Origin of the sequence: Streptomyces sp. NPDC005962 (assembly GCF_040629205.1) — a bacterium.
Taxonomy (GTDB): Bacteria; Actinomycetota; Actinomycetes; order Streptomycetales; family Streptomycetaceae; genus Streptomyces.
Genome location: NZ_JBEXVE010000006.1, coordinates 1 through 371,352, shown reverse-complemented (window position 1 = coordinate 371,352; position 371,352 = coordinate 1). Strand labels below are relative to the sequence as shown.

General features: G+C 71.7%; 340 protein-coding genes, 1 tRNA gene, 1 other RNA gene, 2 pseudogenes and 3 riboswitches. Of the genes and pseudogenes, 181 read left to right on the top strand and 163 right to left on the bottom strand.

The window, feature by feature from the left end; translation table 11 throughout:
• Nucleotides 1–932: 932 nt before the first annotated feature.
• The 16 genes from ABZ370_RS13730 to rsmH form a co-directional block, all read right to left on the bottom strand.
• Nucleotides 933–2,144, bottom strand: a complete 1,212-nt coding sequence (locus ABZ370_RS13730) for a DivIVA domain-containing protein (protein ID WP_358619852.1) — start codon at nucleotides 2,142–2,144, stop codon at nucleotides 933–935.
• Nucleotides 2,145–2,193: 49 nt separating this feature from the next.
• Nucleotides 2,194–2,490 carry a YggT family protein gene (locus tag ABZ370_RS13725; protein WP_009718667.1) on the bottom strand — a complete coding sequence of 99 codons (297 nt, stop codon included), beginning with the start codon at nucleotides 2,488–2,490 and terminating at the stop codon, nucleotides 2,194–2,196.
• A gap of 74 nt (nucleotides 2,491–2,564) precedes the next feature.
• Nucleotides 2,565–3,179: a cell division protein SepF gene (gene sepF / locus ABZ370_RS13720; RefSeq protein WP_009718666.1), complete on the bottom strand. Its 615-nt coding sequence runs from the start codon at nucleotides 3,177–3,179 to the stop codon at nucleotides 2,565–2,567.
• Nucleotides 3,180–3,302: 123 nt separating this feature from the next.
• Entirely contained in the window at nucleotides 3,303–4,022 is a 720-nt protein-coding gene (locus tag ABZ370_RS13715; protein WP_358619851.1) for a YggS family pyridoxal phosphate-dependent enzyme, read from the bottom strand.
• A 3-nt stretch (nucleotides 4,023–4,025) separates the two neighbouring features.
• Nucleotides 4,026–4,757 carry a peptidoglycan editing factor PgeF gene (gene pgeF, locus ABZ370_RS13710; protein WP_358619849.1) on the bottom strand — a complete coding sequence of 244 codons (732 nt, stop codon included), beginning with the start codon at nucleotides 4,755–4,757 and terminating at the stop codon, nucleotides 4,026–4,028.
• Between the two features lie 43 nt (nucleotides 4,758–4,800).
• Complete coding sequence (ftsZ, locus tag ABZ370_RS13705) at nucleotides 4,801–6,036, bottom strand: cell division protein FtsZ (protein WP_358619847.1); 1,236 nt, start codon at nucleotides 6,034–6,036, stop codon at nucleotides 4,801–4,803.
• Between the two features lie 277 nt (nucleotides 6,037–6,313).
• Complete coding sequence (locus ABZ370_RS13700; RefSeq protein WP_358619845.1) at nucleotides 6,314–7,111, bottom strand: FtsQ-type POTRA domain-containing protein; 798 nt, start codon at nucleotides 7,109–7,111, stop codon at nucleotides 6,314–6,316.
• A 13-nt stretch (nucleotides 7,112–7,124) separates the two neighbouring features.
• Entirely contained in the window at nucleotides 7,125–8,219 is a 1,095-nt protein-coding gene (gene murG / locus ABZ370_RS13695; protein WP_009718661.1) for an undecaprenyldiphospho-muramoylpentapeptide beta-N-acetylglucosaminyltransferase, read from the bottom strand.
• Nucleotides 8,220–8,225: 6 nt separating this feature from the next.
• The gene (gene ftsW, locus ABZ370_RS13690) at nucleotides 8,226–9,827 is read right to left on the bottom strand and encodes a putative lipid II flippase FtsW (RefSeq protein WP_358619844.1); all 1,602 of its coding nucleotides are present in this window, start codon (nucleotides 9,825–9,827) and stop codon (nucleotides 8,226–8,228) included.
• A 57-nt stretch (nucleotides 9,828–9,884) separates the two neighbouring features.
• Entirely contained in the window at nucleotides 9,885–11,321 is a 1,437-nt protein-coding gene (gene murD / locus ABZ370_RS13685) for a UDP-N-acetylmuramoyl-L-alanine--D-glutamate ligase (RefSeq protein WP_358619842.1), read from the bottom strand.
• The gene (mraY, locus tag ABZ370_RS13680; protein ID WP_358619891.1) at nucleotides 11,318–12,385 is read right to left on the bottom strand and encodes a phospho-N-acetylmuramoyl-pentapeptide-transferase; all 1,068 of its coding nucleotides are present in this window, start codon (nucleotides 12,383–12,385) and stop codon (nucleotides 11,318–11,320) included. Before mraY ends, murD begins: the two co-directional genes overlap by 4 nt.
• Before the next feature lie 56 nt (nucleotides 12,386–12,441).
• Entirely contained in the window at nucleotides 12,442–13,869 is a 1,428-nt protein-coding gene (murF, locus tag ABZ370_RS13675) for a UDP-N-acetylmuramoyl-tripeptide--D-alanyl-D-alanine ligase (protein ID WP_358619841.1), read from the bottom strand.
• A 62-nt stretch (nucleotides 13,870–13,931) separates the two neighbouring features.
• Nucleotides 13,932–15,548: a UDP-N-acetylmuramoyl-L-alanyl-D-glutamate--2,6-diaminopimelate ligase gene (locus ABZ370_RS13670; RefSeq protein WP_358619839.1), complete on the bottom strand. Its 1,617-nt coding sequence runs from the start codon at nucleotides 15,546–15,548 to the stop codon at nucleotides 13,932–13,934.
• Between the two features lie 159 nt (nucleotides 15,549–15,707).
• The gene (locus tag ABZ370_RS13665; protein ID WP_358619838.1) at nucleotides 15,708–17,666 is read right to left on the bottom strand and encodes a penicillin-binding protein 2; all 1,959 of its coding nucleotides are present in this window, start codon (nucleotides 17,664–17,666) and stop codon (nucleotides 15,708–15,710) included.
• A 4-nt stretch (nucleotides 17,667–17,670) separates the two neighbouring features.
• On the bottom strand, nucleotides 17,671–18,195 hold the full coding sequence (locus ABZ370_RS13660; RefSeq protein ID WP_358619837.1) for a septum formation initiator family protein: 525 nt from the start codon (nucleotides 18,193–18,195) through the stop codon (nucleotides 17,671–17,673).
• Nucleotides 18,192–19,151 carry a 16S rRNA (cytosine(1402)-N(4))-methyltransferase RsmH gene (rsmH, locus tag ABZ370_RS13655; protein WP_358619835.1) on the bottom strand — a complete coding sequence of 320 codons (960 nt, stop codon included), beginning with the start codon at nucleotides 19,149–19,151 and terminating at the stop codon, nucleotides 18,192–18,194. Before rsmH ends, ABZ370_RS13660 begins: the two co-directional genes overlap by 4 nt.
• Before the next feature lie 407 nt (nucleotides 19,152–19,558).
• On the opposite strand from rsmH, the gene ABZ370_RS13650 reads away from it, so the two are divergent.
• The 4 genes from ABZ370_RS13650 to ABZ370_RS13635 all read left to right on the top strand — a co-directional run bounded on the left by ABZ370_RS13650 (nucleotide 19,559) and on the right by ABZ370_RS13635 (nucleotide 25,136).
• The gene (locus ABZ370_RS13650) at nucleotides 19,559–20,062 is read left to right on the top strand and encodes a carbonic anhydrase (protein WP_358619833.1); all 504 of its coding nucleotides are present in this window, start codon (nucleotides 19,559–19,561) and stop codon (nucleotides 20,060–20,062) included.
• Between the two features lie 204 nt (nucleotides 20,063–20,266).
• Nucleotides 20,267–21,316, top strand: coding sequence for a MoxR family ATPase (locus ABZ370_RS13645; RefSeq protein WP_358619831.1), 1,050 nt, complete (start codon nucleotides 20,267–20,269; stop codon nucleotides 21,314–21,316).
• Nucleotides 21,316–22,710, top strand: coding sequence for a DUF58 domain-containing protein (locus tag ABZ370_RS13640; protein WP_358619829.1), 1,395 nt, complete (start codon nucleotides 21,316–21,318; stop codon nucleotides 22,708–22,710). The genes ABZ370_RS13645 and ABZ370_RS13640 overlap by 1 nt, the downstream gene beginning before the upstream one ends.
• Complete coding sequence (locus tag ABZ370_RS13635; protein ID WP_358619827.1) at nucleotides 22,707–25,136, top strand: DUF3488 and transglutaminase-like domain-containing protein; 2,430 nt, start codon at nucleotides 22,707–22,709, stop codon at nucleotides 25,134–25,136. Before ABZ370_RS13640 ends, ABZ370_RS13635 begins: the two co-directional genes overlap by 4 nt.
• Before the next feature lie 294 nt (nucleotides 25,137–25,430).
• On the opposite strand, the gene ABZ370_RS13630 is transcribed toward ABZ370_RS13635, so the two are convergent.
• The 3 genes from ABZ370_RS13630 to ABZ370_RS13620 form a co-directional block, all read right to left on the bottom strand.
• Nucleotides 25,431–25,826 (bottom strand): DUF3040 domain-containing protein, encoded by a 396-nt coding sequence (locus ABZ370_RS13630; protein WP_358619826.1) that lies wholly within the window; start codon nucleotides 25,824–25,826, stop codon nucleotides 25,431–25,433.
• 298 nt (nucleotides 25,827–26,124) lie between these two features.
• Nucleotides 26,125–26,916: a methyltransferase gene (locus ABZ370_RS13625; protein WP_358619825.1), complete on the bottom strand. Its 792-nt coding sequence runs from the start codon at nucleotides 26,914–26,916 to the stop codon at nucleotides 26,125–26,127.
• A 111-nt stretch (nucleotides 26,917–27,027) separates the two neighbouring features.
• Nucleotides 27,028–27,585: an SAV_6107 family HEPN domain-containing protein gene (locus tag ABZ370_RS13620; protein WP_358619823.1), complete on the bottom strand. Its 558-nt coding sequence runs from the start codon at nucleotides 27,583–27,585 to the stop codon at nucleotides 27,028–27,030.
• Nucleotides 27,586–27,786: 201 nt separating this feature from the next.
• Here ABZ370_RS13620 and ABZ370_RS13615 point away from each other — a divergent pair, with 201 nt between their 5' ends.
• From ABZ370_RS13615 to ABZ370_RS13600, 4 genes are all read left to right on the top strand, one after another.
• Nucleotides 27,787–28,572, top strand: a complete 786-nt coding sequence (locus tag ABZ370_RS13615; RefSeq protein ID WP_358619821.1) for an ATP-binding cassette domain-containing protein — start codon at nucleotides 27,787–27,789, stop codon at nucleotides 28,570–28,572.
• Entirely contained in the window at nucleotides 28,544–30,628 is a 2,085-nt protein-coding gene (locus ABZ370_RS13610; RefSeq protein WP_358619820.1) for a YhgE/Pip domain-containing protein, read from the top strand. Before ABZ370_RS13615 ends, ABZ370_RS13610 begins: the two co-directional genes overlap by 29 nt.
• Before the next feature lie 35 nt (nucleotides 30,629–30,663).
• Nucleotides 30,664–31,320, top strand: coding sequence for a TetR/AcrR family transcriptional regulator (locus ABZ370_RS13605; protein ID WP_358619818.1), 657 nt, complete (start codon nucleotides 30,664–30,666; stop codon nucleotides 31,318–31,320).
• A gap of 394 nt (nucleotides 31,321–31,714) precedes the next feature.
• Nucleotides 31,715–33,289: an NAD(P)/FAD-dependent oxidoreductase gene (locus ABZ370_RS13600; RefSeq protein WP_358619817.1), complete on the top strand. Its 1,575-nt coding sequence runs from the start codon at nucleotides 31,715–31,717 to the stop codon at nucleotides 33,287–33,289.
• A 55-nt stretch (nucleotides 33,290–33,344) separates the two neighbouring features.
• Here the strand turns inward: ABZ370_RS13600 and ABZ370_RS13595 are convergent, their stop codons facing one another.
• The 5 genes from ABZ370_RS13595 to ABZ370_RS13575 form a co-directional block, all read right to left on the bottom strand.
• Complete coding sequence (locus ABZ370_RS13595) at nucleotides 33,345–34,385, bottom strand: hypothetical protein (protein WP_358619816.1); 1,041 nt, start codon at nucleotides 34,383–34,385, stop codon at nucleotides 33,345–33,347.
• A gap of 39 nt (nucleotides 34,386–34,424) precedes the next feature.
• Nucleotides 34,425–35,342: a methylenetetrahydrofolate reductase [NAD(P)H] gene (gene metF, locus ABZ370_RS13590; RefSeq protein ID WP_358619814.1), complete on the bottom strand. Its 918-nt coding sequence runs from the start codon at nucleotides 35,340–35,342 to the stop codon at nucleotides 34,425–34,427.
• A 158-nt stretch (nucleotides 35,343–35,500) separates the two neighbouring features.
• Nucleotides 35,501–36,151 (bottom strand): thiamine phosphate synthase, encoded by a 651-nt coding sequence (thiE, locus tag ABZ370_RS13585; RefSeq protein ID WP_358619812.1) that lies wholly within the window; start codon nucleotides 36,149–36,151, stop codon nucleotides 35,501–35,503.
• Between the two features lie 114 nt (nucleotides 36,152–36,265).
• On the bottom strand, nucleotides 36,266–36,631 hold the full coding sequence (locus ABZ370_RS13580; protein ID WP_358619810.1) for an Rv2175c family DNA-binding protein: 366 nt from the start codon (nucleotides 36,629–36,631) through the stop codon (nucleotides 36,266–36,268).
• A gap of 123 nt (nucleotides 36,632–36,754) precedes the next feature.
• Entirely contained in the window at nucleotides 36,755–37,987 is a 1,233-nt protein-coding gene (locus ABZ370_RS13575; protein ID WP_358619889.1) for an FAD-dependent oxidoreductase, read from the bottom strand.
• A gap of 197 nt (nucleotides 37,988–38,184) precedes the next feature.
• Nucleotides 38,185–38,298: riboswitch (TPP riboswitch) on the top strand.
• Between ABZ370_RS13575 and thiO the strand changes: the two genes are divergently transcribed.
• The 7 genes from thiO (at nucleotide 38,297) to ABZ370_RS13540 (ending at nucleotide 44,988) form a co-directional block, all read left to right on the top strand.
• On the top strand, nucleotides 38,297–39,517 hold the full coding sequence (thiO, locus tag ABZ370_RS13570) for a glycine oxidase ThiO (RefSeq protein WP_358619809.1): 1,221 nt from the start codon (nucleotides 38,297–38,299) through the stop codon (nucleotides 39,515–39,517). Its footprint overlaps the riboswitch before it by 2 nt.
• Nucleotides 39,514–39,726 (top strand): sulfur carrier protein ThiS, encoded by a 213-nt coding sequence (gene thiS / locus ABZ370_RS13565; protein ID WP_358619807.1) that lies wholly within the window; start codon nucleotides 39,514–39,516, stop codon nucleotides 39,724–39,726. Before thiO ends, thiS begins: the two co-directional genes overlap by 4 nt.
• A 4-nt stretch (nucleotides 39,727–39,730) precedes the next feature.
• On the top strand, nucleotides 39,731–40,573 hold the full coding sequence (locus tag ABZ370_RS13560) for a thiazole synthase (protein ID WP_358619806.1): 843 nt from the start codon (nucleotides 39,731–39,733) through the stop codon (nucleotides 40,571–40,573).
• 54 nt (nucleotides 40,574–40,627) lie between these two features.
• Nucleotides 40,628–41,098: an SRPBCC domain-containing protein gene (locus ABZ370_RS13555; protein WP_358619805.1), complete on the top strand. Its 471-nt coding sequence runs from the start codon at nucleotides 40,628–40,630 to the stop codon at nucleotides 41,096–41,098.
• A gap of 87 nt (nucleotides 41,099–41,185) precedes the next feature.
• A complete protein-coding gene (gene pknB, locus ABZ370_RS13550; protein WP_358619804.1) occupies nucleotides 41,186–43,093 on the top strand; it encodes a Stk1 family PASTA domain-containing Ser/Thr kinase in 1,908 nt (635 codons plus the stop codon).
• Nucleotides 43,094–43,516: 423 nt separating this feature from the next.
• Nucleotides 43,517–44,395 (top strand): deoxyribonuclease IV, encoded by an 879-nt coding sequence (locus tag ABZ370_RS13545; RefSeq protein ID WP_358619803.1) that lies wholly within the window; start codon nucleotides 43,517–43,519, stop codon nucleotides 44,393–44,395.
• A gap of 89 nt (nucleotides 44,396–44,484) precedes the next feature.
• Entirely contained in the window at nucleotides 44,485–44,988 is a 504-nt protein-coding gene (locus ABZ370_RS13540) for a DUF4396 domain-containing protein (protein WP_358619801.1), read from the top strand.
• Between the two features lie 4 nt (nucleotides 44,989–44,992).
• Here ABZ370_RS13540 and ABZ370_RS13535 read toward each other — a convergent pair whose 3' ends face one another.
• Complete coding sequence (locus tag ABZ370_RS13535; protein WP_358619799.1) at nucleotides 44,993–45,625, bottom strand: sulfite oxidase-like oxidoreductase; 633 nt, start codon at nucleotides 45,623–45,625, stop codon at nucleotides 44,993–44,995.
• A 160-nt stretch (nucleotides 45,626–45,785) separates the two neighbouring features.
• Between ABZ370_RS13535 and bfr the strand changes: the two genes are divergently transcribed.
• Nucleotides 45,786–46,268, top strand: coding sequence for a bacterioferritin (bfr, locus tag ABZ370_RS13530; RefSeq protein ID WP_358619797.1), 483 nt, complete (start codon nucleotides 45,786–45,788; stop codon nucleotides 46,266–46,268).
• Nucleotides 46,269–46,283: 15 nt separating this feature from the next.
• On the opposite strand, the gene ABZ370_RS13525 is transcribed toward bfr, so the two are convergent.
• The 3 genes from ABZ370_RS13525 to ABZ370_RS13515 form a co-directional block, all read right to left on the bottom strand.
• The gene (locus ABZ370_RS13525; RefSeq protein ID WP_358619796.1) at nucleotides 46,284–46,547 is read right to left on the bottom strand and encodes a (2Fe-2S)-binding protein; all 264 of its coding nucleotides are present in this window, start codon (nucleotides 46,545–46,547) and stop codon (nucleotides 46,284–46,286) included.
• A 128-nt stretch (nucleotides 46,548–46,675) separates the two neighbouring features.
• Nucleotides 46,676–48,019, bottom strand: a complete 1,344-nt coding sequence (locus tag ABZ370_RS13520; RefSeq protein ID WP_358619888.1) for a class II 3-deoxy-7-phosphoheptulonate synthase — start codon at nucleotides 48,017–48,019, stop codon at nucleotides 46,676–46,678.
• Nucleotides 48,020–48,090: 71 nt separating this feature from the next.
• On the bottom strand, nucleotides 48,091–48,495 hold the full coding sequence (locus ABZ370_RS13515) for an ATP-binding protein (RefSeq protein ID WP_358619794.1): 405 nt from the start codon (nucleotides 48,493–48,495) through the stop codon (nucleotides 48,091–48,093).
• A gap of 28 nt (nucleotides 48,496–48,523) precedes the next feature.
• On the opposite strand from ABZ370_RS13515, the gene ABZ370_RS13510 reads away from it, so the two are divergent.
• The gene (locus ABZ370_RS13510; protein WP_358619792.1) at nucleotides 48,524–49,393 is read left to right on the top strand and encodes a helix-turn-helix transcriptional regulator; all 870 of its coding nucleotides are present in this window, start codon (nucleotides 48,524–48,526) and stop codon (nucleotides 49,391–49,393) included.
• Nucleotides 49,377–49,556 carry a DUF397 domain-containing protein gene (locus ABZ370_RS13505; protein WP_358619791.1) on the top strand — a complete coding sequence of 60 codons (180 nt, stop codon included), beginning with the start codon at nucleotides 49,377–49,379 and terminating at the stop codon, nucleotides 49,554–49,556. Before ABZ370_RS13510 ends, ABZ370_RS13505 begins: the two co-directional genes overlap by 17 nt.
• A gap of 39 nt (nucleotides 49,557–49,595) precedes the next feature.
• Here the strand turns inward: ABZ370_RS13505 and ABZ370_RS13500 are convergent, their stop codons facing one another.
• Entirely contained in the window at nucleotides 49,596–50,006 is a 411-nt protein-coding gene (locus tag ABZ370_RS13500; protein ID WP_358619789.1) for a hypothetical protein, read from the bottom strand.
• A gap of 259 nt (nucleotides 50,007–50,265) precedes the next feature.
• On the opposite strand from ABZ370_RS13500, the gene ABZ370_RS13495 reads away from it, so the two are divergent.
• The 4 genes from ABZ370_RS13495 to ABZ370_RS13480 all read left to right on the top strand — a co-directional run bounded on the left by ABZ370_RS13495 (nucleotide 50,266) and on the right by ABZ370_RS13480 (nucleotide 53,643).
• The gene (locus ABZ370_RS13495) at nucleotides 50,266–50,832 is read left to right on the top strand and encodes a Uma2 family endonuclease (RefSeq protein WP_358619788.1); all 567 of its coding nucleotides are present in this window, start codon (nucleotides 50,266–50,268) and stop codon (nucleotides 50,830–50,832) included.
• 184 nt (nucleotides 50,833–51,016) lie between these two features.
• Complete coding sequence (locus ABZ370_RS13490) at nucleotides 51,017–51,550, top strand: hypothetical protein (RefSeq protein ID WP_358619786.1); 534 nt, start codon at nucleotides 51,017–51,019, stop codon at nucleotides 51,548–51,550.
• Between the two features lie 15 nt (nucleotides 51,551–51,565).
• Nucleotides 51,566–51,622: a trp operon leader peptide gene (locus tag ABZ370_RS13485; protein WP_358619886.1), complete on the top strand. Its 57-nt coding sequence runs from the start codon at nucleotides 51,566–51,568 to the stop codon at nucleotides 51,620–51,622.
• A gap of 104 nt (nucleotides 51,623–51,726) precedes the next feature.
• Nucleotides 51,727–53,643: an anthranilate synthase family protein gene (locus ABZ370_RS13480; protein WP_358619785.1), complete on the top strand. Its 1,917-nt coding sequence runs from the start codon at nucleotides 51,727–51,729 to the stop codon at nucleotides 53,641–53,643.
• Nucleotides 53,644–53,728: 85 nt separating this feature from the next.
• On the opposite strand, the gene ABZ370_RS13475 is transcribed toward ABZ370_RS13480, so the two are convergent.
• Nucleotides 53,729–54,181 (bottom strand): helix-turn-helix domain-containing protein, encoded by a 453-nt coding sequence (locus ABZ370_RS13475; protein WP_358619784.1) that lies wholly within the window; start codon nucleotides 54,179–54,181, stop codon nucleotides 53,729–53,731.
• A 96-nt stretch (nucleotides 54,182–54,277) separates the two neighbouring features.
• Between ABZ370_RS13475 and ABZ370_RS13470 the strand changes: the two genes are divergently transcribed.
• A complete protein-coding gene (locus ABZ370_RS13470) occupies nucleotides 54,278–55,531 on the top strand; it encodes an MFS transporter (RefSeq protein ID WP_358619782.1) in 1,254 nt (417 codons plus the stop codon).
• 251 nt (nucleotides 55,532–55,782) lie between these two features.
• On the opposite strand, the gene ABZ370_RS13465 is transcribed toward ABZ370_RS13470, so the two are convergent.
• From ABZ370_RS13465 to ABZ370_RS13450, 4 genes are all read right to left on the bottom strand, one after another.
• A complete protein-coding gene (locus tag ABZ370_RS13465; RefSeq protein WP_358619781.1) occupies nucleotides 55,783–56,811 on the bottom strand; it encodes a 6-phosphofructokinase in 1,029 nt (342 codons plus the stop codon).
• A gap of 154 nt (nucleotides 56,812–56,965) precedes the next feature.
• Nucleotides 56,966–57,652 (bottom strand): response regulator transcription factor, encoded by a 687-nt coding sequence (locus ABZ370_RS13460; RefSeq protein ID WP_358619779.1) that lies wholly within the window; start codon nucleotides 57,650–57,652, stop codon nucleotides 56,966–56,968.
• Entirely contained in the window at nucleotides 57,649–58,911 is a 1,263-nt protein-coding gene (locus tag ABZ370_RS13455; protein ID WP_358619885.1) for a DUF5931 domain-containing protein, read from the bottom strand. Before ABZ370_RS13455 ends, ABZ370_RS13460 begins: the two co-directional genes overlap by 4 nt.
• Before the next feature lie 65 nt (nucleotides 58,912–58,976).
• The gene (locus ABZ370_RS13450; RefSeq protein WP_358619883.1) at nucleotides 58,977–59,783 is read right to left on the bottom strand and encodes a lysophospholipid acyltransferase family protein; all 807 of its coding nucleotides are present in this window, start codon (nucleotides 59,781–59,783) and stop codon (nucleotides 58,977–58,979) included.
• Between the two features lie 126 nt (nucleotides 59,784–59,909).
• On the opposite strand from ABZ370_RS13450, the gene ABZ370_RS13445 reads away from it, so the two are divergent.
• Nucleotides 59,910–60,725, top strand: a complete 816-nt coding sequence (locus tag ABZ370_RS13445; RefSeq protein ID WP_358619777.1) for an alpha/beta fold hydrolase — start codon at nucleotides 59,910–59,912, stop codon at nucleotides 60,723–60,725.
• Entirely contained in the window at nucleotides 60,718–61,476 is a 759-nt protein-coding gene (locus tag ABZ370_RS13440; RefSeq protein WP_358619775.1) for a hypothetical protein, read from the top strand. Before ABZ370_RS13445 ends, ABZ370_RS13440 begins: the two co-directional genes overlap by 8 nt.
• Before the next feature lie 4 nt (nucleotides 61,477–61,480).
• Here the strand turns inward: ABZ370_RS13440 and ABZ370_RS13435 are convergent, their stop codons facing one another.
• The 6 genes from ABZ370_RS13435 to ABZ370_RS13410 form a co-directional block, all read right to left on the bottom strand.
• Nucleotides 61,481–62,260 carry an endonuclease/exonuclease/phosphatase family protein gene (locus ABZ370_RS13435; RefSeq protein ID WP_358619773.1) on the bottom strand — a complete coding sequence of 260 codons (780 nt, stop codon included), beginning with the start codon at nucleotides 62,258–62,260 and terminating at the stop codon, nucleotides 61,481–61,483.
• A gap of 26 nt (nucleotides 62,261–62,286) precedes the next feature.
• Nucleotides 62,287–63,228 (bottom strand): ROK family glucokinase, encoded by a 942-nt coding sequence (locus ABZ370_RS13430; protein ID WP_358619771.1) that lies wholly within the window; start codon nucleotides 63,226–63,228, stop codon nucleotides 62,287–62,289.
• Between the two features lie 57 nt (nucleotides 63,229–63,285).
• On the bottom strand, nucleotides 63,286–63,768 hold the full coding sequence (locus ABZ370_RS13425; protein WP_358619769.1) for a DUF5304 domain-containing protein: 483 nt from the start codon (nucleotides 63,766–63,768) through the stop codon (nucleotides 63,286–63,288).
• 107 nt (nucleotides 63,769–63,875) lie between these two features.
• Nucleotides 63,876–65,240 (bottom strand): ArsA-related P-loop ATPase, encoded by a 1,365-nt coding sequence (locus tag ABZ370_RS13420; RefSeq protein WP_358619768.1) that lies wholly within the window; start codon nucleotides 65,238–65,240, stop codon nucleotides 63,876–63,878.
• Between the two features lie 190 nt (nucleotides 65,241–65,430).
• Nucleotides 65,431–65,868 carry an SRPBCC family protein gene (locus ABZ370_RS13415; RefSeq protein WP_358619766.1) on the bottom strand — a complete coding sequence of 146 codons (438 nt, stop codon included), beginning with the start codon at nucleotides 65,866–65,868 and terminating at the stop codon, nucleotides 65,431–65,433.
• A gap of 66 nt (nucleotides 65,869–65,934) precedes the next feature.
• On the bottom strand, nucleotides 65,935–66,705 hold the full coding sequence (locus ABZ370_RS13410) for a metallophosphoesterase (RefSeq protein WP_358619764.1): 771 nt from the start codon (nucleotides 66,703–66,705) through the stop codon (nucleotides 65,935–65,937).
• A 252-nt stretch (nucleotides 66,706–66,957) separates the two neighbouring features.
• Here ABZ370_RS13410 and ABZ370_RS13405 point away from each other — a divergent pair, with 252 nt between their 5' ends.
• The gene (locus ABZ370_RS13405; RefSeq protein WP_358619763.1) at nucleotides 66,958–68,754 is read left to right on the top strand and encodes an AMP-dependent synthetase/ligase; all 1,797 of its coding nucleotides are present in this window, start codon (nucleotides 66,958–66,960) and stop codon (nucleotides 68,752–68,754) included.
• Nucleotides 68,755–68,805: 51 nt separating this feature from the next.
• Here the strand turns inward: ABZ370_RS13405 and ABZ370_RS13400 are convergent, their stop codons facing one another.
• The 6 genes from ABZ370_RS13400 to ABZ370_RS13375 all read right to left on the bottom strand — a co-directional run bounded on the left by ABZ370_RS13400 (nucleotide 68,806) and on the right by ABZ370_RS13375 (nucleotide 76,002).
• On the bottom strand, nucleotides 68,806–69,948 hold the full coding sequence (locus ABZ370_RS13400) for a glycosyltransferase family 4 protein (protein ID WP_358619761.1): 1,143 nt from the start codon (nucleotides 69,946–69,948) through the stop codon (nucleotides 68,806–68,808).
• Between the two features lie 533 nt (nucleotides 69,949–70,481).
• Nucleotides 70,482–71,687 carry a hypothetical protein gene (locus tag ABZ370_RS13395; RefSeq protein ID WP_358619882.1) on the bottom strand — a complete coding sequence of 402 codons (1,206 nt, stop codon included), beginning with the start codon at nucleotides 71,685–71,687 and terminating at the stop codon, nucleotides 70,482–70,484.
• A gap of 99 nt (nucleotides 71,688–71,786) precedes the next feature.
• Complete coding sequence (locus ABZ370_RS13390) at nucleotides 71,787–72,905, bottom strand: C40 family peptidase (RefSeq protein ID WP_358619759.1); 1,119 nt, start codon at nucleotides 72,903–72,905, stop codon at nucleotides 71,787–71,789.
• Between the two features lie 181 nt (nucleotides 72,906–73,086).
• Complete coding sequence (locus tag ABZ370_RS13385; protein WP_358619758.1) at nucleotides 73,087–74,112, bottom strand: NlpC/P60 family protein; 1,026 nt, start codon at nucleotides 74,110–74,112, stop codon at nucleotides 73,087–73,089.
• 263 nt (nucleotides 74,113–74,375) lie between these two features.
• Complete coding sequence (locus tag ABZ370_RS13380; RefSeq protein WP_358619756.1) at nucleotides 74,376–75,734, bottom strand: NYN domain-containing protein; 1,359 nt, start codon at nucleotides 75,732–75,734, stop codon at nucleotides 74,376–74,378.
• A 22-nt stretch (nucleotides 75,735–75,756) separates the two neighbouring features.
• Complete coding sequence (locus tag ABZ370_RS13375) at nucleotides 75,757–76,002, bottom strand: hypothetical protein (protein WP_358619754.1); 246 nt, start codon at nucleotides 76,000–76,002, stop codon at nucleotides 75,757–75,759.
• Between the two features lie 142 nt (nucleotides 76,003–76,144).
• Here ABZ370_RS13375 and ABZ370_RS13370 point away from each other — a divergent pair, with 142 nt between their 5' ends.
• Together ABZ370_RS13370 and ABZ370_RS13365 are read left to right on the top strand one after the other, a co-directional pair.
• Entirely contained in the window at nucleotides 76,145–76,855 is a 711-nt protein-coding gene (locus ABZ370_RS13370; RefSeq protein ID WP_358619753.1) for a rhomboid family intramembrane serine protease, read from the top strand.
• Entirely contained in the window at nucleotides 76,852–77,133 is a 282-nt protein-coding gene (locus tag ABZ370_RS13365) for an Lrp/AsnC ligand binding domain-containing protein (protein ID WP_358619752.1), read from the top strand. The genes ABZ370_RS13370 and ABZ370_RS13365 overlap by 4 nt, the downstream gene beginning before the upstream one ends.
• A gap of 9 nt (nucleotides 77,134–77,142) precedes the next feature.
• On the opposite strand, the gene ABZ370_RS13360 is transcribed toward ABZ370_RS13365, so the two are convergent.
• From ABZ370_RS13360 to ABZ370_RS13335, 6 genes are all read right to left on the bottom strand, one after another.
• Nucleotides 77,143–78,504, bottom strand: a complete 1,362-nt coding sequence (locus ABZ370_RS13360) for an aminotransferase class V-fold PLP-dependent enzyme (protein ID WP_358619750.1) — start codon at nucleotides 78,502–78,504, stop codon at nucleotides 77,143–77,145.
• 158 nt (nucleotides 78,505–78,662) lie between these two features.
• Nucleotides 78,663–78,780: riboswitch (SAM riboswitch) on the bottom strand.
• 269 nt (nucleotides 78,781–79,049) lie between these two features.
• Nucleotides 79,050–80,129 carry an anthranilate phosphoribosyltransferase gene (gene trpD, locus ABZ370_RS13355; RefSeq protein WP_358619749.1) on the bottom strand — a complete coding sequence of 360 codons (1,080 nt, stop codon included), beginning with the start codon at nucleotides 80,127–80,129 and terminating at the stop codon, nucleotides 79,050–79,052.
• A gap of 228 nt (nucleotides 80,130–80,357) precedes the next feature.
• Nucleotides 80,358–81,995, bottom strand: coding sequence for a cytochrome bc complex cytochrome b subunit (locus tag ABZ370_RS13350; RefSeq protein ID WP_358619747.1), 1,638 nt, complete (start codon nucleotides 81,993–81,995; stop codon nucleotides 80,358–80,360).
• The gene (locus ABZ370_RS13345) at nucleotides 81,992–83,047 is read right to left on the bottom strand and encodes a Rieske 2Fe-2S domain-containing protein (protein WP_358619745.1); all 1,056 of its coding nucleotides are present in this window, start codon (nucleotides 83,045–83,047) and stop codon (nucleotides 81,992–81,994) included. The genes ABZ370_RS13350 and ABZ370_RS13345 overlap by 4 nt, the downstream gene beginning before the upstream one ends.
• Nucleotides 83,044–83,853, bottom strand: a complete 810-nt coding sequence (locus tag ABZ370_RS13340) for a c-type cytochrome (protein WP_358619743.1) — start codon at nucleotides 83,851–83,853, stop codon at nucleotides 83,044–83,046. The genes ABZ370_RS13345 and ABZ370_RS13340 overlap by 4 nt, the downstream gene beginning before the upstream one ends.
• Before the next feature lie 69 nt (nucleotides 83,854–83,922).
• Complete coding sequence (locus ABZ370_RS13335) at nucleotides 83,923–84,543, bottom strand: heme-copper oxidase subunit III (RefSeq protein ID WP_358619741.1); 621 nt, start codon at nucleotides 84,541–84,543, stop codon at nucleotides 83,923–83,925.
• A 211-nt stretch (nucleotides 84,544–84,754) separates the two neighbouring features.
• Between ABZ370_RS13335 and ABZ370_RS13330 the strand changes: the two genes are divergently transcribed.
• Nucleotides 84,755–85,156, top strand: a complete 402-nt coding sequence (locus ABZ370_RS13330) for a hypothetical protein (RefSeq protein ID WP_358619739.1) — start codon at nucleotides 84,755–84,757, stop codon at nucleotides 85,154–85,156.
• 31 nt (nucleotides 85,157–85,187) lie between these two features.
• Here ABZ370_RS13330 and ABZ370_RS13325 read toward each other — a convergent pair whose 3' ends face one another.
• The 4 genes from ABZ370_RS13325 to coxB all read right to left on the bottom strand — a co-directional run bounded on the left by ABZ370_RS13325 (nucleotide 85,188) and on the right by coxB (nucleotide 89,651).
• Nucleotides 85,188–86,441, bottom strand: coding sequence for an Ig-like domain-containing protein (locus tag ABZ370_RS13325; protein ID WP_358619737.1), 1,254 nt, complete (start codon nucleotides 86,439–86,441; stop codon nucleotides 85,188–85,190).
• A gap of 116 nt (nucleotides 86,442–86,557) precedes the next feature.
• Nucleotides 86,558–86,956: a cytochrome c oxidase subunit 4 gene (locus tag ABZ370_RS13320; protein ID WP_358619735.1), complete on the bottom strand. Its 399-nt coding sequence runs from the start codon at nucleotides 86,954–86,956 to the stop codon at nucleotides 86,558–86,560.
• On the bottom strand, nucleotides 86,953–88,692 hold the full coding sequence (ctaD, locus tag ABZ370_RS13315) for a cytochrome c oxidase subunit I (protein ID WP_358619733.1): 1,740 nt from the start codon (nucleotides 88,690–88,692) through the stop codon (nucleotides 86,953–86,955). The genes ABZ370_RS13320 and ctaD overlap by 4 nt, the downstream gene beginning before the upstream one ends.
• Complete coding sequence (gene coxB, locus ABZ370_RS13310) at nucleotides 88,689–89,651, bottom strand: cytochrome c oxidase subunit II (protein WP_358619732.1); 963 nt, start codon at nucleotides 89,649–89,651, stop codon at nucleotides 88,689–88,691. The genes ctaD and coxB overlap by 4 nt, the downstream gene beginning before the upstream one ends.
• A gap of 462 nt (nucleotides 89,652–90,113) precedes the next feature.
• Here coxB and ABZ370_RS13305 point away from each other — a divergent pair, with 462 nt between their 5' ends.
• Complete coding sequence (locus tag ABZ370_RS13305; protein WP_358619731.1) at nucleotides 90,114–91,514, top strand: aminotransferase class V-fold PLP-dependent enzyme; 1,401 nt, start codon at nucleotides 90,114–90,116, stop codon at nucleotides 91,512–91,514.
• An 84-nt stretch (nucleotides 91,515–91,598) separates the two neighbouring features.
• Here the strand turns inward: ABZ370_RS13305 and ABZ370_RS13300 are convergent, their stop codons facing one another.
• Nucleotides 91,599–92,573 carry a carbohydrate kinase family protein gene (locus ABZ370_RS13300; RefSeq protein WP_358619729.1) on the bottom strand — a complete coding sequence of 325 codons (975 nt, stop codon included), beginning with the start codon at nucleotides 92,571–92,573 and terminating at the stop codon, nucleotides 91,599–91,601.
• Between the two features lie 161 nt (nucleotides 92,574–92,734).
• Here ABZ370_RS13300 and ABZ370_RS13295 point away from each other — a divergent pair, with 161 nt between their 5' ends.
• Together ABZ370_RS13295 and ABZ370_RS13290 are read left to right on the top strand one after the other, a co-directional pair.
• The gene (locus tag ABZ370_RS13295; RefSeq protein ID WP_358619727.1) at nucleotides 92,735–92,959 is read left to right on the top strand and encodes a hypothetical protein; all 225 of its coding nucleotides are present in this window, start codon (nucleotides 92,735–92,737) and stop codon (nucleotides 92,957–92,959) included.
• A gap of 146 nt (nucleotides 92,960–93,105) precedes the next feature.
• On the top strand, nucleotides 93,106–94,614 hold the full coding sequence (locus ABZ370_RS13290; RefSeq protein ID WP_358619725.1) for a hypothetical protein: 1,509 nt from the start codon (nucleotides 93,106–93,108) through the stop codon (nucleotides 94,612–94,614).
• Nucleotides 94,615–94,698: 84 nt separating this feature from the next.
• Here the strand turns inward: ABZ370_RS13290 and ABZ370_RS13285 are convergent, their stop codons facing one another.
• The gene (locus tag ABZ370_RS13285; RefSeq protein ID WP_358619723.1) at nucleotides 94,699–95,052 is read right to left on the bottom strand and encodes an iron-sulfur cluster assembly accessory protein; all 354 of its coding nucleotides are present in this window, start codon (nucleotides 95,050–95,052) and stop codon (nucleotides 94,699–94,701) included.
• A gap of 225 nt (nucleotides 95,053–95,277) precedes the next feature.
• Between ABZ370_RS13285 and nadA the strand changes: the two genes are divergently transcribed.
• From nadA to ABZ370_RS13230, 11 genes are all read left to right on the top strand, one after another.
• Nucleotides 95,278–96,465, top strand: a complete 1,188-nt coding sequence (gene nadA, locus ABZ370_RS13280; RefSeq protein WP_358619721.1) for a quinolinate synthase NadA — start codon at nucleotides 95,278–95,280, stop codon at nucleotides 96,463–96,465.
• Nucleotides 96,466–96,915: 450 nt separating this feature from the next.
• A complete protein-coding gene (locus ABZ370_RS13275; protein WP_358619719.1) occupies nucleotides 96,916–98,175 on the top strand; it encodes a cytochrome P450 in 1,260 nt (419 codons plus the stop codon).
• A 98-nt stretch (nucleotides 98,176–98,273) separates the two neighbouring features.
• A complete protein-coding gene (locus ABZ370_RS13270) occupies nucleotides 98,274–99,629 on the top strand; it encodes a cytochrome P450 (protein ID WP_358619717.1) in 1,356 nt (451 codons plus the stop codon).
• Entirely contained in the window at nucleotides 99,626–100,699 is a 1,074-nt protein-coding gene (locus ABZ370_RS13265; protein ID WP_358619716.1) for a polyprenyl synthetase family protein, read from the top strand. The genes ABZ370_RS13270 and ABZ370_RS13265 overlap by 4 nt, the downstream gene beginning before the upstream one ends.
• A gap of 62 nt (nucleotides 100,700–100,761) precedes the next feature.
• Complete coding sequence (locus ABZ370_RS13260; RefSeq protein WP_358619714.1) at nucleotides 100,762–101,844, top strand: terpene synthase family protein; 1,083 nt, start codon at nucleotides 100,762–100,764, stop codon at nucleotides 101,842–101,844.
• Nucleotides 101,841–103,184 carry a cytochrome P450 gene (locus tag ABZ370_RS13255; RefSeq protein ID WP_358619713.1) on the top strand — a complete coding sequence of 448 codons (1,344 nt, stop codon included), beginning with the start codon at nucleotides 101,841–101,843 and terminating at the stop codon, nucleotides 103,182–103,184. The genes ABZ370_RS13260 and ABZ370_RS13255 overlap by 4 nt, the downstream gene beginning before the upstream one ends.
• A gap of 8 nt (nucleotides 103,185–103,192) precedes the next feature.
• Entirely contained in the window at nucleotides 103,193–103,633 is a 441-nt protein-coding gene (locus tag ABZ370_RS13250) for an SRPBCC domain-containing protein (RefSeq protein ID WP_358619711.1), read from the top strand.
• Nucleotides 103,634–103,663: 30 nt separating this feature from the next.
• Entirely contained in the window at nucleotides 103,664–104,863 is a 1,200-nt protein-coding gene (locus tag ABZ370_RS13245; RefSeq protein WP_358619710.1) for a cytochrome P450, read from the top strand.
• An 8-nt stretch (nucleotides 104,864–104,871) separates the two neighbouring features.
• Complete coding sequence (locus tag ABZ370_RS13240; protein ID WP_358619709.1) at nucleotides 104,872–105,111, top strand: ferredoxin; 240 nt, start codon at nucleotides 104,872–104,874, stop codon at nucleotides 105,109–105,111.
• Nucleotides 105,108–106,397 carry a hypothetical protein gene (locus ABZ370_RS13235; protein ID WP_358619707.1) on the top strand — a complete coding sequence of 430 codons (1,290 nt, stop codon included), beginning with the start codon at nucleotides 105,108–105,110 and terminating at the stop codon, nucleotides 106,395–106,397. The genes ABZ370_RS13240 and ABZ370_RS13235 overlap by 4 nt, the downstream gene beginning before the upstream one ends.
• A complete protein-coding gene (locus ABZ370_RS13230; protein WP_358619705.1) occupies nucleotides 106,390–112,611 on the top strand; it encodes a type I polyketide synthase in 6,222 nt (2,073 codons plus the stop codon). Before ABZ370_RS13235 ends, ABZ370_RS13230 begins: the two co-directional genes overlap by 8 nt.
• 25 nt (nucleotides 112,612–112,636) lie before the next feature.
• On the opposite strand, the gene ABZ370_RS13225 is transcribed toward ABZ370_RS13230, so the two are convergent.
• The 4 genes from ABZ370_RS13225 to ABZ370_RS13210 form a co-directional block, all read right to left on the bottom strand.
• Entirely contained in the window at nucleotides 112,637–113,314 is a 678-nt protein-coding gene (locus ABZ370_RS13225) for a response regulator transcription factor (RefSeq protein ID WP_358619704.1), read from the bottom strand.
• On the bottom strand, nucleotides 113,311–114,546 hold the full coding sequence (locus ABZ370_RS13220; RefSeq protein ID WP_358619703.1) for a histidine kinase: 1,236 nt from the start codon (nucleotides 114,544–114,546) through the stop codon (nucleotides 113,311–113,313). The genes ABZ370_RS13225 and ABZ370_RS13220 overlap by 4 nt, the downstream gene beginning before the upstream one ends.
• 146 nt (nucleotides 114,547–114,692) lie before the next feature.
• A complete protein-coding gene (locus ABZ370_RS13215) occupies nucleotides 114,693–114,971 on the bottom strand; it encodes a hypothetical protein (protein ID WP_358619702.1) in 279 nt (92 codons plus the stop codon).
• Nucleotides 114,972–115,029: 58 nt separating this feature from the next.
• The gene (locus tag ABZ370_RS13210; protein WP_358619700.1) at nucleotides 115,030–115,803 is read right to left on the bottom strand and encodes a PspA/IM30 family protein; all 774 of its coding nucleotides are present in this window, start codon (nucleotides 115,801–115,803) and stop codon (nucleotides 115,030–115,032) included.
• A gap of 215 nt (nucleotides 115,804–116,018) precedes the next feature.
• Here ABZ370_RS13210 and ABZ370_RS13205 point away from each other — a divergent pair, with 215 nt between their 5' ends.
• Both ABZ370_RS13205 and ABZ370_RS13200 read left to right on the top strand, forming a co-directional pair.
• The gene (locus tag ABZ370_RS13205) at nucleotides 116,019–116,711 is read left to right on the top strand and encodes a DUF3043 domain-containing protein (RefSeq protein ID WP_358619699.1); all 693 of its coding nucleotides are present in this window, start codon (nucleotides 116,019–116,021) and stop codon (nucleotides 116,709–116,711) included.
• Nucleotides 116,712–116,791: 80 nt separating this feature from the next.
• The gene (locus tag ABZ370_RS13200; RefSeq protein ID WP_358619880.1) at nucleotides 116,792–117,508 is read left to right on the top strand and encodes a methyltransferase domain-containing protein; all 717 of its coding nucleotides are present in this window, start codon (nucleotides 116,792–116,794) and stop codon (nucleotides 117,506–117,508) included.
• Nucleotides 117,509–117,553: 45 nt separating this feature from the next.
• On the opposite strand, the gene ABZ370_RS13195 is transcribed toward ABZ370_RS13200, so the two are convergent.
• Nucleotides 117,554–117,757 (bottom strand): hypothetical protein, encoded by a 204-nt coding sequence (locus ABZ370_RS13195; protein WP_039942100.1) that lies wholly within the window; start codon nucleotides 117,755–117,757, stop codon nucleotides 117,554–117,556.
• A gap of 150 nt (nucleotides 117,758–117,907) precedes the next feature.
• Here ABZ370_RS13195 and ABZ370_RS13190 point away from each other — a divergent pair, with 150 nt between their 5' ends.
• Nucleotides 117,908–119,107 carry a bifunctional adenosylcobinamide kinase/adenosylcobinamide-phosphate guanylyltransferase gene (locus tag ABZ370_RS13190; RefSeq protein ID WP_358619698.1) on the top strand — a complete coding sequence of 400 codons (1,200 nt, stop codon included), beginning with the start codon at nucleotides 117,908–117,910 and terminating at the stop codon, nucleotides 119,105–119,107.
• 279 nt (nucleotides 119,108–119,386) lie between these two features.
• On the top strand, nucleotides 119,387–120,463 hold the full coding sequence (cobT, locus tag ABZ370_RS13185; protein WP_358619878.1) for a nicotinate-nucleotide--dimethylbenzimidazole phosphoribosyltransferase: 1,077 nt from the start codon (nucleotides 119,387–119,389) through the stop codon (nucleotides 120,461–120,463).
• A 7-nt stretch (nucleotides 120,464–120,470) separates the two neighbouring features.
• On the opposite strand, the gene ABZ370_RS13180 is transcribed toward cobT, so the two are convergent.
• Nucleotides 120,471–121,211 carry a hypothetical protein gene (locus ABZ370_RS13180; protein ID WP_358619697.1) on the bottom strand — a complete coding sequence of 247 codons (741 nt, stop codon included), beginning with the start codon at nucleotides 121,209–121,211 and terminating at the stop codon, nucleotides 120,471–120,473.
• 34 nt (nucleotides 121,212–121,245) lie between these two features.
• On the opposite strand from ABZ370_RS13180, the gene ABZ370_RS13175 reads away from it, so the two are divergent.
• The 7 genes from ABZ370_RS13175 (at nucleotide 121,246) to ABZ370_RS13145 (ending at nucleotide 131,914) form a co-directional block, all read left to right on the top strand.
• Complete coding sequence (locus ABZ370_RS13175) at nucleotides 121,246–122,175, top strand: adenosylcobinamide-GDP ribazoletransferase (RefSeq protein WP_358619696.1); 930 nt, start codon at nucleotides 121,246–121,248, stop codon at nucleotides 122,173–122,175.
• Nucleotides 122,176–122,335: 160 nt separating this feature from the next.
• Nucleotides 122,336–123,904, top strand: coding sequence for a leucyl aminopeptidase (locus ABZ370_RS13170; RefSeq protein ID WP_358619695.1), 1,569 nt, complete (start codon nucleotides 122,336–122,338; stop codon nucleotides 123,902–123,904).
• Nucleotides 123,905–124,144: 240 nt separating this feature from the next.
• Nucleotides 124,145–125,533 (top strand): dihydrolipoyl dehydrogenase, encoded by a 1,389-nt coding sequence (gene lpdA / locus ABZ370_RS13165; protein WP_358619694.1) that lies wholly within the window; start codon nucleotides 124,145–124,147, stop codon nucleotides 125,531–125,533.
• A 52-nt stretch (nucleotides 125,534–125,585) separates the two neighbouring features.
• Nucleotides 125,586–127,298 (top strand): 2-oxoglutarate dehydrogenase, E2 component, dihydrolipoamide succinyltransferase, encoded by a 1,713-nt coding sequence (gene sucB, locus ABZ370_RS13160; protein ID WP_358619693.1) that lies wholly within the window; start codon nucleotides 125,586–125,588, stop codon nucleotides 127,296–127,298.
• A 126-nt stretch (nucleotides 127,299–127,424) separates the two neighbouring features.
• Nucleotides 127,425–128,048 (top strand): GntR family transcriptional regulator, encoded by a 624-nt coding sequence (locus ABZ370_RS13155; protein ID WP_358619691.1) that lies wholly within the window; start codon nucleotides 127,425–127,427, stop codon nucleotides 128,046–128,048.
• Between the two features lie 93 nt (nucleotides 128,049–128,141).
• Nucleotides 128,142–130,817 (top strand): pyruvate dehydrogenase (acetyl-transferring), homodimeric type, encoded by a 2,676-nt coding sequence (aceE, locus tag ABZ370_RS13150; RefSeq protein ID WP_358619690.1) that lies wholly within the window; start codon nucleotides 128,142–128,144, stop codon nucleotides 130,815–130,817.
• An 89-nt stretch (nucleotides 130,818–130,906) separates the two neighbouring features.
• On the top strand, nucleotides 130,907–131,914 hold the full coding sequence (locus tag ABZ370_RS13145) for a WYL domain-containing protein (protein WP_358619688.1): 1,008 nt from the start codon (nucleotides 130,907–130,909) through the stop codon (nucleotides 131,912–131,914).
• Between the two features lie 7 nt (nucleotides 131,915–131,921).
• Here the strand turns inward: ABZ370_RS13145 and ABZ370_RS13140 are convergent, their stop codons facing one another.
• The gene (locus tag ABZ370_RS13140; protein WP_358619686.1) at nucleotides 131,922–132,863 is read right to left on the bottom strand and encodes an SDR family oxidoreductase; all 942 of its coding nucleotides are present in this window, start codon (nucleotides 132,861–132,863) and stop codon (nucleotides 131,922–131,924) included.
• A 152-nt stretch (nucleotides 132,864–133,015) separates the two neighbouring features.
• Here ABZ370_RS13140 and ABZ370_RS13135 point away from each other — a divergent pair, with 152 nt between their 5' ends.
• Entirely contained in the window at nucleotides 133,016–133,534 is a 519-nt protein-coding gene (locus tag ABZ370_RS13135) for a DUF4240 domain-containing protein (protein WP_358619876.1), read from the top strand.
• A gap of 91 nt (nucleotides 133,535–133,625) precedes the next feature.
• On the opposite strand, the gene ABZ370_RS13130 is transcribed toward ABZ370_RS13135, so the two are convergent.
• Nucleotides 133,626–134,156 carry a GNAT family N-acetyltransferase gene (locus ABZ370_RS13130; RefSeq protein WP_358619685.1) on the bottom strand — a complete coding sequence of 177 codons (531 nt, stop codon included), beginning with the start codon at nucleotides 134,154–134,156 and terminating at the stop codon, nucleotides 133,626–133,628.
• 89 nt (nucleotides 134,157–134,245) lie between these two features.
• On the opposite strand from ABZ370_RS13130, the gene ABZ370_RS13125 reads away from it, so the two are divergent.
• The 4 genes from ABZ370_RS13125 to ABZ370_RS13110 all read left to right on the top strand — a co-directional run bounded on the left by ABZ370_RS13125 (nucleotide 134,246) and on the right by ABZ370_RS13110 (nucleotide 138,365).
• The gene (locus tag ABZ370_RS13125) at nucleotides 134,246–135,145 is read left to right on the top strand and encodes a TIGR01777 family oxidoreductase (protein ID WP_358619684.1); all 900 of its coding nucleotides are present in this window, start codon (nucleotides 134,246–134,248) and stop codon (nucleotides 135,143–135,145) included.
• A 226-nt stretch (nucleotides 135,146–135,371) separates the two neighbouring features.
• Nucleotides 135,372–136,700 carry an NAD(P)/FAD-dependent oxidoreductase gene (locus ABZ370_RS13120; protein ID WP_358619683.1) on the top strand — a complete coding sequence of 443 codons (1,329 nt, stop codon included), beginning with the start codon at nucleotides 135,372–135,374 and terminating at the stop codon, nucleotides 136,698–136,700.
• A gap of 71 nt (nucleotides 136,701–136,771) precedes the next feature.
• Complete coding sequence (locus ABZ370_RS13115) at nucleotides 136,772–137,545, top strand: nucleotidyltransferase domain-containing protein (RefSeq protein ID WP_358619681.1); 774 nt, start codon at nucleotides 136,772–136,774, stop codon at nucleotides 137,543–137,545.
• 55 nt (nucleotides 137,546–137,600) lie between these two features.
• Nucleotides 137,601–138,365 carry a metalloregulator ArsR/SmtB family transcription factor gene (locus ABZ370_RS13110; protein ID WP_358619679.1) on the top strand — a complete coding sequence of 255 codons (765 nt, stop codon included), beginning with the start codon at nucleotides 137,601–137,603 and terminating at the stop codon, nucleotides 138,363–138,365.
• A gap of 18 nt (nucleotides 138,366–138,383) precedes the next feature.
• On the opposite strand, the gene ABZ370_RS13105 is transcribed toward ABZ370_RS13110, so the two are convergent.
• Nucleotides 138,384–139,931 carry a regulator gene (locus ABZ370_RS13105; protein ID WP_358619678.1) on the bottom strand — a complete coding sequence of 516 codons (1,548 nt, stop codon included), beginning with the start codon at nucleotides 139,929–139,931 and terminating at the stop codon, nucleotides 138,384–138,386.
• Between the two features lie 190 nt (nucleotides 139,932–140,121).
• Between ABZ370_RS13105 and lipB the strand changes: the two genes are divergently transcribed.
• From lipB to ABZ370_RS13085, 4 genes are all read left to right on the top strand, one after another.
• Nucleotides 140,122–140,940, top strand: coding sequence for a lipoyl(octanoyl) transferase LipB (lipB, locus tag ABZ370_RS13100; protein ID WP_358619676.1), 819 nt, complete (start codon nucleotides 140,122–140,124; stop codon nucleotides 140,938–140,940).
• A gap of 152 nt (nucleotides 140,941–141,092) precedes the next feature.
• Nucleotides 141,093–142,037, top strand: a complete 945-nt coding sequence (gene lipA / locus ABZ370_RS13095) for a lipoyl synthase (RefSeq protein ID WP_358619675.1) — start codon at nucleotides 141,093–141,095, stop codon at nucleotides 142,035–142,037.
• A 321-nt stretch (nucleotides 142,038–142,358) separates the two neighbouring features.
• Nucleotides 142,359–142,556 carry a hypothetical protein gene (locus tag ABZ370_RS13090; RefSeq protein WP_358619673.1) on the top strand — a complete coding sequence of 66 codons (198 nt, stop codon included), beginning with the start codon at nucleotides 142,359–142,361 and terminating at the stop codon, nucleotides 142,554–142,556.
• 10 nt (nucleotides 142,557–142,566) lie between these two features.
• Nucleotides 142,567–143,247: a DUF4191 domain-containing protein gene (locus ABZ370_RS13085; RefSeq protein ID WP_358619672.1), complete on the top strand. Its 681-nt coding sequence runs from the start codon at nucleotides 142,567–142,569 to the stop codon at nucleotides 143,245–143,247.
• A 110-nt stretch (nucleotides 143,248–143,357) separates the two neighbouring features.
• Here the strand turns inward: ABZ370_RS13085 and ABZ370_RS13080 are convergent, their stop codons facing one another.
• Nucleotides 143,358–143,825, bottom strand: a complete 468-nt coding sequence (locus ABZ370_RS13080) for an RDD family protein (RefSeq protein ID WP_358619671.1) — start codon at nucleotides 143,823–143,825, stop codon at nucleotides 143,358–143,360.
• A 188-nt stretch (nucleotides 143,826–144,013) separates the two neighbouring features.
• Here ABZ370_RS13080 and glnA (ABZ370_RS13075) point away from each other — a divergent pair, with 188 nt between their 5' ends.
• Nucleotides 144,014–145,423, top strand: coding sequence for a type I glutamate--ammonia ligase (gene glnA, locus ABZ370_RS13075; protein ID WP_358619670.1), 1,410 nt, complete (start codon nucleotides 144,014–144,016; stop codon nucleotides 145,421–145,423).
• A 748-nt stretch (nucleotides 145,424–146,171) separates the two neighbouring features.
• Here the strand turns inward: glnA (ABZ370_RS13075) and ABZ370_RS13070 are convergent.
• The 5 genes from ABZ370_RS13070 to ABZ370_RS13050 form a co-directional block, all read right to left on the bottom strand.
• Nucleotides 146,172–146,942: a transposase gene (locus tag ABZ370_RS13070; protein WP_358619669.1), complete on the bottom strand. Its 771-nt coding sequence runs from the start codon at nucleotides 146,940–146,942 to the stop codon at nucleotides 146,172–146,174.
• A gap of 43 nt (nucleotides 146,943–146,985) precedes the next feature.
• On the bottom strand, nucleotides 146,986–148,461 hold the full coding sequence (locus tag ABZ370_RS13065; RefSeq protein WP_358619667.1) for a caspase family protein: 1,476 nt from the start codon (nucleotides 148,459–148,461) through the stop codon (nucleotides 146,986–146,988).
• Nucleotides 148,458–148,838 (bottom strand): hypothetical protein, encoded by a 381-nt coding sequence (locus tag ABZ370_RS13060; RefSeq protein ID WP_358619665.1) that lies wholly within the window; start codon nucleotides 148,836–148,838, stop codon nucleotides 148,458–148,460. Before ABZ370_RS13060 ends, ABZ370_RS13065 begins: the two co-directional genes overlap by 4 nt.
• Nucleotides 148,839–148,909: 71 nt before the next feature.
• Nucleotides 148,910–149,473 (bottom strand): peptide deformylase, encoded by a 564-nt coding sequence (locus ABZ370_RS13055; protein ID WP_358619663.1) that lies wholly within the window; start codon nucleotides 149,471–149,473, stop codon nucleotides 148,910–148,912.
• The gene (locus ABZ370_RS13050; protein ID WP_358619661.1) at nucleotides 149,473–150,447 is read right to left on the bottom strand and encodes a helix-turn-helix transcriptional regulator; all 975 of its coding nucleotides are present in this window, start codon (nucleotides 150,445–150,447) and stop codon (nucleotides 149,473–149,475) included. The genes ABZ370_RS13055 and ABZ370_RS13050 overlap by 1 nt, the downstream gene beginning before the upstream one ends.
• Nucleotides 150,448–150,597: 150 nt before the next feature.
• Between ABZ370_RS13050 and ABZ370_RS13045 the strand changes: the two genes are divergently transcribed.
• Genes ABZ370_RS13045 through ABZ370_RS13025 form a run of 5 tightly spaced genes read left to right on the top strand, consistent with a single transcriptional unit; the run spans nucleotide 150,598 to nucleotide 155,126 of the window.
• Entirely contained in the window at nucleotides 150,598–151,755 is a 1,158-nt protein-coding gene (locus ABZ370_RS13045) for a glycosyltransferase (protein WP_358619659.1), read from the top strand.
• Complete coding sequence (locus tag ABZ370_RS13040) at nucleotides 151,752–152,456, top strand: hypothetical protein (RefSeq protein WP_358619658.1); 705 nt, start codon at nucleotides 151,752–151,754, stop codon at nucleotides 152,454–152,456. Before ABZ370_RS13045 ends, ABZ370_RS13040 begins: the two co-directional genes overlap by 4 nt.
• Complete coding sequence (locus ABZ370_RS13035; protein WP_358619656.1) at nucleotides 152,453–153,688, top strand: glycosyltransferase; 1,236 nt, start codon at nucleotides 152,453–152,455, stop codon at nucleotides 153,686–153,688. Before ABZ370_RS13040 ends, ABZ370_RS13035 begins: the two co-directional genes overlap by 4 nt.
• Nucleotides 153,682–154,557, top strand: coding sequence for a glycosyltransferase family 2 protein (locus tag ABZ370_RS13030; protein ID WP_358619655.1), 876 nt, complete (start codon nucleotides 153,682–153,684; stop codon nucleotides 154,555–154,557). Before ABZ370_RS13035 ends, ABZ370_RS13030 begins: the two co-directional genes overlap by 7 nt.
• 38 nt (nucleotides 154,558–154,595) lie before the next feature.
• Nucleotides 154,596–155,126 (top strand): ATP-binding protein, encoded by a 531-nt coding sequence (locus ABZ370_RS13025; RefSeq protein WP_358619653.1) that lies wholly within the window; start codon nucleotides 154,596–154,598, stop codon nucleotides 155,124–155,126.
• A 129-nt stretch (nucleotides 155,127–155,255) separates the two neighbouring features.
• On the opposite strand, the gene ABZ370_RS13020 is transcribed toward ABZ370_RS13025, so the two are convergent.
• Complete coding sequence (locus tag ABZ370_RS13020) at nucleotides 155,256–155,846, bottom strand: Ig-like domain-containing protein (protein ID WP_358619652.1); 591 nt, start codon at nucleotides 155,844–155,846, stop codon at nucleotides 155,256–155,258.
• Nucleotides 155,847–156,510: 664 nt separating this feature from the next.
• Between ABZ370_RS13020 and ABZ370_RS13015 the strand changes: the two genes are divergently transcribed.
• Nucleotides 156,511–158,313, top strand: coding sequence for an ABC transporter ATP-binding protein (locus ABZ370_RS13015; RefSeq protein ID WP_358619874.1), 1,803 nt, complete (start codon nucleotides 156,511–156,513; stop codon nucleotides 158,311–158,313).
• 4 nt (nucleotides 158,314–158,317) lie between these two features.
• Here ABZ370_RS13015 and ABZ370_RS13010 read toward each other — a convergent pair whose 3' ends face one another.
• Both ABZ370_RS13010 and ABZ370_RS13005 read right to left on the bottom strand, forming a co-directional pair.
• Nucleotides 158,318–158,806: an inorganic diphosphatase gene (locus ABZ370_RS13010; RefSeq protein WP_358619650.1), complete on the bottom strand. Its 489-nt coding sequence runs from the start codon at nucleotides 158,804–158,806 to the stop codon at nucleotides 158,318–158,320.
• Between the two features lie 53 nt (nucleotides 158,807–158,859).
• Nucleotides 158,860–159,519 (bottom strand): TetR/AcrR family transcriptional regulator, encoded by a 660-nt coding sequence (locus ABZ370_RS13005; protein ID WP_358619648.1) that lies wholly within the window; start codon nucleotides 159,517–159,519, stop codon nucleotides 158,860–158,862.
• A gap of 190 nt (nucleotides 159,520–159,709) precedes the next feature.
• On the opposite strand from ABZ370_RS13005, the gene ABZ370_RS13000 reads away from it, so the two are divergent.
• Complete coding sequence (locus ABZ370_RS13000) at nucleotides 159,710–160,807, top strand: medium chain dehydrogenase/reductase family protein (protein ID WP_358619646.1); 1,098 nt, start codon at nucleotides 159,710–159,712, stop codon at nucleotides 160,805–160,807.
• 72 nt (nucleotides 160,808–160,879) lie between these two features.
• On the top strand, nucleotides 160,880–161,506 hold the full coding sequence (locus ABZ370_RS12995) for a GntR family transcriptional regulator (RefSeq protein ID WP_358619872.1): 627 nt from the start codon (nucleotides 160,880–160,882) through the stop codon (nucleotides 161,504–161,506).
• 174 nt (nucleotides 161,507–161,680) lie between these two features.
• Here ABZ370_RS12995 and ABZ370_RS12990 read toward each other — a convergent pair whose 3' ends face one another.
• From ABZ370_RS12990 to ABZ370_RS12980, 3 genes are all read right to left on the bottom strand, one after another.
• Nucleotides 161,681–162,058, bottom strand: a complete 378-nt coding sequence (locus ABZ370_RS12990; protein ID WP_358619645.1) for a cupin domain-containing protein — start codon at nucleotides 162,056–162,058, stop codon at nucleotides 161,681–161,683.
• The gene (locus ABZ370_RS12985; protein ID WP_358619643.1) at nucleotides 162,055–162,861 is read right to left on the bottom strand and encodes a carbon-nitrogen hydrolase family protein; all 807 of its coding nucleotides are present in this window, start codon (nucleotides 162,859–162,861) and stop codon (nucleotides 162,055–162,057) included. The genes ABZ370_RS12990 and ABZ370_RS12985 overlap by 4 nt, the downstream gene beginning before the upstream one ends.
• 90 nt (nucleotides 162,862–162,951) lie before the next feature.
• Nucleotides 162,952–164,307, bottom strand: coding sequence for an MFS transporter (locus ABZ370_RS12980; RefSeq protein ID WP_358619641.1), 1,356 nt, complete (start codon nucleotides 164,305–164,307; stop codon nucleotides 162,952–162,954).
• Nucleotides 164,308–164,485: 178 nt separating this feature from the next.
• On the opposite strand from ABZ370_RS12980, the gene ABZ370_RS12975 reads away from it, so the two are divergent.
• On the top strand, nucleotides 164,486–165,199 hold the full coding sequence (locus tag ABZ370_RS12975; protein WP_358619639.1) for a DUF2848 domain-containing protein: 714 nt from the start codon (nucleotides 164,486–164,488) through the stop codon (nucleotides 165,197–165,199).
• 105 nt (nucleotides 165,200–165,304) lie between these two features.
• Here the strand turns inward: ABZ370_RS12975 and ABZ370_RS12970 are convergent, their stop codons facing one another.
• Nucleotides 165,305–165,748, bottom strand: coding sequence for an SPW repeat protein (locus ABZ370_RS12970; protein ID WP_358619638.1), 444 nt, complete (start codon nucleotides 165,746–165,748; stop codon nucleotides 165,305–165,307).
• Between the two features lie 122 nt (nucleotides 165,749–165,870).
• Nucleotides 165,871–166,239 carry a 5-carboxymethyl-2-hydroxymuconate Delta-isomerase gene (locus ABZ370_RS12965; RefSeq protein WP_358619636.1) on the bottom strand — a complete coding sequence of 123 codons (369 nt, stop codon included), beginning with the start codon at nucleotides 166,237–166,239 and terminating at the stop codon, nucleotides 165,871–165,873.
• Nucleotides 166,240–166,603: 364 nt separating this feature from the next.
• On the opposite strand from ABZ370_RS12965, the gene ABZ370_RS12960 reads away from it, so the two are divergent.
• Nucleotides 166,604–167,233: a winged helix-turn-helix domain-containing protein gene (locus ABZ370_RS12960; protein ID WP_358619635.1), complete on the top strand. Its 630-nt coding sequence runs from the start codon at nucleotides 166,604–166,606 to the stop codon at nucleotides 167,231–167,233.
• A 69-nt stretch (nucleotides 167,234–167,302) separates the two neighbouring features.
• Here the strand turns inward: ABZ370_RS12960 and ABZ370_RS12955 are convergent, their stop codons facing one another.
• A complete protein-coding gene (locus tag ABZ370_RS12955) occupies nucleotides 167,303–169,507 on the bottom strand; it encodes an MMPL family transporter (RefSeq protein WP_358619633.1) in 2,205 nt (734 codons plus the stop codon).
• A gap of 256 nt (nucleotides 169,508–169,763) precedes the next feature.
• On the opposite strand from ABZ370_RS12955, the gene ABZ370_RS12950 reads away from it, so the two are divergent.
• The 4 genes from ABZ370_RS12950 (at nucleotide 169,764) to ABZ370_RS12935 (ending at nucleotide 177,134) form a co-directional block, all read left to right on the top strand.
• Nucleotides 169,764–171,041: a sensor domain-containing protein gene (locus tag ABZ370_RS12950; RefSeq protein ID WP_358619631.1), complete on the top strand. Its 1,278-nt coding sequence runs from the start codon at nucleotides 169,764–169,766 to the stop codon at nucleotides 171,039–171,041.
• 99 nt (nucleotides 171,042–171,140) lie between these two features.
• The gene (locus ABZ370_RS12945; protein WP_358619629.1) at nucleotides 171,141–171,809 is read left to right on the top strand and encodes a response regulator transcription factor; all 669 of its coding nucleotides are present in this window, start codon (nucleotides 171,141–171,143) and stop codon (nucleotides 171,807–171,809) included.
• A gap of 126 nt (nucleotides 171,810–171,935) precedes the next feature.
• A complete protein-coding gene (locus ABZ370_RS12940) occupies nucleotides 171,936–175,070 on the top strand; it encodes an alpha-N-acetylglucosaminidase (protein WP_358619628.1) in 3,135 nt (1,044 codons plus the stop codon).
• A 159-nt stretch (nucleotides 175,071–175,229) separates the two neighbouring features.
• Nucleotides 175,230–177,134, top strand: coding sequence for a hypothetical protein (locus ABZ370_RS12935; protein ID WP_358619871.1), 1,905 nt, complete (start codon nucleotides 175,230–175,232; stop codon nucleotides 177,132–177,134).
• Here ABZ370_RS12935 and pulA read toward each other — a convergent pair.
• Genes pulA through ABZ370_RS12910 form a run of 5 tightly spaced genes read right to left on the bottom strand, consistent with a single transcriptional unit; the run spans nucleotide 177,131 to nucleotide 184,308 of the window.
• On the bottom strand, nucleotides 177,131–179,779 hold the full coding sequence (gene pulA, locus ABZ370_RS12930) for a pullulanase-type alpha-1,6-glucosidase (RefSeq protein ID WP_358619626.1): 2,649 nt from the start codon (nucleotides 179,777–179,779) through the stop codon (nucleotides 177,131–177,133). The genes ABZ370_RS12935 and pulA overlap by 4 nt on opposite strands.
• A 43-nt stretch (nucleotides 179,780–179,822) precedes the next feature.
• Nucleotides 179,823–181,214: an alpha-amylase family protein gene (locus ABZ370_RS12925; RefSeq protein WP_358619624.1), complete on the bottom strand. Its 1,392-nt coding sequence runs from the start codon at nucleotides 181,212–181,214 to the stop codon at nucleotides 179,823–179,825.
• 33 nt (nucleotides 181,215–181,247) lie between these two features.
• On the bottom strand, nucleotides 181,248–182,078 hold the full coding sequence (locus tag ABZ370_RS12920; protein ID WP_358619622.1) for a carbohydrate ABC transporter permease: 831 nt from the start codon (nucleotides 182,076–182,078) through the stop codon (nucleotides 181,248–181,250).
• 5 nt (nucleotides 182,079–182,083) lie between these two features.
• Complete coding sequence (locus ABZ370_RS12915; protein WP_358619869.1) at nucleotides 182,084–183,019, bottom strand: sugar ABC transporter permease; 936 nt, start codon at nucleotides 183,017–183,019, stop codon at nucleotides 182,084–182,086.
• An 11-nt stretch (nucleotides 183,020–183,030) separates the two neighbouring features.
• Nucleotides 183,031–184,308 carry an extracellular solute-binding protein gene (locus tag ABZ370_RS12910; protein ID WP_358619621.1) on the bottom strand — a complete coding sequence of 426 codons (1,278 nt, stop codon included), beginning with the start codon at nucleotides 184,306–184,308 and terminating at the stop codon, nucleotides 183,031–183,033.
• Between the two features lie 270 nt (nucleotides 184,309–184,578).
• On the opposite strand from ABZ370_RS12910, the gene ABZ370_RS12905 reads away from it, so the two are divergent.
• From ABZ370_RS12905 to ABZ370_RS12880, 6 genes are all read left to right on the top strand, one after another.
• Nucleotides 184,579–186,240 carry a glycoside hydrolase family 13 protein gene (locus tag ABZ370_RS12905; protein WP_358619619.1) on the top strand — a complete coding sequence of 554 codons (1,662 nt, stop codon included), beginning with the start codon at nucleotides 184,579–184,581 and terminating at the stop codon, nucleotides 186,238–186,240.
• 25 nt (nucleotides 186,241–186,265) lie between these two features.
• The gene (locus tag ABZ370_RS12900; RefSeq protein WP_358619617.1) at nucleotides 186,266–187,291 is read left to right on the top strand and encodes a LacI family DNA-binding transcriptional regulator; all 1,026 of its coding nucleotides are present in this window, start codon (nucleotides 186,266–186,268) and stop codon (nucleotides 187,289–187,291) included.
• 50 nt (nucleotides 187,292–187,341) lie between these two features.
• The gene (locus ABZ370_RS12895; protein WP_358619615.1) at nucleotides 187,342–188,145 is read left to right on the top strand and encodes a phosphatase PAP2 family protein; all 804 of its coding nucleotides are present in this window, start codon (nucleotides 187,342–187,344) and stop codon (nucleotides 188,143–188,145) included.
• A 212-nt stretch (nucleotides 188,146–188,357) separates the two neighbouring features.
• Complete coding sequence (locus tag ABZ370_RS12890; RefSeq protein ID WP_358619613.1) at nucleotides 188,358–189,197, top strand: Cof-type HAD-IIB family hydrolase; 840 nt, start codon at nucleotides 188,358–188,360, stop codon at nucleotides 189,195–189,197.
• 85 nt (nucleotides 189,198–189,282) lie between these two features.
• Nucleotides 189,283–190,434, top strand: coding sequence for a pyridoxal-phosphate dependent enzyme (locus tag ABZ370_RS12885; RefSeq protein ID WP_358619611.1), 1,152 nt, complete (start codon nucleotides 189,283–189,285; stop codon nucleotides 190,432–190,434).
• The gene (locus ABZ370_RS12880) at nucleotides 190,431–191,105 is read left to right on the top strand and encodes a PAS domain-containing protein (RefSeq protein WP_358619610.1); all 675 of its coding nucleotides are present in this window, start codon (nucleotides 190,431–190,433) and stop codon (nucleotides 191,103–191,105) included. The genes ABZ370_RS12885 and ABZ370_RS12880 overlap by 4 nt, the downstream gene beginning before the upstream one ends.
• Nucleotides 191,106–191,160: 55 nt before the next feature.
• On the opposite strand, the gene ABZ370_RS12875 is transcribed toward ABZ370_RS12880, so the two are convergent.
• The gene (locus ABZ370_RS12875) at nucleotides 191,161–191,841 is read right to left on the bottom strand and encodes a response regulator (RefSeq protein WP_358619608.1); all 681 of its coding nucleotides are present in this window, start codon (nucleotides 191,839–191,841) and stop codon (nucleotides 191,161–191,163) included.
• A 175-nt stretch (nucleotides 191,842–192,016) separates the two neighbouring features.
• On the opposite strand from ABZ370_RS12875, the gene ABZ370_RS12870 reads away from it, so the two are divergent.
• The 4 genes from ABZ370_RS12870 to ABZ370_RS12855 are packed head-to-tail and all read left to right on the top strand — an operon-like array spanning nucleotide 192,017 to nucleotide 195,601.
• A complete protein-coding gene (locus ABZ370_RS12870) occupies nucleotides 192,017–192,994 on the top strand; it encodes a tripartite tricarboxylate transporter substrate-binding protein (RefSeq protein WP_358619867.1) in 978 nt (325 codons plus the stop codon).
• The gene (locus ABZ370_RS12865; protein ID WP_358619606.1) at nucleotides 192,991–193,530 is read left to right on the top strand and encodes a tripartite tricarboxylate transporter TctB family protein; all 540 of its coding nucleotides are present in this window, start codon (nucleotides 192,991–192,993) and stop codon (nucleotides 193,528–193,530) included. Before ABZ370_RS12870 ends, ABZ370_RS12865 begins: the two co-directional genes overlap by 4 nt.
• Before the next feature lie 3 nt (nucleotides 193,531–193,533).
• Nucleotides 193,534–195,027 (top strand): tripartite tricarboxylate transporter permease, encoded by a 1,494-nt coding sequence (locus ABZ370_RS12860; protein WP_358619604.1) that lies wholly within the window; start codon nucleotides 193,534–193,536, stop codon nucleotides 195,025–195,027.
• A gap of 1 nt (nucleotide 195,028) precedes the next feature.
• Nucleotides 195,029–195,601 carry a GNAT family N-acetyltransferase gene (locus ABZ370_RS12855; RefSeq protein WP_358619602.1) on the top strand — a complete coding sequence of 191 codons (573 nt, stop codon included), beginning with the start codon at nucleotides 195,029–195,031 and terminating at the stop codon, nucleotides 195,599–195,601.
• On the opposite strand, the gene ABZ370_RS12850 is transcribed toward ABZ370_RS12855, so the two are convergent.
• Nucleotides 195,585–196,088: a hypothetical protein gene (locus tag ABZ370_RS12850; RefSeq protein WP_358619601.1), complete on the bottom strand. Its 504-nt coding sequence runs from the start codon at nucleotides 196,086–196,088 to the stop codon at nucleotides 195,585–195,587. The genes ABZ370_RS12855 and ABZ370_RS12850 overlap by 17 nt on opposite strands.
• A 101-nt stretch (nucleotides 196,089–196,189) precedes the next feature.
• Between ABZ370_RS12850 and ABZ370_RS12845 the strand changes: the two genes are divergently transcribed.
• The 4 genes from ABZ370_RS12845 to ABZ370_RS12830 all read left to right on the top strand — a co-directional run bounded on the left by ABZ370_RS12845 (nucleotide 196,190) and on the right by ABZ370_RS12830 (nucleotide 202,502).
• On the top strand, nucleotides 196,190–196,816 hold the full coding sequence (locus ABZ370_RS12845) for a maleylpyruvate isomerase family mycothiol-dependent enzyme (RefSeq protein WP_358619599.1): 627 nt from the start codon (nucleotides 196,190–196,192) through the stop codon (nucleotides 196,814–196,816).
• Nucleotides 196,817–196,865: 49 nt separating this feature from the next.
• On the top strand, nucleotides 196,866–197,963 hold the full coding sequence (locus ABZ370_RS12840) for a hypothetical protein (RefSeq protein ID WP_358619598.1): 1,098 nt from the start codon (nucleotides 196,866–196,868) through the stop codon (nucleotides 197,961–197,963).
• Nucleotides 197,963–199,138, top strand: coding sequence for a hypothetical protein (locus tag ABZ370_RS12835; protein ID WP_358619596.1), 1,176 nt, complete (start codon nucleotides 197,963–197,965; stop codon nucleotides 199,136–199,138). Before ABZ370_RS12840 ends, ABZ370_RS12835 begins: the two co-directional genes overlap by 1 nt.
• Nucleotides 199,139–199,253: 115 nt before the next feature.
• A complete protein-coding gene (locus tag ABZ370_RS12830) occupies nucleotides 199,254–202,502 on the top strand; it encodes a bifunctional [glutamine synthetase] adenylyltransferase/[glutamine synthetase]-adenylyl-L-tyrosine phosphorylase (protein ID WP_358619594.1) in 3,249 nt (1,082 codons plus the stop codon).
• 64 nt (nucleotides 202,503–202,566) lie between these two features.
• Here ABZ370_RS12830 and ABZ370_RS12825 read toward each other — a convergent pair whose 3' ends face one another.
• From ABZ370_RS12825 to ABZ370_RS12815, 3 genes are all read right to left on the bottom strand, one after another.
• Nucleotides 202,567–202,935, bottom strand: coding sequence for a universal stress protein (locus tag ABZ370_RS12825; protein ID WP_358619592.1), 369 nt, complete (start codon nucleotides 202,933–202,935; stop codon nucleotides 202,567–202,569).
• A gap of 91 nt (nucleotides 202,936–203,026) precedes the next feature.
• Nucleotides 203,027–204,445 (bottom strand): sugar porter family MFS transporter, encoded by a 1,419-nt coding sequence (locus tag ABZ370_RS12820; RefSeq protein ID WP_358619590.1) that lies wholly within the window; start codon nucleotides 204,443–204,445, stop codon nucleotides 203,027–203,029.
• Nucleotides 204,446–204,517: 72 nt separating this feature from the next.
• Nucleotides 204,518–204,688, bottom strand: coding sequence for a hypothetical protein (locus ABZ370_RS12815; RefSeq protein WP_358619589.1), 171 nt, complete (start codon nucleotides 204,686–204,688; stop codon nucleotides 204,518–204,520).
• Between the two features lie 293 nt (nucleotides 204,689–204,981).
• Here ABZ370_RS12815 and ABZ370_RS12810 point away from each other — a divergent pair, with 293 nt between their 5' ends.
• Nucleotides 204,982–205,965: a LacI family DNA-binding transcriptional regulator gene (locus tag ABZ370_RS12810; RefSeq protein WP_358619587.1), complete on the top strand. Its 984-nt coding sequence runs from the start codon at nucleotides 204,982–204,984 to the stop codon at nucleotides 205,963–205,965.
• A 36-nt stretch (nucleotides 205,966–206,001) separates the two neighbouring features.
• On the opposite strand, the gene glnA (ABZ370_RS12805) is transcribed toward ABZ370_RS12810, so the two are convergent.
• Nucleotides 206,002–207,363, bottom strand: coding sequence for a type I glutamate--ammonia ligase (gene glnA, locus ABZ370_RS12805; protein ID WP_358619585.1), 1,362 nt, complete (start codon nucleotides 207,361–207,363; stop codon nucleotides 206,002–206,004).
• Nucleotides 207,364–207,784: 421 nt separating this feature from the next.
• Here glnA (ABZ370_RS12805) and ABZ370_RS12800 point away from each other — a divergent pair, with 421 nt between their 5' ends.
• Nucleotides 207,785–209,470 (top strand): multicopper oxidase family protein, encoded by a 1,686-nt coding sequence (locus tag ABZ370_RS12800; RefSeq protein ID WP_358619583.1) that lies wholly within the window; start codon nucleotides 207,785–207,787, stop codon nucleotides 209,468–209,470.
• A 99-nt stretch (nucleotides 209,471–209,569) separates the two neighbouring features.
• Nucleotides 209,570–211,330: an NAD+ synthase gene (locus ABZ370_RS12795; RefSeq protein WP_358619581.1), complete on the top strand. Its 1,761-nt coding sequence runs from the start codon at nucleotides 209,570–209,572 to the stop codon at nucleotides 211,328–211,330.
• A 222-nt stretch (nucleotides 211,331–211,552) separates the two neighbouring features.
• On the opposite strand, the gene ABZ370_RS12790 is transcribed toward ABZ370_RS12795, so the two are convergent.
• The 4 genes from ABZ370_RS12790 to ABZ370_RS12775 form a co-directional block, all read right to left on the bottom strand.
• Entirely contained in the window at nucleotides 211,553–212,758 is a 1,206-nt protein-coding gene (locus ABZ370_RS12790; RefSeq protein WP_358619579.1) for an MFS transporter, read from the bottom strand.
• 133 nt (nucleotides 212,759–212,891) lie between these two features.
• Nucleotides 212,892–213,917 (bottom strand): endonuclease/exonuclease/phosphatase family protein, encoded by a 1,026-nt coding sequence (locus ABZ370_RS12785; protein WP_358619578.1) that lies wholly within the window; start codon nucleotides 213,915–213,917, stop codon nucleotides 212,892–212,894.
• Between the two features lie 215 nt (nucleotides 213,918–214,132).
• On the bottom strand, nucleotides 214,133–214,819 hold the full coding sequence (locus ABZ370_RS12780) for a TetR/AcrR family transcriptional regulator (RefSeq protein WP_358619576.1): 687 nt from the start codon (nucleotides 214,817–214,819) through the stop codon (nucleotides 214,133–214,135).
• Nucleotides 214,820–214,850: 31 nt separating this feature from the next.
• Nucleotides 214,851–216,446 (bottom strand): MFS transporter, encoded by a 1,596-nt coding sequence (locus tag ABZ370_RS12775; protein ID WP_358619574.1) that lies wholly within the window; start codon nucleotides 216,444–216,446, stop codon nucleotides 214,851–214,853.
• Nucleotides 216,447–216,634: 188 nt separating this feature from the next.
• Here ABZ370_RS12775 and panB point away from each other — a divergent pair, with 188 nt between their 5' ends.
• From panB to ABZ370_RS12760, 3 genes are all read left to right on the top strand, one after another.
• Nucleotides 216,635–217,513 carry a 3-methyl-2-oxobutanoate hydroxymethyltransferase gene (gene panB, locus ABZ370_RS12770; RefSeq protein WP_358619572.1) on the top strand — a complete coding sequence of 293 codons (879 nt, stop codon included), beginning with the start codon at nucleotides 216,635–216,637 and terminating at the stop codon, nucleotides 217,511–217,513.
• Nucleotides 217,514–217,632: 119 nt separating this feature from the next.
• On the top strand, nucleotides 217,633–218,655 hold the full coding sequence (locus tag ABZ370_RS12765) for an ATP-binding cassette domain-containing protein (protein ID WP_358619570.1): 1,023 nt from the start codon (nucleotides 217,633–217,635) through the stop codon (nucleotides 218,653–218,655).
• Nucleotides 218,652–219,476, top strand: coding sequence for an ABC transporter permease (locus tag ABZ370_RS12760; RefSeq protein ID WP_358619569.1), 825 nt, complete (start codon nucleotides 218,652–218,654; stop codon nucleotides 219,474–219,476). The genes ABZ370_RS12765 and ABZ370_RS12760 overlap by 4 nt, the downstream gene beginning before the upstream one ends.
• Nucleotides 219,477–219,479: 3 nt before the next feature.
• On the opposite strand, the gene ABZ370_RS12755 is transcribed toward ABZ370_RS12760, so the two are convergent.
• Entirely contained in the window at nucleotides 219,480–222,818 is a 3,339-nt protein-coding gene (locus ABZ370_RS12755) for a BTAD domain-containing putative transcriptional regulator (RefSeq protein WP_358619567.1), read from the bottom strand.
• A gap of 147 nt (nucleotides 222,819–222,965) precedes the next feature.
• On the opposite strand from ABZ370_RS12755, the gene ABZ370_RS12750 reads away from it, so the two are divergent.
• The gene (locus ABZ370_RS12750; protein ID WP_358619565.1) at nucleotides 222,966–223,763 is read left to right on the top strand and encodes a site-2 protease family protein; all 798 of its coding nucleotides are present in this window, start codon (nucleotides 222,966–222,968) and stop codon (nucleotides 223,761–223,763) included.
• On the opposite strand, the gene ABZ370_RS12745 is transcribed toward ABZ370_RS12750, so the two are convergent.
• From ABZ370_RS12745 to ABZ370_RS12720, 6 genes are all read right to left on the bottom strand, one after another.
• Nucleotides 223,753–223,962 carry a hypothetical protein gene (locus ABZ370_RS12745; protein WP_358619564.1) on the bottom strand — a complete coding sequence of 70 codons (210 nt, stop codon included), beginning with the start codon at nucleotides 223,960–223,962 and terminating at the stop codon, nucleotides 223,753–223,755. The genes ABZ370_RS12750 and ABZ370_RS12745 overlap by 11 nt on opposite strands.
• Nucleotides 223,963–224,097: 135 nt before the next feature.
• Nucleotides 224,098–224,835, bottom strand: a complete 738-nt coding sequence (gene npdG, locus ABZ370_RS12740) for an NADPH-dependent F420 reductase (protein ID WP_358619562.1) — start codon at nucleotides 224,833–224,835, stop codon at nucleotides 224,098–224,100.
• A 24-nt stretch (nucleotides 224,836–224,859) separates the two neighbouring features.
• Complete coding sequence (locus tag ABZ370_RS12735) at nucleotides 224,860–225,732, bottom strand: carbohydrate ABC transporter permease (protein WP_358619560.1); 873 nt, start codon at nucleotides 225,730–225,732, stop codon at nucleotides 224,860–224,862.
• The gene (locus ABZ370_RS12730; protein ID WP_358619559.1) at nucleotides 225,729–226,721 is read right to left on the bottom strand and encodes a sugar ABC transporter permease; all 993 of its coding nucleotides are present in this window, start codon (nucleotides 226,719–226,721) and stop codon (nucleotides 225,729–225,731) included. The genes ABZ370_RS12735 and ABZ370_RS12730 overlap by 4 nt, the downstream gene beginning before the upstream one ends.
• Nucleotides 226,718–228,055, bottom strand: coding sequence for an extracellular solute-binding protein (locus tag ABZ370_RS12725; RefSeq protein ID WP_358619557.1), 1,338 nt, complete (start codon nucleotides 228,053–228,055; stop codon nucleotides 226,718–226,720). Before ABZ370_RS12725 ends, ABZ370_RS12730 begins: the two co-directional genes overlap by 4 nt.
• Nucleotides 228,037–229,161, bottom strand: coding sequence for a sialidase family protein (locus ABZ370_RS12720; protein ID WP_358619555.1), 1,125 nt, complete (start codon nucleotides 229,159–229,161; stop codon nucleotides 228,037–228,039). Before ABZ370_RS12720 ends, ABZ370_RS12725 begins: the two co-directional genes overlap by 19 nt.
• Nucleotides 229,162–229,384: 223 nt before the next feature.
• Between ABZ370_RS12720 and ABZ370_RS12715 the strand changes: the two genes are divergently transcribed.
• From ABZ370_RS12715 to ABZ370_RS12700, 4 genes are all read left to right on the top strand, one after another.
• A complete protein-coding gene (locus ABZ370_RS12715) occupies nucleotides 229,385–229,993 on the top strand; it encodes a hypothetical protein (RefSeq protein WP_358619553.1) in 609 nt (202 codons plus the stop codon).
• A 119-nt stretch (nucleotides 229,994–230,112) separates the two neighbouring features.
• Entirely contained in the window at nucleotides 230,113–231,417 is a 1,305-nt protein-coding gene (locus ABZ370_RS12710; RefSeq protein WP_358619551.1) for an MFS transporter, read from the top strand.
• Between the two features lie 48 nt (nucleotides 231,418–231,465).
• Entirely contained in the window at nucleotides 231,466–231,753 is a 288-nt protein-coding gene (locus ABZ370_RS12705; RefSeq protein WP_358619549.1) for a hypothetical protein, read from the top strand.
• 128 nt (nucleotides 231,754–231,881) lie between these two features.
• A complete protein-coding gene (locus ABZ370_RS12700; RefSeq protein WP_358619548.1) occupies nucleotides 231,882–233,012 on the top strand; it encodes a DUF4037 domain-containing protein in 1,131 nt (376 codons plus the stop codon).
• Between the two features lie 46 nt (nucleotides 233,013–233,058).
• Here the strand turns inward: ABZ370_RS12700 and ABZ370_RS12695 are convergent, their stop codons facing one another.
• Nucleotides 233,059–233,292, bottom strand: coding sequence for a hypothetical protein (locus ABZ370_RS12695; protein ID WP_358619546.1), 234 nt, complete (start codon nucleotides 233,290–233,292; stop codon nucleotides 233,059–233,061).
• A gap of 81 nt (nucleotides 233,293–233,373) precedes the next feature.
• Between ABZ370_RS12695 and map the strand changes: the two genes are divergently transcribed.
• On the top strand, nucleotides 233,374–234,231 hold the full coding sequence (gene map, locus ABZ370_RS12690) for a type I methionyl aminopeptidase (RefSeq protein ID WP_358619545.1): 858 nt from the start codon (nucleotides 233,374–233,376) through the stop codon (nucleotides 234,229–234,231).
• Nucleotides 234,232–234,315: 84 nt separating this feature from the next.
• Nucleotides 234,316–234,969 (top strand): biliverdin-producing heme oxygenase, encoded by a 654-nt coding sequence (locus tag ABZ370_RS12685; protein ID WP_358619543.1) that lies wholly within the window; start codon nucleotides 234,316–234,318, stop codon nucleotides 234,967–234,969.
• Nucleotides 234,970–235,033: 64 nt separating this feature from the next.
• On the opposite strand, the gene ABZ370_RS12680 is transcribed toward ABZ370_RS12685, so the two are convergent.
• The 4 genes from ABZ370_RS12680 to ABZ370_RS12665 form a co-directional block, all read right to left on the bottom strand.
• Nucleotides 235,034–235,816, bottom strand: a complete 783-nt coding sequence (locus ABZ370_RS12680; RefSeq protein WP_358619541.1) for an ABC transporter permease — start codon at nucleotides 235,814–235,816, stop codon at nucleotides 235,034–235,036.
• Entirely contained in the window at nucleotides 235,813–236,805 is a 993-nt protein-coding gene (locus ABZ370_RS12675; RefSeq protein WP_358619865.1) for an ATP-binding cassette domain-containing protein, read from the bottom strand. Before ABZ370_RS12675 ends, ABZ370_RS12680 begins: the two co-directional genes overlap by 4 nt.
• A 90-nt stretch (nucleotides 236,806–236,895) precedes the next feature.
• A complete protein-coding gene (locus ABZ370_RS12670; protein ID WP_358619539.1) occupies nucleotides 236,896–237,738 on the bottom strand; it encodes a DUF4097 family beta strand repeat-containing protein in 843 nt (280 codons plus the stop codon).
• A gap of 65 nt (nucleotides 237,739–237,803) precedes the next feature.
• The gene (locus ABZ370_RS12665; RefSeq protein WP_358619537.1) at nucleotides 237,804–238,322 is read right to left on the bottom strand and encodes a hypothetical protein; all 519 of its coding nucleotides are present in this window, start codon (nucleotides 238,320–238,322) and stop codon (nucleotides 237,804–237,806) included.
• 389 nt (nucleotides 238,323–238,711) lie between these two features.
• Between ABZ370_RS12665 and efeO the strand changes: the two genes are divergently transcribed.
• Genes efeO through ABZ370_RS12645 form a run of 4 tightly spaced genes read left to right on the top strand, consistent with a single transcriptional unit; the run spans nucleotide 238,712 to nucleotide 242,975 of the window.
• Complete coding sequence (gene efeO, locus ABZ370_RS12660; protein ID WP_358619536.1) at nucleotides 238,712–239,845, top strand: iron uptake system protein EfeO; 1,134 nt, start codon at nucleotides 238,712–238,714, stop codon at nucleotides 239,843–239,845.
• 11 nt (nucleotides 239,846–239,856) lie between these two features.
• A complete protein-coding gene (gene efeB / locus ABZ370_RS12655) occupies nucleotides 239,857–241,104 on the top strand; it encodes an iron uptake transporter deferrochelatase/peroxidase subunit (protein WP_358619534.1) in 1,248 nt (415 codons plus the stop codon).
• 40 nt (nucleotides 241,105–241,144) lie between these two features.
• Nucleotides 241,145–242,116 (top strand): iron uptake transporter permease EfeU, encoded by a 972-nt coding sequence (efeU, locus tag ABZ370_RS12650; RefSeq protein WP_358619532.1) that lies wholly within the window; start codon nucleotides 241,145–241,147, stop codon nucleotides 242,114–242,116.
• Nucleotides 242,067–242,975, top strand: a complete 909-nt coding sequence (locus tag ABZ370_RS12645) for a hypothetical protein (protein WP_358619530.1) — start codon at nucleotides 242,067–242,069, stop codon at nucleotides 242,973–242,975. Before efeU ends, ABZ370_RS12645 begins: the two co-directional genes overlap by 50 nt.
• A 23-nt stretch (nucleotides 242,976–242,998) precedes the next feature.
• Here the strand turns inward: ABZ370_RS12645 and ABZ370_RS12640 are convergent, their stop codons facing one another.
• Complete coding sequence (locus ABZ370_RS12640) at nucleotides 242,999–243,736, bottom strand: bifunctional DNA primase/polymerase (protein WP_358619528.1); 738 nt, start codon at nucleotides 243,734–243,736, stop codon at nucleotides 242,999–243,001.
• A gap of 169 nt (nucleotides 243,737–243,905) precedes the next feature.
• Here ABZ370_RS12640 and ABZ370_RS12635 point away from each other — a divergent pair, with 169 nt between their 5' ends.
• On the top strand, nucleotides 243,906–244,805 hold the full coding sequence (locus ABZ370_RS12635) for a glycerophosphodiester phosphodiesterase (protein WP_358619527.1): 900 nt from the start codon (nucleotides 243,906–243,908) through the stop codon (nucleotides 244,803–244,805).
• Here ABZ370_RS12635 and ABZ370_RS12630 read toward each other — a convergent pair.
• Nucleotides 244,792–245,427: a TetR/AcrR family transcriptional regulator gene (locus ABZ370_RS12630; RefSeq protein WP_358619526.1), complete on the bottom strand. Its 636-nt coding sequence runs from the start codon at nucleotides 245,425–245,427 to the stop codon at nucleotides 244,792–244,794. The two genes, ABZ370_RS12635 and ABZ370_RS12630, sit on opposite strands and share 14 nt — an antisense overlap.
• A gap of 85 nt (nucleotides 245,428–245,512) precedes the next feature.
• On the opposite strand from ABZ370_RS12630, the gene ABZ370_RS12625 reads away from it, so the two are divergent.
• A complete protein-coding gene (locus ABZ370_RS12625) occupies nucleotides 245,513–246,529 on the top strand; it encodes a small ribosomal subunit Rsm22 family protein (RefSeq protein ID WP_358619524.1) in 1,017 nt (338 codons plus the stop codon).
• Between the two features lies 1 nt (nucleotide 246,530).
• Here ABZ370_RS12625 and ABZ370_RS12620 read toward each other — a convergent pair whose 3' ends face one another.
• Nucleotides 246,531–247,556, bottom strand: coding sequence for a serine hydrolase domain-containing protein (locus ABZ370_RS12620; RefSeq protein ID WP_358619864.1), 1,026 nt, complete (start codon nucleotides 247,554–247,556; stop codon nucleotides 246,531–246,533).
• A gap of 17 nt (nucleotides 247,557–247,573) precedes the next feature.
• Entirely contained in the window at nucleotides 247,574–248,905 is a 1,332-nt protein-coding gene (locus ABZ370_RS12615; protein ID WP_358619523.1) for a multidrug effflux MFS transporter, read from the bottom strand.
• Nucleotides 248,906–249,000: 95 nt separating this feature from the next.
• On the opposite strand from ABZ370_RS12615, the gene ABZ370_RS12610 reads away from it, so the two are divergent.
• Nucleotides 249,001–250,011: a Gfo/Idh/MocA family oxidoreductase gene (locus ABZ370_RS12610; protein WP_358619521.1), complete on the top strand. Its 1,011-nt coding sequence runs from the start codon at nucleotides 249,001–249,003 to the stop codon at nucleotides 250,009–250,011.
• A gap of 40 nt (nucleotides 250,012–250,051) precedes the next feature.
• Here ABZ370_RS12610 and ABZ370_RS12605 read toward each other — a convergent pair whose 3' ends face one another.
• Nucleotides 250,052–251,674, bottom strand: coding sequence for an alkaline phosphatase D family protein (locus ABZ370_RS12605; RefSeq protein WP_358619519.1), 1,623 nt, complete (start codon nucleotides 251,672–251,674; stop codon nucleotides 250,052–250,054).
• A gap of 173 nt (nucleotides 251,675–251,847) precedes the next feature.
• On the opposite strand from ABZ370_RS12605, the gene ABZ370_RS12600 reads away from it, so the two are divergent.
• The 3 genes from ABZ370_RS12600 to ABZ370_RS12590 all read left to right on the top strand — a co-directional run bounded on the left by ABZ370_RS12600 (nucleotide 251,848) and on the right by ABZ370_RS12590 (nucleotide 254,398).
• A complete protein-coding gene (locus ABZ370_RS12600) occupies nucleotides 251,848–252,624 on the top strand; it encodes an SDR family oxidoreductase (protein ID WP_358619517.1) in 777 nt (258 codons plus the stop codon).
• A gap of 129 nt (nucleotides 252,625–252,753) precedes the next feature.
• On the top strand, nucleotides 252,754–253,422 hold the full coding sequence (locus ABZ370_RS12595) for a hypothetical protein (RefSeq protein ID WP_358619515.1): 669 nt from the start codon (nucleotides 252,754–252,756) through the stop codon (nucleotides 253,420–253,422).
• Between the two features lie 100 nt (nucleotides 253,423–253,522).
• Complete coding sequence (locus ABZ370_RS12590; protein WP_358619513.1) at nucleotides 253,523–254,398, top strand: glycosyltransferase family 2 protein; 876 nt, start codon at nucleotides 253,523–253,525, stop codon at nucleotides 254,396–254,398.
• Between the two features lie 110 nt (nucleotides 254,399–254,508).
• On the opposite strand, the gene bla is transcribed toward ABZ370_RS12590, so the two are convergent.
• The 3 genes from bla to ABZ370_RS12575 form a co-directional block, all read right to left on the bottom strand.
• Complete coding sequence (gene bla, locus ABZ370_RS12585) at nucleotides 254,509–255,414, bottom strand: class A beta-lactamase (RefSeq protein WP_358619511.1); 906 nt, start codon at nucleotides 255,412–255,414, stop codon at nucleotides 254,509–254,511.
• A gap of 110 nt (nucleotides 255,415–255,524) precedes the next feature.
• Nucleotides 255,525–257,195: an ATP-binding cassette domain-containing protein gene (locus tag ABZ370_RS12580; RefSeq protein WP_358619509.1), complete on the bottom strand. Its 1,671-nt coding sequence runs from the start codon at nucleotides 257,193–257,195 to the stop codon at nucleotides 255,525–255,527.
• 258 nt (nucleotides 257,196–257,453) lie between these two features.
• Complete coding sequence (locus ABZ370_RS12575; RefSeq protein ID WP_358619508.1) at nucleotides 257,454–258,419, bottom strand: YafY family protein; 966 nt, start codon at nucleotides 258,417–258,419, stop codon at nucleotides 257,454–257,456.
• A gap of 61 nt (nucleotides 258,420–258,480) precedes the next feature.
• On the opposite strand from ABZ370_RS12575, the gene ABZ370_RS12570 reads away from it, so the two are divergent.
• Both ABZ370_RS12570 and ABZ370_RS12565 read left to right on the top strand, forming a co-directional pair.
• Nucleotides 258,481–259,086 (top strand): DinB family protein, encoded by a 606-nt coding sequence (locus ABZ370_RS12570; protein ID WP_358619507.1) that lies wholly within the window; start codon nucleotides 258,481–258,483, stop codon nucleotides 259,084–259,086.
• A gap of 2 nt (nucleotides 259,087–259,088) precedes the next feature.
• The gene (locus ABZ370_RS12565) at nucleotides 259,089–259,526 is read left to right on the top strand and encodes a VOC family protein (protein WP_358619506.1); all 438 of its coding nucleotides are present in this window, start codon (nucleotides 259,089–259,091) and stop codon (nucleotides 259,524–259,526) included.
• 8 nt (nucleotides 259,527–259,534) lie between these two features.
• Here the strand turns inward: ABZ370_RS12565 and ABZ370_RS12560 are convergent, their stop codons facing one another.
• The 6 genes from ABZ370_RS12560 to ABZ370_RS12535 all read right to left on the bottom strand — a co-directional run bounded on the left by ABZ370_RS12560 (nucleotide 259,535) and on the right by ABZ370_RS12535 (nucleotide 266,780).
• Nucleotides 259,535–261,469 carry a cellulase family glycosylhydrolase gene (locus ABZ370_RS12560; RefSeq protein ID WP_358619504.1) on the bottom strand — a complete coding sequence of 645 codons (1,935 nt, stop codon included), beginning with the start codon at nucleotides 261,467–261,469 and terminating at the stop codon, nucleotides 259,535–259,537.
• Nucleotides 261,470–261,548: 79 nt separating this feature from the next.
• Nucleotides 261,549–262,595: a LacI family DNA-binding transcriptional regulator gene (locus ABZ370_RS12555; protein ID WP_358619503.1), complete on the bottom strand. Its 1,047-nt coding sequence runs from the start codon at nucleotides 262,593–262,595 to the stop codon at nucleotides 261,549–261,551.
• Nucleotides 262,596–262,600: 5 nt separating this feature from the next.
• A complete protein-coding gene (locus ABZ370_RS12550) occupies nucleotides 262,601–263,428 on the bottom strand; it encodes a carbohydrate ABC transporter permease (RefSeq protein ID WP_358619502.1) in 828 nt (275 codons plus the stop codon).
• Between the two features lie 28 nt (nucleotides 263,429–263,456).
• Nucleotides 263,457–264,389: a sugar ABC transporter permease gene (locus ABZ370_RS12545; protein ID WP_358619501.1), complete on the bottom strand. Its 933-nt coding sequence runs from the start codon at nucleotides 264,387–264,389 to the stop codon at nucleotides 263,457–263,459.
• Between the two features lie 63 nt (nucleotides 264,390–264,452).
• On the bottom strand, nucleotides 264,453–265,745 hold the full coding sequence (locus tag ABZ370_RS12540) for an ABC transporter substrate-binding protein (RefSeq protein ID WP_358619500.1): 1,293 nt from the start codon (nucleotides 265,743–265,745) through the stop codon (nucleotides 264,453–264,455).
• Nucleotides 265,746–265,877: 132 nt separating this feature from the next.
• The gene (locus ABZ370_RS12535; protein ID WP_358619499.1) at nucleotides 265,878–266,780 is read right to left on the bottom strand and encodes a LysR family transcriptional regulator; all 903 of its coding nucleotides are present in this window, start codon (nucleotides 266,778–266,780) and stop codon (nucleotides 265,878–265,880) included.
• Between the two features lie 73 nt (nucleotides 266,781–266,853).
• On the opposite strand from ABZ370_RS12535, the gene ABZ370_RS12530 reads away from it, so the two are divergent.
• The 6 genes from ABZ370_RS12530 (at nucleotide 266,854) to ABZ370_RS12505 (ending at nucleotide 272,315) form a co-directional block, all read left to right on the top strand.
• Nucleotides 266,854–268,116, top strand: coding sequence for an MFS transporter (locus ABZ370_RS12530; protein ID WP_358619498.1), 1,263 nt, complete (start codon nucleotides 266,854–266,856; stop codon nucleotides 268,114–268,116).
• Between the two features lie 106 nt (nucleotides 268,117–268,222).
• Nucleotides 268,223–268,537, top strand: a complete 315-nt coding sequence (locus tag ABZ370_RS12525; RefSeq protein WP_358619497.1) for a hypothetical protein — start codon at nucleotides 268,223–268,225, stop codon at nucleotides 268,535–268,537.
• On the top strand, nucleotides 268,494–268,709 hold the full coding sequence (locus ABZ370_RS12520) for a hypothetical protein (protein ID WP_358619495.1): 216 nt from the start codon (nucleotides 268,494–268,496) through the stop codon (nucleotides 268,707–268,709). The genes ABZ370_RS12525 and ABZ370_RS12520 overlap by 44 nt, the downstream gene beginning before the upstream one ends.
• A gap of 107 nt (nucleotides 268,710–268,816) precedes the next feature.
• Complete coding sequence (locus ABZ370_RS12515; RefSeq protein ID WP_358619493.1) at nucleotides 268,817–269,347, top strand: type VII secretion target; 531 nt, start codon at nucleotides 268,817–268,819, stop codon at nucleotides 269,345–269,347.
• Between the two features lie 11 nt (nucleotides 269,348–269,358).
• A complete protein-coding gene (locus ABZ370_RS12510; RefSeq protein ID WP_358619492.1) occupies nucleotides 269,359–271,707 on the top strand; it encodes a hypothetical protein in 2,349 nt (782 codons plus the stop codon).
• 14 nt (nucleotides 271,708–271,721) lie between these two features.
• Entirely contained in the window at nucleotides 271,722–272,315 is a 594-nt protein-coding gene (locus ABZ370_RS12505; protein WP_358619490.1) for a hypothetical protein, read from the top strand.
• 22 nt (nucleotides 272,316–272,337) lie between these two features.
• Here the strand turns inward: ABZ370_RS12505 and ABZ370_RS12500 are convergent, their stop codons facing one another.
• A complete protein-coding gene (locus ABZ370_RS12500) occupies nucleotides 272,338–272,646 on the bottom strand; it encodes a TetR family transcriptional regulator C-terminal domain-containing protein (RefSeq protein WP_358619488.1) in 309 nt (102 codons plus the stop codon).
• On the opposite strand from ABZ370_RS12500, the pseudogene ABZ370_RS12495 reads away from it, so the two are divergent.
• A pseudogene (locus tag ABZ370_RS12495) lies at nucleotides 272,624–272,752 on the top strand (RimJ/RimL family protein N-acetyltransferase); the annotation flags it as partial. The gene ABZ370_RS12500 and the pseudogene ABZ370_RS12495 sit on opposite strands and share 23 nt — an antisense overlap.
• A gap of 134 nt (nucleotides 272,753–272,886) precedes the next feature.
• Here ABZ370_RS12495 and rnpB read toward each other — a convergent pair.
• An RNA gene (gene rnpB / locus ABZ370_RS12490) (RNase P RNA component class A) lies at nucleotides 272,887–273,291 on the bottom strand.
• A gap of 40 nt (nucleotides 273,292–273,331) precedes the next feature.
• Entirely contained in the window at nucleotides 273,332–273,901 is a 570-nt protein-coding gene (locus tag ABZ370_RS12485) for a Uma2 family endonuclease (protein WP_358619487.1), read from the bottom strand.
• A 168-nt stretch (nucleotides 273,902–274,069) separates the two neighbouring features.
• On the opposite strand from ABZ370_RS12485, the gene ABZ370_RS12480 reads away from it, so the two are divergent.
• The 3 genes from ABZ370_RS12480 (at nucleotide 274,070) to eda (ending at nucleotide 277,585) form a co-directional block, all read left to right on the top strand.
• On the top strand, nucleotides 274,070–275,743 hold the full coding sequence (locus ABZ370_RS12480) for an alpha-amylase family glycosyl hydrolase (RefSeq protein WP_358619485.1): 1,674 nt from the start codon (nucleotides 274,070–274,072) through the stop codon (nucleotides 275,741–275,743).
• Between the two features lie 85 nt (nucleotides 275,744–275,828).
• On the top strand, nucleotides 275,829–276,626 hold the full coding sequence (gene yaaA / locus ABZ370_RS12475; RefSeq protein WP_358619483.1) for a peroxide stress protein YaaA: 798 nt from the start codon (nucleotides 275,829–275,831) through the stop codon (nucleotides 276,624–276,626).
• 323 nt (nucleotides 276,627–276,949) lie between these two features.
• Complete coding sequence (gene eda, locus ABZ370_RS12470; RefSeq protein WP_358619481.1) at nucleotides 276,950–277,585, top strand: bifunctional 4-hydroxy-2-oxoglutarate aldolase/2-dehydro-3-deoxy-phosphogluconate aldolase; 636 nt, start codon at nucleotides 276,950–276,952, stop codon at nucleotides 277,583–277,585.
• Between the two features lie 10 nt (nucleotides 277,586–277,595).
• Here eda and ABZ370_RS12465 read toward each other — a convergent pair whose 3' ends face one another.
• The 4 genes from ABZ370_RS12465 to ABZ370_RS12450 all read right to left on the bottom strand — a co-directional run bounded on the left by ABZ370_RS12465 (nucleotide 277,596) and on the right by ABZ370_RS12450 (nucleotide 281,579).
• A complete protein-coding gene (locus ABZ370_RS12465; protein ID WP_358619479.1) occupies nucleotides 277,596–278,786 on the bottom strand; it encodes a bifunctional RNase H/acid phosphatase in 1,191 nt (396 codons plus the stop codon).
• 4 nt (nucleotides 278,787–278,790) lie between these two features.
• Entirely contained in the window at nucleotides 278,791–279,534 is a 744-nt protein-coding gene (locus ABZ370_RS12460) for a C4-type zinc ribbon domain-containing protein (protein WP_358619862.1), read from the bottom strand.
• A 44-nt stretch (nucleotides 279,535–279,578) separates the two neighbouring features.
• Nucleotides 279,579–280,454, bottom strand: coding sequence for a Nif3-like dinuclear metal center hexameric protein (locus ABZ370_RS12455; protein WP_358619477.1), 876 nt, complete (start codon nucleotides 280,452–280,454; stop codon nucleotides 279,579–279,581).
• Nucleotides 280,455–280,544: 90 nt separating this feature from the next.
• Nucleotides 280,545–281,579: an iron-siderophore ABC transporter substrate-binding protein gene (locus tag ABZ370_RS12450; RefSeq protein WP_358619476.1), complete on the bottom strand. Its 1,035-nt coding sequence runs from the start codon at nucleotides 281,577–281,579 to the stop codon at nucleotides 280,545–280,547.
• Nucleotides 281,580–281,785: 206 nt separating this feature from the next.
• On the opposite strand from ABZ370_RS12450, the pseudogene ABZ370_RS12445 reads away from it, so the two are divergent.
• Nucleotides 281,786–282,811 (top strand): annotated as a pseudogene (locus tag ABZ370_RS12445) (hypothetical protein); the annotation flags it as partial.
• A 914-nt stretch (nucleotides 282,812–283,725) separates the two neighbouring features.
• Complete coding sequence (locus ABZ370_RS12440; RefSeq protein WP_358619474.1) at nucleotides 283,726–283,893, top strand: hypothetical protein; 168 nt, start codon at nucleotides 283,726–283,728, stop codon at nucleotides 283,891–283,893.
• An 84-nt stretch (nucleotides 283,894–283,977) separates the two neighbouring features.
• On the opposite strand, the gene ABZ370_RS12435 is transcribed toward ABZ370_RS12440, so the two are convergent.
• The 3 genes from ABZ370_RS12435 to ABZ370_RS12425 are packed head-to-tail and all read right to left on the bottom strand — an operon-like array spanning nucleotide 283,978 to nucleotide 286,889.
• Nucleotides 283,978–284,931, bottom strand: a complete 954-nt coding sequence (locus tag ABZ370_RS12435; RefSeq protein ID WP_358619472.1) for a 3-oxoacyl-ACP reductase — start codon at nucleotides 284,929–284,931, stop codon at nucleotides 283,978–283,980.
• The gene (locus tag ABZ370_RS12430) at nucleotides 284,916–286,001 is read right to left on the bottom strand and encodes a Zn-dependent alcohol dehydrogenase (RefSeq protein WP_358619470.1); all 1,086 of its coding nucleotides are present in this window, start codon (nucleotides 285,999–286,001) and stop codon (nucleotides 284,916–284,918) included. Before ABZ370_RS12430 ends, ABZ370_RS12435 begins: the two co-directional genes overlap by 16 nt.
• A 33-nt stretch (nucleotides 286,002–286,034) precedes the next feature.
• Nucleotides 286,035–286,889 (bottom strand): MaoC/PaaZ C-terminal domain-containing protein, encoded by an 855-nt coding sequence (locus tag ABZ370_RS12425; RefSeq protein ID WP_358619468.1) that lies wholly within the window; start codon nucleotides 286,887–286,889, stop codon nucleotides 286,035–286,037.
• A gap of 348 nt (nucleotides 286,890–287,237) precedes the next feature.
• On the opposite strand from ABZ370_RS12425, the gene ABZ370_RS12420 reads away from it, so the two are divergent.
• Complete coding sequence (locus ABZ370_RS12420) at nucleotides 287,238–288,440, top strand: histidine kinase (RefSeq protein ID WP_358619466.1); 1,203 nt, start codon at nucleotides 287,238–287,240, stop codon at nucleotides 288,438–288,440.
• Nucleotides 288,437–289,042: a response regulator transcription factor gene (locus ABZ370_RS12415; protein WP_358619465.1), complete on the top strand. Its 606-nt coding sequence runs from the start codon at nucleotides 288,437–288,439 to the stop codon at nucleotides 289,040–289,042. The genes ABZ370_RS12420 and ABZ370_RS12415 overlap by 4 nt, the downstream gene beginning before the upstream one ends.
• 23 nt (nucleotides 289,043–289,065) lie before the next feature.
• Here the strand turns inward: ABZ370_RS12415 and ABZ370_RS12410 are convergent, their stop codons facing one another.
• Together ABZ370_RS12410 and ABZ370_RS12405 are read right to left on the bottom strand one after the other, a co-directional pair.
• Complete coding sequence (locus ABZ370_RS12410; protein WP_358619463.1) at nucleotides 289,066–290,532, bottom strand: MFS transporter; 1,467 nt, start codon at nucleotides 290,530–290,532, stop codon at nucleotides 289,066–289,068.
• A gap of 126 nt (nucleotides 290,533–290,658) precedes the next feature.
• Nucleotides 290,659–292,842: an acyl-CoA dehydrogenase gene (locus ABZ370_RS12405; protein ID WP_358619461.1), complete on the bottom strand. Its 2,184-nt coding sequence runs from the start codon at nucleotides 292,840–292,842 to the stop codon at nucleotides 290,659–290,661.
• A 779-nt stretch (nucleotides 292,843–293,621) separates the two neighbouring features.
• Here ABZ370_RS12405 and ABZ370_RS12400 point away from each other — a divergent pair.
• From ABZ370_RS12400 to ABZ370_RS12380, 5 genes are all read left to right on the top strand, one after another.
• Nucleotides 293,622–294,221 carry a class I SAM-dependent methyltransferase gene (locus ABZ370_RS12400; protein ID WP_358619860.1) on the top strand — a complete coding sequence of 200 codons (600 nt, stop codon included), beginning with the start codon at nucleotides 293,622–293,624 and terminating at the stop codon, nucleotides 294,219–294,221.
• A gap of 24 nt (nucleotides 294,222–294,245) precedes the next feature.
• The gene (locus tag ABZ370_RS12395) at nucleotides 294,246–295,154 is read left to right on the top strand and encodes an N-acetylmuramoyl-L-alanine amidase (RefSeq protein WP_358619459.1); all 909 of its coding nucleotides are present in this window, start codon (nucleotides 294,246–294,248) and stop codon (nucleotides 295,152–295,154) included.
• A gap of 162 nt (nucleotides 295,155–295,316) precedes the next feature.
• Nucleotides 295,317–296,153, top strand: a complete 837-nt coding sequence (locus tag ABZ370_RS12390; protein WP_358619458.1) for a hypothetical protein — start codon at nucleotides 295,317–295,319, stop codon at nucleotides 296,151–296,153.
• A 138-nt stretch (nucleotides 296,154–296,291) separates the two neighbouring features.
• A complete protein-coding gene (locus tag ABZ370_RS12385) occupies nucleotides 296,292–297,302 on the top strand; it encodes an LLM class F420-dependent oxidoreductase (RefSeq protein WP_358619457.1) in 1,011 nt (336 codons plus the stop codon).
• A gap of 37 nt (nucleotides 297,303–297,339) precedes the next feature.
• The gene (locus ABZ370_RS12380; protein WP_358619455.1) at nucleotides 297,340–297,633 is read left to right on the top strand and encodes a hypothetical protein; all 294 of its coding nucleotides are present in this window, start codon (nucleotides 297,340–297,342) and stop codon (nucleotides 297,631–297,633) included.
• A 9-nt stretch (nucleotides 297,634–297,642) separates the two neighbouring features.
• On the opposite strand, the gene ABZ370_RS12375 is transcribed toward ABZ370_RS12380, so the two are convergent.
• Genes ABZ370_RS12375 through ABZ370_RS12365 form a run of 3 tightly spaced genes read right to left on the bottom strand, consistent with a single transcriptional unit; the run spans nucleotide 297,643 to nucleotide 300,960 of the window.
• Nucleotides 297,643–298,743, bottom strand: coding sequence for a prenyltransferase (locus ABZ370_RS12375; RefSeq protein ID WP_358619453.1), 1,101 nt, complete (start codon nucleotides 298,741–298,743; stop codon nucleotides 297,643–297,645).
• A complete protein-coding gene (locus ABZ370_RS12370; RefSeq protein ID WP_358619451.1) occupies nucleotides 298,740–299,525 on the bottom strand; it encodes a methyltransferase domain-containing protein in 786 nt (261 codons plus the stop codon). Before ABZ370_RS12370 ends, ABZ370_RS12375 begins: the two co-directional genes overlap by 4 nt.
• Before the next feature lie 58 nt (nucleotides 299,526–299,583).
• Nucleotides 299,584–300,960, bottom strand: a complete 1,377-nt coding sequence (locus ABZ370_RS12365; RefSeq protein WP_358619450.1) for a glycosyltransferase family 4 protein — start codon at nucleotides 300,958–300,960, stop codon at nucleotides 299,584–299,586.
• A gap of 372 nt (nucleotides 300,961–301,332) precedes the next feature.
• Here ABZ370_RS12365 and ABZ370_RS12360 point away from each other — a divergent pair, with 372 nt between their 5' ends.
• Together ABZ370_RS12360 and ABZ370_RS12355 are read left to right on the top strand one after the other, a co-directional pair.
• Complete coding sequence (locus ABZ370_RS12360) at nucleotides 301,333–301,947, top strand: TetR family transcriptional regulator (protein WP_358619448.1); 615 nt, start codon at nucleotides 301,333–301,335, stop codon at nucleotides 301,945–301,947.
• Nucleotides 301,948–302,201: 254 nt separating this feature from the next.
• Entirely contained in the window at nucleotides 302,202–302,828 is a 627-nt protein-coding gene (locus ABZ370_RS12355; RefSeq protein WP_358619446.1) for a response regulator transcription factor, read from the top strand.
• Nucleotides 302,829–303,035: 207 nt separating this feature from the next.
• Here the strand turns inward: ABZ370_RS12355 and ABZ370_RS12350 are convergent, their stop codons facing one another.
• A complete protein-coding gene (locus ABZ370_RS12350) occupies nucleotides 303,036–303,272 on the bottom strand; it encodes a ferredoxin (protein ID WP_358619444.1) in 237 nt (78 codons plus the stop codon).
• Entirely contained in the window at nucleotides 303,272–304,738 is a 1,467-nt protein-coding gene (locus tag ABZ370_RS12345; protein WP_358619442.1) for an aldehyde dehydrogenase, read from the bottom strand. Before ABZ370_RS12345 ends, ABZ370_RS12350 begins: the two co-directional genes overlap by 1 nt.
• 134 nt (nucleotides 304,739–304,872) lie before the next feature.
• Between ABZ370_RS12345 and ABZ370_RS12340 the strand changes: the two genes are divergently transcribed.
• The 3 genes from ABZ370_RS12340 to ABZ370_RS12330 all read left to right on the top strand — a co-directional run bounded on the left by ABZ370_RS12340 (nucleotide 304,873) and on the right by ABZ370_RS12330 (nucleotide 307,382).
• On the top strand, nucleotides 304,873–305,916 hold the full coding sequence (locus ABZ370_RS12340; protein WP_358619440.1) for an MBL fold metallo-hydrolase: 1,044 nt from the start codon (nucleotides 304,873–304,875) through the stop codon (nucleotides 305,914–305,916).
• A 109-nt stretch (nucleotides 305,917–306,025) separates the two neighbouring features.
• Nucleotides 306,026–306,811, top strand: coding sequence for a DUF899 family protein (locus tag ABZ370_RS12335; protein ID WP_358619438.1), 786 nt, complete (start codon nucleotides 306,026–306,028; stop codon nucleotides 306,809–306,811).
• A 175-nt stretch (nucleotides 306,812–306,986) separates the two neighbouring features.
• Nucleotides 306,987–307,382 carry a nitroreductase/quinone reductase family protein gene (locus tag ABZ370_RS12330; RefSeq protein ID WP_358619437.1) on the top strand — a complete coding sequence of 132 codons (396 nt, stop codon included), beginning with the start codon at nucleotides 306,987–306,989 and terminating at the stop codon, nucleotides 307,380–307,382.
• On the opposite strand, the gene ABZ370_RS12325 is transcribed toward ABZ370_RS12330, so the two are convergent.
• Nucleotides 307,383–307,934 carry an N-acetyltransferase gene (locus tag ABZ370_RS12325; RefSeq protein ID WP_358619436.1) on the bottom strand — a complete coding sequence of 184 codons (552 nt, stop codon included), beginning with the start codon at nucleotides 307,932–307,934 and terminating at the stop codon, nucleotides 307,383–307,385.
• On the bottom strand, nucleotides 307,931–309,211 hold the full coding sequence (locus ABZ370_RS12320; protein ID WP_358619435.1) for a Tat pathway signal protein: 1,281 nt from the start codon (nucleotides 309,209–309,211) through the stop codon (nucleotides 307,931–307,933). The genes ABZ370_RS12325 and ABZ370_RS12320 overlap by 4 nt, the downstream gene beginning before the upstream one ends.
• Before the next feature lie 186 nt (nucleotides 309,212–309,397).
• Between ABZ370_RS12320 and ABZ370_RS12315 the strand changes: the two genes are divergently transcribed.
• The 11 genes from ABZ370_RS12315 (at nucleotide 309,398) to ABZ370_RS12265 (ending at nucleotide 319,528) form a co-directional block, all read left to right on the top strand.
• Nucleotides 309,398–309,829 (top strand): ATP-binding protein, encoded by a 432-nt coding sequence (locus ABZ370_RS12315; RefSeq protein WP_358619434.1) that lies wholly within the window; start codon nucleotides 309,398–309,400, stop codon nucleotides 309,827–309,829.
• A 40-nt stretch (nucleotides 309,830–309,869) separates the two neighbouring features.
• Nucleotides 309,870–310,181 (top strand): putative ATP-grasp-modified RiPP, encoded by a 312-nt coding sequence (gene tgmA / locus ABZ370_RS12310; RefSeq protein WP_358619432.1) that lies wholly within the window; start codon nucleotides 309,870–309,872, stop codon nucleotides 310,179–310,181.
• A complete protein-coding gene (gene tgmB, locus ABZ370_RS12305; protein ID WP_358619430.1) occupies nucleotides 310,178–311,128 on the top strand; it encodes an ATP-grasp ribosomal peptide maturase in 951 nt (316 codons plus the stop codon). Before tgmA ends, tgmB begins: the two co-directional genes overlap by 4 nt.
• Nucleotides 311,125–312,267: an ATP-grasp peptide maturase system methyltransferase gene (tgmC, locus tag ABZ370_RS12300; RefSeq protein WP_358619429.1), complete on the top strand. Its 1,143-nt coding sequence runs from the start codon at nucleotides 311,125–311,127 to the stop codon at nucleotides 312,265–312,267. Before tgmB ends, tgmC begins: the two co-directional genes overlap by 4 nt.
• A 103-nt stretch (nucleotides 312,268–312,370) precedes the next feature.
• The gene (locus ABZ370_RS12295) at nucleotides 312,371–313,270 is read left to right on the top strand and encodes a hypothetical protein (protein WP_358619427.1); all 900 of its coding nucleotides are present in this window, start codon (nucleotides 312,371–312,373) and stop codon (nucleotides 313,268–313,270) included.
• Between the two features lie 20 nt (nucleotides 313,271–313,290).
• Entirely contained in the window at nucleotides 313,291–313,779 is a 489-nt protein-coding gene (locus ABZ370_RS12290; RefSeq protein ID WP_358619425.1) for an SRPBCC domain-containing protein, read from the top strand.
• A gap of 47 nt (nucleotides 313,780–313,826) precedes the next feature.
• A riboswitch (cobalamin riboswitch) is annotated at nucleotides 313,827–313,901 on the top strand.
• Between the two features lie 165 nt (nucleotides 313,902–314,066).
• Nucleotides 314,067–315,326 (top strand): prenyltransferase/squalene oxidase repeat-containing protein, encoded by a 1,260-nt coding sequence (locus ABZ370_RS12285; protein WP_358619424.1) that lies wholly within the window; start codon nucleotides 314,067–314,069, stop codon nucleotides 315,324–315,326.
• Nucleotides 315,326–315,964 carry an SCO2322 family protein gene (locus tag ABZ370_RS12280; RefSeq protein WP_358619423.1) on the top strand — a complete coding sequence of 213 codons (639 nt, stop codon included), beginning with the start codon at nucleotides 315,326–315,328 and terminating at the stop codon, nucleotides 315,962–315,964. The genes ABZ370_RS12285 and ABZ370_RS12280 overlap by 1 nt, the downstream gene beginning before the upstream one ends.
• 5 nt (nucleotides 315,965–315,969) lie before the next feature.
• Nucleotides 315,970–317,088, top strand: coding sequence for a CbiQ family ECF transporter T component (locus tag ABZ370_RS12275; RefSeq protein ID WP_358619421.1), 1,119 nt, complete (start codon nucleotides 315,970–315,972; stop codon nucleotides 317,086–317,088).
• The gene (locus ABZ370_RS12270) at nucleotides 317,085–318,707 is read left to right on the top strand and encodes an ATP-binding cassette domain-containing protein (RefSeq protein ID WP_358619419.1); all 1,623 of its coding nucleotides are present in this window, start codon (nucleotides 317,085–317,087) and stop codon (nucleotides 318,705–318,707) included. Before ABZ370_RS12275 ends, ABZ370_RS12270 begins: the two co-directional genes overlap by 4 nt.
• Nucleotides 318,704–319,528 carry an ECF transporter S component gene (locus ABZ370_RS12265; RefSeq protein WP_358619418.1) on the top strand — a complete coding sequence of 275 codons (825 nt, stop codon included), beginning with the start codon at nucleotides 318,704–318,706 and terminating at the stop codon, nucleotides 319,526–319,528. The genes ABZ370_RS12270 and ABZ370_RS12265 overlap by 4 nt, the downstream gene beginning before the upstream one ends.
• A 72-nt stretch (nucleotides 319,529–319,600) precedes the next feature.
• Here the strand turns inward: ABZ370_RS12265 and ABZ370_RS12260 are convergent, their stop codons facing one another.
• Both ABZ370_RS12260 and ABZ370_RS12255 read right to left on the bottom strand, forming a co-directional pair.
• Nucleotides 319,601–320,125, bottom strand: coding sequence for a hypothetical protein (locus tag ABZ370_RS12260; RefSeq protein ID WP_358619416.1), 525 nt, complete (start codon nucleotides 320,123–320,125; stop codon nucleotides 319,601–319,603).
• 121 nt (nucleotides 320,126–320,246) lie between these two features.
• Nucleotides 320,247–321,416 (bottom strand): steroid 3-ketoacyl-CoA thiolase, encoded by a 1,170-nt coding sequence (locus tag ABZ370_RS12255; protein WP_358619415.1) that lies wholly within the window; start codon nucleotides 321,414–321,416, stop codon nucleotides 320,247–320,249.
• A gap of 241 nt (nucleotides 321,417–321,657) precedes the next feature.
• Between ABZ370_RS12255 and ABZ370_RS12250 the strand changes: the two genes are divergently transcribed.
• Complete coding sequence (locus ABZ370_RS12250) at nucleotides 321,658–322,890, top strand: cytochrome P450 (protein ID WP_358619414.1); 1,233 nt, start codon at nucleotides 321,658–321,660, stop codon at nucleotides 322,888–322,890.
• A gap of 39 nt (nucleotides 322,891–322,929) precedes the next feature.
• Here ABZ370_RS12250 and ABZ370_RS12245 read toward each other — a convergent pair whose 3' ends face one another.
• The 5 genes from ABZ370_RS12245 to ABZ370_RS12225 form a co-directional block, all read right to left on the bottom strand.
• Nucleotides 322,930–323,592, bottom strand: a complete 663-nt coding sequence (locus ABZ370_RS12245) for a superoxide dismutase family protein (RefSeq protein ID WP_358619412.1) — start codon at nucleotides 323,590–323,592, stop codon at nucleotides 322,930–322,932.
• An 86-nt stretch (nucleotides 323,593–323,678) separates the two neighbouring features.
• A complete protein-coding gene (locus ABZ370_RS12240) occupies nucleotides 323,679–325,742 on the bottom strand; it encodes a bifunctional glycosyltransferase 87/phosphatase PAP2 family protein (RefSeq protein ID WP_358619858.1) in 2,064 nt (687 codons plus the stop codon).
• A gap of 278 nt (nucleotides 325,743–326,020) precedes the next feature.
• On the bottom strand, nucleotides 326,021–326,929 hold the full coding sequence (locus ABZ370_RS12235) for an AraC family transcriptional regulator (RefSeq protein ID WP_358619410.1): 909 nt from the start codon (nucleotides 326,927–326,929) through the stop codon (nucleotides 326,021–326,023).
• A 791-nt stretch (nucleotides 326,930–327,720) separates the two neighbouring features.
• A complete protein-coding gene (locus tag ABZ370_RS12230; RefSeq protein ID WP_358619409.1) occupies nucleotides 327,721–328,935 on the bottom strand; it encodes a helix-turn-helix domain-containing protein in 1,215 nt (404 codons plus the stop codon).
• Nucleotides 328,936–329,037: 102 nt separating this feature from the next.
• A complete protein-coding gene (locus ABZ370_RS12225; protein WP_358619408.1) occupies nucleotides 329,038–329,853 on the bottom strand; it encodes a helix-turn-helix transcriptional regulator in 816 nt (271 codons plus the stop codon).
• 357 nt (nucleotides 329,854–330,210) lie between these two features.
• On the opposite strand from ABZ370_RS12225, the gene ABZ370_RS12220 reads away from it, so the two are divergent.
• From ABZ370_RS12220 to ABZ370_RS12180, 9 genes are all read left to right on the top strand, one after another.
• Complete coding sequence (locus ABZ370_RS12220; RefSeq protein ID WP_358619406.1) at nucleotides 330,211–330,582, top strand: hypothetical protein; 372 nt, start codon at nucleotides 330,211–330,213, stop codon at nucleotides 330,580–330,582.
• A gap of 880 nt (nucleotides 330,583–331,462) precedes the next feature.
• Complete coding sequence (gene uppS, locus ABZ370_RS12215) at nucleotides 331,463–332,176, top strand: polyprenyl diphosphate synthase (RefSeq protein WP_358619404.1); 714 nt, start codon at nucleotides 331,463–331,465, stop codon at nucleotides 332,174–332,176.
• Nucleotides 332,177–332,286: 110 nt separating this feature from the next.
• Nucleotides 332,287–333,696, top strand: a complete 1,410-nt coding sequence (locus ABZ370_RS12210) for an oxygenase MpaB family protein (protein WP_358619856.1) — start codon at nucleotides 332,287–332,289, stop codon at nucleotides 333,694–333,696.
• Nucleotides 333,697–333,782: 86 nt separating this feature from the next.
• On the top strand, nucleotides 333,783–334,109 hold the full coding sequence (locus tag ABZ370_RS12205) for an antibiotic biosynthesis monooxygenase (RefSeq protein WP_358619402.1): 327 nt from the start codon (nucleotides 333,783–333,785) through the stop codon (nucleotides 334,107–334,109).
• Nucleotides 334,110–334,206: 97 nt separating this feature from the next.
• Nucleotides 334,207–334,944, top strand: a complete 738-nt coding sequence (locus ABZ370_RS12200; protein ID WP_358619401.1) for a response regulator transcription factor — start codon at nucleotides 334,207–334,209, stop codon at nucleotides 334,942–334,944.
• 8 nt (nucleotides 334,945–334,952) lie between these two features.
• Complete coding sequence (locus ABZ370_RS12195) at nucleotides 334,953–335,666, top strand: HAMP domain-containing sensor histidine kinase (RefSeq protein ID WP_358619399.1); 714 nt, start codon at nucleotides 334,953–334,955, stop codon at nucleotides 335,664–335,666.
• A gap of 102 nt (nucleotides 335,667–335,768) precedes the next feature.
• Complete coding sequence (locus tag ABZ370_RS12190; RefSeq protein WP_358619398.1) at nucleotides 335,769–337,013, top strand: cytochrome P450; 1,245 nt, start codon at nucleotides 335,769–335,771, stop codon at nucleotides 337,011–337,013.
• Nucleotides 337,014–337,054: 41 nt separating this feature from the next.
• A complete protein-coding gene (locus tag ABZ370_RS12185) occupies nucleotides 337,055–337,255 on the top strand; it encodes a ferredoxin (RefSeq protein WP_358619396.1) in 201 nt (66 codons plus the stop codon).
• Nucleotides 337,252–338,442: an FAD-dependent oxidoreductase gene (locus ABZ370_RS12180; protein WP_358619395.1), complete on the top strand. Its 1,191-nt coding sequence runs from the start codon at nucleotides 337,252–337,254 to the stop codon at nucleotides 338,440–338,442. Before ABZ370_RS12185 ends, ABZ370_RS12180 begins: the two co-directional genes overlap by 4 nt.
• Before the next feature lie 66 nt (nucleotides 338,443–338,508).
• On the opposite strand, the gene ABZ370_RS12175 is transcribed toward ABZ370_RS12180, so the two are convergent.
• The 3 genes from ABZ370_RS12175 to ABZ370_RS12165 form a co-directional block, all read right to left on the bottom strand.
• The gene (locus tag ABZ370_RS12175; protein WP_358619393.1) at nucleotides 338,509–338,847 is read right to left on the bottom strand and encodes a P-II family nitrogen regulator; all 339 of its coding nucleotides are present in this window, start codon (nucleotides 338,845–338,847) and stop codon (nucleotides 338,509–338,511) included.
• Entirely contained in the window at nucleotides 338,844–340,151 is a 1,308-nt protein-coding gene (locus ABZ370_RS12170; RefSeq protein WP_358619391.1) for an ammonium transporter, read from the bottom strand. Before ABZ370_RS12170 ends, ABZ370_RS12175 begins: the two co-directional genes overlap by 4 nt.
• 220 nt (nucleotides 340,152–340,371) lie before the next feature.
• Nucleotides 340,372–341,814 carry a PepSY domain-containing protein gene (locus ABZ370_RS12165; protein WP_358619389.1) on the bottom strand — a complete coding sequence of 481 codons (1,443 nt, stop codon included), beginning with the start codon at nucleotides 341,812–341,814 and terminating at the stop codon, nucleotides 340,372–340,374.
• Between the two features lie 149 nt (nucleotides 341,815–341,963).
• Here ABZ370_RS12165 and ABZ370_RS12160 point away from each other — a divergent pair, with 149 nt between their 5' ends.
• From ABZ370_RS12160 to ABZ370_RS12145, 4 genes are all read left to right on the top strand, one after another.
• Entirely contained in the window at nucleotides 341,964–342,644 is a 681-nt protein-coding gene (locus ABZ370_RS12160; RefSeq protein WP_358619386.1) for a hypothetical protein, read from the top strand.
• Between the two features lie 58 nt (nucleotides 342,645–342,702).
• The gene (locus tag ABZ370_RS12155) at nucleotides 342,703–343,305 is read left to right on the top strand and encodes a sigma-70 family RNA polymerase sigma factor (RefSeq protein ID WP_358619384.1); all 603 of its coding nucleotides are present in this window, start codon (nucleotides 342,703–342,705) and stop codon (nucleotides 343,303–343,305) included.
• A gap of 125 nt (nucleotides 343,306–343,430) precedes the next feature.
• Nucleotides 343,431–344,138 carry a DUF1775 domain-containing protein gene (locus tag ABZ370_RS12150; RefSeq protein WP_358619382.1) on the top strand — a complete coding sequence of 236 codons (708 nt, stop codon included), beginning with the start codon at nucleotides 343,431–343,433 and terminating at the stop codon, nucleotides 344,136–344,138.
• Between the two features lie 179 nt (nucleotides 344,139–344,317).
• Nucleotides 344,318–345,040 carry an alpha/beta hydrolase gene (locus tag ABZ370_RS12145; RefSeq protein WP_358619381.1) on the top strand — a complete coding sequence of 241 codons (723 nt, stop codon included), beginning with the start codon at nucleotides 344,318–344,320 and terminating at the stop codon, nucleotides 345,038–345,040.
• 91 nt (nucleotides 345,041–345,131) lie between these two features.
• On the opposite strand, the gene ABZ370_RS12140 is transcribed toward ABZ370_RS12145, so the two are convergent.
• Together ABZ370_RS12140 and ABZ370_RS12135 are read right to left on the bottom strand one after the other, a co-directional pair.
• Nucleotides 345,132–345,722, bottom strand: a complete 591-nt coding sequence (locus ABZ370_RS12140) for a hypothetical protein (RefSeq protein WP_358619379.1) — start codon at nucleotides 345,720–345,722, stop codon at nucleotides 345,132–345,134.
• The gene (locus ABZ370_RS12135) at nucleotides 345,719–346,357 is read right to left on the bottom strand and encodes a hypothetical protein (RefSeq protein ID WP_358619377.1); all 639 of its coding nucleotides are present in this window, start codon (nucleotides 346,355–346,357) and stop codon (nucleotides 345,719–345,721) included. The genes ABZ370_RS12140 and ABZ370_RS12135 overlap by 4 nt, the downstream gene beginning before the upstream one ends.
• A 132-nt stretch (nucleotides 346,358–346,489) precedes the next feature.
• On the opposite strand from ABZ370_RS12135, the gene ABZ370_RS12130 reads away from it, so the two are divergent.
• A complete protein-coding gene (locus ABZ370_RS12130; protein ID WP_358619376.1) occupies nucleotides 346,490–347,047 on the top strand; it encodes a GNAT family N-acetyltransferase in 558 nt (185 codons plus the stop codon).
• Nucleotides 347,048–347,078: 31 nt separating this feature from the next.
• On the opposite strand, the gene ABZ370_RS12125 is transcribed toward ABZ370_RS12130, so the two are convergent.
• Complete coding sequence (locus ABZ370_RS12125) at nucleotides 347,079–349,142, bottom strand: MDR family MFS transporter (protein ID WP_358619374.1); 2,064 nt, start codon at nucleotides 349,140–349,142, stop codon at nucleotides 347,079–347,081.
• A 186-nt stretch (nucleotides 349,143–349,328) separates the two neighbouring features.
• Between ABZ370_RS12125 and ABZ370_RS12120 the strand changes: the two genes are divergently transcribed.
• Entirely contained in the window at nucleotides 349,329–350,666 is a 1,338-nt protein-coding gene (locus ABZ370_RS12120) for a peptidoglycan-binding protein (RefSeq protein ID WP_358619372.1), read from the top strand.
• 213 nt (nucleotides 350,667–350,879) lie between these two features.
• On the top strand, nucleotides 350,880–351,533 hold the full coding sequence (locus tag ABZ370_RS12115) for an HAD-IA family hydrolase (protein WP_358619370.1): 654 nt from the start codon (nucleotides 350,880–350,882) through the stop codon (nucleotides 351,531–351,533).
• Nucleotides 351,534–351,627: 94 nt separating this feature from the next.
• Here the strand turns inward: ABZ370_RS12115 and ABZ370_RS12110 are convergent, their stop codons facing one another.
• On the bottom strand, nucleotides 351,628–352,209 hold the full coding sequence (locus ABZ370_RS12110) for a TMEM165/GDT1 family protein (RefSeq protein ID WP_358619368.1): 582 nt from the start codon (nucleotides 352,207–352,209) through the stop codon (nucleotides 351,628–351,630).
• Nucleotides 352,210–352,702: 493 nt separating this feature from the next.
• Between ABZ370_RS12110 and ABZ370_RS12105 the strand changes: the two genes are divergently transcribed.
• From ABZ370_RS12105 to ABZ370_RS12080, 6 genes are all read left to right on the top strand, one after another.
• Complete coding sequence (locus ABZ370_RS12105) at nucleotides 352,703–353,362, top strand: HNH endonuclease family protein (RefSeq protein WP_358619367.1); 660 nt, start codon at nucleotides 352,703–352,705, stop codon at nucleotides 353,360–353,362.
• An 88-nt stretch (nucleotides 353,363–353,450) separates the two neighbouring features.
• Nucleotides 353,451–355,184, top strand: a complete 1,734-nt coding sequence (locus ABZ370_RS12100) for an alkaline phosphatase D family protein (protein WP_358619365.1) — start codon at nucleotides 353,451–353,453, stop codon at nucleotides 355,182–355,184.
• 140 nt (nucleotides 355,185–355,324) lie between these two features.
• Nucleotides 355,325–357,301 (top strand): FAD/NAD(P)-binding protein, encoded by a 1,977-nt coding sequence (locus ABZ370_RS12095; RefSeq protein WP_358619854.1) that lies wholly within the window; start codon nucleotides 355,325–355,327, stop codon nucleotides 357,299–357,301.
• A 140-nt stretch (nucleotides 357,302–357,441) separates the two neighbouring features.
• Nucleotides 357,442–357,921, top strand: a complete 480-nt coding sequence (locus ABZ370_RS12090; RefSeq protein ID WP_358619363.1) for a DoxX family protein — start codon at nucleotides 357,442–357,444, stop codon at nucleotides 357,919–357,921.
• Nucleotides 357,922–358,228: 307 nt separating this feature from the next.
• Nucleotides 358,229–358,903, top strand: a complete 675-nt coding sequence (locus ABZ370_RS12085; protein ID WP_358619361.1) for a VTT domain-containing protein — start codon at nucleotides 358,229–358,231, stop codon at nucleotides 358,901–358,903.
• Between the two features lie 195 nt (nucleotides 358,904–359,098).
• Nucleotides 359,099–359,770: a lytic transglycosylase domain-containing protein gene (locus tag ABZ370_RS12080; protein WP_358619359.1), complete on the top strand. Its 672-nt coding sequence runs from the start codon at nucleotides 359,099–359,101 to the stop codon at nucleotides 359,768–359,770.
• Here ABZ370_RS12080 and ABZ370_RS12075 read toward each other — a convergent pair.
• Nucleotides 359,751–360,533: an alpha/beta fold hydrolase gene (locus ABZ370_RS12075; protein WP_358619357.1), complete on the bottom strand. Its 783-nt coding sequence runs from the start codon at nucleotides 360,531–360,533 to the stop codon at nucleotides 359,751–359,753. The genes ABZ370_RS12080 and ABZ370_RS12075 overlap by 20 nt on opposite strands.
• A gap of 218 nt (nucleotides 360,534–360,751) precedes the next feature.
• On the opposite strand from ABZ370_RS12075, the gene ABZ370_RS12070 reads away from it, so the two are divergent.
• Nucleotides 360,752–361,843, top strand: coding sequence for an MASE1 domain-containing protein (locus tag ABZ370_RS12070; RefSeq protein WP_358619356.1), 1,092 nt, complete (start codon nucleotides 360,752–360,754; stop codon nucleotides 361,841–361,843).
• An 87-nt stretch (nucleotides 361,844–361,930) separates the two neighbouring features.
• The gene (locus ABZ370_RS12065; protein ID WP_358619354.1) at nucleotides 361,931–362,518 is read left to right on the top strand and encodes a histidine phosphatase family protein; all 588 of its coding nucleotides are present in this window, start codon (nucleotides 361,931–361,933) and stop codon (nucleotides 362,516–362,518) included.
• A gap of 19 nt (nucleotides 362,519–362,537) precedes the next feature.
• Here ABZ370_RS12065 and ABZ370_RS12060 read toward each other — a convergent pair whose 3' ends face one another.
• Nucleotides 362,538–363,050 carry a DinB family protein gene (locus ABZ370_RS12060; protein ID WP_358619352.1) on the bottom strand — a complete coding sequence of 171 codons (513 nt, stop codon included), beginning with the start codon at nucleotides 363,048–363,050 and terminating at the stop codon, nucleotides 362,538–362,540.
• Between the two features lie 452 nt (nucleotides 363,051–363,502).
• Here ABZ370_RS12060 and ABZ370_RS12055 point away from each other — a divergent pair, with 452 nt between their 5' ends.
• A complete protein-coding gene (locus tag ABZ370_RS12055; RefSeq protein WP_358619351.1) occupies nucleotides 363,503–364,588 on the top strand; it encodes a methyltransferase domain-containing protein in 1,086 nt (361 codons plus the stop codon).
• Here the strand turns inward: ABZ370_RS12055 and ABZ370_RS12050 are convergent.
• Nucleotides 364,574–365,356 (bottom strand): phosphotransferase, encoded by a 783-nt coding sequence (locus ABZ370_RS12050; protein WP_358619349.1) that lies wholly within the window; start codon nucleotides 365,354–365,356, stop codon nucleotides 364,574–364,576. The two genes, ABZ370_RS12055 and ABZ370_RS12050, sit on opposite strands and share 15 nt — an antisense overlap.
• A 182-nt stretch (nucleotides 365,357–365,538) precedes the next feature.
• Between ABZ370_RS12050 and ABZ370_RS12045 the strand changes: the two genes are divergently transcribed.
• The gene (locus ABZ370_RS12045; RefSeq protein WP_358619347.1) at nucleotides 365,539–365,676 is read left to right on the top strand and encodes a hypothetical protein; all 138 of its coding nucleotides are present in this window, start codon (nucleotides 365,539–365,541) and stop codon (nucleotides 365,674–365,676) included.
• A gap of 6 nt (nucleotides 365,677–365,682) precedes the next feature.
• On the opposite strand, the gene ABZ370_RS12040 is transcribed toward ABZ370_RS12045, so the two are convergent.
• From ABZ370_RS12040 to ABZ370_RS12030, 3 genes are all read right to left on the bottom strand, one after another.
• Nucleotides 365,683–366,048 carry an MmcQ/YjbR family DNA-binding protein gene (locus tag ABZ370_RS12040; RefSeq protein ID WP_358619346.1) on the bottom strand — a complete coding sequence of 122 codons (366 nt, stop codon included), beginning with the start codon at nucleotides 366,046–366,048 and terminating at the stop codon, nucleotides 365,683–365,685.
• Nucleotides 366,049–366,189: 141 nt separating this feature from the next.
• Nucleotides 366,190–366,876, bottom strand: coding sequence for an NUDIX hydrolase (locus ABZ370_RS12035; RefSeq protein WP_358619345.1), 687 nt, complete (start codon nucleotides 366,874–366,876; stop codon nucleotides 366,190–366,192).
• Between the two features lie 6 nt (nucleotides 366,877–366,882).
• Complete coding sequence (locus ABZ370_RS12030) at nucleotides 366,883–368,535, bottom strand: hypothetical protein (protein ID WP_358619343.1); 1,653 nt, start codon at nucleotides 368,533–368,535, stop codon at nucleotides 366,883–366,885.
• 91 nt (nucleotides 368,536–368,626) lie between these two features.
• Between ABZ370_RS12030 and ABZ370_RS12025 the strand changes: the two genes are divergently transcribed.
• On the top strand, nucleotides 368,627–369,298 hold the full coding sequence (locus tag ABZ370_RS12025) for an MBL fold metallo-hydrolase (protein WP_358619341.1): 672 nt from the start codon (nucleotides 368,627–368,629) through the stop codon (nucleotides 369,296–369,298).
• 381 nt (nucleotides 369,299–369,679) lie between these two features.
• On the opposite strand, the gene ABZ370_RS12020 is transcribed toward ABZ370_RS12025, so the two are convergent.
• A tRNA-Val gene (locus ABZ370_RS12020) sits at nucleotides 369,680–369,751 on the bottom strand.
• A 169-nt stretch (nucleotides 369,752–369,920) separates the two neighbouring features.
• Between ABZ370_RS12020 and ABZ370_RS12015 the strand changes: the two genes are divergently transcribed.
• Nucleotides 369,921–371,183: a hypothetical protein gene (locus ABZ370_RS12015; protein ID WP_358619340.1), complete on the top strand. Its 1,263-nt coding sequence runs from the start codon at nucleotides 369,921–369,923 to the stop codon at nucleotides 371,181–371,183.
• Nucleotides 371,184–371,352 lie beyond the last annotated feature (169 nt).

Genomic DNA, 371,352 nt, shown 5'->3' with positions numbered 1-371,352 from the left:
GCAACCGGGGCTCCCCCAGCCCCGGTTGCGAAACCCCCGCGCCCCCTTCAGCGCCGATCGAACCACCCGAGGGGCCAAACCCCAGCCGGGAGTTTGTCCCCTACCCGCCCCTTCCCAGAACCGGGGCTCCGCCCCGGACCCCGCCCGTGCACGGGCTTGCATGCTGGACGGGATCGCGTACGCCGCCGGGCGGGCCCGTCTCGCCGACGCCCGCCGCGCCGAGGACACCCGAGGTCCGGGGCCGCACCCACCGGGCCCCAGCCAGAACCCCCGGCAAGGCAGCACAGCCCAACCCCCGGGGTCCCGGGTCGCGGACCCCCGGCGCGTTCCAGCGCCCAAGGGCCAAGACGACGACACGGCGTCCCGGACGAAGCCCCGGCCACGAACCCCAGCTGATCCCGGCACCCGACCACCAAGGTCCGGAACAAAGCCCCGACCACGGGCACCCAACCCGCCCAGCACCCGACCGGCGAGGTCCCTGGCAGAACCCCCGGCCACGGACCCTCAACGCGTCCCGGCACCCAACCACCAAAGCCCGGGCCTCCCCGGCCACGAACCCCCGGGTGGTCCCGGTGCCCGACCGTCACGGTCCGGGGCGAGGCCCCGGCCACGGGCATTCAATCCGCCCGGTGCCCGACCGGCGAGGTTCCGGGCAGAGCACCCGGTCGCGGGCTCCCAGCTCGTTCCGGTGTTCGACCACCGTGGTCCGGGACGAAGTCCCCGGCCTCGGGCGTGGGGCGCACTCACCGCGCGGTTGCGAACGCCCAGCCCGTCCGGCGATTGAGGGCCGGGGGCGGGGCCCCCGGGGTCGGGGAGGGGCGGGTAGGGGAAAGGGCCGCCGCCCGCACCCGTACGGCAAAGGGCCGGGCCCGGGAGCATTCGCTCCCGGGCCCGGCCCTTGATTGCCGAGACGACGCGCTAGGCGTGCCGCGTCAGTTGTCGTCCTCGTCGATGAGGAAGCCCCGCATCGGGCTGGGCGCCTGCTGCATCGGCTGCGGACTCTGCGGCCGCACCGGTGCCATCGGCTGGGTCATCGCGGGAGACATCTGCTGCTGCCCGCCGTACGACGGCGCGCCGCCGTTCGGCTGGTGGCCGCCCATCGACTGGTTGCCGCCCATCGTGTGGCCACCCATCGAGCCGGCACCCGAGGAAGCCATGGACCCGCTCATCGAGGGGGACGGCGGCAGCGACGCGGTCGCCGGGGTACGAGGCGGGGCCAGCGAGTCGTCGGACTGGTTCTCCAGCTGGCGCAGCTGGCTCTCCAGGTACGACTTCAGCCGCGTGCGGTACTCGCGTTCAAAGCCACGCAGGTCCTCGACCTTGCGCTCCAGCGTGGCACGGGCGGACTCCAGGGAGCCCATCGCGACACGGTGCTTCTCCTGCGCGTCCCGCTCCAGCGCGTCCGCCTTGGCGCGGGCGTCGCGCTCCAGGCCCTCGGCGCGGCTGCGGGCCTCGCCGACGATCTTGTTGGCCTCGGAACGGGCCTCCGCGATCGCCTGGTCGGCGGTCTGCTGCGCGAGCGAGAGCACGCGCGCGGCGCTGTCGCCGCCCGGGCCCTGACCCGGCTGCGGCAGCTGCGGGCCACCGGGGCCACCAGGACCGCCGGGACCGCCCATCGGGCCACCCATCGGACCGCCATGACCCATGGGACCGCCCTGGCCCATGGGACCGCCCTGGCCCATCGGGCCGGGACCGCCGGGGCCACCAGGACCGCCGGGGCCACCGGGACCGCCCTGACCCATCGGGCCGGGGCCGCCCTGGCCCATCGGACCGGCAGGCAGCTGCGGGGCACCGCCCGGAAGCTGCGGCGGGCCACCCATCTGCTGCTGCTGTTGCTGCTGCTGCGGCGGCGGGCCGGGCTGGCCCTGCTGCTGCGGCGGTCCGGATATGGCGGCGGGAACAGGGGCGCCGGGTCGCTCCTGCTGTTCCGGTGGTTTGCGCATGCCTTGTTGCTGCTGACTCTGTGCGGCGGCGCGGGTCGCTGCGGCCAGTTTGGCGCGCAGGTCCTCGTTCTCCCGCAGCAGCCGGGTCAGTTCGGCTTCGACCTCATCGAGGAAGGCATCGACCTCGTCCTCGTCATAGCCTTCTCGGAGGCGGACGGTCGTGAACTGCTTGTTCCGCACGTCCTCGGGGGTCAACGGCATCTCTACTTCACCTCAACGTAGTCGTCGGCAACCGGCAAGACCGTATCGTTCACACCCTGCTCGCAAAATTGCTCACGACGGTGATCAGGATCCAGACGATGATCATCAGCACGAAGAAGGACAGGTCGAGCGCCACACCCCCGAGACGCAACGGCGGGATGACCCGCCGCAGCAGCTTGAGTGGCGGATCGGTCACAGTGTAGGTGGCCTCGAGGATGACCACCATCGCCCTACCGGGTTGCCACGAGCGTGCGAACTGGAAGACATAGTCCATCACCAGCCGGAAGATCAGCACGATCAGGAAGCAGTACAGCGCGATGTAGATCACCTGTAGTGCGATGCTCATCTCGCTGCGTCCCTCTCCCCTGTTTCGTACGCGGCCTTGCGGCCTCGGATGACTCGGTGTTGCCGTGTTGCGTCTCAGCTCTGGTTGAAGAACCCGCCCTCTGCGATACGGGCCTTGTCCTCCGCCGTGACATCGACGTTAGCAGGAGACAACAGGAACACCTTCTGCGTCACTCGCTCAATGCTCCCATGGAGACCGAACACGAGTCCGGCGGCAAAGTCGACAAGTCGCTTCGCGTCCGTGTCGTCCATCTCCGTCAGATTCATGATCACCGGGGTGCCCTCACGGAAGTGTTCCCCGATAGTACGGGCCTCGTTGTAGGTCCGGGGGTGCAGTGTGGTGATGCGGTACGGCTCCCGCTCGGACACAACCTTGGGCATGATCACCGGTGCGTTCTTCTCCAAGTTCTGACGTTCAGGTGTGATAGACGCCACGGGGGCAATTCGCGCGGGTTGTCTGCTTTCCGTCACAAGCGGAGCTGGTTCGCGCTGTGCGGGCGGGTGGACGACTCGCACAGATTCACCCCGCTCCGGCCGAGGTTCGGTCTCCGCCGCCGGATGACGCCGGCGCTCCCGCTCAGGCTCCGGCTCGGGCTCGAATTCGTCGTCGGGGTCGAACCCCCGGCCGTCGTACCCATCGTCCTCCACGAGGCCGAGGTAGACCGCCATCTTGCGCATAGCGCCGGCCATTCTCTGCGTCCTCCGCTCTGTGGTGGATCGGCTCCGCCACCGGATGCCCTGTATCCACGCGGCCCGCCCGCCTTTTGACGGGAATGACCATATTTTCTGCTGTGGTCCGACTTCTTCGCGACGTTACCGGAGCCTGGGGCGGACTCCGAGTACCGCAGTGCCGACGCGCACATGTGTCGCTCCCGCCGCAACCGCTTCTTCCAGATCTGAGCTCATTCCCGCCGAGACCATGTTCGCAGCCGGATGAGCCACGCGCAGGCCGGATGAGATTTCCTTCAGCCGGTCGAAGGCCGCCCGCGGCCGGTCCGCGTAGGGCCCGTCCAGCGGCGCCACGGTCATCAGACCGTCCAGCCGCAACCCGTCGGCCGCGATCACGGCATCGGCCAGAGCGGCCACTCCGTCCGCACCGACACCTCCCCGCTGACCCCGCTCCCCGGAGTCCACGTCAAGGGCCACTTGAATCAGGACACCCAGCTCGCGCGCGGCCCCCACGGCCGCACCCGAGAGCGCGTCGACCAATCGCTTGCGATCAACCGATTGCACCACATCGGCATAACTACATACAGAACGCACCTTATTGGTCTGCAATTGTCCGACAAAATGCCAGATCAATGGCAGATCGGCGCATTCCGCAGCTTTGGGGGCGGCCTCCTGATCGCGGTTCTCCGCGACGTGCCGTACACCGAGTTCCGCGAGCAAACGGACATCGCTCGCCGGATGCGTCTTGGTGACCACGATCAGGGTCACCTCTTCGCGTTCGCGACCGGCGGCGGCGCACGCGGCAGAGATACGTTCCTCCACCCGGGCCAGGTTCGCGGCCAGTTCCGTCTTGCGATCCGTCACAGCTCAGCCGTCCAACCAGACATAGCTCGCGAGCCGCCCCGTCGTGCGGTCACGCCGATAGGAGAAGTGGTCCGCCGATTCCAGCGTGCAGATGTGAGAAAGTCCATCCATCTCCACGCCGGACCGGGCGAGTTGGGCCCGCACTCCGGCCGCCACGTCCACCGCCGGAGTGCCCCAGCTGGTCTCGGCCCAGGACTCGGGCACCGTCTCGGCCACCTCGGCACGCATCGCCGCGGGAACCTCGTAGCACCGGCCGCAAACGGAGGGACCGGTTCGGGCCACGATCCGGGCCGGGTCGGCGCCCTGAGCCGTCATCGCCCCGACCACCGCCGGGACCACCCCGGCGACCAGCCCCGGGCGGCCCGCGTGCGCGGCACCGGCGACACCGGCGACCGGGTCGGCCAGCAGCACCGGGGTGCAGTCGGCGGTGAGGACGGCGAGGGCGAGCCCCCGACGCGACGTCACCACCGCGTCCACGCAAGGGATCTCACCGGTCGTCCAAGGGCCCTCGACCACGGCCACGTCCCGGCCGTGCACCTGGTTCATCCAGACGACGGACGACGGGTCCAGGCCGAGCACCTTGGCCGACAGTTCGCGGTTGGTCCGTACGGCCTGAGGGTCGTCGCCCACCGCGCCGCCGAGGTTGAGCTCGTCATACGGAGCGGCGCTCACCCCGCCCCACCGGTCGGTGAAGGCGAAGTGCGCGCCGCTCGCGTCGTGCTGTTGCGCTATCACTGCGGGATCGCTTCAGGGTCGCCGTGGAGCCATGGCACCCGGCTCACTTCAGGAAGTCCGGCACGTCCAGCTCCTCGGCCTGGCTGTCCTGGTAGGGACGGGCCGGGGGGACCTGCGGGGTGGACACCGGGGGCGGCGGCGGGACCTCGGCGACCGGAGCGGGCTCCGGCGCGCGCTCCTCCTCACGCGGAGTGACGCTGCCGAGTCCGCCGAAGGACGGACGGCCGGGCTCCGAGGTGGACGGACGGGCGGCCTGGTCGCTCGTGTTCTCCTCGCGGCCGCCGTTGTACGAGCCCAGCACCTTGTCGCGGTTCTGGCTCTTCGGGGGCGGCTGGCCGCCGTCGAAGCCCGCCGCGATCACGGTGACCCGGACCTCGTCGCCGAGCGCGTCGTCGATCACCGCGCCGAAGATGATGTTGGCCTCGGGGTGGGCGGCCTCGCTCACCAGCTGGGCGGCCTCGTTGATCTCGAACAGACCGAGGTCGGAGCCGCCGGAGATGGAGAGCAGCACGCCCCGGGCGCCGTCGATGGACGCCTCCAGCAGCGGCGAGGAGATCGCCATCTCGGCCGCGGCCACCGCGCGGTCGTCGCCGCGCGCCGAGCCGATGCCCATGAGCGCCGAGCCCGCCTCGGACATCACGGACTTGACGTCCGCGAAGTCGAGGTTGATCAGGCCGGGGGTGGTGATGAGGTCGGTGATGCCCTGAACACCCGACAGCAGCACCTGGTCCGCCGACTTGAACGCGTCGAGCACGCTCACCTGGCGGTCGGAGATCGACAGGAGCCGGTCGTTCGGAATGACGATGAGGGTGTCGACCTCGTCGCGCAGTCCCGCGATGCCGTCCTCCGCCTGATTGGCGCGGCGGCGGCCCTCGAAGGTGAACGGACGGGTCACCACACCGATCGTCAGCGCGCCCAGTGAACGCGCGATGTTGGCGACCACGGGGGCGCCGCCGGTGCCGGTGCCGCCGCCCTCGCCCGCGGTCACGAAGACCATGTCGGCCCCCTTGAGGACCTCCTCGATCTCCTCGCGGTGGTCCTCGGCGGCCTTGCGGCCGACATCGGGATTGGCGCCGGCGCCCAGTCCACGAGTGAGCTCGCGGCCGACGTCGAGCTTGACGTCCGCGTCACTCATCAGCAGGGCCTGCGCATCGGTGTTGATCGCGATGAACTCGACGCCCTTGAGCCCGACCTCGATCATCCGGTTGATGGCATTCACGCCACCGCCGCCGATGCCGACGACCTTGATGACTGCGAGGTAGTTCTGCGGTGCTGCCACGTCGAAGGCCTCTCGCCTCGAGTTACGTGTCGTCACCCCGCTGTTGCCGCGGTGCGCCGACTGATGCCGAATGGGACGGTTCCGATTGCCGACCCCAACCCTAACGCTGAAGTTTAGGGTTACCAGTGCCTCTGTTTCCCGGAGTCTTCGGAACAGGACACTAAGTCGACAAGTGGCGCGCGTTCAATGAACACGCCGAACCGACCGCTTTTCTTTTCACCCTATGTGATCACCCAGTGGGCTAGCGAACCAGGGGTGCTGGCCTGCGGTATCCCCGTCAACTACGGGACACCGCGGGCGCGCTCGGCGCGCTGACGTCGAAGTGACCGGCGTCGGGCCGCGCTTTCATGAGCGCGGTGAGCGCCTTGGCCTTGACGGCTCCGCGCTCCTCGCTACCCCACGCGACGGTACGGCCCCGGCTCAGCTCCAGGGTGATCGAATCGTACGAGCGGACCCGGACCGAGCGAGTGTCCGCACGGACCTTCGCCGGGAGCCCGGCGACCACCCGGACGGCCTCGCGGCGCAGCCGCGCCGGGCCGAAATGGCGTGAACTCGGCGACCGGTCCGGTTCCATTTCGAGCAGCGGAGCGCCCTTCGGCCGCTTCGCCACACGGGAGAACCGCACGCCGTCGGCGTCCACTTCGCGGAACTTCCCGCCCTCTTCGACAATCACTTCGGCCTTGCGTTCCGTCACATCAAGACTGATGGTGTGCGGCCATGACCGGGATACGTCCACTTTTGCTATACGCGGCAGCCGGTCGCGCAGCCGGTCCCCGATCGCGCCGGTGTCCACCGAGGCCAGCGGGGTGTCCAGCGGGACGGCCGCGGCCTCGCGGACCTCGTCCGGGGTCAGCACGTTCGCGCCCCCCACGGTCACCCGCTCGGCGCGCAGCCAGCTCGACCCGTACAGCAGCCAGACGGTCCCGCCGCCCAGCAGGGCCGCCACCACCGCGGCGATCACCAGGGTGCGGCGGCGGGGCGGGCGGAACCTGCGCCGCGCCGCGAAGAAGCGCGGGGGCGGGCCGGACGGCGACGCCCGTCGGGGGCCGCTCTCGGCGGTCGTCGATCCGGCCACGCTCCCTGCCTTCTCACGCCTGGCGGCGTGCCGCGATTGCCTCGTACACCATGCCGACCAGCAGCTCGTCGGCGTCTCGGCGGCCGAAATCGGCGGCGCGCCGCGACATCTCGTACAGCCGGTGCGGGTCGCCGAGCACCGGGAGCACATTGCTCTGCACCCATTCCGGCGTCAGCTCGGCGTCGTCGACCAGCAGTCCGCCGCCCGCCTTGACCAACGGCTGGGCGTTGAGCCGCTGCTCACCGTTGCCGATGGGCAACGGGACGTAGGCGGCCGGGAGCCCGACGGCGGACAGCTCGGCGACGGTCATCGCGCCCGCACGGCAGAGCATCATGTCCGCCGCGGCGTACGCGAGGTCCATCCGGTCCACGTACGGTACCGGGATATAGGGCGGCATTCCGGGCATGTTGTCCACATGCGGCAGTTCGTTTTTCGGACCGACCGCGTGCAGGACCTGGATTCCGGCCCGCTGCAGGAACGGGGCGACCCGCTGGACCACCTCGTTCAGCCGCCGCGCACCCTGCGAGCCGCCGGAGACCAGCAGCGTCGGCAGGTTCTGGTCGAGCCCGAAGGCCGCGCGCGCCTCGGGCCGGACCGCCGCCCGGTCCAGGGTGGCGATGGAGCGGCGCAGCGGGATGCCCACGTAGCGGGCGCCGCGGAGCTTGCTGTCCGGGGTGGAGACACCGACGGACGTGGCGTAGCGGGAGCCGATCTTGTTGGCGAGCCCGGGGCGGGCGTTGGCCTCGTGGACGATGATCGGCACGCCCAGCCGCTTGGCGGCCAGATAGCCGGGCAGGGCCACATAGCCACCGAAGCCGACCACGCAGTCGGCCTTGGTGCGCTCCAGGATCTGCTCGGCGGCCTTGATCGTGCCGCGCAGCCGCCCGGGGACGGTGATCAGCTCGGGGGTGGGTTTGCGTGGCAGCGGAACAGCCGGGATCAGCCCGAGTTCATAGCCGCGCTCGGGCACGAGGCGGGTCTCCAGCCCGCGCTCCGTGCCGAGCGCCGTGATACCCACGGTCGGGTCCTGCCTCCGCAGGGCGTCCGCGAGGGCGAGCGCGGGCTCGATGTGGCCGGCGGTCCCCCCACCGGCGAGTACGACATGCACCGAAATTCACCGCTCTCCGGACGGCCGTTCCTTGACGCGCCGTCTCATCGTCTTCCGTCTCACCCGAGCCAGCTTCTTCCGCAAAGCAGGCTGCCGCATGGCCAGCGCCGCCCGCGCGGCGGGCTCGGCCCGGGCGAAGGCGATCAGCAGACCGACGGCGAACATGGTCGGCAGCAGGGCGGACCCTCCGTAGGAGAACAGCGGGAGCGGAACCCCGGCGATCGGCAGCAGACCGAGCACCGCACCGATGTTGATCACGGCCTGGGCCGTGATCCAGGTGGTCACGCCTCCCGCGGCGTACCTCACGAAGGGGTCCTCCGTGCGTCCGGCCACGCGGATACCCGCATAGCCTAGAGCCGCGAAGAGGACGAGCACCGACAGCGTCCCCGCCAGGCCGAGTTCCTCCCCGGTAATGGCGAAGATGAAGTCGGTGTGCGGTTCGGGTAGTTCGCCCCATTTCTCCATGGACGCCCCGAGCCCGGAACCGAACCATCCACCGTTGGCCAGAGCGTAGATCCCGTGCACCGCCTGCCAGCACTGATCGTTCGTTCCGGGCTCGGTGGCGCCGATGCAGGCGAGCCGGGACATCCGGTTGGCGCTGGTCTTGATCAGCAGAACGCCGATCACCCCGGCGAAGGCGAGCACGCCCGCGAAGAGCCGGGTGGGGGCGCCCGCCAGCCAAAGCAGGCCGAAAAGAATCGCCGTGAGAATGATCGCGGTGCCCATGTCGCCGCCCAGCATGATCATCCCGAGCAGCAGGGCCGCCGCCGGGACGAGCGGCACCAGAAGGTGCTTCCACTGGGTGAGCAGCCGCTTGTCCTGCTTGCGGGCCAGCAGGTCGGCGCCCCACAGGACGAGCGCGAGCTTGCCGAACTCGCTCGGCTGGAGCATGAACGGGCCGCCGAAGGAGATCCAGTTCTGGTTGCCGTTGACCGAAATCCCTATCCCCGGCACCTGGACCAGGCACATCAGGAAGACCGAGGCCGCCAGCAGCGGATAGGCGAAGGCGCGGTGCAGCTTGATCGGCATGCGCACCGCCAGCAGCATCAGCGCGGCGCCGAGCGCCGCCGCGAAGAGCTGCTTGCGGAAGAAGTACGAGGGCGCCAGACCCGACTGGAGCGCCTTGATCTGGGAGGCGGAGTAGACCATCACCAGGCCCAGCACAGTGATCAGCGCGGCGCCGCCGAGGACCAGGTAGTACGCGGTGAGCGGCCGGTCCCAGGCCTTCTTGGCGCGCTGCTGTGTGCCCCGCAGCGCGTCCAGCAGGCTGCCGCGGGAGGGACGGGCCGGTGTGCGGATCAGCGGGCGGCGGGGCGCCCTGGGAGCGCCCTGACGGCCCTTGCCCGCGGCGGCCTTGGCCTGAGGGGGCTTGGCCTGAGGAGTTTTGGCCGCCTTCTTGGCCGCGGTCTTGGGCTGAGGGGTCTTGCCCTGGGGGGTCTTGGCCGCGGTGCTCCGGCCGCTCTGCGGGCGGGCGGCGGGTGTCGCGGACCGTTCCCCGCCCCGCGCCGCGGGCCTCGGCCGCGCGGCGCCGCCCGCACGCGGCCCGGGGCGGCCGGTGGCCGCCCCGGCCTGCCGGGATCGCGGCGCGGCGGGCTGGTCAGGCGTCATGTCGTATCCCCTCCAGGTTCTCCGCGCGAGCGGTGGTCCTCGCGGGGGACCGGCGGGCTACTGCTCGTCCGTGACCGGGCCCGGGGCCAGGTCGTGAACCGCCGCGGCGAAGGCGTCGCCCCGCTTGTTGTAGTTGGTGAACATGTCCATCGAGGCACAGGCCGGGGCCAGAAGGACCGTATCGCCCGGCCGGGCGAGCCGGGCCGCTTCGCGGACAGCCGCCGCCATCGCCCCAGTGTCGGTCCGGTCGAGGTCCACGACCGGGACATCCGCTGCGTGTCGCGCGAGCGCTTCCCCGATCAGGGCGCGGTCGGCGCCGATCAGCACCACGCCGCGCAGCCGCCCGGCGGCCGTCGAGACGAGGTCGTCGAAGACGGCGCCCTTGGCGAGGCCCCCGGCGACCCACACGATGTGCTCGTACGCGCCCAACGACGCCTCGGCGGCGTGGGTGTTGGTCGCCTTGGAGTCGTCCACGTAACTCACCCCGTCGACGTCCGCGACGTGTTCCACCCGGTGCGGGTCCGGGCGGAAGGCGCGCAGGCCGTCCCGTACGGCCGTGGGCGGTACGCCGTAGGCGCGGGCCAGGGCCGCGGCGGCGAGCGCGTTGGCGATGTTGTGCGGCGCGGGCGGGTTGACGTCGGCGACCTCGGCCAGCTCCTGGGCGCTCTTCTGCCGGTTCTCGACGAAGGCCCGGTCGACGAGGATGTTCTCGACGACGCCGAGCTGGGAGGGGCCGGGAGTGCCGAGGGTGAAGCCGATCGCCCGGCAGCCCTCCTCGACGTCGGCGGCCCGGACCAGGTCCTCGGTGGCGGGGTCGGCGGCGTTGTAGACGCAGGCCACCTGGTTGCCCTCGTAGATCCGGCCCTTGTCGGTCGCGTACGCCGCCATGGATCCGTGCCAGTCGAGGTGGTCGGGGGCGAGGTTGAGCACCGCGCCGGAGTGGGTGCGCAGCGAGGGCGCCCAGTGCAGCTGGTAGCTGGACAACTCGACGGCGAGGACGTCGTACGGCGTATCGCCCAGCACGATGTCCAGGAGCGAGACGCCGATGTTGCCAACGGCGGCGGTGCGCAGTCCGGCGGCCTCCAGGATGGACGCCAGCATGCGCACGGTGGTGGTCTTGCCGTTGGTGCCGGTGACCGCGAGCCAGGGCGCGGAGTCCGGGCCGCGCAGCCGCCAGGCCAGCTCCACATCGCCCCACACCGGGACGCCCGCCTTCTCGGCGGCCAGGAAGAGCGGGCTGGTGGGCTTCCAGCCGGGGGTGGTGACGATCAGCTCGGTGCCGTCGGGGAGTGTGTCCCCGTCGCCGAGCCGGACCGTGATGCCGAGCGGCTCCAGTTCGGCCGCCTGGGCGCGCTGTGGCGCGCCGTCGCTTCCGTTGACGACGGTCACCGAGGCCCCGAGGCCCCGCAGCGCACGCGCTGCGGGGACCCCGGAGACGCCGAGTCCGGCGACGGTGACATGCCGTCCGGCGAGATCGGTGACGTCGAGGGTCACGAAGCCCGCCAGCCCGCGTAGAAGAGGCCGAGTCCGACGATCACGCACATGCCCTGGATGATCCAGAACCGGACCACCACAAGGACTTCGCTCCACCCCTTGAGTTCGAAGTGGTGCTGGAGTGGTGCCATCCGGAAGACCCGGCGCCCGGTCATCCGGAACGAGCCGACCTGGATGACCACGGACAGGGTGATCAGGACGAACAGCCCGCCGAGGACGGCCATCAGCAGCTCCGTACGGGAGCAGATGGCGAGCCCCGCGAGCGCGCCGCCCAGCGCGAGCGAGCCGGTGTCACCCATGAAGATCTTGGCGGGCGAGGTGTTCCACCACAGGAAGCCGAAGCAGGCGCCCATCAGCGCGGACGCGACGACCGCGAGGTCGAGCGGGTCGCGTACCTCGAAGCAGGACGAGGGGTTGGTGAGGCTCTGCGCGTTGGCGCAGGACTCCTGGTACTGCCAGACGCCGATGAAGGTGTAGGCGCCGAAGACCATCACGGAGGCACCGGTGGCCAGACCGTCCAGGCCGTCGGTGAGGTTCACGCCGTTCGACATCGCGAGGATCATGAACAGCGCCCAGATCGCGAAGATCACCGGGCCGAAGGACCAGCCGAAGTCCTGGACGAAGGAGAGCCGGTCGGAGGCCGGGGTCTGCTGGCGCGCGTCGGCGAAGTTCAGCGCGAGGATCGCGAAGGCGACACCGACGATCAGCTGACCGGCCATCTTGGCCTTGGCCCGGAGGCCCAGACTGCGCTGCTTGACGATCTTGATGTAGTCGTCGAGGAAGCCGACCAGCCCCATGCCCGCGAACAGGAAGAGCACCAGCACACCGGAGAAGGTCGGCTCGCTGCCGGTGATCACCTTCGTCACCGCGTAGGCGATCAGCGTGGCCAGGATGAAGGAGATACCGCCCATGGTGGGCGTGCCCTTCTTGCTGCCGTGCGTCCGCGGGCCGTCGTCCCGGATGTACTGGCCGTAGCCCTTGCGGGCGAGCAGCTTGATCAGCAGCGGAGTGCCGATCAGGGTCAGAAAGAGCCCGATGGCTCCGGAGAAGAGAACCTGCCTCATGGCGGGTACGTGTTCTTCCGCGGCGATCGCGCCGGCGAAGAGGGTTTGCCCCATGGTCATCGCCCGGCGCCCTCACCCTCGAGCAAGGCCTGCGCGAGTTGCTCCAGGCCGACCGACCTGGACGCCTTCACCAACACGACATCCCCCGGTCGCAGTTCGCTCCGCAGCAGATCGACCGCTGCCCGCACGTCGGACACGTGCACCGACTCCTCACCCCACGAACCCTCGTTCTTGGCGCCCATGTCCAGCCACGCGGCCTCCCGGCCGCCGACCGCCACGAGCTTGCTGACGTTGAGCCGGACGGCCAGCCGTCCGACCGCGTCGTGCTCGGCCAGTGACTCATCGCCCAGCTCGGCCATCGGGCCCAGCACCGCCCACGTACGACGCCCCGGTGTTGCTGCGCCCATCGCGGCCAGCGCGCGCAGCGCGGCTCGCATGGACTCGGGGTTCGCGTTGTAGGCGTCGTTGACGACCGTCACGCCGTCCGAGCGCTCGGTGACCTCCATCCGCCAGCGGGAGAGCTGCCCCGCTTCGGAGAGCGCCACGGCGATCTCGTCGACGGACATGCCCGTCTCATGGGCGACGGCGGCCGCGGCGAGCGCGTTCGACACGTGATGCTCACCGTACAGGCGCATGGTCACGTCACCGCACCCGGTAGGGGTGTGAAGCGTGAAGGCGGGGCGGCCGCCGTCGGCAAGCCGGACATTCGAGGCGCGTACGTGGGCGTCCCCGGCCTCGCCGAACAGGACGGTACGGGCCTGCGTACGGGACGCCATGGCGCGCACCAGGGGGTCGTCGGCGTTGAGCACCGCGACCCCGCCGTCGTCGGCGGAGGGCAGCGCCTCGACCAGTTCGCCCTTGGCCTCGGCGATCTGCTCGCGGCCGCCGAACTCGCCGATGTGCGCGGTGCCGACGTTGAGGACGAGCCCGATGCGGGGCGGGGTGAGGTCCGTCAGATAACGGATGTGCCCCTTTCTTCGGGCGCCCATCTCCAGCACCAGGTGCTGGGTGGTCTCCTCGGCGCGCAGCGCGGTCAGCGGCAGCCCGATCTCGTTGTTGAACGAGCCGTGTGTCCACACGGTCGGGCCGTGCCGCTGGAGCAGCTGGGCGATGAGGTCCTTGGTGCTGGTCTTTCCGGCGGAGCCGGTCAGCGCGACCACGGTGGTGCCCAGCCGCTCGACGACGGCGCGGGCGAGCGCGCCCATGGCGGCGACGACGTCGGGGACGACGATCGCCGGAACCTGGGCGTCCGGTGTGGAGACCGGGCGGGTGGCCAGGACCGCCACCGCGCCCGCCCCGACCGCGCCGCGCGCGTAGTCGTGGCCGTCCACGTGCTCGCCGGGGAGCGCGGCGAACAGGCTCCCTGGCCGCACCTCGCGGGAGTCGATCACGACGGGGCCGGTGACCTTCAGGTCAGGGTCCGGTATGTCGTGCGGCTGCCCACCGACGAGGCCGGCGATCTCGGTGAGGGACAGTGGGATCACTGATCACCTCCGGCCGTGCGGGAGAGCTGCCTGGAGGGGGCTGGTGCGCGCATGGCGGTCTGTCATCCCTGGTTGTCTTGAGGTGTGTGCCCGTGCGGTGCGCTCGCCTCGGGGCGTCGCGTACCGCGCCCCTTGGCTCGCTCACTGAGCTCGATGGCTTCCCGCAGGACCCGGCGGTCGTCGAAGGCGCGAACCACCCCGGCGATCTCCTGGCCCTGCTCATGGCCCTTGCCCGCGACGATCACGGTGTCGCCGGGTTCCGCGCGGGCGACGGCGGCGGCGATGGCGTTCCCCCGGTCCTCCTCGACCAGGACGTCGCCGCGCTCGTGCGTGGGCACCTCGGCGGCGCCCGCGAGCATCGCGGCGAGAATGGCGAGCGGGTCCTCGGAACGGGGGTTGTCCGAGGTCAGCACGGCGGTGTCGGCGTACCGGGCCACCGCGGAGCCCATCGCCGCGCGCTTGAGCCGGTCGCGGTCGCCGCCGCAGCCGAGGACGGCGTGCAGCTTGCCGTCGGTGACCTTGCGCAGGGCGCGCAGCACCGACTCCACGGCGTCGGTCTTGTGTGCGTAGTCGACCACCGCGAGGTACGGCTGGCCCGCGTCGATGCGCTCCAGCCGGCCGGGCACGCCGGGGACGGCGGCGATGCCGTCCGCGGCCGTCTGCGGGTCGATTCCGGCGACGGCGAGCGCGACGAGGGCGGCGAGCGCGTTGGCGACGTTGAACGGGCCCGCGATCGGGGCGGCGGCCCGTACCGTCTCGCCGTTCGGGCCGACCGCGGTGAAGGTCGAGCCGATGGGGCCGACCTCGACGTCCGCGGCGCGCCAGTGGGCGTCGGGGTGGCCCTCGGCGGAGAAGGTGGTGACCGGGACCTCGGACTCCTCGATGAGGCGGCGGCCGTACTCGTCGTCGTAGTTGATCACTCCGGCCCGGCTGCGGGCCTTGGTGAACAGCCGGGCCTTGGCCTGGAAGTAGTCCTCCATCCCCGAGTGGAACTCCATGTGCTCCGGGGAGAGGTTGTTGAAGACGGCGACGTCGAAGACGCAGCCGTCGACGCGGCCGAGGACCAGGGCGTGGCTGGAGACCTCCATGACGACCGAGTGGACGTCGCGTTCGCGCATCACCGCGAACAGCGCCTGCAGGTCGGTGGCCTCGGGGGTGGTGCGCTCGGACTTGATGCGATCGTCGCCGATGCGCATCTCGACGGTTCCGATGAGCCCCGTGGGACCGCCGCCCGCCTTGGCCGCGGCGGCCCTGAGGCCGCCGTCGACGAGGTAGGCGGTGGTGGTCTTGCCGGAGGTGCCGGTGATGCCGATCTGCAGCAGGCTGTGGCCCGGCTCGTCGTAGATCGTGGCGGCCAGCGCGCCCATCCGGGCGCGCGGGTTGTCCACGGTCAGGACCGGCAGCCCGGTGGCGGCGGCGCGCTCGGCGCCGTCCGGGTCGGTCAGCACGGCGGCGGCGCCGAGATCGGCGGCCTGGGCGGCGAAGTCCGCGCCGTGCAGCCGGGCGCCGGACAGCGCGGCGTACACATCGCCCGGACGGACGGCACGCGAGTCATGCGTGATCCCGGTGACCGCGGCCTCCGCCGGGACTCCGGAGGCATCGACGCCCAGCTGGTCCGCCAGCTCCGCGAGCGGGACGGGGCGGACCTGGAGGGGGCGGGGCGCTCCCGGGTATTCCACAGAAACGTCCTTCTGAGGGGTTTGAGACTGATCAGCTTCGGGCACGGCGGTGAGCGTACCCGGCACACCCGCTCCGTCGCGAAATCCGGCGGCGGAGCAGCGGCGCACCGGGCCCTGGTTCCCCGGCTCCGGCGTGATCGTCGTCACGGCTGGACCCGCTCACTGGCCCGGGCTGTAGCTCACGGGGAGCCGCTTGGGCTGCTTCCCGGTCGGCGGGACCTGCAGCGACTTGAGCCCGAACTCCATGACCTTCTTGTAGACCGGCCCGCAGACCTGTCCGCCGAAATAACTGCCCCTGGTCGGATTCTGCACCGCACAGTAGACCGTGAGGCGCGGTTTGTCGGCTGGTGCGAAACCGGCGAAGGAAGCGGTGTAGCCGTGGTATTGGCCGGTTTTCGGGTCCACGCGGTTGGACGTGCCGGTCTTGCCCGCGACCTGATAGCCGGGGATCTTCGCCTTGGTGCCGGTGCCCTGCTCGTCGTCGACGACCGATTCGAGCATCTCGGCGAGCGTCGTCGCGGTCTTCGGGCTCACCACGCGGGTCTTCTCGGGCTTGGCCGCGGGGGTGAAGTCGCCGCCGGGGCCCCTGGTGCCGCGCACCACGCTGGGGGCGATGCGCTGTCCGCCGTTGGCGACGGTGGAGTAGACGGAGGCCGCCTGGACGGCGTTGAGGGACAGGCCCTGGCCGAAGGGGATGGTGTACCCCTGCGAGGCGCTCCAGTCCTGCGGTTTGGCCAGGATGCCCGGGGTCTCGCCGGGGAGGCCGAGTCCGGTGGGCTGCCCGATGCCGAACTTGCGCAAGTAGGAGTAGAGAATCCGGTTCTTCTGCTTCTCGTTCTTGCCCAGCTGTTCGGTGGCGAGGATGGTGCCGATGTTGCTGGATTTGGCGAGCACCCCGTTGAGCGTGAGGTACCAGGTGGGGTGGTCGATGTCGTCGGCGAAGGCCCGGCCCGCGCGCGGCAGCCGGTTGGGGACCTCCACCTGGGTGTTCCAGCGGGCGGCGCCCTGCTGCAGTACGGCGGCCAGCGACATCAGCTTGCTGACGCTGCCCGGTTCGTACGCGTCGGAGACGGCCGCGTTGCCCAGGGCGTCGCCGTCCGCGGAGGAGATGTCGTTGGGGTCGAAGCCGGGGGCGTTGGCCATGGCCAGCAGCTGTCCGGTGCGGGTGTCCTGGACGACGACGTAGCCGCGGTCCGCCTGTGACTTCTTCACCTGCTCGGAGATGGCGCTCTGGGCGGCCCACTGGATGTCGCGGTCGATCGTCAGCTCGACGTCGTTGCCGGGCACCGCGGGCTGTTCGCTGACGTCCCCGGTGGGCACCTGGTGGCCGCCGGACTGGGCGTAGACGCGCTTGCCGTCCTTGCCCGCGAGCTTCTTGTTCAGACGCTGCTCGACGCCCGCGGCGCCGCGCCCGTCGGCGCCCACGAAGCCGAGAATCCCGGCGGCGAGGTCGCCGCTGGGGTAGACCCGCTTGCTGTGCGACTCCCGGTTGACCCCGGCGAGGACGTTGATGCCCTTGCCCTTGGCCGCGGCGTCGTCCAGGTTGTTCTTCAGGTCCTTGATCTGGTTCCAGACCTGCGGGGTCTGCTGCCGGGCCAGCACGGCGTACTGCGACTTCGGGTTGTCGGTGAGCTTCTCCTCCAGGTCCGCCTCGTTCTTCCCGAGGATCGGCGCGAGGAGGGCGGCCGCCTGCCGGGGCGCGTCCTTGGTCTTGGCATTGCGCGGGGTGAGCAGATCGGGGGCGGCCGTGATGTCGTACGCGTCCACGGTGGTGGCCAGGTTGACCCCGTCGCGGTCGGTGATGGACCCGCGCTCGGCGGACAGCTTCACCGGGATATAGCGGTTGACGTTTGCCTTGGCGGCGTACGCGGACGCGTCCACGGCCTGCACCTGGAGCAGCCGTACGACGAAGGCCAGCATCACGAGGGTCAGGGCGAGGCTGATCAGCCGCAGCCGGGGCCGCGGGCTGCCCAGCCGCAGCTGCCCCGGGGCGCCCCCGGGGCGCGGGCCGCGCCCCGAGGGGCGGCGCTGCGCCCCCTGGCGCGGGCGGCGGTCTCGGTCGCCGCGGGGCGCCGCCGGGCCGGGGACCCTTCGGCGGGGGTCCTGGGGTCGCGTCACCGTGTCACCTGCCGGGGGCTGGGGTGGTCGGGGCGGCGGCACCGGCCGCCGGGGTCGCCGGGCTCGCCGGCGGCCGTGCGGCCGGGGCCGCGGTGGGGGCCGGCGGGGCGGGCGCCGGGGTGGGGTCGAGCACCAGCGGGGGCAGCGGGCCGGGGGCGTTCGCCACCGAGGGCTGCCCGGTGGCGGGCGCGGGCACCCCGACCACCGTGCCATCCGGGTTGAGGAAGGCCGGGCTGCCGCCGGGCACCATGCCCAGCTCCCGGGCGCGCTGCTCCAGCGCACCGGGGGCGGAGAGCTGGTCGACCTCCTGCTGGAGCGACTGGCGTTCGTCGCTGAGCTCGTCCGTCTGCTTCTCCAGCTTGCTCAGCTCGAACGACCCCTGGTTGAGGGAGGAGTTCAGCAGCAGCAGCACGATCAGGCCGGATCCGAGCAGGACGACCACGAGCAGCACGAACGGCGTACGCCTGGCGGTGGCCGCCCCCGCCGCCGCGCCCTTCGCCCCGGCCAGCCTTGCCCCGGCCGCGCTCATAGGGCGTCCTCACGGATGCGCTCCGCTCCCCGGAAGCGGGCCGGGGCGGCGCGGCGGTTCTCGGCGATCTCCGCTTCCGTGGGCAGCTCGGCGCCGCGGGTGAGCAGCTTGAGCCGGGGCTGATAGCGCTCCGGGACGACCGGCAGGCCGGGCGGCGCGGTGTTGGTCGCGCCGGCCGTCAGCACCCGCTTGACCAGCCGGTCCTCCAGCGAGTGGTACGAGAGCACGGCGATCCGCCCGCCCACCGCGAGCGCCGCCACGGCCGCCGGGACGGCCCGCTCCAGGACCGACAGCTCGCCGTTGACCTCGATACGCAGCGCCTGGAAGGTGCGCTTGGCGGGGTTGCCGCCGGTGCGCTTGGCGGCCTGCGGCAGGGCTTCGCGGATCAGCTCGACGAGCCGGGCGCTGTTGCTGAACGGCTCCTTGGCGCGCTCCTTGACCACCGCGCCCACGATCTTCTTGGCGAACTTCTCCTCGCCGTACGTCCGCAGGATGCGCACCAGGTCGCCCGGCGGGTAGGTGTTCAGCACCTCGGCGGCGCTGATGCCCGCCGTCTGGTCCATCCGCATGTCCAGCGGGGCGTCCTGCGCGTAGGCGAAGCCGCGGTCGGCCTCGTCCAGCTGCATGGAGGAGACGCCGAGGTCGAACAGGACGCCCTGGGCGCGCGGCACCCCGAGCCGTTCCAGGACCTCGGGCAGCTCGTCGTAGACGGCGTGCACCAGGGTCGCCCGGTCGCCGTAGGGGGCCAGCCGCTCACCGGCCAGCCGGAGCGCGTCCGTGTCGCGGTCGAGGCCGATGAGCCGGGCCGCGGGGAAGCTGCGCAGCAGCGCCTCGCTGTGCCCCCCGAGGCCGAGCGTGCAGTCGACCACCACCGCGCCGGGTTCGGCGAGGGCGGGGGCCAGCATGTCCAGGCAGCGCTGAAGCATGACGGGAACGTGGAGAGCGTTGCTGCTCATTGCGCTGCTCGTGCGCCCTTCTGAGGGTCGGCGTGGCGGGTACGCACCGCCGGGTCCCCGCCCGCTCTGAAGGGGAAGCGGCCGACTGGCGCCGGGGAAGTGACGTCAGGCGGCCGGAGCGGGAGGAGGCCGAGGGGTACGTACGCACCGCGCTCACGCGAAAATTTCCGGGATCTCTGGGGAGCGTCACGCCTCCCGCTTCGCGCCACTTTAGTCCACTCGTCCCTTCGGTCAACCAACCGGCCAGCGCGTCCCGCCGCGGAGTGGAAGGCTCGTCCGCGCGCGCCCCGAAAGGGCGCACAGGGGGTGTGGAGTGGCTCACAATCACCCCTTCGGAGCACCCGATGCCCTCGTTTGCGTAACCTAAAGAAAAGACAAAATCCCCTGGTGGGATTAGGGTCATAGCCATGTCGATATCTGTCACCGACCGCCTGGTCGAGGCCAACCGCGAGTACGCCGACAAGTTCACCGACCCCGGGATGGACGCGCGCCCCGTACAGCAGGTCGCCATCGTCGCCTGCATGGACGCACGTCTCGATCTGCACGAGGCGCTCGGTCTGGAACTGGGCGACTGCCACACCATCCGCAACGCGGGCGGTGTGGTCACCGACGACATCATCCGATCCCTGACCATCAGCCAGCGCGCGCTGGGCACCCGCAGTGTCGTGCTGATCCACCACACCGGCTGCGGTCTGCTGAGCCTCACCGAGGACTTCCGTCACGAGTTGGAGGAGGAAGTGGGCCAGCGGCCGTCCTGGGCCGTCGAGGCGTTCAAGGACCTGGACGCCGATGTGCGCCAGTCGATGGAGCGGGTGCGCACCTCGCCGTTCCTGCTGCACCGGGACGACGTGCGAGGCTTCATCTTCGATGTGACGACGGGTCTGCTGCGTGAGGTCGAGCCGCGCAGCTGAGGAGATTTCCGCCTCGAACTCGTACAAGCATGACAAATAACCCCGGGTTATCCACAGCCGAGTGACGCGAGACGGCGAAGACCGCAAGAATGCGTAGATGGCATCGTCCCCCGCAACCCCGCGGGGGACCGATGGCAGCGTTTGCGGTGGGCCGCTTCCGTCCTTGGTGGACAACGGCCCTGAGAACGGGCCGAGGAGGGCCGGGTGACGACCTATGACGAACGAGCGAGCCTCAGCGATCTGACCACCACAGCGGAGCGGATCCGCCGGTCGGTGGAGGGTGTGATCGAGGGCAAGCCCGAGGTCGTACGGCTTTCGCTGACCGTACTGCTCGCCGAGGGGCATCTGCTGATCGAGGATGTCCCGGGCGTGGGCAAGACCATGCTCGCCAAGGCGCTCGCGCGGTCCATCGACTGCTCGGTGCGCCGTATCCAGTTCACCCCCGACCTGCTGCCGTCGGACATCACCGGGGTGAGCATCTACGACCAGCAGCGCAAGGAATTCGAGTTCAAACCGGGTGCGATCTTCGCCCAGATCGTCATCGGCGACGAGATCAACCGCGCCTCGCCCAAGACCCAGTCGGCGCTCCTTGAATCGATGGAAGAGCGTCAGGTCACCATCGACGGCAAGAGCTACGAACTGCCGGGCCCCTTCATGGTGGTGGCCACCCAGAACCCGGTCGAGATGGAGGGCACCTATCCGCTGCCCGAGGCGCAGCGCGACCGCTTCATGGCGCGCGTCTCCATCGGCTACCCCAGCCCGCAGGCGGAGCTGGAGATGCTGGACGTGCACGGCGGGGTCTCCCCGCTGGACGACATGCGGCCGGTCGCGCACGCCCACGAGATCGTCAAGCTGGTCGAGGCGGTGCGCTCGGTGCACGTGGCCGAGGCCATCCGGCGGTATGCGGTGGACCTGGTGTCCGCCACCCGCAACCACCCCGATCTGCGGCTCGGCGCCTCCCCCCGGGCCACCCTGCATCTGCTGCGGGCCGCCAAGGCGTCGGCCGCGCTGGCCGGGCGGGACTTCGCCCTCCCGGACGACGTGCAGTCGCTCGCCGTCCCCGTGCTGGCCCACCGGCTGCTGCCCACCGCCCAGGCCCAGCTGAACCGGCGCAACTCCGAGCAGGTCATCACGGACATCCTGCAGCGCACCCCGCTGCCCACCTCGTCGCAGCGTTCCGGCGGGCCGGTGCCGCCGGTGCCCTCCATGCCCCCGGTCGACTACGGGCAGCAGCCTGGCTCACGGAGGCTGTGATGACCACAGGGGGGACGGGCGCGGGCCCCCCCGGCGGCGCCGGGAGCGGGGAGGACCGGGGCACGGTCCGGGCGGCGCTCGCCGGGCTGACCACCCGCGGCCGCTCCTTCCTGGCGGCCGGGGTCGCCGCCGCGGTGTGCAGCTATGTGCTGGGCCAGGCCGATCTGCTGCGGGTGGGGCTGCTGCTGGCGGCGCTGCCCCTGGTGTGCGTGGCCGTGGTCTACCGCACCCGGTACCGGGTGGCGGGCAGCCGCCGGCTCGCGCCCGCGCGGGTCCCGTCGGGCTCGGAGGCCCGGGTGCATCTGCGGATGGACAACGTCTCGCGGCTTCCCACCGGGCTGCTCATGCTCCAGGACCGGGTGCCGTATGTGCTGGGGCCGCGCCCCCGCTTCGTCCTGGACCGGGTGGAGCCGGGCGGCCGCCGCGAGGTGTCCTACCGGGTCCGCTCCGATCTGCGCGGCCGCTATCCCCTGGGCCCGCTGCAGCTGCGGCTCGACGACCCGTTCGGGATGTGCGAGCTGACCCGCTCCTTCAGCGCGTACGACACGCTCACCGTGGTGCCCCAGGTCGAGCCGCTGCCCGCGGTGCGGCTGACCGGCGAGGCCGCGGGGTACGGGGACGGGCGGCACCGCTCGCTGGCCCTGGCCGGCGAGGACGATGTGATCCCGCGCGGCTACCGCCACGGCGACGACCTGCGCCGGGTGCACTGGCGGTCCACCGCGCGCTACGGGGAACTGATGGTGCGCCGGGAGGAGACCCCGCAGCGCGCCCACTGCACGGTGCTGCTGGACACCCGGGGCTACGCCTACGAGGGCGCCGGACCCGACTCCCCCTTCGAGTGGGCGGTATGCGGCGCGGCCTCGGCCGCGGTGCACCTGCTGGAGCGGGGCTATGCGGTCCGGCTGCTGACCGACACCGGAACCTCGGTGCCCGGTCCGGACGGCGGAGGCGGATTCACCGGTTCCACGCATGACTCCGCGGAGACGGCCGGGCTGATGCTGGACACCCTCGCGGTGGTGGACCACTCCGACGAGGACGGGCTCTCCCTCGCGTACGACGTGCTGGGCGGCGGGGGCGAGGGCCTGCTGGTGGCCTTCCTGGGCGATCTGGACGAGGAGCAGGCGGGCTTGGTCGGGCGCATGCGCCACCGCGCCACGGCGGCGGTGGCGTTCGTCATGGACGGCCCGGCCTGGTCACGGGGAATGGAGCCCGCCGACCCGCGGCAGCTGGAGGACGGGCTGCGCCGGTTGCGCGAAGCGGGGTGGACGGCGCTGCCGGTCGCCCCGGGCGCCTCGCTGGCGGAGCTGTGGCGGCAGGCCGACGGACAGGGCGCCACCCGGGCCGACGCCGGGCGTCCGGGTGTCGTCGGCGGCATGACAGGGAGCTGGGGATGAGTGGGAGCGTTCGGCTGGCCATCTGCGCGGCGGCCGCCACGGCCGCGGCCGCGTGCGCGCTGCTGCCGCTGGTCGATCCGGCGGGCTGGCTGCTGCAGGCCGTCCTGCTGCTGGCGGTCCAGGGCACGGCGGGCGTGGCCGCCCGCAGGGTGCCGCTGGCCCGCCCGCTGACGGTGGCGGCGCAGGTCGTGGTGATGATGCTGCTGCTCACGGTCGTCTTCACGTCCGGGCAGGCGTTCGCGGGGGTGCTGCCGAGCCCGGAGGCCCTCCATGAGTTCGCGCTGCTGCTGCGCGAGGGCACCAGCGACGTCGGGCAGTACGCGACCCCGGCGCCGGTCACCGACGGCATCCGGCTGCTGCTGGTCGGCGGGGTGCTGCTGATAGGGCTGGTGGTCGACGCGCTCGCGGTGACGTACCGCAGCGCGGCCCCCGCCGGGCTGCCGCTGCTGGCGCTGTACTCGGTCGCGGCGGGCCTGTCGGACGACGGCAGCGACTGGGTGTGGTTCCTGGTGGCCGCGGCGGGCTATCTGCTGCTGCTCCTGGCCGAGGGCCGGGACCGGCTCTCGGCGTGGGGCCGCGTCTTCAGCGGCGGCGCCCCGCGCGCGCCGGGCATGCCGCCCTCGGGGCTCGCCGCAGCCGGTGACGCCCCGGCGGCGGCCCCGGTCCGGGCCGGGCACCGGATCGGTGTGCTCGCGCTGGGCATCGCGGTCGCGGTGCCCGCGGTGCTGCCGTCCCTGGACGGCGGGCTGCTGGACCGGCAGGGCGGCAACGGCGGGCCGGGCAGCGGCGGCGGCACCATCTCGGCGGTGAATCCGCTGGTGTCGCTGCAGGACAGCCTGAACCAGCCGGAGAACCGGGAGGTGCTGCGGTACCGCACCTCCTCGCAGACCACCCAGGACATGTACCTGCGGATCGTGGCGCTCGACAAGTTCGACGGCGCCTCGTGGAAGTCGTCGGAGCGGCACGTCACCGATGTGCCGGGCCGACTGCCCGCGCCGACGGGCCTCGGCCCCGCGGTCCGGACCACCTCCGTCGACACCTCCATCTCGGCCGCCGAGTGGTACGCGCAGAACTGGCTGCCGCTCCCCTACCCGGCCGACAAGGTGCAGATCGACGGGAGCTGGCGGTACGAACCCGAGGGCCGCACCCTGGTCGGCGACCGCGGCCAGACCACCCGGGGCGCCCGCTACCGGGTCACCAGCCTGCTGGTGGAGCCGACCGCCGACCAGCTGGCCGCCGCCCCGCCGCCGAACCCGCGGCTGCTGCGCGAGTACACCGAGGTGCCGGACTCGCTGCCGTCCGTCGTCTCCCGGACCGCGCGCGAGGTGACCGCGGGCGCGTCCAACGCGTACCAGAAGGCGGTCAAGCTCCAGGACTGGTTCGCGGTGAACGGGGGCTTCCGGTACGACACCCAGGTGCAGTCCGGCAGCGGTTCGACCGCCATCGCGAAGTTCCTGAAGCAGAAGGCGGGCTTCTGCGTCCACTTCTCGTTCTCCATGGCGGCGATGGCCCGGACGCTGGGCATACCGGCGCGGGTGGCCGTCGGGTTCACCCCCGGCACCTCGCAGCCGGACGGTTCGGTGTCGGTCGGGCTCAAGGACGCGCACGCCTGGCCCGAGCTGTACTTCGAGGGCGTCGGCTGGACCCGCTTCGAGCCCACCCCGAGCCGGGGCACCCAGCCCGACTACACGATGGAGCAGACACCGTCGGGCGAGGTCCCCGACGAGCCGACGTCCCAGCCGAGCACCAGCTCCGAACCGTCGGCCGCGCCGTCCGCCTCGGACAGCTGCGCGCCGGAGCTGCGGAAGCAGGGCGGCTGCGAGGCCGCGGCGGTCCCGCAGCCCGGTGACGGCTCCTCGGGCGGCGAGCTGTCGGTGACCACGGTCACCAGCTGGAGTTCGCTGGCGGTGCTGCTGGTCGTGGTGCCGCTGCTGCCCATGCTGTGGCGGCGGCGGATACGGACCCGCAGACTGGACGGCTCCGGCGGGCGCACCGAACAGGACGCCGCCGACCGGATTCTGGCTGCCTGGCACGAACTGATCGATTCGGCCTGGGACTTCGGCGTCCTGCCGGACGATTCGCAGACCTCGCGCAAGGCGGCGGAGCGGATCGTGCGGCTCGCCGAGCTGGACGACGAGGCGAGCCAGGCGGCACGGCGGGTGGCCGCGGCGGTCGAGCAGGTGCTGTACGCGCCGCGTCCCCGGCCCGTCGCCGGGGTCGCCGACGACGTACGGGCGGTCCTGGCCGCGCTCCGGGCCGGGGCCGGTCGCCGGGAGCGGCTGCGGGCGCTGCTGGCCCCGCGCTCGGCGGCCCAGGTGGTGTGGGCGGCCTCCCGCCGCTGGTCCGCCCTGGTCGAGCGGTGGGGAGCGCCACGCTGGTCACGCTGGGCAGCCCAGCTACGCACCCCCCGAGGCGAGCGGAGCTGAACCGGGGCCCTCCGGGGCCGGGACTTCCCGGCCCCGGAGGGCTCCCAAGCGCCCGAGCGGCACACCGACGGCGGTCCCTACCCGCAACCCCACGGCGACCAGCCCGACACCCGTGGGCACAGCGACCTGAACAGCCCCACGACCGCCACCCGCCTCCGGATCGGCCGATGGCGGGCAGCGGCTGTCTCGTGAGCGTCCGGCCTCGGATGGGCGGGGGCGGACATGGGTGAGGGGCGGTCGCCGGTGGCGACCGCCCCTCACCCGTCAGTTCTCAGCCGGTGGTACCCGGCGGCGTCAATGGCCCTGCTCGTCGCGGCGGCGCTGCCACCGCTCCTCGATCCGGTCCATCATCGACCGGCGCTGGCGGCCCTGACGGCGGGGCGGTCCGGCCCCGCCCGCCTGCTGTGCCTCACCTGGTTTGGGCGCCTTGCGCCAGCCCGTCACGGCGAGCACCGCACATCCCAGCATGATGAGGAAGCCCACCACGCTGATCCAGATCTGCGGAACGATCACTCCGACCATCAGGAGCGCGATGCCGACCAGAAAACCCGCGACCGCCTGGTAGACCCGTCGCCGGGTGTACGTACGCAGGCCGCTTCCCTCAAGCGTTGTCGCGAACTTGGGATCTTCGGCGTACAACGCTCGCTCCATTTGCTCGAGCATGCGCTGCTCGTGCTCCGAGAGCGGCACGGAGTCCTCCTACTCGTCGGTCGCGGGGGGCGACCGGGTGCGACCCTTTCAGGATAGGCAGGGAATCGCCCCCGTGAAACCCGCCCCTCAGCGCCAATTCGCCCACCGTTACGTGTGTAACGAAAGTTGACGCTGAGACGTCCATTCCCCACCCGCCGATTCGCCATGCCGGACGGTGTACCCCGATCATACGGGGCCGGACGGCCGTGCGGGTGCGCTGTGGCCTACTCCACCTGCGCCGTCCGTCACGGATGAGGGCAGGAACGGGGCCGGAACGAGGCGGGATCGGCGGGGACCGTCAGTCCCGCTCGGCGAGGACGTGCAGCTGGGTGGCGACCGAGTGGAAGGCGGGCAGCTCGGCGGCGGCCTCCTCCAGCCGCAGCAGCGCGTCGAGGGCGCCGGGCTCGGTGTCGACCAGCACTCCGGGCACCAGGTCGGCGAAGACCCGCACGCCGTGCACCGAGGCGATCTCCAGCCCGGCCGCGGCCACCAGCCCGGACAGCTGGTCGGCGGTGAAGCGGCGCGGCACGGGGTCGCCGTCCCCCCAGCGGCCCTCCGGGCCGGTAAGCGCTTGCCGGGCCTCGGTGAAGTGTCCGGCCAGGGCGCGGGCGAGCACGGCGCCGCCCAGCCCCGCGGCGAGCACGCTGAGGGTCCCGGCCGGGCGCAGCGCGTCCGCCACGTTCCGCAGCCCCTCGGCGGGGTCGTCCACGTACTCCAGTACGCCATGACACAGGACGACGTCGTAGCCACCGCGCTCGGCCACGTCGAACAGGCCGTGGACATCGCCCTGGACGCCGCGCACCCGGTCGGCGACCCCGGCCTCGGCGGCCCGCCGCTCCAGTGCGAACAGCGCGTTGGGGCTGGGGTCGACGACCGTGACGCGGTGGCCCAGCCGGGCGACCGGCACGGCGAAGTTGCCGCTGCCGCCCCCGGTGTCGAGCACGTCCAGCGTCCCGTGCGCGGTCCCGGCCCCCTCGGCTGCCGCCGCCTCCCGGCCCGCCGCCTTGGCCCGCCGTTCCAGGGCGTCTTTGAGGACCTCCCACACCACGGCGGTACGGAGGGACGCACGGGGGCGCTGCGGGTCTGACACGGCGGGTGGCTCCTCGGCGCGGTGCCGTCACCGCCAGCGGCGGCGACGACGGGTTACTGACGTCGCTCCCAGCCTATTGCCTCCGGGGCCCGGGCCGGTCGCGTGGTGGTTTCAGCGGCCCGGCTCGCCGTCCGCCGGCGGGGTCTGCCGAGGCAGCGGCGGCTGGAGCACCAGCATCCGCTCGACCAGCCGCAGGAACATGGCGGCGGCGCGCAGCAGATCGTCCGCGTCACGGCAGGTGGCCGCGCCCGGTATCCCTGCCTCGGCGCGGGCCCGGCGCTCGGCTCCGGCGGCGAACAGGCCGCTCCACTCGGCCAGTTCGGGGGCGATCTCCGGGAGCACCTCCCAGGTGCTGCGGATGCGGGCGCGGCGCCGGGCCGAGGTCTCGGGGCGGCCCCGCACGGCGAGCACGGCGGCCGCCGTGCGCAGGGCCGCCAGATGTGCGGTGGCAAATCGCTCGTTCGCGGTCTCCAGCACGGCGGCCTCCGCCAGCCCCCGATGGGCCTGGGTGAGCAGGTCGAGTGCGGCGGGCGGGGCCGCGGAGCGGCGCAGAACGGGGTGGACGTCGCTCGCGGGGCCGTTCAACGAAAACGAAGGGGCTGGCGCAGGTGCTGGGGCAGGGGCAGGGGCGGCGGCACGGTGCCGGCGCTCCGCGGCGGTACTGGCCATGACGAACCTCCTGTCGTCGCGTGGCGGCCGGGCCGTGTGACACAGCGACCGCCGTATGGGCCCATCGTGGAGCCCCCCACTGACAATCGGCTCTGACCTGCGCCTTTCACCTCCGGGCCCGCCCCCGTGCGGATGCCCGTTCCGCGACCCCCCATACTGCTTTTGCACTGACTAGTCAGTTCAAAAAAGGGAGTGGTTCTCGTGACGGGCACCCCCGACGGGGCCGCCGGAGTGGCGGTGACGGCCGGCGGACTCGGCGTCAAGGGCTCACACGGCTGGGCGTATCGCGACGTCGGCGTCGCCGCGGACCCCGGGGCGCTGATCGCGGTCGAGGGGCCCTCGGGCTCCGGCCGCACCTGTCTGCTGCTCACCCTCACCGGCCGGATGCGCCCGACCGAAGGGGAGGCGGCCGTCGGCGGCTTCCGGGTACCCCGGCAGATGCGCCTGATACGCCGGATCAGCGCGCTCGCCCATGTGCCCGGCGTCCATGAACTCGACCCGGCGCTGACGGTCGCCGAGCATCTGCGCGAGCGGGCCCTGCTCCAGCGCCGGTTCGGGGACTCGCCGCGCGGGCTGCTGCGGCCGCGCCGGGAGCGCGCCGCCGCCTCCCGGGCCGCGATCGAGGCGGCACTCACGACGGTGGGGCTCGACCTGGCGGCGCTGCCCAAGGGGCCGCGTACGGCCGTACGGGACCTGGAGCGGCTGGAGGCGCTGCGGCTGTCGGTGGCGCTCGCGCTGATCTCCCGGCCGCGGCTGCTGGCCGTGGACGACACCGACCTGAAGCTCTCGGACGCCGAGCGCGAGCGGGCCTGGGCGCTGCTGCGGGCGATCGCGGAGGACGGCATCACGGTCCTCGCGGTGTGCAGCCAGGCCCCGGAGGGCGCCGTGGTGGTCTCGACCACCGGAGACACGCAGGACGGCGACCACAAGGACGGCCACGACGAGGAGGGGGCGGCGGATGCACTCGCCGAAACTGGCCGCGCTTGAGCTGAAGCGGTTCGGCAGGGGAAAGCTCCCCCGGGCGGCGCTCGCCGCCCTGCTTCTGCTGCCTCTGCTGTACGGCGCGCTCTACCTGTGGTCCTTCTGGGACCCGTACGGCAAGCTCGACAAGATCCCGGTGGCGCTCGTCAACTCCGACGGCGGCGCCACCGCGAAGGGCAAGCACCTCACCGCGGGCGACGACCTCACCGGGAAGCTGCTCGACAGCAAGACCTTCGACTGGCACCGCACCAGCGCCGCCGAGGCGCGGGAGGGCGTCGAGAGCGGTAGGTACTACCTGTCGCTGACCGTACCCGAGGACTTCAGCGAGCGGATCGCCTCCAGCTCCGGCAAGAGCCCGGAGACCGGCGCCCTCAGGGTGCGCACCAACGACGCGAACAACTACATCGTCGGCCAGATCTCCCGCAGCGTCTTCTCCGAGGTGCGCGCGGCGGCCTCCACCAAGGCGTCCCGGGGCTTCTACGACAACATCTTCGTCTCCTTCGCGGACATCCACGGCCGGACCGAGAAGGCCGCCAAGGGCGCCGACGACCTCGGGCGCGGCATCGGCAAGGCCAAGTCGGCCGCGGGTGAGCTCGCCAAGGGCCTGGGCACGGCGAAGAAGGGCAGCCACGGCCTGAAGTCCGGGCTGGTCAAGCTCAACAAGGGCGCCGGGACGCTGGATACGGGCGCAGGCGGTGTCGCCGACGGCACCCAGACCCTGTCCGACACGGTGAACGGCGTGTCGAAGAAGGCCGGTCCGTTCCTCAAGAAGCACGGCAAGGAGATCGGCGACGTCGCGGGGCTGGTCGCGGACGCCTCCCAGCGGGCCTCCGACCACCTGGACGACCTCCCCGACGAGGCCTCCACCGCCGCCACGGACGCCCGTGAGGCGTCCGACGAACTCGCCGCCGGCTACCGGACCCGCTGCGAGGGGGCGGTCCCCACCGCCCCCGACTGCCCGGCGCTGAAGAAGGCGGTGGGGGCGGCCGACCGCGCCGCCGATGTGGCCGAGGACGTCAATAAGCTCGTCAAGGACAACACCGGACGACTCGACACCCTCGCGGCCGACTTGAACGATCTGCACGACAAGGCGCGGCTGCTCGCCGACACCGCCCCGCACCTGGGCACGGACCTCGACTCCGCGGTCAAGAAGGTCAACGCCCTCAACTCCGGGGCGCACAAGGTCGCCAAGGGCGCGGGCACGCTACACACCGGGCTGACCACGGCCGGTACCGCGGCGTCCACCCTCGACAGCGGGGTCGGGAAGCTGCACACCGGGGCGACCTCCCTGAAGGGCGGTCTGGTCAAGCTGGCGGACGGCTCCGGCACGCTCTCCGGCGGGCTGCACGACGGCGCCGCGAAGATCCCCGCGTACGACAAGCACGACCGGGACGCCCGTACCGGGGTGATGGCGGACCCCGTCCAGCTCGTCAACCAGGCGCTGCACAAGGCACCCAACTACGGCACCGGTTTCGCCCCGTACTTCATCCCGCTGTCCCTGTGGGTCGGCGCGATGGTGGCCTACATGCTCATCCCGCCGCTCAACGCCCGGGCGGTCGCCGCCGGTGCCTCCTCCTGGCGCGTCGCGTTCGCCGGATGGCTGCCGGTCGCCGCGATCGGCGCGCTGCAGACGGCGGCCCTGATGGCCGTGCTGCACTGGGCGGTGGGGCTCCAGATGGTGCGGGCCGCGGGAACGGTCGGCTTCCTGGTGCTGGTGGCCGCCTGTTTCGCGGCGATCGTGCAGTGGCTGAACGCCCGCTTCGGACCGGCCGGGCGCATCCTCGTCCTGGCGCTGCTGATGCTCCAGCTGACCTCGGCGGGCGGCACCTATCCGGTGCAGACCAGCCCCCGGTTCTTCAACGCCATCCATCCCTTCCTGCCGATGAGCTACGTCGTGGACGGGCTGCGGCGCCTCATCACGGGCGGCGGGCTCGGTCCGGTGTGGGTCGGCTGCGGGGTGCTGCTCGGCTTCGGCGCGGCGGCGCTCGCGCTCACCACGTGGTCGGCGCGGCGTCGGCAGGTGTGGTCGGTCGCCCGGCTGCGCCCCGAGCTGTCCCTGTGAGCGGGACCACTCCGGCAGCGGGCAGAATCGGCGCCATGGACAGCAGCAGCACGCGCCGCCAGGGCACCCGGCAGAAACTCTTCGAAGCAGCGGTCACCCTCATCGCCGAACAGGGCTTCTCCTCCACCACCGTGGACGAGATCGCCGAGCGGGCGGGGGTGGCCAAGGGCACGGTCTACTACAACTTCGCGTCGAAGACCGTGCTCTTCGAGGAGCTGCTGCGGCACGGCGTCGAGCTGCTGACCGCCTCGCTCCAGAACGCCGCCGACGAGAACGCCGAGCGCGGCGGCAGCCATGTGGACGCACTGGACGCCATGGTCCGGGCCGGGCTGGACTTCATCTCCCGCTACCCCGCCCTGACCCAGCTGTACGTGGCCGAGCTGTGGCGCACCAACCGGGCCTGGCAGTCGACCCTGATGATCGTCCGGCAGCAGGCCATAGCGGTGATCGAGACCGAGCTGCGGGCCGGGGTGACGGCGCGGGAGCTGAGCGATGACATCGACATCCCGCTGACCGCCTCGGCGCTGTTCGGGATGGTGCTGGTGGCCGCGCTCGACTGGCAGTCCTACCAGCCGGAACGGTCGCTGGAAGACGTCCACGCCGCGCTGTCCCGGCTGTTGCAGGGCCGGGTGGGCGGAGCCGTGGCCAAGGGGACCGGAGCCCTGGCCAAGGGGGCTCCGGCTCCGGGCTGACGCCGCCGTACGGCCGCTGTCGCGGGTCGGACGCCCGCACACAACCGAAGGCGCTGTTCCGGAACGGTTCGACCCCCATCGACCCGTCGCGGAACAGCGCCTCCCCCCGTGCTTCCCCCGATTTCCCCCGTTCTTCCCCCGTGAGAGCCCCCGGGGCGTATTCCCCGGCGGCTCCCCCGTCCGGAAGGCCACCGTGCCGTTCCGCCGCCCCGTGTCGGCGGTCCGGTCCGCGTCCTTCCGTGTGCACCACTCTCTCCTCTGCGGGGGCCGCCGCCCATCCGCGCGCCTACTCATCTCGCCGACTAGGTACGGGTACTCAGTCCGCGCGCATCTGCCCAGCCTCCGCCTGGGGACGAGCGCGGGGCTGTCGGTGGGGCCGGATAAAGTCACTGTCATGGCACGGATTGCGGTGATCGGCGCCGGGATGGGCGCCATGGCGGCGGCCGCCCGGCTGGCCGTCGCGGGCCACCGGGTGGTGGTGTACGAGCGCGGGCGGACCCATGGCGGCGGGGTCGGGCTCTTCGAGCGGGACGGCTTCCGCTTCGATACGGGCCCGGGGCTGCTGCGGCTGCCCGCCGTCTACCGGGACCTGTTCGTGAAGACCGGCAAGGAGAGCCTGGAGCAGACGGTCCGGCTCACCCAGGTCGACCCGGCGGGGCGGCACCTCTTCGCCGACGGCACGGAGGTCCTGCTGCCCAACGCCTCGCGCGCCGGGGTGCTCCAGGCGCTGGACGGCGCCTTCGGCGCGGGCGCGGGCGAGCGCTGGAGCGATCTGGTCAACCGGGCACGCGAGGCGTGGGACGCCACCCGCAGACCGCTGCTGGAAGAGCCGCTGCGCACCGACTGGCGGGTGCTGGGCAGCGATCCGTATCCGGCCGCCGCGCCCGAGCGGCGCGGCTGGTTCGGCGGGCTCTTCGCGCGCGGCGATGGCCGTCCTCAGGCGCCCACCCTGGCCGGAGTGGCGCGGCGTGAGCTGGCCGATCCTCGGGCCGCCGCCCTGCTGGAGAGCCATGCGCTGGCGCACGGCCTGGACCCGCGCGCCGCCCCCGCGAGCGCCACCGTGCTGCCCTATCTGGAGCAGACCTTCGGCACCTGGTACGTCGGCGGCGGGATGCGGGCGCTCGCCGACGCGCTGTACGAGCGCTGCGGCAAGCGGAAGGTTGAATTCCGCTTCGAGACGGAGGTCACCGGCATCGTCGAGAAGGACGGCCGGGCCGCAGGGGTCGAGCTGGCCGACGGCACGGTCGCCGAGGCGGACGCGGTGGTCGCGGGCGTCGCCCCGGCGCTGCTGCCCGCCCTGCTCGGCGGCCAGGAGCCGTGGCGGGAGGGCGAGGACGTCACGCCCGGGCCGGGGCCCGGCAGCGGTCCGCCCAGCCGTCTCACGGTCTTCCTGGCGCTGCGGGGCGGCCGCCCCGACGACGCCGTGCACCGGACCGTGGTGCACACCCCGGACCGCGAGGCCGAGCTGACCGCCGTCTTCGGCGAAGTGGGCGACGGCGGCGGCCTCAGCGCGCTCACCCCCCGCCCCACGGTGACCGTCCTGCGCCCGGACGACCCCGAGATCCGCCCCGGCGACGGCCACGAGGCCGTCACCCTCAGCGCGGTCGTCGCCCCGCACGGACCGGTCGACTGGGCCGACCGGGAGACCGCCGAGGAGGCCGCGGAGCGGCTGATCACGGCCGCCGGGGCGACCATACCGGGGCTGCGGGACCGGATCATCTGGCGCGCGGTCCGCACCCCCCGCGACATCGCCGCGGACACCGGGGTCGCGGGCGGCTCCGTGCCGGGCCCGGCGCTGGCCGGTGCCGAGGGCCGGTATCTGCACCCCGCCAACCTCACCCGGCTCCCGGGCCTCCATCTGGCGGGCGGCTGGTCCCACCCGGGCGGCGGACTGGCCCATGCCGGAATGTCGGGTGCGCTGGTGGCGGGCCTGATCGTCGAAGGCCGGGACTGGCGCGGCTCACAATAAACCGCGCCGGTCCCGGCCCTCGTCGAAAGCGCGCCGGAAAGCGCGCCGGAAAGCGTCAGAAGCGGTACTGCTCGTCGTATCCCTGCTGGAAGCCCTGCTGCTGGTAGGGGTACGGGGGCTGGTCCTGCTGGCCGGGCTGGTTGTCGCCCTCGCGCTGCTGCGGGACCCAGGGCCCGCCCGGCTCCATCGCGTCGGCGCCCGGGGCGTACTGCTGCTGGGAGCCGTACGAGGCGTCCGCCGCGTAGTGGTCGCCGCCGTACGCCCCGGCGGCGTACGGGTCCTGCTGGTAGCCCGCGTACGGGTCGGCGTACTGCTGCTGCGCGTAGGGGTCCTGCTGCGCATAAGGGTCCTGCTGCGCGTAGGGGTCCTGCTGCGCGTAGGCCTGCTGGTCGTAGGCCCCGGCGTACGGGTCCTGCTGGTAGCCCGCGTACGCCGAGTCCTGGTAGCCGTACTGCCCGGCGTCCGCGTACACGTCCTGGCCCTGGCCGTAACCCACGTCACCGTAGCCCGGCATGCCCGGCATGCCCTGCCCCCCCGGCATGCCCTGGTCACCCGGAACGCCCTGGCCGTCCTGCGTGCCGTACCCGGCGTACGTCTCGTACGCGCTGAAGTCCGCGTTCGGGTCCGCGTAGCCGCCGGCGGCGGGGGCGAACGGGGACGGCTCCTCGTAGACGCCGTACTCGCTGGTGTCGTCCGGCAGCGGCTCCGGCCGGTAGGTGGGCGGCTCGGGCCGGGAGACCGGGACGTCCTCCAGATCCGAGACCTGGAGCATCGGCTCGGGCTCCGGACCGTCCGGTTCCGGGCCGCGCTCGCGGCCGCGGCCCAGCCCCGGCAGCCCGGGAAGGCCTTCCAGGGCCCAGCCCTTCTCGAATCCCTGGCGGAAGGAGAGCGTGACATAGGTCTGGCCGACCGCGAAGGTGATCGCGCCGATCGCGATCACCACCACGGCGGGGATCAGCACCCCGACGACCACGCCCAGGAAGCCGACGAAGGCCAGCAGCCGCCAGCGCAGCCGCGCCTTGTACTGCAGCAGTACCTCTCCCAACAGCCACAGCGCCACGACGCCGAAAGCGATGTAGAGGACCGTCCAGCCCATGCCCGCCCCTCTCAGTGCGGCTGCCCCTCGGCCGCCGTATCAGGACCGCTGGTGCAGTCCCAGATTCTTGTAGATTTCCAGCGTCGCCGTGGAGTGGTTCAGGGTAATGAAGTGAAGCCCGGGGATCTCCTCGGCCATCAACCGCGCGCACAGCTCTGTGGCGTAGTCGATCCCGATCGAGCGTACAGCCGCCGCGTCGTCCTTGACCGCCAGGATGCGTTCGGCCAGCTCCGGCGGGAAGGCCGCGTTGCTGAGCTGCGCGAACCGCTCGATCTGCCTGACGTTCGTGACCGGCATGATTTCAGGGATGATCGGCGTCGTACACCCCGAGGCCGCGACCCGGTCGCGCAGCCGCAAATAGTCCTCCGGATAGAAGAACATCTGCGTGATCGCGAAGTCGGCGCCCGCGCGGCACTTGTCGACGAAGTGACGGATGTCGGTGTCCCAGTCCGTCGAGCGCGGATGCATTTCGGGGAACGCGGCGACGCCGACGCAGAAGTCTCCCGATTCCTTGATCAGGCGGACCAGCTCGGCGGCGTAGGTGATGCCGTCGGGGCACTTGTGCCAGTCCCCCATCGGGTCACCGGGCGGGTCGCCGCGCAGGGCGAGCATGTTCCGAATCCCGGCGTCGGCGTACTGGCCGATGATGTTGCGCAGGTCGGCGTGGGAGTGGTTGACCGCGGTCAGGTGGGCGACGGGGGTGAGCGTGGTGTCGGTCGCGATGCGCTCGGTGGCACGGACGGTGCCCTCGCGGGAGGAGCCGCCGGCGCCGTACGTCACGGAGACGAAGGTCGGTGAGACGGCCTCCAGCCGTCGGATGGCGTTCCACAGTGTGTGCTCGCCCTTGTCCGTTTTGGGGGCGAAGAATTCAAAGGAATACGACTGCTCGCCCGAAGCGAGCAGATCACGCACAGTAAGGGCTCGATCGGTCCTGGTGGAAGCGGTGCCTAGGGCCATACGGGAAGGTTAGCCAGCCGGGTGGTCGGCGCCCACCCGGCAACGTGGTTATGGGGGTTTTGCCGGGCTCCTGTCCGCAATACGGACGGGATGATCACCCCGGGCTCGGCCCGGTCACCCCTGGACCGCTGCCCGGTCACCCCTGGACGGCTGCCCGATCACCCCTGGACCGCTGCCCGGACGCGCTTCGCCAGGGCCTCCGTGGCCGCCGCCGGGTCCGTGGCCTCGGTGATGGCCCGCACCACGACGACCCGGCGCGCTCCCGCCTCCAGGACCTCGTCCAGGTTCGACGCGTCGATGCCGCCGATCGCGAACCAGGGCCGGGCCGGATTCCGGGCGGCCGCGTGACGGACCAGGGAGAGGCCGGGGGCGTGGCGGCCCGGCTTGGTGGGGGTGGGCCAGCAGGGACCGGTGCAGAAGTAGTCCACGCCGGGCTCGGCGAGCGCCGCGTCCACCTCGGCCTCCGCGTGCGTGGAGCGCCCGATCAGCGGGCCGTCGCCGATGATGGCGCGCGCCGCCGGGACCGGCAGGTCGCCCTGGCCCAGGTGGAGCACACCGGCACCGGCGGCGTGGGCGACGTCCGCCCGGTCGTTGACGGCGAGCAGCTTGCCGTGGCGGCGGCAGGCGTCGGCGAAGACGGCGAGGTGGTCCAGCTCCTCGGCGGCCTCCATGCCCTTCTCCCGCAGTTGGACGATGTCCACCCCGGCCGCCAGCACGGCGTCCAGGAACTCCGGCAGGTCGCCCTGGCGCTTGCGCGCGTCGGTGCACAGATAGAGACGGGCGTCGGCCAGCTGCTCGCGTGCGGTCATCGGGTGAGTATCCCCCCGGGTAGTGCGGCGCACGGACCGGGGGCCGCCGTCGGGGACGGCGGCCGACCCGGCCCGTACGCCAGGTGGTGGTTCGGGAAACGTCGGGCGGCAGGGTCAGACGGCGAGCGCCTGCGCGCGCCGCTTCACCTCCGTGCCGCGATTCTCGCGCAGCGCCTGGGCCGGGGTGCCCGGCAGGCTCGGATCAGGGGTGAAGAGCCACTCCAGCATCTCCTCGTCGCTGAAGCCGTCGTCCCGGAGCAGCGTCAAGGTCCCCGCGAGGCCCTTGACGACCTTTCCCTCACCGATGAATTCCTCGGGCACGTGCAGCGCCCGGTTCTCGCCACGGCGCACCGCGATCAGCTGGCCCTCCTTGACCAGCTGCCTCACGCGCGTCACCTCGACGCCGAGCCTGTCGGCGATGTCGGGGACAGTGAGCCAGGCGGGGACGAGAGCATCGATCTTTGCGTCAATCTCGGTCACGGAACAAGCCTGCCATCTGGGACTGACAGTGGGTAGCCGGGCGTCCGCCGTGCGGGCCGCCGGGTGCGGGGGCCGCCGGTCCCGCCGGGCCCCCCGCCCCTGGTCGGCGAGGGGTTCCGGGCGTCACAGAACGGCCGCCTTCAGCGGCACCGACGGATCGGTCGCCCGGGTCCGGTCCAGCCGGGCGCCGCGTTCGATCAGCTTGCGGCCCTGGGCCAGATCGCGCGGACGGCCGACGGCCAGCAGGGCGACCAGGGCCCCGTCCCGCAGCCAGCACACCGACCAGGCGGCGCCGTCCGGGTCGCCCCGCCAGACCAGTTCGTCGGCGTCCGAGTGGTGTCCGGCGTACTGCACGAACCGCCCGAACTGCTCGGACCAGAAGTAGGGCACCGGGTCGTAGACCTGGCCGGGGAAGTGCGCGGTCCGGCTGCCGAGCACATTGGCGGCGACCGTCCGCGGCCCCTGGAGCGCGTTGTCCCAGTGGTGCACCAGCAGCCGTGCCCCGTAGCGGGCGGAGGGGAAGGACGCGCAGTCGCCGACGGCGTACACATCGGGCGCCGAGGTGCGCAGCCCCTCGTCGGCGGCGACGGACCGGTCCTCGGCGAGTTCGACGCCGGAACCGGCCAGCCAGCCGGTCGCGGGCCGGGCGCCGATGCCGACGACCACCGCACCGGCCCGCAGCCGGGTGCCGTCGCCGAGCTGCAGCCCGGTCCGGTCCACGGCGGTCACCGGGGCGCCGGTGACCAGGGTGGCGCCGTAGTCCGCGTACCAGCCGGTCATATGGGCGGCGACCTCCGCCGGGAGGGCGCCCGCCAGCGGCCGGTCCGCGGCCTCGACGACCGTCACCGCGCAGCCCGCCTCGCGGGCCGCCGTCGCGAACTCCGCGCCGATCCAGCCCGCCCCGACCACCACGATCTCGTGCTGCCGGGCGAGCACCGGGCGCAGCCGTTCGGCGTCGTCCAGGGTGCGCAGGAGGTGGACGCCGGGGACGCCCTCGCTGCCGGGCAGGGCGATCGGCTCGGCGCCGGTGGCGATCACCAGGACGTCGTACGGGATCGGGCCGGACCCGGTGCCGACCGTCTGCCCGGCCGGGTCCAGCCCGGTCACGGCGACGCCGAGCCGCAGCTCGATGCCGAGCGCGTCGAAGTCCACGTCGAACGCGGACCCTTCGGCCTTGCCGAGCAGCACGGCCTTGGACAGCGGCGGCCGGTCGTACGGCTGATGGGGCTCGGCGCCCAGCAGCAGGACCTCCCCGGTCCAGCCCTGCTCGCGCAGCGCGACGGCGGTCTGTACCCCCGCCATACCCGCGCCGACGATCACCACCCGCTGTCCGCCGCCACCCGCCGAGGACGCCATCGTCTTCGTCGTCTCATCGCTCACACGATCACTGTATTGCGGCAGGTGGGGCGGACCGGAGAGCGCACGACGAGATCTCGGGCACAGCCCGGCGGGCCGAACGGCCCGTGGCAACGGCCCGTGGCATGGGGCTCCGCGCGGGCCCGCCCGGGGCGCTCCCTTCCGGCCGATTCGGGACGCGTACTAGGGTGGCGGGACAAAGCACTCGCGGGAGCCCGGGCGCACCGGGCTGAGAGGGAGGCTGGCGCGGCCTCCGACCGTACGAACCTGATCCGGGTCATGCCGGCGAAGGGAGGGGGCGACCAGCCCATGCACACGCAAGACGAATCATCCCGGAGCAGCCCCGCACCGTACGACGTCCTCGTCATCGGCGGCGGCATCATCGGCCTGGTCACGGCCTGGCGGGCGGCCCAGCGGGGCCTGCGCACCGCCGTTGTCGACCCGGCGCCCGGCGGCGGGGCCGCGCAGGTCGCGGCGGGGATGCTGGCGGCCGTCACCGAGCTGCACTACGGCGAGCAGACCCTGCTCGGGCTGAATCTGGCCTCGGCGCGCCGCTATCCGTCGTTCGTGGCGGAGCTGGAGCAGGCGAGCGGCCATGACCTGGCCTTCCGTACCTGCGGCACGCTCTCGGTGGCGCTCGACGCGGACGACCGCGCCCATCTGCGCGAGCTGCACGCCTTCCAGCTGCGGCTCGGTCTGGACGCACAGTGGCTGACCGGGCGCGAATGCAGGCGCCTGGAGCCGATGCTCGCGCCGGGCGTGCGCGGGGGCCTGCGCGTCGACGGCGACCACCAGGTCGACCCGCGGCGGCTGGCGGCCGCGCTGCTGGCGGCGTGCGAGCGCGCCGGGGTGGTCCTCCACCGCGTCCGCGCGGAGCGGCTGCTGCTGAACGGCGGCGGCGACCGGGCCACCGGGGCCGAGCTGGCCGACGGTACGGGCACCCGGCTGGCCGCCGGGCAGACCGTGCTGGCCGCGGGCAGCCTCAGCGGACGGCTCCCGGGCGTCCCCGAGGAGGTCCTGCCGCCCATACGTCCCGTCAAGGGCCAGGTACTGCGGCTGTCGGTGCCCGGCCCGTACGCGCCCTTCCTGTCCCGGACCGTGCGGGCCGTGGTGCGCGGCGGGCACGTCTACCTCGTCCCGCGCGAGAACGGCGAGCTGGTCGTCGGCGCGACCACGGAGGAGCTGGGCTGGGACACCACGGTCACCGCGGGCGGGGTGTACGAGCTGCTGCGCGACGCGCACGAGCTGGTGCCCGGCATCACCGAACTGCCGCTCGTCGAGACCCTCGCCGGGCTGCGCCCCGGCTCCCCCGACAACGCGCCCCTGCTCGGCCCGACCGCGCTGCCGGGCCTCCAGCTGGCCACCGGCCACTACCGCAACGGCGTCCTGCTCACCCCGGTCACCGGCGATGCCATGGCCGAGGCGCTGACCGGCGGCGAACTCCCGCCCGAGGCGCGGCCCTTCTCCCCGCGGCGCTTCGCGGCGAACCCGCCTATCACCACAGCAGCAGTACAGGAGCACACCGCATGACCGGCACCCTGACCGTCACCGTGAACGGTGAGCCCCGCGAGCTGCCCGACGGCATCACCCTCGACGGGGTCGTCGCGACCTTCACCCAGGCGCCCTCGGGCGTCGCCGCGGCCGTCAACGAGACGGTCGTCCCGCGCGGCCAGTGGCCCGCGACCCCGCTCGGCGACGGCGATCGCGTCGAGGTCCTCACCGCGGTCCAAGGAGGCTGAACCCATGTCTCACGCCACGTCGCACCCCACCGCCCTGGATCAGGTCCTCCCCGACGCCGATCCGCTCACCATCGCCGGTACGTCCTTCGGCTCCCGCCTGATCATGGGGACCGGCGGCGCGCCCAGCCTGGACATCCTGGAACGCTCGCTGATCGCCTCCGGCACCGAGCTGACCACGGTCGCGATGCGCCGCCTGGACCCCACGGTGCAGGGCTCGGTGCTCTCCGTACTGAACCGGCACGGCATCCGCCCGCTGCCCAACACCGCGGGCTGTTTCACCGCCGGGGAGGCCGTGCTGACCGCCCGGCTCGCCCGCGAGGCGCTGGGCACCGACTGGGTGAAGCTGGAGGTCGTCGCCGACGAGCGCACCCTGCTCCCCGACCCCATCGAGACGCTGGACGCCGCCGAGACCCTCGTCGACGACGGCTTCACCGTCCTGCCGTACACCAACGACGATCCGGTGCTGGCCCGGAAGCTGGAGGACGTCGGCTGCGCCGCGATCATGCCGCTGGGCTCGCCGATCGGCTCCGGCCTCGGCATCCGCAACCCGCACAACTTCCAGCTGATCACCGAGCGCGCCGGGGTCCCGGTGATCCTCGACGCGGGGGCGGGCACGGCGTCCGACGCCGCGCTGGCCATGGAGCTGGGGTGCGCGGCGGTCATGCTGGCCTCGGCCGTCACCCGCGCCCAGGAGCCGGTGCTGATGGCCTCGGCGATGCGGCACGCGGTGGCCGCGGGGCGGCTCGCGCAGCGGGCGGGCCGTATCCCCCGCCGCCACTTCGCCGAGGCGTCGTCCCCGGTCGAGGGGCTGGCCGCGCTCGACCCGGAGCGGCCCGCGTTCGCGTAACGGCGTAACGAAGCGCTGGGGCGCGGCATACCGTGGAATGCGGAGGTGGTTGCCGTGAGGGAGCCGACAGCCGCGCCCGTGGCCGACCGGATCGAGCGCGAGACGTACGTCCCCGCGCCCGTCGACCGCGTCTGGCGGGTGCTGACCACGCCGGAGCACATCCGCACCTGGTACGCCCCCGGCGGCTGCGAGATCGATCCGCACCCCGGCGGCACCGTCCGCTTCCGCTGGGACGAGCGCGGGGAGTTCCACGGCCGGGTCGAGCGGGCGGTGCCCGACGCCCTGTTCCGCTTCCGGCTGGCCCACGCGCCCGACCGCGCCCCGACCGGCCCCGGCCAGGCCACCGTGGTCGAATTCACGCTCTCCCCGGAGGGGGCGGGCACTCGCCTCCGCCTGGCCGAGACCGGCATCCGCGCGCTCGACGTCCCGGAGGACGCCAGGGCCGAGCACGCCGAGTGCGCCGCCCTGGCCTGGACCTCCGCCCTTGAGGAGCTGGCCGCCCTGGCCGCCGCCTCGCACAACTGAGGCACAGGTCACCGTTGTGTCGCAGTACGTACCGGACATGGGGCGTGCGGCCGTACGAGTCGGTGACGGCTCGTAGACTGCGTTCTCGTGGATACGACGCTCCAGGACCCCCTTGTCGGGCAGGTGCTCGACGGCCGCTATCGCGTTGAGGCGCGCATCGCCGTCGGCGGGATGGCTACGGTCTACCGGGCCGTCGACACGCGGCTCGACCGCGTTCTCGCGCTGAAGGTGATGCACCAGAGCCTTGCCTCGGACGCGGCCTTCGTGGACCGCTTCATCCGTGAGGCCAAGTCCGTCGCCAGACTCGCGCACGCCAATGTGGTCGGCGTCTACGACCAGGGCACGGACGGCGTGCACGTCTATCTGGCCATGGAGTACGTCGCCGGGTGCACCCTGCGTGACGTGCTGCGCGAGCGCGGCGCCCTCCAGCCGCGGGCCGCGCTGGACATCCTGGAACCGGTGCTCGCCGCGCTCGGCGCCGCCCACCGCGCGGGCTTCGTCCACCGCGACATGAAGCCGGAGAACGTTCTGATCGGCGACGACGGCCGGGTCAAGGTCGCCGACTTCGGCCTGGTCAGGGCTGTCGACACCAACACCAGCGCGTCCACCGGCTCCGTCCTGGGCACCGTGTCCTACCTGGCGCCCGAGCAGATAGAGCACGGTACGGCCGACACTCGCGCCGACGTCTACGCGTGCGGCGTGGTCCTCTACGAGATGCTCACCGGGTCCAAGCCGCACGGCGGCAGCACCCCGGCGCAGGTGCTCTACCAGCATCTGCACGAGGACGTCCCGCCCCCGTCCGCCGCCGCGCCCGAGGTCGCGCCGGAGCTGGACGGGCTGGTCGCCTCCGCCACCGCGCGCGAGGTGGCCCTGCGCCCCGCCGACGCCGTCGACCTCCTCGGCCAGGTCCGGACGGCGCGGGCCGCCCTCACCGACGCCCAGCTGGACGCCGTGCCGCCGCAGGCCCACGAGGAGGCGCTCCCGGGCCTCGGCGAGGGCCCCGAGGCCCGTACGACGGTGATCCCCCGCCCCGCCGGGACTGCCGGGGCCGCCCCGGAGCACACCAGCCGCCTGGACCTCCCCCCGGCCCCGCGCCGCCGTCTGCCGCGGCGCGGCGTGGTGACGATCGTCGCCGCCGTGCTGCTGGCGCTCGGCATCGGCGCCGGGGTCTGGTACATCAGCGCCGGGCAGTTCACCAATGTGCCGTCCGTGCTGAAGATGTCCCGTCCGGACGCGGAGAAGAAGCTCGAACGCGCCGGTCTGGATGTGAAGGTCGTCCAGGATTACAGCGACGTCGTCGACAAGAACAAGGTCATCAGCTCCAAGCCCGGCGTCGGCGAACGCATCCGCTCCACCGGCACCGTCACCATCCACGTCTCCCAGGGGCCGCCGCGGGCCGAGGTGCCCAATGTGGTCGGACGGCCGCTCACCGAGGCCAGGCAGAAGATCGCCGACGCGGGGCTGAGGGTCGGCACGGTGACCCGCACCTTCAGCGAGGAGACCCCGCAGAACGCGGTCCTCTCCACCACCCCCGGCCCGGATTCCGTACGCCGCCCCGACACACCCGTGAACATCGTGGTCAGCAAGGGCGAGCGCATCGACATCCCCGACCTCGTCGGCGACGACCCGGCCGACGCCCGGTCCGAGCTGCGCGATGCGGGCTTCAAGGTCAAGATCGCCGAGCGCCGCGCCTTCTCGGACGAGGACAAGGGCACGATCGCCGCGCAGTCCCCCGGGGAGGGCACCCAGGGCGCCAAGGGCGACACGGTGACCCTCACCCTCTCCAAGGGCCAGCAGATGATCGAGGTCCCGGACGTCACGGGCCTGGGCACGGACGACGCGAAGCAGAAGCTGGAAGACCTGGGTTTCACGGTGAAGGTCGACAAGCCGCTGCTGTTCCCGCGCGACGAGGTGAAGGACCAGTCGGTGTCGGGCGGCGACAAGGCGCCCAAGGGAAGCGAGATCACGATCACCGTAAAGGGCGGCGTCTTCTAGCCCGGGGGGTTGTTCCCCTACCCGCCCCTTCCCGAACCCGGGGCCCTGCCCCGGCCCCCGCTCCTCAATCGCCGGAGGGGCTGGTGGCTGGGCATCGCCGCCCCGGCCCCCCTTCGGGGGCTCCGCCCCCGCACCCCCGCCGGGGCTCCGCCCCCGGCCCCCGCTCCTCAAACGCCGGAGGGGCTGGGAGGCGGGGCATTCCCGCCCCGGGCCCGGCTCCTCAATCGCCGGAGGGGCTGGAAGGCGGGCATCTCCGCCCCGGACACCGTGCCTTTCAACGCCGGAGGGGCTGGAAAATCAGCCCCTCCGGCGATTGAGGAGCGGGGGTGTGGGGGCGGAGCCCCCGCCCGGGGGTCCGGGGGCTTGCCCCCGGTTTCGGGAAGGGGCGGGTAGGGGAACAACCCGGGCTGGGATGCTGGAGGGGTGAGTACGAACCGCAGCCGCAACCCCATCGGCGGCCACATCCGCGTCGCCGGTGGCCTCGCCACCACCGGCCTCCCGCACGCCCAGAACATCGGCGCCGAAGCCGTACAGGTCTTCGTCGCCAATCCGCGCGGCTGGGCCACACCCCCCGGCACCCCCGCCCAGGACGAGGCGTTCCGCACCGCATGCGCCGAGCAGAAGACGCCGGTGTACATCCACGCCCCGTACCTGATCAACTTCGGCTCGCACACCGAGGCCACCGCCGACCGCTCCGTCGATTCGCTGCGGCACTCCCTCCGCCGGGGCCGGGACATCGGCGCGCTCGGAGTCGTCGTGCACACCGGTTCGGCGACCGGCGGACGGGCGCGGGAGACGGCGATGGCGCAGGTCCGGGAGCGGGTGCTGCCGCTGCTGGACGAGCTGACGCACGACGACGACCCGCCCCTCCTCCTGGAGCCGACGGCAGGCCAGGGCACATCGCTCTGCGCGCTGGTCGAGGACCTCGGCCCGTACTTCGAGGCGCTGGACCGGCATCCGAAGCTCGGCGTCTGCCTCGACACCTGCCACGTCTTCGCCGCCGGGCACGACCTGGCCGCCCCCGGCGGGATGAAGCAGACCCTGGACGAGCTGGTGGACGTCACCGGCAAGGGGCGGCTGAAGCTGATCCACGCGAACGACTCCAAGGACGTGGTCGGCGCGCACAAGGACCGGCACGAGAACATCGGCGCCGGGCACATCGGCGAGGAGCCGTTCCGGGAGCTGTTCACGCATCCGGCCACGGAAGGGGTCCCGCTGGTGGTCGAGACGCCGGGCGGGGCCGACGGGATCGAGGGGCACGCGACGGATATCGCCCGCCTCAAGGCGCTGCGGGACGGGTAAAGCGCATCGCACCTCGTAGAGGAATACCCTCGGGGGGTATAGCGTTCCTCTCGCGAAAGGGTCGCTACTACCTCCTGGGGGCATCCGCGATGGACCGCACGGAGCACGGCGCACACCACGGCGCGCACCACGACGCCCACCACAACCACACCCCCGCACCCGCCAGTTGGCCCATGGCCGCCCAGGCCACCCTGCACTGCCTCACCGGCTGCGCCATCGGCGAGATCCTCGGCATGGCCATCGGCACGGCACTCGCCTGGCACAACGTCCCGACCATGATCCTGGCGATCGTGCTCGCCTTCGTCTTCGGGTACTCGCTCACGATGCGCGGCGTCCTGCGCGCCGGGCTGGACCTGCGGAGCGCGCTGCGCGTAGCCCTCGCGGCGGACACCGTGTCGATCATCATCATGGAGCTGGCGGACAACGGAACGATCCTGGTGTTCCCGGGCGCGATGGACGCGACCCTCTCCGATGCCCTGTTCTGGCTGAGCCTCGCGCTCTCCTTCGCGGTCGCCTTCGCGATCACGACCCCGGTCAACAAATGGATGATCGGGCGCGGAAAGGGCCACGCCGTGGTCCATCAGTACCACTGAAGAGCTACAGCTCGGGCCCGTCGCCCGGCCCCTCCTGGTACGTATAGCGCTGCTCGCTCCACGGGTCGCCGACATTGTGGTAACCGCGCTCTTCCCAGAAACCACGCCGGTCGGCCGTCATGTATTCGACGCCTCGGACCCATTTCGGGCCCTTCCACGCGTAGAGGTGCGGCACGATCAGCCGCAGCGGAAACCCGTGCTCGGCGGTCAGCAGCTCGCCGTCCTTGTGGGTGGCGAACATGGTCACCTCGGTCATGAAATCCGTCAGCCGCAGATTCGAGCTGAAACCGTACTCCGCCCACACCATGACGTGCGTGACGTCGGGCGCCGGCGGCGCGAGTTTGATGAGCTCGCTCGCCGCGACACCGCCCCATTCCGCGCCCAGCATGGAGAACTTGGTGACGCAGTGCAGATCGGCGACAACCGTCGAGTAGGGCAAGGCGGAGAACTCTTCATGAGTCCAGCAGTGCTTGTCCCCGTCCGCCGTAGCACCGAAGACGCGGAACTCCCAGCGCTCCGGCCGGAATTTCGGGACCGGCCCATAGTGCGTAACCGGCCACCCGCGCTGCAGTCGCTGGCCCGGAGGCAGCTGTCCAAGCTCTCCCTCACGGTGCTCCGACTGACCCATGGACTCCATGCTCTCAGACCGCCGGGGGTGGTCGGGACCAGGGCATGCGGCGCCGGGGCCGCGCCGGAGCAACTCGCACTAAGCGTGCCCTTGCTGGACGTCCGAGCTGCGACGATGCAACGATGCCGGAACCTGGCATTCCCCCCTCTGATGGGAAGGAGCCCCTTCGATGCAGGGCGACCCCGAGGTTCTGGAATTTCTCAACGAGCAGCTGACCGGCGAGCTGACGGCCATCAATCAGTATTTCCTGCATTCGAAGATGCAGGACAACTTTGGCTGGACTCGGCTGGCCGCGTACACCCGGTCGGAGTCGTTCGATGAGATGAAGCATGCGGAGATGCTCACCGACCGCATCCTTCTCCTGGACGGCCTCCCCAATTACCAGCGGCTCTTCCACGTCAGGGTGGGCCAGACGGTCACCGAGATGTTCCAGGCCGACCGGCAGGTGGAGCTGGAGGCCATCGACCGCCTCAAGCGCGGCATCGAGCTGATGCGGTCCAAGAGCGACATCACCTCGGCCAACATCTTCGAGAGCATCCTCGCCGACGAGGAGGAGCACATCGACTACCTCGACACCCAGCTCGACCTGATCGAGAAGCTGGGCGAGCCGCTCTACATCGCCCAGCAGATCGAGCAGCCGAGCAGCGACTGACGCACACCGGGCGCGCTAGGCGGCCTCGGCCTCCACCTCGACCGCGACCTCGACCGCCGTCGCGGCGGCGGCAGCAGCAGGCAGCGTGACGGGCTCAAGCGGTGCGTCCCGGCGTGGGCACGCGCCACGCCCCAGCAGCGCCTGGATCTTGCGCACGCAGGAACCGCAATCCGTGCCCGCCTTGCAGGCACCGGCGATCTGGCGCGGTGTGCACGCGCCCGTAGCCGCGTGCTGGCGCACCTGCTTCTCGGTGATCCCGAAGCATGAGCAGACGTACACGGGCAGACTCTCCAGCGTTGATCGATAAGGTTATCCTTACCTTACCCATCATGCCGGAGCCTTACAACGGCGCGGGGCGCGGATCGATGTGATCCGCGCCCCACCTGCGTAAATGATCTCTTTCGCCCCTACTGGTCCCGGTACATCTCCGCGACCAGGAACGCCAGGTCCAGCGACTGGCTGCGGTTCAGCCGAGGGTCGCAGGCCGTCTCGTAGCGCTGGTGCAGATCGTCGACGAAGATCTCGTCGCCGCCGCCCACACACTCCGTGACGTCGTCACCGGTCAGCTCCACGTGGATGCCGCCCGGGTGGGTGCCCAGCTCCTTGTGGACCTCGAAGAAGCCCTTGACCTCGTCCAGCACATCGTCGAAGCGGCGCGTCTTGTGGCCCGACGCGGCCTCGAAGGTGTTGCCGTGCATCGGGTCGCAGACCCACACCACCTGCGCACCGGACGCGGTGACCTTCTCCACCAGGTTGGGCAGCTTGTCGCGGACCTTGTCCGCGCCCATCCGGGTGATGAAGGTCAGACGGCCCGGCTCCCGGTCCGGGTCGATCTTCTCGATCAGCGTCAGCGCCTCTTCGGGCGTCGTGGTCGGGCCCAGCTTCACGCCCACCGGGTTACGGACCTTCGACGCGAACTCGATGTGCGCCCCGTCCAGCTGCCGGGTGCGCTCACCGATCCACACCATGTGGCCGGACACGTCGTACAGGTCGCCGGTCCGCGAGTCGGTACGGGTCATCGCCGACTCGTAGTCCAGGATCAGCGCCTCGTGCGACGAGAAGAACTCGACGGTCTTGAACTCCTCCGGGTCCACCCCGCAGGCGTTCATGAAGTTCATCGCCCGGTCGATCTCGCGCGCCAGTGCCTCGTAGCGCTGCCCCGACGGGGACGACTTCACGAAGTCCTGGTTCCAGGCGTGCACCTGCCGCAGGTCGGCGTAGCCGCCGGTGGTGAAGGCGCGGACCAGGTTCAGCGTGGACGCCGACGCCTGGTACATCCGCTTCAGGCGCTGCGGATCGGGAATCCGTGCCTTCTCCGTGAACTCGAAGCCGTTGACCGAGTCCCCGCGGTACGTGGGCAGGGTCACCCCGTCGCGGGTCTCGGTCGGCTTCGAGCGCGGCTTGCTGTACTGCCCGGCGATCCGGCCGACCTTCACCACCGGGACGGACCCGGCGTAGGTCAGCACGGCGCCCATCTGCAGGAGCGTCTTCAGCTTGTTACGGATCTGGTCGGCGCCGACACCGTCGAAGGCCTCGGCGCAGTCGCCGCCCTGCAGCAGAAACGCCTCACCCCGGGCCACGGCCCCCAAGCGGTGCCGCAGCTGGTCGCACTCGCCCGCGAAGACGAGCGGCGGATAGGCCTCGAGCTCAGCGATCACATCGCGCAGAGCCTCTTGGTCCGGCCAGTCAGGCTGCTGCGCCGCGGGAAGGGACTGCCAGGTGTTGCCACCGGCGTGGGATTCAGCGTTCACGGTCACCCGGACAAGGTTACGGGGTCTTCATCCGCGTCCAGCCCCCAGCCCACGGTGTGAGACACCCCGCCTCACGCTTTGAGCTCGAACCACACCTTCTTCCCCGGCCCGCGCGTGTTCCGCTCCACGCCCCAGGCGTCCGTGACCAGCTCCACCATCTCCAGCCCCCGCCCGCTCTCGTCCCACGGCCCCGCCGCGCGCTTCACGGGTACGACGGGCGAGGCGTCGCCCACCTCGACCCGCAGCTTCCCCTCCTCCGCGAGCAGCACCACGGTGCAGCTCGCGCCGGGCACGTGCTTGATCACGTTCGCCAGCAGCTCGGTCACGGCCAGCCCAGCCGCCTCGTCGAGATGCGGCATATCCCACATGGCGAGGAACGTACGGACGATACGGCGGATGTGGCAGGCCGCGTGCGCGGACAGCGTGGTGAAGGTCAGGTGGTAGTGGGGCGGCGGGTACGCAATGTCTTCGTTCACGCCACAAGGGTCTATCCGGACGATTACCGTGGGCTACCGCAAGAACACAACGTGCTGGTTGTTGGGGGCTGTCATGCCGAACATCCGAAAGCTGGACCCGACCACGTCTCCGATGCACCATCTCGGTGCGGAGCTACGCCGATATCGCGAGGCGGCTGGGCTTACGCAGGACCAGTTGGGCGGGAAGGTGTACTGCACGGGCTCGCTGATCGGTCAGTACGAGACGGCCCGGAAGATTCCGACGCAGCGGTTCACGATGCAGCTCGACGACACGTTGGGGACCGGCGGGGCGTTGTTGCGGCTGCTGGAGATGGCGTTGTGCTTTCGGGTACCGCTACAAGACCAGCAGTACGCGGATCTGGAAGCCGAGGCGACCCAGGCGTACTTCTTCGAGCCGGGTGTGGTGAACGGCCTGCTCCAGACCAAGGACTACGTACGAGCGGTCGTTGGCGTGCTCGACAAGGAGAACGTTGACTCCCGGCTCGCGCACCGAATGGACCGCCAACGCGTCCTGTTGCGAACGCCCCCGCTGCTGTTGTGGGTGATTCTCGGCGAGGCCGCATTGCACCAAGAGGTCGGCGGCCTCGAGGTGATGCGAACGCAACTGGCCCACCTGTTGACCTTCCGCGACCAGGACTGGGTGAACATCCAGGTGCTGCCGTACGCGGCCGGAGCGCATGTCGGCTTCCAGGGCGCATTCACGGTGTTCCGCTTCCGGAACGGCCCGGACCTCGGCTTCAACGAGGACTACGAAGCGGGCTACTTGACCGCAAACCCGCAGGACGTCACTGTCCGCACGCTCCGTTACGCTCACCTTCAGGCTGCCGCTCTCTCCATCCACGAGTCGGCAGATCTGATCGCTCGCGTAATGGAGGACCGCTATGGAACGCAGACCTGAGTGGCGCAAGTCCAGCTACAGCAGCGACATAGGCAATTGCGTGGAGGTCGCCGAGATGCCCGGCCGGATGGCCATCCGCGACTCCAAGAACCCCGACGGGCCCGTCCTGCTCCTCTCCCCCGCCGCCTTCGGCGACTTCGTCTCGGCCCTGAAGCGACCGTGACCGCCACCCCACACACGGGCGGCGGTCACGGACACCGCGTCACTTGCTGATGTGCTCCATGCACAAGGTGAACTGCGGCCTGCCGTTGCGCGTCAGCTGGTACGTCGCGTACTGCGGATCGCAGGTGTAGTCGAGCGCCTCATGCTGCTTCACCTTGTAGTCCGCGGTGGCGCCACCGCAGTCCACGATGGTGAGTTCCGGGTCGCTGTCGGAGCCCTTCTTCTGCAGGCAGTCGCCGACCTCGGCGGCGGACGCGCTGGTGCTGTCCGTGTTGGGCGAGGTGGAGGACGAGGGCGTGTCGTGGCCCAGCAACCCGTACCAGACGCCGTAGCCGATGAGCACCAAGGGGACGACGATCATCTGGATCTTCGTCTTGGTGCTGAAGCGGCTGAAGAAGCCGGACCGGCGCGGAGGCGGCGGAGGGGGCGGAGGCGTGCCCGGGTAGCCCATGGGCTGGCCGTACGGCGGCTGCTGGCCGTATTGGGGCTGACCGTACGGCTGCTGCGCCGGGTAGGAAGGGCTGTGGCCGCGTGGTGGCGGTGCGTTCGTGGACAGAGCGGTTCCCCCTGTTGAAGAGCATGACGATGATGACCCCGCATCAGACCGATACGCGGGCCCTGTAACTTAACGGCCCCCACCGACAGCTCCGGCGCCCGGGGTAGCGGCCTCCACACCGCCCACACACACGCAAGGGAACCGTGCCGCAGCCATGAGCACGACACCGCCTCCCGGCGGATTCACCGCCGAGGACCTCCTGCGGTTGCCCGGCCTTCCCCCGCACACCGAACTCATCGACGGAAGCCTGGTCTTCCTCGGCCCGCAGGAAAAATGGCACAGCCGGGTGATCAATCTGCTGGTCGCGGAGCTGGACCGGCAGGCACCGGGCGGGCTGCGGGCCGACCGTGAGATGACCGTACGGCTCGCCAAGCGCCAGGCTCCCGAGCCGGACGTCGTCGTGGTGACCCGCGAGGCGTACGAGCGCGACGAGCCCTCCACGTACTACCTCCCGGAAGACGTCACGCTGGCCATCGAAGCCGTGTCGCCGGACTCGGAGGAGCGGGACCGCGACACCAAGCCCCGGAAGTACGCGAAGGCGGGCATCCGGCACTACTGGCGGGTGGAGAACGACAAGGGCCGCACCGTGGTCTACGTCTACGAGCGCGACCCGGCCACGGAGAGCTTCTCGCTGACCGGTATCCACCACAACCAGCTCAAGGTCACGACGCCCTTCACCGTCGACATCGACCTCACCTCGGTGGGCAGGCGCTCCGCGTAACGAGGCGGTGCGCAACGCACACATGGACCCGTAGCGCAAGAACAGGCGTTCGGACTTCCTCGGACCGGTTACGGCCAGGCCCTGCGGAAACCGCGATGGAACCGTGCGCTCCTCGGACGCTGTCCGGGTGACCGGTCCGACCGGGCCGGTCAGCCGATTCGTACGACGTCCGAAGGAGTGCCCCATGAGGAAGTTGCTCCGCCGCGGTGCCGCCGCCTTCGCGGCCGCCGCCTCGCTCGTACTGCTGTCGCTCAACGCCACACCCGCCCAGGCGGACTCATCCGCCATCCCGTCCGGGATGACGTGGACCGTGCTCGACAAAGGCAACGGCACGGTCCGGGTCGGCGCCGACTCGGCGACCGATGCGTACAACGGCGACACCGCCGCCACCGCGACGCTCCCCCTGCTGTGCCTGAGAATCAACGGCAGCGCGGTGCCGAGCGGGATCACGCCGGACTTCTACGCGGGCTGGGCCCGCGGCACCGTGGCCGCGACGCCGCCCGTACTGGGCAAGTCGCTGACCAGCCGGGCCGCGGCCGATGCCGTCTGCGCGCAGTACTACGGCGCGGACTGGCGGATGGCCGAGTTCCACGACGGCCGGTACGGCGCGAACTTGGAGGCCAGCGGTGGCTGGTCCTTCTGGGCGTACGGCTACGTGCCGGACGGGACCCGCTTCTGGGCGGCGATCAATGACCAACCGGCGAACCCCTGGAACTGAGGTAGAGTCCGGACCATGTTCGCGCGACAGATCATGACCTGGTGGTGGACCGCTCATCCGGCGGCCCACTGAATCGCGCGCACTCCACAGACACACGCGAAGGCCGCCCGAGGGGCGGCCTTCGGCGTTTGCGCGGGTCGTTCCTCCTCCCCCCTCCGGAAGGAAGACCACCCGCCATGACGCACCACGATGCCCAAGCCCTCGTCGCCCGGCTGCTCTCCGACGACTGCCCGCCCTTCGCCCTGCTGCACCGCCGCACGCCGGGTCACGCGCCCGACACGGTCGAGGTGCTCATCGGCCCGGCCGGTGAGGTGGAGCGGCTGACCGATATCCCGCTGCCGACCGGTGCGCCGGAGGGCGGGGAGGCGGTGAGCGACGCGCTCGCGCTGGTGCCGTTCCGGCAGATCCGGGAGCGCGGGTTCGACGTACGGGACGACGGGACGCCGCTGGCCGTGCTGCGGCCCGAGGAGACGTACGTACTGCCGCTCGCCGAGCTGCTGGACGCGCTGCCCGCGCACGCCGTGCGGGTCGAGGGCGGGCGGTTCGACGTCGGCGACGACGCGTACGCGGAAATCGTGAGCCGGGTCATCGAGGACGAGATCGGCACCGGGGAAGGTGCCAACTTCGTGATCCGACGGACCTTCGAGGGCGAGATCCCAGGGTTCGCGAGTACCGACGCGCTCGCGCTCTTCCGGCGGCTGCTCGCCGGTGAGCGGGGCGCGTACTGGACGTACGTCGTACGGCTGGACGGCGGTCGGACGCTGGTCGGGGCCAGCCCGGAGGTACACGTGCGCATGTCCGGCGGGACGGTCGTGATGAACCCGATCAGCGGGACGTACCGCTATCCCGAGGGCGGGGCGTCGGTGGACGGGCTGCTGGAGTTCCTGCACGACCCGAAGGAGGTGGAGGAGCTGTCCATGGTCGTGGACGAGGAGCTGAAGATGATGTGCACCGTCGGCGACATGGGCGGGGTCGTGGTCGGGCCGCGCCTCAAGGAGATGGCGCACCTCGCACACACCGAGTACGAGCTGCGGGGGCGGTCGTCACTGGACGTGCGGGAGGTGCTGCGGGAGACGATGTTCGCGGCGACCGTCACCGGCTCGCCCGTGCAGAACGCGTGCCGCGTGATCGAGCGGTACGAGCCGGAGGGCCGCGGCTACTACGCGGGGGCGCTGGCCCTCATCGGGCGGGACGGCGGCGGGGCCCAGACCCTCGACTCGCCGATCCTCATCCGGACCGCCGACATCGACGCCGACGGTGGGCTGCGGGTGCCGGTCGGGGCGACGCTGGTGCGCCATTCCGACCCGCGGGGTGAGGTCGCCGAGACGCACGCCAAGGCGGCCGGGGTGCTCACCGCGCTCGGCGTGCGCGAGGCCCCCGTACGGTCCGGGACGGGCTCCCGGCCCCGGCTCGCGGACGACCCGCGCGTGCGGGCGGCGCTGGACGCGCGGCGGGCCGATCTGGCGCCGTTCTGGCTGCGGATGCAGGCGGCTGAGCAGCTGCTGTCCGGGCATGCGCTGGTGATCGACGCCGAGGACACCTTTACGTCGATGCTGGCGCATCTGCTGCGGATGGCGGGGCTGACGGTGAGTGTGCGGCGATACGACGAGCCGGGCGTGCGGGAGGCCGCGCTCGCCCACGACGGTCCGGTCGTGCTCGGCCCCGGGCCGGGCGATCCGGGCGACCCGGCGGACCCCAAGATGCGGTTCCTCCGGGGGCTGACGGCGGAGTTGGTCGCCGGGCACCGGCACGGGCTGCTGGGGGTCTGCCTGGGGCACGAACTGCTCGCGGCGGAGCTGGGGTTGGAAATCGTCCGGAAGGATGTGCCGTTCCAGGGGGCCCAGGAGCGGATCGGCTTCTTCGGGCGGGAGGAGACGGTGGGGTTCTACAACACGTATACCGCGCGGTGCGATGAGGGGGTGGAGACGGAGTTGGCGATGCACCGGGTGGAGCTGTGCCGCGACTCGTCGACGGGCGATGTGCACGCCTTGCGCGGACCGGGCTTCGCGGGCGTGCAGTTCCACCCCGAGTCGGTGCTGTCACTGGACGGAGCGAGGCTGGTAGCGGAGCTCCTGGCCGCAGTGCGCGTGTAACTGTCCCCCACTCCGCCCCTCCCCGAAACCGGAGGGGCGGAGCCCCCAGCCCCCCCCCGGTTGGGGGCTCCGCCCCCGGCTCAGATCACCGCGTGGAGATCTTGTCGACGGTGGTGTCGTCGGGGTCCAGCCGTCGCCCGTCCGCAGACAGCACTTCCAGTGCGCGGAGGCGATACCCCTGTTGACGGTCGACCAACTGTGAGTGTGGTTCGCCGGGTGCGAAGAAGTTCTGTTCGCCCCACTGCCGCAGGGCCACGATGACGGGGAAGAGCGCCTTGCCCTTCGGGGTCAGTACGTACTCGCGGTAGGCGCTGCCGTCCGAGGCGGGGACGGATTCGAGGACACCGCCGGCGACCAGGGTGCGCAGCCGCGCGGTGAGGATGTTCTTCGCCACCCCGAGGCTGCGCTGGAACTCCCCGAAGCGCCGGCTCCCGTCGAAGGCGTCCCGCACGATCAGCAGGGACCACCAGTCGCCGATCGCGTCCACCGACCGGGCGACGGGACATTCACTGTCGTCGAAGCGCGTCCTGGTCACCATGGCGTCCCTCACTCTCACAACGGTTGCAACATGCTACCAATGAAGCTAACTTCACCACTGGTGGCAAGATGAAACCAGATAGGCGAAGGAGTCCTGATGCCCGGCAACGGTGAGGCTGTGACACGACGGACCGAGGCCCGAAGCGGGGGAGGTTCCGCGTTCGTCCTGTCCCGTGGCGTCGTCATACTGTTCGCCGTCGCCTGCGGGGCCGCGGTGGCCAACGTCTACTTCTCACAGCCACTCCTGGTGACCATGGGCCACGACCTCGCCATGAGCCCGGCACTTGTCGGCAGCGTGGTCACCCTCACGCACGTCGGATACGGGCTGGGACTCTTCTTCCTCGTACCGCTGGGCGACGTGGCCGACCGCAGACGGCTCATCGTTGCCCAGTTACTGCTCCTGGTGGTGGCGCTGGTCGTAGTAGCCACCGCCCGCACGGCGACGATCCTGCTCGCGGGCATGGCCGCGACGGGACTTCTCTCGGTCGTCACGCAAACGCTGGTGGCCTTCGCGGCATCACTGGCTCCTCCCGCCGGGCGCGGACGCGTCGTCGGCCTGGTCACCAGCGGCGTGGTCATCGGAATCCTGCTCGCCCGCACCGCTTCCGGCCTCATGGCCGATCTCGCGGGCTGGCGCTCCGTCTACGTCGCGTCGGCCTCGCTCACCGCTCTGCTCGCCCTGGTCCTGTACCGAGTGCTGCCGCGCCACCGTGACGCTCCGCCGACAACCCTGCGCTACGGACAGCTTCTGCGCTCCACGATCACCCTGTTCGCACGGGAACGGCTGCTGCGGCTCCGGGCCCTGTTCGGTCTGCTGATCTTCGCCGCCTTCAGCACCCTGTGGAGCAGCGTCGCGATGCCGCTCAGCGAGGCCCCGTACTTCCTGCCCCACAGGGCGATCGGGGCGCTGGGGCTGATCGGTGTCGCCGGTGCCCTGGCCGCGACCGCGGCGGGCCGCCTGAACGACCGCGGACTCTCCCGGCGGACCACCGGCATCGCCCTGGCACTGCTCGCCGCCGCGTGGCTGCCCCTGGCCTTCACCCGCAACTCGCTCTGGGCCCTGGCCGTCGGGGTGATCCTTCTCGACCTCGCCGTGCAGGCGGTCCATGTCACCAACCAGACCCTGATCTACGCGCTGCACCCGGACGCGGGCAGCCGACTGATCGGCGGATACATGGTCTTCTACTCGATCGGCAGCGCCACCGGCGCCATCGCCGCGACCTCCCTCTACACCGTGGCCGGCTGGGGCGCCGTATGCGCACTGGGTGCCGCGTTCAGCTGCCTCGCGCTCGCGCTGTGGGCGTTCACACGACGTCACCTCGATCCCGAGGCTGCTCGGTGTCCGCGCTGATTACCGCCAGTGGGGCCCCGCCGTGGCACGGCGCAGAGTCGCCCGCGATGCTCTGCTCGTCGTCCCGCAGCCCGGACGCCATCGTGGTGATGACCGAGACCACGGACGCCGGTCCGCCCGTACCCCGCGAGTCGGCGCCGGAACGCCCGCGCTCCGGTCGGGGGAGGAGGCCCCTCGCGCGGGCGACAGGGGCTCTTCACGGGTGTAGCCCCGGGGGCTCGTACCGCCGTACGGCTCCCGGGGCAGCCGCCTCAGCCGAAGAAGACCTCCGCTTCCGCGTACAGGGACGGGTCCACCGTCTTGAGGCGGGCCGTCGCCTCGGCCAGGGGGACGCGGACGATATCCGTGCCGCGCAGGGCGACCATCTTGCCGAAATCCTGGTCACGGACGGCGTCGATCGCGTGGAGGCCGAAGCGGGTGGCGAGCCAGCGGTCGAAGGCGCTCGGGGTGCCACCCCGCTGCACGTGGCCCAGGACGGTCGTACGGGCCTCCTTGCCCGTGCGCCGCTCGACCTCCTTGGCCAGCCACTCCCCGATTCCGGAGAGCCGGACGTGGCCGAAGGAGTCCAGCGACCCGTCCTTGAGGACGGCATCGCCGTCCTTCGGCATCGCCCCCTCCGCCACCACCACGATCGGCGCGTAGCGGATCTTGAAGCGGGATTCGACCCAGGCGCAGATGCGGTCGACATCGAAGCGCTGCTCGGGGATGAGGATGACGTTGGCGCCGCCCGCGAGCCCCGCGTGGAGGGCGATCCAGCCCGCGTGGCGGCCCATCACCTCCACCACCAGCACCCGCATATGGGATTCGGCGGTGGTGTGGAGGCGGTCGATCGCCTCCGTCGCGATATTGACGGCCGTGTCGAAGCCGAAGGTGTAGTCCGTCGCGGAGAGGTCGTTGTCGATGGTCTTGGGGACGCCGACGCAGGCGATGCCGTAGTCGCCGGAGAGCCGGGAGGCGACGCCGAGGGTGTCCTCGCCGCCGATCGCGATGAGCGCGTCGACCTCCTGCTTGGCCAGGGTCTCCTTGACCCGGCGGATGCCGTCCTCGCTGTTGAAGGGGTTGGTGCGGGACGATCCGAGGATGGTGCCTCCGCGCGGCAGGATGCCGCGTACCGCGCGGATGTCGAGGGGAACGGTGTCGTTCTGGACGGGACCGCGCCAGCCGTCCCGGAAGCCGACGAAGTCGTAACCGTATTCCTGTACGCCCTTGCGCACGACGGCGCGGATGACCGCGTTGAGCCCGGGGCAGTCACCGCCGCCGGTCAGCACTCCGACCCGCATCCTTTTCATCCCTTCTGCCGCTGAAATCCCGAGATTGGGCCCGATACGGGGGCCACGCTAACGGTGATCCAGGTCACAGGGGATGGGGCGGAATGCGATTCCTGTGGCTACCAAGGGAGTTGTTGGAGAAGTTCACCCGTTCGAGCGGACGGGCTCAGGCGTCGTCGAGCCCCGCCTCGATCGCGTACCGCACCAGCTCCACCCGGTTGTGCAGCTGGAGCTTGCCCAGGGTGTTCTGCACATGGTTCTGCACGGTCCGGTGGGAGATCACCAGGCGCTCGGCGATCTGCTTGTACGAGAGCCCCTTGGCCACCAGCCGCAGCACCTCCGTCTCCCGCTCGGTGAGCTGCGGGACGACCGGGTGGTCGGCGGTGGCGGGGGCGGGCTCGCTGGCCAGCCGCCGGTACTCGCCTAGCACCAGACCGGCGAGGCCCGGGGTGAACACGGCGTCGCCGACGGCGGTACGGCGCACCGCGTCCAGCAGCTCCTCGGTGCTGGACGACTTCAGCAGATAGCCGGTGGCACCGGACTTGACCGCCTCCAGGACGTCCGCGTGCTCACCGCTCGCGGAGAGCACCAGCACCCGCAGCTTGGGCTGGGCGGCGACGACCTCCTTGCAGACCTCGACGCCGGGCAGCCCGGGCAGGTTGAGGTCGAGCACCAGGACGTCGGGCTCGGCGGCCTTGGCCCGGCGGACCGCCTGCGGTCCGTCCCCGGCGGTGGCCACCACGTCGAACCCGGCCTCGGCCAGGTCGCGGGCGACGGCGTCGCGCCACATCGGGTGGTCGTCCACCACCATCACCGTCACCGGCGCTTCGGCTTCCCGGACGTCGTCGGTCATCGTGCGGTCGTTCCCTTCGTCGTCGCTGCGGGCTTCGGCTTCGGAACCGTCAGTTCCACCTCGGTGCCCTGGCCCGGCGCCGAGATCCACTCGGCGGTGCCGCCGAGGTCGCGCAGCCGCCCCCGGATCGACAGGGCGACGCCGAGCCGCCCCTCCCGCTCGGCGTCGGCGAGCCTGCCCTCCGGGATGCCGGGCCCGTCGTCCCGGACGGTGACCATCACCGCGCCCGGCTCGTCCTCCAGCAGAATCCAGGCCCGGGCCCCCTCCCCCGCGTGCACCCGCACATTGTCCAGCGCGGCACCGACAGCGGCCGCCAACTCCCCCGCCGCGGCCGCCGGGAGGATCACCGGGGCGCCCGGTTCGGAGAAGGTGACGTGGGACCGGGCGTGCGGGGCGAGCAGGGCGCGCAGATCGCAGGGTTCGGCACTGTCCTCGGGCAAGCAGGGCGGTACGTCGGCGGACGCGAGGCCGGGGCCGGGCGGCGATGCCGGGTCCGTGGCGTCCGTAACGTCGTCGCGGTCGCCGATCCGGTCGTCCGCCGCACCGCGCGGCGGGGTGACCAGACCGGTGGCCACCAGAGAGCGCAGCGCGATCTCCTGTTCCCCCGCCATCCGGCCCAGTTCGGCCGCCTCGCCGCCGATCGCCGCGCCCCGCCGCTGCACCATGGCGAGCACCTGAAGCACGCTGTCGTGGATGTCCCGGGCCAGCCGCTCGCGTTCACGGGTCGCCGCCTCGATCCGCAGCGCGCGTTCCAGGGTGCGTTCACTGGCGCGGGCGACCTCCACGACGTACCCGATGGCCACGCTCGCCACCCACACCAGCATCAGCATGTGGACGGTGTCCTGGGCGAACCCGCCGCGCTCGATGATGTTCGCCGCGCACACGACGGTCGACGCCGACGCCGCCCACCGCCAGCCGCCCTTGATGGCGAAGCCGAGGACCGCGCCCGCCGTCCATATCGAGGGCAGCGTGGGCGTGCCCTCGACGATGCGGTCATGGGTGTCGACGAGCGGGGTGAGCAGGATGCCGGTGATCGCGACGCCGAGGTCGCCGATCAGGAAGCGCCGGGTGCAGCGCTCGGCCGAGGAGACCATGCGGAAGGTCAGCGCCGTCCACAGGGTCAGCACCGCCATATACGCGGCGGCGCCCAGCGGACGGTCGTAGTCGTGGAAGGCGTAGACGAAGAGGCAGAGCGCGTAGACCAGAGTGAGCACCCGGTAGGCGGTCAGCGCCTGCCACAGCGGCTGCTCCACGGACATGCGTACGACACGCGCGCGCTTGGGCTGCAGCGCCAACTTCCCCCCACCCCCGGGTCCGGCGCGGTTTACGCCCCGGTCTTGTCCTTGCTGTTGCCGTCGTTGCTCTTGCCGTCGTCGCTGTTGCCGTCGTCGCTGTTGCCGTCGTTGCTCTTGTCGTCCGAGCTGTCGTCCGCGGCCTTCTCGGCCTTCTTACGGGCCGCCTCCGCGTCCGCGATCTGCCGCTTGGCGGCGGCCGCGTAGACGTCGACGTACTCCTGGCCGGACAGCTTCATGATCTCGTACATGACCTCGTCGGTCACCGAGCGCAGGATAAAGCGGTCGCCGTCCATGCCGTGGTAGCGGCTGAAGTCCAGCGGTTTGCCGATCTTGATGCCGGGACGCATCAGCTTGGGCATCACCTTGCCCGGCGGCTGGATCTTCTCGGTGTCGATCATCGCGACCGGGATCACCGGCGCGCCCGTCGCCAGCGCGACCCGCGCCAGCCCGCCGGGCTTGCCGCGGTAGAGGCGGCCGTCCGGCGAGCGGGTGCCCTCCGGATAGATACCGAACAGCTCACCGCGCTTGATGACCTCGATCCCCGCCTTGATCGCGGCCTCGCCCGCGCCCCGGCTGCCCGAGCGGTCCACCGGCAGCTGGCCGACGCCCTTGAAGAACGCGGCCGTCAGCCTGCCCTTGATCCCCGGGGTGGTGAAGTACTCCTGCTTGGCGATGAAGGTGACCTTCCGGTCGAGCATCGCGGGCAGGAAGAAGGAGTCGGAGAAGGAAAGGTGGTTGCTCGCGAGAATGGCCGGCCCGTCGTCGGGGACGTTTTCCAGTCCCTCCACCCAGGGCCGGAAGGCGAGCTTCAACGTCCCACCCACCGACAGCTTCATTGCACCGTAGAACAACCGAGAACCTCCTGTATCCGACGAGGAGACCTTAACCTGCCTACCCGCGGTGCGGCGCGCCGCGTACGCTGAGGTCCCGTTGACCCCTTCACCACCGAACGGAGATCCGTGGTGCCGCTCCTCCCCGGAGCCGAGCCGTTCCGCCACGACGGCGGAGAGATCGGCGTCCTCGTCTGTCACGGCTTCACCGGTTCCCCGCAGTCGGTGCGCCCCTGGGCCGAGCACCTCGCGCGGCGCGGGCTGACCGTCTCGCTGCCGCTGCTCCCCGGCCATGGGACCCGCTGGCAGGATCTCGCCGTCACCGGGTGGCAGGACTGGTACGCCGAGGTCGACCGGGAGCTGCGGGCGCTGCGTGAGCGGTGCGCCCGGGTCTTCGTGTGCGGGCTGTCGATGGGCGGCGCGCTCGCGCTGCGGCTGGCCGCCCAGCACGGCGCGGAGATCAGCGGCGTCGCCGTGGTGAATCCCGCCAACCGCATCCACGATCCGCTGGCCGTGGCCCTTCCGGTGATGCGTCATCTGGTGCCCTCCGTCAAGGGAATCGTGAGCGACATCGCCAAGCCGGGTTCCCAGGAATGCGGATACGACCGGATGCCGCTGCACGCCGTCCACTCGATGCGCCGCTTCTACCGGGTGGTTGACGCCGAACTGCCGCAGGTGACCCAGCCGCTGCTGGTCATGCACAGCCCGCAGGACCATGTGGTGCCGTCGGCCGACTCCGAGCGCATCCTCAGCCAGGTGTCGTCCCGGGACGTCACCGAGCGGCTGCTGGAGCGCAGCTACCACGTGGCGACGCTGGACTACGACGCCGAGTTCATCTTCGAGGAGACGGACACGTTCATCACCCGGTTGACCGCGGGTATGGGAGAGGACAACGGGGTGCGTCCCGGGGACGTCGGCGGGAAGGAGGGGGCGGCGGCCAGTGGCTGAGCGCGATTCGAACGAGAACGGGGCGGGGGCGCGCCGGGACGACGATGCGGCCTTCGCGGCGATCGTCGCCGCGTACGGGGAGGAACCCCCGGACCCGCCGGGTGCGGAGAAGTGGCCCGCGGCCGAGGACCTGACGGAGAAGTGGGGCCGTGAGGACTCCCGCCGTGAGGACTCCCGCCGTGAGGATTCCCAGCGTGAGGACTCCCGGCGTGAGGACTCCCGCCGCGACGACCCGCTGAACGAGCTTGACGACACGCTGGGCGGCATCCCCGACGACCGCTTCGAGGACGACTTCGACCCCGACGTCGAGGACGACCGTCCGGGCGGGGCGGCCACGGACTCGCTCACGAAGACCGACAAGGGCGACAAGAGCGACCGGGCCGACAAGGGCAAGGGCGACAAGCCCGTCGGCAGCTTCATCGTGTACGCCCCGGGCGTGGGCCCCCGTGACTGGGATGCCGAGGAGCCCGCCGAGAGCGACTTCGACGAGACCGACGAGGGCCACTTCGTCCCGCCCGAGCCGCCGCCGCTCCCCACCTCCGACACCACGTCCCGCTTCGCCTGGCTGGGCGTGCTGGGCGGGCCGCTGCTGCTGCTCGGCGTGGTGCTGTTCCGGGTGGAGCTGACCTGGTGGATCACGACGCTGGGCGTCGGCGGTTTCCTGGGCGGCTTCGTCACGCTGGTGATGCGGATGAACGACAGCGACGACGAGGAGGAGGACGACGACCCCGGCCGGGGCGCCGTCGTCTGACCCGCTACAAGAGCGGCACCCGGGGCAGCCGGAGCGCGGCCAGGACCGGCAGGTGGTCCGTGGCCGCCCGCAGGTCGGCGTCGTCGACGCCGGGCAGCCCGGACGGCACCCCACAGCCGATGATCTCGACGCCGTCGGACGCGAACAGCGCGTCGATGCGGCGCCGCGGATCGCCCGGGTCGAAGGTGGCCTCGCTCCCCCACGGCTCGGTGGCCCAGCCGTCCCGCAGCGTTCCGGCGATACGGCGGAAGGCGCGGCCCTCGGGCTGCTCGTTGATGTCCCCTCCGGCGACGGCGTACGGCACGTCGAGCGCGGCGATCCGGTCCAGCAGCATCCCGGCCTGGTCGTAGCGCTCGGCAGCGGCCAGGCTCAGATGGCAGCTGACGACGCCGAGCCGGATACCGCCGTCGTCCCGGTGGCCGCCGCCGAAGCGCAGCACGGCGGTGGCGAAGCCGCGCCGGTGCAGGCCGGGGACGTGGGGCAGCAGAACGTCCTCGGACCGCTCGATGCGGGCGCGCGGCGCGGTGAGGATCATCGGGCCGGTGGCGGTGGCGCCGCCCGTGACGTAGACGAGACCGGCCTCCCGGGCCAGCCGGGCGGCGGCCCTGCGCCAGCGGAAGAAGCGCGGCGCCTCCTGGACGCAGACCACGTCGGGGGCGCAGGCCCGGATCACCCGGGCCAGCGCCCCGCGGTCGTCGCGCAGCGAGCGGATGTTGTAGCTGAGCACCCGCACCACGGCCGCGTCGGGACCCGTGGTGGAGGCGGGCAGATCCGCGAGCACCACGCGCCCCCCTTGGTGTCAGCTGGGTGTCAGCCCTGGCGGGCGAGGTCGGCGGCGCCGACCAGTCCGGCCTTGCCGCCGAGCTGCGCGGCGAGCACCTGGGCGTGCGGCCGCCACTGGTTGCCGACCAGCCAGCGGCGGAAGGACTTGCGGATCGGCTCCAGGACGAGATCGCCCTCGTCGGAGACCCCGCCGCCGACGATGAACGCCGAGGGGTCGAAGAGCGAGGCGAGGTCGGCGAGCCCGGCGCCCGCCCAGCGGGCCAGCTCGCGGAAGGAGTCGATGGCGACCGGGTCGCCCCGGCGGGCGGCGTCGCTGATGTGCTTGCCCTCGATGTTCTCGGCGGTGCCGTCGCCGAGGCCGAGCAGGATCTCGGCGTTCTCCGGGGTGGCGTTGGCGCGCTGCTGGGCGTAACGCACCAGGGCGCGGCCGGAGGCGTACTGCTCCCAGCAGCCCTGGCTGCCGCAGCCGCACAGCAGACCGTCGGGGACGACTCTTATGTGGCCGAACTCGGCCGCGACGCCGAAGCGGCCGCGGTGCAGCTTGCCGCCGATGATGATGCCGCCGCCGAGGCCGGTGCCGAGGGTGATGCATACGACGTCGTCATGTCCGGCGCCCGCGCCGAACCGGTACTCGCCCCACGCGGCCGCGTTCGCGTCGTTCTCGACGACGACGGGCAGGCCGACGCGCTGCTCGACCTTGTCCTTCAGCGCCTCGTGCCGCCAGTTGATGTTGGGCGCGAAGAGGACGGTGGCGCGCTTGTCGTCCACGTAACCGGCCGCGCCGATGCCGACCGCCTCGACGTCATGGCCGGTGCTGACATCGCGCACCGCGTCCGCGATGGCGTCGACGACCCCCTCGGAAGTCGGCGGGGTCGAAACCTGGCTCGTTTCGAGAATCGAGCCCTCTTCGTCGACCACGCCGGCCGCGATCTTCGTACCGCCGATGTCGACGCCGATGGTGAGTCCCATGAGTCCCTCAGTTATTTGGTCGAACCCCGCCACGGCTAACGGTACCGGAGGTAGCGCTCAATCGAGGTCGATGTGTTCACTACTCGAACTCTGACCTTCGTCCCCGCCGGAGGACCGTCCGCTGTCACCGCTCTGGGTCCAGCGCTGCTCCTGGCCCGTCACGGCGGCCCGGTAGGCGGCGAGCAGCTCCGTACCGGCGCTGGCGAGATGCTCGAATACGTCGGGGTTGCGCTCTATGACCGGTTCGACGGCCGCCTTCGCCCCTGCGATCAACTGTTGTACGGCCCCCTCGACCGCCGTACCGGCGAGCGGCGTCTGCAGCCCGGCCAGCTTCTCCGCGACGGCGTCGGCCAGCTTGCGCAGCTCCTCGGCGGCGCTGCCCGGCTCCTCGCCGCCCTCCCGGGCCTGCTGGGCCTTCCGCCGGGCCTTCTCGGCGGCCAGATCCTCGGCGCAGGCGCGCTCCCAGGCGTCGGGATCGATCTCGGTGACCGGTACGTCGGTGCCCCGGGGGTCGGAGGGGCGCTCGGTGGCATCGCTCATGGCGAACTCCTGCGGCGGGGAGGCTGGCTGCCCGGTCCGTTCGTTCAACCGGGCTTGCTCTCGACGTTACCGGAACGACGGGCCGGGGTCAGATGCCCCGGAAGCGGTCAGGGCCGCTTCGGCCACAGGTCGGGGTCCGGGGTGAAGCGGACCTGCAGATGGCCGTCGCGCAGCCCGGCCCCGGAGACCGTGCAGCGGCGCAGCGCGGACGGCAGCGGCAGCACGCGGTGGAACGTCCCGACCGTGACGATCAGTTCGTCGCCGCGCCGGACCAGACCCAGCCCGTCCCGGTCGGCGCCGGGCAGCGGCAGCCGCCACAGCAGCGCCCCCTCGTCGGCCAGCCGGTCCTCGACGCTCCACGGGTCGGCCGCCGGGCGGTCCGGCCGCGGGTCGGGCGCCCCGACGGGACCGGCCAGCGCGGCCAGTCCGGCAGCCGGGCGGGGACGACCACCCCCGCCGGAGACGACGACCCCGGAGACCACTCCTGAGATGTCAGCGGGGCCGCCGTCGGAGCTGTTGTCGGCGGCGTCGGCGGCATCGGTGGCGTCGCCGAGGCCCTGCGGATCGCGGCCCAGATGCGGCAGCTCGCGCACCGGAATGGCCGGTGCCCAGTGCTCGTACAGCTCCTTGAGCGCGGCCTGCTGCTGCCCGGACAGCGCCCCGAGCCAGGGGTCGGGGGTGCCGGTGGGCAGCAGCCGGTTGGCGATGACCGACTCCACCCGGCAGCCGTGCAGCGCCAGCCCGGCGCGGGCGGTGCGCAGCGCGCGGTCGGCGAGCGGCCCGGGGTCCACCACCAGCCGTACGGTCGTCGCCTCCGACTCCAGCACGCCCTGGACGGCGGCCAGCTCGCGCTCCCAGCGCTCGGCCGTCTCGTACAGCTTCTGCGCGGGCATCGGCATCCCGGCCAGCTGCGCCAGCATCGGCCGCAGCGCGCGGGCCGCCTGCCGCTCGGCGGGCAGCAGCCGCCGCAGATAGCGGCGCAGCTGTTCGGGCAGGGCGAGCAGGGCGACGGTCTCCGGCGCGGGCGGCAGGTCGACCACCAGGACGTCCCAGCCGGTGCCGGGCGGGGCGGTCTGCGCGGCGCGCAGCGCGCGCAGCAGCGCGATGGCCTCCACGCCGGGGAGCGCGGTCAGTTCCTCGCCGTCCAGGGGTGCCGAGCCCAGCATGTCGAGCATGCCGCGGCCACGGTCCTGGAGGGCGGTCAGCTCGTCGCGGAACCACTCCTCGGTGACGACCCGGGCGGCCCACAGCCCGGGGGTCAGCGCGACGGGTACGGACCACGGCAGCCGGTCCGCGCTGCGGCCGGGCGCACCGCGCAGCGGGCCGATGCCGAGCAGCGCCTCGGGCGTGCCGTCCCGGTCGGCGGTGAGCAGCAGGGTGCGCTGTCCCTCGCGGGCGGCGGCGAGGGCGGTCGCGGCGGCCACGGTGGTGCGGCCCGCGCCGCCCGTACCGGTGACGAGGACCGTACGCATGAAAGGAGCCTCCGGCAGGGTGGTACGTGGGTGTGCGGTGCGGCTCCCAGCGGCCGCCCCCGCCGGAGCGTACCCCGCCACCGGCCCGCTCCCCGCCCGATGATGGCCGCGCGCCGAACGGCCGTGGCGGCCGCGCCGAACGGCCATGGCGGCCGCGCGCCGAACCGGGCTTACGCGGCCTTACCCGGCCTTACGCGGCTTCGACGCGCTTCTTCAGACCCGCGAGCGCCCGGTCGATGATGACCTTCTCGGCCTTGCGCTTGATCATGCCGAGCATGGGGATCTTGACGTCGACGGTGAGCTGGTACGTCACCTCGGTGCTCTTGCCGCCGTCCAGCGCGGCCAGCCGGTAGGAGCCGTCGAGGGTGCGCAGCATCTGGGACTTGAGCAGGGACCAGCTGACCTGGTCGCCGCTCCAGGTGTACTGGAGCGTGTAGTCGTCCTTGATGGCCCCGGCGTCGAGCAGCATCCGCACCTGCTCGCCGCGCCCCTGCCCGTCCTTGGTGAGGACGTCGGCCTCCTTCACCTCACCGGACCACTCCGGGTAGCGGTCGAAGTCGGCGATCACCTCCATCACGTCGGCCGGTGCCGCCTCGATCGTGATGCTCGAGCTGGTGTGTTCCGCCATCGCCGTGGCTCCTCCGTACCGGTCCGCCGCATGGGATGTCTGCCGGTGAAGGCTATCGCGGGTGGGTCACCACTCCAGGGCCCAGGGGGTCCCGGTGGAGGCGAAGTGTCCGACGTTGACACATTCGGTGGCACCGATCCGCATCCGGCGGGCGAGCGGCTGGTGGACATGACCGAAAAGCGAGTAACGGGGACGGAGGGTGTGGATCGCGTCCAGCAGCGCCGCGCTGCCGCGTTCGAAGCGGCGGGCGACGGTGTCGTAGCAGAGGTCCGGCACCTCGGGCGGGATGTGGGTGCACAGCACGTCCACATCGCCCCGGCCGCCGAGCGCGGCGATCTTCGCGGCGTACGTCTCGTCGTCGATCTCGTACGGGGTGCGCATCGCCGTGCGCAGGCCCCCGCCGACGAAGCCGAAGACGAGACCGCCGATTTCGACCCGTTCGCCGTCGAGGACCGTGGTGCCGGGTTCGACGTATTCCGGCCAGAGCCCGGGTATGTCGACATTGCCGTAGGTGGCGTACGTCGGGGCGGGAAAGGCCGCGAACAGCTCGGCGTACTGCCTGCGTACGGCGGACTCGACGGCCGCGTTGCGGTCGAGCCCCTCCCACAGCCGGTTGCCCAGCTCGCGGGCCTCCTCGAAGCGGCGTGCGGTGCGGAGTTCGACCAGGCGGTCGGCGTTCTCGACGCCGAAGAGGTCGGGGAAGATGCCGCGGGAGTGGTCGGCGTAGTCGAGGAAGAGGACGAGGTCACCGAGGCAGATCAGGGCGTCGGCCCCGTCCCCCGCCTTCCCCAGGTCCTGACTGTTCCCGTGCACGTCACTCACCACGTGGACTCGCATGCGTGTCACCCTAAGACCTGTGACCATCCGTCCGTAAGGTGTTCCGTTCGTAGTGACCCGCGTCCACCTGCGGTTCCTTATGGGCTCCGATGGCCGTCGACTAGTCTGCGCGCGGTACGAAGGCGGTGTGTGACGCATAAAACATCTGTACGGAAACCCCTATCCCGGAGCCATACCGATGGGTAACGTCCGGGCAGTCCAGCACCCCCCTTTGCCCTGCAGCGGCGCCGGCGCCCATGAGGAGCAGCAGTCTTGCGCGAGTTCAGCCTTCCGGCCCTGTACGAGGTTCCGGCCGACGGCAATCTGACGGACCTCATCCAACGCAACGCGGCGCAGCATCCGGATGTGGCGGTGGTCGGCCGCAAGGTCGGCGACCGGTGGGAGGACGTCACCGCGGCGGACTTCCTGGCCGAGGTGCGCGCCGCCGCCAAGGGCCTGATCGCGGCCGGGGTGTCGGCGGGCGACCGGGTCGGCCTGATGTCGCGCACCCGCTACGAGTGGACGCTGCTGGACTTCGCCATCTGGAGCGCGGGCGCCATCACCGTGCCGGTGTACGAAACGAGTTCGCCGGAGCAGGTGCAGTGGATTCTCAGCGACTCGGGCGCGGTCGCGGTCCTCGTGGAGACCGGTGTGCACGAGGCGGCCGTGGAGTCCGTGCGGGACACCCTGCCGGGCCTGAAGCACGTCTGGCAGATCGAGGACGACGCGATCGGGACGCTGCGGGCGCTGGGCTCGGACGTCAAGGACGAGACGGTGGACGAGCGTTCCTCGCTCGCCAACGCGGACTCCCCCGCCACCATCGTCTACACCTCGGGCACCACGGGCCGCCCCAAGGGCTGCGTCCTCTCGCACCGCAGCTTCTTCGCCGAATGCGGCAACGCGGTGGCGCGGCTCAAACCCATCTTCGCCACCGGCGACTCCTCCGTGCTGCTCTTCCTCCCGGAAGCGCATGTCTTCGGGCGGCTGGTGGAGATTTGCGCGGTTCTGGCACCGATCAAACTCGGCCATGTTCCGGACATCAAGTCGCTCACCGATGAACTCGCCGCGTTCCGGCCGACCTTGGTGCTGGGCGTGCCGCGCGTCTTCGAGAAGGTCTACAACTCGGCGCGGGCCAAGGCCCAGGCCGAGGGCAAGGGAAAGATCTTCGACAAGGCCGCCGACACCGCCATCGCCTACAGCAAGGCGCTGGACACCGAGTCCGGGCCGTCCTTCGGAATCCGGCTCAAGCACAAGGTCTTCGACCGGCTGGTGTACAGCAAGCTGCGCGCCGTCCTCGGCGGCCGCGCCACCCACGCCATCTCCGGCGGCGCCCCGCTGGGCGAGCGGCTCGGCCACTTCTACCGGGGGATCGGCTTCACGGTGCTGGAGGGCTACGGGCTGACCGAGTCCTGCGCGGCCACCACCTTCAACCCGTGGGACCGGCAGAAGATCGGCTCCGTGGGCCAGCCCATGCCGGGCTCGGTGGTCCGCATCGCCGACGACGGCGAGGTGCTGCTGCACGGGGACCATCTGTTCACGGAGTACTGGAACAACGAGGCGGCCACGGCGGAGGCGCTGTCCCACGGCTGGTTCCACACCGGTGACGTCGGCACCCTCGACGAGGACGGCTACCTCACCATCACCGGCCGCAAGAAGGAGATCATCATCACCGCGGGCGGCAAGAACGTCGCCCCCGCGGTGATCGAGGACCGCATCCGGGCGCATGCCCTGGTCGCCGAGTGCATGGTCGTCGGCGACGGCCGCCCGTTCGTGGGCGCGCTGATCACCCTCGACGAGGAGTTCCTGCCCCGCTGGGCCGCCGAACACGGCAAACCGGCCGACGCGACCGTGGCCGACCTGCGCGAGGACGCCGATCTGCTGGCCGAGATCCAGACGGCCGTGGACGACGGCAACGCGGCGGTCTCGAAGGCGGAGTCGGTGCGGAAGTTCCGCGTTCTGACGCAGCAGTTCACCGAGGACTCGGGGCATGTGACGCCCTCGATGAAGCTCAAGCGGAATGTGGTGGCGAAGGACTTCGCGACGGAGATCGAGGCGCTGTACGCGCGCTGAGCGCGCGCCGGACCGGCCCGGGGGCTTCTCAGCCCCCGGGCCTCTGTGTGCTCAGAGCAGCGAACGCAGCCGCTCGGCCAGCAGGTCCCAGCGCCAGCGCTCCTCGACCCAGGCGCGGCCCCGCTCGCCCATCCGGCGGCGCAGCGCCTCGTCCTCCAGCAGGGCCACGATCCGCTCCGCGCTCTGCTCCGCGGAGCCGCCCGGCACCACCCAGCCGGTCTCGCCCTCCAGCACCGCGTCCGGTGCGCCGCCGGAGTCCCCGGCGACCACCGGAAGCCCGGTCGCCGACGCCTCCAGGTAGACGATGCCCAGGCCCTCGACGTCCAGCCCGCGCCGCCGCGTACGGCACGGCATGGCGAAGACGTCGCCCGCGCCGTAGTGGGCGGGCAGCTCCTCCCAGGGCACCGGGCCGGTGAAGCGTACGGATTCGGCCACGCCACTCGCCTCGGCGAGGCGGCGCAGCTCCTTCTCGTACGGCCCGCCGCCCACGATCAGCAGGACCGCGTCCGGCACCCGCTTCAGGATCAGCGGCATGGCCTCGATCAGCGTGTCCTGCCCCTTGCGCGGCACCAGCCGCGATACGCACACCACGACGGGCCGCTCCGCGAGCCCCAGCCGGGCCCGGATCGCGTCCCCGCCCGAGCCGGGGTGGAACGTCTTCTCGTCCACCCCCGGCGGGAGTTGCACCATGCGGGCGGCGGCCTCGGGGGTGAGCGCGTCGGCGATGCGGGAGCGGGTGTACTCGCCGAGGTAGGTGATCGTGTCCGTACCCTCGCCGATGCGGCGCAGCAGCGTACGAGAGGCGGGGAGCTGGGCCCAGGCGGCCTCGTGTCCGTGCGTGGTCGCCACCGCCGTCTTCGCTCCTGCCGTGCGCAGCGCGGGCGCCATCAGCCCGAGCGGCGCCGCGGCGCCGAACCACACCGAGCGGCAGCCGTGCTCGCGCAGCAGCTCGGCGGCGCGGCGGGTGACGCGGGGCGTGGGCAGCAGCATCGTCGTACGGTCGCGGATGACGGGAAACGGCTGCTCGGCGTCGAACCGGGCGGTGGCCTCGGTGCCCTCCTCGCCGCGCTTCCAGGTGGAGGCGTAGACGACGATCTGCTCCGGGTCGAGGCGGAGGGCGATGTTGTGCAGGAACGCCTGGATGCCGCCGGGGCGGGGCGGGAAGTCGTTGGTCACGAGCAGGGTCTTGTCCATCGCGCCCGACAGTACCGGCTGCCGTGGCAGGGCGCTTTGTCCCCCACCCCGCCCCTACCCGAACCGGGGCGCCGCCCCGGCCCCCGCTCCTCAATCGCCGGAGGGGCTGGAACTGGGGCATCCCCGCCCAGCCCCCGTTGGGGGCTCCGCCCCCAAACCCCCGCTCCTCAAACGCCGGAGGGGCTGGGAAGCGGGCATCTCCGCCCCAGCCCGGCCCCTCAGACACCGGGGCCGCGAGCGGCATGGTTGTGGGCAATCGTTCCGCGGGGCGGAACGGGTGGGCACAACCCGGCCACCGGGCCGCACCCGGCGCCGAAACCCGGGCCCCACCCGGGGAACCCGCCCTGCGGTGGGCCCGAGCACCGGTGCGGGGCCCGGGGCCGCGCCCCGGTTTCGGGAAGGGGCGGGGTGGGGGACACCCCCGGCCACCGGGCCGCGCCCGGCATCGAGACCCCGGGCCCCACCCGGGGAACCGCGCCCGGCGGTGAGTTCGGGCGCCGGTGCGGGGCCCGGGGCGGCGACCCGGAGGGGGGCTAGCCCAGGACTTCGGCGACGTACTTGCGCCACTCGGCCGTGAACTCCGCCAGGCTGACGCCCAGGACATCGCGGAGGCCCGCCTCAACGGCCCCCTCGCGCCGCGGAGCAGCCCCCACCGCCCGGTAGAGGGCGACCAGCTTCCGCGCCCCCCACCGATCGGCGATCATGCGACAGGCCAGCCAGCCCTGCTCGTAGGCTTCGGAGAGCCGGTCGGGCCGACTGCCGAAGCGGAAGGCCTCGTCGGGCGGGAGGGACTTCGGGAGGCGGCCGCCCGCGACGGCTTCGGAGAGCTCGGGGGCGACTTGGCGGGCGGTGCGGCCGGGGGTGCGGTAGCCGGTCCAGTCGGCGAAGCCCTCGGAGAGCCACAGCGGGGTGGCGGCGGTGGTGGCGGCCCGGGTGGCGACATGGGCCGTCTCATGGGTGACCACGACCTGACGGCCGAAGTCACCGAGCGCCCGGTACGCGTCGGGGTTGACGATCACACGGTCGGCGGGTGAGGAGTCGCTCGCGCCGCCGACCTCACCGGTGGTGACGGCCGCGATACCCCGGTAGCCGCTCGCGGAGGCGCCCAGCAGGGCGGCCATCCGGTCCAGCGAGGCGGGCACCTCGACAACGACGCGCCCGGCCCAGGAGCCGGGCCAGACCTGGTCGAGGGCGGGGACGGCCCGGTCGGCGGTGGCGGCGACGCCGCGCAGCAGCCTGCGGTTCTGGCCGACGCCGAGGACGAGGCTGTGCTTGCCCCGGACGACGTCGACCCGGCCTTGGTCCCACAGCTGGTCGACGCCGCGTTTGCCGTCCACCCGGCCGTCGTCGGCGGCGACGAACCAGTGCCCGCCGCGCCGGGCGAGCGTCAGGTACTGAGGGGCGACGACGGGGGCGGTGTCGTATCCGGCGAGCCGGTAGCGGAGTTCGACCTGCGCGGCGAGGCGGTGGCCGTCGCCCAGGGCGGGCCGGAAGCCGCCGGTGTGCACCAGCCGGTACGTCCAGGAGCGCAAGGGCACGGCGGACAGCCGGCTGAACACCCGCCGCTGCTCGGCGCGGTAGTCGGCCGAGCCACGGTCGACGGTGGCGAGGAAGGCGGAGGCGTCACGGTCGCGTACCGCCGCGGCCCGCCGGTCGAGCATGCGCTGCACGGCGCGCCCGTCCCGTCCCGCGGGGTCGTCGGGCGGAACGGCCGTACCGCATGCCGCGAGCGCCGCCACCGGCAGCGCCCACACCACCGGCAGACAGAGTGCCGTCCGCCATCGCCCCGATCTCCACCGACCCGTCACGCCATAGATCGTACGAGCCGCCGCGGCGCTTCAGACGCGGGTGATGGAAAAGATCGGCATCATGCCGACGGGGTCGTAGCGGACCGTCGCCCCCGGGTAGGGCGCGTGGATCACCTGGCCGCCTCCGGCGTACATGGCGACGTGCCCGGCGTCGGAGCGGTAGACGACCAGGTCGCCGGGGCGGGCCTGGGACAGCATCAGGGGCTGTCCGGTCCGCGCCTGGGCCTGGGAGGTGCGCGGGATGGCCACCCCGGCGCGGCGGTAGGCCCACTGGGTCAGCCCGGAGCAGTCGAAGGCGGTGGGCCCGGCCTGTCCCCAGGCGTACGGCAGGCCGACCGCGGCCCGCGCCGCGCCGAACGCCGCGGCGGCGCGCGGCGAGGACGGCCCCGGACCAGTTGTCGCGTGCGGGGTACCGGAGGGCGCGCCCGGCACGGCGTACGCCCCCGCGCCCGGTACGGCGTACGCCCCGTGCCCGCGCCCATCCCCGGCGCGCGAGGCGCGCGAGGCGTGTGCGTACGCCTCCCACTCCCCCGGCCGCATCGCGCCCAGCAGCCGCCGCGCGGTGGCCAGCTTGCGCTGGACCTCGCGTTTGTGGAGGGCGACGGCCCGGCAGCCGTGCTCCAGCTTCACCAGCTGGGCCGCCGCCTCCGTGCGCTGCTGACCCAGGGTGCGCTGGGCGCGCGCCAGGACCCGCAGCTGTCCGGCCTGCCGACTGCTGATGCGGTCCAGCATGGTGGCCTGGTCGAGGTAGTCGGCGGGGTCGGAGGAGAGGAGGAGGGCGAGGCCCGGGTCGAAACCGCCGGTGCGGTACTGGCCGCCCGCGATCGCGCCGAGCGCCACCCGCATCCGGTTGACCCGCTCCTGGCCGCGGGCCGCGCGGTCCTGGAGGCGGTCCACCTGGCGGCGCAGCCGGTGGGTCCGGGTGGAGGCCGCGTTGTAGCGCTCGGTGGCGCGTTCGGCCTGCTCGTAGAGGTGGTCGATCCGGTCGGCGGCGGTCCGGGCCGCGGGATGGCCCATCGTGGGGTCGTGGGGTTCGGCCCCGGCCGGGGCGGCCAGCACCGCCCCGGTGGCTGCGGCCGCCGAGGCGGCGGTCCAGACGACGGTGGCCCGGACGGGCCCGGGCTTCGAGAAGCGGCGAGAGGACGCCATGGGAGCCGCACTCCCTTCCGCGGAGTCGGTGGAGAACTGCGCGCAGACAGTAACGGCGCGACCACCCCGGGTCCAAAGCCGATCGCGGGCACACAAACTGATGCCCCGCCGGAGACCGCAGGTCACCGACGGGGCAGGAGTCGTGGGGAGTTGTCCCGATTCGCCCGAACGGACGTCGTCGTCAGACCCTCACGCCGTACTGGAACGGCATGTTGTCCATCGACTCATAGCGCACATTGGCACCGGGCTTGGGCGCGTGCAGCACCTGTCCGTTGCCCGCGTAGAGGCCTATGTGGTGCAGGTCGCTGTAGAACATCACCAGATCGCCGGGCTTCAGCTCGCCGCGGCCGATCTGCGTACCGGCGTTGGCCTGGTCCTGGGAGATGCGCGGCAGCTGGACACCGGCCTGCTGGTACGCCCAGCCGGTGAGGCCGGAGCAGTCGAAGGAGGACGGGCCGGTGGCGCCCCAGACGTACGGGGAGCCGATCTTGGTCTTGGCGGCGGCCAGCGCGGCGGCGGCACGCTGCGAGTCGGGCACGTCGCTGCCCAGGTCGACCCGGCTGCTGGCACGGTTGGCGCGTTCCTTCTCCGCCTGCGCCAGCTTGGCGCGCTCCTGCTCGGTGAGGGTGTTGAGCAGATTACGGGCCTTGGTGAGCTTGCCCTGGATCTGCTTCTTCTTGTCGCCCAGCGCCTTCCGGGTGTCCGCCAGGTCCTGCAGCTTGGTGGACGCCTCCTCGCGCTGCTGCTTGAGCGTGCGCTGCTTGTCGCCGATCTTCCGCAGCGACTCGGCCTGCTTGCCGCTGACCTGGTCGAGGGTGGACGCCTTGTCGAGGTAGGTGTCCGGGTCGGAGGAGAGGATCAGCTGCACGGAGGGGTCGATCCCGCCGGTGCGGTACTGGGCGGTGGCCATCGAACCCAGGCCGTCGCGCAGCTTGTTCAGGTCCTGCTGACCGCGCGCCACGTTGTCCTGGAGGTCGCCGACCTGCTTCTCCAGCTTGTCCTGCTTCTCCTTGGCGCCGTTGTACTTCTCGGTCGCCTGCTCCGCCTCTTCGTAGAGCTTGTCGACCTGCTCCTTGACGTCCTTCTTGTCCTGCTTCGGAGCGGCCTGGGCGGCCTGGGACGTGAGCGCGACGGCGGCTGCGGCGGTCGCCGTGAGTACGGTTACCCGAGTGCGGCTCGGCTGCTTGGGTCGACGGTGGGACGCCACGAAGGCGATCTCCTTCTTCCTCCGGCCGCCTACCAGGGGTTGACACGCGACCCCGGGCTCCGCGGATGGGCCACGGACTCGACGGTACCCCCGCTGTCACCCCGGATGGGTGATCTACCGCGCGAAGGTTCGAGCCGACACTAGTGACCCTGCCGTGATCCGTTCAAATCCCAACGACAAAAAAATTGGCCACAGGCGCATCTTTTACAAACATCGCACGGGCAGTGACGGTCATTTGACGCTGTGCTGATGCTCAGCGCCCGTCAGGTACGCGCAAGTCGTTTCAGCAGCAAGGCGGATGCCACGGGGCGCGCTCCGGCGCGCGCGACCCCATCCGCGACCTCCCGGTCGGTCGACACGACGACCACCGGACGGCCCGGCGGCTCGGCCCGCACCAGCTGCCGGATCAGCTCGTCCGCCGTCACGCCCGGCTTGCTGAACAGCACCCGGACCCCGCGCGGCGGCGCCAGCAGCACCGGAGCGGCCAGCTCCGCTCCGTCGAAGACACACGTCATCTCCGCGCCCGTCTGCGCCGCGAGCACCGCGAGCCCGCCCAGCAGCCGCAGCCGCTGCTTCTCCAACGGCATCGTCGGATATCCGGTCTTGGTGACGTTGTAGCCGTCCACCACCAGATGCGCCTGCGGCAGCTCCAGCAACTGGTCCAGCAGCGCCGGGTCCGTCTCCGAGAGCGCCCTGGTCGCTATGTCCTTCGGCGTCATCTTGCCCGGCTCGACCGCGTCCACCGTGTCCGCCGGGTGCATCGACGCGGGCGGCAGCGCCAGTTCGCGGCGCAGCCCCTGGGCCGCGTCCAGCACGGTGTCCAGCAGCAGCCGCAGCCGCATGTCCTCCACGCTGCGGCCCTCGCGCACCGCCCGGCGGCTCGCCTCCAGCGCCGACTCCGCCTCCGCCAGCCGGGCCCGCAGCCGCCGCGCCTCACCGTCGGCCGCGGCCTGCCGCGACGCGGCCTCCGACCGCACGGTCTCCAGCTCGCCCTCGGCCTTGCGCAGCGCCGCCGCCCCGCGCCTCACATCGCTCTGGGCGCTGCGCAGCTTGCGCTGCGCCGCATCCGCCTCCCTGCGGGCCGCGTCCAGCTCGGCGCGGACCCGGTCCGTCTCCTTGCGCGCCGCCGCGCGGGCGGTGGCCAGCTCCTCGCGCAGCCGCTGCAGCTCGCGCTCGGCCTCCTCGCCGGCCCGCTCGGCCGACACCCGCTGGGCCTCCTCGCCCGCCGCCTCGACCAGCTTCACCCAGCCGACCGGGCGCAGCACGTACGCCACCGCCGCCACGTCCACCGGGTCGGCGGCCGCGGGCGGCGAACCGCCCTCGATGGCCTCGGCGAGCTCCGGCTGCGTCTCCCGCAGCCGCTGCCCGATCCGCTGCCGGAAGACGGCGTCGCTCTCCACGGCGGCGGCCATCGCGTTCCCCGCGAACTTCGCGCGCCGGTTCGGGGTGAAACGGGCGTACTGCCGCAGCTGGGGTGGCAGTTCGGTGACCGTCAGACCACCGAACGCGTCCGCGACCAGCGCCACCACGCGCCGCCGCACCCCTTCCGGCAGGGGGCGGTCCAGCGCCTCGATGACGCCCTCGGCGTCAGCGGACGCCCCGGCGCCGCCCGTCCGGTCCACCACCTTCTCCTCGCTTCGCTTCTCAGGCCCTCGCGTTCGTACTCGGACGGTCGACCAGCTCGATCTGGTCGACCGCGTTGCACCAGCGACAACGCACTGACTCAATGGTCTCACTGACCACATCGCGTTCCTCGACCCGAGGCTCCCCGGCCAGGTCCAGGTGAATGAACTCGACCGCCTTCGTCGAGCGGGTCACATCGAAACGGGTGAGGTTGCCGCACAGCGTGCAGCGCCAGCGGGTCTCGGCTGTCGGCGTGGGAACGGCCATGGTGTCGGGTCCTCGCTTCTCGGCTCATCGGCGTCCTGTCACCCTACGGCCTGAGCCGCAGGGGGTGTCGGGCCCCGTACCCGCCCCCGGGCGGCGGCGAGGCGCTCTGTGCAGGTTGTGCCGGGTACGCGATGATCTGCCCATGATCGAGAAGTCGGCGGAGTCCGGCCGTCCGGTGATGACGTACGCCCTCATCGCCGTCTGCTGCCTGGTCTTCGTCCTCGGACCGGCCTCCGGGCTCGACCCCCGCTACGGCTCCGGCGGGGACCTCCTCCAGGCCCAGACCTCGTACTTCGAGCGCTGGGGAGTCGTCCCCAGCGCCCTGTGGGGCGGCACCCCGGCCGAGCCGCTGACCCCGCTGACCGCGCTCTTCGTCCACGGCAACTGGCTGCATCTGCTCGGCAACATGCTGTTCCTCTACGTCTTCGGTGCGATGACCGAGGAGCGCATGGGGCGTATGGAGTTCGCCCTCTTCTACCTCGTCACCGGCTATCTCGCGCTCCTCGGCTACGCCGCCGCCCACGCCGACTCGCCCCAGACGCTGGTCGGCGCCTCGGGGGCCATCTCCGGCGTCCTCGGCGCCTTCTTATGGCTCTTTCCGCGCGCCCGGGTGACCAGCCTGTTCCCGTTTCTCTTCTTCCTGCCGCTGCGCTTCCCCGCCTGGGCCGTACTGATCTTCTGGGTCACCCTCCAATGGCTCGCCGCCCGCCAGGCCGACGCCCGCCCCGGAGTGGCCTACCTCGCCCATCTCGTGGGCTTCACTCTGGGTTTTCTCTACGCGTGGGCCCGCTTCGGGCGGCCGGATAGAGTGGGCGGCGCAGCCCGGCCCAGCGAGGGAGAAAGCCAGCCGTGATCACTTCGATCGTGCTCATCAAGACCAGCGTGGACCGGATTCCGGAGATCGCCGAGAAGATCGCCGCGATCGAGGGCGTGAGCGAGGTCTACTCCGTCACCGGGGCGCACGATCTGATCGCCATGGTGCGGGTGGGCCAGCACGACGACCTCGCGGACATCATCCCGGGCCAGATCTCCAAGGTCCCCGGCGTGGCCTCCACCGAGACCCACATCGCGTTCCGTACGTACTCCCAGCACGACCTGGAAGCCGCGTTCGCGATCGGTCTCGACAGCTAGCCCTCCTAGCTAGGACACCGGGACGCAGCGGCCGTCCTCCGTGCGGTAGTCCCACTTCGCTCCGGACCGGACCAGCTCCTTCACCGCCCGGACGAAGCGCTCCACATGCTCGTCCGGCGTGCCCGCGCCGAAGCTGACCCGGATCGCGTTCAGGGAGCGCTCGCCCGGGGCGGCCTCGGGTGCGCCGCACTCCCCCGGCTCGTCCGGCTCGCTGTCCAGCAGGGTCCGCACCAGCGGATGCGCGCAGAACAGCCCGTCCCGTACGCCGATCCCGTACTCCGCGGACAGCGCCGCCGCGAAGTGGGAGCTGTTCCAGCCGTCCACCACGAAGGACAGCACGCCCACCCGCGGCGCGTCGTCGCCGAACAGCGACAGCAGCCGCACCTGAGGCACCTCCGCGAGCCCTTCCCGCACCTTCGCGATCAGCTGCCGCTCGCGCGCCACCAGGCCGTCGAACCCGGCCTCGGTCAGCGCCTTGCACGCCGAGGCGATCGAGTACACCCCGATCACGTTCGGCGAACCGGCCTCGTGCCGCGCCGCGGTGGTGTGCCACTCGACGTCCACCCCGCCGTCGTCCCGCCGCGCGACCTTGCGGCTCGCGCCGCCGCCCGCCAGATACGGCCGCGCCTCGCGCAGCCAGTCGGCCCGGCCCGCCAGGACGCCCGCCCCGAAGGGGGCGTAGAGCTTGTGCCCGGAGAACGCGACCCAGTCCACGTCCGCCTCCGCGATGTCCACCGGGTGGTGCGGGGCCAGCTGCGCGGCGTCCAGGACGATACGGGCGCCGTGCGCGTGCGCCGCCGCGGCCAGCTCCCGCACCGGCCACAGCTCGCCCGTCACGTTCGACGCACCCGTCACGCACACCAGCGCCGGGCCGCCGTCCCGCCCGGCGAGCGCCTTCTCCAGCGTCTCCACGGCCTGCCGCGGCGAGCGCGGCGCGCTCAGGTAGGTCACCGGGGTGTCCTCCCGCTGCTCCCACGGCAGCAGCGAGGCGTGGTGCTCGGTCTCGAACACGAACACCTCCGTGCCGGTCGGCACCGCGGCGGCGAGGAGGTTGAGCGAGTCGGTGGTCGAGCGGGTGAAGACCACCTGGTCGTCCTCCCGGCAGCCCAGGAACGCCGCGATCTCCTTGCGGCTGGTCTCGAAGAGGTCCGTCGACAGTTGCGACAGATAGCCCGCCCCGCGGTGGACGCTGCCGTAGTACGGCGCGTACGCGGCGACGTCGTCCCACACCCGCTTCAGGGCGGGCGCGCTGGCCGCGTAGTCGAGCGCGGCGTAGGTCACCTCACCGCCGGTGACCAGGGGCACGGTGACGTCGCTGCCGAGGACGGGGAGCGGGGTGTGGGTCTCGACTGCAGAAGGGCATGCGGACATGGCGAATTCTCCCGATGGGGTGCGAGCGTGCGGAAACTCGCTCAACGCACGGTGACTCGGCTCCGCGCGGAGCTGGGGGGAAAACGGGCGCTGCGGCCCTAGCGCATTCGCTGCGTCACGGAAGAACTCCCTCGACCACCAGGACCCCTGGTGTGAGGGGTCCGCGCTTGCCGCACACCTCGCTGCGTGCGGCCTGGTCATCACCCGGGGCACCCCGCCACGGACGGAGGGTTGCCGGACAGCGGGCCGGGGCCGAAGTCGCTGTCGCTCGTGACCTGGGGGGATTATGCCATGCGGACGCGCGACGCCCAGCGCGCGTCCGCATCCTGGACGATCCCCCACCCCGCCCCTTCCCGACCCCGGGGGCTCCGCCCCCGGACCCCCGCTCCTCAAACGCCGGAGGGGCTGGGTTGTACGCCCGGAGCGGCTGGAAGGTTGTGGGCAATCGTTCCGCCGGGGGGCACCTCCCAGCGGTAGCTGGGGGAGGAACGAGTGGGCACAACCCGGCCACCGGGCCGCACCCACCAACGAAACCCCGGGGGGCGCTACGCGTTGCTGGCCCGGACCCAGCGGTCCAGGGCGTCGCGGGCCGCGCCCGTGTCGATCGACTCGACGGCCCGCGAGACGCCCGTCGCGATGCGGTCGTTCAGCGAGGTGCCAACCGGCGCGGCGGCCCAGTCCAGGGCCGCCAGGGCCGCGCCCGAGTTGAGGAGGACCGCGTCGCGGACCGGCCCCATCTCGCCCGCCAGAAGGCGGCGTGCCACATCCGCGTTGTAGGAGGCGTCGGCACCGCGCAGGGCCTCCACCGGGGCCAGTTCGAAGCCGAGGTCGCGCGGGTCGAAGGGCACGTGGGTGACCGTGCCGTCCCGTACCACCCACACCTGGGAGGTCGCGGTCACCGTCAGCTCGTCCAGTCCGTCGTCGCCCCGGAAGACCAGCGCCGACGAGCCGCGCTCGGCCAGCACCCCGGCCATGATGGGCGCCATCCGGGCGTCGGCGACGCCCGTGACCTGGCAGGGGACCCGGGCCGGGTTGGTGAGCGGGCCGAGGAAGTTGAACGGGGTGGCGATGCCCAGCTCACGGCGGGCCGCGGCCACGTGCCGCAGCGCCGGGTGGAACTTCACCGCGAAGCACATGGTGATGCCCGCTTCCTCGGCGATCTCGGCCACCCGCGCCGGGCTCAGGTCCAGGTTGACGCCGAGCTTCTCCAGGACGTCGGAGGCGCCGCTCGCGGAGGACGAGGCGCGGTTGCCGTGCTTGACCACGCGCGCGCCCGCACCGGCCGCCACCAGGGCGGACATCGTCGAGATGTTGACGGTCTTGGCGCGGTCGCCGCCCGTGCCGACGATGTCGACGGTCGGGCCGGGCACCTCGATCGTCTTGGCATGCCCGTACATGGCCCGGACCAGGCCGGACAGCTCGGCGACGGTCTCGCCCTTGGCCCGCAGCGCGACCGCGAACCCGGCGATCTGGGCGTCGGTGGCCTCACCGCGCATGATGCGGTCCATGGCCCACGCGGTGTCGTCGGCGCCGAGGTCCTGGCCGCCGAGGAGGGAGCTGAGCACGTCCGGCCAGGTGCGGGCCGTCGCGGTGCTGTCGCCTCCGGCTGGGGTCACAACGTCCATGGTCCGCTCCTGATTGGCTGGATCAGCGCTCGATCAGCCCAAGCCTATCGGCGCGGACGACGATCACGTCCATGGCCAGGGCCACGACTAGGGCCATGACCAGGGGCACAGGCCAGAGACCACAAACCGGGACCACAGACCAGGGCCCCGGCCGGACACGAGGTCCGGGCCGGGGCCCTGGTCTGTGGCGTACAGGCGTCAGCGAACGTCAGCGGACGTCAGCAGAGATCAGTGGTGGCCGTGGCCGCTGGTGATCTCCTTGTACTCCTCGGAGGTCGGCTTCGGGATGAAGGCGTCCTTGCCGTAGTAGCTCTTGGACAGCCTGGCCCGCAGCTTCTGCGACGCCCCGACCTTGCGGCGGACGCCGTTCTCGTCGACCTCGGGGCCGAGCTCGTACGCCTTCGGCTGCTCGTGCTGGGTGAGCACGTGCATCTGCTCCTGCGTGAGCGGCGCGTGGACCTCGACGAACTCACCGTGCGGCAGGCGCTTGATGATGCCGGTCTCGCGACCGTGCAGCACCTTGTCCTTGTCACGCCGCTGGAGGCCCATGCAGATCCGCTTGGTGGCGATGAAGGCGAGCACCGGCCCCGCGAAGAAGCCGATCCGCACGAACCAGGTGATCGAGTTGATCGACAGGTTGAAGTGCGTGGCCCACAGGTCGTTGCCGCCGCCGACCAGCATCACGAAGTACGCGGTCAGCCAGGCGACACCGAAGGCCGTACGGGTCGGGGCGTTGCGCGGACGGTCCAGGATGTGGTGCTCGCGCTTGTCGCCGGTGATCCAGCCCTCGATGAAGGGGTAGAAGCCGATGGCGAAGAGGACCAGCGGGAAGGCCACGATCGGGATGAACACGCCCAGGACGAGCGTGTGGCCCCAGGCGTTGATCTCCCAGCCGGGCATCACACGGACCAGACCCTCGGCGAAGCCCATGTACCAGTCGGGCTGGGCGCCGGTGGAGACCTGGTCGGGCCGGTAGGGGCCGATGGTCCAGATCGGGTTGATCGTGGCGATCGCGGAGATGACCGCGATGACGCCGAAGACCAGGAAGAAGAAGCCGCCCGCCTTGGCCATGTAGACCGGCAGCAGGGGCATGCCGACGACGTTCTTGTTGGTCTTTCCGGCCCCGGGGAACTGCGTGTGCTTGTGGTAGAAGACCAGGATCAGGTGCGCCACCAGCAGGCCGAGCATGATGCCCGGCAGCAGCAGGACGTGGACCGGGTAGAGCCTCGGGATGAGGTCCATGCCCGGGAACTCGCCGCCGAACACGAACATCGAGATGTAGGTGCCGACGACCGGGATCGACAGGAACACGCCCTCGATGAACCGCAGTCCGGTGCCGGAGAGCAGGTCGTCGGGGAGCGAGTAGCCCGTGAAGCCGGTCAGCATGCCGAGGAAGAACAGCAGGAAGCCGAAGAGCCAGTTGACCTCACGCGGCTTGCGGAACGCGCCCGTGAAGAAGACGCGCATCATGTGCACGAACATCGCGCAGAGGAAGACCAGCGCGGCCCAGTGGTGGATCTGCCGGATGAGCAGACCGCCGCGCACCTCGAAGCTGATGTCGAGCGTCGAGGCGAAGGCCTCGGACATCCGGACGCCCTGCATCGGGACGTACGGGCCGTGGTAGACGACCTCTTCCATGCTGGGGTGGAAGAACAGCGTCAGATACACACCCGTGAGGATGATGATGATGAAGCTGTAGAGCGCGACCTCGCCCAGCATGAAGGACCAGTGGTCCGGGAAGATCTTGCGCATGTTGGCCCGGGCGAGGCTGTAGATGCCCAGCCGGCCGTCGGCCCAGTCGGCGACGCGCTCGCCCGCGGGCGCTTTGCCGCGCGGCTGCGCGTCGGTGTCTGTTGCAGTACTCATCCGCGCTCCCAGTAAGCAGGACCGACGGGCTCCGAGAAGTCGCCCATGGCTTCGAGGTACCCCTGGTCGTTGGCCTTGATCCGCAGCTGGGGCAGTGCGTGACCGGCCGGACCGAAGATCACTCGGCCACCGTCGGCGAGGTCGAACGTCGACTGGTGGCACGGGCACAGGACGTGGTGGGTCTGCTGCTCGTACAGGTTGATCGGGCAGCCGACGTGGGTGCAGATCTTCGAGAAGGCGACGATGCCGTCGTGCGACCAGTCCAGCTCGCGCTTGTCCTTGATGTTGTCCGGCTGGAGCCGGACGAGCATCAGGGCGGCCTTGGCGATCTCGGTCTGGAAGTCGTGGTCCTCCTCGGTCATGCCCTCGGGCATGGCGAAGGTCAGGGACCCCACGGAGATGTCCTCGGGCCGCAGCGGCTGCATGGTGTTGTAGTTCATGAGCCGCTTGCCCTTGGCCCAGGTGGTGTGCCGGAGCTTGGTGCCCGGCAGCGGGCCGAGGTCGCGCAGCAGCACGACACCGGAGAGCGGGACCAGGGCGAGCGCGCCGAAGAGGGTGTTGCGGGCGAGCTTGCGGCGGCCGAAGCCGGACTCCTGGGCGCCGGTCCGGAAGTCCTCCAGGACCTTGGCCTTGACCTCGGGGCTGGCCTCGATGGCGTGCCGCTCGTCGGCGACCTCCACGTCGGACATCAGAGTGCGGGCCCAGTGGACCGCACCGGCGCCGATGGCGAACAGCGCGATGCCCAGGGTGACGCCCAGCGCGAAGTTCAGCGCGCTGATGTGACCGATCGGGAAGACGTAGATGTACTTGTCGACCGGCAGCGCCACATAGGAGGCGATGAAGGCGATCGTCGCCAGCATCGAGACCGTGAAGAGCAGGGCGACGGTGCGCTCGGACCGCTGGGCGGCCCGCTCGTCGATGTCCTGCTGACGGTGCTCGTGCTCGGGCAGCCCCGGGTCGGCGAACGGGTCTTCGGCGACTGCGGTCGCACCGCCCTGGGCCCGCTCCTCGGGCAGCTTCTCTTCTGCTTGTGAAATCTCGTGGCTACTCATGACTTCTTGGCCTTTGCGGTCCGGGCGGCGACCCAGATGGTGAGGACGATCAGCGCGCCCATGCCGAAGACCCAGGCGAAGAGGCCCTCACTGACCGGGCCGAGCCCGCCGAGCTCAAGGCCACCGGGGGTCTTGGACTTGTCGCTGTTGACCGTGTCGAGGTACGCGATGACGTCCTGCTTGTTCTTCTCCGGCATCGTGGTGTCGGGGAAGGAGGGCATGTTCTGCGGGCCGGTCTGCATGGCCTCGTACAGATGCTTCTTGCTCACACCCTCGAGCGACGGCGCGTACTTGCCGTTGGTGAGGGCACCGCCCTTGCCGGCGAAGTTGTGGCACTGCGCGCAGTTCGTACGGAAGAGCTCTCCGCCCTTCGCGACATCCGCGCCATCGGTGCTGTACTGGCCCTTGGTGGGCGTCACCGGCCCGGCGCCGAGCGAGGAGATGTACGCGGCCAGCTGCTCGGTCTCGGCGTCCGAGTAGATCTTCTTCTTCTTCGGCACCTGGGCGCCCGGCTGCTGGGCGGGCATCCGGCCGGAGCCGACCTGGAAGTCGACGGCGGCCGAGCCGACGCCTACCAGGCTCGGGCCGTCGGAGGTCCCCTGACCGCCCGTACCGTGGCAGCTGGCGCAGCCGACGGAATAGAGCTTCTTGCCCTCCTCGATGGCGAGGGACTGGGCGGAGCTGTCATCGGCCTTCGCCTCGCTCGGCGAGAACGCGGCGTACAGCCCCCCAGTGACCGCCAGCGCGAAGAGTAGGACGACGAGCGCAGCCAGCGGATGGCGCCGTCGTGCGGAGAGCTTTTTCACGGATTACCCCGGTGTCAGGATCTTCTGCGTCGATGCTTTAAGGACGTGGTTCCGGTCGCGGAGACCGGCTTACTTGATCAGGTAGATCGTGGCGAAGAGGCCGATCCAGACGACATCCACGAAGTGCCAGTAGTAGGACACGACGATGGCCGCCGTCGCCTGCTGGTGGGTGAACCTCTTGGCCGCGTACGTCCTCCCCAGGACCAGCAGGAAGGCGATGAGTCCGCCCGTCACATGCAGTCCGTGGAAACCGGTGGTCAGGTAGAACACCGAGCCGTACGGGTCGGAGGAGAGCGAGAGCCCGTCCTTCTTGACCAGTTCGGTGTACTCGAAGATCTGACCGCCGATGAAGATCGCGCCCATGATGAAGGTGATCACGAACCAGGAGCGCAACTTCCTCACGTCGCCACGCTCGGCAGCAAAGACACCGAGCTGGCAGGTGAGGGAGGAGAGCACCAGGATCGTGGTGTTCGTCGCCGAGAACGGGAGGTTCAGCGCGGACGCCATTTCCTTCCAGTGCTCGGCTCCGGTCACCGATCGCAGGGTGAAGTACATCGCGAAGAGGGCCGCGAAGAACATCAGCTCGGAACTCAACCAGATGATGGTTCCGACGCTGGTGAGGTTCGGTCGGTTGACCGACGGGTGCGCGTGCCCGGTATCTGTTGCTGTTGCTGTCGCCACGACCGACATTATGTCGGTCGCTTATCCGGCCCTCACTCCCGGGGGTGCCGTTCGGAGTGTCCGGGGCGGCGTCAAGGGCATCGATGCTGCTCGTCGCGGCTCTTCCGGGTGGTCCCTCGAAGGAGGGAGAGATCGGTTCGCCCCCTCCACCGGAAGGCTGTACGGGAGTAACATCCGCCACAGAAGCCCGGTAGTCCCCTTGGCTGATGCGGAGGAAACGATGCGGCCGACCGCCACGGTGCTGGTCTACAGCGACGACGCGAACACCCGCGAACAGGTGCGGCTCGCGACCGGTCGCCGGCCCGCCGCCGATGTGCCTCCGGTGGAGTTCATGGAGTGCGCGACCCTGCCCGCCGTCCTGGCGGCGCTGGAGGCCGGCGGGATCGACCTGTGCGTCCTGGACGGGGAGGCGGTTCCCGCGGGCGGGATGGGCGTCTGCCGGCAGATCAAGGACGAGATCTTCCAGTGCCCGCCGGTGGTGCTGCTCATCGGCCGCCCGCAGGACGCCTGGCTGGCCACCTGGAGCCGCGCGGAGGCCGCGGTGACGCATCCGGTGGACCCGGTGGCCCTGACGGACGCGCTGGCCGGACTGCTCCGCGAGCGGCTCGCGGTGGACGCCTGACCGCACGCGCACGCGGTGCGGTCTCACGCGGTCACGCCATGGGGCGGAGCCGGGCCGAGTCGGCCGGAGTGCTGCCGTCCCGCTGACCGGCGGCGAGGGCGCTGCCCTGTCGCCAGTCGGTCCACGCCATGTTCCAGTCGCCGTAGCCGTTGTCGAACGTCGCCATGTCGGCGCCGTTGCTGTTGACGACCTTGACGATGTCGCCGAGGTGCACGGTGTCGAAGAACCACCGGGCGTTCTCGGTGGACATGCCGGTGCAGCCGTGGCTGACGTTGGCGTATCCCTGTGAGCCGGTCGACCAGGGTGCGGCGTGGACGTATTCACCGCTCTTGGTGACCCGGGCCGCCCAGTAGACCATCAGATCGTAGGAACCGGCGCCGAGGCCGATGCTGGCGCCCGTCATCCGCACCGCCGACTCCTTGGCCAGGATCACCTTGGTGCCGTTACGGGTGTCGAAGCCGGGCATACCGGTGGTGATCGGGATGGTCCGGATCACCTCCCCGTTCCGCCGGACCGTCATCTGGTGGGTGCCGGAGTCGGTCAGGGCCTCGAGCCGGTCGCCGGTGGTGATCCGCAGCGGCTTGGCCTGGCCGCCGTAGAGCCCGCTGCCGATCCTGATGCCCTTGAGGTTGGAGCGCACGTTGACGGTGGCGTGAGCGGGCCAGTACTCGGCCGGGCGGTAGTGCAGCGTCTTGCTGTTCACCCAGTGCCAGACGCCGTCCACCGCGGGCTGTGCGTCGACCTTCAGGCCCCGCTCGACCACGGACCGGGCCGAGGGGTCCTTCACCGGGCGGCTCAGCTTGGCGGTGATCGGCTGACCCACGCCGTACTCCCCCGCCTTGGGCCCGAAGGTGACCTTCAGCTGGCGGTGCTTGGAGCTGGTCGCGAAGCTGATCGTACGGCGGCCCGGAGCGCCGCCCGAGTCCTCCGTGGACACCCGCAGCGTGTAGTGGGCGCCCGCCGCCAGCGGCACGGTGGAGCGCCACCTGCCGCCGTCCGGCGTCAGCTCGCCCCGTACGTACCGGCCTGCCGCGTCGGTGGCGGTGACGTCCGTGATCCGGCCGTCGTCGCCCTTGGCGGTCACTTGGAGCGGCCGGTCCGGATCGGCGTCGCGTGCGCCGCTCTCACCGTTGAAGGAGATCTGGTCGGCGGCGTCGTACGGCTTGGCGGACAGCGGGTCCGAGGAGGGGCCCCCGCATCCGCTGAGACCCGCTATCAGCGATGCCACCAGCAGGGCACTGGAGAGCACCGCCCGGGTTCGAGGAGATCGAGGTGTGTGGCTCATGCGATCACGCTATGGACGCGCGCGTCGGACGGCGCGCCGAGCGAGGCAGCAGGGTGACGGCGTAAAGCCAAGGGGCCCGGCACCTTCCGGTGCCGGGCCCCTTGATCAGAAAACCGCTACTGGTTCTGGTTCTCGCCGCGGTAGTACTCGAAGACCCACCCGAAGAGGCCGACCATGACCATCGGGGCCGCGAAGAACAGCAGCCACCAGCCGAAGACCACGCCCATGAAGGCCAGGGCGCCGCCGACGGCCAGGGACAGCGGCTGCCAGCTGTGCGGGGAGAAGAAGCCCAGCTCACCGGCGTCGTCCGCGACATCCGCGTCCTGGTTGTCCTGCGCCCCGGCATCCACCCGGCGCGCGGTGAATGCCAGGTAGAAGCCGATCATGATGCTCAGCCCGAAGGCGAGGAACAGCGCCGTGGTACCGGCGGGCTCCTTCGACCACACGCCGTAGACGATCGCCATCAGCAGGATGAAGACGGCGAGCCAGATGAACATCCGGCCTTGGACCTTCACTTGTCGGCCTCCTTACCACCCGCGAGGGCCTTGTCTTCGTCGGCCGCACCGTGGTGCTCAAGCTGTTCGAGCGCCGCGATCTCGGGGTGGTGCAGGTCGAACGCCGGGGATTCGGAGCGAATCCGCGGCAGGGTGAGGAAGTTGTGCCGCGGCGGCGGGCAGGAGGTGGCCCACTCCAGCGAGCGGCCGTAGCCCCACGGGTCGTCGACCTCGACCTTCTTGCCGTACTTGGCGGTCTTCCACACGTTGTAGAGGAACGGCAGGATCGACAGGCCGAGCAGGAACGAACTGATCGTGGAGATCGTGTTCAGCGCGGTGAAGCCGTCGGCCGCCAGGTAGTCGGCGTACCGGCGCGGCATGCCCTCGGCGCCCAGCCAGTGCTGCACCAGGAAGGTGCCGTGGAAGCCGATGAACAGCGTCCAGAAGGTGATCTTGCCGAGCTTCTCGTCCAGCATCTTGCCGGTCATCTTCGGCCACCAGAAGTGGAAGCCGGAGAACATCGCGAAGACCACGGTGCCGAAGACCACGTAGTGGAAGTGGGCCACCACGAAGTACGAGTCGGAGACGTGGAAGTCCATCGGCGGCGACGCCAGGATGACGCCGGTCAGACCACCGAAGGTGAAGGTGATGAGGAAGCCGATCGCCCAGAGCATCGGGGTCTCGAAGCTCAGCGAGCCCTTCCACATCGTGCCGATCCAGTTGAAGAACTTGATACCGGTCGGAACCGCGATCAGGAACGTCATGAAGGAGAAGAACGGCAGCAGCACCCCGCCGGTGACGTACATGTGGTGCGCCCACACGGTCACCGACAGACCGGCGATGGAGATCGTCGCGGCGACCAGGGTGAAGTAACCGAACATCGGCTTGCGCGAGAAGACCGGGATGACCTCGGAGATGATCCCGAAGAACGGCAGCGCGATGATGTACACCTCTGGGTGTCCGAAGAACCAGAAGAGGTGTTGCCACAACAACGCGCCGCCATTGGCCGCGTCGAAGACATGCGCCCCGAATTTTCGGTCCGCCTCCAGGGCGAACAGCGCGGCGGCCAGCACCGGGAAGGCGAGCAGCACCAGGACGGCGGTCAGCAGCACGTTCCAGGTGAAGATCGGCATGCGGAACATCGTCATGCCGGGAGCGCGCATGCAGATGATCGTGGTGATGAAGTTGACCGCACCGAGGATCGTGCCGAAGCCGGAGAAGGCCAGACCCATGATCCACATGTCGGCGCCGATGCCCGGCGAGCGGACCGCGTCCGACAGCGGCGAGTAGGCGAACCAGCCGAAGTCGGCCGCGCCCTGCGGGGTCAGGAAGCCGCCCACCGCGATGAGCGAGCCGAAGAGGTACAGCCAGTACGCGAACATGTTCAGCCGCGGGAACGCCACATCGGGCGCGCCGATCTGGAGCGGCATGATCCAGTTCGTGAAGCCCGCGAACAGCGGGGTGGCGAACATCAGCAGCATGATCGTGCCATGCATCGTGAACGCCTGGTTGAACTGCTCGTTCGACATGATCTGCGTGCCGGGACGGGCCAGCTCGGCGCGCATGAAGAGCGCCATCAGTCCGCCGATGCAGAAGAACGCGAACGACGTGACCAGGTAGAGCGTGCCGATCGTCTTGTGGTCGGTGGTGGTCAGCCACTTGACGACGACATTGCCGGGCTGCTTGCGGCGCACCGGCAACTCATCCTCGTACGAGGCGGTTGCGTCGGCACCCTGGGGTTCGTTGAGGATGCTCACTGTGTCTTGGTCTCCGCGTTCTTGGCGGGGTCCGTCTGCGCAATGCCCGCCGGGATGTATCCCGTCTGGCCCTTCTTCGCCAGGTCCTTCAGGTGCTGCTGGTAGCGCTCCGGCGAAACGACCTTGACGTTGAAGAGCATCCGGGAGTGGTCGACACCGCACAGCTCGGCGCACTTGCCCTTGAAGGTGCCCTCCCGGTTCGGGGTGACCTCGAACCGGTTGGCGTGGCCCGGGATGACGTCCATCTTCATCAAGAAGGGGACCACCCAGAACGAGTGGATGACATCGCGGGAGGTCAGGATGAACTCGACCGACTCACCCTTCGGCAGCCACAGGGTGGGACCCGGGTTGCCGGTCTGCGGATTCCGCTCGCCGGGGGTGCCGGTTTCGTAGACGCCCTCGGCGCCCTTGGGAACGGTGTCGAGCATCTTGTCCGGGATGGACGACACCTCCTTCGGCATCGCCTTGGGGCTGGCCGCGTTCCCGTCCACGTTCTCCATGTAGTTGAAGCCCCAGCTCCACTGGTAGCCAACGACGTTGACTACGTGGTCGGGCTTCTTGGAGGTCTTGAGGAGGGCGTTCTCATCGCGCGCGGTGAAGTAGAACAGCACCGCGACGATGATGATCGGGACCACGGTGAACAGTGCCTCGAGGGGCATGTTGTACCGGACCTGTACCGGGACCTCGATCCTGGTCCTGGTCCTGCGGTGGAGGATGACCGACCACAGGATCAGGCCCCAGACCAGCACGCCCACGGCGAGCGCTGCTGCCCACGAGCCCTGCCACAGGGAGAGAATCCGCGGCGCCTCCTCTGTGGCCGGGGTGGGCAATCCGAGGCGGGGAAAGTCCTTTGATGTGCAACCGGTGGCGGTCGCCAGGACCAAGCCCGCGGACAGCGCCTGCAGCAGCTTCCGCCGCACCGGGCGCCGCGACGAGCGGTCGGAGCCGTTGGGACTCACGTAGCGCCTTCCCGAGAGTCTCGCCCGCGCGGTCCGCCGCGGCCGTCATCTGGTCGGTCGCCGGCCCGGTGCGGGCAGGGGTTTGGATGTTTATGCGGACCAAACCCTACTGGACGCCATTTGGCGCTGCGCGGGGAGGGTGCCCAACGCGCCGGGCCCCTCCCCGAAGGGGTGGCCTCACCCTCGGAAGACCGTGGAATCCCAACGGAATGACCTGCTCCACCGGCGTTTTCCGGGCCCGTGGGCGGGGCGGGGTGTTGCCGCCGGACGACCGGGGTAAAGGTGGTGCGGGCAGCGCCCCGTTCGTGTGAGGGCGCGCGGCGGCACGCCGTACGCCCGTGCGTGGCGTGCCCGCGTCCCGCGTTCGCGTCCTCCCCTGTCCTTTCGCGTTCTTATGGCGCGATTTTCCGGCTCGTTTTTCTTATGAGCCGCGTGCCGGGCGCAGCGGCTAGCGTTCTTTACGTGCCCTATTTCGACGCGGCCTCGTCCGCACCGCTGCACCCCGTGGCCCGGCAGGCGCTGCTCGCCGCCCTCGACGAGGGGTGGGCCGACCCGGCCCGGCTCTACCGCGAGGGGCGGCGCGCCCGGCTGCTGCTGGACGCCGCGCGGGAGACGGCCGCCGAGGCCGTCGGATGCCGCCCCGACGAGCTGGCCTTCACTCCTTCGGGGACCCGCGCCCTGCACGACGGCATCGCGGGGGCGCTCGCCGGGCGCCGCCGGGCCGGGCAACGGCTGATCGTCTCCGCCGTGGAGCACTCCGCGGTGTTCCAGGCCGCGGCGGCGCACGAGGCGTCCGGCGGCACGGTCGCCGAAGTTCCGGTGGACCGTACGGGCCGGGTCGCGCCGGACGCGTACGCGGCGGCTCTGCGCGAGGCGCCCGACGGCGTCGCGCTGGCCTGTCTCCAGTCCGCGAACCACGAGGTCGGCACGGTGCAGCCGGTGGCCGAGGCCGCGGAGGCGTGCACGGCGGCCGGGGTACCGCTGCTGGTGGACGCGGCCCAGTCGCTGGGCTGGGGCCCGGTGGAGGGCCGGTGGTCGCTGCTCACCGCGAGCGCCCACAAATGGGGCGGTCCGGCCGGGGTCGGGCTCCTCGCGGTGCGCAAGGGCACCCGGTTCCGTCCGGCCGCGGCGGACGAGCGGGAGTCGGGCCGCGCCCCGGGCTTCGAGAACCTCCCGGCCATCGTCGCGGCCGCCGCCTCGCTGCGCGCCGTACGGGCCGAGGCCGCCGAGGAGGCGGAGCGGCTGCGGGGGCTGGTGGACCGTATCCGGGCCCGGGTGCCGCGGCTGGTGCCGGACGTGGAAGTGGTGGGCGATCCGGAGCGGCGGCTGCCACATCTGGTCACCTTCTCGTGTCTCTATGTCGATGGAGAGGCGCTGCTGCACGAGCTGGACCGGGCGGAGTTCTCGGTCTCGTCCGGGTCCTCGTGCACCTCCAGCACGCTGGTTCCCAGCCATGTGCTGCGTGCCATGGGGGTGCTGTCCGAGGGCAACATCCGCCTCTCGCTCCCGCGCGGCACCGCCGGGACGGACGTGGACCGGTTCCTGGAGGTGCTGCCGGGCGTGGTGGCCGGGGTACGCGAGCGGCTGGGCGCCCCGGAGACGGTCGGCGCCTCTGCGGCGGAGGCCGCATCCGAGACCTCTGGCCTGGTCGTCGATTCGCTGGGCAGGCGGTGCCCGATCCCGGTGATCGAACTGGCCAAGGTCATCGGCGACGTACCGGTGGGCGAGGTGGTGACCGTGCTGTCCGACGACGAGGCGGCACGGCTGGACATTCCGGCGTGGTGCGAGATGCGGGGGCAGACGTACGAGGGCGAGCGCCCCGCCGAGCGCGGCACGGCGTACCGGGTGCGCCGCCGGACGTAGGGCACCGGACGTGAGGCACCGGACGCCGGACGTGAGGCGGGGCCGGGGAAACGTTCCCCCGGCCCCGCTCCGCGCGTGCTGCCGTCAGACCAGGTGCTCGCCGATCTCGGCCGCCGCCTCGTCGCCGTAGGCCTTGGCGAAGCGCTCCATGAAGTGGCCGCGGCGCAGCTCGTACTCCTGCGTGCCGACCGTCTCGATGACGAGCGTCGCGAGCATGCAGCCCACCTGGGCGGCGCGCTCCAGCGGGAGCTTCCAGGACAGACCGGAGAGGAAGCCCGCGCGGAAGGCGTCGCCGACGCCCGTGGGGTCGGCCTTCCGCTCCTCTTCGGCGCAGCCGACGACGATCGGCTCCTCGCCCTCGCGCTCGATCCGGACGCCCTGGGCGCCCAGCGTGGTGATGCGGGTGCCGACCTTGGCGAGGATCTGCTCGGAGGTCCAGCCGGTCTTGGTCTGGATCAGCGCGGCCTCGTACTCATTGGTGAAGAGGTATTCCGCGCCGCCCACCAGCACCCGGATGTCCTCGCCGTCCATGCGGGCGAGCTGCTGCGAGGGGTCGGCGGCGAACGGGATGCCGCGCGAGCGGCACTCCTCGGTGTGGCGGACCATCGCCTCCGGGTCGTCCGCGCCGATGAGCACCAGGTCCAGCCCGCCGACCCGCTCGGCGATCGGCTGCAGCTCGATCTGGCGGGCCTCGCTCATCGCGCCGGGGTAGAAGGAGGCGATCTGGTTCTGGTCGTCGTCGGTGGTGCAGACGAAGCGCGCGGTGTGCAGCACCTCGGAGATCCGGACGGACTGGGTGTCCACACCGTGCCGGTCCAGCCAGGCGCGGTATTCGGCGAAGTCCTCGCCGGCCGCGCCGACCAGGACCGGGCGCTGCCCGAGCACCCCCATGCCGAAGCAGATGTTCGGGGCGACCCCGCCGCGGCGGACTTCGAGCTTGTCGACGAGGAAGGAGAGGGAGACCGTGTGCAACTGGTCGGCGACCAGCTGATCGGCAATGCGTCCGGGGAAGGTCATCAGATGATCGGTGGCAATGGAGCCGGTGACGGCGATACGCACGGGAGCTGCTCCTGTTTCGGGGCGGCGGCGAAATCGGACGCGCTTCACGCTATCCGCTTCCCCTCCCGCATACGAACGGCAGGAACTACCCGGTAGTAGGGCATACGGTGCAGAGATGACGGGGCGCGTGCCCGTGCGGGCCCCATGGACCGGGAGGCCGTATGCCGCAGCACGTCACCCCCGCACTGACCGCCGCCGGGGCGATCGAGCCCGACTCGCTGGCCGAACTGCGCGGCTACGGCGCGCGGATGGCGCCCCACTGGGCGGTCCCGGTGGTCACCGTATCGCCTCCGGCCGGGCCCGTATCCCCGTCGCGTATACGTGGGATCACGGTTTCCGCCGCGTCCGCCGACCTGGTCGGCGGGATGTCCGACTACGGCGACTGAGAACCGCGGCCGCGGACGACTCCTGCGGGCGGCCGAAAAGCGGCGGACGCGGCGGAAGGAACCAGCCGCCCCTTCACCCCGTCACATCGGCAACCCCCTCGCGAGGGCAATCCGGACAACGTGAGCGGAGCCGAAGGAGTGAAACGGTGAGCACCGAGGAGACCGACACCCCGCAGACCCCCGACGACGACCATCCGCAGCCGCGTCGGCGTTCCCGGCTGGCCGTCGTATCGGTGGCGGCCGCGGTGCTGGTCGCCGGTGGCGGCGGCGCGTACTGGGCCTCGACCGCGGCGAACGGCAGCGGCTCCCGGGGCCCGGGCTCGGCGGACAGGGACGGATCGCCCCAGCCCCTCGCACTGGACGCGTACGCCGCCCCGGCGGGGCACAAGGGCATCGCGGTCGGCGAGCCCGATCCGCACGGCGGCGGCAGCGGCGGCACTGGTGGCCGGTATGTGGTCGACGGAAAGCTGCCCGACGGACCCGACGAGGCACCCGTCTACCGGACCGACACCAAGGTCGCCAAGGCCGACGTGGCGCGGCTGGCGAAGGCCCTGGACGTCTCCGGCAGCCCCCGCGCCGACCACGGCTACTGGAAGGTCGGGGGCGCGAAGGACGGCGGCGGCCCGGTGCTGCGGGTGAGCGAGAAGGGCCCGGGCAGCTGGTCGTACTCCCGGTTCGGGGCGCCGGGCGGCACCTCCTGTGTGCATCCGCCGGGCGCGGGGCCGAAGAAGGCCGCAGACACGTCCTGCCCGACCTACCGCGACGGTGACAAGAAGAGCGACACCAATAAGACCGACAAGCCTGACAAGACCGATAAGGCCGTGTCCGAGGAGAAGGCCAAGAGCACGGCCGAGCCGGTACTGAAGGCGCTCGGACTGACGGACGCGAAGCTCGACGCGGGCGGCCGCTACGGCGCCATGCGCATGGTGAACGCGGACCCGGTGCTGGACAAGCTGCCCACCCAGGGCTGGACGACCAGCCTCCAGGTGGGCGCGGACGGCCGGGTGGCCGGTGGGAACGGCATGCTGTCGGCGCCGAAGGAGGACGACAGCTACCCGCTGATCAGCGCGGAGCAGGCGCTGAAGAAGCTCAACGCCACGGCCGGGAAGAGCGGCGGAAGCGGGTCCGGGAAGGTGACCGTGAAGTCGGTGACCTTCGGGCTGGCCTCGCACTCCGTGGCCGGACAGCGGGCGCTGGTGCCGTCGTGGATCTTCAAGACGGAGCCGACCGGGGCCAACGGCGTCGCGGTGACCCTCCCCTACCCGGCCGTGAAGCCGGAGTTCATCAAGAAGAAGGCGGCCACCGACAACGCCACCGACACCGGCGGCAAGACCCCGGGCCAGGGCAAGAAGCACAATGAGCCGGGCACACCGGGCCACGGCTCCAAGACCGACGACATCACCTCGTACAGCGCGGACGGGAAGACCCTGACGCTGCGCTTCTGGGGCGGCGTGTGCAACACCTACTCGGTCTCCGCGAAGGAGACGTCGAAGAAGGTGACGGTCGAGATCGAGAGCAAGCCGAAGCGTCCGGGCCAGGCGTGCATCCTCATGGCCAAGGAGATGACCAAGAAGGTCACGCTCGACAAGCCGGTGGACGGCCGGACGGTCGTGGACAAGGCGACGGGCGAGAAGGTCCCGGCGCAGAAGAAGTAGCCGGCGCGGAAGAAGTAGCCCAGCAAACGCCGGAGGCGGCGGGTCCGGATGGACCCGCCGCCTCCGTATGCCCGTTGCCGGGGCTCAGCTGAAGGAGTCGCCGCAGGCGCAGGAGCCCGAGGCGTTCGGGTTGTCGATCGTGAAGCCCTGCTTCTCGATGGTGTCGACGAAGTCGATCGAGGCGCCACCCAGGTACGGGGCGCTCATCCGGTCGGTCACGACCTTGACGCCGTCGAAGTCCTTGATGACGTCGCCGTCAAGCGCGCGCTCGTCGAAGAAGAGCTGGTAGCGCAGGCCGGAGCAGCCGCCGGGCTGGACGGCGACGCGCAGCGCGAGGTCTTCGCGGCCTTCCTGCTCCAGCAGGCCCTTGACCTTCGACGCGGCGGCGTCGGACAGGATGATGCCCTCGCTCGCGGTGGTCTCGTCCTGAACGGTCATCTGCTTCTCTCCCGGGTCGTACGGACTGCTTGCCGTCGGAACCAACCAACGGCGCCCCGGATTCATTCCGGGCCCAGCGCATTTTCCTGGCTCTTCATGCTCGCACACGGGGCCCTCGGACCGGAATGCGTCACATCGACGCGATGCCCATCGTCAACATGACGTGAAGCGGCTATGATAGATAGCGTCAAGTTGACGATTAGGGTTCCGAGTGAAGAAAGAAGGGTGCGTGTCGTGACCACCGCCCAGCCTCTCGACGTCCAGCCGACCCCGCTCGCGCTGCTCCTGCTCGGCCGTGACGCCGACCCGAGGAGCGAACGCGGTGTGGAGTGCCCCGGTGACCTCCCCGCGCCCTCCGACCCGGACCTGGTGGCCCGCGCCCGCGCGGCCAAGGAGAAGCTCGGCGACAAGGTCTTCGTGCTCGGCCACCACTACCAGCGCGACGAGGTCATCGAGTTCGCCGACGTCACCGGTGACTCCTTCAAGCTCGCCCGGGACGCGGCGGCCCGGCCGGACGCCGAATACATCGTCTTCTGCGGTGTACACTTCATGGCGGAGTCCGCCGACATCCTGACCGGCGACGCCCAGCAGGTCGTCCTCCCCGACCTGGCGGCGGGCTGTTCGATGGCCGACATGGCCACCGCCGAGCAGGTCGCCGAGTGCTGGGACGTGCTGACCGAGGCGGGCGTCGCCGGGACGACGGTGCCCGTCTCGTACATGAACTCCTCCGCCGACATCAAGGCCTTCACCGGCCGCCACGGCGGCACGATCTGCACCTCCTCCAACGCCCGCCGGGCCCTGGACTGGGCCTTCCAGCAGGGCGAGAAGGTGCTGTTCCTGCCCGACCAGCACCTGGGCCGCAACACCGCCGTGCGGGACATGGGCATGTCGCTGGAGGACTGCGTCGTCTACAACCCGCACAAGCCCGGCGGCGGGCTGACCGCCGAGCAGCTGCGCGCCGCCAAGATGATCCTGTGGCGCGGCCACTGCTCCGTGCACGGGCGCTTCTCGCTGGAGTCCGTACGGGACGTCCGCGAGCGCATACCGGGCGTCAACGTGCTGGTGCACCCCGAGTGCAAGAACGAGGTCGTCGCGGCGGCCGACCTCGTCGGCTCGACCGAGTACATCATCCAGGCGCTCGAAGCCGCCCCGGCCGGCAGCAAGTGGGCGATCGGCACCGAGCTGAACCTCGTCCGGCGGCTGGCGAACCGATTCGCCGCGGAGGACAAGGAGATCGTCTTCCTCGACAAGACGGTGTGCTTCTGCTCGACCATGAACCGGATCGACCTGCCGCACCTGGTGTGGACCCTGGAGTCGCTGGTGGCGGGCAAGGTCGTCAACCGCATCCAGGTGGACCCGGAGACGGAGACCCACGCGAAGGCCGCGCTGGAGCGGATGCTCGCGCTCCCGTAGCCCTCCCCCGCGCCCCAGGCCCGCCGCCGGGCCGGTACGCCGCCCCGCCCGGGTCCCGGGCGGGGCGGCTTCGTTCCGCGCACACCCTTGCGTGGTCAAAGCCCCGGCAAATAAACCTGCCGTGTCTCCTTTGATGCAATCGAAAAGCCTTGCGCCTCGTCGTGGCGGACTGCTAGCGTCACCACGGATCAAGAGAACGGGGGCTCTCTATGCTGGCATTTCTGCCGCTTCATACGACGCATGGCGTCTTCACGGCCAACTCATTCGCCCGGATGCCCGGGCACTTCGGGTAGGGCCGAGCACTCTCCCGGCGCACCTTCCGCGCCACAACTCTCCACGTAATCACTGGGCAATTCCAGGGACGTCGACCGCGTTCCGCGGAAAGCCCAGGGCTCCATCTTGCATGGGCTCCATCCTGCACGGACAAACAGTTCTGCAAAGGAAGTGTACGTGAGCGACCGCATTTCAGAAGACAGCCGGATCAACCCTGCCGAGCTGTTCGACCCCATGAGTCCCGAGTTCATCGCGAACCCGCACGGCGCCTATCGCGTCGCCCGCGAGAAGGCTCCCGTCTGCCCACTGTCGGAGCACGGTCCGTGGGTCATTACGGGACGCGAGGAGATGGCGCAGGTCCTGCGCGATCCGCTGAAGTTCACCAGCCGGAACAACACCCATGGCGCATATGAGCTGACCGACGAATGCAAGGAGCTGCTCTCGGGCTCGCTCTTCTACCGGGTCACCTTATTCAATTCCGACCCCGAGACCCACGGCCGCTTCCGCTCCCTGGTCAACGGGGAGTTTACGCCGCGCGCCCTGCGCCGCCGTGAGCCCGCGATCCGGGAGCTGGCGAAGAAGCTCGTACAGGATTTCCAGGACGCCGGGAGCATCGACCTTCTCTCCGGCTTCGCCTATCCGCTGCCGATGACGGTGATCTGCGACATCATCGGCGTCCCCGCGGAGGACCACGCCACGGTGAAGGCGTGGAACGACGACTGGCTCCTCCTGCAGGTCATGCCCCTGCCCCCGGAGGAGCAGCTGCGCTGCGCGAAGAGCGTGCTCGCCTACGAGGAGTACTACCGGGGCCTGCTCGCGGACCGCGCCCGGCACCCGGCCGACGACCTGCTCAGCGTGCTCGTCGAGGCGGCCGCGCGGCAGGACGCCGCCTGCACCCTCGACGACGCCGTGCTCGCCCTCCAGGTCATCCTGGCCGCCGGACACGAGACGACGACCAACCTCATCGCGAACACCCTCCACCAGCTGCTCCGGGACCGGAGCCTGTGGGAGAAGGCCGTCGCCGACCGCGAGCTGATTCCCGCGGCGGTGGAGGAAGGGCTGCGGTTCGACACCTCGGTCCAGGGCGCGCCCCGGCTGGCCGCCGAGGACACCACGGTCGGCGGCGTGACGATCCCGGCCGGGGCCAAGGTGCACACGATGTTCGCGGCGGTCGGCCGCGACCCCGGGCTGACCGAGGACCCCGAGACCTTCCGGCTCGACCGGAGCGGCCCGCCGCGCCACTTCGCGTTCGGCCACGGCATCCACTTCTGCCTCGGCGCGAGCCTGGGCCGCCTGGAGAGCCGCATCGCGCTGGAGACGCTCGCCGAGGCCCTGCCCGGCATCGCACTCGCCCCCGGCTTCGAGCCGCGGTACGTCCCGGGCGGGCTCGTCTTCCACGGCCTGTCGGCTCTTCCGGTCACCTGGCCCACCGGCTGACTCAACGGCCGACTCAACGGCTTTCGCAGGTCGCACGGAATTCAGTCGCACGGAATTCAGAGGTTTCACGGATCTCCGCTTCTTTCAAGGAGTCGTCCATGGCCGCCGCCATCAGCGCTGCCCCGAACGTGCCCATCAGTCCTGGCAAGCTGCCGCTCATCGGGCATGCCTTCGCCATGTGGAGAAACCCCCTCAAGTTCTTCAACTCGGTGAGCGAGCAGGGTCCGCTCGCCCGTATTCAGCTCGGCCCGCTGCACGCCTATCTCGTCAGCGACCACGACATGCTGTACGACATCCTGGTGCGCAAGTCCAAGGACTACGAGAAGGGAATGCAGTACGACCGCGTGCGCTCCATGCTCGGCAATGGCATTCTCCTCTCCGAGGACGAGCTGCACCGGAGCCAGCGGCTGCTGATGCAGCCCGCTTTCCACCACACCCAGATCGCCACCTATCTGGGAATCATGCGGGACAGTGCCACCGCCGTCTTCGACTCATGGGAAGACGGCCAGCGGGTGAACATGTATCCCATGTTCTACGAGCTGGCCGTCCGGATCGTCATCAAGGCGCTCTTCTCCACCGACATGGCCGAGCACGACATCAAGGAAGTGTATCGGTGCATGCCCGTCGTGATTTCGGGCGTGGAGCGCCGGGCGGCGGTTCCGCCCGCTCTGCTGGACCGGGTTCCGACGCGCGGCAGCAAGCTGTTCCACAGTGCCATCGGCCGACTGACAAAGGTGGGACGCCGTATCGTCTCGGATCTCGATTCCGAGCGGGACCGGGCCGCAAATGATCTGATGGCGAGGCTTTTCGCCGCGCGGGATTCGGGAAATCCGAATGTCACGGACCAGCAGATCCACGAAGAGTTCATGACCATGCTGACCGCCGGTTCCGAGACGACGCCGAGCGCGATGTCCTGGACGGCGTACCTGCTGGGCGAGCACCCCGACGTCCAGCGGAAGCTGCAGGCGGAAGTGGACGCCGTACTGGAGGGGCGCCCCGTCACGGCGGAGGATCTGCCGAAGCTGGAGTACACCCGCCGGGTGGTCACCGAATCGCTGCGGATGTACCCCCCGGTCTGGGCGCTGGGGCGGCGGACCAGGGTGGACACCCAGCTGGGCGGGCACCGCATCCCCCGGGGGACCGAGGTGCTGTACTCCATCTACGCGGTCCACCACGACCGCACGGTCTACCCGAAGCCCGGCACGTTCGACCCGGACCGCTGGCTGCCGGAGCGCCGCCGGGAGGTCCCGCGCAGCGCGTTCATGCCCTTCGGCGCGGGCGTCCGCAACTGCATCGGGGAATCGTTCGCGTGGAACGAGATCCAGGCCGTGATCGCCACGCTCGCCTCCCAGTGGCATGTGCGGCCCACCAGTGACAAGCCGGTGGAGCCGATCGCGATGGGCGCCCTCGTACCGGGGCCGCTCCCGATGACCGTCGTCCGGCGCAAGATATGAGCGGATCGGCCCTCACCCTCGAAGAGCACGCCGCCGTCCGCACCCAGATCGAGGACAGGCTCCGCTCGTTCCTCGACGCCAAGGTCGGCGAGGTCACCAACGCCGAGACCCGGGGCGTGCTCCAGCGCCTGCGCGACTTCGCGCTGGGCGCGGGGAAGCGTATGCGCCCGCTGTTCTGCTACTGGGGCTGGCGGGGCATCCTGGGCGAGGACCGCGCCGAGGACGACATCCTGTCGGTGGCGGCCGCCGTGGAGCTCTTCCACGTGGCCGCGCTGATCCACGACGACATCGTCGACCGCAGCGACCTCCGGCGCGGGCTGCCGACGATGCACCGCGCCTACGCCCGTCTGCACGAGGAGTCGTGCTGGAACGGCGAAAGCGGCCACTTCGGCCTGAGCGCGGCGCTGCTGGCCGGGAACGCCGGGATCGTCTGGTCCGACGAGCTGTTCCACGACGGCTGGCGCGCCCGCCGCTCGCCGGGCGCCATGTCCCTGTTCTCCGGGCTGCGCGCCGACGCCATCCACGGGGAGTACCTGGATCTCTTCGGCGAGGCGCGGACCGGTTCGGTGGCGGAGGCCCTGGAGGTCGTGCGCTACAAGACGGCCGGTTACTCCGTGCGCGATCCCCTCCGGCTCGGTGGCGTCCTGGCGGGTGCGCCGGACGACGTCCTCGCCGCGTACGGGACGTACGGGATGCTGCTCGGCGAGGCCTACCAGATGCGTGACGACCTGTTCGGGATCTTCGGGGACCCGCTGACGACCGGGAAGTCGAACGTCGACGACATCCGCCAGGGCAAGCTGACCGTGCTCATCACCATCGCGCGGGACCTGGCCGGGCCGCGCGAGGCCAAGCTGATCGACCGGCTCTACGGAGCGCCCTGGGTCGACGGCGAGGGAGCCGCCGAGGTCAGGGACGCCGTGGAGCGCACCGGTGCGCGAGCGGTGGTCGAGGACATGATCAGCGACCGGCACACGGGCGCGCTGCGGGCGCTGGAGAGCGCCGCGATCCACCCCGCCGCCTCGGAGGCGCTGCGCGGGCTGGCCCATGCCGCCGTGGACCGCCGGACGTGAGCTACGGCCGCCGAACCGCGCCGAAACCTTCCTTCATTCCAGTCGGCCTGAGGAGCGTCGCCATGCCACGGACCCGAAGCCCCTACGTTCCCGGCGAGGAGTTCTACCTCCCCGCGTTCCCGTATCTGCTGCCCGCGCTCGCCCACCCGGAGACGGCCGCCATCCACCGGAGTTCGAACGGCTGGGTGCGCGAGAACATGCGTTTCGCCCTGGACGGAGACCGGGAGCTGGACCAGCTCCTGGAGGAGGGCGCGGCGCTGTGGACGTGCTACGTCCTGCCGACGGCGGAGCGGGAGCGGTTGCAGCACCTGTGCCACTACACCGAGTATCTGTCCGTCTTCGACAACGCGATGGTCGACCGCAAGAAGATCGGCAGTGATGTCGACGCCGCGAAGGAGATGTTCGCCCGGGTGGTGAACATCCTCGACGACCGGGCGGTCGGCGGCGACTTCGAGTGGGGCCGCGTCCTGCGGGGCGTCTGGCGCGAGATGCGCGCCCAGATCCCCGACCGCCAGTGGGAACGCTTCCTCGGCGAGGTCCGCCGCTTCCTCTCCGGCTGCGTCGCCGAGATCACCTCCCGGCGCGACGACGAGGTCTTCGACCTGGAGACGTATCTCCACGTCCGCCGGGACAGCGTCGGCATGGGGATGTACTTCGTGCTCGGCGAATACGGCCTGGGCATCGACCTCACCGACCAGCTGGAAGCCCACGCCGAGCTGCGCAAGCTCATCGACATCGCGCTTGAGCACATCATGCTCACCAACGACATGTTCTCCTTCCGCGCCGAGGCCGCGATGGACGACTACGTCAACGCGATCGCGGTGCTGCGGCTCAGCGAGAACATGGACCTCCAGTCCGCCGTGGACCGGCTCTTCCGTGTCATCGAGGACCGGCGGAACGACTTCATGGCGGCGCGGAAGGCCATCGAGGACGGCGCACTCGGCCGCGACCCCGCCGTGACCGCCTACCTCGACGCCCTCTGGCACATGATGGCCGGGAACCTCCAGTGGTCCTATCTCACCTCGCGCTACAACGGCATCGGGCACCGGTGGAACGACGTCCGGTCGGGCGTGGTGACCCTGCACGCGGAGCAGACCGTGTTCAGCGACCGTCCGTACCACAGCGTGGGGCGGCGGTCCGCGTGACGGACCTCGCGACCTACCGGGTGGCGCGCGGCCGGGTGCCGCTCGCCGGACACACGCCGTCGATGGTGCGCGACCCGTTCCGGTTCCTGCGGTCGCTCCAGGGCCAGGCCGACATCGTGCGCGTCGACTTCGGCACCATCCCGACGTACTTCCTCACCGAACCGAAGCTGATCAACACCCTGCTGACGGACCATGACGGCGCCCTCGACAAGGGCCGCTTCTACGACAAGGTGCGCCCGCTGGCCGGGAACGGCGTCGTGCTGGCCAACGGCGACGAACACCGGCGGCAACTCGCCATGGTCAAGCCCTCGGTGCACCGCACCCAGGTCAACCGGTACGCCGAGGTGATGCGTGAAGTCGCCACCGACAAGGCGACGTCCTGGCGCGCCGGACAGCGGATCGCGGCCGACAAGGAGATGCACGCGATCACCCTGCGCATCCTGGCGAGCACGATGTTCGGGGCGGGGGTGGACGCGCACGCCGTCTCCGAACTGGTCCGGCTGCTGCCCGCCGTCCTCAAGGGGATCATGTGGCGCACGGTCGTGCCCGACGCGGTCAACCGGGTGCCGCTGCCGGTGAACCGGCGGTTCGACAGGGCCTTCGCCGAGCTGCGCGAGGCCATCAACCGGATCATGCGGTCCTACCGTGAACGGGGCGTCGACAACGGCGACCTGATGTCGGTGCTGCTGGCGACGCGGGACGAGAAGAGCGGCGAGCCGCTGACGGAACGCGAGGTGTGCGACCAGATCGTCGCGGTGACCATGGCCGGTGCCGAGACCGCCGCCACGGCGCTGGCGTGGACGTTCTACGAGATGGCCCGGCACCCGGAGATCGAGCACAAGGTCGCGGAAGAGGTCCGGGACGTGATCGGCGACCGCGACTTCGAGATCGGCGACGTGGCCAAGCTGGAGTACGTCAAGCGGGTGCTCCAGGAGTCGCTGCGGCTGCGGCAGCCCATCCTGGTCATCTCGCGCCGCACCACCCGGCCGATGGACCTCGGCGGCCGCAAGGTCCCGGCCGGTACCGAGCTGTTCTACAGCCCCTACGGGGTCTTCCGCGATCCGTCCCTGTATCCGTCCCCGGAGCGGTTCGACCCCGACCGGTGGCTGACCCGTCCGGTGACGAGCCTTCCGCGCGGCGCGTTCGTCCCCTTCGGCGGCGGCCCGAGGCACTGCTTCGGCGAGCACTTCGCCTGGACCATGATGGCGGCCGTCGTCGTCGAGGTCACCCGGCGCTGGCGGCTGGACCTCCCGCCGGGGTTCCGGGCCCGCGAGATGCCCTGGGCCACCGTGAACCCCAGCTCGCTGCCCATGACCGTGCTCCCCCGCGCGGGACGGTGACGGGCGCCGTGCGACGGGTGGAGACCAGCGTGCACATCGCGGCGGAGCCCACGCGGGTCTGGGCGGTCCTCACGGATTTCGCGGACTATCCGCGGTGGAGCCCCACGCTGCGGCGGATCAACGGCGCCCCGGCCGCGCACACACGGCTGACGGTCACCGTGGCGGGGCCGGGCGGCCGGGAGTGGACGATCAGGCCGCTGGTCCTCGCCGCCGAGCCCGGCCGCGTGCTGCGCTGGCGCGCCCGGCCGCTGCTGCCCGGAGTCCTCACCGGGGTGCACGAATTCGTGCTGACGCCGGAGGGGAGCGGCACCCGCGTCGTCCACGCCGACACCTTCTCCGGAGTCGCGGTCCCCGCGCTCGGCCGCTTCCTGACACGGAACGCGTCCGGGATGCGCGACCAGAACGCCGCGCTCAAAGCCCGGGTCGAAGCGATGAGAGCAACGAGCTAGTTCAGACCGGACCCTCCAGAAGGACAGCTGATGAGTGCCGAGCAGTGCCCCATGCGGATTCCCGTCAAGCGTGACGGAGTGTTCGACCCGCCGCCCGAGCTGGCCGAGCTGCGGACCCACACCCCGGTGGCTCCCCTGACCTACGCCGACGGCCACGTCGGCTGGATCGTGACGAGCTACCGGCTCGCCCGGGAAGTTCTGCAGGACCCGCGCTTCAGCTCCCGGCCGGAACTGCGGCACTCGGCGGTCCACGAGGTGCTGGGGGACGGCTCCCCGCCCGAGGAGGACGTGCCGGGGATGTTCGTCGGCATGGACCCCCCGGAGCACACCCGCTACCGGAAGCTGCTGACCGGCGAGCTGAGCGTGCGGCGGATGCGGCAGCTCGAAGAGAGGATCGAGGCCACCGCGCACCGCCTGATCGACGAGCTGAGCACGCCCGCCAGACGGGCCGACCTGGTACCGGAGTTCGCCGCCCCGCTGCCCTCGCTGGTGATCTGCGACCTCCTCGGCATCCCCTACCCGGAGTGGGAGCGCATCCGGCCGGTGTCCGAGCACATGCTGCGGACGGACTCCACGGCGGACCAGGTCAAGGAGTGCTACCGGGCCATCTTCGAGTTCCTCGGCGAGGCGGTCGAGCGGCAGCGGAAGCAGCCCCAGGACGACCTGCTGGGCGGGCTGGTCCAGGTCGGCGGACTGTCCGACGTCGAGTTGACGAGCATCGCCTTCCAGCTGTTCACGGCGGGCCACGAGACGACGGCGAACATGCTGTCGCTCGGCACCTTCACCCTGCTGACCCACCCCGGGCAGCTCGCCGCGCTGAAGGCGGACCCGGCCCTGCTGCACGGGGCCGTCGAGGAGCTGCTGCGGTACCTCACGGTCATCCAGTTCGGCATCTCCCGGGGCGCGCGGGAGGACGTGGAGCTGGGCGGGGTGACCGTCAAGGCCGGGCAGACGGTGACGATCTCGCTCCCGGCGGCGAACCGGGACCCGGAGCGCTTCGCCGACCCCGATGTGTTCGACATCCGGCGGCCCGCGGCCGGGAACCTGGCCTTCGGCTTCGGTGTCCACCAGTGCGTCGCCCAGCAGCTGGCGCGGGCCGAGATGCGGATCGGCTACCGGGCCCTGTTCGACCGTCTGCCGGGGCTTGCCCTCGCGGTCCCCGCGGACCGGGTCGAGACGCGCACGACGGAGATCGTCTACGGCATCAAGTCGCTGCCGGTCACATGGTAGGGAGGCCGATGTTCATCGAGGCGGACACCGGGCGCTGCTGCGGATCGGGCATGTGCGCGCTCGTCGCGGGCGAGCTGTTCGACCAGACGGAGGACGACGGCACGGTCATCGTGTTACGTCCCGAAGTGCCCGAGGCGGCGGAGGGGGCCGAGGGCCTGCGGGAGCTGGCGCTGGAGTGCGAGCGCAACTGCCCGTGCGGCGCGATCTCCGTCCGTACCGGCGGCCCGGCCCCCGGGAGCGGCGCATGAGCGACGAGCAGCACATGACCGGCGAGCGGCGGCTGGACCCCAGCGAGGCGTTCCACGCGTCGATCGACTGGGCGGGCAACTACTCGGCGGTCTGCGAGGGAACGGTCGACGCCGAGGCGCTGGGCCGGGCGTTCACGGTCCTGTCGGCCGCCGCCCCGCTGCTGCGCGGCCGCCTGATCCGGGACGACGAGGGATTCCGCTTCGAGGTCGACGAGCGGCCGCGGGCGGAGTTCACCGTCCGCGGGGGCGGCGAGGCCGCGTACCGGGAGGAGATGATCAGGCGGCTGGACTCGTCCCGGTCCCTGGCCCGGCTCACCCTGGTCCGGGGGCCCGGGGGCGAGGGCTCCCGGCACCACGTCATCCTGACGCTGCATCACGCGATCGCCGACGCGGGCGTCGGCATCGCGCTCTTCGCGCGGCTGTGGGAGATCTACACCGCCACGGTCACCGCCGCTCCAATCCCCGGGGCGGCGACCGCGCTGCCCACCTCGGCCGAACGGCTGCTGATCGCCCGCGGGGCGGGCCGGGCCGACGGATACGGGCCGGGCTGGGACGACGACGCCGGGGCCGTCTCCCGCGCCCTGTCGGCGGCCGCGGGCGCCTTCGAGCTGCCCGCCTCCGAGGTCGCCAGAACACGCCTCGACCGGGACACGACCCGGCGGCTGACCGAGTCCGTCTCCGGCTTCGGCCTGTCGCTGCACGGCTTCCTGTGCGGCGCCGTGCTCGTGGCGTGCCGCGACGAGCTGCGGGAGGAGAGTGGACCGACGCGGCTGGTGTGCGGGTCCCCGGTCGACCTCCGGGCCTGGCTGTCGCCGCCGGTCGGCCCGTTCGAGGCGACCAACTTCGTGGCGGGCATCGAATTCCCGGTCACCGTCCCCGAGTCCGCCGACCCGCTGGTGGTCGCCCGGGACGCCACCGAGGGGCTGGACGCGGCCATCGCGGCCATCGTCCCCGAGCGCGTACTGCTCGACTCCGGGCGGTTCTCGGGCTCGGCGGTGGAGGTGGTGGACTACGCCGTCTCCAACATCGGCCGGATACCCGGCCTGGCCACCCCCGAGGGGCTGACCGTCACCGACTTCCGCGGCTACACGTCCACGACCGTCCCCGGCATGCCCCTGTTCCTGGTGAGCGTGTACGACGGGCGGCTCAGCGTCGAACTGATCTCGGCCGCCGGCCTGCTGACCGCCGACCGGCGCACCCGGGTCGTCGAGCGGCTCGGCGACATCCTGCGCTCGGTCCCGGGCCCGGGCATCGCGAAGACCGCGGGAAAGGCAATCCGTGACTGAACACTCCCCCGCCGAAACCCACGACGCCGCCTCCTCCATCGCCGTCGTCGGCATGGCCGGACGCTTCCCCGGCGCGGCGGACATCGACGGCCTGTGGCGGCTGCTGAGCGAACGGGGCGACGCGATCGGCCCCGTACCGCCGGACCGGTGGGATGCCACGGCCCCGCTGGACCCGGAGCGGCACATCCAGGACGTCGGCGGCTTCCTCCCCGACATCGGCCTGTTCGACCCCACGTTCTTCGGGATCTCGCCGCGCGAGGCCCCGGACCTCGACCCGCAGCAGCGGCTGATGCTGGAGGTCGCCTGGCAGGCCCTGGAGGACTCCGGGCGCCCCGCGGCGGACCTGCGCGGCTCCCGTACCGGTGTGTACGTCGGCGCGATCTGGCACGACTACGAGCAGCTGCGCAAGGAACGCGGCGCGGCCACCACCCAGCACAGCCTGGTGGGCAACGTCCTGGACGCGATCGCCGCCCGCGTCTCGTACTTCCTCCAGCTCCAGGGGCCCAGCCTGGTCGTGGAGACCGGGTGCTCGTCCTCGCTGGTGGCGCTGCACCTCGCCGCGCGGGCGCTGCGCCTCGGCGAGATCGAGGCGGCCATGGTCGGCGGGGTCAATCTCCTGGTCCACCCCGACACCTCGATCGGGCTGACCCACTTCGGCGGGCTGTCCCCCACGGGCCGCTGCCACTCCTTCGGGGCCTCGGCCGACGGGTTCGTCCGCGGCGAGGGCGTGGTCGCCCTCTGCCTCAAGCGGCTGGACCGGGCGCTGGCCGACGGCGACCGCGTCCACGGCGTCATCGTGCACACCACCGTGAACAACGACGGCGGCGGCAAGAGCCTGGTCACCCCGAACCCGGCGGCGCACGAGGCGCTGCTGCGCACGGCGTACGCGGAGTCCGGCGTCCCCGTCGGCCAGGTCGCGTACGTGGAGGCGCACGGCACCGGCACCCGGCGGGGCGACCCGATCGAGGCGACGGCGATCGGCCGCGTCCTCGGTACCGGACGCGGCGGTTCCCCGCTGCCCATCGGGTCGGTGAAGAGCAACATCGGCCATCTGGAGGCGGCGTCGGGCCTCGCCGGGCTGGTGAAGGTGCTGCTGGCGCTGCGGCACCGCACGGTCCCGCCGAGCCTGCACTGCGAGGAGCCCAACCCGGAGATCGACTTCGACGGGCTGGGCCTGCGCGTCGCGACGGAGCCGCTGCCGCTGCCGCGCGGCGGGCCGCTCTACGCGGGGCTGAACTCCTTCGGCTGGGGCGGCACCAACGCCCACGTCATCGTGGCCCCCGCGCCCGAGCGGCCCGCCGGGCCGGAGCCCCGGGCCCGGCGGGCGGGGCCCGTGCTGGTGCCGGTCTCCGCCCACCAGCCCGGCGCACTGCGCGACCGGGCCGCCGAGCTGGCCGGTCTCGCCGCGGAGGCGCGGATCGCGGACGTGGCGGACGTACTGGCCCACCACCGCGACCACTTCGGCGTCCGGGCGGGGTTCGTGGCGGACGACGGCGCCGAGGCCGCCCGGCAGCTGTCCGCGTACGCCGCCGACCCCGGCGCCGACATCCCCGGGGTGGTCACGGGGCGGGCGCACGCCCACCGGCGCACCGCGTTCGTCTTCCCCGGACAGGGGTCGCAGTGGGCGGGCATGAGCACGGCGCTGTACGCGGGCGACCCGGTGTTCGCCGCGGCGGCCCGGGCGTGCGCGGAGGCGCTGCGTCCGCATGTGGCGTGGGACCACGATCCGGTCGAGGTGATCGCGGGCCGGGCGGGCGACGGCTGGCTGGACCGGCTCGACATGGTGCAGCCGGTGCTGTGGGCCGTCTCGGTCGGGCTCGCCGCGGTCTGGCGTGCCGCCGGGGTCGAGCCGGACGTGGTGGTCGGGCACAGCCAGGGCGAGGTGGCGGCCGCCACCGTCGCGGGGATGCTGAGCGTCGAGGACGCCGCCCTGATCGTGGCCCGGCGCAGCGCGCTGGTGGCCCGTACCGCGGGCGAGGGCGGCATGCTGGCGGTGGAGCTGGGCGCGGACGCAGCCCGGCGGGCGCTGGCGGGGTCGGAGGACGTGCTCTCCCTCGCGGTCGTCAACGGGCCCCGGTCGTGTGTGCTCTCGGGGGAACTCGGCGCGCTGGCCGCGCTGAAGAAGACCCTGGAGGCCGACGGGGTGCACTGCCGCACGGTGAACGTCGACTACGCGTCCCACAGCCCGCAGATGGACTCGCTGGCCGGGGAACTCCTCGCCGCGCTCGCGCCGGTCCGGCCCCGGCCGGGCCAGATCCCGCTGCGGTCGACGGTCCTGGCGCGCACGGCCGGGGCGGCCGAGCTGGACGCCGGGTACTGGGTGCGCAACCTGCGGCAGCCGGTGCTCTTCGCGGACGCGATGGGCGCCCTGCTGGAGGAGGGGGTCAGCCATGTCGTGGAGGTCGGTCCGCACCCCCTGCTGGTCCCCGCCGTCGAGGAACTGACGGCGGAACAGGAGGAACCGGCGCGGGTGGTGTCCACCCTGCGGCGGGACGCCGGTACCCCACGGGACTTCGCGCTCGCCCTCGCCGCCGCCTACGCCACGGGCCTCGCGCCCTTCGGGCCCGCCACGGGGAACCCTCCGGCGGTCGCGCTGCCCGGCTATCCGTGGCAGCGAAGCCGGTTCTGGGTGGACGGGGAGAAGCGCCGCCCGGCCCGCGCGGGTGCCCGTTTCGACGTCACCCTGCTGCCGTCCCCCGGCGGGCGGGGCGTCTGGCACGGCACCGCGGAACTCGGCACGCCCGACCACCCGTGGCTGGCGCACCACACGGTCCACGAGGCGGTGGCGGTGCCCGGCGTGGCCATACTGACGCTCCTGCTCGGCGCGGTGGCCTCCCGCACCGGCGAGCTGCCCACGGCCCTGACCGAGGTACGGTTCTCCACCGATCTGACCCTGGACGGCGAGCGGTCGGCCCTCGTCGGCGCGGACTGGTGTGACGACCTGGCCGAGGGCGGCACCGTCACGCTGCGCTCGCTGCAGGAGGGGACCACGTCCTGGCTGACGCACGCCTCGGCGCATGTGCGGCTCGGGGAGGTCCCACCGGTGAGCGAGGAGTTCCCGGACCGTCTGCTGGCGGAACCGGCGCTCGACATCCCGGCGTTCTACGAGGACTGCGCCGGGCGCGGCCTCGGCTACGGGCCGTCGTTCCGTACCCTCGCCTCCCTGCGGGTGTCGGGCGCGGGCCGGACCGCGCTGGGCGAGGTGCGGGCGACCGGGCGGTGGCCCGCCGGTCCCCGTCCGGGGCTGCTCCACCCCACCGTGTGGGACGGCGCGCTGCAGGCCCTGCTGGCGCTCGACGGGGTGGCGGGCGACGGCCGGGCCGTCGTGCCGACCGGTGTGCGCCGCGTCCTGGTGCACGCGCGACCGGCGGAAGCCGTGACGTCGGTGTGGTCGTACCTGGTCCGGCGCGACGACACCCACGTCGATGTGCATCTGTACGACGCCGCGCGCACCCCGCTGATGACCATGGAAGGTCTGACGGTGCAGACCCTGGACCGCGGCAACGCGGCGGGCGGCGAGGCGGGCACCGGCGGGGAGCGGCTGCACCGCCTGGCGTTCCGTCCGGTGCCACGGACCGGTGCCACCGCGCCCCGCGGCGGCACCTGGCGCGTCCATGGCCCCGGACACGGACCCGGCGACGCGGCGGCCGCGGCGGTGGCCGACGCGCTGCGCGCGGCCGGGGCCGAGGTGACGGACGTATCCACTCCGGAGACCACCGGCCTGGTGTACCTCGCGCCGCGCGGGGACCTGGCGGCCCAGCGGTCGGGGCTGCTCGAACTCACCGAACTGGTCCGCGCCGCCACGGCCGAGGGCACCGTGTCGCGGGTGGTCGTCGTGACGGCGGGCGCCCAGGCGGTGGCCGACGGGGATGGCGTGGACCCGGGTGCCGCGCTGTTCTGGGGCTTCTGCCGGGTGCTGCGGCGGGAGCACCCGGAGCTGGACCCGCTCGTGCTGGACGTGGGGCCCGACGGCCCCTGGGCGGCGGTCGCGGCCGAGGCGCTCGCACGGGACGGCGAGGACCAGGTGGTGCTGCGCGGCGACACCCGCCACGCAGCCCGCCTCACCCGGGGGTCCGCCCGGGAGACGGGCCTGCCGGAGGTGGTGTGGCGCACCCCGCCGCAGCCGTTCCGGCTGGCCACCGGCAGGCCGGGGTTCTTCGACGCGCTCGGCTACCGCCCGCTGCGGCGTACCGCCCCGCCGCCGGGCCACATCGAGATCGAGGTGACCGCGGCCGGGCTGAACCGCATCGACGTGGTGAAGGCGCTGGGCACCTACCCCGACCCGTCCGACGCGGAGATGTTCGGCAACGAGTGCGCGGGCCGGGTGGCGGCGGTCGGCGACGGGGTGGCCGGATTCGCGGTCGGCGACCGGGTCGTCGCCGTGGCCCCCGGCTCGCTGGCCTCCCATGTCACCGTGCGCGCCGACCACGCCCGGCCGCTTCCCGACGGGATGGACGACGCGGCCGCCGCGGGCGTTCCGGTGGCCCTGCTCACCGCCTGGTACGGCCTGCACGACCTGGCCCGGATGGAGCCCGGTGAGACCGTGCTGATCCACTCCGGCACCGGGGGCCTGGGGCTCGCCGCGATCGGCGTGGCACGGGCGCTGGGCGCCCGGGTGATCGCCACCGCGGGCAGCGCGGAGCGGCGGGAGTACCTGCGCACGGAACTCGGCATCGAACATGTCTTCGATTCCCGGGAGCTGTCCTGGGCCGGGGCCGTACGGGAGGCCACCGGGGGACGCGGTGTGGAGGTCGTGCTCAACTCGCTGACCGGCGCGGCGATCGGGCAGGGCCTGGAGGCGCTGGCGGAGGACGGCCGGTTCATCGAGGTCGGCAAGACGGACATCTGGGCCGACCGTTCGCTGGGGCTCGGCGCCTTCCGCAAGCGCGTCACCTTCACCGCGGTGGACCTGGCCGGGGTGGCCCGCACCCGCCCCGAGCGGATGGCGCGGCTGCTGCGCGACGTCTGGGACCGGGTGACGACGGGACGGCTCGACCCGCTGCCGACCACGCGGTTCCCCTTCGCGGCGGCGGCGGACACGCTGCGCACCATGTCGGCCGGTCATCACATCGGCAAGTTCGTGCTGGTCGATCCCGCGTCGGTGGTCTCCGTGGCTCCCCGGCCGCTGCCGTTCCGCGACGACGCGAGCTATCTGATCACCGGCGGGCTGGGGGCGCTCGGCCTGTCCCTCGCCGCGTTCCTGGCCGAGGGCGGGGCGGGGGCGCTCGTCCTGCTCGGCCGGTCCGCGCCCGCTCCGGAGGCCGCCGCCCGTATCGAGGCGATGCGCCGCGACGGCGTCCGGGTGCGCGTGGTGACGGCGGACGTCGCGGATGCCGCCGCGCTCACGGCCGCACTGGCCGAGGTGCGCGGGGAACTGCCGCCGCTGCGGGGAGTCGTCCACGCGGCGGCCGTGCTCGACGACGCGACGATCGGCACCCTGCGCCCGGAGAGCGTCGAACGGGTGCTGGCGCCCAAGGTGGACGGCGCGGTCAACCTCGACCGGGCGACCCGCGAGGACCCGCTCGACTTCTTCCTGCTGTTCTCGTCGATGGCGGCGCTCGTCGGCAACACCGGGCAGGCCGCCTACGCCGCCGGAAACGCCTTCCTGGACGCCCTCGCCGTCGCACGCAGGCGGCGCGGTCTGCCCGCGCTGTCGGTGCAGTGGGGGCCGTTCGCCGAGATCGGTCTCGCCGCCGCCGACAACCTGCGCGGGAACCGGCTCGCCGACCGCGGCATGGCGGGCTTCCCGGCCGCCGAGGCGTGGTCGGCGCTGCGCGCGCTCCTGGCGGGCGGCGAGGAGGACGTGGTCGGCTACGCGCCCCTCGACCTGCCGCGCTGGTTCGAGGCCAACCCCGAGACGCTCACCCAGCACACCTGGCAGGAGCTGCGCGAGGCCGCCCCGGGCGGCGGTGGCGCCGGTGGCGGGTTCGCCGCCCGGGTGCGCTCGCTCGGCCCGGAGCGCCGCCAGGAAGCGGCCTGCGAAAAGGTGTGCGAGCTGGCCGTGCGGGTGCTGAGCCTGGAGGAGACGGGCATCGAGCCGGACGTCCCGTTCCGGTCGCTGGGGCTCGATTCCCTGATGAGCATCGAGCTGCGCAACCGGCTGGAGACGGCGTTCGACCTGAAGCTGCCCCCGACGATCCTGTGGACCTGCCGCAACGCGGAAGCGCTCGCCGCGGAGCTGTGCGGGAGGCTCGACGAGACCCCGGGCGGCTGACGGCCGGCCCCCGCCCCGGCGTGCCTTAAACGCCGGGGCGGACCAGGCCCGTTTCGTAGGCGATGACCACCAGTTGGGCCCGGTCCCGCGCGCCCAGCTTCGCCATCGCCCGGTTGACGTGCGTCTTCACGGTCAGCGGGCTGACCTCCAGGCGGGTGGCGATCTCGTCGTTGGAGTGGCCGCCCGCGACCTGGACCAGCACCTCGCGCTCGCGCCCCGTGAGGGCGTCCAGCCGGGAGGCGTCGTACGCGCTGTCGCCGGAGCCCGGGGCGCCCTGGGCCAGGAAGCGGGCGATCAGGCCCTTGGTGGCGACCGGGGAGAGCAGCGCCTCGCCCGCCGCCGCGATGCGGATGGCGGCGAGGAGTTCGCCGGGTTCGGCGCCCTTGCCGAGGAACCCGCTCGCCCCGGCCCGCAGCGAGTCCACCACGTACTCGTCGACCTCGAAGGTCGTCAGCATGACGACGCGGACGTCCGCGAGCCGCGGGTCCTCGCTGATCATGCGGGTGGCGGCGAGTCCGTCCGTACCGGGCATGCGGATGTCCATCAGCACCACATCGGCGCCCTTGGCCCGCACGATGTCGACCGCCTCCGCGCCGTCCGACGCCTCCCCCACCACCTCCATGTCGGGCTCCGAGTCGACGAGCACCCGGAACGCGCTGCGCAGCAGCGTCTGGTCGTCGGCGAGCAACACCTTGATCGTCATGAATCCCCTCCCCTGCGGGTCTGCAGGGGAAGTGTCGCCCGTACCTGGAACCCGCCCTCGGGGCGGGGGCCCGCTTCGCAGGTGCCGCGCAGTGCGGCGACCCGTTCCCGCATCCCCAGCAGCCCGTGCCCGCCGCCGTCGTCCCCGGACGGATTCCCGACGCCGTCGTCCCGCACCGTGATCTCCAGCGCGCCATGGGTGCGGACGATGCGGACCTCGGCCCTGACCTCGGGCCCGGCGTGCTTGTGCACATTGGTCAGCGCCTCCTGGACGACCCGGTACGCGGTGAGGTCCACCGAACCGGCGAGCGTCCCGAGGCCATCCCGCGCGGGCGCCTCGACCTCGACCCGCATCCCGGCCCGTACGAAACCGTCCACCAGCTGGTCGAGGACGCCGAGGCCCGGCGCGGGCTCGGTGGGGGCGGCGGGGTCGCCGTACTGCCGCAGCAGGCCGACGGTGGCGCGCAGTTCGTCCAGCGCCGAGCGGCTGGCCTGGCGTACGTGCGCGAGCGCCTCCTTGGCCTGGTCCGGGCGGTTGTCCATGACGTGCGAGGCGACCCCGGCCTGGACGTTGACCAGCGCGATGTGGTGCGCGACGACATCGTGCAGCTCACGGGCGATCCGCAGCCGCTCCTCGGCGACCCGGCGCCGGGCCTCCTCCTCGCGGGTGCGCTCGGCGCGCTCGGCCCGCTCCTCGATCGCGGCGATGAAGGCGCGGCGGCTGCGGACGGCGTCGCCCACGGCGGCGGCAAGCCCGGTCCAGGCGAAGATGCCCCAGTTCTCCTGCGCGTACCAGGGGGTCAGCCCGAAGAGCATCCCGGTGCCGGTGAGCAGCAGGGCCGTGACGGCGCCGATCCGCCAGGTGGTGGACCGGTCGGTGCGCGCGGCGACCGTGTAGAGCGCGACCACGACCCCGAACACGATGGAGGTGCGCGGCGGCCCGTCATCGTTGGTGACGATCTCGATGACGCTGATCGCGCAGGTGAACGCCAGCACCGCGCGCGGCAGCTCACGGCGCAGGACGAGCGACGCCGAGGTGAGGGTGGCCAGCAGCCCGAAGAACGCGCCGACGTGCTGGTGGTCGCGCAGATGCGGGTTGGACACCGCGCCGATGAGGATCAGCGCGAGGCAACTGGCGGCCACGAGGGTATCGAGGGCGCGCGGATGGGCGGCCAGCCAGCGGTACGGACGGGCCAGGCCCGGCCCGACGGCGAGGGGAGTCACGGAATCCAACGGTAAACGCCGCGCCGGGCCGCTTCGGCGGCGTCCCGCCCCGGGCCCCCGCACGGCACCGCGGAGCTCCGCCGTGACGCGGTCTGCGACCCGGTCTGTGACCTGGGCTTTGGCTTGGGGGGACGCGCGGTCTGCGGGCACTGTGTTCAGCCCGGGATGAGGCCGTCGTCCTTGAGCATCGCCTTGACTTCCTCAAGGGTCGCCTCGGGAGCGGGCAGGATCAGCCCCGACGGCTCCAGCGTGTCGGCGGGCAGCGGCTCACCCGCGGCGCGCACCGCGTCGAGGAGCGCGCCGAGCGTGCGCCGGAAGCCGTCGTGGTCGCCGCTCTCGATCGCGGCGAGCAGATCGTCGTCCAGCTTGTTGAGTGCGGGCAGCTGACTGTCGTCCACCCGCACCTGCCCCTCCCCCATGATCCGTACGATCATGACGACCTCCTTGGGACGCCGGGACGCCGTAAGGCCACGCCCGGACGAGCGGCGGCGGCTACTGCTTGTCGAACTTGTGCTGATTCTGCGACTGCTGCGCCTGGTCCTGCGTGCCGCCCTCGATCGCCTGCTGCGGGCTGCCACCGGCCAGCTCGGCCTTCATCCGCTGGAGCTCCAGCTCGACATCCGTACCGCCGGAGATCCGGTCCAGCTCGGCCGCGATGTCGTCCTTGGCCATCCCGGACTGGTCGTCGAGCGCGCCGGAGGCCAGCAGCTCGTCGATCGCGCCCGCGCGGGCCTGCATCTGCGCGGTCTTGTCCTCGGCGCGCTGGATCGCCATGCCGACGTCGCCCATCTCCTCGGAGATGCCGGAGAACGCCTCGCCGATCCGGGTCTGCGCCTGGGCCGCGGTGTAGGTGGCCTTGATCGTCTCCTTGCGGGTGCGGAACGCGTCGACCTTGGCCTGCAGCCGCTGCGCGGCCAAGGTGAGCTTCTCCTCCTCGCCCTGCAGCGTCTGGTGCTGCGTCTCCAGGTCGGTGACCTGCTGCTGCAGCGCGGCACGGCGGGACAGCGCCTCGCGCGCCAGGTCCTCCCGGCCCAGCGCGAGCGCCTTGCGGCCCTGTTCCTCCAGCTTGGTGGACTGGCCCTGCAACTGGTTCAGCTGCAACTCCAGGCGCTTACGGGAAGTGGCCACGTCAGCCACCCCGCGCCGCACCTTCTGCAGCAGCTCCAGCTGCTTCTGGTACGAGTAGTCAAGGGTCTCGCGCGGGTCCTCGGCCCGGTCCAGGGCCTTGTTGGCCTTCGCGCGGAAGATCATCCCCATACGCTTCATGACACCGCTCATGGGCCTCGCGCGCCCCCTTCTGACGGACTTGTGGCACCAGCACACCCAACAGACCCAGCCTACGGGCCCTGCTTCCATTACCGCACTGTTCCGCCCGCCTCGCGCTCCTCCTGCAGGACGATCGCGCTCCGGGCGCCTCCGGCGCAGGGAGGACCGCGACCACTCCGGTCACTCCGGGTCACCCCGCCCCCCCCCTGTCCGGAATGCCCGGTTCGCCGTACTCGCAGCGGGAAAGCGGTTGCGGGATCTTTCCCCCTGACGCTGGGGCCCACACCCGTCTACCCGTACCCTTGGGCTTTGTGTTCCGAAGCCGTTCCAAGGATGAGCAGGCCGCCACCGCCAAGGTGACCGCGGACCAGCCGCAGCAGACCCGTGACCCTCAGGCGCCCAAGGGCCGCCCGACGCCGAAGCGCAGCGCTGCCCAATCGCAGCGCCGCAGCCTGGCGAATACGCCGACGACCCGCAAGGACGCCGCCAAGCGGCAGAAGGAGGCCCGCCGCGCCGACCTGTCCCGCCAGCGCGAGGCGCTGGCCGGTGGCGACGAGCGTTACCTGCCCGCCCGCGACAAGGGCCCGGTGCGCCGTTTCGCCCGTGACTTCGTGGACTCGCGGTTCGTCATCGCCGAGTTCTTCCTGCCGCTCGCCGTGCTGATCATGGTGCTCAGCATGATCCAGGCCGGGGCCATGCAGAGCTATGTGCTGCTGCTGTGGATGGTCGTCATCGTGCTGATCGTCGTGAACTCGTTCCTGATCGCCTTCCAGCTCAAGCGGCAGCTGAGCCAGAAGTTCCCGGACGAGAAGCTGCGGGGCGTCATCGCGTACGCCCTCATGCGCACCCTCCAGATGCGCCGGCTGCGTCTGCCCAAGCCGCAGGTCAAGCGCGGAGAGCGGCCCTGAGCGGGACCTCCGGCTTCGCCGGTGGGGCGGCCGGCTGGCTCGGCGGCCTCGGAAGCTTACGGAACACGGTCCGGCAGGCCCTGGTCGCCCATCAGCTCGATGAGCAGATCACCTCGCGGTTCCGGTTCGACCAGCGGCTCAGAGTGCTCGACGTCGGCCCCGGCCAGGGCACCCAGGCCCTGCGATTAGCCCGCGCCGGTCACAAGGTGACCGGCGTCGAATCCGATCCCGCGATGCTGGAGGCGGCCCGTACCGCGCTGGCCGACGAGCCCGAGGGCATCCGGAAGCGGGTGCGGCTGCTGGAGGGCGACGGCCGGGAGACCGGCGCGACGTTCCTGCCCGGCGCCTTCGACGTGGTGCTCTGCCACGGCGTGCTGATGTACACGGCCGAACCGGACCCGCTGCTCGCCGGGCTGGCCCGGGTGCTCGCCCCCGGCGGCCTGCTCTCGCTCCTGGTGCGCAACGGCGACGCGCTCGCGATGCGGCCGGGGCTGGCCGGTGACTGGGACACCGCGCTCGACTCGTTCGACTCCCCTGAGTACACCAACCGCCTCGGGCTCCCGGTGCGCGCCGACCGGCGCGAGGAGCTGACCACCACGCTCACCGCGATCGGGGCGCCGCTGCACGCCTGGTACGGGGTGCGGGTCTTCACCGACCAGGCCCCCGACACCGCCGAACCCCCGCCGTCCCCCGAGTGGGACCGCCTGCTGGCCGCCGAGGAACGGGCCGGGCGCACCGATCCGTACCGCTCGGTGGCCGCGCTGCTGCATCTGTGCGGTGTGCGCGGCGGAGGCTGACGCTTTCGGTGGCGGCGCCCGGAGGCGCCGCCACCGAGCGATGCCCTACTCCGCGTGCAGACTCATCGGGCCGTAGATCTTCGAACCGTCCTCGAAGAGCGTGACCTGTTCCGCCCCGCCCTCCAGGAGGGCCTTCCACTCCTCCCCGATCCATGACTCCGCGTCCCCCTGGGTCGGGAACTCCTCGGGCTGCACCGCGGGTGCCGTCTCCGTCCCGTCGGACTTCTCGAACCGCCACGTCCAGGCCATGTCCGCCTCCTCCATTCCCACCGGTCGACACGTGATATCTGCCCGCAGCCTAGGCGACTGATCACTCCGTACGGCGCCGAACGGATCGGTACGCCCGCGCGGAGGGTGACCCGGCGCGCCCGGCCCACGGGGACGCGAGACGATCGGGGCGTGGAACTCACTCTTCTGGGCACCGGGGCCCCCGACGGACTGCCGCGCCACGGCTGCCCCTGCGCGGCCTGCGCGACCGCCGTCGGCGACGAGGCGCGGGCGGCGACGGCACTGCTGATCGACGGCGCGCTGCTCCTCGACCTCACCCCGGGCGCCGCGTTCGCGGCGGCGCGGGCCGGATACTCGCTGGCCGGGGTGCGGCAGGTGCTGCTGTCGCATCCGCACGCGGGCCCCGCCGTCGAGTTCCCGGCCGGGCTTCCGGCGCCGGGGCGGGTGCCCGACGGGCGTGAGCTGGCCCTGATCAGCGGGCACCGGGTGCGGGCGCTGGCGCTGGACTCGCCCGGTACGGGGTACGAGGTGTCCGGCCCCGACGGCACCCGGCTGCTGTATCTGCCGCCGGGCGGCGCCCTGTCCGGGCGGGCGGTCCCCGCCGAGCCGTACGACATGGTGCTGCTCGACGTCCTCGGCCGCCCGGACGCGCTGGCCCGGCTCCGGTCGTCCGGCGGCGTGGGCGCCACCACCGACGTCGTGGCCATCCACCTCGACCACACCGTGCCGCCCGGCGCCGAGTTGCACCGCCGCCTGGCCACGGCGGGCGCGCGGGCCGTACCGGACGGGACGACCCTGGTCGTCGGCGAGTACCACGAGGTGCCGGATCTGCCGCGGCGCACGCTGGTGCTGGGCGGGGCGCGGTCCGGCAAGTCCCTCGAAGCGGAACGGCGGCTGGCCGCCTTCCCCGACGTGCTGTACGTGGCGACCGGCGGCACCCGGGACGGCGACCGGGAGTGGGCCGCCCGCATCGCCGCCCACCGCGACCGGCGGCCCGGTTCGTGGCGCACCACCGAGACCTGCGACCTGGTGCCGCTGCTGGCGGAGGACGGCGCCCCGCTGCTGATCGACTGTCTGTCGCTGTGGCTCACCGACGCGATGGACGCGGTCGGGGCCTGGGACGACGAGAAGTGGGCCCACGGCGGTGAACGCGCCCTCCACGAACGGGTCGCCGCCCTCGTCGCGGGCGTGCGGGCGACGGAGCGGACGGTGGTGGCGGTCAGCAACGAGGTCGGCGCCGGGGTGGTCCCCGCGACGGCGGCGGGGCGCCGCTTCCGGGACGAGCTGGGGCGGCTGAACGCGGCGTTCGCGGGCGAGTGCGAGCAGGTCCTGCTGGTGGTGGCGGGCCAGCCGCTGCCGCTACGCGGCTGACCCGGTTTCTCCCCCACCCCGCCCCTCCCCGACCCCAGGGGCTCCGCCCCTGGACCCCGCTCCTCAATCGCCGGAGGGGCTGGATCGTGACCTGGTTGTGGGCAATCGTTCCGCGGGGCGGAACGGGTGGGCACAACCCGGCCACCGGGCCGCACCCGGCAACGAAACCCCCGGCGCGGCAGCGCAGACCCGCCCCGGGTCGGGACCGCGCCCGGCGGGGACCCCGGGGGCGGGGGCCCAACAGCAGGCGCCCGGTAGGGTTCACGCGTGAGCAGCGGCCTGAATCTCGATGACTTCGTCGACCTGATCGAACGCCCCGACGGGGGCATCCGACGCGACGCCGAGGAGCGGCGGGAGCGGCTGGTGCCGCCCCCCGGCGCACTCGGGCGGCTGGACGAGCTGGGCGAGTGGCTGGCCGCCGCTCAGCAGCAGGTGCCGGTCAAGCCCATCGAGCAGCCCCGCGTGGTGCTGTTCGCGGGCGACCACGGCGTCGCGGAACTCGGCGTCTCCACCCGCCCCGCGGGCAGCGCCCACGAGCTGGTCCGCGCCGTCATCGACGGCGAGAGCAGCGTCGCCGTGCTCGCCCGCCGCTTCGGCGTACCCGTGCGCGTCGTCGACATGGCCCTGGACTGCGACCCCGCCGACCTGCCCGAAGCGGTCACCCGGCACCGGGTGCGCCGGAGTTCGGGGCGGCTCGACATCGAGGACGCGCTGACCGCCGAGGAGGCCGAGCAGGCGTTCCGTACCGGCATGGCCATCGCCGACGAGGAGGCCGACGCGGGTACGGACCTGCTGGTGCTCGGCGACCTCAGCGTGGGCGGCACCACCGCCGCCGCCACCCTGACCGCCGCGCTGTGCGGCACGGACGCGTCCGTGGTGACGGGGCGCGGCGGGGCCGGGATCGACGACCTCGCCTGGATGCGCAAGTGCGCGGCGATCCGCGACGGGCTGCGCCGGGCCCGCCCGGTCCTCGGCGACCAGCTCCAGCTGCTGGCCACGGTCGGCGGCGCGGACCTCACCGCGATCACCGGCTTTCTGCTCCAGAGCGCGGTGCGCCGCACCCCCGTGATCCTGGACGGCGTCGTCTCGGCGGCCTGCGCCCTGGTCGCCCAGCGGGTGGCGTTCCGCGCCCCGGACTGGTGGCTGGCGGGCCAGGCCAGCGGCGAACCCGCGCAGGAGAAGGCGCTCGACCGGATCGCGCTCACCCCGCTGCTCGACCACGACGTCACGGTCGGCGAGGGCGCCGGGGCGCTGCTGGCGCTGCCGCTGGTCCAGGCGGCCGCGGCGCTCGCGGGGGAACTGCCCGAGCGGGTGGCGGAACAGGCGGAACAGACCGAGGAGACAGAAGAGGCCTGACGGGTCCTCAGGACGGTTCGGAGAAGCCGCCGATCCAGTCCTGGACCCGCCGCCGCACCCCGTCCCAGCGCGCGTCGTGGCGCGCGGCCCGGCGGCGGGCCCGCGCCCGGGTGCGGGGCCGGTGGCGGTAGACGCGGCGCGCCCACGGCGACCCGGGACGCGCCAGCCGTACCGCGCCGACGATCGCCACCAGCGGCACCAGCACCCCGATCACCGCGATCCGCAACTTGCCCTTGACCAGGGCCAGCAGGGCGAAGGCGAAGTTGACGGAGACCTCCGCGACCACCGCCCCGCGGTCGCTGCGCTCGGCCGCCGACACCTCGTTCACCCCGAACGGCAGGAAACCGCTGAGCACCAGGGCGACCAGGGCCGCGGTGACCACGACGACCTCGACGCTCTGCCTGCCCTGCTCCGACCAGTAGACGTCGTGCAGATGAAGGATCAGCGCGAACTCGTCGAGCACCAGCCCCGCGCCGATCCCGAAGAGCACCGCCGAGATCGCCGCCCCCGCCCCGTGCCGCGCGCTCGCGACCGCGCCGAAGCCGCCGATGACGGTCAGGATCACGCCGGGCACCACATGGTGCACATGCAGCCCGCCCGGGGTGACGTTGCGGAACGGGCCCTTGCCCGCCTTGATCAGCCGGGTGACGGTGCGCGTGATCACGAACGAGAGGATGAACGAGGCCAGCGCGAGGAGCAGCGGCAACTTGCCGGGCTCGACGATGTTGCGTTCCCACCAATGGCCCATGGCCCGTCAGCGTCGCGCGATACCCTGCGGCGCGATGGACACCACGCCGGAGCAGTCCCCCGACCGCCAGCCGGATTCGGACCCGGAGCAGCCGCCGGAACCGGACCCGGAGATATCCCCGGGCCCCGGCCCGCAGACACCGACGGGCCCCGGCCCGGAAATACCGCCGCGTCCGGCGCACCCCCCGCGCGCCTCCCTCGACGACGGCCTCCGCTTCGCCTTCGGCACGCTCACAGCGCTGCCCGTACGGGTGGCGCGCTGGGATCGTGAGGCGGCGCGCGTGGGCATGCTGTGCGCCCTGCCGGTCGGGCTGACGGTCGGGCTGTGCGCGGCCGCGGTGGGCGGTGTGCTGCTGTTCCTCGGCGCCGGGCCGCTGCTCGCGGCGGTCGCCACCGTCGCCGTACCCGCCGTACTGACCCGCGGCCTGCATCTGGACGGGCTCGCGGACACCGCCGACGGCCTCGGCAGCGCCAAGCCCGCCGCCGAGGCGCTGCGGATCATGAAGCGGTCGGACATCGGCCCGTTCGGTGTCATCACCCTGCTGTTCGTGCTGCTCGCGCAGGTGGCGGCGCTGGCCGAGCTGTACGGGCAGAGCTGGACGCGCGGCGCGGTGGCCGCCGCCGCGGCGGGGCTCGTCGCCCGCTGCGCCCTGACCCTCTCCGCCCGCCAGGGGATGCCCGCGGCGCGTCCGGAGGGGCTGGGCGCCGCGGTCGCGGGCGTGGTGCCGCCCCGGGCCGCCGCGGTCGCGGCCGCGCTGGCCGTCGTCGCCTGCGCGGGGGCGGGCGCGCTCGTCGGGGTGTACGCGATACCGACGCACGCGCTGGCGGCGCTGGCCGGACTCGGCGCCGCCGATCTGCTGTCACGTCACTGTGTGCGCCGCTTCGACGGGGTGACGGGCGACGTCTTCGGCGCCCTCGCCGAAACGGCGGCCACGGCGACCCTGGTCATCCTCACCTTCGGTTGAGACGTCCGGATCTTCGGCTGAGACATCCGGGCCTTCGGCCGAGGCGTCCGGATAAGGCTTCGGCGCCCAGGAGTCGGGCCGGGCCTTGAAATAGGGTTGTGCCGAGGCTGACCACATCCGGTGTCGGCCGGCGAACAACCGGAAGAGGGACCCGACCACTGTGACTGCTCTGACTCTCAGCACCTCCTCCGCCGCGACGCTGCGCGCGGATGCTCTCGTCGTCGGTGTGGCGAAGGGGGCCAAGGGCCCCGTCATCGCCCCGGGCGCCGAGGCCGTGGACAAGGCGTTCGACGGGAACCTCGCCACCGTTCTGGAGACGCTCGGCGCGACCGGCGCCGAGGGTGAGGTGACCAAGCTGCCCGCCGCGGCCGGGCTCAAGGCCCCGGTCGTGCTGGCGGTCGGCCTGGGCGAGGCCCCGGCGAAGGGCGACGGCTTCGCGCCCGAGACGCTGCGCCGTGCCGCGGGGGCGGCCGCCCGGGCGCTGGCGGGATCGAAGAAGGGCGCGTTCGCGCTGCCGGTCGAGGACGCGGCGGACGCGGCCGCGGTCGCCGAGGGCGCGTTGCTCGGCGCGTACGCGTACGACAAGACCAACGGCAACGGCGCCAAGAACGGCAAGGCCGCCAAGGGCGCCGCGAAGGACGCCAAGGACGGCAAGGACGCGAAGAACGACGGTCCGCTCGCCGAGGTGGCCCTGCTCGGCGGCAAGCCGCGCGACAAGGAGTACAAGTCGGCGGCCGAGCGGGCCACGGCGCTGATCGCCGAGGTCAACCGGGCCCGCGACCTGATCAACACCCCGTCCAACCTGCTCGACCCGGCCTCGTTCGCGGCGGCCGCCGTGACCGCGGCCAAGGAGCACGGGCTGAAGACGGAGGTGCTGGACGAGAAGGCCCTCGCGAAGGGCGGATACGGCGGCATCCTGGGCGTGGGCCAGGGCTCGGACGCCCCGCCGCGGCTGGTGCGGATCGCGTACACCCACCCCAAGGCGGAGAAGACCCTGGCGCTGGTCGGCAAGGGCATCACGTACGACTCGGGCGGTATCTCGCTGAAGCCGGCCGGTCACAACGAGACCATGAAGTGCGACATGAGCGGCGCGGCCGCGGTGTTCGCCGCGGTGGTGGCGGCGGCCAAGCTGGGGCTGCGGGTCAACATCACCGGCTGGCTGGCGCTGGCCGAGAACATGCCGTCGGGTTCGGCGACCCGTCCCGGCGATGTGCTGTCGATGTACAGCGGCAAGACGGTCGAGGTGCTGAACACCGACGCCGAGGGCCGTCTGGTGCTCGCGGACGCGCTCGCCCGCGCGTGCGAGGAGAAGCCGGACGCGATCGTGGACGTGGCGACGCTGACCGGTGCGATGGTCCTGGCGCTGGGCAACCGCACGTTCGGGATCATGTCGAACGACGACGCGTTCCGCACCGCGCTGCACGAGATCGCGGAGGAGGCGGGCGAGGCGTCCTGGCCGATGCCGCTGCCCGCCGATCTCCGCAAGGGCATCGAGTCGCCGGTCGCCGATCTGGCGAACATGGGCGAGCGCATGGGTGGCGGTCTGGTGGCCGGTATCTTCCTGAAGGAGTTCGTCGAGGACGGCATCGCCTGGGGTCACCTGGACATCGCGGGTCCGGCCTTCAACGAGTCCGGCCCGTTCGGCTACACCCCCAAGGGCGGCACCGGCTCGGCCGTCCGCACCCTGGTACGGCTGGCGGAGCGTACCGCCGACGGGGATCTAGGCTGAACGGCAGGACCCATACCGGGTCAGGACCCAATACCGGGTACTGCCCGGTAACCCCTGATCCGGGGTCCGGAGATATCGAACACAGCGGCCCCGCGTCCCGCCTTCCGTCAACAAGTGCGAAGATGTTGCCCGGCAGGACAGGGCCCCCACACCAGGGCTGCGAGCAAGTAGCGGCCGAACAACCGACGCCGCCCGGCCACCGATGGCCGGCCCGGCGCACCCATGCATGGAGGACGTGACGTGGCGAACGACGCCAGCACCGTTTTCGACCTAGTGATCCTCGGGGGCGGCAGCGGCGGTTACGCCGCTGCCCTGCGCGGGGCACAGCTGGGCCTGGACGTCGCCCTGATCGAGAAGGACAAGCTGGGCGGCACCTGTCTGCACCGCGGCTGCATTCCCACCAAGGCTCTGCTGCACGCCGGTGAGCTCGCCGACCAGGCTCGTGAGGGCTCGGAATTCGGCGTGAAGACCACCTTCGAGGGCATCGACATCGAGGGCGTGCACAAGTACAAGGACGGCGTGGTCTCGGGCCTGTACAAGGGTCTGCAGGGTCTGATCGCGTCCCGCAAGGTCACCTATGTGACGGGCGAGGGCCGGCTGTCCTCGCCGACCTCCGTCGATGTGAACGGCGAGCGCTACACCGGCCGCCACATCCTGCTCGCCACCGGTTCGGTGCCGAAGTCCCTCCCGGGCCTGGAGATCGACGGCGAGCGCGTCATCTCCTCTGACCACGCGCTGGTCCTGGACCGGGTTCCGAAGTCCGCGATCGTGCTGGGCGGCGGCGTCATCGGCGTCGAGTTCGCCTCCGCGTGGAAGTCCTTCGGGGCCGACATCACCATCGTCGAGGCGCTTCCCCACCTCGTCCCGGTCGAGGACGAGAGCAGCTCCAAGCTGCTGGAGCGCGCCTTCCGCAAGCGCGGCATCAACTTCTCCCTCGGCTCCCGCTTCTCGGGCGTCGAGAACACCGCCGACGGCGTCAAGGTCTCGCTGGAGAACGGCAAGACCTTCGAGGCCGAGGTGCTGCTCGTGGCCGTCGGCCGCGGCCCGGTCTCGCAGGGCCTGGGCTACGAGGAGGCCGGGGTCGCCATGGACCGCGGCTACGTCCTGGCCGACGAGTACATGCAGACCAACGTCCCGACGATCTCCGCCGTCGGTGACCTGGTCCCCACACTTCAGCTCGCCCACGTCGGCTTCGCCGAGGGCATGCTGGTGGCCGAGCGTCTGGCCGGCCAGAACCCCGTTCCGATCGACTACGACGGCGTGCCCCGGGTGACGTACTGCCACCCCGAGGTCGCCTCCGTCGGCATCACCGAGGCCAAGGCCAAGGAGCTGTACGGTGCGGACAAGGTCGTCACCCTGAAGTACAACCTCGCGGGCAACGGCAAGAGCAAGATCCTCAAGACCACGGGCGAGATCAAGCTCGTCCAGGTCCGCGACGGTGCTGTCGTCGGCGTCCACATGGTCGGTGACCGCATGGGCGAGCAGGTCGGCGAAGCGCAGCTGATCTACAACTGGGAGGCGCTGCCGGCCGAGGTCGCGCAGCTCGTCCACGCCCACCCCACCCAGAACGAGGCGCTCGGCGAGGCCCACCTGGCACTTGCCGGCAAGCCGCTGCACTCGCACGACTAATCATCCCGAGCGCGAACAATCCGCAAAGATCGTTAAGGAGCAACCGAAAACCATGGCGGTTTCCGTAACCCTGCCGGCGCTCGGCGAGAGCGTGACCGAGGGCACCGTCACCCGTTGGCTCAAGGCCGAAGGTGAGCGAGTCGAGGCCGACGAGCCGTTGCTCGAGGTCTCGACCGACAAGGTCGACACCGAGATCCCGGCGCCCAGCGCCGGTGTGCTGACGTCCATCAAGGTGGCCGAGGACGAGACGGTCGAGGTCGGCGCCGAGCTGGCCGTCATCGACGACGGCGAGGGCGCCCCGGCCGAGGCCCCCGCCCCGGCCGCCGAGCCCGCTCCGGCGGCTCAGCCCGAGCCCGCCCCGGCCCCCGCGGCCGAGGCCCCGGCCCCCGCCGCCGCCCCGTCCGGTGGCGCCGAGGGCACCGATGTGGTCCTCCCGGCGCTCGGCGAGAGCGTCACCGAGGGCACCGTGACCCGCTGGCTCAAGGAGGTCGGCGAGTCGGTCGAGGCCGACGAGCCGCTCCTGGAGGTCTCCACCGACAAGGTCGACACCGAGATCCCGGCGCCGACCGCGGGCACTCTGCTGGAGATCCTGGTCGGCGAGGACGAGACCGCCGAGGTCGGCGCCAAGCTCGCCGTGATCGGCGTGGCCGGTGCCGCTCCGGCCGCCGCGCCCGCCGAGGCCCCGGCCGCCCCCGCCCCGGCTCCCGAGCCGGTCAAGGAGGAGGCCCCGGCCCCCGCTCCGGAGCCCACCCCGGCCCCGGCCGCTCCGGCTCCGGCGGCCGCCCCGGCCCCGGCCGCCAAGGCCCCGTCGATCCCGGCTCCGACCTCCCCCGAGGCCGAGGGCGCGTACGTGACCCCGCTGGTGCGCAAGCTCGCCGCGGAGAACGGCGTGGACCTGGGCACCCTCAAGGGCACCGGCGTCGGCGGCCGCATCCGCAAGCAGGACGTCATCGCCGCCGCCGAGGCCGCCAAGGCCGCGGCCCAGGCCCAGGCGCCGGCTCCGGCCGCCGCCGCGCCGAAGGCGGCCAAGCAGGAGGTCTCCCCGCTGCGCGGCCAGACCATCAAGATGCCGCGGATGCGCAAGGTCATCGGCGACAACATGATGAAGGCGCTGCACGGCCAGGCCCAGCTGACCAGCGTGGTCGAGGTGGACATCACCAAGGTCATGCGGCTGCGTGGCCAGGCCAAGGAGTCGTTCGCGCAGCGTGAGGGCGTCAAGCTCTCGCCGATGCCGTTCTTCGTGAAGGCCGCCGTCCAGGCGCTGAAGGCCCACCCGGCCGTCAACGCCCGGATCAACGACGACGACACGATCACGTACTTCGACGTGGAGAACATCGGCATCGCGGTGGACGCCGAGAAGGGCCTGATGACCCCGGTCATCAAGGGCGCCGGCGACCTCAACATCGCGGGTATCTCCAAGAAGACGGCGGAGCTGGCGGGCAAGGTCCGCTCCAGCAAGATCAGCCCGGACGACATGTCCGGCGCCACCTTCACGATCAGCAACACCGGCTCGCGCGGTGCGCTGTTCGACACGGTCATCGTGCCCCCGAACCAGGTCGCCATCCTGGGCATCGGCGCGACCGTCAAGCGTCCGGTGGTCATCAACCACCCGGACCTGGGCGAGACCATCGCGGTGCGCGACATGACGTACCTGGCGCTCTCCTACGACCACCGCCTGGTGGACGGTGCCGACGCGGCCCGCTACCTGACCGCGGTCAAGGAGATCCTGGAGGCCGGCGAGTTCGAGGTCGAGCTGGGCCTCTGATCCCCTCCGGCAGACGGCCGCGCCCCGCACGGGCTTCCGTGCGGGGCGCGGCCCTTTTTCATGCCTACGCTCACGCCACCTGGATAATGACTTCCGTTCACCACTGGTTCCGAAGGAGCGCTCCCTATGATCCCGCCCGTCGTCCACTCGCTGCGCGAACAGATCCGCGAGCACATCGTGGAGGGGATCGTCAGCGGGCGGTGGAAGCCGGGCGAGCGGATCGTGGAGCGGCGCATCGCCACCGAGCTGGAGGTGAGCCAGACGCCCGTACGGGAGGCGCTGCGCGAGCTGGAGACGCTGCGGCTGATCGAGTCGGCTCCGAACAAGGGCGTCCGGGTGCGGAATCTGACCGCCGCCGACCTGGAGGAGATCTATCCGGTGCGGGCCGGTCTGGAGCAGATCGCCGCCGAGCTGGCGGCCGTCCGGCTGGCCGAGGACACCTCGGCGCTGGAGCCCGAGGTGCGGGCGCTGTACGAGGCCGACCGCAGAGCCGACGGGGAGGCCCAGGTGCGGCACACCGTGGCCTTCCACCGGGAGCTGGTGCGGGCGTCGGGCAACAGCGTGCTGCTGCACACCTGGGAGTCGCTGGGCATCGAGATCTGGACGACGCTGTCGATCCGCTGGCTGGGCACCGTGCAGCAGTCGTACGCCGAGGAGCACGAGGCCGTGGTGGAGGCGTTCCGGCGGCGGGACCCACGGGTGGGGGAGCTGGTCAAGGCCCATGTGCTCGGCTGTGCACCGCGTGCCTGATTTCGCGGCACGGAATGCCAATTTCGCCTTTCGGAGAAGTTTTTCGCTTCATCTACTTTGATCGATCATCGATCAGAACTTACAGTCGATCGCATGACCGATCTCGCAAGCACGCAGCCGAGTGCGCTCGACCAGTTCCCCGACCGGGACCCCGAGGAGACCGCCGAGTGGGGCGCCTCGCTCGCTGCCGTCACCCAGGCCGCCGGCCCGCACCGCGCCTCGTACCTGATGCGCCGCACCCTGGAGCGTGCCGAGGGCACCGGACTGGCGCTGCCGCCGCTGCTGGAGTCGGACTACATCAACACCATCCCGACCGCCGCGGAGCCCGCGTTCCCCGGTGACGAGGCCATGGAGCGCCGGATCACCGCCTGGAACCGGTGGAACGCAGCCGCGATGGTCACCCGCGGGAGCAAGGACGGCCTCGGCGGGCACATCGCCACCTTCGCCTCCGCCGCCTGGCTCTACGAAACGGGCTTCCAGCACTTCTTCCGCGGCAAGGAGGCCGACGGGAGCGGCGACCAGCTCTACATCCAGGGCCACGCCTCCCCCGGCATCTACGCCCGCGCCTTCCTCGACGGCCGGCTGACCGAGCAGCACCTCGACCGCTTCCGCCGGGAGGCGGGCGGCGAGGGCCTGCCCTCCTATCCCCATCCGCGCCGGATGCCCTCGCTGTGGGAGTTCCCCACCGTCTCGATGGGCCTCGGCCCGATCTCCGCGATCTACCAGGCCCGCTTCAACCGCTACCTGGCCGCCCGCGGCGTCAAGGACACCGCGAACTCCCACGTCTGGGCGTTCCTCGGCGACGGCGAGATGGACGAGCCGGAGTCGACCGCCGCCCTGGCGCTGGCCGGGCGTGAGGGCCTGGACAACCTGACGTTCGTCATCAACTGCAACCTGCAGCGCCTCGACGGCCCGGTACGCGCCAACTTCAAGATCGTGCAGGAGCTGGAGGCCCAGTTCCGCGCCGCCGGGTGGAACGTCGTCAAGTCGCTGTGGGGCTCCGCCTGGGACGAGCTGTTCACCCGGGACGCCTCCGGTGCGCTGGCGCGCCGGCTGCGCGAGGTCCCCGACGCCCAGTTCCAGACGTACGCGACCCGCGACGCCGCCTACATCCGCGAGCACTTCTTCGGCGCCGACCCGGCCCTCGCCGAGCTGGCGAAGACGCTGTCCGACGCCAAGCTGGCCGAGTGTTTCCACACCTCCCGCGCGGGCCACGAGCCCCGCAAGGTGTACGCGGCCTACCGCGCGGCCATGGAACACAAGGGCGCCCCGACCGTCGTCCTCGCGCAGACCGTCAAGGGGTACACCCTCGGCCCCACCTTCGAGTCGCGCAACGCGAACCACCAGATGAAGAAGCTGACCGGCAAGGAGTTCCGCGCCATGCGCGACCTCCTGGAGCTGCCCATCCCGGACAGCAAGCTGGACGACGCCCTCGTACCGTACGTCCACCCCGGTCAGGACTCCCCCGAGGTCCGCTACCTCCAGGAGCGCCGCGCCGCCCTCGGCGGCCCCGCCCCGGCCCGCAAGGTCCACGCGGTGGCCCTGCCCGAGCCGTCGGCCAAGCCGTTCGAAGCCCTGGCCAAGGGCTCCGGCACCCAGGAGATCGCCACGACCATGGCCTTCGTACGCCTGGTCAAGGACCTGATGCGGGACAAGGAGACCGGCCACCGCTGGGTGCCGATCGTGCCCGACGAGGCCCGTACCTTCGGCATGGAGTCGCTCTTCCCGACCGCCGGGATCTACTCCCCGCTCGGCCAGACCTACGACCCGGTCGACCGCGATCAGCTCCTGTACTACAAGGAAGCCAAGAACGGTCAGATCCTCAACGAGGGGATCACCGAGGCCGGTTCGATGGCCGACTTCACCGCCGCCGCCACGTCGTACGCGACGCACGGCGAGCCGATGATCCCCTTCTACATCTTCTACTCGATGTTCGGCTGGCAGCGCACCGCCGACCAGATGTGGGCGCTCGGCGACCAGCTCGGCCGCGGCTTCCTGATCGGCGCCACCGCGGGCCGCACCACCATGACCGGTGAGGGCCTGCAGCACGCGGACGGCCACTCGCATCTGATCGCCTCCACCAACCCGGCGGCGCTCTCCTACGACCCGGCGTTCGCGTACGAGGTCGGCGTGATCGTGCGGGACGGGCTGCGGCGGATGTACGGCCCGCAGGCCGAGGACGTCTTCTACTACCTCACGGTCTACAACGAGACCAAGGTGCAGCCGCCGATGCCTCGGCGCGACGGCGTCGAGGAAGGCATCGTCAAGGGTCTCTACCGCTTCAACGAGGCCGAGGCGCCCGCCGCCGACGCCCCCCGTATCCAGCTCCTCGCCTCCGGCACCGCCATCCACTGGGTGCTGGAGGCCCAGAAACTGCTCGCCGACGACTGGGGCGTGGCCGCCGACGTGTGGTCCGCCACCTCCTGGAGCGAGCTGCGCCGCGATGCCCTGTCCTGTGACGCGGCGCAGCTCAACGGCGAAGACCGGGTCCCGTACGTCACCCGTGCCCTGGCAGGCGCACCGGGCCCGGTCCTCGCGGTCAGCGACTGGATGCGGGCGGTACCGGACCAGATCAGCCAGTGGGTCGAGCAGGACTGGTACTCGCTCGGCACCGACGGCTTCGGTCTCTCCGACACCCGCGACGCGGCCCGCCGCCACTTCGGGGTGGACGTCCCGTCGATCGTGGTCAACGCGCTGGCCCGGCTCGCCAAGCAGGGCTCGGTCAAGGCCACGGCGCCCAAGGAAGCCGCTCAGCGCTACGGCCTCTGAGGCCCCACTGCCGCCCCCCGTCCGGTGCCTTCTTCCCCGGGTGGGGGGCAAAACCTCCTGCGGCACGTGCGGCACGGCATGATGGGGCGGTGCGTGCCGCGCGGCTGATCAAGATGGTGCTTCTGCTCCAGGCTCGGCCCTCGATGACGGGGGCCGAGCTGGCGCGTGAGCTGGAGGTTTCGGAGCGCACGGTGACGCGGGACGCCGCTGCGCTCTCCGAGGCCGGGGTCCCGGTCTACGCGGACCGCGGCCGGGCCGGTGGCTACCGGCTCATCGGCGGCTACCGCACCCGGCTGACCGGCCTCGGCCGCACCGAGGCCGAGGCGCTGTTCCTCTCCGGGGTGCCGTCCGCGCTGCGCGAGATGGGGCTCGCCGACGCCGCCTCCGCCGCCCGGCTGAAGGTGTCCGCCGCGCTCCTGCCCGAGCTGCGCGACGCCTCCCGCACGGTGGCCCAGCGCTTCCACCTCGACGCCCCGGGGTGGTGGCAGGAGCCGCAGACGCCGACCCTGCTGCCGGACGTCGCCGACGCGGTGTGGGACGACCGGCGGCTCGCGGTGCGCTACCGCCGCCGGGACACGGAGGTGGACCGCGAGCTGGAGCCGTACGGGCTCGTCCTCAAGGCGGGCGTCTGGTACCTGGCGGCCCGCGCCGCTGCCTCCGGAGGCTCCGGTGGCTCCGGAGGCTCCCAGGGCGACTTCCGGGTCTACCGGGTGGACCGGCTCGCCACGGTCGGGCCCACGCCCGGCGAGGGCCGTTTCCGGCGTGATGAAACGTTCGACCTGCCCGCCTTCTGGGAGGAGCGGGCGGCGCAGTTCGCCCGCTCGATCCTCCGCGAGAAGATCACCGTGCGCCTCACCCCGGACGGCGCCCGCACCCTGCCGTACGTCACGGACCGCACGGCGGGCGAGGAGGCCGTGCGGTCGGCCGGGGAGCCGGACGGGGAAGGGCGGGTCACCGTCACCCTGCCCGTGGAGTCGGCCGAGGTGGCGTACGCCCAGCTCCTCGCCCTCGGCCCGGAGGCGGAGGTGCTGTCGCCGCCGGAACTGCGGGAGCGGTTCGCGGCGGCGGCGCGGCGCATGACGGACCTCTACACCTAGCTACTGGCTACCGGTAGTCGGCGGCGGTGCCCTCCTCGCCGCCGAAGACGACGTCACGGAAGTACCCGAAGGCGTCCGGCCGGGAGCCGTCGAGGTCGGTGCAGCCGTAGACCTTGGCCAGCTCCCCGCTGAAGACGGACTTGCCGTTCCAGCGCGCCCGCTCCGGGTCGGCGGCGAGCGCGGCGACGGCGCGCCCGATGAAGTGCGGGGACTCGGCGATGGCGAAGTGCGGCTCCCGCTCGACCGCGTCCCGCCAGTTCGCCTCGGTGACCCCGAAGTGGTCCAGCATCTGTTCGGAGCGCAGGAAGCCCGGGGAGACGCACACCGCCGTGCCGTCGAACTCCCTCAGCTCCTCCGCGAGCCCGAAGGCGGTGCGGATGGGGGCGTTCTTGGCGAGGTCGTAGAAGAGGTTCTCCCGGTAGGTCTTGTTGAACTCCGCGTTGCCGTCGGTCACCTCGATCACCAGGCCGCCCGGGTTCCGGATCAGCAGCGGCAGCGCGTAATAGCTGGTGATCAGGTGGGTCTCGACGCCGAGCCGGAGCATCCGCAGCCCCCCGGCCAGGTCGTTCTCCCAGGACTTCTTGCCGAACGCGATCAGGTGCTCGCCGCCCCAGACATCGTTGACCAGGACGTCCAGCCGCCCCTGCTCACGGTCGACGCGCTCGATCAGCGCCCGTACCTGCTCCGGCTCCAGGTGGTCGGTCGGCACCGCGATGCCCGTCCCGCCCGCCGCCGTGATCAGTTCCGCGGTTTCCTCGATGGTCTCCGTCGCCCGCCCGACCTCGCTGATCCGGTCCCGGGTGGTGCGTCCCGTCGCGTAGACGGTGGCGCCCGCCGCGCCCAGCTCGACGGCCATCGCGCGGCCCGCGCCGCGCGTCGCCCCCGCGACGAGCGCCACCTTGCCCGCCAGTGGCCGCTGTGCCTCGTCCCGCGTGCCCTGTGTGCTCACGTATGTATGTCCTCTCCGTGGAGCCGTCCTCAGTGCCGCGTTCGACGATCGCAAGGAAACCCGACATCCTCTGTCCCATATAACAAGAGGGCCGCATCTGGGGCGCTCGGCGTGCGGGGGTGGGCCCGAGGGCCGATGCTGGTCCCGTGATGATGGACGAGACGGAGTTCTGGGGGCTGGTCGACAGCGCTCGGGAGGCCGCCGAGGGCGACCCCGAGGACCAGTCCGACCTGCTCGTCGAGCAGCTGATGCGGCTCGACCCGGACTCCGTGCTGGACTTCGCCCGGCACTTCGAGGCCCGCGCCAACCGGGCCTACCGCTGGGATCTGTGGGGCGCCGCGTGGGTGTTGCTGGGCGGTGTCAGCGATGACGCCTTCGAGGCGTTCCGCTACTGGCTGATCGGCCAGGGCCGGGACGTCTTCGAGGGCGCGCTGCACGATCCGGACGCCCTGGCCGAGCTGCTCGACGACTTCGACGAGCAGGTGGACGGCGACTGCGAGGACCTGGGGTTCGCGGCGGACGAGGCGTACGAGCAGCTCACCGGCCTGGTGCTGCCGGAGCTGGGGCTTCCGGCGCGGACGGACGAGCCGATCGGCGCGACGGTCGACCTCGAGAACGACGGGGCGCTGGCGGAGCGGTACCCCCGGCTCTGGGAGCGCTTCCGCGACTGACCCGGGCGCCGGGTCGCGGTGTGCGCGGGGGTGCGGGGAGAGCGGTGCGGGGCGCTGCCGGTGAGGGCTCGGCCTGCGTGGGCTCAGTGGCTCAGCCTGTGAGAGGGCGTCCCATCAGCACATCGTCCACGTACACGCCGTCCAGCAGGAACTCCCCCGGCAGGACGCCCTCCACCACGAACCCCTCCGACTCGTAGAGCCGCCGCGCCGGGAGGTTGTGGCCGAGCACCCGCAGGGTGATCCGGCCCGCGCCCTGCCGCAGCGCATCCTCGTACGCCGCGCTCAGCAGCGCCCGCGCGACGCCCCGGCCGCGCCCCACCGGGTCCACGGCGAGCCCCTGTATCTGGCGGACGTGCGCGTTGCAGGCCAGCTGCGTCGGCGGGACGAGCCGCAGGAAGCCGACCGTGCGCCCGTCCAGCTCGGCCACCATGACGTGGACGGGGCGGTTGCGGTGGGTGAAGAAGGCGTCGTACGGCGGCTCCGGAGCCGGCTGTACGGAGTGCAGCGTGGACCAGGTGCGGCGCTCCAGCGATACCAGCGCCTGCTCGTCGTCGAGCACCGCGCGCCGGATGAACGGTCCGGGCAGGGCGGACGGCTGAGGCGGGGCGGAGGGCTCGGACATGCGGTCACTCTGCCACGCACCCCCCGGGTCCGACATCCCCCGTAAAGCACGTCCGACATCCCCCGGAAGATCGGGGGCAGGATGGGCCCATGCGCATCGCGGTCACCGGTTCCACCGGGCTCATCGGCACGGCCCTCGTCCACTCACTGCGCCGGGACGGCCACCAGGTCGTGCGTCTGGTGCGGCGAACTCCCCGCGAGGAGGCGGAAGTCGAGTGGGACCCGCACCGGCAGTGGGTCGACACCGCCGGGCTGACGGGCTGTGAGGCCGTCGTCCACCTCGCGGGCGCGGGCATCGCCGAGCACCGCTGGACCGCCGCGTACAAGAAGGAGCTGCGGGACAGCCGGGTGCTGGGCACGGCCGCCATCGCCGAGGCCGTGGCCTCCCTGGACACTCCGCCCCGGGTGCTGGTGAGTGGAAGCGCGGTGGGGTTCTACGGAGACACGGGGGAGCGCGCGGTGGATGAGAGCGCGCCCCCTGGGCACGGTTTCCTCCCGGACCTCTGCCAGGACTGGGAGGAGGCGACCGCCGCGGCGCAGGAGGCGGACGTCCGCACGGTCTTCCTCCGCAGCGGTCTGGTGATCGCGCCCGAGGGCGGCGCGTGGGGCCGCCTCTTCCCGCTGTTCAAGGCGGGCCTCGGCGGACGGATGGGCAACGGTCGGCAGTACTGGAGCTTCATCGCCCTGCACGACCACATCGCCGCGCTGCGCCACATCCTCGACACGGCGGACCTCAGCGGCCCCGTCAACCTCACCAGCCCCTCCCCCGTGACCAACCGTGAGATGACCGAGGCCATGGGCCGGGTGCTGCGCCGCCCGACGCTCCTCCATGTGCCCGCCCCGGCCCTGCGGATCGCCCTGGGCGAGATGTCCACCGACATCCTCGGCAGTGTGCGGGCCCTCCCCCGCAAGCTCCTGGACTCGGGCTTCTCCTTCGCCCACCCGCATGTCGACGAGGCGCTGAAGGCGGCGGCGGACCGACGACACTGACGACACTGAGTGCGCTGAGGGTTCGTCGGCGGGGTGCTGACGGGGCGCTGACGGGTCGTCTACAAACCTTCGCCGGTCCCTCGACGGGCCGTTGCCAGGTCATTACCCGATCGGCGTGCGACCGTTGTGCGCCCGTGCTCGGTCGATGCGCGTCTGTCATCGACCGTTTTTGCCCCTACCGTCGTGACCGTTCCGATCCGCTCCATCCCGACCCCGGGGAGGGAACGTGCTCACCAGCGCGCACCGCACGGACGTCGTCATCGTGGGAGCCGGACTCGCGGGGCTGGCCGCCGCCCAGTCGCTGACCGGCGCGGGGATGGAGGTCACGGTCCTGGAGGCCGCGCCCCGGGTCGGCGGACGCATGACCACCGATACGGTCGACGGCTTCCGGCTGGACCGCACCGGACAGCTGGTGAACACCTCCTTCCCCGAACTGCGGCACACCCCGGGACTCGACGCCCTCGCCCTGCGCCCCTTCTCGCAGGGAGTGCTGGTGCACAGCGACGGCCGTACGCAGCGGATCGGCACCCCCCGCGGCGCCCGGAGCACAAGGGGCGCACTCACCACGGCGCGCGCCCTCGCAAGCGCTGCCCGCGCGCCTCTGGGCGGCGGACTCGATCAGGCCCGACTCGGTGCCGCGCTCGGCAGGCTCGCCGCCCTGCCCGCGGACCGCCTCCTCGCCCGCCCCGACCGGCCGGTCCACGAGACCCTGGCGGGGCGGGGCCTTCCCGCTCGTACCGTCGAGAGCGTGCTGCGCCCGCTCCTCGTCTCGCTGCTGAGCGATCCGGGCCTGAACACGTCCAGCCGCTGCGCCGACCTGGTGCTGCGCGGCTACGCCCGCGGCAGGCTGTGCCTTCCGGCGGGCGGCGCCGCCACCGTCCCCGAGCTGCTGGCCGCGGCCCTGCCGCCGGGGACCGTCCGCACCGGCGTACGGGCCACCTCGGCCGCCACCACCGCCGTGACCACCGCCGGACACGGCGAGATCCGCTGCCGCGCGGTGCTGGTGGCCACCGGGGCGCACGACGCCGCCGAGCTGCTCCCCGGGCTGCGGCTGCCCGCCTTCCACCCGGTCACCGTGCTGCACCACACCGCCGACCAGCCGCCCCTGCGCGAACCCGCGCTGATCCTCGCCGCGGGCGGCCAGGGCCCCGTCGCCCACACCACGGTCGCGAGCGAGGTCGACCCCTCGCGCGCGCCGGGCGGCCGGGTGCTGATCACCTCCACCGTGCTGGGCACCGCCGCAGGCCTCCCGGCCGCCGAACTCGACCGGCAGGCCAGGGCCCAGCTCGCCGCGGTCTACGGCACCTCCACCGCCGACTGGGAGCTGCTGGCCGCCCACCACGACCCGCACGCGGTACCCGCCATGCCCGCACCCCACGACCTGCGGCGCCCGGTGCGGCTGCTGTCCGGCCTGTACGTATGCGGCGACCACCGCGACGCCAGCACCGTGCAGGGCGCCCTCGTCTCCGGCCGCCGCGCCGCCCGGGCGGTGCTCCAGGACTTCGGCGCCACCCCCGGCTCCGACACCCCCGCCGTCCCCGTGGCGGCGGCCTGACCGCGGGCCCGGGCGTTGCCGAACGAAAGCCGCTTGAGCGCACGGCGGGCACTGCGCACAATCGGACCCTCATGACCGACGAAACTCCCCTCGCCCCATTCCCCGACCCATTCCTCGACCAGGCCGCCGACCGGCTCGCCGCCCTGCCCGCCGTGCACGCCGTCACCCTCGGCGGTTCGCGCGCCCAGCGGACCCACACCCCGGACAGCGACTGGGACCTGGCCCTCTACTACCGGGGCGGCTTCGACCCGGCCGATCTGCGGGCGGTCGGCTGGGAGGGCGAGGTCTCCGAGATCGGCGGCTGGGGCGGCGGCGTCTTCAACGGCGGCGCCTGGCTCACGATCGACGGCCGCCACGTCGACGTCCATTACCGCGACCTCGACGTCGTCGACCACGAACTCGCCGAGGCCCGGCAGGGCCGCTTCCACTGGGAACCGCTCCTCTTCCACCTCGCGGGCATCCCCAGCTATCTGCTCGTCGCCGAACTCGCCATCAATCAGGTACTCCGCGGCGCCCTGCCCCGCCCCGCCTACCCGGAGGCGCTGCGCGCGGCGGCTCCCCCGTTCTGGCGCGACCGGGCCGCCCTGACGCTCGCGTACGCCAAGGGCTCGTACGTCCGGCACGGCCAGGCCACGGAGGTCGCGGGCGCGCTGGCCACCGCCGCCATGCAGACCGCCCACGCGGTGCTGGCGGCACGCGGCGAGTGGGTCACCAACGAAAAACGCCTCCTACGGCGGGCGGGCCTCCGCGACCTCGACACGATCACCACCGGCCTCCGCCCGGAACCCGAGACCCTGGCCCGGTCGATCGCCGAGGCGGAGGAGATGTTCGCGGCGGCGCACTGACCCGCTCCCCCACACTTCGCCGGGCACCGAAACGACCGCGTCCTACGCTGGGCTCATGGCCCTCTCGCCCACCTCTCCCGCCCGCGACGCGGACATCGCCCGCGCTGCCACCGCCCTCGCGGACGCCTCCCGCGCCCGCGTCCTGCTGGCGCTGGCGGAGGGGCGGGCGCTGCCCGCGAGCGTGCTGGCCACCGAGGCGGGGGTGAGCGCCTCCACGGTGAGCGGGCATCTGGCGAAGCTGCTGGAGGCCGGTGTCGTCCGCGTCGAACAGCAGGGGCGGCACCGCTACTACCGGCTGACCGGCCCCGCCGTCGGCGAGGCCATCGAGGCGCTGGCCAGGATCGCACCGCCGCTGCCCGTCACCTCGCTGCGCGCGGCCGGACACGCCCACGCCCTGCGCCGGGCCCGCACCTGCTACGACCACGTCGCGGGTGGCCTGGGCGTGGCGCTGATGGCCGCCCTGCTGGAACGCGGCGTGCTGACCGGCGGCGACGGCCGCCACCACCCGGAGACGGCCGAACGCGACCGGCTGTCCGCCCCCGGCAACGACACCCCGTACCGACTGACCGACCGGGGACGGTCCGAGCTGGCCGCGTTCGGCGTGGACACGGACCGCCTCCACGGCCGCCGCCCGCTGATCCGCTACTGCGTGGACTGGACCGAACAGCGCCACCACCTGGCAGGCGCCCTCGGCGCCGCGATCACCGACCGCCTCTTCGACCTGGACTGGATTCGCCGAGGCCCACGCCGCCGAGCGATCGACGTAACAGAGGCGGGAGCAAAGGGCCTCACACAAACGTTCGGCGTAAACCCAACCTGACCCACCCCAACCCGGCCCCTACCCCAAGGCGGCGACCCGTTCGCGGTAGCCGCGGACCGGGGCGGCGTCGCGGTATGGCTCCAGGCGGCGTTCGAAGTCGCGTACGTAGTCCAGCGCCCGCGCCGACCGCATCTCGGAGGCCTGCTGCGCCGCCTCCGCGCCCAGCGTGCACGCCTGCTCCAGCTCGCCCAGGCCCAGCCGGGCCGTCGCCAGCACCACCCGGCTGAAGAGGCGGCTGCGGGCGAACCCGGCGCCGCGCAGCCGCAGGGAGCGCTCCGCGTGCTGGGCCGCGGCCCGGTACTGCTGGAGGTCCCGGTGGCAGTGGCCGAACTCGTCGGCCAGCTGCGCCTCGTCGAAGGTCCGCGCCCAGTGCGGCACGTCGTCGCCCGGCCGCGACGTCTCCAGCGCCCGCTCGGCGCGGGCGAGCGACGCGGTGCTGGCCCGTACCTCGCCCAGCACCGCGTGCCCGCGCGCCTCGACCGCGTGCAGCAGGGACTGGAGCACCGGCGGGGCGCCGCCGCCCACGCCCTGCTGGGCCACCCTGGCGAGCTGGACGGCCTCCCGGCCGTGGCCCAGGTAGACGGCCTGACGGCTCATGGTCACCAGCACATAGCTGCCGTACGGCCGGTCCCCGGCGGCCTGGGCGAGCCGCAGCGCCTGGACGAAATACCGCTGGGCCAGGCCGTGCGCGGCGATGTCGTACGACGTCCACCCGGCCAGCCGGGTCAGGTCCGCGACGGCGCCGAACAGCCGCCGCCCCGTCGTCTCGCCGTAGGTGCCGCGCAGCATCGGCTCGCCCTCGTGCTCCAGGTAGCGCACCAGGGCCTGCCGGGCGTGGCCGCCGCCGTACGTCTGGTCCAGCGTCCGGAACAGCTCGCTGACCGAGCGCAGCGCCGCGATGTCGCCCGGGGTCACCCGGTGGCCGGGCCCGCGCTGGACCCGATCCACTTGCCGCTGCCGGGGCACCGGCGCCCGGCCGCCGGGGGCCGCCCCCGCGGAGGGGGCACCGACGGAGGCCGCCCCGACGGCGGCCACCCGCCCCACGGCGGCGCCCCGGCCGCCCTGGGCCGGGACGGTCGGGCCACCGACCGCACCGACCGCCGGGGGCTCGCCGCGGGCGACCCGGTCGTCGGGGCGGCCGATCAGCCAGTCGCGGCTGGGCACCACGAGCCCGGCCGGGGTGAAGGCGATCTTCCGCAGCTCCGCATGGCTGCCGGAGTCCTTCCGCCACAGCCCGCTGACGATGTCCACCGCCTCCTGCGGGGTGGCGGCGAACTCCAGCCCCGCGTAGACCGGTGCACAGGCGTCCAGCCCGAGATCCTGGGCGGTCAGCCGACGGCCCAGCCGCCGGGTGAACACCTCCGCGATCAGCGCGGGGGTGGTGCCGCGCGGCTGCTGGCCGCGCAGCCAGCGGGTCACCGACGTCTTGTCGTACCGCAGGTCCAGGCCGTGCTCGATCCCGAGCTGGTCCACCCGCCGGGCGAGCCCGGCATTGGAGAAACCCGCCTCGGAAATCAGCGCGGCGAGCTGACGATTGGGGATGCGCTGGGGGGGTCGTTCCGTCATCAGCCTGCCGGTCTCCCTGATTCGCTCTGTGGAACGGCGTGAATTTAACTGGCTGTAGCGGGCTGATCGCGCTCGTCGGACTCCTTTCATCCGATCGTGTGAGAACGAGCCGGATAGGGGACCCCAAGCGCGCGGTCGTACAGTGGCGGAGGCACCGCCCACTGTTACGAGGTCCGAAAAGGAGCTTGCCGTGACCGCAACGTCCCCGGGGACGACCCCCGCTGCGCAGACGCGACTGCGCTACGTCCATCTGGGGTTCGGGGCGGACGCCGTCGACTACCAGGAGGCGTGGCAGGAGCAGCGCCGGGTGCACGCGGCCCGCTTCGCGGACGAGATCCCGGACACCTGTCTGCTGCTCGAGCACCAGGCCGTCTACACGGCGGGGCGGCGCACGGCCGACAACGAGCGCCCCCTCGACGGCACCCCGGTGGTGGACGTGGACCGCGGCGGCAAGATCACCTGGCATGGCCCCGGCCAGCTGGTCGGCTATCCGATCCTCAAGCTGCCGCGCCCGGTGGACGTCGTCGCGCATGTCCGGCGGCTGGAGGATGCCATGCTCCTGACCTGCGCCGATCTCGGCGTGGAGGCCACTCGCGTGGAGGGCCGCAGCGGGGTGTGGGTGCTGGGCGACCCGGTGGACCAGCGGCCCCCGCTCGGCGGGCTGACGCTGGAGTTCGACCCACGGGTGGAGGACGAGGAGTTCGACCCGCGGCTGAACGGCCCGGAGTACGCCCCGTCCAACGCCGGACAGCGCCGCGAGGACCGCAAGCTGGGCGCGATCGGCGTACGCGTCGCCAAGGGCGTGACCATGCACGGCTTCTCGTTCAACTGCGATCCGGACAACACCTCGTACGACCGGATCGTGCCGTGCGGCATCCGGGACGCGGGAGTGACGTCGCTCTCGGCCGAGCTGGGCCGGGACGTGACGGTCGCCGAGGTGATCCCGGTGATCGAGAAGCATCTGCGGGCGGTCGTGGAGTCCTCCGTCCTGCTGCCCCGCGCCGTATAGGGCCCAGCTGCACAGGGCCCAGGGGAATGCGGCCCCCGAGCTCACGGTTGCCCTGGACGTAAATCCGTACGAATGACGGGCGTACCCTGGTGACCGCCGACGATTCGAAAGCCGCGCCACCCAGACTCGCCAAGCAAAGAGGAGTGCCGGACGTGTCCGCAGTCGCACCCGACGGACGCAAGATGCTGCGTCTGGAGGTCCGGAACAGCCAGACCCCCATCGAGCGCAAGCCCGAATGGATCAAAACCCGGGCGAAGATGGGCCCCGAGTACACCGAGCTGCATGGCCTGGTGAAGCGGGAAGGCCTGCACACGGTGTGCCAGGAGGCGGGCTGTCCGAACATCTTCGAATGCTGGGAGGACCGCGAGGCCACGTTCCTCATCGGCGGCGACCAGTGCACCCGGCGCTGTGACTTCTGCCAGATCGACACCGGCAAGCCGCAGCCGCTGGACCGCGACGAGCCGCGCCGGGTGGCCGAATCCGTACGGACGATGGAGCTGCGGTACGCCACGATCACCGGCGTCGCCCGCGACGACCTGGACGACGGCGGCGCCTGGCTGTACGCCGAGACCGTACGGCAGATCCACTCGCTCATGCCGGACACCGGCGTCGAGCTGCTGATCCCGGACTTCAACGCGGAGCCCGACCAGCTCGCCGAGGTCTTCTCCTCCCGCCCCGAGGTGCTCGCGCACAACGTCGAGACGGTCCCGCGGATCTTCAAGCGCATCCGCCCCGGCTTCCGCTACGAGCGCTCGCTGGAGGTCATCACCAAGGCCCGCGAGGACGGTCTGGTCACCAAGTCCAACCTGATCCTGGGCATGGGCGAGACCCGCGAGGAGGTCAGCCAGGCGCTCCAGGACCTGTACGACGCGGGCTGCGAGCTGATCACCATTACCCAGTACCTGCGCCCCTCCGCCCGGCACCACCCGGTGGAGCGCTGGGTCAAGCCGCACGAGTTCGTGGAGCTGAAGGAGGAGGCGGACGAGATCGGCTACGCCGGTGTCATGTCCGGCCCCCTCGTCCGTTCGTCCTACCGCGCGGGGCGGCTGTACCAGCAGGCCGTCGAGCAGCGGGAGATCGCGGCGCAGGCGGTGTGAAGCCCAACCGACAACCACGGCGACAACGGCGGCGCGAACCCGGGCGGTTCGCGCCGCCGTTCGCTCGCGGACGGGCACATTCGGTCGCGGTATCCGGTCAGTGTGAGCAACACGCTGTGTGAGTACGGGCACACCACCCACTCCGCGTACCTGACAAAACCGCAGGTCACAGCCACCACGAACACCGCATCCAAGGCTTCACCGGTGTTTGACCGACCGGTCACACGCTGGTAACACCATTGAGTAACGATGAAACCACGCACCGCTCATAGTCGCGCGCTTCGTGATAATCCACCGCTCCGCCGCTCCCGAGAGGTCCCCATGCCGGCTGCGCCCGTACGCCCGTCCGTGACCGACGCGCTGCTCGCCCTGGAGGGATTGCTGCTGCGCGGCGGCCAGCGCACAGCCCGGCGTAACGCCTGGACCGCGGTCCTGGAGGACCGCCGCCGCGCCAAAGACCGGACCGAAGCCCAGCATGTAATGGAGGCCGTGTCCACCGGGGCTTCCCAGGCCACGTAAACTTCGCCTTATGGCGCGGAAGGAAACATCCGAGAACCCCGGGCGACTGAAGCAGATCGCCCAGACCTACAAGATGACCAAACGGGTCGACTCGAAGGTCGGCCTTGTGGTCGCCGGCGTGGGGATCATCACCTTCGGTGTCCTCCTCGCCATCGGCTTCCTCATCGGCCATCCCGTCTTCCTGGGCATCCTGGGCTTCGTCCTGGCCTTCCTCGCGATGGCGATCATTTTCGGCCGCCGCGCCGAGCGGGCGGCCTTCGGTCAGATGGAAGGCCAGCCGGGCGCGGCCGCCGCCGTTCTGGACAACGTGGGACGCGGCTGGTCGGTGACCCCGGCGGTGGCGATGAACCGCAACCAGGACGTCGTCCACCGGGCCGTCGGCAAGGCGGGCATCGTGCTCGTCGGCGAGGGCAACCCGAACCGGCTCAAGGGCATGCTGGCCGCCGAGAAGAAGCGCATGGCCCGCATCGTGTCGGACGTCCCGGTCCACGACGTGATCACCGGCTCCGGCGAGGGCCAGGTGGAGATCAAGAAGCTTCGCACCACGCTGCTGAAGCTGCCGCGGGTGCTGCCGGGCGCGCAGGTGACGGTCGTGAACGAGCGGCTGCGGGCGCTGGGCGACCTCATGAGCAACATGCCGATCCCGAAGGGCCCGATGCCCAAGGGCATGCGCATGCCGAAGGGCCGCTGAGCGGCCGTACGCCGAGACTCCACGTGATGAAGGCGGCCCGGGACGACAAGTCCCAGGCCGCCTTTCGTATGCAATCAGCGCCGCGATCAGTACAACGATCAGGTGACGGCTCAGACGCGGATCTGAACGGCCCGGGAGAGCCGGTCGTGCAGCCCGCGGGAGTCGCGGTCGAAGACGACCGCGGGGATGACGAGCAGCAGCAGCACGCTGCGCAGCACGGCCCGCGGCAGGCTGAGCCGCGCCCCGCCCTCGCCGACCACCCGCAGCTTGAGCAGCAGCTTGCCGGGGGTCGCGCCGACGGTGCCCACGGTCAGCAGGCTGAGCACGAGGAAGACGAGCAGCGCCCAGTTCCCCGCGGCCTGCGGATTACGGCCGGACAGGAGCGCGTACGAGACGAGCACGCACAGGGCCCAGTCGATGAAGATCGCCCCGAAGCGGCGTCCGAGCGGTGCGATCGCGCCCGGTCCGCTCTCGGGCAGTCCCAGGCCCTGGCCGCGGTAGCCCAGGTCGACGCCCATCTCCTCGGCGGCCGCGCGGGGGCCGGAAAGCCACGATCCGATTGCTTGCCTCTTGTCCACCCGCCATACGTTACTGCGGCCTCCCGCATACGCCCGTAACCACCCCTGACCCGGTTAACCTGGGTGAAACAAATGGGTCATGCCCGGGAAATCCCGCCTGCTTATCGTCGGCGGCAGCGCGCCATCCACGTGCGACCGCGCGACCGAACGAACCCCCGTCCCCCCGCGGCCGGGCTAGGAGGAGTTGGATGTTCCAGAACGCCGACGACGCTCGGAAGTACATCTCGGACGAGGACGTCAAGTTCGTCGACGTCCGATTCTGTGACCTTCCCGGCGTCATGCAGCACTTCACCGTACCGGCGCAGGCGTTCGACCCGAACGAAGAGCTGGCCTTCGACGGTTCGTCGATCCGCGGCTTCCAGGCGATCCACGAGTCGGACATGGCGCTGCGTGCGGACCTGTCGACGGCCCGTATCGACCCCTTCCGCCGTGACAAGACGCTCAACATCAACTTCTTTATCCACGACCCGATCACGGGCGAGCAGTACAGCCGCGACCCGCGCAACATCGCCAAGAAGGCCGAGGCCTACCTCGCCTCCACCGGCATCGCGGACACCGCGTTCTTCGGCCCCGAGGCCGAGTTCTACGTCTTCGACAGCGTGCGCTTCGAGACCAAGGCGAACGAGGCCTTCTACCACATCGACTCCGAGGCGGGCGCCTGGAACACCGGTGCGCTGGAGGGCAACCGCGGTTACAAGGTCCGCTACAAGGGCGGTTACTTCCCCACCCCGCCGGTCGACCACTTCGCCGACCTGCGCGCCGAGATCAGCCTGGAGCTGGACAAGGCCGGCCTCCAGGTCGAGCGCCAGCACCACGAGGTGGGCACCGCCGGCCAGGCCGAGATCAACTACAAGTACAACACGCTGCTGGCCGCGGCCGACGACCTGATGCTGTTCAAGTACATCGTCAAGAACGTGGCGTGGAAGAACGGCAAGACCGCGACCTTCATGCCGAAGCCGATCTTCGGCGACAACGGCTCGGGCATGCACGTCCACTCGTCGCTGTGGCAGGGCGGCGTCCCGCTCTTCTACGACGAGCAGGGCTACGCGGGCCTCTCGGACACCGCCCGCTACTACATCGGCGGCATCCTCAAGCACGCCCCGTCGCTGCTGGCCTTCACCAACCCGACGGTGAACTCCTACCACCGCCTGGTCCCGGGCTTCGAGGCGCCGGTCAACATGGTGTACTCGCAGCGTAACCGCTCGGCCGCGATGCGTATCCCGATCACGGGCTCCAACCCGAAGGCCAAGCGCGTCGAGTTCCGCGCCCCGGACTCCTCCGGCAACCCGTACCTGGCCTTCGCCGCGCTCCTGCTCGCGGGCCTGGACGGCATCAAGAACAAGATCGAGCCGCCGGAGCCGATCGACAAGGACCTCTACGAGCTCGCCCCCGAGGAGCACGCGGGCGTCCCCCAGGTCCCGACCTCCCTCCCGGCCGTCCTCGACGCCCTCGAGGCCGACCACGAGTTCCTCCTCCAGGGCGGTGTCTTCACCTCCGACCTGATCGAGACGTGGATCGAGTACAAGCGCACCAACGAGATCGCTCCGCTGCAGCTGCGCCCGCACCCGCACGAGTTCGAGCTCTACTTCGACGTCTAAAGATCAGGGTCGGGCGACCTGAGCGAAGGCTCCAGGAACAGGCTGTGACTTGCGAAAACTCTTCTCAGTAGTTCTCGCTGTTACCGCTGGCTCTCCACCCCCTTGTGCACCGAGTGTGCACCGCCCGAACGATTCACTGACTTGATGCCAGAGACGCCAGCGAGGGCCGCTACCTCATAGCCGAGGTAGCGGCCCTCGCTGCTGTCCAGGCTCAGTGTGCGGCGGCAGCCTTCTTTGCGTCCTCGCAACGGGGCGTACCGGTGAGTCGCGAGTGACGCTTGCTCGGCAGCCGATTGGCCTCACATGAGATCAAACTGATCAACCGCCTCAGCCCGGAGCTACAGCACAACGCCTCAATTGACGATCCGAATGTCGTTGGCGAGCCGTGGCCCTACGCGCTGCAGTGTGTAATCGCCACGGTGATCATTCGCCTGGACACGACCCGGAAGGGGTCATCGAAGCGCGCGAAGCGAACCGGCGCATGATGAGGGAAGTCGCCGAGCCGCTAAGGAGTTCCGGTCGGAGAGGGCAGCGCGGGCAGCCCAAGGCTCCTCTCGACTCAGTGCAGTACAGACAGCGAGCCAGCTCTGACGGCCTGACATCAGCAGCCCCCAGCAGCAGCCAATAGTTGCGAACATGAAGGCAGCAGGCGGTGGCGGATTGCCCCACCGATACACGTGACACAAAAGAGCTAAGCGTTGTCCCGTAAATGATCTACGGCATGCCGGTTGACCAGCGCCACTGCCCCTCATCCAGCCAGCGCGAGGTTGTGCAGGCGGGCGATGCCGAGCATGGCGTGGTGAACGCCGTCGCCTTTCAGACGGCAGTCGCGGAGGATCTTCCAGATCTTCATACGGGCGAAGGCGTGCTCAACGCGGGCGCGGACCTTGCGGTGCGAGCGGTTGTGCTCCTCTTTCCAGTCCGGGAGTTCGGCCTGGCCGCGTTCGCGGCGGTGCGGGATGACCAGGCCGGTGCCGCGGTAGCCGCCGTCCGCGATCACCGTGGTCCTGCCTACGGCGTTCTTCGCACCGGACAGTTCCCACGCCTTGCAGTCGTTGCGATTGCCGGGCAGCGGCCGGCCGACGGCGACGACGAGCCGGGAGTCGGCGTCGATGACGACCTGGTGGTTGGTGGAGTACCGGTAGTTCTTCGACTGCTCGGCGATGGTGTGGTCGCGGGTGGGGACCAGTGTGCCGTCCACGATCAGCACGGTGTCCTTGCGGAACCGTCTGCGGGGCTGGAGCGCGACCGACGGGCCGAGGTGGTTGACGATCCGGTCGGCCGCAGACTTCGACACCCCGAACAACGGAGCCAGTTGGCGCAGGGTGAGATTCGTGCGCCAATACGCGGCGACCAGCAGGACCCGGTCCTCCAACGACAGGCTCCACGGCCGGCCCTTGCGGACCGGGTCGGCACCCTCGCGCCGCAGCGCGGTGACCAACTTGCCGAACTGCCGAGGGCTCAGCCCGGTGAACGGGGCTATCCAGGAGGGCTCCGACGCCGTGATCACACCAGTCACGGCAAGATCATCTCACCCCTGACCAGCCATTACGGGACAGCGCTTAGATCAACTTTCTTCGCTCCTCTAGAAAATCGTCGAGCACCTCTTGGTTAAGAGTGATTTTAAGCGTTAGGCTAACGTTAATTGACGCAGCCTCACTAGTCGCATAACGTGCACCCAATGCATCGACCTCAAAGAAGTATTGCTGGATGAATGTTCTCACCTCACGGACTGGAGTGTCCGCAATGAGCGCGGCCATTTCGATTAGACGGGCCGCTTTATGAGGTGCAACAATTCCCCTGATGGCCATTGCCCAGTCCATGTAATCCTCATAGACTCCGACTAGGTCGCTCGCCATACGCTTGATAGCTTCAGGGTTGGCCTGATCTGCCGATTTCTCGAACACCCTGTCTTGCAAATCAGGACTCAGACACTCGTCGATTCGGTGGGTAATCCTTTGGAGCTTTTCTAGAGAGTTGTCGACATAGTGACAGAGTTGCGCAATGCTCATGCGCCGGGAACTAGATGAGCGACCCGCTTCATACAGCACCCACTTTTCACTGAGAGACTCCACCCCGAGCCACAATGAGGATGCATACAGCAGGTAATCCCATTTAAGTGGTTTAGTGAGGATCAAATTCTCGCGTTCCACCAACGCCCTAGGAACGCGGGGAACTTCTACCACGTCGTCGTCGACAAATGCCCCTAAGCTGAGAGGGTTTGGGGTAAAATCAAGGTGTCGGGTAGAAAGAATCTGGGCTTGCCTGTAATCTCGAACCCCATGATCGCGAGCGGCGTTCCTGGCCAAAGCCATCACGTCCGCATTCTCGGTGATCTGCTGTTGTGGAATTGGATTTCCACTTGCTCGCAGTGCAGACTGAAGCCGCTTATAGATTGAATTTAGAGTCAGGAGACTCTCCGCCCCCGAGATGCCCTCCCGTAGGACCCGCAGAAGCTCACCGGTGAAGACCGTGAAGCGGTCACCTGGATGAGCCTTTGCGACCGAATGTCCTGGCGAGGCGGCTAGCACGTAAGTGCCAGCCACCTGAACCTGACTAAAAAAAACGGAATCTGATTCGGACTCGGACAGCGCGCCAGAAATCGCCCGCCCCGAGTAACAGCAATCCAGGATTACGACTCGATTCCTAGCATTGCTTTCCATGCAAGCATCCCGGATATGCGAATAGTCCACTCCAGTAAATGGGAGCTTCAAACCCGGCGAAGTGTTAACCGTGGATAGAAATAGCTCATGTCGAGCATAATTAAGGAGTCCGTGCCCAGCATAGTAAATCAGTAGAAGATCTTCCGCTTGCTCTGCCGCAGTAGTGAGAATTTCTCCGAAACTAGACTGATCTTCGGGGCCTAGCAGAGAAGTGCAGTTTTCCGGGGCGATGATTCCAGCAGATCTGTCCGTGAAGGTTTCAAAGAGTGCCAATACATTGTTCTTGATCGCGGGGACATCGGGGAGGTCCGTCGAGTTGTATCGAGATACGCCGATCAGGACGATGCGGGATTTTTCGCTGTCCGGGAGCCTCATTCGGTTGCCTCTTGGTCAATCTCAAGCGCCCTACCGAGCAGTTCGTTCACTTCTTGCGGCGTAGCGCGCTTGGCATCAATTTCCACGGTCGTTCCGCTGGGACCCGTGACCTTCAATGTGATGTCGGATTTCCTCGGCTGCTGGAGCCATGCACTCAAGGAAGTTGCGAGAACCGAAATCACGCCACCGCCACCAATGGCCACTGCGAGTAGTTCAACCGCCGCCCCTAAATCGTCTTCAGCGAGGGTACCGGAGAGTCTCGTCTTCCTCTGGAAGTTTGAATCCAGTCGTAGCCAAGATTCCAGAGATTCAAGGTGCTTCCGTTCGTTAGCACTGGCAGTGCGGATATGGGCTTCAACGGGCCATTCAACGATCAAGGGTTCACCTATCGTTCCAGTGAGTAAATTGCTCAAATTGGCGGGACAACTGGTCAATAGTGCGAGCGATGTCAATGCTCGTATGCCCAGGCTCTCCCCGTCTGCCGGTATTCCTCCACCGCGATCGGTTCGACACCGGCCTTCATGCGAGCGGTGTAGAGGAGCCCGTCGAGGTGATCGATTTCGTGGTGGATCAGGCGGGCGAGGCCGCGTTCGTACACGGTGGTGACGGTCTCGCCGGTCAGGGCCGCGGTCTCGACGGTGACCTTCAGAGGGCGGGGGACGAGGCCGCGGACGTCGAAGAAGCTCAGGCAGCCTTCGTACTGGTCGTCCGTCTCTTTGGAGCGGGCGGTGATGCGGGGGTTGAGCAGGATGATGGCGGGGGCGTCGCCGGGCGGTTGGACGACGGCGGCGGCGCGGGCGATGCCGATTTGCGGGGCGGCGATGCCCATGCCCTTGGCGAAAGGGTGGACCTGGCCGATCCGTTCCATGGCGGCGAACAGTTCGTCGGTGATGCGCTCGGCCTCATCGCGCTCGGCGGGCAGATCGAAGGGTCGGGCCGGTTCGGTGAGGATGCCAGCGCCCTGTTGGACGACGCCGAGGTCTCGCATCTGTTGGCTGGGCCGGACGTCCATCAGCGGAACTCCCCTTGTTCTGAGTCGGGTTCGGGCCGTGCCCGGAACCGCCACTCCAGACGGTATCGAGCATGCAATGCGGGTGTGGCCGTGATCCAGGTGAATTGCCGTAGCTCGCCTTGGTCGCTGCGGACGGGAGGAGTGCGCAGCGGGGCGGCTTCGGCCGTCATCGAGGTTTCGGTGCCCCACACGACGGGGTCGAGGGCGGCGGGGAAGGCGAGTTGGACTTCGAGCTGTTCGGTGGGCAGGCGGACGGCTCGCTGGAACCAGTTGCCCCACTTGTCGTCGCCGACGGTGTAGGCGTACTCGATCCACACGGACTCGCCCGGGTATAGCGGGAAGCGGCCGTGTTCGTTGTTGAACAGCAGCCAGACTTCCTTGAAGGCGTCGCGGTCGTGCTTGGCCTGCCAGCGCATCTCCTCGCCTCGACAGGTGGCGGTGAGGTCGAGTTCGTCCCAGGTCAACGGACGGGCCCGGTAGTGCGCATTGGACCGCTCGGGGTCGCCGGGGTAGCGGTCGACGGAGATGCGGATCAGGTAGCGGGTCACCGGATCGGTGCCGGTGTTCCGCAGCAGCCTGCGCATGGTGAGCCGGTAGGCGCGGCCGTCGTACTGGAGGTGGGCCGCGTCATGTTCGACGACAAGGGCGGAGCCGGTCGCGTACGGCTGCTCAGCCAGGAGTGGGGTGAGTGGAGCCGCGGGAGGCCGCATGGTTCGCGTTCGGGCCCGCTCGTAGTCGCCCCAGCGGCGCCAGATCGACTTTCCCGCGTTCAGGACCTCGTCGGCGAGCCGGGCGAATTCCTCACTGGGTTTGTGGCGGCCGGACTCCATGTGGCTGACGTAGGACGGGTCGAAGCCCATGGCCTGGGCCAATGCCCGCTTGGACATGCCACGCACTTCCCGCCAACGCGCCAGCTCGGCCGCAAAGCCCTCGGCCGCCTGGTCGGTGGTGATCTCTTTGCCGTGCGCGTCCATCGATGGGCAGCCCCCGTGTCATGGTCAGTGAGCATGAATGAACCGTGAGTGATCTCAGTTCATCATCCCGTCACGGTACGCGTCGCCGTTTTCCTTCCCTTACCGCCCTGGATCGACCCGTCCGGGGCAGATGTGAGGAGGCGACGTTCGATGCGCGTGCTGTACCTGTTGAACATCTCCAACCCGGACCGGCTGTCCGCCGACTCCGGGTGGATCTTTGCGGACCTGATCGCCCCGGCACTGGCGGACGCCGGGGCGGAAGTGACCGTGGTATCCCCAGCCCCGGTGGGGGATGCCCGCTGCGGCTTCCACCGGACGAAGGTGCCGGGGACCAAGTACAGGGCCCGTTTCTCCGCAGACATCGACGAGCTGGTGGCGTTGATCCGGGCAGAGAAGCCGGACGTCGTGGTGGCCAACCAGATCGAGGAAGCTCCGGCGATCCGCACTGCTCTGCTGGAGGCTGGATCGGACGCGCTGCTGGCCGGGTACTGCCACTACCTGCCATTCTCCTTCGCCAGCGGCGGCCAGCTCCTGCTCGACCCCTCCCTGAACGACGCGGGGCTCGGACGCCCGGTCCTGCTCGCGTTCGCCGCCGGGCTGGCCGCATGCGACCGGGTGATGGTCCACTCCTCCACGGCCGCCTCCTGGACCTCGGCCGCAGCCGCCCGTATGACCGTCGACCTCGGCGAGAAGCTGCGGGTCGTACCCGCTCCACGGGACGAGCGCCTGGTCCGCGACCCCGCCACCATCGAACCCGCCTCCTCCGAGGAGGCGATCGGTGTCTACAACCACCGGCTGTACGCGCACTACGGCACGAAGCAATTCGTGGACCTCGCCCGTGACCTGGTCGTCTCCGGTCTCGTCCGGCTACGAGTGATGGACCTGTTCGGCAAGCGACGGGTCGAGCGCACGGGCCTGAACGACAGCCCCGAGAAGATGCGCGAAAAGCTCGCCGCGCTGCCGCACGTCCAGATCGTCTCCGACCAGGGCGACCGCCTTCGCTACAAGGCCCTGCTGGCCGGCGCCCGCTTCGGCATCGCCCCGTTCCGGCCCGGCTGCCCCTGGTCGATGAGCGTGATCGACTGCCAGGGCATGGGCATGCCGGTCATCTCACCGCGCCTGGGCTGGCTCGCCGAGCACATCGACCCCGAGCTGTGCTTCACCACCCCGGCCGAGGCTGTCGCCCTGGCCGAACGGCTCTCCACGGACGACGAGTTCCACGCCGTGCACGCCAAGCGCGCCCACGCATCCACCGCCGACTTCGCCCCTTCCCTGGTCGCCGCCCGCTACCTGGAGGCCCTGTCGTGAGCGGCTACGACGCGGTCTTCCTGTCGTACGACGAACCGATGGCCGACGCCCTGCACTCCCGCCTTCAGCGGACGCTCGGCGGCACGGTGAAGCGCCTGCACGGGGTGCACGGGATGCGCCGGGCCTACCGGCTGTGCGCCGAGATCGTCGACCGCGAGCAGTTCTTCCTCGCCGACGGCGACTTCGCCATCGACACGAGCTTCGACCCGGCCGTCGTCGAACCGATCGATGAGGAGGTGTCCATGCGGGTGTGGCGGGCTGCCAATCCGGTCAACGGCCTGGCCTACGGCTACGGCGGGCTGAAGCTGATCCGTCGCAGCGCCCTGCGCGGGATGGGCGCGGCCGTTGACGTGCTCGCGGCCCTGCCTGGCCGTGTCGAGTTCGCCGACCAGACCGCCGGGGTCACGCGCTTCAATCAGAGCCCCTTCCACGCCTGGAAGGCCGGATTCCGCGAGTGCGCGATGCTGGAACGCGGCAGCGAGTACGGCATGGCGGACAGCGACGCCCACCAGCGGGTTCACGCATGGACGAACAGTCACAGCGGTGAGTTCGCCGCCTATGCTGCCGCCGGGTCCCGGGAGGGTGTCGCCTTCGCCCGCGAAGCCGCCCGCGCCCCGCAGTGGTTCGACCATCTCAACGACCCTGCCTGGCTGCGGGAGAGATTTACCGCGGCCCACGGGGACCAGGCGGTCTCGGGATGACCGGCCCCCTCGTGCTCATCGAACCGTACGCGAACCGCATGGGCGGGCATCACCAGCACACGCTGGCGGCCCTCGCCCAGGCCCGCCCCTGCAGCCTGGTCATCGCCCCGCACGGGATTGCCCGTGAGGCGCGAGGTGCCCTGCGCGAGGCGGGTGCCCGGCTGGTGACGGCACCGGCCGGGCTCCCGGCGGCTTGCCTGCTGGCCGCCGCCCGACTGGCGGCCGGGCTCTCCACCACTGGACTGCGCGTGTTCCGGTCGCGCCGCTGGCCCCGCCACCTGCGCAGATTGCCGCACCAGATCACCCTCGTCGCCCGCTGCCTGACCGAGGCGTCCGCGCTGCGGACCGCTCGCCGCCTGGAGTCCGGCGCCGACGCGGTGGTGATCCTCACCGCGAGCGAGGCCCTGCACGGGGTCGCAGCTCTCCTGGGCGGTCAGCCGCACCTGCGGTTCGTCCACGAGCGGGTCACCACGGAGGACGCCGTCGTGCGGCTGCTCAGTCGGCTCGCGTGCCGGGGCGAACAACAGGTGATCGCGGTGTGTCCGACCCAGGCTGTCGCCGATCAGGTCACCGCTGCCTTCACCCAACTGCCCGCGGTGGTGGGCGCCTTCGCGGTGGACGACGGCCGCCGTCTGACCGCTGCTGAACGCGATGGCGGCCGGGCCGCGTTCGACATTCCTGCCGCGGAGGCCGTGGTGTGCCTGGTCGGTGGCTGGTGGCCCTACAAGGACATCGCCACCGTCGACGCCGCCCTCGCCCGGCTGAAGGAACCCCTGCACCTGGTGATCACGAGCTCCCCGCTCGACGAAGCCGTCCTTCAGCGGTGGCGGTCCCTGCCCGGCCTGAGCGTGCACACCGTTCCCGGCCCGGTAAGCGAAGCCGTACTGCGGCTCGTGTACGCCGCCGCCGACGCCACCCTCGTCAGCCGACACCCCGGGACCAGCAAGGAATCCGGGCTGGTGATGGATGCCGCCCGGCTCGGCGTTTCCCTGATCATCTCCGACCACGACCCGGTCCTCACCGCCCGCCTTCACGGCCAGCCATGGGCCCTGACGTTTCCCGTCGGCGATCCGGCCACCCTCGCCGATGTCCTGCACGCGGTCATCCGCCGACCGCCCTCGTACCCCTGCTCCGACGCCCCTGGCCTGCTGGGGATGCGATCGGCCGCCGAGCAGGCCGCCTTCCTCACCTACACCTTCGCCGGACTGCGCACGAGGAGTCCTGAATGCTGACCACGCCTCCCGCGCTGATCGCCGTCGTCGGCCCCATCGAGCCGTCCTTGCTGGTTGCCTGGGTCCGCCACTACCGGTGGTTGGGCGTCGAGCGATTCCTGATCGCCTTCCACTTCCCCGACCACGTCCCCGGCGTGTGGCGGCACGAGCTCCAAGCCGCCGTCCGAAAACTGGGCATCATCCCCACCGGCACCAGCACCGGACCATGGCACGAGCACACCAACACCCAGCTCCGAGATGCCCTGCGCCACCGGGCCGGACCCGGCTGGCACCTGATCGCCGACGCCGACGAGTTCCAGCAGTACCCCGCTCCGCTGGGCGAGGTGATCGCCCGAGCCGAGAAGTCCGGGCACCATGTGGTCGGCGGGCTGATGCTCGACCGCGTCGCCGCGAGTGGATGCCTGACCGACTGGCGGCCGGACGGCGGACTCGACGTCGCCTATCCCTTGGGTGGCCACCTCACCCACCGACTCCTGCACGGCGACCCTCGCAAGATCGCTCTCGCTCGCCACGACGTAGCCGTCTCCTCCGGCAACCACCGGGCTCCCGGCCACCGGCCGGACCCCGACCGCATCTGCGCGGTCCACCACTTCAAATGGCGCTCGGGCATCCTGGACGACCTGCGCCGCCGGGTCCGGCACTTCACCTCCGGCACCTGGCAGGAGCACACCCCGGCCGTCCGCGACGAGGCCGGCCGCCTGCTGACCCACATCGACCGGCACGGCGGCGTGATCAACACCAGCGACCCGCGGTTCGCCTTCCGGCGGGTGAGCCTGGACCGGATGCCCTTCAGCTGGCCCGCCGAGGCCCACGGCATCTCCACCACCTGGCGGCCGCACCCGCGCACCGCTCAGAATCCGCGACAATGACCACGCTCACGCACGCCCGTCGTGAAAGGGATGGCCACGTGCCCCTCGCCGTTCTGCTGGCCGGTCTGACCGGCTCCGGGAAGACCACCGCCGCCCAAGCCCTCACGGGCCACGGCTTCATCCGGCTGTCCGTCGACGAGGAGGTCCACCGCCTCCACGGCCGATACGGCGTGGACTACCCCGAACACACCTACTTCGAGCGTCAACGGCCGATCGTCGCGGCGATCCGGAAACAGTTCACCAAAGAGCTCCAAGCCGGGAACGACGTCGTCCTGGACCACGGGCTGTGGCGCCGAGCCGAGCGCGACGACTGGCAGCAGGCCGCTCGCGACGCGGGCGGACACCCTCTCGTCGTCTACCTCCCCACCGACCGCGAAGAGCTCCTGCGGCGCCTCGCCCAACGCAACCAGCGCGAGGACGCCAACGCCCTCGCCGTCACGCCCGAAGCCCTCGACGACTTCTTCGCCCGCTTTGATCCCCCGGCCGAGGACGAGGAAGTGATCACCTACACCGGAGACCTCGACGAACTCCTGGCAGCCCTGGCTGCCGCCAGCGACCCGAAAGCCTGAGCACGACCCGCCGGTGCGTGTCGCTACCGGTCTGGAAGGCTCAGGGCCCACGACGAGTGACCGAGCCCCGCCACTGCCCCCTCGGGCGGTGGCGGGGCTCAGTCATGGTCGGCCGGGCGTGGGCGCGGCCTAGGGGGCGGGGTTCACCGTTTGGGTGTCGGTGCCGGAGGACGGCAGGAAGCTGGCGTCGCCGGTGTAGATGGCGACCACCGGGTGGGTGCCGACGCCCAGGGTGGTGAGCATCAGGGTCGCCACACCGGCCGTCACGGGCTGAGTAAACGAGCCGCCGCCCGAGCCGCCGATGACGAAGGTCATCGTCCCGCTCGGGGAGCCCGAGCCGGGTGCGACCGGCGTGACGGTGGCCGTGAACGTCACCGACTGTCCGAGGGTCGACGGGTCCGGGCTGGACACCACCGATGTCGTCGTCGCGGCCTGGGTGACCACGATGACGGTGGCGCCGGTGGAGGCGAGGAAGTTGGTGTCGCCGCCGTAGACGGCGATGACGGGGTGGACGCCGACGCTCAGCCCGCTGGCGGTGACCGAGGTCGTGCCGCCCGACAGCGTCCCCGTCAGGGTGGGGCCGCCGGTGATGGTGAAGGTGACGGTACCGGTGGGGGTTCCGGTGCCGAGCGGGATGACGGTGGCGGTGAGTGTGACCGACTGCCCGGATGTCGCCGGGTTCGGCGTTGCCGTCACGAGGGTGATGGTGGGGGTAGCCATGATGGGCCCTCCAAGTGAGGTGAGGTGGTGGGCCGTTGGTCGCCAGGCCGACGCCTTGATCAGGGCGCGGCGGCGCATCGGGTGCCAGGGGGTGCACGCTTACGGCGATCGACGCCGGGGCCTGCCCGCGTCACCGTCCCCCGGCGGATGTGGAACCCACCGGTCTGTAGCACCAGTAGGCGCGCGGGTGGCGGCACAACGCCAGGTACCCGAGGGTGAATTGCCCTGAATGGCGCAGCGCTCAGCGGCTCGCGCCGTGTGCGCCGCGGGTACCGTCGAGCGCGGGTTTCCCGGCCGGTGCGCGCGGCGCGGGCGCTGTGCGGGCGTGGTGCGTGTTCGCCTCGGGGCGCGCCTGGGTGGCAGGGGTGGACGGGGTCCACGCTGCCGGTGTTCGTGAGGTGGTGTCCGTGGGGGTGGTCTCGGGCGGAGGCGGTGCCCACGATCGTGTGGACCTCCGTCGTACGCCCTGCGGCGCACCCGGCTTTGCGGCAAGGTGACGGCACCGACGTGCTGGACCGCATCGTCAGGGGGATGATCCGTGGCAGCGTCGCAGACCGCCGGGCAACCGGCAGAGCAATCGGCAGAGCAATCGGACAGGGCCGGTGAGGAGTTACGGTTCCGGCCGCCTACCCCCGTGGCGCTGGAGACGATCACCACCCGGGCCATGGCCCGCAGACTGCCGCAACTGGTACGGCGCGCCCTGGGGTTGGCGTGGCGGGTGGACCGCGCGGCGGTCATGACGCTGCTGCTGTGCCAGGCGCTCGCGGGGTTCTTCGAGGCGTTCGGGCTGCTGGCGACGACCGGCACCATCACGGCGCTCATCTCGTCCGGGCATATCGGCGAGCGGCTGCGGGAGGCGCTGCCGTCGATCGCGGTGCTGGCCGGGGCGGCGGGGCTGCGGGCGCTGCTCGGCATCGCGGTGTCGAACATCTCCAGCAGGCTGTCGCCGCGGATCTCGCGGGAGGCCGAGACGCAGATGCTGGACGCGGCGATCAACGCGGAGCTGGCGGCGTACGACAACCCCGGGTTCAACGACAAGTGGGACGCGGCGGACCGGGGCGCCGAGGTCGCGCAGGATCTGATCGTCGAGTCGCAGCAGCTGATGGCATGTCTGTCCTCGCTGGTCGCGGCGGCCGGGGTGGTGACGGTGCTGCATCCGGCGCTGCTGCCGCTGTTGCTGCTGGCCGCGCTGCCGCAGGGGATCGCGGGGATGAAGAGCGCGCGGGTGCAGTACGAGACGAGCCGGGCGATGAGCGCGGACCGGCGCACGCTCGGGCTGCTGCGCTATTACATGGTCGACAAGGACATCGCCGACCAGCTGCGTTCGGGCACCATGGCGTCATTCCTCCTGGAGCGGTACCGGGCGATCGGCGCGCGGGTGGACGCCGCGACGGACAAGGCGGTGCACCGGGGCGCCCGGTACGCGGTGGCGGGGGCGCTGGCCGGGGGGTTCGCGTCGGGGCTGGTGTGGGCGTCGCTGGCGCTGCTGCTGGGGTCGGGGCAGATGTCGGTGGCCTCGGCGGGAACGGCGGTGTTCGCGCTGCGGACGGTGGGCACGTCGCTGCACGGGATGGTCGGGTACGGGACGCGGCTGTTCCGTACGGGGCTGTACCTGGACGACTGGGCGGAGTTCATCGAGGAGGCGGGCGGGCACCGGATGCGGCGCGGCAGCCGGGTGCCGGACGTACCAGAGGTGATCCGCGCCGAGGGGCTGACGTACGCCTACCCGGAGTCCGAGGCTCCGGCGCTCGCCGAGGTGAGCCTGGAGGTGCGGCGCGGCGAAGTGCTGGCGCTGGTCGGGGAGAACGGCTCCGGCAAGACCACCCTGAGCAAGCTGCTGACCGGGCTGTACCTGCCCACCGGGGGCGCGGTGACCTGGGACGGCACGAGCACCGCGGAGCTGGAGCCGCAGGCGATGTGGCGGCAGACCGCCGTCGTGCCGCAGGATTACGCGCACTGGCCGCTGTCCGCGCGCGACAACATCACCCTCGGGCAGCCGCACGGCGGGGACGAGACGGTCCGGACGGCGGCGGTCCGTTCCGGGGCGCACGAGGTGGTCGACGGGCTGCGCAGCGGGCTGGACACGCTGCTGGCCCGGCAGTGGTGGGGCGGGGTGGAGCTGTCCGGCGGGCAGTGGCAGCGGATCGCGCTGGCCCGCGCGTTCCACCGGCCCGCCGGGCTGCTGGTGATGGACGAGCCCACCAGCGCCCTGGACGCGCGCGCCGAGCACCGGATCTTCGCCGGGCTGCGGCGGATGGCGCGGGACCGCGCGGTCGTCCTGGTCACTCACCGGCTGGCGAACGTGGCGGTGGCCGACCGCATCGTGGTGCTGGACCGCGGCCGGGTGATCCAGCAGGGCACGTTCGAGGAGCTGACCCGGTCGCCGGGCCTCTTCCGGGAGTTGTGGGAGCTGCAGAACGACCGTGGGGTACCGGCCCCGCGCGCCCCGCGCGGTGAAACCCTGTGACCGCTCAGGCGACGCGGGCGCGGGAGGCGGCTATCTCCGCGTACGCCTGCTCACGGCCCTCCCAGTGCGACCCCTCGACGGACTTGCCGGGTTCGAGGTCCTTGTAGACGTCGAAGAAGTGGGTGATCTCCATGCGGTCGAACTCGGGCACGTCGTCGATGTCCTGGACGTCCACATAGCGCGGATCGTGGGCGGGCACGCACAAGATCTTCTCGTCCGGCCCCTTCTCGTCGCGCATGCAGTACATGCCGATGGCCCGGCACAGGATCACACAGCCGGGGAAGGTGGGCTCGCCGACGGTGACCAGGGCGTCGAGCGGGTCACCGTCGCGGCCGAGGGTGTGGTCGATATAGCCGTAGTCGGCCGGGTACTTCGTGGCGGTGAACAGCATCCGGTCCAGCCGGATGCGCCCGGCCTCATGGTCCATCTCGTACTTGTTGCGGGACCCCTCGGGGATCTCCACGACGACGTCGAATTCGGCGGCGGACTCCATCGCGACCTCCGGTTACCGGTGGGCGTGTTTCCAGTGTGCGCCGTGCGAGCCTCTCACGCACCGCGTACGAGGGCGCCGATCTCGGCCTCGAAGAGCGCCCCCGGATCGAAGCCCATTCCGGCGAACTGGCCCTGCACTTCAAGGCTGATCACCCCGTGCAGCCGGGTCCAGGTGGCCAGGGCGCGGGTCTTCAGCTCGCCGTCCGGCTCCGGGCCGGGGGCCCAGGGGCCCACGCCCTCCAGCTTTCGCGCCAGTTCGGCTTCGAGCGGGGTCGGGGCGGTGGTGCGATCCAGGGTGGCGCAGGCGTCGAAGATCGTGCGCATGAGGGAGGCGACGATCTCGGTGGTCTCGGGGGGCGCCTGGTAACCGGGCACCGGAGTGCCGTAGATGAGCAGATAGCGGTCGGGCTGCCGCTTGGCCCAGTCGCGGAAGGCGTGGGCGAGCACGCGGAAGCGGTCGGCGGGGGCGGCGGCCTCGACGGCCTCGGCGGACACCGTGGCCAGATCGCGGTACGCGTCGGTGATCAACTCGGTCAGCAGCTCGTCCCGGCCCGCGAAGTAGCGGTAGAGCGCGGGGCCGGTCATGCCCATGGCCTTCGCGATCGCGTTCACCGAGATTCCCGCCGTGCCCGACTCGGCGAGCTGGGTCAGGGCCACGGCCTTGGCCTCCTCCCGCGTCTGCTGCCGGTAGCGCTCTCGCCGTGCTGTGGCCATGGGCGCGCCCTTCCCTTCTCGTGCGACTGGTGTGCGGACCTCGGACGGAACTCGTGCGGCCCTCGTGCCGACCTCGAACGGGCCTCGGACCGGAAAAACGGGGCTTGACACATCGAGGGTAACAGGTTCATTGTTTCGTTAGAAGTTCTCACGATCGATAGAAGACCTCACGAGAGACGAGGGCGCCGCCATGCCGCTCACCGAAGTGCTCACCGAAGTCGTCCTGCCCGGCCCGGTGGACCCGGAAGGGCTTCAGCTCCGCTCCGGCCCGGTGCCCGAACCCGGCCCCGGCCAGGCCCTGGTGGCCGTCGAGGCGTCCGGGGTCTCCTTCGCCGAGCAGCAGATGCGCCGCGGCAAGTACTACGACCAGCCGCCGTTCCCCTTCGTGCCCGGGTACGACCTGGTGGGCACGGTCGCCGCGACGGGCGAGGGCGTCGACCCGGGGCTGCGCGGCCACCGGTTCGCCGTGCTGACCAAGGTCGGCGGCTGGGCCAGCCATGTGCTGGCCGACGCGGGCGATCTCGTCGCCGTGCCGGACGGAGTGGGCGCGGCCGAGGCCGAGACGGTGGTGGTCAACGGGATCACGGCCTGGCAGATGCTGCACCGGGTGGCCGGGGCCCGCGCCGGAATGACCGTGCTGGTCCACGGGGCCAACGGCGGGGTGGGCTCCACCCTGGTCCAGCTCGCCCGCAGTGCCGGTATCGCGGTCATCGGCACCGCCTCGCCCCGCCATCACGACGCGGTGCGGGCGCTGGGCGCCACCCCCGTCGACTACCGCGACCCGGATCTGGCCGCGCGGGTGCGCGAGCTGGCGCCCGGCGGGGTGGACGCGGTGTTCGACCACGTCGGCGGCGACGGCATCGTGGACTCGTTCCGGCTGCTGGCCCGGGGCGGCACACTCGTCTCGTACGGCACGGCGGCCACCCGCGACGTGCCCGGCTCGTCCCGGGCGCCCGTCCTCAAGCTGCTCGCCCGGCTCGCGCTGTGGAACCTGCTGCCCAACGGCCGGAAGGCGCACTTCTACAACCTGTGGGCGGGCAGGCGGCGGCGCGCCGCCTACCAGGCGCGGATGCGTGAGGATCTGGGCCAGGTCCTCACGCTGCTCGCGAGCGGTGAGTTCACCGCCCAGGTGGCCGCGCGCATCCCGCTCGCCGAGGCCGCGCGGGCGCTGCGGCTGGCGGAGTCCGGCACGGTCACCGGCAAGGTCGTCCTCGTGACCGGCGACGCTTCAGTGACCGACAAGGGCTCAGCGACCGGCAAGGGCTCAGTGACCGGCAACGCCTCATGAACACCGGCCTCCCGGCCCTCCTCGCCGTGATAATTTTCGTATACGAGTGGTATGCGAGGAGGCATGGGCCCAGTGCAGTCCGGACGAGAAAAGGCGTACGCGTTCCTCAAGGAGACCGTGCTGACCGATCCCGACATGCAGGGCAGGTTCCTCACCGAGCAGGAGATCGCCAATCGGATCGGCATCTCCCGGACACCCATCCGCGAGGCGCTGCTGCTGCTCGCGGCCGAGGATCTGGTCCAGTTGGTGCCCAAGCGGGGTGCGCATATCGCACCGCTGTCCGGCCGGGAGATCACCGAGCTGATGGAGCTGCGCGGGATCGTCGAGCGCCATGCCGCGGAGCAGGCCATCGAGCAGCGGACGGTACCGGTCGAGAAGTTGACGGAGCTGCTGGAGCGGCAGCGCGGGCTCAGCGGGCCCGAGCACGCCAAGGAATTCATCGCCGTGGACCACCTCTTCCACGCGACCATGGTCGCCGCGGTGGGCAACGAACTTCTCAACCGGCACTACGACGGGCTGCGCAGCCGCCAGATCCGGGCCGGGGTGGTGGCGCTGTACAACCGGATCGGCCGCCAGGAGGCGGTGCTCGCCGAGCATCAGGCGATCCTGGACGCGGTGGCCTCCGGCGACCCGGAGGCGGCGCGCACCGCGATCAGCGGTCACCTGGAGTCGACGCTGAAGGTGCTGCTCGCGGGGTGAGCCGCTCCCCGGGACCGCGCCGGTCCCGGAGCGCCGAGGCCCGGGCCCGGGCAGCCGCAAACCCGGGCAGCGGCAGACCCGAGCAGCCGCGGACCCGAGCAGCCGCAAACCCGGGCCGCCTCGGACCCGGGCTACCGCAGACCTGGCCCCGGGCCATCTCAGACCCGGGCCGCCTCAGGCCTCGGCCGGGGGCTCGGGATCGGCCCCCGGGTAGGTGATCACCAGCATCGTCACGCCGCCATCGGAGGTCCACGGTCCGTGGGGCATGCCCGGCGGACGGCATGCGTAGTCCCCCCGCGAGAAGGTCCGCCCCAGCGTCAGGTCGTGCATATCGCCCTCGATCAGATAGACCTCCTCCCAGAAGTCATGACGGACGACGCCGGACCGCGAGGTGTCCGTGCCCGGCTCCCACCGGACGAGCGCCGTGCGATGCGCACCGCTCCCGTCCGCGGCGAGGGTCTGCTCCCGGACACCCGGGGCCGCCCCCTCGGGCGCCTGCCAGGCGCCCGAAGGACGGTGGAATTCGAGCTCAGGCTTCTCCCGCCCACTCATGCGCGGGTGCCCAGCTTGCGGTTGGCCAGGACGGACACCGTGCGCCGCACCGCCGCGACCTCCTCGGTGTCGACGTCCGCCACCACCAGTCCCGGGCCCGCCTCCAGCCGCTCCCGTACGGTGCCGTCGGGGCCGACCAGGGCGCTGTACCCGATACCGGTGGGGGCGCTCGTCGAGGGGGCTTCGGAGCCGCCCGCCGCCGGGTCGGCCTGGCCCACGGCGGCCAGCCATACGGTGGCGTCCAGCGCCCGCGCCCGGGTCAGCAGTTCCCACTGCTCACGCTTGCCGGGGCCCGCGCCCCAGGAGGCCGGAAGCAGCGACAGCACCGCGCCCGCGTCGGCGTGCGCCCGGAACAGCTCCGGGAACCGTACGTCGTAGCAGGTGGCGAGGCCGATCCGGACACCGTCCAGGTCGAAGGTGACCACCTCCGAGCCGGGGGCCACGGTCTTGGACTCCGCGAAACCGAAGGCGTCATACAGATGGATCTTGTCGTAGGCGGCCTCGACCCCGGGGCCGGTGGCCAGCAGGGTGTTGGTGACCCGCCCGTCGGGGGCCGGGGTGAACATGCCCGCCACGACCACCAGTCCGGCGTCCCGCGCGATCCGCCGGACCTCGGTGGCCCAGGGGCCGTCCAGCGGTTCGGCGAGCGGTCCCAGCCGGGTGCCGAAGCACGCCATGGCGGCTTCCGGGAAGACGACGATCCGGGCGCCGTCCGCCGCCGCGCGCAGGGCCTGCTCGCGCAGCGTGACGAGGTTCGCCTTCGGGTCCGGGCCGCTGGTGATCTGGCTCAGTGCGATGCGCATGGGGTGTGTTGCCTTCCCTGGTTGGCGCGGTGGGTGATCTGGCGATGATGCCCCGGGAGGAGCCGGGCCGCCCGTCCCGGGGGTGGTGCGTCAGCCGATCGCGGCGGACGAGTGGTGCTGTGCGGCCACGCCGTCCGGCTCCTCGTCCTGTGCGTGCGCCGCGTCCCGGCCCAGCCACAGCCCGACGACCGTGACCACCGCCGTGAGCGCGATGTAGAGCGCCAGCGGCAGCCAGGCCCGATACGTACCGAGCAGCGTCGTGAACAGCAGCGGCGCGATCGCCCCGCCGACGACCCCGGCGAGGGTGTACGCGAGAGAGGAGCCCGTGTAGCGCAGCCGCGGCGAGAACTGCTCGGCGATGAAGGCCGCCTGCGGTCCGTACATCAGCGAATGGATCACCAGCGCGACGACCACGCCCAGGGTGAGCAGCGCCCAGCTGCCGCCCGCGACCAGCGGGAAGAAGACGAAGGGCCAGACGCCCGCGGCGACGGCGGAGACACCGTACAGCCAGCGCCGGTTGACGCGGTCGGAGAGCGCCCCGGCCAGCGGGATCAGGAAGATCTGGAGGGAGGAGCCGATGAGGACAGCGGCCAGCGCGGAGCCGCGCGACATGCCCAGTTCCCCGGTGGCGTAGGTGAGCACGAAGACGGTGAACATCGCGTACAGCACATCGGGGGCGATCCGGCAGAGGATCGCCGCGGTCAGCGCCCGGGGCTGGGAGGTGAACACCTCGCGCACCGGCGCCTCGGGGCGGTCCTGCGAGGCCTCCATGGCCTTGAAGACCGGGGTCTCCTCCAGCTTGGCGCGAATCCACAGCCCGAACACCACCAGGACACCGGAGAGGAGGAATGCCACCCGCCAGCCCCAGGAGAGGAACTGGTCCTCCGTCAGCGTGGCGCCCAGCCCCGCGAGCACTCCGTTGGCGAGCAGGTTGCCCGCCGGTGGCCCGACCTGGGCGGCCGAGGCGTAGAAGCCGCGCCGCCGTGGATCGCCGTACTCGCTGGACAGCAGCACCGCACCGCCCCACTCGCCGCCCACGCCCACGCCCTGGGCGAAGCGCAGCAGCACCAGGGCGGCGGGGGCCGCGACGCCGACCGTGGCGTAGGTGGGCAGCAGCCCGATCAGCAGGGTCGCGGCGCCGATGAGGACCAGGGTCGCGATGAGCACCTTCTTCCGGCCGATGACGTCTCCGAGGCGGCCGAAGACGAATCCGCCCAGCGGGCGGGAGATATAGCCGACGGCGTAGGTGGAGAACGCCAGGAGGGTGCCGGTGAACGGGTCCTTGGAGGGGAAGAAGAGGTCGCCGAAGACCAGCGCCGCGGCGGCGGAGTAGACGGCGAAGTCGTACCACTCCAGGGCGGTTCCGCTCAGGCTGGCGATGAAGGCGCGGCGGACCGCGGGCCCGTCGGCCCGGGGCGCCGGTGCGCTGGTGGAGGTGGGCTGCATGGTCCGTCCTCGGGGTGGTGCGGGGTGGGTACGTGATCGGGGGGTGCGCTATGGGTGGGTGCGTGATCGGGGGGTGATGGGTGTTGCGTGATGCACGGCTTCCGGCATACTTGTTGTATACCAAGCGTATGCGCAACCCCCTCGAGGGAAGTTCCTCGCGATTTGGAGAGCATGCCCCATGACGACGCAGCCCCCGCAGTCCACCCGTCCCGCCCTGACCTTCGCCCTCCCCGACGGCTCCACCCGGCAGGTGGAGGTCGTCCAGGTGCTCAACGCGGGCTACGCCGGGCGCAGCCAGGACGATGTGGCCGCCCATGTCGCCGAGCTCGCCGAGCTGGGCGTTCCCGCCCCCAGCGTGACCCCCGCCCTCTACCCCATCTCCCCCTACCTGGCCCAGCAGACCGGCCGGGTCAGCGTCCAGCACGGCCGCACCTCGGGCGAGGCGGAATGGGCGCTGATCGTGGCCGAGGGCGGGGAGCTGCTGCTCACCGCCGCCTGCGACCACACCGACCGGGAGCTGGAGGCGCACGGCGTGGCCTGGAGCAAGAACGCGGGCCCCGATGTGCTCGCCGCCCGCGCCTGGCGCCTCGCGGACGTGGACGCACGGCTGGACGGTCTGACCCTGCGGGCCTGGGTCACCCATGACGGCGAGGAGACCCAGGTGCAGAACGGCACCCTGGCCGAGCTGCTGCCGCCCGCGTACTGGGTCGAGGTGCTGCGCGAGCGCGGTGAGCTGGTGCCGGGCACGGTGCTGATCTCCGGGACGATCCCGATGACGGAGGGCGTCGACCAGTTCGCCGACCGCTGGCGGGTGGAGCTGGGCGATCCGGCCACCGGCGACATCATCCAATGCTCCTACGACGTGGTCCCGATGCCGGAGCCGATCGGCTGACGCGTACGCCGCCGGACGAAACAGCGGACGAAAACAGCGGACCAGGCCGTTCGGCCTGGTCCGCTGTGGCTTGTAGCGTCTGATTCCGGGGCGTTCAGATCTCGCTCAGGTGGTCTCCCGTCCCTTCCGCATCACCATGCCCGCGGCGATCAGGCCGAACAGGCAGGTGAGGGCACCGATGAGCACGTTGTTCCAGATCATTCCGGCATCCGGTCCCCTGGCAACGACCCAGGGAGAAATGATCATCCATACGCCGATCGCGGACATGGCCCAGCACAGGCTGTACATCCTCCTCGGCGCCGATGTGAGGCCGATGCCCATCAGGGCGATGGCCAGGCCGAGGACGAGGTTGTTGACCATGAGGTCGGGGCTGGTGCTGGAGAAGTGCACCACCCAGGGGGAGATGGCGAAGTACAGACCGGCAAGCAGCACCGGCCCGTCGAGGAAGACAACGTCCCGCGCGTCCATCATGCGAGCGAAGCGCTCACGCATCTCGGACACGTCGGGGTGGCCCTTGAGATCACCTCTGGTACGTGAGACGTCGGCCATACGACTCGCCTCCTTCGTTCATGCAAGTCTGACCGCGCGGTGCGGTAATACCGCCGCACCACCATTGTGCGCCTCACCTTGGTTTATAGGTAGATGTCGGATTGTCTCCGCTATCCGCGAGACTAAGCCGTAATCTCCTCGTGCTTCGCGTACCAGCCGCGGTCCAGGTCGGTGATGTTCACCGTGGTCTGCACGGTCCGGCCCGGCACCGGCGCCACATGCTCGCGGGCGACGTCCAGCACGGCGCGGGACAGCTCCGCCTTGGTCTCGGCGTCCCGGCCGGACAGGATCGCCACCTCGATGTGGATCATGGCGAGATGAGGTGCCCCGTCCGCGATGACGGCCTCCTCGATCCGCCGGAACCGGGTCTTGCACCCGGCCACCGCGGTGTCGATGGTCTTGGCGACGACCGGGTGCAGGGCGGTGCCGAAGCCCTGGCGGTCGAAGGCGTCGGTCAGGATGTCGGAGTATTCGACGACGATGTGCGGCACGGCGGGCACTCCTCATCAGCTCTGTGAAGCGGAGTGGGCATCGTCGCACCCTGTCCGGGGACCGAGCGCCCCGGGCCGTTCTTCTGCTTCAATAGGGGCATGGTCAGCCTCCTCAACGCAGCGACGGGTCGTTTCGACCTCAAGCCGTTCTGGCCGTCCCGGCAGGCGCACCACTTCGACCGCGAGTGTTGCCGCGCATCCGTTGCGCGGGCCCGCTCGCTCGGTTGCTGACGCCGCCCCACCCGGCCGCTCAGCAATCCGTCGCACGGCTCCGGGGGCGCCGTTTCCCCTGTTACGAGCCCCCACGGCCCAGCCCGCGCGCACGACGTCCACCGACGCCCCCAGCGCGAAAGAGCTGACTCCCATGACGAACGTCCGTAGCCTGTCCGCCTCCCCCGCCACCTCGTCCGCGGCCGCCGCCGTGCCCGGGCGCACTCCGCTCACCGGCCGCCAGCGGCTACGAGCCGTCGCGCGGGACGAGGTGCCCCCGGTGGACGATTTGCTGCACCCGGGCGCCACCTGGCTGCCCGCTCCCCCGCACACCGTCCCGGCCCTCCCCGGACAGCCGCCGATGATCGGCTATCTGGTGCTGGTCCCGGCCGAACGGCACGAGTCCCCCGCGTCCGCGTCCGCCGTGCCCGCAGCCCCCGCGCTGCCCGCCGCGTCCGCGGTGCCGCCGCCCACCGGCGCCCCGCTCACCACGGGCGACGGCCCGGTGCGGATCGACCCCGAGCAGCGGACCGTGCAGGTCGCGGGGCAGCCGCTCGACCTCACCTATCTGGAGTTCGAGCTGCTGGCCCATCTCGTCGCCCGCCCCCACCGGGTGCACACCCGCGACCAGCTGGTGACGACGGTCTGGGGGTACGGACACGTCGGCGACGGCCGGACCGTGGACGTCCATGTCGCCCGGCTGCGCCGCAAGTTGGGCGCGGAGCACCGGGGGTCGATCGTGACGGTGCGGCGCGTCGGCTACAAGTACGTGCCGAGCGCGTAGCACGGCGGCAAGGAGCGCCGTACGGACCGCGGCTCGGTCCGTACGGCGCTCCTCGGCAGGCGCCGCGCCTCAGCGCTCGGCGCCCACCAGCGGGCGGGACTCCTCGGGGGTAGGAGCCTCGCCATGGCTGAGGTTCGGCAGCCACCGTAGCGCGCGCGGCAGGTACCAGTTGCGCTCGCCGAGCAGCGCCATCAGCGAGGGCAGCAGCAGCATCCGGACGAGCGTGGCGTCCACCAGCACCGCGACCGCGAGCCCGACGCCCATCTGCTGCATGTCCTGCATCCGCAGCAGCCCCAGGACCGAGAACACCGCGACCATGATGGCGGCCGCGCCGGTGACGGAGCCCGCCGTCGAGCGGATGCCCTCGCGGATCGCGTCCCGCGTCGACAGGCCCCGGTCGTGCGCCTCACGAATCCGCGAGACGACGAAGACGTGGTAGTCCATCGACAGTCCGAAGAGGATGACGAGGACGAACAGCGGCATCCACGACTCGATCGCCCCGGCCGGTTCCATGCCCAGCAGTTCCGCGCCCCAGCCATGCTGGAAGACGGCGGTCATCGTGCCGTACGCGGCGCCCACCGACAGCAGGTTGAGCAGGATCGAGACGATCGCGATCGGCAGCGAGCGGAAGCACACCAGCATCAGCAGGAAGGTCACGGCGGCGATGAAGGCGAAGACCGGCGCGATGTCGGTCTTCAGCTGGTCGGTGAAGTCGCGGCTCCCGGCCAGTTCACCACCCACATAGGCCTCGTCGGAGACCGGGCCGAGGATGTCCGGCACCAGGTCGTCGCGCAGGGTGTCCAGTGCGCGCTTCGACGCCGCGTTCTCGCCGTTGCCCGCCAGCGGCACCTCGATACGGGCCACCCCCTGCTTCGCGTGCAGCTCGACCTCGACGGCCTTGCCGAACCGGCCGGAGTCGGCCAGCCGCTGCTTGAAGTCGGTGACGGCCGCGCCGAAGCGGGGCGAGGAGATGTCGTCGGCCCGCACCACCACCTCGGCCGGGGCCGGGCCGCCCGGGAACGCCCCGGTGATCTCCTTGTACGCCACCGTCAGCGGGGCGTCCGAGCCGAACTGCTTCTCCATGCCGAGGTTTTCGGTCTTCATCCCGAGCGCGGGGGCACACAGCATCAGCAGCAGAGCTCCCGAGATCGCGGCGAACAGCTTCGGCCGGGCCAGGACGGGCTTCATGAGCGTGCCGGTGACTCCGCCGCTCGCCCGGACGCCCTCCTTACGGCTCTTACGGCGGCCGTTCAGCAGCGGCACCCGGCCCTTGTCGATCCGGTCGCCGAGCCAGGACAGCGTGGCGGGCAGGACCGTCACCGACCCCAGCATGGCCATCAGGACGACCAGCAGGGTGGCGACCGCGAAGCCCTTGAAGAGCATCAGCCCGGACAGGAACATGCCGGACATCGCCAGCATGACCGTGACCCCGGAGATCAGCACCGCCCGGCCGCTGGTCTCGGCGGCGATGCGCAGCGCGGTCTCCGCGTCCCGGCCCGCGGCCCGCTCGTCCCGCTCGCGCCGCAGGTAGAACAGGCAGTAGTCGACGCCGACGGCCAGCCCGACCAGGAACATGACCGAGTTGGTGGAGTCGTACAGCGGCAGCTTGTGGCTGACCAGGGCCAGCAGTCCGAAGGTGCCGATGCAGGCGGTCAGCCCGAGCAGCACCGGCAGCAGGGCCGCGACCAGCGCCCCGAAGACCACCAGCAGGATGCCCAGCGCCAGCGGGACGGCGGTGAGTTCGGCCTTCTTGAAGTCGTTCGCCAGCATGCCGTCCAGCTCGTGCTGCGCGGTGGCGTCGCCGAACTCATGGGTGGTGATCCCCCGGTGCGCGGACCCGGTCGCCGCCACCGCGTCCTGGACGGGCTTCACCCGCTTCCCCGCGGTGTCGGGATCGCCCTTGAGCTGGAAGGTGACCAGCCCCTCCCGGCCACTGGCCGAGCGCACCGGCGGCTGAATCCGCGCGGTCTCGCCGGTCTTCTCCAGCCGGGCGGTGAGATCACCGGCCGCGGCCCGCCAGCCGTCCGGGTCGGCGCTGCGCAGCATCACCATCTCGCCGGCCGGCGTGGTGACCCCGGCGTCCTCAAGGATCTTCTGGGCGCGGGCGGAGTCGCCCGCACCGTTCTCGGAATCGGTCATCTGCCGCGACCCGGACATGCCACCGACGACGGCGACGACCACCACGAACAGCAGCCATCCGATGATCGCGGACTTGCGGTGGCGGGTGCTCCACCCACCGAGCCGCACGGCGAGACCTCGCCTCGTTGCGTTCATGGCTTTTCTCCCACTGGGAACAAGGGCTGGATACGGACCGGATCGGTCACGTTCCCAAGCTAGAAAAAGGAGCGATCCCGCCCCAGCCGGGCAACCCCCGAACCCCCGAGGCATAAGGAGAGACCCGGGGGTGGTGCCAGGTGTACCCCCGGTCGGGGCGCGGCCCCCGTGACCGGCCACGCGGCGTCCAGCAGACTGAGAACATCGGAGAACTGAGAGCCGCACCGCACGGCAGAAGAACCCTGGAGGACGTGGGATGAAGGTCCGCAGCAGACTGTTGGCCTCTGTACGGGGCTTCGCCCTGATGTTCATCACGCTCGCGGGTTCGCTCACGCTGTTCGTGCTGACGGTGCTGTCCCTCGTCCTCATGCTGCTGGGCCTGGGCGTCCTCACCACCCCGGCGATGGTCCGCGCGGTGCGGTGGCACGCCAATCGGCGCCGGCTGCTGGCCGCCGAGTGGTCCGGGGTCCAGATCCGGCTGCCCTACCGGCCGCTGCCCGCCGACCGGCGTTCGGGCCTGACCGGCCAGGTGGAGCTGTGCACCCAGCTGCTGAAGGACCCGGCCACCTGGCGGGACCTGCTGTGGCTGCTCGTCGACATGACGGCGGGCTGTATCACCGCGGCGCTCGCCTGCGTCTTCATCCCGTACGGGGTCGAGGGCTGGGTGCTGGCCGCCGGGGTCTGGGAGCCGATCGTCGACGCGGGCGGCACCTACTGGTACGCGTTCGTCCCCGTGACCTCGCAGGGGACCGCGAACCTCGCCGCGCTGACCGGCGTCGGCTTCTTCGTCTTCGGCCTGTTCACCTCGCCCGTGCTGCTGCGCACCCACTTCCAGCTGACCCGCGCCTTCCTCGCCCCCACCCCGGCCATGGCCCTCACCGCGCGCGTCGAGCGGCTCACCGAGACCCGGCACGACGCGGTGGACACCTCGGCCGCCGAGCTGCGCCGCATCGAGCGCGATCTGCACGACGGCGCACAGGCCCGGCTCGTCGCCATGGGCATGAGCCTGGGCACCATCGAGGCGCTCATCGAGAAGGACCCGGCCAAGGCCAAGGAGCTCCTCGCCGCGGCCCGCACCAACTCCGCCGAGGCCCTGGCCGAACTGCGCGATCTGGTCCGCGGCATCCACCCGCCGGTCCTGGCCGAACGCGGTCTGGGCGACGCGGTGCGCGCCCTGGCCCTGCGGATGCCCCTGCCGGTGGAGGTCGAGGTGGAACTCGACGGCCGGTTCGAGGAACCGGTCGAGGCGGCCGCGTACTTCGCCGTCAGCGAGATCCTCACCAACGCGGCCAAGCACTCCGGCGCCGCGCGCATGTGGCTCGACATCCACCACGAGGCCGGAATGCTGCGCGTCGCGGTCACCGACAACGGCGACGGCGGCGCCCGCGTCGCGCGGGGCGGCGGACTCAGCGGCATCGAACGGCGGCTGGGCACCTTCGACGGCGTCCTCGCCGTCAGCAGCCCGCCCGGCGGCCCCACCATGGTGACGATGGAGATCCCCTGCACCCCGACCGCCCCGCGCCCGACAGTCTGAGCACGGCGGTCCGAGCCCCAACGGCGACCTGACGACGGTACATTCGACGCATTCGGCCCGGAGTTCCGTTCCGGGCCCGATGACGTCATGGAGCCCGCCGTGCGCGTAGTCGTTGCCGAGGATCTGTTCCTGCTCAGGGACGGGTTGGTGCGGATGCTGGAGGCCTACGATTTCGAGATCGCGGCCGCCGTCGAAAGCGGTCCCGAGCTGACGCGGGCGCTGTCGGAGCTGAAGCCGGACGTGGCCGTGGTGGACGTACGGCTGCCCCCGTCGTTCACCGACGAGGGTCTGCAGTGCGCGCTGGCGGCGCGGCGGGAGCGGCCCGGGCTGCCCGTGCTGGTGCTGTCGCAGCACGTCGAGCAGTTGTACGCGCGGGAGCTGCTGGCCGACGGGAGCGGCGGCATCGGGTATCTGCTCAAGGACCGGGTCTTCGACGCGGACCAGTTCATCGACGCGGTGCGGCGGGTCGCCGAGGGGGGTACCGCGATGGACCCACAGGTGATCTCGCAGCTGCTGTCCCGGCGTTCGCAGGACCAGCCGCTGGGGCGTCTGACGCCGCGGGAGCGCGAGGTGATGGAGCTGATGGCGCAGGGGCGGTCGAACACGGCGATCGCGGCGCAGCTGGTGGTGACCGAGCGGGCCGTCGCCAAGCACACCTCGAACATCTTCGGGAAGCTCGGCCTGCCGCAGTCCGACGACGACAACCGCCGGGTGCTGGCCGTGCTGGCGTACCTGGACCGGGGGCGTACGGAGGCGAACGGGAGCTGACGGGCGCTTCCCCCGGCGCGCGTGCCCCCATGGCTCCCGGCGCGCGTGCCCCATTGCTCCCGCCCCGCATCGCTGGTTAAGTGCCCTGCGCACCACAACCGTTGGCCGTTGTCCGTTGGGGGGCGCATGAGCGACCTGAGCAGACGCACGCTGATCGGAACCGCCGGAGCACTCGGGGCCGGGGCCGCGTTAGGGGCTCACTCCCCCGCGCAGGCCGACGTACCAACGCAGCCACAGGACACCGCCGTGACCACGTTCTCCACCGCGCCCGCACGTGCCGCGCTGCGGCGGCTGCTGCCGGACCACGCCGGGCAGTTCCGGCTGGTGGCGCTTCCCCGGGGCTCCCGGGAGAAGAAGGAACGGTTCGAGGTCACGGGTTCGGCGGGGCGGATCACGGTGGCCGGGACGAGCCCCGCGGTGCTGCTCACCGGCGTCCACTGGTACCTCAAGTACACCTGTCACGCCCAGATCACCTGGGCGGGCGATCAGCTGGAGCTGCCCAAGAAGCTGCCAGCGCCGCACGGCACCGTCGAGCGGTCGACGGCGCTGCCGCACCGCTTCGCGTTCAACGACACCCACGACGGCTACACCGCCCCGTTCGCCGACTGGGACCGCTGGGAACACCTGATCGACGTCGCGGCCCTGCACGGCTGCAACGAACTGCTGGTCACCGCGGGCCAGGAGGCCGTCTACCACCGGCTGCTCCAGGACTTCGGCTATACGGACGCGGAGGCGCGCGCCTGGCTGCCCACCCCCGCCCACCAGCCGTGGTTCCTGATGCAGAACATGAGCGTCTACGGCGGCCCGGTGTCCACGGCGCTGCTGGAGAAGCGGACCGACCTGGGGCGGCGCATCGCCGACCGGCTGCGGGAGCTGGGCATGCGGCCCGTCTTCCCCGGCTACTTCGGCACCGTCCCCGACGGCTTCGCCGACCGCAACCCGGAGGCGCGCACGGTGCCGCAGGGCGACTGGAACGGGCTCCGGCGGCCCGACTGGCTCGACCCGCGCACCGAGGCGTTCCGCGAGGTGGCCGCCGCCTTCTACCGCCACCAGCACGACCTGTTCGGCGCGTGCGACCTGTTCAAGATGGACCTGCTGCACGAGGGCGGCAACGCCGGTGACGTCCCGGTTCCGGATGCCGCGCGCGCCGTCGAGACCGCGCTGCGGACCGGCCGCCCCGGCGCCATCTGGGTGATCCTGGGCTGGCAGGCCAACCCCCGCCGCGACCTCCTGGACGCCGTGGACCATGACCACATGCTGGTCGTGGACGGTCTGTCGGATCTGGACACGATCACCGACCGGGAGAAGGACTGGGGTTCGGTGCCGTACGCGTTCGGCACCATCCCCAACTTCGGCGGCCGTACGACGATCGGCGCCAAGACCCACATCTGGGCGGACCGGTTCACGGTCTGGCGGGACAAGCCGGGCAGCAAGCTGGTCGGCACGGCGTACATGCCGGAGGCGGTCGAACGCGATCCGGCGGCGTTCGAGCTGTTCAGCGAGCTGGCATGGCGGGACGAGGCGGTGGACCGGGACGCGTGGTTCCGTACCTACGCCGACGTCCGCTACGGCGCGCCGGACGGTAAGGCGCGGGAGGCGTTCGCGGCGCTGCGCGACACGGCGTACCGGATCAGCAGCAAGGACGGCCGCCCCCACGACTCCGTCTTCGCCTCCCGGCCCTCGGTCGACGCGCGTTCGGGCACCTACTACGCCACCCACACCCCCGCCTTCGACATCGCCCGCTTCGACGCGGCCCTGGCGGCGCTGCTGGGGGTGCGGGCCGGGCTGCGCGACAGCGACGCGTACCGCTACGACCTCGCCGACACCGCCCGGCAGGCGCTCGCCAACCGCTCCTGGCAGCTGGCGCCGCAGCTCTCGGACGCGTACGCCCGCAAGGACCTGGACACCTTCCGGGCGCTGTCCCGGCTGTGGCTCAAGCTGATGCGGCTGAGCGACGACGTGACCGGCACCCACCGGCGGCTCCTCCTCGGCCCGTGGCTGGAGGACGCCAAGCGGATGGCCTCGGGCGAGGAGGAGTCCGCGCAGCTGGAGTTCGCCGCGCGCGCCCTCATCACCACCTGGGCGGACCGGGGCGCGGCGGACGGCGGCAAGCTCGCCAACTACGCCAACCGCGACTGGCACGGCCTCATCGGCGACTTCCACGTGCCGCAGTGGCAGTCCTATCTGGACGAGCTGGAGGACGCGCTCGCTGAAGGCCGCGCGCCGCGCGCCTTCGACTGGTACGCGGTCGAGGAGCCGTGGACCCGGGAGCGCAAGAGCTATCCGGTCCGGCCGGTGGCGGACGCGTGGAGCACGGCGCGCCGGGTGCGTGAGGCGCTGGCCAAGGCTCCGTACCAGGGGACGCTGACCGTCGGCACCGAGCCGGGGACGCTGCCGCCGGGCGGCGCCGCGGTCATCACCGCGACCCTGCGCAACGTCAACGGGCTGCGGGCCACCGGCCGCGTCGACTTCGGCCTGACCGTGACCGGCCTCGACCCCGCGCCGCAGGGCCCCACCTCGCTGCCGTCGGTGCCCGCGGCCGGGAGCGGCGAGGTCCACTGGCGGGCCACCGCGCCCGACGACCCGCCGGCCGAGCCGCTGAAGCCGTATCCCTACGAGCTCGCCGTACGGTACGGGCCGCGCGGCGAGGACCGGGTGCGGGCGGTGCACACCGGCACCCTGTGGGTGGCGGGTCCGCTGGCCGACGGCTGGAAGACGGTCACCAACAACGGCGCCGTCTTCGGGCAGCTGGGCGAGCGGTTCGCGATCGACGGGGCGGGCCAGGACCTGTGGAAGGCCACCGCCGAGTTCGGCGCCGCGTACCGGGAGGGCGCGCTGCGGACCGGTACGGCGGTGACGGTGAAGGTGGACGCGCAGGCCGTCACCGGGCCCTGGGCCCGCGCCGGGATCATCGCCCGCAACGCGCTGGGGACGGCGGGCTCGCCGGGGTTCGTCAACCTGTCGGTCACCCCCGCCAACGGGGTCGTCCTGTCGTACGACTCCAACGGCGACGGCACGCTCGACACCTACCAGCGGGTGACGGGCGTGAAGGCGCCGGTGCTGCTGCGGCTGACGCGCACCTCCGCCACCTCGTACACCGGCGAGCTGTCCACCGACGACGGCGCGAACTGGCGCAAGGTGGCGACCGTGACCGTGCCGGGCGCGGCGGCCGCGCAGGACGCCGGGCTGTTCATGAGCGCGGCCCACGGCGGCACCGGGGCACGCGGCACGGTCGAGTTCAGCGGCTGGCGCGTGAGCTGAGACGCAGGGCTCCGCCCCCGTCTCCGGGGGCGGAGCCGCCCCGCTTTGTGACCTCCGCCCGCCGCCGCTCGTTTACGCCACGTGGAGCAGCAGCAGGCGACAGCCCATCTCGATGACGAAACAGCCGACACAGCCGACACCGACGACACCGCGGGCCCGATCGACGTCGAGCAGGCCGAGGCCGCCATCGTCGAGCACTATCCGCGGCTGGTGCGGCTCGCGTACCTCATCCTGCCGCCCGGCATGGGCCGCACCCGGCGGGTGCTGGCCGCGCACGGGCTGGCGCAGCGGGCGCTGCCGCGCAACCAGGGCAGAGCCGACGTCCAGGAGGTCGAGCTGCCGTGGCAGCGCGGCACCAAGGGGGCGGCGGGCGACGCGGGGTACGCCTATGTGCGGCTGCGCGTGCTGCGCGCCGCGCTGCGGGCCGCCCGGCCGCGGCGGCCGTGGGCGCTGAGCGCGCCGCTCCCCGTGGTGTGGGGGCTGCGGCTGTTCCCCCGTTCCGGCGGGGCCGATGAACTCGCCCTGGACAAGGCGCTGTCCGAGCTGTCGGGCCCCGGCCGGGCCGCGTACGTGCTGCGCGAGCTGGAGCGGATGGACGACCGCGAGGTGCGGGCGCTGCTGCAGGCCGCGGGGGTGGACGGGGACGACGCGCTGGACGCGCTCGACGAGGCGGACGAGGTGCCGGAGCCGGCGGGCAGCCGGGACGACGGCGCGCTGCTGGAGTCGGCCGAGTTCGACCCGTGTTCGCTCCAGGCGCGCCCCACCGATCTGATGCGCCGCCGCCAGCATCTGCGCGCGCTGCTGGTGGCCGTGGTGGCGCTGGTGGTGTGCGGGTCGCTGCTGGGGATGCCGGGTGAGGGCTGGGGGCGCGGTGGTGCGGCGGCGCCGTCGTACGCCCGTAACCCGTCCTCCGAACGGGCGCTGGACCCGGAGCGGTTGACGCGCGCCGAGCCCCTCGCGTGGCGCACCACGACCCGCGCGGACTTCGCGTCCTGGCCCGCCCGCGGCGACCGGCTCGGCGACACCGCGCTGCTGCGCCGCGCGCTGGCGGTCTGGGCGCGCCCGGGGCGTTCGGTGCGGGTGTCGCTGACGGCGGGTACGCAGTCGGGGCCGCCGTCCGGGCCGCCGCAGCTGCTGTACGCGGGCGTGGTGGACCAGGCGGCGGTGGTGCTGCTGTACGACGGGCTGCGGGTCGCCCGGTACGCGGAGGGCAGCGGCGGCGAGGGCGGCACGGTCGCGCTGGACCTGGCCCGCCTCGACGCGGCGGACGCGGCCGCCTCGACCGCGCTGGTGCTGGGCCGCGCCGACGGCAACGTCCGCTATCTGGCCGCCCCCTGGGTGCGCCGCGCCTCCGTACGGGACCTGCTGCACCCCGCCGGGCGGCCGCGCCCGGTGCGGCTGACCGCCGACGGGGTGACCGACCCGGTGCGCACCATGCCGCGGCTGCGCCCGTGCCGGGGCTGGCCCGCACTGCGGTTCGGCTCGCACCTGGTGGCGGACCTGGGCGAACTGGCCCCGGCCCGGCTGACGTACGGCGACCCCGGGTCCGCCTCGCGCGGCGGCCCGCACGATGTGGCGGGCCGGGACGCCCTGCTGAGCTGGGAGCGGACGGCCTGCCGGCTGCCGCTGATGACCGGGCGCGGGGTGCGGTCGGTGAACGTCTGGCGGTTCGGGGTCCAGCGGCTGCCCGAGGCGGGCGGCCGGGCGGCCTGGCTGTGCACCCGCGCCGAGACCTGGCGGGGCCCGGGCAGCCGGGTGCTGGCCCAGTTCCAGCCGTGGACCACCCGCCGCGGCGCCGCGGGCGCGGTCGCCGGCACGGCGGACTCCTCCCCCGCCTGCGGGCCGCGCGCGCCGCGCGTCCTGGCGGGCGTGCTGTGGAAGGCGCGGTCCGGCCACTGGTTCCTGCTGGCCGCGGGCAGCCGCCAGGTGACGGCGATCACGGCGAGCGGCGGCGTCCACGGCCGGTCCCACCACCGCGCCCTGACCGTCCCCGCCAAGCCCGGCGCCCACGCCATCCTCAAGGCCCGCCTGAAGAACGGCGACCGGCTCGGTCCCCTCCGTTAGTGCCCACCACCCCCGGCCGCGTAGACGGCGACCGTGCGGCCGGGCACGGTGAAGGTGCCGGTCGCGCGCTCGTAGGCGGACGTCTTCACGGTGGCGTCGGAGCCACGCGTCTGCACCGGGTGGAGGTCGTACGGGGTCCCGGCCAGGGCGGGCACGGTCTGCGACTGCCGGGACGGGGTGGCGTTGAACACCACGACGAGCCCGTCGAGCCGCATGGTGAGGACACCCGGTGTCTCCCCCGTCCCGGACAGCGGGAAGGACAGCGCGTCCTGCACCCCCTCCGCCGTGGCCTGGCTGAACGCCCTCTCGGTCGTACGAATCCGCAGCAGATCCCGGTAGGCCCCCGAGGCGCCCGTGATCTCGGGGCAGCCGGGGCGCGCCGCCGGGTTGGTCAACAGGGGTGCGGCATACGGCCACTTGGACTGGTTGTCCGCCGCCGGGGGCAGCCCCCGCCCGAAGCCGTTGCCGTCCTCGCAGGCCCAGTGGACGGCGTTGAACCAGTCGCCGCTGTCGTAGGAGTTGCGGTCCAGCGACTTGGAGCGCAGCAGATCGGTGCCCGTCTGGCTGAGCGCCGGGCCCTGGGAGAGGGCGGCGGTGGCCAGTGCCAGGACCTGCGCCCTGGCCCGGTCGGCGGCCGAGGTGGTGGCGGGCAGCTTGTAGGCGAGCGCGTCGTAGAGGGTCTCGTTGTCGTGGGCGTCGGTGTAGGCGAGCGCGTCGCCGGGGGCGGCGGCATAACCGGCCGGGGAGCCGTTGTAGTCGACCTGGGAACCGTTGACCCGGCGGCCGGCGGTGTCGGTGAAGGTGTAGTCGGCGAGGTTGCCGGAGAGCCCGACCTTGATCAGGTCCTGGGCGTGCAGCAGCCGGGCCCGCTGCTCGTCGGGGGTGCCGTTGGCCGGTGAGCCGTTGGGGTCGGTGAAGAGGCCGGACGCGAAGCCCTGCACCCGGGGGTCCTCGTCGAACGGCCCGCCGCCGCGCACCGCGTCCCGCGCCCGGTCGCTGAAGGTGGCGATGCCGGTCCCGGCCATGTTGCGCTGGGTGGCCTGGACGAAGCGGGCGTCGTCGGCCGCCTCGCCGAAGTTCCAGCCCTCGCCGTAGAGAATGACCGCCTTGCCGTCCACCCCGTCCCTGGCGGGGGTCAGCGCGTCGAGCGCCTTGCGTACGGCCAGGATGTTGGCCTTGGGGTGGTGGCCCATGAGGTCGAAGCGGAATCCGTCGACCTTGTACTGCTTGGCCCAGGTGACGACGGAGTCCACCACGAGCTTGCCCATCATCGCGTGCTCGGGCGCGGTGCCGGGGCAGCAGGTGGAGGTGGCCACGCTGCCGTCGTCCAGCAGCCGCTGGTAGTAGCCGGGCACGATCCGGTCGAGCACCGACTTCTGGTCCTGACCGGCGGCCACGGTGTGGTTGTAGACCACGTCCATGACGGTGCGCAGCCCGGCCCGGGCCAGGCCCCGCACCATCTGCCGGAACTCGCGGGTGCGCGCCGGGCCGTCCGGGTCGCTCGCGTAGGACCCCTCCGGCACGGTGTAGTGCAGCGGGTCGTAGCCCCAGTTGTAGCCGTCCTTGGCGGCCGTCCCGGCCACGCACTTCTGCTGCCGGTCGGAGTCGGCGGGCAGGGCGGCCAGCTCGCAGCCGGGCCGGGCCTGGTCGGACCGCCGCTCCGGCACGGTGCCGAAGTCGAAGGCGGGCAGCAGATGGACGTACGAGGTGCCGGACCGGGCCAGCCGCCGCAGGTGCCGCATCCCGTCCGAGCCCTGGTCGGCGAAGGCGAGGTACTGGCCGGGGTGGGCGCTGGTGCGGTCCGCGACGGAGAAGTCGCGGATGTGCAGTTCCTGGATGCGGGCGTCGCGCTCCGGGACGGCCTCGGGCTTCTTCAGCGCCGCCCATCCGGCGGGGGCGAGCCGGGGATCGGCCAGGTCGGTGACCAGGCCGCGGGCGGAGTCGGCGGTCAGGGCGGTCGCGTAGGGGTCGGTGACCTCGTTGGTGACGGTCCTCCCGGCGCTCGGCGCCCAGACCCGGACCCGGTAGCGATACGGCTTGTCCCGCCAGTCGGGGCCGCCGGTCACGCTCCACACCCCGCTGCGGGCGTCCCGCCGCATGGCGACGGTGCGCCCGTCGAGGTCGAGCGAGACGCTCCGGGCGGTCGGCGCCCACACCGACAGGGTGGGGCGGGCACCGTGGAAGACCGGGCCGAGGCGGGCCCGGCGGGCCCGGTCGGCGTAGAGGTCGTCCAGGACGCCGGGGATCTGCACCCCGGTGCGGTGCAGGACGCGGCCGTCGCCGACCGCGCGCTGCACGGCGGCCAGCGGCCCGCGCAGCGCCGTGGCGGCCTTGTCGCTCTCGCGCGGGTCGAGGGAAAAGGCGGGGCGCCCGGCCAGGTGGGGATAGGCGGCCCGCTGGGCGCCGGTCAGCGCGGCCGGGGTCAGCCGCAGGGCTCGGCCGTCCGCGTAGCTCAGCTCCTCGGTGGTCGCGGCGGTGTGCTCGGCCTTCCAGACGACGGTGGCGCGGTCGATCCACTGCGCCTCGGCGGTGGCGGGGGCCGCGGCCCGGGCGGTCTGCGACACGGCGGGCACGACCGCGGCGCCCAGGGTCAGGGCGGCCAGCAGGGCGGCGGTGCGGATGAGGGGGGTCTTCGGAGGTTTCACGGGGCTGACGACTCCTTGAGCGGCCGGTGGGCGGAGCGCGGGGTCAGCCACAGCTACGGGCGCCCGCGTGCAGCGCCAGCGCCGTGTTCGCGCCCAGCGTGGCGGTGAACCGGCCCGAGGAGTCGACCGTGACGGTCCTGCCGCTCTGCACATCGCAGTAGCCGCCCGGCGGCAGCGAGGTCTGGAACGTCCGGGTGAGGGAGCCGCTTTCGTGGTTGATGACCACGTACGCCTTGTCGCCCCGCCCGAAGGCGATGGCGTCGTTGCCGTTGTCCCACCAGTCGGTCACCGACGCGCCCCGGGCCGTGTCGCGGAGGGCGACCATGCTCCGGATCTCGGGCCACTTGTGCTGGCACTTCCAGCCGTCCCTGTAGCAGGCGCCCACCGTGCCCCCGTTCGGCGGACCGGCGTCGTTGTCGCCGAACTCGTAGCCGGAGTGGACGTCCGGGGAGCCATAGGGCCAGGCCAGCATGTAGACGTTGGCCAGGGTGTAGTCGGCACCGTCCTTGTAGTCGAGGGTGGAGCCATTGCGCTCGGTGTCCCAGTTGTCGACGAAGACACCGGCCTGGCCACCGGCCAGATAGCCCCAGCCCTCGCCGAAGTTCTTCAGATACGCCAGCTTCTCGCTCTGGAACACCCGCTTGAGGTCGCGGCCGTAGCGGAACTCCTGGACATCCCCGTTGCCCAGGTACTCCGTCGGCGAGACCGCCTCGCCCTCGCCGTATATGACCTCTTGTTTCCAGTAGACGCTCGGGTCGCTCAACTTGCTCTTGACGGCGGCCAGGTCCTCGGCCGGGATGTGCTTGGCGCCGTCGATGCGGAAGCCGTCCACGCCGAGCGAGAGCAGGTCGTCGAGGTACTGCGCGAGCCGGGTGCGGACGTAGGGCTCGCCGGTGTCGAGGTCCGCGAGGCCCACCAGCTCGCAGTGCTGCACGTTCCAGCGGTCCCGGTAGTCGCTGATCCGCGCGGTGCAGTCGTCCATGTCCTGGGGCTGGTAGATCCCGGGGTAGGTGTACTTGGTGTACGAGGAGCCGCCGGTTCCGGTGCCGGAGCCGGCGGACATGTGGTTGATGACGGCGTCGGCGACGACCTTGACGCCCGCGGCGTGACAGGTGTCGATCATGTTCTTGAAGGCGGTGCGGTCACCGAGCCGTCCGGCGATCTTGTAGCTGACGGGCTGGTAGGACGTCCACCACTGGCCGCCCTGGATGTGCTCGGTGGCCGGGGACACCTCGACATAGCCGTATCCGGCGGGGCCCAGGGTGCTGGTGCACTCCTTGGCGACCGAGGCGTACGTCCACTCGAACAGCTCGGCGGTGACGTCCTTGGTGCCGGGCGGTGCCGCCTGCGCGGGCTGCGGGGGCACCGCGACGAGCGCCGTCGCGCCCGCCGCGAGGGCGAGCGCGGTGGCGAGGGACCTACGGCTGCCGGTCATCGTTCCTCCTCGGGGGAAGTCCGGGGGTGATCCTCACGACTTGGTCGCCCCCGCCGTGAGCCCCGCCACCAAGTGGCGCTGCACCCAGGCGAACACCAGCGCCGCCGGGACGGCGATCATGACGGCGGCGGCGGTCATCGAGCCCCAGTCGGAGGTGTACTGGTTGACGAAGGTCTGCAGACCCGCGGCGAGCGTCAGGTTCTCCTCGCCGGTCATGAAGGCGGACGCGTAGGCGACTTCGGCCCACGCGGTGATGAAGGTGTAGAACGCGGTGACCGCGATGCCCGGCTTGGCGAGCGGGACGACCAGCCGCCAGAAGGCGCCGAAGGGGGTGAGCCCGTCGACCCGCCCGGACTCGTCGATCTCGGCCGGGATGGTGTCGAAGTAGCCCTTCATCATCCAGGCGCAGAACGGCACGGCCACCGTCAGATAGGTGACGATGAGCGAGACCGGCTGATTGAGCCAGCCGAGCGTCGACATGATCGTGTAGAGCGGCACGATGAGGATCGCCACCGGGAACATCTGGGTGATCAGCAGCAGCCACATCAGCGGCCGCATGCCGGGGAAGCGGAAGCGGCTGACGGCGTAGCCGGTGGTGGCCGCGATGAACACGCCCAGCACGGTCGTACAGCCGACGACCAGCAGCGAGTTGCCGAACCAGGTCAGGAACTCCGTATCGGCCAGGACATGGGTGTAGTTCCCCAGCGTGGGGTCCTTGATCACATCGGTACTGAACGCCTCGCCCTTGGGCTTGAACGAGGTCATCAGCAGCCACAGCGGCGGGAACACCGCGACGGCCGAGGCGAGGATCAGGGTCGTGTGCAGCCCGATCGAGGCGAGCGGGCCGCGTTGACGGTCGCGCATGGCGCTCACACCTCTCCCTGCTTGCGGAGGGCGCGGCGGTAGACCACCGCGAAAAGCAGGAGGATGAGCAGGATGAGGACGCCCCAGGCGGAGGCGCCCGCGTAGTCGCGCGGACTGTTGACGAAGGAGATCCGGTACGCGTACGTCACCAGGATCTCCGTGGTGTCGCCGGGCCCGCCCCGGGTCAGCAGGTAGATCACCGGGAACATGTTGAAGGTCCAGATGGTGGAGAGCAGGACCACGGTGGAGGAGACCGGCCGCAGCCCGGGCAGGGTGATGTGACGGAACCGCTGCCAGGGGCTCGCGCCGTCCATCTCGGCGGCCTCGTACCGCTCGCCGGGGATGGACTGGAGCCCGCCGAGCAGGGCGACCAGCATGAACGGCACTCCGATCCAGACGTTGACGGCTATCACCGAGACCTTGGCCAGGGTGGGGTCGTTCAGCCAGGGCACGGCGTCGATGCCACCGCCGTCGAGCAGCTTGTTGAGGATGCCGTTCCGCTCGTTGTAGAGCAGCCGCCAGGCGAAGACGGAGACGAAGGCGGGCACCGCCCAGGGCAGGATCAGCAGCGACCGGTAGACGGCGCGCCCGGCGAACCGGCGGTTCAGCAGTACGGCGAGGCCGAGACCGAGCGCGAAGGTGACGGTGACGCAGGAGACGGTCCAGGTGACGGTCCACAGGAGCCGGTCCAGGAAGACCTCGTCCTTCAGGACCGCGGTGAGCTTGTCGAGGCCGGTGAAGCGGTAGGTGGCGGGGAGATGGTTGATCCCGATGGTGCGCTCGACGTTGGTCTCGTCGGCGTCGGTGAGCGAGAGGTAGACGCCGCGGCCCAGCGGATAGCCGATGATCAGGCCGAGGACGATCACGACGGGCGCGACCATGGCCCAGGCGTACCAGTGGCGGGCCAGCGCGGTGCGGATGCGGCCGGTGTCGACGGTCATCGTCACCGGCCCTACTTCCAGTCGCCCTTGAGGAGCTTCCGGTACGCGTCCCCGACCGCCGTGGCGGCCTCCTTCGGCGATGTCCTGCCGGCGAGCACGTTCGGGAACTGGACCAGGACCGCCTGGAAGAGGCTGTTGCCCTCGGGGATCCACGGGCGCTCGACGGCCCGGTCGACGGCGGCCTTGAAGAACTTCACGTTGGGGTTGGCCGCGACCGCCTCGTTCCGGTACACGGAGGCGCGGGTGGGCAGCAGGCTCAGCTTCTCGGTGGTCTTCGCCTGCACCTCGGCCGAGCTCATGTAGCGGGCGAAGGCGTACGAGGCGTCGAGGTTCTTCGAGCCCGCGTAGACGGTGAGGTTGTGGCCGCCCTGCGGGGCGCCCTGGCCGCCGCTGCCCGCCGGGACCGGGACCACGCCGAGGTTGGACTTGTCCGCGAAGGCCTTCCCGGCCAGGGTGTCCTCGATCGCCCACGGCCCGTTGACGGTCATCGCCACGTCACCGTTCTTGATGGCGTGCTGCATGGTGTCCCAGCCGTCGGTGGCGTCGGTCTCCGCCGCGCCGGAGGCGACCAGCCCGCGGGCGGCGGCGAACGCCTTGACGCCGGGCGCGTCGTCGATCGTGACCTGCTTCTTGCCGGTGTCGAGCAGATCGCCGCCCTCGCCGTAGAGGAAGGGCAGATACCAGTAGGCGTCGTCGCCGCGCAGATAGAGCCCGGTCTTCCCGGTCTTCTGCTTGATCTTCTTCGCGGCGGCCTTCAGCCCGGTCCAGCTGGTGGGCGGCCGCACCCCGGCCTCCTTCAGCATCTTCTTGTTGTAGAAGAGGCCGAGGGTGTCGATGACCTGCGGCACGCCGTAGGTCGCGCCCTTGAACCTCGTCCCGGCGGCCGCCTTGGGCAGATAGTCGGACCGGTCGGCGAGGGCGGAGGTGCCGTCCAACTTGGCGAGATAGCCGATGTTGGCGAGGTCCTGGGTCCAGGCCACCTCGGCGCGCAGTACGTCGGGGGCACCGGAGCCGCCGGAGCCCGCGGCGTTCTTGAACTTGGCCAGCGCATCGCCGAACGGGACGCTGACGTAGTTCACCTTCACGTCCGGGTACTTCTTCTGGAAGCCGAGCGCGAGTTGCTCGTACGTGCCCTTCTCCGCCTCGTTCGAGGTGTCCCAGTAGGTCACGGTGCCGGAGATCTTGCCGTCGGCACCCTTTCCGCCGCCGTCGGTGTCGCCACCGCCGCACGCGGTTGCCGCGAGCGCGATGGCCGCGATGAGCGCGGTGGCCGCAATGCCGTGTCGCATGTGAACCCCTCCCCGAGCCGACCGCCGCCGCACCAGCGCGGCGCCGGGTTGCGGAGGAACGTAACAGCGCTGCGGAGCCCCGGAAAGACCGCCGGAAAGACCTTGCGGAGGTTTTCTGCAAGCGGACCGGATCGTTACCCCCGCGTGTCCCGGTGGTAGCCGCCCAGGCGCTTGACAGGGCTGCCATAAGGCCCCGTAGTGCGCCTTTGGGCGCCACTCACCCCTGCAAGCTCTTCCGCAAGACATTGCAGAGCTGTTACTTTCACCGGCATGACCCAGGAGCTCACGACCTCTCTCCAGGCCGAGCTGGCACGTTGCCCCGAGGGGCCCCGCTGGTGGCGGGACGCCGTCATCTACCAGGTGTACGTCCGGTCCTTCGCCGACAGCGACGGCGACGGCATCGGGGATCTGCGCGGCGCGCGCGAGCGGCTGCCGCATCTCGCCCGGCTCGGGGTGGACGCCGTCTGGCTGACGCCGTTCTACGCCTCCCCGCAGGCCGACGGCGGCTACGACGTGGCGGACTACCGTGCCGTCGACCCGCTCTTCGGCACCCTCGGGGACGCCGACGATCTGGTGCGCACCGCCCATGAGCTGGGGCTGAGGGTGATCGTCGACGTCGTCCCGAACCACACCTCGGACCGCCATCCGTGGTTCATCGGCGCGCTCGCGGACCGGCCTCGGGGGGCGGCCCGCGAGCGGTACCACTTCCGTCCCGGCCGGGGAGCGGGCGGTGAACTGCCGCCGAACGACTGGGAATCCGTCTTCGGCGGCCCCGCCTGGACGCGTACCACCGGCCCGGACGGCACCCCGGGCGAGTGGTATCTCCACCTGTTCGCGCCCGAGCAGCCCGACCTCAACTGGGACTGTCCGGAGGTCCGCGAGGAGTTCGACTCCGTGCTGCGCTTCTGGCTGGACCTGGGCGTGGACGGATTCCGTATCGACGTCGCGCACGGCATGGTCAAGGCCCCGGGGCTGCCCGACATCGGCCGCACCGAACAGGCCAAGCTGATCGGCTCGCAGGTGCTGCCGTTCTTCGACCAGGACGGGGTGCACGAGATCCACCGCGGCTGGCGGCGGCTGCTGGACTCCTACCCGGGGGCGCGGATCGGGGTCGCCGAGGCCTGGGCGCCCAGCGCCGAGCGGCTCGCCCTGTACGTACGCCCGGACGAGCTGCACCAGGCGTTCAACTTCCAGTTCCTCAAGTGCCCGTGGGACGCGGCCGCGATGCGCGAGGTGATCGACGAGTCGCTGGCCGCCACCGCCTCGGTCGGCGCCCCCACCACCTGGGTGCTCTCCAACCACGACGTCGTCCGGCACACCACCCGGTACGCCGCCGACGGCCCCGGGCAGGGGCTGCGGCGGGCCCGGGCCGCGGCCCTGCTCACCCTGGCGCTGCCGGGTTCGGCGTATCTGTACCAGGGCGAGGAGCTGGGCCTTCCCGAGGTGACCGACCTGCCGGACGAGGCCCGCCAGGACCCGGCGTTCTTCCGTACCTCCGCCGACGGGCAGGACGGCCAGGACGGTCAGGAGGGCCGCCGCGACGGCTGCCGGGTGCCGCTGCCCTGGTCGCGTTCGGGCGCGTCGTACGGGTTCGGGCCGGGCGGCAGCTGGCTGCCGCAGCCCGACGGCTGGGCCGACACTTCCGTCGAGGCGCAGACCGGCGACCCAAACTCCACGCTGGAGCTGTACCGCGCCGCGCTCGCGCTGCGCCGGGAGCTGCCGGGCCTGGGCGACGGCTCGATGAGCTGGCTGGACGCCCCAACGGGGGTGCTCGCGCTGTCCCGTCCGGGCGTCGTGTGCACGCTCAACACCCTCGCGGAGGAGGTCCGGCTGCCGGTCCCGGGGCGCGCGCTGCTGTCCTCCGCGCCGCTGGCGTACGACGCCGGTACGGTGCGCATTCCGGCCGAATCCTGTGCGTGGTGGGCAATCTGACATGCGACCGGTAAGGTCCCACTCCATGACCGCACGGCTTGCCGACATCGCAGCCCAGGCGGGGGTCAGCGAAGCCACCGTCAGCCGCGTCCTCAACGGCAGGCCGGGGGTGGCCACGGCCACCCGCGAGTCCGTCCTCGCCGCCCTGGACGTCCTCGGCTACGAGCGGCCGGTGCGGCTGCGGCAGCGCAGCGCGGGGCTGGTGGGACTGATCACGCCCGAGCTGGAGAACCCGATATTCCCCGCGCTCGCCCAGGTCATCGGGCAAGCGCTGACCCGGCAGGGCTACACCCCGGTGCTGGCGACCCAGACCCCCGGCGGCTCGACCGAGGACGAGCTGACCGAGATGCTGGTGGACCGGGGCGTGGCCGGGATCATCTTCGTCTCCGGACTGCACGCGGACACCTCGGCCGATATGCAGCGCTACGACCAGCTGCGCGGCCAGGGCGTGCCGTTCGTGCTGGTGGACGGCTTCTCGCCGAAGGTGCGGGCGCCGTTCATCTCCCCCGACGACCGGGCGGCGATGCTGCTGGCCGTCACTCATCTGGGTTCCCTCGGGCACACCCGGATCGGGCTCGCGCTCGGGCCCAGGCGGTTCGTTCCGGTGCTGCGGAAGATCGAGGGCTTCCAGCACGCGATGCGGGACCGGCTGGGGGTGCCGCCCGAGGAGTCCGAGGAGCTGATCCAGCATTCGCTGTACACCCTGGAGGGCGGTCAGGCGGCGGCGGGCGCGCTGATCGACCGGGGCTGTACGGCGGTGGTGTGCGCGAGCGACATGATGGCGCTGGGCGCCATACGCGCGGCCCGCCGGAGGGAACTGCGGGTTCCGCAGGACGTCTCGGTGGTCGGCTTCGACGACTCCCCGCTGATCGCCTTCACCGACCCGCCGCTGACCACCATCCGCAAGCCGGTGCAGGCGATGGGGCAGGCGGCGGTGCGGACGCTGCTGGAGGAGATCGGGGGCACTCCGGCGCCGCCCAGCGAGTTCGTCTTCCTGCCCGAGCTGGTGGTCCGGGGGTCCACCGCCGCGGCGCCCGGCGCCCGCCCGTAACGGGACATAAGCCCACCCCGTATCGGACATCTCTGGCAGACTGTTGCCCTATGGGTGAAGCGACATCTCGGACCTCGATGGACCGGCTGCGGACGCCGCGGCGGCCCCGGCTCTGGTTCGAGACCGTCCTGATCGCGGTCAGCTACTGGACGTACTCCCTGATCCGCAACGCCGTCCCCGAGCAGCGCGCCGAGGCGCTGCGCAACGCGGGCTGGGTCTGGGACCGGGAGCACCGGCTCGGGATGGCCTTCGAACGCGGCGTCAACCATGCGAGCGACTCCATCAGCTGGCTGATCGTCGGCATGAACTACTACTACGCCACCCTCCACTTCATCGTGACCCTCAGCGTGCTGGTGTGGCTCTACCACTGGCACCCGGGCCGCTACGCCGCCATGCGGCTGGCCCTCTTCGCGACCACCGGCGTGGCCCTGCTCGGCTACTACCTCTTCCCGCTGGCCCCGCCCCGGCTCATGCATGGCGGGCACTTCATCGACACGGTCGTGGAGCACCACACCTGGGGCTCGATGGCCTCGGGGAACCTGGCCACCATGTCCAACCAGTACGCGGCGATGCCCTCGATGCACATCGGCTGGTCGCTGTGGTGCGGCCTCACCATCGCCACCCTGGCCCGCCCGGTGTGGGCGCGGGTACTGGGGCTGCTGTACCCGACGGCGACGCTGCTGGTGATCGTCGCGACGGCCAACCACTTCTGGATGGACGCGGTCGGCGGCATCGTCTGCCTGTCCTTCGGCTTCGGGCTGTCGTACGCCTGGTACGGGGCGCTGCCGTACCGGCTGCCGAAGCAGGTGACCGGGCGGCGGCGGGCGCCCGAGGGCGAGCTGCGCCCGGCCTGACGGACCCGGGCCGCACCGCCTGACGGGCCCCGGCCGCACGGCCCGGCCGACCCCGGCCGCACAGCCTGATCGGCGCCTGCCGCACAGCCCGATCGGCGCCTGCCTGCACGGTTTGATCGTCCCCGGCGGAGCCGCCATTCTGATGCACCGTGTACATCGCCGACGCCACTTCCGTCACTCCTGCCACCCCTGGCACCCCTGCCATCGGGGGGATGCTCCCCCGACCCCGGGCCGCCGGTCCGCGCTTCCGGCTGGTCGCCACCGACCTCGACGGCACCCTGTTGCGCGGCGACCTGACGGTCTCACCGCGCACCCGTACGGCGCTGGCCGCGGCGGTCCGCGCCGGGGCGCGGCATCTGGTCGTCACCGGACGCGCGGCCGCCTCCTGCCGGAAGTTCCTGGTGGCGATGGGCTACCAGGGGCTCGCGGTGTGCGGGCAGGGCGCGCAGCTGTACGACGCGACCGCGGACCGGCTGCTGGTCTCGGCCGCGCTCGACCGCGACCTGGCCCGGTCGGTGGTGGAGCGCACCGAGGAGGCCCTGGGCGCGGGCCCGCTGGAGCTGGCCGTGGTGACCGCCGCGCCGGAGAACCACTTCGTGGTCACGCCCGGGTTCGCCGCCCTGCGGCGGCCCGGCTGGGACGGGATGGTGGACCGGGAGGCGCTGTGGGCGCGGCCGATCGAGAAGGTGCTGATGCGTCACCGGGAGGTGGCGGACGACCTGGTCGCGGCGGCCGCCGCACGCATGGGCGCGGACGAGGTGTCGGTGACCCACTCGGAGAAGGGCATGATCGAGCTGCTGCCCCCGGGCATCACCAAGGCGGTGGGACTGGAGCTGGCCGCGGAGCGGATGCGATTCACCCCCGCGGACACGATCGCCTTCGGCGACATGCCGAACGACATCCCGCTGCTGGGCTGGGCCGGGTACGGGGTCGCGATGGGCAACGCCCACCCGGACCTGATCGCGCTGGCCGACGAGGTGGCACCGCGCAACGACGAGGACGGGGTGGCGGTGGTGCTGGAGCGGCTCTTCGCCCACGTCGCGTCCGCTTGAGTGCACCTTGATCCCGACTCGCTCCCGGCTTGAGTCGCCTTCGGGGACCTTGACGATGGATTTATAACTAAACAGAATGTCCAAGGTGCGAGCCGAACCACATTATGTCGACGAGCGCTCCGGCGCCTCGTATCCGATCGACGAGCCGCGCTGGTGCGGCGACGACGGGGCGCCGCTCACCGTCTCCGCGCTGCCCGGCATCACCCCCGGGCAGGTGGACACCGGGGCCCGGTCGCTGTGGCGCTACCGAGCGGCCCTCCCGGTGCGCATCGACGCCCCGGTGTCCTTGGGTGAAGGATGCACGCCGCTGGTCGAGAAGGACTGGGGCGAGGGTCGGGTCCACTTCAAGCTGGAGTGGTTCAGCCCCACCGGCAGCTTCAAGGACCGCGGCACCAGCGTGATGATCTCCCTGCTCGCCCAGCGCGGCGTCCGCGAGGTCATCGAGGACAGCTCCGGCAACGGCGGCGCCTCCGTCGCCGCGTACTGCGCCGCCGCCGGTATCCGGGCCCGCATCCTCGTCCCGGAGTCGACGTCACCGGCCAAGGTCCTGCAGAGCCGGGCGTACGGCGCCGAGGTCCAACTGGTGCCCGGCGACCGGGACGCCACCGCCGCCGAGGCGCTGCGCCAGTCGGCCGCCACGTACTACGCGAGCCACAACTGGCACCCCTTCTTCCTCCAGGGGACCAAGACCCTCGCGTACGAGCTGTGGGAGGACCTCGGCTTCACCGCCCCCGACGCCGTGGTGACGGTCGCCGGTGCCGGGTCCACCGTGCTCGGCTGCGACCTCGGCTTCGGCGAGCTGCTGGCCGCGGGCCAGATCGCCCACCGGCCACGGCTGCTGGTCGCCCAGCCCGCCAACTGCGCCCCCATCCACGCCGCGTTCCACGGCAAGGCGGCGCCCGCCTTCTCCCCCACCGTCGCCGAGGGCACGGCCATCCGCGAACCGGTCCGGCTGCCGGAGGTGGTCAGCGCGGTCCGCCGCTCCGGCGGCGACATGGCCGCCATCCCCGAGGACGCCATCGTCGCCGCGGTCCGCGGGCTGGCCGCGATGGGGCTGTACGCCGAGCCGACCAGCGCGACCGCGGCCGCCGCGATCGACGTCTTCCGGGCCCGCGGCGCGATCCGCCCCGGGGAGACCACGGCCGTCCTGCTGACCGGCTCGGGGCTGAAGGCGGCGACGGCGATGGGCGCCCTGTTCACGCCGGAGGACACCCCGGAGGGCGGTAATCCACGATGAGCGAGCGGGAGCACCGGGAAGCCGCCGGGGAGGAGCCCCTCGGCAGCGCCGAGGACGAACTGCTGCTGCGCGAGGCCGAGAAGATCGTCACCGCCATCGGCCGGATGTTCCCCGGCCTGTGCGAGGTGGTGCTGCACGATCTGCGCCGCCCCGACCAGGCCATCCGGGCCATCGAGTCCAATCTCTCCGGCCGGTCGGTCGGCGATCCGGCCACCGAACTCGGCCTCGCCCGCATCGAGGACCCCGAGTTCCCCGGCATCGTCCAGAACTACTCCAACCGCTTCCCGGACGGCCGCCCGGCCAAGAGCACGTCCATCGGCATCAAGAACAGCGCGGGCAGGTACGTCGCCGCCATCTGCCTCAACCTGGACGTCTCCCTCTTCGCCAGCGTCGCGCGCAGCCTCAACAACCTCGTCCGCACCGACGATCAGGAACAGCCCCTCGTCGAGACCCTGAGGGCCCGTACCGTCACCGAGCTGCGCACCGTCGTCGAGGAGTTCGCCGCCGCCCGTGGCCACACCCCACGAGGGCTGGGCTCCGCCGCCAAGAAGGAGCTCGTCCGCTCCCTCCAGACCCGCGGCTTCCTCCAGGTCAAGCACTCGGTGCAGGTGGTCACCGAACTTCTCGGCGTCTCCCGCGCCACGGTCTACAACTATCTGCGCTCACCATGACCCTCCCCCGGCTCAGTCCGGTGCGGCCGTGCACTGCTCGAAGGGCGGACGGCCGTCACGCGATCCAGCGGTAGCGGTGCTCCGGGCGGCCCGTGCCGCCGTACCGCAGGGTGACCTCGGCCTGGCCCGTATCGGCGAAGTACTCCAGATAACGGCGCGCGCTCACCCGCGAAAAGGCGCCCGCCTCGGCGCATTCGGCGGCGGACAGCCCCTCGGTGTGGGCGCGCAGGGTCCGCTCGACGAGGTCGGCGGTGTGCGCGGCCAGCCCCTTGGGCAGCTCGCGGGAGGCGCGCGGGCGGCCGCCGAAGATCTGGTCCACGTCCTCCTGGCGTGCCTCGCCGAGGGTGTCGAGACGGGCCCGCAGGGCCGCCGCGTGCCGCAGCTGGTCCCGGAGCGCGGCCCGGTCGAACGGCTTGATCAGGTAGTGCAGCGCCCCCGCGCGCAGCGCCTCGCGCACCACGTGCGCGTCCTTCGCGGCGGTCACGAACAGGGCGTCCACATGATGCCCGCCGCCCTGCTCCTTGGCGCGCAGCTCGCGCAGCACGCTGATGCCGTCCATGTCCGGCAGATAGATGTCGAGGAGGACGAGATCGGGGCGGAGCCGCTCGGCGGCGCGCAGCGCCTCGGCCCCGGTGTGCGCGACCCCGGCGACCGTGAAGCCCTCCGTGGCCGCCACAAAGCGGCTGTGCAGCTTGGCGACCATGAAGTCGTCCTCGACGACCAGCACTGTCGTCACCGGCCGGCCCCTTTCCCACGAACACACTTGCGGCCACAACGACCACAAAGTCTTTTAATACCGGAAGCGAGACAGCCCGGTAACCCATAGGCAACATGTGGCCCACCTCACAGGCAAGTCCGAAAGGTGGTGTCACCAGGTGCGACAGCGTCCGAGTCTGCCGCCGCGTCCTGCTCTGCGTACCCCGCTCGCCGTGCTCTCGGCGGCCCTGCTCGTCCTCCTCGCACCGCCACTGCTCAGCTCCGGGGACGGCTCCGCGGGCGGCACCCACATTCCGGGCCTGCGCTTCATGGTGCCCAACACTCCCGGCGGCGGCTACGACATCACCGCCCGTACGGCCGCCAAGAGCGCCGAGGACGCCGGTCTCGGCAAGAACGTCGAGGTCTTCAACCTCCCCGGCGCCGGCGGCACGGTGGGGCTGAGCCAGCTCGTCGCCGAGCGCGGCAACGGCAAGCTGGCGATGTCAATGGGGCTGGGTGTCGTCGGCGCCGTCCACACCAACCACGCGCCGTCCTCGCTCGCCGACACCACGCCCATCGCCCGGCTCACGGAGGAGCCGGACATCGTGGTCGTCGCCAAGAACTCCAAATACCGGACTTTCGACCAGCTCCTCGCGGACTGGCGCGGGAAGCCCCACTCGCTCCCGGTGGGCGGCGGCTCCTCGCCCGGCGGGCCGGACCATCTGGCCCCCATGCTCATGGCCAAGGCCGCCGGGATCGCCCCGAAGACCGTCAACTACATCGCGTACGACGGCGGCGGCGAGCTGCTCGCCTCCGTCCTCGGCGGCAAGGTCGCCTTCGGCGTCTCGGGCATCGGCGAATACCTCGACCAGATCAAGTCGGGCGATCTGCGGGTGCTCGCGGTCACCAGCGCCGAACGGCCGAAGGGGCTGGACGCCCCGACGCTCAAGGAATCCGGGCTGGACGTCACGTTCACCAACTGGCGCGGCATCGTCGCCCCGCCCGGCCTGAGCGACAGCGAACGCGACAAGCTCACCCGCCTGATCGCCAAGCTGCACGCGTCCAAGCAGTGGAAGGAAGCCGTCAAGCGCAACCAGTGGACCGACGCCTACCTGACGGGCGAGGACTTCGGGCGCTTCCTGGACGCGCAGGACAAGCGCGTGGACACCGTGCTCAAGGAGCTGGGACTATGACCGACACCCCCACCGGCCCCGCGGCGGGACCGCCCACCGGTCTCGCGGAACGTCTGCGCGGCCGCTCCGAACTCGGCGTCTGCGCGCTGCTGCTGGTCCTCGGCGTCCTCGTCCTCTCCGACGCCCTCACCATGGACACGAGCTTCACGCAGCGCGGCCCGGTCGGCCCGAAGACCGTGCCGCTGGTCGTCGGCGCCGGGCTCCTCCTGGTCGCCGTCCTGCTCGCCGTGGACGTCCTGCGCGGCGGCCGCGGCGAGGCCGAGGGCGGCGAGGACATCGACCTGAGCGCGCCCGGCGACTGGCGCACCGTGCTGCTCCTGGCCGGGGTCTTCCTCGGCAACGCCGTCCTCATCCAGCCGCTCGGCTTCCCCATCTCCGGTGCGCTGCTCTTCTGGGGCTCCGCGTACGCGCTGGGCAGCCGCTCCTTCCACCGTGATCCGATCGTCGCGGCGGTCCTGTCCGTGGTCACGTTCGTCGTCTTCGACCGGCTGCTCGCGGTGCCGCTGCCCGGCGGCCCGCTGATGGGGGTGCTCTGACCGATGGATTCCCTGAACCATCTCCTCGACGGATTCGGCACCGCCCTCTCCCCCATCAACCTGCTGTGGGCGGCCGTCGGCGTGCTCCTCGGCACCGCGATCGGCGTGCTGCCCGGCATCGGCCCGGCGATGGCGGTCGCGCTGCTGCTGCCCGTCACGTACGGGCTGGACCCGACGGCCGCGTTCATCATGTTCGCGGGCATCTACTACGGCGGCATGTTCGGCGGCTCCACCACGTCCATCCTGCTCAACACCCCGGGTGAGACGGCGGCCGTGGTCGCCGCGATGGAAGGCCATCCGATGGCCAAGTCCGGGCGCGGGGCGCAGGCCCTCGCCGCGGCCGCCATCGGGCACTTCGCGGGCGGCATGATCGGCACGACCCTGCTGGTCTTCCTCGCCCCGACCGTCGCCGACCTCGCCGTCGACATCGGCGCCCCCGACTACTTCGCCATCATGGTCCTGGCGTTCGTCGCCGTCACGTCCGTCCTCGGCAGCTCCCGCGTCCGCGGCTTCGCCTCGCTCCTCATCGGCCTCACCCTCGGCCTGGTCGGCCTGGACCGGCTCACCGGACAGCAGCGGCTCACCTTCGGTTCGCTGCAGCTCGCCGACGGCATCGACGTCGTGATCGTCGCCGTCGGACTCTTCGCCATCGGCGAGGCGCTGTGGGTCGCGCTGCATCTGCGCACCCGCCCCGACCAGCCCATACCCGTCGGCCGCCCCTGGCTCGGCAAGGCCGAACTGCGCCGCACCTGGCGCCCGTGGCTGCGCGGCCCCGCGATCGGCTTCCCCTTCGGCGCGATCCCGGCGGGCGGCGCGGAGATCCCCACCTTCCTCTCCTACGTGACCGAGAAGCGGCTCTCCAAGCACCGCGACGAGTTCGGCAAGGGCGCCATCGAGGGCGTCGCGGGCCCCGAGTCCGCGGCCTCCGCGTCCGCCGCGGGCACGCTCGTCTCCATGCTCACGCTCGGCCTGCCCACCACCGCCGTCGCCGCGGTGATGCTCGCCGCGTTCCAGCAGTACGGCATCCAGCCCGGCCCGCTGCTCTTCGAACGCGAACCGGACCTCGTCTGGGGCCTGATCGCCTCGCTCTTCATCGCGATGGGCCTGCTGATCGTCCTCAACCTCCCCCTGGCCCCGGTCTGGGCGAAGCTGCTCCGCATCCCCCGGCCGTACCTCTACGCGGGCATCCTCTTCTTCGCCGCGGTCGGCGCGTACGCGGTCGGCGGCGAACCGCTGGACCTGGTCATCCTGCTCATCATCGGCCTGCTGGGCCTGCTGATGCGGCGCTACGGCCTCCCCGTCCTGCCCGCCGTCATCGGCGTCATCCTCGGCCCCGGAGCCGAACTCCAGCTGCGCCGCGCGTTGCAGCTCAGCGACGGCAGCCTCAGCGGCCTGGTCAACACACCCTTCGCGGTGACCGTGTACGTGGTGATCGCGCTGATCGTGGCCTGGCCGTTGGTCCGGAAGCTGCTGCCGCGCCCGGGGACGCGGTCCTGAGGTGCCGACGCCATGTCGTAGGGGACAACCCGCCGAAACGCTCCGCGGCTGCCAGGTCGAACTGCGCCGCTGGCGCGTGAGCGATCTCAAACCCTTGAGCCGGGCGATCGCGGAGTCGCGCGATCACCTCATTCCGTGGATGCCCTGGGCCGCCGATCAGGACCGGGAGCGGACGGCCGCGTTCCTGGAGCGGAGCGGGAGGGAGTGGGACCAGGGCGAGGCGTACGGCTACGCCATCACCACGGCGGGCACGGTGGTCGGCAGCTGCGGCTTGATGCGCCGGATCGGCCCCGGCGGGCTCGACATCGGCTACTGGTTCCATCCGGCGTGGACGGGCCGGGGCCTGGCCACGATGGCCGTGGCGACGCTGGTCCGTCAGGGATTCGCGCTGCCGGGGATCGACCGGATCGAGATCCACCACGACGAGGCCAACCGGGCCAGCGGTGCCATCCCGCGCCGGCTGGGCTTCACCGAGGTCGCACGCCATCAGGTCCCCGGCGGGCCAACCGCTCCCGGCGAGGTGGGAATCGACGTGATCTGGCGTGCGCACAGGCCGGTCACGGCTGGCCGATGACCACTCCGCGCCATGTCCACCCCGCATCGAGGACCGCGTTCCGCAGGGGCTCCTTGAGGTCCGCGCTGTCGAAGCGGAACGTCTCCGTCATCTCCGGCCTGCCCTCGGCACCGCGCCCGATCGTCCACCGCACGGATTTCGTCTTCACCGGCCCCCGGCCGTACTTCTTCGCCACCGGCATGCCCCCGACCCGGTCGACCTCCCACTGCCGGTCGAGGGCACGGACCTCGTGGTCCTCCGGGACGAGGCGCATCCGGATCTCGATGGCGCGGCTCAGCCGGGACCTGGCGAAGAAGGTCCGCCAGGCAGGTTCCGTGATCCGCCACTCCGCGACCAGGTCGACGCCCTCCGGCGTGCCGTCGCGTATGACGTACGGGATGTCCGGCCTGTTGAGGCCGAGCACCGCGGCCCGGAGCTCCTCGGCGGGGCGCGGCACGAGACCGCTGACGGGTCGTTTCGTGCCGGTCAGTCTGTCGAAGAGGCCCATCGGCGCAGCCTATGACACGGCCCCTCGCATACCCATCGCTTCTGACGGCCAGAAGAACCAGCTCTTGGACGTATGACCACGCACCCCGGCACCCTGGACACATGGAGACAACGGGGAACATCAGGGACGCGATCGCGGCCGAACGGCAGGAGCTGGCCGACCTGTTGGACGGGCTGAGCCCCGCGCAGTGGGACGCGCCCTCGCTGTGTGCGGGGTGGCGGGTGCGGGAGGTGGCGGCGCACATGTCGCAGGGGTTCCGCTACCCGCTCCTCCGGACGCTGCTCGAACTCCTCAAGGCGCGCGGCAGCCTGCACCGGATGACCGACCGCCTCGCCCGCGCGGACGCGGCCACCGCCTCCACCGACCAACTCGCCGCGCACCTTCGCGACAACGCCCACCACCCCTGGACGCCGCCGGTCGGCGGCCTCACGGCGGCGCTGGGCCACGACGTGATCCACGGCCTGGACATCACGGTCGCGCTGGGCCTGGACCGCCGGGTCCCCGAGGACCGCGTACGCACCCTGCTGGGAGCCGTCAACGCCCGGAGCCTGAAGTTCTTCGGCGCCGACCTCACCGGCGTCGAACTCCGCGCCACCGACCTCGACTGGGCGTACGGCACCGGCACACCCCTGACCGGCACCGCCCAGCACCTCCTCCTGCTCACCTACGGCCGCAAGCTCCCCCCGGACCACCTCCACGGCGAACCCGGCGCGCGCTTCACGTCGTGACGGAGCCGCTGGGTAAGATCGGCCGCCATACGGGGGACAGGAGCACATGATGAAGCGGCTGATACGCGCGCGCCGCAAGACCGTTCTCGCGGGCGCGATCGCGGTATTGCTGGCGGCGGGGCTCGGTACCTGGGCGACGGACACCTGGCCGTTCGACCGCAAGGACCGCTACTGCTGGGGCGCTTGGAAAGAGGACAGCGGACCCGGCTTCCTGGGCGACGACGCGTTCTTCGACGGCGGCGGCAGCCGTACGTCCGAGGAGACCGCGCCGACCCCACAGCGGCCGCGCGGTGAGTGCACCGTCGCGATCCGCTCCGGGTACACGAGCAGCGACGGCGACGAGAACGTCCGGGATACGACGGTCACGGTCGCCTACGGCCCGGCGCCCAAGGCAGCCGAACACCGCTTGGAGTGGATCGACGGGTACCTCGGCGACCGCGCCATGCCGCTGCCCGACGGGCTGCCCGGGACCACCGATGGCGACAAGGCGCTGCTCGTACTGCCCAAGCGGTGCGACACCCGCGACGGCCGGCCGACCACGGTCACCCTCGACTCCACCTCACGGCTGACCTGGCAGGACGGCGCCATGCCGACCGATGGGGGGCTCGGCGACTCCCGCTCGGTGGCCGAGCTGCTCGTCTCCGTCGCCAATAAGGGAATGGAGGAGGCGGGTTGCGCCCCCTCGAAGCCGCTCCGGGTCACCTCGCCGGCGCTCACGCTGCCCGAGAAAGAGGAGAACTACTTCTCTCGTGCGTGCCGGATCAAGGGCCTGGACTTCGACCGTAAGACGGCGCGGGAACTTGAGTACCAGGTCGGCGCGGTCACCCGGGACCTCCAGTCCTGCTCCGTGCGGACGAAGCCCACCGGGGACCGGTATTTCGACGCCCTGATGGTCGCCCAGCCGCGGCTCTCCGCCCTCTTCGACGGCACCACGGGCAGTAAGGCTCCCGCACCCGGCTGGCACGGCACGGGGGTGTTCGCCGACGGCTACAAGGTCGTACGGGCCGACTGTGCGGGGCGTCCCCTCACCTTTCTGATGCTCGCCCCGTCCTTGCCGCGCGGAACCACGCCGTACTTCACCGCCTTCACCAACGCCGTGACGCAACGCATCGGTTGCGCGCCCGTCGCACCCGGGGGGTCCCGCTGATGGCCGACGCAGAGAGCACCGAGAACACCGAGAACACCGAGGACAGCCAGTACGCCGACGAACCGCCCCGTCCCTGGTGGCACTGGCGGAGCCTGACCCGCGGCCGGCTACGGCTCGCCGTGGCCACGGGGGCGGCCGGAGCCGTCGCCGGGGCGCTGCTCGGCGGCGCGGGAGTGGCCTGGCAGGCGGAGGCGGGCCCGTTCGCGGACGGCCGGGCCTGCTGGGGTGCGTTCAGCCGGGACGACGTGGCGGAGCTGTTCAAGGGCAAGACGGACATCGAGACGTCCGAGGTACCCCTCAGCACCGACCACATCGGCAGCGAGGGCCCGTCGGGCGAATGCCGTCTGACGTCGCCGCGCGGTCGGCGGATCACCGTCCAGGCGCACCGGCTGGACACCCGGTTCGGCGGCGCGGGTGACCAGTGGGCCGATGAGTACCTGTCCCCGCGGCTCACTCCGCTGGGCGGCGGAATGCTGGGCATGGCCTCGGACACCCGGGCCTGGCTCGCGGTGCCCGACGGCTGCGCCGGCCGATCGGAGAGGGACGACGGCCCGCTCGTGATCGACATGGAGTCCGGCTGGACCGTCTACGACAACGAGGTCGACACCGCGGCCCGGGATCAGCTCGCCCGCGCCGTGGTCAGGCTGGTCAACGGCTACATGGCCGGCGAAGGGTGCGCCGGCACCCTCGCCGACCCGGTGGACCGGTTGCCGAAGCCGGCGCGATTCCTTGACGAGAAGGCAGGCGCCGTGTGCGGCATCAAGGGACTGCGGGTGCCCAAGGCGCGCGAGGACGATGTCTACTTCCGCCGCCCCCTGGTGACCCCGGGCGAGGGGCCGGTGCGCACCTGCGACCGCGATGTGCTCTTCGACCACCCCTCGCTGCGGCTGATGACGGTCGAGGACCCGCGGCTCTCCGCGCTCTACCAGCAGCTGGCCTTCGACGGCGGCAAGGAGATCAAGTCCGGCGACGACAGCGACGGGCGCGGCTTCATCCGTGACGATCTCGGGCTGTTCCAGGCCGAGTGCCAGACCGGCGAGGTCACCTTCCTGGTCCGGGCGGACGACGCGGAGCACCCCGGTGACATCCGTACGCTGCTCCCCCGCTACGTCGCCGCGGAAGCCGACCGCATCGGCTGCGGTCCGCTCCGCATCACCCTGCCCGAGGACGCCTGACCTCCCAGGGCTCCGGGGCCGGACCTGCCGCAATACAGGGCCGGTCGCTTAGGCTCGACCGCGGGCCTTGATCGCGGCAGGGCGTGGGCGGAGATACGGGACGGAGGCGGCACGCATGGCCGTACCGCAGGGACGCAGGAGCAGCAATTTCACGCGGCTGCTCCGGCACGGCTTCACCGATCCCTCCGCCGCTCAGCGGCTGCTGGACTCGCCCGAGGTGGCGGGGGTGCGGGCGGACTCCGTGCTGCTGGACGCGCTCGGGGGGACCGCCGATCCGGATCTGGCGCTGCTCGGGCTGGTGCGGCTGGTGGAGGCGCTGCCCGAGGAGGCCGGAGGCGGGGACGAGGCGGGGTCGCGGCAGGCACTGCTGGACACGCTGGTCACCGCCAAGCCGCTGCGGGACCGGCTGCTGGGGGTGCTCGGGGCGTCCGAGGCGCTGGGCGATCATCTGGCGCGGCATCCGCAGGCCTGGCACTCGCTGGTGACGTACGAACCGGCGGATCTGCATCCGACGACGCCCGAGTTCGAGCAGGCGCTGGCCGAGGGGATCTGGGGCGAGCCGGGGGCGGGGGTGCCGCGGCCGGACGCGCTGCGCGTCGCGTACCGCCGGGCGCTGCTGGCGATCGCGGCGCGCGATGTGTGCGGGACCACCGATGTGACGCAGGCGGCCGCCGAGCTGGCGGATCTGGCGACGGCGACGCTGCGGGCGGCGCTGGAGATCGCGGCCGAGGAGCAGCCCGAGGACGCCGCGGCGTGCCGGCTGGCGGTGATCGGCATGGGGAAGTGCGGCGGGCGCGAGCTGAACTACGTCTCGGACGTCGACGTGATCTTCGTGGCGGAGACCGTGGACGGGGTGGAGGAGGGCAAGGCCGTGCAGGCGGCCGGCCGGCTGGCCGCGCGGCTGATGCGGATCTGCTCAGACGTCACCATCGAGGGCACGATCTGGCCGGTGGACGCCAACCTCCGGCCGGAGGGGCGCAACGGGCCGCTGGTGCGGACGCTCTCCAGCCATCTGGCCTACTACCAGCGGTGGGCCAAGACCTGGGAGTTCCAGGCGCTGCTGAAGGCCCGGCCGGTGGCGGGCGACGGCGCGCTCGGGCAGGCGTACGTGGACGCGCTGGCGCCGCTGGTCTGGCAGGCCGCCGAGCGCGAGAACTTCGTACCCGACGTACAGCAGATGCGCCGCCGGGTCGTCGAGAACATCCCGGTCGCGGAGGTCGACCGGGAGCTGAAGCTGGGTCCGGGCGGTCTGCGGGACGTCGAATTCGCCGTGCAGATGCTGCAGTTGGTGCACGGGCGGTCCGATGAGTCGCTGCGCAGCGGCACCACTCTGGTCGCGCTCGCCGCGCTGGCCGCGGGCGGCTACGTGGGGCGCTCGGACGCGGCCGCGCTGGACGAGGCGTACCGCTTCCTGCGCTCGATGGAGCACCGCATCCAGCTGTACCGGCTGCGCCGCACCCATCTGGTGCCGGAGGACGAGGCGGATCTGCGGCGGCTGGGCCGGTCGCTGAGCTTCCGTACGGAGCCGGTGGCCGAGCTGGGGACGGCGTGGCGGCGCTACGCGCGCGAGGTGCGGCGGCTGCACGAGAAGCTGTTCTACCGGCCGCTGCTGGACGCGGTCGCCCAGCTGGAGCCGGGCGAGGCCCGGCTCAGCTCCCGGGCGGCGGGGCAGCGGCTGGAGGCGCTGGGCTACGCCGATCCGTCCGGCGCACTACGTCATTTGGAGGCTTTGGCGTCCGGTGTGACCCGAAAAGCGGCCATTCAGCGTACGCTGCTGCCCGTGCTGCTGGGCTGGTTCGCCGATTCCGCAGACCCGGACGCCGGGCTGCTGGGCTTCCGCAAGGTCTCCGACGCTCTGGGCAAGACGCCCTGGTATCTGCGGCTGCTGCGGGACGAGGGCGCGGCCGCGGAGAACCTCGCGCGGGTGCTCTCGGCCGGGCGCCTCGCCCCCGATCTGCTGCTGCGCGCCCCGGAGGCGGTCGCCCTGCTCGGCGATCCGGGGGGGCTGCGTCCGCGCGGCCGGGACCACCTGGAGCAGGAGGTGCTGGCCGCGGTGGGCCGCGCGAACGGGGCCGAGCAGGCGGTGGCGGCGGCGCGCGGGGTGCGGCGGCGCGAACTGTTCCGTACGACGTCGGCGGATGTGATCGAGAGCGCGCGGCTGGCCAACGGGTCGGTACGGCCCACCGTGAGCTGGCCGCCGCCGGGCGAGGAGACCGGCACGGCCGCCACGGCCACTGCCACGTCCACCGCCGCCGCCATCAGGACGGCCACGCCCGCCGCCGTACCGTCGAAGGCGCCCGAGGTGCCCCGCGCGCTGCGCGACTCGGAGCCCCACGTTCCGGCCCGGCCCGGCCCCCATACGGCACCGGCCGAGGAGCCGACGGACGCGGCGACGCTGGCCGACATGGTCGGCGACGCCGTCTCCGACCTCAACGCGGCCACCATCGCGGGCGCGCTGCGCGCCGCCGTCCGCGACACCTGGGGCGACGAGCTGCCCACCCGCTTCGCCGTGATCGGCATGGGCCGGTTCGGCGGCCATGAGCTGAGCTACGGCTCGGACGCGGACGTGCTGTTCGTCCACGAACCGCGCGAGGGCGCCGACGAACAGGAGGCCTCCCGGGCCGCGTTCGCCGTGGCCAACGAGGTGCGGCGGCTGCTGCAACTGCCCACCGCCGATCCGCCGCTGCTCATCGACGCCGATCTGCGCCCCGAGGGCAAGTCCGGCCCGCTGGTGCGCACCCTCGCCTCGTACGCCGCGTACTACCGGCGCTGGTCGCTGGTCTGGGAGAGCCAGGCGCTGCTGCGCGCCGAGCCGGTCGCGGGCGACCCGGACCTCGGGGCGCGGTTCATCGAGCTGATCGACCCGCTGCGGTATCCGGCCGAGGGGCTCGGCGAGGACGCCATCCGCGAGATCCGCCGCCTCAAGGCCCGGATGGAGTCCGAGCGCCTGCCCCGCGGCGCCGACCCGACCACCCACGCCAAGCTGGGCCGCGGCGGGCTCAGCGATGTGGAGTGGACGGTCCAGCTGCTCCAGATGCGCCACGGCTGGGCGGAGCCGGGCCTGCGCACCACCCGCACCCGCCGGGCCCTGGCCGCGGCGCACGCGGCCGGACTGATCGGCACCGAGGACGCCCAGACGCTGGACGAGGCCTGGGTGCTGGCCACCCGGGTCCGTAACGGCGTGATGCTGGTCCGCGGCCGCCCGGGCGACACGTTCCCCAGCGACTCGCGCGAACTGGCCGCGGTGGGCCGCTATCTGGGCTACGGCCCGGGGCACGTCGGCGAGATGCTGGACGACTACCGCCGCACGACGCGCCGGGCGCGGGCGGTGGTGGAGCGGCTGTTCTACGACTACGAGGACTGACCAGAGTCCCGGACGGTGCGTGGCCGCGCACGACGGTGCGTGGCCGCGCACCGTCCGGGGCTTGTCAGGCCTGGGCGGCCGGGGGCTTGACCGCGATGACGGGGACGGGGCTCTGCAGCAGCAGCCGCTGGCTGACGCTGCCCAGGAAGGCCTTGCCCACCGGGGAGCGGCGGCGGATGCCGATGACGAGCCGGTCGATGCCGGGGCGGGCCTCGATTTCGTCCAGGACGGCGTCGACGGGGTCCCGGTCGCCGGGTCCGCTGCGCTCGACGAGCGTGATCGTGAGGTCGTCGGGCAGACCGGAGTGGTCCAGCGCCGACAGCCGCAGGTTGACGACGACCAGATCGGTGCCCAGCAGCCGGGCCTCGGCGATTCCCGCGACCAGGGCGTGGTCTCCCTCGCGGCCCTCGGCGACGGCAGTCATGACGGTCATGGTGGGTAAACCCTTCTCTCTCTCACAGGGGGCGGGCACAAGGGGGCAGACACAAAGGGACAGACACAAGGGGCAGGCGCAAGAAGGCAGATCAGGAGTAACGCTCGCGGAAGTCGTCCTCCAGCTCCTCCAGCGAGCGGTCCTTGGTCTCGGGGACGCAGGTCGCGATGAACACGATGGCCAGCACACCGAAGGCGGCGAAGCCGAGGAAGGTGTTCGAGATGCCCATGGCCTTCACGACGGGCGGGAAGCCGAGGGCGACCAGGGCGTTCGCCATCCACAGCACGAAGATGCTGATGCCGATGGCCATGCTGCGGATCTTCAGCGGGAACATCTCGGAGAGGATGAGCCAGACCAGCGGACCGATGGTGGCCTGCATGGAGAAGACGAAGAGCACGACGAACACGAGGATGAACCAGGCCTTCGCGCTGCCGTCGGGCATCAGCATCGCGGAGAGGCCGACGAGCAGGTGGAACGTCGTGGTCAGGGTGAACCCGCCGAGCAGCATGGTGCGCCGCTTGAGCTTGTTGATGACCGACAGGCCCACGGTGATACCGATGACACTGAAGGCGCCGTTCAGGGTGTTCGCGATGATGGCCGAGTTGCCCGAGAACCCGGCGTCACCGAGGAGTTGGGTGCCGTAGTACATGACGGAGTTGATGCCGGTGAACTGCTGACAGATGCCCAGACCGGCCCCGATCAGGATGAGCAGGCGGACCCACCGCACCCCGAGGTCCACCGCACCGGCGGTCTTGGCGGCCCGCTCCTCCTCGGCGAGCCGGTGGACCTCGGCCATCTCCGCCTGGGCGCGCTCGGCGGTGCGGACCTGGGACAGGACGGCGAGCGCCTCGTCGTCACGCCCCTGGGCGACCAGCCAGCGCGGGCTCTCCGGCAGCCGCAGCATGCCGACGAACAGCCCGATCGCCGGGAGGAGGGCGACCAGGAGCATGAGCCGCCAGATGCCGTCGGTCTCGCCCCAGATGTTGAAGATGAGCGCGTTGATGACGAACGCGGCGAACTGGCCGCTCACGATCATCACCTCGTTGCGGGTGACGATGCTGCCGCGGCGTTCGACCGGGGCGATCTCGGCCAGGTAGACCGGCACCGTCGCCGACGCACCGCCCACGGCGAGCCCGAGGATGAACCGGAAGAGGGCGAGGACCTGCCAGGTCGGCGACAGGACGCAGCCCACGGTGCCGAGCATGAACACCAGCGCCAGCATGATGACGTTGTGGCGGCGGCCGTACCGGTCGGACAGGGCACCGCCGATCATGGCGCCGAAGGCGGCACCGAAGATCAGGATGCTGACGACCACTCCCTCGGTGAACGCGGTCAGACCGAGATCGGAGGTGAGCGGTTCAAGAGCACCGTTGATCACGCCGGTGTCGTAGCCGAACAGCAGACCACCGAAGGTCACGATGACGGAGACCAGGCCCAGACGCCGGGAGTGGGGACCCGGTGCGTCCGGAGGCAGTCCGTGGGAGGCGGGGCTTGGGCTGGTCCTGGTCATGCCTGTGGCTCCTCTTCGAGCGTTCGTGAGGGGACGTGAGACGGGACGTAGGGGGGGGCCGGACCCGCCGGACTACCGTGCCGCCGCGGCCGGTTCGGCGGTGAGCGCGGCGCGCAGCAGGTCGACCGACCGGCGGACGCCGTCGGTGGGGGTGCGGGCAAGGTCTTCGTGCTCGATGCTCAGGACGGTGTCGAGCCCCAGGCCGGCGGCGAGGTCCAGCGGTTCGGCCGTGGTCGGCGCCACTGCGCCGTCGGGCTCGGGGTGGCGGCGGTGACGGCGGGCGGAGGATTGTCCCGGTGCCGATGCCGAGTGGGTGCGGGCATGGTTCAGCCGCGACGACAACGCCCACTCGTCGTGTGTGACGAACTGCTGGGCGCTTGTTCGTATTACTAATACGTACTAGTTCCCCGGTACTATGAGCCTCGTCCTTATGTCATGTCAATACCTGAGCACAGGAGGCGCACATGCGGGACCCAGGTGTCACCGATCGGCCGGACGAGCCCGGAACTCCTCCGATTCGCCCGAAGCGCCCCACCATGTCCGACGTCGCGGCACGGGTCGGGGTCTCACAGGCCCTCGTCTCCCTGGTCTTCCGCAACCAGCCCGGCGCGAGCTCCCTGACCCGCCAGCGCGTGTTCCAGGCGGCCGAGGAGCTGGGCTACCGCCCCGACACCGCCGCCCAGCTCCTGCGCCGCACCCGCAGCCGCCAGCTGGGCGTGCTGTTCACCATGCGCCACCCGCACGACGTCGGCGTCGTCGAGGCCCTCTACCCCGCCGCCCAGAAGCACGGCTACCACCTCGCGCTCAGCGCCATGGCCGCCGCCCGTGACGAGCGCCAGGCCGTGGAGCAGCTGCTCGGACTGCGCAGCGAGGCCATCATCATCATCGGCGCCGAGTCCAGCCCGCAGCACCTGGCCACGGTCGCGGGCCATACGCCCCTCATCGAAATCAGCCCGTGCACACGGGCCGCCGGAGTGGACGTCGTACGGACCGCCGACACCAAGGGCATCCGCCAGGCCGTCGACCACCTCGCCGGACTCGGCCACCGCGCCATCACCCACATCGACGGCGGCTCGATGCCCGCCGCCGACGAGCGGCGGCGCGGCTATCGCAGCGCCATGCGCCGTCACGGACTCGACGGGCACATTCAGATCCTCCCCGGCGACTACACCGAGGAGTCCGGGGCCCGGGCGGCCCGGGAACTCCTCCGCCGGGGCGAACTTCCCACCGCGGTCGTCGCGGGCAACGACCGCTGCGCCCACGGCGTGCTGAACACGTTCCTGCGGGCGGGTCTCACCGTGCCGACGGACGTGTCCATCGTCGGCTACGACGACAGCCGGCTCGCCCAGCTGTCCTTCATCGACCTGACGTCCGTACGCCAGGACGCCGCCGAGATGGCCGAACGCGCGGTCCGGGCGGCCGTCGAACGCCTCGACGAGGGGCGCACCGCGGACCGCGACATCGTCCTCGAACCGACCCTCGTCGTCCGCGGAAGCACCGGCCCGCCCCGCGACCGGTGACCCCGCCGCGGGCCGGAGCGGTGCCGGAACGGTGGACTACAGCACCGGCAGGCTCTTGCGCAGCTCGAAGGGGGTGACCTCCGAGCGGTACTCCTCCCACTCCTGCTTCTTGTTGCGGAGAAAGAAGTCGAAGACGTGCTCGCCGAGCGTCTCGGCGACCAGTTCGCTGCGCTCCATGAGGGTGATGGCCTCGCCCAGGTTCTGCGGCAGCGGCTCGATGCCGAGCGAGCGGCGCTCGGCGTCGGACAGCGCCCAGACGTCGTCGTCGGCGCCCGCCGGGAGTTCGTAGCCGCCCTCGATGCCCTTGAGTCCGGCGGCCAGCAGGACGGCGTACGAGAGGTAGGGGTTGGCGCCGGAGTCCAGGGAGCGGACCTCGACCCGGGTGGAGCCGGTCTTGCCGGGCTTGTAGAGGGGGACCCGGACCAGGGCGGAGCGGTTGTTGTGGCCCCAGCAGATGTACGAGGGGGCCTCGCCGCCCGCGCCCGCGGTGCGCTGGGAGCCGCCCCAGATGCGCTTGTACGAGTTGACCCACTGGTTGGTCACGGCGGAGATCTCCCCGGCGTGACGGAGCAGCCCGGCGATGAAGGAGCGGCCGACCTTGGAGAGCTGGAACTCGGCGCCCGACTCGTAGAACGCGTTGCGGTCGCCCTCGAAGAGGGAGAGGTGGGTGTGCATGCCCGAGCCGGGGTGTTCGGAGAACGGCTTCGGCATGAAGGTGGCCTGGACTCCCTGCTCCAGCGCGACCTGCTTCATGACCAGGCGGAAGGTCATGATGTTGTCGGCGGTGGAGAGCGCGTCGGCGTAGCGCAGGTCGATCTCCTGCTGGCCGGGGGCGCCCTCGTGGTGGGAGAACTCGACCGAGATGCCCATCGATTCGAGCATGGTGATCGCCTGGCGGCGGAAGTCCATGCCGATGTTCTGCGGGGTGTGGTCGAAGTAGCCCGAGGAGTCGGCGGGCACCGGGCGGGTGCCGTCCATGGGCTTCTGCTTGAGCAGGAAGAACTCGATCTCGGGGTGGGTGTAGAAGGTGAAGCCGAGGTCGGAGGTCTTGGCGAGGATGCGCTTGAGCACAAAGCGCGGATCGGCGAAGGAGGGGGAGCCGTCCGGCATCAGGATGTCGCAGAACATCCGGGCGGTTCCGGGGGCCTCGGCGCGCCAGGGCAGGATCTGGAAGGTGCCGGGGTCCGGCTTGGCGATCATGTCGGACTCGTAGACCCGGGCGAAGCCCTCGATCGCGGAGCCATCGAAGCCGATGCCTTCGTCGAAGGCGCCCTCCAGCTCGGCGGGTGCGACGGCCACGGACTTGAGGAAGCCGAGGACGTCGGTGAACCACAGCCGCACGAACCGGATGTCGCGCTCTTCGAGGGTACGGAGCACGAACTCCTGCTGCTTATCCATGGTCCCCTATCCTTGCAGGTCAAACGGCTCTTTCAGCGGGCGCTGGGCACCTCGACGGCCCCAGTATCACGCGGCGGGGTTTCGGTGAGGTTTCGGGCCCGCACCCCGCGCTCCGACACGATGTGTGCATCGTACTTTCATGCGGGCCGCTCCCGGACCCGCGCGTTCGGCAACGCAAGGCCGCCCCTGGTTCCAGAATGCCCCTTTTATACCCCTTAGGGGTAAGCTATCGTATTATCTTGATCATCAGAGGATGAGACCGGAGCCCCGGGGAGACGGCGGTGCGCGAACGCCACCGGCTGCTGGTGCAGCGCATAGAGCGGCGCGTCCGACGCGTCCCGCCCCGACAGGGAGCGCGGGAGTCGGCGGACGCGCGGGCCGCTCATGCGCACATCTCCCACCAGCATTGGGGTGCTCACTCATGCACGATCACTCTCGCCGCGCCGTGCTCGGCGCGGGAATCGCCGTCGCGGGCAGCGGTCTGCTCGGCGCCTGCAGTCCCTCCGGCGACGAATACGGAATGGACAACTCCGGACTGGGAGGGAACGCGGGACCGGCCGCGGCGACCCCGTCGGAGTACATCTCCCCCTACGGCCCGGAGGTCCGGGAGCGCGAAGACCAGCGGGGGCCGGGCCCGGTCCGGCGGCTCCAGCTCACCGCCACCGCCACCACGCTGGACCTCGGTGCCCGCAAGGTGAAGTCCTGGGCGTACGAGGACCAGGTGCCCGGTCAGGCGCTCCGGGTCACCGCGGGCGAGACCCTCGCCCTCACCCTCGTCAACCAGCTGCCGCAGCCCACCTCGCTGCACTGGCACGGCATCCGGCTGCGCAACGACATGGACGGCGTCCCCGGCATCACCCAGCCGCCGATCAAGACCGGCACGGCCCACGATTACCACTTCACTGCGATCAACCCGGGCACGTACTGGGTCCACCCGCACAGCGGCGTCCAGCTCGACCGGGGGCTGTACGCGCCGCTGATCGTCGAGGACCCCAAGGAGCCGCTGAAGTACGACAAGGAGTGGATCGTCGTCCTCGACGACTGGCTCGACGGGGTGGGCGGCAGAACCCCGGACAAGATGCTGCGGCAGCTGAACGGCGGGCGGCCCATGGCCCACGGGATGGACCACGGGGCGGCGGGCGCTCCGGCGGGCGGGGCGGCAGGCGGTCCGGCGAGCGGAGCGGCGGGCATGGTGGCGGGGGCCGCGAGCGGTACGCCGCTGATGCTCCGGCACGGCGCCAAGCCGTCCCCCTCTCCTACCCCTACCCCCACCCGCACCGCACCGCCCCGCCTGCTAGGCGGCGCCACGAGCGGGCTGCTGGGCGGCGATGCGGGCAACATCGCGTACCCGTACTACCTCATCAACGGGCGCACCCCCGACTCCCCGCAGGTCTTCCGGGCCAAGCGCGGCGACCGCATCCGCATCCGCATCATCAACGCGGGCGGCGACACCGCCTTCCGGGTGGCGCTCGGCGGCCACAAGATGACCGTCACCCACACCGACGGCTATCCCGTGAAGCACCGGACCACCGACGCGCTGCTGCTGGGCATGGGCGAGCGGTACGACGTGCTGGTGACCGCGGAGAGCGGGGTGTTCCCGCTCGCCGCCCTCGCCGAGGGCAAGAAGCGGTCCACGCTGGCCGTGCTCCACACCAGCGGCAAGGGGGCGAAGAAGTTCAAGCGCCCCAAGGAGCTGGACGGCAAGCTGGTCTGGGCGGCGCAGCTCAAGGCCGCCGAATCGGTTCGGCTGGAGTCGCGCCCGCCGGACCGCACGATCCGGATGCGGCTCACGGGCTCGATGCGGAAGTTCGACTGGGCGATCAACGACAGGCCGTACGATCCGTCGCAGCGCTATCCGGTGCGGGCGGGCGAGCGGGTGCGGCTGACGTTCATCAACGGCACCGACATGTGGCATCCGGTGCATCTCCACGGCCACACCTATCAGCTGCCGGACGGCGGGCCGCGCAAGGACACCACGATCCTGCTGCCACACCGGAAGGTGAGCGTCGACTTCGACGCGGACAACCCGGGGCTGTGGATGGTCCACTGCCACAACGTCTACCACTCGGAGTCAGGGATGATGACCATCCTCGGTTACCAGAAGTAACCGCAGCCGGGCCCGGGTCCGGGGCCGGGTCCGGACCGGGCGGGGAGACCTCCGCCACGCCCCGGTTATCGCGTCAGACAGACGATTACACTGGGCGCCGTGCCTCAACTTCGCCTCGCTCTGAACCAGATCGACTCGACCGTCGGCGACCTCGCCGGAAACGCCGAGTCGATAGTCCACTGGACCCGGCACTCCGCCGAGCAGGGCGCCCATCTGGTGGCGTTCCCCGAGATGGCGCTGACCGGGTACCCCGTCGAGGACCTCGCGCTGCGCTCCTCCTTCGTCGAGGCGTCGCGCGCCGCGCTGCGCGCGCTGGCCGAGCGGCTGGACGCCGAGGGCTTCGGCGAGCTTCCGGTGGTCGTCGGCTACCTCGACCGCAGCGAGCGGGCCCGGCGCTACGGCCAGCCCGCGGGTTCCCCGCAGAACGCCGCCGCCGTGCTGCACCGCGGGTCCGTCGTCCTCACCTTCGCCAAGCACCATCTGCCGAACTACGGCGTCTTCGACGAGTTCCGCTACTTCGTCCCCGGCGACACCATGCCCGTCGTCCGCGTCCACGGGGTCGATGTCGCGCTCGCCATCTGCGAGGACCTGTGGCAGGACGGCGGCCGGGTGCCCGCCGCCCACTCTGCCGGAGCCGGACTGCTGCTCTCGATCAACGCCTCGCCGTACGAGCGCGAGAAGGACGACACCCGGCTGGACCTGGTCCGCAAGCGCGCCCAGGAGGCGGGCTGCACCACCGCGTACCTGGCGATGATCGGCGGCCAGGACGAGCTGGTCTTCGACGGCGACTCGATCATCGTCGACCGCGACGGCGAAGTGGTCGCGCGCGCTCCGCAGTTCGCCGAGGGGTGCGTCGTGGTCGACCTCGACCTGCCCGCCGCCGACCCGGACGCGGTCCCGGAGGGCGTCGTGGACGACGGGCTGCGCATCGACCACCGCACCCTGACCGCCGACCCCCTCCCGGCCTACGACCCGGAGCCGGGCCTCGCGGGCGGCGAGGCGGAGCGGCTCGGCGACGACGAGGAGATCTACACCGCGCTGGTGGTCGGGCTGCGGGCCTATGTCGCGAAGAACGGCTTCCGCAGTGTGCTGATCGGGCTCTCCGGCGGCATCGACTCCGCGATCGTCGCGGCGATCGCCTGCGACGCGGTCGGCGCGCAGAACGTCTACGGCGTGGCCATGCCGTCCCGCTACTCCTCCGAGCACTCGATCGCCGACGCGGCCGAGCTGGCGCAGCGCACCGGGCTCAACTTCCGCACCGTCCCGATCGCCCCGATGTTCGACGCGTACATGGGATCGCTGCACCTCACCGGGCTCGCCGAGGAGAACCTCCAGTCGCGGTTGCGCGGCACGATGCTGATGGCGCTCTCCAACCAGGAGGGCCACATCGTCCTCGCCCCCGGCAACAAGTCCGAGCTGGCGTGCGGCTACTCGACGCTCTACGGGGACTCCGTGGGCGCGTACGGCCCCATCAAGGACGTCTACAAGACGTCCATCTTCCGGCTCGCGAAGTGGCGCAACCACGCCGCGGGCGAACGGGGCCAGACCCCGCCCATCCCCGAGAACTCCATCACCAAGCCGCCGAGCGCGGAGCTGCGGCCGGGCCAGGTCGACACCGACTCCCTCCCCGACTACGACGTACTCGACCGCATCCTGGAGCTGTACGTGGACCGGGACCAGGGGCGGCAGGAGATCGTCGCGGCGGGCTACGACGATGAGCTGGTGACGCGGATTCTGCGGCTGGTCGACACGGCGGAGTACAAGCGCCGCCAGTACCCGCCGGGCACGAAGATCTCCGCCAAGGGCTTCGGCAAGGACCGCCGCCTCCCCATCACCAACCGCTGGCGCGAACACCCCTGACCCGGGGGCGTTCCCCCACCCCGCCCCTCCCCGACCCGGGGCTCCCGCCCCGGGCCCAGGCCCGGCAGGGGTGCGGAGCACAGCCTCAGCGGGGCCAGGGGCGCAACCCCAGCACGGGTCAGGAGCACAGCCCCAACGGGGGGCAGTCGCAGCCCCAGGCGGGCACAGCACGACGCGCCCCCGCCAACCCGGCGGGGGCGCGTCCGCGCATGGAGCGGAAGGTCAGTGCACCTCGGACAGCGTGGGCACCGAATCGCTGCCCGCGACGACCCGGGACTTCTCCGGCGCCCCGCGGTCCAGCACCCCCGCGGTCACCGCTATCGCCAGGCCGACCGCCGCGAGCGCCGCGCCGACCAGGGTCGGGGAGGTCCAGCCCCAGCCCGCCGAGATGGCGGCGCCGCCGACCCAGGCCCCGCCCGCGTTGGCGAGGTTGAACGCGGAGTGGTTGGAGGCGGAGGCGATGGTCGGGGCGTGCTTCGCCTTGTTCATGACGAGCATCTGCAGCGGGGTGGTGGTCATGAAGCCCACCGCGCCCAGCAGCACGACCGAGACCAGCGCCGCCCACTTGATGTGCACGGTGAAGTCGAACACCACGAGCATCACGGCCAGCGCCGCCAGCGACCCGTACAGCGTCGGCCGCAGCGCGCGGTCGGTGAGCGGCCCCGCGACCAGCGCGCCCAGGGTCATGCCGATACCGAAGAGGGCGAGCACGATGGTGACGGAGGACTCGGCGAAGCCGGTGACCTCAGTCATCATCGAGGCCAGGTAGCTGTAGACGGCGAAGACACCGGCGAACCCGAAGACCGCGGTGAGCAGCCCGAGCAGCACCTGACGGTTGCCGAGGGCGCGCAGCTCGCGGCCGAGGCCGCCGTGCTGCTCCTGCGGCACCTGCGGGACGAGCCGGGCGAGCGAGGCCATGGCCACCAGGCCGATGACGGTGACGACCAGGAAGGTGGCGCGCCAGCCCAGACCCTGGCCGAGCGCCGTGCCCACCGGCACGCCGACGATGTTGGCGATCGTCAGCCCCAGGAACATGGTGGCGACCGCGCGGGCCTGCCTCTCCTCGCCCACCAGCCGGGACGCGACCACCGCGCCGACGCCGAAGAACGCGCCGTGCGGCAGCCCGGCGAGCACCCGCCCGGCGAGCAGCAGCCCGAAGGAGGGCGCGAGCGCGGAGGCGAGGTTGCCGATCGTGAAGAGCCCCATCAGCAGGACGAGCATCCGTTTGCGCGGGATGCGCGCACCGAGGGCGGTGAGCAGCGGGGCGCCGATGACGACGCCGATGGCGTAGGCGGAGACAAGGTAGCCAGCGGTCGGCACCGAGGTGCCCAGATCGTCGGCGACGTTGGGCAGCAGGCCCATCATCACGAATTCTGTGGTGCCGATACCGAAGGCAGAGATCGCGAGAGCGAGCAGTGCCAGGGGCATGAGAGACCTTTCACAAGCGGGACGAGGAGGAGATCGTGCGTATGTTCGCTACCGGAACAAAGTGTCTCACGCACTTTATTTCCGGAGCACCATCCTCAAGGTGAACAGCTTGTTAGATCTTCGATTGGCAGGCTCAGAACGTGACCGACGCCGCGACCGGAAGGTGATCACTGCCGGTCTGCGACATAGTCCAGGCCGAGACCGGGTTCACCCCGCGCACCAGAATCTGGTCGATACGGGCCATCGGGAACGAGGCGGGCCAGCTGAAGCCGAAGCCGTCGCCCGTCGCGCCCTGCGCTGAGCGCATCTGCGAGGTGACCGACGCCAGCGAACGGTCGTTCATCGTGCCGTTCAGGTCGCCGAGCAGGACCACCTTGTCCAGCGGCTCGTCGTGGATGGCCTCGCCCAGCGCGTCGGCGCTCGCGTCGCGCTGCCCGGCGGTGAAGCCCGCGTTGAACTTCACCCGCACCGACGGGAGGTGGGCGACGTAGACGGCGACCTCACCGCCCGGCGCGGTGACCGTGGTGCGCAGCGCCCGGGTCCAGCCCAGCTTGATGTCCACCGGCTTGGTCCCCGACAGCGGGTACTTGCTCCACACCCCGACCGTGCCCTGCACGGCGTGGTAGCGGTAGGAGCCCGCGAGCGCCTTCGTATACGTCGGCACGGCCTTGTCGGTCAGCTCCTCCAGCGCCACCACCTGCGCGCCCGAGGCGGCCACGTCCTTCGCGGTGGCGACCGGTTCGGCGTTGTCGGCGTTGACGTTGTGGGTGACGACGGTCAGGTCGCCGTGGCCGCCGGACTTGTCGGCGAACATCAGCCCGCCGAAGAGATTCAGCCAGACGGTGACCGGCAGCACCAGCGCCACCAGCGCGATCGCCGACCGCCGCACCAGACCGAGCACCAGCAGCACCGGGAGAAACACGCCCAGCCACGGCAGGAACGTTTCCAGCAGGCTGCCCAGGTTGCCGACGCGGTTGGGGATGTCGGCGTGGAAGACCATGATCAGCGTGAGCAGGACCGCGAACGCCGCGAGCACCAGACCGCGCCGCCAGATTCCGCGGCTGTCCCGGAGCCGATCGCGCAGGCGGCCGAACGGGGAACCGGCCGGCTGGGGTGCGCCCCCGGGCTGTCCCGTCTCCTGCGTGTACGCCTGCACCATGCGCTGTCCGTCCCTCACTTGCCGCTGCCCGCCTACGGATCAAGACCCTAGGCGATGACCAGGGCATTCCCGACGCCCCCACCAGGCGTCCCTGCCCCGTGGACGCCCAAGCGGTAGGCCCGGGTTCCGCATCCCGCGACAACGGGGGCGGTTGTGACGCAACAGGCACAAAGACGTCGGCGCGCGCTGTCCGTCCTACGCTCGCATACGCCGTCTCAGCCGCGCGCCGAGACCCCCTCCAGAACGGTGTCCACGATCCGCTCGGCCAGCCCCTCCGGCAGCTCCCGCCACTCGTGCAGGATCGCACGCGAGAGCATCGGCCCGGTGAACAGGTCGGCCAGCAGCTCGGGATCGGTGTCCGTCCGGATCTCACCGTTCGCGACGCCCCGCCGCAGCACCGACCGCAGCAGCTCCCGGCGGACCTCGATGACGCTCTCGTCGTAAGCCCGCCACAGCTCCCGGTGGGCGTGCATCTGGGCCAGGATGCCGCGCATCACCACGGAGTTGCGCTTGGCCAGCCCGCGCCGCCGCATGAACTCCAGGATGGTGACGAGGTCGTCGCGCACCGAGACCCCGGCCGGTTCGGGTCCCGGCTCCTCCAGCGACCGCAGGACGTCCAGCATCAGCGCGTCCTTGCCCGACCAGCGGCGGTAGACGGTGGCCTTGCCCACACCCGCCGCGCGCGCGATCCCCTCGATGGACAGCGCGCCGACGGTTACGCCCTCCTCCAGCAGCCGCAGCGCGGCCTCGATGATCGCCGCGTCGGTGGCGGCGCTGCGCGGCCGCCCGCGCGCCGGGAGCCCCGCCGAGCCGCGCGCCGGGAGCCCGGCCGGGCCACGCCCGGGGAGCCCCGCCGGACCGGACGCGGCGTCGGCCCGGGCTTCGGCTCGCGGCGCGGTCATCGGTCGGCCTCCACACCGCCTCGCGGGCCGGTCATCGGTCGGCTCCCGCCCCGGCCTTCTCCCGCCGCTGCCCGCTGCCGGGGCCGCCGCCGTCCGCGCCCTTGCCGGGCAGGAAGGCCGCCACGACCAGCGCGCCGAAGAGGGCCACCCCGGACGAGCCGAGCGCGGTGAGGTGCATGGCGTGGATGAAGGAGTCGTGCGCGGGGCCGAGCAGCACATGCCCCGCGGGCCCCAGGCGGTCGGCGAGGCCGAGGGTGGCCTCGACGGACTCGCCCGCCGAGTGCCGTACGGAGGGAGACAGCCCGGGGACGGCGGCGAGGGTGCTCTGAATGCCGTCGCGGTACGTGGCGGAGAGCACCGAGCCGAGGACGGCGACCCCGAGCGCGCCGCCGACCTGCCGGAAGGTGTTGTTCAGGGCCGAGCCGGAACCGGCCTTCTCCCGGGGCAGCGCCTGCATGATCGCGGTGGTGACCGGCGGCATGATGTGCGCCATCCCCGCGCCCTGGAAGAAGAACAGCACCTCCAGCACCCACAGCGGCGAGTCGATGTCCAGCAGCAAGAACCCGGCCATGGTGGCGGCCACCATCAGCATCCCGGCCGTGCACACGGCGCGGGCACCGAACCGCTCGACGACCAGCCGGGCGCGCGGCGCGAACAGCAGCTGCGCGACGGCCAGCGGCAGGAGCAGCAGCCCGGAATCCAGGGCGCTGTAGCCGCGCACGCTCTGGATGTAGAAGACCATGAAGAAGGTCACGCCCATGAGCGCGAAGAAGACCAGCGCGACGGCGGCGATGGCGGCCGAGAAGGCGGGGTTGCGGAAGTAGTCGACATCGATGGCCGGATGGCTGCTGCGCTTCTCGTGCCAGACGAACAGGCCCAGGACGAGGAGTCCGGCGCCGATCGTGGACAGCACCTGGGCGTCGGCGAAGTCGGCGAGCTGGCCGCCCTTGATGATGCCGTACACCAGCAGCACCAGGCCGACCACGGACAGCAGCACGCCCAGCGGGTCCAGCCGGCCGGGCGCCGGGTCCCGGGAGTCGGGGACGAGGAGCACCATCGCGACGATCCCGGCGATCACGACGGGCACGTTGACGAAGAAGACCGAGCCCCACCAGAAGTGCTCCAGCAGCAGACCGCCGGTGATCGGCCCGATGGCGATGGCGAGGCCGACCGCGGCGACCCAGATGCCGATGGCCTTCGCCTGCTCCTCGCGCTCGAAGACGTTCACCAGGATGGCCAGGGTGGCGGGCATCACGAAGGCCGCGCCCAGGCCCATCAGCGCCCGGAAGCCGATCAGCTCGCCGGGCGAACCGGAGAAGGCGGCGAGCACCGAGCCGATGCCGAACACGGTCATGCCGCCGAGCAGTATCTTCTTGCGCCCGAGCCGGTCGCCGAGGAGCCCGGCGGTGAACAGCAGCCCCGCGAAGACCAGCGTGTAGGCGTTGATGGCCCACTCCAGCTGGCTCTGGGTGGCGCCGAGTCCGGTGGGCTTCGGGGTGGCGATCGTCTTCATCGCCACGTTGAGTATCGAGTTGTCCAGGACGACGACCAGGACGCTGATCATGAGGACGACCAGGATCGCCCACCGTCTTCGGTGAATCGCCTCCGCGGAGGGTGCTGCTGCCATGCGGCCCAGGCTAGAACCGTTTCGATACGGTCCCGTCTCGTATGGGGAAGACTTTGCGAGTCTTTGTCCATCGAATGTCCGTCCATACGCAATGTCCCCACTTTCGGAGCGTCGGGAGCCGTGCCAGCATGGGAGTGGTCCGGGGACGCCGTCAGGGCGCCTCGAGATGACGAACAGGAGCCGTCGTAATGACGCACGTCAGCCCTGCCCAGAAGCCGGAAAAGTCAGAAAAGCAGCAGTCGAAGGCGCTCTACGGCGGGACGAGCTCCCGCCGTATCACCGTCCGTGACATCGCCGCCGCCAAGGAGCGCGGCGAGAAGTGGCCCATGCTCACCGCCTATGACGCGATGACCGCGTCCGTCTTCGACGAGGCGGGCATCCCCGTCATGCTCGTCGGCGACTCGATGGGCAACTGTCATCTGGGCTACGAGTCCACCGTGCCCGTCACGATGGACGAGATCGCCCTGCTGTCCGCCGCCGTCGTACGCGGCACCAAGCGCGCCCTCGTCGTGGGCGACCTGCCCTTCGGCTCGTACCAGGAAGGCGCGGTCCAGGCGCTGCGCAACGCCACCCGGCTGGTCAAGGAGGCCGGAGTGGGCGCGGTCAAGCTGGAGGGCGGCGAGCGCTCCGCCCACCAGATCGAGCTGCTCGTCCGGTCCGGCATCCCGGTCATGGCGCACATCGGACTCACCCCGCAGTCCGTCAACGCCTACGGCGGCTACCCGGTGCAGGGCCGCGGCGAGGAAGCCGCGCAGCAACTGCTGCGCGACGCCAAGGCCGTGCAGGACGCGGGCGCCTTCGCCGTCGTCCTGGAGCTGGTCCCGGCCGAGCTGGCCGCCGAGGTCACCCGCTCGCTGCAGATCGCGACGATCGGCATCGGCGCGGGCGTGGAGTGCGACGCCCAGGTGCTGGTGTGGACGGACATGGCGGGCCTGACCGGCGGCCGGGTGCCGCGCTTCGTCAAGCAGTACGCCCGGATGCGGGAGACGCTGGGCGACGCGGCGCGGGCCTTCGCCGAGGACGTCGTCGGCGGGGCGTACCCGGCCGAGGAGCACTCGTTCCACTAGGGCACCGACCCACCGCACAGAGCCATCGCGGTACATCGACAGCCCGCCGACCGTCCCCCGTCGGCGGGCTGTCTGCCGCTTGTCGGTGATCTGTCGGCAGCGGCTGCGACTCTTACAGCATGACGCGACAGGAACACAAGATCAGGGACGGCAACGCCGTCGAAGTTCGGGGGCTGGTCAAGCACTTCGGCGACACCAGGGCCGTCGACGGAGTGGATCTGGACGTGCCGGAAGGCACCGTCCTCGGTGTGCTCGGCCCCAACGGAGCCGGGAAGACCACCCTCGTCCGCTGTCTGTCCACCCTGCTGATGCCGGACGCCGGTACCGCCGTCGTGGCGGGGTACGACGTGGTGCGGCAGCCCCGGCAGCTGCGCCGCAGGATCGGTCTGACCGGGCAGTACGCCTCGGTCGACGAGAAGCTGTCCGGCTGGGAGAACCTGTACATGATCGGGCGGCTGCTCGATCTGTCCCGCAAGGACGCCCGGGCACGCGCGGACGCCATGCTGGAGCGGTTCTCGCTGACGGACGCCGCGAAGCGGGCCGCGTCCACCTACTCCGGCGGTATGCGCCGCCGGCTGGACCTGGCCGCCTCCATGATCGGCCGCCCCTCGGTGCTCTATCTGGACGAGCCGACGACCGGTCTTGACCCGCGCACCCGCAACGAGGTGTGGGAGGAGGTCAAGCGCATGGTCGCCGAGGGTGCCACGGTGCTGCTGACCACCCAGTACATGGAGGAGGCCGAGCAGCTGGCGAACGACCTCACGGTCATCGACCGCGGCAAGATCATCGCCGAGGGCCGGGTGAACGAGCTGAAGGCCAAGGTCGGCGGGCGCACCCTGCAGATACGCCCCTCCGACCCCGGTGAGCTGAACCGCATGGTCGGCGCCATCGCGCAGGCCGGGCTCGACGGTGTCGGCGGCGCGACCGCCGACGTGGAGGAGGGCCTGGTCAACGTGCCGATCGTCAGCGACGAGCAGCTGACCGCGGTGATCGGGCTGCTCGGTGAACGCAACTTCGCGATCGCCGGGATCGACACCCATCTGCCCAGCCTGGACGAGGTGTTCCTGGCCATCACCGGCCAGAAGGCCTCGGCGCCCGAGGAAAGCAAGAACGACAAGGCCCTTGAGGAGGTCGCGGTATGAGCGCGGCAACGGTGACCGCTTCCCCCACGAACCTGCCCGACGAGGGCCGGATCGGGCTGCGCGCCAATCTCCGGCACATCGGCGCGCTGGTGCGCCGTAACGTCCTGCAGATCAAGCGGGACCCGGAGTCGATGTTCGACGCGCTGCTGATGCCGATCGTCTTCTCGCTGCTGTTCACCTATGTCTTCGGTGGCGCGGTGTCGGGCGGCGACCGCGGCGAGTACGTCAACTACCTCATCCCCGGGATGATGGCGATGGGCGGCCTCAACATCGCCATGTCGGTCGGCTCGGGCGTCAACGACGACTTCCGGAAGGGGGTGATGGACCGCTTCCGCACGATGCCGATCGCCCGCTCCTCGGTGCTGATCGCCAAGCTGATCGTGGAGACCGGGCGGATGCTGGTGTCCACCCTCATCCTGCTGGCCATGGGCTTCATCATGGGCTTCGAGCTGGAGACCGGCCCGGTCGAGCTGCTGGCCGCGGTGCTGCTGGCGCTGGCCTTCGGGTCCTCGCTGACCTGGGTCTTCATGCTGCTGGGGCTGTCCCTGAAGACGCCGCAGGCGGTGCAGGGCATGGGCTTCCTGGTGATCATGCCGCTGCAGTTCGGCTCGTCGATCTTCGCGCCGACCAACACCATGCCGGGCTGGCTGCAGTCGTTCACCGAGTACAACCCGCTCTCCCAGCTCGCCGACGCCGCGCGGTCGCTGACCAGCGGCCACGGCCCGCTCGCCCATCCGGTGACCGTCGCCCTGGGCTGGACGCTGGTCATCACGGCCGTCACGGCGCCGCTGGCGGTGCGGAAGTTCCGTACCAAGACCTGAGGTTCACCCAGTGGCCCGGACGAGGGCGGCGGCCTCCTGCACGGTGAGGCCGCCGCCCTCCGCGTACGCCCGCTCGTAGGCCGTGTCCTCCAGCCAGGCCCGCGCCGCCGCCTCGCCCGCCTCCCGGTCCTCCCGCTCGCTGACGGGAACCCGCTGGATGCCGGGCCGCACCGCGTCGTACGCGCCGAACAGCCGCGCCGCGAGCGCGGCCCGCTCCGCGCCGCCGAGGGCGGCCAGCGCCCGCGCGGCGGTCATCAGCTGGATCACCGGCACCTGCGGGGCGACCACCTGGGACATGAAGTCACCGGTCTTCGACAGCGCCTCCCTGATCCGGGCGAGCGCCTCCCCGGGCTGTCCCTCGATCAGGTCCAGCCAGGCCAGCATCCCCTCGACCAGGCCCTGGAACAGATCGAGCGCCCGGCTGGCGAACTCCTCGTGCAGCACCGCCAGATGCTCCCGGGCCTCGGCCACCCGGCCCGTGACGCCGCACCGGTGGGCCAGGTGCATCCGGACGTACGACCCGGCCTCGGCGCCCGCCGCCTGCGGCGGCTCCGCCAGCAGCGCGCGCAGGAACCGCTCGCCCTCCGCCGCCTCCGTCTCGTCCCCGTGCTCGACGTGCAGCCCCGCCAGCCGGGCCCGCAGCAGCGAGACCTGGGCATGCGCGTCCAGCTCCTCGGCGTAGCGGATCGCCGCCCGGTAGTCGTCGGCCGCGGCCCGGCCGTCACCGATCAGCTCCAGGGTCTCGCCGCGCCCGGACAGCGCCTCGGCCACGCCCCAGGCGTCACCGAGCTCGATGAACAGCTTCAGGCTCTCGTCGGCGTCCCGGCGCGCCTGCTCCCCGGGATCGCCGCCGCCGCGCTGGGTCATCACCTTGGCCCGCATCTGGAGGGTGAAGGCCAGCTCCCAGGTGTAGCCCAGCTTCCGGCTGGTGCGCACCGACTCGTCCACGACCTCCCGCAGCAGGTCGAGATCGCCCGTCAGCAGCACCGCGAAGAACCACATGACGCCGGGGACCCGGCAGCTCTGCGGCAGCCCCGGGCGGTAGGCCTCGACGATGCCCCGCATCTCCTGCCGGGACTCCTCGTCGTCCATGGCCTTCATGTTGCCTTCGAGGTTGGCCAGCGCGAACAGCCGCACCCCGCGCCGCGCCTCCTGAAGCACTTCGGGCTCCATCGGCGGCGGGGCGGCCGTGCAGCTCGTGTACAGCGGGGGCGCCGGGGCGACGGGCGACTCGAACGGATTGGGGCCCAGCCGCGCCGCGGCCGTCGACCAGTGGCGTCCGTCGCCGCGGTGGCCACGCAGGTTCCAGAACCAGCCGAGCGACAGCACCAGGCACAGCGCCTCCTGCTCGTCGCGCGCCGCGATGGCCCGGCGCAGCGCGGTGCGCAGGTTCTCGTGCTCGGCCTCCAGCCGGAGCAGCCAGACGCGCTGTTCACGGCCGCGCAGGTGCGGGTCGGCGGTACGGGCCAGCTCCCGGTAGGCGACCAGGTGCCGCCGTTCGACCACGGCCCGCTCCCCCGCCTCGTCCAGCCGCTCGGCCGCGTACTCGGCGACGGTCTCCAGCAGCCGGTAGCGCATCCCGGCGTCCGCGCCGTCCGTCCCGGGCGCGGCGACGACGAGCGACTTGTCGACCAGGGAACCGAGCAGCGCGGCGACGTCCCGGGGGTCGACCGGCCCCTGGTCCTCCGGGTCGCCGCAGACCGCCTCGGCCGCCGCCAGGTCGCAGCCGCCCGCGAAGACCGAGAGGCGGGCGAGGACGGTGCGCTCCCGGGCGTCGAGGAGGTCCCAGGACCAGTCGACGACGGCGCGCAGCGTCTGCTGGCGGGGCAGCACGGTGCGGCTGCCGCTGGTCAGCAGGCGGAAGCGGTCGTCCAGGCGGTCGGCGAGCTGCCGGGGGGTGAGCAGCCGCAGCCGGGCGGCGGCCAGTTCGACGGCCAGCGGCAGGCCGTCGAGGCGGCGGCAGATCTCGGCGCACGCCGCCGGGTCGTCGTCGGTGCGGAAGCCGGGGCGGGCCGCCGCGCCGCGCTCCTGGAGCAGCCGGAGCGCCACCGGGTCCGGCAGCGGCTCGACCGGGCGCACCAGCTCGCCGGGGACGGCGAGCGGTTCGCGGCTGGTGGCCAGGACGGTGACGCCGGGGCAGCGGGCCAGCAGGGAGTCGGCGAGCCGGGCCGCGGCCTCGACCAGGTGCTCGCAGTTGTCGAGCACGATCAGCATCCGGCGCGGTTCGCAGTGCTCCACGAGCCGGGTGAGCGGATCGTGGGCGGTCGGGTCGGTCGCGGCGCGCAGCCCCTCGGCGGCGCTGCCGCGGATGACGGTCTCCCGCGCCCCGAGCGCGGTCAGCACGGTCTCGGGCACGGTCTCCGGGTCGTCCACGGGGGCGAGTTCGGCCAGCCACACCCCGTCCGGCCAGGCGCCGGCGACCGACTCGGCGGCCTCCTGGGACAGCCGGGTCTTCCCGGCGCCGCCGGGCCCGAGGAGGGTCACGAGGCGGTGCGCGGCCAGATCGGTGCGCAGCACCGCCAGATCGGACTCCCGGCCGACGAAGCTGGTGAGCCGGGCGCGCAGATTGCCGCCGCGGACCGGGCGTTCCCGCCGCGGCGGCTGTGGCGTCTTCGGCGGCTGTTCCGGCTCCAGCAGCTCCGCGTGCAGGGCGCGCAGCTCGGCGCCCGGGTCCGCGCCCAGCCGGTCGGCGATCTCCGCCCGGATCGTCTCGTACGCGGCGAGCGCCTCGGCGGGGCGGCCGCTGTCCCGCAGGGCGCGGATGCGCAGCGCGTGCAGCGGCTCGTCCAGGGGGTGGGCGTCGCACAGCTCGGCGAGCGCGGGCAGGGTCCGGGCGGCGTCGCCGAGAGCGAGCCCGGCGGCGATCCGGCCGCGCCGGGCGTCCAGCCGCTGGGCCTCGGCGCGGGCGGCCGCCGCCATCCCGTCGGGGAGGTCGGTGAGCGCCGGGCCGCGCCACAGGGCGAGGGCGTCGTCGTAGCGGGCGGCGGCCTGTGCCGGGTCACCGTCGGCGAGGGCGCGGGCGCCCTCCCCCGCGAGCCGTTCGAAGCGGTGGAGATCGACGTCGTCGGGCTCGGCGCACAGCCGGTAGCCGCCGGGGGCCGACGCGATGGCCGCCTTCCCGACGGCCCGCCGCAGCCGCCCGACGAGGGCCTGCAGCGCGCCGTTCTCGTCGGCGGGCGGGTCGGTGTCCCAGACCTCGGCGATGAGCGCGCCGTTCGTCCGCAGCCGCCCCGGCGTCAGGGCGAGCGCGGTCAGCAGGGCGCGCAGCCGTGCGCCGCCGAGGTCGACGGGGGTACCGTCGTCGTGGTGGGCCTGGGTGGTGCCGAGGATGGCGTAGCGCACGGCCCCATTGTTGTCGACGGGCACGGCCCAGCGCTCACCCGCTCCCGTCCGCCTGGAACTCCAGGGCCCCTGTCCGACGTTTTCCGGACGTCGAGCGGGGCACCGTACGACGCACCTTGCCCGGTACCGGACGGAGACACCTCGCGCATGACCACCGCCATCAGCCGCCGTGAGCGGCGGATCAGTCCTGTTTTTCTCGGCCTGGTCGCGATCATGGCCGTGTCCGGGTGGGCGGTGTGGACGGACTACTCGGCCAGCCCCGGGTTCGCCGTGTTCCTGTTCGTGGTCTCCGGGTGGGTCGTCTCGCTCTGTCTGCACGAGTACGCGCACGCCCGTACCGCGCTGCACGGCGGTGATCTGTCGATCGGGGCGAAGGGCTATCTGACCCTCAACCCGCTGAAGTACACGCATGTGGCGCTGAGCATCGTGCTGCCCCTGATCTTCGTGATCATGGGCGGGATCGGGCTGCCGGGCGGGGCGGTCTTCATCGAGCGGCACCGCATCCGGGGCCGCTGGCGGCACAGCCTGATCTCGGCCGCCGGGCCGCTGACGAACGTGCTGTTCGCCGCCGCGCTCACCGCCCCGTTCTGGCTCGGCGGCGCGGACCAGGTGCCGGTGCTCTTCCGCTTCGCGCTGGCGTTCCTGGCGCTGCTCCAGGTCACCGCCGCGATCCTGAACTCCCTGCCGGTTCCGGGGCTGGACGGCTACGGGGTGATCGAGCCGTGGCTGTCCCACGGCATCCGGCGGCAGGTCGAGCCGTACGCGCCGTTCGGGCTGCTCGCGGTCTTCGGCATCCTGTGGATACCCGAGGTCAACCAGGCCTTCTTCGGCGCGGTCGACGCGATCATGCGGGGGCTCGGGGTGACCCCGTTCGAGACCTACTTCGGCCAGGAATACTTCCGCTTCTGGCAGGGCGCGCCGCAGTTCCCCGGGCTCAGCTCGTAGCGCCCGGGGCGCCCGCCGCCTCGCGCTCGGCGTCCCGCTCGGCCTTGGCCCGGCGGATGTAGTACCAGGTCATGTTGGACGAGATCCCGGCGAGCAGGACCCAGACGACGCCGAGCCAGCTGCCCCGCGCGAACGAGACGACGGCCGCGGCGACGGTCAGGGCGCAGACGAGGAGGGCGTAGACGGCGAGGCGGGGCATGGGGGTGGCTCCTGTGGGGTCCTGTCGGGAGTGACGCCCCCGGCAGCCCGCCGGGGGTGAACGCTTCCGACATTGTCGCCCATGCCCCACCGAGACGTACGGGTCGCCCTCGGACGTCCGGCTCGGACGTCCGGCTCAGACGTCCGTGACGCGCAGGCCCGCGTGGGCCTTGTAGCGGCGGTTGACCGAGATCAGGTTGGCCACCAGGGACTCCACCTGGTGGGCGTTGCGCAACCGGCCCGCGAAGACGCCCCGCATGCCGGGGATGCGGGCGGCCAGGGCCTGCACCAGATCGGTGTCCGCGCGCACCTCGCCCAGCACCATGACGTCCGTGTCGATCTCCGCGATCTCCGGGTCCTGGAGCAGCACGGCCGACAGATGGTGGAAGGCGGCGGTGACCCGGGAGTCCGGGAGCAGGGCCGCGGCCTGTTCGGCGGCGCTGCCCTCCTCGGGCTTCAGCGCGTAGGCGCCCTTCTTGTCGAAGCCCAGCGGGTTGACGCAGTCGATGACGAGCTTGCCGCTCAGCTCCTCCCGCAGCGACTCCAGCGTCTTGCCGTGGCCCTCCCACGGGACCGCGACGATCACGATGTCGCTGCGCCGCGAGCACTCGGCGTTGTCCGCGCCCTCGATGCCCAGCTCCGCGCCGCCCAGTTCCTCGGCCGCGGTCTGCGCACGCTCGGCCGCGCGCGAGCCGATGATCACCTTCTGACCGGCCCGGGCCAGCCGGTAGGCCAGGCCACGGCCCTGGTCGCCGGTGCCGCCGAGCACGCCGACGACGAGGCCGGAGACGTCCGGGAGGTCCCACGGGTCCTTGGCGGGAGCCTTCTTGGCGGGGGCTTCGTTCGCGGCGGTCGTACCGTCAGGAGTAGTCATGACAGCGATAGTGTCACGCCCACGTCAGGCCTTCACGCTCCCCTCCGTCAGCCCTGTTCGCCAGTACCGCTGGAGGACGCCCATCAGCACCATCAGCGGCAGCACGGACAGGAAGGCGCCCCCGACCGTGTACTGGTACAGCTCAGGCTGCCGGTCCGCGTACCCGGTCCAGGAGGTCAGGCCGAGCTGGATCGGATACAGGTCGGAGTCGGAGAGCATGACCAGCGGCAGGAAGAAGTTGTTCCAGATGTGCACGAACTGGAACAGGAAGACGGTGACCAGCGCCGGGGTCATCAGCCGCAGCCCCACCCCGAAGAAGATCCGCGCCTCGCCCGCCCCGTCGATCCGCGCCGCCTCCATCAGCGAGTCGGGGACGGCCGCCGCCGCGTAGATCCGGCAGAGGTAGACGCCGAACGGGCTGACCACGCTGGGGATGAGGACGGCCCAGTAGGTGTTGGCCAGGCCGATGCGGCTGAAGAGGAGATAGAGCGGGAGGGCGAGCGCGGTGCCGGGGATGAGGACCCCGGCCAGGATGACGTTGAAGATCCCCTCCCGCCCGGGGAAGCGGAACTTGGCGAGTGCGTACCCGGCGGCGGCCGACAGCACGGTGGCGGCGAGGGCGCCGACGCCCGCGTACATCAGGCTGTTGGCGAACCAGCGTGCGTAGATGCCGTCGTCGTACGTCAGCACCTGGCGCAGCCGCCCGAAGAGATCCGGGTCGTGGAACCAGAAGCCGAAGGTGCCGAAGAGATCGCTGCTGGACTTGGTCGAGGAGATGACGAGCCAGTAGACGGGCGTGAGGAAGTAGACGGCGGCGACGGCGAGCAGCGAGACGGTGATGACGCGATACCGCAGCGGGGACCGGGCGGCGGCGCCCGGCTGGTTCGGGGGGCTCACCGGTCCTCCCCGCCGTTCCCGCGCTGCCCCACCAGCCGCAGGAAGCCGAAGGACAGCACGCAGGCGACGAGCGCGAGCAGTACCGCCTCGGCCGCGGCGATGTGCTGGTTGTTGCTGGTGAACGCCTCGTTGTAGGCGGCCAGGTTGGGGGTGTAGCCGGAGTCGATCGAGTTGGTGAGCGGTTTGAGCACCTTGGGCTCGGCGAACAGCTGGAGGGTGCCGATGAGGCTGAAGACCGTGGTGAGGACGAGCGCGGGCCGGATCAGGGGGAGCTTGATGTGCAGGGCGATCTGCCAGGCACTCGCGCCGTCGATCCTCGCGGCCTCGTACAGCTCCCCCGGTACGGCCTTGAGCTGGGCTATCAGCACCAGCATGTTGTAGCCGGTGAACTGCCAGGTGACGATGTTGGCGATGGACCACAGCACGGTGGAGCGGCCGAGGAAGTCGACGTCCCAGCCCGCCGAGTGCGCCATCTCCACCAGCGGGCTGATCCCCGGTACGTAGAGGAAGCCCCACAGGATCGAGGCGATCACCCCGGGCACCCCGTACGGCAGGAAGAAGGCGGTACGGAAGAAGCCGACCCAGCGCGCCGACGCCGCCTCCAGCAGCAGCGCGAGCCCGGTGGCGAAGGCGATCATCACCGGGATCTGGACCGCGCCGAAGAGCAGCACCCGGCCGAATCCGGCGGTGAAGTGGCCGTCCTGGAGGGCGTGGGTGTAGTTGGACAGGCCCGCCCAGACGTCCCTGGTCTCCCCGCCGAGGCCGAGCGGCCCGGTGCGCTCGATCTTCAGCAGGCTCTCGTAGAGCGCGAAGCCGATGGGGGCGATGAAGCAGAGGAGGAATAACGCGAGGAACGGCACCAGGAAACCGGCCGCCGCCCGCGCGCCGCGCGCCTCGGCCCGCGTAAGACGGCGTACCCGGCCCGACGCCCCGTCCGGCGCCCGGCCCGGCGCTTGACCCGGCGCCCGGCTCGTCACTCCGCCCGTCATCCGGCCTCCGCCTTGAGGCCCTTTTCCTTGAGGTCGCTGATCGTGTCCCGCTGCACCTTCTTCAGCACGGACCGGAAGGACGACCCGTCGCCGATGGCCGCCGTGAAGGCGTCGCCGAGCCGCTGGTAGAGGGTGTCGGTCGCCGGGCCCCACTTCCAGCTGGTGTCCACGCCCTTGCTCGCGGTCTCGAACACCTTGCTGTACGCCTGGCCGCCGAAGAAGTCCTTGTGGACGTCCAGATCGGAGGTGGCGTAACCGCCCTTGGCGCCGGGGGTGCCGTAGCCGTTCTCGATCAGCAGCTTGATGGACGCGGGGTCGGTGTTGAGCCAGACCGCGAAGTCCAGCGCGTCCTTCGGATACCTGGACTTGGCGAAGACGGCGGTCGTGGAGCCGCCCCAGTTGGCGTACGCCGCCTCCCCCCGCTTCCACTGCGGCATGGGCACGACCCGCCACTTCCCCGCGGTCTTGGGGGCGTTGCCGACCAGCAGCGCGTCGCCCCAGCTGGCGCCGAGCCAGGAGGCCATCGCACCGGTCTGGACGTCCTTGTACCAGGCGTTCTGCCGGTCCGGGATGGTCTTGATCAGCTTCTGCCCGACCAGCGCGTCCCAGTAGTCGGCGACCTGACGGGTCGGCTCGTCGTCGATCGAGACGGTCCAGGTGTCGCCCTCGGCGCCGAACCAGCGGGCTCCGGCCTGCCAGGCGAGGCCCGCGAAGCGGTTGCCGTTGGTCGCCGAGAACGTCTCGATCCAGGCGCCCTTCTTACGGATCGCCCTGGCCGCCGCCTCGTACTCGTCCCAGGTGGCGGGCGGCTCGATTCCCCACTTGTCGAACAGGTCCTGACGGAGGAACAGCCCCATCGGCCCGGACGCCTGCGGTACGGCGTACACGCCCTTGCCGAACACCGACTGCTGCCACTGCCAGCCGACGAACTTGTCCTTGTACCGGTCGATCCCGTACTTCGTCAGGTCGAGCAGCCCGTTGTCGATCAGGAAGCTGGGCACCACCGGGTACTCGATCTGGCCGAGGTCCGGCGGGGTGCCCGCCTTGATCGCGGCGTGCATCTTCGCGTACTGGGCTCCGTCGACCGCCGACACCTTCTCGACCTTGACCCGGACCTCGGGGTTCTCGCTGTTCCACAGGTCCACCGGCTTGTCGATGCCCGGCACCCAGGACCAGAAGGTCAGGGTGATCTTCTGCCCCTTCTTACGGCCCTTGGGCTCGTCGCTCCCGTCGTCGTCCCCGCCGCATCCGGCGAGGGCGAACCCGGCCGCCGCGGCCGCCGCACCGCCGAGGACGGCGCGCCGTCGCGGTTCCCTCATGCCTGACATGCCCATACCAGCTCCTCCACCGGAACACGCCGGAATGTGATGGTCGAGTAGGCGCTGAAGTCGCCGGTCTCGTAGAGCAGTCCGACCGTGCCCTGATCGATCCTGACCAGGTCGGAGTAGGCGGCAGGCAGCCCGTCCACGGTGTGCACCGCCTGCCAGGTGGCCCCGCCGTCGCGGCTCGCCCGCACCGTCATCAGGGCCCGGAAGCCGGGCGCGGCGGGGCCGGAGTACAGCAGGAGATCCGGGTCGTCCAGGTGCAGAACGCACCCCTCGACGACGGGCGTCACCAGCCCGGCCTGCGGCCGGAAGGGGGTGGCCAGGGTCGCGCCGCCGTCGTAGGAGTAGGCGTCGGCGCGGGTGCCGGGTGCGGTCGCGTCGTTACGGGTGTTGAAGTAGACCCGGCCGTCGGGGAGTTCGGCGGCGGTCGTCTCGTTGACGTTGATGTAGCCGTCCGGGCTGTCGTCCACGTACCCGATCCGCCAGGTCTCGCCGCCGTCGTCGCTCAGCAGGTCGTGCCCGCCGTTGTACCGGCCCTCGGTGCCCAGGTCGCCGGGAACCGTCGGGGGGAGCGAGTGGTTGGCCGGTACGACGATCCGGCCCGCGTGGTCGCCGTGGCGTAACCGCAGCGCATGGCCCGGGGTGGTGGCGTACCAGCGCCACTCGGGCCGTTTCGCCTGCTCGGTGATCTCGCAGGCCGCGCTCCAGCTCGCGCCGTCGTCGTCGCTGTACGTCAGCCACACCCGCCGCCCGTCCGCCGCGGACACCTCGCCGCGGCGAATCCGGTCCTCGGTCGCGGAGGCGGCGCTGCGCACGTGCACCAGGACGATCCGGCCCGCGTGCGGGCCGTCCTCCAGCACAACGGGCGCGGGATTCCCCGCCGTTCCGTTCCCGTTGCGGGCGACGACCTGCGACGCGCCCCAGGTCCGGCCCCCGTCGGCGGACCGCTTCAGCACCAGGTCGATGTCCCCGTGATCGGCGGACGACCCCACCCGCCCCTCGGCGAAGGCCAGCAGCGTCCCGGCGGGCGTCACCACCACCGCCGGAATCCGGTAGCTCGCGTATCCCCCGGTCCCGGCCCTGAACGGGACGGAGACCTCGTACGGGCGTGCCATGCGGACCCTCCCGATGCGCCGTTGCAATCGATCGAGTGCTCAGCTGGAAAAATGGGACGTAGGACGTCCCTTGTGTCCGGCGACCATAGGGTTTGCCTCACAGAGCGTCAAGAGTCCGCACAATGAACAGTTGTCGGGCCGACACACCGCGGATGCCCTCAAAGGGGTGAGCGGCCCCCATTCCCCCGACGGCCGCCTCCCGGCAGGGGCAGGATCGGGGTACATGGACGCCGTACGGGTCGGGCTGCTGCGCGAAGTGCTCGCCGGAACCGAGTGGTTGCAGTCCACCCGCCGCTTCGCGGGCTCGCTGCGGGCCTCGGTGGGCTCGCGCGAGGGTGGACTGCTGCTCGTGGGCAGCGAGGAGTACGAGCCCTGGCATCTGGCCGCGCACCTCGACGACGAGGCCGCCTGGTCCGGACTGCCCGAGCTGTCCCCCACCTTGGTCCGCCACCGGGTCCCGTCGGGCCGCGCGGTCCCGGCCCATCTCTCCGTCGGCCTGGGCCGCCTGGAGGCGGCGGGTCGCGGCGAGACCCTCCTCGTCGTCACCCCCGGCGACCCGGGCACCGGGCTGCTGGAGCGCGTCAACGACGCCCGCCGGGGCGGCGCCACGGTCCTCGCCCTCGACGGCGGCGACACCGAACTGCACGCCCTGGCCCACGACGCGCTGTCCGCCCCCGACGGCGCCGACCTGGACCTCGACACGGTCCAGCACCTGGTCAGCGCGGCCGCCGGGGAGAACACCCTGCCCCCACGCCCCGGCCGCCGCCGCATCCGCGACCGCCTGGCCCGCCTGGCCGACCAGCTGACATCCCCGCCCCCACCGGGCTGGTAACACCACTGCTGGGCGCGCGGCAGCACAGGCCACATCGGGTCGGGCCGAATCTGGGCGGGCCGGGGGGTAATTGGGTTGCCGCGCGGGTCGGCGCGGCCGGAACATGTGCGCTCGTGACCTTGACCGGCGAAGACGACCAAACCCCGCCAGAACCCCCGCGGCAGCGGCCCCGCGCGCTGCTGCCGGACCTCGCGCCCTGGCGCTCCTCCCGCGACTTCCGCCTCATGTGGACGGCGGGCCTGGTGACCGCGTTCGGCAGCTTCCTGACGGTGGTGGCGCTGCCGCTGCAGATCAAGGAGCTGACCGGTTCGACGGTTGCGGTGGGGGCGATCGGGGCGGTGGAGCTGGTTCCGCTGATCGTCTTCGGTCTGTACGGCGGGGCGCTCGCCGACGCCGTCGACCGCCGGAAGCTGATCCTCGCCACCGAGGCCGGGCTCGGGCTGCTCTCCGTCCTGCTGCTGGTCAACAGCGTGCTGCCGGACCCCATGCTGTGGCCGCTGTACGTCGTCGCCGCGCTGGCCAGCGCGCTGATGGGGCTCCAGCGCCCGGCCATCGACGCGGTCGTGGTCCGTATCGTCCCGCACGACCAGCTCACCGCGGCGGCCGCGCTGAACTCGATGCGCTGGCAGCTGTCGGCCATCGCGGGCCCCTCGTTCGCCGGTGTGGTCGTCGCGTACGCCGGGGTGCCGCTCGCCTACGGCCTCGACCTGCTGACCTTCCTCGCCTCCCTCCTCCTCGCCCTGGGCCTCACCCCGGCCCCGCCCGCCCATGACGCCGATCCGCCCTCGCTGCGGGCGATCGCGGAGGGCGCGCGGTACGCCTGGCGGCGCAAGGAGCTGCTGGGGACGTACGCGGTGGACATGGCCGCGATGTTCTTCGCCTTCCCGAACGCGATCTTCCCCTTCCTCGCCGACGACCTCGACGCCCCCTGGGCGCTGGGCCTGATGTACGCGGCGGGCTCGGTCGGCTCGGTGGCGGTCAGCGCGACCAGCGGCTGGTCGTCCCGCATCCACCGCCACGGCCGCATGGTGGTCCTGGGCGCGGCGGTCTGGGGCCTGGCGATGACCGCCGCCGGGTGGCTGTCGAACATCTGGCTGGTGCTGCTGTGCCTGACGGTGGCGGGCGGCGGCGACATGGTGAGCGGACTGTTCCGCGCCACGATCTGGAACCAGACCATCCCCGACAAGCTCCGGGGCCGCCTGGCGGGCATCGAGTTGCTCTCGTACGCCACCGGCCCCCAGTTGGGCCAGGTCCGCGCCGGAACCACGGCCGGTCTCGTGGGCGTACGGGCCGCCGTATGGTCGGGCGGCCTGGCCTGCGTGGCCTCGGTAGCCCTGCTGGCGGCGGTACTCCCGCGCCTGATGGCGTACGACGCCCGCACGGACCCCCACGCGAAGGCCGCCCGCACGGCGGCGCCCGGCTAGGGTCTGCCGCCAATGCATGATGTGCCGGTGGCACATCTACCTGTCGACGTGCGTGCATCGCTCCGGTTGTTCGCCTTCTACCTGGCCAATGGCACCCTCGACGTCGACCTGCTGGACGGGATCGACTACCGCCCGACTCTCTTCCAGTTCGGCTCGCCGCTGGAGCAGGTCTTCGCGATCTACAGCAACGTGCTGCAAGTCGACGAGAGCGGACAGGTACTGAACGAAGGCGAGGCGCAATACCGCGCCGCCCAGTGGATACGGGCCCACTGCGACCCGAGCTACCAGGTCGATCCGCCGTTCCGGCCGTGGGAGACGGAACTTCACGGCCCCTGACGGACCGGGCGCCGGCGTCACATGTCACGACTATCCCGACGATGGGTCGGCATAACAGCGACCTGCCGGACGTGGAAAGCCGGGGAAAGCCTTCGACCGGCCGGAGGCCATGCGGCATCCTCCCCAGCATGACCGTGCCGTCCTTCCTCCCCGGGCTGGAGCTGTCCCGCCGCTTCTACCGCGAAGCCGTGCGGCCGTTGCTGGACGAGGCCGCCCCCGGGATCGCGCACTCCGCCGCGCGCCTCGGCAGCGGCTCGGAAGTCCTCGGATTCGACACCGCCCGCTCCGCCGACCACGAGTGGGGACCCCGCCTGCAGATCTTTCTGCGGGCGGGGGACGTCGCGCGCCACGGCGCGGGGATCACGGCACTGCTCGCCGAACGTCTGCCGAAGACCTTCCTCGGCTACCCGACGCACTTCGTCTCCACCGGCGAAGCGGGCATCGGCGTCATGCGGGCAACCGACGGAGCGGTCCACCACCGGGTCGACGTCACGGACCCGGGCGCCTGGTTCACCGGGCAGCTGGGCTTCGACCCGCGTCAGGACATCACCGTGGCGGACTGGCTGGCCACACCCACGCAACGCCTCGCCGAGGTCACGGCCGGTGCCGTCTTCCACGACGGACTCGGCCACCTCGCACCGGCCCGGGCCCGCCTCGGCTGGTACCCCCACGACCTCTGGCTCCACGTGCTCGCCTGCCAGTGGCAGCGCGTCTCCCAGGAGGAAGCCTTCGTCGGCCGCTGCGGCGAAGTGGGCGACGAACTCGGCTCCGCCGTCGTCGCCTCCCGCCTGGTGCGCGACCTGATGCGGCTCTGCCTGCTCATGGAGCGCCGCTATCCGCCGTACGGCAAATGGCTCGGCAGCGCCTTCGCCCGCACCACCCAGGCCCCCGCCCTCACCCCGGACCTCACCGCGGCCCTCACCGCCGCCGACTGGCACACCCGCGAGCACCACTTGGCCCGCGCCTACGAGGCCGTCGCAGCCGCGCACAACGAGCTCGGACTCACCGCCCCCGTCGACCCCGCCACGCGGCCGTACCACACCAGACCCTTTCAGGTCCTGCACGCCGAACGCTTCACCGCGGCGCTGACCGCTCGCATCACCGACCCGGCCATCCGCTCGCTGCCGGTGATCGGCGCCGTCGACCAGTTCGTCGACAGCACCGATGTCCTCAGCGACCCGGAACTGACACGCGCCGCCACCCGCGCGACGGTCCACTCCCGTCCCTCAACTCGGGATTCAGGCGAGCGCCCGGCGTAGCCGCGCCGAGATCCATCGGCGCCGCCCCGCTACGCGCCGCCACCCCCTACGCGCCGCCGCCCGGGCCGCCCGGGGCGTCGTCCTGCCAGCGGGGGTCGTTCTGCCACTCGGCGTTCCGCTCCTGCGCCGTTTCGAGGGCGCGGGCGGCCTCCTCCGGGGTGCCGTACGGGCCCAGGCGGTCCGCCGCCCGGCATTCCGGGCCCTCTTCGACCTTGTGATGCTTCACGCAGTAGTACCACTCGCCCGGCTTTCCGACGGGACCCTTCCTGAACAGCGCCATCCCGGCCTCCGTCTCGATACCTCATGCCGTGGTCTTCCTCGCGGCCATGGTGCCCGATCCCGCGCCGATACACTCGCTGATATGTCTGGCCAGTCACTCCTTGTTCCGGGGAAGCTCTCCCCCACCCGTGCCGTCCCCGCCTCGATCCCGCGCCCCGAGTACGTCGGGAAGGACGGCCCCGCGCCGTATGAGGGGCCCGAGGTGCAGGACGCCGAAACGATCGAGCGGATGCGGATCGCGGGGCGGATCGCCGCGCGGGCGATGGAAGAGGCCGCGAAGCTGATCGCGCCGGGGGTGACGACGGACGAGCTGGACCGGGTGGCGCATGAGTACATGTGCGACCACGGCGCCTACCCGTCCACCCTCGGCTACCGCGGCTTCCCGAAGTCGCTGTGCTCCTCGGTCAACGAGGTCATCTGTCACGGCATCCCGGACACCACCGTCCTCCAGGACGGCGACATCGTGAACCTCGACGTCACCGCCTTCATCCACGGCGTGCACGGCGACAACAACGCCACCTACCTGTGCGGCGACGTGGACGAGGAGTCGCGGCTGCTGGTGGAGCGGACGCGGGAGTCGCTCACCCGCGCGATCAAGGCGGTCAAGCCGGGCCGGAGGATCAACATCGTCGGCCGGGTCATCGAGTCGTACGCCAAGCGCTTCGGCTACGGCGTCGTCCGCGACTTCACCGGCCACGGCGTCAACACCTCGTTCCACTCCGGCCTGATCGTTCCGCACTACGACAGCCCGCACCACACGACCGAGATCAAGCCGGGCATGACGTTCACGATCGAGCCGATGCTGACGCTCGGCACGTACGAGTACGACATGTGGGAGGACGGCTGGACGGTCGTCACCAAGGACCGCAAGCGGACGGCTCAGTTCGAGCACACGCTCGTGGTGACCGACACCGGGGCGGAGATCCTGACGCTTCCCTGAGCGAAGCGTGAGCCAGAGGTTTTGCCGACAGGGCGTCGGGAAAGGGTGAAGTTAGGTCGCCCTAACCCACCCCCGGAGGCCGTCTTGGACGCCACGCCCTTCTCCGCTCTCCTCCGCGCCGCCTCGCACGAGCAGCACACCCAGGTCGCCGGGTCGGCCTTCATGGGCGACCTGCTCGGCGGGCGGCTCGGCGTGGACGCCTACCGGCAGTACACGGAGCAGCTCTGGTTCGTCTACCGGGCCCTGGAGTCGGTCCCCGAGCGGCTCGCCCAGGACCCGGTCGCGGGCCCGTTCGTACGGCTCGGCCTGGCCCGCACCGAGGAGCTGGAGCGCGACCTGGCCCACCTCGGCGGCCCGCACTGGCGCTCCGGCCTGGAGCCGCTGCCCGCCACGGCGGAGTACGCGGACCGCATAGCGGAGTGCGCGCGGGGCTGGCCCGGCGGCCTGGTCGCCCACCACTACACCCGCTACCTCGGCGATCTCTCCGGCGGCCAGATCGTCCGCGGGATGGCCGAGAAGACGTGGGGCTTCGACCGCAAGGGCGACGGGGTGCGCTTCTACGTCTTCGAGTCGATCACCAACCCGGCCGCCTTCAAGCGCGACTACCGCACCCTGCTGGACGCGCTCCCGGTGGACGACCTGGAGAAGCAGCGCGTGGTCGACGAGTGCAAGCGCGCCTACGGCCTCAACACCGCGATCCTCACCGACCTGGGCCGCCGCTTCCCCCTCAGCGCCTGAACGCCGGACCACGACGAGCAGAGGGCCCCCTGTGCACGGGCCCTCTGCTCGCGAAGACGGACGCTCAGCGCTTGGTGGTGCTGTTGAACAGCGAGCGCGACCAGACATAGCCGACCAGGGCGATCCCGGCGCACCAGGCGAGCGAGATCCAGCCGTCGTTGCCGATCTCCGAGCCGGAGAGCAGGCCGCGCAGCGTCTCGGTCATCGGCGTGAACGGCTGATTCTCGGCGAACCAGCGCAGCCCCGGCGCCATCGAGTCGGCGGGCACGAACGCCGAGCCGAGGAACGGCAGGAACTGGATCAGCAGCGGCTTGTTGCTCGCGGACTCGACGGTCTTGGAGATCAGGCCGAGCGCCACGGACAGCCAGGTCACCGCGGAGGCGATGGCCGCGAGGAGACCGGCCGCCGCGAGCCACTCCACCGGGTTCGCGTCGGGCCGGAAGCCGATCGCGAGTGCGACCCCCACGACGAGCACCATGCTCACCATGGTCGTGATGACGCTGCCGATGACATGACCCGTCATGAACGACGAGCGCGTGATGTTCATGGTGCGGAAGCGGTTGATGATGCCCTCGGTCATGTCGGTGCAGACCGCGATCGAGGTCGACATGGAGCCGGCGGCCACTCCCATGATGATGACGCCGGGGGTCAGATACTCCAGATACGCGTCGCGCCCGCCGCCCATCCCGGCGCCGATCGAGTCGCCGAAGGCGTACACGAACAGCAGCAGCATCATGATCGGCATCATGGAGGCGCCCAGCGACACGGCCGGATAGCGCAGCGCGTGCTTGATGTTGCGCCGCAGCATCGTCATCGAGTCGTGCACGGCGTAGGCGAGGGTGCTCATCGCAGGTTCTCCTTGACGTGAAGCGGGGCGTCGGCGGCGCCGTCGCCGGTCAGGGCGAGGAACACGTCGTCCAGGTCGGGGGTGTGCACGGAGAAGTCGGCAGCGCGGATACCGGCGGCGTCGAGCCGGTCGAGCAGGGCGCGCAGCGCGTCGAGCCCGCCGTCGCCCGCCACGCGCAGTGCGAGGTTCTCCTCGTCGCGGGCCGCGCCGGGAAAGACGGCGGCCGCGCGCTCGTACTCGTCGGGCTCGGTGAACCGCAGCCGCACGTGGCTGCCGGGGATCTGCGCCTTGAGCTCGTCGGCGGTGCCCTCGGCGACGATCCGGCCGCCGTCGAGCACGGCGATCCGGTCGGCCAACTGGTCGGCCTCTTCGAGGTACTGGGTGGTGAGGAAGACGGTGGTGCCGCCCGCGACCAGCGAGCGCACGGTCTCCCACATGGTGCGGCGGCTGCGCGGGTCGAGCCCGGTCGTCGGCTCGTCCAGAAAGATCACCTGAGGGTCGCCGACCAGCGTCATCGCGAGGTCGAGCCTGCGCCGCATGCCGCCGGAGAAGGTCGCGGCCCGGTTGCCCGCGACGTCGGCGATGTCGAACCGCTCCAGCAGCTTCCTGGCACGGGACCGCCCTTCGCGCTTGCCGAGGCGCAGCAGGTCGGCCATGAGGAGCAGGTTCTCCTCGGCGGTGAGCAGGTCGTCGAGCGCGGCGAACTGCCCGGTGACGCCGATCGCGGCGCGCACCCTGTCGGGCGAGGTCGCGACGTCGTGACCGGCGACCTGGGCCTGACCGCCGTCGGCGGCGATGAGCGTGGACAGGATCTGCACGGTGGTGGTCTTGCCCGCGCCGTTCGGCCCGAGCAGTGCGAACACGGACCCGGCCGGGATGCGCAGATCGATGCCGTCGAGGACGGTCTTGTCGCCGTACGCCTTGCGCAGGCCGATGGTGGTGACGGCGGCGGGCCCCCGGGGACCGCCGTTCCGACTGGATGTGGGCATGACAGATGAAGCCATGGAGCCCTCCCTTTCGAAGGCTGAAGTGATGGAGGGAGTGACGGAGGGAATCGGGGGGAGTGTGCGGGGCCGTGCTCAGGGCCGGGCGCGGCGCACGTCGATGTTGCCCCAGCGGGTCCGGGCGCGGACCTTGACGGTGTCCTCGGCCGTCTCCGGGGGTGCGGAGTCGGCGAGCGCGTTGTGCACCTGCCCGCGCTCGGAGCTGACGTCGAGCCAGGCCGCGGTGGACTCGCGGATGCCGATCTCGATGAGGCCGTAGGAGGTGTCCAGCTGGACGGTGCCGCGGGCCACTTCGCCCACCCGCAGGGCGCCGTGGGCGGTGGCGGCGGTGACCGAGTCCTCGGCGCGCGCGATATCGACGTCACCGTAGGCGCCGCTCACCCGCAACTCGCCGGTCGCGGCGCCGACGGTCGTGGTGCCATGCGAGTTCTTCAGGACGGCGGTGCCGTCGACGGTGCCGACGCGCAGGCTGCCGGAGCTGGAGGTGATCTCGGCGTTGCCCTCGATCCGGTCCACGATGATCGAACTGTGCGAGGCGGTCAGCTGGAGCGGCCCGGTCGTGTCGAGGCGGACGTCACCGCCCGAGGTCTTCCCCCTGACCTCGCCGAGCCTCCCCTCGCCGAACACCTGGGTCCAGGACCCGGTGATGTCGACGCGCGAGCCCGTGGGCAGGTCGACCGTCACGTCGACCAGACCGGAGGGCCCGATAAAGCGGCGCTCCTTCGTCCTGACGGTCAGGACGCCGTTCGCGTAACTGACCTCGGTCTGCTCGGCGGCCTGCACGTCCTTGTCCCGCTTCGGGTTGCCGGGCCGCACCTCGACGACGGTGTCGAGACGGTCGCTCGCGGTGAACCGGAGGGAACCGGCACCCACGTGGGCGGTGACCGAAATCGCTTCGGGAGTGTCGAAAGTAGGCATGGCTGTCCCGTCCTCTTGGCTCTCAGGGTGAAGTTCCGGATGAATTCGGGCGGGCGCGGGTGCGGTCAGCGCACCCAGCCCGTGAAGCTCTGTCCGACGGCGCGGGCCTTCTGCGTCACACGGGGCCGCGCACCGCCCTCGACCGCGGCCGACACGGCGCGCACCAGCCACGCGTTGACCGACAGGCCCTCGCGGCTCGCGGCCTCCTCGGCGCGCGTCTTGAGGTGGGCCGGGAGACGCAGGTTGACGCGGGCGGTGCCGCCCTCGTCGCCGTCGGCGGGGGCCGGCGCGGCGAGCGGTTCGGCGGGCGCGGCCACCGTTTCCCCGTGCTCGCTGTCGCCGGGCGGCAGCGTCACCACGAAGTCGGGGTCGAGCCCGCGCAGCCGTACGTCGACCGAGCCGGGGGCCAGCTCGCGGGTGATCTCGTCCATCGCGGCGGAGAGCACATTGAGCATGGTCAGACGGCTCGCCGACTCCAACGGAGCGGTGAGCCGCTCGGCCAGCTCGCGGGCGTCTTCTCCGCCCGCCTCGGCGGCCACCGCGAGTTCGCGGCGGAGAGTGTCGACATACGGCGTGAGGTCCATAACGCCATAGTGGCACCACTATGGCGCCATATGCAAGCCCGAGCGACACCCCACACAGGGCGAAGGCGATGACAACCATTCTGACCTGCTGAAATGCAAGCGAGACCACCTGAGCCAGCATGGCGCCACACACACCCACACACCTTGGAGGCGCCGGAATGGCGCCACGTGATGCCACGTGATGCCACGTGATGCCACAAGGGGACGGGGCCACCGCACGCCGGGACACGCCTCCATAACATCCCCATAACGCATATCGGCCACTTGGCCGAGAATTTGCCATGTGCAAGCAGATCCTTGGACTTACTCAGGCGCCACACAGGCAAGGCTCAGTTAAGTTAGGCGCGCCTTACTTTCTGAGTCCTGTCTGCATCCCGTCTGGAGCCCGCATGCGAGCCGCCCGCACCTCCGTCGTCGCCGCCATATCGGCGCTGACGACGCTCACCGCCGTCGCCGGCTGTGCCGAGAAGTCCGACGGCAAGGGGTCCGACGCCGTCCAGGTCACGGCGTCGGACAGCGCGTGCGAGGTCTCGAAAACCTCGTTCCCGGCCGGGCATGTGAAGCTCGCCGTGGAGAACAAGGGCTCCAAGACCACCGAGGTGTACGTCTACGCCCCCGGCGACCGGATCGTCACCGAGCGGGAGAACATCGGGCCGGGCACCAAGGCCGTGGTCAACGCCGAGGTGAAGGCGGGTTCGTACGAGATCGCCTGCAAGCCCGGGATGAAGGGCCACGGCATCCGGCAGAAGGTGTCCGCGACCGGGAAGGGCAAGGCGGCCGAGCGGGACCCGCGGCTGGACAAGGCGGTGGCCGCGTACCGGGCGTACGCGCAAGCGCAGGCCGACGAGACGCTGCCGAAGGCGCAGGCGTTCGCCGACGCGGTCAAGAAGGACGACCTGGCGGCCGCCAAGAAGGCGTACGCGCCCTCCCGCGTCGGCTGGGAGCGCACCGAGCCGGTCGCCGAGTCGTTCGGTGACATCGACCCGAAGGTCGATGTGCGCGCGGACGGGCTGGAGAAGGGGCAGAAGTGGACCGGCTGGCACCGGCTGGAGAAGTCGCTGTGGCAGACGAAGAAGATCACCAAGGCCGACCATGACCTCGCCGACCAGCTGATCAAGGACCTCAAGGACTGGCAGAAGCGGGTCGGCACGGCCGAGATCACCCCCACCGGCATGGCGAACGGCGCCAAGGAGCTGCTGGACGAGGTGCAGACCGGCAAGGTCACCGGCGAGGAAGAGCGCTACAGCCACACCGACCTGGTGGACTTCGAGGGCAACGTCGAGGGCGCCCGGACCTCGTACCAACTGCTCAAGCCCGTGGCGTCCAAGAACGACCCCGCGCTGGCCAAGGAGCTGGACAAGCAGTTCGCCGCGGTGATGAAGCAGCTGGACGAGTACCGCGAGGGCGACGGCTTCGTCTCGTACGACACCGTCTCGGAGACCAAGCGCAAGGAGCTGTCGGACGGGGTCAACGCGCTGGCCGAACCGCTGTCCAAGCTCGCCGCCGCCGTCGTCTCGAAGTGAGGGACGGTTTCATGACCGACGCATCCCCCTCGCGCCGCGCCCTCATCGGCTGGGGCGGTGCCGGGCTCGCGCTCGGCGCCGCGGCCGCCGGAGGCACCGCCGCCGCGCTGAGCGGCGACGACTCCACCGACCCTGTGGACGACGGCGGCGGCGCCGTCCCCTTCCACGGGGCCCACCAGGCGGGCATCGCCACCGCCGTCCAGGACCGGCTGCACTTCGCGGCGTTCGACGTCACCACCGACGACCGCGCCGAGCTGATCGCCCTGCTCAAGGAGTGGACGAAGGCGGCGGCCCGGATGACGCGGGGGCAGTCGGTCGGCGACGGCGCGGTCGGCGACCTCGTCGAGGCGCCGCCGGACGACACCGGCGAGGCGCTGGGCCTCAAACCGTCCCGGCTGACCCTCACCTTCGGCGTCGGGCCCACCCTCTTCCGGGACAAGAAGGGGAAGGACCGGTTCGGGCTCGCGGGGCGCCGCCCCGAGGCACTGGCCGACCTGCCCGCCTTCCCCGGCGACGACCTCGACGCGGCCCGCAGCGACGGCGATCTGTGCGTCCAGGCGTGCGCCGACGACCCGCAGGTGGCCGTGCACGCGATCCGCAACCTGGCCCGCATCGGCATGGGCAAGGTCGCCGTCCGCTGGTCGCAGCTGGGCTTCGGCAAGACGTCCTCGACCACCCCCGACGCCCAGACGCCGCGCAACATGATGGGCTTCAAGGACGGCACCCGGAACATCCCCGGCACCGACGCCGCCGCGCTGACGAAGCACGTATGGGTGAGCGAGAAGGCGGGCCCGGCCTGGCTGGCGGGCGGCTCGTACCTGGTGGCGCGCCGCATCCGCATGCACATCGAGACCTGGGACCGCACCTCCCTCAAGGAGCAGGAGGACGTGTTCGGGCGGGACAAGGGCGAGGGCGCGCCGTACGGCAAGCAGCACGAGCGCGATACGCCCAACCTGAAGGCGATGCTGCCCGACGCCCATGTCCGCCTCGCCCACCCGGACTCCAACGGCGGCATCCGCGTCCTGCGCCGCGGCTACTCCTTCACCGACGGTACGGACGGTCTGGGGCGGCTGGACGCGGGGCTGTTCTTCCTCGCGTACCAGCACGACGTGCGCGAGGGCTTCGTACCGCTGCAGCGGCGGCTGGCGCGCTCCGACGCGCTCAACGAGTACATCCAGCACGTGGGTTCGGCGCTGTTCGCCATCCCGCCGGGCGTCCGGGACGCGGACGACTGGTGGGGCAGGGCGCTGTTCACCTGATCTCCCAAGTGCACTTCAGGACGAGAGAGAGGCGAACCCTGTGTTCGGCAACTATCTGATCGGTCTGCGCGAAGGGCTCGAAGCGAGCCTGATCGTGTGCATTCTGGTCGCCTATCTGGTCAAGACGGATCGCCGGGACGCGCTGCGGCCGGTGTGGCTGGGCATCGGCGCGGCGATCGTGCTGGCCCTGTCGTTCGGCGCGGCACTGGAGTTCGGATCCCAGGAGCTGACGTTCGAGGCGCAGGAGGCGCTGGGCGGTTCGCTGTCCGTCCTCGCGGTCGGCCTGGTGACGTGGATGGTGTTCTGGATGCGGCGCACCGCCCGCCATCTCCGGCACGAGCTGCACGGACGGCTGGACGCGGCGCTCGCCATGGGCACCGGCGCGCTGGTGGCCACGGCGTTCCTGGCGGTGGGCCGGGAGGGCCTGGAGACCGCGCTGTTCGTGTGGGCGGCGGTACGGGCGAGCAACGACGGCTCGGCGGACCCGCTGATCGGGGTGGCCCTGGGGCTGCTCACCGCGGTCCTGCTGGGCTGGCTGTTCTACCGCGGCGCGGTGCGGATCAACCTGGCGAAGTTCTTCACCTGGACGGGTGGCATGCTGGTCGTGGTGGCCGCGGGAGTCCTCGCGTACGGCTTCCACGACCTCCAGGAGGCGAACTGGCTTCCGGGGCTGCACTCCCAGGCGTTCGACATCAGCGCCACTATCGCGCCGGACACCTGGTACGGCACCCTGCTCAAGGGCGTCTTCAACTTCCAGCCGGACCCCACATGGCTCCAGGTCACAGTGTGGCTGCTGTATCTGGTCCCCACGCTGACCTTCTTCTTCGCCCCGGGTAGGGTGGCGCCGTCCCACGCAGCCCCGAAGGAGCCGCAGCCCCATGACACGCAGGTCACCCCGTCGGCCGTCCGTCCTTCCGACCGCAGCGGCGGTGCTGGCGCTGGGGATGACACTGACCGGCTGCATGACGGTGCACGGCGAGCGGGAGAACATACCGTCGGTGGACAAGGCTGAGGCCGCCGAGGCGCTCCGCGACTTCACCAGCACGTACAACAAGGCGTACCAGGAGCTGGACCCGTCGATGGCGAGCCAGGTGGAGACCGGCCCGCTGGAGGCGATCACCACGGCCGACCTGAAGGCGCAGCACGCCAACTCCCCGCAGGGCAACCCGAACTACCCGGCGCTGAAGCTGTCCGACGCGAACTTCCACATCCCCCGGCAGATCGGGTGGCCGAAGTTCTTCGTGGCGGACACCGACAGCAACCGGGACGCCAACCGGTGGCTGGTGGTCTTCACCCGGGAGGGCGCCGATCAGCCGTGGAAGGCCGCGTATCTGTCGATCCTCAGCCAGGACGAGGTACCGGCCTTCGCGACCGACAAGGACGGCTGGGCCAAGCCGGTCAAGGCCGCGGGCCCGTCGCCCCGGCTCGCCGTCCGGCCGGACAAGCTGAGCGGCGACTACACCGACTACCTGATGACGGGCAAGGGCGAGACGTTCGCGGACGGTTCGGCGACGTCGGGGATGCGGGACTCGCGGAGCAAGTTCAACAAGACGCCGAAGTTCTGGACGCAGTACATCGACTCCCCGGCGTCCGGCGGCGGCTCCGAGGCCCCGGTGGGCCTGCGGACGAAGGACGGCGGCGCGATGGTCTTCTTCACCTCGCACCACCGGCAGAAGCAGACCATGGCGAAGGGGTTCCGGCCCAACCCGGACGCGCAGGTCAAGGCGCTGATGACGGGCGAGGCGAAGCGGGCGGTGACGCTGACCCGGGTCGCCGAGTCGGCCGTCCGCGTCCCCGCGAAGGACGCGGCCGACCCGAAGGTCGTCTTCCTGAACCGCCTCGAAGGCGTCACAGGAGCGAAGGGCGAGTGAGCGCGGGGCCCGGGGCCCCGTGCTTACCTCCCTATCGGCCAGGCGGCCGACTCATGCTCGTCGTCCTCCACCGCGGCCAGGCGGCACGCGTCGGTCAGCGCCTCCAGCAGCGTCAGCGGATCGGGCAGCGGCCGCTCCGGCCCGAGGAGCCACGCCACCCGCCCATCCCCCGGCAGCCGGGCGGGCGGCACGAGTACGTAGCTGCCCCGGCAGTGCCACCGCAGCCCCGGATGCTCGTCCATCGTCTCGGGGTGGCAGTCCAGCTCGCACGGCCACCACTCGTCCTCGTCGTCCGGGGTGCCGCGCGTCGTCGTGAAGAACAGCATCCGCCCCTGCCGCAGGTCCCCGCCGCTCGTCACGACCGGCCCCACCTCGACCTCCGCGGCCCCCAGCCGCTCCAGGGCCTGCCGCCCCGCGTCGACGGGTACGTCGAGCACATCGTGGACATGGCCGGTGGCGGTGATGAAGTTGGCCTGCGGGTCGGCGCGCAGCCAGTGGGCGACCTTGTCCGGGTCGGCCGACGCCTGCGTCGACCAGGCGAAGGAGACGGGGTGCCGGGCGGGGGTCGGACAGCCGATGCGGTCGCAGGAACAGCCGTAGCCGGAGGGGTACGCGGCGGGCGCGAGCGGGTATCCCGCGGCGGCCGCGGCCAGGAGCAGGTCCTCGCGGGCGCTCGCGGCGACCGCTCCCGAGCCGCTATCGCCGCCCGTCGCGCTTCTCGGCCGGCGCAGCCACTGGGTGAACCTGCTCATGCGTTCCATCTATCGCCTCGCTTCACCGCCGCGACCGGCGGTACCGCCGGTACCCGATCAATGCTGCCACCATCCTGCTCCCGAGGTGACCGGTGTCCGCATCCGGGGTGATGCCGGGACCCACGACCGGGTGCCGATATCAGGACATAAGCGAACGAGCACCCCTAGCGTTCCCTTTATGATCACCAGGTATTTTCTGACCGGTGTGGCGGTGCTCACCCTTTCCATACCAGCGGCCCTCCTGGCCCACCCCACCGCCCGCCCGCCGGAACGGCACCTCGACGCGGGTCACGACCCGGACCTCGACGCGGGCCTCGGCGATCAGCCCGCCGCCGTCCCCGCGCTCCCGCGGATCATCTACACGGCCCACCGTGGCGGCGCCCTCGAAGTGCCCGAGAACAGCATGGCCGGGCTCACCACCGCCCTGACCCGCAAGGACGCCCAGGTCGTCGACTTCGACATCCGCACCCTGCACGACGGCACGCTCGTCGTGATGCATGACGCGACGCTGGACCGTACGACGTCCCAGGCCGGGCCCGTGAACGCCCTCACCGCGGCCCAGTGGCGCACCGTACGTCTCCGCCCCGCCCCCGCCCTGCGCGGCGCCTGGAAGCCCGAGCGGCCGCCGACGGTGGCCGAGGCGCTGGACCGGCTCGGCGGCCGCACCACGCTCATGGTCGAGACGAAGGACCCGGCCGGGCTGGACCGGCTGGCCCGCATGATCCGCGACCGGGGCCTGACCCGCTCGGTCTACGTGAATTCCAACCACCCGGACGTGGCCCGCGAGGCCCACCGGATGGGGCTGCTGGCCCAGCTGTGGCGGTCCGCCCGGCAGATGCGCCACGACCGGCCCGCCGACTGGCGCGGGATCGTGGACCTGCTGGACGTCGACTACCGGGCCCGGGACGCGGACATCCGGCGGGCCGTCGCCTCCGGCATACCCCATGTGTGGGCGCACACCGTCAACACCCCGGGTCAGCGCGACCGGATGGTGCGGCTGGGGTGCGACGGGATCATCACGGACGCGCCGAGCCTGATGATCACCACCCCGGTGCGGGCGCGGCTCAGCGGGGGCTGAGGCCGCGCAGCGCCATGTCGACCACGGCGTCCGCGTACGCGTGGGAGAGCGGCAGCGTCCGCAGCAGCCAGCGGGCGGTGACCGGGCCGGTCACCAGCTCCAGGGCGATCCGCGGATCGAGGTCCGCCGCGACCTGTCCGGCCCGCTGGGCGGCGCGCAGCCGCTCGACGTAGAGCTGGACCGACGGCTCCATGACCCGGCTCACGAACTCCGCGGCGATCTCCGGGTTGACGATGCCCTCGGCGGCCAGTGCCCGGTAGGGCAGGTCGTACGTGGGCGACCGCAGCTCGTCCACCGTCGCGCGCAGCACGAGCTTGAGGTCGGCCGCCAGGTCGCCGGTATCGGGGAACGCGTACGGGTCGCCGTCTCCCGGCTCCCCCGCCTCCTGTGCCTCCCGCGCGGCCCGCTCGCCGAGCGCGACGAACGCGTCCAGCAGGACGGCCCCCCTGGAGGGCCACCAGCGGTAGATCGTCTGCTTGCCGACCCCGGCCCGGGCGGCGATGGCCTCGATCGTGAGTTTGGGATAACCCACCTCGGCGACGAGTTCGAGCGCGGCATCGAGGATCGCGCGGTGCGAACGTTCACTGCGGCGGGTCGCGTTGGGAGTTGATTTTCCGGCCATGTGGCCAATGTAGCGAAGGCCTCGACTAGACGATACGCATCGTCTCCTGCCACTCGCCCGCCTCTCACCCCGTAGAATCAACGGAATGCACGCCCCGCACGCCGCCCCCACCGCCGAGACGCTGCGCACCGCGCTCGCCGGGCTCCTCGACGGACTGCCGCCCCGCCAAGCGGCCCAGGCGGTCGACCGGTTGATCGCCAACTACCGGGGCCGCACCCCGACCGACACTCCCGTGCTGCGCGACCGCTCCGACGTCGCCGCGTACGCCGCGTACCGGATGCCCGCGACCTTCGAGGCGGTGCACGCCGCCCTCGACGCGCTGCGCGAGCGCGCCCCCGAGTGGACCCCCGCCTCGCACCTCGACATCGGCGGCGGGACCGGCGCGGCGAGCTGGGCCGTGGCCGCCGCCTGGCCGGACGGGGCGCACAGCACCACCGTCATGGACTGGGCCGAACCCGCCCTCGCCCTCGGCCGCGAACTGGCCGGGCGCTCCCCCGCCACCCCGCTGCGCGAAGCCCGCTGGCAGCGCCGGTCGCTCTCCTCCGACCTCGCCCTCCCCGACGCGACGGACCTGGTCACCGTCTCCTACGTGCTGGGCGAACTCACCCCGCCCGACCGCCGCGCGGTCGTCGGCGAGGCGGCCCGGACCGCCCAGGCGGTGGTCCTCGTCGAACCCGGCACCCCGGACGGCTATCTGCGCATCCGCGAGGCCCGCGACCAGCTCGTATCGGGGGGCTTCCAGATCCTGGCCCCGTGCCCGCACAGCGCCGCGTGCCCCATCGAACCGGGCGCCGACTGGTGCCACTTCGCGGCCCGGGTGAGCCGTTCGTCGCTGCACCGCCAGGTGAAGGGGGGCTCGCTGGGGTACGAGGACGAGAAGTTCGCGTACGTCGCGGCGACCCGCTTCCCGGCCTCCGGTGAGGCGGTCGGCGCCTCGCGCGTCACCCGCCACCCCCAGACCCGCAAGGGCCAGGTGCTGCTGGATCTGTGCACCCCCGACGAGGGCCTCACCCGCCGCACCCTCACCAAGCGCCACGGCCCCCTCTACCGCGCCGCCCGCGACACGGCGTGGGGCGACACCTGGCCGCCGCCCGAGCAGTGAGCTAGAGGACGCGGGCCAGAGCCGTGGCCGCCGCCGCGCGAGGTGAACTGTCGCCGGGGCGGCGGCGCGGGTGGACCGTGTTGGCCAGCAGGATCAGATAGCGGTCCCGGGACCGGTCCAGCACCAGGCTGGTGCCCGTGAACCCGGTGTGCCCGGCCGCGCCGCCGCCCGCCAACTCGCCCATGAACCACGGCTGGTCGACCTCGAAGCCCAGCCCCGGGGCCGTCAGCATCAGGTCCACGGAGGCGGGTGAGAGCACCGGCCCGCCGCCCGCGAGCAGCGTGCGGCACAGCACGGCCAGATCGGCGGCGGCCGAGAAGAGCCCGGCGTGGCCCGCGACGCCGCCGAGCGCGTACGCGTTCTCGTCGTGCACCACGCCCCGCAGCATGCCCCGGTCGAGCTTGCCCCAGGGGCGCCGCTGGTCCTCGGTCGCGGCGATGCGCGGCAGCCAGCTCGCGGGCGGGCGGAAGCGGGTGGACGCCATGGCCAGCGGGCCGGTGATCCGGTCGTGGACGAGGCCGTCCAGCGGGCGGCCGGTCACCCGCTCCAGCACGCGCTGGAGCAGCAGCAGGTTGAGGTCGGAGTAGCGGCGGACGGTGCCGGGCGGGGCGCCGGGCGGCTCCGCGTACAGCCGCGCCCAGCGCGCCTCGTCCCCGTCGCAGTCGTACAGCGGCAGCTCCGGGACCAGCCCCGAGCGGTGGGTGAGCAACTGGCGCACCGTGATGCCGTGGTCGGCGGCGGCGGTGCATTCGGGGGCGTACGAGGCGACCGGGGCGTCCAGTGCGAGCTCCCCGCGCTCCAGCGAGGCCACCGCCACGATCGCGGTGAACAGCTTCGTCAGCGAGGCGAGGTCGAAGACCGTATCGGCGCGCATCGGGACCCGTTGCCCGGGCGGCAGCTCACGGTCGTACGCGGCATACCGCACCGCCCAGCCGAAGGCGCCCTCCGCCAGGGGCCCGGCGCCGGTCCCGGCGGCCACCACGGCGCCCGCGCACCAGGGGCGCTCCCCCTCGGGGAGCGCCTCCACGGTGCGCAGAAGCCGGGTCAGGCCACCGTCACGCTCTGCTTCGTGCGTCGCTGCCACGGGCGGCAGAGTCCCATGAAGCAGCCCATGGCGGCCAGCGCGCACACCAGCTGGACGACGGCCATCGGCACGGCCGTGGTCTCGCCCGCGATCCCCACCAGCGGCGAGGCGATGGCCCCGAGCAGGAAGGTGGAGGTGCCGAGCAGCGCGGACGCGGAACCGGCGGCGTGCGGGGTGCGCATCAGCGCCTGCGCGTTGGTGTTGGGCATGACCAGGCCCATCGAGGACATCAGCACGAACAGGCAGGCCGCGACCGGCACCAACCCGACCTCGCCGAAGACCCCGGCGGACAGCGCCAGCAGCGCGGTCGCCGCGACGGTGATCACCATCAGCCCCACGGCCAGCACCTTGTCCATGCTGACGCGGCCGACGAGGATGCGGCCGTTGACCTGGCCCATGCCGATGAGGCCGATCGAGTTGAGCCCGAAGAGCAGGCTGAACGTCTGCGGCGAGGCGCCGTAGATCTCCTGGACGACGAACGACGAACCGGAGACATAGGCGAAGAGGGCCGCGAAGGCGAAGCTGCCCGCGAGCGTGTAGCCGGTGAAGACGCGGTCGCCGAGCAGCCCCCGCACCGTACGGAGCGTCTCGCCGAGCCCGCCGTCGTGGCGGCGCTCCGGCGGCAGGGTCTCGCGCAGGAAGCGCCAGACGACGAACGTGAGCAGCGAGCCGACCACGGTGAGGACGAGGAAGACCCCGCGCCAGTCCGTGAAGCGCAGGATCTGGCCGCCGATGACGGGCGCGGCGATGGGCGCGACACCGGAGATCAGCATCAGGGTGGAGAAGAAGCGGGCCATCGCGATGCCGTCGTACAGATCGCGGACGACGGCGCGGGCGATCACGATCCCGGCCGACCCGGCGAGCCCCTGGAGCAGCCGGAAGCCGATGAGCAGCTCGGCGGAGGGCGCGAACGCGCAGATGGCGGTGGCGATGACGTAGATCACCATGCCGATGAGGAGGGGGCGGCGACGGCCCCACTTGTCACTCATCGGGCCGACGACGAGCTGGCCGAGCGCCATGCCCAGCAGGCAGGCGGTCAGGGTGAGCTGGGCCGTCGCGGCGGTGCTGTGGAGCGCGTCGGTGACCGCCGGCAGGGCCGGCAGGTACATGTCCATCGAGAGGGCGGGGAGAGCGGTGAGCCCGCCGAGGACGAAGGTGACGAGGAGGCTCGTACGGCGCTGCGCGGTCAGTGGAGCGGTGACCTGGGGCGCGGCGGCGGAGGAGGGAGAAGAAGAGGGTTCGGGTCTGTGGGCCCGGTCGGGAGCGGCGGCCGTGAGGCCGGGCTGCTGCATGCTGACCTTCCATGAGTCGTTGAATCGTTCTCTATGCTCTCAGCAGAATCGGTGTGCTCAGGACCGATCAGGCCAAGAGATCGAGGGTGGCAGGGATGTCCGGACCGGAGTCCGAGCGCGTACGGTGGGGCATCCTGGCGACCGGCGGGATCGCCGCGTCCTTCACGGCAGATCTGCTGGACATGCCAGACGCGCAGGTCATGGCGGTGGGCTCGCGCAGCCCGGAGGCGGCGAAACGGTTCGCCGAACGATTCGGAATACCCCGCTCCTACGCTAGCCGGGCCGAGCTGGCCGCCGATGACGAACTCGACGTGATATACGTCGCTACCCCGCACGCCGACCACCGCGCCGCGGCCGGTCTGTGCCTGGAGGCGGGCCGGGCGGTGCTGTGCGAGAAGGCGTTCACCCTGAACGCGCGCGAGGCGAACGAGCTGATCGGCCTCGCCCGGACCCACGACCGCTTCCTGATGGAGGCGATGTGGACGTACTGCGATCCGGTCGTCCGGCGCATGACCGGCCTCGTCCACGACGGCGCGATCGGCGAGATCCGCGCGGTGCACGCCGACTTCGGCCTCCAGGGCCCCTTCGACCCCGCCCACCGCCTGCGCGACCCGGCCCAGGGCGGCGGCGCACTCCTCGACCTCGGCGTGTACCCGGTGTCCTTCGCACAGCTCCTGCTGGGCGAACCGTCGACCGTCCGGGCCCACGCCGAGCTGTCGCCCGAGGGCGTCGACCTGAACACGGGACTGCTGCTGGGCTGGGACAGCGGCGCGATAGCCCTCCTGAGCTGTTCGCTCACCGCCGACACCCCGAGGACGGCGTCGGTGACGGGCACGGCGGGCCGTATCGAGTTCCCCCGCGGCTTCTTCCATCCCGACCACTTCGTACTCCACCGACCGGGCCGCGCCCCCGAGGAGTTCACGGCGGCGGACGGCCTGCGCTCCTACCAGCGCGAGGCGGCGGAGGTGATGCGCTGCCTGCGAGCGGGCGAACGCGAGTCCCCCCTCGTCCCCCTGTCAGGCACCCTGGCGGTCATGCGCACCCTGGACACGGCCCGCTCGGCCATAGGCGTCCGCTACCCCGGCGAGTTGCCCGGCGACGGCTGAGCCCGCGGCGCCCGTTGGGGGTGCCGCGGGCCTTTATCGGTCAGGCCTGCTGGAGGCCGGGGTTTCCGGCTTCGGTGATGAACGACGCCGCCGTGGTGAGCGGTGCGCCCGGGGTCGTGACCGCGGAGACCGTCTTGTAGTCGGCCCGCGCCTGGTGGCCGTCCAGGGTGACCGTCACATAGCCGCGCCGCCCGTTGTAGAACTTCATGTGCGGGTTGGCGGTCGTCATCGTGGACCAGTTGGCCGGTTTGTCGGCACCGTCCTTGCCGCTGGTGATCGACGTGCCGACGAACTCGACGCCCAGGGTCTTGGACGAGGAGTCGTTGAAGTCCTTCTTGATGTCGAGCGCGTAGTGGACGTGGACGTCGCCGGTCAGGACGACGAAGTTCTCCAGGCCCGCCTGCTCGACACCGGCCAGGACGCGGTCGCGCGAGGCGGGGTAGCCGTCCCAGGCGTCCATGGAGAGCTTGGAGCGGTCGGCGGTGGTGTTCTTCCGCTGCGAGAAGGTGACCTGCTGCGGGAGGACGTTCCAGGTGGCGGTGGAGCGCTGGAAGCCGTCCAGGAGCCAGCGCTCCTGGGTGGCGCCGGTGAGCGTGCGGGACGGGTCCTCGGACTCGGGTCCGGGGTACTGCCAGCCGTCGCCGTAAGCCTGGTCGGAGCGGTACTGGCGGGTGTCGAGGATGTCGAACTGGGCGAGCCGGCCGTAGTGGAAGCGCCGGTAGAGCCGCATGTCGGGGCCGTCGGGCTGCTGCGGCATGCGCAGCGGCATGTTCTCCCAGTACGCGCGGTACGCGGCGGCCCGGCGGATCAGGAACTCCTCGGGCGGATCGTTGTTGTCGTCGACGTCGCCCGCGTAGTTGTTCTCGGTCTCGTGGTCGTCCCAGGTGACGAACCAGGGGAAGGCGGCGTGGGCGGCCTGGAGGTCCGGGTCGGTCTTGTAGAGGGCGTAGCGCAGCCGGTAGTCCCCGAGCGTCATGGTCTCGGTGTTGAAGTGCGCCGGGAGGGTGCGGTCGGTGTAGTTGCGGGCGCCGCCGACGGCGCTGACGGCGTACTCGTACTGGTAGTCGCCGACGTGGAAGACGGCGTCCAGGTCCTCGGCGGCGAGGTGCTTCAGGGCCGTGAAGTAGCCGTCGTGGTACGCCTGGCAGGACACCAGGCCGAACCGGACGTCACGGACCCGGGCACCGTGGGATGGGGCCGTGCGGGTGCGGCCGACAGTGCTGGTCCACTTGCCCGCCCGGAAGCGGTACCAGTAGACGCGGTCGGGGTCGAGGCCCTTGGCGTCCACGTGCACGGTGTAGTTGAACTCGGCGTGGGCGGTCGCGGTGCCGCGCCGGGCGACGCGCGCGAAGCGCTCGTCACGGGCGATCTCCCACTCGACGCGGACGGCGCCCTCCTCGGGCAGTCCGTTGCCCGGTTCGTAGGCGCGGGGCGCGAGTCTGGTCCACAGCACGACGGCGTCGGGCAGTGGATCGCCCGATGCCACGCCGAGCGTGAAGGGGTCTTCGGTGAGCGCGTCCGTACGTACCTGCGCGGCCTGGGCGCTGGGCAGGTTGGTGGAGAAGGCCAGTGCGGCGGCTGCTCCGGTGACGGTGAGGAAGCGGCGGCGGCCCAGGTGTGCTGCCGCGGCTCGTATCGCCTGCTGATGTGCGGCGTGTGCCATGTGCTCTCCCCTGGCTCGTGGCGTCAGAGGAATTGGAGTGTCGGGGGGAGGCCGCACGCTTGCCTATACACAACGCACACATGTCGGCTGGGTGAGGTCCGTTTCCGGATAGGACGTTTGGCGCCATACACCCTGCGCACGCTGGGATGTGGCCTGGCGTACGCTGCCGCCCCATGAACGGAAGCGAAGGTGTACCGGTGGTGTCGAAGGTCGCCGTGGTGACGGGCGCGGGCTCCGGGATCGGCCGGGCGGTGGCGCTCGAACTCCACGAGTCGGGCTGGTCGGTGGTGCTCGCGGGGCGCCGCGAGGAGTCCCTGGCGGAGACGGCGCGGCGGGCGGGCGACGGCCCCTCGCTCCTCGCCGTGCCGACGGATGTGAGCAGGCCCGAGCGGGTGGACGCGCTGTTCGCGGCCGTCCGGCAGCGCTTCGGACGGCTCGATCTGCTGTTCAACAACGCGGGCAGCTTCGGCCCCCGCGGAGTGCCGGTGGAAGATCTGAGCCACGAGGACTGGCAGGCGGTCGTGGACACCAATCTGACGGGTGCGTTCCTGTGCGCGCAGGGCGCCTTCCGGCTGATGCGTGATCAGGAGCCGCAGGGCGGACGGATCATCAATAATGGCTCGATTTCCGCCCATGCTCCGCGGCCGCACAGCGTCGCGTACACGGCGACCAAGCACGCTCTGACCGGGCTCACCAAGTCGCTGTCGCTGGACGGGCGGGGGTACTCCATCGCCTGCGGGCAGATCGACATCGGCAACGCGGGGACGGAGATGACCGGGCAGATGCAGACCGGTGTACCCCAGGCGAACGGGCAGGTGGTCGCCGAGCCGGTGATGGACGTGGCGGATGTGGCACGTACCGTGCGGCATATGGCTTCGCTGCCCCTGGAGGCGAACGTGCAGTTCGCGACGGTACTGGCGACGGCGATGCCGTACATCGGTCGCGGCTGACGGGCGATGGGTCATCACCGATCGTAGATAACCCCCGGCTTGATCTAATACTGTGACCGAGCGGAAATTCACCCCAATAGATCAGCCCCGCTCGCAGATCTGACCGCCCCACGATCGAAGAAGACCGCATTGCGTTCTCTCCCGCTCACTCTGGTCGCCCGGCTCCTGCCCGTCGCCGTCCTCGCCGTCGCAGGCGTGGCCATGACCACCTCCGGCTCCGGCGACTCGGACGACACCCGCCCGCAGGCCGCCGACGCCTCCCCGCCGCCGTCCGCCGGTCCGACCGGGGGCGGGGCCGGGCTCACCCCGGACGGGGGCGGCGGAGGGGGCGGAGGGAGCGGCGCGAGTACGGCGGGGCGCTACTCCGAGCCGCCGAACGACGCCTGCGGCGCGATCCCGGACGCCGCGGTCAAGAAGCTGGTGCCGGGCGCGAAGACCAGCGGCGACGCGATGAAGAGCAGCGACCTCTCCCGCCGTTCGGGCTGCTCCTGGCACGCGCTGGAGGGCTTCGACTACCGCTGGCTGGACATCAGCTTCGACGTCACCGGCCGGGCGCCCGGGGGCTCCGGCGACGCGGTGTCAGGGCTCGGCGACAAGGCGACCGTGAGCGACAAGCTCACCAGCGACGACGACCAGCAGGTGCGCGAGGCGGTGGTGACCGTCCGCAAGGACAACGCGACCATAGTCGCCACCTACAACGGCGGCGACTTCGAGAGCCACAAGGCCCCCTCGTCCAAGGTGATACGCGACGGAGCGATCAGCGCCGCGAAGAATGCGCTCTCCGCGCTCGACGAATGACCGCTTTTGCGTATGTCGATGAACATGCGCCGTGCTTCGACAGGACGCTTCGGCGACTGGTTACGATCACCACACCGTAACCAACCTCTGGAGTTCCCCCGTGACCGGACCACGCCTGGGCGTCGCCATCCTGACCATGGGCAATCGGCCCAGAGAGGTGGCCGCCCTGCTGGAGTCGGTCGCGAAACAGGACGTACCGCCCGCCCGTATCGTCGTCGTGGGCAACGGCTCCCCGCTCCCCGAGCTGCCGGACGGCGTCACCCCGGTCGAGCTGGCGGAGAACCTCGGCGTCTCCGGCGGCCGCAACGTCGCCTGGCAGCGGCTGCGCGACTTCGGTGACGTCGATGTCGTGATCGACCTCGACGACGACGGACTGCTCGTCGACGCCGATGTGTTCCGTACGGTGCGCGACCTGTACGCGGACGATCCGCGGCTGGGCATCGTCAGCTTCCGCATCGCCGACGAGACCGGCGAGACCCAGCGCCGCCACGTCCCCCGGCTCCGGGCGGGCGACCCGATGCGCGGCGGCGAGGTGACCACGTTCCTCGGCGGCGGACACGCCCTGGCCGTACCGATGCTGGACCAGGTCGGCGGCTGGCCGGACGAGTTCTTCTTCACCCACGAGGAGACCGACCTCGCGTGGCGGGCGCTCGACGCCGGGTGGAAGGTGCTCTACTCCCCCGAACTGCTGCTCCAGCACCCCCGCACCTCCCCCGCCCGGCACGCGGTCTACTACCGGATGACCGCCCGCAACCGCGTCTGGCTCGCCCGCCGCCACCTTCCGCTGCCCCTGGTCCCCGTCTACCTCGGTACGTGGACCCTCCTCACCCTGGCCCGCACCCGCGCCCTGGACGGGCTGCGGGCCTGGGCGGGCGGCTTCCTGGAGGGCGTCCGCACCCCGTGCGGCACCCGGCGGCCCATGCGGTGGCGCACGGTGTGGCGGATGACGAGGCTGGGCCGCCCGCCGGTGATCTGACCCGGCGTATGGCCTTGCTCGTCCGAGCACGTCCGGCCGTACTCGGACGAGCGTTTGGCCCTACTCGGACGAGCGTCCGGCCCTACTCGGGCCAGCGCGTCCGGCCGTACTCAGACCAGCGCGTCGGCCACCAGGGCGGCGGCCCTGGCCACCAGGGGGTTGTCCGTCGGGCCCTGAGGGTCGTACTTGGTCGAGAGCACCGACAGCACCAGCGGGGTGCGCTTGGGGGGCCAGACGACGCCCACGTCGTTGGCGACCCCGTACTGGGTGCCGCCGCCCGTCTTGTCCGCCAGAATCCAGTCGGCGGGCAACCCCTCGCGGAACCGTTCGACGTTGGTGGTGTTCGCCACCAGCCAGCCGGTCAGCCGTGTGCGGTCCTCGCCGGTGAGCGCACGGCCGAGGACGAGGCGCGCGAACGTCTTCCCGATGGCACCGGGGCTGGTGGTGTCCGTCTCCCGCCAGGGCTCGGCCGAGTTCAGCTCCGGCTCCCAGCGGTCGAGCCGGGTCGTCGCGTCGCCGAGGGAACGGCAGAAGCGGGTGATGGCCGTCGGGCCGCCCAGGTCGCGGAGCAGGAGGTTCGCGGCGGCGTTGTCGCTCTCGCCGACGGCGGCGGCGCACAGCTGCTCGACGGTCAGCCCGCCCGCGATGTTCTCCGGCTTACCCGTGACCGGGGCGTAGCCCGCCTTCCGGACGAAGTCCTCGGTGTAGTGGACGCGCCGGGCGAGGAATTCGCCGTCGCGGTCGAGGTCGCGCAGCACCGCCGCCGCGGCGAGCGCCTTGAAGACGGAGCAGATCGGGAAGCGCTCCTCGGCGCGGTAGGACACCGTCGCCCCGGTGGCCGGGTCGAACGCGAACACGCCCAGCCTGGCCGCGTACTCCTCCTCAAGGGCGCGCAGTTGCCCGGTGATGTCCGCCGCGTGGGCAGTGCCCGGTACGGCCACCAGGGCGGCCAGAGCCGTACCGGCGCCCAGGGCCAGCGCTCGTCTGCGGGACGGAGCGGGTGTGGTGAGGTGCACGGGCGTCCTCTCTTCGTGGTGTGAAGTTGTTCCGGGATCGCACGCCGTCAGTGAAGCCCCCGGCTCACCGCCCTGTCGAATGCGACCGCGGCCGGGGGGTTTTGCCCTCGTTACGCGGGCTCTTCGGGCTCCGGCTCCTCCAGCAGCGCGCCCACCTCCTCGGCGGACGTCTCCCGCAGCTCCTCGCCGACGAGCAGCCAGCGGGTGATGCCGACCGACGCGAGGAACGGCAGGTCGTGACCGGCGATCAGCAGCGCGCCCCGGTACGACGCGAGCGCGCCGGTCAGCTGGCGCACGCTGGCCAGGTCGAGGTTGTTGGTGGGCTCGTCCAGCATCAGCAGCTGCGGGGCCGGGGCGGCGAGCATGGTGGCCGCGAGGGCGGCCCGGAAGCGCTCCCCGCCGGAGAGGGTGCCCGCGGGCTGTTCGGCGCGCGCCCCCTTGAACAGAAACCGGGCGAGCTGGGATCGGATGTGGTTGTCGGTGACGCCGGGCGCCCGGCGGGACACGTTCGCCGCGACGCTCAGGGCGTCGTCCAGCACGTCCAGGCGCTGCGGCAGGAATCGCAGCGGTACGAACGCCCTGGCCTCGCCGGACAGCGGGGCCAGCTCCCCGGCCAGGGTGCGCAGAAGTGTCGTCTTCCCCGACCCGTTGCGGCCGACCAGAGCGACGCGTTCGGGGCCGTGCACCTGAAGGTCGGCGCCGCGCAACCGGCCGAAGCGGGGGCGCAGCGCGCTCAGGCTCAGCACGGTGCGGCCCGCGGGGACGGCGGTGTGGGGCAGGTCCACCCGGATCTCGGCGTCCTCGCGGACCGCCTCGGCGGCCTCCTCGCGCCGCTCGCGCGCCTCCCGCAGCCGGTCCTCGTGCAGTCCGCGCAGCCCCGCCGCCGACTCCTGGGCGGAGCGCTTGCGTTCGCCCGCGACGATGCGCGGGGCCCGCCGCTGGGCGTCCATCTTCTTGCTGTGCCGCTCCCGGCGGGCCACCTTGATCTGGGTGTCCTCCAGTTCGCGCCGCTGCCTGCGGACGTCCGCGTCGGCGGCCCGCAGCGCCCGTCCGGCCGCCTCCTGCTGGACGGTCAGCGCCTCCTGGTACGCGGACCAGCCGCCCCCGTACCAGCCGACCTCCCCGGACCGCAGCTCGGCGATGCGGTCCACCCGCTCCAGCAGGTCACGGTCGTGGCTGACGACGATCAGCACTCCGGAGCGCCAGGAGTCGACGGCCTCGTAGAGCCTGCGGCGCGCGAACAGGTCGAGGTTGTTCGTCGGCTCGTCGAGCAGCAGCACATCGGGGCGCTCCAGCAGCAGCGCCGCCAGCCGCAGCAGCACGGTCTCCCCGCCGGACATCTCGCCCACGGTGCGGTCCAGTCCGAGGCCGCCGAGCCCGAGCGAGCCCAAGGTCGCCAACGCCCGTTCCTCGACGTCCCAGTCGTCGCCGACCGCGTCGAAGTGTTCCGTGCGCACGTCCCCGGCCTCGATGGCCCGCAGCGCGGCCCGCCGCTCGGCGATGCCCAGCGCCCGGTCGACGCGGAGTGCGGTGTCGAGGGTGATGTTCTGCGGCAGATAGGCGAGGCTGCCGCCGATGGTCACCGACCCGCGGGTGGGCCGCAGCTGACCGGCCAACAGCCGCAACAGGGTGGATTTCCCGGTGCCGTTGGCGCCGACCAGCCCGGTACGGCCCCGGCCGACGCTGAGGGACATCCCGTCGAGGAGTGCCGTGCCGTCGGGCCACTGGAAGGACAGGTCGGAGCAGGTCACGGCGGCGCCGGGCGTGGTGGTATCGGGCATGGTGATTCTCGCAGTCGTCAGCGCGTCGGATGGGGGCGTCGTATGCGAGCACCACGCGGCGGCCAAGCCCTGTCGGAGTGAGGGACGGCTCATGCACCGAGGTCGCCACACGCGTACGGCAACGCCGTACCACGCGGTGATCGCGAACCTCAGATGCGCAACGTCCACCTCTATCGGAGACAACAGGACGCGGTCACGATAGCCCAGCCACCTCGCGGCGGCACCGCCATTTTTCGAGGAGCGCTGTCAGGGGCGCTGTCAGGGGCGCCCGGGACCCGCCATCGTGGCGAGGCGGTGGGCCAGGCGGGTGGCGGTTTCGCGTAGCTCCGGGGGGTCCAGGATCTCCGCTTCGAAGGGCAGGCGGGCCACGTGGGCGGCGAGCCAGTCCAGGTCGTCGCCGCCCGCTGTGAGCAGGCACCAGCCGTCGTGGTCGTCCTCGACGCGGCCCACCTGGGGCGGGACCAGCTCGCGGACGCGGTCGGGCGGGGCGTACAGCCGTACCCGGGCGACGTAGCGGTACGGCGCGCCGGTGACGGACTGCTGCACATAGGCGACCGGGTCGGGGTGCTCCCTCGGGCGGAAGCGCCAGGTCGTCGCCGTCACGTCGCGCATGCGGTCCAGCCGGAAGGTGCGCCAGTCGTCGCGGTCGGTGTCCCAGGCCATCAGGTACCAGCGGCGGCCGGTGGTGACCATCCGTACCGGCTCGACCGTGCGCTCGCGCTCGGTGGAGCCGCGGGCGGCGTACCGGAAGCGCACCCGTACGGCGTCGCGGCAGGCCCGCGCGAGGGTCACCAGCAGCTCGGCGTCGATCTCGACGCCGGGGCCGACCAGGGTCTCGGTGGCGCCGTGCACCGCCCGGACCTCGGCGCGCAGCCGGGGCGGCATCACCTGGTCGAGCTTGGCGAGCGCCCGCAGCGCCGCCTCGCCCGCCCCGGCGACCGTGCCGCCGGACGCCAGCCGCAGGGACACCGCGGTCGCGATGGCCTCCTCGTCGTCGAAGAGCAGCGGCGGCAGCCGGGTGCCCGCGCCGAGCTGGTAGCCGCCGCCGACGCCCGCCGTCGCGTGGACGGGGTAGCCGAGCGTGCGCAGCCGCTCCACGTCGCGGCGCACCGAGCGGTCGGTGACGCCCAGCTCGGCGGCGAGTTCGGCGGCGGTCCACGACGCCCGGCGCTGGAGCAGCGCCAGCAGCCGCAGCACCCGTTCGGTCGTGCCCTCGACGGTCATGCCGTCATCCTGACACCCATCACGGAACGCAGCTGTCCGCTATCCGCGCCAAGCTGCCCTCATGACCGATCAGACGTGGAACCAGACGCGGAACCAGACATGGAACCCCCTGCTGCGTGACCAGATCGCCTGGCACTGGACCCATCAGCTGCGCGACCGGCTCGCCGGGCTCACCGACGACGAGTACTTCTGGGAGCCGGTGCCCGACTGCTGGAGCGTGCGCCCGCGCGGCACCGGCACCGCCCCGGTGCGGGCCGGGTCCGGCACGATGACGATCGACTTCGCGATGCCGGAGCCCGACCCGCCGCCGTTCCCGACGATCGCCTGGCGCCTCGGGCATGTGATCGTCGGCGTCCTCGCGATGCGCAACGCCGGGCACTTCGGCCGTACGCCCACCGACTACCAGTCGTATGCATACGCCGCGACGGCTGCCGAGGCGCTGGCCCAGCTCGACGCGGAGTACGCCACCTGGCAGGCGGGGGTCGAGTCCCTCGGCGAATCGGCCCTCGCCCGCCCCTGCGGGGCGGCGGAGGGACCGTACGGCGACCTTCCGATGGGGGCGCTCGTGCTGCACATCAACCGCGAGATGATCCACCATCTGTCCGAGGTGTGCCTGCTGCGCGACCTCTACCTGCACACCCACCGAACCGGACGAGAGACGAGCTGACCATGGCCCGTGACATCCAGATCACCATCGACTGCGCCGACCCGGCCGCGCTGGCCGCGTTCTGGGCCGAGGCACTGGCCTACCGGGTGCAGGACGCGCCCGCGGGCTTCGACTCCTGGGCACAGGCCCTGGAGGCGATGGGCGTGCCGCCCGAGCGGCACAACGACGCCTCGGCGCTGGTCGACCCCGAGGGCGCCGGGCCGCGGCTGTTCTTCCAGCGGGTGCCGGAGGGCAAGCGGGCCAAGAACCGCATGCACCTCGACGTACGGGCCGCCCCCGGGCTCGCGGGCGACGCGCGGATGGCGGCCCTGGAGGCGGAGGCGGAACGCCTCGCCTCCTACGGCGCCACCCGCCTGGCGCGCCACGAGCCCGCTCCCCCGCTCGGCACCGGCCACCTCGTGATGGCCGACCCCGAGGGCAACGAGTTCTGCCTCGACTGACCGGGGGCTCAGATCAGCTCCAGGACCCGTACGCCGTACGCGTCGAGCCCGGCCTCCGTGACGGGTTCGCCCGTCGCGAGGTCGTGCAGACGGCCATCAGCCGACGGGCGCACCGTCAGCGGCTCCGGCGACTGGCTGACCAGCCACACGAACCGCCGCCCGTCCTCGTGGACCAGCACATCGGCGCCGACGTACGGGGTGTCGACCGTCACCGTACGGGCCGCACCGGCGAGGTCGGCGAGGGCCTCGTACAGCCGATGGGTCTGCTCGGGGTTGACGTGGGCGGTGCGCGCCGCCATGTGCTCCAGCGGGTAGGTGGCCAGCACGGTGCGGCCTCGGCCGGTGTCGTGGACCAGGAGCGCGGGCCGTCCGTGGGCGTCGGTGGCGACGACCCTGGCGCCCCGGGGGACGACGGGGAGGTAGGCGCGGGAGTCCTCGTTGCCCGCGACGGGGAACCGCAGGGTCTCCCCGGCGGCCAGCGGGCCGAAGTCCTCGGTGAAGGTCATGACGAGGGTGTCGTCCTCGATCGGCTCCGCCACCCCGTACGACAGCTGGAGCTCGACCCCGAACAGCGCGTCCAGACCGTCGAACCAGGGTCCGCGGGTGCCGGGGTGTTCGCCGGAGCAGAAGGAGAGATACACGGTGGCGCCGTCGCGGGCCCGCCGCTCCAGGACGCGCCGGGTGCGGGCGGTCAGCTGGCGCGTCGAGGGCAGCAGATACAGCGCGGCGTCATCGCCGAGGCCGTCCGTCTCGCGCAGGAGGGCCACCGGCAGGTCGGCGGCGCGCGCGGCGGCGTAGGCCTGGTGGAGCGAGGTGAAGATGAGCGGCCGGTCGGCGGGGCGGCTGTAGGGGTAGTCGCGTTCCAGGAACGCGGGCACCACCAGCGCCGCGTCCGTATCCGCGCGGCGGCACCGCGGAAGGTCGACGCGCCGCAACACCTCCGCGAAGGAGCGGAGTTCGAGCAGCGGGGACTTCGGCGCGCCGGTGGAGTCGGTGATGCCGAAGTGCATCTCGAAGGGGTGGTGGTCGTACGGGGACTGGTCCCACAGGTCGTCGTAGTCGGTGTTGTTCCAGGCGATCCAGCCGGTGGCCCCGCCGAGGAGGGAGTTGTGCAGCGTCTGGCGGTAGTACACGGCGGCGTTCGCGGCGGACACCGTGTCGGTCGACACCCCGAACTCCTCCAGCACGACGGGCGCGCCGGTCACCGCGGCCAGTTCGCATTCGAACGCGGCGCGGTGGTGCTGCCGCACCCGGTCGGTGTCGGAGCGGTAGACGTGCGGGCCGACGAAGTCGACGTACTCGGCGGTGTCGCGCAGCGAGAAGCCGTTGTCCCGGCCGGTCACCTCGATGCCCCACGCGCCGTCCCCGAGCGAGACCGGCTGGGTGCCGCCCGCCGCCCGCACCGCGTTGCACATGGCCTGGGCCCAGGCGGTCACGACGTCACTGGAGGGCGGATCGACCTGGTAGATACGGCCGTAGCCCGGCATCTCATTGGTGATCAGCCAGCCGGTGACCGCCGGATGCCCGGTGAAGCGGCGGGTCATCTGCGAGACGAACCACGCCTGACGGCCGACCATCCACACGTCCTCGTACAGATCACGGCCACCGCGCCACGCCGGGTCCCAGTTCTCCCCGGACATATGGCCGACGATGAAGGTCGGGATGGTCCCCATGCCCGCCTCGGAGTGCGCGTCGAGGAAGTCGCGGTAGCGCGCGCACAACTCCTCGTCGACCCGGTGCGGTTCGGGGTGGAAGTCGGGCCAGTAGAAGAAGGAGCGGGTCATGTTCAGCCCGTGCTCGCGCAGGACCCCCAGCTCCTCGCGGACCGTCTTGGGGTCGTAGTCGCGCCACATCAGGGGCCCGCCGGTGCGGGACCAGAAGTTGGCGCCGAGCCAGGGCAGAACGGCGGGGTGGTGGGTGAGCTGGGCGCTGTGGCGTCGCATGGGCTCTCTATCTGTCGCGTTCGGTTGTACGAGTCGTACGGACGTGGGCGCGGACGTGGTGGATCAGCGAGGTGACGGATCAGCGGGGCGCGGGGCCAGTGGATTCGCGGGCGACGAGACGGGGCCGGCCGTCGAGCCGGGCGTCCCCCGCGTCCTCGCCGCAGCGGGCCAGGAGCAGCCGCGCGGCGGCCGCGCCGACCTGCCGCACCTGCTGGTCGACGGTGGTCAGACGCGGGTGCAGCCAGCGGCCGATCGGCAGGTTGTCGTAGCCGACGACGGACAGGTCGGCCGGGACCCGCAGCCCGGTGCGCTGGGCGGCGCCGATGCCGCACACGGCCATGGAGTCGTTGGCGTAGACGATCGCCGTGGGCGGGTCCGCGGCGTCGAGCAGCGCCTCGGTGGCGGCGATGGCCGCCCCTTCGGAGAAGTCCGTGTGCAGGACGGCGAAGGGACGGTGCCCCGCGGCGCGCAGCCCCTCCTCGAAGCGGCGGCGGCGCAGCCGGGTGTGCTGGAGTTCGGCCGGTCCCGCCACATAGGCGAGGCGCCGGTGGCCCAGCTCCAGCAGATGGCCGACCACCTCGCCCACCCCCGCGCCCTGGTGTCCCAGCCCGACGCCGGGCACGGCCGCGTCGGGGTCGGGCGCGCCGAGCATGACCGCTGGCAGGCCGAGCCGGGTCAGCAGCGCGGGGCGGGGATCGTCGGTCCGCGCGTCGGTGAGGACGGCACCGTCGACGCGGCCCTCCGCCGCCAGGCGTTCGTACAGCGCGCTCTCCTCGTGGACATCGGTGACCAGGTGGAGGAGCAGCCCGTATCCGCGCGGCGCCAACTCGCCCTCGATGCCGGTGATCAGCTCGCTGAAGTGCGGGTCGGCGCCCAGGACGTCGGTGGGGCGGCGTACGACGAGGGCGAGGGTACGGGTGCGGGCGCTGCGCAGCGCGGCGGCCGGGGCGCTCGGCGACCAGCCGAGGTCCACGGCGGCGTCCAGGATGCGGCGCCGGGTGGCTTCGGAGAGCCGTCCCTTGTTGTTGAAGGCCTGGGAGACCGCGGCCGTGGACACCCCCGCGACGGCGGCGACGGCCTTGATCGTCGGCCGGGCACGCCCGCTCCGGATGGGTTGTGCCGGCACCGTTCTCACATCTTCACCGCCCCGCTGATGAGCGCCCGCTGCATGCGCTTCTGCAGCACCGTGTAGACGACCCACACCGGTACGAGGGTGAGGATCGTCCCCGCGGTCAGCACACCGTAATCCGTTCCCGTGATCGCCTTGAGGGTGGGCAGCGCCACCTGGACGGTGCGCTGGGCGGGGTCCGGGCCGATGATGACGAGCGAGTACAGGTACTCGTTCCAGAAGGTCAGGAAGTTCAGCAGCAGCACGGTCGCGATCCCCGGCAGGCACATCGGCATATAGACGTGGCGCAGCACGGCGAAGGTGGAGGCGCCGTCGATACGGGCGGCCTCCTCCATCTCCCCCGGCACGGTCCGCATGAACTGCACCAGGATCACCACCGACAGCGGCATCGCGGTGGCGGGCAGGAACAGCACCATGAAGGTGCGCGTGTGGAACAGACCGGTCGCCGCGGCCAGCAGGAACGTCGGGAAGAGCGCGGCGAAGGTGGGGACGAGGAAGCCGAGCGAGAACACCTTCTCCAGCGCCGAGGCCAGCCGCCCCGTGGACCGGGCCAGCGCGAACGCCGCGGGGATGGCCAGCGCCAGCGTGAGGACCAGCGAAAACCCCGTCACCAGGCCCGAGTTGACGACCGCGAGCCCCAGATCGGCGCGGTGGAAGGCGGTGGAGAAGTTGCCCGGGTCCAGGGACGAGGGCGGCGCGAAGGGACTGGCGAAGATCTCCTCGTTGGTCTTGAAGGCGGAGGAGAGGAAGTAGTAGAGCGGGACGACCAGCAGCACCACATAGGTCCACACCAGGACATGAGCGGGCAGCCAGGACTTGCCGAGCTTCATGGTGAGCGGCTCCGATCAGTGAGTCCGGTCAGTAGGTCTGGCGGAACGAGCGGCGGATGAGCAGGAGCCCCACGAGCCCGGTCAGGAAGAGGAACACCCCAACGGTCTGGCTGTAGCCGAGGTCGGCCGCGATGAACGCCTTCTGGTAGACGAGAAAGGAGAGCGTCGTGGACGAGGCGCCGGGCCCGCCCTGGGTGAGCAGCAGGACGTGCTGGGCGGAGCCGAAGAGGGTCCACAGGAACTGGAGCATCGTCACCACGCCCACGTAGTCGCGGATCACCGGGAAGTGGACGCGCCACATGGTCCGCCAGTGCCCGGCCCCGTCCAACTGCGCGGCCTCGCCGACCTCGTCCGGCACGCTGGAGAGCCGAGCGGCGAACAGGACGGCCGTGAAGCCGATGCCGCTCCACAGGTCCAGGGCGATCAGAGCGCCCAGCGCCGTCGACGGCGAGGCGAGCCACGCGTCGGTCAGCGATCCCAGGCCCACCGCCGTGAGCGCCCCGTTGACCAGGCCGTCCGGGGAGAGCGCGGCGTAGAACACCATCGCCTTGGCGGGGGTCGAGATCAGCCCCGGGACGAACAGCAGATACCGGACGACCCGGTGCCCCGGCGGCCGCTGCGCCACGTAGTAGCCCAGCATGTACGCGCACCCGATCATCACCGGCAGCGCCACGGCCAGCTGCACGGCCGTGTTGCGCACCGCCTCCCAGAACACCGGGTCGTCGAGGACGGTACGGACGTTGCCGAGCCCGGCGAACGTGACCGGCTGCAGCATCCCCGGCCAGTGCAGGGCGGCGACGACAAAGATGGCGGCCAGCGGGCCGACCATGAAGACCAGATACCAGACCAGGGCGGGCACGGCGAGGATCGTGCCGCCCTCGCGCACCCGGCGCGGTGCGGACGGGGACGGGACCGGGCGCCGGGAAGCGGTCCCGCCCCGGGTGGGCGTCAGCGTCGTCATGGGGTGACTCCCGTGGGCTCGGGTGAAGGTCGTCTCATACGGGGCACCTCACGCACCGCGGCCTCACACACCGCGGTACGCGGCTTCGAGGGCGGCGCGCACCTTCGCGGCGCCGGTCCCGCGGGTGAAGGACGTGCTGGTCGCGGTGATGAGCGGCTGGGTCGCGGCGGGCGGGACGTACACGTCCGGCAGCAGCGCCTGGCCGACCCGGCCGCCGAGCCGCTGCGCCGCGGCCACCAGCGGGAAGCCGGTGCTCAGCGTGTCGGTCCGCAGGGCCATGTCCCGGCCGCTCTCCCTGATGAACCGCGACACGGTGTCGGGCCGGTACATGAACCGCACGAACTTCTCGACGGCCTCGATCTTCTTCGTGCCGTTCGGGCTGATCCAGAAGCCGATCAGCGTGTACGTGCGCAGGATCGTGGGCTTGTCGTGGGCCGCTCCCGGCGCGAGCGGCCAGCCGCCCACCTCGGTCCGGCGCGCCACCTTCTCCGGCACCTCGGCCAGCGCCGAGGACATCGCGGATTCGATGGCCGCGGAACCGGTGTTGAACTGGGTGGTCATCGAGTCCGAGGTGAGCCCCTGCGCCTTGTCCACGAAAACCCCGGCGTCGCGCAGCTCCACGAAGTAGTCGATCCCCTGCCGCGCGCCCCGGCTCGCGCCGAAGTCCCCGGTGGCGAAGACGTGCTTGGCCTCGTCCTCGGTCAGGAAGGTCTGGATGATCTGCGCCAGCAGCTTCTGCCCGGTCCAGTCGTTGCCCCCGACGGTCACCGGGCCGATGCCTTTGGCGCGCAGCTTGCGCGCGGCGCCGATGAGCGCGTCACCGGTCCGGGGTATCCCGTCCACACCGGCCCGCTCCAGCAACGCGGTGTTGTAGGCGATCGGCCAGTTGGTGGCGAAGTACGGGAAGGCCCGCAGCCGCCCCTTCCCGTCGGTCCAGGACGTCAGCGCCACCGGCAGGACGCGCTCCCGCAGCCCCCAGTCGTCCAGATAGCCCTTGACGTCGACCGTGGCGCCCACATCCGTCCAGGCCAGGGTCTTGTCGTACAGGTTGACCATGACCACGTCCGGCTCTTTGCGGGCCAGCCGCGAGGTCTCGTAGACCTGGGCGAGATCGTCCCCGTTGACGAGGTTCTTGACCTTCAAACCGGGGTTCTCCGCGCGGAAGCGCCGCAGGGCGGCCAGATAGGTCGGGGAGCCGGGCGCGGTGGTGCCCAGCTGGCTGTGGACCACGAGCGTATGGGGATCGGAGTCCTCGGCGGCCAGCGCGGAGCAGCCGGACAGGGCGGGCAGGACGGTCGCGGCGGCAAGTCCGGACCCGGCGGCGAGAAGGCCGCGCCGACTCAGGGGTGGGCGCACAAGTGATGTCTCCAACCAGGGCGGTTAACGGATTGGTTAATCGATATACCGGGGAGGGTGGGAGGACAGTAAGGTCCGGTCCGGCACCGGTCAAGCCCTCGCGGGGCCCTTTTACAGGGCTCGCGTGGCGGCTCACAGGGCTCGCGTGGCGGCCGCGGTGATCGTCTCGACGGCGTGGGTGAGGACGGGTATCTCCCGGGCCCCGAGGCGGGTGACGGCCATGATGCGGCGGGCCGGGGCGGGTTCGCCGTGCAGCGGGATACGCGCCAGCGCCTCCTCGCTCAGCTGCGCCAGGCGCGGTACGAGGATGACGCCGAACCCGTGGGCGACCAGGGCGGTTCCGGTGCCCCACTCGTCCGCGTGGTGCGCGATGTGGGGCGTGAAGCCCGCGCTCATGCAGGCGGCGAGCACCAACTGGTGGTACGTCGTGCCCGGGTTGCCCACGATCCACGGTTCGCGCGCGGCGTCGGCCAGCGTGACCCGCTGCCGCCGGGTCAGCGGGTGGTCCCGGGGGACGACCAGGTCCAGCGGGTCGTCCAGCAGCGGCCGCTGGTCGAAGCGCCGGTCGGTCATGGGCGGGGAGTCGGCGGTGACGACGAGCAGCGCGAGGTCGGCCTCTTCCGACAGCAGCAGGTCGAAGCAGCGGTCGGGTTCGGCCTCGATGATCCGCACCGTGAGGTGGGGGTGGGCGTCGCGCAGCTCGGCCGCGGCGGGGGGCAGCAGACGGCTGGCGGCGGTGGAGAACCCGCACAGGGTGATCTGCCCGGTGGGTTCGGTGCCCGCGGCGGCGAGTTCGGCCCGGGCGCGTTCCCACTGTTCCTGGAGGCGCTCCGCGTGGCGCAGCACGATGCGGGCCGCGTTCGTCAGGCGGATGCCGCGGCCTTGCTGCACCACCAGGTCCGTTCCGACCTCGGCGGTGAGCTGGCGCAGTTGGTAGGAGACGGCGGAGGGCGTGTAGTGCAGCGCCTGTGCCGCGGCGGTCACCGTGCCGTGCTCGGCGACCATCTGGAGAATCCGGAGCCGAGAGTCAATCATGCAAATAGTTTGCACGGTAAGGCCAAGAACCGTTTGATTTTCTTCGCGTTGGCTCGGTCCCAGACTGGCTGATGTGACTGATCAACGGGCGGACAGGATGGTTCCGGAGCGGGCGGTACGGACCGCCGTACTCCTTGTGGTGATACTGACGGCGGGCGCCTATCTCCCCAGCCCGCTCTACCCCGACTACCAGCGTCTGTTCGGCTACGACGACCTGGTCATGACCCTGCTCTTCGCGACGTTCGCGCTGGTCAGCGGACCGGCGCTACTGCTGTGCGGACCCGCGGCGGACCTCGTCGGAGACCGGCCGGTGCTGCGCCTGAGCGTGCTGCTCGCCGCGGCCGGCTCGGGCTGCTTCCTCCTCGCCGACGGCCCCGGCTGGCTCTTCACCGGCCGGGTCGGCCAGGCGCTGGCCCTGGGCGCCGCGACCGGAGCGGCCCAGGCGCTCATCACCCGGCACCGCAGCCCCACGGCCCGCGTCGCCGGACCGCTGCTCGCGGGCCTCGCCTTCGCGGCGGGCACCGCCCTGGGGCCGGTGGCCTCGGGCATCCTCGCCCAGTACGTCCCCGGCCCGCTGACCACCCCCTATGTGCTGCATCTGGCCCTGCTGGCCTGGGTGTGGCACCGACTGCGCCGGACCGTGCCCGCGCCGATCGCCACCGGCGGGGCACGGGTGCGGCCGCGGTGGCGCCCCGCCCGCCCGCACATCCCACCGGCCCTCCGCACGCTCTTCCTCGTCGCGGGGCTGGGCGGGTTCCTCGCCTGGGCCGTCGTCGGCATCTACCTCGCCCTCCTGCCGACGCTGCTCGCCCAGACCCCGCACGGCGGCCACCCGGCCCTGACCGGCGGAGTGCTGGGCAGCGTCCTGGTCTGGTCGCTGCTGGCCCAGCTCGCCGGCGCGCGCCACACCGCGTACGCCGCCCAGCGATGTGGCCTCGCCGCCCTCGCAGGGAGCCTGTTGCTCCTCGCGTCCACCGGCGCCACCTCGCTCCCCGCCACGCTCGGCTCCGCGGTCCTCGCCGGTATCGGGCACGGGCTCGCCTACAGCGGCGCCGTGCGAGCGGTCGACGCGGGCACCCCGGCCGGGCAGCGCGCGGGGATCGGGGCCGCCCTGTATGTGCTGTTCTACTGGGGCTCCGGGGCGCCCGCGATCGCCGTCGGGGTGCTGACCACCTGGATGCCGCTCACCACGGCGGTGACCTGGCTCAGTTGGGCCGGAGTCGCCCTGACCGCGCTCGCCCTGGCGGCCACGTTCCGGGTCGGCGCGCGGCGTCGTACCGGGACGCGCCCCACGGCCACCTCGGACATCGATCGCCAGGTCCTCCAGCGGCGTTGAGCGGAGAACCCGCCGAGCGCGAGCGGCAGCGCCCCGTGCTCGACCACCACGTGAAATGCCGGAGTGTCGCACCCGCCTGTGAGGATTCCGGCCATGGATCCACGCGGTGGTGCAGTACGACTTCGACGAAATGAGCTTCGATGACGGCGGACCTCGCGAAGTTCTTCGGCGCCCCGGCCCCGGCCCGCACCACGAGGAAACGGACGATGAGGACGACAAAGATGAGGACGAAGACGAAGACGAGGAAGGCGAAGACGAAGACGAAGACGGCGCATCCTTCGGCCTCATCGGTGTGGCGACCTCCGTCTACGATGCGCTGGAGCTCTTCGGCGAAGAACTCCCCGACGAGGAGTGGCTGACCGAACTCGAGCGGAGGAATGGGCGGCGGGGGCGGCCGAGTTCGGCGCGGACGCGGTGGTAGCCCGATCGCGGCCGCCTTCGAGCGGACGGGCTTCCCGCCGGACGAGGCCGAGGCGCGGGCCACCCTTGTGGTCTCGGGCCTGCGCGGCCTGTGCCAGGACCTCCTCGTCACCGACGACGGCGAACGCGTGGAGGCCGCCGCGACAAGGCTCCTGGACGCGGCCGCGAGCTGACGGCCCGCCACCGGTCCGACTGCCGAACATGCGGAAGACGCCTCCAGCAGTTCTCTTGTACGTTCATCAACAGCGCATTGATGTGTACCGGAGATACGGGGGAAATTGTGTCTTTCGAAGAAGAATGGGCGGGCCTGATCAACGACGCGCGCGCCCAGCAGAGCACTTCCACGCAGATCAACAGTGCGGGCGGCGGTGGTGGTGGCGCACAGGGTGGCGGAAAAGGCATCCATGTGACGCCACACGTGCTGCGCTCCTACGCGGGTCGCGCCGAGAAGGTGAGCGAGGACTTCGCGAAGACGGACAACGAGACGATGCGGGAGACCGAGCAGGTGCCCGGCTCCATGAAGGGCTTCGCGAGCGACGAGGCGTTCCAGGACTTCCAGAAGGACTGGCGTGCGCAGATGAAGTACCTGGACGGCCTCTTCACCGGGACCGCCAAGGCACTCCGCGCCGCCGCCACGACCTTCAAGGCGGAGGACGTCCGGGTCAAACAGGACATACAGCGGCTGGACCCGCCGCTGTACGGGCCGTACGTGCCGTACATGCCGCAGGACGGCAGCGGGCTGGGCGCCGACAAGCCCCTGTACGGCCCCTATGTGCCGACGCCCCCGCCCAGCACCGACCCGAAGTCCTAGGGAGCGCACCGATGACCACTCCTGATCTCACCTACACCGCGGTGCGCGAGGTCAACCTCGAACCGCTCCAGCAGGCGGTGAAGAAATGGAAGGACCTCCCGGGCAAGATCGACACCGTCTCCACGACGTTCGGCCGCACCGTCTCGTCCCCGCTGGAGCAGTCCGGCTGGTTCGGCGAGGCGGCGGAGGCGGCGTTCACGAAGTTCCGCAGTGTCCGGCACCAGATGTCCGAGGCCTCCGGCCAGGCCGAGAAGATCGGCACTGTCATGGCCGAGGCGCTCAAGGCATTCGAGTCCGCGAAGAAGGTCCTGCAGGACGTCGAGACCGCGGTGAGCACTCCGCCGGAGGAGGGCGACGGCAAGGTCTATCTGAAGGTCAACAAGGAGGACGGCGTCGTCTATCTCGACCCGCCGGCCGATGTGAAGGACACCGCAGGCCTTCAGAAGGCGTACCACGAGTCGATCGTCCACTACAACAACAGGATTCGTGAGGCGATCCGCAGCGCGAGCGACGCGGACCACGACCTGAAGACGGCCCTCCAGATCGACCCACCGGGCAAGGGCTTCAACGACAACATCGCGGGACACCTCAAGGACGTCGACGCCGAGACCAAGAAGGACGTCGACACCCTCATGAAGCTGGCGAGCGCGGAGGACTTCAAGAAGGACCCCAAGCTCCTGTCCCAGTTCAACGGCCTCCTCGCCAAGAACGGCCGGAATTCCGACTTCGCCGAGCAGTTCGCCTCCCGCAAGGGCGCGAAGTGGGTCCTGGACTTCTGGTACCAGTCGGCCAAGCCGGAGTATGAGGACGGCCCATCGGGCGAGGCCAAGAAGCGCCCGGACGGAGTGACGAAGCAGCTCGCGGCGCTCCAGGACAACCTGGGCAACACCCTGGGCCTCGCCAGCCGCTCCGACTCGCCGGAGATGACGAAGTGGAAAAAGGACGTGATCGCCCTCGGCTACAAGCGCCTGCCGGGTGAGCACGGGACCTACGCCGCCGAACCGCCGTACGGCTTCCAGGTGATGAGCAATCTGATGCGCACCGGGGACTGGGACAGGCAGTTCCTGAACGAGTACGGCGACAAGCTCGTCGAGGCGGACAAGAAGCCCTTCGACGGGCCCGGCGGACGCGAGGACGATCAAACGCAGCGGAAATGGTCCGCCCACGGCCAGCAGCCGCCGGACTTCCTCAACTTCGGCGGGAAGAACGACAAGGGCGAGGACCCCTTCACCGGATACTTCGAGGCGCTGGGCCACAACGGCGACGCGTCAACGGACTTCTTCAAGGACAAGGAGCACTTCGACCACGTACTCCGTGAGCGCCAGTGGCTGTCGGACAGCGGTGGCGTCGACCTCGGTGACAAGGTGCCCCTCGGTTCCCGGGTGGCCCTCGGCCACGCGCTGGGCTCCGCGACCACCGGTCACGACTGGGACGCACCGGCGAATGTCCCGGCGGAGCACACCAAGGACCAGGCGGAGCTCATGTCCAAGCTCATCAAGGGCACGGGGACGATCGAAGAGGGCGGGAAAGCGGACATCCCGTTGGCCTTGGGCATGCAACAGGGCCTGGGGAACGCCGCGTCCGAGTACGTACCGGACTTCTTCCGCGCCATGAAGGAAGGCGGGGAGGACGACAAGCTGTTCCCCATGTCCGGGTCACAGGCCGATGTGGAACACCGCGACGTGACGAAATTCCTCGTGCAGCTGGGGCAGGACCCCGACGCGAATGCGGCGATCACCGCCGGGCAGAAGCTCTACACCGCCGAGGTGCTCGACCATCACCTGGGCGGGGACGTCCCCGCGGACCAGAAGTACAACGCACCCCCGCGGGACATCGTGAACGAGGTCCTCAAGGCATCGGGAGAGACCGCGGGCACGCTGGCCTCCGGCGCCCAGGAGGGCATCATCGGCCCGGCGGTGAAGGAGGAGAAGGATTACGACAGCGCCACGCTCAGCAACCGCATGTGGGGCAACACCGCCTTCGGCAGCGTGGCGACGGGCGCCAGCATGCTGCAGCCCTTCACCGCGCATCCCATCGGAGCCGCGGTCGCCGCGAGCCTGATCATCGGGGCTGAGGGCGCCGCCCTCAGCGACGCGGACGCCGGGAGCTGGGACATCAACAAGTCCGCCCCGGCGGCGGACAAGGCGGGTGCGGTCTACGACGAGATGGCCGGGCGTGATGTGCGGCAGAACGAGGCGATACTGAAGGCCATCGAGAAGGAACACGGCCTCAAGCTGTCGAACAGCTGGGCAGAGCTGTACTCCGACCAGGGTTTCAGCGAGGGATACTCCAGGGTCGGGTCCACGGCGCCCTTCCTCACCTCCATCGAGCAGGTAAAACAAATGGCCACAGAACGCTAATGGGACGCACACACATGAACCGTCCGCTCCGCATCACCCTGCTCACCGTCCTCGCCGTGGCCCTGGTCGCGGCGGGGGCGGTGGGTGGCTTCCTCTTCGGAGGCGGGGACAGCAAGGCCCCGAAGAAGTTCTCCGAAGTGCTGACAGACACCTGTCCGACGGCCCTGCGGCGGGTGCCCTCGTCGCTGCTGGACAGGGTCGTCCCCGCATCCCACAACGCGGGCGGCGAACAGAGGACGACGTACGCGAAACTCGCGGTCAACGCCCATTGCGGCATCACCGTGGACGGCAAGGAGGTGCTGCGGGTCGACATCGAGCAGCACAACTCGGCACACAAGCCCCGCCGGGCGGGCACGGGCCCGGGACACGGCAAGACCAAGGGCATCCCCGGCTACGAACAGAGCTGGTCCTCCCAAGACGCCGCCGGCCTCTCCGTCCCCTGCACCAAGAACACGGGTGACGGCGACGCCACCAGCGTGTACGTCAAGGCGCAGGCGTGGCGGGAGCAGTACGGGGGCCTGCGCGAGGACCTGGTGCGCATGGCCGAGCAGGCCGCCGAAACCGGCCGCGACCTGGCGTGCGCGGCCGGCTCCCCGGTGCCCGACTGAACACTCCGGGGCGTTACGCGCGTTACGCGGCCAGGGAGGCCAGGTAGTCGTCCAGGAGCTCGACTTGCCGCCGTGGCGGGAACGCCGCCGGGTCGAACAGCGCCTGGACCACCAGGCCGAGGATGAAGGACTGGGCCCCGGCCGCGATGTGCGTGGGGTCGCGGGGCGGCAGTTCGCCGAGCTCCTGGGCCGCGGCCACCCGCTCGCTCAGCCTGTCGCGGCTTTGGCTGTACTTGCGGGCGTAGCCGGTGCTCAGGTCGGGGCCGGAGAGCGCGGCGTCCCAGGAGGAGACCCAGATCCGGTTGCTGTCGGTGGCCGAGCGGCTCAGCATGACGCTGGAGGGTGTGCGACGCGAGGCATGGCCGTACCAGGGCGTGCGCTGCGACAAGCAGCTCCGGGCGATCCGCGCTCCCGAATGGCGGCCCCTGGGTCGATGACCGCGCGGACGTGCCCGCGCGGGCGGCATGAGGGCCGGATGTGCGGCTCCCCGCTGGAACTCCCCTCACAGCTCCCTCGGGGGTGAAACGGAAGCGCTCCCCGCCCGGTTTGACCAGGTGGGGAGCGAGAGCGGCGGACGAGTCGGCCTGTACGCCGGGTTCTGTCTCCCGTGGGCCTTACGGCCCGCGGGGAGGCGGCCATCCATCTAGGGCCGGCGTTGCCACCGGCCTCGTGCGGTCTACCCGCGGACTCGGGCGGGCAGCCCTCGATCATCCGCGCAGAGCCGCCTTGCGGTGGCTCCTCTTGACCTTGCTCCGGGTGGGGTTTACCTAGCTGCCCAGGTCGCCCTGGGCACTGGTGGTCTCTTACACCACCGTTTCACCCTTACCGGGTGCCTTGCGGCCCCGGCGGTCTGTTTTCTGTGGCACTGTCCCGCGGGTCACCCCGGGTGGCCGTTAGCCACCACCCTGCCGTGTGGAGCCCGGACGTTCCTCGGCGGGACCCCGAAGGACCCCGACGCGACCGCCCGGCCGGCTCGTCCGCCGTGGTGACCATGGTACCGGTCCGGGTGGGGCGGCTCAGACGAAGTCCGTCGTCTCCAGCGAGAAGGAGAAGGGAGCGGGCAGGTCGAGCTGCTTGCCGAAGGGGACCGTGACGTGCTGGCGGTAGTCGCCGTTCTCCGGGTCGCTGAAGAGCGTCACGTCGCTGTTGTCCCGGTCGACGAGGAGGTAGAGGGGGATGTCACCGCGCGCGTAGCAGTGGCGCTTGGCCTTGCGGTCCCGGTCCGGCTTGGTCGAGGTGACCTCGACGACCATGGACACGCCGTCGCACGGCATCCACGGCTCGGCACCCCGGAAGAGCCGCAGCTCGGTGGGGACGAAGGTGGAGTCCGGGATCACGTGGTTGCTCACACGCAAGTCCCCGCGCGGGACCTTGAGGCCCTTGTTCCCGGAGAAGTCCATGTCCGTGACGGACTTCCTGATCACTTCAGTCACGATGAGGCAGAGGTGGTCCTCGTGGTCTCCGTCGGGAGGCGGAGTGATCACGATCTCGTCCTCGATCAGCTCGGCCCGGAAGCCTTCCGGTGTCTCCAGGGCCAGGAAACCCTCAAGCACCACTTCCGCGTGGGAGGGCAGTTCGCACACCATTCCACCAGCCTAGGGACGGAGCGAGTCGGTACCTCGCGGAAAGGATCTTCCTCACTCGATCGTGGCATCGGCCCGTCGCGGCAACGGCTCTCTCGACACCGCCCACCCCGGCCCGGGACACTGCTTCGACGGCTGGGCACCAACGCCGACACCATGAGCGAGGACAGCGTGAGCAAAGACCCCGTGAACAGCGACTGGTGGCGGCAGGCCGTCATCTATCAGGTCTATCCCCGCAGCTTCGCCGACTCCGACGGCGACGGCATCGGCGATCTGCCCGGGGTCACCAGTCGGCTGCCGCACCTCGCCCGGCTCGGGGTCGACGCCGTCTGGCTGAGCCCGTTCTATCCGTCCGCGCTCGCCGACGGCGGCTACGACGTGGCGGACTACCGCGACGTCGATCCGCGTCTCGGGACGCTGGACGACTTCGACCGCATGGTCGCGGAGGCGGACCGGCTCGGGCTCAAGGTGATGGTGGACATCGTCCCCAACCACACCTCGAACGACCACGCGTGGTTCCGGGAAGCCCTGCGCGCGGGCCCCGGCGATGCGGCCCGCGAGCGGTACGTCTTCCGGGAGGGGCGAGGGCCGGGCGGGGAGCGGCCGCCGACCGACTGGGTCTCGTGCTTCGGCGGGCCCGCGTGGACCCGGCTGCCCGACGGACAGTGGTATCTGCATCTCTTCGCCCCCGAGCAGCCCGATCTCAACTGGGACCACCCGGAGGTGCGCGCCGACTTCCTCACCACGCTGCGCTTCTGGTCCGACCGGGGCGTGGCCGGTTTCCGGGTGGACGTCGCGCACGGGCTGGCCAAGGACCTGGCCGAGCCGCTGCGCGACATCGGCGACGTGCCCGGCTACGAGCCGGAGGACCTGCCCGAGGACGGCAGCCATCCGCTGTGGGACCGCGACGAGGTGCACGGGATCTTCCGCGAGTGGCGCAGGGTGTTCGACGAGTACGACCCGCCACGGATCGCGGTCGCCGAGGCGTGGGTGCGTAACTCCCGCCGGGTGTCGTACGCCCGCGCCGACGAGCTGGGCCAGGCGTTCAACTTCGACTTCCTCGACGCCCCGCTGACCGCCCCCGCCCTGCACGCCGTCATCGACGGCGCGCTGTCCGCAGCCCGGGAGGCGGGGGCCTCGGCCACCTGGGTGCTGTCCAACCACGATGTGATCCGGCACCGCAGTCGGCTCGCCCTGCCGGACGATCTGACGGGCGCGGGGCGGGACGCCTGGCTGCTGGCGGACGGCCGGGACCCGGAGATCGACCGCGCGCTGGGGCTGCGGCGGGCCCGTGCCGCGACGCTGCTGATGCTGGCCCTGCCCGGTTCGTCGTATCTCTACCAGGGCGAGGAACTGGGGCTTCCCGAGGTCGCCGACCTGCCCGTGGACGCGCTCCAGGACCCGACCTGGGAGCGCAGCGGCCACCGGGTCAAGGGCCGGGACGGCTGCCGGGTGCCGCTGCCGTGGACCCGTACCGGCCCGTCGTACGGGTTCGGCGCGGGCGGCGCGTGGCTGCCGCAGCCGGAGTGGTTCGGGGAGCTGTCGGTCGAGGCGCAGGACGGGGAGCCCGGTTCGACGCTGGAGCTGTACCGGGAGGCGCTGCGGCTGCGGCGGGAGCTGCGAGGGGATGAGACCGTCGAGTGGCTGGGCTCGGTCGCGGAGCTGAGCGCCGGGCTGCTGCACTTCCGCCGCTCCGGGGGCTGGCACAGCGTCACCAACCTGTCGTCGGCGGCCGTGCCGTTGCCCGCCGTGGGCGAGGTGGTGCTGAGCAGCGGGCCAGAGGCGGCGGCCGGTGCCCAGTTGGCGCCGTACGCCACGGTCTGGCTGCGGGAAGCGGGCGCGTAGGCCGTAGGCTGCGGGGCTGGGGTGGCGCCATCGGCACCGCCCCAGCCCCGTGCCGTACCGCCGCCGAAGCCTCCGAGGAGAACCCGTGCTCGTCCTGCTGCCGCCGTCCGAGGGAAAGGCCACGGGAGGCTCCCGGTCCCCGCTGGACCTGGGATCGCTGTCGCTGCCGGGGCTGGGCGAGGCCCGCGCCCGGGTCCTGGACGAGCTGGTCACGCTGTGCTCGGGCGACGAGGCGAAGGCGGCCGAGGTGCTGGGGCTGAGCGCGGGGCTGCGCGGCGAGGTCGGCAAGAACGCGGCGCTCCGGTCGGCCGGGACCCGGCCCGCCGGGGAGATCTACACCGGTGTGCTGTACGACGCGCTCGGCCTCGCCACCCTCCCCGCCCCTGCCCGGCGCCGCGCCGAACGCTCGCTGCTGGTCTTCTCGGGCCTGTGGGGCGCGGTACGGATCGACGACCGCATCCCCTCCTACCGCTGCTCGATGGGCGTCAAGCTGCCGGGCCTCGGCGCGCTCGGCGCCTTCTGGCGCACGCCGATGGCCACCGCGCTCCCGGAGGCCGCCGGGACCGGGCTGGTCCTGGACCTGCGGTCGGCGGCGTACGCGACGGCGTGGAAGCCGAAGGGGGAGGTCGCGGAGCGCACGGCGACGGTACGGGTGCTCCAGTCGAAGATCGTGGACGGCGTGGAGAAGCGGTCCGTGGTGAGCCACTTCAACAAGGCCACGAAGGGCCGGATGGTGCGCGACCTCCTGACTGCCGGGACCGAACCAGCGGGTCCCGCGGAGCTGGTGGAGGCGCTGCGAGGGTTCGGGTACGCGGTGGAGGCGAAGGCTCCGGAGCGGGCGGGGCGGCCGTGGGCCCTGGATGTGGTGGTGACGGAGCTTTAGCCCTGGTCCGGGCCGGAGCCGCGGAGTCGGGGGCGCGTCCGGGCGAACGCGGCCCGCGGCCCGGCCCCCGATCGCCGGAACGCGCCCGCCCCGGCGTTCGCGCTGACGGGCCTCCGCGACGTCACGGGAGCCGGGCCCCGCACGCCCGCCAAGGGCGCGGGTGGCCGGGATGCCGCAGCGTACGCGTCGGGCCGGACCGGACCGGCCGCGGCGGCGGCGGGCGGCGCCGCGCAGAGCGCGGCCACCGTCCGCCCGCAGCGCGCGTCATTGCACCCTCCGCAACGTGCGTTGCGGGTCGTGCCACCCGCCCGCAGAATGGTCCCGTGACTGACGACAACGCGCCCTCCCCCTCCCTGCTCGACCTCGCCCCCGTCATCCCCGTCGTCGTCATCGACGACGCGGCGGACGCGGTTCCGATGGCCCGTGCCCTGGTCGCGGGGGGACTCCCCGCGATCGAGGTCACCTTCCGCACCCCGGCCGCCGCCGACGCCATCCGCGCGATCGCGGCCGAGGTGCCGGACGCGGTCGTCGGCGCGGGCACGGTGCTCACCCCCGGCCATGTGGACACCGCCGTCGCGGCCGGGTCCCGCTTCCTGGTCAGCCCGGGGTGGACGGACCGGCTGCTGGGCGCCATGCGCGACTCCGGCATTCCGTCGCTGCCGGGGGTCTCGACGACGTCGGAGGTCGTGGCGCTGCTGGAGCGCGGGGTGACCGAGATGAAGTTCTTCCCGGCGGAGGCGGCCGGCGGTACGGCCTACCTCAGCTCCCTCGCCTCCCCGCTCCCGGACGCCCGCTTCTGCCCCACCGGCGGCGTCAACGCCACCCGCGCCCCCGGCTACCTCGCCCTCCCCAACGTGGGCTGCGTGGGCGGCACCTGGATGCTGCCCGCGGACGCGGTGGCGGCGGGCGACTGGACCCGCGTGGAGTCCCTGGCCCGGGAAGCGGCCGCCCTGCGGTAAGGGCGGGCGCCTACCGCAGGTGGGACGTGTCGTTCAGGAGGCGGACGGAGGCGTTGCCGTCGGTGTAGTAGGCCACCGCCGACAGGGATGCCGCCGAGAGTTCCATGCGGAAGAGGGACTCCGGCGGGGCGCCGAGGGCCAGGCGGGTCAGGGTTTTGATCGGGGTGACATGGGTGACGAGGAGCACCGTGCGGCCCGCGTGGCGCGCGATCAGCTTGTCGCGGGAGAGGGCGACGCGGCGGGCGACCGTCGCGAAGGATTCGCCGCCGCCCGTGGGGGCGGCCTTGGCGGAGGCGAGCCAGGCGTCGAGGTCGTCCGGGTGGCGGTCGCGCACCTCGGCGAAGGTCAGGCCCTCCCAGGCGCCGAAGTCCGTCTCGCGCAGCCCCTCGTCGACGCGGACGTCGAGGCCGAGGCGGGCGGCCACCGCGTCGGCGGTCTCGCGGCAGCGCTTCAGGGGCGAGGTGACGATGGCCTGGATGGTGCCGCGCGCGGCGAGGGAGGCCGCGACGAGTTCGGCCTGACGGTGGCCGACGGGCGAGAGGCCGGGGTCGGTGCCGCCGCTGCCGGAGAAGCGCTTCTCCGGGGTGAGCGGCGTCTCGCCGTGCCGGAGCAGGACGAACGTGGTGGGCGCGCCGAGGTCGGCGGAGCCCCAGCCCCTGACGGGGGCCACCGCGGCCGACGGAGCGTCGGGGGTGGCTGGCTCGGCGAGGGCGTCGTCGGCGGGGGCCTCGGGGGCGGCCGTCGCAAGGGTGCCGCCCGGCGGCACCTTGGGCTGCCACTGCTCGCCCCGGCCGCCCGCGTCCATGGCCTCGTTGGCGAGCCGGTCCGCGTGCTTGTTCTTCTCGCGCGGAATCCAGCCGTACGTCACCTGGCCGGGCGGCAGCAGCCCCTTGGCCTCGGCGGCGAGCGGTCGCATGTCCGGGTGCTTGATCTTCCAGCGGCCGGACATCTGCTCGACGACCAGCTTGGAGTCCATGCGGACCTGGACGTCCGCCTCCGGGTCGAGGGCGTGGGCGGCCCGCAGACCGGCGATCAGGCCCTTGTACTCGGCGACGTTGTTGGTGGCGGTGCCGATGTACTCGGCGACCTCGGCGAGCGGTTCGCCGGTCACCGCGTCGAGGACGACGGCGCCGTACCCGGCGGGCCCCGGGTTGCCCCGGGAGCCGCCGTCGGCCTCGATGATGAAGCGGCGCCGTGTCATCGTCCTACAGCCCCGACTCGGGCGTACGGATCAGGATGCGGTGGCAGTTCTCGCACCGGACCACGGTGTCCGGGGCGGCCGCCCGGACCTCGTGCAGCTCGGTGATGGCCAGTTCCTGGCGGCAGCCGTCGCAGGCCCGCTGGTAGAGCCGGGCGGCGCCGACGCCGCCCTGCTGCTCGCGCAGCTTGTCGTACAGCTTGAGCAGGTCGGCGGGGATGGTCCCGGCGATGACCGCGCGCTCCTTGGTGATGGTCGCGATCTCGGCGTCGATCCCCTCGGCCGCCGCGTCGCGCCGCGCCGTGGCGTCGGTGATCTTGCCCTGGACGGACTCCACCCGGCCGGTCAGCTCGGTGCCCCGCTCCTGGGCGGCCTCGCGGCGCTCCATGACCTCCAGGACGACATCCTCCAGGTCGCTCTGGCGCCGGGCCAGGGAGGCGATCTCGTGCTGGAGGTTCTCCAGGTCCTTGGGCGAGGTGACGGCCCCGGAGTCCAGGCGCTTCTGGTCGCGGGCGGCGCGCTGGCGCACCTGGTCCACGTCCTGCTCCGCCTTCTTCTGCTCGCGGGCGGTGTCGCTCTCCTCGGTCTGCGAGGCGACGAGGAGGTCGCGCAGCTGGGTGTGATCGGCGATCAGGGTGTCGAGTTCGGCGTGCTCGGGCAGCGTCCTGCGCTTGTGCGCGAGCTGCGAGAGCCGTACGTCGAGGCCCTGGACGTCGAGCAGGCGGATCTGGTCTGCGGGCGCGGCGTTCAGCGGGGGGCTCCAGGGGTGGTCGTAGGGGACGGAAGAGGCGGGCCTCAGGCCGGTGAGGCCGAGGCGGGGTCGGGCGCGAAGGCCCGGAACGGGGCGGCGGCCGCTGCGTGGGCCGTCCAGGGGTCGGTGACCTTACGGGAGACATGCGTGCGCAGGTCCCAGCCGTGCCGGTCGGAGATCTCGTCGAGCTGCGCCGCGGCCAGCTCGGTCCAGGGCCACTCGGTGGCCCAGTGCGCGGCGTCCACCAGCGCGAGGCCGCCGTGTTCGCGGGCCTCGGAGGCCGGGTGGTGGCGCAGGTCGGCGGTGAGGTACGCGTCGACTCCGGCCGCCCGTGCCTCGGCGAACAGCCCGTCCCCGGAGCCGCCGCAGACGGCGACGGTACGGATCGCACGGTCCGGGTCGCCCGAGGCGCGGATGCCCTGCGCGGTGGCGGGCAGCCGGGCGGCGGCGCGCTCGGTGAACTCGCGCAGCGACTCGGGGCGGTCGAGTTCGCAGATCCGGCCGAGCCCCTGGCGTCCGGCGGGGTCTGCCGGGTCCGGCACCAGCGGGCGGACGGTGCGCAGGTCGAGCGCGCCCGCGAGGGCGTCGGAGACGCCGGGGTCGGCGCGGTCGGCGTTGGTGTGCGCGACGTGCAGCGCGATGTCGTGCTTGATCAGGGTGTGCACCACCCGCCCCTTGAAGGTGGAAGCGGCGACCGTGGTCGTGCCCCGCAGATAGAGCGGGTGGTGGGTGATCAGCAGATCGGCGCCGAGCGCCACCGCCTCGTCGGCGACCGCCTGGACGGGATCGACGGCGAACAGGACACGACCGACCTGGGCATCGGGGTCCCCGCACACCGTTCCGACGGCGTCCCACTGCTCCGCCCGCTCGGGCGGCCAGAGGGCGTCGAGGGCGGCGAGGACATCGGTGAGAGCGGGCACGGGGGCAAGGCTACCTCCCAGATCACCGGGAAGCCTTGCCCCCGCCTTCACTCAGCGCGACCGCCGCACCATGGGCGACCTGAAGGGGGATCAGCGGGCCAGATAGCCGCGGAGGTCGTCCAGCACCCGGTCGGCGGCGGTGACGCCGAGGCCCAGGTACCAGGTCTCGTCCGGGACGTTCTCGGCGTGGCCCGCCTTGACCGCCTTGAGCTTCTTCCACAGCGGGTTGGACTCCGCCTGGTCCCGCTTGGTGGCCTTGGCGTCGCCGTAGACCCCGGTGAAGATCCAGTCGGCGTCGGCCTCGTTGATCCGCTCCGGGCCGATCTCCGTGGCCAGGTCCTCGACCTGCTGGTTCTTGGGGCGGGGCAGGCCGACGTCCTGGAGGATCGTGCCGATGAAGGACGCCTTGGCGTAGAGCCGGGTGAACTCCGGCATGAAGCGCAGCATGGTGACCGTCGGCTTCTTCGGGCCGATGTCCTCGCCCAGCTTCTCCGCCTTCGCCTCGTACGCGTCGAGCTCGCGCTCGGCCGCGGCGGTGCGGTCCAGGGCCGCCGCGTTGAGGCGGTAGTTCTCCTTCCAGGTGAAGCCGGGGCGGATGGAGAAGACGGTCGGGGCGATCTGCTTCAGCTCGTCGTACAGCGGCTCGGCGCGCAGCTTGCTGCCGAGGATCAGATCGGGGTGGAGGGCGTTGATGGCCTCCAGGTTGAGGTTGTTGATGGTGCCGACGTTCTTCGGGTTCCCGGCCTCCTTCTTGAGGTAGCCGGGGAGGGCCTGATCGCCCTCGGAGGGCGCGTAGCCGACCGGCTTTAGCCCGAGCGAGACGACGTTGTCCAGCTCGCCGACGTCGAGCACCACGACCCGCTTCGGCTTGCTCTTGATCTCCGTCTTCCCCATGGCCTGGGTGATGGTGCGCGGGAACTGGCCGGGCTTCGCGTCGGTGCCCAGCTTCGCGGTCTGCTCGGCGGCCTCGCCGAAGTCCTTGCCGCCCTGCGCGACGGACTTGCCCCCGCCGCCCTTCCCCTTGTCGCCGTCCTCGCCGCTGCCGGACGCGCCGCAGGCGGCGAGGGAGAGGGCGCCGGCCAGGGCGAGGGCGAGGGCGGCGCTGCCGCGGCGGTGTACGGACATCCGGTGCTCCAGGGTCGTGCGGGCGGGACAAGGCACTTAGGTGTGCCTTACTTTAATCGCACTCCGGATCGACTCCTTACAGCACATTCATCCGCGACCTCTCAGGCGAATCGGTCAACGGCCACACGTAAGGGTGGAGCCGACCCCTTATCGGCCACCGCAAGGGGGTAGGGAACCTACGTTCAGTGGCCGGAGGTGACTGAACGATGACCGCCTGTGCCATCGACGCCGCCCTCACCACGGGAGCCAGCGCCCGGCCACGAGAAAGGTCCACGGATTTCACCATCACCCCGGACCGTTCGTACGGCGCGCGGCTCGCGCTCAGCGGCGACACCGGCTGCTGGTTCCCCGAGCGCTGGACGCTGGACGGACCCGAGCCGTACGCCGTGCCGCTGCCGGGCGCCCAGCCCGAGGAGCCGGACAGCGAAGTGCTGCCGCTCTCCGACGGGCAGGTGCTGATCCACCGCCGGGTGGCCGGGCACCACGCCTTCTCGCTGCTCTACCCCACCGGCCCGGGGACGGGCGAGCGGGTGCTCGGCGGCATCGACCGCGCCGACGTCTCGCTGCTGCCGCCCGCCCCCGGCGGCACCTGCGCGTACGCCCTGGGGCGCGGCCCGCGGTCGACCTCCGTCTGGCTGATCCGCGGCGGCCCCCGCGGGCTCCAGCACCTGGCCGAGGTGCCGGGCCGCTGCACGGGCGGCGCGTGGCTGGACCGCATGGGGCGGCTGCTCGCCCTCGACCGCGAGCTGGAGGGCCGTACGAAGACCATCGTCGTCGACCTCGGGCGCGGCGGTGAGACCAGCCCGCTGCTCCAGATCACCGAGCGCAGCAACGACCGGCTGCTGCTCGCCGACCCCGACAGCGGTCTGCTGCTCGTACGGTCCGACGCGCCCGGTGACGAGCGGCTGGGGTGGGGCCTCCTGGGCAGCACCCTCCCGGTCCGCTTCCCGGACTGCCTGCGCGCGCCCGCCCAGGCGGCGGCCGTCCCCTTCGCGATCCAGCCGGGGCAGATGCTGACACCGGAGGCGTGCGCGGTGGCGTTCCGCATCGACACCGCGGCGGGCGGGCGGCCGTGGGTGGGCGTGTGGCGCCCGTCCGAGCGGCGGTTGCGCCAGTTCTCGGCGCCGGAGGGCTGGCTGGCCGGGTCCGGTCTGTGGAGCCGGGACGGTGAGCTGTGGCTGCCGTACGCGACCCGGCAGGTGCCGTGCGGGCTGGCCCGGGTGTGGCTGCCGGAGCCCGCCCCCCGGGCGTCCGCCGGATCACCCGCGGGGCAGCGGGTGATCCGCCGAGCCCCCCGCCCCGCCGCCCGCCCGGCGGAGGTGTCCGGGATCACGCCGTGGCGCCAGGTGAGCGGGCTCGGCGCGGACGCGGACGCGATCACCCACGCGGGCAGGAGCGCGGACGCGCTCACGCAGGCGGGCGCGAGCGCGCACCCGGGCGCGAGCTTGGCTACGGGCGCGGGCTTCGCCGCGAGCCCGGACCCCGGCGCGGGCAGGAGCTTGGGCCCGGGCGCGGGCACGACCTTGATCGCCGGGGCGAGCTACGGCGCGGGCAGGGGACCCGGCGCGGGCGCGAGCATGAGCGCGGGCGCACGCGCGGGCAGGGGTGCGGGCACGGACCCGGGCGCGGGCGCGCCCTTGGCTGCGGACACAGGCTTCGGTGCCAGCACGGGCCCCGGCGCGGGCGGGGGCGCAGGTGTGGGCTTCGGTGCGGGGGTGGACCCGGGTGCGGGATTGGGGGCGGGGGCCAGCTTGAGTGTGCGCGTGAGCACGGGCCCCGGGGCGGGCTCAGGCGTGAGTCTGGGCTCGGGCTTGGGGGCGGGCGTTGCCACGCACGCGGGCGCGCGGGCGCATCCGGGCGTCGAGTCCGGGGTGGAGCCGTGGGTGGGGACGGGGTGCTGGCCCGGGGTCGAGCAGGAGACCGGCCAGGACTCCGGGCTGACCGTCGTCGCCCCACGGCCCGTTCCGCTCCAGCAGGCGCCTCTCGCCAGGTCGGCGGAGCCCCGCCCACCCCGCTGGGTCCGCGATCACCGCCCTGGTTAGACTCGGTCGCTGGGCTGCGCAGCCGGGTTGGCACAGCGCGTATCGACGTTGTGGCGGGCCCCTCGCGCAGAGTACGGAGCGAACTTACCGGGGTGACTTCCCACATGTCCGAAGCCCGAACCGACATGACCCAGGCGCGCGCGCAAGAGGCCGCCGCCGAGGCCGATGCCGCCTCAAGCCAGGGCAAGCATCGGGGTCAGCAGGCCCCGTCCGAGGAGCCGCAGGCTCCGGTGCACGGCCGCCACCGCCGCCCGAGCGAGAACGCCTCGTAGGGCGATCGGGAGCGAGCGCGTCCCCCACCCCTCCATTTCGGAGGGGTGGGCCACGTCACCCCCGCCACATCGCACCCCGCCGCGTCACCCCCGCTTCAGGCTCAGCACCTCCACCGCCGCGAACCCCTCCCCGCGCCGCTCGCCGAAGTACGGCGTGAGCAGGCCGTCCAGCTCCGCGAAGCCGAAGACGTCCCCCGCCGCGTCCAGCTTCGCGGCCACCCGGGGCCGCTCCACGATCGCCACCATGCCCCCGTGCACCACGAACACCTGGCCGTTCACCCCCGTCGCCTGCGGGGAGGCGAGGTAGCCGACGAGCGGAGCCACGTGTTCCGGGGACAGCGGGTCGGGGCGGCCGTCCGCCGTGAACTCGGCGTCGGGGAAGACGTCCTCGGTCATCCGGGTGCGCGCCCGAGGGCAGATGACGTTCGCCGTCACGCCGTACTTGGCGAGCGCGCCCGCCGTGGAGAGGGTCAGGCCGACGATGCCGCCCTTGGCGGCCGCGTAGTTGGGCTGGCCGGGCGATCCGGCGAGGAAGGCCTCGGACGAGGTGTTCACGACACGGCCGTGCACCGGCCCGCCCCCGGCGGCTTTGGAGCGTTCGCGCCAGTGCGCGGCGGCGAAACGGGTGGTGTTGAAGTGGCCCTTGAGGTGGACGCGGATGACCGAGTCCCATTCGTCCTCGGACATCGAGAAGACCATCCGGTCGCGCAGGATGCCCGCGTTGTTGACCAGGATGTCCAGCGCGCCGTACGTGTCGACCGCGAGCCGGACCAGTCCGCGCGCCGTGTCGAAGTCGGCCACGTCGCCCACGTGGGCGGTGGCCCGGCCGCCCGCCGTACGGATCTCCTCGGCCACCTCCTTGGCGGGGCCGTGGGACGCCTCGCCGGAGCCGTCGCGGCCGCCCTGCCCGTAGTCGTTGACGACGACGGCGGCGCCCAGGCGGCCCAGCTCCAGCGCCTCGGCGCGGCCGAGCCCGCGCCCGGCGCCGGTGACGATCGCGGTCTTGCCCGCCAAGGGACGCGTCAGATCTCGATGCATGTGCGCAGCGCCTCCCCCGTCCGCATCTGGTCGAGCGCGTCGTTGATCTCGCCGAGCCGCACCCGGTGGGTGATGAGTCCGGCGAGGTCGATGCGGCCCGCCCGCCACAGCGCGATGGTGCGTTCGTACGAGCGCAGCACATCGCCCCCGCCGTACAGGGACGGCAGTATCCGCTTCTCGTCGAAGAACAGCTCGAACATGCTGAGCTGGAGGAAGTCGTCCAGCGCGCCTGCCCCGACGACGCACAGCGTGCCGCCGCGCCGCGTGGTCTCGTACGCGCGGCGGGCGGTGGCGGACTTGCCGACGACCTCGAAGACGTAGTCGAAGCCCTCGCCCGCCGTGACGCTGTTCTTGGCGTCGTCGAGCCCGTCCGGGGCGACGGCCTCGGTGGCGCCGAAGCGCAGCGCGGCCTCGCGCCGCGAGGGGACGGGGTCGACGGCGACGATATGGGCCGCGCCCGCCGCCCGCGCGCCCTGCACCACGCTGATGCCGACACCGCCGCAGCCGATGACGGCGACCGACGAACCGGCCTCCACCCGCGCCGTGTTGAGGGCCGCGCCGAGACCGGTGGTCACGCCGCAGCCGATGAGGGCGGCGATGTCGTACGGGACGTCGTCGGGGATGGGCACGGCGCAGGGCGCGGGGAGGACGACCTCCTCGGCGAAGGTCCCGGTCCCGGCCATGCCGAAGACCTGGTCGGCGCCGTCGCCCGCGCGCTTGAAGTTAGGCGTTCCGGCGTTCATGAACCCGGACAGACACAGCTGGGACTGACCGCGTTTGCAGGACGGACAGCCGCCGCACGCGGGCAGCCAGCACACCAGCACCCGGTCGCCGGGGCTCAGCCCGGTCACCCCGTCGCCGACCTCCACGATCTCGCCCGCACCCTCGTGGCCGGGGACGAAGGGGACGGGCTGCGGCAGGACGCCGCCCATCGCGGAGAGGTCGGAGTGGCACAGCCCGGTGGCCCGGATACGCAGCCGGACCTTGCCGGGGCCGAAGCCCACCGCCTCGATGTCGTCGAGGACTTCGAGCTTGTCCTGTCCCGTCTCGTGCAGTACGGCTGCGCGCACAGCGGCTCCTCTTGGATAAGTGGGATAGCAAGGTCAGACGTGCTCGACGACCGTGTCGCCGAGCACGGGCGCGTCGTCCCGCTCGACGGCGCTCGCCGTCACCTGGACGCGCCCCTCGTCCCGCCACATCCGGACGCGCAGCGTCTCGCCCGGGTAGACCACCCCGGCGAAGCGCGTGGTGTACGAGCGCACCCGGGCGACGTCGCCGCCCAGCTCGGTGTCCACGACCGCCTTGAGGACCATGCCGTACGAGCACAGCCCGTGCAGGATCGGCTTCTCGAACCCGGCGACCTTGGCGAACCCGGGGTCGGCATGCAACGGGTTCCAGTCCCCGGAGAGCCGGTACAGCAGCGCCTGGTCCTCCCGGATGGCCCGTTCCACCGTGCGGTCGGGCTCCCGGGCGGGGGTCTCCAGCCGCTCGGAGGGGCCGCGCTCGCCGCCGAAGCCGCCCTCGCCGCGGACGAAGATACGGCTGTCGCAGGTCCACAGCGGGCCGTCCGCGTCGGCCGCCTCGGTGCGCAGCACGATGACCGCGGCCTTGCCCTTGTCGTACACCGCCGCGACCCGGGACGTCTGGGTGGCGTCCCCGGCGACGGGGATCGGCCGGTGGAGTTCGACGGTCTGGCCGCCGTGCAGGACGGCCGCGAGGTCGACGTCGATCCCCGGGCCGTTCAGCCCTCCGGCGAGCGCCATGCGGCCGCCCGCGACGGTGGCGAAGCTGGGCAGGACGTGCAGCTGGTTCTCCAGGGTGTAGCGCAGCTCATCGGGGTCGGTGGCCGGGATTCCGGCGCCGATGCCCAGGTGGTAGAGCTGGATGTCCTTGTGTCCCCAGGCGAGGGCGGTGGTCCGGGGCTCGGCCGAGACGGCCGTGGCGGCGTCGATGGGCATAGGGCGGCAGCACTCCTTGGCCTTGACGGGAGAGGCGGGAAGACCCCGGCCCGCCCGTCCGCACCGTCGGCCGCGCCGGGGTCGTCACTGGTCGGCAGGGCCGCGCCGCGTTTAGAACGCGTTCTAGCCGATGGCACCTGTATAGCCCAATCCCCCTGGAGGGGGAAGACTGCTGACAGGGCGTCAGTTCCGGTTGCCCGGCGGTCCCCGCACGCCCGGCCGGTGCGTACGTACGCCCTCGTACGCGCCCGTCGGGGCCGTTCGTCACCGCACCCGGGACAAATGTCACGGCCATCCCCGGACATCCGCATCTGCCCGGCTCATACCGGCGTCCGTAAGGTCGGTCCCATGTACGCCACTGCTGTGGACATCGAGCGGCTCAAGCCGCCGGGCCGCCGGGCCTTCCTGCCCTGGCTGTTCCTGCTCACCCCCGACGCGAGGCACCTCGTCGGGGGCGGGACGCCGCTGCCCTGGCTCGGCGGCCTCGGTCTGGCGGCCTTCGTGGGGTTCTACGTGGCCACCGTCTACACCGGCCTCGACCCACGGCGCCGCGCCACCCGGGCCCCAGTCCTGGCCCTCGCCGGACTGGCCGCAGTTGCCTTCGCCCTGGGCATCGGCTACGCCAGGAACTGGCTGCTGTGCTTCCCGCTGCTGTCCCTGGCCACCGGGATCGTGCTCCGGGGACGCAGGTTTCTGGGGCCCGTCATCCTCACATTCGCCGGTTCCGCCGGGGTCATCGCGAGTGTGCGCGGCGGGCCCTCGGACTCGTTGACGGTCGGCTACGGCACCGTCCTGTCCGGTCTGGTGACGGCGGCCGTCCTGTCCCTCTTCGAGACCGTCGCCCAGCTCCGCGCCACCCGCCAGGAGCTGGCCCGTACGGCGGTGGAGAAGGAGCGGCTGCGCTTCTCCCGCGATCTGCACGACCTCCTCGGGCACACCATGTCGGTCGTGGTGGTCAAGGCGGAGGCCGTGCGCCGGCTCGCCCCGCGCGATCTGGAGGCCGCTTTGGGCCAGGCCGCGGACATCGAGGCGGTCGGCCGCCAGGCGCTGACCGAGATCCGCGAGGCCGTCACCGGCTACCGCGAGGGCAGCCTGGACACCGAGCTGGACCGGGCCCGCTCGGTGCTCGACGCCTCCGGTATCGAGGCCAACGTCCACCGCTCCGGACCGCCGCTGTCGCCCCAGGCGGAAGCGCTGCTGGGCTGGGTGGTGCGGGAGGGCGTCACCAATGTGGTGCGGCACAGCGGGGCGGCCCGCTGCGAGATCGACATCCGCGGTGGCATCGACCGGGTACGGCTGGTGATCACCGACAACGGGCACAGCGTAGGCTCCCGTCCGGCCGACAAGGGCGAGGGCGAGGACAGCAGCGGCGGGACGGGCCTCAAGGGGCTGGCCGAGCGGCTGGCCGCGGCGGGCGGCTCGCTGGAGTCCGGCCCCGACGGGCGCCGGGGCTTCCGGCTCGTCGCCGAACTGCCGGTGGATACGGAGGACTCGATGGAGATGAGGGAGCCCGGGCAAGGCCCGCAGGCCAAGGGGGTCCGCACGGCGTGATCAAGCTGCTGCTCGCCGAGGACCAGGGAATGATGCGGGGCGCGCTGGCTCTACTGCTCGGCCTGGAAGAGGACTTCGAGATCGTCGCGCAGGTCGGCGACGGCGACGAGATCGTGCCGCGCGCGCTGGAGACCGGACCCGATGTCGCGCTGCTGGACATCGAGCTGCCGGGCCGCAGCGGACTGGACGCCGCCGCCGCGCTGCGCCAGGCGCTGCCGGACTGCCAGGTGCTGATCCTCACCACTTTCGGCCGCCCCGGCTATCTGCGCCGGGCGATGGAGGCGGGGGCCGCCGGGTTCCTGGTCAAGGACGGGCCGGTGGAGGAGTTGGCGGTCGCGATCCGCCGGGTGCTGGCGGGTGAGCGCGTGATCGACCCGGGCCTGGCCGCGGCCGCGCTCAGCGCGGGCCCCAATCCGCTCACCCAGCGCGAGCGCGATGTGCTGTCGGCGGCGGTGGACGGCGCGACGGTGGCCGACATCGCGGCCAAGGTGCACCTCTCCCCCGCCACCGTGCGCAACTATCTCTCCTCGGCGATCGGCAAGACCCAGACCCGTAACCGCATGGAGGCGGTCCGGGCGGCCCGCCAGAACGGCTGGCTGTAACAGGTTCCTGGACGGCGTCTTGCTCAGGCGTCCGCGCGGGTCGCGGCCGGGGTGCGTGGCAGGGCCACGGCCATCAGCACCACCGCCGCCGCGATGATCCCCGTGGCCACGACGAACGCATGGCCGTACCCGGCGGCAAGCGCCTCCGGCCCGCCCCCGCCGCGGGCCGTGATCCGCTCGGCCGCGACCGTCGCCAGCACCGTCAGGCCGAGCGCTCCGCCGATCTGCCGCGAGGTGTTGACCAGCCCCGACACCAACCCCGCCTCGGACGGGGCCGCGCCCGAGGTCGCGGCGGCGGCGAGCGGGGTCATCATCAGCCCGGACCCGAGGGACATCACGATCGCGGGGCCCAGCACCGTACCGGCGAAGGTGCCGTCCGCGTCCATCCGGCTCTGCCACGCGTAGCCGACGACGGCCAGCGAACCGCCCGCGATCGCCAGCAGCTTTCCGTCCAGCCGGGTCATCAGCCGGGGCGCGAGCTTCGAGCCGAGGATGATCGACAAGGTGTGCGGAAGGAAGGCGAGACCGGCCTTGACCGGGCTGTAGTGCAACACGTTCTGCAAGTAGAGCGACATGAAGTACCACATCGCGAACATGCCGCCGCCGCACACCACCATCACCGCGTTCGCTGCCGTGACCGCCCGGATGCGGAACAGCCGCAGCGGCATCAGCGGTTCCTCGGTGCGCGCCTCGACGGCCACGAACACCGCGAGCAGCGCCAGCCCGGCGAGCAGCGGGCCCAGCGAGGCGGCGGCGCCCCATCCGTACGGCTCGGTCTGCACGATGCCGTACGCGAGCGCCGCGACGCCCGCCGTGACCAGCACCGCGCCGGGGACGTCGAGCCGTCGTACCGCCCCGGTGCGGCCCTCGGTCAGCCACACCACCGCGGCCACCAGCACCACCACGCCCACCGGCACGTTGACCAGCAGCACCCAGCGCCAGGACAGATACTCGGTGAGCACCCCGCCGACCAGCCCGCCCGCCGCTCCCCCGCCCGCGCCGACCGCCGTCCAGGTGCCGATGGCGCGGGTGCGGGCCGCGCCGTGCGGGAAGGCGGTGGTGAGGATGGTGAGCGTGGCCGGTGAGAGCACGGCCGCGCCCAGGCCCTGGAGGGTGCGGGCCGCGATCAGTTGCCAGGGCTGCTGGGCGACGCCACCGGCCAGGCTGGCGGCGGTGAACAGACCGAGCCCGGTGAGGAAGACCCGCTTGCGACCGAAGAGGTCGGCCGCGCGCCCGCCGAGCAGCAGGAATCCGGCGAAGGCCAGCGCGTAGGCGTTGACCACCCACTGCAGCGCGGTCTCGCCGAGCCCCAGGTCCGTGCGGATGGACGGCAGGGCGACGTTGACCACCGATACGTCGAGGACCACCAGGAACTGTCCGGCACAGGCGGCCAGCAGCACCGCCCACACCGGCGGCGCGGCGCGCGGCGGGCGTATCGCGGGGGCGGGTGGGGAGGAAATGGCATGCGGAGGGGGAGTTGGGGTGGACATGCCGGTGATGCTCGCATCGCACCACGATCCAACGCATCCGCATTTCTGCGCATTTGCGGACGACGCGGGTCCTAGGACCAGGGGCAGACGGTCGTCGGGTGGTCGTAGGCGGTCATCAGGCGGTCGTCATCCGGTCGGCGACGGGTCGCGGGGCAGGCCGAGCAGCCGTTCCGCGACGACGTTCAGCTGCACCTGGGTCGTACCGCCCGCGATGGTCAGACAGCGTGACATCAGAAAGCCGTGCAGGGCCCGCTCCCCCGCGCCCTCGCGCACCGCGCCGCCGGGTCCCAGCAGCTCCAAGGCGAGTTCGGCGACCTTCTGCTGGTGGGCGGTCTGGACGAGCTTGCGGACACTCGCGCCCGCGCCCGGCTCCACCCCGGACACCTGACGCAGCGTGGTGCGCAGCCCGATGCAGGCGAGGGCGTGGGCCTCGGCCAGGAGCCCGCCGACGCGCTCGCGCTCCGGGCCGGTATCCGGAACGGATGCGATCAGCGCCTCCAGGCCGGTGTCGAAGGTCAGCTGGTCGGCCATGTGGACGCGTTCGTTGCCGAGGGTGTTCCGGGCGACCGCCCAGCCCGCGTCCGCCTCGCCCACCACCGCGTCCGGCGGGAGCAGCGCGTCGTCCAGGTACACCTCGTTGAAGAGGGATTCCCCGGTGATCTCGCGCAGGGGGCGGATGGTGATTCCGGCGGTCCGCTTCATGTCGACCAGGAAGTAGCCGAGCCCCTTGTGCTTGGGCGCCGCCGGGTTCGTACGGGCCAGCAGGATGCCGTAGTCCGCCGTCCGCGCCCCCGACGTCCACACCTTCTGCCCGCTGACCCGCCACCCGCCCTCCGCCGTCCGCTCGGCCCGGGTGCGCAGCGCGGCGAGGTCGGAGCCCGCGTCGGGCTCGGAGAACAGCTGGCACCAGCGCAGTTCGCCACGGAGCGTCGGCAGCAGGAAGCGTTCGCGCTGGGCGTCCGTGCCGTACGCGATGAGCGAGGGCACCACCCAGGTGGCGACGCCCAGATCGCTGAGGACCACGCCCGCCTCGCGCAGCTCGCGCTCGATGACGAGCTGGTGCAGGGGGCCCGCGCCGAGGCCGTACGGGGGTGGCAGATGCGGTGCGGCGTACCCGGTGGACGCGAGGGCGCGCCGGGCGGCGCCCGGGTCCAGCCCGCGCGCCGTCGCGATGACGGCGCGGGCGCTGCGGCGGTGGGTCTCGGCCTCGGGCGGGAGGTCGAGCCGCAGTTCACGGCGGGCGCCGGTGGCGGCGAGGCGGGCGGCGCGTAATCGGTGGTGTGCGCCGGTGCCGAGCAGGGCGCGGGCCGTGGTGGCGCGGCGCAGATGGAGGTGGGCGTCGTGTTCCCAGGTGAAGCCGAGGCCGCCGAGGATCTGGACGCAGTCCTTGGCGCAGCCGTACGCGGCGTCCAGCGCGGTGGCGGCGGCGAGCGCGGCGGTGAGCCCGCGGACGGCTGGGGGCTCGTCCTGCGTCCTGGCCGCGTCCCAGGTGAGGGCGCGGGCCTGCTCGACGCGGACGAGCATGTCGGCGCACAGGTGCTTCACGGCCTGGAACTGCCCGATCGGCCGCCCGAACTGCTCCCGCACCCGGGCGTGCCCGACCGCCGTCTCCAGCGCCCAGCCCGCCGTGCCGCACGCCTCGGCGGCGAACAGGACGGCCGCCAGGTCGGTGACGAGCGCCGGGTCGACGTCCAGCACCCGGCCCTCGGGGACGGCCACGGCGGAGGCGCGTACCTCGGCGGTCGGGCGGGTGGGGTCGGCGCTGTCCTGGACGCGGACGGTGAGGTCGGCGCGGTCCACGGCCAGCCATATGGTCACCGTGTGGTGTATCGCCGCGGCGAGGACGATCACGTCGGCGTCCCCCGCGCCCAGGACGGGCGGTGCGCAGCCGTCGAGGACCAGCTCGCCGTCCGGGCCGGGTACGGCGGTGAGCGACCCGGGGCCGAACGCGACGGCCGCGGTGCGGGTGCCGTCGGCGAGGCCCGCGACGAGTTCGTCCTGTCCGGCGCGGTGCAGTACGGCGGAGGCCAGCACGGTGGGCAGATACGGCCCGGGCAGCGCGGCCCGCCCCGTCTCCTCCAGGACGACGGCGAGGTCCGTCAGCCCTCCGCCGCCTCCGCCCCGCTCCTCCGGCAGATGCGGCCCGAGCAGGCCTTGGGCGGCCAGCCCTGGCCAGTACGGGGGCCTGCCGCCGTCGCCGGGCGCGACGTCGAGCGCCTTCCGCACCGCCTCGGGCGGCGCGGCCCTCTTCAGCCACCCCCGTACCGCTCGCGCCAGTTCCCCTTGGTCTCCCGTGACGGCGATGCCCATGGCGCGATACTAGAACCGGTTCCCCTCTGACGGAAGGTCAGCTACGGCGGGCGGCGCCGGGGCCTCTCCCCCACCCCGCCCCTTCCCGAACCTGGGGCCCCGCCCCAGACCCCGACCTCTGCCGGTTCGCGGCCACTGGGTCTCGCCCGGTTCACGGACACCACACCCTGGCGGTTTAGCGGGCACCGCGCCCGCCGCCGGTTTGTGGTGCCGGGGCATTTCCCCCACCCCGCCCCTTCCCGAAACTGGGGCTCCGCCCCAGACCCCGACCCGGCCCGGCCGGTTCACGACCACCGGCCCCCGCCCGGTTTTGCCGGTTCGCGGGCACCGAACCCGCCGGTTTTGGTGGGCACCAAACCCCGCCCGGTTCGTGAGCGCCAGACCCGCCAGTTCGCTGGCCCCACACCCCGCCCGGTTCAGGGCACCAGACCCACCGGTTCGTGAACACCAGCACCCGCCGGTTTTCGTGGGCACCCGCCGGTTCGTTGGCACCGCACCCCGCCCAGTTCGCGGGCACCGGACCCACCGGTTCGTGAACACCAGCACCCGCCAGCTCATGGGCACCGAACCCCACCGGTTTGTGGGCAATCGTTCCGCGGGGCGGAACGGGTGGGCACAAACCGGCCACCGGGCCGCACCCGGCAGCGAAACCCCGGCCCCGCACAGCCCCAGCCGGGCCGCACCCGGGAGCGGAAGCCCGGCCCCCCATGCGGCAGGATGGGCGCGTGACTCAGCCTGCCACCGCCGTTCTCGACGCGTTCGAGCGAGCCAAGGGCTTCATGCCCACCGACGAGGGCCTCGCCCTCTACGCGGCCGCCGCCGACGCCGCCGCCCGGCTCGGCGGGCTGCCGCTGCTCGAAGTGGGGACGTACTGCGGCCGCTCCACCCTCCTCCTCGCCGACGCCGCCCGCGCAACGGGCACCGTAGCCATCACGGTGGATCACCACCGCGGCTCCGAGGAGCAGCAGCCCGGCTGGGAGTACCACGACCCCGACGTCGTCGACCCCGAGGTCGGCCGGATGGACACGCTGCCCACCTTCCGCCGCACCCTGCACGCCGCGGGGCTCGAAGACCACGTCATCGCCGCCGTCGGGCGCTCCCCTCGGGTCGCCGAGGTGTGGGGAAAGCCACTGGCGCTCGTCTTCATCGACGGCGGGCACACCGACGAGCACGCGGCCGCCGACTACGAGGGCTGGGCGCCCCACGTCGCGCCCGACGGGCTCCTCGTCATCCACGACGTGTTCCCCGACCCGGCCGACGGCGGGCAGGCCCCGTACCGGATCTACCGCCGCGCCCTCGCCTCCGGCGCGTTCACCGAGGTCTCCGCGACCCGCTCGCTGCGCGTACTGCGCCGTACCGGGACGACCCCACCCGTCTGACCCGCAGCCGCTACCATCGCCGACGTGTCGAACGGCAGCTTCTTCTCCGCCCCCGGCCGCCGCGGCGGCACCCTCGCCCTCGTCCTGGCCGCCCTGGCGCCCCTCGGCCTCGGCGGCTGGCTGCTGTGGGACAACCTGGGGCAGGGCGACGACGACGGCGGCACACCCGCCTCCTCCCTCCCGACCGTCTCGTCGACCTCCTCGCCGCTGCCCGCTCAGCCCCCGCAATCACCTTCAGACTCACCCAAGAGCGACGGCAAACCGCTCACCGGCAAGGTCGTCGTCCTCGACCCCGGCCACAATCCGAACAACCGCGATCACACGTCCGAGATCGCCCGCCGCGTCGACATCGGCACCAACGAGAAGGAGTGCGACACCACCGGCACGGCCACCGAATCCGGCTACGCCGAGGCGTCCTTCACGCTCGATGTCTCCCGCCGCGCCCGCGCCCTCCTCGAAGCGCGCGGCGCGACCGTGAAGTTCACGCAGGACGACGACCGCCCGTACGGGCCGTGCGTGGACGAACGCGCCCGCATCGGGAACAGCGCGCACGCCGACGCCGTGGTGTCCGTCCACGCGGACGGCGCCCCCGCCGGGGACCGCGGCTTCCACGTCATCCTGCCCAAGTCCGTGCGCGGCGGCGGCGCCGACACCTCCGAGATCGCAGCGCCCTCCCGCCGACTCGGCGAACAGGTGCGGAGCGAATTCATGGATGCCACCGGCAGTGCGCCCGCCGACTACATCGGCGACGGCAGCGGGTTGAATGTGCGCGGAGATCTTGGCGGCCTCAATCTCTCCACCGTTCCGAAAGTGTTCATCGAGTGCGGCAATATGCGCGACTCCAAAGACGCCGGGGAACTGACCGATCCGAAGTGGCGTGAGCGTGCCGCCCTCGGGATCGCGCAGGGCATTACGGACTTCTTGAACAGGTAAGTCTCCGACAACCGAACGCGAGGTCACGACCGGGATACCGATGCCCTACCCCCGGTCTCATCAGGTTGATTCCCCCGTACGATGGGTCCACCCCCGACGCCTTCGCGCCAACCGCGCCTGGCGGCCAGCGTCCGTACACGAGAAAACAACAAAGGACTCACGTTGAACATCCGCTCCCTCACTCGAGGCGACGGCGTGGTGATCGGAGCAGCGGTGTTGCTCTTCATCGCCTCCTTCCTCGACTTCTACTCGGCCGATTGTGACGGCCCGTACTGCACCGACATGCCGAATGGCTGGGACACGGACCTACTCCTGGTCGTCCTTCCGTCGGTGTTCCTGATCGGGCTGATCGGCGCGGGGCTGGTCATCGCTGGGCGGTTCCAGCCCGAGAGCCGTAAGGTCAGCGGACTCACCCTCGACCAGTGGGGCTCCGGCTTCGTCGTGGTCGCCGCCTGGGACTCGCTGTGGTCGCTCATGGTGACGCCGGACAAGGGCACCCCGGGTGTCGGCGCCATCCTCGCGCTGGTGGCGACCCTCGCCATGGCCGCGGCGGTCATCGCGACCCCGCGCGTCCCGGCCCTCAAGGCGCCGCTGATGCCCGCGCCCGCCCCGCAGGCCCCGTCCCCGTACGGCATGCAGGCCCCGTACGGCGCACCGGCCCCGCAGCCGGGCTACGGCTACCCGGGCCCGGGCGGCGCCCAGCCCGGTCAGCCGCACGGCGGCCAGCCGGGTCAGCCCTCCTTCGGCGGTCAGCCGGGCCAGCCCGGCCCGGCCGCTCCGGCCCCGGCGGCGGGCGGCTCCGACTTCACGCCGTTCTGGTTCGCGGTGCCGGTGGCCCGGCCGCTGTTCGCCGAGGACGGCTCGTCGAGCGCCATCGCCGAACTGGCCCCCGGCACCTGGTACCTGGCGGTCGAGCAGCGCGGTCAGGCGCTCGTCGCACAGACGCAGGACGGGCGGCGCGGCGTGCTCCAGGACACCACGGGCATCCAGCGCGGCTGACGCGGCACAGCCGACACGGCCCCTCTCCCGGTCCGGGCGAGGGGCCGTTGCCATGTACACAGCCCGCCCGTACAGTCCAGCGACAACGCGGGCCTGACGCGACGTCAGAGGCGGCGGAGGCATCGGGGAGGGGTTGTCATGCGGCTCGGCCTGGCGCTCGGCTACTGGGGCCGCGGCCCCGACCCCCGCCATCTGGAACTCGCCCGGCAGGCCGAGGAGCTGGGCTATCACTCCGTCTGGACCGCCGAGTCCTGGGGCTCGGACGCCTTCACCCCGCTCACCTGGATCGCCGCCCACACCTCCCGCGTCAAGCTCGGCACCGCGATCGCGCAGATGGCCGCCCGCACCCCCACCGCCACCGCGATGCAGGCGCTCACCCTCGACCACCTCTCCGGCGGGCGCATGATGCTCGGCCTCGGCCTGTCGGGGCCGCAGGTCGTGGAGGGCTGGTACGGACGGCCGTTCCCGAAGAGCCCGCTCACCGCCACCCGGGAGTACGTCGACGTCATCCGGCAGGTACTGCGCCGGGAGGCGCCCGTACGGCTCGACGGGCGCTACCACGCGCATCCGTACGCCGGGCCGGACGCCACCGGGCTCGGCAAACCGCTCAGGCCCATCGTCCACCCGCTCCGCCCCCATCTGCCGGTGCTGCTCGGCGCCGAGGGGCCCAAGAACATCGCCCAGACCGTGCGCATCGCCGACGGCTGGCTGCCGCTGTACTGGTCGCCGCGGCGGACCCCGCTGTACGAGGCGGCCCTCGCCGAGGCGCCCGACGGCTTCATGGTGGCGCCGATGGCCCAGGCGCGGGTGTGCGACGACATCGCGGAGGGGCTGCTTCCGGTGAAGGCGATGCTCGGCTTCTACATCGGCGGCATGGGCCACGCGACCCGCAACTTCCACGCCGATCTGATGGCCCGCATGGGCTACGAGGACGAGGCGCGCCGGGTGCGGGACCTCTTCCTCGCGGGCCGCCGCGACGAGGCCATCGCGGCCGTCCCGGACGCCTTCGCCGACGAGGTCTCCCTCATCGGCCCGCGCGGGCGCATCGCCGAGCGGCTGGAGCTGTGGCGCACGGGCCCGGTGACGGACCTGCTGGTGATCGCCCCGGACCCGGCGACGCTGCGGGTGCTCGCGGAATTGAACACCTGAGTGGTTTCATCGCGCCCGCCGGGGCAACACGTCCGGCATGTCCCGAACTTATCGCTACGGAAACAACCAGGCGGCGACCGTCGTGATGGTCGTCGCGGACATCACCGCCGTGATCCTCGGTCTGTGGATCGTCTTCGCCCTTCTGGACGCCAACCCCGCCAACGACCTCGTGACCGTGGTCCGCGACGCGGCGGGCTGGCTCGCGGGCTGGTCCCACGACCTGTTCACGATGGATACGGACTGGGTGCGGACGGTCCTCAACTACGGTCTGCCCGCGGTGGTCTACCTGTTCATCGGCCACGCCGTGGCGGGCCGCATCCGCCGCGGCTGACGCGCACGTCTACCCGCAGCAGTCCGAGTCCAGCCCCCGCGGCAGGTGCTCGCCGCTGAAGACGGCCGTGGTCGCCTCGTCCCCGCCCAGTGCGGCCACGGCCAGCAGCAGGGAGCCCGCGGTCCAGGTGGTGCGCTCCTCGGGCCAGACGGCGTCGTCCTCGTAGACGTACCCCGTCCAGTACATCCCGTCGTCCGCGCGCAGCCGCCGCTGAATCCAGCGCAGGATCTCCACCGAGCGGTCGGACTCGCCGATCACCCACAGGGCCAGGGCGAGTTCGCAGCTCTCGCCGCCGGTCACCCACGGGTTGGGCGATACGCAGCGGATGCCCAGGCCCGGGACGACGAAGCGGTCCCAGCCCGCCTCGATGCGGGCGGTGGCGGCGGGGCCGGTGAGGGCGCCGGCGAGGATCGGGTAGTACCAGTCCATCGAGTACTGGTTCTTGTCCAGGAAGCGCTCGGGGTGGTGGCGTATCGCGTGCCCGAGCAGCCCCGCCGACAGCTCCCAGTCCGGCTGCGGGTCCTCGCGGTGTTCGGCGATGGCCAGCGCGCAGCGCAGCGCCTGGTAGATGGAGGAGGAGCCGGTGAGCAGGGCGTCCGTGTCGATGGTGCCGTCGGACTTGCGCCGCCAGCCGATCTGGCCGCCGCTCTGCTGCAGCTTCAGCACGAACTCGACGGCGGCGAAGACGGTCGGCCACAGCCGGTCGAGGAACGTGTCGTCGCCGGTGGCCAGATAGTGGTGCCAGACGCCGACGGCGACGTACGCGCAGAAGTTGGTCTCGCGGCCGCGGTCGGTGGGGGCGTCGGCGGCCACCCCGGACGGGGTGTCGGGGTAGGCGGCGTACCAGGAGCCGTCGGGGTTCTGGTGGTCGGCAAGCCAGCGGTAGGCGGCCTCGGCGCGCCGGTGTTCACCCGCCGCGTCCAGCGCCATCGCGGCCTCGACGTGGTCCCACGGGTCGAGGTGGTGGCCCCGGAACCACGGTATGGCGCCGTCCGCGCGCTGGACCGCGGCGATGCCCTCGACGGTGCGCAGGGCCTCGTCGGCGGTGAGGACGCCGGGCAGGGTGAGCCGTTCGGTACGGGGGCCGGGGCGCGGGCCGCGCGCCGTCACGCCTGGGCCTCACGGGAGGTGTGGGCCTCGCTGGACACGTGAGCCTCGCTGGACACGTCGGGCTTGGTCTCGTGGGGCTTGGTCGCGTACGCCACGAAGCTCTTGCCGATCAGCGGGTTCAGCGCCTGTTCGGCGAGCCGCGTGGCCATCGGCTTCTTCATGATGTCCCAGACCAGCAGCTTGTGGTACGCGCGCACCGGCAGCGCCTGGTCGTTGTCCACCCCGAACGCGCACTTGAGCCACCAGTACGGGCTGTGCAGCCCGTGCGCGTGATGGGTGCCGTACGGCCGCAGCCCGGCCTCGCGCATCCGCTCCAGGAGTTCGTCGCCGCGGTAGATGCGGATGTGGCCGCCCTCCACCTCGTGGTACGCGTCCGACAGCGCCCAGCACACCTTCTCGGGCCCGTAGCGCGGCACGGTGACGGCGATCCGGCCGCCGGGGCGCAGCACCCGCACCATCTCGGCGAGCACCCCCTTGTCGTCGGGTATGTGCTCCATCACCTCGGAGATGATGACGACGTCGAAGCTGTCGTCCGGGAACGGCAGGGCCAGCGCGTCGCCCTCCATCGCGGTGGCGGTGGCCCCGGCGGGGGCCTCACCGGCCTCCTCCATGGCGGCGAACCACTTCGCGACCTCGCGTATCTCGTCGCCGTTGCGGTCGAGCGCGACGACCCGCGCGCCGCGCCGGTAGCACTCGAAGGCGTGGCGTCCGGCGCCACAGCCCAGGTCGAGGACGCGATCGCCGGCGGCGAGCGGGAAGCGGGAGAAATCGACGGTCAGCACGGGGGGTCTGCTTTCGTCAGGCGGGGTCGTGGGGTCGGGTGGAAGCGAAGGGGGGCGGTCAGCGCGCGGCGCGGGTGCGTACGGCGCGGGCGGCACGGGCCTGCGCGCCGATCGCCGCGCGGTACTGCTCGACGGTGCCGCGGGCGGCCTGCTCCCAGGTGAAGCGGCGCAGCACCCGCTCCCGTCCGGCGGCGCCGAGGCGCCCGCGCAGGGCGTCGTCGGCCAGCAGCCGGTTGAGGGCGGCGGCGAGCGCGCCCGCGTCGCCGGGCGGTACGGCGAGGCAGGTCTCGCCGTCGGCGCCCGCGACCTCGGGGATGGCGCCGCCGGTGGTGGCGACCAGCGGGGTGCCGGTGGCCATGGCCTCGGCGGCGGGCAGCGAGAACCCCTCGTACAGCGAGGGCACACAGGCGATCTGGGCACCGCGGATGAGGTCGACGAGTTCGGGGTCGCTGATGCCCTTGACGAACTCGACGGCGCCCTGGAGCCCGTAGCGGGCCATGGCGGCGGCCACCGGCCCCTCTTCGGGGCGCTTGCCGACGACCACGAGGTGGGCGGCGGGGTTCTCGGCCCGGACCTTGGCGAGCGCCTCGACCAGGTGGACCAGGCCCTTGAGCGGTACGTCGGCGCTGGAGGTGGTCACGATCCGCCCGGGGACGACCGGCACGGCGGGGTCGGGCGAGAACAGTCCGGTGTCCGCGCCGATGTGGACGACGTGCACCCGCCCCGGCCGGACGCCGAGGTGCTGGACGATCTCCCGGCGCGAGGAGCCGGAGACGGTGAGCACCGAGGGCAGCTGCCGGGCCACCCGCTTCTGCATGCGGGTGAAGCCGTACCAGCGCCGCACGGAGAGGCGGCGCTTCCAGCCGTCCGCGGCGTCCAGCTCCAACTGGCGGTCCACGGTGATCGGATGGTGGATGGTGGTCACCAGCGGGAAGCCGGTGCGCTCCATGCCCAGCAGCCCGTAGCCGAGGGTCTGGTTGTCGTGGACGACGTCGAAAGCACCGCGCCGGGCGGCCAGATGGCGGCGGGCGCGCAGGCTGAAGGTGAGCGGCTCGGGGAAGCCGCCGGTCCACATGGTGGCGACCTCCAGGGCGTCGACCCAGTCCCGGTACTCCCCGAGCCCGGGGTTGCGGAACGGATCGGGCTGGCGGTAGAGGTCGAGGCTGGGCAGCTGGGTGAGGGTGACGCCGTCCTCGGCGTCGAGCACCGGGTACGGCTGCGCGCCGATCACCTCGACGGTGTGGCCGAGCCGGGCGAGTTCGCGGGAGAGATGACGTACGTAGACGCCCTGGCCTCCGCAGAACGGGTTCCCCTTATAGCTCAGCAGCGCGATGCGCAGCGGCCGGTCACCCCCCTGGGCCCGGCCCTCCGCGGGGGCGGGGGGCCCGGTCCGAAGCGGGTCGACTCCGGTCTCCTGCGCGGCCTCTGCGGTCACTCGCGCCCCCTCCTTGATGCACGTCAGCGGGAGCGTAGCCGCTCACGATTATCTAGAACAAGTTTCACTAACAGATAGCCAACAGATAGCCGGAGAAGTCTCGAAGATACCTGGCGAACCCATCGCCGCCGGAGCCGGATCAGGTGATCCCTACCACTCGGTAGCCTCTTGCGCGAGGTGCGTTCTTCTGGGGACAGGACCAAATCGGCGCGAGCGGGACAAACGCCCTTCTTCTGGCCGGCCGTCGGACTCAAGCGACACGCGACCCTAGAACGAGTTTCACTGACTCGCGCCCCTAGGCCGACCCTGCCATCATGCACGGTGTCCGTTTGTCAACCGCAGCGCAGACACTATGCACCCGAAGTGAGACAAATGACCGCAGAAGTCAAGCCGGCCTCCCTGCAGCTGACCGAGCGGCAGGAGGCGCGTCGTCGGCGCATCCTGCACGCCAGTGCCCGGCTGGCCAGCCGCGGCGGCTTCGACGCGGTCCAGATGCGCGAGGTGGCCGAAAACTCCAGCGTGGCGCTCGGCACCCTCTACCGCTACTTCCCCTCCAAGGTCCATCTGCTGGTGGCCACCATGCAGGACCAGTTGCAGCACATGCACGAGACGCTGCGCAAGCGCCCGCCGACCGAGGACGACCCGGCCACCCGCGTCGCCCAGACCCTGATGCGCGCCTTCCGCGCGCTCCAGCGCGAACCCCACCTGGCGGACGCGATGGTACGGGCCCTCACCTTCGCCGACCGTTCGGTGAGCCCCGAGGTGGACATGGTCTCCCGGCTCACCACCGCGATCATCCTCGACGCGATGGGCCTGGAGGGCCCGCCGACGGCCGAGCAGCTGTCCGCCGTACGGGTCATCGAGCACACCTGGCATTCGGCGCTGATCACCTGGCTGTCGGGGCGGGCCTCGATCGCCCAGGTCAAAATCGACATCGAGACGGTCTGCCGACTGATCGACCTGACGGCGCCGACCGAGCGCGTCTGATCTCTCTCCTCCGCTCCCTCCACACTTCCCCCCTCCCCCCGCAGGCCGTCCGTACGGCGAAGCGCGACAGGGGCGCATACAGCGCACGATGCGCCCCCAGGGGCGCGCGTCGACAGCAAGATGTGCGCCTGCACGCCCCCCTTTGGCTCAAATTTCGCGTTCAGGGTCCGGGCAATCCCGGTATTCATGAACGGCGCGCGACAGAGCGACGACGGCGTGCGACGGCTCAACATCTACAGGGGGTGAAGAACTCCGTGATTCGGGTTCTTCTGGTACATGATTCATACCTGCTGCGGTCCGCGTTGGCCGCACTGATACAAGCCGAACCTGAGTTCGAAGTGGCGTGTGCCGCATGGCGCGACGCGCGTAGCAGAGCCCGCTCCTTACAACCGCACGTCTGCGTCGTCGACACGGACTGCCCCGGCTCCGACAAGGCCGCGCGCAAGGGCGAGTTGGGCAAGCTCATGGCCGAGGCCCCGGCGGCGGAGAGCGGCCCCGAGTCCGGACTGCTCGTCCTGGCCAACGCCGGGCGCCCCGGCCAGCTGCGCCGCGCGCACAAGGCCCGGGCCCTCGGGTACATCGACAAGAACGCCCCGCCACAGCGGCTGCTGGAGGGCATCCGGCATGTGGCGAAGCAGGAGCGCTTCATCGACGACTCGCTGGGCTACGGCTTCCTCAAGGCGGCGGAGATCCCCTTGACCGAGCGCGAGTTGGGCGTCCTGTCGCTGGCGGCCGACGGCGCCTCCATCGCGGAGATCGCCCGCACCCTGCATCTGTCCAACGGGACGATACGCAACTACCTGGCCGCGATCACCCGGAAGACCGGGGCGCGCAACCGGGTGGACGCCATCCGCATCTCCCGGTGCGAGGGCTGGGTCTGATCGCCCTCACGCGCAGGGATCGTCGCGCGGATGGTGGAGGTTCGCGCAGACGCATGCCCGAGAAGGGCTACGCCTTTTGAGGGGCAAGCCGTCCCGACGGCAGGCGGGGCCCCGTCGTTCCACGGGAACGACGGGGCCGTGCCTGTACCCGAGTGGGCATGACGGCCTTACCGACCGCGTGACGGCCTTACTGGTCGCGTGACGGCCTTACTGGTCGTCGGAGGGAAAGACCTGTTCACCGCTTGCGAGCAGCCGGATCGCGATGGCCTCCACCGGGCATCCCTCGGCCGCCACCAGCACCGCCTCGGACGCGTCCGCCTCCGGCTCGACCGGCTGCGCCTGCCGCGCCGCGTCCAGCCGGAATCCGCCGGGGGCGCTGCTCACGCAGAACGCCGAGCCGACGCATACGCCGTGGTCGACCTCGATCCGCCAGCGGTCCCCCATCAGCCCTGCTCCCCGTCCCACCCCTGCGGCAGGTGGATCATCTTGTGCTCCAGATACGACGACAGCCCCTCGGGGCCGAACTCCCGCCCCAGGCCGGAGTTCTTGTAGCCGCCGAACGGCCCGAGCATGTCGAGGCTGAAGGTGTTCACGGAGTACGTACCGGTGCGGATGCGCCGCGCGAAGTCGATGCCGTGCGCCACGTCCGCCGTCCATACGCTGCCGGACAGCCCGTAGTCGGAGTCATTGGCGATCCGGGCCGCCTCCTCCTCGTCCCCGTACGGCAGCAGGCAGATGACCGGGCCGAAGATCTCCTCGCGGGCGATGCGCATCGTATTGGCGACGTCCCCGAACAGCGTCGGCTCCACATACCACCCCGTCTCCTGCGCCTCGGGGCGTCCGCCGCCCGTCAGCACCTTGGCGCCCTCGCGCTGCCCGAGCGCGATGTAGTCCAGCGAGCGGCGCTGCTGCCGTCGCGCCACCAGCGGGCCGACCTGGGTCGCCGGGTCCAGCGGATCGCCGACGACCAGGGCCGAGGCGGCGGCGGTGAAGCGCTCGGCCAGCTCGTCGTAGTGGGCGCGCGGGGCGAGGATGCGGGTCTGGGCGACGCACGCCTGACCGTTGTTCATCCACGCGTTGGGCACGATGCCCGCGACCGCCGCCTCCAGATCCGCGTCCGGCAGGATCACCGCGGCCGACTTGCCGCCCAGCTCCAGCGTCACCCGGGTCAGCCGTCGCGAGGCCACCTCCATCACACGCTTGCCCGCCGTCACCGACCCCGTGAACGACACCTTGTCGACCCCCGGGTGCCCGACCAGGTACTCGCTGACGTCCCGGTCCGCCGGAAGGATCGACAGCACCCCCTCCGGCAGCCCCGCCTCGGTCGCGATCTCCGCCAGCAGATACGCGTCCAGCGGCGTCTCCGGCGACGGCTTGAGGATCACCGAACACCCCGCCAGCAGCGCCGGTGCCAGCTTCGCCGCCGCCACGAACTGCGGCACGTTCCACGGCACGACGGCCGCCACCACCCCGACCGGCTCCCGCCGCACCAGCAGCGGCCCGAGGACCCCGGCCCGCCGCTCCTCGAACGTGAAGTCGCGCGCCACCGTGATCGCCGAGTCCCACACCATCATCGCGCCGAGCGCCTGGGCGAGGACGCTCCAGGAGTACGGCGAGCCGTTCTGCGCGCTGATGACCTTCGCGATCTCCTCATGCCGCACGGCGACCGCGTCCTTGATCCGCGTGACGACGGCGATCCGCTCCTCCAGCGAGGTACGCGGCCACTCCCCCTGGTCGAACGCCCGCCGCGCCGCCGCGACCGCCCGGTCCACATCGGCCCGCGCGGCGTGCGGCACCCGCCCGATGACCTGTTCCGTATGCGGCGAGACGACCTCGATGGTCTCCGCCCCGGCCGGATCGACCAGCGCCCCGCCGATGAAGAGCTGCCCGTACTCGATGAGGTCGCCCATCGCTGATGCCTCCTGCCGAAGCCCGCCCGTGCACCGAGAATCTGACGATGCATCAGAACTGATACCAGTTCCCGTTATAGTCGGCAATGCATGCGCTGCTGCGGCCCGGCCGCACACGCGGAAAGGGGAACCCCGTGCCAGAGGCGACCGGCGTCACCGACCACGGCGGCGGGGTGTGGAGCATCCCCGTCCCCATCCCCGACAACCCGCTCGGCCATACCCTCGTCCACCTCCTCGACACCGGCCGCGGACCGGTCCTCATCGACACCGGCTGGGACGATCCGACCGCCTGGGACACCCTCACCGCCGGGCTCGCCGCCTGCGGCACCGCCGTCTCCGAGATCCACGGCATCCTCGTCACCCACCACCACCCCGACCACCACGGCCTCTCCGGCCAGGTGCGGGAGGCCTCCGGGGCGTGGATCGCGATGCACGGCGCCGACGCCCACGTCGTACGCCGCACCCGCCAGGCCGACCCCGGCCAATGGCTCGACTACCTCGACGAAAAGCTGGCCGCCGCCGGAGCCCCCGAGGACCACCTCGCCCCGCTGCGCGCCGCCCGCGCCGAGGGCCGTACGCACCTCCCGGGGCAACGGGCCGCCCTGCCCGACCGCGAGATCGCCCCCGGTGAACTCCTCGACCTCCCGGGCCGCCGGCTCCGCGCCCTCTGGACCCCGGGCCACACCCCCGGCCATATCTGCCTCCACCTGGAGGAAGCCCATCCCGCGGCCCTCCCAGGCCATGGGCGGCTCTTCTCCGGCGACCATCTCCTCCCCGAGATCAGCCCGCACATAGGCCTGTACGAGGACCCGGCCGACGCCACCCGCACCGACCCGCTCGGCGACTACCTCGACTCCCTGACGCGCGTCGCCGCCCTCGACCCGGCCGAAGTCCTCCCGGCCCACCAGCACGCGTTCACCGACGCCCCCGCCCGCGTCCGCGCCCTCCTCGACCACCACGAGGCCCGCCTCGCCGACCTCCGCGCGCTGCTCGCCACCCCGCTCACCCCCTGGCAGCTCGCCGAGCGCATGGAGTGGAACCGCCCCTGGCCCGACATCCCCTACGGCTCCCGCAACATCGCCGTATCGGAGGCCGAGGCCCACCTCCGCCGCCTGGTCACCCTCCACCGGGCCGAACCCGTCCCCGGCACCGACCCGGTCACATACCGGGCCCTCTGAGGGCGCGCCCGGGAGCGCGGCGATGAGTTCCGGCCGGGCCGGGAGTCTGTTTCTGGTGAGCGTCGTTGAACGTCGTACGGCGCCGCCCAGAGACACCACGGAGGACACCATGACGCCCACCCCCGGCCACGAGAGCAGCGGCCTCCCCGGCAAGCCGCCCGTCGTCGACCTGGCCACCTGGCAGGCGGCGCGCGAGGAGCTGCTGCTCCGCGAGAAGGCGCACACCCGCGAGGGCGACGCGATCGCCGCGGCCCGGCGGCGGCTGCCGATGGTCGAGCTCGACGGCACGGTCGAGGTCACCGGCGCCGACGGGCCGGTCCCGTTCCTCGACCTGTTCCAGGGCCGCGACGAGCTCGTCGTCTACCAGCACATGTGGTACGACGGCGCGCCGCACCAAGGGCAGTGCGAGGGCTGCACCACCACGGCCTGGCACCTGAACGACGCCGCCTACCTCAACGCCCGGGGCGTCTCGTTCGCCGTCCTGACCTCCGGCCCGTGGGACGAGGTGGCCCGCTACGTCGCGTTCATGGGTTACACCCAGCCCTGGTACTCGGTGCGGGGCGTGGAGGCGCCGATCGGCGGGCAAATGGGGCACCTCATCTCCTTCCTGCGCGACGGCGACCGCGTGTTCCTCGCCTACTCCACGACGGGCCGTGGCAACGAGCCGGTCAACGGGTCCCTCGCCCTGCTCGACATGACGCCCCACGGCCGCGGCGAGGCATGGGAGGACCACCCCGAGTGGCACCCGTCCGAGGGCCGCCAGGCCTGCTGGTACTGGCGTACGGACGCGGAGGGGAACGCCACCTGGGGCGCGACCAGCCGCCCCGTTCCCCAGTGGACCCGCCCCGGCGCGCCCCCCGTGGAAACCCTCGGCCGCCACGGCGCCCACCACTGACGCGCCGCCGCACCGGCTATGTTCGCCCCATGTACACCACGAGCGTCACCGGGCATGTGCGGGCCTCGCGTGCGGACGTCTACCGGGCGCGGCGCCCGCGGCCCGCGACGAGGCCGGCGGCGGCGTGCCGGGGTGAGGCCGACGGCAGACCGACGAACGGGAGGATCATGGACGGATGTCGCGCTATCACGAGATCAAGCACCGGGCGGTCACAGCGTTCCAGCGGCGCATCGGCAACCCGATCCTCTCCCGGCTCCCGTTCCAGACCCTCCTGGAGACCACCGGCCGCACATCCGGACTGCCCCGGCGCACCCCCGTCGGCGGACGCCGTATCGGCAACGCGTTCTGGTTCGTCTCAGAGTTCGGCGACAAGTCGCAGTACGTACGGAACCTCCGGGCCGACCCCAGGGTCCGGGTCCGCATCAAGGGCACCTGGCACACCGGTACCGCCCACCCCCTGCCCGAGGACGACGCCCGCGCCCGCCTCAAGGCCCTCCCCCGCTACAACAGCACCGCGGTCCGCGCCCTCGGCACCGACCTGCTGACGGTGCGCGTGGACCTCAGCAACTGATCACAGCGATCGCATCATGACGTCGTACACCGGGGAGTCGGGGAACGGCTGCTGCGTTCCGATCTGTCCGTACCCCCACCCCTCGTACACCGCCTTGAGCTTGCCGTCTCCGTGCTTCGGATTGACCAGAAGGGCAACTCGCTCCTCGGCCCGGCCGGAGATCAGCTCGTCATGGATGCGCCGGGCGATACCCGTGCCGCGCCATGGCTTGCGCACCAGAATCTCGTTGAGGGCCAGGGTGCGGGTGCCGGTCTCCATGGTGAAGTCCTCCGGAAGCGGGTTGGCCATGGAGGCCCACCACCGGGTGGTGGGGGCGAGAGGGACGCCGAAGGCATATCCGACCGCCTCTCCTTTCACGTGACCGAGGACGGCTTCCCAGCCGGGCCGTGCGGCGTAGCCGCTCAGGCGCTCGTTGAAGCGGTCCACGTGCTGGAACGGCTGGGCCAGGAGGCCGAAGTCACCTCGCACCTCGACGTGCACATCGAGCAGGAGCTGACGCACCTGCTCGACATCCGTGACGCGGCGGAAGTCAAGGGAAGCGGATTCCGTCATGCTGTGGTCCTCCTGAGGCTGCGGATGTGATCTGCCCAGGCACGGGCTTCGGGGGTGTGCGGCGCCACGGCCTCCAGACGGCTGCCGAATCCGTCGAGGAGCCCACGGAGGCGCCCACTGCTCCGGGCCATATCAGTGGGGATCGCCAATGCGGTGGCAACGGCGGATTCCACGGCCCCGCCTTTGAGCTGAGCGCGGGCGAGCTGTGCGCCCACCATGGCGCGGTTGCGGACCAGATGAGGGCGGAGGAGAGCCAGACCCCGATGGGCGTGCGCCTCAGCCTCGGCCCATCGGCCGAGCCCGAGGTGAACCGTCACGGCCAGGGATTCCCATTCGGCCTGATCGTAGAAGTCCAACCACGGCGGCCGGGGCAACGCCGGGTCAGCACGGTTCAGCGCGTCCTGGGCGTGACCGAGGCTGCGTAAAGCGGTTGTGGCCTCGCCCGCATCCGCGTGCGCGACGGCAACCCGCGCGTGCGCGAGGGAGAGATACAGCGGGTCGCGGCGGGCGATGCTGGTGGAACGCGCCGCTTCTCCGGCGGCTTCGGCATCGGTGGGACGCCCCAAGTGCCGATACAGGATGCCCGCGTGGCTCCAGATGCGGAACTGAGCAGCGGGGTCTCCGGAGAGCCCCGCCAAGGTGACGGCGCGATACAGATGCTCCTGTGCGCTGTCCAGTCGCCGACCGTCGATCGCGGCCCACATCGCGCTGGATGTGAACGCGGCCGCCGTCGCGTAGAGATGGCCTCGTACGCGCTGACTGGCGGCGCCGTGGCGTTGAATCTCCAGGGTCTGCCGGGCCAGGTCGACTGCCCGCTGCTCGTGTGCGGCCGTGCCACCATGCCGGTTGTCTGCCGTCACAAGGTTGGTCAACTCGGTGTTCAGGCACGCCACATCGGCCATGCCCACCCTTCGGGGTGGGCCCTCCCCCGGGCTGGTGGCGGACACTCCGGCGGCCGTCGCCGCCGCGAGGAAGGCACGTCGGTACACGGGGTCCTCCTCCGGGGACACCGGGGCCGGGCCGGGTTGCCGGGCCCTCGGTCGGAAACCCAGTTGAAGCGATGTTCGACCGGTGACCCGCTCCAGCGCAACGCGTTGGCGCGCATGCGGCGAGGTGATCTCGCCCGAAAGCCACCGGAACACGCCTCGTTCCGTGCAGGTGCCATAGGAGCCCGTGAATTCGGCGATCGCGGAGTTCACCCGGTCCGCGAGCTCGTTGGCGGTGACCTGGTGCTCAAGCATCCAGGCGGCAAGCGCCTCGTTCCGTGTTCGCTCCATGACAGGAAGTTAAGGCATCGGTCCGACGCGCGGGGAACACGAAAGGGTCAAAACGACACCCCGGGCCTCATGAGCCTTTGCCGGAAGCGGCATGCCCGACCCGTTGCCCCCACCGGTTATCTGGTTGCGCACGGCAGCGGCGGCCCACCGCGCGCCCCCGCACCGCTCCGCCAGGAAGGACCCACGATGCCCCCGCAGCCCGCTCATCGCGTACGCCCCACCGCGACCGGTCGGCCCGCCTACAGCCAGACCATGCCGTGCGAGGCCGCGTCGGCGATAGGCGCCCGGCGGCTGGTTCGTGCGGCGTGCGGCACCTGGGGTCTGTCCGATCTCACCGCCTCCGCGGAGCTGATCGTGTCAGAGCTGGTCGCCAACGCGGTGGTGCACAGCGTCAGCCACTGTCTGCGCGTCACCGTGAGCCGTCCCGGCTCGCGCTGGGTACGGATCGCCGTCATCGACAAGTCCCGCACGCTCCCGGTACGACGCGCAGCGGACGCCGACGACGAGAGCGGACGCGGCCTCGGCATCGTCGAGGCCGTCTCCGACCGCTGGGGCACCGACCGGCTGCCCTGGGGGAAGCGCGTCTGGGCCGAACTGCGCCTTGAGCACAAGCCGTGATTACCGCCCACGAACGCATCCGATACGAAGGAGACCCAACATGTTCAACCACTCCGACCGCCTTCCGACCGGCACACCCTTACCGAGCGGCGCCCTCACCCCGGCGCCGTGGGGTCTACGGCGCATGGCTCCCTATCCGGCGTTCGCGCCCGGTTACGCCCGTGTCGAACTGAACCCCGTGACCCAGACGGCCCGGTACTTCGACGCCGACGACCAGGTGATGGAGATGCCGAATCACGGCACCAGCACCGGCACCAACCCCGCCACGAACACCGGTAACCCCTCCGACGGCGCGGGGCCGGGCGGCGCCGGCGGCGGGGACCAGGACACCGGAAACGACAGCGATCAGTGACCGACTCCCGCCCGGTGCTGATCGTCACCAACCTGGACGACCCCACGACCGACCTGGTGGTCGAAGAGCTGTACGGCCGAGGTGTCCCGGTCGTACGCTTCGACTCCGGCGACTTCCCTGCCACGTTGTCCGTAGCGGCCACCGTCACCTCCGATGGCATCGAGGGGACCCTGACCACGCCCTCCAGAACTGCCGATCTGGCCCGCGTACGGTCCCTCTACTACCGCAGGCCGTCAGGTTTCGCCTTCCCGCATCTGGACGAGCAGACCGCCCGCTTCGCCGTCACCCAGGCCCGCTACGGGCTGGGCGGGGTCCTTGCCGCTCTGCCCGGATGCCGGTACGTCAACCACCCACACCGCATCGGCGACGCGGAGTTCAAGCCCGCCGGATTGGCTGCCGCCGTCGAGGTGGGGTTCCAGGTCCCGCCGACGCTGGTGACCTCCGCTCCGGATGCGGCGCGGGCATTCGTCAGGCGCTACGGCCCAGTGATCTACAAGCCGCTGTCCGCACCGCTGTACCGGATCGACGGAGTTTCGTGCACCGTGCAGGTCGCCGAGATCACGGCCCATGAGATCGACGAGGAGGTGGCCGGGACCGCCCATCTGTTCCAGCAGCGCGTGGAAAAGGTGGCCGACATCCGTGTGACTGTCATGGGCGAGCGGGTGTTCTGTGTCCGTATTGATTCCGATCTGCTGGACTGGCGCACCGACTACAGAGGGCTGACGTACTCCGTCATCCAACCGCCGGACGGGATCGCCACGACGCTGTTCGCCTATCTCGACCGCTTCCGGCTGCTCTTCGGCGCTTTCGACTTCGCCGTGGACCGAGAGGGCCGATGGTGGTTCCTGGAATGCAACCCCTCCGGCCAGTGGGCGTGGCTGGAGCCCGAGACCGGGCTGCCGATGGTGGCGGCCATGGCCGACCTGCTGGAAAGGAATCCGCGGTGACGGACGACACGCAGCTCCGGGCGCGGCTCGCCGACCGCGTGGCCGAGAGTGGCCACCTGCGCACACAGGCGTGGCGGGAGGCGGTGGAAGCCGTTCCGCGTCATGAGTTTCTTCGGGACGGTTTCTTCGAGCGGGTGGACGGCCTGGGGCCCACCGGCTGGCAGCCGGTCATGCCGGACGACGCGGAGTGGCTGGACCGAGTCTACGAGGACGAGTCGCTGGTGACCCAGATCGCGGGTACGGTCGTGCCGCGCGACATCTGTGGGGCGATCATGCGAGCCCCCACCTCCTCCAGCACGATGCCGAGCCTGGTCGTACGGATGCTGGAAAAGCTGCGCGTCGAAGACGGCGACCGAGTGCTGGAGGTCGGCACCGGCACCGGCTACTCCACCGCGCTGCTGTGCCATCGCCTCGGCGACGACCGCGTCACCTCGGTGGAAGTCGACCCGGAGGTGGCGGGGCGGGCCCGGGCCGCGCTCGGCGGCTGCGGCTGGACGCCGGAGCTGGTGGTCGGTGACGGCCTGGCCGGGCACCGGGCCGGGGCCCCGTACGACAGGGTGATCGCCACTTGCGGCGCCCTCACCGTCCCCCAAGCGTGGATCGACCAGACCCGGCCGGGCGGGACCGTCCTCGCCACGGTGTGCGGCTGGCTGTACGCCTCCGAGCTGGCCCGGCTCACCGTCCACGGGGACGGTACGGCCTCCGGGAGGCTGCTGGGCGAGCAGGTCTCCTTCATGCTGGCCCGCCCCCAACTCCCGCCCCCGTTCGGCTTGCTGCCCGACCTCGGCGGCGGGGAGGAGCGCCGGACGGTTCTGGGTGCCGACGCGCTCACCGAGGACTGGAACACCCGCTTCGTCGCCCAGCTCGCGGCACCTCGCGCGCAACGGTTCACGATGACGCAGGGGGGACGCGCGGAACACATCCTCATCGACGTGGAGTCCGGCGCCTGGGCAGCGCTGTGCGAAACCGACGGCCGCTGGACCGTGCGGCAGGGCGGGCCCGAGCCGATCTGGGACGCGGTGGAAGAGCACGTAGGCCGATGGCGTGCGGAAGGGGCGCCCGGGCTGGAGAGGTTCGTAATCACGGTGACTCCGGAGGGGCAGACCATCACCTGGCCCGCTCGGAGTCGCGGCCGGTGAGCAGGATGCACTACGCGACGCCGGTCTCCGGGCGTGTGCGTGAAAGCCGGTGGCTTATGAGCACCAAACCCACCGAGAGGGATACCTCCGTAACATCCACACTATGCCGAATATTCGAGCGAATTCCGGCGTCCCGGAGACCGTGCTGGCGGGGAGAGGCACCTCGGCCCGTTTCGACGGGTCGCGCCTGCTGATAGTCCGGGGCCGGACGACATGGACTGCGCCAGTCGAGGCCCTGGCCTCCGCGGAGTTGATCTATGGGCACACCGTACGGATCGACATCAGCGGGGAGGGGGATGCGGCCGGAGCGGCCCAAGGGCTCGGGCGGACCGTGGAGTTACGGGCGCCCAACGCGCAGGCCGCGCAGGCGTTCCACGGGCAGGTGTCGGCCGCCATGGCGCGGACCAGTCGCGCGGCGGACGGTCTTGCGCTGGTCCGGGTGGACCGGGGAGCGGGCCGGTCATTCAGGCTGAGCCCGGGTGCGCGGCGCGCCGCGGTGATCTCGGCCGGTGTCACGGTGTACGCCGTGCTGCTGGCCGTACTCGGCGTGGCGGGCCCGCTGGGCGCCGGGCTCGCCGTGGCGTCCCTCGCCCCGGGTGGGGTGGCCGGACTGGCGGGCGGGGGCATCCTGTGGCGGGTGGGGCGCCGTGTGCGCTCGCTGTGGCTGCTGCGCAGGCGCGGTATCGGAGTGGTGGGCAAGGTAACCGGCCATGTGAAGATCTGGAGCAAGGGGGGACATCTCTGGGTGTTCTCGACGATGACATTCACCACTGTCGACAAGCGGCGCATGCCCGACGTTCCGTCGGTCGTCACCATCTGGGGTTTCAAAGAGGGCGCGCTGTCCGGGCAGCCGGTCGAGCTGATCTACGATCCGGAGCACCCGACCCGCGCCAGCCGGCCGCCCACCGTGGGATTCGCCGTGCGTACGCTCGTGCTGGCCCTGCCGGGGGTGCTCCTGGTGGCGGGCTGGGCGATCTGCGTCTTGATCAATCTGCCGGGGTGACGGGGCGCTATGTTCGCCCCATGTACACCACGAGCGTCACCGGGCATGTGCGGGCCTCGCGTGCGGCCGTCTACCGGGCGCTGGTGGACGGGCGCGCGGTGGCGGCGTGGCGGGTGCCGGACGGGATGAGCGGCCGGGTGCGCGAGTTCGAGGGGCGCGAGGGCGGGAGGTTCCGCGTCTCGCTCACCTATGACGCCCCGACCGGCACCGGCAAGTCGGGCCCGCGCACCGATACGTACCACGGCCGTTTCGTGGAGCTCGTACCCGACGAGCGGGTGGTGGAGGCGATCGAGTTCGAGGCCGCCGACCCCGCGCTGCGCGGCACGATGACGATGACGACCACGCTCACCGATGCGGGCGGGGGCACCGATGTCCTCGTCGTGCACGAAGGGGTTCCCGACGCCGTGCCCGCCGCCGACAACGAGACGGGCATGCGGATGGCGCTCGCGAAGCTCGCCCGGTTCGTCGAGGCGAGCGAGGCGGGCGGTGGCTCCGGCGCGGGGGGTTGAAGCGTCCAGTTAAAGTGGGCGGGAGAACTTCATCCGCGTCCGATCAGGGGAAGTCGGTGCAAATCCGGCGCTGACCCGCAACCGTGAGCACGCGCCCGGCGGGCCGTGCGAGCCGGAGTACCTGGGCGGGCGCGACGCAGGAGGCTCCCGCCGTCCGGGTGTCCGGCGGCGGCACCGTCGTGGGATGCGGAGCTGAGCCCGGTGCCACCGCGTGGCGGAGTGTTCCGCGCGTGGGTGGGCGGCCGTGGGTGGCTGCGTAACGCCCCTGATCGAGAGGCACCCCAGCCATGAACGTACGCCGCAGCGCCGCGGCCCTGGCCATCTCCGCCGCCCTGTGCGCGACCGCCGTGGCCACCGCGCCCGCCGCGTTCGCCGACGACGCCAAGCGTCCGGAGGGGCTGTACGGCACCAAGGACCCCACGTTCGACGGGGTGTGGCGGCAGTCGCTCGCGCTGCTCGCCCAGGACGCGACGGGGGTGAAACCGGCCAAGTCGGCCATCGACTGGCTCGCCGGGCAGCAGTGCGCGGACGGCGGCTTCGCCGCGTACCGGGCCGACACCCAGAAGGCGTGCGACCCGAAGAAGGGCGAGTTCACGGACGCGACCTCGGCCGCGATACAGGCCCTCGCCTCGGTGGGCGGCCGGTCGGCGGCGGTGGAGAAGGGCATCGGCTGGCTCAAGCACAGCCAGAACGACGACGGCGGCTGGTCCATGAACCCCGGCGGCACCAGCGACGCCAACTCCACCTCGGCCGCGGTCGGCGCCTTCGCCACGGCCGGAATCGATCCGGTGGAGGTCGCGGCCGCGGCCAGCGGCAAGACCCCGTACGACGCGCTGCTCGGGCTCCAGCTGGACTGCTCGGCGAAGGCGGGGCAGCGGGGGGCGTTCGCGTACACGTCGGGCAAGGGCACGCCCGCCGCCAACGATCTGGCCACCGTGAGCGCGGCGCTGGCCACCCGGGGCTCGGGCTTCGTCTTCGACCCCGTCGGCAAGGACGGCCACAAGAGCCCCAAGCCGCTGAAGTGCGAGGGCAACGACGGGAACGGCGGTGCGGACCGTGCGCCGGAGGACGCCTCCGAGGCCGCGCTCGCCTACCTCTCCACCACCATGTCCGACAACGGCATGCACCTGAAGTCCGCGACGCCCGGCGCCGCCAAGGCCCAGCCCGACTTCGGCGCCACCGCCGACGCGATCATGGCGCTCGCCGCGGGTGAGCACAGCGCGGCCGCGGCCAGGCCGTTGCAGTGGCTGCAGGGCAAGGACAGCGGCGCGGCGGCCTGGGCGAAGGGCGACCCGGGCGCGCTGGCCAAGCTGGTGCTCGCGGCGCACGCGGCCGGTGCCGATCCGCGGCACTTCGGCGACGCCGACCTCGTAGAGCAGCTCAACGCCACCGGACCGGCCCCCGTCGAGCAGCAGGCGTCGGAGAAAAAGAGCGAGAAGGACGACGACGGCGGGAGGGGCAGCGTCTGGTGGATCGTCGGGAGCTGCGCGGTGGCCGGTATGGGCATCGGTTTCCTGTTCAGCGGCCGTAAGCGGCAGCGGGTTTGATGGTCGGCCGTGCGGTGATCCGGCTGCTGCCCGTCCTCGTGCTGCCGCTCGTGGCCGTGCTCGCCGGTGCCGCGCCCGCGCACGCCGAGGGGTACCGCTACTGGTCGTTCTGGCAGCGCGGCGGGGACGGCGGCGGCTGGACGTACGCGGCGCAGGGCCCCTCCGCGGTCCGCCCCGGCGACGGCGGCATGATCGGCTTCCGCTTCGCCGTCAGCGAGGATTCCCGCGACGCCGCCCGCCCCCGTGACACGGCCCGCTTCGGCGCGGTCTGCGACGCGGAGACGCCCGCCAAGGGCGGCACGAAGCGGATCGCGGTCGTCCTCGACTTCGGCACCGCCCAAGACGCGCCGGACGGCCGTACACCACCGAAGTCCCGTACGGCGTGCGCCCGGGTCGGCGCGGACGCGACCGCCGGGGAGGCGCTGGCGGCGGTGGCGAAGCCGCTGCGCTACAACTCCTCCGCCCTGCTGTGCGCCATCGCGGGCTACCCGAGGTGGGGCTGCGGGGAGTCGGTGGCGTCCCACCCGAGCTCAGGGGACGAAGACGGCGGCCCATCGGCGGGCCTGATCGGCGGCGCGGCAGCCGTGGCCGTACTCGCCACCGCGGCGGTCTGGCAAACCCGCCGCCGCCGGAGGTGACCACGATGGGGCCACGGGGCGCGCTGCACGCCGGGGCGTGGTGGGTGTGGGCGCTGGGGTTGGGGACGGCCGCGTCCCGCACCGGCAATCCACTGCTGCTCGGGCTGATCGTCGCGGTCGCGGGGTACGTGGTGGCGGTGCGCCGTACCGATGCGCCGTGGGCGCGTTCGTACGGCGCGTTTCTGAAGCTCGGGCTGGTCGTGCTCGCGATCCGGCTCGTCTTCGCGTTGTTCTTCGGCTCGCCGATTCCGAGTACCCGGGTGCTGTTCACGCTGCCCGAAGTGCCGCTGCCCGGCTGGGCGCAGGGGGTGCGGATCGGGGGGCGGGTCACGGCCGAGGGGCTGGTGTTCGCGCTGTACGAGGGGCTGCGGCTGGCCACGCTGCTGGTCTGCGTCGGCGCGGCGAACGCGCTGGCCAGCCCGGCGCGGCTGCTCAAGTCGCTGCCGGGCGCGCTGTACGAGGCGGGCGTGGCGGTGGTCGTGGCGATGACCTTCGCGCCCCATCTGGTGGCGGACGTCCAGCGGCTGCGTGCGGCGCGGCGGCTGCGCGGGCGCCCCGATCGCGGGGTGAAGGCGCTGCTCCAGGTGGGGCTTCCGGTGCTGGAGGGCGCGTTGGAGCGGTCCGTGGCGCTGGCGGCGGCGATGGACGCGCGCGGTTACGGCCGCACCGCGCGGGTCCCGCCCGCGGTGCGCCGTACGACGGCCGCGCTGACGCTGGGCGGGCTGCTCGGCGTCTGCTGCGGTACGTACGGGCTGCTCTCGTCGCAGGGCGCGGGGTACGGGATCCCGCTGCTGCTGGCCGGGCTCGCCGCCGCGCTGGGCGGGCTGTGGCTGGGCGGGCGCCGGTCGGTCCGCAGCCGTTACCGGCCGGACCGGTGGGGGGTGCGGGCCTGGCTGGTGTCGGGGTCGGGGGCGGCGGTCGCGGCGCTGATGATCTGGGCCGCCTCGTACGCACCGGAGGCCCTGAATCCGCCCGCCGTGCCGCTCGCCGCACCGGACTTGCCGCTGTGGCCCGCGGCGGGCGTCCTGCTGGGGCTGCTCCCGGCGTTCGTCGCCCCAGCACCGGCACAGGCACAGGCACCGGCACCCGCACCAGACCGCAACCCCGAGGAGGTCACCCCGTGATCCGCTTCGAGCAGGTGTCCGTCACCTACGACGGCGCCGCCCGGCCCGCCCTCCACGGGGTGGAACTCACCGTTCCGGAGGGCGAGCTGGCGCTGCTCGTCGGCCCCTCCGGAGTCGGCAAGTCGACACTGCTGGGCGCCGTCTCCGGGCTGGTGCCGCACTTCAGCGGGGGCACCCTGCGCGGCCGGGTCACGGTCGCGGGGCGGGACACCCGTACCCACAAGCCCCGCGAACTGGCCGACGCCGTCGGCACCGTGGGCCAGGACCCCCTGGCTCACTTCGTCACCGACACCGTCGAGGACGAACTGGCCTACGGGATGGAGTCGCTGGGCCTGCCGCCCGACACGATGCGCCGCCGCGTCGAAGAGACCCTCGACCTCCTCGGCCTCGCCGAGCTGCGCGACCGGCCCCTGGCGACCCTCTCCGGCGGGCAGCGGCAGCGGGTCGCGATCGGGTCGGTGCTCACCCCGCACCCCCGGGTCCTGGTGCTGGACGAGCCCACCTCGGCCCTCGACCCCGCCGCCGCGGAAGAGGTGCTGGCCGTGCTGCAGCGGCTGGTGCACGACCTGGGCACGACCGTGCTGATGGCCGAACACCGGCTGGAGCGGGTGGTGCAGTACGCGGACCAGGTGATCCTGCTGCCCGCCCCCGGCGCGGCCCCGGTCGTCGGCGAACCGGCCGAGATCATGCCGGTCTCGCCCGTGCAGCCGCCGGTCGTGGCGCTGGGCGGCCTCGCGGGGTGGACGGCCCCGGTCCCGCTGTCCGTACGGGACGCGCGCCGCAAGGCGGGGCCGCTGCGGGAACGGCTGGCTCCCCTCGCACCGCCCGCGCCGCACGAAGCCCCCGATGGCGCACCGGCCGGGCAGGCCGAGCGGCTGTCCGTACGGCACGGGCGCGTCGAGGCGCTGCGCGACGTCGGCCTCTCGGTGCGGCCCGGTGAGACGGTGGCGCTGATGGGCCGCAACGGGGCCGGAAAATCGACGCTGCTCTCCGCGTTCGTCGGGATGCGCGAACCGGCCGCCGGAACCCTGCGCGTCGGCGCCGAGCGCCTCGTACCGCACCGCACCCGCCCTGCCGAACTCCTGCGCCACGTGGGCCTCGTACCGCAGGAGCCGCGCGATCTGCTGTACGCGGACACGGTGGCGGCCGAGTGCGCGGCCGCCGACGAGGACGCGGGGGCGGCGCCCGGCACCTGCCGGAAGCTGGTCACGGAGCTGCTGCCCGAGGTGGCGGACGACGCCCATCCGCGCGATCTGTCCGAGGGGCAGCGGCTCGCGCTCGCGCTGTCCGTCATCCTCACGGCCCGCCCGCCGCTCCTGCTGCTGGACGAGCCGACGCGCGGACTGGACTACGCGGCGAAGGCACGGCTGACCCGGGTGCTGCGCGGACTGGCGGCGGACGGCCATGCCATCGTGCTGGCCACGCACGACGTGGAGCTGGCGGCCGAACTCGCCCACCGGGTCGTCATCCTGGCCGACGGCGAGGTGGTCGCGGACGGGCCGACGGCGGAGGTCGTGATGTCCTCCCCCGCGTTCGCCCCGCAGGTCGCGAAGATCCTCGCGCCGCTGCCGTGGCTGACCGTGCCACAGGTGCGCGAGGCGCTGGAGCGGGCGCGATGAACGAACCCCACCCATCCCGCATACGGGCCATCCGGCTCGGGCCGCGCTCGATCGTCGCCCTCGCCCTCGTCTCCGCGGTCGGCGTCGCCGCGTTCACGTGGCCGCTTCTCGCGCCCGCCCACTCCGGCGTCGCCGCCCACGCCGCCGACGCGCCCTGGCTGTTCGCCGCGCTGCTGCCGCTGCTGCTGGCGGTGGTCGTGGCGACGATCGCCGACACCGGGCTGGACGCGAAGGCCATCGCGATGATCGGCGTACTGGCGGCCGCGGGCGCGGCGCTGCGGCCGCTGGGCGCGGGCACGGCGGGCATCGAGCCGATGTTCTTCCTGATGGTGCTCTCGGGGCGGGTGCTGGGCCCCGGTTTCGGGCTGGTGCTCGGCGCGGTGACGATGTTCGCGTCGGCGCTGCTCACGGGCGGTGTCGGGCCCTGGATGCCGTACCAGATGCTGGCGATGGGGTGGGTCGCGCTGGGCGCGGGGCTGCTGCCCGGCGCCGGGCGGCCGCACGGCCGCGGCGAGCTGGCGCTGCTGGCGGGGTACGGGGCTCTCGCGTCGGTGGCGTACGGGACGGCGATGAACCTCCAGGGCTGGACGCTGACGCAGGGGATGTCCTCGTGGATCAGCTATGTGCCGGGCGATCCGGTCGCCGCGAACCTGGCCCGCTTCGTCGCGTACTGCCTGGCGACCTCGCTCGGCTGGGACCTGCCGCGCGCGGTGGTGACGGTGGTGCTGACCCTCACCCTCGGCGGGCCGATCCTGCGGGCGCTGCGGCGCGCCACACGGCGGGCGGCGTTCGAGGCGCCGGTGACGTTCGAGCGCGCCTGATCGCGGATGACGAGCGGATGACGAAGCGGGCCCGGTGCGCGGTACGCACCGGGCCCGCTCGTCACTACCCGCTTACTGGTGGAACACGTTCACGTTCCACTGCGCGACCCATCGGCCGTCACCGAACTGGAGGTTGGCCGTGCACTTGTAGGTATCGCCGTCACAGTTCAGGGCCGTCACCGGGACCGGCGCCTGCACCGACTTCACGGACTTCACGGACGCGCTACGGGCCGCGCTCTGGTGGAAGACCCGCGCGTCCCACTGCGCGACCCACCGGCCGTCACCGAACTGGAGGTTGGCCGTGCACTTGTAGGTATCGCCGTCACAGTTCAGGGCCGTCACCGGGACCGGCGCCTGCACCGACTTGGCGGAAGCGCTCCGGGCCGCGCTCTGGTGGAACACGTTCGCGTTCCAGTCCGCGGCCCACCGGCCGTCACCGAACCGCAGCCCGGCCGTGCACTTGTAGGTGTCACCATCGCAATTGAGGGTGGTCACGGGGACGGGCGCGGCGGTGGCGGCCGGGGCGACCGCGGTCGAGACCATGAGCAGGGCTCCCAGCCCCAGGAACGTACCGGTGAGCATTCGGCGAGCAGACATGTCGTCGCTTCCCTTTCGACTCCGGCCACACAAAAGGTGATATCAAAGCAAATCACCCCAATAGGCCGATCTGATGACATGTCAGAGGCTAGCTTCACACCGGTCGTGGATCGCTTGAGCGCTAAAGCCGCTGAATGATCGTCCCCGTCGCCAGCGCCCCGCCCGCGCACATCGTGATCAGCGCGAACTCCTTGTCCGCCCGCTCCAGTTCATGCAGCGCCGTGGTGATCAGCCGCGCCCCCGTCGCCCCCACCGGGTGCCCGAGCGCGATGGCGCCGCCGTTGACGTTCACCTTCTCCATGTCCTGCTCGAAGACCCGCGCCCAGGACAGCACGACCGACGCGAACGCCTCGTTGATCTCGATCACGTCGATGTCCTGGAGCGTCATCCCGGCCTTCCCCAGCACGGCCCGGGTCGCGTCGACCGGACCGTCCAGGTGGTAGTGCGGATCGGTGCCGACCAGGGCCTGGGCCACGATCCGGGCGCGCGGCCGCAGCTTCAGCGCGCGGGCCATCCGCTTGGACGCCCACAGCACCGCGCACGCGCCGTCCGAGATCTGGGAGGAGTTGCCCGCCGTGTGCAGGGCGGTCGGCATGACGGGCTTGAGCCCGCCGAGCGCCTCCATGCTGGTGTCGCGCAGCCCCTCGTCCCGGTCGACGGCCCGCCACATGCCCTCTCCGGCCGCCTGTTCCTCCTCGGTGGTGGGCACCTGCACCGCGAAGGTCTCGCGCTTGAACCGCTCCTCGGCCCAGGCCCGGGCCGCGCGCTCCTGGGACATCAGGCCGAGGGCGTCGACGTCCTCCCGGGTGAGCCCGCGCCGCCGGGCGATCCGCTCTGCGGCCTGGAACTGGTTGGGGAGGTCGACGTTCCACTCGTCGGGGAACGGTTTGCCCGGCCCGTGCTTGGAGCCGCTGCCGAGCGGCACCCGCGACATGGCCTCGACGCCGCAGCCGATGCCGACGTCGATGACGCCGGTGGCGACCATGGTGGCCACCATGTGGTTGGCCTGCTGGGACGATCCGCACTGGCAGTCCACGGTCGTCGCCGCCGTCTCGTACGGAAGGCCCATGGCCAGCCAGGCGGTGCGCGTGGGGTTCATGGACTGCTCCCCCGCGTGGGTGACCGTGCCGCCGACAATTTGTTCGACGCAGTCGGGCTGGATGCCGGTGCGGGCGAGGAGTTCGCGGTAGGTTTCACCGAGGAGATAGGCGGGGTGGAGATTGGCGAGCGCGCCTCCGCGCTTCCCGATGGGGGTGCGTACGGCTTCGACGATGACGGGTTCCGCGGCCATGACTCGTCCTCTTCTCCATCGCGTCCGCGGGGGCTCCCGGCAGCGCCGCCCGCGCCAGAACTAGTACGCGTTCTAGTTCTTCGCTCAGTCTGCTGAGGCCCGGCCTGACGGCGCAAGGGTTGTGCACAGGGCGAGTTGGAGCCTCTGCCGCCAAGAAGCCCCGCCATGGCCCTTGCTAGTTATAGAACCCGTTACTACCTTCTGGACACTTTCTGATAGGCCGTCAGATCTGGAGTGGCCGATGTCCTGTCCAGCGCTCCCCGAAGGCTTTGACTTCACCGACCCCGACCTCCATCAGCACCGGGTGCCACTCCCCGAGTTCGCCCAGCTGCGGCAGACGGCCCCCGTGTCGTGGATTCCGCAGCGGCACGGCATCGCGGGCTTCGACGACGACGGCTACTGGGCCGTCACCCGGCACACCGACGTCAAGGAGGTCTCGACCCGGCCCGAGATCTTCTCCTCGCACCGCAACACCGCGATCATCCGCTTCAACGAGCACATCCAGCGCGAGCAGATCGAGGTCCAGAAGCTGATCATGCTCAACATGGACCCGCCCGAGCACACCCGGGTCCGTCAAATCGTCCAGCGCGGTTTCACCCCGCGCGCGATCCGCTCCCTGGAGGACGCCCTCCACGACCGCGCGACCCGCATCGTGGCCAGTGCGAAGGAGAACGGCACCGGCGATTTCGTCACCGACATCGCCTGCGAACTCCCCCTCCAGGCCATCGCCGAGCTGATCGGCATCCCCCAGCTGGACCGGTCCAAGATCTTCGACTGGTCCAACAAGATGGTCGCGTACGACGACCCGGAGCTGGCCATCACCGAGGAGATCGGCGCCGAGTCGGCCATGGAGCTGATCTCGTACGCCATGAACCTGGCCACCGACCGCAAGCAGTGCCCCGCCAAGGACATCGTCAGCGCGCTGGTCGCCGCGGAGGACCAGGGCAACCTGGGCTCCGACGAGTTCGGCTTCTTCGTCCTGCTGCTGGCCGTCGCGGGCAACGAGACCACCCGCAACGCCATCAGCCACGGCATGCACGCCTTCCTCACCCACCCCGACCAGTGGGAGCTGTTCAAGCGCGAGCGCCCGGCCACCGCCCCCGACGAGATCGTCCGGTGGGCCACCCCCGTGATGTCCTTCCAGCGCACCGCCACCCAGGACACCACGCTCGGCGGCCAGAGCATCGGGGCGGGCCAGCGCGTCGGGGTGTTCTACTCCTCCGCCAACAACGACCCCGAGGTCTTCGACCGCCCCGAGGTCTTCGACATCAGCCGCGACCCCAACCCCCACCTCGGCTTCGGCGGCGGCGGGCCGCACTTCTGCCTCGGCAAGAGCCTCGCCGAACTGGAGATCCGGCTGATCTTCAACGCGATCGCGGACACCCTCCCCGGCATCCGCCTCACCGGCGCCCCGCGGCGGCTGCGGTCGGCCTGGCTGAACGGGATCAAGGAGCTGCGGGTGAGCTACGCGTAGCCCACCCGCAGCCCATGACCACCGTCGCTCGCTACTTCCCTACTTGAACGGCACGTTGATGCAGGCCACCCGGTTCCCGGCCATGCCCGCCCGCCCCGACTGCGTGGCGGTGCCATGCTCGTGGATCACCACCGAGCGCGCCTCACCGGCCCTGAAGTGCCACTTCACCAGGGACTTGGCGCGGCCGTCGCCACTGCTGTTGGTGGTGAGGTCGAGCCACATCTCATTGCGCGGGTTGGCGTACTTGGGGTTCGTGGACGGCTGCTTCGGGTCCTTCATGTTCTGGTAGTGCGGGCCGGATGAATCGGGCCGGGTACCGCACGGCTTGGTGTGCACGTGTATCCCGAAGTGGTGGTCCGGTTGGACCCCGCGCAGGGCCAGGAAGACGAACGTGCCGTGCTTCCCGTGCATGCCGTTCATCCCGTGCTCTCGCATCTCGTGGTTCCGCATCTGGTGGTCCCCCATCCCGTGCGGAATCCGCGCCTCCACGACGAGCACCACGGCGGTCGTGGGCACGAGCGCCTTGTCGTACGTCACCGCGCCATGGGTGCCCTGGGCCTGCGAGGCGGGCCGGAACCGCTCCAGGACGAACGCCGTGGGATTCGGCGAAGGGTGGCCCGTGCCGCTCGGCGCGGCGACCGCGGGTGAAATGACGGCCATCGATGCGGCCACCGCTGCGGCGGCCGCGGTTACCAGGGACATTCTCAGATCCCTCCTCGGTCGGGACCCCCGAGATTTCCTGGCGTTTATACCGCTTTTCCTCACGCTAGACCGGTGCACCGGACCCTTCAACGCGAGGCGTCGGCCGGTTCGGCGTCCTCCCTCTCCTGGGGGACCCCCGCCACCTGGGACGTTTCCCCCGGCTCCCCGGCGCGTGGCCTCCGTACCAGCGCCCGGGTGCGCTCCCGTACGCCCCGGGCGCCCGCCGACAGCATCTCGGTGACCGAGCCGTTGGCCGCCTCGGACGGCTTCCTGCCGACCCCGAGCAGCACGTACTGCAGACCGAATCCGGCCGCGACGACGGCCGCCCCGCCGACCGCGTCCAGCACATAGTGGTTCGCCGTGCCGACGATCACCGCGACCGTGAGCAGCGGGTACAGCATGCCGAGGATCTTCATCCACAGGTACGGCGCCACCAGCGCGATGACCACACCGCACCACAGCGACCAGCCCACGTGCAGCGACGGCATGGCCGCGTACTGGTTGGACAGCTTGGTGAGCGCGCCGAAGTCCGGGTTGTTCAGGTCCTGCGGGCCGTGCGCCGTGTCGACGTACCCCAGGCCCATCAGCCGCGGCGGGGCCAGCGGGTAGAGCCAGAAGCCGACCAGCGCGAGCATCGTCGCGAACGCGAGCGGGGTGCGGGCCCAGCGGTAGGTCGCGGGCCGGCGCAGATAGAGCCAGCCCAGCAGGGACAGCGGGATCAGGAAGTGGAAGGTGCTGTAGTACCAGTTCATGCCGTCCCTCAGCCACGGGGTGTCCGCGACGAGGAGGTTGAACCAGTGTTCGATGTCGATGTGCAGGAAGCGCTCGATGGACAGCACCTGGTGGCCGTGGCCCTCGGCGACGCCGCGTTCGTCGGGCGCGTGGGCGCGCACCCATGAGTACCCGAAGTAGCCGACGCGGATGAACATCAGCTCCAGCAGCAGGTTCGGCCGGGACAGCGGCCGCCGCACGAAGCGCAGCAGCGGCACCCAGGCGAAGCGGCTCCGGACCGGCTCCTGGACCGGCGTCGGCTCCGGACTGTCCCACCGGGGGGAGGTCCGGGAGACGAACGGCACCAGGCAGGCCGCGGCGAGCGCGGCCAGCAGCGGCGCGTTGTAGCCGATGTGCCCGGCGATCTCGATGTCGGGCAGCAGCGCGGTCCGGCTCAGCGACATCACCAGCACCACCAGCACCGGCCACACCAGCCGGTCGGCGGACCGGCGGCCCACCCGGCCGACGACCGCGAGCAGAATCCACAGCTGCTGGTACTGCCAGGAGGTGGGCGAGACCGCCAGCGCCACACAGCCGGTGATCGCGGCGGCCAGCAGCAGCTGCCCGTCCCGCGCGTACCGCACCGCGCGCCGCAGGCCGACGACCGCGACCGCCACCGCCAGGACCGCGAGCAGCGCCAGCTCGGCCGGGCCCTCCAGACCGATGCGCAGCAGCAGCCCGTGCAGCGACTGGTTGGCCAGGCTGTCGGCGGGCTCGCCGAGCCCGGCGCCGCCGAGGTGGTGGACCCAGTACGTCAACGAGTCGCGCGGCATGGCCGCCCAGGCCAGCACCGTGCACGCGGCGAACGTCGCACCCGCGAGCCCCGCTCCGCGCCGCCGCCCGGTGAGCCACATGACGACGGCGAACAGCAGCAGCGCGGGCTGCAGTGCGGCGGCCACGCCGATGAGGACGCCCGCCTGCCGTCCGGAGGTGCGGGGCAGCACGGTGAGCACGACGAGCAGCACCGGAATGATGCTCGTCTGGCCGAGGGTGAAGGTGTTGCGGACCGGCAGGGACAGCGTCAGCAGGCAGAGCGCCACCGGCGCGGCCAGCAGCGCGGTGCGGCGCGAGACCGGCCCCGGCAGGGCGCGCGCGGCCGTCAGCCCGAGGACGACGACGAGCAGCAGGGTGCCGAACGTCCAGGCGACGCCCAGACTCTGCTCGGCGGCCCGGGTCAGCGGCTTGAGCACCAGCCCGGAGAACGGGGTGCCGGTGAACGCGTCCCCGTCGTAGAGCGAACCGCCCACATGGAGGACGCCCTGTTCGCCGATCCAGGTCTCCAGATCGGTCAACCGCTCGTCCGGGGGCAGCCGCAGCACCGCCGCCGCCTGCCGGACGGCGAGCAGGGCGGCCAGCACCCAGAGGGCGCCGAGCCCCATCATCGTCCGTGACGTCCGAGCCCCGAGGGCACCCGAACCCGCCCCCGTGCCCGGGGTACTGCGCAGTCCGCTTCGCTCCACGTTCGACACGCCCTGCCGCTCCCCCACTCGCCCTGTTTTGTTCGGAATATTTGAGACCCTACTGAGCCCATTACTCAGACGCGTCACACCCCCTCTTCACCTGACCGACTTCCAGCGTTGTCCGAAAACTGTCAGGCTTTGGCGGGAGTACGTCTGTACTGAGCGATACGGAGCGATCCATACAGCCCCGGCCAATTTCACCAGGGCCGTGGGGTGCGCCGCGAATCGGGACCCGCGGCGCGCTGAAACGTCCCCGGAGTGATCCCGAAACACCGTACGAACCACCGGTGGAAGTGACTTTGGCCGGCGAACCCCGCCCCGGCCGCCGCCTCCGCCGCCGTACGCCCCGCCAGCAGCAGCCCGCGCGCCCGGCGCAGCCGCAGCTGACGCTGGAAGTCGCTCGGCGCCATCCCGTACTCCGCCCGGAACGCCCGGTAGAGCGCGAACCGGCTGCACCCCGCCGCCTCCGCCAGCCGCTCCGCCGGTATCTCCGTCGCGTACGCCTCCTCCAGCAGCGCCCGCGCCCGCCGCGCGCCCCACGCCTGCCCGCCGCCCCCGCCGCCCCCGGTCGGCCACGCCCGGGGCCGCACCGGGCGGGTGGCGCTGCGCCGCACCATCGCGCCGACGGCCGCGGTCAGCCGCTCGTCGCGGACGAGCGGACCGGCGCCGCCGACCAGGGCGGTGTGCAGCCGCAACAGGGCGCGCCCCAGGGCCGGGTCGTCCAGCACGGGCTCGTCGAACAGCGGCAGCGGCCCCGCCCCGTCCCCGCCGCCTCCCACATCGGCGAGTACGTTCCGCACCACATCGGGGCCGATATGCGTGATGCGGTACTTGTAGCCCAGCTCCGCCGCCGCCTCCCCGTCGTGCGGGTCGTCCGGGTTGAACACCATCACCATCCCCGCCCCGCTGGTCCGCAGCGCGCCCCGGCAGCGGAAGCGCTGCGCGCCGACCTCGGTGACCGCGAAGGAGTAGGTGTCGTGGCTGTGCGGAAGGAAGCGATGACTGAAGAAGTGCGCGTGCATGGCCTCGACGGACCGCTCCGGGTCACGCCAGTACCGCGCCCAGTCGCCCGACCCCCCGCCGCCCTCCGTGCCTCCTGCACCCATCACCCCATTCTGCGCGTCCCGCACCAGCGTTCAATACGGCACCCGGTGGCCCGGACGAAGGTGAGACACAACCCCAATGGCCCCAACACCCCCAACAACACCCGCCCCGCGCCCCACACCGCAGAGCCCCCCGACCTCAACTTGGTCGGCCTCGCCCTCTACGGCCCACGCGGCCAGGTAGACAGAGTGACGCGAGGCCTGCGGCCACACCGCTGACGGCACCTGGCCCGGTCGACGCAGACCGCCCCCGCCCTGCCCCGGGGTCGCGGGCAGGGGCGATCCGTTTCCGGTCGGCTGGCAGAGATCACGCGCCCGTGAGGATTGCCTTCGGCCGTCCGGCGCAACGGAGGCACTGGCACGGTGGCCACGCTGACGACTCCACCCGTACCAGCGGCCCGGTCAGTGTGACCACGCGTACCGGCCCATACGTCCGCCCACCATCCCGGGAGACCCGCATGGTCATCCTGGCGCCCCGCCTCACCCGGCATCGCCCCCGTGGACGACCCCGTCGTGGTGACGCTGCAATTCCACCGCACAGTCCGTCGCCCGGCTGTGGTTCCCGAGCCGACGCCACGCCGCCTGCTGGCGAAGTAACGCCGAACACACATCGCACTCATCGCTCTGTGAGACGTCCGGAGACTGAGGGACTGGCTTAGGGTCGAGCATGCTTGCGCTCCTGTTCAGCGTCGGCCATGCCCCCGGACGTGTGGCGCGTCGCGGGGGTCCTGATAGGCCGAGCCTGACGGCTCGTAAGCCGTGACTACAGGGAACGCGTTACCAGTTTCGGCACGCTATGACGCGACGCCCAGGAACTCGGCAAGCGCCCGCAGCCCCGCAGGCCGCGACGGCCCGTTCCACAGATCGGTGACGATGGCCACGGCGAGCGTGTGATGCCGCATCCACGCAGGTGCGTGTCGCTTCAGAGACTCAAGCGCCTTCACGGCGCCTTCAGCATCGCCCAAGTCGGTATGTGCCCGTGCCACGTCCAGCAGCAGCCAGGTGCGCCACGACGGCGGCGTGTCCTTCGACAGTCGCATCCCGCGCGCGAGGGCCAGGGCCTCGGTCGGCCGTTCGTGCTGGACCGCCAGGCGGACTCGTTCGATCCGGACCGATGACTTGCTGAAGACGCTCAGCAGCTTGCCGTCTTGCGGCGTCGGCATCTTGGCCAGCCGTCCCGCGGCCTTCTCCGCCGTCACCATCATGTCGTTCGCACGCTCGTAGTCCCCACTCCGCGCGTGACTCGTAGCGGCCGACATCAAGAGGCCACCCCACACGCGAAGCCCCTCAGACGTGCTGCTGTACTCCTTCTCGACCCCATCAGCCGCATGAACGGCCAGGTACCTGGCGTCATCCAGGCGTGCCTGGCGCTGGTAGGCCCAGGCAACGGAGTTGGAGATCATCGGAGCGAGCAGCGGGTCGGACGAGGCGTCAGCGGCCGCTATGGCGCGCTCCAGCGCCGCCAGCGCCAGATCTGTCTTCCCCATGCGGATGGCCAGATGGCCGCCGAGCTGCAGCGCCTTGCCGAGTACGGCCTGACCAGCTGCCCGCTGGTCGGTGTCTCCGACACTGGCCGCGAAGCGCGCGTCCGTGATCAGCCCTGGCAGCACGTACAGCAACTTGTCGAACTCGGCGGCATGGTAGAGCGTCCACCCGCCCGCGACCTGGCCCCTGATCCGCTCCAGAGACAGCGTCTCCAGATCGCCGGGCGGGGCCGGTGGGGCGAACAAGGGCGGCATGATGGCACGGCGTACGGCCACCATCTGAGGCGAATCGGATTCCCCTGTGGACGGAGCCCCCGGAGGATCACCCAAGAGGCTCGTCAGCTCGACGCCGAGGCCCGCGGCGAGGGCGTGCATGGTGGGCAGCGTGACCGAACTCTGCGGCTTCTGCTCCAACCGTCGGATCGTGTCGATGGAGGCGCCGGACCGCTCGGCCAAGCCCTCCTGCGTCAGGTCGGCCATCCGGCGCAGGCGCCTGACACGGTCCCCCAGATACTCCGTTGCCATGCGTCCAAGCTACTCCGAGCATGCGCACGGATACCCGGCGAAAGGACTCACGGCACACAGGAGAGGACTTGGCTCAGCGCCCACCCGCCCGTACGGATCAGGTCAGCGCTGAGCAGAAGCGGATAGGAAAGCGATGCCCACTGGAGTCGCGTTGTGGCAGGCGTTCTTTCCGTCGCGCAGGAGAGCCGTGAGGCCACCGTTGCGCAGGACGGTGGCGTGTTCGCTGGCACTGGCCAGAGAGATACGGGCATGTGCGGCGAGCTGGGTGGTGGTACTGCCGGGATGGTTGGCGATCACGCTCAGTACGGTGGCCCGGGTACGGCCGAGGAGCGCGGTCAGAGACTGGGATGGCTCTGCCAGCGCGGAAGCGGTAACGATGCCCGGCGCTGCGGAGAGCTGATGGTCCGAGCGGATGGGAAAGGTTATCCACGGCTGTGGTTCCGCGCTGTCGCACAGAGCCGGGTAGTGCGAGCCGAACAGGGTGGGGATGAGCAGTAACCCGCGGCCGTCGAGGTAAACATCGCCACTGCGCCCGGAGGCCATGGTGATGTGTAGCGCGGGAGGCTTCCAGATGATCCGGCGCGGGTTGAGTTCACGCAGGAGGCACTCCACTCCGCGCTCGCTCAGATGCCTCAGCCGAAGGGCCCGGTCCGCATGGGCAAGCCGGTCGATCTGTGGCCAGTACGGTGCGATGAAGCGCTCGTGAGCCTCTTCCACCAAGGCAGCGAGTTGTTGTACGAACGCGGGTTCCCGGCTGGCCCGGTATGTGTCCGGCGACAGCCGCACAGCACGCTGCCCGGCCCACTCCCGCAGATCCTGGCGTACACGCTCTGCCGGAGTGGAACGCAACTGCTCCACAAGATCGGCCGTGCCGGAAACGTGGGCGGAGGTGCTTGGTCGCACGGTGCCGCCAGGCATCGAAGTGAACGGGATGCGATCTCTCCTGCAACGGCCGGATACCGATGTCCAGCTCAACCAACGGACGAGGGCCCGAGGCCAGACGGGTGCGGGCTAGATCCTCTGCTGTGAAGTGGATGCGCAATGCCACGCCCGTGATTTTCCCTGGCGACCTCAGTTCGGGCCAGACCGAAACGAGTCGACGTGGTCACAGCAGGAGACGAGTCTGGAATCGCGATCGACAGGGCGCCAGGAGGGGACGACAGCAGATCAGCTCTGATTGCCGGGTGCCGTGGTCGATACATGCACCACACAGACAACAGTGGAGGGGAAACCATGCGTATTCGACGCTCTCTCGCAACTGCGGGAGCCGGGGCAGTGCTCGCACTCAGCGCAGTGACTCTGCCGGTCGCCGCCGCGAGCGCAGCACCAGCTGCGGGGCACGACGCGTACAGCGACCTCATGGTCGACGGAAAGTTCGTAGCGAGGACGTACTTCAATGCGGGAGAGGACAGCTTCACCATCACGAAGAAGTCCAACTACGGCAATCGCCCCTACGCAGAGTACCGCTACACCAAGATAAATGGCGACGAGCAGACCGGAACGCACTGGGGTGTCGCCGCCCTCAACAACCCCATCACCTTCGACCACAACTTCGGCAAGAACCGAGCGGTCCATTTCCGTACCTGCGTGCAGGTCGACTTCGCCATCGACGACTGCGACGACTGGGAGACGGGATACGCTGGTTGACAGTCCGGCGACACCGGAGCCGTCCTGGTTCCTGAAGGCTCCTGCAATGGTCGAGGTGGGACAGCCGAGTTGCATTGCTGCCCCACCTCGATCTACATCAACTTCAGCATTCTCCGCGCCACGCCACGCTGTACGCCACGAGTTGGCGAGGGGCAGTCCATTGATACTGCCCGGGCCCAGGATTGTAGTGGAAGCACGACGTAGCGGTAGCGTCGCCTTCGTACCAGTAGGTCAGGTCGACGTGGTCTGCACCGGGAAAACGGAACCCGTTGTTGAATACCCTGACGAAAGCCGCCTGGCCGCTCCAGTTCCCCGCCGTATGCAGCGTCCTGTTGCCGTTCGCGTCCCAGGCGCAGAAGTACCCTTTTTCACAACCGGGCGGGTTGGGCTCTGCGGCCGCCGTGGGCGAAAAACCCACCACCCCGCCGAGCGCCAACGCAGATGCTGTCGCACCTAAAATACTCTTCCGCACTGTAATATTCCCCGTTTCTCCGTGATGTCCCGCGAGTTCCAGAAGGCATGTTCGGCTAGCAGTGTGTGATGCGGGAACAACGCACGCAATAGGAAGCGCAGCATCCGGTAGACGGTCAGGCCCGGTCGTGTAGACGGGCTGTGTGCGATCGCGCGTCCGAGCTCGCTCAGCTGAGACGCGGTTCGGTACCAGTCGTGAACCGGAACTGGGCCAACCAGATTCGGGCAAGAGTTCCAAGGGTGAATGCGTGGCTCTGGCACGGCATTCGGGCTCGAGGGCTGGCACTCTGCTTCAGGTGCGATGGTCGGGGGCCGGGGGGCTGGCGTGATAATTGGGCACACCGCGGACGACGCGTTCGCCGATCCCCCTTCCACGTTCCGGTTCGCCGCTGGTGACCGTTCACTCAGGGTGCCTCGTCACGTGGCCTGTGTGATGGACGGCAACGGACGGTGGGCGGCCCAGCGGTCGCTGCCGCGTACGTCAGGTCATCGGGCGGCGGAGACGACCGTGATCGACGTCATCGAGGCAGCCCGGGCCGCGGGCGTGGAGTGGCTGAGCCTGTACGCCTTCTCCACCGAGAACTGGAGCCGGCCACGTGCCGAGGTCGACTATGTGATGCGGTTGGTACGCGGGGTGGTGCGCAAGCACGCGCCGCTGCTGCACGCCCGGGGTATCCGCTGCCGTTTCCTCGGGGTGAGCGACCCGAGGATTCCCCGAGCGCTGGCACGCGACTTCGCCGACCTGATGACACTGACCGGCGACAACCGAGGTATGACCTTGACCGTCGCGTTCGATCACGGCGGACGCGGGGACATCGTCGCGGCCGCGCGGTCACTGATCCGCGCGGGTGTGGCGGCCGAGGCGGTGGACGAGCGGAGTTTCGCCGCCCATCTGCCCTTCCCTGACACACCCGACGTGGATCTGGTCATCCGAACCTCGGGGGAACAGCGCATCTCCAACTTCATGCTCTGGCAGGTCGCCTACGCGGAATGGGTCTTCCCGACAGTGCTGTGGCCCGACTTCCGCGCGCCGCACTTCCTCGAATGCCTGCACACCTACCGGCAACGCGACCGCCGCTTCGGCGGTGTGCCGCCCGAGCGGAACGGAGACCCCCGATCGTGACCATCGCAGATGACGGACACCCCGACAGCGCCCAGGACAATGCGGCCGAGTTCGACGGCGGTACGTCACGGCCGAGCACGGCGAACGGACAGGAGAACGGACAGGAGTCGTTGTTCGGCGCGGGCTCGCGGTTCCAGGAACTCGTCAACGATCCGCGCTGGGCGCTGGCCATGGTCCGTGCGACCGTGCTGGAGGCCGCGCACCCGCAGATCGGCGCCGCGCTGATCGACAACTCCACTTTCGTCGCCCACCCGTGGCGACGGCTGCGCAACACCTTCCACAGCCTGCAGCGCATGTTCGGGGAGGACGAACAGGTACGGCGCCGGGAAGCGGCACGGCTGAACCGCCTCCACGCACGGCTCAACGGAACCGACCCGCGGAGCCGGCCCTACAACGCGATGGACCCCGCTGTACGGGCCTGGGTCGTGGCGACCATCTTCGAGAGCACCGTGACCATGTGCCGACTGAGCGGACAGCCTCTTGAGAAGCACGTCATGGAGGGGCTGTACGCCGAGTTCCAGGCGTATCTGGCCGCCATGGGAGACGCGTCCGGTCACCTGCCGCCCACCCTCTCCGAGTTCTGGCCCTACTACGACCAGGTGGTGGCACAGGAGCTGGAGAACACCGAGGCGATGCGGATCATCCTCTACAAGCTGTTCGACCATCTGCCCGCTCCGGCCCTGCTGGGCGGGGTGCCCACGCTGTGGGCCACCGGCCGGGCCGTCGTCGGCCCGCTCATCGGGGCGATCACCGTCGCCTCGCTCCCGGAGCCCTTCCGCCGGCGTGCCGGGCTGCCCGAGATGCCCGGTGCCCAGACCCTGATGCAGGGGGCGTATCTGGCCGTCGGTCTGGCCCGCTTCCTGCCGAACGGCTGGCTCCGGGCCGACGCCATCGCCGATCTGCTGGCTCTCTCGCCCGACAGTGACGACCCGCGAGCTCGGGCGGTCACCGCCCTGCACGACAAAATGAGGCGGGCCGGTGCCCTGATCCGGCTCATCACGCCTCTCCCTCCGCAGCCGGAACCCGTCTCCCGTACCGGCACCGAACGCAGTGCGGAGGAGTTCTTCCGCGAGGTACTCGACCAGACCGGCGACGGGTACCTGGACTGGCCGGATCTCGCCGCCATGGCCCGCGAGCTGTCCACCCGTCTCGATCTGGAGGAGCCGGAGGAAACAAGGCTCTACAACGCCTACGCCGACTGGTGGCGTGAACTCCAGACGGCACTGGACATCGACGGTGACGGCCGCGTCAGCGCCCGCGAGTACGCCACCGCCGTTCCCTCCCTGGCCGGCCCGGCACTGATCAAGGTCGCCGAGGTCCTCTTCGACGCCACGGACAAGGACGGCGACCAGCACATCGACGCAGACGAATACCGGGCGCTGTTCCGGACCGCGTTCCACCGCGACACCGTCGGCACCGACCGTACCTACACGCGCGGCGCCTTCATCGGGGACGTCCTGTCCTTCATGTCCGGCCGCCGGCGATCGACAGCCTACGACCCTCTGCTCGCCCAGCCGTGAGCCGCTCACGAGGGCGGTCGCGGCTTCCCGACCGAGCGGCGTGGCCCCAGACCTCAGCCTCCCTTGCGATGCGGCAGGATGGCCCCATGAGCATCGTCAAGATCAATGTGCTGACCGTCCCCGAGGAGCAGCGCGAGGTGCTGGAGAAGCGCTTCGCCTCCCGCGCCGGGACCGTGGAGAACTCCGACGGCTTCGAGTGGTTCGAACTGCTGCGTCCCATCGAAGGGACTGACACCTACCTGGTCTACACGCGCTGGCGCAGTGAGGAGGACTTCCAGGCGTGGATGGAGGGCCCCATGAAGGCCGCCCACCAGCGCGGCGGCGAGGACGCCCCGAAGCAGAAGCCCGCCGCGTCCGGGTCCACGCTTTGGTCCTTCGAGGTCGTCCAGCAGACCGGACCCAAGCAGGGCTGAGGCTGTTCCCGGCACCCCTCGGGGCCCTGTCCTGAAGTCATCGGTGGGGGTCAGGGCCCTGGTGCCGCGGAAGGGGCGGTTCATCTAGGGTCACCTTGTGTACGGGAGTGTCAGCGAGAAGCCCGCGCCCGCCCGAGGGGACGGGCAGCGCATTCTGGTCGTCGACGACGAGTCCAGGATCGCCGAACTGCTCTCGACCACCCTGGAGCTGGCCGGGTATCAGGTCGGGACCGCGGCCACCGGGGGTGAGGCGCTGGACCGGGTGGGGCGGGAGCGGCCGGATCTGGTGATCCTGGATGTGATGCTGCCCGATCTGGACGGGTTCACCGTGTGCCGTCGGCTGGTGGCCGCCGATGAGGACCATCCGCCCGTGCTCTTCCTCACCGCCCGCGACTCGCTGGATTCGCTGGTGACGGGGCTGGGCATCGGGGCGAACGACTACGTCACCAAGCCGTTCCGGATCGCCGAGGTGCTGGCCCGGGTGCAGGTGCTGCTGCGCGGGCGGCCGCGGCGGGCGCGGGAGGAGGCGCCGCCGCGGTACGCGGATCTGGTGCTGGACGATACGACCCGGCAGGCCCGGCGGGGCTGCCGCGCGCTGGACCTCACGCCCGCCGAGTACCGGCTGCTGCGCTATCTGCTGGTCAACGCCGGGCGGGTGGTGTCCAAGGAGCAGATCGGCGGACACCTGTGGTTCAAGGACCACCGGAGCTACGGGGACAACGCCATCGAGAAGCTGATCTCCCGTCTGCGGCACAAGGTCGACGAGGAGGCTCCGGCGCTGATCCACACCCGCCGCGGCTTCGGCTACTGGCTCGGCAGGCTCACCGCCGCATGAACAGCGACATGAACGACGATCTCTACGGGGACGAGCGCCGGCGCCTGGTCGAGGTGCTGCTGCACGAGCTGCGCACCTCGCTGACGACCATCCGCGGCTGGGCCGAACTCCCGCTCCAGGGCCTCAGCGACGACCCCGCGCTGATGGTGCGCGCCCTGCGGCGCATCCAGGAGGAGGCCGACCATATGTACGAGGCGACCCAGCGGGTGTTTCCCCGTTCGGACGTCTCGTGGCAACAGCCGCCCCGCCTGGCGCCGGTGGATCTGCGGGACGTGGCCGACGAGGCGGTGGCGGACCTGGGGCTGCTCGACCCCGAACGCCCCATCACCCGCGAGAACTCCGGCCGGACGGCCCTCGTCGCCGACAACCGGATGCTGCGGCACGCCGTCCGCAACCTGCTGGGCAACGCCCTGCAGCACACCCCCGCCGGAACCCCGGTGACCGTGGCGGTGCGCGGCCCGGTGCGGGGGCCCGGCGGGGAGCCGCGCGTCGAACTGTCGGTCGGCGACCGGGGGCCGGGCATGGACCCGCGGGCGGTCGCCCGGCTGACCACGCCGCGTCCCGAGGGCGACCACGGCGAGCCGGGCGGCGGCCTCGGGCTCACCATCGTGCGGCGGGTGGTCGACCGGCACGGCGGCGAGGTGACCGTGAGCAGCGCACCGGACCGGGGTACGACGGTGACTGTGGCCTTGCCCACAGTCAGCATTTCGTCAGGCAACTGACCGGGCGGCGTCAGGTCGGGGAGGTTCGCTGGTCATCACGTCCCCGGTGCACGCAGGTTCACACGCTCCGCTCCTGTTGGAATCCCCCACCCGAGGAGAGACATGACCGAGACGCTGGCAGAGACCACAACCCAGTCGGAAGACCCGATTCCGGCCTACCCGATGCCGCGGGCCGCCGGTTGCCCCTTCGACCCGCCGCCCACCGCGCAGGCGCTGCACGCCGAACGGCCGGTGGCGAAAGTGCGGATGTGGGACGGCAGCACCCCGTGGCTGGTGACCCGGTACGCCGACGCGCGCGCCCTGCTCGCCGACCCGCGCGCCAGTTCCCGGGCCACGCTGCCCGGCTTCCCGCACCCGAGCGCCGGCTTCCGCGATAGCGCCCCACAGCGGCGTTCCTTCATCTCCATGGACGACCCCGAGCACGCGCGCATCCGCCGCATGGTCACCGCCCCGTTCGCCATCAAGCGGGTCGAGGCGATGCGGCCCGCCATCCAGAAGATCACCGACGATCTGATCGACGCGATGCTGGCCGGGCCCACCCCGGCCGATCTGGTGCACGCGCTCGCGCTGCCGCTGCCGTCCCTGGTGATCTGCGCGCTCCTCGGAGTGCCGTACAAGGACCACGAGTTCTTCCAGCGGAACAGCTCGCTCATGATCAACCGCTACTCGTCGGCGGACGAGGCGGTCGCCGCCAACAACGCGCTGACCGACTATCTGGACGACCTCATCGGGACCAAACTCGCCGAACCCGCCGACGACATGCTCTCCGAGCTGGCCGCCCGGGTCGACAACGGTGAGCTGACCCGGCGCGAGGCCGCCTCCTTGGGCGTACTGCTGCTGATCGCGGGCCATGAGACCACCGCCAACATGATCGCCCTCGGCACCGCAGCGCTGCTTGTCCACCCCGATCAGCTCGCGACCCTGCGGGAGACCGACGACCCGAAGGTGGTCGCCAAGGCGGTGGAGGAGCTGCTCCGCTATCTGACGATCGTGCACAACGGCCGCAGCCGGGTCGCGCTGGAGGACATCGAGATCGGCGGCGAGACCATCCGCGCCGGGGACGGCATCATCGTCTACACCGGCACCGGCAACCGGGACGCGGAGCTCTTCCCCGAGCCCGACCGGCTGGACATCGGCCGCGACGCCCGCCGCCACATGGCGTTCGGCTTCGGCGTCCACCAGTGCCTGGGCCAGCCGCTCGCCCGGGTGGAGCTCCAGGTCGTCTACAGCACGCTCTACCGCCGCATCCCCACCCTGCGGCTGGCGACCGGCGTCGACGAGCTGCCGTTCAAACACGACGGCCTGGTGTACGGCGTCTACGAACTGCCCGTGGCCTGGGACGCGTGAGCGGGGAAGTAAAGGGAGCGAAGGGAGACAGAGGAGTCACCATGCGAGTGGAAGTCGATGTTCCCAAGTGTGTCGCGTCCGGTCAGTGCGTGATGATCGCCCCGGATGTGTTCGACCAGCGCGAGGAGGACGGGATCGTCGTGCTGCTGGACGACCGTCCCGCCGCCGAACTCCACACCGACGTACGGGAGTCCGCGGTGATCTGCCCGGCGGCGGCGATCCGTCTGGTGGAGGAGGAGTGAAACGCGTCGTCGTGGTCGGCGCCTCCGCCGCCGGGCTCGCGGCGGCGGAGACGCTGCGCCGGGAGGGGTACGGCGGTGCCGTCACCCTCGTCGGCGACGAACCGCATCCCCCGTACGACCGGCCGCCGCTGTCCAAGCAGATCCTCGACGGACGGTGGGACGCCGGGCGGCTGCCGCTGCGCGGGCGGGACGAGCTGGACGCGCTCGGCCTCGATCTGCGGCTCGGCGCCGCCGCGACCGGGCTCGACCCGGCCGGGCGTACGGTCGCCCTCGCCGACGGGACCGAAGTCCCGTACGACGGGCTGGTCGTCGCCACCGGCGTGCGGCCGCGCACGCTGCCCGGGAACCCGGCGGGCTGCCATGTGCTGCGCACGGTGGACGACGCGCTGGCGCTGCGGGACCGGCTCGCGGAGGGGAAGCGGCTGGTGGTGGTCGGCGCCGGATTCCTCGGCTCCGAGGCGGCCGCCGTCGCGCGCGGGCTGGGCGCGGAGGTGACGCTGCTGGAACCGGCGCCGGTGCCGCTCGCGGCCGCGGTCGGCGAGGACGTCGGCCGGGTGCTGTCGGGGGCACACCTCGACCACGGCGTGGACCTGCGCACCGGAGTGACGGTGACCCAGGTGACCGACGGCGGCGTGCTGCTGGCGGACGGCACCTCGGTCGAGGCGGACGAGGTGCTCGTGGCGATCGGTTCGGTACCCAACACCGAGTGGCTGGAAGATAGCGGCCTGCCGCTGGGCGACGGGCTGGAGTGCGACGAGTTCAGCGCCGCCGCCCCCGGTGTGTACGGGGCCGGTGACGTGGCGCGCTGGCACAACCCGCTGTTCGGCACGGCGATGCGGATCGAGCACCGTACGAACGCCACCGAGCAGGGCATGGCGGCGGCCCGCAACCTGCTCGCCCCGGCACCGGAGGCGCGGCGTCCGTATCAGCCGGTGCCGTACTTCTGGTCGGACCAGTACGGCCTGCGCGTCCAGGCGTACGGCCATCTGCGCGGCCACCAGGAGACGGCCGTGGTGGAGGGCGGCCTGGAGGAGCGGCGGTTCCTCACCGCGTACCGCCGCGGGGACCGGCTGACCGGGGTGCTGGCCGTGGGGATACCGCCCAAGGTGCTGCGCACCTGGCGGCAGTCGATCGCGGCCGGGGCGCGCTGGGAGGACGCGGTGGGCCGGGCCGTGCCGACGGCGTAGGCCCGGCGGGAGCAGCGAGCCCGGAGCCGGGAGCGGAGGAACGGAGGAGCGGGGGGTGGAAGCGGCTCAGACCGCGTCCGGTCCCCGCTCCCCCGTCCGTACGCGTACGAAGTCGTCCACCGGGACGGCCCACACCTTGCCGTCGCCGATCCGCCCGGTGCGGGCGGCGGTCACGATGGCGTCCATGACGGCATCGGCCTCGGCGTCCTCCACGACCACCTCGATGCGCGCCTTGGGCACGTAGTCGATGCGGTACTCGGCGCCTCGGTAGACCTCGGTGTGGCCGCGCTGCCGGCCGAAGCCGCTGGCCTCGGTGACGGTGAGGCCCTGCACACCGATCTCCAGCAGCGCCGTCTTCACATCGTCCAGCTTGAACGGCTTGACGATCGCCGTGATCAGCTTCATGGGGTCGGGGTCCTGTCGGGGTGACGCGGCGGGCGATGGGCGGCGTTCTGCGGCACGCCGTGGCCCAGAACTCCGTGATCATAGGCGCTCTCGGCGTGGACGGCGAGGTCGAGTCCGGACCGTTCGTCGTCCTCGGCCGCCCGGAAGCCCATGAACCGGTCGATGAGCTTCCCGATGCCGTAGGTCATGACGAACGCGTACGCGCCGACCGCCAGCACCGCCACGATCTGCTTGCCCAGCTGTCCCGCACCGCCCCCGGACAGCAGTCCGGCCGGGCCGCCGGTCATCGTGGAGGTGGCGAACAGACCGATCAGCACGGTGCCGACGATCCCGGCCACCAGGTGGACGCCGACGACGTCGAGCGAATCGTCGTAGCCGAAGCGGAACTTCCAGCTCACCGCGTACGAGCAGAGCACCCCGGCGGCGAGCCCGATCAGCAGCGCCCCGGCGACACCCACGGAACCGCACGACGGGGTGATCGCGACCAGTCCGGCCACCGCGCCGGACGCGGCGCCGAGGGTGGTGGCGTGACCGTCGCGGATCTTCTCCACCGCGAGCCAGCCCAGCAGCCCGGTGCAGCCCGCGGCCTGGGTGTTGATGAACGCGGCGGCCGCCATGCCGTTCGCCCCCATCGCCGACCCGGCGTTGAACCCGAACCACCCGAACCACAGCAGCCCGGCGCCGAGCAGCACCAGCGGCAGGTTGTGCGGCCGCATGGCCTCCTTCCTGAAGCCGATCCGCGGCCCGAGCAGCAGCGCCAGCGCCAGCCCGGACGCCCCGCAGTTGACCTCCACGACGGTGCCGCCCGCGAAGTCCAGCGCCCCCAGCTTGTCCAAGATCCAGCCACCAGGAGCGAACACCCAGTGCGCCACCGGAACGTATACGAGCAGCGTCCATACCGCGACGAACGCCACCCACGCGCCGAACCGGGCCCGGTCCGCGATGGCCCCGCTGATCAGCGCGGCCGTGATGATCGCGAAGGTGAGCTGGAAGGCGGCGTGGAGGAACGTCGGAACGCTCCCGGTCAGCGTCGTCGGCCCGATCCCGCGCATCCCCGCGTGCTCCAGACCGCCGAGCAGTCCGGCGCCGCCGAGGTCCTTGCCGAAGGCGAGGCTGTAGCCGACGAGCAGCCAGACCACGGTGACGACGGCGATGGAGACGAAGCTCATCATCAGCATGTTCAGCGCGCTCTTGGCCCGCACCATGCCGCCGTAGAACAGGGCGAGCCCTGGCGTCATGAGCAGCACGAGCGCGGTGCTGGCCAGCAGCCAGGCGGTGTCGCCGGCATCGAATCCGGTCGGCATGTCGATATGTCACCTTCTCGGTCGGCATGGTTCGCATCGATGGGTGCTCGATGGCCGCTCAGGGAAGGGTCACGTTCGGTCGTTACCACTCGCGCACGGACGTGTTTCCGCCACGTTTCGTGTTGCGTCGGCGTTTCCCCTCGTTCACCGTGGCGCACGCCACATGGGCACTCTCAGTGAGCGCAGATGTGAGATCTCCGTGGTCGCACCGCTCGTCGCATCAGGCGCGCCGGGCTGCTCGCCGGGCGGCGATCCGGCCCGCCGCGATGTCCACGGCCAGGAACGCGACCAGGGGGATGCCCAGCAGCGGCAGGTAGTAGCCCACCACGGCGATCCCGACGGCCAGCGGGGCCAGGACGTACCCCGGCACCTGCCGCCAGGCGCCGCGCGGGAAGGGGCGGCCGAACGCACCGGTGCGGCCGCGCTGCCACCACATGCGGTAGCCCCACACGATGATCAGGATCAGGGAGAGGGCGAGTGCCGCCAGGGCGAGTTGGTTGACGATGCCGAAGAGGACTCCGGTGTGGAGGTCGATGCCCCACCGGCTCAGCTTGGCCAGCAGCGGGTAGTCGGCGAACCGCACGGTGTCGGTGACCTCGCCGGTGGCCGGGGCGACGGCGACCGCGTCCTGCTTCTCCGGCCAACTGCGCTGGATCTGGCTGACCGTGTACCCGGCGCTCGGGCCGGAGGGCGGCACGATCTCGACCGGGTCGCCGAGGCCCTTCGCCCGGGCGGCCTTCAGCACGGCGTCGTAGCCCACGTCGGTGGCCTGGTGCTCGCCGCCCGAACCGCCCATGTCCATCCCCGGCATGGCGCCGTGACCGGCGTGTTCACCGGTGAGCCCGGAGGCCACGGCCGGGGTGGTCTGGCCGACGGCGGCGCGCAGGTCGGTGACGTTCGCCCCGGCGTACGTGGACCAAGTGAGCCCGGTGGCGGACAGGAAGAACAGCCCCGCCGCCACCCAGACACCGACGCCGCTGTGCAGCGCGAGGGTACGGCGGCGCCCGCCGGCGGGGGCGGCCGTGGGCGTGGCGGCGGGGGTGGTGGCGCGCTTGTTACGGCGGCGGGCGAACCAGAGCAGCAGTCCGCCACCGGTGATCACCCACAGCCAGCTGGCGGCGAGTTCGCTGTAGAGACGGCCGCTCTCGCCGAGGTGCAGATCGCGGTGGAACTCGTCGATCCAGGTGCGCAGCGGCAGGGCGCCGGTGCTGCCGTACTGCTCCAGCGCGCCGCGCACCTTCGCGGTGTACGGGTCGACGAAGACGGCGCGGGTGTGCCCCTCGGCGACCCCCTTCACCCCGGAGAGCAGCACCCGGGTGGTCGCGGTGTCGTCCGGCGACGGGCGCACGGCGCTGATCGTGCCCTCCGGGTGGGCCTCGCGGGCGGCGTCGATCTGCCGGGAGAGGGGCAACTTGGTGTCACCGGCCGGGACGCGCAGCTCATGGCCGTATATGACCTTCTCAGCCTGGTACGAGCCCGCGTACAGCAGTCCGGTGGTGGCCGCGATCAGCAGGAACGGGGCGACGAGGACACCGGCGTAGAAGTGCAGCCGCAGCACCAGGGGGCGCAGCACGGACCGGACCGGGCGGGCAGGGGTGTCCCGCCGGTCGGCCACGTCGTCATCGGCGCCGGGGGCCGGGGCGACGTGTTCGTCGGTGGGCATGGCGGCTCTCCTGGTTCGGGGGTGGCGTGCTCGTCCAGTAGTCGGGGCGGAGGGGGGTTGAGTTCCGGCGCGATTTGTGGCCTACGTCACAGGCGCGCGTTTTATCAACTTGGGACGAGTCCGCACCGTCGCCCGAGGTCGATGGCACGATGACCGCCATGACACCCGGCCCGGCTCTGCGCACCACACGTGCCGCGATCTTCGCGGTGGTGTGCGTGGTGATGGCGGCTCTGGGCCACGCGGTGATGTCAGGCGGGGCCGTGTCGTGGCAGATGCTGGGCGCGGCGTTCCTCGCCACCGCCTCCGCGGCATGGTGGCTGACGGGCCGACAGCGCGGGGGCGCGCTCGTGACCGGGGCGACGGTGGGGGCGCAGCTCTTGCTGCACCTGCTGTTCCACTTCTCGCAGTCCGTGCCGCTCCCGCAGGCCCCCATGAATCATGGCGCGCACGGCGCCGGGGGCATGAGCGGCGGCCCCGGCGCGGAGGGCATGGAGAGCGTGCGGGGCATGGCCGGGATGGCCGACGCGCACCTGGCGTCGGCGGCGGACGGCATCACACCCGGCATGGTGCTGGCCCACGCGCTGGCCGCGCTGGTGTGCGGGCTGTGGCTGTGGCGCGGCGAGGCCGCCGCGTTCCGGCTGGGCCGTACGCTCGCGGCCGCCGTCTTCGTACCGCTGCGCCTGGTCCTGCGTCTGCTGGGCGCGGACGCCCTGCCGCTGCCCACCCGTCGCCTTCCGGCGCGTCCGGGGGCCGGGCGGGCGCTGCGCGCGGCGCTCCTCCACTACGTGGTCGCCCGCAGAGGTCCTCCGGTGGGTCCCGTGCCCATCTGACCCGCCTGTCCCGACCGGTGACGGGCGGAAGCCCGTGACTTCCGGAGGACAACAGGCGATGCCCCCTGCCCTCGTACAGGACGTACAACAGGATCGCGATCAACAGATCACCGCATGGGCGCTGGACGCCCGCGACGGCGACGCGAACGCCGTCGAGCACTTCATCCGCGCCACCCATCTCGACGTCTGGCGCTTCGTCGTCCATCTGAGCGGCGACGCGCACGGCGCCGACGACCTGACCCAGGAGACGTACCTGCGGGCGCTGGCCGGGCTGCCCCGGTTCGCCGGGCGCTCCTGCGCCCGCACCTGGCTGCTGTCGATCGCCCGTCGCGCGGTCGCCGACCGCTACCGCGCCGCGGCCGCCCGCCCCCGTATCGCCGAGACGACCGACTGGCGGGCGCTCGCCGAACGGGCGCAGCCCGCCGGGCTGCCCGGCTTCGAGGAGGGCGTGGCCCTGCTCGAACTGCTGGCGACGCTGGACGCCCCGCGCCGCGAGGCGTTCGTCCTGACCCAGCTGCTCGGGCTCCCCTACGCCGACGCCGCCTCGGCCACGGGCTGCCCCGTGGGGACCGTTCGGTCCCGGGTGTCCCGTGCCCGCGAGCACATGACCGCGCTGCTGCGGGCGGCGGACCGGGACGTCCCGGTGCCGTCCTGCGGCTGACCGATAGCCGCTGACAGCTGGCAGCTGACGGCTACCAGCTGTCAGCTGCCGGATATCAGCTGCCAGATATCAGCTATCAGCTGACATATTTCACCGTCTGTCATCTGTTTTGAGGAGCCTGTCAGATGTCAACTGTTCGTACGATCCGCCGTATCGGTGCCGTGAGCGCCGCCGCGATCGCCGCGACGATCGTCTTCGCGGGTCCCGCGTCCGCACATGCGGAGGTCACGGCCTCCACCCCGCAGGCGCTGGCCAAGGACGTCGTCCTCACCTTCACGGGCGAGGCCGAGTCGGAGTCCGCCGGCTTCACCGATGTGCGCGTGGTGCTGCCCGAAGGCATCGCACCAGGGGACGTCACGCTGGACGAGGGGCCGAAGGGCTGGAAGATGAAGCCCACGAAGGACGGCTACACCATCAGCGGGCCGAAGCTGGCCGTGGGGACGAACGCCGTCCACAAGGTCAAGGTGCGGCAGTTGCCCGACGCGAAGTCGCTGGCGTTCAAGACCATCGAGACCTACAGCGACGGCAAGGTCTCGCGGTGGATCGAGCTGCCCGGCGACGGCCCGGAGCCGGAGGAGCCCGCGCCCGTCCTCGAACTGAAGGCGGCGGCCGCCGGGTCCAAGCCGTCGGCGTCCTCGCCCCCGCCGTCGAAGGACGCCGACAAGCCGTCCGACAAGGCGTCGGACAAGGCTTCCGGCGAGTCGACGAAGGAGAAGGCGGACGAGGAGGAGAGCGGCAACGGGGGCGCCGCCACCGCGATCGGCATCGGCATCGGCGTCCTGGTCGTCGCGGGCGGAGGCCTGTGGGTGTTCAAACAGCGCCGCTCGGCCTGACCGCGAAAACCCGTTGGCGGACCACAGTGACCACTGCTACTTTTCCGGAGGCCGTGCGAGAGAACGAGGAGGTGGTACCCGTGAACGCAGTATCGACATGGGTGCTCCCCTCCGGGGTCACGGTCGGGCGATAGGTCGTCCGGGAGCGCCGTTCACGCGCACTCCCGAAAGGCACGACCATGCGATTCACTTCCGAGCAGCGCCTCGACGACGGCGTCCTCGAACGCGAATTCACCCTCGGCGAGATCCCCGGCACCCTGTGGACGCCTGAATCCACCGCACCGGTCCCGCTGATCCTGATGGCCCACAACAACGGCCTGCCCAAGAGTCAGGCCCGGCTGGTGGCCCGGGCCCGGCACACCACGGCGTACGGCTACGCGGTGGCCACCATCGACGCCGCCGGGTGCGGTGACCGGCCCCGTTCCGCCGCCGACGAGCAGGCTCGCGCCGACATCCGCCGGGCGATGCGGACCGGCGAACCGGTCGACGAGATCTTCGAGTCCCTCGTCGGCCCGCTGGTCGAAAAGGCGGTCCCGGAATGGCGGACCACCCTGGACGCCCTCCTCGCGCTGCCCGAGATCGGCGGCCCGGTCGGGTACTCGGGGTGGACCGCCCTCGGCATCCGCCTGGCGGTGGTCGAACCGCGCATCGCGGCCGCCGGTTTCTTCGTCGGGGGTTACGTGCCCCGCGCCCAGCGCGAGGAGGCCCGGCAGGTCACCGTTCCGCTGCTGCTCCTGCTGCAGTGGGACGACGAAGGAAACCCCCGGCAGCGGGCCCTGGACCTGTTCGACGCCTTCGGCACCAAGGAGAAGACGCTGCACGCCAATATGGGCGGGCACACCGGCACCCCATGGTTCGAGCTGGACGACGGGAACCGGTTCTTCGGCCGACACCTGAAGTAGGACGCCGCTCGCCTGACCGCTGACGCCGCACTCCGCCCGGCCGCCACCCGGAACGATCTCCGGACGGCGGCCGGACGGGGAGACGGAGGGCTCAGATGCTGAGCAGCCGCTCCAGGACGTTGCGGTAGCCGCGCATGGCCAGACGCAGCTCCTCCGTCTCCGCGGTGCCCTCGGCGCCTTCGTGCCAGGCGGCGCGGAGGGTGTGGCGGCGTTCGGCGAGGAGATCGACCAGCCGGGCCGAGATCTCTTCGAGGAGGGTGTCCGCCTCTTCCACCGAGCCGCGCGGGGCGTCCACGAAGCCGCTGACCGCGTACCGCAGACGCTGGTTCAGCTTGTCGTGCTCGCTCGTCGGCAGGACGGGGAAGCTGGGCCCTTGCGGAGGCCCGTCCGGGAGCCCGTCCGGAGACCCGTCCGGCAGCCCGTCAGGGGTGTTCGTCGTCTCCGTACCGCCCGTCGGCCCGCCGAGGGGCGGCACTTCGTGCTTCTCCAGGCCGTGCCGACGGTGGCCGTCGTTGTGCTCGGGGCCGTAGTCCGCCTCCAGGCCGTGGTTGACTTCCGGGCCCCGGTCGACTTCGGGGCCGCGGTTCGCCGCCGGGCCCCTGTTGACGTCGGGGGCGCGGTTCGCTGCCGCGCCGCGGTTCACTGCCGGGCCGTGGTTCCGCTCCGGGCCGTTGTCCTTCATCGCGCACCGGCCTTCCCGATGTGCCAGCCGTGGGTCTTCCTGCCGGTCCTCCCGGCATGCCCCTGATGCCCCTCCTGCCCGTCGGACGCGTGGTGGGGCGGTTTCACCAGTTCCTCGAAGAACGGCCGGGCGTGCACCACGGCCTCGCGCAGCTCCTCGGTGTCGGCCCGGCCCTCACGGGCGCGGGCGGCCGCGACGTGGAGCTGCCGGTAGCCCTGCACACAGTCCGCGTGGTGCACGGACAGGGCCGCGACCTGCTCCTCGTAGCCGTCCGACGGATAGCCGCGGTCCCGCGCGAGGCGGGCGAGCAGCTGGTCCGCCCCGGCCACCGCGTATTCCGGGGACTCGATGAACTGTTCCTGAGTGCCCACCCATTCGGCCAGATAGCGCTCGCGCAGCTCGCCGGGGAGGGGTTCGGTCTTGAGATCTCGGTACCGTCGCAGCCGGTCGTCGAGTTCGCGCTCCGCCGCCCTGGTGTCGCCCGCGTGCTCGGCGACGTTCAGGTCGTACTCGGGTCCGAAGTGGCGCCGCAGAGCATTCTTCCTGCCGCCCCCACGCGCACGTACGATGACCGCGGCGAGCGCGACCGCCAGGACGACCGCGACAACCACGATGATGATCGCGCCAGTTGACATGGTCTGCTACTGCCTTCCCGCAGGTGCCCCGCTGTTCGGGGGCTCTGGGACGCCGGGTAGCCCGCTCCCCCACGCTCAAACTGCCTCAAATGGCGATGCGTTCGGTGACCGGTGGGTGCCAGGATGCCGGTCATGCCCCGTACCCCCGAGGCGCCGTACGCCGCCGCCCCGTCCTGGACCGTCGCCGCGCGGCCCGTCACCGACCCCGTCGCGGCCACGCTGCTGCGCGAGTACATGACCGACGTGGCCGACCGCTACTACCGCCTCCACGAGGGGCGCGACGCGACGCACGAGGAGGTCGAGCGGGCGCTGCGGGAGATGCCCAGCGACGACCTGGCCCCACCGGACGGCATGCTGCTGGTGGCGCGTCACAACGGCGACGTGGCCGGTTGCGCGGGGCTGCGGCGGCGGGACGGCTGTACAAACAAGGGCCGTAAAAGCAAGGGCCATACCGGGGAGCTGAAGCGGGTGTTCCTGCGCCCCGGCAAGCGCGGGCTCGGCGGGGGCGCCGCGCTGCTCGCGGCCGTGGAGAGTGCCGCGGGGCGCCTGGGCGTCGTACGGATCGTGCTGGACACCCGGCGCGACCTGGTCGAGGCGCGGGCGCTGTACGCACGCCACGGCTACCGGGACGTACCGGCGTTCAGCGAGGGGCCGTACGCCGAAGTGTGGATGGCCAAGGACCTCGTCTGAACGACGCCGCCCTACAGCTCACCGGGGCGGCTCACCGAGGCGGCTTCCGGGGCGGCTCCCGGCGCCAGGGGCGTTCGGCGTCGCAGCCGCACATCTCCCGCGACAGCTCGTCCACCAGCTCGACCAGATCCGTCGGCCGGTCCGGTGACCACCAGTCACCCAGCAGCTCGGCCAGCGACGCCTCGCGCGCCCGGAAGAGGCGGTCGGCGACCTCCCGGCCCCTGGAGGTCAGGGTCAGATCGAGCCCGTAGCGCACGCCGAGCCCGCGTTCCTCGATCTGGCGCGCCGCGCCGGTGATGGCCCGCAGCGGTACGGGCGTGCGCTCGGCCAGGACGGCGGGCTCGACCGAGCCGTAGTGACGGATGCGCAGCAGCATCCAGCTCGTGGCCGGGAGCAGGTCGAACCCGGCCCGCTCGGTGATGTCGACGTAGATCTTCCGGCGGCCCTCGCGGCTGCCCAGCAGGGACAGCGCCCGCGCGCATTCGTCGTACGAGGAGCGTTGGACGGGGTTGCTGGCCAGGACCTCGCCGCCCTCCGGCGCGGTGACGCTGGCGCGCAGCGGCTCCTCCCGCAGGAACCAGGCGAGGACGAAGGCGACCAGCACGACCGGGACCGCGTACAGGAACACGTCGGTGATGGAGATCGCGTACGCGTGCACCACCCCGGCCCGCTGGCCCGATGGCAGCCGCCCGACGGCGCGGGGGTCGGCGGCGAGCCCGGCGGGGGTGACGCCCGGGGGCAGCGACCGCCCGGCGAGCGCGTCGGCGATCTTGGGCGTCAGGTTGCCCGCGAAGATCGAACCGAAGACGGACACGCCGAAGGAGGCGCCGATGGAGCGGAAGAACGTCGCGCCGGAGGTGGCGACGCCCAGGTCCTGGTAGCTCACCGAGTTCTGCACGATCAGCACCAGCACCTGGATGACCAGTCCGAGGCCGCAGCCGAAGACGAAGAAGTAGGCGCTGGTCTCGACGACCCCGCTGGTCTCGCGCAGCTGGTGCAGGAGCAGCAGCCCGATGCCGGTGACGGCGGTGCCCAGGATCGGGAAGACCTTGTAGCGGCCGGTGCGGCTGACGAGTTCGCCGGAGACGGTGGAGCAGAGCAGCATGCCGAGGACCATCGGCAGCATATGGACGCCGGAGAGGGTCGGCGAGACGCCCTGGACGATCTGGAGGAACGTCGGCAGATAGACCATGCTGCCGAACATCGCGAAGCCGACGACGAAGCCGATGACCGCGCAGAGCGTGAAGGTGCGGCTGCGGAAGAGCTTCAGCGGCAGCACCGGTTCGGCGGCCCGCCGCGCCACGTATACGAAGGAGATCAGCAGGACGGCGCCGAGCACCGCGAGCCCGACGATCTGCCAGGACCCCCAGCCGAAGCTGACACCGCCGAGCGAGGCCATCAGCACCAGGGTGGCGGCCACTCCGGCGATGAGCGCGGTGCCGAGGTAGTCGATGGTGTGGCGGGTGCGGCTGACCGGGATGTGCAGGACGGAGGCGATCACGAGCAGCGCGACGACGCCGACGGGGAGGTTGATGTAGAACACCCAGCGCCAGCTGAGCTGGTCGACGAAGAGCCCGCCGAGCAGCGGCCCCAGCACACTGGTGCAGCTGAAGACGGCACCGAAGAGCCCCTGGTAGCGGCCGCGTTCACGGGGCGGGACGATATCGCCGACGATGGCCATCGACAGCACGATCAGCCCGCCGCCGCCCAGCCCCTGGAGCCCGCGGAAGGCGATCAGCTGCCCCATGTTCTGGGCGAGCCCGCACAGCGCCGAGCCGGTCAGGAAGATGACGATCGCGGCCTGGAAGAGCTTCTTGCGCCCGTACTGGTCGCCGAGCTTGCCCCAGAGCGGGGTCGCGGCGGTGGAGGCGAGCAGATAAGCGGTCACCACCCAGGACAGATGGTCGAGACCGCCGAGGTCGCTGACGATGGTCGGCAGCGCGGTGGAGACGATGGTCTGGTCGAGCGCGGCGAGCAGCATGCCGAGCAGCAGCGCGCCGATGGCCACCAGGACCGTGCGCTTCGGCCGCGCCTCCTCGGGGCCCGGAACCACGGGGTCCGGGATCGGAGTCGGGCGGTCGGCGTCCTGCGCCATGACGACTCCTCGGACTCCTCGGCTGCTCGCCCTCCCATCCTCACCCCAACGCGCCCTTTATGCCCTGTTACGGTCGGCCGGGCCGGTTCGTCCGTGACGTACCCGGCACCTCCCCTGACGACGAACGCATGCGCGGAAGCCGATCAGATGCGCATAATCGCAGCGAAGTACAGGGAGGGAAATTTCGTGACGGCAGATTCCTGCCCGCACTGCTACGCACCGTTCCGCGCGAACGGCCGAGCCAGCTGTGCGTGCGCCGCACGCGCCACCACCGCGGGACCGACGCCCGGACCGGCGACCGGGCCCATGACCGGCGGCACCAGTGCGCAGACCACCGACGACCAGCGGACCACTGGCGACCAGACGAACGACGGCCGGACGACCGGCGCCCGGGCGGACGGCGGCCCGCGGGCCGGCAGCCAGCCACGCGCCATCCGTCCGTACCTCAGACTCTCCGGCGACCGCGGGTCCGGACCCCGTCCGCGCGACGTCGGGAAGTTCTTCCGCAAAGCGAAGGACGAAGCGGCACCCGCCACGGCGGAATCCGGACCGCGGTCCGGGCCGAAGCCCGGCGAGGGCGGAGACGCCGCCGACGAGACCCAGGTGATCGACCGCATCGCGCCCATCACCCCGGTCGACCGCATCACCCCCGGAGGGCCCGTCGACCGCACCCGGGTGATCGACCGCATCACCGCGGCGGGCCGCCGCGACAGCGCCGCCCCGGGGGCCGCCAAGGGGGCCTTCACGGGAACGGGAGCAGGAGCAGGAGCCCTTCTTAAGGGAGAAGGACACGGCGGCGGGGCCGACGGACCCCACGACGAGACCGTCAGCAATGCCGACGACGGCGCCAGCCGCCACCGCAAGAACCGCCGCAAGCCCGTCGCCACGGCGGTCGCGGGGGCCGCCGCGGTGATCGTGGCCGGAACGCTGGCCTTCACCACCGGCCTGCTGGGCGGAAACAAGGACAGCGGCAAGCGCGGCGACGGCGCCCTCGCCGAGACGCAGACCAGCGCCCCGGACCTGCCACCGGCCGAGGACGAGGGCACCACCCCGTCCCACACCGCCACCCCGAGCAAGAAGCCCCGCACCACAGAGTCCCCCGCGAAGCCGCCGAGCACGAGCCGGAACCAGGACCGTGCGGCACCACCGGCGCCCCGTACGCCCGCGGCGCCGCCCACGAGCCGCCCGGCCGCCGACCCGAAGCCGGACAACCCCGGTACGCCCAGCACGCCGGAGAAGACCGAACGGCCGACCCAGTCCCCGACCGACGAGCCCCCCAAGACTCCCGAGCCCACCGGACCGCCGGTGCTGAGCGAGGGCGACAGCGGGGCCGAGGTCACCGAGCTGCAGAAGCGGCTGACCCAGCTGCTGCTGTACCTCGGCGTCGCGGACGGCAAGTACGACGACGGGGTGAAGGACGCGGTCGCGTCGTACCAGGACCGGTACGACATCAAGGGGGACCCAGAAGGGGTCTACGGCGAGAACACCCGCCGCGACCTCGAATCCCGGACCGACGAGCCGTAGAACGACGGCGTAGAACGACGAATCCGAGGCGGGTGGTGCCGGGGGTGGTGTCGAAAGACACCCCCGGCCCCTGGCGTACGGGCGGACCTCTTTGTATCGTGGAGGAACAAAGTGGTTCCGCCCGTTTTCCCTGACCGGCGGGCGGAGCCACTTGTGTTCTTTCGGCCTGCCCGTCTCCGTTGCCCGCTTCCCGTCCGCGCCCTGGAGTCCGCCATGCCGCTCACCGCCCGCGCCCTGCTGCTCGACATGGACGGCACGCTGGTGAACTCGGACGCCGTGGTCGAGCGCTACTGGCGGATCTGGGCCGCCGAGCAGGGTCTGGACCCCGAGAGCGTGCTCCAGGTCGTCCACGGCCGCCAGGCACACGCCACCATGGCGGCGCTGCTGCCGGACCGGCCGGTGGAGCGGAACCTGGCCGACAACCGGTGGATGCTCGAACGGGAGACCACCGACCTGGACGGCGTCGTGCCGATCACCGGCGCACCCGCCTTCATGGCCGCGCTCGCCGGTCTGCCGCACGCCCTCGTCACCTCCGCCGACGACGGCCTGGCCCGGGCCAGGATGGGCGCGGCCGGACTGCCGCTGCCCGCCGTCCTGGTGACGGCGGAGCGGGTCGGGGCGAGCAAGCCGGACCCGGAGGGCTTCCTGAAGGGCGCCGCCGAACTGGGCTTCGCGCCGGGGAACTGCGTGGTCTTCGAGGACTCGGAGGTCGGCATCGCGGCGGGCCGGGCGGCCGGGATGCGCGTCGTCGGCGTCGGACCGCGCGCCGCGGCCCACGCGCCGGACGCCCACGTACGGGATCTGACGCAGGTGCGGATCGAGCCGCTGGACGGCGACGACGGCCTGCGGCTGCACCTCACGCACTGAACACGGGCTGAACGTACCGCACTGAGCACCCACTGAGCGCGGCCCGCGCCCGCACACGCGTACGGGACCGGGCCGCTCAGCCTTCTCCCGCCGCCTACGCCGCCACGGCCTCGTACAGACTGAAGCCGCCCAGCGCGAGCATCACCAGCGCCGCCACCTTCGTGATCAGCCGCAGCGGTACGTACTTCATCAGGGTGCGCCCACCCAGGATGCCCAGCCCCGCGACCGCCCACAGGGCCAGCACCGCGCCCACGCCGACCGACAGCGGATCGTCGTAGCGGGCGGCGAGGTTGGCGGTCATGATCTGGGTGAGATCGCCGAACTCGGCGACCAGGATCAGCATGAAGCCCGCCCCGGAGACCTTCCAGAAGGACTGATCGGCGGGCTTGGTGACCTCCTCCTCGTCGTCGTCCTTCTTGAAGAGCAGGATCGCCGCGCCGCCCAGGAAGAGCAGGCCGACGATCGTCTGGAGCAGTCGGTGCGGCAGCAGGCCGAGCACACTGCCCGCCGCGATGGCGATCCCGACGTGGATGGCGAAGGCGGCGGCGACGCCCACGAAGACGTACGACGCGCGGTAGCGGGTGCCGAGCATCAGCCCGGCCAGGGCGGTCTTGTCGGGCAGCTCGGCGAGGAAGACGACGCCGAAGACCACGGCGGCGACGGTGAAGCTGAACACGGGCTGGATACCTCTTAGGGTCGGGCCGCACCGAGGGGCCCATCAAGAGGGTTCGCTTCGGCACGGCAGCGTCGGACACTGCGGCCGAAGGTCTCGCTGGCGTACGCGGCCCGCCCGATGCGGCGGTGGCCTCGTACGCTCCGGGCGCCGGCCCGCACCCCTGGGGGGCGGGCAGTATGTCGACGGTCCGGCGGAGAGCTACTCCCCTTCTGCTGCCGCCCAGCCTACGGGACGCCTCCGGCGCGCCCACTCACGGGTTCCCACCAGGGACAACCGGGGACGGCCAGGGGGGCGGAACGGCGGCTCGCGGCCCCGGCACGGCGGGCGACGGTGGCGCCGGAGCGCAACGACGCCCCCTCTACTTACGGAAGCCCCTTGCGTTGACATGACCGCGTCGCCACTCTGTTACCTGGCGCCCGCCCCACGTCCACCCGGCGCCACGACGATGGCCGCGTTGCCGGGGCCAACGACCCCCCACCCCTAGGGAGTTCGCATGTCGCACCTCCACGACCGTCGGCGCGTCTACGCGCGTCGCGCCGCCGTCTTCGGCGGCTTCGCCGGACTGCTGGGCACGCTGGTGCTGAGCGGACCGTCCGCCCAGGCGGCCCCGCCCACCCCGCCGAGCGCCGCCACCGCCCGTACCCAGCTGGCCGCGCTGACGGTCAAGGCCGAGGGGTCGTCCGACGGCTACAGCCGGGACAAGTTCCCGCACTGGATCACCCAGAGCGGCTCCTGCAACACCCGCGAGGAAGTCCTCAAGCGCGACGGTACGAACGTCCAGACCGACTCCAGCTGCGCCGCCACCAGCGGAACCTGGAAGTCCGCGTACGACGGCGAGACCTGGACCGCCGCCTCCGACGTGGACATCGACCACGTCATCCCGCTGTCCGAGGCGTGGAAGTCCGGCGCCAGCAGCTGGACCACCGCCCAGCGCCAGGCGCTCGCCAACGACCTGACCCACTCGCAGCTGATAGCCGTGACGGACAACGTCAACCAGTCCAAGGGCGACAAGGACCCGGCCAAGTGGCTCCCGCCGCTCGCCTCGTACCACTGCATGTACGCGCGCATGTGGGTCTCGGTGAAGTCCACTTACAAGCTCGACGTCGACTCGGCGGAGAAGGCCAAGCTGAGCGACATCCTCAGCGGCTGCTGATCACCCGCCGGAACCGTAACGACTCTTCCGTCGTTCCGTACCGTACGACGCGTACGGTACGGAACGCGGAGCGACGGAGGAGGGCCGGATGGCCGGGCTGCGCCTGGGACCACTGCTGCGGCACGTGGACTGGGAGACGGGGACGGAAGCGACCGTCTGGGTGGAGGCCGACCGGCCCTGCGAAGCGGAGGTGCGCTGCGCCGACGGCGCGGGCGGCACGGCCCGCACCTGGCGGATCGCCGGGCACCACTACGCGTTGATCCCGGTCACCGGGCTGCGCCCGGGCGGTGAGACGGCGTACCGGGTGCTGCTGGACGGAGAGCAGGTGTGGCCGCTGCCGGACTCCCGCTTCCCGGACTCCACGATCCGTACACCCGACGTGTCCGCCACCGGGCCCGCCGACGTGTCCGCCGACAGTTCCGCCACCGGCTTCGCCGACAGGCCCACCACCGGCTCCGGCGGCCAGCGGCCCGTGCGGGTCGCCTTCGGCTCCTGCCGGTGGGCCGCGCCGCCGTCCGACGCCTCGCACGACCCGGTGGGGCCCGACGCCCTGGACACCCTCGCGCACACCCTCGCCACCTCGCCCGACGCCCCGCGCCCCGATGTGCTCGTGCTGCTGGGCGACCAGGTGTACGCGGACGAGACGTCCACCGAGACCCGCCGCTGGCTCGCCACCCGCCGCGATCTGTCCGAGCCGCCGGGCGACCAGGTCACGGACTACGAGGAATACACGCGGCTGTACTACGAGTCCTGGCTCGACCCCGAGGTGCGGTGGCTGCTGTCCACCGTGCCCAGCTGCATGATCTTCGACGATCACGACGTCATAGACGACTGGAACACCAGCGAGGCGTGGCTGAACCAGATGCGCGCCACGCCCTGGTGGCGCGAGCGCATACTGAGCGGCCTGATGTCGTACTGGGTGCACCAGCACCTGGGCAACCTCTCCCCCGCCGAACTCGCCGCCGACGGCCTGTACGCGGCGGTGCGGGAGACCGAGGACGGCACGGAGGCGCTGCGGGACTTCGCCTCCCGCGCCGACGCCGACCCCGCGTACAACCGCTGGAGCTACCGCCGCGACTTCGGTCCGGTACGGCTGCTGATGGTCGACACGCGCGGCGCCCGGGTGCTGGGCGAGGGCGCGCGGGCCATGGTGGAGGACAAGGAGCTGGCCTGGGTGCGGCAGCAGGCCCTCGACCGGGCCGGGACGTACGACCACCTCCTCATCGGCACCTCCCTGCCCTGGCTGCTACCGCACTTCGTGCACGACGTGGAGGCATGGAACGCCTCGGTGTGCGGCGGTCGGCGCGGGGCGCGCTGGGCGCGCATCGGCGAGGATCTGCGGCAGCGCGGCGACTTGGAGCACTGGGCCGCCTTCCCCGAGTCCTTCGACGACCTCACCGATCTGATCGCCGAGGTCGGCGAGGGGCCGGACGCGCCCGCGACGATCAGTGTGCTGTCGGGCGATGTGCACCACGCGTACATCGCCGAACCGGACTGGTCCCGCTGGCCGCGCCGACCGGTCAGCGAGGTCCGCCAGCTGACCTGCTCGCCGGTGCACAACAGCATCCACGCCTCGATCCGCGTCGGCTTCCGCTTCGGCTGGAGCCGGGCGGGCCGCGCCCTGGGCCGCGTCTTCACCCGCCACGGCCGCGTCCCGGCGCCCCGGCTGACCTGGCGCAAGACCGGCGGCCCCTGGTTCGGCAACCAGCTGATGACGCTGACGCTCCGGGGCAGGACCGCGCAGCTGCGCCTCGACCAGGCGGTCGCGTCCCCGGAACCCCATCTGACCACCGCGTTGCGGACGTCCTGGCCCGAGGCCTGACCGGGCCGCGCGCCGAGGCCTGACCGGTCCGCGCGCCGAGGCCTGACCGGTCCGCGCGCCGATACCGCCGGAGTGATACGGGACACACCGGAGGGGAACGTTCCGGCCCGCCGGTGGACTCTCACGGGGCGAACGGCATGATGGGCGAAATCCTGCGTCACATCTGCCCCGGGAGAAACGCCTTGGCCGGAGTCCCCCACGCCATAGCCATCGTCGGGGCCGGTCCCCGCGGCACCAGCGTGCTGGAGCGCCTCTGTGCCTCCGCGCCGGAGCTGACGCCCGGGACCGGGCTGACCGTGCACATCGTCGACCCGTCCCCGCCGGGCGCCGGACGGGTGTGGCGGACGGCACAGCCGGGCGAGTTGCTGATGAACACCGTCGCCTCGCAGGTGACGCTGTTCACCGACGAGAGCGTCGAGTGCGACGGCCCGATACACACCGGGCCGAGCCTGTACGAGTGGGCCACCACGGGCGACGACGCCCCCGCCCCGTCCCTCGGCCCCGACGACTATCCGAGCCGCGCGCTCTACGGCCGCTACCTGGAGTGGGTGTTCGCCGAGGTCGTCCGTACCGCCCCCGGCATCGTCACCGTCCGCCCGCATCCGGCCCGCGCCACCGGGCTGGAGGAGGCGTCGGACGGTACCCAGACCCTGGCCCTCGACGACGGCACGCGCCTCGGTGGACTGCGCGCCGTCGTCCTGGCCCAGGGCCATCTGCCCCGCACCTCCGACGAGACGGAGCGGCGGCTCGGCACCCACGCGGCCCGGTACGGGCTGCGCTACTACCCGCCCGCCAACCCCGCCGATGTCGACTTGTCGCCCATCCAGCCCGGTGAGCCCGTGCTGCTTCGCGGCCTCGGGCTCAACTTCTTCGACCATATGGCGCTGCTCACCGAGGGCCGCGGCGGTTCGTTCAGCGCCGCCGCCGAAGGGGCCGCGTCGCGGGAAGGGCTGCTCTACCACCCGTCGGGCCGCGAGCCACGGCTGTACGCGGGGTCGCGCCGTGGCATCCCGTACCACGCCCGCGGCGACAATGCGAAGGGCGCGCACGGCCGTCACACCCCGCTGCTGCTGACCCCGGACGTCCTCGACGGCTTCCGCAAGCGGGCGGACTCCGGCGATCCGCCGGACTTCCTCGCGGAGGTATGGCCGCTGGTGGCCAAGGAGGCCGAAACGGTCTACTACGAAACCCTGCTGTCCCGCCAAGCCCCGGGCGCCCCGCCGCACTTCCGGCGTCACTTTTTGGCCACGTCTCACGGCTCCCCCGAAGAGGCCGCCGTCCTGCTGGAATTCGGCATTCCGGCAACCGGGCGCTGGTGCTGGGAGACGATCTCCCAGCCGCACCGCGAACAAAACTTCACCACGCGTGACGCCTTCCGGCGGTGGCTGCTGACGTACGCGCGCACGGACGCGGCCCATGCCCGGCTCGGCAATGTGGCCGGTCCGGTCAAGGCCGCGCTCGACGTCCTGCGCGATCTCCGTAACGAGGTGCGGCTGATCGTCGACCACGGCGGGCTCACGGGGGTCTCGCGGCGGACCCATCTCGACCGCTGGTACACCCCGCTGAACGCGTTCCTGTCGATCGGCCCGCCGCGCCGCCGGATCGAGGAGATGGCCGCGCTGATCGAGGCGGGGGTGCTGGAGATCCTCGGTCCAGGTCTGGACGTCACGGCCAAAGTACCTGATGGACCGTCAGGTGACCCCGGCTTCGCCGCCCGCGCGACCCGCGTCCCCGGCGCCCCGGTGATCGCCCGGACGCTGATCGAGGCACGCCTGCCGGAGCCGGATCTGCGCCGCACCGCCGACGCGCTGCTGAGCGGACTGCTGCGCACCGGGCAGTGCCGACCGCACCGGGTGGAGGGCTACGAGACGGGCGGACTGGACGTCACCCCGGCCCCGTTCCGGATCGTGGACGCGCAGGGGCGACCGCATCCGCGCCGGTTCGCGGTCGGGGTGCCGACGGAGGGCGTCCACTGGGTGACGGCGGCGGGGGCGCGCCCCGGCGTGAATTCGGTCACCCTGTGCGACACGGACGCGGTGGCGCGGGTGGTGCTGCGCCTCGCGGCGGCATCCGAACCCCACCGGAAAACCGCCCCGATGTGCGCCGTAGGACTCTGAGGAGCGCCCTCAGCACGGCCCCGAAGGCCCCTCCCGGGGGCCCACATTGGCAGGTTCTTGAACTTGCAACAAAAGATGAGGGGAACCTAACCTGTCGGTCCGTTGTTTCTCCGTCCCCAGGAACAAGGAGCAATCCCCTCATGTCTCCCGACACCTCTCCCCGCTCGCTCAACGGCTTGCTGGATACCGGCAAGCCCTATGTCCTCTCCCTCTTCCGGATCGTCGTCGGCCTGCTCTTCTTCTGCCACGGCGCCTCGTCGCTGCTCGGCTGGATGGGCGGCGCGATGGGCACCGGCAAGACCCTCGAGGCGGGCACCTGGCCCGGCTGGTACGCCGCGGTGATCCAGCTCGTCGGCGGCGCCCTGGTGATGCTCGGCCTTGGCACCCGCGTCGCCGCGTTCATCTCCTCGGGCTCGATGGCCTACGCGTACTTCCACGAGCACCAGCCGGAGAAGCTGTGGCCGCTCCAGAACGGCGGCGAGGCCTCGGCCATGTTCTGCTGGGCGTTCTTCCTCATCGTCTTCACCGGCTCGGGCCCCTGGGCGCTGGACCGGATCTTCAGCTCGTCCCGGGCGTCCTCGGCGGCGGCCGAACCGCAGCGCCAGCCGAGCACGGTCTGAACCGACGGGCGTCACGGCCGACGGACGTCACGGCCGACGGACGTCACGGCCCGGCCGACGGGCGGCACGGCCCGGCCGACGGGCGGCACGGCCCGGCCGACGGGCCTCATGACCCGGCCGTGAACAGGCGGTGAATCGCGCCATGCGGGGCCACGTGCCCCGCATGGCGTGATTCGAACAGCACTGTCAGCCCTTACCGGTATCCTCGACAGTCACAGGCGTACGCTGTATGGCTGTACAGGCCGCTCCCCTCCGCCCCGCGCGGACGAGGACGCGGCGGCGGGGGAACGGGATCGGGAGAAGAACGTTGTTGGAACATTTGGGGTCGCTGACCAACACCCCATGGATCTACGCAGTCATCGCAGCCTCGGTCCTGCTCGACGTCTTTCTGCCCGTCCTGCCGAGCGGCTTCCTCGTCATCACGGCCGCCACCGCGGCCGCCGGTACCACCGTCGACCCGGTCGGTGTGGTGCGCCAGGCGGACGCGGCCGACTTCCCCGCGATGTTCTCGCTGCTGCTGTGCGCCGCGACCGCCTCCGTCCTCGGCGACATGGTCGCCTACCGGCTGGCCTGGCGCGGTAGCGACCGGCTCGACCGGGCCATCGCCCGCTCCCGCCGACTCACCACGGCGCAGGAGAAGTTGGGCACCGCGCTGGTGCGCGGCGGCGGACCGCTCGTCGTCATAGCCCGCTTCGCCCCCGCCGGGCGGTCGGTCGTCAGCCTGAGCGCGGGCGCGGCACACCGTCGGGTGACGGAATTCCTGCCCTGGTCGGTGGTGGCCGGTCTGGCCTGGGCCGCGTACAGCGTGGCGCTCGGCTACGTCGGCGGCCAGTGGCTCGGCGCCAGCTGGCTGGGCACGGCGGTGTCGGTGCTCGCGCTGTTCGCCGCGGGTGCGGGCGCGGCGTATGTGATGAAGCGTCCGGCCGAGGGCGAGGCCGCCGGGCAGCTCGCGGCCCCCGTGGCCCCGGTCCCGGCTCCCTAGCGCCCGTGGGGGCCGTACCGGCGGGCCGACACCCGTCGGGGCTGTACCGGCGGCTCGGGCCGTACCAGCGGCTCGGGATATACCAGCGGTTCGGGCTGTACCGGCGCCGATTACGGATCACCCCGGAATTGCCGTTACGGTCCTCCCCATGCGACTCATGCGTCCCATGCGTCACTTCGTCCTCCCGGCCCCGGCGTGCTGAGCCGTGCCGCCGGGATGTTCGCGGCCTTCGTCGCCGGCCTCGTGCTGGTCGTCGCCGCCGTCCTCGTCGTACGGCAGATCATGACGCCCTCCGAGCCCAAGCTGCCCGTCATCCCGGACGCCCGGCGTCCGGTCGTGGAACGGGCGGCGAAGGTCTGCTCCTCGCTGAGCGTGCCGCTGCTGGCCGCGCAGATCCACGCGGAGAGCAACTGGCGGCCGGACGCGGACTCCGGACACGCCCAGGGCATCTCGCAGTTCGCCCCGGACACCTGGAAGGAGTGGGGGCGGGACGGCAACGGCGACGGCAAGGCCGACGTCTGGGAACCCCGGGACGCGATCCCCTCGCAGGCGCGCTACATGTGCCATCTGTACGACGTGGTCGAGCAGATCCCCGGCAACCCGACCCGGCTCGCCCTGGCCGCGTACAACGCGGGACCCGGCGCGGTACTCAGGGCGCGCGGCGTCCCGACCATCCACGAGACCCGCGGCTATGTGGACCGGATCATCAACACGCTGCTGCCCGAGTACCGGAAGAGCGAGGCGCGCTACCAGCGGAGCGAGGCCAAGCGCGACCGTGCCCGCACCGCCTCACCGTCCGCGTCCGCCTCGCCCTCTCCGCGGCCTCCGTCCCCTCTCTCCGCACCGACTACCCGCCGGCGGCTATGAAGTCCTCCACGGTCCGGACGAGTTCCAGCGGCGTCTCGTCGGCGGGGTAGTGCCCCGCGGACGCCAGCTCGACCAGGTCGGCATTGGCGTACCAGCGCAGCCAGGTCCGGCGCATCACCTCCGCGGTGAGCGCCGGGTCGTGGGCGCCGACCACCACCCGCACCGGCAGCTGGGAGCCGTCCACGTCCTCGTGGAAGTCCTCCAGTGCCCAGGAGTCCAGCCACGCCCGGAACGCCTTGGCGTCGCTGTGCTCCACCGAATGCCGCACCATCAGATCGAGCCAGGCGTCCGGATGGCGGCCGCCGGTGGTGAGGTCGATGATCGCGCGCCGGGACTCGGGCCGGTCGGCGGCCGACACGAACAGCTCCCACTGCTCGCCCTCCATCGGCACCCCGCTGGCCGGTACGGGAGCCACCCCGACCAGCCGCCGGACCCGGTGCGGGGCCGCCGCCAGCACGCGCTGGACGACGGCGCCGCCCATCGAGTGCCCGAGCAACGAGAACCGCTCCCACTCCAGATGGTCGGCGAGCGCGAGCAGATCCCGGCCCGCCTCGCCGGTGGTGTAGGCGCCGGGGATGTCACGCGCCTCCCCGTAGCCGCGCAGATCGGGCAGTACGTAGGTGAAGGCGCGCCGGTCGATGTGCGGCAGCATCGCGGTGTAGGCGGCGCGGTCCGAGAACCAGCCGTGCACCGCCATGACATGGTGCGGGCCTTCACCGACGGTTTCATACGGTGGAACGAGGGGTGGAACGAGCGGTCCCATGGCACCTCCGGTCCCAGTCGAATGCGGACACGCGGCGCGCGCCCGCTGGTGGACAACGGTGGCGTCTCGCGCGGAAGTGGGCAAGCCCGGTGCGCATATGCACTGGGCGTCACCCGTACGGGTCACCCATACGGCCCACCCTGACGGCTCACCCGTACGACGGGCCGCCCGCGCCGGTCCGCGTGTCCGGCCGTACCCGTCGGGCGGTCCGTAGTGTCATGGCCGCTGTGGTGCGCGATGGCGGGGACGAGGGCGGCAGCGGGAACGAGGGCGGCAGCCAGGACGCGGGCGAGGGCGAAGGCGGGGACGGCAGCGGGACGTTCCGGAGCCGCGCCGCCACGCCTCTGCGCACCGCCACACCCCTGCGCACTCCCACGCCCCTGCGCACCGCCGCCCTGGCCGTCGCCGTGGCCGCCGTCTACTACGCGGGCGCGCGGCTCGGTCTGCTGCAGGAGCTGGTACGCGGTCAGGTCACTCCGCTGTGGCCGCCGACCGGGATCGCGCTGGCCTGTCTGCTCCTGCTGGGCCCGCGCAGCTGGCCCGGGATCGCCCTCGGCGCCCTCGCGGTCAACGCACCCATCGGTCCCGCACCCTTCGCCGTCCTCGCGATCGTCGCGGGCAACACCCTGGCCCCGTTGTTCGCGTATCTGCTGCTGCGGCGGGCGGGCTTCCGTACGGAACTGAACCGGCTGCGGGACGCGCTGGCGCTGATCTTCCTCGGCGCCCTGGCCGGAATGCTGATCAGCTCCACGCTGGGCACCGCGGTCCTCGTCCTCGCGGACGCCCTCCCCGCGGGGGCCTTCTGGCCCACCTGGTCGGTCTGGTGGACCGGCGACGCGATGGGCGTCCTGGTCGTCACGCCCCTGCTGCTGGCCGCACGCCGGGCCCGGCTCCCGCGCGGCGTCACCCCGTACCGCTGGCTGGAGGCGGCCGCGCTGCCGCTGGGCACGGCGGCCGTCATGCTGGTGGCCACCCGTACGGCCGCCAGCCTGCTCTTCCTCGTCTTCCCCTTCCTCATCTGGGCCGCTCTCCGCTTCCAGCTCCCCGGCGCCGCGCCCTGCTCGCTCATCGTCACCGTCCTGGCGATCCAGGCCACGGCCGAGGGCGTCGGCCCTTTCGCGGGCCACTCGCTGCTGACCCGGATGGTCACTCTCCAGGCCTTCAACGGCTCCACGACCCTGACCGCCCTGCTCCTCGCGGCGATCATCGCCGAGCGCGACCACACGCGGCGGCAGATCGAGCAGGTCTGCGCCCAACTCGCGGAGACCGTGGTGCGGCTGACCCCGGGCGAGCAGGAACCGGGCCGGTAGCGAGAACATCTACCAGTCCGTACGTACGTCCGTACGTCTTTACGTCCGCGCATCGGCACGGACCGCACCCGGACCGCGAGGGGACCCATGACCGCGACGGCCACCCGCCACCTCTATCTGACCCGGCACGGCCAGGCGACCCCGGACGAGGGCACGCTGACGGACGAGGGCCACCGCCAGGCCGTCCTGCTCGGCGAGCGGCTCCGGAACGTCCCGCTGACCGCCATCCACCACGGCCCGCTCCCCCGCGCCGCCCGGACGGCACACCTGATCGCCGCCCAGCTCGACGGCGTACCCGCGCACGCGTGCGAGCCTGCCGGGGACTACGTCCCGTATACGCCCGAGCGCGCCGAACTCCCGCCGGACAGCGCCGACTTGCTCCTCGACTTCGTCACCCGCGTCCCGGCGGACGAGCGCGCCCTCGGCCCAGGGCTGGCCCAGAAGGCCCTGGAGCGCTTCACGGGCCCGGTGCCCGGCACCGAGGACCGCCACGAACTGGTCGTCACCCACGCCTTCCTCATCGCCTGGCTCGTCCGCGCCGCGCTCGGCGCACCGCCCTGGCGCTGGATGGGCCTCAACCACGACAACGCGGCCCTGACCGTCATCCGCTACCGCCCGGGCTTCCCCGTCTCGCTGCTCCGCTACAACGACACGTCCCACCTGCCCACGGCGTGACCCGGACCGGCACCGCCGCTCAGTAGTACCCCCTCCCACCGTCGATCAGCTCCCGCATCGCGTCCATGTGACCGGCGTGCCGGGCGGTCTCCTCGATCATGTGGAACAAGATCCACCGCAGCGAGGGCGCGGCACCGGAGGGGCCCGGGCGCCGGGCGACGTCGTCCAGCGCGTGGTCCGCGATGATCGCGTCCGACACCGCGCACTGCTGTGCGTACTCGGAGAGCAGCCGGTCCAGCGGCACCCCCGCCACCCGCATATCCGCGTCCTCAGGCCCCTCCTCGAACCGCGGTCCCTCCTCCGCGCGCCCCATCAGGACGATCTCGAACCAGAGGTGCTCGACCCAGCGCATATGGGACACCACACCGGCCATCGTCATCAGCGGCGAGCCGGGCAGCACCGCCCGATGGGCCCCCTCAGCGGACAGCCCCTCGCACTTCCAGTGGACGACCGACCGCTGCATGTCGAGCCAGCCCGTCAGCTGCGTCCGCTCATCGGCCCCGTACGCGGGCCGTACCCGGTCAGGAATCATGCCCGCCGACGCTACTCGCCTCCTCCTGTGCCCCGCACCGGAATTTCGCCCAGGCCAGAAGAAGGTCGGACGAAGGCCGGACCCGTGCTGTGGGGCCCGGCCTTCCGCATCCGAGTCACGCGCAGCCCAGCAGCGTGAATAAGGACAGGAATCAAGGTAAGCCCCACCACCGACAACCGCCGGGCCCTGTGGATAACCAACCCCCACGGGTGCCGGTACGGGCGTCACCTGACCGGCTCCACCACGATCGAGCACAGCTCCAGCGCCGAAGGACACACTCTTCACGTCTCCCTGCGCGCCCATCTTCCGTTCCGCGACAATGAACACCCGGAGGTAGCCAGTGATCGCCGAGAGCAAGCACAAGGGTGATCCCGCCCCGATCAAACCGTGGACGCCTCCGCCGCCTCCCCCACCGGACGGCGATCAGCCATCGAAGCAGAGCTGAGGAACCGTTGACCGAACGGTGGCAGGAACGCCACACCACACTCCTGGACGCACTCACCGCGTCCGGGGCGCTATCGGCGGACTGGCATGGCGCGTTCGAGGCCGTGCCGCGCCACCGGTTCATCCCCCGCGACATCTGGGAGCAGAGAGCCAGCTGCGTGCCGGTCACGGCGGACGACGCCTGGTGGGATCTGGTCTACGGCGACGTGCCGATCGTCACTCAGGTGGATGACGGGCACAGCGACGGCCCGGGGCTGGCGACATCGTCCAACTCCATGCCCACCATGGTGGCCCGGATGCTCGGCGCGCTCGATGTCGCCGACGGGCACCGCGTACTGGAGATCGGCACCGGCAGCGGCTGGAACGCGGCTTTGCTCTCCGAGCGGCTGGGCAGCGAGAACGTCACCACCATCGAAGTCGACAAGACACTGGCGGCGAGGGCCGCGAAGGCCATCGAGGACGCCGGATACCGCCCCGCCGTCATCGAGAGCGACGGCGCACACGGATGGGAGCCGGCGGCACCGTACGACCGGATCATGGCGACCTGCTCGGTGCGCCGGGTCCCCCACGCCTGGGTGCGGCAGGCCGCCGTGGGCGGGATCATCGTCGTGCCGCTGGCCGGGGACTTCTGGTCCGGCGCCCTGGTGCGGCTGGAGGCAGCCGCGGACGGCACGGCTCACGGCCGGTTCATCGGAGGCGCCAGGTTCATGCCGATGCGCTCCGAACGCCCGCGGCCGGACGCCCCCGTGGACAGCGGCACCGGCCGCCGCGGCACCCCCGGCTCGCTCCCCCTCGGCGCGCTGGCCGACCTGGGCTTCGCCCTCTACGCGGGCGCGCGGCTGCCGGGCGTGGTCATGGCCGAGGGGACGCACGACGGTACGTACCAGATGTGGCTCCACGACCGGAGCGGTTCGGCTGCCACCGTCAATGCACGGGAGACCTGGCAGTACGGCCCCCGCGACCTGTGGCAGGAAGTCATGGCGGTATACGACGACTTCGTGGCCATCGGCAGCCCGGGGACCGACGCGTTCGGGCTGACGGTGACCTCCGAGGGCCAGCAGGTGTGGTTGCCCTCTGACTCACCGGGCCGCTGACAATTCTTCGTGCAGCCCTTCCAGGGCGGTGCGGTCGTCATGGCTACCGGTGTGGGGAGCGGCGAACCAGCGGGCGTACTCGTCGATCTCGGACAGCCGCCAGTCGAGCGCGAACAGCTCGACCATCGCGGGGTCGGCGTGCGGGCCATCCAGGTCGGCGTAGTCCCGCTCGCGCGGCGCGAGGGCGAGCGACTCCCAGTCGACCAGCCTCAGCCCGTGGGCGTCCACGACCTGGTTGCGGTTGTGCGGCTCGCCGTGGGTCGGCACCCAGGAGCCCTGGCGCGCGAGCGCGACGTCCGCCAGGACGAGGTACCGGCCCGTCCATCGCGCGATCGCGTCAGCGCGGCCCACGATCGCGGCCCGGGCCTCCTCCGCCAGCGGGCCGGACGTCCAGGGCCGGGCGGTGCGAGCCCGCAGCTCGTCGGCGAACCCGGGACCGACCCGCGGAGCCCACCGCCGGATGCCGACCGGTGGCGCGGCGCCGTGCAGTGCGGCCAGCGCGGCGAGGACCTCCCGCAGGTGGCCGTGCTCGTGCGCCTCCGCCTCCGTCGGCGTCCGCCCGTCCAGCCACGGCGTCACGCTGAGCGCCCCGACCCTGAGGTCGACGGTGAACCGCCCCGACCGGGCGGGCAACGGCGCGCACACCACGTCCACCCCGGCAGCGCCCAGCGCCGCGGCGCCCGCGTAGGCGGCCTCCAGCGACGCCGCGGTGTGCCGGGGCGCCAGTTGGTCCAGCGTGCCGAACAGGGTCGTCCCACCACCGGCCACCCGCCAGTGGTGCGCGGCCGAACGCCCAGGGCAGGTAGTCCGCCCCGGCGGCCTCGGGTAGCCAGTGCGCGGCGACCGCACGCGCGACCGTCTCGTCGGTATTGAAAGAGGGGCGGGAGAGCACAAGGCCTCACTCGAGAAATCGGTTGGCGGGGCAGTCGCCGCGCACCTACGCGATTCCGGTGGCCTACTACCGATGCGGCCCGGACGAGGTCTGGGCGTTCGGCGCGCGGACCGGCTGGATGAGCAACTTCCGGAACGAGGCGCTGGCGGCGGACCGGGTGCGCATCGCGCGCTTCGACCTGTCGGCCGAGGCCTGAAGCGGCTCAGGGGCGGTCGAGGCGCAGACGCTCGGCCCTCGGCAGACCCGCGACCACCAGGTCGTAGGAGTCCTCGATCAGCTCCCGGACGAACTGGTCCGGGAGATCACCGTCCACCGTGACCGTGTTCCAGTGGCGCTTGTTCATATGCCACCCCGGCGCGATCAGCCCCGGGTAGTCACCGCGCAGCCGAATCGCGGCCTCCGGATCGCACTTCAGATTCACGGTGAGGGGACGCGCGTCCAGAGTCGTCAGCGCGAACATCTTGCCGCACACCTTGAATACCGAAACCTCCGGGACGCGGGGAAAGGGAAACTCCTCCACCGCCGCGTTGAAGGAGACGCAAAAAGACCGCAGCTGCTCGGGGTTCACTCCAGGTCTCCTCGGTCTCATCCGGCGGGGTTGACACCACAGCTGTACCAGGCCCGCGACGATCTCTGCCCCCATCCTCCACCATGGGCACCCGGCATGTGCCCACCGTCCATTCGTCGCGGCCGACATGGCCCGCCTCCGTCACGAGACGTCGTCGTCCAGGTCCTTCGCGAAAAGGCCCGCCAGCCGCGCTCGGGTGACCACTGCGATGGTGAAACCATCGGTGATGTCTCCCTGACCGATCAGCTCTTCCGCCCGGCTGAAGGGCATCACAACGGCTCGTCGGATGCCCTCAGCCCGGTCCAACGTCCCGAGACCGGGGATGCGAGCCGCGTACAGCCCGGCGTGGCCACCGAGCAGTCCGCTATCGGCGTGGACTGTGCCGAGCGAGATCAGTTCGCCGGGTCGGACACCCAGCTCTTCCTCGAGTTCCCGGATCGCGTTCGCCGGTCCCTCCTCTCCCGATTCCCCCATGCCTCGGGGTGCCTCCAAATGCCAGGCTCGGGTGGCATGCCGGTAGTGCTCGACCAGGACGATGTCGGAGCCGGTGCCGATCAGCGGGAGAACCACCACCCCGGGGGCGCCTCCCGCGGGCAGCATCCTCACATACAGGCCCAGGTTGCCGTCAGGGAAGCGAACGGCGTCGCGAACGACCGTGACGAACCGGTCGGCGTACACCACACCGACCGGCTCATCGGACCCGGTGCTGCGCCGGGCCGCCTCGATATCGACCGGGTCGAGCAGGATCTCGATCCCGCCTGGGGTGTTGACGAACATCTCCGGGTGCTTCCGGCGCAGATCCTCATAGGAAATGTCGGGAGACTTCACGGGGCTTCAGTACTCCAGTACATCGTCGTTCTCCTGGATGGTTGTCGAACTGGTGGCCGATGGGACGGCGCGGTCCTCCGTGTATCCCGGAAGCCTCCGGGCCAGATCGCGGAACTCGTTCCACTCATGTTCGCTGTCGAGGCGGACGGAGGCGATCTCACGGGCGAATTTCTGCTCTCGCTGTCCGGCCGCTCGATTGCGCAGGATCATCTGCACGGAACCGCCGAACGATCCCACCGACGTGGCTCCGAGACTCGCCGCCACGGACCACCCCTCGGCACCGGTCAGCGCGGTGAAAACCGCCCCGCCGACCGTAAGGACGACTTCGAGGACCGGCGACCACTTGTTCGCCTCGGCCTTGGAACCCCGACGGGCCTCGACAAGCCTGACGATTTCCGAATTGAGCCGGACGTAGCGATCGAATACGTCTCCGACGTTGGCATGAAAGGCGGCGGGATCGGCGGTCAGCGAACTGAACGCTTCCATGTAGCGGTGCCACGGCCCACTCTGCCGAAGCCGCCAGATGTCTTCGAGTGCCAACGTGTCGATTTCCGACGGGGTGAGACGGTCCTGAACAGTGGAGAACGCCTGCCGCTGCAGAAATTTCACCAACTGCTCAGGATCGCGAATGGTCGCCCCCGCCGAACTGGTGCGTACGTCCCGCCACTCCTGCAGCGCCACCCGGCGCAGACTTCCGGTCGGAGTCAGCGGGTACATGCCCAGGGCGTCGGCGAGATTGACGTTGTAGATGAGGTCCAGTAGGTGCTTGACCTCGGCGGAGAACGGCTTGCTGCCGTCATACCTGCCCTCGGAGACGGACGAACCGTCCACGCACACGAACTTCTCGTACAGCAGGTTCCGGGTGACAGCGGCATCACGGATACGCTGCCTGTTGCTGAACTCGACGACCTCGCCGACCCGCTCCACGAACGCCGACACCTTGTCGTTCGGCACACCCACCTGGGAGGCGAGCAGCGGGAGATCCTTCGCGGTCAGCCCCTGCACCCGGGCGGCGAACGGGTTGATCAGAGCCGACCTGCTGTCCCTGGCGTTCTCCTGGTCGTTCCAGGACAGACGGACGCAGGTGACCTTCTCCGTGGCGGGCATCTCCGCCACGGTTTGCCGCCAGGCATCGAAAGCGTCCTCGTCCAGATCCACCCCCTGCGGTCGGTCGGTGGGCTCGCGCTCCCTGAGTAAGAAGGGCACCAAGGAACTGTCCGCCAGCAGCTTCTGATGAGCCCTCCTGGCCTCTCCGTCCTCGACCAGATCGCGGCTCACGGCAGGGTTGTTATAGAAGAAGACCCTGTTCACGACGACTTGCCGGGTATTGATGAGGCTGCGGAAGTATTCGGCTCGCACCTGGTCGTTACGGAGACCCTGGATATCCCGCAGGGACTTGCCCTTCGCGATCATCTTTCGAGTCAGGTCCGCACTGACCCACTGATTGTCCAGCGACTGCGCGATGACCGCGCCTGCATCCAGATTCTCAGGACGCGCGCGGGTAAGCGCGCCTTCGCCGTCATGGCTGCTGCTCATGATCTCTCCCCCTGACTCAAGGCCCAACGGATGGAATCCGTTCTCGGGCAGCATCGGCTCCCACACCGAATCACCGAGCAGTGAGCAATCTGCCCAGAACCACCCGCGGCCAAGCTGACTCATGCAGCAGACACCTTATCGGCGGTGATCGTCCTCGCTGAGCCCTCAGCGAACGGCCGGACGGCCGTGAGGGCGGTCGTGCAGGCTGCGTCGTATGGAGGTCATCGAGGTAGTACCGAGATTACGCATGCTCCGCTTTCCCGTGGGGGCCGCGTACCTGTGGCAGGACGGCGACGAGCTGACCCTCATCGACACCGGGACGGCCGACTGCGCGGCGGACATCGAAGCAGCGCTGGACGGCACCTTGCGGCGGATCGTGCTGACGCACTGGCACGAGGACCACACCGGCTCGGCAGCCGAACTGGCCGACCGGCACGGCGCGGAGGTGGTCGCGCACGGGCTGGAGGCCCCGGTGATCCGGGGAGACGCGGTCGGGGCGCCCCCGGTGCTGGAACCCTTCGAGGTACCGATCAAGGAGTCCCTTCCGCCGCTGCCGCCCGCTCCGCCGTGCCGAGTGGACCGAGAGGTCGAGGACGGGGATGTGCTGGCGTTCGGCGGCGGCGCGGTGGTGGTCGCGGTACCTGGCCACACGGACGGGTCGATCGCGCTCCACCTGCCCGGCCCGAGCGTGCTGTTCACCGGCGACGCGGTGGCCAACGTCGGCCGGACCATGCTGGGCGTCTTCAACACCGACCGCGCCCGGGCCGTCGAGTCACTGCACCGCCTGGCCGAGCTCGACGCCGACACGGTGGCGTTCGGCCACGGCGACCCGATCACCCACGGAGCCGCGGCAGCCCTGCGGGGAGCGTCCGCCGCGACCACGTGAGGCGTTTGTGGTGGTGGGTGGGTGGATGCCCGGCGGTGCGGCTTGCTCAACTTCCCTGCCCCTGGAACCCGTTCGACCCGCACCCCGCCTGGGTGAGCCCTTCGTCATGCCCGAAGCGCCGCTCGTACGATCAGCGCTTCGGGCGAGCGACCAGCTGCCGCCAGGGACACCGCCGCGGTCCCGTGGCCCGTGGGCCGGACGGAACCACTGCGCAGCCACTGGCGGGATTCCGGGCGGCCGGGACATGAGCGCTACGGCCTGATCGCCGCCCCGGGCGGTGCTCACAGATGTGGACTCTATGTGGACTCCGGACGTGAAGCGGCCCCCCGATCCTCGCGGACCGGGGGGCCGAAACAGGCTTTCACCTGCGATCAATCACTGTGGGCGCAGACGGATTCGAACCGCCGACATCTGCCTTGTAAGGGCAGCGCTCTACCGCTGAGCTATGCGCCCTGGGAGAGCTGTCAGCCTACCCTGTCCGCGAGCGGGCGCCGCAATCCGATGGCGGCACCCGCCCGCGGCAGGAAGAAAGCCGAGGACGCGAACCGTACCGACCTCTGTGTTCGTCCCTGGTGGGTGGGAGAATGACATTCGGGCCCGGGCGATCCATTGGGAGAGGTAAGTGGCGGCGACACCTGCGCGGCGGTGGTTCGGGGGACGCGGGGAGAGCCAGCGGGCGGAGGCGCAGGCGGCGAAGGATGCCGCGGCGGCCGCGTTCTACGAGCTGGACACCGCGCAGCGGGATCTGCGGATCTCGATCGAGACGATCACGGCGGTGGACGACTCCCCGGCCGCCCGCCGCACCGCGGCCGACTTCGCGGCGCTCGGGCAGCGGATCGACCAGGTCAGCCACGACTACATCACTGCCGTGGACGCGCACGACCTGGACCATGACGGCCTGGACGCGGCAGCGGCCGGGCGGGCGCGGGCGGAGCTGACCCGGGCCCGGGACGAGTTGCGGCGGACCAAGGCGGATCTGGACCGGTTCGAGCAGGGGCTGGGGTCGCTGCTCCAGCAGGCCGAGACGCAGCTCGCGCGGCTCGCGCCTGCGGTGGAGCGGGCGCGGCAGGCGCTGCTGGCCGCCACGAACGCGCTGGACGAGGTGCGCGGCTCCGGCCTGCGGGCGGACGATCTGGCCGCGCGGCTCGCGGCGCTCTCGCCCGAGCTGACCAAGCTGAACCAGGGCGCCGGGCAGCACGGCGTCCAGGAGACCATCCGGCGCGCGGACGACGTACTGCGCCGGGCGGAAACCGTCCGCGGGGAGGCGGAGCGGCTGCCGGAGCGGGCGGCCGAGATAGACCGGCGGCTGGTGTCGCTGCGTACCCGCGCCCAGGCGATCACCACGCGGGCCGCCGGGGTGGAGCCGGTGCTCAGCGAGCTGCGCCGCCGCTACAGCGCGGCCTGCTGGCAGGACCTGCAGTCGGTGCCCGGCCAGGCGGCGCGGGACGTGGCGCAGGCCGAGGCGAAGCTCGGCGAGGCGCGGACGGCGCGCGAGGAGCAGCGCTGGCCGGACGCCACGGCCCTGCTCAGCACGGTGCGGGCGCTGCTGAACACCACGGACGAGGCGGTGTCGGCGGCCGGGGACCGGCTGCGGCAGCTGGACGAGGTCGCGTTCAACCAGGACAAGGAGATCGAACGCACCCGTTTCGCGATCCGCGACGCGCAACGGCTGGCGATGGCCGGACGCAGCACCCCCGACCCCCGCCACGCCCGCCCGCTGGACGACGCGGTGGGGCGGCTGGACCGGGCGATCGCGGGCCTGGAAGGGCGGCATCCGGACTGGTGGCACTTCCTCACGGAGACGGAGGCGGTCCGGCAGACCGCCGCCCGCGTCGTACGAGAGATCCGCGACGAACTCGGCGGCGGAACCGTGGGCGGCCACTGAGCCGACGCCTACGCCTGGGCCGGGGGCGAGCGCTCAGCTGCGGGGCGGGGGCCGGGCACTGAGCTACGGGCAGGCTAGGGTCTGTCGTTTGGATCAGGCCGGATCAGGGAGCGGGGTCAGGGGGCACCTCCCAGCGGTAGCTGGGGGAGCGTGTAGCTGCAAGGCGGAG

Excerpts from the sequence above, each read along its gene's own strand:
- ABZ370_RS12450 (WP_358619476.1), bottom strand. The coding sequence starts at position 281,579 with ATGTCCGTACACCGCCGCGGCAGCGCCGCCCTCGCCCTCGCCCTGGCC.
- ABZ370_RS12915 (WP_358619869.1), bottom strand. The coding sequence starts at position 183,019 with ATGACCGTCGACACCGGCCGCATCCGCACCGCGCTGGCCCGCCACTGG.
- ABZ370_RS12250 (WP_358619414.1), top strand. The coding sequence starts at position 321,658 with ATGTCCTGTCCAGCGCTCCCCGAAGGCTTTGACTTCACCGACCCCGAC.
- ABZ370_RS12695 (WP_358619546.1), bottom strand. The coding sequence starts at position 233,292 with ATGGCGCTGTTCAGGAAGGGTCCCGTCGGAAAGCCGGGCGAGTGGTAC.
- ABZ370_RS12645 (WP_358619530.1), top strand. The coding sequence starts at position 242,067 with ATGACGGTGCACGGCGAGCGGGAGAACATACCGTCGGTGGACAAGGCT.
- ABZ370_RS12295 (WP_358619427.1), top strand. The coding sequence starts at position 312,371 with ATGCCGAATATTCGAGCGAATTCCGGCGTCCCGGAGACCGTGCTGGCG.
- ABZ370_RS12955 (WP_358619633.1), bottom strand. The coding sequence starts at position 169,507 with ATGAACGCAACGAGGCGAGGTCTCGCCGTGCGGCTCGGTGGGTGGAGC.
- ABZ370_RS12090 (WP_358619363.1), top strand. The coding sequence starts at position 357,442 with ATGTCTCCCGACACCTCTCCCCGCTCGCTCAACGGCTTGCTGGATACC.
- ABZ370_RS12225 (WP_358619408.1), bottom strand. The coding sequence starts at position 329,853 with ATGCCTGGCGGCACCGTGCGACCAAGCACCTCCGCCCACGTTTCCGGC.
- ABZ370_RS12360 (WP_358619448.1), top strand. The coding sequence starts at position 301,333 with ATGACCGCAGAAGTCAAGCCGGCCTCCCTGCAGCTGACCGAGCGGCAG.
- ABZ370_RS13180 (WP_358619697.1), bottom strand. The coding sequence starts at position 121,211 with ATGGGCCATTGGTGGGAACGCAACATCGTCGAGCCCGGCAAGTTGCCG.
- ABZ370_RS12105 (WP_358619367.1), top strand. The coding sequence starts at position 352,703 with ATGTCGCACCTCCACGACCGTCGGCGCGTCTACGCGCGTCGCGCCGCC.
- ABZ370_RS12960 (WP_358619635.1), top strand. The coding sequence starts at position 166,604 with ATGACGAACGTCCGTAGCCTGTCCGCCTCCCCCGCCACCTCGTCCGCG.
- ABZ370_RS13245 (WP_358619710.1), top strand. The coding sequence starts at position 103,664 with ATGAGTGCCGAGCAGTGCCCCATGCGGATTCCCGTCAAGCGTGACGGA.
- ABZ370_RS12630 (WP_358619526.1), bottom strand. The coding sequence starts at position 245,427 with ATGGCCGGAAAATCAACTCCCAACGCGACCCGCCGCAGTGAACGTTCG.
- ABZ370_RS12205 (WP_358619402.1), top strand. The coding sequence starts at position 333,783 with ATGAGCATCGTCAAGATCAATGTGCTGACCGTCCCCGAGGAGCAGCGC.
- ABZ370_RS12790 (WP_358619579.1), bottom strand. The coding sequence starts at position 212,758 with ATGCCCCTGGCACTGCTCGCTCTCGCGATCTCTGCCTTCGGTATCGGC.
- ABZ370_RS13345 (WP_358619745.1), bottom strand. The coding sequence starts at position 83,047 with ATGAGTAGCCACGAGATTTCACAAGCAGAAGAGAAGCTGCCCGAGGAG.
- ABZ370_RS13425 (WP_358619769.1), bottom strand. The coding sequence starts at position 63,768 with ATGAGCGATGCCACCGAGCGCCCCTCCGACCCCCGGGGCACCGACGTA.
- thiO (WP_358619809.1), top strand. The coding sequence starts at position 38,297 with ATGCACACGCAAGACGAATCATCCCGGAGCAGCCCCGCACCGTACGAC.
- ABZ370_RS12560 (WP_358619504.1), bottom strand. The coding sequence starts at position 261,469 with ATGCGACGCCACAGCGCCCAGCTCACCCACCACCCCGCCGTTCTGCCC.
- ABZ370_RS12580 (WP_358619509.1), bottom strand. The coding sequence starts at position 257,195 with ATGCCCGATACCACCACGCCCGGCGCCGCCGTGACCTGCTCCGACCTG.
- ABZ370_RS12890 (WP_358619613.1), top strand. The coding sequence starts at position 188,358 with ATGCTCCCCCGACCCCGGGCCGCCGGTCCGCGCTTCCGGCTGGTCGCC.
- ABZ370_RS12325 (WP_358619436.1), bottom strand. The coding sequence starts at position 307,934 with ATGACGGAATCCGCTTCCCTTGACTTCCGCCGCGTCACGGATGTCGAG.
- ABZ370_RS12400 (WP_358619860.1), top strand. The coding sequence starts at position 293,622 with ATGCCCACCGACGAGGGCCTCGCCCTCTACGCGGCCGCCGCCGACGCC.
- ABZ370_RS12715 (WP_358619553.1), top strand. The coding sequence starts at position 229,385 with ATGGACGCCGTACGGGTCGGGCTGCTGCGCGAAGTGCTCGCCGGAACC.
- ABZ370_RS13400 (WP_358619761.1), bottom strand. The coding sequence starts at position 69,948 with ATGGACAAGACCCTGCTCGTGACCAACGACTTCCCGCCCCGCCCCGGC.
- ABZ370_RS12985 (WP_358619643.1), bottom strand. The coding sequence starts at position 162,861 with ATGCGCATCGCACTGAGCCAGATCACCAGCGGCCCGGACCCGAAGGCG.
- ABZ370_RS13475 (WP_358619784.1), bottom strand. The coding sequence starts at position 54,181 with ATGGTGACCAGGACGCGCTTCGACGACAGTGAATGTCCCGTCGCCCGG.
- ABZ370_RS13030 (WP_358619655.1), top strand. The coding sequence starts at position 153,682 with ATGCTGACCACGCCTCCCGCGCTGATCGCCGTCGTCGGCCCCATCGAG.
- ABZ370_RS12615 (WP_358619523.1), bottom strand. The coding sequence starts at position 248,905 with ATGCAGCAGCCCGGCCTCACGGCCGCCGCTCCCGACCGGGCCCACAGA.
- ABZ370_RS12810 (WP_358619587.1), top strand. The coding sequence starts at position 204,982 with ATGTCCGACGTCGCGGCACGGGTCGGGGTCTCACAGGCCCTCGTCTCC.
- ABZ370_RS12025 (WP_358619341.1), top strand. The coding sequence starts at position 368,627 with ATGGAGGTCATCGAGGTAGTACCGAGATTACGCATGCTCCGCTTTCCC.
- ABZ370_RS13175 (WP_358619696.1), top strand. The coding sequence starts at position 121,246 with ATGGACACCACGCCGGAGCAGTCCCCCGACCGCCAGCCGGATTCGGAC.
- ABZ370_RS13480 (WP_358619785.1), top strand. The coding sequence starts at position 51,727 with ATGACGCACCACGATGCCCAAGCCCTCGTCGCCCGGCTGCTCTCCGAC.
- ABZ370_RS13295 (WP_358619727.1), top strand. The coding sequence starts at position 92,735 with ATGCCGCAGCACGTCACCCCCGCACTGACCGCCGCCGGGGCGATCGAG.
- ABZ370_RS12700 (WP_358619548.1), top strand. The coding sequence starts at position 231,882 with ATGACCGTGCCGTCCTTCCTCCCCGGGCTGGAGCTGTCCCGCCGCTTC.
- ABZ370_RS12675 (WP_358619865.1), bottom strand. The coding sequence starts at position 236,805 with ATGCCCACATCCAGTCGGAACGGCGGTCCCCGGGGGCCCGCCGCCGTC.
- ABZ370_RS13560 (WP_358619806.1), top strand. The coding sequence starts at position 39,731 with ATGTCTCACGCCACGTCGCACCCCACCGCCCTGGATCAGGTCCTCCCC.
- ABZ370_RS12800 (WP_358619583.1), top strand. The coding sequence starts at position 207,785 with ATGCACGATCACTCTCGCCGCGCCGTGCTCGGCGCGGGAATCGCCGTC.
- ABZ370_RS12970 (WP_358619638.1), bottom strand. The coding sequence starts at position 165,748 with ATGGCCGACGTCTCACGTACCAGAGGTGATCTCAAGGGCCACCCCGAC.
- ABZ370_RS12835 (WP_358619596.1), top strand. The coding sequence starts at position 197,963 with ATGGCCGACGCAGAGAGCACCGAGAACACCGAGAACACCGAGGACAGC.
- thiS (WP_358619807.1), top strand. The coding sequence starts at position 39,514 with ATGACCGGCACCCTGACCGTCACCGTGAACGGTGAGCCCCGCGAGCTG.
- ABZ370_RS12265 (WP_358619418.1), top strand. The coding sequence starts at position 318,704 with ATGAACGAACCCCACCCATCCCGCATACGGGCCATCCGGCTCGGGCCG.
- ABZ370_RS12910 (WP_358619621.1), bottom strand. The coding sequence starts at position 184,308 with ATGCGACACGGCATTGCGGCCACCGCGCTCATCGCGGCCATCGCGCTC.
- ABZ370_RS13650 (WP_358619833.1), top strand. The coding sequence starts at position 19,559 with ATGTCGATATCTGTCACCGACCGCCTGGTCGAGGCCAACCGCGAGTAC.
- glnA (WP_358619670.1), top strand. The coding sequence starts at position 144,014 with ATGTTCCAGAACGCCGACGACGCTCGGAAGTACATCTCGGACGAGGAC.
- ABZ370_RS12425 (WP_358619468.1), bottom strand. The coding sequence starts at position 286,889 with ATGCCCATCGACGCCGCCACGGCCGTCTCGGCCGAGCCCCGGACCACC.
- ABZ370_RS13535 (WP_358619799.1), bottom strand. The coding sequence starts at position 45,625 with ATGGAGTCCATGGGTCAGTCGGAGCACCGTGAGGGAGAGCTTGGACAG.
- tgmA (WP_358619432.1), top strand. The coding sequence starts at position 309,870 with ATGTTCAACCACTCCGACCGCCTTCCGACCGGCACACCCTTACCGAGC.
- ABZ370_RS12100 (WP_358619365.1), top strand. The coding sequence starts at position 353,451 with ATGGCCGGGCTGCGCCTGGGACCACTGCTGCGGCACGTGGACTGGGAG.
- ABZ370_RS12975 (WP_358619639.1), top strand. The coding sequence starts at position 164,486 with ATGACGACGCAGCCCCCGCAGTCCACCCGTCCCGCCCTGACCTTCGCC.
- ABZ370_RS13205 (WP_358619699.1), top strand. The coding sequence starts at position 116,019 with ATGCCCGGTTCGCCGTACTCGCAGCGGGAAAGCGGTTGCGGGATCTTT.
- ABZ370_RS12290 (WP_358619425.1), top strand. The coding sequence starts at position 313,291 with ATGTACACCACGAGCGTCACCGGGCATGTGCGGGCCTCGCGTGCGGCC.
- ABZ370_RS12775 (WP_358619574.1), bottom strand. The coding sequence starts at position 216,446 with ATGGCAGCAGCACCCTCCGCGGAGGCGATTCACCGAAGACGGTGGGCG.
- ABZ370_RS12260 (WP_358619416.1), bottom strand. The coding sequence starts at position 320,125 with ATGTCTGCTCGCCGAATGCTCACCGGTACGTTCCTGGGGCTGGGAGCC.
- ABZ370_RS13595 (WP_358619816.1), bottom strand. The coding sequence starts at position 34,385 with ATGGGCTGGACGGTCCTCTACATCGCTTTCGGCGTCGTGGCGCTGTGG.
- ABZ370_RS13015 (WP_358619874.1), top strand. The coding sequence starts at position 156,511 with ATGGCCCGCAGACTGCCGCAACTGGTACGGCGCGCCCTGGGGTTGGCG.
- ABZ370_RS12030 (WP_358619343.1), bottom strand. The coding sequence starts at position 368,535 with ATGAGTCAGCTTGGCCGCGGGTGGTTCTGGGCAGATTGCTCACTGCTC.
- ABZ370_RS12160 (WP_358619386.1), top strand. The coding sequence starts at position 341,964 with ATGACCGCCATGACACCCGGCCCGGCTCTGCGCACCACACGTGCCGCG.
- ABZ370_RS12745 (WP_358619564.1), bottom strand. The coding sequence starts at position 223,962 with ATGCCCCGCCTCGCCGTCTACGCCCTCCTCGTCTGCGCCCTGACCGTC.
- ABZ370_RS13105 (WP_358619678.1), bottom strand. The coding sequence starts at position 139,931 with ATGACGGAACGACCCCCCCAGCGCATCCCCAATCGTCAGCTCGCCGCG.
- ABZ370_RS13455 (WP_358619885.1), bottom strand. The coding sequence starts at position 58,911 with ATGTCCGTGGAGCAGCCGCTGTGGCAGGCGCTGACCGCCTACCGGGTG.
- ABZ370_RS13610 (WP_358619820.1), top strand. The coding sequence starts at position 28,544 with ATGCACTCGCCGAAACTGGCCGCGCTTGAGCTGAAGCGGTTCGGCAGG.
- ABZ370_RS12335 (WP_358619438.1), top strand. The coding sequence starts at position 306,026 with ATGACGCCCACCCCCGGCCACGAGAGCAGCGGCCTCCCCGGCAAGCCG.
- ABZ370_RS12825 (WP_358619592.1), bottom strand. The coding sequence starts at position 202,935 with ATGACCGTCATGACTGCCGTCGCCGAGGGCCGCGAGGGAGACCACGCC.
- ABZ370_RS12860 (WP_358619604.1), top strand. The coding sequence starts at position 193,534 with ATGGATTCCCTGAACCATCTCCTCGACGGATTCGGCACCGCCCTCTCC.
- ABZ370_RS12550 (WP_358619502.1), bottom strand. The coding sequence starts at position 263,428 with ATGAAGCTCGGCAAGTCCTGGCTGCCCGCTCATGTCCTGGTGTGGACC.
- ABZ370_RS13495 (WP_358619788.1), top strand. The coding sequence starts at position 50,266 with ATGAGCACGACACCGCCTCCCGGCGGATTCACCGCCGAGGACCTCCTG.
- ABZ370_RS13225 (WP_358619704.1), bottom strand. The coding sequence starts at position 113,314 with ATGACGATCAAGGTGTTGCTCGCCGACGACCAGACGCTGCTGCGCAGC.
- ABZ370_RS13430 (WP_358619771.1), bottom strand. The coding sequence starts at position 63,228 with ATGGGACTCACCATCGGCGTCGACATCGGCGGTACGAAGATCGCGGCC.
- ABZ370_RS12640 (WP_358619528.1), bottom strand. The coding sequence starts at position 243,736 with ATGGAACGCATGAGCAGGTTCACCCAGTGGCTGCGCCGGCCGAGAAGC.
- ABZ370_RS12420 (WP_358619466.1), top strand. The coding sequence starts at position 287,238 with ATGTACGCCACTGCTGTGGACATCGAGCGGCTCAAGCCGCCGGGCCGC.
- ABZ370_RS12345 (WP_358619442.1), bottom strand. The coding sequence starts at position 304,738 with ATGGGCGACCTCATCGAGTACGGGCAGCTCTTCATCGGCGGGGCGCTG.
- ABZ370_RS12195 (WP_358619399.1), top strand. The coding sequence starts at position 334,953 with ATGAACGACGATCTCTACGGGGACGAGCGCCGGCGCCTGGTCGAGGTG.
- ABZ370_RS12140 (WP_358619379.1), bottom strand. The coding sequence starts at position 345,722 with ATGAAGGACAACGGCCCGGAGCGGAACCACGGCCCGGCAGTGAACCGC.
- ftsW (WP_358619844.1), bottom strand. The coding sequence starts at position 9,827 with ATGACGCCTGACCAGCCCGCCGCGCCGCGATCCCGGCAGGCCGGGGCG.
- ABZ370_RS13375 (WP_358619754.1), bottom strand. The coding sequence starts at position 76,002 with ATGGCCGTTCCCACGCCGACAGCCGAGACCCGCTGGCGCTGCACGCTG.
- ABZ370_RS13215 (WP_358619702.1), bottom strand. The coding sequence starts at position 114,971 with ATGATCGTACGGATCATGGGGGAGGGGCAGGTGCGGGTGGACGACAGT.
- ABZ370_RS12820 (WP_358619590.1), bottom strand. The coding sequence starts at position 204,445 with ATGACCAGGACCAGCCCAAGCCCCGCCTCCCACGGACTGCCTCCGGAC.
- ABZ370_RS12940 (WP_358619628.1), top strand. The coding sequence starts at position 171,936 with ATGAGCGACCTGAGCAGACGCACGCTGATCGGAACCGCCGGAGCACTC.
- efeB (WP_358619534.1), top strand. The coding sequence starts at position 239,857 with ATGACCGACGCATCCCCCTCGCGCCGCGCCCTCATCGGCTGGGGCGGT.
- ABZ370_RS12635 (WP_358619527.1), top strand. The coding sequence starts at position 243,906 with ATGATCACCAGGTATTTTCTGACCGGTGTGGCGGTGCTCACCCTTTCC.
- ABZ370_RS12320 (WP_358619435.1), bottom strand. The coding sequence starts at position 309,211 with ATGGAGCGAACACGGAACGAGGCGCTTGCCGCCTGGATGCTTGAGCAC.
- ABZ370_RS12245 (WP_358619412.1), bottom strand. The coding sequence starts at position 323,592 with ATGTCCCTGGTAACCGCGGCCGCCGCAGCGGTGGCCGCATCGATGGCC.
- rsmH (WP_358619835.1), bottom strand. The coding sequence starts at position 19,151 with ATGAGCAGCAACGCTCTCCACGTTCCCGTCATGCTTCAGCGCTGCCTG.
- ABZ370_RS12780 (WP_358619576.1), bottom strand. The coding sequence starts at position 214,819 with ATGACCGCGCCGCGAGCCGAAGCCCGGGCCGACGCCGCGTCCGGTCCG.
- ABZ370_RS13235 (WP_358619707.1), top strand. The coding sequence starts at position 105,108 with ATGAGCGACGAGCAGCACATGACCGGCGAGCGGCGGCTGGACCCCAGC.
- ABZ370_RS13635 (WP_358619827.1), top strand. The coding sequence starts at position 22,707 with ATGAGTGGGAGCGTTCGGCTGGCCATCTGCGCGGCGGCCGCCACGGCC.
- ABZ370_RS13115 (WP_358619681.1), top strand. The coding sequence starts at position 136,772 with ATGACCGACGAAACTCCCCTCGCCCCATTCCCCGACCCATTCCTCGAC.
- ABZ370_RS12950 (WP_358619631.1), top strand. The coding sequence starts at position 169,764 with ATGAAGGTCCGCAGCAGACTGTTGGCCTCTGTACGGGGCTTCGCCCTG.
- ABZ370_RS13045 (WP_358619659.1), top strand. The coding sequence starts at position 150,598 with ATGCGCGTGCTGTACCTGTTGAACATCTCCAACCCGGACCGGCTGTCC.
- ABZ370_RS13135 (WP_358619876.1), top strand. The coding sequence starts at position 133,016 with ATGGACGAGACGGAGTTCTGGGGGCTGGTCGACAGCGCTCGGGAGGCC.
- ABZ370_RS12435 (WP_358619472.1), bottom strand. The coding sequence starts at position 284,931 with ATGCATCGAGATCTGACGCGTCCCTTGGCGGGCAAGACCGCGATCGTC.
- ABZ370_RS12510 (WP_358619492.1), top strand. The coding sequence starts at position 269,359 with ATGACCACTCCTGATCTCACCTACACCGCGGTGCGCGAGGTCAACCTC.
- ABZ370_RS12670 (WP_358619539.1), bottom strand. The coding sequence starts at position 237,738 with ATGCCTACTTTCGACACTCCCGAAGCGATTTCGGTCACCGCCCACGTG.
- ABZ370_RS12600 (WP_358619517.1), top strand. The coding sequence starts at position 251,848 with ATGAACGGAAGCGAAGGTGTACCGGTGGTGTCGAAGGTCGCCGTGGTG.
- ABZ370_RS12505 (WP_358619490.1), top strand. The coding sequence starts at position 271,722 with ATGAACCGTCCGCTCCGCATCACCCTGCTCACCGTCCTCGCCGTGGCC.
- sepF (WP_009718666.1), bottom strand. The coding sequence starts at position 3,179 with ATGGCCGGCGCTATGCGCAAGATGGCGGTCTACCTCGGCCTCGTGGAG.
- ABZ370_RS12280 (WP_358619423.1), top strand. The coding sequence starts at position 315,326 with ATGGTCGGCCGTGCGGTGATCCGGCTGCTGCCCGTCCTCGTGCTGCCG.
- ABZ370_RS12405 (WP_358619461.1), bottom strand. The coding sequence starts at position 292,842 with ATGGGCATCGCCGTCACGGGAGACCAAGGGGAACTGGCGCGAGCGGTA.
- ABZ370_RS12330 (WP_358619437.1), top strand. The coding sequence starts at position 306,987 with ATGTCGCGCTATCACGAGATCAAGCACCGGGCGGTCACAGCGTTCCAG.
- ABZ370_RS12865 (WP_358619606.1), top strand. The coding sequence starts at position 192,991 with ATGACCGACACCCCCACCGGCCCCGCGGCGGGACCGCCCACCGGTCTC.
- ABZ370_RS12240 (WP_358619858.1), bottom strand. The coding sequence starts at position 325,742 with ATGGGGCTCGGCGCCCTCTGGGTGCTGGCCGCCCTGCTCGCCGTCCGG.
- ABZ370_RS12185 (WP_358619396.1), top strand. The coding sequence starts at position 337,055 with ATGCGAGTGGAAGTCGATGTTCCCAAGTGTGTCGCGTCCGGTCAGTGC.
- map (WP_358619545.1), top strand. The coding sequence starts at position 233,374 with ATGTCTGGCCAGTCACTCCTTGTTCCGGGGAAGCTCTCCCCCACCCGT.
- glnA (WP_358619585.1), bottom strand. The coding sequence starts at position 207,363 with ATGGATAAGCAGCAGGAGTTCGTGCTCCGTACCCTCGAAGAGCGCGAC.
- ABZ370_RS12980 (WP_358619641.1), bottom strand. The coding sequence starts at position 164,307 with ATGCAGCCCACCTCCACCAGCGCACCGGCGCCCCGGGCCGACGGGCCC.
- ABZ370_RS12385 (WP_358619457.1), top strand. The coding sequence starts at position 296,292 with ATGCGGCTCGGCCTGGCGCTCGGCTACTGGGGCCGCGGCCCCGACCCC.
- ABZ370_RS13055 (WP_358619663.1), bottom strand. The coding sequence starts at position 149,473 with ATGGACGTCCGGCCCAGCCAACAGATGCGAGACCTCGGCGTCGTCCAA.
- ABZ370_RS13540 (WP_358619801.1), top strand. The coding sequence starts at position 44,485 with ATGGACCGCACGGAGCACGGCGCACACCACGGCGCGCACCACGACGCC.
- ABZ370_RS12565 (WP_358619506.1), top strand. The coding sequence starts at position 259,089 with ATGGCCCGTGACATCCAGATCACCATCGACTGCGCCGACCCGGCCGCG.
- ABZ370_RS12925 (WP_358619624.1), bottom strand. The coding sequence starts at position 181,214 with ATGACCGGCAGCCGTAGGTCCCTCGCCACCGCGCTCGCCCTCGCGGCG.
- ABZ370_RS12920 (WP_358619622.1), bottom strand. The coding sequence starts at position 182,078 with ATGCGCGACCGTCAACGCGGCCCGCTCGCCTCGATCGGGCTGCACACG.
- ABZ370_RS13605 (WP_358619818.1), top strand. The coding sequence starts at position 30,664 with ATGGACAGCAGCAGCACGCGCCGCCAGGGCACCCGGCAGAAACTCTTC.
- ABZ370_RS13210 (WP_358619700.1), bottom strand. The coding sequence starts at position 115,803 with ATGAAGCGTATGGGGATGATCTTCCGCGCGAAGGCCAACAAGGCCCTG.
- ABZ370_RS13360 (WP_358619750.1), bottom strand. The coding sequence starts at position 78,504 with ATGTCCGCATGCCCTTCTGCAGTCGAGACCCACACCCCGCTCCCCGTC.
- ABZ370_RS12135 (WP_358619377.1), bottom strand. The coding sequence starts at position 346,357 with ATGTCAACTGGCGCGATCATCATCGTGGTTGTCGCGGTCGTCCTGGCG.
- ABZ370_RS12990 (WP_358619645.1), bottom strand. The coding sequence starts at position 162,058 with ATGAGTGGGCGGGAGAAGCCTGAGCTCGAATTCCACCGTCCTTCGGGC.
- ABZ370_RS13330 (WP_358619739.1), top strand. The coding sequence starts at position 84,755 with ATGCGGCCGACCGCCACGGTGCTGGTCTACAGCGACGACGCGAACACC.
- ABZ370_RS12175 (WP_358619393.1), bottom strand. The coding sequence starts at position 338,847 with ATGAAGCTGATCACGGCGATCGTCAAGCCGTTCAAGCTGGACGATGTG.
- ABZ370_RS12130 (WP_358619376.1), top strand. The coding sequence starts at position 346,490 with ATGCCCCGTACCCCCGAGGCGCCGTACGCCGCCGCCCCGTCCTGGACC.
- ABZ370_RS12680 (WP_358619541.1), bottom strand. The coding sequence starts at position 235,816 with ATGAGCACCCTCGCCTACGCCGTGCACGACTCGATGACGATGCTGCGG.
- ABZ370_RS12230 (WP_358619409.1), bottom strand. The coding sequence starts at position 328,935 with ATGGCAACGGAGTATCTGGGGGACCGTGTCAGGCGCCTGCGCCGGATG.
- ABZ370_RS13730 (WP_358619852.1), bottom strand. The coding sequence starts at position 2,144 with ATGCCGTTGACCCCCGAGGACGTGCGGAACAAGCAGTTCACGACCGTC.
- ABZ370_RS12830 (WP_358619594.1), top strand. The coding sequence starts at position 199,254 with ATGGCCGTACCGCAGGGACGCAGGAGCAGCAATTTCACGCGGCTGCTC.
- ABZ370_RS13500 (WP_358619789.1), bottom strand. The coding sequence starts at position 50,006 with ATGGGCTACCCGGGCACGCCTCCGCCCCCTCCGCCGCCTCCGCGCCGG.
- ABZ370_RS12760 (WP_358619569.1), top strand. The coding sequence starts at position 218,652 with ATGAGCGCGGCAACGGTGACCGCTTCCCCCACGAACCTGCCCGACGAG.
- ABZ370_RS13660 (WP_358619837.1), bottom strand. The coding sequence starts at position 18,195 with ATGAGCGCGGCCGGGGCAAGGCTGGCCGGGGCGAAGGGCGCGGCGGCG.
- ABZ370_RS12350 (WP_358619444.1), bottom strand. The coding sequence starts at position 303,272 with ATGGGGGACCGCTGGCGGATCGAGGTCGACCACGGCGTATGCGTCGGC.
- ABZ370_RS12155 (WP_358619384.1), top strand. The coding sequence starts at position 342,703 with ATGCCCCCTGCCCTCGTACAGGACGTACAACAGGATCGCGATCAACAG.
- ABZ370_RS13195 (WP_039942100.1), bottom strand. The coding sequence starts at position 117,757 with ATGGCCTGGACGTGGCGGTTCGAGAAGTCCGACGGGACGGAGACGGCA.
- ABZ370_RS12500 (WP_358619488.1), bottom strand. The coding sequence starts at position 272,646 with ATGCTGAGCCGCTCGGCCACCGACAGCAACCGGATCTGGGTCTCCTCC.
- ABZ370_RS12725 (WP_358619557.1), bottom strand. The coding sequence starts at position 228,055 with ATGGGCATGTCAGGCATGAGGGAACCGCGACGGCGCGCCGTCCTCGGC.
- ABZ370_RS12060 (WP_358619352.1), bottom strand. The coding sequence starts at position 363,050 with ATGATTCCTGACCGGGTACGGCCCGCGTACGGGGCCGATGAGCGGACG.
- ABZ370_RS13000 (WP_358619646.1), top strand. The coding sequence starts at position 159,710 with ATGCCGCTCACCGAAGTGCTCACCGAAGTCGTCCTGCCCGGCCCGGTG.
- ABZ370_RS13005 (WP_358619648.1), bottom strand. The coding sequence starts at position 159,519 with ATGGCCACAGCACGGCGAGAGCGCTACCGGCAGCAGACGCGGGAGGAG.
- ABZ370_RS12575 (WP_358619508.1), bottom strand. The coding sequence starts at position 258,419 with ATGACCGTCGAGGGCACGACCGAACGGGTGCTGCGGCTGCTGGCGCTG.
- ABZ370_RS12235 (WP_358619410.1), bottom strand. The coding sequence starts at position 326,929 with ATGGGTGCAGGAGGCACGGAGGGCGGCGGGGGGTCGGGCGACTGGGCG.
- ABZ370_RS12410 (WP_358619463.1), bottom strand. The coding sequence starts at position 290,532 with ATGTCCACCCCAACTCCCCCTCCGCATGCCATTTCCTCCCCACCCGCC.
- ABZ370_RS13270 (WP_358619717.1), top strand. The coding sequence starts at position 98,274 with ATGGCCGCCGCCATCAGCGCTGCCCCGAACGTGCCCATCAGTCCTGGC.
- ABZ370_RS13450 (WP_358619883.1), bottom strand. The coding sequence starts at position 59,783 with ATGAAGCTGTCGGTGGGTGGGACGTTGAAGCTCGCCTTCCGGCCCTGG.
- metF (WP_358619814.1), bottom strand. The coding sequence starts at position 35,342 with ATGGCCCTAGGCACCGCTTCCACCAGGACCGATCGAGCCCTTACTGTG.
- ABZ370_RS12075 (WP_358619357.1), bottom strand. The coding sequence starts at position 360,533 with ATGGGACCGCTCGTTCCACCCCTCGTTCCACCGTATGAAACCGTCGGT.
- ABZ370_RS12190 (WP_358619398.1), top strand. The coding sequence starts at position 335,769 with ATGACCGAGACGCTGGCAGAGACCACAACCCAGTCGGAAGACCCGATT.
- ABZ370_RS13725 (WP_009718667.1), bottom strand. The coding sequence starts at position 2,490 with ATGAGCATCGCACTACAGGTGATCTACATCGCGCTGTACTGCTTCCTG.
- ABZ370_RS12845 (WP_358619599.1), top strand. The coding sequence starts at position 196,190 with ATGGAGACAACGGGGAACATCAGGGACGCGATCGCGGCCGAACGGCAG.
- ABZ370_RS13130 (WP_358619685.1), bottom strand. The coding sequence starts at position 134,156 with ATGTCCGAGCCCTCCGCCCCGCCTCAGCCGTCCGCCCTGCCCGGACCG.
- ABZ370_RS12170 (WP_358619391.1), bottom strand. The coding sequence starts at position 340,151 with ATGCCGACCGGATTCGATGCCGGCGACACCGCCTGGCTGCTGGCCAGC.
- ABZ370_RS12605 (WP_358619519.1), bottom strand. The coding sequence starts at position 251,674 with ATGGCACACGCCGCACATCAGCAGGCGATACGAGCCGCGGCAGCACAC.
- ABZ370_RS13020 (WP_358619652.1), bottom strand. The coding sequence starts at position 155,846 with ATGGCTACCCCCACCATCACCCTCGTGACGGCAACGCCGAACCCGGCG.
- ABZ370_RS12485 (WP_358619487.1), bottom strand. The coding sequence starts at position 273,901 with ATGGTGTGCGAACTGCCCTCCCACGCGGAAGTGGTGCTTGAGGGTTTC.
- ABZ370_RS13035 (WP_358619656.1), top strand. The coding sequence starts at position 152,453 with ATGACCGGCCCCCTCGTGCTCATCGAACCGTACGCGAACCGCATGGGC.
- ABZ370_RS13125 (WP_358619684.1), top strand. The coding sequence starts at position 134,246 with ATGCGCATCGCGGTCACCGGTTCCACCGGGCTCATCGGCACGGCCCTC.
- aceE (WP_358619690.1), top strand. The coding sequence starts at position 128,142 with ATGACCGATCTCGCAAGCACGCAGCCGAGTGCGCTCGACCAGTTCCCC.
- ABZ370_RS13600 (WP_358619817.1), top strand. The coding sequence starts at position 31,715 with ATGGCACGGATTGCGGTGATCGGCGCCGGGATGGGCGCCATGGCGGCG.
- ABZ370_RS12255 (WP_358619415.1), bottom strand. The coding sequence starts at position 321,416 with ATGGCCGCGGAACCCGTCATCGTCGAAGCCGTACGCACCCCCATCGGG.
- ABZ370_RS12570 (WP_358619507.1), top strand. The coding sequence starts at position 258,481 with ATGACCGATCAGACGTGGAACCAGACGCGGAACCAGACATGGAACCCC.
- ABZ370_RS12880 (WP_358619610.1), top strand. The coding sequence starts at position 190,431 with ATGAGCGAGCGGGAGCACCGGGAAGCCGCCGGGGAGGAGCCCCTCGGC.
- ABZ370_RS13285 (WP_358619723.1), bottom strand. The coding sequence starts at position 95,052 with ATGACCGTTCAGGACGAGACCACCGCGAGCGAGGGCATCATCCTGTCC.
- ABZ370_RS12150 (WP_358619382.1), top strand. The coding sequence starts at position 343,431 with ATGTCAACTGTTCGTACGATCCGCCGTATCGGTGCCGTGAGCGCCGCC.
- ABZ370_RS13420 (WP_358619768.1), bottom strand. The coding sequence starts at position 65,240 with ATGCGTACGGTCCTCGTCACCGGTACGGGCGGCGCGGGCCGCACCACC.
- ABZ370_RS13065 (WP_358619667.1), bottom strand. The coding sequence starts at position 148,461 with ATGAGGCTCCCGGACAGCGAAAAATCCCGCATCGTCCTGATCGGCGTA.
- ABZ370_RS12840 (WP_358619598.1), top strand. The coding sequence starts at position 196,866 with ATGAAGCGGCTGATACGCGCGCGCCGCAAGACCGTTCTCGCGGGCGCG.
- trpD (WP_358619749.1), bottom strand. The coding sequence starts at position 80,129 with ATGGACGTTGTGACCCCAGCCGGAGGCGACAGCACCGCGACGGCCCGC.
- ABZ370_RS12665 (WP_358619537.1), bottom strand. The coding sequence starts at position 238,322 with ATGGACCTCACGCCGTATGTCGACACTCTCCGCCGCGAACTCGCGGTG.
- ABZ370_RS12625 (WP_358619524.1), top strand. The coding sequence starts at position 245,513 with ATGCACGCCCCGCACGCCGCCCCCACCGCCGAGACGCTGCGCACCGCG.
- ABZ370_RS13415 (WP_358619766.1), bottom strand. The coding sequence starts at position 65,868 with ATGGCGGAACACACCAGCTCGAGCATCACGATCGAGGCGGCACCGGCC.
- ABZ370_RS12610 (WP_358619521.1), top strand. The coding sequence starts at position 249,001 with ATGTCCGGACCGGAGTCCGAGCGCGTACGGTGGGGCATCCTGGCGACC.
- mraY (WP_358619891.1), bottom strand. The coding sequence starts at position 12,385 with ATGAGGCAGGTTCTCTTCTCCGGAGCCATCGGGCTCTTTCTGACCCTG.
- ABZ370_RS12465 (WP_358619479.1), bottom strand. The coding sequence starts at position 278,786 with ATGACACGGCGCCGCTTCATCATCGAGGCCGACGGCGGCTCCCGGGGC.
- ABZ370_RS12730 (WP_358619559.1), bottom strand. The coding sequence starts at position 226,721 with ATGACGGGCGGAGTGACGAGCCGGGCGCCGGGTCAAGCGCCGGGCCGG.
- ABZ370_RS12440 (WP_358619474.1), top strand. The coding sequence starts at position 283,726 with ATGTCCGAAGCCCGAACCGACATGACCCAGGCGCGCGCGCAAGAGGCC.
- ABZ370_RS12115 (WP_358619370.1), top strand. The coding sequence starts at position 350,880 with ATGCCGCTCACCGCCCGCGCCCTGCTGCTCGACATGGACGGCACGCTG.
- ABZ370_RS13335 (WP_358619741.1), bottom strand. The coding sequence starts at position 84,543 with ATGTCGGTCGTGGCGACAGCAACAGCAACAGATACCGGGCACGCGCAC.
- ABZ370_RS13620 (WP_358619823.1), bottom strand. The coding sequence starts at position 27,585 with ATGGCCAGTACCGCCGCGGAGCGCCGGCACCGTGCCGCCGCCCCTGCC.
- ABZ370_RS12095 (WP_358619854.1), top strand. The coding sequence starts at position 355,325 with ATGGGCGAAATCCTGCGTCACATCTGCCCCGGGAGAAACGCCTTGGCC.
- ABZ370_RS13390 (WP_358619759.1), bottom strand. The coding sequence starts at position 72,905 with ATGGCGTCCTCTCGCCGCTTCTCGAAGCCCGGGCCCGTCCGGGCCACC.
- ABZ370_RS13265 (WP_358619716.1), top strand. The coding sequence starts at position 99,626 with ATGAGCGGATCGGCCCTCACCCTCGAAGAGCACGCCGCCGTCCGCACC.
- ABZ370_RS13575 (WP_358619889.1), bottom strand. The coding sequence starts at position 37,987 with ATGGCGTCCTCGGCGGGTGGCGGCGGACAGCGGGTGGTGATCGTCGGC.
- ABZ370_RS13325 (WP_358619737.1), bottom strand. The coding sequence starts at position 86,441 with ATGAGCCACACACCTCGATCTCCTCGAACCCGGGCGGTGCTCTCCAGT.
- ABZ370_RS12535 (WP_358619499.1), bottom strand. The coding sequence starts at position 266,780 with ATGATTGACTCTCGGCTCCGGATTCTCCAGATGGTCGCCGAGCACGGC.
- ABZ370_RS12520 (WP_358619495.1), top strand. The coding sequence starts at position 268,494 with ATGGGCGGCGGGGGCGGCCGAGTTCGGCGCGGACGCGGTGGTAGCCCG.
- ABZ370_RS13085 (WP_358619672.1), top strand. The coding sequence starts at position 142,567 with ATGGCGCGGAAGGAAACATCCGAGAACCCCGGGCGACTGAAGCAGATC.
- ABZ370_RS12545 (WP_358619501.1), bottom strand. The coding sequence starts at position 264,389 with ATGACGACGCTGACGCCCACCCGGGGCGGGACCGCTTCCCGGCGCCCG.
- ABZ370_RS12065 (WP_358619354.1), top strand. The coding sequence starts at position 361,931 with ATGACCGCGACGGCCACCCGCCACCTCTATCTGACCCGGCACGGCCAG.
- ABZ370_RS13350 (WP_358619747.1), bottom strand. The coding sequence starts at position 81,995 with ATGAGTACTGCAACAGACACCGACGCGCAGCCGCGCGGCAAAGCGCCC.
- ABZ370_RS13465 (WP_358619781.1), bottom strand. The coding sequence starts at position 56,811 with ATGCGGGTCGGAGTGCTGACCGGCGGCGGTGACTGCCCCGGGCTCAAC.
- ABZ370_RS12905 (WP_358619619.1), top strand. The coding sequence starts at position 184,579 with ATGACCCAGGAGCTCACGACCTCTCTCCAGGCCGAGCTGGCACGTTGC.
- ABZ370_RS13370 (WP_358619753.1), top strand. The coding sequence starts at position 76,145 with ATGATCGAGAAGTCGGCGGAGTCCGGCCGTCCGGTGATGACGTACGCC.
- sucB (WP_358619693.1), top strand. The coding sequence starts at position 125,586 with ATGGCGGTTTCCGTAACCCTGCCGGCGCTCGGCGAGAGCGTGACCGAG.
- efeO (WP_358619536.1), top strand. The coding sequence starts at position 238,712 with ATGCGAGCCGCCCGCACCTCCGTCGTCGCCGCCATATCGGCGCTGACG.
- ABZ370_RS13470 (WP_358619782.1), top strand. The coding sequence starts at position 54,278 with ATGCCCGGCAACGGTGAGGCTGTGACACGACGGACCGAGGCCCGAAGC.
- ABZ370_RS13155 (WP_358619691.1), top strand. The coding sequence starts at position 127,425 with ATGATCCCGCCCGTCGTCCACTCGCTGCGCGAACAGATCCGCGAGCAC.
- ABZ370_RS13110 (WP_358619679.1), top strand. The coding sequence starts at position 137,601 with ATGGCCCTCTCGCCCACCTCTCCCGCCCGCGACGCGGACATCGCCCGC.
- ABZ370_RS12285 (WP_358619424.1), top strand. The coding sequence starts at position 314,067 with ATGAACGTACGCCGCAGCGCCGCGGCCCTGGCCATCTCCGCCGCCCTG.
- ABZ370_RS12125 (WP_358619374.1), bottom strand. The coding sequence starts at position 349,142 with ATGGCGCAGGACGCCGACCGCCCGACTCCGATCCCGGACCCCGTGGTT.
- ABZ370_RS13260 (WP_358619714.1), top strand. The coding sequence starts at position 100,762 with ATGCCACGGACCCGAAGCCCCTACGTTCCCGGCGAGGAGTTCTACCTC.
- ABZ370_RS12895 (WP_358619615.1), top strand. The coding sequence starts at position 187,342 with ATGGGTGAAGCGACATCTCGGACCTCGATGGACCGGCTGCGGACGCCG.
- ABZ370_RS12315 (WP_358619434.1), top strand. The coding sequence starts at position 309,398 with ATGCCCCCGCAGCCCGCTCATCGCGTACGCCCCACCGCGACCGGTCGG.
- bfr (WP_358619797.1), top strand. The coding sequence starts at position 45,786 with ATGCAGGGCGACCCCGAGGTTCTGGAATTTCTCAACGAGCAGCTGACC.
- ABZ370_RS12165 (WP_358619389.1), bottom strand. The coding sequence starts at position 341,814 with ATGCCCACCGACGAACACGTCGCCCCGGCCCCCGGCGCCGATGACGAC.
- ABZ370_RS13490 (WP_358619786.1), top strand. The coding sequence starts at position 51,017 with ATGAGGAAGTTGCTCCGCCGCGGTGCCGCCGCCTTCGCGGCCGCCGCC.
- npdG (WP_358619562.1), bottom strand. The coding sequence starts at position 224,835 with ATGACTACTCCTGACGGTACGACCGCCGCGAACGAAGCCCCCGCCAAG.
- ABZ370_RS13010 (WP_358619650.1), bottom strand. The coding sequence starts at position 158,806 with ATGGAGTCCGCCGCCGAATTCGACGTCGTCGTGGAGATCCCCGAGGGG.
- thiE (WP_358619812.1), bottom strand. The coding sequence starts at position 36,151 with ATGACCGCACGCGAGCAGCTGGCCGACGCCCGTCTCTATCTGTGCACC.
- ABZ370_RS13050 (WP_358619661.1), bottom strand. The coding sequence starts at position 150,447 with ATGGACGCGCACGGCAAAGAGATCACCACCGACCAGGCGGCCGAGGGC.
- ABZ370_RS13240 (WP_358619709.1), top strand. The coding sequence starts at position 104,872 with ATGTTCATCGAGGCGGACACCGGGCGCTGCTGCGGATCGGGCATGTGC.
- ABZ370_RS12900 (WP_358619617.1), top strand. The coding sequence starts at position 186,266 with ATGACCGCACGGCTTGCCGACATCGCAGCCCAGGCGGGGGTCAGCGAA.
- ABZ370_RS13640 (WP_358619829.1), top strand. The coding sequence starts at position 21,316 with ATGACCACAGGGGGGACGGGCGCGGGCCCCCCCGGCGGCGCCGGGAGC.
- ABZ370_RS13090 (WP_358619673.1), top strand. The coding sequence starts at position 142,359 with ATGCCGGCTGCGCCCGTACGCCCGTCCGTGACCGACGCGCTGCTCGCC.
- ABZ370_RS12380 (WP_358619455.1), top strand. The coding sequence starts at position 297,340 with ATGTCCCGAACTTATCGCTACGGAAACAACCAGGCGGCGACCGTCGTG.
- ABZ370_RS12275 (WP_358619421.1), top strand. The coding sequence starts at position 315,970 with ATGGGGCCACGGGGCGCGCTGCACGCCGGGGCGTGGTGGGTGTGGGCG.
- ABZ370_RS13460 (WP_358619779.1), bottom strand. The coding sequence starts at position 57,652 with ATGACCGACGACGTCCGGGAAGCCGAAGCGCCGGTGACGGTGATGGTG.
- panB (WP_358619572.1), top strand. The coding sequence starts at position 216,635 with ATGACGCACGTCAGCCCTGCCCAGAAGCCGGAAAAGTCAGAAAAGCAG.
- ABZ370_RS13505 (WP_358619791.1), top strand. The coding sequence starts at position 49,377 with ATGGAACGCAGACCTGAGTGGCGCAAGTCCAGCTACAGCAGCGACATA.
- ABZ370_RS12785 (WP_358619578.1), bottom strand. The coding sequence starts at position 213,917 with ATGGTGCAGGCGTACACGCAGGAGACGGGACAGCCCGGGGGCGCACCC.
- ABZ370_RS13410 (WP_358619764.1), bottom strand. The coding sequence starts at position 66,705 with ATGCGAGTCCACGTGGTGAGTGACGTGCACGGGAACAGTCAGGACCTG.
- ABZ370_RS12145 (WP_358619381.1), top strand. The coding sequence starts at position 344,318 with ATGCGATTCACTTCCGAGCAGCGCCTCGACGACGGCGTCCTCGAACGC.
- ABZ370_RS12850 (WP_358619601.1), bottom strand. The coding sequence starts at position 196,088 with ATGGGCCTCTTCGACAGACTGACCGGCACGAAACGACCCGTCAGCGGT.
- ABZ370_RS12750 (WP_358619565.1), top strand. The coding sequence starts at position 222,966 with ATGACCACCGCCATCAGCCGCCGTGAGCGGCGGATCAGTCCTGTTTTT.
- ABZ370_RS12070 (WP_358619356.1), top strand. The coding sequence starts at position 360,752 with ATGGCCGCTGTGGTGCGCGATGGCGGGGACGAGGGCGGCAGCGGGAAC.
- ABZ370_RS12720 (WP_358619555.1), bottom strand. The coding sequence starts at position 229,161 with ATGGCACGCCCGTACGAGGTCTCCGTCCCGTTCAGGGCCGGGACCGGG.
- ABZ370_RS12765 (WP_358619570.1), top strand. The coding sequence starts at position 217,633 with ATGACGCGACAGGAACACAAGATCAGGGACGGCAACGCCGTCGAAGTT.